This window comes from Plantibacter sp. Leaf1 (assembly GCF_001421315.1).
GTDB lineage: Bacteria > Actinomycetota > Actinomycetes > Actinomycetales > Microbacteriaceae > Plantibacter.
Genome location: NZ_LMJX01000002.1, coordinates 1,753 through 463,125 on the forward strand (window position 1 = coordinate 1,753; position 461,373 = coordinate 463,125).

Consider the following 461,373-nt stretch of genomic DNA (forward strand, 5'->3'; position numbering starts at 1 on the left):
CTCCGAGGTACCAGAGGAGCTGCCAGAGGAGGCGCCGGCCGATGAACCCGCTGCTGACGAGAAGGCCTAAGCCCGTGACCCCCCTCGACGGTGTCGACGTCGTGCTCGCCGACCTGGACGGCGTCGTCTACGCCGGACCGAACGCGATCCCATATGCGGTGGAGTCGCTGAACCTCGCCGCGACACACGTGCGGGTCGGCTACATCACGAACAACGCCTCCCGGACCGACGCCTCGGTCGCGCAACACCTGACGGACCTTGGCCTCACCGTGGCACCCGCCGAGGTCGTGACGAGCCCCCAGGCCGCCGTGCGACTCCTGGCGGGCCTCGTGCCTGCCGGTTCCACCATCCTGGTGGTCGGCGGCGCCGGCCTCGTCGACGAGGTGGAGAAGGGTGGCTTCGTCGTCACCCGATCGGCCGAGGACTCGCCGGCCGCCGTGATCCAGGGCTTCGCCCCGGAGGTCGGATGGTCACACCTCGCCGAGGCGGCCTTCGCCCTGCAGACCCCACAAGCGGACGGAACTGAACTGCCCTGGGTCGCCACGAACACCGACTGGACCATTCCCCAGGCCCGCGGTATCGCACCCGGCAACGGAACGCTCGTCTCAGCCGTCCACACCGCCGTCGGACGGCTCGCCACGGTCGCCGGCAAGCCCGAAGTACCGATCTTCGACGAGGCGAAGGTGCGCTTCAACGCGTCCAAACCGCTGTTCATCGGCGACCGGCTCGACACGGACATCCTCGGGGCGAACCGCGCCGGCATCGCCTCCGCGCTCGTCCTCACCGGGATCGATCGAGCCAAGCATGTCCTCGCGGCTGACCAGCACTCCCGGCCGACGTTCATCCTCGAAGACCTGCGGCAGCTGCACGAGCCGTACCCGGTCACGACGATGTCACGGGACGGCAAGGCGGCGACCGTCGGTGCCGCGACGGTCCGCATCCGCGGCAACGACGTCGTCGTGGAATCGAGCGGTCCGACGAAGATCGATCTGCTCCGTGCCGCGTGCGCGGCGATCTGGGCCTCCGGCCGGGCGATCTACGGGCTCAACGTCCCGGAGCACCTGTACGCGGAATGAACGCGCTCTCGGCCGCTACCGGCCGTGTTCGCCCTCAGCGCTCCCACCCGACGACGGTGGTGGTGGCCGGTAGGGTTGCCCTGTGACGAATGAACCGGAGGACCCGAGCAACAGCCTCCTGTCCCGCGTCCACCGCATCGACGAGCAGCCGCTCGGGGAGCGTGCCGCCGCCTACGGCGAACTCGTCGATGAACTCCGGGCAACGCTCGAAGGGAGCGACTCGCCGAGGACCTCGGCATAACGCATGCAGAACCTACCCGAACCGCCCGCAGCACCCGACACCGCTGAGGAGGACCGCTCGCCGGTCCGCCTCGACGCCGCCCTCGCCACCCGTGGGCTCGCCCGGTCCCGAACCCATGCAGCGCAACTCGTCGCCGACGGGCTGGTCACCGTGGACGGACGGACCATCGTCAAAGCAGCGCATCGGGTACGGCCTGACGCGAAGCTCAGCGTCGCCGCGACCGACCACTACGTGAGCCGCGCCGCGCACAAACTCCTCGCCGCGCTGGACGCGTTCCCCGTCTCCGTCGAGGACGCCCTGGTCCTCGACGCCGGGGCCTCGACCGGTGGGTTCACGCAGGTCCTCCTCGAGCGCGGCGCCCGACGGGTGGTCGCGCTGGACGTCGGCCATGACCAGCTCGTCCCGCAGCTGCGCGAGGACGAGCGGGTGCAGGTCGTCGAAGGATGCAACGTCCGATTCCTCACCCCTGAACAGTTCCGAGAATTGACCGGCGACGACGAGCGGCCGTCGGTCGTGGTCGGCGACCTCTCCTTCATCTCCCTCACACAGGTGCTTCCGGCCCTCGTGAGCGTGGCAGCGGTCCCGGCCGAGCTCGTCCTCCTCGTCAAGCCGCAGTTCGAGGTCGGGCGTGGAGGCGTCCGCGAAGGCGTCGTCACCGACGCCGCGCTCCGAGCGGACGCCGTCGCCGGCGTCCTGTGGGCCGCCTGGGACCTCGGTCTGGGCACGGCCGGGCTCATCCCGTCGCCCATCGTCGGGACGCACGGCAACCGTGAGTACGTCGTGTGGATATCGGCTGAGCACGGCCGCAATCCGACAGAATGGATGCAGCAGATCACCTCGATGGCTGGAGCGTAACCCGATGCCACACCCCACCGATCCGACCGTCGCGGCGAGGAACATCCTGGTCGTCGCGCACACGGGCCGTGACGACTCCCGCGACGCCGCGGTCCTCGTCTCCCGACTGCTGCTGGACGCCGGCGTCCGCCCCGTGCTGAGCGCCCTGGAGCGCGCCGACCTCATCGCCGTCGACCCGGAACTCTCGGTCGTCTCCGTCCTCCACGACGAGGTCGGGCTCGGCGACATCGAGCTGACCATCGTGCTCGGTGGCGACGGCACGATCCTGCGCGCCGCCGAGGTCACCCGCGGCTCGGCTGCCCCGCTGCTCGGCGTGAACCTCGGCCACATCGGGTTCCTCGCCGAGAGCGAACGCGACGACCTCACCGAGACGGTCGAACGGGTCGTCCGACGCGACTACTTCGTCGAAGAGCGGATGACGCTGTCGGTGCGGGTGAAGGTCGGGGCCGAGGTCGTCTACGAGACCTGGGCGCTCAACGAGGCCACGGTCGAGAAGGCGAGCCGGGAGCGCATGCTCGAGGTCGTCATCGAGGTCGACCAGCGTCCGCTCTCGTCGTTCGGTTGCGACGGTGTGGTCATCTCGACACCCACCGGTTCCACCGCGTACAACTTCTCCGCAGGCGGGCCCGTCGTGTGGCCGTCCGTCGAGGCCATCACCCTCGTCCCGCTCAGCGCGCACGCGCTGTTCGCCAAGCCGTTGGTCGTCGGTCCGGAGTCGGCTCTCGCCGTGGAGGTGCTGGAGCGCACCGACGGGCTTGGTGTCCTCTGGTGCGACGGTCGCCGCGCGCGCGACCTCCAGCCGGGCGCCCGGGTCGTGGTCCGACGCTCGTCGGTGCCGGTGCGTCTGGCGCGTCTGCACGAGAGCACCTTCACCGACCGCCTCGTCAACAAGTTCCAGCTCCCGGTCACCGGCTGGCGTGGCCCCACCGGTCGGGAGGAGCCCATGACCGGCACGATCCACCTGCCGGGTCCGACGACCACCGGCCACGACGACGATCAGGACGGCACTGCATGATCGAAGAGATCGAGATCCGCGACCTCGGGGTCATCGCCTCGGGCACCCTTCCGCTCGGACCAGGTTTCACGGCCGTCACCGGTGAGACGGGCGCCGGCAAGACCATGGTCGTCACCGCGCTCGGCCTCCTCCTCGGACAGCGCTCGGACAGCGGCGTCGTCCGCGCCGGCCAGAAGCAGACCAGTGTCCAAGGACGCTGGTTGGTGCCGGCGGAGGGCGCCGTCGCAGATCGCGTCCGCGAAGCCGGGGGAGACCTCGACGAAGCGGGCGAGGCGGCGGAGCTGTTGCTCGGACGCATCGTGACCGCCGAGGGACGCGGTCGCGCGATCGTCGGTGGGCGCACAGCACCCATCGGGATCCTGTCCGAGCTCGGCGAGCAGCTCGTGGTGGTGCACGGACAATCCGATCAGATCCGCCTGCGGGCTGCACCCGCTCAGCGGGACGCCCTCGACCGGTTCGCCGGCGAACCGCTCCACCAGGCGTTGGCCGACTACCAGGAGCGGTACCGCCGACTCATCGAACTGCGGACCGAGCTCGAGACCCTCACCGGCGAACGCGACGCCCGCCTGCTCGAAGCCGAACAGCTGCGCGCCGCGCTGGCGGAGATCGAGCAGGCGGACCCGCAACCCGGGGAGGACACCGAGCTCGCGGAGCGTGCCGATCGACTCACGAACCTGGAGGAGCTGCGGCTCTCTGCGGCCGGCGCACGGGAACTCGTCTCCGCCGAAGCCGGCGAGGAGAGCGACGTCGTCGGACTCCTCGAAGGCGCCCGGCGGCAGCTGGACCGCGCCGCGGTCCACGACCCGGCCCTCGGCGCGATCGCCGCGAGCGTGGCGAACGCGAGCTACCTTGCGGCCGAGATCGCCGCCGAGCTCTCCAGCTACCTGGCCGGACTCGACGAGGACGGCGCCCGCGAACTCGAGGTCGTGCAGGAACGCCGCGCGACCCTCGCCACACTGGCCCGGAAGTACGGCCCGACCGCCGACGACGTCCTGCAGCTCCTCGAGACCGGGAGCACCCGCCTCCTGGAACTCGACGGCGACTCCGACCGCATCACCCAGTTGGAGGGTGAGGTCGAGCGCCTCGTCGGCGAGGTCGACACGGCCGCCGCGGCGCTGAGCGCGGTCCGGGTCGAGGCGGCTGCCCGACTGGGAGCAGCGGCCAGCACCGAACTGCGTTCGCTCGCCATGGCCGAAGCCGAGCTGGTCGTCGAGGTCACCGACCGCGACGACCTCACGGTGCACGGCAAGGACGCGATCGCCTTCCTCCTCCGACCCCACGCCGGAGCGGAACCGCGCCCGCTGGGGAAGGGCGCTTCGGGTGGAGAGCTCTCTCGCGTGATGCTGGCCCTCGAGGTCGTCATCGCCGGAGCGGACCCCGTCCCGACCTTCGTGTTCGACGAGGTCGACGCCGGTGTCGGCGGTGCTGCGGCGATCGAGATCGGTCGCCGTCTCGCGGCCCTCGCCGAACGGTCCCAGGTGATCGTCGTCACCCACCTCGCGCAGGTCGCGGCCTTCGCCAACAACCACCTGAGCGTGGTCAAGGGCGGAGACGGGTCCGTCACGGCCTCGAGCGTCCGTCAGCTCGTCGGTGCGGACCGCGAAGCGGAGATGGCCCGGTTGCTCTCAGGCCTCGCGGAATCGGACAGTGGCCTCGCCCACGCCCGCGAACTGCTCGCCCTCGCCGCCTCATGACGACGGTCCTGTGCAGGAATCGACACGGAAGCCCGAACTGGATGGTAGGATAAAAGCCCGTGGTGAATACTTCTGAAGCGGGCAACCTGAACTCCTCGACCGACGACATCGTCCCGGGCTCCAACGGCACGACCAAGCACATCTTCGTGACTGGTGGTGTCGTTTCTTCGTTGGGCAAGGGGCTCACTGCCGCCAGCCTCGGCAACCTGCTGACCGCACGCGGGCTCCGGGTCGTCATGCAGAAGCTCGACCCCTATCTCAACGTCGACCCCGGCACGATGAACCCGTTCCAGCACGGCGAGGTCTTCGTGACCGACGACGGCGCCGAGACCGATCTCGACATCGGCCACTACGAGCGCTTCCTCGACATCGAGCTGAGCCAGGCGGCGAACGTCACGACGGGCCAGATCTACTCGACCGTCATCGCCAAGGAGCGCCGCGGCGAGTACCTCGGCGACACCGTGCAGGTCATCCCGCACATCACCGACGAGATCAAGCGCCGGATGCGCCTCCAGGCGTCCGAGACGCCGCAGCCCGACGTGATCATCACGGAGATCGGTGGCACGGTCGGCGACATCGAGTCGCAGCCGTTCATCGAGTCGGCACGGCAGATCCGTCACGAGCTCGGCCGGAACAACGTCTTCTTCGTGCACGTGTCCCTCGTGCCGTACATGGGCGCCTCGGGGGAGCAGAAGACGAAGCCGACGCAGCACTCGGTCGCGGCCCTCCGCTCCATCGGCATTCAGCCCGACGCCCTCGTGCTTCGCAGCGACCGCCCCGTGACGGAGAGCAACAAGCGCAAGATCGCGCTCATGTGCGACGTCGACGAGGACGCCGTCGTCAACGCGGTGGACGTGCCGAGCATCTACGACATCCCCACCATGCTGAACGACCAGGGCCTCGACGCGTACATCGCGGACCGGCTCGGCCTCGTCACCAACGACGTCGACTGGAGCGGCTGGGCGGACCTCCTCGAGGCCGTGCACCACCCGAAGCACGCGGTCACCATCGGCCTCGTCGGCAAGTACATCGACCTCCCCGACGCCTACCTCTCGGTCACCGAGGCGCTTAAGGCCGGTGGATTCGCGCACGACACCAAGGTCAGCATCCGGTGGATCCCGTCCGACGACTGCGAGACCGTCGAAGGAGCGATCAAGGCGCTCGCCGACGTCGACGGCATCTGCGTCCCCGGCGGCTTCGGTATCCGCGGGATCGAGGGCAAACTCGGCGCCCTGAAGTTCGCCCGCGAGAACGGCATCCCGGTGCTCGGACTCTGCCTCGGCCTGCAGTGCATGGTCATCGAGTACGCCCGCAACATCGTCGGACTCGAGGGCGCGAGCTCCTCGGAGTTCGACCCCGACACGCAGTTCCCCGTCATCGCGACGATGGCCGAGCAGGTCGAGATCATCGCCGGCGGCGACCTCGGCGGGACGATGCGCCTCGGGTTGTATGCGGCGAAGCTCGACGAGGGCTCGATCGTCGCCGAACTCTACGGGTCGAACGAGGTCTCGGAGCGCCATCGTCACCGCTACGAGGTGAACAACGGGTACCGTCAGCAGATCGCGGACGCCGGGCTGCAGTTCTCCGGCCTCTCGCCCGACGGCACGCTCGTCGAGTACGTCGAGCTGCCGCGCGAGGTGCACCCGTTCTACGTCGCGACGCAGGCCCACCCCGAGCTCCGTTCACGTCCGAACCACGCTCACCCGCTGTTCGCCGGCCTCGTCGGCGCCTCGCTCGAGCGCCAGCAGGCGAGCCGACTGTTCGACGTCGCCAATGGTTGAGTCGAAGGACACCGTCGGAGCGTTGCGCGACGAGGCACACCCGGTCGACGTCGTCTCCTCGGAGCGCGCCTTCGAGGGCAAGGTCTGGGACATCCGCCGCGAGACGTTCCGGTACGGCGACGGCGAGGTCGTCCGCGAGTTCGTCGATCACACCGGAGCGGTCGCCGTGCTCGCGCTCGACGCCGAGGACCGGGTGCTGCTCATCCAGCAATACCGCCACCCGATCGGCGAGCGCGACTGGGAGCTCCCGGCAGGGCTGCTCGACATCGCGGGGGAGGACCCGGCGGTCGCCGCGGGTCGTGAACTCGAGGAGGAGGCCGACCTGGTCGCCGGCTCCCTGCAGCTCCTGACGGAGTTCTACACGACCCCTGGTGGCAGCAACGAGTCGATCCGCATCTATCTCGCCCGCGACCTCACCGCGACCACCGAGGCGTTCGCCCGCGCCGAGGAGGAGGCGGACATCCGCATCGAGTGGGTGCCGCTCGACGATGCGGTGGCGGCGGTGCTCGACGGCCGGCTCCACAACTCGATCCTCATGATCGGTGTCCTGACCGCTGCTGCGGCTCGCGATCGCGGATGGTCGACGCTGCGCGACAGCGGCGACTCCACGATCGGACCGGGCGGAGCCTGAGGCGTGGCGCTCGACCGCGCGGTCGCCGACTACCTGCGGCACATCGCGATCGAGCGCGGCCTGTCGGCCAACACGCAGGCCGCCTACCGGCGGGATCTCGACGGTTACCTGGCCTGGCTCGGCGCGCACGGCGTCGATGAGGCGGCCGCCGTCACCGCCGCGCATGTGTCGGAGTACACCGCGTCGCTTCGGACGCCCGAGGGACAGCCGGTCCGGGCGTCCTCGCTCGCCAGGGTCCTGTCGTCCATCCGCGGGCTCCACCGGTTCCTCCTCGACGAGCAGCTCGTCGAGGTCGACGTGGCACGGGAGGTGCGCCCGCCGAAGCTCCCCGGACGCCTGCCGAAGGCGATCACGATCGACCAGGTCCGGGCCCTGCTCGAGACGACCGACGGCGACGAGCTGCTCGCGATCCGCGACAAGGCGCTCCTCGAGCTGCTCTATGCCACCGGCGCCCGCGTCTCGGAGGCGGTCGGCCTGAACGTCGACGACGTCATCGACACCGACATCGTCCGGTTGCTCGGCAAGGGTGGCAAACAACGGATCGTGCCGCTCGGGAGCTTCGCCCGCGAAGCGGTCGACCGCTATCTGGTCCGGGTCCGTCCCGTCTTCTCAGCCCTCGGTCGTTCCACGCCGGCACTCTTCCTCGGGCAGCGTGGCGCACGCCTGTCCCGGCAGAGTGCCTGGCTCATCCTGCAGCGTGCGGCCGAGCGCGCGGGACTCGAAGCGCACATCTCGCCGCACACCCTGCGGCACTCCTTCGCCACCCACCTGTTGCAGGGCGGGGCCGACGTCCGGGTCGTGCAGGAACTCCTCGGTCACTCCTCCGTCGCGACCACGCAGCTGTACACCTTGGTGACGGTCGACAACCTCCGCGACGTGTACACGCAGTCGCATCCGCGGGCCAGATGGACCGCGGGCGGAGCGGCACCCCGGGCCTGAGCCGCGGCCCGGTAGACTCGTCACTCGAACGACAGCAAGCGGGAGCGAGGCAACACCGGTGGCCGGTACGAAGCACACGAGCGCAGTGCAGCACGCTGCGCGCAAGACCGCCGCCGAAGCGAACCCGAACGGCCCCACCGGCCGCCCGCGTCGCGAATTCGCGGTCCCGCCGACCCTGGCCCAGCACGGTCCGGCGCGCATCATCTCGCTCTGCAACCAGAAGGGCGGGGTCGGGAAGACGACGACCACCATCAGCCTCTCGGCCGCGCTGGCCGAGTACGGCCGTCGCGTCCTCGTCGTCGACTTCGACCCGCAGGGCGCCCTGTCCGCGGGGCTCGGTATCTCGACCCACGATTCGAACACCGTGTACGACCTGCTGCTCGGCACCGTGAAGGACCCGGCGGAGGTCATCCAGCACACCGCCATCGACGGTCTCGACGTCCTGCCGGCGAACATCGACCTCTCCGCCGCCGAGGTCCACCTCGTCAACGAGGTCGCGCGCGAGACGATCCTGGCCCGGGTGCTGCGGAAGGTCTCCGACGACTACGACGTCATCCTGATCGACTGCCAGCCCTCGCTCGGCCTGCTCACCGTCAACGCCCTCACAGCGAGCCACGGGGTGCTCATCCCGCTCGAGTGCGAGTTCTTCGCCCTGCGTGGCGTCGCGCTGTTGATCGAGACGATCGACAAGGTCCGCGACCGCCTCAACCCGGCGATCGAGCTCGACGGCATCCTCGCGACCATGTACGACTCCCGGACGCTGCACTCGCGCGAGGTGCTCGAGCGGGTCGTCGACGCGTTCGACGACAAGGTGCTCGAGACGGTCATCGGCCGGACGGTGAAGTTCCCGGACGCGAGCGTCGCCGGAACCCCGATCACCGAGTTCGCGCCGGAGCACGCGGCAGCGAAGGCCTACCGTCAGCTGGCGAGAGAGCTCATCTCCCGTGGCGCGATCGCCTGATCCCGCGCGGTCGTCCGTGGCCGTCCTTCCTCCGGCCGACGAGACCGGCACGCACCCCACCGAGGCGTCGTCCGTCGAACCTGCGGCGACTCCGTCGTTCCGGGTGTCGTTCGACGGCTTCGAGGGCCCGTTCGATCTCCTGTTGTCGCTCATCGGCAAACACGAGCTCGACATCACCGAGGTGTCACTCAGCCGCGTGACCGACGAGTTCATCGGCTACCTGCGCACCCTCGAGGCCGACGACGAGCTCGATCAGGCGAGTGAGTTCCTCGTCGTCGCGGCCACGCTGCTCGACCTCAAGATCGCCGGCCTGCTGCCGCAAGGTGAGCTGGTCGACGCCGAGGACGTCGCCCTGCTGGAGGCGAGGGACCTCCTGTTCGCGCGCCTGCTCCAGTACCGCGCCTTCAAGCAGGCGTCGGCCTGGTTCGCCGAACGCCTCGAACGGGAGACGGCGCGTCATCCCCGCTCGGTCCGCCTGGAGGAGCAGTACCGTCGCCAGACCCCGGAACTCGTCTGGACGCTGACGGCCCAGGATTTCGCGGCACTGGCGACGCTCGCGTTCACGCCACGCGAGCTGCCGACCGTCGGACTCGACCACCTGCACGCGCCGCTCGTGAGCATCCGCGAGCAGGCGGCGCACGTCGTCGCCATCCTCCGCAGCGGCGGATCCCACACGTTCCGTGAACTCGTCGCCGGTGCCGAGCAGAAGGGCGTCGTCATCGCCCGGTTCATCGCCGTGCTCGAGCTGTACCGCCACGCTGCGCTGTCGTTCGAGCAGATCGAGCCGCTCGGCGAGCTCACGCTGCGTTGGACGGCCGAGACCTGGGACGACGACAGCCTCGCGAACCTGGGAGCCGATTACGATGCCTGAGCGGTCCGACGAGCCGATCGACCGGCCTGCCGATGTGACGATGAGTCTCCCGCGCGAACCCGAGCCCGTACCGGCACCGGACGTCCCGAGGGCGCTCGAGGCGATCCTCATGGTGGCCGACGAGCCGCAGAGCCTCGTGAACCTGGCTGCAGCCGTGCACGTGCCGGTCGGAACGGTGCGGCGTGCCATCGCCGAACTCGTGGCCGACTACGACGGGGAACGCGGCGGCGTGCGACGCGGCTTCGAGCTGCGCGAGGTCGGTGGCGGATGGCGGTTCTACGTCCGAGCAGACCACGACGCCCTCATCGCCGACTACGTGGTGTCGCAGAACCCGACGAAGCTCTCGCAGGCGGCGCTCGAGACCCTCGCGGTCATCGCCTACAAGCAACCCATCAGCCGTGGGGCGATCGCGTCGATCCGTGCCGTCAACGTCGACTCCGTCGTCCGGACGCTCCTCGGACGCGGTCTCATCACGGAGATGTTCACCGACAGCGAGACGGGTGCCATCAACTACGGCACCACCGATCTCCTGCTCACCCAACTTGGTATCAACGCCATCGAGGAGCTGCCGCGGATCTCGCCGTTGCTCGACGATGGCCGGGAAGGATTCGACAGTGACCAGCACTGAACCAGAGGGCATCCGCTTGCAGAAGGTGCTCGCGAACGCGGGCGTCGCCTCCAGGCGCGTCTCCGAGCAGCTCATCGAGGACGGGCGTGTGGAGGTGAACGGCGTCGTCGTGACCGAGCTCGGCTCACGCATCGACCCGGAGCACGACCTCGTGTCGGTCGACGGCAGCGCCATCCAGCTCGACGCGTCGAAGCGGTACCTCATGCTCAACAAGCCGGTGGGCATCTACAGCTCGCTGAAGGACGACCGGGGCCGCCCCGATCTGCGCCGCTTCACCGAGCAGTACGAGGAGCGGTTGTTCAACGTCGGGCGCCTCGACGCCGAGACGAGCGGCCTGCTCATCCTCACGAACGACGGCGATCTGGCCCACGTGCTCGCACACCCGTCCTTCGGCGTGCAGAAGACGTACATCGCGAAGGTGACCGGCAAGGTGACCCCGCAGGTCCTCGCGAAGTTGACCGCGGGCATCGACCTGGAGGACGGACCCATCTCCGCCGACAAGGCGCGGCTCCTCGGCACCGAGGACGGCTTCAGCCTGGTCGAGCTCACGCTGCACTCCGGCCGCAACCGGATCGTCCGCCGCATGCTGGACGCCGTCGGACACCCGGTCGTGGACCTCGTCCGTCGCCAGTTCGGCCCCCTCCACCTCGGCACCCTCGGGTCCGGGCAGCTGCGGGAGCTCACCAAGGACGAGCTCGGCGCCATCCTCACGATCGCGCGTGCGCACGGCCCTGAGGCGCGTGCAGCCGACGGCACCGCGGCGGAGGCGTTGGAGCCGACCGAATGACCGACGTCGTCGCCTCGCCACCGCGCGTCCAGGGTTCCGTCCGCATCGTGGGAGCCGGGCTGCTCGGCGCGAGCATCGGTCTCGCGCTGCGCGCCAAGGGCGTCGACATCATCCTCGACGACGCGTCGCCCAGCCAGTTGCGTCTCGCCATCGACTACGGAGCGGGTCGTGGTGCCGAAGCGACCGACACCCCGTCCGTCGTCGTCATCTGCGTCCCGCCGGACGTCACGGCCCGCGTGATCGAGGCCGAGCTGGCGGCGTTCCCGGATGCGGTCGTCACCGACGTCGCGAGCGTGAAGCTCGAACCGTATCGGGCACTGCTCGAGCGTGGCGTCGACCTCACCCGGTACATCGGCTCCCACCCGCTCGCCGGGCGCGAGCGCGGCGGCGCCATCTCCGCGCGGGCGGACCTCTTCCTCGGTCGACCCTGGGTGATCTGCCGCGACGCGGAGACCCCCGCCTGGGCGCTGGCACAGGTCGAGGGACTCGCGCTCGACCTCGGGACCATCCCCATGGAGATGACCCCCGAGGAACACGACCGGTTCGTCGCGCTCGTCTCGCACACCCCGCAGCTCGTCGCGAGTCTCCTCGCCGCCCAGCTGCGGGACGCGGAGGAGGGTGCCATCCAGCTCGCCGGCCAGGGCCTCCGCGACACCGTCCGCATCGCGTCGAGCGCGCCCGAACTCTGGGTGCAGATCCTCAGCGCGAACCATGCCGAAGTCCTCCCGGTGTTGGAGCGGCTGTCCACCGACCTCGACTCGGTCATCTCGTCGCTCCGTGACCCGGAGGTGCCAGGCGCACGCCGCACGATCGCCGACACGATCGCCGCCGGCAACACGGGCGTCGCTCGGCTGCCGGGCAAGCACGGCCAGAACCGCCGGTTCGCCAGCATCGTCGTCCTCCTCGACGACCGTCCTGGCCAGCTGGGCGCACTGTTCACGGAGCTCGGCGAGCTCGGCGTGAACATCGAAGACCTGCGTCTGGAGCACTCGCCCGGCGCGAACATCGGTCTCGCGGAGGTCCAGGTCCTCCCCGAGGTCAAACAGCGGACCGTGGACGACCTCGAGTCGCGCGGTTGGCGCATCGCAGAGGTATAGGAAGAGACATGACTGAACAGCACCCCACCAGCACCGACGCGTCGACGCAGGCCGCACCCGTCGTGGTCGCGATCGACGGGCCTGCCGGCAGCGGGAAGTCGAGCGTCAGCAAGGCCGTCGCGCGCCGGCTCGGCTACCGATACCTGGACACGGGCGCCTGGTACCGAGCGCTCGCCCTGCACACCGTGGAAGCAGGTGTCGATCCGGAGGACTCAGCGTCCGTCGTCGCCTCGCTCGAGGCCTTCGGTGAGGCGTTCTCCGTCTCGCTCGACCCGGATGTCACCGCCTTCTCCTTGGGCGGGCAGGACGTGACGGAGGAGATCCGCGGGCAGCGCGTGACGGCGGTCGTGTCGGCCGTCGCGAGGGTCCCCGAGGTGCGTGCGTGGATCAACGACACGTTCCGATCGCTCATCGCGGGCGTCGATCGTCCGGGCATCGTCGTGGAGGGACGGGACATCACGACCGTCGTCGCACCGGATGCTCAGGCTCGGATCCTGCTCACGGCGTCCGAAGCGGCTAGAATGGCCAGGCGTTCAGCGGAATTCGAGAGCCACCCTGCCGGCGACGTCGCGGAACAACTGCAGCGGCGTGATCGGGCGGACTCCAGGGTCGTCGACTTCATGAACGCGGCGGACGGAGTGACCACGGTCGACTCCACGCACATCGACTTCGACGAGACGGTCGACGCGGTCGTCCGCGTCACCGAATCCCTCACAGCAAGGAACTCCCATGGCTCACGATGACGAGCAGTTCGACGGAGGCCCCGACGACCTCGCGGACCGCCTCCAGGACATGGACGAGGAGCTCGCGACCCAGCGGGCCGCGTCCCTCCGCTCCGGCCTGGCCGACTACGACCTCGAGGGCGACGACCTCGACATCCTCGACGGCGCGACGGAGGACCCCGACGAGATCCGGTTCCTGCCGGCCCTGCCCGTCGTGGCCATCGTCGGCCGCCCGAACGTCGGCAAGTCCGCGCTGGTGAACCGCATCCTCGGCCGCCGCGAGGCCGTCGTCGAGGACACCCCCGGCGTCACCCGCGACCGCGTCAACTACAAGGCCGAGTGGAACGACCGCCGCTTCACGGTCGTCGACACCGGCGGGTGGGAACCCGACGCGAAGGGCATCGACGCGTCGGTCGCTGCGCAGGCCGAGATCGCCATCGACCTCTCCGACGTCGTCATCTTCGTCGTCGACGCCATGGTCGGCGCCACGGCGACGGATGAGCAGGTCGTCAAGCTGCTCCGCAAGACCGGTCGTCCGGTGTTCCTCGTCGCCAACAAGGTCGACGACGCCCGCCAGGAGCCGGAGGCCGCTGCGCTCTGGAACCTCGGCCTCGGCGAGCCGTACCCGGTCTCCGCGATCCACGGTCGCGGCGTCGCCGACCTCCTCGACACGATCCTCAAGGTGCTCCCGCAGGTCTCGGCCGTCGCGAAGGACGAGTTCGGTGGCCCGCGCCGCGTCGCGATCCTCGGACGCCCGAACGTCGGCAAGTCCAGCCTGCTGAACAAGACCGCGGGGGAGGAGCGCGTCGTCGTCAACGACCTCGCCGGCACGACCCGCGACCCGGTCGACGAGCAGATCGAGCTCGGCGGCAAGATCTGGCGCTTCGTCGACACCGCCGGTATCCGTCGTCGCGTGCACCTCTCGCAGGGCGCCGACTTCTACGCTTCGCTCCGCACGAGCACCGCACTCGAGAAGGCCGAGGTCGCGGTCGTGCTCATCGACGTGACCGAGGTGATCAGCGAGCAGGACGTCCGCATCATCGACCTCGTGCTCGAGAGCGGACGTGCGCTCGTCCTCGCGTTCAACAAGTGGGACCAGCTCGACGACGAACGCCGCAAGTACCTGGAGCGCGAGATCGAGCAGGACCTCTCGCACGTCTCCTGGGCTCCCCGCGTCAACATCTCGGCCCGCACCGGTCGTCACCTCGAACGGCTCGTTCCGGCACTCGAGGTCGCCCTCGAGTCGTGGGACATGCGGATCCCGACCGGCAAGTTCAACGCCTTCCTCGCGGAGCTCACCGCGGCGCACCCGCACCCGTTGCGCGGTGGCAAGCAGCCGCGCATCCTGTTCGGGACGCAGGCGGCCAGCCGGCCGCCGACCTTCGTGCTCTTCACCACGGGATTCCTCGACCCGGGTTACCGCCGATACGTCGTGCGGCGCCTGCGCGAGATCTGGGGCTTCGAGGGCACGCCGATCAACGTCAACATGCGCGTCCGCGAGAAGCGCCAGCGCTGATCCGACGCACGATGCTCCGCCGCAACTGCGGGCGCTGATGAAGGCCCGGGACCGCTCGATGAGCGATCCCGGGCCTTCGCCGTGCCGGAGCACGCGCTCAGAGGTGTTGCGGGGTGACCTCGACCGCAGGGGCGAGCACCGACTCGGCGTCCGCGTCGAACGGCCACCAGCTCGGCAGCAGTTCGCCGGTCAGCTGTAGGAACCCTTCGATGTCGCGTGGCCCCGGGGTGTCGAGCCACACGCGGGACGCGCCGACGAACCCGGCCGACACGAAGTTGGCCGCCGAGCGGATGAAGACGTCGCGCTGTTCGGGGCTGAGGGACTCCTCGTGCGGGAGGCTGATCGCTCCGCGGTCGAAGATGTCCAGGATCGTGGCGGTGAAGATCCGGTTGAGCATCGGTTGCAGGCTCGCTCCGATGACGTCGTCGTCCAGCCCGACCCGGTAGATGTCGGCGCGGTCGTCGATGTGGCGGAGGGTCGCCACGGTGAGGCGCGCGATCGCGGCGGGTGCGTCGTCAGCCGACACCGTGGCCAGGTGGGTGACGCTCAGCTCCGTCAGTTCCTCGGCCAGTACCGACTCGAGCAGCTCGCACGGTGCCGCTGCGTGTTGGTAGAAGGTCGACCGGTTGATGCCGGCGCGGGCTGCGATCTCGGAGACGGACATCTCGCTGGTGGGGCGCTTGGCGGCGAGTTCCAGGATCGTTTTGGCGAGGCGAGCCCGCGTCCTGCGTTGACGTGCGTCCATGGTGGTCCTTCGCGTGAATCGGTGGGGAGGGCGCGACTGCGTCCGATGTGCTGATATTCAAGATATAACATACTCCATCAGGTGGTGGAGAGTTTGTGCACAGCGGGCGTACGGCACGGGGTTTCGTGACAGGCTTGAAGCATGACCGACACGCATCCGCCGAGCGACCCCGTGCGCGACGCGGGCGATGCCTGGGTCGAATCCGGAGACGGCCGCAAGTTCTGGGGCCGATTCGGAGCCGCGGGTCTCTTGGTGCACGACCCCGTGCGCGGGGTGTTGCTGCAGCATCGAGCCGGATGGAGTCACTTCGGCGGAACCTGGGGCATCCCGGGTGGTGCGCGTCACCAGTTCGAGGACGCCGTCGACGGTGCCGTCCGGGAGTCGAACGAGGAGGCCGGGGTGCCGGCGGACTCGATCGAGCTCCGGTTCGCCTCCGTACTGGATCTCGGGTTCTGGTCGTACACGACGGTGATCGTCGAGGCGGTCGCACCCTTCGAACCGGTCGTCTCCGACCCCGAGAGCATCGCGCTCGCCTGGGTGCCGGTGGCGGAGGTCGAGACCTTGCCGCTGCACCCCGGCTTCGCCGACTCCTGGCCTGAGCTCCGGGCGCAGCTCGACCGCCGGGTCACCATCGTCGTCGACGTCGCCAACGTCGTCGGCTCGCAGCCGAACGGGTGGTGGAAGGACCGCGCGGGCGCCGCGCAGGGGTTCGTCTCTCGCCTGGTCGGCCTCGCCCATGACGGTGTCGACGCGTCCGCCCTCGGGCTGGACTTCGACCGGTGGTGGCCGGCATACGTCGCCGTGGTCGAGGGCCAGGCTCGTGGCGCTCGGCCGGACGCCACTGCAGCCGGGGCCGGTCCGTCATCGCGCGCGGGCGTCTCGGTCGTCGATGCGGCGGGGAGCGGCGACGACGCGATCGTCGACGTCGTCGGCGGGCTCCAGGGGGCCGTCGTGGTGGTGACCTCGGATCGCGGACTCCGCGAGCGGGTCGAGCGACTAGGTGCGACGACACGTGGCGCGGCTTGGTTGACCGATCGGCTCGACCGCACCGTCTGACCCCTGAACCGGATGCGGATCTGCGGTTGTCAAGCGGTCCGGTCGCATCCCCGGTGGAGCATACGGGTCCGCCTATCCTGGGATGATGCGTGCGGTGTGCACGGCTCGTCTGGAGGATCAGCGTGGACCATCGAGGAAAGACACCCGAGCAGCGCGAGGGCGAAGCGTCGTCGGAGCCGACCGAGGCCGGCGAGGCCCAGCGTCAGCGTCTGGCCGAGCGGCCGTGGCTGTCCTCGTACGCGAGCGGCGTGCCGGCCGACATCGACGAGGTCACCGAGACGCTCGTGGACCTGCTCGACACCTCGGTGAAGCGGTTCGGCGATCGCATCGCCCTCGAGTTCTTCGGGGCCGAGACGAGCTACAGCGAGCTCGGTGAGCAGGTCGCGCGAGCGGCTGAAGGCCTCCGGAAGCTCGGCGTGAAGCCGGGCGACCGCGTGGCGCTCGTGCTGCCGAACTGTCCGCAGCACGTCGTCGCCTTCTATGCCGCCTTGCGGCTCGGTGCGACGGTCATCGAGCACAACCCGCTGTACACGGCTCGTGAGCTGCGTCACCAGTTCGAAGACCACGGAGCGCACGTCGCGATCGTGTGGGACAAGGTCTACGACCTCGTGGCAGACCTGCCGGCGGACGTCATGCGCGGCCGGATCGTCTCCGTCGACATCACCCAGGCCCTGCCGCTGTCGAAGCGCCTGGCGCTGCGGCTGCCCGTGAAGCGTGCGCGCGAGTCGCGAGCGGCGATGACCGCAACTCCGTCGGCGAAGCACGTGCTCCCGTGGGAGCGGCTGATCGGCGGCCGCAAGCTGTCGAAGCGGGTCGTGCGGCCGACGCTCGACGACACCGCACTCCTGCAGTACACGAGCGGGACGACCGGAGCGCCGAAGGGCGCCATCCTGACGCATCGGAACCTGCGGGCGAACGCCGCCCAGGGGCGCGCCTGGGTGCCCGGGCTGAGCGAGGGCGAGGAGATCTTCTACGGCGTCCTGCCCCTGTTCCACGCGTACGGGATGACGCTGTGCCTGACGTTCGCGATGAGCATCGGTGCGCGGCTCGTGCTCTTCCCGAAGTTCGATCTGGAACTGGTGCTCACGGCGGCTAAGAAGTCGCCGCCGACGTTCCTGCCGGCGGTGCCGCCGATCTACGACGCGTTGTCGCGTGCTTCGACCCGGAAGGGTGTCGACCTGACGAGTGTGCGGTTCGCGATCTCCGGAGCGATGAGCCTGCCGGTGTCGACGGTCACGCGGTGGGAAGAGGCGACCGGTGGGCTGCTCGTCGAGGGCTATGGAATGACGGAGTCGTCGCCGGTCGCGCTCGGCAACCCGATCGGTCCGTCGCGTCGGCCGGGCACCGTGGGTGTGCCGTTCCCGAGCACCGAGATCCGCGTCGTCGATCCCGAGCACCCGGACGTCGACCGCCCGGCGGGGGAGGCCGGCGAGTTGCTGCTCCGTGGCCCGCAGGTGTTCCAGGGCTACTGGGGCCGCGCCGATGAAACCCGCGAAGCGCTGCTCGAAGGTGGCTGGTTGCGGACCGGCGACATCGTGACGGTGTCGGCGGACGGTTTCGTGACCGTCATCGACCGGGTGAAGGAGCTCATCATCACCGGCGGGTTCAACGTGAGCCCCTCCGAGGTGGAGGAGACGCTGCTGTCGCACCCGGACGTCGAGTCGGCCGCGGTGGTCGGACTGCCGCGCGACTCCGGTGGCGAAGATGTGACGGCTGCGGTCGTCATGCGCGCCGGGACGGTGTTCGACGCCGGATCGCTGCGCGACTACTGCCGTACCCGTCTGACGGCGTACAAGGTGCCGAAGCGGGTCGTGCAGCTCGACGAGCTGCCCACGTCGCTCATCGGCAAGGTGCTGCGCCGCAAGGTGCGCGATCAGCTCGTCGACGCCCGAAAGGCCGAATAGCGGCTGCCGGCGGGCGAGCGCCGGTGGTCAGCCGCGGGACTCGGGGTGCAGCCAGTGGCGCACGACGGGGATGAGCAGTGACAGCGCGACGAAGGTGATGGCGCCGCCGATGATGGCGTCGTCGATCGGCGTGTTCCGGCTGACCTGCACGATGCCCGAGACGATCGCGACGGGCAGGGCGGTGAGTGCCGCGACGCGGACCTCTTTCCAGTAGTGGCTGTAGCGCATGATGGTCCTTCGTCGGGCGGCCGCAATGGCCGGCTCATCCTGTCGCGCGGGTGCGGACGAGTCACGGTAGCGTGCCCCGTTCGAGGGTGGGCAGGGGAGACCTCCCGTGTGTCGTGACGGCGGTGCGCTCGGTCGCCGGCACGACCGTCGGAGACGTGTCACGAGGTGGTCGCCGGATCCGCTAGACTGTTCGAGTTGTCTTCTCCGCTCAGCGGAGATGGCATCGGGCTGTGGCGCAGCTTGGTAGCGCACTTGACTGGGGGTCAAGGGGTCGCAGGTTCAAATCCTGTCAGCCCGACCATGAAGTCCCGGAAACCGTCTGGTTTCCGGGACTTTTTCGTTGGTGGCAGGGCGGCAACGGTCAGAAGCGCTCGTCGTACGCGTTCCGATTCGCTTCGATCGTCGGGACGTGCTCGCCGGCCCACTCGGCGAGCGCCACCGCATGGGGAATCAGTGATTCGGCGAGGTCTGTCAGCTCGTACTCGACCCGCGGTGGCACCTCGGCGAAAGCGGTGCGGGTGATGAGTCCGTCGCGTTCCAGGTTCCGCAGGGTGAGGGTGAGCATGCGTCGGGAGATGCCCGGGATGCGCTGCTCGAGCTCGGTGAATCGGAATGGGCCGTCGTGGAGTGTCGCGATGAGGAGAAGTGCCCACTTGTCGGCGATGCGGTCGAGGAGGGAGCGGATGGCTTTGCCCTGATCGCCTCGGACGGAACACAGCCTTGCGTAGCGGAACATGGCACCTCTCGCGACTCGGTCACACGCGTGTGCCTTTTGTACGCCGGTCCGATCCGGTCCACACTTGCTTTGGTTACCTATCGTAACCATCGACGCACACACGCACTCGGAGGTTGCACATGGTCATCGCCTATTGGATCGTCGCAGGACTGCTCGCGGTCCTGTACCTGTACTCGGGCGGCATGAAGCTCGTCCGCTCGGCGGAGCAGCTGCGCCCCATGATGGCCTGGGTCGACACCATGCCGCTCTCGGCCGTTCGCGTGGTCGGCGCCCTCGAGATCCTGGGCGTGGTCGGCCTGATCCTGCCACCGATCGTGGGCGTCCTCGCCTGGCTGACCGTCGCGGCCGCGGTCGGCCTCGTCCTCGTGCAGGTCGGTGGCATCACCGTGCACCTGCGTCGCGGCGAGGTCCGCGTCCTCGGACTGAACGTCGTCCTGCTGGTGCTCGCCGCGATCGAGGTCTGGCTGGCATCCGTCTGGCTGTAGCGGTGGCGGATCGGTGCCTGCCACGTCAGCCGACTCAGGGGACGAGCACGACGCGCCCGAATACGTCCCCGGCGTCCATGAGACGGTGCGCCTCGGCTGCGTCGCTCAGCGGCAGGGTGTCGTGGACCACCGGCGAGAGCGCGCCTCGGACGGCGTCATCGAACACCTCGGCTCGCACCCGGGCGAGTTCCGCGTGCGGCACGGTGTCGAGGCTCAGGGTCCCGAAGGTGATCGATCGGCGGAATCCGGCCAGGAGAGCCGTGCCGAAGTCGGCGGGCGGGAACCCGCCCACCACGCCCACGGCGATCAGGCGGCCGTTCGGCGAGAGCCGCTCGATGAACCCCGGGAGATGGGGACCGCCGACGATGTCGAGGATGACGTCGAACTCCGCCGGGGCGTCCACATCGCCTGCGCCGGAGCGGTCGAGCACGTGGGTTGCACCGAACGCCCGCAGACGTCCCCCGCGTTCGGAAGACGAGGCGGTGACGGCGATGACGCCGGCGCCGGCACGAGCGGCCAGCTCGACGCCGGCCAGGCCGATACTCCCGGCGGCCCCGCGCACGAGGACGGATTCGCCCTGGGCCAGGCGAGCGCGTTCGAGCGCGAAGTGCGCGACCGGGAACGCACTGCCCAGCGTGACCGCCTGGACAGACGTCAGGTCGGACGGCAGCTCGACGATCTCGTCAGCGCGCGCGATCACGTACTCGGCGTACGCGCCCGAGGTCCCCGTGAACGCCCAGACCCGTCGACCGAGCCATGCGGGGTCGACGTCAGGCCCGGTCGCGGTGATGACGCCGGCGGCTTCACTCCCCGGGATCATCCCCGAGTCCCGCGCGGCTTCGGCGATGCCGCCCCGGCGGATCACGACGTCGACCCCGCCGACGCCGACGGCCTCCGTTCGAACGAGGACCTCGCCGACCCCGGGCGTGGGGACGGGCAGGTCCGTCACCTCCATCCCACTCGGGTCGCCGAAGGTCCGGATGATCACTGCGCGCATGGGTGCACTCCGTTTCGCGGCGGGGGATCTGACCCGCCTCCCGAAACGTAATGGACGCACCCGTCCACTTGAGTAATGTGAGACACATGTCCGCGACACTGCCTCAGAACCTGCGTTCCGACGCGCAGGAGAACCGTGACCGCGTCCTCGCGGCAGCCCGCGAGCTGTTCGGGACCGACGGTCTCCACGTGACGATGCGAGAGATCGCCCGACGAGCCGGTGTCGGGCCGGCCACCCTCTACCGGCGGTTCCCGACCAAAGCCGATCTCGTCAGAGCCGCCTTCGAGAACGAGCTCGGCGACTGCCGCTCGATTGTGGTCGACGCCCTCGCGGACGTCGACCCCTGGCGTGGATTCCGCAGCATCATCGAGGAGGTTTTGGTCCTCAACGCTCGGAACCAGGGGTTCACGGACGCGTTCCTCGCCGCCTACCCCGATGCCGTCGACTTCCGGACCCAGCGTGAACAGGCCGTGCGCGCGATCACCGCCGTCGCTCGTCGTGCCATCGACGCCGGTGCGCTGCGCGCGGACTTCGTCCTCGACGACTTCCTCGTGATCCTGCTCGCGGCTCGCGGACTCTCGAGGACGACGGAGACGGAGCGCGTCCGAGCCGCGCGACGCTACGCCGCACTCGTGATCGACGGACTGCGTGCGTCCGACCGGCACGGACCGCTCCCTCCCGCGCCGCGACTCATCCCGAGCGTCATCCCGACGTAGGCCGCGGCTGCAGGTTCACGATGCGACGCGTTCACCTGCGTCAGCGGTGATCGGCGTGAAGACGTTCACGAGGTTGCCGTCGGGGTCACGGAACAGGAGCGACCGGTTGCCCCACGGCATGTCCGTCGGCTCGTTCACGAACGTCTCCACGACGCCCTGCAGCGTCGCGTAGATCGCATCGACGTCGTCGACGAGCAGGTCGAGGATGACGGACCGATTGGCACGGGGCGCGGCGGCGTTCTCACCCAGCAGCGGAATGGTCGCCGAACTGGCGATCGCGAGGGTGCCGGTGTCGGTGCGCACCTCGGCGAAGAGCGGATGCAAGCGTGCCGCGGTCACACCGGTGACTCGTTCGTAGAACGCAACCATGCGGTCCACGTCGTCGGTGATGATCCGGGTGGCTGCGAGTCGCATGAAGTCTCCTTGGTTCGGTGTGGTTGCCGCTCGTGCGGCGGCCGTCCCGACGATAGAAGCAATACCGGGCAGAAATTGCCCGGTATTCTGAGGTCATGGCACGATCGGGCTCGTCGACCTCTCGCGCGCTGCAGCTCCTCGAGTTGCTCCAGTCGGCGGAGATCCGCACCGTGCCTGAACTGGCCGAGCGGTTGGGCGTCGATGAGCGCACCGTGCGCCGCACCGTGCAGCGTCTCGTGGACATGGAGGTGCCGATCGAGTCGGTGCGCGGCCGCTACGGCGGGTACCGCCTGGCCGGCGGACGCGGAGTGTCGCCGCTGATGCTCACTGACGAGGAGGCGGTCGCCGTCTTCCTCGGCTTGAGCGAAGCCCAGTCGACCTCCGGCTCCCCGGATGTCGCGGCGCAGATCGCTCTCGCGAAGATCCGGCGTTCCCTCCCCGCCGCATCCCTAGAGCGCATCGAAGCGGTCATCGACGCCGCAGCGTTGAACCAGTCGCGCCTCGACGTACCTGATGCCGGCATCCTGCTCACCGTCTCCGACGCACTTCGCTCGCGGCGTCCGCTGGAGTTGCGCTACCGCGACGTGGAGGAAACGCCTTCGCGCCGCACGGTGCATCCACTCGACCTGCTCGTCCATTCCGGTCGCTGGTACTTGGATGCGTTCGACGTCGAGCGAGCGGAGGACCGCACCTTCCGTGTCGACCGGATCCGATCCGCGCGGACGCTGCCCGGCGTGCTCTCGACCCCGGTATCCCGAGCGGAGCGTCCTCGACTCGTCGACCGCTTCGCGGGGGCGGACTACCGATGGCACATCCGGTTGCGCATCCAGGCGACCGTCCCGCAGATTCGGGCCCACCTCCCAGAGAGCGTGGCCATGGTGGAGTCGATCGAGGACGCACCCGGCTGGCATCGGCTTTCGATCCGAGCCAAACGCCTCGACTGGCTTCCAGCGGTGATCGCCGGGCTGGGAGATCACGCGGTGATCGTCGACGAACCTGAAGACCTCAGAAACCTCCTCCACGCGACAGCGACGCGGATGCTCCGCATCGCGCGCGGTGCTGACACGGCACCACCAGTCGCCGACTAGCGTGCGGTGGACGTCGAGGGGCTGATGCTCAGCGCCACTCGTCAGCGAGCCCGGCCACGGCAGCGCCGACACGAGCACGCCCCCGCGCCCGAAGGCAACCCCTGTCCCGTCGACGACGCCGGCGGCCGCACCGGGCTACAGTGCGAGCCAGGCACCACCACGTCCCGTGACTCGCGGGACAGGCACGCACATCGAAGGAGAGCACCCCATGTCAGACCTCCGTATCGCCATCATCCTCGGCAGCACCCGCCCGGGCCGCAACGGCAAGGCCGTCGCCGATTGGGTCGTCGAGCAGGCCGCCGGTCGGAGCGCCAGCTACGAGCTCATCGACCTGCTCGACCACCCCCTGCCCCTCCTCGACGAGCCGACGCCGCCGTCGTTCGGCGCGTACGAGAACGAGCACACGAAGGCCTGGGCGGCGACGATCGCGCCCTACGACGGATTCGTCTTCGTCACGCCCGAGTACAACCACTCCACGTCCGCTGTCCTGAAGAACGCCATCGACTACCTGTACGCCGAGTGGAACAACAAGGCCGCCGGGTTCGTGGCATGGGGCAGCCTCGGCGGCGCGCGCGCGATCGAGCACCTTCGCGGCATCAGCGCCGAACTGCAGATCGCGGATGTGCGGCAGCAGCTGAGCTTCTCGCTCTTCGCCGACTTCGAGGACTTCAGCACCTTCACGCCCGGGCCGCAGCACACCGAGGCCGCCGGGGTGCTCTTCGACCAGCTCGAGGCGTGGGCGGGCGCTCTGAAACCACTCCGCGCCTGATCGAAGGACTGCACGCTCGGCGATCCCGCCGTGCGCCGAGGGGAGCGAGCACGACGACGTGCTGGGGGATCCTCCGCCCGGGTGTCCGCTCAGCCCGTCGGCTTCCTACGCGCCCGGGAAGGGACGCAGCTCCAGGCGGCCGTTGCGAGCCATCGGGTGGCGGGCGGCGATGTCGAGCGCCTCGTCGAGGTCGGCGCAGTCGAGGATGTCGAAGCCCCAGAGGGTGTCGGTCGCGCCCGGGATCGGGCCGTTGGTGACGAGCCGCTCGCCGGCGCGGACACGGACGCCGCGCGCCTCACTCGGATCGAGCACATCCCCGAGGAGACGCCGGCCAGTCGAGTCCAGCTCCTGGACCCAGCGGTCGACGTCGGCGTCATCGGTCGGGTCGTCGGGCACGGGGTCCGCGAGGACGAACATCATGAATCGCATCAGGCGCTTCCTCTCTGTCGGCGCGCATGGGAGCGCACTCGTCGTTGCTCTCAGGCCTGGGCGGCGACCGGTACTGCGCTGTCGTCGCGCCAGAGGGTGTCGATGGGGATGGCCTGGCCGAGGACCCGCTCGGCGGCGCGATGCCCGGAGTGCAGGGCGGCCGACACCGTCGCCGGGTCGTCCGTCCACGTCGCCTCACCGGCGAGGTGCAGGACACCGCCGACCGGGGTCGCGAGGGCGTCGTGGTCCTCGGTCGTCGAGCCGACGGTCATGTAGGCATAGGACCCACGCGTGAAGGGGTCCTCGTGCCAGCGGGTGATGTGCACCTCCGTTGGTTCCTCGACGCGCTCGCCGTAGAGGCGCCGCAGCTGCTCGAGGATCGACTCCACGACGCGCGAGTCCTCCCAGCCGCGGATCTCCACGGCCGTCGGGCCGGCGGCGAAGGTGAGGAGTGCGGGGGAGCCGTGCGCCGACGTCAGGTCGTACCAGGAGTGCCAGCGACGACTCTCCGGCCCCTGCTGCCTGACGGCGTAGACGTCCTCGTCCCAGAACCGCCGCTCGAACCGGAGGAACACCTTCTCGAACGCGTTCATCCGCAACCGGGAGAGCGCACCTGCCACCGGCTCCGGCAGCGGGGGATCGATCGTGAACGCCTCCGACTGCAACACACCGACCGGCACCGTCACCACCGCCGAGCCCGCGTGCAGCACCAGCCCGCCCGTCGGCCCCTGGGCAGCGACCTCGACGCCGTCCGCGGACCACCGGACGCTCGTCACCACGTGCTCCAGGCGCACGTCGAGCCCCTCGGACAGCCGTCGGGGGAGCACGTCGTAGCCGTCGGGGAACACGACCTCGTCACCGTCGATCGCATCGTCGTCGAGGCCGTGCGCCGCGAGGTCCTCGATCCACGCGCCGTACTGCTCCTCCGAACGATGCTCCAGGTACTCGCGGACCCGCTGCACCCGCTCGGTGTCCCACGCCTGCAGGGCGAGTGCCGCCTCGGTCACGTCGCGATACGAGGCGTCAGGAGCGGACTCGGCGACCACCCCGAGCAGGCTCGCGTCGAGCGCGTGGACGTCCTCGGCGAAGCCGCGAGCGTCGGCGTCCGACAGGCGCTCGCCGTCGGGACCGTAGTAGGTGATCGGCCGGCTGTCTGGTTGGTAGCCGCCGACGGTGAATTCCACCGTCCGCATCCCGAACGCCTCGGCCGCCGCAGCGACGGCACTGTCCGTCACCCCGTGCACCCACGACGCACCGAGATCGGTCACCAGGCCGTCGCGGCGCTCGGTCGACACGCGCCCGCCGACCCGGTCCCGCGCCTCGAGCACGACGACCGTCCGACCGGCGGCCGCGAGGAGCCGTGCGGCGACGAGGCCGGCGACACCCGCGCCCACGACGACCGTGTCGAAGCGGGCGTCAGCGGACGGGCGGGATGCGGACGCGTCGTCAGACCCGCTCATCGAGGGTCACCCATGTCGCCGGTCGCCGGTGCGCCGTCCACGCGCTCATAGCGGAGGTGGACGGTGCCGGCGGGCGAGGTGGTCGCCGGTCCCAGCAGCCGCAACGACGACGGCACCGTCCCGTCGGCGAAGACGCGCTTGCCCGTGCCGAGCGTGATCGGATACACCCAGAGGTTCAGCTGATCGAACAGGGCCTCCGCGAAGAGGGTCTGCACGAGATCGAGACTGCCGATGACGTGGATCTGCGCGTGACGCTCGCGCAGGTCCCGAACGGCCTTCGGGAGGTCGGGTCCGAGCTGTGTCGAGTTCGCCCACGCCAGGTCCCGCGGCTCACGCGACGCGACGACCTTCGGCAGGCGGTTGAAGAGCCTGGCGATGCCGTCGTCCTGACCGCCTTCCTGCTGCGGCCAGTACCCGGCGAAGATGTCGTAGGTCCGTCGTCCGAGGAGGAGGGCGTCCATGCCGACCATGCCGGCATCGATCTGCTGACCGTCGACCTCGTCGATGAGCGGCGCCTGCCACCCGCCGAACGGGAACCCGCCGCTGGGATCCTCCTCGGGCCCACCCGGCGCCTGAGCGACGCCGTCGAGGGTCATGAAGAGGTCGATGTGGATGCGCCCCATGTCCTGCTCCGATCTGCTGCACTCACGATCCACCGGAGGGAGAGCCCTGTCAACGGCTGTCGGCTGAGAACGCACTGACGAAAGGACGCCGGGCGCCTCGAGGGCGAGTAGCGTTCGAGGAGGCACGCACGCGCCTCACGACGCCTGTGGACGAAGCCGACCCGCTGATGAGAGGCACCGCACCATGACCGATCTGGACACCATCCCCGTCACCACCCTCGACGGCCGCGACACCACCCTGGCGGAGTGGGACGGCAAGGCGAAACTCGTCGTCAACGTCGCCAGCCGCTGTGGTCTCGCCCCGCAGTACGAGAAGCTCGAGGCCCTCCAGAAGGAGTACGCCGACCGCGGCTTCACCGTGATCGGCTTCCCGAGCAACCAGTTCCTGCAGGAGCTCGGCGACAACGAGAAGATCGCCGAATACTGCTCGGCCACCTGGGGTGTCACCTTCCCGATGATGGACAAGGTGAAGGTCAACGGCCGGAACCGTCACCCGCTCTACCAGGAGCTCGTGAAGACCGCCGACGCCAACGGCAAAGCCGGCAACGTCAAGTGGAACTTCGAGAAGTTCCTCATCGCCCCCGACGGCACCGTGCACCGCTTCCGTCCGACGACCGAACCCGATGCTCCCGAGGTCATCGCGGCGATCGAGGAGAGCCTGCCCGCCTAGCGGTCTGGCGTCCGGCGCCGATCAGGCGAAGGTCACGCCGGTGAGTGCCTCCGCCGTGGACCAGAGTTCGGCGGCGACGTGTTCGTCGCGCGCCGCCGAGCTCCGGCCGACGGGCTTCGGATCGCCGCGCATCTCACCGAAGCCGGTTGGTCCGTAGTAGCCGCCCGGTTCGACGTCGGGCGACACCGCCGCGTAGAGCGTCGGGAGCGCGCCCATCTCGGCGCTCTGGCCGAGGAGTCGCGTTCCCCAGCCGAGGAGCGGTCCCTGCGCGGACTCGGTGTGGGACTGGAGTTCGGTCGACGCGAAGCCGGGGTGCGCCGCGACGGACAGCACGGGGGAGCCGTTCGCCGTGAGGCGTCGCTGCAGCTCGGCCGAGAACATGAGGTCGGCGAGTTTCGACTGGCCGTAGGCGGCCCAGCGTCGGTACCTCCGGCTCCGCCAGTTGAGATCGGCCAGGTCGATCGTGCCGGCCCGGTGGGCGGCGCTCGACAGGGTCACGACCCGCGTCGTGATGCGGTCCAACAGCAGGCCGGTGAGCGCGAAGGGGCCGAGGAAGTTGGTACCGATCTGCATCTCGAAGCCGTCGGCCGTGCGGCGCTCGGGCACCGCCATGACCCCGGCGTTGTTCACGAGCACGTCGACCCCATCGACGCCCTCGGCGAAGCGGCGGATCGATGCGAGGTCGGCGAGGTCGAGCCGGCGCACCTCGACATCGCCCGTCATCGTCGACGCGGCCCGCGCACCCTTCTCGATGTCGCGGCAGGCGAGGATGACGGTTGCGCCGTGCGCGGCGAGTTCCCGAGCCGTGACGGCCCCGATCCCGCTGTTCGCGCCGGTCACGATCACGGTGCGGCCGTGCTGGTCGGGGATGTCTGCTGTCGTCCAAGCGCTCATGTGGCCGAGGTTACGCCATCCTGTTTTCTTGCGACTACACATATCGTTCACAGCTTCACCGATATATCGTTGAGCATCGTTCACGAACTACGAAGGAGAGCAATCATGGGTGGATTCCCAAGCGGTGGCGCAGGATTCGGTGGCGCAGGATTCGGGAACGGTGGCGGATTCGGCAGCGGAGCCGGCTTCGGTACCGAGAACATGTGGCAGATGATGGAACAGCTGCGTTCCAAGTTCGAGAAGAGCGCCGGATCGCGCGCGGGCCGCGGCGACGTCCGCTCCGCCGTGCTGGCCCTGCTGGCCGAGCAGCCGATGCACGGCTACCAGATCATCCGCGAGATCGACGAGCGCAGTGGCGGCTCCTGGAAGCCGAGCGCCGGCTCGGTCTACCCGACCCTGCAGCTGCTCTCCGACGAGGGCATCATCACGGCCGAGGAGTCGGGCGGTCGGAAGACCTACGCCCTGACCGAGGCCGGCCGCGACGAGGTCGCCGAGTCCGGAGCGACCGCTCCGTGGCAGACCGGTGAGTCGTCCGAGCACCCCGGCATCACCGCGCTGCCGAAGGCCGGCGTCGAGCTGGCCCAGGCTGCCGCGCAGGTCGGCCGGACCGGTTCGCCCGAGCAGGTCCAGCAGGCCGTCGCGGTCCTCGACGAAGCTCGCAAGCGCCTCTACGCGATCCTCGCCCAGGACTGACCGGGTGTCGTCGACCGGCGGGACGCCCAGCGATTCAGCGTCCCGTTTCGGCGACGTCCCAGGCGTCGTGCGGGCCGGTGTCCACACCGGCCCGCCCGCCGACGGGCGCGCGCGGTACCGCCGCATCCTCAGGTTCGCGAGCTGGCATCTGGCCAACGCATGGTGGTTCGAGATCGTGCTGCCGCGCTTCGGGCTCATCAAGCTGACCGAGCGCACCCGCACGCGCCGGATGCAGCGGTTCGCCCGCCGCTTCCACGTGCTCGCCGTCGATCTCGGCGGACTCATGATCAAGGTCGGGCAGTTCATGTCGTCCCGGCTCGACGTCCTGCCGCCGGAGATCACCAAGGAGCTCGAAGGCCTGCAGGACGAGGTGCCGCCGGTCGCGTTCCCGGAGATCCGCGCGCTCGCCGAGTCGGAGCTCCGTGTGCCCCTGTCGCAGGTGTTCTCCACCATCGACGAACGGGCGGTGGCCGCCGCCTCCCTCGGCCAGGCCCACCGCGCACATCTCGTCCCCTCGCTTGCGGCGGACTCCGGCCTCGACGCCGTCGTGCTCAAGGTGCAGCGTCCCGGTATCGACCGGATCGTCGCCGTCGACCTCGCCGCGCTGCGGAAGGTCGGCGGATGGCTCCGGCGCGTCCGCCTCGTCTCGGACCGCGTCGACATGCCTGCGCTCGTCGAGGAGTTCGCCGCGACGAGCCTGGAGGAGATCGACTACCTCCACGAGGCCGCCAGTTCCGAACGCTTCGCCGCCGACTTCGCCGGTGACGACCGCGTGGGCGTCCCCGCCGTCGTGTGGGAACGGACCTCGCAACGCGTGCTGACGCTCGAGGACGTCACCGCGATCAAGATCACCGACACCGAGGCGCTCCTGGCCGCCGGGATCGATCCGGCCGAGGTGGCCCCGGTGTTCGCGGCGGTCATGTTCGACCAGCTGTTCACCAACGGGTTCTTCCACGCCGATCCGCACCCCGGCAACATCTTCGTCACGCCGATCTCCGCCGCCCCGGGTGAGCGCTCCTGGAAACTGACGTTCATCGACTTCGGCATGATGGGCGAGGTCCCGCCGACGACGCGGCGCGGCCTGCGGAAGCTCCTCATCGCCGCCGCCTCCCGCGACGGCAAGGGACTCGTCGGCGCGATCCGCGACCTCGGGGTCCTCCTGCCCTCGGCGGACACGACCGAGCTGGAGCGCGCGATGACGGCCCTCTTCGGGCGGTTCGGCGGCATGGGGTTCGCCGAGCTCCGCGACGTCGACCCGAAGGAGTTCCGCGACTTCGGCAACCAGTTCAGCGAGGTCGTGCGGGCGCTGCCGTTCCAGCTGCCGGAGAACTTCCTGCTCATCATCCGTGCCATCTCGCTCACCTCGGGCGTCTGCAGTTCGCTCGATCCCCAGTTCAACCTGTGGGACTCCGTCGAGCCGTACGCGGCGCAGCTCCTGCGCGACGAACGCGGCAACGTCGTCCAGGACCTCGGCCGGGAGGCGCTCGAGATCGCGACGGTCGCGGCCCGACTGCCGAAGCGTCTCGACGCGGTCATCACGCGGGTCGAGGACGGCTCCGTCGCCGTCACCAACCCGCGGTTGGAGCAGCGGATCGCACGACTCGATCGCACGACGGGCAGGGTCGTCTCGGCGGTGCTGTTCGCCGCCCTGCTCGTGGCCGGCACCGTCCTCCGGATCGACGACGCCGTGCTCGGCACCGTCTTCATGTCGGTCTCCGCCCTGCCACTGCTCCACGCGTTGTTCTCCGGACGTCGCGGGCGGTAGGCGCGCGGCATGTGCCGCGACCGTCGCGCAGGCGTCGGTTGTGGTGCCGGAGGACATGTCGATGCCCTCGTCCGCGGTGACAGGATCGCCACGCACCGGCGGGACCGTTCCGCGGTGCAGAGCGGAGTGACATGCGCAGGCGACCACAGACCACCGTCCCGACGTCGGGTGGCACCCGATGATCGACGAGGATCTGCGGGTCCGGCTCGCCGACCTCGGCGGGTTCGACACGGAACGCGGTTCGCTCGCCGGGGTCGTCGTGGTCGACGTGACCCGGGTCGTCGCCGGGCCGTACTGCTCGATGGTCCTCGCGGACCTCGGAGCCACGGTGATCAAGGTCGAACACCCGGACGAACCCGACTACACCCGCACGTTCCCGCCGTTGCTGCCGGCTGCGGACGACGCCGACGGGCAGCCGGTCGAGGACCCGGCGCTCAGCGGGTTCTTCGCACAGTACAACCGCAACAAGTTGGGTGTCACGGCCAACCTCCGGCACCCGTCCGGCGCCGCGCTCCTCGAACATCTGGTGGCCAGGGCCGACGTCCTCGTCGAGAACTTCCGACCGGGCACGATGGACCGGCTCGGGCTCGGGTACGAGCGGCTCCGAGAGGTCAACCCGCGCCTCGTCTACGCCGCGCTCAGCGGATACGGCCAGACCGGACCGTCCCGTGGTCGACCGGCCTACGACAACAGCGCCCAGGCGACCGGAGGTCTCTGGTCGATGAACGGGCCGGCCGGTGGCCCACCGACACGGGTCGGCACGATCATCGGCGACCTCGCGGCCAGTCTCTACGGCACCATCGGCGTCCTCGCTGCACTCCGGCACGCCGAGAGCACCGGGGACGGGCAGCTCGTCGACATCTCGCAGCAGGACTCGGTGCTCACCCTGACCGAGAACGCCGTCGTGGCGTATACGACCGAGGGCACGATGCCGACCCCGCTCGGCAACGCCCACCCGTTCGTGCGCCCGTACGAGGCGTTCCCCTGCCGGGACGGCTTCGTTTTCTTCGGCGGGTACACCGACAAGTTCTGGAAGCTGTCCTGCGAGCTGTTCGGCGGTCCGGACGAGTACGAGGCCCATCCGGACCTCCAGGCGATGGCGGACCGGTTCGACGAGGAGGTCTACGAGCGGGCGGTCCGTCCGATCATCGAGCGCTGGTTCGCGGATCGCACGAAGGCGGAACTGGAGGCGCTCGCCGGGGACCTCGTCCCGCTCAGTGCCGTCAAGGACATCGGCGAGGTGGTAGCCGACCCGCAGATCGTCGCCAGGGACATGGTCGTCGAGACCGCCTACCCGGGCTTCGGCCCGCTCCGGACGTTCGGTTCCCCCGTCAAGCTGCAGGGAACCCCACCGCGGACGACCGGCCGGGCGCCGGCGACCGGGGCCCACACGGCCGCGGTCCTCCGGGAGCTGCTCGACTACGATCAAGCAGCCATCGACGAGCTCCGCTCCGCCGGGACCATCTGATGGACGGCGTCCGCCTCGACCGCTCCGGAGCGACGGCCGTCATCACCATCGATCGCCCGGACAAGCTCAACGCGCTGACCCTCGCTATGTACGACCAGCTCGGCGCGGCGTTCGCCGAGGTCCGCGACGATCCCCGGATCGGCGTCGCGATCCTGACGGGTGCGGGGGAGCGGGCGTTCTGCGTCGGCGCAGACCTCGGGGAGTCGATCCCCGCGCTGGCCGAGGGGCGATTCGACATCAGCGAGTGGGACGCCGCCCACCAGAAGCACACCACCCTCGACAAACCGGTCATCGGGGCGGTCAACGGCCTCTGCCTCGGAGGCGGGTTCGAGATCCTGCTGTCCACCGACATCCGTGTCGCTGCCGACCACGCGACGTTCGCGCTGCCCGAGACGGGGATCGGTGTGGTGCCTGCAGGAGGCACCCTCAGCCGGTTGGTGCGCCAGATCCCGTACGCCTTCGCTATGGACCTCATGCTGCGCGGCGGGCGGATCGACGCTGCGACGGCCGCCCGGTACGGCATCGTCAACCAGGTGGTCCCGGCCGCCGAGCTGACGGACACCGCGCACCGCCTCGCGGACGAGCTCCTCGCGCGGAGCGGCACCGCGCTCGCCACGGTCAAACGCGCGGTGCGGGAGCTGTCCGCGTTGCCGCTGGAGGAGGCCTTCCACCGTGAGGCGGTGCTCGGACAGGCCGCGTTCACGAGCGACGACGCACGGGCCGGCCTGGCGGCGTTCGCCGCGCGCACGCCACCGGTCTTCCCCTCACGGGCGTCCTAGACTGAGGCCACCCTGCTCGAGGTGGACGCGGTCCGCCCCACGCTGATGGAGGCCTCATGCGTCCCCCGACCGCTTCCGACGACGTCCGCGCGGACGTCGAGCCCTCCTCGGCGACCGCGACGTTCGCGCTCGACCTCCTCGCCGCCTCCCGCGCGGAGCCGGGACGCCCGGGCGCCGGCGTCGAGGATCTCCTCAGCCGGGCGGGACTCGACGGGGCCGACGCCGAGGCCGTGGTCGAGTCCGTCCGCGAAGCACAGGTACGGGGTGCACGGCAGCGCCGTCGGGCGAGCGAGCTCGAGGCGCTCTTCTCCACCGCTCGCGAGCTGGTCCGCCTCCAGGACGTCGACGAGGTCCTCGGCCGTCTCGTGGAACGGGCCCATCAGCTCATGGGCACCGACGTCACGTACCTCTCCGAGGTCGAGAACACCAGGGGCGACCTCCGCGTCCGGCACTCCGTCGGCACGGTGACCCCGGGGTTCCGGGACCTCGCGGTGCCCGCCGGGGTGGGACTCGCCAGCCTGGTCGCCGGCACGCGGGAACCCGCCTGGGTCGCACGGTACGAGACGATGACCGAGGCCGGGCACGACGACCGCATCGATGCCGCCGTCCGGGCCGAAGGACTCGTGTCGTTCCTCGGCGTCCCGCTCGCGGTCGGTGACGAGGTGCTCGGTGCGTTGTTCGCGTGCAACCGCTTCGGCTACGACTACACCCCGGACGACGTCCTCCTGCTCTCCGCGTTCGCCGACCACGCCGCGGCGGTCCTGCACACCGCACGGGCGCTCGCCGAACGCGCTGCGGCCGTCGTGCGCGCCGAGGAGGCGTATCGCGAACTGGAGCGACACCTCGCCGCCACGGAGCTGGCGAGCGGTATCCACGAGGAGCTCACCTCGGCGGCGATGTCGGGCGGGACCGTCGTGGACCTCGTCGCCACCGTGTCGCGCCGGATCGGTCGGCGGGTGTGGGTGCTCGACGACCAGGCACGACTGCTCGACGGCACGGGGGAGCTGCCGAGCCGCACCGTGCTCCGCGACGCGGTCGCCCGGAGTCAGGTGAGCGGGCACGCCGAAGCGGTCGAGGCTCGGGATCGCGCGTGGCTCGTCGTGGCGATCGTGGGCGCCGACCGGGTGCTCGGGTCCATCCTCGCGGAGGACGGACCCGATCCCGCCGACCGGGTCGTCCGACGCACCCTGGAACGGGCCGCCCAGGTCGCCGCCCTGGTCTCCTTCAAACGCGACGCCGTGGTCGCCCTGCGCGCCGAGCGTCGTGCGCACTGGCTCCTGGCCGTCGTCGACGGCGGTGCCTCGGAGCCGTCAGCGGACGTCGAGCCCGCTCTGCTCGCGCTGACGCTCGGGGCGTGCGCCGTGATCGACGTGTTGGAGCGGGACGTCGCCGATGCGGCGTTCGTCGCCGCCGGTGCCGTCGGCGATGACGGCGTCGTCGCCCGACGCGACCATCGGGTGATCATCGCCTGGGCGGTCGACGATGCGATCGAGGCCACCGAGCGGGTCCGGCGGCTGCTGGCCGACCGGCTGCACGAGCCGGCGCTCACCGCGGTGGTCTGTACCGGGCTGCTCGGCCGGGCGGACCTCGGGCCCGCGGTCGAGCGAGCCGCCGCCGATCTGCGGTTCCTGCGACCGCTCGGCATCGAGGCCACCACGGTCCCCTCAGCCGGTCTCGCGCCGTACCACGCGCTCTCCTCCGGGGAGCCGACCTCGGTGATCCGCTTCGTCGACGAGCTCCTCGGGCCGGTGCTCGGGTGGGACGAACGTCGTGGGACCGCGCTCTTCGACACCCTGGCCTGCTACTTCGACGGCGGTGAGAGCCGGCACGCCGTGTCGAAACGACTCCGGATCCACCCGAACACCGTGCAGCAGCGGCTCGATCGCATCCGGTCCCTCCTCGTCGGCGACTGGGACGACAGCGAGTTCCGGTTCCGGGTGCAGGCGGCCGCCCGACTCGAACGCCTCCGACGCTCCCTGCGTGAGGCCCATCCGACGAGCTGAGCCCTTCGGGTCGGATCGGGTCCGCCGGCCGGTCGTTCCGACACATCGTCAGCCCGCAAACATGGGTCGAAGATCCATAGGACGCATTTCCCTGCTCCACCACACTTGCCTGAATCGAACGGGCAAGCATGAGGGAGCACCACGGATGGAATCATTCGACGTCGCGGTTGTCGGCATGGGAGCCCTCGGCAGTGCGGCCGCCTACCACCTCGCCAGGCGGGGTGCGAAGGTCGTCGCCTTCGAACAGTTCGAGCTCGGACACGTTCGCGGTGCCTCCCACGACACCTCGCGGATCGTCCGGACGTCGTACGGCGCACCCCAGTATGTGCGGCTCGCGCAGTCGGCCTACCGTGACTGGGCGGACCTGGAGCAGGAGTCGGGCGAACGGCTGCTCACCATCACCGGTGGCGTCATCTTCCTCCCGGTCGACGGACCCTACTCCGCCTCCGACTTCACCGCGGCGCTCGAGGAGCGCGGTGTGCCGCACGAACTCCTGACGCCCGCCGAGGTGCAGGAACGGTGGCCGCAGTTCCGGATCCCGGAGAACGTCGAGACGGTGTACACCGCGGACACCGGTATCGCCCATGCGGCCCGCACCGTGGCCACGCTCCAGCTCCGAGCTCGGGCGCTCGGCGCCGACATCCGCGACCGCACGCGGGTCGACGCCCTCATTCCGGACGGACAGGGCGTCGTCGTGCAGACCTCGGCCGGCACCGTCCGCGCCGGCAAGGTCGTCCTCGCCGCCGACGCCTGGGCGAACGAACTCCTCGAACCCCTCGGCGCGGCGATCCCGCTCGACGTCATGCAGGAGCAGGTCACCTACTTCCGCCCATCGGACGCCGAGCTGCTCGACCGCGAGCGGTTCCCGGTGTGGATCTGGGAGGACGAGGAGTGCTACTACGGGTTCCCGACCTTCGGCGAACCGACCGTGAAGGCCGCCCGTGACGTCTCGGAGAACCGCATGTCGCCGGCCGAGCGCACCTTCGTGCCGTCGCCGGAGCTCACCGGACAGCTGGCCGACTTCATGGCGGACCTCGTGCCGGCGTCCGGACCGGAACTCCGCACCGTGACCTGTCAGTACGCGCTCACCCCCGACCGGAACTTCGTCCTCGGCCCGCTCGACGAGCATCCCGACGTCATCGTCGCCCTCGCCGCCGGGCACGGATTCAAGTTCACGCCCGCGTTCGGCCGGATCCTCGCGGAGCTCGCCCTCGACGGTGAGACGAGCGACGACGTCTCGAGCTTCCGCCCGTCGCAGGCACGCCGTGCCGACCGCGTCTCACCGATGCCGATCTCCGCGAGCTGATCCCCATGGCGCGATACCTCGTCTCACGGATCCTGTCGTCGCTGTTCGTCCTGTTCGTCCTCTCCGTCCTCGTGTTCTCGATGGTGCGGGTCATCCCGGGCGACCCGCTGTCGGCGTTCGCGGACCCCTCGAACCCCGACCCCGCGGCGCTCGACGCCCTCCGCACCGAACTCGGCCTCGACCGGCCCTGGTTGACCCAGTACCTCGTCTGGCTGCTCGGCGTGCTGCAGGGGGACTTCGGCCGGGCCATCACCGTCCCGAACGAGGTCTCCAACCTCATCGCCCAGCGCCTCCCATTCAGCCTCACCCTCGCCGTCATGGCGACGCTGTTCGGGACGGTGCTCGGCATCCCGGCCGGGGTGCTCGCCGCGACCCGGTGGCGTCGGGCACCGGACAACACCGTCCGCGGGCTGTCCTTCGTGCTCCTCGCGACCCCGCCGTTCGTCCTCGGAACCGTCCTCATCCTCGTGAACTCCCTCACCCTGCGACTCCCGCTCGTCGGCACGGCCGGCGCGAGCGGCGATCCGTTACGCCTCGTGGGGGTGCTCGTCCTGCCCGCCCTGCTCATCGGGCTCGTGCTGGCGGCGATCGTCGCCCGGTACACCCGCGGCACCCTGCTCGACACGCTCGGCCAGGACTTCGTCCGGACCGCCAGGGCCAAGGGGGCGTCGCCGTCCCGACTGGTCGGCCGACATGCGCTGCGCAACGCGCTCATCCCCGTCACGACCGTCATCGGGATCGAGCTCGCCGCGCTCGTCGGCGGGACGGTCGTCATCGAGACCGTGTTCGCGCTCCCGGGGATGGGCTCGCTCCTCCTCACCGGCATCCGCTCATCGGACTACCCGATCATCCAGGCGACCGTCCTGCTCATCGGCGCGGTCTACGTGCTCATCAACTTCATCGTCGATCTCATCTACCCGCTGATCGACCCACGAGTGAGGGTCCACACGTCATGACGGTCACCCGCGCCATCGCGCTCGCAGCGGTCGCCGGCAGACGCCGACGCCGCAACCGGTTCGGCCCCGCCTTCTGGAGCGGATCCATCATCCTCGTCGGCATCCTCCTGCTCGCCGCCTGGATGACCCTCGCACCGCCACACGACCCGTTCGCGGCGTCCGGGCCGGCACTCGCCGGGCCGAGCCTCGACCATCTCCTCGGCACCGACAACCTCGGCCGCGACAACCTCACCCGGCTGGCGCTCGCCGCGCGGACCAGCCTGCTCATCTCGGGGGCCGCCGCGCTGCTCGGCGCCGTCATCGGGACGACACTGGGGCTCGTGGCCGGGTACCTCGGCGGCTGGGTCGACGCGATCATCATGCGGATCGTGGACGCGGCGCTCGCCCTGCCGGCGATCCTCGTCGCCCTCGTGGTCGGGGTCGTCATCGGCACCGGGCCCTGGCCGCTCATCATCGCGCTGGGGCTCGTCTTCGCTCCGGGCTTCGCCCGCGTCATGCGGGCCCCGGTCATCGCCCTGCGCGAACGGGACTTCGTCCTCGCGGCGACGCTGAGCGGCGTGCGTGGACACCGGGTGATCGCCGAACACCTGTTGCCCAACGTGCTGACGCCGCTGTTCGTGCAGTTCGCCTCCGTCGCCTCACAGGTGGTCCTCATCGAGGCCGCCCTCAGCTACCTCGGGCAGGGCGTCCAGGCCCCCGAGCCATCGGCCGGTCGCATGATCAGCGAGTTCACGCGGTTCATGCAGGTGCAGCCGCTGCTGATCATCCTCCCCTCCCTCGTGATCATCCTGCTGTCGGCGGCGTGGAACCTCCTCGCCGACGGGCTGCAGGACTACTTCGCGCCGAGACGGGAACCCGCCTTCTCGCTCGGTCGCCCACGCCGGCGACGGGCAGCCGCGGCAGCACAGCACGGTACGTCATCCAGCACCACCATCGACGCGGCGTCCACGGACGACGCTCCAGAGAAGAGGCAGCAATGAAGACTCGCATCCTCGCGGGGACGGTCGCCATCGTGGCGGCGTCCCTCGCGCTCAGCGGCTGTGCGCCGGCCGGTCCCGCCGGCGACACGGGCGGCGACCCCGTCGCCGGCGGCACCCTCCACTGGGGCGTCCCGGCCGAACCGTCCGCGGGCGGTCTCGACCCGATGGCCGCCAGTGCGATCGCCGCCGAGGTCATCAACGCGGTCGCCTACGACACGCTCCTCGCGAAGGACGACGACGGTGAGGTCGTCCCCGCCCTCGCCACCGAGTGGTCCCAGCCGGACGAGCTCACCTGGGTGTTCGAGCTGCGCGACGACGTCACCTTCGCCGACGGCAGTGCGTTCAGCGCCGACGACGTCGTGTATTCCTTCAATCTGATGAAGGAGGCGACCACCTCCGCGAGCACGTACCTCGCGAACGTCTCGAGCATCGAGAAGACCGGAGACACCCAGGTCACGTTCCGGTTCAGCGCACCGGACGGCACGTTCCTGGACGCCGTGTCTGCCCGCCAGACGTTCTTCATCGTGAGCGAGGAGGGGTACGGGGCTGCGACGCCCGACGAGCGGCAGCGGACGACCTTCGGGACCGGCGCGTTCCAGGTGACCGACTGGAGCGACGGTGTCAGCGTCACGATGGAGAAGAACGAGAACGCCTGGCAGGACACGAAGCCGTACCTGGACGAGATCGTCTTCGACTTCATCCCCGACGAGTCCGCGCGCCTCGCCGCGCTGCAGCAGGGGAGCATCCAGGCCGCGTACTTCATCGACGGCAGCCTCGCCGATCAGGCCGTCCAGGCGGGCTTCACCCTCGGTGAGGCCTCCTACCGTCAGAACCTCGCCATCTACATCAACCCGGAGACCGGGCCGCTCGCCGACATCGACGTCCGTCGGGCCGTCGCGCTGTCCCTCGACCGCCAGGCGCTCGTCGACACGGCGATGCTCGGCTACGCCGCGCTCTCGTTCGTGCCCCCGGCCGGTGACCCCGGTGCCCTCGACCCGGCAGGCCTGCCCTACTACGAGCGCGACGTCGACCAGGCGAAGCAGCTCCTCGCCGACGCCGGCCAGCCGAACCCGACCATCACGCTCAGCTACATGGGCGACATCGCGCAGTCGCACCACCCCGTCTACGAGATGATGCAGCAGCAGCTCGCCGAAGCGGGGATCACCCTGAAGCTCGACGCGAAGCCGCTGTCGGAGATCGCTCCGGTCTTCACGACCGGTGAGAGCTGGACGGACCTCGTCGCCATCCCGGGCAGCCCCCGCGCCGCGTCGCTGTTTTACTATGACCCCGTCCTCGTCGACGGCGGCGTGTACAACCACTGGGAGGGCAACCCGGAGGCGGACGCCGCACGAGAACTGTTCCAGCAGGCGAAGAGCGCCTCGGACCCGGCGGAGTACGCGAAGCTCGTCGACCAGCTGGCGGAAGAGGCGGCCGAGCAGGTGCTGGAGATCGTGCCGGTCGCGGTCCCCGTCTACTTCGAGGTCTGGGACAGCGCGAAGCTGCACGACTACCAGAGCGACGCGTACTACTCCCGGTACCGGCTCGACGAGGCCTGGCTGAGCCAGTAGTCCGTCGCCCGTCGCCCACCCCTCCCGCACCACCCGAGCGAAAGCTGGTCTGACCCATGGATCGAGACGTCGACGCCCTCCACGTGGAGGGGCTGAGCATCGCCTACGGCGGCGCTGCGCCATCGGTGCAGGACGTGTCCCTGCGGGTCGGCCCGGGGGAGATCGTCGGGGTGATCGGCGAGTCCGGGAGTGGCAAGTCCAGCATCGCGCTCGCGATGATGGGGCTGCTGCCGGACTCGGCGACGGTCACGGCGTCCCGTCTCGACGTCGCGGGGACCGACATGCAGGGCGCCACGGAACGCGACTGGTCGGCGCTCCGCGGTTCGCGCGCCTCGATGGTGTTCCAGGAGCCGATGTCCGCCCTCAACCCGTGCATGCGGATCGGGGCGCAGATCGCCGAGGTCCTCCGGATCCACGGCGTCGCCGACAAGCGGACGGCCAGGGCACGGGCGTTGGAGATCCTCCACCTCGTGCGGATGCCCGACGCGGAACGTCGGCTCGGCTACTACCCCCACCAACTGTCCGGCGGTCAACGCCAGCGAGTCGTGATCGCCATCGCGGTGGCCGCCGGACCGACCCTGCTCGTCGCCGACGAGCCGACGACCGCCCTCGACGTGACGGTGCAGGCCCAGATCCTCGAGCTGCTCCGGACCCTGCGCGACGAGACGGGGATGGGGGTGCTCTTCATCAGCCACGATCTCGGGGTCATCGGACAGCTCTGCGAACGGGTCGCCGTGATGTACCGCGGGCGCATCGTCGAGACCGGCCGCGCCGAGCGGGTCCTCGCCGACCCACGGCATCCGTACACGAAGGCGCTCCTCGAGAGCATCCCGCGGCCGTCGGTCCCGGTCCGGTCACCACTGGCGGTCATCCCCGCCGACAACGACTTCGCCGACGCCCCGGCGGTCCTGGAGGGGGTCCGATGAACGACACCCTGCTCCGCGTCGACGGCGTCACGCAGCGGTTCGGCCACGGCGAGCACGCCACGCTCGCCCTCGACGACGTGTCCCTCGAGGTGCGTCGCGGCGAGACCCTCGGCCTCGTCGGCGAGTCCGGCTCCGGGAAGAGCACGCTCGCTCGCGCGATCCTGCTCATGCGCCGCCCCAGTTCGGGCCGTGTCGAGTTCGACGGCGAGGACGTCTCGCGGCTCCGCGGGTCCGCGTTGCGCACGCACCGTCGGCGGGTGCAGATGGTGTTCCAGGACCCCAACGACTCCCTCGACCCTCGGTTCACCGTGGCGCGGTCCATCGCCGAACCGCTCGTGGCGGCGGGCATGGGTGCGGCCGGGCGTCGGGCACGGGTCGTCGAGTCGCTCCATCAGGTCGGACTGCCCGGAGACGCCGCCGGTCGGTTCCCGCACGAGTTCTCCGGCGGACAACGGCAACGCATCGCGATCGCCCGGGCCATGGCGGCGAAGCCGGAGTTCGTCGTCCTGGACGAGCCGACCTCCGCTCTCGACGTGTCCGTCCAGGCCCAGGTGCTCAACCTGCTCGTCCGACTCCAGGAGGAGACCGGCGTCACCTACCTCTTCATCACCCACAACCTCGCGGTCGTCCACCACGTCGCGCATCGGGTGGCGGTGATGCGCAACGGCCGCGTCGTCGAGGAGGGCACGGGGGAGCAGGTCATGACGAGGCCGCAGGACGCCTACACGCGCGAACTCCTCGAGTCGATGCCCGTCCTCTACCGGACCTGACCCCACCACCGATCGACGACCAGCAGGAGGAACCCGATGCGCGTGCAACGACTCGGCGACAACGCCCATGAGGTGGCGCTGTACGAGGGCCCTGGCCGGATCGATCTGGAGTGGTACTTCCAGCAGACCACGGCCCTGCCGTCGTCGGTCATGCGGTACCGCCTCGAACCGGGAGCGGCCGAGGGTGAGCATCTCCACCTGGAGGGCGACGACTCGAGCTGTTCACCGAACAGTTCCGACGAACTGTACGTCGTCACCGCCGGCGAACTCGTCGTGACCTCGGGCGAGCATCGGAGGCGGTTGCGATCCGGCGACGCGTTCTACGCGCCGGCCGGGCTCGTCCACGGTGTCCGCAACGAGTCCGACACCGTCGCCGAGATGATCCTCGTCTTCGGCCAGCCGACGGGGAACCCGTTCCCGCAATCCGGCGAGGAGCCCTTCCCCACGGACGCGGATCGCTGAACCGGCGACCTCGGCTACCGTCCGGCCTGCAACTGCTCCCGGAGCTCGTCGAGGCGGACGGCGATGCCGAGCCGGAACATGCGCTCGTCCTCGCGCCAGGACGCTCCGAGCACCTGGTCCAGGCGGTCGAGCCGTTGCAGGATCGTGTTCGTGTGGAAGTTGAGGGCCCGCGCGGTCCGGGTGGGGCTCGCGTTGTTCCGCACGAACGCGCGCAAGGTGCCCAGCAGGTCCGCGTTCCGCTCCGCGTCGTACCGCCGGACGAGTCCGATGGTGTCACGCAGGAAGTCGGCCAGGGCCCGCGCATCGGTGTCGAAGATCGCGGAGTAGGGCAGGAAGTCGTCGGTCGATGCGGTGAGGTCCGTGAGTTCGAGCGCCGCGATGAGCCTGGCGGTGCGCATCGCGGTCGTGAACGAGGAGGCGAGGGCACCGGGAGCCGCACGGGGGACGACGGCGACCACCGGATGCTGGAGGCCCGACGCGATGTGCCGGCGGAGCGCCTCGGCGTCGAGGGGCCGACGGTCGGAGGCGTGCGCCGCGACGACGTACCCGCGGTATTCGCCCACGAGGGCGTGGTCGTCCAGTTGGCGGCTGAGCGCGCGGGCGGCCGCGGTCTGTTGATCGCCCGGGACCGCGAGCAGGAGCAGGCAGTCCAGTGCCTGCAGGTCGATCCCGAGGCGACGCGCGCGTCGCTCGACGTCGGTCCGTCGTTCGGGCACGTCGTCGAGGAGGTCGGCGATGAGTTCGCTGCGGATCCGGTGGTCGGCCCCGGACGCGGCCTCCTGTTGGAGTTCGAGGAGCGCCGCGACCTGGGCGGCGCGCTCGACGGTGCGGATGTCGACGGCGCCGAGGTCGAACGCCCCGTCGCCGAGGATCAGCGCACCGAAGTGCCGGGTCCCGGCCGACAGAGCGGCGATCGCCCCGACACCGCCACTCGCGACCGTGACGCAGTGCCCGGAACGCCGGCTCTCGGCGATGGCCGCTCGGGCGTCGTCGTCGAGGTCGAGCATGCCGGCCGAGAGCGGCAGGCCGGCGGCGGCGATCACGCGGTCCTGCGCGTCCGTCACGGCGACGGCCCGGCCGAGTGCGGTGGCGAGCGTCTCGGCGACCGGTGCGAACCCGCCCCCGGCGAGGACCGCCTGCACGAGTTCCTGGTGGACGGTGTTCGCGCGGTCGCGCTCGACGAGATGCGCCGTGAGGTCGGCGAGGGTCCGGCGGCTGGCGTCCTCCGAGTCCTGCAGATCGCGCAGGGTCTGCGTCGTCTGCAGGATCACCGAGGCGTGGTCGGCGAGCGCCGAGAGGAGTGCGACCTCCTCGGCGGAGAAGTCCTTCCGGTCGCGGTTGCCGACGAAGAGCACCCCGAGCACGTCGTCGCTCGTGAGCATGGGCACGCCGAGCAGCGACACGAGCCCTTCCGCGGCGACGGCGTCGTCGATCCCGCGTTCGTGTCGATCGGTCGTGTAGTCGGAGTACTCGGCGACCCACTGCGCCGTCCGTGATTCGACGACGACGCTCGCGAGCCCACGACCCGGCGGCACGCGGAGGGTCTGGAAGGAGGCGCTGACGGAGCCGCTCGTCTCACGGACCCGCAGCTCGTGGGTGACGGGGTCGAACTCGGACAGGTAGGCGAGGTCGACGCCCATCATCTCGTGGGCGCGCTGGACGAGCCGGGCGAGCACGGCGTCACTGTCGCGGAGCTCGGCGAGTTCGCGGGCACTGGAGAACAGGGCGGACAACTCGTGTTCGCGGCGTCGCAGCCGGATCAGTTCCTGCTGGGGATCGGCATCGGCGTGATCGAAACCGGTGGCCGTTCGCGCGTCGGCAGGCTCTCGCATCGGGTCTCCTGACTGGTCCCTCAGGAGTCTAAGGTGATCGTCCGTCGAGAGGCGTGTGTCATCCACCCACACGATCGCAGATCCACTGAGTCATCCGCCCATCGTCGTCGATGATCCCCGCTCGTAGGGTCATCATGACCGCAGCGCCGAGGACCCGGTGTCTGCCTGTACCGAAGGGCGAGCCATGCCGAGAAACAGCCGAATCCAGGGGCTGCGCGACCACACCACCGACGAGCGACTCGAGCTCGTCGCCGAGGGTGCCGGCGTGCCGGTCGGGGCGCTCGCCGCCCTGCATCCCGACGCCGGGCTGTCGATCGCCCAAGCGGACCACCTGGTCGAGAACGTCGTCGGCGTCATCGCCATCCCGGTGGGTGTCGCCACCAACTTCACCGTCGACGGCGAGGATCGCCTCGTCCCCATGGCGACGGAGGAACCCAGCGTCGTCGCCGCGGCCTCCAACGCAGCCCGGATCGCGCGCGTGCACGGCGGGTTCCGCACCTCGTCGTCGGGTGACGTGATGATCGCGCAGATCCAGATCCTCGACGCGGTCGACCCGCACGCCGCACGACTCCGGGTCCTGGAGGCGCGCGAGGAACTGCTCGCCCTCGCGAACGAGCTGGACCCGATCCTCGTCTCCTTCGGCGGGGGTGCCAGGGACATCGAAGTCCGGGTCCTGCCGACGCGGGTGGGCACCCAGGTCATCGTCCACCTCCACGTCGACGTCCGTGACGCCATGGGCGCGAACGCCGTCAACACCATGGCGGAGGCCATCGCACCGCGTCTCGCCGAGATCGCCGGCTCGCGCACCCTGCTGCGGATCCTCACGAACAAGGCCGACCAGCGCATCACCCGCGCCAGGGCCGTCTTCGACGTCGAACTCCTCGGCGGCCCACAGGTGGTCGCAGACATCGTCGCCGCGAGCGCCTTCGCCGAAGCCGACCCGTACCGCGCCGCCACGCACAACAAGGGCATCATGAACGGCATCACCGCCGTCGTCCTCGCCACCGGCAACGACACCCGCGCGGTCGAGGCGGGCTGCCACTCCCACGCCGCGCGGTCCGGCCGGTACTCGGCGCTGTCGCAGTTCGAACAGGACGCCGACGGGAACCTCGTCGGCACGATCGAGGTCCCGCTGGCCGTCGGGCTCGTCGGGGGAGCCACGAAGGCGCACCCGACCGCGCAGGCGGGCGTCACCCTCCTCGGCGTCGAGACGGCCAGGGAACTGGCGGCCGTCATCGCCTCCGTCGGCCTCGCCCAGAACCTGGCCGCCTGTCGTGCGCTCGCCGCGGAGGGTATCCAGCGCGGCCACATGACCCTGCACGCGAGGACGATCGCGGCGAGCGCCGGTGCGACGGTGGACGAGATCGGCGCGGTGGCGGCGCGGATCGTCGCCGACCGTCGGATCCGGGTCGAGTACGCGCGCGAGGTCCTCGACGAGCTCCGGGCCGGAACCGCATGAGCGGGCTCCCACGGCCACGGGTGGAGCCGGTCGACGGGCTGCCGACGCGTGTGCGCGTGTACGAGGTGGCGCCGCGTGACGGGTTGCAGGCCGAGACGGACATCCTGCCCACCGCGGTGAAGGCGGAGCTGTGTCGGCGCCTGTACGAGGCGGGGTCGCGCGATCTCGAGGTGACGAGTTTCGTGCCGGCCACCTGGATCCCGCAGTTCGCGGATGCGGAACGACTCGTCGCGGGGCTCGAGGTGCCGTCGGGGGCCCGTGCCGTCGCCCTGGTGCCGAACCTGCGAGGCCTGCATCGTGCGTTGGACGCGGGCATCCGTGCGGTGTCGGTGGTCGTCAGCGCCTCGGAGTCCTTCGCGCGGGCGAACCTCAACACCTCGCGCGAGGGAGCCATCGAACGGGCCGAGGAGGTCGTGGCGGCGGCGACCGCCGCCGACGTCCCGGTCCGCGGCTACGTGTCGATGGCGTTCGGCGATCCATGGGAGGGTGCCGTGGATCCGGCGACGGTCGTCGACGCGGTCGTCCGGCTGCACCGTGCCGGATGTTCGACGGTCGCGATCAGCGACACGATCGGCGTGGGGACCCCGGGGCTCACGACGCGGATGGTCCGGGACGTGCTCGACGCCGGGATCCCGGTCGAGGCGGTCGCGTTGCACCTCCACGACACCTACGGTCAGGGGCTCGCGAACGTGTATGCGGCGCTCTCGCTCGGGGTCGCGGAGTTCGACTCGTCGGTCGGTGGCCTGGGTCGGTGCCCGTACGCGAAGGGTGCCACCGGTAACCTCGCCACGGAGGACCTCGTGTGGATGCTCCACGGTCTCGGCATCGAGACCGGTCTCGACCTCGAGGCCCTCGCCGCGACGACCGCCTGGCTGTCGCGCGTCCGGGGCGTCGGAGCCCCGTCGAGCGTGGCGACGGCCTTCGCGGCCGCAGCGTCATCGGTCGATACCCCGAACGCCACTGGAGGCAGCAGATGAGGCACACCGACGAGTACGTGCTCGACGACGTCGAGGCGGTGCGCGCCCTCGTGCGTGAACACCCCTGGGCCACGGTGGTCAGTCACGTGCCGGGTCGGGGTCTCGTCTCCTCGCACTACCCGATGCTGCTCGACGAGGACGAGGACGGGATCGTCCTCCTCAGTCACGTCGGGCGTCCGGACGAGCGGCTGCACGAGCTCGGACAGCATGAGGCGATGGTGATCGTCTCCGGCCCACAGGGGTACGTGTCGCCGAGTTGGTACGACACGACGCCGGCGGTGCCCACCTGGAACTTCGCGGTCGCCCACCTGTACGGTGTGCCCGAGCTGCTGTCCGACGAGGAGAACCTGCGGGTGCTCGACCGCCTCGTGGCCCACTTCGAGCGGGTCCTGCCCGAGCCGTACCTGATGAACGGGACGATCGCGAACAGCGAGTACGCAGCCCGGATCGTCCACGGCACCGTCGGCTTCCGCATGCGCGTGACCCGGTTCGAGGCCAAGGAGAAGATGAGTCAGGACAAGCCGGCCGAGGTCGTGGAGCGCGTGATCGCGGCCCTCGGCGAGCCGGGACCGTATCGGAACCCGGCGCTGGCGGCACGGATGGGCGCGATCCACGGCATCGGCACCGGAGCCGCCGCGGCGACCACCGACGGCGGGGTGGCGGCATCGTGACGGACGCTGCGCTGACGCTGCTGAACGCGCGGCCGTACGGCCAGGATCCCGTCGACCTCGTGATCCGCGACGGTCGCATCGCCGGAATCGGCCCGGCAGGGACCCTCGAGACCGCCGGAGAGGTCGTCGACGTCGCCGGCCGCAGGATCGGGCCGGGCCTGTGGGACGCCCACGTCCACCTGACCCAGTGGGTGATCCAGCGGCGTCGGATCGACCTGACCGAGACCGCGAGCGCCGCCGACGTCCTGGCAGCCGTCCGTCGCGCGGTCGACACCGATGCACCGCTCACCGACGGATTCCTCATGGGGTACGGCTTCCGAGACGGCCTGTGGGCGCAGCCGGCGACGCTCGCCGCGTTGGAGGCCACCGAGTCGGACCTCCCCGTGATCCTCGTCAGCGGTGACCTGCACTGCGCGTGGATGAACACCCGGGCCGCGCACCGGCTCGGCCTGGAGCTCGACGCGAGCGGTGTCGTCGCCGAAGCACCGTGGATCGACGCACTGCAACGGATCGACCAGCACTCGGGGCTCGCCGTCCACGCCTATCGCGATGCTGCCGAGGACGCAGCGCGACGCGGTGTCGTCGGCGTCGTCGAATTCGAGAACACCGACAACCTCGGCGAGTGGTCGGAGCGCATCGCCGGCGGGGCGACGAGCCTGCGGATCGAGGCCGCCGCCTGGCCGGACCGCCTGGAATCCGTCATCGCTGCAGGGCTCCGCACCGGGGACCCGATCGACCCGGCCGGTCTCCTCACCATGGGCCGCCTGAAGGTCGTCGTCGACGGTTCCCTCAACACGCGGACCGCCTGGTGCTGGGACCCGTACCCGGGTGTCGATCCGTCGAGCCCGCACGCCTGCGGCGTCGAGAGCGTCTCGATCGACGAGCTCCGTCGGCTGTTGGAGCGTGCGAGGGGCGCCGGGATCGAGGCTGCCGTGCACGCCATCGGCGACCGTGCCAACACCGAGGTCCTCGACACCTTCGAAGCGCTGGGGATGCGCGGGGTCGTCGAGCACGCGCAGCTCGTGCGCGAGGAGGACCTCGCCCGGTTCGCCGAGCTCGGACTCATCGCGAGCGTGCAACCCGAGCACGCGATGGACGACCGCGACGTCGCCGATCGCCACTGGAGCGGCCGCACGGGTCGCGCCTTCGCCTTCGGATCGCTGCACCGTGCCGGGGTCGGGCTCCGGCTCGGATCCGACGCCCCGGTCTCGCCGCTGGACCCGTGGCTGGCGATCGCCGCTGCGACGACCAGGAGTCGCGACGGCCGCGACGCCTGGCACCCCGAACAACGGCTCCCGATGGACGTCGCCCTCGCGGCGAGCGTGCGGACGTCGATCGCGGTCGGACAACCCGCCGACCTCGTCATCACCGACCTCGACCCACTCAGCACCGACCCCGAGCGGTTGCGGTCGATGCCGGTGTCCGCGACCCTGCTCGGCGGCCGCTTCACGTGGAGGGCCATCTGATGCGCGGGTCACAGCTGTTCAGCAACGCGCGGGTCTTCACCGGCACCGACGAGACGGGGTTCGCCTCGGCGTTCCGCATCGTCGACGGACGCTTCGACTGGGTGGGCGATGCGGCGGACGTCGCAGGCGAGCCCGCCGTCGACCTCGGCGGGCGGACGGTGCTGCCCGGCCTCATCGACAGCCACACCCATCCGGCGCTCATGGCCGCCACCGCCGTGGCAGCCGAGTGCTTCCCGCCGTCCGTGGTGTCGATCACCGGCCTCGTCGACCGCCTCCGCGAGCACGCGGCGACCCTGACCTCAGCGAGCGCCTGGGTCCTCGGTCGCGGCTTCGACGACACGAAGTTCCCCGAGGGACGCATGCCGACGGCGGCGGACCTCGACGCCGTGTCCACCGAGCGGCCTGTCCTCGTCTGGCGTTGCGACGCCCACTCCGCCGTCTGCAACAGCGCGGCGCTCAGACTCGCGGGCATCACCGCCACGACACCCGACCCGCCCGGCGCGCGCTTCGAACGTGGACCGGCCGGCGAACCGAACGGCGTCCTCACCGAGATCGCCGCGGTCGAGGCCGTCTCGCGGTTCATCCCGGTCCCGGAGCGCGAGGAACAGCTCGCATCGTTGGTGGCGATCGGCGAGGAACTGGCGTCCCGCGGGATCGTGGCGGTGTGCGACCTGCTGTCGAACCGGCTGCACGACCCCCTCGACGCCTTCCGGAGCGCCGCCGATCAGGGCCTGCGCACCCGGGTCGCCCTCTACCCGGGGTGGGATCCGTCCGCGCCGCTCGCCGAGCTGACCGAGGACGACCGCGAGGGTCGGATCCGCATCGGCGGGGTCAAGGTCGTCCTCGACGGGGCCTACTCGAACCGCACGGCCTGGGTCGCCGAACCGTACCCGGAGTCCTGCGACCACGGACTCCGCCTCGTCGACGACGAGGACGTCCTCGCCGCAGGCGCCTGGGCTCGCCGCAACGGCGTCCAGCTCGCCGTGCACGCCATGGGTGACCGCGCCCTCGATCGCGTCGCGAGCCTCTTCGAACACGAGGAACCCTGGCTCGACGGGATCCCGTCGGTCCGGATCGAGCACGCCACCATCATCAGCGAGCCCTACGCCGAACGACTCAGGTCCGCTCGGATGACGTTCGGGATCGCCACCCACACCGTCTTCTTCTTCGCCGAGTACGACGGGTACGAGCTGGCCCTGCGCGCCGAACAGGTGCCGGACGCCTACCCGATCGCGCGGCTGTACCGCACGATCGAACCGCTCGCGCTGTCTTCGGACCGTCCTGCGACCGCGTGGAGTGGCGCGGACGACGTCATGCTGAGCGTGGAGGCCGCGGTCCGACGCCAGGCCTACAACGGCGCCGACTTCGTCCCGGCCGAGGCGATCAGCGTCGCCCAAGCACTGCTGCTGTACACCGGACGGGCCGCGCTGCTCTCGCCCCTCGAGGGCGTCGGCCGGATCGCTCCCGGATACGACGGCAGCTTCGCCGTCCTCGACCGCGACGTCTTCAGCGTGCCCACGGACGAGATCGCCGCCGTGCGGGTCGCCGAGACGTGGATCGACGGTGAGCAGGTGTACCGGCGTCCGCCGGAGGACGAGGAGGACCGGACATGACGACGTTCCAGGAGGATGCGACCACACTGCTCGAGGCGCTCGTGGCCGTCCGGCGCGAACTGCATCGGGCCGTCGAGGTCGGGCTGGACCTGCCGGCGACCCAGCTGATCATCCTGCGCGAGCTGGCCGACCTCGGGCTCGAGATCACGACCGGGGACGGCATCTCCTCCGTGGTCGCTGTCCTGCGCGGCGACCTCCCCGGGCCGACCGTCCTCCTCCGATCCGACATGGACGGGCTGCCCGTCACCGAGGCGACCGGGCTCCCGTTCGCCGCGACGTCGGGGGCGATGCACGCCTGCGGTCACGATCTGCACATGGCCGGCCTCCTCGGTGCGGTCCGCCTCCTCGTGGCCCGTCGCGACCGGCTCGCCGGCACCGTCGTGTTCATGTTCCAGCCCGGTGAGGAGGGGCAGGCTGGCGCCAGGGTCATGCTCGATGCCGGACTCCTCGACGTCGCGGGGGAGCGACCCGTCGCGGCCTACGCGCTCCACGTCGACCCCAGCACCCGCCGCGGCGACCTCGTCACCCGGGAGGGCGCGATGATGGCGAGCGCCAACGCGCTGCGCGTCACCGTCCGTGGGACGGGCGGTCACGCGGCGTTCCCGCATCTCGCCGTCGACCCGGTGCCGGTGGCCGCGCACCTCATCCTGGCCGTGCAGACCTTCGCGGCGCGTCGGTTGCCGGCCACCGATCAGGCCGTCATCTCCATCACCCGCCTCGGCAGTGACTCGGAGGCGAGCAACGTCCTGGCGTCGGCGGTCAGCCTCGAGGCGAACATTCGCACGCTGTCGAAGGCCACGCTCACGACGGTGCGTGAGCAGCTGCCTGAGCTGCTGCGGGCCATCGCGGAAGCGCACGGCTGCACCCTGGAGTCGACGTTCATCGAGTCCTACCCGGTCACCGTCAACGACCCCGCCGAGACACGGTTCGTGCTCGGCGCCCTCGACGCGCTCGTCGGACCCGACCGGGTGGTCCGGCAGGAGGCCCCGTCGATGGCGTCCGAGGACTTCGCCTACGTGCTCGACGAGGTCCCGGGAACGCTCGTCTTCGTCGGTGCGGCACCCGAGGGTGGGTCTCCAGCGCTCCACTCGGAACGGGCCGTCTTCGACGACAGCGTCCTGGGCCTCCAGGCCACGGTCCTCGCCGAGCTCGCGTGGCAGCGGCTCCAGCTGCGCTGATGCGCGGGTGGTCGACCCGAACGGCCCGCGAGATCCCCGACACCTGGGGGATCGGGTGTCCCCTGGATGGGTAGCATTGACTCGTTCCGGATTCCGACGACGAGAGGGCACGCGTGATCACCGCAGAGGACATCACGAGGCGTGCCGCGATCGCCGAGTACCAGATCGTCGGCCGCCCGCCCGAGACCGATCTCGAGAGCCTGGTCCAATTGGCGGCGACGATGTGCGACGTGCCGAAGGCCGTCATCAACATCATCGACGACCGCTTCCAGCACCAGGTCGCCGCGGTGGGGCTCGAGCCCGCGAGTTGCTCGCGTGAGGACTCGATGTGCGCGGTCGTGTTCCAGCAGCAGGCGCAGACGATGGTCCCCGACGCCCGCGAGGACGAGCGCTTCGCGTCGAACCCCTTCGTCACCGGCGAGGTCGCGAACGTCCGCTTCTACGCCTCGAGTCCGCTCGTCACGCCGGACGGGGTGCCCATCGGGACCCTGTGCATCTTCGACGACCGGGTGCGCGACCTCGCCCCGGAGCACGGCCGGGCGCTGGACCTGCTCGCCCGGCAGGTCGTCGACGTCCTCGAGCTGCTCCGCCTCACACACGAACTCGGCCAATCGAACGAGCAGCTCGCGCAGTTCGCCGGACAGGTGAGCCACGACCTGCGCAACCCGCTCATGGCGGTCTCCGGGTTCCTCGAACTCGCGACCGACAGTCCCGAGATGGCGAACGCACCGCACGCGGCGAAGGCGCTCGCCCGGGCCGAGTCCGCCGCCGACCGGATGGCCGTGATGATCACCGACCTGCTGGACTTCGCCCGGATCGGTGGCGCCCGTCCGCGGCGCGAGACGATCGACCTCGAGCCGCTCGTCTCCTCGGTGATCGAAGACCTCGATGCGGTCATCGTCGCGACCGGTGCGACCGTCGTCGTCGACACGCCGCTGCCGGTGCACGGCGACGAGACGCTGCTGCGCGCGCTGCTGCAGAACCTGATCGCGAACGCGGTGAAGTTCAGTGCGGCGGACGGGGCCGTCCCGCACGTGCTCGTGCAGGCCGAACGGGTCTCCGCCGGGGTGCTGGTCGCGGTCGAGGACAACGGTCCCGGTGTCGCGCCGGAGCAGCGCGAACGCGTCTTCGATCTCATGGAACGTGCGGCAGGGAGTGAGGTCGCCGGCCTCGGCATCGGCCTCTCGACCTGTCGGCGGATCGTCGAGGCGCACGGTGGCCGGATCGAGATCGACGAGTCCGGGCTCGGGGGAGCGAGCGTCTGGTTCCTGCTGCCGGACCCCCGTTCAGCGGGCTGAGCCTCCTCCGCGCGCCCGGTGCCGACGAACACCCGAGCGGTTGGCGCACCGCACCGAGCAGTACCGCTGCCGACCGTTGCGGGTGACGTCGACGACGACGTTCCGACAGGTGTCGCCCGGTTCCGACCCGGCGGCACAGCGGCTGAGACGCTGCATGCCCCGGGTGGTGAGGTGCAGGGCCGTCCCGACGCTGATCACGGCGGCGAGCACCGCCGGCAGGGTCTGATGCTCGTCACGGTAGTGGAGATGCCAGCCTTCACCATCATGGTCGGTCAGCCGCGGGAACGCGGCCGCTGAGGCCATCTGCCGGTTGAGCGCCGCCGCCCTGGCCTGGTCGTCCGTCGCGTCCACGACCGTCAGCCACTCGTCGATGACGGCGCGCACCCGCCGATGGTCGTCGACCGCTTCGGTGAACGGCATCGTCATCCCGTGCTCGCGGGTGCGATCGACGATGCCGTCCCGGTCGTCGGGCCAGGCGTTCGCGAGTGACGCGGCGAGCAGGACCGCATACGATCCGTAAGGGTTGAGATGCATAACGCCATTACATCATGGTTGACGCATGACCATCCTCGACGCACCACCACAGCCGTCCGCTCCGACCACCGAGCTGTCCGATGCACACCCGCACACCTGGACGACCGAGTCGGCGCACACCACCTCGGAAGGCCGCCTCCGCTACCTCCGGTGCGCTTCCTGCGGGTCCCGCCGGATCGTCCTCGAGCCGTACGAGGAGCTCGGGGCCGTCGCCGTCACCCGCCACGACATCCCGTCACGGTGACGTCCCTCCCGTCGTGCGCGTTAGCGTTGGACCGAGGGGCTGCGGAACCGCGCCCGCCGAGCGAGGAGAGGAACCCCATGAGCGCCGACGTCTGGCTCGACAAGGAATCACCCGAGGTCTACCAGGCGCTCGTCGAGACCGGTCGTGCAGCGGGCCGCGCCGCGCTCGCCGCCGGCATCGACAAGCGCCTCATCGAGCTCGTCCGGATCCGCGCCTCCCAGATCAACGGGTGCGCCTACTGCCTGCGCATCCACGTGGCCGACGCGATCGCGCTCGGCGAGACCACCGAACGCCTGGCGATCCTGTCCGCCTGGCGGGACACCACCTACTTCAGCCCGGTCGAACAGGCGGCGCTCGCGATCACCGAGGACGTCACCCTCATCGCGGACGTGCAACACCGCCGGCGACTGCCGGACGACGACCTGTCGACGCTCACGAACGGTCAGATCGCCGCGGTCCGGTGGTTGGCGATCGTCATCAACGCCTTCAACCGCGTCTCGATCACGAGCCACCACCCGGTGCACCCGGACGCGGCGCACTGACCCGGGTCAGTCCTTCCGCCGCCTCGCCCCGCGGAACCATGCTGCGACGCGGGTGCCCAGGGAATCGGAGTACTCGTTCGACAGGTCGAGCGTCTCCTTGCTCAGATCGCCACCGTTCCTGATCGCCTCGAGCGCACGGAGCGCACGCGCCTCCTGCTCGGCCGCCCGTCTCCTGCGCTCGTCCTCACCCATGCGCCCAGCCTAGACGCGGTCGGCGTCGGCACCGGGCCCGACGGTGACGTGGTGTCGGCCGATGGGCAGCATGAGCGGTTTCCCGGAGGTGGGGTCGGTGATCACCTGGTTCTGGAGACCGAACACGGCGCGGACGGTCGCTTCCGTCAGCACCTCACGTGGGGTGCCGGCCGCGTGGAGTCGCCCGCCGGCGAGGGCGATGAGGTGGTCGGCGTACCGTGCGGCGAGGTTGAGGTCGTGGAGCACCATCACGATCGTGGTGCCGCGGGAGCGGTTGAGGTCGGTGAGGAGGTCGAGCACCTCGACTTGATGGCTGACGTCGAGGAAGGTGGTCGGTTCGTCGAGGAGGAGCAGGTCCGTCTGCTGGGCGAGTGCCATCGCGATCCACACCCGCTGGCGTTGCCCGCCGGACAGTTCGTCCACATGCCGGTCGGCGAGCTCGCTCGTCTCGGTGGCGTCGAGCGCCGCGGCGACGGCGACGTCGTCCTCCGTGCTCCACCGCGAGAGGATGCCCTGGTGGGGATGCCTGCCACGACCGACGAGGTCGGCGACGGTGATGCCCTCCGGCGCGATCGGCGACTGCGGGAGGAGGCCGAGCGTGCGTGCGAGCTGCTTGGCCGGCGTCCGGTGGACCTCCTTGCCGTCGAGGACGACCCGTCCACCGCGCGGGGCGAGCAGACGCGACATCGACCGGAGCAGGGTGGACTTCCCACAGGCGTTGGCGCCGACGATCGCCGTCACCTTGCCCGGTGGGACGACGAGGTCCAGGTGCTCGATGACGGTGCGATCGCCGTATCCGAGGGTGAGTCGCTCGACGAGGAGCTGATGATCGGTGGTCACGGGGTGCCTCCCGGGCGCGGAGTCGAGACGGGGGTCGGAGCGCCGCGGGGCCGCGTCACAGCGAGCCTCCGGAGCGGTTCGTGCGGATGATGAGCCAGATGAGGAACGGGGAGCCGAGGACGCCGGTCACGACGCCGACCGGGTAGCGGGTACCGAGCAGGTACTGTCCGGCCAGGTCGGCGACCAGCACGAGGAGCGCGCCGACCAGGGCGGCGGGGACGAGCATCGAGCCGCCGCGACCGACGATGCGGGACGCGATGGGGCCGGACAGGAACGCGACGAACGCGATCGGACCGGAGGCGGCGGTCGCGAACGCGATCAGGCCGACGGCGGCCACGATGACGATCAACCGCGTGCGGTCCACCCGGACCCCCAGGGCGGCGGCGGTGTCGTCGCCCAGCTGGGTCGCGGCGAGGTTCCTCGACTGGCCGAGGAGGACCGGTCCGAGCACGAACAGGGCCGCGACGACCGGCCAGACCTGGGCCCAGTTGGTGCCGTTGAGGCTCCCGGTCAGCCAGCGGGTCGCCTCCTGGAGGTCCCACTGGGCGGCACGGGACAGGATGTAGGCGGTGACGCTGTCGAGCATGGCCGCGATGCCGATCCCGATGAGGATGAGGCGCGTGCCCGCCACCCCGCTGCGGTACGACAGCAGGTAGACGAGGACGGCGACGGCCAGGCCCACGACGATCGCGAAGACGGAGACCGCGGTCGCGCCGAGCGAGAGGGTGACGATGGCGAACGCCGCCGCGGCGCTCGATCCGGCGCTGATCCCGATGATGTCGGGACTCGCGAGCGGGTTCCGGAGCATCGTCTGGAAGGTGACCCCCGCGAGACCGAAGGAGGCGCCGGCGATGACCGCGAGGACGGCTCGGGGGAGGCGGAGCCGACCGACGGTGAAGCCCGCGCCGGCGACGTCTTCGCCGAGGATGACGCGGACGACGTCCACCGGTGTGTAGAGCGTGTTCCCGACCATGAGGGAGACGAGGAACACGGCGACGATGAGCGCTCCGAGCACGCCCATGACGAGACCTCGGCGCCGCATCCGCGCGCCGCGTCCCGCGGTGACGAGATCGAGTGTGGACGGTTCCTGCCCGGCGATCGTCGGGTGTGTGCTCCGTGCGTCGACGCTCACAGGGCGCTCACCTTCTGCCGGCGCACGATCGCGATGAAGATCGGCGCCCCGATGAGCGCCGTGATGATGCCGACGTCGATCTCGGAGGGGCGGGCGACGATCCGGCCGAGCACGTCGGCGACGGTGAGGAGGACGGCGCCGACGACGGCTGAGAACGGGAGCAACCACCGGTGGTCGACGCCGACGACGAGCCGACAGGCGTGCGGCACGACGAGCCCGACGAAACCGATGGGGCCGGTGACGGCGGTGGCCGCGCCGCACAGCACGACGGACCCGAATGCCGCGGCTCCACGAGCGACCGCGACGCGCTCACCGAGACCGGCCGCGAGGTCGTCACCGAGGGCGAGCGAGTTCAGGCCGCGCGCGGACAGGAGGCAGATGACGAGGCCGACGACGAGGAACGGCAGCACCTGTTCGATCTGCACGAAGGTGCCACCACCGACGCCGCCGATCTGCCAGGACCGCACGCTGCTCGCGATGTCGCCGCGGGGAAGGACGACCGCGGTGATGAACGAGGCGAGCGCGGCGGACGTCGCGGCGCCGGCCAGGGCGAGTTTCAGCGGGGTGGCCCCGCCGCGGCCCAGCGAACCGACGGTGTAGACGAAGACGGCGGAGGCGGCGGCGCCGATGATGGCCACCCAGATGGTGGTGCTCGCCGCGGCGAGTCCGAAGTAGGCGAGGCCGGTGACGACCGCGAGCGAGGCGCCGAGGTTGATGCCGAGGATGCCGGGGTCGGCCAGCGGGTTCCGGGTGACGCCCTGCATGACGGCCCCCGAGACGCCGAGGGCCGCGCCGGCGAGGACGGCGAGGAGGGTCCGGGGGATGCGCTTGGCCACCGCGGCCTGGTCGAAGCCGTCGACACCGCCCGCGAAGGCGCCGAGGACGGCCGACCACTCGACGTCCCGCGATCCGATGGTGACGGAGCAGAGCATGGCCGCGACGAGGACGAGGGCTGCGACGAGGAGCCAGAGCCCGCGAACCCGCCTCGGGCGTCGCACGACGGCGACACCCGAGGCGGGTGGGGTGGCGGTGCCGGTGATCACGCCGCCTTGTCTGCCGCCTGCGCGAGCAGCTCGAGGTAGTCGCCGAGGATCCAGGAGATCGAGAGCGGCGTCGGGTTCGCGGCGGTGCCGAGGGGGCTGGTGCCGGGGAGCGCGACGATCGCGCCGTTCGCGACGGCGGGCATCTGCGAGAGCAGCGGGTCGGCCTCGAGCGCCGCGATGAGCTCGTCGCCACCATAGGTCACGATGATGTCGACGTCACTGAAGGCGTCCGCCTGCTCCGCGCTCTGGGTAAGGGAGAACAGCTCGGTCTCGGCGGAGGCCGTCGCGACGCTCTCCGGGAACGCGAGGCCGAGGTCCTCGAAGAACGCGGTGCGCGTGTCGTGCGTCGTGTAGTAGCTGACCTCGCTGAGGTCGCTCGTGTCGACGTGGGTGAGGAACATCGCGGTCTTGCCCTCGAGCTGCGGGTACGCCTTCGCGGCCTCGGTGATCTCGCCCTCCAACTCGGTGACGAGCGCTTCGCCTTCGTCGGCCATGCCCATCGCCTCACTGTTGAAGAGGATGGTGTCGCGCCAGGACGTGCCCCAGGCGGTCTCCGGGTACGCGACGACGGGCGCGATCTCGCTGAGCGTGTCGTAGTCCTCCTGCGTGAGGCCGGAGTACGCGGCGAGGATGACGTCCGGGTTGGTGTCGGCGACCGCCTCGAAGTCGATGCCGTCGGTCTCGTCGAAGAGGACGGGGGTCTCGGCGTCGAGGGATTCGAGCTTCTCCTCGACCCAGGGGAGCAGGCCGTCGCCGTCGTCGTCACCGAAGTTGGCGGCGGCCATCCCGACGGGGACGACGCCGAGGGCGAGGGGCACCTCGTGGTTCGCCCAGTTGACGGTGGCCACGCGCTCGGGCTTGGCGTCGATCGTCGTCGTGCCGAGGGCGTGCTCGATCGTGATCGGCGTGAAGCCGGCCTCGCCGCCGGCCCCCTCTTCTGCTGACGACGAGGAGCAGGCCGCGAGGCCGACGGTGAGGAACGCCGCCGCGGAGAGGGCGACGAGACGTGGTGCGCGCTGCATGGGGTCCTTTCGGGTGCTGCTGACTGACGCCGGTGCGCTGGCACGACGAACGACGGCGTCGGAGGACGTCGTCTGTGGTTCGAAGAGGGTGGCCGGTGGAGACCGGCACCGCGCGTGGAGCGGCGGTGATGAAGGGTTGCCTAACCAAAGTTAGCTGGCGGCCGGTGGCAGCGCAATCGAGCGGATACGACGCCTTCCTTCGCGAAACGGACACGTCGGGACCGGGCGCGTGAGCCGCTTCAGCCCGCGCGGAAGCGTCCTGGACTCGTCCCGGTGACCCGGCGGAACGCCGTGCCGAACGCCGTGGTCGAGCGGTACCCGACAGCCGCCGCCACCTCGTCGATGCCGTCACCGGCGATGAGACGCGTGATGGCGTGCTGCACCCGGGCAGCGGCGACCCAGCGCGCGAACCCGAGTCCCGTCTCCGACTCGAACGTCCGGGTCACCGTCCGCGTGCTCACGCCGAGGACTGTCGCCCATTCCGCGAGGGAGGTCCCGTCGGACGGACTCGCGCGGAGGCGCTCGACGATCGGCGCGAGGAGCGCTGACCGGGGGAGGCGCAGGAGCAGCTCGTGCTCGGCGGGTTCGAGGACGTCCAGGATGGTCGCCTCGGTGGTGGCTCTGGCGCGATCGTCGAGCCCGACCGCGCTCAGGCGGTCGAGCAGGAGCCGCAGCAACGGGGTGAGTTCGACCGCCGTCGGCAGCTCGGAGATGGCGGGCACCTGATACACACTGAACATCGCGGCCCGCTGCCAGGTGCCGGCGGGCGTCCAGCCGGTATGGCGCACGCCGGCCGGGATCCAGAGCGCGTGATGCGGTGTCACGGTCCAGACACGGTCGCCGACGGTGGCGGTGGACGCGCCGTGGTCGTTCCACAGGAGCTCGTGCGTGGGGTGCGAGTGTTCGTCCCAATGGGTGTCGCGTGCGATCCGCTCGGTGTTCCCACGGATGACGAACGGTACGGGGATCGCTCCCGCCTCGTAGAGCGGGAGTCGACGGCGTACCGGTCCGGTGTCCGCCCGGACGTCGACGGACTGCTCCCACGGGTCGAGGGCGGTGGGGGCGGACACCGCTCCAGCGTACGGGCGTCCGCGCCGGACCGCGTCGCTTCAGCGCTGCTTCAGCTTGCCCGCGCCACACTGGGAGGCGCCGCTCGAGCGTCGACGGCACGGAGCCGAGAGGTCACACCCCATGCGGATACTCGTCGTCGACGATGAGGTACGACTCGCCGAGGGCGTCAGGAGGGGCCTCGAGGCCGAGGGCTTCGCCGTCGACGTCGCCGCGAACGGGGTCGACGGACTCTGGATGGCCGGCGAACACCGGTACGACGCGATCATCCTCGACATCATGATGCCCGGCATGAGCGGGTACCGCGTCTGCCAGCAGCTCCGCGACGCGGGGGACTGGACGCCGATCCTCATGCTCACCGCGAAGGACGGCGACTGGGACCAGGTCGAGGCCCTCGACACCGGCGCCGACGACTTCCTGAGCAAGCCGTTCTCGTTCGCCGTGCTCGTGGCCCGGATCCGGTCGCTCGTCCGGCGGGGGTCCCGCGAGCGCCCGGCGGTCCTCGAGGTCGGTGAGCTCCGGCTCGATCCCGCATCCAAGCAGGTCCACCGCGGTGACGTCCCGATCGATCTCACCTCCCGCGAGTTCGCCGTCCTCGAGTTCCTCATGCGGCGCGGCGGCGAGGTCGTGTCGAAGCGCGAGGTGTTGCAGAACGTCTGGGACGACGACTTCGAGGGCGATCCCAACATCGTCGAGGTCTACGTCGGTCACCTGCGGAACAAGGTGGACCGGCCGTTCGAGCGGGCGTCGCTCGAGACCGTGCGCGGCTTCGGATACCGACTCGTGGGCGGCCGTGGCTGACGCCGGGCGGCATGATCCGGACACCGCCGGCCGGGCACCGTGGCGGTCCGTCCGCGCTCGGGCGGCCCTGGGCTCGGTGCTCGCCGTCGCCCTGTTCCTCGGCGTCGGTTCCATCGTCTTCGTCGGCCTGTTCTCGGCGACGTTGCGATCCGGCGTCGAGCAGAGTGCGGCGGCCGAGGCTGAGAGCGTCTCCGCGCAACTGACCGACGCCGACGCCACGACGCTGCCCGCGGACGACGGCCGGCTGCTGGTGCTGCTCGAGGACGGGCGCGTCGTCGACCGGACGGACGACGAGATCGAGCTGCCTACCCCGGTCCCGGACGGCGACTCCTTCGTCGCCGTCGTCGACGACGAGTCGGTGCTGTTCGCGAGCGAGGACCTCGAGGTCGACGGACGAGACCTGGTGGTCCTCGCGGGTCGTTCCCTCGAGGAGACCGACGACGCCGTCGGACTCGTGGGCGTGCTGCTGCTGGTCGCCGTCCCCGTGCTCGTGGTGCTGATCGGCGCACTCACCTGGCTCCTCGTCGGGCGTGCCCTGGCACCGGTGGAGCGCATCCGCCGCGAGGTCTCGGAGCTGGGAGCGGGGGAGCTGCATCGACGGATCGACGTGCCCGCGACGGGCGACGAGATCGGACGCCTGGCCGGGACGATGAACGCGTTGCTCGGTCGTCTGGAGGACGCCCAGACGGCGCAGCGCCGCTTCGTGTCCGACGCCTCGCACGAGCTGCGGTCGCCGCTCGCGGTCATCAGGCAGTACGCGGAGGTCGCGTCGCTCCACCCGGACCGGGTCGACACCGCCGAGCTGTCCGCGACGGTGCTCGACGAAGGCGCCAGGATGCAGACCCTCGTCGAGTCGCTCCTGCTCCTCGCGAAACTCGACGAGGGGGCGACGGGTACCGGACGACATGCACTCGACGTCGACGACCTGCTCCTGGCCGAGGCGGGCCGTCTCCGGTCCGTCGGTGGGCTGCGGGTCGAGTCGTCGTCGGTCGCCGCGGCGAGGGTCGACGGCGACGAGGCGCTGCTCGCGCGGGTCGTGCGGAACCTCGTCGACAATGCTGCGCGGCACGCGCGCTCGGTGGTCCGTCTCGGATGCTCGTCCGACGGCCGGTCCGTGAGGATCACCGTGGAGGACGACGGTCCGGGTGTGCCGGTCGAGCTGCGTGCGCGCGTCTTCGAACGCTTCGTGCGCCTCGACGAGAGCCGATCCCGCGACGCCGGTGGATCAGGCCTGGGACTCGCGATCGTGGCCGACGTCGTGCGGGTGCACGGCGGCTCGGTCGAGCTCGTGGACAGCGGGCTCGGGGGAGCCGCGTTCATCGTGACGCTGCCGGCCTCGCCCGCTTCCTGAACGCGGCTTCAGCTCGCTTCAGGCGCGCTTCAGCGCTCCTCGGACAGTCTGGGGCACATGAACGAGAACACAGCCTCTCAGCCCACCGACCCCACGCAGCCCACCGCAGCCACCGAGCGCATCGAGCCCGTCGAGCGCGTCGAGGCGACCGAGCACACGAACATCCCCGCAGCCCCCGCGTCCAAGCCGAGCTTCTGGCGCCGCAAGCCCGTCTGGATCACCGCGATCGTCGTCGGTGCCCTCGCCCTCGGCGGAGCCGGTGCAGCCTACGCGGTGGACGAGTTCGGAGACGCCGACGACGACCGCGTCGCATCGGCGTCGAACGTCGATCGCGACGGGGGCCCCGTCACCGACGACGCCGCCGCCGGAACCACCGACGACCGCGACGTCAGGGACGCCGACGACGTGCCGCTCACCCAGGACGAGTCGGACGCGGCCTCGAAGGCGGCCCTCGCCGAGGCCAAGGGTGGCACGGTGACCGACGTCGACCGCAGCGACGACCCCGGCGTCGCCTTCGAGGTCGACGTGCTCCTCGACAACGGTGACGAGCTCGAGGTCGCCCTCGACGCCGACTACGCCGTGGTCACGAGCGTCCTCGACCCGCGCGACTGAGGTCGACGCCGCCTGGTGCGGAACGACGAGGGCCGGACGGAATCCCAGGATTCCGTCCGGCCCTCGTCGTGTGCGCGGAGCGCTAGGAGCGCGGCTTGCGGTCGTACGACCCGCCGCCGGTGCCCGACTCGTCGTCACGCCGGCGTGCGGGACCACCGCGGTCGGGACGGAGCTCGATGAGCTTGCCGCTGATCCGGGTGTTCTCGAGCCGGTCGAAGACGTCGTTGCCGAGGCTCGCCGGCAGTTCGACGATCGAGAAGTCCGGCTTGATCTGGATCGCGCCGAAGTCCTCGCGCTTCAGCCCGCCCTCGTTCGCGAGCGCCCCCACGATCTGGCGCGGGTCCACCTTCTGGCGACGACCGACCGCGATGCGGTAGGGCGCCATCGGTCCGCTGGACGGACGGCTGCGACGCTCGGGACGGTCGCCCTGATCGCCACGGTCGCCGCGGTCGAACCGCGCGCCGCGGTCGCCGGAGTCGCGGCGGTCGCGACCGGCGCGGTCGGTGCCACGGTTGGTGTTGTCGAACTCCTCGCGACGACGACGCTCGTCCTCGGCGGAGAGCAGCAGCGGCGTCTCGCCCTGCGACACGACCGCGAGGGCCGCGGCGACGTCTGCTTCGGGGACGTCGTGGTGCGAGACGTAGTGGCCGATGATCTCGCGGAAGCGCTCGATGCGGTCGGTCTGGCCGAGCGCCTCGGTGATGGCGTCGTCGAAGCGGGTGAGGCGCGTGGCGTTGACGTCGTCGACGCTCGGCAGCTGCATCTGGGTGAGCGGCTGGCGGGTCGCCCGCTCGATCGCCTTGAGCAGGTGGCGCTCGCGCGGGGTGACGAAGCTGATCGCGTCACCCGTGCGGCCGGCGCGGCCGGTGCGTCCGATGCGGTGCACGTACGACTCGGTGTCCACCGGGATGTCGTAGTTCACGACGTGGCTGATGCGTTCTACGTCGAGGCCTCGCGCGGCCACGTCGGTGGCGACGAGGATGTCGAGCTTGCCGGCCTTCAGCTGGTTGACGGTGCGCTCACGCTGCACCTGCGCCACGTCGCCGTTGATCGCCGCGGCCGAGTACCCGCGGGCGCGGAGCTTCTCGGCGAGGGTCTCGGTCTCGTTCTTCGTCCGCGTGAAGATGATCATCGCGCTGAAGTTCTCGGTCTCGAGGATGCGGGTCAGGGCGTCGACCTTCTGCGGGTACGAGACCGTGAGGTAGCGCTGTGTGATGCTGGCCGAGGTCGTGGTCTTCGTCTTGACCGTGATCTCTTCCGGGTTGTTCAGGTACTTGGCCGAGATGCGACGGATCGACGACGGCATCGTCGCGGAGAACAGGGCGACCTGCTTCTCCTTCGGGGTGTCGGCCAGGATCGTCTCGACGTCCTCGGCGAAGCCCATCTTCAGCATCTCGTCGGCCTCGTCGAGCACGAGGTACTTGAGCTCGGTGAGGTCGAGGGTGCCCTTCTCCAGGTGGTCCATGATGCGACCCGGGGTGCCGACGACGATGTGGACGCCGCGGCGGAGCGCGGAGAGCTGCACGCCGTAGCCCTGGCCACCGTAGACGGGGAGCACGTGGACGCCGCGCAGGTGCGTCGCATACTTCTCGAACGCCTCGCAGACCTGCAGGGCGAGCTCGCGCGTCGGCGCGAGGACGAGGGCCTGCGGCGTCTTCTGCGCGAGGTCGAGCCGGGAGAGGATCGGGAGGGCGAATGCGGCGGTCTTCCCGGTTCCCGTCTGGGCGAGGCCGACGACGTCGCGTCCCTCGAGCAGCAGCGGGATGGTGGCCGCCTGGATGGCGGACGGGGTCTCGTACCCGACATCCTTCAGCACCTTGAGCACCGCGTCGTCGAGGCCGAGGTCGGAGAAGGTCTGCGTAGCGCCGGCGGGTTCCGCCTCGGGCTGCGTCGTGGAATCAGAAGACGTCATACTCCTAACGGTAGTCGCAACGCAAGCGTTTGCAGGACATCGTCTGGAGCTGACGCCGCCGCGTCGCCGCCCGAGGCGTTCGCCTCAGCGGGTCAGAGGCTGCCCCAGCGGGCGCGGGCGCCGCAGAACAGTCCGTAGGCGATGAGGCCGAGACCGACCACGAGCAGGATCACGACGCCGAACGGGAGTGCCGCGAGCGCGGAGATGGCGCCGTCCATCCCGGAGGCCTTCTCCGCGTCCTGCGTTGCCGCGGCGACGATGAAGAGGATCCCGACCGTGACGAGCGCGACCCCCTTGGCGACCCATCCGACGATCCCGAGGACCACGACGGCCCGCTTGGTCGTGCCGGTCGGCGGGTGCACGTCCTCCAGGAACTTCTGCGTCACGCCCTTGAAGACGAAGAAGCCGCCGATGCCGATGACGACGAGGCCGACGGCGATGACGACGAACACCCCGCCGGGGGAGGACAGGAGCGTCGCCGTCAGGCCCGTGCTGGACTGCGACGAGTCGCTGCTGCCGCCGAGGGCGAAGGTCAGTGCCGTGGATCCGACCGCGAGGTAGGCGATCGCGCGTCCGGCGGTCGAGATGCGCTTGCTCCACCGTTTCCGGGTGTCGGACTCGCTGACGAGGAACGCCGCGATGACGGTCCACAGCCCGAGTGCCAGCAGGCCGGCGGCGACGACCCAGATGATCACGATCCCACCCGGCGTGCCGGCGAGCGTCTTGAGCGCACCGGACTGGTCGGCGTCCCCGCCGCCCGATCCGCCGCCCGACAGTGCGATCGAGATGGCGATCCCGCCGATGAGGACGTGGAGGAGCCCGTTGACGGCGTGGCCGGTGCGGGCGAGCGTTCGGAGGGTCGTGCTGTTCTTGGCGGTTCCTGCGGCGTGGTCTGCGGTGGCGCGTGCGTTCGAAGGCATCAGACCACGCTAGCCGCCGCGGACTCGTGCCGACGGGGGGTTGCGCACCCGGCAGGCGGGCCGGCCGCCGACAGACGTCCGATCCGGATGGTGCCTCGTTTCCGAATGATCCGCATGTCCTCGAACCACTCCCGTCCTGCCGTGCCCGACCGTGCTTCCGCCATCACCGCCGATGAGACCGCCTTGGGACTCGGACGCGTCACGGTGGACACGGACATCGGACCCGTCACCGTGCGAGCGGGTCGTGAGGCAGGGGGACCGGCCACGATCCTCCTGCACGGTGCGGCAGGCTCCTGGACGACCTGGTCGCCGTTCCTCCGCGCCGACGACGAGCGAGGCGCGGTCGTCGACGACGTCATCGCCGTGGACCTCCCCGGGTGGGGCGAGTCACCGACGGCTGCTCGGGGGACGGTGAGCGTCCGAGCGCTCTCGGTCGCGGTCGCGACCGTGGCCAGAGCGCTCGGCTACCGTTCCTGGCGGGTCGTCGGGCACTCGCTCGGCGGCTTCGTGGCACTCGATCTCGCCGTCCTCGAGCCCGACGCCACGATCCGTGTCGACCTCGTCTCGCCGACCGGCGTCGGCGTCGTCGAGGCGATCCGTCACCCCGTGACGGGCGGCGTCCGCCTGCCGTGGTTCGCGGGCATGCTCGCCGGCATGCGCGTGTTGGAGGTGCTGGGCTCTCGGGGCCCGGCACTCCTCCGCCTCCTGAACCGGGCCGGACTCCTGGCGCCGCTCATGTCACCGCTCTTCGGACGACGCCGCGACCTCGACCGGTCCGTCGTCGACGCACTCGCCGCGGACGTCCGACCCGCGACCTTCCTGGCGGCGACGCGTGCTGCAGCCGCCTACGACCTCCACGGGTGGCGCGGTGTGCGCTGTCCCGTCCGCTGCACCATGGGCGGCCGAGACGTCTTCGTCGGTTCCGACGACGCGGCCGTCCTCGCGGCGCTCGTCCCCGACCTCCGGGTGCACACGTTGGCCGGGACGGGTCACTTCGCCGCGGTGGAACGGCCTGAGGCGGTCCTGGAGCGATACACCGCCGACTGATCCCGCGGTCTGCCGGGCGTGTTGCGTCATGTATCCGCTATCCTGGAAGCCTGCCCGACTTCGTGGTTGGGGTGGTTGATCGTCCGCACCGTGCTGCATTCGCGCCGTGTGCCGAGCATCGATCTGGGGCTGGAAACCCCCAGCACCCGCACCCCTCGCTCGGAGGTCCCCTATGTCTGCGTCCGCAGCCACCAAATCCCACGCCACCGCACCACCGTCCGGCTCGACCGGTCGCCGTTGGTGGGTGCTCGTCGTCCTCGCGATGACGCAGCTCATCGTCGTGCTCGACGGCACGATCGTCAACATCGCCCTGCCGGCCGCCCAGCGCGAGCTCGACCTGTCCGACACCCAGCGTCAGTGGGTCGTGACGGCCTACGCGCTGGCCTTCGGCGCGCTGCTCCTCCTCGGTGGCCGGATCGCCGACTACTGGGGTCGGAAGCGCACCTACCTCGTCGGCATGGTGGGCTTCGGCGCAGCGTCGGCGTTCGGCGGATTCGCGCAGAGCGGGACCGAACTCATCGTCGCCCGCGGCCTGCAGGGCGTCTTCGCGGCCCTCATGGCGCCGGCGGCGCTCGCCCTGCTCACGGTGACCTTCACCCACGGCCGCGACCGCAACACGGCGTTCGCCGTCTTCGGCACGGTCGCCGGAGCCGGCGCGGCCGTCGGCCTCATCCTCGGTGGGGTGCTCACCGAGTTCGTCGACTGGCGCTGGTGCCTCCTCGTCAACGTGCCGTTCGTCATCGTCGGCCTGATCGCCGGGCTCATCCTCGTGACCGAGAGCAAGGCCGAGGGCGACAACCGCTACGACTGGCTCGGCGCCGTCACGGTCATCCTGGGACTCGGTTCCCTGGTCTACGGCTTCACGCTCGCCGAGGGCGGCTGGGGCAGCATCGACACCATCGGCTTCCTCGCGCTCGGCGCCGGACTCCTGGCCCTGTTCGTCGTCATCGAGATGCGCGTGGCCCAGCCGCTGCTGCCGTTGCGCATCGTCGCCGACCGCGTGCGCGGTGGTGCCTTCCTCATGCAGATGATCGTCGGCAGCGTCATGATCGGTGCGCTCCTCTACCTGACCTTCCACCTGCAGATCGTGCTCGGCTTCCCGCCGCTCGAGGCGGGGATCGCGACCCTGCCGATGACCGCAGCGATCATGATCGTCGCCCCCATCGCCACCAAGCTCCTGCCGGCGATCGGTCCGCGCCCACTGCTCATCGGGGGTCCGCTGATCGCTGCGGCGTCCCTCGTGTACCTCAGCCGCATCACCGCAGACGGGAACTACTTCGTGCAGGTCCTCCCGGCGCTCATCGTGCTCGGGGTCGGCATGGCCATGGTCTTCGTGCCGATGCAGAACCTGGCGCTGACCGGTGTCGCCCCGCACGATGCCGGCGCCGCCTCCGCCACGGCGAACGCCTCCATGCAGATCGGCGGCTCGATCGGGCTGTCGGTCTTCACCACCGTCTACGCCAGCGTCACCGACCAGGCGACCGTCACCGATCAGACGTCGCAGCTGGTGGCGTTCACCCAGGGTTACTCGGCCGCGTTCATCGCCGCTGCGGTCGGACTCGTGGTCGCGAGCGTCATCGCGGTCGTCTGCATCCGCGGTCGCAAGGAGGACCTCCTGCCCTCTGGTGACCAGCAGGCCGTCCACCTGGGCTGATCGCGACCGCGCGCGCCGCTAGCTGCGGGGTGCGTAGGTCGAGAGCACGTTGCCGGAGCTCGTCTGCACGGAGCGGACGAGCTCCAGCCGCGTCACGGGGTCGCTCGGCTCGAAGAGGTGGCGCCCGCCGCCGGCGACGACCGGGTGGACCATGAGGGTGAGGCGGTCGAGGAGACCGGCGAAGAGGAGCTGCCGGACGACGGAGATGCTCGCCTGCACGGCGATGCGCCCACCGTCCTGCTCCTTGAGGTCCGCGACGAACGACTCGAGCGCGCTCGGGATGACAGATGCGTTCTCCCAGGCCAGAAGGCCCGTCAGCGTGCGCGAGGCGACGTGCTTTCGAACCGGGTTGATGAACGAGCCGAACGGGTCGTCACCGTCGACGGTCGGCCAGAACGCGCTCCACTGCTCGTAACTCACACGGCCGAGGAGGACGTCGTCGATCGGTGAGATCGCCTCGGTCATCATCGCCCCCATGTCGGCGTCGAAATGGTCGAACTGCCACTGGTCGGGCGATTCGACGACACCGTCGACGGACTGGAACAGCGACGCATGGACCTCGCGCATGGTGGCTCCTTCGCCAGAGTAGGGCTGCCTGCCTGTCCGGCGGACGTGTCCGTTCTACTCCGCTCCGGCCATGAGCACCACCCTCGTGACGACCTCCGGACGGACGCGTACCGTGTCCGGCATGGCCAGCACCGCGATCGTCCTCACCGTCCCCGGACCGCACGGCGACCGGGAGGTGCGGCTGTCGAGTCCTGAGCGGGTGCTCTGGGAGGAGCCCGGCATCACCAAGCAGGAGCTCGCCGAGTACCTCATCGAGGTGGCACCGGCGTTCCTCACCGCCAACGGCGACCGGCCCGTGTCGCTGCAACGTTTCCCGGGCGGTGTCGACGGCGAGTGGTTCTTCTCGAAGAACCCGCCGAAGGGCGCTCCCGCGTATGTGCGTGCGGTGGACGTCGTGTACCCGAGCGGGCGGCAGCACCCGCAGCTCGTCCTCGATGAGGCGGCAGCGGTCGTCTGGGCGGCGCAGATGAACACCGTCGTCTTCCATCCATGGCCGTCGCGGGCGGCCGACCCCGATCGGCCCGACGAGCTGCGGATCGACCTCGACCCGCAGCCGGGCACGGACTTCGCCGACGCCGTCCGCGTGGCCGCCTCGCTGCGGGAGCTGCTGACGGAGGTCGGGTTGACCGGCTTCGTGAAGACCTCCGGGAACCGAGGCGTCCACGTGTTCGCCCCCATCGAGCCGGAGCACGAGTTCCTGGACGTCCGTCACGCCGTGATCGCCGCGGCACGCGAACTGGAGCGGCGGGATCCGTCCCGGGTGACGACCTCCTGGTGGAAGGATGAACGCGGCGAGCGCATCTTCGTCGACTACAACCAGGCGAACCGCGACCGGACCATGGCGGGCGCCTACAGTCCGCGCGCCCTGGCGGCGGCGACGGTCTCGTGCCCGGTCACCTGGGACGAGCTGCCGGAGATCGACCCTGGCGCGTTCACGGTCAGGACGGTGCCCGAGCGGCTGCGGTCGGTCGGCGACCCGTGGGCGGGGATGCACGATCACCCTGGACGGATCGACGTCCTCCTGCAGTGGTGGGAGCGGGACCTCGAGCAGGGCCTGGGCGAGCTCCCGTTCCCTCCCGACTTCCCGAAGATGCCGGGGGAGCCGCCGCGGGTGCAGCCGAGTCGGGCGAAGCACCCCGAGGAGTGACCCGTGGACGCACGAGCGCCCGGTGATCGTGGATCACCGGGCGTTCCGTGGGTGCTCGGGGCTATTCGGCCTTGCCGAGGGCGAAGCGCACGCCGCCCTGCTCGTCGATTTGCGCGTCGAGGACGGCGTCGCTGAGAGCGACCGCTGCGGACTCCTCGAGGAACACGGTGGCTCCTGCGCTCTCGATGACCTGGTCCGCTTCATGCGGCGTCGCCGTCATCGTGACTTCGAAGTTGTTGTCGTCGGAGCTGCTGATGCGCAGTCCGGCGCCGTGCGTGAGCGACGACGCGTCGTCCGGGACCACCAGTCCCGGGGTGAGTGGTGCGTTCTCGGCGAGGGTCTTGACGACTCGGCCGGCGTTCTCGGTCAGGGTGAGCATGTGTGTTCTCCGTTCCGTTCGCGAATACGAGTTCCCCACCTTGCTCGGCTTCGGCCCGGGGCGCCACCAGCTCGGCGATCCTCTGCGGGAACTGCCAAGCAACTCTGCAGGGATTCACACCTGGCGGGTCGGCCGTAGCACACCTCGGACGTGAGCTCTTGGGGGAGGCCCGGGCGGAGTGGGCTGCTAGCGTCGAAGGTGCTGTCCGGCGCGATCACCCCGCCCCACGGCACCCCCAACCCCCACAGCTCGAGGAGTCCTATGACCACCGTCGCCGCCATCATCAAGCCCACTGCCGACGCCCCCTTCGAGGTCGGTTCGATCGAGCGCCGCGCTCCGCGGGCCAACGACGTCGTCATCGACGTCCTCTACGCCGGCATCTGCCACAGCGACATCCACCAGGCCCGCGAAGAGTGGGGCAAGGCCATCTTCCCGATGGTGCCCGGTCACGAGATCGCCGGTGTCGTCACCGAGGTCGGCGAGGGCGTCACGAAGCACCGGGTCGGCGACCGCGTCGGCATCGGCTGTTTCGTCGACTCCTGCCGCGAGTGCGAGAACTGCGTCGCCGGCGAGGAGCAGTTCTGCCTCAAGGGCAACGTCGCCACCTACAACGGACGCGAGTACGACGGCGAGCCCACCTACGGCGGGTACAGCAAGCAGATCGTGGCCGACGAGAACTACGTGTTGAGCATCCCCGAGGGCATCGAGCTCGACGTGGCGGCTCCGCTGCTGTGCGCCGGGATCACCACCTACTCCCCGCTGAAGCACTGGGGTGCCGGTCCCGGCAAGCAGGTCGCGATCGTCGGCATGGGTGGCCTCGGCCACATGGGCGTGAAGATCGCTCACGCACTCGGCGCCGAGGTCACCGTCCTCAGCCAGACGACCTCCAAGGAGGCCGACGGCAAGCGCTTCGGAGCGGACCACTACTACGCCACCGGCGAGGAAGGCACGCTGCAGTCGCTCCGTGGCCGGTTCGACCTCATAATCAACACGGTCTCGGCCGACCTCGACATCGACGCGTACCTGTCGACGCTGAAGCTCAACGGCTCGATGGTCTTCGTCGGCCTGCCGGAGAACACCCAGCAGTTCCGTGTGTTCTCGCTCGTGGGAGGCCGCCGCTCGCTCGCAGGCTCGAACATCGGCGGCATCCGCGAGACGCAGGAGATGCTCGACTTCTGCGCCGAGCACGGCATCGGTTCGGAGATCGAGCTCATCGGCGCCGACGAGGTCGAGGGCGCGTACGACCGCGTCGTCCGCAGCGACGTCCGCTACCGCTTCGTCATCGACACGGCGACGATCGGCTGATCGCACCGTTAGCCTGAGAACATGATCCGGCTCCCGTTCCGTCGCCCAGGCGGAGCGGGAGCCGTTGCTCGTGAGCCGCTCGGTCGCGAGGTCCTCGTCCTCGGTGGCGTCGCGTTCTTCGTGATGCTCGGCTTCGGGGTCGTGATCCCGGTGTTGCCGGTCTACGTCCGCAGCTTCGGGGTCGGCTATCTCGAGGTCGGAGCGGTCGTCTCCGTCTTCGCGCTCATGCGCCTCGTGGCGAACCCGTTCGTCGGAGCGCTCGTCGACCGGATCGGCGAGCGGGTGGTACTCGCCTCCGGGATCGGGATCGTCGCCGTCTCGAGTGCGTTGGTCGGCCTGGCGGCGGATTACCCGCAGCTGCTGCTGCTCCGTGGCGCGGGCGGGATCGGATCGGCCATGTTCTCCGTGGCCGCCATGACCCTGCTCCTGCGGACGACCGCGCCACACCGCCGAGGCCGGGCGGTCGGCTTCTACCAGGGCGGGTTCCTCGTCGGCGGCATGGCCGGCCCGGCCGTCGGTGGGCTGCTCGCGACCATCTCGCTCACGGCGCCCTTCTTCTTCTACGCCGGGACGCTCGCGATCGCGGGTGTCCTCGGCCTCGTCATGCTGCGGGGCAGTCGGATCGCCGCGCCCACCGAGCACGCAGCACCCGCCGAACCGTTCCGCACCGTGCTCCGCGACCGTCGGTACCAGGCGGCCCTCCTGGCCAACTTCGCCAACGGCTGGGCGTCGATGGGGGTCCGCGGCGCGCTCGTCCCCGTGCTCGTCGTCGAGGCGCTGCACGAGGAAGCAGCCTGGACCGGTGTCGCGTTCGCGATCGCAGCCGTGGCGCAGACCCTGGCGCTCGGGCCGGCCGGCCGCTTCGTCGACACCGTCGGTCGACGCCCGGCGATGCTGGTGGCCTTCCCGGTCGCTGCGCTGGCCCTCCTCGCGATGCCCTTCGTCGGCGAGCTCTGGATGCTCGTCGTCGCGCTCTGTGTCTACGGCGTCGCGGCCGCATTCCTCGGGACGGCGCCGGCGGCGGCTGTCGGCGATGCCGCTGGCGGACGGGGTGGACGCGCTGTGGCGGTCTTCCAGGCGACGTCGGATCTCGGCGCCATCGTCGGCCCGCTGGTCGCCGGGGCACTGCTCGACGCCTTCTCGTTCCCCGCCGCGTTCGGCTCGGCGGTCGTGCTCATGCTGCTCGTCCCGGTGCTCGCCGCCCGCATGCCTCGGGAGCACCGCGAACCCGCCGCAGCGGGTTAGGGCGTACCGAGGCGGAGACCGACCGAGGTGGTGATGTCCTCGCGCTGGCCACCCGAGTGCACGAGCTGCGTGCCGTCGACCGTCAGCTGACTGGCGTGTTCGTGCAGCGCGCGGGTGACCTCGGGCAGCCGGTGCTGGAGGTCGAACCAGACGGCGTCATCGTGATCGGGGTCGAGGGATTCCTGGTGGTGCACGATCTCGGCGAAGGGTGTCCTGGTCCGCGCTGCCACCGCGAGAGCCGCCTCGTGCATCCGCAGGTGGTCCGGGTGTCCGTAGCCTCCGCCGTGGTCGTAGCTGATGAGGAGGTCGGGGGAGACGTGTGCGATGAGCGCGGCCAGGTCTCCGGCGACCTCGTCGAGTGGCGCGAGCGAGAACGCCTCCGGTCGGACGTCATCGGCCGGCCCGGCCAGCCCCTCCCGCACCCAGCGCATGCCGGAGTCGACGTACCGCGTCGTCGTCCCCGGTCGAGCGGCGGGCGGCGTCCCGAGCCAGTACTGCGCGGTGATCCCGAGGGCGGCGCAGGCGGCGGCGAGTTCCGCCTCGCGGTGCGCGGCGAGTGCAGCGGTTCCGGCGAGCGTGCGCAGGGGGCCGTCGACGACCTCGCCGCGCTCGCCCCGCGTCGCGGTCACGAGGACGACCGTGATCCCGCGGGCGACGAGGTCGGCGATGAGCGCCCCCGTCGCGAGCGTCTCGTCGTCGGGGTGGGCGTGCGCGACCAGGACCGTCCGCGCGCGTTCGAGCGCCGGCCTGAGACCGTCGGTCACGACGCGGACGTCGCCGCGGACGCGCCTCGTCGGGACCGGGCGGCGGCGGCGAGGGGCCGGTAGACGTCGACCAGAGTGTCGCCGGAACGTTGCCAGTCGAAGTGCTCGGCGCGCTCGCGAGCCGTGGTGCCGAGGCGAGCGAGTCGCGTCTGGTCGGTCAGGAGCCCGGCGACGGCCGCTCCCCACACCGCTGGATCGCGGGACTCGAGGACGATGCCGGTCTCCCCGTCGACGACGGCCTCCCGCAGGCCACCCGACGCGGCGGCGACGGTCGGCACGCCGCTCGCCGCGGCTTCCAGCGCGACGAGACCGTACGTCTCCGAGTGGGAGGGGACGAGCACGAGCGTGCTCTCGCGGAACAGCGTGGCGAGCCCGACCCGCGACTGCGGCCCGACGAAGCGGACGTCGTCGGCGACACCGAGGTCACGGGCGAGGGCGGCGAGTTCCTCCGCATAGCGGTCGTAGTCGACTGAGACGTCGCCGGCGATGACGAGTTCCGGGCGCAGTTCGCGCGGAACCGCGGCGATGGTCTCGATGGCGAGGTCGAAGCCCTTCAGCGGGTGCAGGCGACCAGCGACAACCGCCGTCGGACGACCGGAACGGGCACCGCCGAGCGGGTGGAAGAGCGTGCCGTCGACACCGGGCGGCACGATCGACACCCGATCGGGGCGGGCTCCGAGTCGGGTGATCGCGGTGTCGGCCTCGGCCGCGCTGATCGCGACGACGGCGTCCGACTCCGCGGCGAGCCACGCCTCGCCTGCCAGACGCCCGGGGGACTCGGCGCGTTCGCCGTGGGAGAGCGGCGTGGTGGACTCGGCGGCGATGCTGTGGAAGCTCTGCACGTGCGGAACCGCCAGTTCACGCGCGAGAGGGAGTGCGGCCATGCCCGAGAACCAGTGGTGGGCGTGCAGGACGTCGTACCGCGGCAGCCGGGCGAGCTCCGAACGGAAGTCCTCGACGAACTCCTCGTGTCGACCCTTCGCGACCGGCTCAGCGGGTCCGGCGTCGAGGAATCGCAGCGTCACGCCGGGGGCGAGGGCGGAGGAGGACGGCTGGCCGGCGGAGGACCGCCGGGTGATGACGTCGACCTCGTGCCCCGCGGCGCCCATTGCGACGGCCTGATGACGCACCACGACGTTCATCCCGCCGGCGTCACCGGAACCCGGCTCGTCACCGGGGCTGGTGTGGAGCGAGATCATCGCGATGCGGAGGGGCTGGGGTTGCGAGGGCACCAGACGAGCCTAGTAGCCGTGAGCGTCCCGGCCCCTCGTGGCGGAGCCACCAGAACGTGCTCGCGCATCCGACGCCGGAGGTTGAGAATGATCGCGAGACGAGTGCGACGGTGCACCCGCCCAGGAGAAAGGGACGATCATGACGACGCTCAACCCGTATCTCGGCTTCCGCGGGACAGCCCGCGAAGCGATGGAGTTCTATCAGGGCGTCTTCGGCGGCGAACTGACGGTGTCGACGTTCGGCGACTTCGGTGCCGCGGTCGAGCCGGACGAGGTCGATCTGGTGATGCACTCCCAGCTGACCGGCGACGCCGGGATCGTCTTCATGGGATCGGACACGCCGAAGCACATGGACTACCGCGAGGGTAACAACTTCTCGATGTCACTGAGCGGGCCGGACACCGACGAGGCCCGACTCCGCGAGTACTTCGAGCGGCTCGCGGACGGCGGCACGGTCCAGCAGCCGCTGAGTGTGGCCCCCTGGGGTGACTCCTTCGGCATGGTGCAGGACCGCTTCGGCATCACCTGGCTGGTGAACATCGCCGCCCCGGCGCAGGGGTGACGTGGGTGCGATGAGCGGGTGTGCCCGAGAGACGCCGGTCCCTGGGCTTCGCGCATCGCCTTCGACGTTCGGTCCCTGAGCCTGTCGAAGCGTTCCTCGTGGGCACTTCGACACGCTCAGTGCCCGGGAGGGGTGTGCCCGCGCCGTCACTGGCTGTCTCGGACAGCTGTCCGAGAAGTCGTGGTACACTGGCCTGAATGCCTCGCACATCAGGAGTATCCGCCCTCGGTGTCGAGCAGTCCACCTCCGGCCGTCCCACGAGCCTGTCCGTCGAGCGTCTCGCTCCGGTCCTCAGGGTGACGGGCGATCCTCGCGCCGAGCGGACGCGCCAGACGATCTTCGACGCCGTTGCGACCATCCTCGCCGGTCGTCCGGAACGCGTGTCCGTCGGCGACATCGTCCGCGTCGCCGGCATCAGTCGCAGCTCGTTCTACGCGCACTTCTCGAGCCTCGACGACCTCACCGCGGCCTACCTTCGCCTGCAGTTCGCGGGGCTCACCGCTCCCGCCACCACGCGACCGGTCGGCGAGCGGGCGAGCAGCCGCGAGCGCGCCGAGGACGCCTACCGTCGGCTGGTCGGCCAGCTCCTCGAGGACGCACCGCTCTACTCGAGCGTGCTCGAGCTCCCCGTCGCCCGTGCGGTCTTCGACGCGCTCGTCGGTGAACACGCCGACCACCTGGTCGCCGCCTTGCTGCAGCGCACCCGGGTCCCCGCCGGCATCCCGGTCGAACTGGTCTCAGCGTACGTCGCCGGCGGCACGCTGTCGCTCGTCGACGGTTGGCGACACGGCCGCATCGACGTCTCCGACGACGAACTCGTCGACTCCCTGGTCGCCCTCCTGCCCGCGTGGCTGCTCGAGGAACGACCCACCGGTGCATCGCCGCCGACGCAGACCCCCGAATCATCCGGCAGCTGAACGCGCCGGAGCACGACGACGCCGGTGCGAGAGCGCCGGTGACGACCTGAGAAGAGAAGAGGAACCATGCAGTTCATCGTTGGAGAGACCCTGGTCTACCCGCACCACGGAGCGGTCACCATCACCGAGTTGTCGAAGGTGACGATCAAGGGTGTCGAGCAGGACGTCATGACGCTCCGCGTGCACACGTCCGAGCTCACCATCAAGCTGCCGATCGCGAACGCCGACCTCGTCGGTGTCCGTGACGTCATCGACCACGACGGCGTCCAGGCCGTCTACGGCGTCCTGCGCGAGCCGTTCGTCGAGGAGCCCGGCAACTGGTCGCGCCGCTACAAGGCCAACCAGGAGAAGATGGCGAGCGGCAACGTCCACCGCGTCGGCGAGGTCGTCCGCGACCTGTGGCGCCGCGACCAGGACAGCGGTGTGTCTGCCGGTGAGAAGCGCATGCTGCAGAAGGCCCGCCAGGTGCTCGTCTCCGAGCTGGCCCTCGCACAGGCGATGACCGACGAGGAAGCCTCCGCCGGCCTCGACGAGGTGCTCGCCTCCTCGATCGCGACGCCAGAGGCCGTCGCAGCCAAGTAGTTCGGTTCCAGCAGAGCGCCCCTCCGGTTCGGAGGGGCGCTCTGCTGCATCACGGGTCGGACGACGGCGCGGGTGCTCCGTCGGCGCGGAGAACGTCGCAGTCGATGGCCTCGGGTCAGTTGCCGCCGCCTGAGACGATCGCCAGGACACCGACGATAGCGATGGCGATGATCGGACCGAACGACAACACCGTCTTCGCGATCGTCCAGGCGCGGTTCTCGCGCTCGGGAGCCGGTAGTTCAGCCGCCGAGACGTACACCGGAGCCTGCTCGCCGTCACCGGAGGCGGCGCCGGTCAGCTGGAGGACCCGCGAGTCGTCCCAGGCGCGGCCGTCGAAGTGGACCTGGCGTTCGTCGTCCGTCGGGTGGGGGTACCAGCCGGCGGCTTCCGTCTGCGCCGGCTTGTCCCGCTGGAACCGCAACACCCGTGACTCGCCCCAGGCCTCACCGTCGAAACGGAGTTCCTTCGTCGGGTCGTCGGGGTTCGGGTACCAGCCTGCGGTCGTAGCCATTGATCCAGTATGACAGCGGGATCCGCCCTGCCGAGACCCAGCGATCGACGGCAGAATGGAGACAATCATGACGACGACACCGCGACCTCGAGCCCCCCGCCCGCAGACGATCCTCGAGGTGGTCCGCACGGCCTGGATCACACCGCACCTGGTGCGCCTCACTCTCGGCGGACCCGGATTCGCCGATTTCCAGCCCAAGGACGCCACCGACAGCTACGTCAAGCTGTACTTCGCGAAGCCCGAGCTCGGCCTGGAGCCGCCGTACGACCTCACCGCGTTGCGAGCGACCCTCGCGCCGGACGACCTCCCCGTCACCCGCACCTACACCGTGCGGCGTGTGGACACCGGAGAGCGCACCATCGACATCGACTTCGTCGTGCACGGCGACGAGGGACTGGCCGGACCGTGGGCGGCGGCCGCCCAACCGGGGGACCGCGTCGTCCTCGCCGGCCCGGGCGGTGCCTATCGCCCCGATCCGACCGCCGACTGGCACCTGTTCGCCGGAGACGAGTCCGCGGTCCCGGCGATCGCCGCAGCACTCGAGGTCCTGCCGCCTGAAGCGACGGGGCTCGCGTTCATCGAGATCGGTGGCCGCGACGACCTCATCGAGCTCGACCGCCCGGCGGGTGTACAGCTCATCTGGGTCGGGCGCGCCGCTCGCGACGAGTCTGCGGCGGCCCTCCTGGCCACCGCCATCGCCGGTCACCCCTGGCCCGCCGGCCGCGTCCAGGTGTTCGCGCACGGAGAGCGCGAGTCGATGAAGGCCCTCCGCGAGGTGTTCCTCACCCAGCGCGGGCTCGACCGATCGCAGCTCTCGCTCTCCGGGTACTGGGCCTACGGCCGGACCGAGGACCGCTTCCAGGCGGAGAAGCGCGAACCGATCGGGGTCGTCCTTCCGGCCTCGTGACGCCGGCGCCGACGAATCGTCAGTGCGACGGATCGGCCGGCTTGTTCCTCGACCTCCGGACCCGGGACGGTCGTTCGACCCTCGCTCGGATGTCGGGCGGGACGAGGTCGAGCAGTTGATCGCGTCTGAGGGGCAGATCAAGCAGGCTGAGCTTCATCCTGCCCTTGCGGGAATGCCGGCTCGGATCGAGTCGGACGACGTTCGCCGCATCGCGGACCAGCCGGACGGAGACGACCGCACCGCCGGCGACGTCCGCCAGCACCTGGCCGTCGATCTCCACCGCGGCCTGCTTCGTCGCCGTGCCGATCGAGAACTGCAGGCGCTCGGCCGGGCCGAGGATGAACGAGCGGTCGATGCCGGACATCGGTGCCACCGGCGTGACGACGGTGGCCGCCACGGCGGGGGAGAGGACCGGACCGCCCGCGGCGTAGTTGTAGGCGGTCGAACCGGTCGGGGTGGCGACGACGATCGCGTCGGCCTTGAAGTACCCGTACGCGGTCCCGTCCACCGCGAGGTCGGCCATGACGACCCCGGTCCCGGGCCGGCGCGCGATGGAGATGTCGTTGAACGCCAGGAGGTGGGTGACGTCGTCGCCGGTGGTGATCGTGACCTCGAGACCGTGGTGGGGCTCGAGCGAGAACTCGTGGTCGCTGACCCGCTGCAACGCCGCCGCCAGCGCGGTCGGCTCGACCTCCACGAGGAAGCCGACGTTGCCGTAGTTGACACCGAGCACCGGTGCCGACCTGCCGGCCAGCAGGCGCATCGCTCCGAGCATCGTGCCGTCGCCACCCATCGCCACGGCGACGTCCACCGACGAGGCGAAGGCGTCCTCGTCGAGCAGCTCGACGTCGTCGCCGAGGCGGTTCGCCTCCGCGCGCAGGCCGACGAGGCGCGCGCCGTGCTCGAGTTGCCAGGCGCGGAGGATGCGGACGGAGTCGTCGATGTTCTTCGTCGGGTGGGTGATGAGGCCGATCGTCATCGACGGCCCGGCCGGGTGCTTCGTGCGAGTGGTGGTCACCCGACGAGCATAGGCCGACCGCCTGACAGCCGGATCGGGAGGTGCGGCGGTTGTGGAACGGCCCTGTGGAGACGAGCTGCGTCGCTCGATCGACGTTTGGGATACTGGAGGGCACCGTCCACCGTGACCCTCGCGGGACGAGGTGCGCGGAGGAACCACATGAGCGACACCAGCGGCCAGATCGGGCGACCACGGCGGACCGGGCGACTGAAGACCACGCTGCTCGGCGTGCTCGCTGCGCTCGTCGTCCTGGTGCTCGGATTCGTGGTGTGGACGCAGATCGTGATGCCGGGGACCCGGTCCGCCGCGCTCGAGGTGTGGGAGGACCCGGCCGTCTCCGTCACCGACGTGGGTGACGCCATCGTGCTCGCACCGACGGGCGATGCCGCGGTTGAGGCCTCGGGGACGGGGCTCGTCTTCATCCCCGGAGCGAAGGTCGACCCGTACGCCTACCTCCGCAAGCTGTCCGGTGTGGTCGAGGAGGCGGGGGCGACGGTCGTGATCACGAAGCCGACGCTGAACCTGGCCTTCTTCGATGGGCGCTCCCTCGAGACGTTCACCGCGGCGGCTCCCGACGTCGACACCTGGTTCGTCGGCGGCCATTCCCTCGGTGGCGTGCGGGCCTGCCAGCTCGCCGAGGACCCGGCGGTGGCCGGCCTGGTGCTGTTCGGCAGCTACTGCGCGAACGACCTCTCGGAGGCTTCGCTCGCGGTGCTGAGTCTCTCGGGCAGCGACGACGGTCTGAGTACGCCTGAGAAGGTCGCCGACGCACGCGTCCGCCTTCCGGCCGACGCGACGATGGTCGAGATCGACGGTGCGAACCACGCCAGCTTCGGCGACTACGGCGTGCAGCCCGGCGACGGTGAGGCGACCATCTCGAGCGATTCGGCGCGCGCGGCGATCACCCGCGAGTTGGTCCGGTTGCTCGGCTGACCCCGTCGTCGGGGTTCAGGTCGTGCGGTACCGGTCCGTCGGTGGTCAGGCCTTCGGGACCGGAGGCCCGACGACGAGGAGCGCGGTGAACACGGCGACGACCGCGAGGCCGCCGACGACCAGGAGCAGGACGGGGTGGCGGACGAGCCAGCGGGTCGCGCGGTCGAGGACCCGCTGGTCCCGTGGGTCCGAGCCGGCCTCACGTCGCCAGGCGCCGTCGAGTCGACCCGTGCGATCCGCCCAGATGTCGAAGGGGATGGTGGCGTAGGGCACGACGGCGCTCACAAGACCGGTGAGGATCGTTCCGACGCCCCAGCGTTGGTTGATCCCGATGAGGAGCACGGTCGCGCCGTAGACGAGGAACACGAAGCCGTGGAGTGCCCCGCCGATGCTGACGCCGAGCTCGGTCGTCTTGGTGCCGTACTTGAGGATCATCCCGACGATGAGGAGGGTCCAGGTGATCGCCTCGGCGATCGCGATCAGACGGAAGAGGCGGCGCGGCGACACAGGGGCTCCAAGGCTCGGGGTGCAGGTCTTCCAGCTTGTCAGGGACGGCTGGGAGGGTCCTCCCAGGGAACGTCGCGTTCTGGCACCCTGGAGTCGTCGGGAATAGTCGCCACATGGACGAGGTTCTCCGATGTGTATGCAAACGTATACAACCGTCGCGATCGCCCGCGGCGAGCCATACGACGTTGGAGAGCCCCATGACCACATCCCTCGAGTTCGGCATCGACACCTTCGGTGACGTCACGGTCGACGCCGACGGCACGCCGTTGTCACAGGCCCAAGTCCTCCGGAACGTCGTCGAACAGGGGGTGCACGCGGAGGCGGTCGGCCTCGACTTCATCGGCGTGGGAGAGCACCACCGGGAGGACTTCGCCGTCTCCTCACCCGAGATCGTGCTGGCGGCGATCGCCGCGAGGACCGAGCGCATCCGCCTCGGATCGGCCGTCACGGTGCTGAGCTCCGACGACCCGGTCCGCGTCTACCAGCGGTTCGCCACGCTCGACGGCATCTCCGGCGGACGCGCGGAGGCCATCCTCGGGCGGGGTTCCTTCACCGAGTCCTTCCCGCTCTTCGGGTACGAGCTCTCCCAGTACGAGGAGCTCTTCGAGGAGAAGCTGGAACTCTTCGTCGCGATCCGCGAGCAGGAGCCGGTCACGTGGTCGGGGAAGACGCGTGCGCCGTTGCGCGAACAGTCGGTCTACCCCCGGGTCGAGCACGGCAAGCTGAAGACCTGGGTCGGTGTCGGCGGGAGCCCGGAGTCGGTCGTCAGGACGGCTCGGTACGGACTGCCGATGATGCTCGCGGTCATCGGCGGCGGGCCGCTCCGGTTCGCGCCCTTCGTCGACCTGTACCACCGCGCGCTCGCCCAGTTCCAGCTGCCGACGCAGCCGGTGGGGATGCACTCGCCGGCTCACATCGCCGAGACGGACGAGCTCGCGCAGGAGCAGTTGTGGCCCCATTACCGGGCGATGATGGACCGGATCGGTCGTGAGCGCGGGTGGAGCCCGATGACGCGTGGCCACTTCGAGCAGGAGGCCGGTCCGGAGGGTGCGCTGTTCGTCGGATCGCCGGAGACCGTCGCGCGCAAGGTGGCGACCGCGGTCGACGGCCTCGGTCTGTCGCGGGTGGACCTGAAGATCAGCAACGGTTCCCTGTCCCACGAGCACCTCATGAACAGCATCGGGCTGTACGGCTCCGAGGTCGTCCCGCGCGTGCGTGAGCTCCTGGCGGACAGCTCGGCCGCCTGATCCGGTCCGTTCGGAACCCGCGTCCCGGCCGCCTCAGCGGGCGGCCGGGACGCGATAGGGCATGCTCAGCCGGAGGACGGCGCCGCCCTCGGGCGCATCGCTCGCTGCCGAGCTGACCCGGAGGGCTCCGCCGAAGGCGGCTGCGCGGCGGTCGAGCTGGAGCAGACCGCCGGCCGGTTCCGCACCGTCGAGGAGCCCGGTGCCGTTGTCGAGCACCCGCAGCTCGATGGTCCCACTCGCCACCGGAGCACCGTCGTCCCGCGGCGCCGGCGTCGCGATCCGCAGCTCGACGACGAGCCGGTCCGCCGCACCGTGGGTCAGCGCGTTCGTCACCCCTTCTTCCAGGGTCCGCACGACCACGGCGCGTTCCGCCGTCGTGAACACGTTGTCGATCGGGTCGTCGAGGAGGCGGAACTCCGGCGAGACGTCGAGGGTGGTGGTGATCGACGGCGGCAGGCGCTGCAGGATCGCGCGGATGCTCGGTGCGATGCCGACCTCGAGCAGTGGTGGGGACAGCAAGCGGCTGAGCTCTCGGACGTCCCGCTCGCGCACGGTGTGGAGGTCCTCGCCGAGTGACCGCAGCCGCCGGGTCGCGTCGGAGACGGCTGCAGCGCCCTCACGTTCGAGCGCGGCCGTGACGGCGGCGAGCTGCGCGCTGATCAGCACGAGGTGCTGCTGGAGGGTGCCGTGGAGGCCTTCGGCGACCTCGCGCTTCACGCGCAGCTCCTCGCTCTGCAGCGATTGGAGGGCGACGTCGGCGCGATGGCGTTGGTCGGCGTGGGCGCGTTCCTCTTCGCGCGCGCGCCGTCGTGCCGCGCTCAGACTGAACCCGAAGGTGGCGCACACGGCGAGGGCGATCGCCGTGGTCCCGGTCTCGACGAGGACGGTCTGCAGGCTCGGATCGCGGTAGACGCCGAGGAGGAGCTGCAGGCCGCTGCGCAGCAGGCCGGTCGCGAGCGCGACGAGGAGGACGCCGGCGAGCACCTTCGGGCGCCACCACTCGTGGAGGGAGGGACCCCATCTCGACCAGAGCAGCAACGCGAGCACGATGATCGCAACGCTCAGGGAGACGAGGTTCGCGGTGACGCGCTCCACGAGCATGCCGCGGGTGCCGCCGGGCGCGACCCACGTGTAGATGTAGACGCTCTGGAAGGAGACGGCGAGTCCGAAGACCGCGGCCATGGCGCCGCTGGCGGTGATGAAGGCCCGACTGTCGCGCCAGCGTTCGGCGCGAGCGGTGAGGGCCTCCTGGGTCATGGCTCCATTCTGACCTGCCGCGTGGTGCGACGGCGGCATCTCCGGGCGGAAGTCGGGAGCTTCCCCCTCGGACGACGAGCCGTTCATCCGGGATACTCGGACCATGCGCCACCAGCCGCAGCCCGACCGCTCGTCCGCCGTCCCCGTGGTGGGCGCGGCGACGCTCGACGTCGCGCCGGCCGTCCCGCTCCGGGTCGGAGTCGTCGAGGACCAACCGCTGCTCGGCGGGATGCTCGCCGATCTGCTCCGGGGGACGCCGGGAGTGACGTTCGTCGGTCATGCCGCCACCGTCGCCGAGGCGCGGCGGACGTTCCTCCCCGGGACGGTCGACGTCCTGACGATGGACATCGAGCTGCCGGACGGCAACGGGGTGAGTCTCGGCGTCTCGCTGCGTCGCGCCCAGCCGGGTCTCGGGATCGTCCTGCTGTCGGCCTACGACCTGATGGACATGCTCCTCGAGATGCCGGCAGATGTCAGAGACGGCTGGAGCTACCTCTCGAAGACCTCGTCCCTCACCCGCGACGTCCTCCTCGAGGCCATCCGCGTCTCGGCGCGCGGCGAGACGATGTTGGACCCCGAGCTCGTCGACCGCGCGCGGCCCCGAGCGGGTTCGAGCCTCGAGTCGCTCACCGATCGCCAGTACGCCGTCCTCCAACTGCTGGCGACCGGTCGCTCGAACACGGGGATCGCTACCCGGCTCGGGATCGCCGAGAAGTCGGTGCAGAACCATCTCACGGCGATCTACGCCGCGCTCGGGATCGAACACGACGCCGCGAGCAACCCGCGGGTGTCCGCCGTGCTCGCGCTCCTCGCCGAGTCAGGACGACTCGCCTGAGCCGGGGCGGTCGACCGCTCACCGGCCCCGATCCGGCACCTCGAGGTCGTCGACGGCGCGGTCCGGACGCCAGCCGCGCCAGACCGGATGCCTGAACCGGCCGTCGGGGGTCCATTCGCTGAACCGCACCTCACCGATGAGGACGGGATCCAACCAGTTCGCGTCGGCGGCATCGGCCGGTGGCACGCCCAGCAGTGACGTCGACGAGCGCGCCAACCGTTCGAACCGCACGGCGGTCGCGGCGAGCTCCCGGTCGGTGAACCCGCTGCCGACCCGCCCGGCGTAGTGCAGGAGACCGTCGGGCCCCGGCACGCCGAGGAGGAGCGATCCGATCCCACCCGTGCGCCCACCACGTCCCGGTCGCCAGCCCGCGACGACGACCTCCTCCGCCCGCTCATGCTTGAACTTCATCCACGTGCTGCTCCGTCGACCCGGCCGGTAACGACCGTCGAGTTCCTTCGCGACCACCCCCTCGAGCCGGAGCGCCCGGCTGACCTCGAGTGCATCGTGCAGGGAACCGTCGATCCGCGGCGGAACCTGCACGACCGCGCCGGATCCGACCGTCTCCTCGAGGAGTTCGCGGCGCTCACGGTAGGGCAGTCCCGTCCGGTCCTCGTCGTCGAGGGCGAGGAGGTCGAACACCAACAGCCGGACCGGCGTCAGCCGGCGCTCCCGATCGACGTCGCGGTCCGACGTCAACTGCATGCGTCGCTGCAACAGCGAGAAGTCGGGACGGCCGTCGGCCCCGGACGCGACGATCTCGCCGTCGAGGACGACGTCGCGATCCCCGAACGACGCCCCGAGCTCCTCCACCACCTCCGGGTAGGCCGCGGTCAGATCCTTGCCGTTGCGGCTCGACAACCGCACCCGCCCCGTCGCACCGTCGATGCTCGCGATCGCACGGATCCCGTCCCACTTCATCTCGAACGCCCACGACCCGTCGTCGACGACCTCTCCGAGAGCGGCCGGGCTCGCGAGCATCGGAGCGGGGACCTCGCGCGAACGCGCTACCGGCGGAGCCGGCGGATCGCCTGGAGCGCGCATCCGGTGGATGAGCCAGGAGGGCGCGTCGCGCCCGGAGTCGCCGGCGGTCCGGATGAGCGCGAACCGTGCCGGGCGCTCCAACGGACCACCCGGCCGCCCGTGCAGGGTCGCGATGACCTCGTCGTCCCGCCACTTCTCCAGCTCGTAGGTGCCCGCATCCCAGATGGTCACCTCGCCCGCCCCGTACTCGCCGGCCGGGATGGTGCCCTCGAAGCTGCCGTACTCCAGGGGATGGTCCTCGGTGCGGACGGCCAGACGGTTACTGCTCGGATCCGTCGGGACACCCTTCGGCAACGCCCAGGACACGAGCACCCCGTCGTGCTCGAGTCGGAAGTCATGATGCAGCTTCCGCGCCTCATGCCGCTGGATGACGAACGACGGTGCCGTCCCCGCAGCCGACGGTGGCGGGGACGCCTCCGGAACCGGCTCAGGCGTCCGCGAAGCATCGCGTTTCCGCCGGTACTCCGAGAGTCGATCCTCGTGCTCCGACGGCCTGATCGTGATCGACGGACGGGGATCGCCGAGCACCGACAGCGGATCGACACCGTCGGCCAGCCGTTCGAGCACGATCGGGAACTCCAACTGGGAGAGCTCGGGATCGTCGAGCTCGTCCCACGACCGCGGCGCCGCGACCGTGGGACGCAACCGACCCCGCAGGGAGAACGGGGCGATCGTCGTCTTCGACCCGTTGTTCTGGCTCCAGTCGACGAACACCTTGCCCCTGCGTCGATCCTTCGCCATCTCGCTCACCACGAGCGTCGGCGCATCCGCCGCGAGCGCCCGAGCGAGTTCATGCGCCACGAGCGACACCTCGTCCGAACGCTGCCGACCGTCCAACGCCGCATAGAGGTGGATCCCCTTGCTGCCACTCGTCACCGGGACCGGTTCAAGCCCCATGTCGACCAACACCGCGCGTGCCATCCGAGCGACCCCGGCGCACTCGGCGAGCGACACCCCCTCACCAGGGTCGAGGTCGAGCACGAGCCGGTCGGGCGGACGGCGCTCGCCGGACCGGTCGAACCGCCACTGCGGCACGTGCAGTTCGAGCGCGCCGAGCTGTGCCAGCCACGTGAGCGTCGCGAGGTCGTCGACGACCGGGTACTCGTTCGTGTGATCGCTGTGCTCGATGGGGAGACGCTGCACCCAGTCCGGCGCCGACGCACCCAGGTCCTTCTGGAAGAAGCCGGACTCCGGCGCCTCGGCCGTCCCGACACCGTGCACCCAGCGTTTCCGGGTCACCGGCCGGTCCGCCACGTGCGGCAACAGATGCGGTGCGACGGCCGCGTAATACGCGAGGACCTCCGCCTTGGTCGTGCCCGTCGCGGGATAGAGGACCTTGTCGAGATGGGTGAGCTGGATGCGCCGACCGTCGACGGTCACCCACTGCGCCCGCGCGCCGCCGGAGCTCGTCCTCGCCATGGCGCCCAGCCTGCCGTCCGAGCCCGTCAAGGGCTAGCCCTTGACGCCGGTCCGGGTGTCTACTGGTGCGATTGACGGCGTGGGCCGACCCGCCGACGGACAGGAGAGGTCATGCGCGCGATCTGGAAGGGCGCCGTCACGTTCGGTCTCGTCAACGTCCCGGTGAAGGTGTACAGCGCGACGGAGGACCACGACCTCTCGCTGCACCAGGTGCACGACGCCGACGGCGGGCGTATCCGGTACCAGCGCAAGTGCGAGGTCTGCGGCAAGGTCGTCAGCTACGACCACATCGACAAGGCCTACCAGGACGGCGAGCAGACGGTGGTCCTCACCGCCGACGACCTCGCGTCGCTCCCCGAGGAACGCAGTCGCGAGATCGAGGTGGTCGAGTTCGTGCCGAGCGACGACCTCGACCCGATCATGTTCGACCGCAGTTACTTCCTGGAACCGGACTCCTCCTCCTCGAAGGCCTACGTCCTGCTCCGGCGGACGCTCGAGGAGACCGACCGCACGGCCATCGTGCGGTTCGCCCTCCGCCAGAAGACGCGACTCGGCGCCCTCAGGGTGCGCGAGGACGTCATCCTCCTGCAGACACTGCTCTGGGAGGACGAGGTCCGCGAGGTGCGGTTCCCGGCCCTCGAGGAACGAGTCCGCATCTCCGCCAAGGAACTCGAGATGTCGGAGGCGCTCGTCGAGTCCTTCTCGTCCCGCTTCCGTCCCGACGCGTTCGTCGACGAATACCAGGCACAACTCCGGAAACTCATCGATGCGAAACTCGAGCAGGGCGACGCCCTCGACACCGCCGCCACCTTCGGCGAGCAGCCCGAGCCCGACGACGACAAGGGCGCCGAGCCGATCGACCTCATGGAGGTGCTGCAGCGCAGCATCGACCGGCAGCGTGGTGGGAAGGACCCGAAGGCCGACACCGGGTCGAGTGGTTCCTCGAAAGCCGCCTCGTCGAAGACCACGACGTCGAAGAGCACGACCTCGAAGCGCAGCGCGTCGAAGCGCAGCACGACCAAGGCCGGATCGTCGAAGGACGAACCGTCGTCGACCCCGGCCAAACGCAAGAAGAGCGCCTGATCCACCTCCCACCGGTCGGACCCACGCAACCTTCGGGGAACCCTCCTCCACAGCGGCCACGCACCAGCCGGCCCACCCGCCATCGCCACCGCAGCGACCCGCCGTCGGCGGCTCCTGACAGACTTGCCCCATGTCCGACGTCAGCGCGCCAGCCCCCACCCACCACGAAGCCACCACCACCGGGTCGGTCGCCGAAGCGACGGCGGCGCTCGCCGCCCTGACGGGCGTTCCGGGAGCCCGGTTCCACGATGGCCAGCTCGAGGCGATCCTCGCCCTCGTCGACGAGCACCGTCGCACCCTCGTGGTGCAGCGCACCGGTTGGGGCAAGTCGGCCGTGTACTTCATCGCGACGGCGCTGCTCCGTCGGCGGGGTGCCGGTCCGACGCTGCTCGTCTCACCGCTCCTCGCCCTCATGCGCGACCAGGTGGCCGCGGCGGCGCGTGCCGGTGTTCGGGCGGTCGCCATCAACTCGGCGAATGCTCATGAGTGGGACGACGTCCGCGCGCAGCTGGACGCCGACGAGGTCGATGTACTGCTCGTGTCGCCCGAGCGGCTCAACAATCCGCGCTTCCGCGATGAGCAGCTCCCGACCCTCGTGGCTCGAACCGGCATGCTGGTGGTCGACGAGGCCCACTGCATCTCCGACTGGGGTCACGACTTCCGCCCCGACTACCGGCGGCTGGCCGAGCTGATCGGTCGTCTGCCGGTGGAGGTCCCGGTCCTGGCGACGACCGCGACGGCCAACGCCCGCGTCGTCCGCGACATCGCCGAGCAGCTCACCGCACCAGCCGCTTCCGGCTCCACGGCGGCAGAGGTCCTCACCATCCGCGGTTCCCTCGCGCGGGCGTCCCTCCGGCTCGGCGTGCTCCGGCTCCCGGAGTCCAGGGACCGCCTCACCTGGTTGCTCAGCCACTTGGACGGACTCACGGGCTCCGGCATCATCTACACCCTCACCGTCTCCGCCGCGGAGGACACCGCGCGGCTGCTGCGCGAGGCCGGTCACGAGGTCCGGGCCTACACCGGCCGGACCGATCCCGACGAACGCGAGGAGTCCGAGCGGCTCCTCAAGGAGAACCGGCTGAAGGCCCTCGTGGCGACGAGTGCGCTCGGGATGGGCTTCGACAAACCCGATCTCGGGTTCGTCGTGCATCTCGGCGCGCCGTCATCGCCGGTCGCGTACTACCAGCAGGTCGGGCGAGCCGGGCGCGCGACGGAACACGCCGACGTCCTGCTCCTGCCCGGAGCGGAGGACGAGGAGATCTGGCAGTACTTCGCGACCGCGTCGATGCCTGACGAAGCTCGGGCCACGGCCGTCCTCGACGCGCTCGACGATCGGCCACGGTCGACCCCGGCACTCGAAGCACTCGTCAACCTGCGCCGGACCCCGCTGGAACTGCTGCTCAAGGTGCTCGACGTCGACGGCGCCGTGCAGCGGGTCGCCGGGGGATGGGTCTCCACCGGTGAGCCGTGGGTGTACGACCGCGAACGGTACCGCCGGATCGCCGAGGCGAGGGTCGCGGAACAGCAGGCGATGCTCGCCTACGAGCGCGGCGAGGAGTGCCGGATGCTCGTGCTCCAGCGCGAACTCGACGACGCGACCGCCGAGCCCTGCGGACGGTGCGATCGCTGCGCGGGTGCCTGGTTTCCCACCGAACTCGACAGCGCAGCAGCTGCCTCGGCTTCCGAGGCGCTCGGGCGGGTCGGTGTCGAGCTCGAACCTCGAGCGCAGTGGCCGACGGGTGCCGGCAAACTCGGCGTCACCACCGACGGAGCGCCGGTCAGCGGCCGCATCTCGCTCGAGGATCGTCTGGAACCGGGCCGGGCGCTCGCGCGCTTGACCGATCTCGGCTGGGGCGGCGTCCTCCGTGAACTCTTCGCCGCCGGCGCGGCGGACGCCCCGGCGTCCCGCGCGGTGATCGACGCGAGCGTCCGGGTGCTCGCCGACTGGCCGTGGGCGAGGCGACCGGCCGCGGTCGTGAGCGTCCCCTCACGATCACGTCCGCAACTCGTCGACTCGGTCGCCCGGGGTATCGCCTCACTCGGACGACTGCCCTACCTCGGTGAACTGGACCTCGTCGGCGACGGCCCTCGCGGAGGGCCCGGCGGGAACAGCGCCTATCGGCTCGCCGGCGTCTGGGACGCGTTCAGCGTCGGTGCCGAACTCCGCACACAGCTGGCGACGCTCGAGGGGGCGCCGGTGCTGCTCGTCGACGACCGGGCGGACAGCAGATGGACGCTCACCGTCGCCGGACGGGCGCTCCGGCTCGCGGGCTCCGGCCCGGTCCTCCCGTTCGCCCTCGGCATCGTGGGCTGAGCCCCGTCACCCCTCGTGGAGGCTCGACCGCGTGTCCTTCGCGAGGTGCTTCGGCAGCAGGAGGGTGCAGACGAGGCCGACCACGGCGGCCGCCGCGCAGATCGCGAAGCTCAGCCGGAACGCGTCGGCGCTCGGCGTCGTGACGGCCCCGTCCGTGACGACTTGGGAGGCCAGGATGGCGCCGATCACCGCACTCGCGATCGTGGAACCGAGCGTCCGCATGACCGAGTTGAGCCCGTTGGACGCCGCGGTCTCGCTCGGCGGGACGGCGCCCATGATCAGCGTCGGCATCGCCGCGTACGCGAAGCCCACGCCGAAACCGACGGCGGTCGCCGTCAGGACCGTGTGCCAGACCTCCGTCATGAGCCCGATCGCGACCGCGTAGCCGATCGCGATGATCGCGATGCCGATGAGCAGGCTCAGCCGCGCACCCTTCGCGGCCGTCAGCCGAGCGGCGACGGGCGACATCGCCCACATGATCAGACCGCTGGGCATGAGGCAGAGGCTCGCGATGAGCATGTCCTGCCCGAGCCCGACCCCCGTGCCCACCGGTGCTTCGAGGATGCCGGGGAGGACCACGGTGCTGCCGAAGAAGGCGAATCCGACGGTGATCGACGCGAGGTTCGTGAAGAGCACCGTCCGGCGTGCGGCGATCCGCAGATCCACGAGCGGGCTCGAGGAACGCACCTCGAACCAACCCCAGAGGAGCAGGACGACGACCCCGCCGATCAGGCACGCGAGCGTCCCCACGCTCGTCCATCCCCACTCGTTGCCCTTCGAGACGGCGAGGAGGATCGGCACGAGTCCGGCGGCGAGTCCGATCGCCCCGATCCAGTCGAAACCGCCCTCGCTCCGCAGCGTGCTCACGGGGACGAAGCGGGCCACGAGCAGGAATCCGACCAGTCCGAGCGCACCGGCCACCCAGAAGAGCACATGCCAATCCAGGAACTGTGAGATGACGGCTGAGATCGGCAGGCCGACGGCTCCACCGATACCGAGCGTGGCGCTCACGAGGGCGACCGCCGGACCGAGCCGCTTCGCATGGAGCACGTCGCGCAGGATGCTGATGCCGAGCGGGATCACGCCCATCGCCATACCCTGCAGGGCGCGAGCGACGATCAGCGGCACGATCGTTGACGAGAACGCAGCGAGCACCGAGCCGGCCATCATGATCCCGAGCAGGATCAGGACCATCCGGCGCTTCCCGTACAGGTCACCGAGACGACCGGAGATCGGCGTCGCCACCGCAGCGGAGAGCAGGGTGGCGGTCACCACCCACATGCTGTCCGAGGCGTGCACCCCGAGGATCGTCGGGAGGGACGGCACGAGCGGGGTGACGAGCGTCATCATGAACGCCGCGACGAGGCCGGTGAACGCCAGGCTCGCCACGACCGCCCGCTCAGGGAGCGGCTTGCTGAGCGCAGCGCGCTCCTCGTCGCTCAGCCACGGTCGCTCCTGCGACTCCGGTCCGTCGTCATGGTCGTCGGGCTGCGCTGAATCCTGCGTCACGGGTCCTGTTCCTGTGGAGAGTGGATGCGGCCGGAGCCACTCGGAGTCGAACGCCCGCGCGCGGCCTGGCATTCCCGTCTCCCGGAACCGATCGTCCGCGGGGGCCGTGCGCGACTCAGCGGGGCAGCCGGGGGATCGCCGCGACGAGCTGCCGCGTGTACGCCTCGGCCGGCCGGTGGAGGACCTGAGCGGTCGACCCCGCCTCGACGACCCGCCCGTCCCGAAGGACGACCGTGCGCTCGCACAGGGCCGCGACCGTGCCGAGGTCGTGCGACACCATGACGAGAGCCAGACCGTTCGAGGCCCGCAACTCGGCGAGGAGCTCGATGATCTGGATCCGGGTGCTCATGTCCAGGGCACTCACCGGCTCGTCGGCCAGGAGGAGTCTGGGGTTCGGGACGATCGCACGAGCGATGGCGATCCGTTGGCGTTGGCCGCCGGAGAACTCGTGCGGGTAGCGGGACGCGGCCTCGGGAGGAAGACCGACCGCTTCGAGCGCGTCCGCGGCTCGGCTCACGGCCTGCTCCGCCGAAGCCAGCCGCAAGGAGCGGAGTGGCTCTGCGACGATGCGGCCGACGCGCTGCCGTGGGTCGAGCGAGGAGTACGGATCCTGGAAGACCGCCTGCACGGATGCGCGGAAGCCTCGGACGCGGGCCTTGTCCCGCGGATCGAGCGCGCTGCCGTCGAATCGGACGGACCCCGTGGTCGGACGGTCGAGGCCGAGCAGCAGTCGGAGGAGGGTGCTCTTCCCGGCGCCGGACTGGCCGACGACGCCGACCGCCTCACCGGCGCCGACGGACAGGGAGACGTCGTCGAGCGCGACCTGGCCACCGCGGTACCGGAAGCCGGCCGCGTCGAGCTTTAGGATGGGCGCAGCGGCGTCAGGGCTCGATCCGTCGATCATCGCGGGTCCTCCAGTGCGTCGTCGATCGCGCGGGCGCTGGCGACGAGACGCCGCGTGTCCTCGTGCTGTGGGGCCGTCAGCACCTGCGCGACGGGGCCGCGCTCGACCGCTCGGCCCGAGCTGAGCACGATCACCTCGTCGACCATGGTCGACACCACGGCGAGATCGTGACTGATGAACAACAGCGCCATGCCCCGTTCGCGCACGAGCCGGTCGAGGAGCGACAGCACCTCCGCCTGCACGGTGACGTCGAGTGCGGTGGTCGGCTCGTCGGCGATCAGGAGCTGCGGTCGTCCGGCGAGGGCGATGGCGATGGCGACGCGCTGTCGCTGGCCGCCGGACAACTCGTGCGGAAACGACGCGGCGATGCGGGCCGTGTCGGTGAGCGAGACCTCGGTGAGCGCCGCATCCACGGCATCCCGCAGTCGGTCCCGACGGAGCCCGAGGTGTCGTCGGAGCGGTTCAGCGAGCTGAGCGCCGACGCGCATGAGCGGGTCCAGGGCGGTCAGCGGCTCTTGGAAGACGAGTCCAGCGACCCGGCCGCGGAGGGGACGCAGGGAGCGGTCCGTGGCGCCGATGACCTGCGTGCCGGCCAGCTCGATGCTGCCGCTCGCGGTGAGCTGGTCGTCGAGCAACCCGATCGCGGCGAGGGAGGTCAGCGACTTGCCGGACCCGGAGCCGCCGATGAGACCGAGTCGGTCGCCGGCGGCGATCATGAGGTCGAGGTCGTCGACGAGTGGCCGCTCGGTGGCGTCCGATGCTCCGCGCCGCGTACCACGGGTGATGGTCAGGCCGGTGATGTCGAGCAGGGCCGTCATGCGCTGCGCCTCCTCGTCGGATCACCGAGATCGCGCAGGCCGTCCGCGATGAAGTTCACGCCGACGACGAGCATGACCACCGCGACACCGGGCGCGATCGCTCCGATCGGTGCCGTCGTGACCGTGGCCTGTGCCTCCTGGAGGAGCCGTCCCCAGGAGGCGTTCGGCGGCGGAGCCCCGAGGCCGAGGTAGGACAGGCTCGCTTCCGCGAGGACGGCGATGCCGAACTGCAGGGCGAGGTTGACGCTCAACGTCGGCCAGATGTTCGGCAGTACGTGCTGGCCGATGATGCCGGGCCAGCTCGTCCCGGCGGTGCGCGCGGCGACGACGTACTGTTCGCCGAGGACGCGCTTCGTGAGGATCCTCGTGAGCCGGGCGACGATGGCGGACATGGCGAGCCCGATCGCGACGATGGCGGTGCCGAGCGAAGCGCCCTGGGCGGCGACGATCAGCATGGCCAACAGCAGGACGGGGAAGGCGATCACGACGTCGAGGGCGGCGGAGATCGTGTCGTCCAGCCAGGCGGCCGCGAACGCCGCGGCGAGACCGACGGCGATCCCGATGACCGCGCCGACCGCGACGGCCCCCGCCCCAGTGACGAGCGCGATGCGGGCACCGATCATGAGTTGGGTGAAGAGGTCTCGACCCAGCTTGTCCGTGCCGAGCCAGTGCGTGCCGCTCGGTCCTTCGAGACGGCCGCCTGCCGTGTCCGTCGGCGCGAAGGGCGTCCAGAAGAGGGAGACGAGCGCCAGCGCGGCGATGACACCGACGAGGACCAGCCCGACCGTGAGGGTGACGGAGCGTCCGCGGCGTCTCCCGCCCCGCTCGGGGGCTGTGGCGGTCGTCCGGGCGTCGAGGTCGCTCATCGGAGCCCGCTCCCGGCGATGGAGGTGCGCAGGCGCGGGTCGATGAGGCGCTGGGCGATGTCGGCGAGGAACCCGGTCACGAGGACGACGAGGGTGGACACGAGGAGGATGCCCTGGATGTTTGGGTAGTCGTGCTGCTGGATCGCCGTGAGGAGCATCGACCCGAGTCCCGGCAGGCTGAAGACGCTCTCGACCACGACGGCCCCGAGGAACGTGGTCGCGAGTTCGATCCCGAGGATCGCGACGACGGGGACGGCCGCGTTGCGGACGCCGTGCCGGAGGAGCGCCTCGCCGAGTCCGGCACCCTGCGCCCTGGCGGAACGGAGGAAGTCGCTCCCGAGCACGTCGAGCGTGGCGGAGCGGACGTACCTGGTGATGGACGCGCTCATGACGATGGCGATGGTGATGACCGGGAGCACCAGACTCGTGAGTGCCGCCGCCGGGTCTGCCCAGTCGTCGCGCGGGAACCCGCCGGACGGGAACAGGCGGAGCGTGACCGCGAACACGCTCACGAGGAGGATGCCGACCCAGAACACCGGCACCGCGATGCCGAACTGCGACAACCCCGACAGGGCGATGCCGTACCACCGGTCGGCTCGGAGTGCGGCGATGATGCCGGCCAGGCTGGCGAGCACCACGGCGAGGAGGAAGGCGAGGAGCGTCAGCGGGACGGTGACCTGCAGGCGCGAGGCGATCTCAGGGCCGACGGGGAGACTGCTCACGAAGGACGAACCGAGATCGAAGGTGAGGACGCCACCGAACCAGGCAAGGAACTGCTCGCCGACCGGCCGATCCGCTCCCACCTGCGCGCGCGCCGCCTCGATCTGCTCCTGCGTGGCGTTCACCGAGAGCAGGGCGTTCGAGGGGTCTCCCGGCAGCAGCCGGAGCAGGACGAACAACACGGTCATGGCGACGAGGAACGACACCACCAGGAACGCGGATCGACGCAACAGGTAGGGGAGCATGGTGGACCTCAGCGTAGCGAGGCCGGGCCGACCGGGCGGTCCCGGTCGGCCTCGGCGACGACTACTTCCGGACGATGTCCGCGACGAAGAACTGCGAGTTCAGGCCGTTCACGCCGTATCCCGACACGTCACTCGCGGCGACGACGATCTGGGGGTAGAGGTACAGCCAGACGCTCGCGGCCTCCTCGGCGATCTGCTCGTTGACGAGCTTCAGCTTCGCCGTCTGCTCGTCCGTCGTGGTCGCCTGCTCCGCCTCGGAGACCCACTGCGTCACCTGGGGGTTGTCGTAGCCCCAGTAGAAGTCGGGGTTGCCGTACCAGACCACGTCGCGGTCGTTGACGTGCTCCTGGAGCGTGGCCTGGAAGTCGCGCTCCTTGAACACCTTCGAGTACCACTCGTCCGCGCTGATCGTGTTGATCTCCACGGTGATGCCCACCTTGGCGAGTTCGCTCTGCAGGAACTCGGCGACGGCCGGGTGCGGGTCGTAGCTCGGCGTGTCGAGCGTGAACGTGAAGCCGTCGGCCAGGCCCGCCTCGGCGAGCTGCTGCTTGGCCAGCTCGGGGTCGTAGGGGTTCACCTGGGTGAGGTCCTCGTACCACGGGTCCGTCGGCGGGACCATGGACCCGATGAGCGTGCCGTAGTCACCCCAGATCGACGACAGGAGCTTCTTCGTGTCGATAGCGGAGTAGACGGCCTTCCGGACGAGGGCCTGGTCGAACGGGGCGACGCGGTCGTTGAAGGCCAGGAGCTCCTTGGTGGTGGAGTCGCCGTCGGAGACCGTGTAGTCCGCGTTGTCGGTGAACTGCGTCAGCTGGTCGGGGCTCTGCACGCTCGTGATGATGTCGATCTGCTTCGTGACGAGGGCGTTGCTCAGCGCGGTCGCGTCGGTGAAGTAGGTGAAGACCACTTCAGCGTTCTTGGCGGGGTCCCCCCAGTAGTCGTCCCAGCGCTCGAGGCTCAGGGTGCTGCCGCGCTTCCACTCGCCGAGGGTGTACGGGCCGGTGCCGTCCTCGGAGGTCTTCAGGTCCTTCGCGGTGTCGTTCACGATCCAGACGTAGCTCAGGTTGTACAGGAAGGAGATCGAGCGCTCGGAGAGCGTGACGACGACGGTGCGGTCGTCGGGGGTCGCGATGTCGGAGACCACGGCGAAGCTGCTCTTCCGTGCCGACTGCGAGTCCTCGGCCGTCACGGCTTCGATGCTCGACTTCACGTCGGCCGAGGTGAGCGGGTCACCGGAGTGGAAGGTGACGCCGTCCTGGAGCGTGAAGGTGTAGGTGAGGCCGTCGTCGCTCACGGTGCTGTCGGCGGCGAGCACGGGTTCGACGTCGCCGTCGTCAGTCAGGCGGTAGAGCCCCTCGTACACGTTGCCGGTGAGCGCTTCGGTGACGCCCTGACCACCGCCGCCGGTGTTGCTGAGATTCTGCGGCTCGTAGAGGGAGCCGACGGCGATGGTCGCGTCGTCACCCGTCGCGGAACTGCTGCTCCCGCCGGCGCAGCCCGCGAGCGCGACGGCGGTGGCGACGGACAGGGCGACGAGCCCGATGGTTCTCTTCACGGATACTCCTGTGGTGTGGGGGTGGTGATGCGGGAGGTGCAGCTGATGGGGTGGGGCGTCGTGCCGTCGGTCAGACGGCGTAGAGGTCGAAGCCGTCGCGGAACCGCACGAGGCGTTCTCCGGCGCGGACCTCAATGGCGAACCGGTTCTGCGCGGGCGGCATCGGACAGTTGTACTGCACCGAGAAGCCGCACGGCGGCACGAACGCTCGGTTGAAGTCGAGGACGACCTCGCCCTCGGTGCCGAACCCGCCGTCGTCGGTCCGCTCGACGAACAGGAACCGGCCTGCACCGTAGGTGCCGGTCTCGCCGTCGACGCCGTTCGTCGCATCGCCGAACACGAGGAGGAGAGTGCCGCCGTCGTCGAAGGCGCTCATCGTGTACGTCGTCCCGTCTCTCGTGAACGTGATGTCGCCCGGGACGACGAGCTCGCGCGAGCCGCCGTTGTCGCGGATGTGCTCGAAGGGCACGGTCCGTGAACCGTCGACCGGCGTGAAGTGGGCCGTCTGCACCCAGGACGGGTCGTACGGGAAGACGGGGACGTCGACGAACGCCTCGATGGCCGGGGCTGCGGCGTCCCACCGGCGGATGCCGACCTCGTCCGCGCCCGTTTCGAGGTGGGTGCGGCGGAGGGTCGTCACGGTGACCCCGCCCGCCTGTTCGGCCGCGATGGCCGCCGCAGCCTCGTCGAGGGTGGCCGGTGTCTCGTCGGGGAGCCAGCGGGTCTCCACGAGGGCGAGGTTGCCGAGCGGCGCCGTCACAGCTGCGCGACGGTCCTGCCGCCAGGCGTCGTGCTCTGCGGTCGCGTCGTGGTGCGGTGCGGTGTCGATCGGCATGTCTCGATTCTCCGGATGACGACGGGCGGGTCCCAATCGTGTGTCCTTCGGAGTCCAGCACGGTTCGGGTGTGAAGTATTCCCGTCACGGACCGAGGAGGTCGCGGCGGTCTGGGAGGATGTCCTCATGAACGCCACGCTCGTCCGCATGCCAGCCGATCGACTGCGGGGGTGGATGCTCGCGGCGAACGCGCAGTACCGCCTCGAGCGCATCGAGGCGGGGGAGACGGAGGCTGAGGCCACGGCGAAGGCCGCCCAGTCGCTCGCGGAGACGTTCCCCGCCGGTCGCCTCCAGGTCGGCCATCTCGTCTTCGAGGTCGTCCTCGACGAGACGGCGGTCGGTGTCCTCTGGATCGGACCCCGCAGCACGAGCCATCCGGACGAGTGGTGGGTGTGGGACGTGGAGATCGACGAGCCCTTCCGCGGACGGGGGCTCGGTCGTGAGGCCATGCAGCTCGCCGAGACGGCGGCCAAGGAGCAGGGGGCGAAGACGCTCGGGCTGAACGTGTTCGGGTTCAACCGCGTCGCGCGGGGGCTCTACGAGTCCCTCGGGTACGAGACGATGGCCGTGCAGATGCGGAAGGCGCTCTAGCGGGTCTCCAGCCCGTCGATGAGTTCGGTCATGACGCGGTCGGCGAGTGACGGCGGCCTCGGGTGCCCGTCGCGAGTGGTCTGCGGCGTGGTCGCGCGGTCGAGGGCGAGGACCTCGCCGTGGAGGTGCTCCATCTTCGCGTCCAGCCGTGAGGCGGCCTCCGCGGCGTGCTTGAGCTCGGCGAGCAGGGTGTCGGGGACGGCCTTGTCGTACTTGTAGTAGATCTTGTGTTCGAGACTGGCCCAGAAGTCCATCGCGATCGTCCGGAACTGGATCTCGACCGGGACCTGGACGACGCCGTCCGACATGAACACGGGCACCTCGACGATGACGTGGAGGCTCTGGTACCCGTTCGGCTTCGGGTTCGCGATGTAGTCCTTGACCTTCACGACGGTGATGTCCTGCTGACTGGTGAGCAGCTCGAACACCTTGTAGGTGTCGGAGATGAAGCTGCAGGTCACCCGGATGCCGGCGATGTCCGTGATGTGCTCGCGGATGTCGTCGATGTCTTGGCCGTACTGCTTTCGCTCTATCTTGCCGATGATGCTCTCGGGCGACTTCAGCCGCGAGCTGATGTGCTCGATCGGGTTGTAGTCGTGGATCTGCGTGAACTCCTCTTTGAGGATGTTCAGCTTCGTCGTGATCTCGTCGATGCCGAACTTGTACAGCATCATGAACCGCGTGAACTCGTCCTTGAGCCGCTTCAGCTCTTCGAGGTTCTCCGACGACGATGGTCCGCTCATGGCTTGTACTCCAGCTCTGTATCCGACGGGCCGACGGCCCGCTCGCACTCTACTGAAACGGCCTTGGAACCACTCTCAGCCGGGAGTGCGTCGACGGGCACGTCCGCACCTCAGTGCTGCAGGGCTGGACGCCGCCGGGCCGAGGCGCGCGCTCGGCGTCCGCTCCCGATGGTCAGGACCAGACCGACCACCACACCGGCGACGGCACCGGAGGCGTTGGCCAGGAGGTCGCGGGGATCGCTCACCCGTCCGGGGATGGTGAGCTGCGCCGTCTCGATGGCGACGGTGAGGGTCGCGGCGATCAGCACGGCGAGCCACCACCGGCGTCGACCGAGCAGGAGGAGGAAGAAGACGCCGATCGGCACGAACATGGCGACGTTCGCTCCGAACTCCAGTCGCTCATAGGTGATCCAGGCGGTCGTCTCCCACCGGGCGAGGACGTCGACGATCCGGTACACGAGCGACTCGGTCTGTCCGTCGAACGGTCGGGGGCCGAGCGTGATCATCGCGACGAGTCCCAGGTACACCACGGTCAGGGTGCTGAGGACGGGATGGCGACGGAACATCCGTCAAGCATGCACGAACCACCTTGGCGGTGCGTGAGTGCCGTCTGGACGGTTCCGACGCGGCGGCTGAGCGCTGCCCGACGGCACGCTCCGTGCCTCAACGGCCTCGCAGTCGTTCGATGTCGCGACGTTCGCGCTTGGTCGGGCGGCCGGCACCGCGGTCACGGACGGCGACGACCTGGCGCTCGGCGGGGGTCGGAAGCGGGGGAGAGCGGTCGATCAGGCAGTCGGCCGCCACCTCGGCGCCGACCCGTTTCGCGATGAGGCGGCGCACCTCGACGACACGATCGAAGCCGGCCACCCGGAGGCGCACCTCGTCGCCGATGCGGACGGGCTGAGCGGGCTTCGCGCGGTCGCCGTTGACCCGCACATGGCCGGCGCGACAGGCGGAGGCGCCGGCGGAGCGGGTCTTCGTCAAGCGGACGGCCCACACCCACGCATCGACGCGCACGCTCGAGGGGCTCTCCATCCTCTGATGCTAGAGCAGCCGCTCGGTAGACTCGACCCGTGACGGACGGGGTGGGACGAGGGGTTCGACGGACCGGCGAAGACCGCCTGGTCACGATCCCGAACGCGCTCAGCGTCCTCCGGATCCTGCTCGTCCCGGTCTTCCTGATCCTCCTCGTGCAGGGGGAGGACCTCTGGGCGCTCGTGACCCTCGCGTTCTCGGGCGTCACCGACCTCCTCGACGGATGGATCGCTCGGCGGTTCGACCAGATGACGCGACTCGGACGTCAGCTCGATCCCGCGGCCGACCGGCTCTACATCATCGCGGCGCTCATCGGGCTCGCTGCGCGTGACCTCATCCCGTGGTGGCTCCTCATCGTCGTCGTGGCGAGGGACGTCCTCCTCATCGGGTTGGCGGTCGTCCTCCACCGGACCGGCACGGGGGTGCTGCCCGTGACCCGGGTCGGCAAGTGGGGTACGGCGCTCCTCTTCATCGGGCTCCCGGTCCTCATGCTCGGCGCGGCGTTCCCCGCCGTGGCGACGATCGCGACGCCACTCGGCTGGGTGTGTTCGATCGCCGGAGCGGCGCTCTACTGGTGGGCGGGCATCCTGTATCTGTTGCAGACCGTCCGCATCGCGCGTGCCGACCGTTCGGGGCGTCCGCACGGCGCCGGATCCGTCGCGTCACCCTCGTCCGGGCGGCTCGACAGGCACGCCACATCGGATACGCTTGACGGAGAGGAGGTCGACGGTGGCTGAGCACGATGAGAAGTATCCCGCGACCGGGGCGTACACGCCGGGATCCGTCACTGACGGAGCACCGACGAGCGGCTCGGGCGAACGGGAAGTCGACACGACACTCACCTTCGGTGAAGACCTCGGAGCTGCCCTCGCGGCCATCGACTCCGACGTCACCGCTGAGGAGCATGAGGCGATCGCGGCACTCCCCTCGGGGTCTGCACTGCTGATCGTCCGTCGCGGGCCGAACGCCGGAGCACGCTTCCTCCTCGACGACGACGTCACCACGGTCGGCCGTCACCCCGAAGCCGACATCTTCCTCGACGACGTCACCGTCTCGCGTCGCCACACGGAGTTCCACCGTCACGGCACGGCCTTCGAGATCCGCGACCTCAACTCGCTGAACGGCACCTACTTCGACGGTGTGCGCATCGACAAGGCCATCCTGCGCGACGCCGCGGAGGTCCAGATCGGCAAGTTCCGCCTCACTTTCTACGCGTCGCGGATCGACCTCGCCTCCCAGCTGGGAAGCTAGTGGCGGCAGCCAGCGCGAACGCGCGAAGCGATGCTGCTCCGCTGCTCAGCATCGGGCAGGTCCTCGCGCGGCTCACTCCGGAGTTCCCGGAGCTGAGCAATTCGAAGCTCCGCTTCCTCGAGGAGCAGGGCCTCGTCTCGCCGGCCCGGACGAAGTCCGGCTACCGGAAGTTCTCGAGCGATGATCTGGACCGGCTCCGGCTCATCCTGTCGATGCAACGCGACCACTACTTCCCGTTGAAGGTCATCCGCACGTACCTCGTCGAGGTCGACGCCGGCCGGTCTCCGATGTTCCCGGGCTCGGGGCAGTCGGTCGGCGCACCGTCGATCCACCCGAGCGCCCGCAGGTTCTCCCGGAACGAACTCATCCGTGAGGCCGGAGCCACGCCGATGCTGTTCAACGACGCGGTGAGCGCCTCGTTGATCCTCCCGGCGGAGAACTACGGCGAGGACGTGGCGTCGCTGCTGCGCATCCTGGTCGAGTTGCAGCGATCCGGCATCGAACCTCGCCATCTGCGCGGGTTCCGTGCCTCGGTCGAACGCGAGGTCGGACTGATCGAGAGCGCGCTGAGCGCGGTGTCCAAGCGGAACGACGCCGCCGGGCGCGCCCGTACCGCAGACCGCGCCGTGGAGATCGCGGCGCAGCTCGAGGGGGTACGGTCGAACCTCGTCCGCACCGCGCTCGAACGACACCAATCCTCCTGACGGGCCGTCCAGGGCGTAGACTGCCCTCATCCATCACGGCCAGGTCACAGTTCGGTCACTCGTCACGACACGCCGTCCGTTTCGAACGGATGTCGCAACGTTGGCAGTGGCTGATCGATACCGTGGTGGAAGCGGCCGAGCCGTTCCGACGCCCCCGTCAGGACCACGCAGACCGTGAAGCGAACATCGAGGAGAAGCAGACATGAGTGAACTCAGTCGCGACGGTGCGTCACGATACGGTGACCTCGGGCTGCTGTTCACCGATGGACTCCCGGAACTCGAAGAGGGCCAGGGCTACCGCGGAGCCATCGCTGCCCGCGCCGCCGGCATCAGCTACCGCCAGCTCGACTACTGGGCTCGTACCGGTCTCGTCGAGCCCACGGTGCGCGGAGCATCCGGGTCCGGGACGCAGCGTCTCTACGGGTTCCGCGACATCCTCGTCTTGAAGCTCGTCAAGCGTCTTCTGGACACGGGGATCTCCCTGCAGCAGATCCGCACCGCGGTCGACCAGCTCCGCGAGGCCGGCATCGTCGATCTCGCCCAGACCACGCTCATGAGCGACGGGGCCAGCGTCTACCTGTGCACGTCCAACGATGAGGTCATCGACCTCGTCAGCCGCGGTCAGGGCGTCTTCGGCATCGCCGTCGGCAAGGTCCTCCGCGAGGTGGAGTCGACCCTCATCGAGTTCGACGCGCAGTCGGCCGACCCGATGGATGAACTCGCCGCACGTCGTTCCGCCCGCACCGCGTAACCACCGCTCTCGCGCGGTCCCGCCCCTGGCGCCGTCGCCGCTGTGCCCAGCACACCGGTCTCCAGGCCCGTCGTAGGGCCTGCCATCGGTCCCTGAGTCTGTCGACGGGCTCGACGCTCGAGCCGCCGAACGACCATCCACTGGTGCCAGTCGTCGTGCGCGACGACGGCGACGCCGGTGTCAGCCTTCGGTGACGGGCGTCTCGACGGTGGACGTGCTGGTCACGGCCGCAGGCTCCGGGGGAGCGCCGTCGGCGTACTCGCCGACCCGGCCGGTGCGCAGCACGCGGTCGAGGAGCGAGTCGAAGTTCTTCGCCATCTCCTGAGCGGTGTCGCCCGGCCAGACGTGGACGGGCTTCGCCGCGCCCTGTGCCTGCTGCAGCGAGGTGCGCTCGAGGAGCTGCGGGTTGAGGATGAGGGGGCCGAACATGTCGCGGAGTTCCTTGATGCGGAACTGGTGCTCCATGGACTGCGGACGCACCCGGTTGACGATGATGCCGAGCGGCTGGAGCCGGGGGCTCAGCCCGCGACGGATCTCCTCGACGGCGCGGAGCGCGCGGTCGGCGGCGGAGACGGAGAAGAGGCCGGGCTCGGTGACGACGGCCACGCGGTCGCTGGCAGCCCAGGCCGTGCGGGTGAGGGCGTTGAGCGACGGGGCGCTGTCGATGAGGACGAGGTCGTACTCCTCCTCGACGTGTGCGAGTGCCTCTTCGAGTCGCCAGATGTCGCGGATGCTCGGGTGCGGGCCGTCGAAGTTGATCGCGGACGGACTGCCGATCATGACGTCCATCTTGCCCGGGTGGATCTTCGTCCAGCCGCTCGCCACGATCGCCTGCTCGACGATCTTCTTCTTCGGCGAGGTCAGCACATCCGTCACCGTGAGGTGACCGGCGACGTCGACGGCCATGCCGGTCGAGACGTCGGATTGCGGGTCGAGATCCACGACCAACGTGCGGATGTCCTTCGAGAACGCGGCGGAAGCCAGGCCAAGGGTGACGGTGGTCTTGCCGACGCCCCCCTTCAGGGAGCTAACGCTGAGTACATGCACAAGGCTCAACGTTACCGTGACTAGGCTAGGGAATCTCAACGTTTGCTGAGTTGGCTGTTGTGGAAAGGGTTCCATGTTCAGGAAGATTCTTGTCGCCAATCGCGGAGAGATCGCCATTCGGGCGTTCCGTGCCGCGTATGAACTGGGGGCGAAGACGGTTGCGGTGTTCCCATACGAGGACCGCAATTCGATGCATCGGCTGAAGGCCGATGAGGCCTACCAGATCGGTTCCGAGGGTCATCCCGTGCGGGCCTACCTCGACGTCTCGGAGATCATCCGGGTCGCGAAGGAGTCGGGCGCCGACGCCATCTACCCCGGCTACGGCTTCCTCTCGGAGAACCCCGAGCTCGCCGAGGCCGCCCGTGCCGCCGGCATCACCTTCATCGGCCCGCCGTCGTCGGTGCTCGAGATGGCCGGGAACAAGGTCACCGCGAAGGAGCACGCGATCGCCGCCGGCGTCCCCGTGCTGAAGTCGACCCCTGCGAGCCGCGACATCGAGGAGCTGCTGTCGGGGGCCGCCGAGATCGGGTTCCCGATCTTCGCGAAGGCCGTCGCTGGTGGCGGCGGGCGCGGTATGCGCCGCGTCGACAGCGAGGCCGACCTCCGCGGCGCCCTCGAGGCGGCCATGCGTGAGGCGGACAGCGCCTTCGGCGACCCGACGATGTTCCTCGAGCAGGCCGTCGTCCGGCCCCGCCACATCGAGGTCCAGATCCTGGCCAGCGCCGACGGTGAGACCATCCACCTGTTCGAGCGCGACTGCTCGGTGCAGCGACGGCACCAGAAGGTCGTCGAGATCGCTCCGGCCCCGAACCTCGACGAGGACACCCGCCAGGCGATGTACCGCGACGCCATCGCGTTCGCGAAGTCGATCGGGTACGTCAACGCCGGAACCGTCGAGTTCCTGCTCGACACCGCCGGTGAGCGCAAGGGCCAGCACGTCTTCATCGAGATGAACCCGCGCATCCAGGTCGAGCACACGGTCACCGAGGAGGTCACCGACGTCGACCTCGTGCAGTCGCAGATGCGGATCGCCGCGGGCGAGTCGCTGACGGACCTCGGGCTCACCCAGGATTCGCTCCACCTGCGGGGCTTCGCGCTGCAGTGCCGCATCACGACCGAGGACCCCACGGCGGGCTTCCGGCCCGACACGGGCAAGATCACGACGTATCGGTCCCCGGGCGGCGGTGGCATCCGCCTCGATGGCGGCACGGTCGCGTCCGGCGCCCAGATCAGCCCGCACTTCGACTCGATGCTCGCCAAGCTCACCTGCCGAGGCCGCACCTTCGAAGCCGCGGTCACACGGGCGAAGCGCGCCCTCGCGGAGTTCCGCATCCGCGGCGTCTCCACGAACATCCCCTTCCTCCAGGCGGTGCTCGAGGACGACTCCTTCGTCGCCGGAGACCTCAGCACCTCCTTCATCGACGAGCGACCGCAGCTGCTGCGCGGACACGTCTCGAAGGACCGCGGGACGAAGGTCGTCAACTGGCTCGCGGACGTCACGGTGAACCAGCCGAACGGCTCCCGCCCGCCCGGAGCGGACCCGGTCGACAAGCTCCCGTCCATCGACATCACCGCCGACGCTCCGGCCGGTTCGCGGCAGCGGTTGCTCGAGCTCGGCCCGAAGGGCTTCGCCGAGGCGCTCCGTGCGCAGACCGCGCTGGCGGTCACCGAGACCACGTTCCGAGACGCACACCAGTCGCTCCTGGCGACCCGCGTCCGGACGAAGGACCTCCTCGCCGTGGCGCCGTTCGTCTCCCGGCTCACCCCTGAGCTGCTGTCCGTCGAGGCCTGGGGCGGTGCCACCTACGACGTCGCCCTCCGTTTCCTCGGCGAGGAGCCCTGGGAACGACTGGCGTCCCTGCGGCAGGCCATGCCGAACATCGCGATCCAGATGCTGCTCCGCGGCCGGAACACCGTCGGGTACACGCCGTACCCCACCGAGGTGACCAACGCCTTCGTGCGCGAGGCCGCCGACACCGGGATCGACATCTTCCGGATCTTCGACGCGCTGAACGACGTGTCGCAGATGCGGCCGGCCATCGACGCCGTCCTCGAGACCGGGACGACGATCGCGGAGGTCGCGGTCTGCTACACCGGAGACCTGCTGAACCCCGCCGAGGACCTCTACACCCTCGACTACTACCTGCGGCTCGCCGAGAAGATCGTCGAGTCCGGCGCGCACGTGCTCGCCATCAAGGACATGGCCGGCCTGCTCCGCCCGTCGGCGGCGGCGAAGCTCGTCGCGGCGTTCCGCGAGCGGTTCGACCTGCCGGTCCACGTGCACACGCACGACACGCCGGGCGGACAGCTCGCGACGCTCCTCGCCGCGAGCAACGCCGGTGCGGACGCCGTCGACGTCGCGAGCGCCCCGATGGCCGGCACCACCAGCCAGCCGTCGGCGTCGTCGCTCGTCGCCGCGCTGGCGCACACGGAGCGCGACACCGGCATCTCGCTGCAGGCGATCGCCGATCTCGAGCCGTACTGGGAGGCCGTCCGGGCGATGTACCGTCCGTTCGAGTCCGGACTCGCCGGCCCGACCGGCCGCGTGTACACCCACGAGATCCCCGGCGGCCAGCTGTCGAACCTCCGCCAGCAGGCGATCGCCCTCGGACTCGCCGACCACTTCGAGCTCATCGAGGACATGTACGCGGCGTCCAACAAGATCCTGGGCCGCGTGCCGAAGGTCACGCCCTCCAGCAAGGTCGTCGGCGATCTCGCCCTCCACCTCGCCGCCGTCAAGGCGGATCCGGCCGACTTCGAGGCCAACCCCGACAAGTACGACGTCCCGGACTCGGTCGTCGGCTTCATGGCGGGCGAGCTCGGCGAACTGCCCGGCGGGTGGCCGGAGCCGTTCCGGTCGAAGGTGCTGGCCGGCCGCTCGGTCGACATCGGGGTCACCCCGATCTCCGCGGAGGACCAGGCCGCTCTCGACGGAGCGTCGGCCGAGCGTCGCTCGACCCTCAACCGCTTGCTGTTCCCCGCGCCGACGAAGCAGTTCGAGCAGCAGCGGGACCTGTACGGCGACCTCTCCGTCGTGGACACGGCCGACTACCTCTACGGCCTCGAGCCGGGCACGGAGCACGTCGTCGAGATCGACAAGGGCGTCCGGCTGTTCGTCGGCCTCGAGGCGATCGGTGCAGCGGACGAGAAGGGCATGCGCACGGTCATGGCGACGCTCAACGGCCAGCTCCGTCCGGTGTTCGTCCGCGACCGCAGTGTCGAGGTCGACGTCCGGACGGCCGAGAAGGCCGACACCTCCGTGTCGGGCCAGATCGCCGCGCCGTTCTCCGGCGTCGTCACGGTGAAGGTCGCCATCGGCGACCGCGTCGAGGCGGGCCAGCCGGTCGCCTCGATCGAGGCCATGAAGATGGAGGCGGCCATCACGACCGCCGTCGCGGGTGTCGTCGAGCGGCTCGCGATCCCGGCCACCCAGCAGGTGGAGGCGGGCGATCTGCTCGTCGTCGTGAAGCCGAACGCCTGATCACCTCCGAGACCGGTCGTGTCCCTCTCCGGAGGCGATGCGGCCGGTCTCCGCTGCCACCACCACCGCCATCGGCCCGGAAGGACCCCACCCGTGACGACACGCCCCATCAGACTCTTCGGTGACCCGGTCCTGAAGGCCCAGACGACCGAGGTCGGCGCGATCGACGACGACATCCGGAGTCTGGTGCGCGACCTCGTCGACAGCGTCGAGCTCCCGGGTCGGGCCGGCGTCGCCGCGACCCAGATCGGCGTCGGTCTGCGGGTGTTCAGCTACAACGTCGACGGCGTGATCGGGTATCTCATCAACCCGAGGCTCGTCGAGGTCCGCGGTGAACCCGAGGAGATCGGCGAGGGATGCCTCTCGGTTCCAGGACTCTGGTTCCCGACACCGCGCCATCCGTACGCGCGTGCGGTCGGTGTGGACCTGGACGGCGAGGAGCTGGTCGTGGAGGGCGAGGGCTTGCTCGCTCAGGCGTTGCAGCACGAGACCGACCACCTCGACGGGATGCTCTACCTCGACCGCCTGTCGAAGGAACACCGGCGCGAGGCGATGCGGCAGGTCCGCGAGAGCGACTGGTTCTAGGCGCCCTGCGAGACGCACGAGGCGCAGTACTGCGGGCCCGGCGAACGGAGGTCCGGTCGCCGAGCCCGCAGACGGATCACTTCAAGGACATCCCCTGGGTCTCGGGGGAGCCCGCTCCGAGGTACATGCCCTCGATCGTCTCCGCGAAGTCCTTGAGGATCACGTTGCGCTTGATGCTGAGCTTCGGCGTGAGGTGACCGCTCGCCTCCGTGAGCTCGTCGTCGAGGATGACGAACTTGCGGATCGACTCCGCGCGGGACACCTTCGTGTTCGCCTCGTCGATGGCGCGCTGGACGGCGGCGAGGACGGCGGGGTTCCGTGCCGCGTCCTGAGGGCTCATCGACGCGTCCTGCCCGTTGTTGGCGAGCCAGGAGGGCAGCATCTCGGTGTCGAGGGTGATGAGCGCGCTGATGAACGGCTTCTGGTCGCCGACGACCACCACCTGGCCGACGACCGGCGTCGCGCGGATCGGGTCCTCGAGCGCGGCCGGGGCCACGTTCTTCCCGCCCGCGGTGACGATGATCTCCTTCTTGCGGCCCGTGATGGTGAGGAAGCCGTCGGTGTCGAACGATCCGATGTCGCCGGTGCGGAACCAACCGTCGTCGAAGGCCTCGGCCGTCGCCTCAGGGTTCTTCCAGTACTCCTTGAAGACGTTGACGCCGCGGACCTCGACCTCGCCGTCGTCGGCGATGCGCAGGGAGACTCCGGGCAGTGCGGGGCCGACGGTGCCGATCTTCGACTTCTGCGCGAGGTTGACGGTGGCCGGTGCCGTGGTCTCGGTCAGCCCGTAGCCCTCGAGGATCACGATACCGAGCGCGTGGAAGAAGTGACCGAGTCGTGGGCCGAGGGGAGCGCTCCCGGAGACCGCGTAACGGACGCGGCCACCCATCGCCGTGCGGATCTTCGACAGCACCAGGCGGTCGAGGACGCGGAACTTGAGCTTCAGACCGAGGGGGACCGTCCCTGACTCGAGCGCCTTCGAGTAGGCGATGCCCGTCTCGGCGGCCGCGCGGAAGATCTTGCCCTTCCCGCCGGCTTCGGCCTTCTGCTCCGAGGAGTTGTAGACCTTCTCGAACACGCGGGGCACGGCGAGCAGGAACGTGGGCTTGAAGGTGCCGAGGGAGGGGAGGAGCTGCTTGGTGTCGGGCTGGTGCCCCGTCTTCACCCCGGAGTGCACGCACAGCACGGCGATGAACCGCGCGAAGATGTGGGCGGTGGTGATGAACAGGAGGGTCGAGGCGCCGGGAGCGGACACCACGTCCTTGAGCGCGACCGCGGAGTTCCGGGACAGTTCGACGAAGTTCGAGTGGGTGAGTACGCACCCCTTCGGCCGACCGGTCGACCCCGAGGTGTAGATGAGTGTCGCCATGTCCGAGCCCACCGCGAGGTTGCGACGGCGTTCGATCTCGGCGTCGGGGACGTCGACACCGGCGGCGGAGAGCTTGTCGAGGTCGCCGAGGTCGATCTGCCACACGCGCGTCACCTCGGGGAGGTCACCGTGGACCTCGTCGAACCGCGCGAACTGGTCGGGGGTCTCGACCAGGACACTCGTCGCACCGGAGTCGCTCAGGATCCACTGCACCTGGCTCGGCGAGCTCGTCTCATAGATGGGGACGAGGAGTGCGCCGGCGAACCAGGCGGCGAAGTCGATGAGTGTCCACTCGTACCGGGTCTTGCACATGAGCCCGATCTTGCTCCCGGGCTCGATGCCGGCAGCGACGAAGCCCTTCGCGAGCGCGACGACCTGTGCGTGGAACTCGGCGGTGGTCACATCCACCCACTCCGAACCACGAGGCACGGCGAACAGTGCGGCGTTCGGTGCAGCAGCCAACCGCTTCACGAGCAGATCGGTCGCATTGGCGGATGGGTCTGCTGCGACGACTGCAGGGACGTCGAACTGTTCCACGGCAACTCCTTCGGTACCAGGTCGGCAAGATGTGGCTCCATCCTAGGGCACCGGTATTCACGCGGTTTCTGTGGCGCGCAGCGGCTCAGTAGACTCGACTGCGGCGTGCGGAGGACCGACGCTCGAGCCGACGGGCTGCGTATGGCAGCGACGTCGGCGACACAGGACAGGGAGACGGCATCGTTATGGCCAACGCGATCGGCATCGACATCGGCGGGACGAAGATCGCGGGCGGTGTCGTCGACGACGAGGGCCGGATCCTCGCGGCCGGGCGCACGCCGACGCAGGCCGCCGATCCCGACGCCATCATCGAGGACGTCGTCGCCATGGTCCGTTCGCTGGACGACGGCAGCATCAGGAGCGTGGGCGTCGCAGCCCCCGGCTTCTTCGACGCCACCCGCTCGACCGTCTACTACTCACCGAACATCGCCTGGCGGAACGAGCCGCTGCAGGCGCGACTCGCGGCCCGCCTGCCGGACAAGATCGTCACGATCGAGAACGACGCGAACGCCGCGGGCTGGGCCGAGTTCCGCTTCGGCGCCGGTCGCGACGAGCGCAGCATGGTCATGGTCACGATCGGCACGGGCGTCGGTGGGGCGATCGTCCTCGACGACCGGTTGCTCACGGGCGGCTTCGGCAGCGGCGCTGAACTCGGTCACATGCGGCTCATCCCCGACGGGCTGCCCTGCGGCTGCGGTGCTCGCGGCTGCGTCGAGCAGTACTGCTCGGGGAACGCGCTGTTGCGGCTCGCCAACGGGGCCGCGGACGCGGGCGGCGACGGGGCCGCCCTCGCGCGAGCACGCGCCGCCGCAGGAGGCATCTTGAACGGCCACCACGTCTCCGCGCTGCTGGAGGCCGGCGACCCCGGGGCCCTCCGGTGCCTCCGCGAACTCGCCGGCCTGCTGGGCCAGGCCCTCGCGAGCATGTCTGCCATCCTCGACCCGAACGTGTTCGTCATCGGTGGCGGCGTCGCTCAGGCCGGAGACCTCCTGCTCGATCCCGTGCGTGAAGCGTTCCTGGCCCACCTGCCGGCGCGCGGATTCCACCCGGAGCCGAGCTTCAGCATCGCCGAGCTCGTGAACGACGCCGGTGTCATCGGCGCCGGGGATCTCGCCAGGAGCGCCCTCGTCGTCGGCTGACGGCTGCGGGGAGACAGAGGAGCACGATGTTCTACTGGTTCATGAAGTACCTGGTCGCCGGCCCGATCCTGAAGACGATCTTCCGTCCCTGGGTGATCGGTGCCGAGAACATCCCGGAGCATGGTGGCGCGATCATCGCCAGCAACCACCTGTCCTTCATCGACTCGGTCATCCTGCCGCTGTGCGTCGACCGACGCATCTCCTTCCTGGCCAAGAGCGAGTACTTCCGCGGGAAGGGGTTCGGTGGCTGGGCGACGAAGACCTTCATGCTGGGTACCGGGCAGCTTCCGATCGACCGCTCGGGCGGCAAGGCCTCCGAGGCGTCGCTCAACACCGGTTTGGCCGTCCTCGGTGGCGGCAACCTCCTCGGGATCTATCCGGAGGGCACCCGCAGCCCCGACGGCACCATGTACCGCGGACGCACCGGGGTCGCCCGCATGGTGCTCGAGGCCGGCGTGCCGATCGTCCCCATCGCGATGATCGACACGGAGAAGGTCATGCCGATCGGGACGAAGCTGCCGCGCATCCGCCGGATCGGCATCGTCATCGGGAAACCGCTCGACTTCTCGCGGTTCGCGGGGATGGAGGGTGACCGCTTCATCCTCCGGAGCGTGACGGACGAACTGATGGTCGAGCTCCGCAAGCTCTCCGGTCAGGACTATCGCGACGTCTACGCGACGAGCGTCAAGGAGCGCGCCGCGTCGGCGTGACGCTAAGCTGAAAAACCGGGCCGCGATCGCGGCCCGTTCCCCCGTCCGGGCGAGCTCCGGAGCGCGTCCGGTCGAAGAGAGACAGGAAATCCGTGTCCCACGCTACAGAACCAGTCGTCATGGCCGAACCCTCGGTGATCGCCGGACTGGACTATTGGCGTGAGCTGCCGATCAAGCAGCAGCCGTCGTGGCCGGACCAGGCGGCAGTGGCCCGTGCATCGGCCGAACTCGCCACGCTCCCGCCGCTCGTCTTCGCCGGCGAGGTCGACATCCTGCGCGACCGGCTGGCCCGCGCGGCGAGTGGGAACGCGTTCCTGCTGCAGGGCGGCGACTGCGCCGAGACCTTCGCGGGCGCAACGGCCGAGCAGATCCGCAACCGGGTGAAGACGGTCCTCCAGATGGCCGTCGTCCTGACGTACGGTGCGTCCATGCCCGTCGTCAAGATGGGCCGGATGGCCGGTCAGTTCGCCAAGCCGCGTTCGAACGACTCCGAGACGCGGGGCGACGTCACCCTGCCCGCCTACCGCGGCGACATCGTCAACGGCTACGACTTCACGCCGGAGTCGCGGACCGCAGACCCTGCACGCCTCGTGAAGGGGTACCACACCTCGGCCTCCACGCTGAACCTCATCCGTGCGTTCACGCAGGGCGGGTTCGCCGATCTCCGCGAGGTGCACAGCTGGAACAAGGGCTTCGCAGCCAACCCGGTGAACCACCGCTACGAGGGACTCGCCCGCGACATCGATCGCGCGATCAAGTTCATGGAGGCGGCGGGTGCCGACTTCGATCAGCTGCGCGGCGTCGAGTTCTACTCCAGCCACGAGGCGCTGCTCATGGACTACGAGCGTCCGATGACGCGCATCGACTCCCGGACGGGGACGCCGTACAACACCTCGGCGCACTTCGTGTGGATCGGCGAGCGCACGCGCGAGCTCGACGGGGCGCACGTCGACTTCCTCTCCCGCGTCCGCAACCCGATCGGCGTGAAGCTCGGCCCGACCACCTCGGCCGACGACATGCTCCGACTCATCGACAAGCTCGACCCCGAGCGCGAGCCGGGACGCCTCACGTTCATCACGCGCATGGGCGCGGGCAAGATCCGCGACGCCCTCCCGCCGTTGCTCGAGGCGATCAAGGGTGCCGACGCGACGCCGTTGTGGGTGACCGATCCGATGCACGGCAACGGACTCACGACGCCGACCGGCTACAAGACCCGTCGTTTCGACGACGTGGTCGACGAGGTCAAGGGCTTCTTCGAGGCACACCGCGCCGCGGGGACCCACCCCGGTGGCATCCACGTCGAGCTCACCGGCGATGACGTGACGGAGTGCCTGGGTGGCTCGGAGCAGATCGACGAGGCGACCCTCGCGACCCGCTACGAGTCCCTCTGCGACCCACGCCTGAACCACATGCAGTCGCTCGAGCTCGCCTTCCTCGTGGCCGAGGAGCTCGCCGCCGCGAAGTAGTCACGATCGACGAAGCGCCCATGCCGGGGAGACCGGGCATGGGCGCTTCGTCGTGTGACGCGCCGTTGGGGCCGTCGCAGCACAGCTCATGGAGACGACTAGAGACCGAAGTCCGTGATGTTCACGGTCGAGCCCTTCTTCACCGACTTGCCTGCGGGCGGGTCCGTCTTCTTCACCTTGAAGAGGTCCCTGAACGACTCGTTCACCGCGATGTCGCCGACGGCGAACCCCGCGTCCTGCAGGGTCTTGATGGCCTGGTTGATCGTCTGACCGGTGGTGTCCGGGATCGCGACGAGCTCGACACCCTTCGAGACGATGAGGGTGACGTCGTCGCCTGGGATGAACGCCGTCTCATTGCCGTCAGCGTCGGTCTTCGCCTGGATGCCGATGACCTGTCCGGACGGGATGGTGTCGTCGAACGCCTCCTCGGAGGTGCCGACCCCGAGCCCGACCGCCTCGAGGGCGTCGCGCGCCTGGTCGGGCGTCATGCCGGAGACCGACGGCACCTGGCCGGCGGAGACGAGCAGCGTGACCGAGGACCCTTGGAACGACGGCCCACCCTGGCCGTAGTCGGCCCCTGAGGTCGTGTCGGACGCGGCCAGGACGATGTCCTTCGCGATACTCAGGTCGAACTGCTGGTTGACACCTGAGACCGAGACGCCCAGCGCTTGAAGCTGCTGCTCGGCGTCGGACTGGGTCAAGCCGGCGAGCACCGGGATGTCGACGGGCTGCGGGCCCTGCGAGACCAGCACGGTCACGGTCGCACCCTTGTCGATCTTCGAACCGGCCGGCGGGTCGCTGCCGGCGACGGTTCCGGCGGGGACGGTGAGACTGTAGGTCGCGCCCTGGGCCGGGACGAATCCGAGCTCCGTGAGCTTCGACGCCGCTTGGTCGTAGTTGAGCTCCGTGACCCCGGGGACCTCCACGAGCGAACCTGGGCCCTGCCCGAAGTACCAACCGGTGCCGCCCGCGAGTGCCGCGAGCATGAGCACGATCGTGAACAGGGCGACACCCACCCGGCTGCGCTTGCGAGCCTTCACGGCGAGCTTGCCGGGTCCGTCCGTCGCGTCCGCACGCACGGGGACCTGCTGTGGCTTCGTCCCGCGCCCGATCACCTGGGTGACGTCGTCGGCGTGCTCGCTCGAGTACGACGCGGGCATGACGATGGTCGGCTGTGCGCCCGTGGCGACGGAGGTGAACCCGAGGTTCGACTCGATGGACCGCAGCCGCTCGAGCATCTCGCCGGCGTTCGACGGGCGATCGTCCGGTTCGCGTTCGGTCGCCCAGAAGACGAGGTCGTCGAGCTCCTTCGGGACCACGGGATTCTTCGCACTCGGAGCGGGCACCGACTCGTTCGCGTGCTGGTACGCGATCTGCATCGGCTGCTCGCCCTTGTAGGGCTGCTCACCGGTGAGCATCTCGTAGAGCATGATGCCGAGGGCGTAGATGTCGCTCCGGGCGTCGGCCTGTCCGCGGGTGACGAGTTCGGGGGAGAGGTAGGCGATCGTCCCGAGGAGCGCCTGGCCGGTCGCCGTGTTCGCACTCGCAGCCCTCGCGAGCCCGAAGTCGCCGATCTTGATGCGTCCGTCGTCGGCCAGGAGGACGTTCTCCGGCTTGACGTCACGGTGCACGATGCCGGCGCGGTGCGCTGCCGCGAGACCCGACAGCACGGCGTCGAGGATGTCGGCCGCCTGACGCGGGGTGAGAGTGCCGTTGTCGCGGATGAGGTCGCGGAGGGTGATGCCCGGCAGGTGCTCCATGACGAGATAGGCCATGTCGGAGTCCTGGCCCTGGTCGAACACGCTCACGACGTGGGGGTTCGCCAGGCGGGCCGCCGAGCGTGCCTCCTGGATGAAGCGGTTCTTGAACGTCGTGTCGTCGGACAGGTGGCCGTGCATGACCTTGATCGCGACACGTCGTTCCAGACGCAGGTCGGTGGCCAGATAGACCGTGGCCATGCCGCCCCGGGCGATTCGTGAGCGCACCTGATATCTCCCGTCGAGGAGACGCCCGATCATCGGATCGGTCTGCTGATTGCTACTCACCAGTCGAGTGTATGGAACGACGACCACGAAGAGCTGTCAACACCCCGGGATGGAGCGGAGGCGGGGTGATCGTTACCCGAACGCGATCCACGGCGCGGCCGGAGCACCCGGCCGGACGTCGATGCGAACGGTGCCGAGCGGGCCGTGCTCGTGGCAGACTGCTCTGCGTGACTGAGCAGAATACCGAACTCGTGTGGTTCACCCTTCCCGACCTGGCGACCGAACTCGGGTTGCCGATCCGACGCATCCGTCAGTACCTCGAGGAACGCGACCTCCTGGCCGTGCGTCGCGACGGCGTCCTGCAGGTGCCGTCGTCGTTCATCTCGGACGGCGGACCGGTCCACAACCTCCGCGGCACCCTGACCCTGTTGTCCGACAACGGGTTCGACGACGAGGCTGCGATGGTCTGGATGCTCGAGGACGACGACGCCATCGGGACATCGCCGATCGAGGCACTGCGCGCTGGCCGCCGTTCCGAGGTCCGTCGCGTCGCCCAGGCGCTCGCCTGACAGCCCCTGAGGATCGCCGGCATGACCGCCGACGGTCCGGCGCGGCTCAGGTCTCGCGGCGGGCGACCGAGACGGCGAGGCCGCGCAAGTGGGCTCGAGCGTCGTCGTTGATGGGGGCTTCGCCCAGCGCTGAGAGTGCACGCGCGACGTGGTCCTGGATGAGCTTCTCCACCTGATCGACGGCGCCGCTGTCGCGGATCGTCGCCTGGAGCAGACCGATCTGGTCGTCGTCCAGCTCCGGGTCGCCGAGCATCTCGTCGAGGATGGTCCGGGCTCCCGGCTGCAGCGCCTCCCGCGTGAGGGCGATGAGGATGGTCCGCTTCCCCTCGCGGAGATCGTCGCCGCTCGGTTTACCGGTCACGGCCGGGTCGCCGTAGACGCCGAGCAGGTCGTCGCGGAGCTGGAAGGCGATGCCGAGCGGGAGGCCGTAGGCGCGCAAGGACGCGAGTTGCTGTTCGCTCCCGCCGCCGAGGAGGGCGCCGAGGGCGAGCGGCGACTCGATGCTGTACTTGGCGGACTTGTAGATCAGGACCCGCTCGGCCCGACGGCGCTGCTCGTCGTCCGCGGCGTCGCGCCACGCGCGCTCCTCGAGGATGTCGAGGTACTGCCCCGCCGTGACCTCGGTCCGCATGCGGTTGAACTCGGCACGCGCGGAGCGCGCGGCGCGTCGGTCGTCGAGGAGGTCGAGGCCGTCGTCGAGCAGTTCGTCGCTCCACCCCAGCAGCAGATCGCCGAGGAGCGTGGCCGCGCCGGTGCCGAAGGTGGCGGGGTCGCCGTCCCACCGGCTGCGACGGTGCAGCTCGGCGAAGGAGACGTGCGCGGACGGGCCGCCGCGGCGGGTGTCGGAGTTGTCGATGATGTCGTCGTGGACGAGCGCCGCCGCATGGAAGAGTTCGAGGGCTCCGCAGGCCGCGACGACGGTGTCGATACCGCCCTGACCGCCTGCGTGCCGGCCGGTCGAGACGGCCTGCCAGCCGCGGAAGCAGAACTGTGCTCGGAACCGCTTCCCACCGCTGAGAAATTCCCGGGAGAAGTCGAGGAACGGGGAGAGCTCCGGGCCGATCTGCGCGACAATGGAGCTTCGCGAGGAGAGAAAGTCGGAGAGCCCGCGGCCCACCAGGGTGGCGAGTTCATTGCTTTCGATCACGCACCTAGCCTAGTCATGCTTCGGTGACTAGACTCGATCAACAACGTCGCGTCGTGTGACCTTGAGGGGAATCAGATGCCACTTTCTGAGCAGGAGCAACGGCTCCTCGATGAGATGGAACGCCACCTCTACCGCAGCGATGCCGAATTCGTCTCCAAGGTCAGCGCTGGCGCAGGCAAGCCGAGTTACCGCGGAATCGCGCTCGGCTCCCTCATCGCGGTGGTCGGGGCGATCGGCCTCGTGCTCGGAGTCGTGATCCAGCAGCCTCTCGTCGGCCTGCTCGGATTCGCGATCATGCTGACCGGCGTGCTGGTGGCGACGAAGCCGACCCGCGCACCGCTCGAACAGCCGAGCCCTCGCCAGACCGCGCCCGCCAGCGGCCAGAAGTCGTCACGGCTCATGGACCGCTTCAACGACCGCTGGGACAAGCGGCAGTCCGGCGACGAGCGGTAGCAAGACCCCGGCGGTCCGCCGGACGGCGGTCCTCCGCTCGCGTCCACGCGACTCCACTTCCCTCCCTCGCGGCTCCGCCGCACCACGACCCAGAACGGGGTCGATCTTCGGATCGGCCCCGTTTCGTCGTTAACGCGGCGCAGCAGTGCTCCCGACTCACCCTGAACCCTCCATTTCCCTCCACCCCGTGAAGCCCAGTCTTCACGGGGTTTTTTGCGTGCTAAGCGAGGCAAAACACCCCGATATGCTGCGGTGGTGGTGCAAAGTGGAGTAAAGTGGAGCCCAACCAAGATGTTGGCCGAAACGATTGGGGGCGGGGGCGTATGTTCCTCGGTAGTCACGCCCCCAAACTCGACGAAAAAGGCCGCATCATCCTGCCGGCGAAGTTCCGCGAGGAACTCTCCGGCGGGGTCGTCATGACCAGGGGCCAGGAGCACTGCATCTACGTCTTCAGCACTCGGGAGTTCGAAGCCCTCCACGAGAAGATCCGGCAGGCCCCGGTCACCAGCAAGCAGGCGCGTGACTACCTCCGCGTGTTCCTCTCCGGAGCCAGCGCCGAGACGCCCGACAAGCAGCACCGCGTGACCATCCCCTCGAACCTCCGTCAGTACGCCGGGCTCAGTCGCGACCTCGTCGTCATCGGAGCCGGAAGCCGCGCGGAGATCTGGGATGCCGAGGCATGGGAGTCCTACCTCGCCGAACAGGAGAGCGTCTTCTCCGAGACCGCCGAGGAGGTGATCCCCGGACTCTTCTAGTGCCCTGCCCCCTGACTCCCAGCCGTCACGCCCTGACACACTTCCCCGGTGCCAGGTCGGATCCCGCCCTGACACACTTCCCCGGTGCCAGGTCGGAACGGATGGGGATCAGGGGACAGGGACCGTCCGGACGACGCATATGGCCATCAACGACATCCACACCCCAGTCCTCCTCGAGCGCTGCATCGAGCTGCTCGCTCCCGCCGTGTCCCATGAGGGCGCGGTCCTCATCGACGCCACGCTCGGCATGGCCGGTCACGCCGAGGCCATGCTCGAGCGGTTCCCGCAGTTGACACTCATCGGCCTCGACCGCGACCTCGACGCACTCGACATCGCCCAGGAGCGGCTCGCCAGGTTCGGCACCCGCGCCAGGTTCGTCAAGGCCGTCTACGACGACATCGACGAGGCGAGCGAGGAGCTCGGCTTCCCCGAGGTCGACGGCATCCTCTTCGACCTCGGCGTCTCCTCCCTGCAGCTCGACCGAACCGAGCGCGGGTTCTCGTATTCGCAGGACGCTCCACTCGACATGCGGATGGACGCGTCGAGCGAGTTGACCGCCGAAACGATCCTCGCGACGTACGACGAGGTCGCGCTCCGGAAGATCTTCTGGGAGTACGGCGACGAGAAGCTCGCTCAGCGGTATGCACGACGCATCGTCGAGGAACGTCAGCGCAGTCCGCTCACGAGCTCCGGCCAACTCGTCGAGCTCATCGACCGAGCCACGCCTGCCGCCGCGCGCCGCACCGGACACCCGGCCAAGCGTGTCTTCCAGGCACTGCGGATCGAGGTCAACGCGGAGCTGTCAGTCCTCGAGTCCGCGGTGCCGCGGGCGCTCGACCTGTTGCGGGTCGGCGGTCGGATCGTCTTCCTGTCCTACCAGTCGTTGGAGGACCGGATCGTCAAACGCGAGCTCCAGGCGCGGGCGAAGTCGACCACGCCGGCCGGACTGCCGGTCGAACTCCCCGAACACAGCGCTGAGCTGAAGCTCCTCGTCAAGGGCGCGGAACTCGCCACCGACGCCGAGATCGACGAGAACCCCAGAGCGAAACCCGTGCGACTCCGCGCGGCCGAACGGCTGAGGAGGCCAGCATGAGCGGAGCGACCGCAGCACTCGATCTCGCACCGGAACGGCTCGGACGAGCCCGGCCGCAGCCGACCCGCGTCGCGCCTGAACGTCGGCCTCTCCGTGCCGTCGTGCCGAGCGCGCGCCCAACGTTGCGCCCTCGGCCGATGTACGCGGTCGTCGTCGTCGGCGCCGTCGTGGCGATCGTCGCCGGTCAGCTCCTCCTGAGTGTCGGACTGAGCCAGGGTGCCTACCAGATCCAGCAGCTCGAGGGGCAGCAGGTCGAACTCGGCCGCACCTCGGCCGCACTGGCCGAAGACCTCGACCGCCTCGCGTCGCCCCAGTACCTCGCGGTCAACGCGCAGGCGCTCGGCATGGTCGGCAACTCCCTCCCGACCTACCTCCGACTCTCGGACGGAGCCGTGCTCGGTACCCCGACGCCCGCGTCGGCCGCCAAGAGCCCGATCTTCAACGCCGCCCTCGTGCCGAACGCGCAGACGGCGACGATCCCGCCCGTGAGCGGCCAGAACGTGCCCGCAGCCGACGGCGCGTCGGGCCAGGAAGCGACCACCCCGCCCGTACCGTTGCAGGACGGGTTGCCGTCGCCCACCACGCGATGACCGGACTGTTCACGGTGCGGGACGGCTCGCCCGTATGCGGGGCGATGCCAGGAGAGGACGCGGCGACGACATCATGGTGAGGCACACGAAGACCACACGGCGCCGTCTGGCGTTCACCATCGTCGCGGTGTCCATCGTGATGACCCTCTTCGTGCTCCGGCTGGTCGACATCCAGGTGGTCCGGGCGAGTGCTCTGAGTGCCGAGTCCCTCGAGAAGACCGAGACCGGCGACACGATCCTCGCCACGCGCGGCAGCATCCTCGCCTCCGACGGTTCCGTCCTCGCCGAGGCGGTCATGCGGTACAGCATGGCGGCGTCGCCGAAGGACGCCGGTCCGTTCGAGCGCGAGGTCGACGGTGCCGAGCAGACGATCACGCTCGAGCAGGCCACGAACGAGATCGGCACCATCATCGGCAAGCCCGGCCCGGAGGTCCTGGCGCTCATCACCGACGCCCTCGCGGCCGACAAGGACTCGCTCTACGCGCTCATCGCCAAGAAGCTCGACCTCGATCAGCTGCGTGCGCTCAAGGCGCTGGAGATCCCGTGGACCACGTTCACCGAGGACCCCTATCGCGTCTACCCCAACGGTGCCGTCGCCGGCAACGTCGTCGGGTTCGTCGGAGAAGAGGGGGAGCCGCAGGCGGGCGTCGAACTCATGGAGGACTCCTGTCTCGCCGGAGCGAACGGTCGCACGACCTACGAGAAGGGCAGTGGCGGCCTGCCGTTGCCCGGTACCACGGTGACGAAGCCCGCGAAGGACGGCGGCGACGTCGTCCTGACGATCGACAAGGACATCCAGTGGTTCTCGCAGCAGTCGTTGGCGGCGCAGGCTGAGGCCGTCGGCGCGAGCTGGGGCATCGTCACCGTCATGGAGGTGAAGACGGGCAAGCTGCTCGCCGTCGCCGAGTACCCGTCCGTCGATCCCGGCAACGTGAGTGCGACGCCCGCCGAGGACCGCGGATCACGCGCGTTCGCCGCGCCCTTCGAGCCCGGATCGACGTACAAGTCGCTGACGGCCGCAGCCCTGATCGACCAGGGCGTCGCGAGTCCCAACTCGCAGGTCATCGCGCCCTTCCGCTACAAGCCCTCGAACGGTGCGGACATCAACGACAGCGAGTTCCACCAGGACATGCGGCTGACCCTCTCCGGAGTCATGGTGCAGTCGTCCAACACGGGTATCTCGCAGTTCGGCGAGAAGATGAGCGCCGACACCCGCTACGCCTACTTCCAGAAGTTCGGTCAGCTGCAGAAGACCGAGGTCGGATTCCCCAGCGAGTCCGGCGGCCTCATGGCCGACCCCGCTGACTGGGACAACCAGACGGACTATGCGACCATGTTCGGACAGGGGTTCTCGACGACCGCCGTCCAAGGCGCCAGCCTGTACCAGACGATCGCCAACGGCGGCGTGCGCATGCCCGTGCAGCTCGTCGAGGGCTGCCGGAACGCCGACGGCACCATGACGGACGTCCCGGATGCCAAGGGGACGCAGGTGGTCTCCCCGGATGCGGCCAAGCAGGTCAGTGAGATGCTCGAGATGGTCGACCAGCAGAGCTGGGTCGCGGAGAACGTCGACGTGCCCGGGTACCGGGTCGCGATGAAGACCGGAACGGCGCAGCAGCCCGACGGCGACGGCGGGTACAGCTCGAGCTACCTCGTGTCGATGGCGGGATTCGCGCCCGCCGAGGCGCCGCAGTTCGTCGTTTCGGTGAACCTGGCGGACCCGGTTAAGATGAATTCATCGGCTGCGGTCGCTCCCATCTTCCGGGACGTGACCACCCAAGTGCTGAAGAGCAGGGGAGTGCAGCCCTCAACGGAGCCGGCACCGAATCTGCCGCTCGACTTTTGAACGACCTCATGAAGGATGGGCTCAGCGTGAACAATCAGGGCCCGATCAGTCTCAGACCGGAGCATCCCCAGCGACGGGCGCTCTCGCAGCTGGTGACCGAATTCGACCTCGACCTCCACGGTTCCTCCGACGGTGTGGAGATCAGCGGCGTCAGCCTCAGCTCCGGCTCGGTGGAACCGGGTGACCTCTACATCGGCATGCCGGGTGTCCGCACCCACGGAGCCGCGTACGCCACACAGGCTGCGGAACGCGGGGCGGTCGCCGTCCTCACCGATGCCGACGGCCTCGACCTGGCCACGGCGGCAGGGCTGCCGATCATCGTCGTGCCGGAGCCTCGTGCAGCGCTCGGGCACCTCGCCGCCTGGGTGTACCGCACGGCGGAGGAACCGCCGACGCTGTTCGGCGTCACGGGCACCAACGGCAAGACGAGCGTGGTGTACCTCCTGAGCGGCATGCTCGCGCAGCTCGGGATCGTCTCGGGGCTGAGCTCCACGGCGGAACGGCGCATCGGCGACCTCGCGGTCACCAGCTCCTTGACCACGCCGGAGGCCAGCGAACTGCACGCCCTGCTCGCGCGGATGCGTGAGTCCGAGGTGCGCGCCGTCGCCATCGAGGTCTCGGCCCAGGCGTTGACGAGGCACCGTGTCGACGGGATCGTCTTCGACGTCGTCGGCTTCACCAACCTCAGTCACGACCACTTCGACGATTACGGGGACTTCGACGAGTACTTCGCCGCCAAGCGCGAACTCTTCGAACCCGACCGCGCGCGCCGTGGCGTCGTCACCATCGACTCGGAGTGGGGAGGACGGCTCGTCGAACAGAGCCGCATCCCCGTGACCACGTTGACGGCACGTCCCGAGGTCGACGCCGACTGGCGGATGACGATCCTCGAGGAGGCCGCCGGTTCGACCACGTTCCGACTGGACGGCCCGGAGGACCGCACCCTCGTGACGAGCGTGCCGCTCCTCGGATGGTTCATGGCCGCGAACGCGGCCCTCGCGATCGTCATGCTCGTGGAGTCCGGTGTGGAGTTCGACATGATCGCGGGAGCGCTCGAGCGCGACGGCGGCATCGACGCCTACATCCCCGGCCGGGCCGAGCGCATCAGCGGCGATCGTGGGCCGGTCGTCTACATCGACTACGGGCACAGCCCGGACGCCTTCCTCAACACGCTCGCGGCGATCCGAGCGGTCACGCCAGGACGCGTGATCATGGTGTTCGGCGCCGATGGCGACCGCGACACCACCAAGCGTCGCGACATGGGTGCCATCGCAGCCCGCGGGGCCGATGTCGTGGTCATCACCGACTTCCATCCGCGGAGCGAGGACCCGGCGGCCATCCGGCGGGTGCTCCTGGAGGCAGCCCGGGAGGCTTCCCCCGACGGCGAGCTGCTCGAGGTGGCCGACCCGGCGACCGCGTTCCGCGCCGCGCTCGCACTGGCCGGGTCGGGCGACACGATCCTCTACGCCGGCCCAGGGCACGAGGACTATCACGAGGTCGCCGGTGTGAAGATCCCGTACTCCGCCCGCGACGATTCGCGCGAGGCACTGCGTGAGGCCGGGTGGCTCTGATGATCGACCTGACGCTCACCGAGATCGCGGCGGCCACGAACGGTCGGCTGCTCGCCGGTGCCGCCCACGGCGACCTGGTCGTCTCCGGCGTCGCCGACACCGACTCCCGGCTCATCACGCCCGGCGACATCTTCGTCGCGAAGCCGGGCGAGGAGACCGACGGACACCTGTTCGCCGATGCCGCCGTCGCGAACGGCGCCGCGCTGCTGATCGTCGAGCGGGAACTGCCGGTGGCCGCTCCGCAGATCCTCGTCGAGGACTCCGTCACCGCACTCGGTGCCCTCGCCACCGAGGTCATCCGTCGGGTCCGCTCGCGGGGCGGGCTCCGGATCGTGGGCATCACCGGGTCCAACGGCAAGACCACCACCAAGAACCTGCTCGCCGCCGTCCTGGAGCGGGTCGGCGAGACCGTCAGCCCGAAGGCCTCGTTCAACAACGAGGTCGGCGCGCCGATCACCATGCTCCGGGTCGCGGACTCGACGAGGTTCCTCGTCGCCGAGATGGGTGCCAGCGGCATCGGCGAGATCGCCAGACTCATCCGCATGGCGAAGCCCGACATCGGTGTCGTCCTGAAGGTCGGCCTCGCCCACGCCGGCGAGTTCGGCGGGATCGAGGCGACCGTCACGGCCAAGACCGAGATGGTCTCCGATCTGCTCCCGGAGGACGTCGCCATCCTCAACCTCGACGACGCCCGCGTCGCCGGTATGGCCGATGCGACCCCGGCGCGTGTGCTCTGGTTCGGTCTCGACGACCGGGCTGCGGTGCGGGCGACCGATGTCGTCGCGACGGCTTCGGGGACCGCCTTCACCCTGCACCTCCCCGACGGTTCGTCGGCACCGGTCAGCTTCAAGGTGCTCGGCGAACACCACGTCATGAACGCCCTCGCCGCGGCAGCGGCGGCATACGAACTCGGTGTCCCGATCGACGTCGTCGTCGACGCGCTCGAGAGCGTGAGCCGGGCGGAGCGCTGGCGCATGGAACCCCTCGGCGGACGCGACGGCGTCTCCGTCATCAACGACGCGTACAACGCGAGCCCCGACTCGATGTCGGCCGCCATCAGGACCCTGGCACAGATCGGGGCGGAGCGCGGTCGGACGATCGCCGTCCTCGGCGCCATGAGTGAACTGGGCGACTGGGCAGGGGAGGAGCACGATCGCATCGGCCTGCAGGTCGTGCGTCTCGGCATCGGCCGCCTCGTCGTCGTCGGACCGGAAGCCCGGCGGATGCACATCACCGCCATCAACGAGGGTTCCTGGGACGGGGAGTCGGTGTACTTCCCGACCGCGGACGAGGCGTTCGACTATCTGAGCACCGAGATCGCCGCCGGCGACACCGTGCTCGTGAAATCCTCCAATGCGGCCGGGCTCCGGTTCTTGGGGGATCGACTGGGGGAGCTGTACACATGAGAGTCCTCTTGGCCGCTGGAGCGATCTCGCTCGCGTTCTCCCTCTTCCTGACACCGCTCTTCATCAAGGCGTTCCGCAAGCTCGCCTGGGGTCAGTTCATCCGCGACGACGGGCCGCAGAGCCATCACACCAAGCGCGGTACCGCCACCATGGGTGGGGTCATCATCATCGTGGGCACCCTCGTCGGGTTCTTCGCGAGCTACCTGATCTTCCAGGAGCAGGTCGGTGTCTCCGCGCTGCTCGTGCTGTTGATGATGGTGGGCCTCGGCATCGTCGGCTTCATCGACGACTTCCTCAAGGTCCGCAAGAAGCAGAGCCTCGGTCTCGGCGGGTGGGCGAAGGTCGCCGGACAGCTGATCGTGGCCACGGTCTTCGCCGTGCTCGCGATCAACTTCCCGAACACCGAGGGGTTCACCCCGGCCTCGACGAACATCTCGGTGATCCGCGACATCCCGATCAACTTCATGGCGATCGGCATCCCGGTCATCGGTGTCCTGCTGTACATCCTCTGGACCTCGGTGATCGTGGCGGCCACCTCGAACGGCGTGAACGTCACCGACGGCCTCGACGGCCTCGCGACCGGCGCCTCCATCCTCGCGATCGGCTCGTACATCATCATCGGGTTCTGGCAGTTCAACCAGTCCTGCTTCAGCTCTTCGCTCGCATCGGACGTGGCCTACAAGTGCTACGACGTGCGAGACCCCCTGGACCTGGCCGTGGTGGCGGCGGCGATCGTCGGTGCACTCATCGGATTCCTCTGGTGGAACACTTCGCCGGCGCAGATCTTCATGGGCGACAGCGGCTCGCTCGCCCTCGGCGGAGCTCTCGCGGCCCTCGCCATCCTCAGCAAGACCGAGCTGCTCCTCGTGCTCGTCGGCGGACTCTTCGTCATCGAGGCCGGTTCGGTCATCGTGCAACGCGTCTACTTCAAGGCGACCCGCGGCAAACGCATCTTCCTCATGAGCCCCATCCACCACCACTTCGAGCTCAAAGGCTGGGCAGAGGTCACGGTCGTCGTGCGCTTCTGGATCATCGGCGGGCTCCTCGTCGCGGCCGGTGTCGGTTCCTTCTACCTCGAGTGGCTGAGCCGATGAGCGCCGACCGCCTCGACGATCTGCACAGTTGGCACGCCGACTGGCGCGGCCTGCGGGTCGCGGTCCTCGGCCTCGGCATGACCGGCTTCTCGGTGGCGGACACCCTGACCGAACTCGGATCGGAGGTCCTCGTCCTCGCGGGTGAGGCCGCCGACGAACGGGCGGAGCTCGTCGGGGTGATCGGTGCCCGGCTGGTCCAGCGTGACCTCACGAGCGTGCCGGCCGAACTCGTGGAGTTCGGCCCGGAGCTGGTCGTCGTGTCCCCGGGATTCCACCCCGACCACCCGGTGGTGCTCTGGGCCCAGGAGACGGGCGTCCCCGTGTGGGGCGACATCGAACTCGCCTGGCGCGTCCGCGACAAGGTGGGCACACCCGCCGAGTGGATCTGCGTCACCGGCACGAACGGCAAGACCACGACCGTCCAGCTCACGGCGTCGATGCTCGTGGAGGCCGGGTTCCGGGCCGCACCCTGCGGCAACATCGGTGTCCCGGTCCTCGATGCGGTCCGCGACCCGCAGGGGTTCGACTTCTTCGTCGTCGAACTGTCGAGCTACCAGCTGCACACGCTGGGCTTGCAGGGCGGGCGGAGCATCGTGACGCCGCTTGCGAGCGTCTGCCTGAACGTCGCCGACGACCATCTCGACTGGCACGGCTCGGCCGAGGCCTACCGTGCGGCGAAGGCCGTCGTCTACGAGAACACCAAGGTCGCCTGCGTGTACAACCGCGCAGACGTCGCGACGATGTCCATGGTCGAGGACGCGGAGGTGACCGAGGGGGCCCGTGCCGTCGGGTTCGGCCTCGACGTCCCAGGGCCGAGCGACTTCGGTGTGGTCGACGGCATCCTCGTCGACCGCGCGTTCCTCGACGACCGCCGGACGAGCGCCCTCGAGATCACCACGGTTGAGGCGCTCGCACAGCGGGGGCTCGCTGCTCCGCACATCGTCGCGAACATCCTCGCCGCAGCGGCGCTCGCCCGGGCGGCGGGCATCCCGCTCGAAGCGGTGCGCGACACCCTGCTGTCGTTCGGTCTCGACGCCCACCGGATCCAGCTCGTCGCCCGCAGCCTCGAGGTCGACTGGGTCGACGACTCGAAGGCGACCAACCCGCACGCTGCGGACGCCTCGCTGGCCGCCTACCGTTCCGTGGTCTGGATCGTCGGAGGCCTCCTCAAGGGGGTGTCGATCGATCGGCTCGTCGAGCGGCATGCGGATCACCTCCGCGCTGCGGTCGTGATCGGGGCCGACCGTTCGGAGGTCCTCGACGCATTCGCGCGACACGCGCCGACGCTGACCGTCATCGAGGTCGACGAAGCGGAGACTGAGTCCGTGATGCCGGAGGCCGTTCGCCGGGCTGCCGAGGTCGCGCAGGCGGGGGACACCGTCCTCCTCGCTCCTGCCGCCGCCTCGATGGACCAGTTCTCGGACTACGGCCACCGTGGTCGCCTGTTCCAGGCCGCCGTCGAAGCAGAGCTGGGAGGTGAGGCGGATGATCGATCCGCCTCGCGCTGACCCGCGCCGCTCGCGGTCCGCATCGGCGTCCGGACGGTCGACCGACGCGCTGAGCGGTGCAGGTCCGGAAGCGTCGCCGAGAGGCATGTCGAGTGCACGCATCTCGCTCGGCAAGGTGCTCCGACCGGAGTCCAAGAACTACTTCCTCCTCCTCGGGGTGACCCTGTTCCTCGTCGGACTCGGACTCGTCATGGTGCTGTCCTCCTCGTCCGTCGAATCGTACGAGGCGGGAGACGGCTACTTCGGCCTCTTCTGGCGACAGGCGACCTTCGCGATGATCGGCGTCCCGCTGATGCTCATCGTCAGCCGCTTCCCGGCCAGGTTCTGGAAGAAGTGGGCGTGGATCTTCCTCGTCGTCGCGATGGGTCTCCAGCTGCTCGTGTTCACCCCGCTCGGCTACGAGATCGGCGGGAACCGCAACTGGATCGAGATCGGCGGCTTCACGGCGCAGCCCTCCGAGGCGGTCAAACTCGCCCTCGTCGTGTGGCTCGGACTGGTCCTCACGATCAAGCAGCCCCGATTGCTCGAGTGGAAGCACGCCCTGATCCCCGTCATCCCGTTCGCCGGCCTCTCGATCGGTCTCGTCCTGCTCGGTGGCGACCTCGGAACCGTCGTCATCATGGCCCTGATCGTGTTCTCCGCGCTGTACTTCGCCGGTGTCCGACTCCGGTACATCGCGATCCCGGTGGTCGCCGGCGCGGTGCTGTTCCTCATCATGGCGATCACGAGCGCGAACCGCATGCAGCGCATCATGGCGTTCTTCGGCGACGGCAAGGGCGACTACGAGAACGCCGACTGGCAGTCGACCCACGGCACGTGGGCCTTGGCGAACGGCGGGCTCTGGGGCGTCGGTCTCGGCAACTCCCGGGCCAAGTACGGCTGGTTGCCGGCGATCTCGAACGACTTCATCTTCGCCGCCATCGGTGAGGAGCTGGGGCTCATCGGTGCCGTCCTCGTGCTCGGCCTCTTCGTCTTCCTCGCGGTCATGTTCATCCGGGTCATCCGATCGAGCGACGACTCGTTCGTGCGGATCACCACCGGCGCGGTCATGGCGTGGATCATCGGCCAGGCGCTCGTCAACATCGGTGTCGTCCTCGGCGTCCTCCCGGTCCTCGGCGTGCCGTTACCGTTGCTCTCCTCGGGTGGCACCGCTCTGCTGACGACCCTCGTCGCGATCGGGATCATCCTGTCCTTCGCCCGAGAACGCGGCCGGACGGGGCCACCGCAGCCCCGGCGCCCAGCTGTCAGACGCACCCAATCCTCCGGAGTCGCCCGATGACCACCTACCTCCTCGCCGGTGGCGGCACGGCCGGGCACGTGAACCCGTTGCTCGCCGTCGCCGACGGACTCCGAGCCAGGGATCCCGAGGCGACCATCCTCGTCGTGGGCACCGCGGAAGGGCTCGAGGCCAGACTCGTCCCGGAGCGCGGTTACGAGCTGCTCACGATCCCCAAACTGCCGTTCCCCAGGCGCCCGAACCTCGACGCGCTGCGGTTCCCCGGACGGCTGCGGCGCGCGGTCGCCGATGTGGTCGCGATGATCCGTGACCACGACGTCGATGTCGTCATCGGGTTCGGTGGCTACGCGGCTGCGCCGGCGTACACCGCGGCGAAGCGGGCCGGCGTCCCCCTGGTCATCCACGAGGCCAATGCGCGGCCGGGTCTTGCGAACCGACTGGGCGCGCGGTACACCCCGTTCGTGGGCGTGGCGTTCCACCGGACGCCGATCCGCCACGCCCGGTTCGTCGGCATGCCGTTGCGGCGCGAGATCGAGGATCTCGACCGCGACGCGCTGCGGCCGTCGGCGATCGCTGAGTTCGGGCTCGACGCCGATCGTCCGCTGCTGCTGGTCACCGGTGGGTCGCTCGGGGCGAGACGCCTCAACGCGACCATGAGCGAGAGCGCGGAGGACGTCGTCGGCGCCGGCTGGCAGGTCCTGCACATCACCGGCGCGAAGAGCGAGATCCAGGATCCCGGTGTCGAGCATTACCACCTGCTCGAGTACTGCTCCCGCATGGACCTCGCCATCGCCGCAGCCGACTTCGCCGTCTCGCGGGCGGGAAGCGCGACCGTGAGTGAGCTGTGTGCCGTCGGGCTCCCGGCCGTGTACGTGCCGTACCCCGTGGGGAACGGGGAGCAACGCTTCAACGCGGCCGACGTCGTGCGCGCCGGTGGAGCGGTTATGGTAGATGACGCGCAGTTCGTGCCGACCTGGGTGCGTGAGCACCTCGTCCCACTGTTGAACGATCGGCACCGGGTCGACGACCTGGCGGCCCAGTCCAAGAGCGTGGGCGTCTCCGACGGAACGGCCCGCGTCGTCGCCCTCATCGATGAGGCGCTCCAACCATCGGTGCAGCGATCGCGCAGCCGGTGACCCAGTCCTTTCAGAAAGCGTGACACCGTGATCAAGCCAGACCCCACCGTCGAGATCCCAGCCGACCTCGGCGTCGTCCACTTCGTCGGCATCGGCGGCAGTGGGATGAGCGGGATCGCGCGTCTGTTCGTGAGCGCCGGTGCTCGCGTGACCGGTTCCGACGTCCGCGAATCCAAGAACATCGAGGCGTTGCGCGCCCTCGGTGTCCCCGTCGCCATCGGGCACGACGCCGCGAACGTCGGTGACGCGGACACCCTGGTCGTGACCGGTGCCCTGTGGGCCGACAACCCGGAGTACCTGCTCGCCAAGGAGCGTGGACTGACGATCCTGCACCGCTCGCAGGCGCTCGCCTGGTTGACGGCGGAGACCCGCCTCATCGCGGTCGCCGGCGCCCACGGCAAGACGACGTCGACCGGCATGATCATCACCGCGCTCCTCGAGCTCGGTGCCGATCCCAGCTTCGTCAACGGCGGGGTCATCGAATCCCTCGGCGTGAGTTCCGCCCGTGGCGACGGCGAGCTGTTCGTCGTCGAGGCGGACGAGTCCGACGGGTCCTTCCTGCTGTACGACACGGCCATCGCGCTGATCACCAACATCGACCCCGACCACCTCGACCACTACGGATCGTTGGAGGCCTTCGAGCAGGCGTTCGTGACCTTCGCCGGTCAGGCGCGGGAGCTCGTCGTCATCTCCTCGGACGACGCCGGCGCCGTGCGCATCACCCCGGCGCTCCGTGCGGCCACGGACGGCAAGCGGGTCCTCACCTTCGGTGAAGCAGCGGACGCCGACGTCCGTCTCCACGACGTGGGCTCGACCGGTCCGGTCTCGTTCCAGCTCAGCTACCAGGGCGGCACGTACGCCGCGACGCTCCGCGTACCCGGTCGGCACAACGCCATCAATGCAGCCGGTGCGTTCGCCGTCCTCGTGGGTGTCGGGTTCGACCCGGCGGAGGCCCTCCAGGCCATCACCGCGTTCGGCGGGACCCAGCGACGCTTCGAGCTGCACGGCGTCGTGAACGGCGTCAGCGTCTACGACGACTACGCGCACCACCCGACCGAGGTCGCCGCCGCGCTGGCGGCGGCGCGGACGGTGGTGGGGGAGGGACGGATCATCGCCGTCCACCAGCCGCACCTGTACAGCCGGACCCGTCTGTTCGCCCAGGAGTTCGCGGACGCCCTCGAACGCTACGCCGACCACACCGTGGTCCTCGAGGTGTACGGTGCGCGAGAGGACCCGGAGCCGGGCGTGACCGGCGCCACGGTGTCGACGCGGTTCGCGGACGCCGATCACGTCGCGTACATCGACGACTGGGCGCGGGCGGCGGACTACACAGCCTCCGTCGTGCAGCCGGGCGACTTCGTGATCACCCTCGGGTGTGGAGACGTGTACCGGATCGTGCCGCAACTCCTCGAGGCCATCGCCGGTCGCGAGTCCGTCTGATGGGCGTCCGGTGAAGCGCCCGGACGGCTTCGACCCCGGGGCGCGACCGAGTCCCGACCGCACGCAACGGACGACGCCGACGGCCTCCAAGTCGGCGCGGGACCGCCCGGAAGCACCCGTGACGGAGCAGGAGACGGATGTGCTCGAGCTCGACGTCGCTCGGCTGCCGTCGAAGGGAGGCTCACCGAAGGTCGTGGCCGGCCCCCGGGCGTCCTCGGCGGATCGGACGTCGGTGACATCGGCCGACCGCGCGTCGAAGACCGACGACCGTGCGTCGAAGGCCGAGGACAGCTCGACGACGACCGAGGAACGCGATCGTCCCGGGCAACCGTCCGACGAGCACCTGCTCTCCCCACGGGAGGCCGCTCGGCTCCGTCGGCGGCACGAGCGACAGGAGATCCGCCGGTTCACCGCCCGCAAGCGTGGGCGTCACCGGCCCTGGGTGCTCGCGGCCGCCGTCCTCGCCGCATTGGTCGTCGTGTCGTTCGCAGGCGCCTACTCGCCCCTGCTCGCCGTCCGGAGCATCGAGGTGGTCGGTGCGACGCGTGTCGACCAGGCGGAGATCACGAAGGCGCTCAGCGGCCAGATGGGTCGCCCCCTCGCACTCGTGGATCCCGGAGCCGTCAAGGCGGTGCTCGTCGGATACCCGCTCATCGCCAGCTACTCCCTCGAATCGCAGCCGCCGAGCACGCTGGTCGTCCGCATCGTCGAGCGTGAGCCCGTCGGTGTGCTCCAGTCCGGCACGGTGTACACGCTCGTCGATGCTGCAGGGGTCACGATCGAGCGCAGCGACCAGCCCATCGCCGGGTACCCGACGCTCATGGTCGCCGGTGGAGCGACCTCGAAGGGTTTCATCGCCGCGGCTGCGGTCATCCGAGCACTCCCGTCGGACCTACGAGCCCGCGTCGCCTCCGTGTCCGCGTCCACCGCGGACGATGTGACCCTGACGCTCGTCGACTCGCCGGCCGAGGTCGTGTGGGGGAGTGCCGAGCAATCCGCTGAGAAGGCGTTGATCCTCGCCAAGACGATGGCGGCCACCGACCCGTCCCAGGTGAACCAGTACGACGTGTCGTCGCCCTCGGCGGCGATCGTCCGCTGACGGCGTGCGGGATATTCCCGTCGATGTGCCGACACGCCCGGACGCGTCCCATCAGGGATGGGGCTGGGCCCTAACGTCGTGCTCAGGACAGAAAATGCATACGCAGCATAACTTTAAACCTTAACCTGAGGTTGAGAGTTCACACGGAGGCCTGAAGTGACTACAAACCAGAACTACCTCGCCGTCATCAAGGTCGTCGGTATCGGCGGCGGTGGCGTGAACGCGGTCAACCGGATGATCGAGCTCGGCCTCCGCGGCGTCGAGTTCATCGCCATCAACACGGACGCTCAGGCGCTGTTGATGAGCGACGCCGATGTGAAGCTCGACGTTGGCCGGGAGATCACCCGCGGCCTCGGCGCCGGTGCCGACCCCGAGGTGGGTCGTCGCGCGGCCGAGGACCACGCCGAGGAGATCGAAGAGGCCATCGCCGGCGCCGACATGGTCTTCGTGACCGCGGGCGAGGGTGGCGGTACCGGGACCGGTGGCGCACCCGTCGTGGCACGCATCGCGAAGTCGATCGGTGCGCTCACCATCGGTGTCGTGACGAAGCCCTTCGGCTTCGAAGGACGCCGTCGCCAGGCGCAGGCGGAGCTCGGGGTCGCACGCCTGAAGGAAGAGGTCGACACCCTCATCGTCGTGCCGAACGACCGACTCCTCGAGATCAGCGACCGTGGCATCAGCATGCTCGAGGCGTTCGCCACGGCCGACCAGGTGCTCCTCGCCGGTGTGCAGGGCATCACCGACCTCATCACCACGCCCGGCCTCATCAACCTCGACTTCGCGGACGTCAAGTCGGTCATGCAGGGGGCCGGATCGGCGCTCATGGGCATCGGATCGTCCCGTGGCGCGGACCGCGCGATCAAGGCCGCGGAACTCGCGGTCGCCTCGCCGCTGCTTGAAGCCAGCATCGAGGGTGCCCACGGCGTCCTCCTCTCCATCCAGGGTGGCTCCAACCTCGGTATCTTCGAGATCAACGACGCGGCGAAGCTCGTCCAGGAGGCCGTGCACCCCGAGGCCAACATCATCTTCGGTGCGGTCGTCGACGACACGCTCGGCGACGAGGTGCGCGTGACGGTTATCGCCGCCGGCTTCGACGGTGGCGAACCCCTCACCCGGACGGCGGCCTCTCCGGCCGACGCCGTCATCTCCGGTGGGGTCATGAGCTCTTCCGACGAGGCCGCCGGGGCGCCGATCAGCACCTCCGCGAACGCCACGTCCGAACCCTCGGAGCACCGGTCGAGCGCTGCTGCGCCCGTGTCCTCGGGCGGCGACTGGGGATCCAAGCCGAGCGCGTCCTCGCCGTTCTCCGGAGCGACGCACCGTCAGCCCGAGACGGTCGTCGAGACCGCCGTCCAGGACCCCTCGTTCGACGACGAGGGCGAGCTGGACATCCCCGACTTCCTCAAGTAGTAGTGATCGACGAGTCGACCACCTCGGCCGGATCGGGCTCCTCGGAGCCCGGTCCGGCATTGCTCGATCGCCTCGCGGACATCCGGGGGCGCATCGCCGATGCGACGCGGGCGGCGGGGCGTGCGACGGAACCGACGCTGATCGTCGTGACGAAGTTCCACCCGGTGACGCTGGTGCAGGCGCTGGCCGCCGCTGGCGTCTCAGACGTGGGGGAGAGTCGGCACCCTGAGGCGCGCGACAAGGCCGCTGCCGCCGAAGGCCTCGGATTGCGCTGGCACTTCATCGGGCAACTGCAGACCAACAAGGCCAAGCAGGTCCGACGATACGTGGACGCCGTCCACTCGGTCGACCGACCCGAGCTGCTCAGGGCGCTGTCGTCCTCCGAGCGGCAGCTCGACGTGTTCCTGCAGGTCAACCTGACCGACGATCCCGGCCGGGGTGGCGTCGTGGGTGATGCCGCGCTCGAGGCGCTCGCGACCGCGGCGCTCGAAGCGGAGGGCATCGCGCTACGCGGTGTCATGGCGGTCGCCCCGCTCGACGAGGATCCAGCGGCGGCCTTCGCACGGGTCCTCTCGGCGTCCGAGCGCATGCGCTCACTCGCCCCGCACGCCGATGGGCTGTCGATCGGCATGAGTCACGACTACGTCGAGGCGATCGAAGCGGGCGCGACACACCTTCGCATCGGCACGGCAATCACCGGGAATCGCCCGGTGTGACGTTAATCTCGGAGAAGCAAGGACCGCAGATCACGGAGGAAACGATGTCGAACCCACTGAAGAAGACCATGGTGTACCTCGGGCTCGCCGACGATGATCTCGAGTACGAGCAGCAGCACGCTGCCCAGGCCGAGCCGACGCAGCAGGCCGAGCCCCGTCGCACCGAGCGTCCCGAGCGCGCTGAGCGGGTCGAGCGCGTCGAGCGCGTCGAGAAGGCCGCTCCGGTGACGCCGTTGCGCAAGCCGGTTCCCGTGCGCCAGCCCGTCGCCCCGAGCTCGGACCTCAACGAGATCCTCACCGTGCACCCCAAGCAGTACCGCGATGCGCAGATCATCGCCGAGAGCTTCCGCGATGGCGTCCCGGTCATCATCAACCTCTCGCAGATGAGTGACGGCGATGCTCGCCGGCTCATCGACTTCGCCAGTGGTCTCTCGCAGGGGCTGTACGGCAAGATCGAGCGCGTGACGAGCAAGGTCTTCCTCCTCTCGCCCGAGCACGTCGCCGTTTCCGGCGACAACGGACAGGGTGCTCCGGAAGCGACCGAGGCGACCTTCTTCGCTCAGTCATAATCGAGGGGTGGCTTCTCTCATCTCCGTGATCGGCACGATCCTCTATCTCGCGCTGCTCCTGTACTTCTTCGTCCTCTGGGCGAGGTTCATCCTCGACCTCGCCCGGGTGCTCCGTCCGCAGTGGCGGCCCACGGGCGTCGGGCTGGTGCTCGCCGAGCTGAGTTTCACGATCACGGACCCTCCGATCCGGTTCTTCCGCCGTGTCCTCCCGCGCGTCGCCGTCGGTCCGGTCGCGCTCGATTTCGGGTGGACCCTCACGATGTTGTGCTGCATCATCGCGATGACACTCGTCCAGCTGCTCTAGCGCGCGCGGCCTGCCCGCGAACAGCTCGCCACGATTGTGTGGCTACGATAGAACGTCCGTCACCTGACGGTCGCCTCCGACGTCGTCAACATGTCTCACCCACTGGGTCAGACTTTGCTAGCGTGGGGGCGTTGTACACAGATTTTCGATTCGACAGTGAAGGTGGTTCGCTATGGCGCTCACTCCCGAAGACGTGGTCCAGAAGCGGTTTCAGCAGACCAAGTTCCGCGAAGGCTACGACCAGGACGAGGTGGACGACTTCCTCGACGAGGTCGTCGTCGAGCTCCGTCGCCTGATCCAGGAGAAGGACGAGGTCCAGCAGAAGCTGACCGCGGCCGAGTCCAAGGTCGCCGAACTCCAGAAGGGCGGCTCGTCCGCTCCGGCGACGCTCGCCAAGGCCGAGGCTGCTCCGGCACCCGCGCCCGTCGTCGCACCGACCCCGGCTCCGGCCGCGGAGTCGACCGACAACACCGCCGAGAGCTCGAACAACCTTCTGCAGCTGGCACGTCGTCTCCACGACGAGCACGTCGCCGAGGGTGCTCAGCGCCGCGACGCGCTCATCGCGGAAGGTCACGCGACCGCCGCACGTGTCGTCGCCGAGGCCGAGGCCAAGCAGCGCGCGCAGATGCAGGTCCTCGAGCAGGAGCGTTCGGTCCTCGAGCACAAGATCGACGAACTCCGCAACTTCGAGCGCGAGTACCGCTCGCAGCTGCGCGGCTACATCGAGGGTCAGCTGAAGGACCTCGACGCCTCGTCGTCGAGCTCCGCTCCCGATGCGAAGGCCGGCGTCACCGCCGACAGCGCAGCGGTCTAGCGCAGACACCCGGTTGTCTCCCGCATCACCGTCGAAGGCCAGCGCCAGGACTCTTGCAGTCCTGGCGCTGGTTGCCGTCGTGGCCTATTCGGCCGATCAGTTCACCAAGTTCCTCGTCACCACCAACCTGACGGTGGGCGAGTCCGTTCCGGTACTCGGCCAGGCGCTCGTCCTGTACTTCGTCAAGAACTCCGGTGCCGCCTTCTCGCTCGGCGCGGGGTACACCTGGATCTTCTCGATCCTCGCGGCGGTCGTCGTGGTCGTCATCGTCTGGTTCGCCCGCCGGATCCGTTCACGGGCCTGGGCGATCGTGTTCGGCCTGCTCCTCGGAGGGGTGCTCGGCAACCTGACGGACAGGCTGCTCCGTGAGCCGTCCTTCGGTCTGGGCCACGTGGTCGACTTCATCTCCACCCCGTGGATGCTGCCCGCGATCTACAACGTCGCCGACATCTGCATCGTGGTCAGCATGGCCCTGTTCATCCTCCTGACGCTCTTCGGCGTGAACCTCGACGGCACCCGGACGACGCGTGCGAGCGAACGGGCCGCCCAGGAGGCGGAGGACCGCGAGGCCGAAGCGGACGCGGCCACCCTCGATCCGGCGGAGCCGCGCGACGCGAGTCCGGACGCAGGCCGCCCATGAACGAGTCCCGCAGCCTGTACGTCCCCGACGGGCTCGACGGCGAACGCGTCGACGCCGGCCTGGCCAAACTCCTCGGCTTCTCCCGGAGTTACGCAGCCGAGGTCGCCCTCGGAGGCGGCGTCACCATGAACGGCAAGTCGGTCGACAAGTCCGACCGCCTCCTCGCCGGTGCCTGGCTCGAGATCGAATGGACGCCTCGCCGCGAGGCCGTGATCGTACCGATCGCCGTCCCCGACCTCGGCATCGTCTACGACGACGACGAGATCGTGGTCGTCGACAAACCCGCCGGCGTCGCCGCCCACCCCTCCGTGGGTTGGGAAGGGCCGACGGTGCTCGGTGCCCTCGCCGCAGCCGGCTTCCGCATCTCGACGTCGGGCGCCGCTGAGCGGGCCGGGATCGTGCACCGGCTCGATGCCGGGACGAGCGGCCTCATGGTCGTCGCGAAGACCGAGCGGGCCTACACCTCACTGAAGCGTGCCTTCCACGACCGCGAGGTCGAGAAGATCTATCGCGCCGTGGTCCAGGGGCATCCCGACCCGCTCGCCGGCACCATCGACGGTCCGATCGGCCGCCACCCGCGCCACGACTGGCGCTTCGCCGTCACCGCCGACGGGAAGCCGTCGGTCACCCACTACGAGACGCTCGAGGCGTTCCCGTACGCCTCGTTGCTCGACGTGCATCTGGAGACCGGTCGCACGCATCAGATCCGCGTGCACATGGCGGCCCAGCGGCATCCCTGTGTCGGCGACACGATGTACGGCGCCGACGCGGCGCTCTCGGCCCGTCTGGGGCTCACCCGGCAGTGGCTGCATGCGACGAAGCTGGGCTTCGCGCACCCTGCGGACGGGGAGTTCGTGCGATTCGAGACCGCCTACCCGACGGATCTGCAGCACGCCCTCTCGATCCTCGAACTCGACTGACGTCGCGCCGTCGCTCGGCGACCGACCGCGCCCGCAGGCCGGGGGCGATGGTCGGAGGCGACGATTAGGCTTGACCAAGACCACCTCGGCGTCCGCGCCGTTCCCCCAGCACGATCCCCGGAGGCGCCGTCCGTGCCCACGTCCACCGATTCGTTCGTCCACCTGCACGTCCACAGCGAGTACTCGATGCTCGACGGCGCGGCCCGGGTGAAGCCCCTCATCCAAGCCGCTGTCGAGCAGGGCATGCCCGCCGTCGCGGTCACCGACCACGGCAACATGTTCGGCGCTTTCGACTTCTGGCGGACGGCCACCGATGCGGGTATCAAGCCGATCATCGGGACCGAGGCGTACATCACCCCGGGGACGGCGCGCGGCGACCGCACCCGGATCAAGTGGGGCGACGGCGGGGGAGACGACGTGTCCGGGGCCGGCGCGTACACGCACATGACCCTCCTCTCGGAGACGACCGAGGGCATGCACAACCTCTTCCGGCTGTCTTCGAAGGCGTCGATCGAGGGGTACTACTTCAAGCCCCGCATGGACCGCGAGATCCTCAGCCAGTACGGCGCCGGCCTCATCGCCACGACCGGATGCCCGAGTGGTGAGGTGCAGACGAGGCTCCGCCTCGGTCAGTACGACGAGGCGGTCAAGGCCGCCGCCGACTTCCGCGACATCTTCGGAGCGGAGAACTACTTCTGCGAGATCATGGACCACGGTCTCGGGATCGAACGCCGGATCATGGGCGATCTCATCAGGCTCTCGAAGGATCTCGGCCTGCCACTCCTCGCGACGAACGACCTGCACTACACGCACGCCGCCGACGCCAAGGCGCACGCGGCGCTGCTCTGCGTGCAGTCCGGCTCCACACTCAACGACCCGAACCGGTTCAAGTTCGACGCGGACGAGTTCTACCTGAAGTCGGCCGACGAGATGCGTCGACTGTTCCGCGAGTACCCCGAGGCGTGCGACAACACCCTCGCGATCGCCGAACGCTGCGAGGTCGCCTTCGACACCTCCGCGAACTACATGCCGCGGTTCCCGGTCCCCGACGGGGAGAACGAGGAGAGCTGGTTCATCAAGGAGGTCGAGGCGGGCCTCCACCAGCGGTACCCGAACGGCATCCCCGCCGACGTCCGCGACCGCGCCAACTACGAGACGCGCGTGATCGTCCAGATGGGGTTCCCCGGCTACTTCCTCGTCGTCGCCGACTTCATCCAGTGGTCGAAGCGCAACGGCATCCGGGTCGGGCCCGGGCGTGGCTCCGGTGCCGGATCGATGGCCGCGTACGCGATGCAGATCACCGACCTCGACCCGCTCCGCCACGGGCTCATCTTCGAGCGGTTCCTCAACCCCGACCGCGTCTCCATGCCCGACTTCGACGTCGACTTCGACGACCGTCGTCGTGGCGAGGTGATCAAGTACGTCACCGAGAAGTACGGCGACGAACGCGTCGCGCAGATCGTCACCTACGGCACGATCAAGGCCAAGCAGGCGTTGAAGGACTCCTCCCGGGTCCTCGGCTTCCCGTTCGGCATGGGCGACAAGTTGACGAAGGCCATGCCGCCGGCGGTCATGGGGAAGGACATCCCGCTCGAGGGCATCCTCGACGCCAAGCACCCGCGCTACAAGGAGGCCGTCGACCTCCGCGGGATCCTCGACACGGATCCCGAGGCGCGCACCGTCTTCGAGACCGCCCTCGGCATCGAGAACCTCAAGCGCCAGTGGGGTGTGCACGCAGCCGGCGTGATCATGTCGAGCGACCCGCTCATCGACATCATCCCGATCATGAAGCGTGAGCAGGACGGCCAGATCGTCACGCAGTTCGACTACCCGGCGTGCGAGTCGCTCGGACTGATCAAGATGGACTTCCTCGGGTTGCGCAACCTGACGATCATCAACGACGCCCTCGACAACATCAAGAGCAACCGGAACATCGACCTCGTCCTCGAAGACCTCGAGCTCGACGACCGGGGCGCGTACGAGCTGCTGTCCCGGGGCGACACGCTCGGCGTGTTCCAGCTCGACGGCGGACCGATGCGCGCGTTGCTGCGTCTCATGAAGCCTGACAACTTCGAGGACATCTCGGCACTCATCGCGCTGTACCGTCCGGGCCCCATGGGCGCGAACTCGCACACGAACTACGCCCTCCGCAAGAACGGCCTGCAGGAGATCACCCCGATCCATCCGCAGCTCGAGGAGCCGCTGTCCGAGATCCTGTCGACGAGCTACGGGCTGATCATCTACCAGGAGCAGGTGATGGCGATCGCGCAGAAGGTCGCCGGCTTCTCCCTCGGACAAGCCGACATCCTCCGACGAGCGATGGGCAAGAAGAAGAAGTCCGAACTGGACAAGCAGTTCGAGGGCTTCTCCGGCGGCATGGTGGCCAACGGGTTCTCGATGGAAGCGGTCAACAAACTGTGGGAGATCCTGCTCCCGTTCTCCGACTACGCGTTCAACAAGGCCCACTCGGCGGCGTACGGGGTCATCTCCTACTGGACGGCCTACCTCAAGGCCCACTACCCGGCGGAGTACATGGCCGGGCTGCTGACGAGTGTCGGCGACTCCAAGGACAAGATGGCGCTCTACCTCAACGAGTGCCGCCGGATGGGCATCCAGGTCCTGCCGCCGGACGTCAACGAATCGATCGGGTTCTTCGCGGCCGTCGGCGAGGACATCCGCTTCGGGCTCGGCGCCGTCCGCAACGTGGGGTCGAACGTGGTCGAACTCATCCGTCAGGCACGCGAGCGTGAGGGGCGGTTCACCTCCTTCCACGACTTCCTGCGCAAGGTGCCGCTGCCCGTGGCCAACAAGCGGACGATCGAGTCGCTGATCAAGGCCGGTGCGTTCGACTCCATGGGCGACAGCCGACGAGCGCTCTACGAGATCCACGAGGACGCGGTCGACTCGGTCGTGAAGGACAAGCGCGCCGAAGCGTCGGGGAGCATCGGCTTCGACTTCGACAGCCTGTTCGCCGAGGTCGGTGAGGTGCCGCTCGCGAGCGTCCCCGAACGACCCGACTGGAGCAAGCGCGACAAGCTCAACTTCGAGCGCGAGATGCTCGGGCTGTACGTCTCCGACCACCCGCTGGCCGGTCTCGAGATCGAACTCGCGAAGCATGCGACGACGACCATCACCGACCTCATGACCGCCGAGAACATGGACGGCGAGACCGTCGTCATCTCGGGGCTCGTCACGAGCGTCCAACACCGCATCGCGAAGGCGTCCGGCAATCAGTACGGCATGATCCAGGTCGAGGACTTCGGCGGCGAGATGACCGCCATGTTCATGGGCAAGGCCTACCAGGAGTTCGCGTCAGAACTCGTCGGCGACTCCATCGTGGTCGTGCGTGGCCGCGTCAGCGTCCGCGACGACGGGATGAACCTGCATGCTTACAGCATCTTCTCGCCAGAGCTCCCTGAGGCGGGTGCCGATCGCATGCTGCAGCTGACGATGGCGGACGCCCGCGCGACGACTGAGACGGTGATGACCCTTCGCGACATGCTCTCGAGACACGCAGGCTCGACCGAGGTCCGACTGAAGCTCTTCCGGGGCGATGTCGCGCGGGTGTTCGAGTTGCCGCATCGGGTCAGCGTGTCCTCCGGGCTCTTCGGTGAGCTGAAGTCGTTGCTCGGCCCGAACTGTCTCGGTTGACGCGTTGCACACCACGTCGCCGGCGGGACACGACGCCGTGAACGGTAGGCTGTGACGGCCATGATCACCACCATTGACCTCAGGGGCGTCCGGCCGAGCCGGACCGAGCTCCTGGAGATGCTGCCCCGTCCCGTCGTCGACGTCACCGCCGCAGCCCATGCGGCGCAGTCGCTGATCGACGCTGTGCGGACCGAGGGTTCCGCTGCGTTGTCGGCCCAGTCCGACCGGTTCGACGGCGGACGGCCGGAGCACCTCCGCGTACCCCAGGCTGAGATCGACGCGGCGGTGGCCGCACTGGACCCGGCGGTGCGCGCCGCACTCGTCGAGGCCATCGACCGGGTTCGCGAGGCGACGCGAGCGCAGGTCCCGCCGGAGCGCACCACCACGCTCGGCGAGGGAGCGACCGTCGTACAGCGGTGGGCGCCCGTCGGCCGGGTCGGGCTGTACGTGCCCGGGGGCAAGGCCGTCTACCCGTCGAGCGTCGTCATGAACGTCGTCCCGGCGCAGGAGGCCGGGGTCGGCTCCGTCGCGCTCGCGTCCCCACCGCAGCGCGAGTTCGACAATCGTGTGCACCCCACCATCCTCGGAGCCGCCGGTCTCCTCGGGGTCACGGAGGTGTACGCCATGGGCGGGGCCGGAGCCATCGGCGCCTTCGCCTACGGGGTCCCGGACATCGCCCTGGACCCGGTCGACGTCGTGACGGGTCCAGGGAACATCTTCGTCGCAGCGGCGAAGCGCCTCGTGAAGGGGCAGGTCGGGATCGACGCCGAGGCCGGTACCACCGAGATCCTGGTCATCGCCGATGCCTCCGCAGACGCCAGACTCGTGGCCGCCGACCTCGTCAGCCAGGCCGAGCACGACGAGGCCGCGGCGTCGTTGCTCGTCACCGACGACGAGGCCCTCGCCATCGCCGTCCAGGACTGGTTGCGTCGCTATGCAGCCGGCACCCGCCACGGCGCCCGCGTCGTCCAAGCCCTCGCCGGCCCGCAGTCCGCCATCGTGCTCGTCGACGACCTGGAGGCCGCCGTCGCATTCAGCAACGCCTACGGACCGGAGCACCTCGAGGTCCAGACCGCCGACCCGGAGGCACTGCTCGGCGCCATCACGAACGCCGGCGCCATCTTCCTGGGTGAGCACACCCCGGTGAGCCTGGGTGACTACCTCGCCGGCTCCAACCACGTCCTTCCGACGGGAGGACAGGCCCGCTTCTCGTCCGGCCTGGGCGCCTTCACCTTCCTCCGCCCACAGCAGGTCGTCCGGTACGACGAGCCCGCGCTCCGCCAGGTCTCGAGCCACATCGTCGCCCTGTCGTCGTCCGAGGACCTCCCCGCGCACGGTGAAGCGGTGACGGCGCGTTTCGGCCTCGTCGGCGCCGAGACCCGCGCAGCCGAGGAGCACACCGAGCACGCCACACCCGAGGGAGCCGTCTGATGTACTGCCCGTTCTGCCGCCACCCCGACTCCCGCGTCATCGACTCTCGGACGAGCGACGACGGGCTCGCGATCCGTCGGCGCCGGCAGTGCCCGGAGTGCGGGCGGCGGTTCAGCACGATGGAGACCTCGAGCCTCGGCGTGATCAAGCGCTCCGGTGTCGTGGAGCCGTTCAGTCGGGAGAAGGTCGTGAGCGGCGTCAGGAAGGCGTGCCAGGGTCGTCCGGTGACGGATTCCGACCTCGCGGTGCTCGCGCAGCGCGTGGAGGAGTCCATCCGGGCGACGGGTGCATCGCAGATCGACGCGAACGACATCGGTCTGGCGATCCTCGCACCGCTGCGGGAGCTCGACGAGGTCGCCTACCTCCGGTTCGCCAGCGTCTACCAGGCGTTCGAGTCCTTGGACGACTTCGAGTCGGCCATTGCGCTTCTCCGGGTCGAACACGCCGCGGGCAAGTCGAACGCCGACGAGCCGATCGTGGAGCGCTGAGTCGTGTACCGGTTCCTCTTCACCCACGTCCTGGCGAAGCTCGACCCGGAGCGCGCCCATCACCTCGCGTTCGACGTGATCCGTGCGCTTCCGTCCACCGGTCTCGGATCCGTCATCAGGCGGTGGACCGCACCCCGGACCGACCAGTCCGTCGAGGCGCTCGGCCTCCGGTTCGAGACCCCGTTCGGTGTCGCCGCCGGGTTCGACAAGGACGGCAAGGGGGTGCTCGGGCTCGGGCTCCTGGGCTTCGGCCACGTCGAGGTCGGCACCATCACGGCGATCCCGCAGGCTGGCAATCCGAAGCCACGCCTCTTCCGCCTCGTCCCGGACCGTGCGGTGATCAACCGCATGGGCTTCAACAACGAGGGTGCCGCATCCGCCGCGCCACGACTGGCGCGGACGGCCCGCGTCGTCAGGCGTCCCGTCCTCGGGGTGAACATCGGCAAGAGTCGTGTCGTGGACGTCGCCGACGCCACGGCCGACTACGTCTCGAGCGCCACCCTGCTGGCACCCACGGCCGACTACCTCGTGGTCAACGTCAGTTCACCGAACACCCCTGGTCTCCGAGGTCTCCAGGAGCTCGATCAGCTGTCGCCCCTCCTGGACGCGGTGCGTGCCGCCGCCGGAACGACACCGCTCCTCGTGAAGATCGCACCGGACCTCACGGACGCTGAAGTGGACCGCATCGCTCAGCTCGTCGTCGACCTGGGGCTCGACGGGATCATCGCGACGAACACGACGATCTCCCGTGACGGCCTCGAGACCGACCGGTCGACCGTGGAGGCTGCCGGTGCCGGTGGACTCTCCGGCGCGCCACTCGCCGACCGGTCGATCGCGGTCCTGCGACGGATCCGCGCCATCGTCCCGGCGGAGCTGTGCGTGATCTCCGTCGGCGGTGTCGAGACCGCCGCGGACGTGCGGGAACGGCTCGACGCCGGTGCAACGCTCGTCCAGGGGTACACGGCGTTCCTGTACCGCGGTCCGCTCTGGGCGCGGCAGATCAACCGTGGGCTCGATCGCCTCGCCAGAGCCGGTCGCTGAGCTGATCTCGCGGCACTGACGACGAACGCCCGCCGGTCTGGGACCGGCGGGCGTTCGTGGTGCGGGACTTACTTGTTGGGGAACTGACCGCGCTTCACCTGCGGCTTCGGCAGGCGGAGCGGGCGCAGCTGCAGAGCGCGCATGGCGGCGTACCAGCGCACGCGCGGCTCGTCCTGGCCGAACTTCGCTCGGAGCGCCTTCCGGACACGGAAGCCGAGGAAGAAGCAGTCGGCGATGGCGATGATGAAGAAGACCCAGAGGGTCAGCATGCCGTAGACCTGGATCTCGGGGACCGGCATGAACGTGAGGATGATCACGAGGAACATGACGGGGATCATGAACTCGCCGATATTGAACCGGGCGTCGACGTAGTCGCGGACGAACTTCTTCTGCGGGCCGCGTTCGCGAGCCGGGAGGAACTTGTCGTCGCCCGCCGCCATGCCGGCCTGTGCTCGTCGTCGAGCCTCGGCCTGCTGGGCCTTCGCCGCGCGTGAGGCCTCCTTGCGGTCGGAGGGGACGAGCGGACGCTTGTTCTGCGCCTCGCGTTCGGCGCGCGACGGCGTCGGGCGGCCCTTCGCCTCCTTGGCGCCGCGGGCGAGGCGCTCGGCGGTCTGCGCCGCGGTCTCGACGAGGGGCTCTGATGCTGGGGTGCTCTGCTGTTTGGCCACGGTGGAACGTCCTTGATCGGGGGATTCGCTTAAGATTACTCGCATGACGACAGGTACCACGACGGAATCGGCCCAAGATCCACACAACGACCAGGAACTCCTCGACCGACTCCGCGAATCGGTCGCGGGCGCACTGCCCTCCTCGATCGCCGACCTGTCGGCACTCGTGCGGATCCCATCGGTGTCCTGGTCGGCGTTCGACGCCGCCGAGGTGGCCCGAAGCGCCGAGGCCGTCGCCGAACTCGCGCGCGATCTCGGTGTGTTCGACGAGGTCTCGGTGCGCCGTGCCGCCGTCGACGGGGGCACGGAGCTCGGGCAGCCCGCGGTCCTCGCCCGGCGCGAGGCCCGCAACGGTCGCCCGACCGTCCTGCTCTACGCGCACCACGACGTCCAGCCGCCCGGAAGCGACGACAAGTGGGAGTCGCCGCCCTTCGAGCCGACCGTCCGCGACGGCCGCCTCTACGGGCGCGGCGCGGCCGACGACAAAGCCGGCGTGATGTCCCACATCGCGGCGATCCGCGCGGTGACCGAGGTGCTCGGCTCCGATCTCGACCTCGGCATCGTCCTGTTCATCGAGGGGGAGGAGGAGTTCGGATCACGATCGTTCGGCTCGTTCCTGGAGGAGCACCGCGAGACCCTCGCAGCCGACGTCATCGTCGTCGCCGACAGCGACAACTGGGACGAACGGACTCCGGCCCTCACGATTGGCCTGCGCGGCAATGTGACGTTCCGGCTGAGCGTGAAGACGCTCGACCACGCCTCGCACTCGGGGATGCTCGGGGGAGCGGTGCCCGACGCCATGCTCGCGGTCGTCACCCTGCTCGCGACCCTGTGGGACGCCGACGGTTCCGTGGCGGTCGAGGGGCTCACCTCGCACGACGCCGTCACCCCCGAGTTCGACGAGGCACAGCTCCGCGCGGAGTCCGGCCTCGCCGACGGTGTCTCGCCCATCGGTCGGGGTTCCATCCTCAGCCGGATCTGGTCCCAGCCCGCGATCACCGTCACCGGGATCGACGCACCGACCGTGGCCAACGCCTCGAACACCCTCATTCCGGAGGTGGCCGTCCGCATCAGTGCGCGGATCGCCCCCGGCCAGGACCCGGCGGACGCCTACCGAGCCCTCGAGACGCACCTCATGGCCCACGCGCCCTTCGGAGCGCAACTGACCATCGACGAGGTCGACCAGGGGAGTCCGTTCCTCGTCGACACGACCGGCTGGGCCGTCGCCGAGGCGAAGCGCGCCATGCACGACGCCTGGGAGGTCGAGCCGGTGGAGATGGGTGTCGGCGGATCCATCCCGTTCATCGCCGACCTCGTCCGGGTCTTCCCGGAGGCGCAGATCCTGGTGACGGGCGTCGAGGACCCGCACTCGAGGGCGCACAGCCCGAACGAGTCGCTGCACCTCGGGGTGTTCCAGAAGGCGATCCTCACCGAGGCGGTCCTCCTCGGTCGGCTCGCCTCGGCGCCCAAGCCCTCGGCCGGGTGATCCGCGTCGGTGGGAACACCCCCGGCATCATGGGGTGCGCCCGCCGCCCCGAGCGGTAGAATGACAGACAGGCGTCGTCCGGCGCCGCCAGACCTCGCGAGGAGCATCATGAGCGACACCATCCTGACCGAGACCAAGATCGACGCGGCCCACGGCGTCGGACTCTCCGACACGGCGGCGCAGAAGGTCAAGAGCCTCCTCGAGCAGGAGGGTCGCGACGACCTCCGCCTGCGCGTCGCCGTCCAGCCCGGCGGCTGCTCCGGACTCATCTACCAGCTCTACTTCGACGAGCGCATGCTCGACGGCGACGCGACCGTCGACTTCGACGGCGTCGAGGTCATCGTCGACAAGATGAGCGTCCCCTACCTCGACGGCGCCTCGATCGACTTCGAGGACACCATCCAGAAGCAGGGGTTCACCATCGACAACCCCAACGCCGAGGGCAGCTGCGCCTGCGGCGACAGCTTCCACTGAGGCAGATTCTTCCTGAAGGGGAAATCACCCGGTCCCGGGTGGTTTCCCCTTCGACATTCCGGTCACGATCCGGCACCGCGGACGCGAATGGTCCGGCGTTCACCACCCATCCCCACTAGACTGGGAGGCGATCCACAGGTGTGTATTCGAAAGGTTTCAGAGGTGCGCTCGACTCGTCGTCTCAGATGGGCTGCCATTCCGGTCGCAGCCACACTCGCCATAGTCCTGGCGGGTTGTACGCAGGCGGAACTACATGGTTACCTGCCGGGATTCGTCGAGGGCGAATCTCCCGTCACGAACCACACGGACCGCATCGCGGGCCTGTGGGTGACCGCCTGGCTGGTGCTGCTGGCCGTCGGCGTGGTGACGTGGGGGCTCATCATCTGGGCCGTCATCGTCTACCGCCGCCGCAAGGGCCAGACGGGCCTCCCCGTGCAGCTCCGGTACAACATGCCGATCGAGATCTTCTACACGGTCGTCCCGCTCATCCTGGTGCTCGGCTTCTTCGCCTTCACGGCGCGCGACCAGAACGCGATCGAGACCCAGTACGAGGATCCCGACGTCGCGATCGAGGTCTTCGCCAAGCAGTGGGCCTGGGACTTCGTGTACGACGAGGCCGTCAACGGCCAGGACGTCTGGACCGCAGGCGTGCAGGCCGACGAGAAGCCCGGTGGCGTCATCGACCAGGACGCGCTCCCCACCCTGTACCTGCCCGTCGGCAAGACGGTGAAGATCGCGCTGCAGTCGCGCGACGTCATCCACTCCTTCTGGGTCATCGACTTCCTCTACAAGAAGGACATGTTCCCGGGGAAGACCAACTACATGTCCTTCACGCCCGAGCGTGAGGGAACCTACGCCGGCAAGTGCGCCGAGCTGTGTGGCGAGTACCACTCGCTCATGCTCTTCAACGTGAAGGTCGTCTCGCAGGCCGAGTACGACAAGCACCTGGAAGACCTGGCCGACTCCGGCAACATCGGTGACTACGGCACGGAATACGACCGCAACAGCAACCTCCCCGGCACCAAGGCGCCGGCAGGTCTCGAAGAGCACGGAGACGGGGAATGACCTCCACCACGCTTCCTGCAGGCCAAGCGAGCGTCGTCGGACGCACCTCGGTCGAGCGCAAGGGCAACATCCTGGTCAAGTGGATCACCTCCACCGACCACAAGACCATCGGGTACATGTACCTGATCGCCTCGTTCATCTTCTTCTGCCTCGGTGGCGTCATGGCGCTCATCATCCGTGCGCAGCTCTTCGAGCCCGGCGGAACGATCGTCGAGACGAAGGAGCAGTACAACCAGCTGTTCACGATGCACGGCACGATCATGCTGCTCATGTTCGCGACGCCGCTCTTCGCCGGCTTCGCGAACGCGCTCATGCCACTGCAGATCGGCGCACCGGACGTCGCCTTCCCGCGGCTGAACGCCTTCGCCTTCTGGCTCTACGCCTTCGGCAGCCTCATCGCCGTCGGTGGCTTCCTCACCCCGCAGGGTGCAGCGGCCTTCGGCTGGTTCGCGTATGCGCCATTGTCGAGTACGACCTTCTCACCGGGCCTCGGAGGGAATCTCTGGGTACTCGGTCTGGCACTGAGCGGGTTCGGAACCATCCTCGGTGGCGTCAACTTCATCACCACGATCATCACCATGCGCGCTCCCGGCATGACGATGTTCCGCATGCCGATCTTCACGTGGAACGTGCTCGTGACGTCGATCCTCGTCCTCATGGCGTTCCCGGTCCTCGCCGCCGCGCTCTTCGGTCTCGCCGCGGACCGCGTGTTCGACGCCCACATCTACGATGCCGCGAACGGTGGCGTCATCCTGTGGCAGCACCTGTTCTGGTTCTTCGGTCACCCTGAGGTCTACATCATCGCGCTGCCGTTCTTCGGCATCGTGTCGGAGATCTTCCCGGTGTTCAGCCGCAAGCCGATCTTCGGTTACAAGACCCTGATCTACGCGACGATCGCCATCGCAGCCCTCTCCGTGACCGTGTGGGCGCACCACATGTACGTCACCGGCTCCGTGCTGCTGCCGTTCTTCGCGCTCATGACGATGCTCATCGCGGTTCCGACCGGTGTGAAGATCTTCAACTGGCTCGGCACCATGTGGCGCGGCTCCGTCACCTTCGAGACCCCGATGCTCTGGTCGATCGGCTTCCTGATCACCTTCGTCTTCGGTGGGCTCACCGGTGTCATCCTCGCGTCTCCGCCGCTCGACTTCCACGTCTCCGACTCGTACTTCGTCGTGGCGCACTTCCACTACGTCGTCTTCGGCACGGTCGTGTTCGCCATGTTCGCCGGCTTCTACTTCTGGTGGCCGAAGTGGACCGGCAAGATGCTCAACGAGAAGCTCGGCTACTGGCACTTCTGGCTGCTGTTCATCGGCTTCCACACGACGTTCCTGATCCAGCACTGGCTCGGCGTCATCGGGTTCCCGCGTCGGTACGCGACGTACTCGCCGGAAGACGGCTTCACGTGGATGAACCAGCTGTCCACCGTCGGGTCGTTCATCCTGGCGATCTCACTGCTGCCGTTCTTCCTGAACGTGTACGTCACGATCCGCAAGGCTCCCCGGGTGACCGAGGACGACCCGTGGGGTTACGGCGGATCGCTCGAATGGGCGACCAGCTCGCCGCCCCCGCGTCACAACTTCGTGTCGATCCCGCGCATCCGTTCGGAGCGCCCGGCGTTCGACCTCCACCACCCTGAGGTCGGTATCCCGGTCGGCGTCGGTCCTGCGAAGGACGCGCCTGACGCACCCACGCTCGACGTCGACTCCGGAAAGGTGAAGTAGCCTCCATGCGCGCCAATATCATCCTCTTCACGATCCTCACGGTGTTCTGTGCGCTCCTCTGTGCGGTCTACACGGTGTGGTCGCTCATCGACCCGCTGCACGGCCGCGTCGAGTGGGTCGGAACGGTCACGCTGGCTCTCGCGGCCATCCTGAGCGCCTTCCTCGGCTTCTACCTCAGCCGTGTCCACAAGAGCCAGGGAGCCGAGCTCCCCGAGGACACCCTCACGGCGAACATCGATGACGGCGACCCGGAGATCGGGCACTTCAGCCCGTGGAGCTGGTGGCCGATCATCCTCGCCGGTGCGTGTGGTCTGCTCGTGCTGGGTCTGGCCGTCGGCTTCTGGATTGCGATCATCGGGATCCCGCTGGTCGTCATCGCCGTCGTCGGTTGGAACTACGAGTACTACCGCGGATACTTCGCCCGCTGATGGTCGACTCGTTCAGCATCCGCCGGGGTCAGCCCGACGACCGCTCGGCGGTTTTCGGGCTGGCTGACCAGCTCATCACCGGTTCGATCCCACCGGCCGCCGATGACTTCATGACTGCGTACAACAACGTCATGCGTCCCCGCGAAGATGAGACGAACGTGCTGTACGTCGCCGTGGACCAGGACGACCGCGTCGTCGGCTACACGCTGATGACCGTGTCGCGTCTGCTGCATGCCGCGGGTCTCACCGCCCACCTGCAGGAGCTGGTCGTCGATGAGAGCGCCCGCGGTGCGGGTATCGGCTCGGCCCTCGTCGAGGCGAACGAGCACTACGCGGTGGAACGCGGCGCCCGTCAGTTGACGATGTCCACCTCACGCGCCGGAGACTTCTACCGTCGCCTCGGCTACAACGTCACCGCAGAGTTCTACAAGAAGATCCTCCCGCTGGGCTGAGAGCCGAAGCGACGAAGAGCCCTCGAGCACATCGCTCGGGGGCTTTTTCGTGTCCAGCGGGGGATACGCCTCAGCTGCTCGACGACGGCCCGAGCCGGCCGCCTGCGCGGACGCTCATGCGTGCCACCCACCGCCGCCCAACACACTGGCTTACCACCGCGTTCGACGAGCAGCTTGGACGACGACGTCTCCCTCTCCAGGATCCAGCGGAGTGACCCAACCACCAGCAGCACGCGGTCGACGACTGTGAAGCCCCCGCCGGCCAGGGGCGCACAGGCCAGGTCGCAGACGCTGAATCCGGAGCCGGGCTCCTAGGTCCCGAGGATGGCAACCGGAGGCCCTACCCAGAGCCTCTGGGGCCGAGCTCTCCACGGGGTAGATGGGCGGACCAGGTGCGCCACACAACGGTCAGAGCTCACGCGTGGGAGCGCTGTCCGTGTCGCGCGCTGGGAGCCAAGCATGGCCGCCGTCCGTCGGGGGAGCGGACCAGTCCCCGGCGGCGAGACGATGCCGCTGGCCGCGTCCCGATGGCGCCAACGAACCTCCTCCGAGTACGGGACGCCATCCCGCAGTCGATCGTCACACAAGCCCGAAGCTCCCGGCCGGTCGCAGGCTAGGTCCGATGGTCTCCAGCGTCACGCGGTCTGCACGTCGGGAATGAGAGAAGCCCCGCAGTCCGTGTGGACTGCGGGGCTTCCGTCGTGGGGTGATGACTAGTGGTGGTCGCCGTGGGAGCGTTCGATCTCCGTCTGCGTGACCGGAGCGATCCGATCTTCGAAGAACCAGCGCGACATGGCTGCACGGGCCTTCTGCACGCCAGTGATCTTGCCCTTGGCGTTCGGACGGATCATCAACGGCTTGTGGTCGTCGTAGCTCGCCAGACGCCAGCGCTCGTACTCGTCCACCGGCTCGTGGACCTCGATGAACTCGCCACCGGGGAGGCGGACGATGCGTCCGGTCTCGTAACCGTGGAGGAGGATCTCGCGGTCTTTCTTCTGCAGCGCCAGGCAGGTCCGCTTGGCGAGGAAGTACGCGATGACCGGTCCGAGGATGAGGATGGCCTGCAGCGTGTGGATCACGCCTTCCATCGTCACCTTGAAGTGGGTCGCGATGATGTCCGAGCTCGCGGCTGCCCACAGGGCGGCGTAGAACGTGACGCCGGCAGCACCGATGGCGGTGCGGGTCGGCGCGTTGCGCGGGCGGTCGAGGATGTGGTGCTCGCGCTTGTCACCGGTGATCCACGCCTCGACGAACGGGTAGATGAACACCGTGACGATGAACAGGCCCAGGACGAGGACGGGAAGGATGATGTTGAACGAGAACGTGTGGTCCAACAGGACGAACTCGAGGTGCGGTGGCACCAGGCGGAGCGCCCCGTCGGCGAAGCCGATGTACCAGTCGGGCTGCGTACCCGCGGAGACCGGTGAGGGGTCGTATGGGCCGTAGTTCCAGATCGGGTTGATCGTGAAGAGCGACGCGATGAGCATCACGACACCGAAGACGATGAAGAAGAATCCACCCGCCTTCGCGGCGTACACGGGGAGGACGGGGAAGCCGACCACGTTCTGCTCGGTGCGACCGGCACCCGGGAACTGCGTGTGCTTGTGCACGACGACGAACACCAGGTGCAGGGCGATGAAGAGCAGCACCAGCGCGGGGAGCAACAGGATGTGCAGGGTGTAGAGCCGGCCGACGATGTCGGTGCCTGGGAACTCACCGCCGAAGAGCAGGAACGTCGTCCAGGTGCCGATGATCGGCAGACCCTTCACCATGCCGTCGATGATCCGCAGACCGTTACCGGAGAGCAGGTCGTCGGGGAGCGAGTAGCCCGTGAAGCCCTCGGCCATCGCCAGGATGAAGAGGACGAAGCCGATCACCCAGTTGAGCTCGCGCGGCTTGCGGAACGCTCCGGTGAAGAAGATCCGCAGCATGTGCAGGCCGATGGACGCGACGAACAACAGCGCTGCCCAGTGGTGCACCTGACGCATCAGGAGGCCGCCGCGGATGTCGAACGAGATGTCGAGGGTCGACGCCATGGCGACCGACATCTCGATGTTCTTCAGCGGGACGAACGAGCCGTCGTAGTGCACCTCGGCCATGGAGGCCTGGAAGAAGAAGGTGAGGAACGATCCCGACAGCAGGATGATGACGAAGCTGTAGAGGGCCACCTCACCGAGGAGGAACGACCAGTGGTCGGGGAAGATCTTGCGACCGAACTCCTTGACGGCGACCGAGATGGACGTCCGTTCTTCGAGGTAGTTGGCTGCAGCGCCGGTGAAACCACCGGAGCTCTTCGCCGGAGCGGCCTTGGCCTGCTCAGGGGCGCGTGTTGCGGTCGAGGTGCTCAATGACGCTCCCAGAAGCTCGGGCCGACAGGTTCGTGGAAGTCGCTCCGCGCGACGAGGTAACCCTCATCGTCGACGGTGATCGGCAGCTGCGGGAGCGGCCGGGCGGCCGGTCCGAAGATGACCGCGCAGTGGTTCGTGACGTCGAACTGCGACTGGTGGCAAGGGCAGAGGAGGTGGTGCGTCTGCTGCTCGTACAGCGCCACCGGGCACCCGACGTGGGTGCAGACCTTGGAGTAGGCGACGATGCCGTCGTAGGACCAGTCCTTCTTGGACTCCTCCTCGACGAGATCCTCGGGCTTCAACCGCATGAGGAGGACGATCGCCTTGGCCTTCTCGTTGAGGACGTGCTCGGCCTCGTGGAGGTTCTCGGGGATGACGTGGAAGGCGCTTCCGAGCGTGACGTCGGACGCCTTGATCGGCGTGCCGGAGGGGTCGCGAGCGAGACGCGTTCCTTCCTTCCACATCGTGTGCTGCATGAGCTCGACCGGGTCCTCGTCGTACGGCGCGAGGCCGCGGAAGAGGGCGATGCCGGGGAGCGGGAAGACGATGAGCGACCCGATGAGGCTGTTGCGGATGAGCGCACGGCGTCCGATGCCGGACTCGACGTTCGCCTCGTGCATGATCTCGACGGCACGATCGCGGCTGACCTGGTTGCCGCCGACCTTGTGGCGGTAGTCGATGCCCTCCTCGTCGTGCATGAGGGCCTTCCCCCAGTGCACGGCGCCGATACCGATCGCGAGCAGGGCGAGCGCCATGCCGAGACCGATGAAGAGGTTGTTCAACCGGACGGATCCGATGTCCTCCGGCTCGATCGGGAACGCCATGTAGGCGGCGACCGCCCAGACGCTGCCGGCGATCGACAGGTAGAAGAGGGTGTAGACGGCGCGCTCGGCCCGCTTGTCCTTCTTGGGGTCGAGGTCCGTGACGCGCTTCCGGTGCGGAGGCAGACCAGGGTCGGCGATGGCATCGCGGGCGATGACCCCGGTGCCGGTCGCGACCTGCAGCTCCTGCCCGTGGGCGGACGGATCGGCAGACGAGTCGGCGGTCGGGTGACCCGAACCGCTCGAGTTGTCGTGAGCCATTGTGCTCCTTCTTACGTGTTGTCGATCCGCGTCGGTCAGTTCGACTTCGCGGTGATCCAGACGGTGAGGGCGACGATCGAGCCGAGGCCGAAGATCCAGAGGAACAAGCCCTCGGAGACGGGGCCGAGCGAGCCGAGGTCGTTACCGCCCGGTGACGGGTTGGCCTCCATGAACTTGAGCGCGGTGATGATGTCGCGCTTGTCCTCGGGGGAGAGGTTCATGTCGTTGAAGACCGGCATGTTCTGCGGGCCGGTGACCATGGCCTCGTAGATGTGGGCTTCGCTAACGCCCACGAGCGAGGGAGCGTACTTGCCCTCGGTCAGGGCGCCACCGGCTGCAGCGACGTTGTGGCACATGGCGCAGTTGATCCGGAAGAGCTGTGCTCCGTTGGAGGAGTCGCCGGCGGCGTCGAGGTACTGCTCGTCGGGGATCTCCGGGCCGGGGGCCACTGAGGCGACGTACGCGGCCAGCGAGGAGATCTGCTCCTCGGTGAACTGCACGGGCTTCTCGGGAGCCTGCGGGCCCTGGTTCTGCAACGGCATGCGACCCGTACCGACCTGGAAGTCGACCGCGGCAGCGCCGACGCCGAGCAGGCTCGGTCCGGCGGTCGTGCCCTGCATGTCGAGTCCGTGGCAGGTGGCGCAGTTGGCCGAGAACAGCTTCTCGCCCTCGTCGACCGAGGCCTGCGACTTCGCGGCGGCGACGGGCTCGGCGCTGGCCGTGCTGACGCTGACGGCCGCGTACGCTCCGCCGGTCACGAGCAGGCCGATCGCGAGGAGTGCTGCCGAGGCGAAGGGGCTGCGGCGACCGCTCTTGCGGTTCGCGCGAGCGGTCTTCTTGGACGACTTGGTGGCCGTCGGCTGGGTGGGGTCAGTCTTCATGGAGTCAGTCATTCCGGGTTAGCGCAGGATGTAGATGACGAAGTAGAGGCCGATCCACACGACGTCGACGAAGTGCCAGTAGTACGAGACGACGATGGCGCTCGTCGCCTCCTTGTGGCCGAATCGCTTGACCGCGAAGGCGCGGCCGATCACGAGGAGGAAAGCGATCAGGCCGCCGGTCACGTGCAGGCCGTGGAAGCCGGTGGTGAGGTAGAACGCCGAGCCGTACGCGTTCGAGCTGAGGGAGATGCCCTCGCTGACGAGCGTGGCGTACTCGAGCACCTGGCCGGCGACGAAGACGGCGCCCAGGGCGTAGGTGAGGAAGAACCACTCGACCATGCCCCACTTGCGTGGGCTCCAGCCCGTCATGCGGGGCTGCATGCGTTCTGCCGCGAAGACGCCGAACTGGCACGTGAACGACGAGGACACGAGGATGATCGTGTTGATCGTCGAATACGGGACGTTCAAGCGGCCGGCTTCGGCCGCCCACAGCTCGGGAGCCATCGATCGCAGCGTGAAGTAGATCGCGAAGAGGCCGGCGAAGAACATGACCTCGCTGCCCAGCCAGACGATCGTTCCAACGGCGACCGTGTTCGGTCGGTTGATCCGGGGCGCGCTCGGCGCGAGGTTGATTGAGGTGCTCGTCACCCCTCCATTATGGCCGATAGCGCGAGCGGTTTTTCGCATTTCGGGGGCGACGATGGCGTACGGAGCAGTAAGGCTATCCTTATTTCCTGACCGGGATCTTCGGTTCTGCTGCGGAATTCATGTGATCCTCGCCGGGTGGAGCGCCCCGGGCCACGGCGGGTCGCGCTTGTAAGATCGTCGTCATGCCTCTCACGACCTGGCCGACGCTCATCGGCGACCTGCTCGCCGGAACCGATCTCAGCGTGTCCGAGTCCACGTGGGCCATGGAACGCATCATGACGGGGCAGGTCACCGACGCCCAGCTCGCCGGATTCCTCATCGCACTGCGGAGGAAGGGGGAGACGGTCGACGAGATCGTCGGGTTCCGTGACGCGATCCTCGACCACGCGATGCCGCTCGTCGCACCGTCCCGCGCGCTCGACATCGTGGGAACCGGCGGCGACCGGTTCGGGACGGTGAACATCTCGACCACGGCTTCCATCGTCGCTGCGGCGACCGGCATCCCCGTCATCAAGCACGGCAACCGCGCCGCGAGTTCTGCCTCCGGCTCGAGTGACGTGTTGTCCGCCCTCGGCGTCGACCTGGCCTTGCCGACGGAACTGGTGGGGGAGGTGCTCGCATCCACGGGCATCACCTTCGCCTACGCCGCCGCCTTCCACCCGGGCTTCCGCCACGCCGGCGCGGTGCGCGCGGAGCTCGGCGTTCCGACCGTCTTCAACTTCCTCGGCCCGCTCGTCAATCCTGCTCGACCGGAGGCCTCCGCCGTCGGCGTGGCGCATGCCGACCGGATCCCGCTGTTCGTCGGGGTGTTCCAGACGCGCGGAGCCACCGCGCTCGTCTTCCGTGGCGACGACGGTCTCGACGAGCTCACCACGACGGGACACAGTCACCTGTGGGAGGTCACGCGCGGTGCCGTCACCGAACACGACCTCGATCCGCGCGAGCTGGGTATCCGGCGCGCGACGATCGACGACCTGATCGGCGGCGACGCTCAGCACAACGCCGGTGTCGTCCGGGCGACCCTCGCCGGCGAGGAGGGCCCGGTCCGCGACATCGTGCTGTTGAACGCGGCCGCCGGGATCGTGGCGTTCGAACTCTCCGAGGATCCGACGCAGGCCCAACGGCCGATCCTCGACCGGTTCGCCGCCGCGTTGCTGTCCGCGGCGGGCGCGATCGACTCCGGCGCGGCGACGGCCAGACTCGACGCCTGGGTCGAGGCGACCCGCGCCCTCGGTTCGCGCTGATCGACGCCGCGACCACGCCCGACCGGGCCCTACCGGCGGCGCGGCCCAGCGCGTAGGTTGAGACCCGATGCCGGCGCACCCGGCCGGCGGTCCCGAACCGATCTTGCAGGAGGATTCAATGAAGAAGCTCATCAATGATCCGAAGGACGTCGTCGCTGAGGCGGTGGCCGGCTTCGGAGCCGCGCACGCCGATCTCGTCTCCGTGTCCCTCGACCCCGTGTTCATCACGCGCGCGGACGCGCCGGTCGCCGGGAAGGTCGGGATCGTGAGCGGCGGAGGGAGCGGACATGAGCCCCTCCACGGCGGATTCGTCGGGTTCGGCATGCTCGACGCGGCGGTGCCCGGGCCGGTCTTCACCTCACCGACGCCCGACCCGATCGTCGCCGCGACCAAGGCCGTGGACGGGGGCGCCGGGGTGCTCCACATCGTGAAGAACTACACGGGGGACGTGCTCAACTTCGAGACCGCGGCCGACCTCGCGCTGGCCGAGGGGATCGAGGTGCGATCGGTCGTCATCGACGACGACGTCGCCGTCAAGGACTCGCTCTACACCGCCGGACGCCGCGGCGTCGCCGGGACCGTCCTGGTGGAGAAGATCGCGGGTGCCCGGGCAGAGGCCGGGGGAGGGCTCGACGAGGTCGCCGAGGTCGCCCTCAAGGTCAACGCGCGGACGCGCACGATGGGTGTCGCTCTCACCCCTTGCGTCGTCCCGCACGCCGGTGAGCCCAGTTTCACCCTCGCCGACGACGAGATCGAGATCGGCATCGGCATCCACGGCGAGCCGGGTCGCGAACGTATCCCGTTGGAACCGGCGGACCGTATCGTCGACCGGTTGCTCGGCGCCATCCTCGAGGATCTGCCGTATGCGCCGGGTGAACGGGCGCTCGTCCTCGTGAACGGCATGGGCGGGACGCCGCAGCTCGAACTCTTCATCGTGTACCGCCGCGTCGCCGAAGCCCTCGCGGAGCGGGGGATCGAGGTCGCCCGATCGTTGGTCGGCAACTACACGACGAGCCTCGAGATGCAGGGGGTGTCGATCACCCTCCTGAAACTCGACGACGAATTGACCGAATTGTGGGACGCGCCGGTGCAGACCGCCGCGCTCCGGTGGGGACGGTAGACGGATGGCACTGGATGGAGCCTGGGCGATCGCCTGGATGCGGGGGAGTGCTGCGGTGATCTCGGAGCGCCGCGTGGAGCTCATCACGCTCGACCGCGACATCGGCGACGGGGACCACGGTGAGAACCTCGACCGGGGGTTCTCTGCGGTCCTCGGGAAACTGGACGGGCAGCCGGCCGACGCGACGCCCTCGGACATCCTGAAGCTCGCGGCGACGACGCTCATCTCCACGGTCGGCGGCGCCAGCGGACCGCTGTACGGCACGGCACTGCTGAAAGCGTCGATCGCCGTGGCGGGGAAGGCCGAGTTGGATGCGGACGCCGTGGTCGCCTTGCTGACGGCGGCGCGCGACGGGATCGTGCTCCGAGGCAAGGCGACGACCGGCGACAAGACCATGGTCGACGCCTGGACACCGGCCGTCGACACTGCCGCGGACGCCGCCGCCGCGGGGGAGACCCCGGACGGCGTCCTCGCTGCCGCCGCTACGGCGGCCCAGGCCGGTGCCGTGTCGACCGAACCGCTCGTGGCGCGGAAGGGGCGCGCAAGCTACCTCGGTGAGCGTGCGATCGGCCATCGCGATCCCGGCGCGCAGTCGACCGCGTACCTGCTCGGTGCGGCTTCGGCGGCGGCATCGGGGGAGACTGCATGAGCGGCGGACCCGTCGGACTCGTCTTCGTCTCCCACAGCGCGCTGATCGCTGAGGGACTCGTCGACGTGGCCCGCCAGATGGCCCCAGACGCCGCTCTGGCAGCGGCCGGAGGCACCGACGACGGTGGGATCGGCACCAGCTTCGCGCTGGTCTCCGCCGGGATCACCGCCGTCGATGCCGGAGCCGGCGTCGTGGTCCTGTGCGACCTCGGCTCGGCGATCCTGACGGCCGAGACCGCGCTCGACTTCCTCGACGACGCTGTTCGCGCGCGAGTCCGCATCGTGGACGCCCCGCTCGTGGAGGGAGGCGTCGCCGCGGCCGTCGCCGCCCAGACCGGTCGGTCGCTCGACGAGGTCGTCGCGGCCGCCCGGTCCGCCGCCGGCCGACCGGACATGGACGCCCCGAGGACGGAGACCGGATCGGTGACGGCCGGGCCGACGGACACGCCCCACGCCGCAGCGACGGTGAGGCTGCGCAACAAGGACGGTCTCCATGCCAGACCCGCTGCAGAGTTCGTGCGGTCCGCCAGCAGGTTCGCGGCGAACGTCGTCGTGAACGGCAAGGACGCGAAGAGTCTGCTCGGGATCATGTCGCTCGGCCTCGTGAAGGGCGCCGAGGTGCATCTGCAGGCCGACGGGGTCGATGCCGAAGACGCCGTCCAGGCGCTCACGTCGCTCATCGAGTCCGGCTTCGGTGAGGCGTGAGGTCAGCTCCGTCGACGCCGGGCGGAGCACCTCGTGCGTGTCGACGCAACCGGGTGGGCGGTGGGGGAGCGGCGGCGTAGCATCACCCCCATGGATGAACAGACGAAGACGTCGGACACCGATGACCGCCCCTGCACGGTCTGCGGCCATCCGCTCGCCGAGCACACCTTCGATCGGTCCTCGGACCACGATCACTTCATGACCTGTCCGACGCAGGATCGACTGCCGGACCCGGCGGAGTCGTCCATCCCGGTCAACGAATTCGGGATGCCCCTGTGGGAAGAGGACCCGGACCGACAGGCTCCGCCCGCCTGACGACGCGTGGGGTCCTGCCGGGTCACCCCAGATCGAGGAGCGATCGGACGGCGACGCTCAGGCGGCCGGCGGGCCGCTGCTCGTCATCGTCGACGGCCTCGCCGTCGATGATCCATCGTGTCCATCGGGCCAGGCGCTCCGGTGGGACATCCGTGCGTGCGGCTCGGGTGCGCACCGCTTCGGTGATGTGCTCCAGGAGGAAGCGGTCGACGAGCTCCGCCTCCTCGACGAGGACGGCTCTCACCTCGGGGAGGTGTGCGGCACCGTGGACCGCTCGGGCGAATCCCGCCTGACGCTCGGCGTCGTGCTCGCGGTCGAGTGCCGTGAGGTAACTCGCAAGGGCCGGCTTCCCGCGGCCGGTGCGCGTGGCGCGGTGGAGGTGTTCCTCGGTCCACGCGGCACTGGCTCGGAGCAGGGTGAGCAGGATGTCGATCTTCGTCGGGAAATAGTGGAACAGGGTTCCGGAGGAGACACGAGCCGCTCGGCAGACGTCGGCCGTCGTGGTGCCTTCGAATCCCTGGGCGGCGAAGCACCGGTATGCCGCGGCGAGGATCACGGTCTGTCGTTCCGTGAAGCGCTGCTGGTCCACTACACGGGGCATGAGCGCCTTCCTGGTTCCTAGAGCGTGCGCTCTAGAGTGAACGCTCTAGGAATTCTAGCCTGGTGAACCAGGGATTACCGTCCGGAAACCGGCGTGGCGGTTCGGCGTACCCGTCCACGCGGACACCGCACGAGCCGGAGATGGAAGGAGGGCCCTGGATCACTGAGTTGACATAATGCGCATTATCAGCTCTTTCCAGCCCGCCGCGAGCGGGGTCGGATCAGCTCACCAGGTCACGGATCACCGAACCGGAAATCGCTTTGACGGTCAGCCTGCGTCAGGCGCCCACGTACCGCGCCAGATGTTCTGCAGTCAGGGTCGATCGCGCTTCGATGAGTGCTCCGGGCGTCCCGGCGAACACCAGGCGCCCGCCGTCGTGACCCGCGCCGGGCCCCAGATCGACGATCCAGTCCGCGTGAGCCATCACCGCCTGATGGTGCTCGATGACGATCACCGACTTGCCCGAGTCCACCAGGCGGTCGAGCAACCCGAGCAGCTGTTCCACGTCGGCGAGGTGCAGGCCCGTCGTCGGCTCGTCCAGGATGTAGACGTCGCCGGCGTCGGCCATCTGCGTCGCCAGCTTGAGCCGCTGGCGTTCACCGCCCGACAGGGTCGTCAACGGCTGGCCGAGGCTGAGGTACCCCAGTCCGACATCCGCGAGTCGGGCCAGGATCGCGTGTGCGGCGGGCGTCCGGGCCGGCCCCTCGTCGAAGAACGCCTCGGCCTCTGTCACGGACATGGCGAGCACGTCACTGATGTCCCGCTCCCCCAAGTGATATTCCAGAACGGAAGCGTCGAAGCGGCGGCCCTCGCATACCTCGCAGACGGCCGAGACGCTCGCCATGACACCGAGATCGGTGAAGACGACACCGGCACCGTTGCAGTTCGGGCAGGCTCCGGCCGAGTTCGAGCTGAACAGCGCGGGCTTCACACCGTTCGCCTTCGCGAACGCCTTGCGGATGGGCTCGAGCAGGCCGGTGTAGGTCGCCGGGTTGCTGCGACGCGAGCCGCGGATCGGACTCTGGTCCACCGTCACGACGCCCGGACGTCCGGCGATCGAACCGTGGATGAGGGAGCTCTTCCCTGATCCGGCGACGCCCGTGACGACCACCAGGACGCCCAGTGGTACGTCGACGTCGACGCCCTGGAGGTTGTGCCGATCTGCTCCGCGGACCTCGATGACCCCCGTCGGACGACGTACATCCGGCTTCAGTGCCGCCCGGTCGTCGAGGTGGCGTCCGGTGAGGGTGTCGCTGGCCCGCAGACCGTCGACCGTCCCCTCGAACATCACCTGTCCCCCGCTCCTGCCGGCTCCGGGGCCGAGGTCGACGACGTGGTCGGCGATCGTGATCGTCTCCGGTTTGTGTTCCACGACGAGGACGGTGTTGCCTTTGTCGCGGAGTCGCAGGAGGAGTTCGTTCATCCGCTGGATGTCGTGGGGGTGCAGTCCGACGGTCGGCTCGTCGAAGACATACGTCACATCGGTGAGTGACGATCCGAGATGGCGGATCATCTTGGTCCGCTGTGCTTCGCCACCCGAGAGGGTACCGGTGGCACGGTCGAGGGACAGGTACCCCAGCCCGATGGCGACGAAGGAGTCCAAGGTCTCCTGGAGGACCGTCAGCAGCGGCCGCACCGACGGCTCGTCGAGCCCCCGGACCCACGCCGCGAGGTCGCTGATCTGCATCGCGCACAGCTCCGCGATGTTCCGTCCGGCGATACGGGAGCTCCGTGCGCCCTCGCTCAGACGGGTCCCCTGGCACGCGGGACAGGTGGTGAAGGTGACGGCACGGTCCACGAAGGCGCGGATGTGTGGCTGCATCGCCTCACGATCCTTCGAGAGGAAGGACTTCTGCACCTTCGGGATCAGACCCTCGTAGGTCATGTTGATGTCGCCGACCTTGACCTTCACAGGCTCCTTGTGGAGGAAGTCGTGGAGCTCGCGCTCCGTGTAGTCCTGGATGGGTTTGTCCGCGTCGAGGAAGCCGGACCCGGTGAAGATGCGCACACCCCACCCGTCCGGCGTGTAGCCGGGGATGGTGAGCGCGCCCTCGTTGAGCGACTTCGTGGCGTCGTAGAGCTGGGAGCGGTCGATGTCGTTCACCGTGCCCATGCCCTCGCACTGCGGGCACATCCCGCCGGTGATCGAGAAGCTCCGCCGCTCCTTCGTGCTCTGTCCCCCACGCTCGATGGTCACCGCTCCGGCGCCGCTGATCGAGGCGACGTTGAAGGAGAACGCCTGCGGCGATCCGATGGCCGGGTCTCCGAGCCGACTGAAGAGGATGCGCAACATGGTGTTCGCGTCGGTCGCCGTGCCGACCGTCGACCGCGAGTTCGAGCCCATCCGCTCCTGATCGACGATGATCGCCGTGGTGAGGCCTTCGAGCACGTCGACGTCCGGGCGTGCCTGCGACGGCATGAAGCCCTGGACGAAGGCGCTGTAGGTCTCGTTGATCATGCGCTGGGACTCGGCCGCGATCGTCCCGAACACGAGCGAGCTCTTCCCCGAGCCGGACACACCGGTGAAGACCGTCAGGCGACGCTTCGGGAGCTCGACGTCGACGTTTCGGAGATTGTGCTCACGGGCGCCCTTGACCCGGATCACGTCGTGGGTGTCGGCGACCCGGGTGTCATGCGATGCGGCGTCCATGGCGATCAGCGTAGCCGCCGTGCTCGGTCGGCGTCCGACCGACGAAGGCGGCCGTCGAGGTGACTTCCGAGGTCATGCTGGGAAAACCCTGTACGGATGCGTCACACTGATGGCAGGCGGTCCGATCGCTCGGAGGCGCCACCGCACCGTCCACCTGTCAGGAGCCGACCATGACCGAACCCGTGACCACCTACACCTTGAATGCGGCGAAACTCACCGCCGGGCAGATCTCCGGCGTCCGTTGGGCGTTCGCCGTCGGCGGTGTCCTCACCATCCTCCTCGGAGTCTTCCTGCTGCTCGCGCCGAAGGCTTCGCTCGTCGCCGTCGCCTGGATCTTCGCGATCTACTTCCTCATCGCCGGGATCGCCCGCATCGTTCGCGGCGTCCTCGCGCGGGAGCACGGTGGACTCTGGAGGGTCCTCACCATCGTGTTCGGCGTGCTGCTCCTCGCGGCAGGCGTCTACATCGTCATCGACCCGTTGCTCGGTATCGGCGCGCTCGTCTTCGTGATCGGCCTCTCCTGGATCGTCGAAGGCGTCGCCTCACTGTTCGACGCAGCACCGGACGTGTCGCGGTGGATCACGGTCCTCTACGGGGTGATCAGTGTCGTCGCCGGCGTGTTCGTGCTCGCGAATCCGCTCCTCGCCGCCTTCACGCTGCTGCTCGTCACTGCGTTCTTCCTTATCGCCGCCGGCGTCGTCGAGATCATCCAGGCGGTCACCTTCGGTAAGCAGGTGAAGCGGGCCGGGCTCGCCGGCTGAACACGGCCGGAACACGCAGGACGCCCGGGCTCTCGTGAGCCCGGGCGTCCGTCGTGCGATGGGTGTCGACTATTCGGCGATGAAGTCGCTCGTGTCGCCGACGTACCGGGTGTGCTGCGCGGGGATCGGCTCCACCGCGGCTGCGGCGACCTCCGCAGCGAACTCGCCGACGTTGTAGAGACGTCCGGCCGACTCCTTGCGCGAGCTGATCGCACCAGGGTTCGCGCGTTCCAGCAGGGTCGCGGTGATGGTCCCCTCGATCATGTCGCCCGACACGACGACGAAGTCGACCCCGGCAGCGTCGAAGGTGTCCTGCTTGGCGCGGAGGGCGTCCTCACCGGCTCGCTTGGAGGTTGCGACGGGCACGTACTCGGGCATCGTCGGGGTGGTCCGGATGAAGTGCGCCTGGTGGCTCGTGACGAAGACGATCCGTGAGCCCGGGCGCAGCAGCGGCATGGCGTGCTCGACCACGCTCACCTGGGCGTCACGGTTGAGCTGCATGGCGTAGTCCTCGGCCATGCCGCTCTCCATGCCTCCGGAGGCGTTCAGGACCAGGACGTCGAGGTCGCCCAGCTCGGCTTTCGTCGTCGCGAACATCGCGGCGACCGAGGCCGGGTCCGTGAGGTCGGCTCCGACGACGACCGCCTGCACACCGAGCGCCCGCACCTCGTCGGCGAGCTTGACGGCGCGCGCCTCCTTGTTGCGGTAGTTGATGACCACGTTCGCGCCGGCGCCGGCGAAGTATCGGATGGTGTCTGCGCCGATGCCGCGCGACGAGCCCGTCACGAGGACGTTCTTCCCGGCGAGGGATCCGGCGGCCAGAGGGTTCGTCACGGGAGGGCTCCTTCAGTTCTGGGGCCGCTCGTCGGCGGCTGGTTCCAGCCAACGACCCTACCAACAACCGGACGGACGGATCCGGTCGCGCGCACGGTCCACCTGATAGCGTTGCTGACGACCGGCGCACCGTCTCGCGCTCCCCCGGGTCACGAGGCGGCAGTCGCACGAGCCGATCCGGGAGGAATCCACATCATGGACGTCATCACCGAGTACGCCTGGATCGCCTGGCTGGTGGTGATCCTCGTGTTCGTCATCATCGAGATCCTTTCGCTGGAGTTCACCTTCCTGATGCTCGCGCTCGGAGGCGTCGTCGGGTTGCTCTCCGGCCTGGTCGGAGCCCCGTGGTGGTTGCAGCTGCTCATCGCCGCGGCCGCCGCCGTCCTCCTGCTCCTCGCCGTCAGGCCGCCCCTGCTCCGAGCGTTGCAACGCGGCGCGGACCCGGCCAGGAGCAACATCGACGCGCTGCTCGGCATGCCAGGGCTCGTCATGTCCACGGTCACCCCGCACGGCGGCCAGGTCAAGCTCGGCAACGGCGAGGTCTGGACCGCCCGCACCCCCCTGGACTCCCCCGCCTCCTCGCTGGAGCCAGGCACCCGCATCATCCTGTCCGTCGTCGACGGCGCCACCGCCGTCGTCGTCCCCGTCCCAACCCACCCGACCCCGTCGGGCGAGCAGAAGGAGCAGTCGTGAACGACATCTCATCAGGAGCGATCATCGGCTGGGTGATTGCCGCCATCGTCGTCATCTTCGTGCTGGTGGTGCTGTTCCGCTCCATCCGCATCATCCCGCAGGCCAGTGCAGGCGTGGTCGAACGGCTCGGGAAGTACCACAAGACCCTCCTGCCGGGCTTGAACCTCCTCATCCCCTTCATCGACCGCCTGCGGCCGCTCATCGACCTCCGCGAGACCGTCGTGTCGTTCCCGCCCCAGCCGGTGATCACCGAGGACAACCTCGTCGTCTCGATCGACACGGTCGTCTACTTCCAGGTCACCGACGCTCGTGCGGCCACCTATGAGATCGCGAACTACCTGGGTGCCGTCGAGCAGCTCACGACGACGACCCTCAGGAACGTCGTCGGTGGCTTGAATCTCGAGGAGGCGCTCACCAGCCGGGACGAGATCAACAGCAAGCTCCGGATCGTCCTCGACGAGGCGACCGGCAAGTGGGGCATCCGCGTCGGCCGCGTCGAGCTCAAGGCGATCGACCCGCCGCTCTCGATCCAGGACTCGATGGAGAAGCAGATGCGCGCCGAGCGGGATCGCCGAGCGCTCATCCTGACCGCGGAGGGAACCAAGCAGTCCGCGATCCTGACCGCGGAGGGTGCCCGACAGGCGGAGATCCTCCGCGCCGAGGGTGACGCGCAGGCCGCCGTCCTGCGGGCGCAGGGTGAGGCCTCGGCCATCCAGACGGTCTTCAAGGCCATCCACGACGGCGACCCGGACGAGAAGCTCCTCGGGTACCAGTACCTGCAGATGCTCCCGAAGCTCGCCGAAGGTCAGGCCAACAAGCTCTGGGTGATCCCGAGTGAGCTGACGGAAGCACTCAAGGGCATCGGCTCCGCGTTCGGACCCGGCAACACGCGCGACCCCGCGGCTGCCGCTCGGTCTGCTGCCGCGGCCGCCGCCGCACCGCCCTTCACGCCGTCGACGTCATCGTCCCAGGCGCCGTCGGCCTCGGCGTCGACGCAGGTACCCGGCCACCCGGAGTCCTGAGCACACGGTGGCGGCATCGAGCCTCCCCTTCTTCCAGCCGGCCGGTCCTCGGGTGTTCGCGCACCGGGGGCTGGCCGGTCCCGGTGTTCCGGAGAACACGCTGTCCTCCTTCCGTCGGGCCCTCGCCACGGGCGCCGACGCTCTCGAGACCGACACGCACCGAACGCGCGACGGGCATGCGGTCCTGTTCCACGACGCGTCGTTGCGACGGATCACCGGCGATCCGAGGCCGATCGCCGAGCTGGACCTGGCGGACCTCCAGCAGATCGACCTCGGCGGTGACCACGTCCCGACGCTCCACGAGGCGCTCATGGCCTTCCCCGAGGCGCGCTTCAACCTGGACGTGAAGGATGCGGCCGCAGCACTGCCGGCTGCCGAGGCCATCCTCCGTGCCGGCGCGCGCGACCGGGTCCTCGTCACCTCGTTCGACGAGGGTCGGCGGTCGGCGGTGCTGGACGCGATCGGCGGCGACGCCGGATCGGCGGACATCCCCACCTCGGCGTCGGCGGCGATCCTGCTCCGGGTGCTGCCGACAGTCGCCCTCCGCCGCGGCGACACGGCGCTCCGCCGGGCACTGGACGGTGTGCACGCCCTCCAGATCCCCGAGCGGTATCGCGGCGTCCCCCTCCTGACCAGACGACTCCTGCGCCGGATGCACGCCCTCGGCGTCGAGGTGCACGTCTGGACCGTCAACGATCCGGCCGACATGCGCCGCCTGCTCGATCTCGGTGTCGACGGTCTCGTCACCGACCGGTGCGACCTCGCCTTCGAGGTCCTGCGCTCGCGCTGAGCGACGTCCACCCGGAGCCGTCGCCATCCGCCAGCTGCGAGCTGGGCGTGACCTGGGAGCCGGGTGGGTGAACGGAACACTTTACCCAGCTTGTGGGTTTATAACTGTGCATGCCGAGCGAGAGGAGACCACACAATGGCAGATCGCAGTTTGCGCGGAATGCGCTTGGGCGCCCAGAGTCTACAAACGGAAGAGGGCGTCATATTCTCGGCGCGGAGCAACCACACCTACCGGTGCCAGAGTTGTGAGCGCGAGACCACGATGACGTTCGCCGCCGATGCGGAAGTCCCCGAGCTGTGGGAGTGCCGGCACTGCGGTGCCGAGGCTGTCCTGCTCGTCGACTCACAGCCGGTGGTCGTCGACCGCGGCGATGTGAAGATCCCGAGGAGCCACTGGGACATGTTGCTCGAACGTCGCTCGCGCGACGAGCTGGAGGAACTGCTCGAAGAGCGGCTGTCCTACCTCCGCGCGCGTCGCGGCCAGCAGAAGAGCGCGTAGCTCCGAGCCCATTCCAGGCCTCCCCTCGATCGGCTGATCCGACTTCGGATCGGCCGATCGTCATGTCCGGACGGGGTCGGGTGGTGTCCGTCACCGCCCTCGGCGCTGGACCCGGGCGGCGAAGCCGGCGAGCACCAGCGACGCGAGTCCCATGCCCCCGATGAACGCTTCGAATTGGCGGCCGAACGCCATCGACGGCGTCACGGTGTCGGCGAGGGGCACGTCCGACACCATGGAACCAGGCTGGAACGCCGGGATGCTGTCGATCGTCGCTCCGTCAGGACCGATGATCTGACTCGTGCCCACGGTCGAGATGTTCACGACCGACCGTGCCGACTCGATCGCTCGCAGGCGGGCGATGGCCAGCTGCTGCTGGTTCTCGTCCGTCTGGCCGAAGTCCGCGTTGTTGGTCTGCGCGAACACGACGCGCGCCCCGCCCGCCACGGCGTCGCGGGTGAGCTGGTCGTCGGCGATGTCGAAGCAGATGCTGATGCCGGCGAGCACGCCGTCGATGTCGAAGACGTTGTCTTTCGTCCCCGGGGTGTACTCGCGCTGGATGAGACCGATGAGGTCGGGCGCGAACGGCTCCCAGAAGTCGCGGTCGGGGACGTACTCCCCGAAGGGCACCGGGTGCTTCTTGTCGTAGACGTCGCGGACACCGTCGCCCGCATCCCAGAGCAGCGACGAGTTGAAGTAGCGGTCGCCCCGCTCCGAGATCGCCCCGACGACGAACGGTGCGTCCATCCGGCGGCTCAGAGCGTCGAGTGCGGCTGCGGACTGCGGGACCCGCTGCGGGTCGAGGTCGGCGCTGCCCTCCGGCCAGACCACCACGTCGACGTCCGCATCGATGACGCGCAGGGTCTCGTCGATCTGGGTCTGCATGACCGTCCCGGGGGCCGCCGCATCGAAGTACCCCGCGGGGCCGTTCCCCTGGATCGCCGCCACCCGGATGCTCCCGGTCGTGGTGGTGGGCCAGGCCGGCACGAGGAGGACCGCGAGGACGGCGAGGACGGCGGTCCCGACCCTGGTGACGACGGGGAGATCGGCCGTCGCGGCCAACTGGAGGGCCAACGCGACGAGGAGCACCATGAGGAACGACAGGCCCGAGAACCCCACCCAGGCCACGAGCGGTGCGAACGGGCTCTCCGACTGGCTGAGCGACATCCTCGCCCACGGGAACCCGCCGTACGGCCAGGTGCTCACGAGCGTCTCCCTCGCCGTCCAGAGGGCGGCAACGACGGCCGCCGTCAGCCAGACCCGCCCGGCGACACCGGGGAACGCCCGAGGGACCCAGCGGTAGGCGAGCGTCACCAGCACGGCCCCCGCTCCGAAGAACATCGCCTCCAGGGTCGACAATGCCGCCCACGGGACGGGGCCGAGGTACGCCGTCGCCCACTCGATGTGCACCAGGTAGAACGACTCCCCCGCCAGGAACCCGACGAGCAGGGCACCCCAGACGCTCCGACCCATGAGGGTCAGGAGGACGAGCGCGATGCCGACGAAGGTCAGCGGCCAGACACCGCGATCGGGGAATCCGCCGTCCAGGATGGGGCCGGCGGCGATGGCCACCACGACGGCCAGCCACAGGGGAAGCGGCGGGCGGCCGTCACCTGATGCGTCGATCGGGATGGGCCGCGCGCTCCGATGCATTCCAGCGATCACAGCGAGCTGTACGCGACGATGCCGCGCCGGATCGAATCGAGCGCCTGACGCGACGTGCGACCGACCGGCCCGTCGACGATACGCAGCTGGTCGAGCAGGTCGATGGTCTGCTTGCACCACCGAACGAAGTCGCCCGCGGCGAGCTCCGCCTCGATCAGCACCGTGTCGAGGTTGGCGCCCTTCGCCCACTGGTGCATGGCGAGGGAGAGCCCCGTGGAGATGGGGTTGCTGCCGGGGAGGCGGTGCTCGCGTTCGCTGTCGTCGAGCCGACTCCAGATGTCCTGTGTCCGTTCGAGCGCCGAGCGGAACGGTCCGCGAGGCAGGAAGCGCTCGGGCGTGTTCTGCTCTTCGCGTCGCGGCTCGTAGACGATCGCCGCGGCCATCGCCGCGAGCGATGCCGCGTCCAGCTCGTTCCAGGCACCCGTGCGCAGGCTCTCCGCGACGAGGAGGTCCCGCTCTCCGTAGATCCGCTTCAAGGTCCGTCCAGGTGCGGCGACGACGACCACCCCGTGCTCGTCGCGGGTGAGGTAGTCGTATTCGAGGAGTACGTCGACGACACGGTCGAACACCCGGGCGACGGCACCCGTGCGCGTCTGGATCTGCTGCCGGAGTTGGTCGGTCTGCTTCTTGAGCTTGAACCACCGCTCCGCCCAGCGCGCGTGATCCTCCCGATGCGGGCACACGTGGCAGGCGTGGGCGCGCATCCGCTTGCGGAGCTCGGCGAGCTTGCGCTGTCGTCGATCCTTTGCCGCCCGCGAACCGTTCGGTTCGCCCTTGCGTTCGAGATCGGTGAGTTCGCGTCTGATGCCGGCGTATTCGATGAAGTCACCGAGGTGACAGGACATCGACCGCTCGTATCCCGCGAGGGAGGACTCCTGCTCGCGCACCTTCCGGGCGATCCCCACGACGGCGCGGTCTGCCTGGAATTGTGCGAACGACGACTCGAGGATCTGGCGCGTCCGCTGCCGACCGAACTGGTCGATGAGGTTCACGGCCATGTTGTACGTGGGGCGGAAGCTGGAGTTGAGCGGGTAGGTGCGTCGTGAGGCGAGGGAGGCGACCGACTGCGGGTGCAGCCCCTCGGCCCATTGGATCACCGCATGGCCTTCGACGTCGATACCACGACGACCGGCTCGTCCGGTGATCTGCGTGTACTCCCCCGGCGTGATCGGCACTCTGGCCTCGCCGTTGAACTTCTCGAGCTTCTCGAGGACGACCGTCCGGGCCGGCATGTTGATGCCGAGTGCGAGGGTCTCCGTGGCGAAGACGACCTTCACGAGCTTGCGACGGAACAGTTCCTCGACGACCTCCTTGAACGCAGGCAGGAGGCCGGCGTGGTGGGCGGCGACGCCGCGCTCGAGGCCGTCGAGCCACTCCCAGTACCCCAGGACGGCGAGGTCCTCGTCGAGGAGGGTCCGGCAGCGTTCATCGACGATCTGGCGGATCTCGTCGCGTTCGTGCGCCTCGGTCAAGCGGATGCCCGAGCGGAGGACCTGCTTCACCGCCTGGTCGCAACCGACACGGCTGAAGACGAAGAAGATGGCCGGGAGCAGATGGTGGTCGTCGAGCATCTGGACGAAGTGCCCGCGGTCGAGCTTCTCGGCACGGTGCGGGGCGCGACGCTGGTTGTACCGACTGATGTCCTTGTACTGGCGGCTGTTGGGTGCCCGTCCACCGAACTGGGCCATGCGCACGAGCTCCGGGTTCACCTGGTGGGTGTCGGCGAGGCTCGGCGCGGCGAACAGATCGACGAGCTTGTTCCGCATCAGCACGTGCTGGGTCAGCGGCACCGGGCGTTCCTCGGACACGATCACCGCGGTGTCGCCACGGACCGCTTGGAGCCAGTCGCCGAACTCCTCCGCGTTCGAGACGGTGGCGCTCAACGACACCATGCGGACCGACTGCGGGAGGTGGATGATGACCTCTTCCCAGACCGCCCCGCGGAAGCGGTCCGCGAGGTAGTGGACCTCGTCCATGACGACGAAGGCGAGGTCGGTCAGGGCGTCGGAATCCGCGTACAGCATGTTGCGCAGGACCTCGGTGGTCATCACGACGATGCGGGCGTTCCCGTTGACGTTCGTGTCGCCCGTGAGGAGTCCGACGTGCTCCGAGCCGTACTCGGCGGTGAGCTCCTGGAACTTCTGATTGCTGAGTGCCTTCATCGGCGTGGTGTAGAAGACCTTGCCGCGCGCGCCGTGCATGGCGAGGGCGATGGCGAACTCGGCGACGATGGTCTTGCCTGCCCCCGTCGGCGCGGCGACGAGCACACTGCTCCCCTGCTCGATCCGTTCGCAGGCCTCGAGTTGGAACGCATCGAGGTCGAACCGCTGCCGTGCCCGGAACTCCTGGAGCCGTGGGGTCGCGTTCCGGACCGCCGCCGCCCGATACCGTTCGGCGGGGGAAGCGGCGTCAGTCATACGAGGCCCTTGCTGCCGAGTTCGGCGTCGATGCGCAGCTGCCGCTTGGCCGCGCGTCGGTCGTGCAGCCAGGCGACACCGTAGGCGGCGAAGTACAGGACGACCATCGGGATCGCGAGCACGAACATCGAGACGATGTCGGCCGCAGGGGTCGCGATCGCGGTGAAGAGCACGATGACGAGGATCGCCACGCGCCACGCCTTGATGATCGCGGCCGCCGAGAGGACGCCGACGAAGTTGAGGAGCACCAGGAACACCGGGAGGACGAACGCGACACCGACGGCGAGCACGAGCTTCAGGACGAAGTCGTAGTACGTCGTGGCGTCGAGGAAGTTGGCGGCGGCCGCGGGCGTGAATCCGAGCATGAGCTCGACGATGTGCGGGAGCACGAACCAGCCGGCGTAGCAGCCGGCGAGGAAGAGCGGCACGGCCGTGGCGAAGAAGCCGACGGCGTACTTGAGTTCCTTCCTCGTGAGACCGGGTACCAGGAAGGCCCAGATCTGGTACAGCCACACGGGGCTCGAAAGGACGACGCCCGTGGTCAGCGCGATCTTCATCCGGAGGTCGAACGCACTGGTGACGTTCGTGAAGTTCAAGAAGGCCTGACCGCGGTCGTCGGCGATGACGAGGATCGGTGCGCTCATCGCGTCGATGATCCACTCCGAGGCGATGAAGCCGGCGACCATGCCGACGATGATGCCGATGGCGGAGTAGAAGAGGCGCTTCCGCAGCTCGACGAGGTGCTCGCCCAGGGACATGCGCCCCTCGCGGTTCTGCTTCTTCGGGCGCCGTTCGGTCACCGCCATGGCTGGATCGTCCGTCGCTCGACAGCGGATTCGAGGCGCACTCGTCGGGTGCCAGGTACTGGCGTCATCGGGCTCGCGTGGTCCTCAGGGTTACGGCTTGACGGGCGGGTCGGTCGGCTTCTGCGGGGCCGTGGCGGCCGGAGTCGGCTCGACGGGCGTCGTGCCCGCCGGCGGGACCGGCGTCGTGGCGTCGCCCGCAGCGGGCTCGTCGTCGCGCATGCTCTTGACCTCGCTCTTGAAGATGCGCATGGACTGACCGACGCTTCGGGCGAGCCCGGGGAGCTTCGGTGCGCCGAACAGGAGCAGGACGATGAGGAGGATGATGACGAGGTGCCATCCGGTGAATGCGTTGCCGAACATAGTCTTCGTTCCTGATCTTCGAGGTCGAGGTTCCCCCACTCTACCCTGCATCGGCCCGTACACCGCCGGAAGTGTGCGCAGTCACTCCGCGGCGACGGCGGGGTACTGCGCGAGGCCGGCGGCAGCCCAGTCGGCGACGGCGTCCCGGGCGTCCGCCGGGGCCAACACCGTGATGAGTCCGGGATGGGCGGCGACGAGCCGCTTGAGGCCGTGGTGATGCGCGAGACGGAGTGTGGCGGTCACCTCGCCGTCGACCTCGTCGGCCCCCGCCGCGGTGTTCGCCGCGCCGTCGACGGCGACCACGTAGTCGTCGATGAGTGGGAGGACCGAACGTCGCACGAGCACGGTGACGTTGCGGTCGGAGTCGCTCGGCTCGAACAACGCCGTCGGGACGACGACCTCGGCCTCGCGGAACACGACCTCGGCCTCGCTCTGTCGGAGCTCCGTCATCCGATCCAGTCGGAAGCGTCGCGTCGCCTCTCTGAGGTGGCACCAGCCGTAGAGGTACCAGTCTTGATCCTGGGACTCGAGACGGAGCGGGTCGACGAGCCTCGCCTCGGTCGAACCACTCGCATCGACGTAGTCGAACGCCACGCTTCGCCCGGCCGCGAGTGCGGCGCGGATGATGCCGACGGCTCGTGCGGAGTACGACTCCGTGACGGCGAGCTGGCCGGGTGCCGACGATGCACCGCGCGCCAGCTTCGCCATCACCCCGCCGATGACGTCGCTGTCGACGAACTCCGGGAGCCGCTGCAAGGACTGGAGACCGGCGATGAGCGCCGACGCCTCTCGCGCTGAGAACCGAGGACTGTCGTCCAGGGCGACCCGGTGGGTGAGGACGATCTCGTCGTCCTCCTCGAAGCTGCCCCAGTCGATGTCGAAGAGATCGCCGGCGAGATACTGCCGGGTGTCGCCCGGCACACCCGACACGGTGAGGAGCTCGACCGCCTCGCGGATCTGGCGCGGCGAGAGGCCGAAGTGTCGGGCGGCCTCCTCGACCGTCACCCGCTCACGGTCGATGAGGTAGGGGACGAGCGACAGGAGGAAGATCAGTTTGTCTTGAGCGCGGGGTGCTGCCGGTCGCTTAGCCACGGGTGGGCTCCTTCGGCTCCGGTGCGTCATCGGTGTCGGTGTGTCGGGCGACGACGAGCCGGAGTCTCGCCGCGATGGCGTCCGCGAGAGCGGGCGGGTCGACGACGAGGACCTCGGGACCGAACCCGGCGAGTTCGTCGGCGAGGATGTGGTGGTCGAGGTAGGGGATCGTGAGTTCCGCGTGGTCGGCGTCGGCCACGCCGTATCGGTTGCCCAGACGTGCGGCGGCGTCGGTCCCCGGTCGGACGCGGACCACGGCGCGTTGTGAGGAGGAGACCCGCCGAAGCCCCTCGATGGCGTCGGCCGCGTGGTCGACACCGTCCGCCGGGAACGACTCACCCGTCGGCTTCACCGGTCCGACGATGCGCGACAGGAGGAACGTCCGCGGTTGGTCCACGGTTCGGTCGGTCGCGAACAGGTGCCATCGCCCCTCGTGCTGGACGAGCGCGAGAGGAGCCACGGTGCGCACGCGCGGGCGCTCCTCCCCCGGTTTCAGGTAGGGGAAGGCGACGACGGCGCGCCGTTCCAGCGCGGCGTCGAGCGGTTCGAACGAGGCCTCGCGTGTGCGCAGCCGCGGGGCGTACCCGATGATCGGTTCGTCCGGCTCGATGCCGAGCGACCGCAGTTTCGTCATGGCTCGCTGCGACTGACCGGAGAGCGAACCCTCGCGCCACACCGTCGCCGCGAGCGACAACAACGACAACTCCGCGGGAGTGAACCGGACGTCGGCGGGCAGCTCGTACGCACCCTTCGGGATCCGATAGCGCATCGACTGGTTGTTCCCGGGTTCGCCCGGCTGTTCGATCGTCTCGAGGGGGACGCCGAGCTCGCGGATGTTGTCCTTGTCGCGCTCGAACTGTCGCTCCAGGCTGGCGTTGCCACCGCCGCTCGAGTACTGCTGACGGTACCCCTGCACGGTCGACAGGATCTCGTTCTTCGTCAGGCCGGTCTGGGTGGCGAGGAGGGCGAGCACGAGGCTGAAGAGCCGCTCCTCGACCGGCACCGGCTTCGGGGACTCGAGGGCTGAGGACACCGGTCCAGTCTACCGACGGACGGCCCGCCTCCCCCCTGCGACGCGGGCGGGAGACGGGCCGTCTGGCTGTGAGCGGCGGTTACTGCGTCGGGCGCTGCGTCCCCAGCACGTCGATGACGAACACGAGCGTCGCCCCGCCCGGAATGGTCCCGGATCCCTGGTCGCCGTAGCCGTCCTTCGGTGCGACGACGAGGATGATCTGGGAACCGACCTTCGCGCCCACGACCGCGTCGTTGAACGCCTTGATCATCTGGCCGCCGTCGGCCTGGAAGACGAGGGGCTGCCCCTTCTCCCAGCTGCTGTCGAACACGCTCTTCTGGTCCCACAGGACGCCGGTGTAGTTGACCATGACCTGGTCGCCGGCCTTCACGGTGGCTCCGTCACCGACGCGCGACAGCGTCTGCTTCGTCTCGGTCGGCGCCGGCGCTGCGGGGATCGTGATCCCGGGTTGACCGCTCGGAGCCGTCACGACGGACGGGAAGCCCGAGGGGATCGGCCGCTCCGCGCCGTCCGCCTTGGGGAGCGCGGCACTGTGGATGTCGGCGACGAGGATGATCGTGTCGTCCTTCTTGAGGCCGATCGCCTCGTTGGCGCCGGCCGGGCCGAAGGCGTCCTTCGACGAGATGGCCGCGACCACGCGTGATCCCACCGTCGTGCAGGCGAGTGCCTTCGCGAACCCCGTGGGGTTCCCGGCCAGGGCGATCAGCGAGGCCCCCGGACCGGAGAAGTCGGTCTGCTGCAGTACCTCGCCGGTTCGACCGTTGAGGAGCATCAGGTTCACGCCCACCGTGCCGTCGGCCTGGACCAGCGCACCGTCACCGGTGATCACGACGTCGCGCTCGGTGGTCTTCGTGTACAACGGCTTCGGCAGCTCGACCGTCGGCGTCGCGCCGAAGTCGCCCGAGACCGAGATGAGCTTGGTGGCGTCGCCGGCGGACGCCCCCGTGTCGCAGGACGCCGAGCCAGGAGCGGTGCACCCGGTGAGGGAGACGAGCAGGAGACCTGCTGCGGCGATGAGAGCTGGTGCAGTACGCACGGATCCTCGTTTCGGTGGTACGGGTGGGACGGCAGGTCGCCGTCGCACAGTTTAGTCGACGCGGACGGCGGTCACCGCTCGTCGCCGTCGACCGGCTCGGCGGACTGCGGTCCGGCCGCGTCGTCCGGATCGCCGGCTCCGACATCGAGGCCTCGGGCACGGGACAGTTCGGCGCTCGCGCCGGCGCTCCTGGCGCGCTTCCGCAGGATCTTGGCACTCGCCGACCGCTCGCCGAGCGCTCCGGGCGTCCACAGCTCGACGTCCTCCGCGCTGAAGTCGCTCTTGGACGCCCGACGCTTGAGCTCGGGCAGGACCGTCCCCGGCGCGAGCTTGCGAGCGGTGATGAGGAATCCGGTGTGGCCGATCATGCGGTGGTCCGGCCGCACCGCCAGACCTTCGACGTGCCAACCGCGCATCATCGTCTCGTTCGACTGCGGGTTGGTGAACCCGCCGGTCCCGCGGATCGCCTCGGCGACACGGGACAGCTGGGTGACGGTCGCGACGTAGCAGAGGATGACGCCGCCGGGCTTGAGTGCCTCCCAAGCGACGTCGAGGCACTCCCAGGGTGCGAGCATGTCGAGCACCACGCGGTCGACGGACTCGGCCGGCATCGTCTCCGGCAGGGTCTCCTGGAGGTCGCCGACCGTGACCGACCAGTTCTGCGGGTCGTAGCCGAAGAAGGTCGCGACGTTGCCCCTGGCGACGTCGGCGAACTCGTCGCGCCGCTCGAACGACGCCAGACGGCCGGACGGGCCGATGGCACGGAGGAGCCAGAGGGAGAGGGCGCCGGAACCGACGCCGGCCTCGACGACCGTGGCACCCGGGAAGATGTCGGCCTGACCGATGATCTCGGCGGCGTCCTTCGGATAGATGATGGCGGCCCCACGCGGCATAGACATGACGAAGTCCACGAGCAGCGGGCGGAGGGCGAGGTGTTCGATGCCCTCGGTGTTGGCGACGACGCTGCCGTCCGGCAGACCGATGATGTCCGTGTGCGCGATCATCCCGCGGTGGGTGTGGAAGACCTTGCCGGCCTCCAGGGTGATGGTGTTCCGCCGCCCCTTCGGTCCGGTGAGCTGGACACGGTCGCCTTCGCGGAACGGACCGCTGTTCGCCGGCTGGTGGTTGGCGCTCATCGCTGTACTGCCTCTGTCTCGGGGTGGTGGGTTGCGGTCGTCGCGTGCTCGCGGAGCTCGGCGAGGTCGGTGACCCTCCGCCCGGCGAGGGTGTCCCAGGTGGTGTGGTGCGGGCCTGCCGGGATCGGCACGATGTGCGGGACCGACACGGCGATCGTGCCGGCGGCGAGGGCGGAGGCCAGCCCCGTCGCCGAGTCCTCGATCGCGATGCACTCCGCGGGATCGACGCCGAGCGCGCGGGCGGCCCGCAGGTAGGCGTCGGGATGTGGTTTCGGGTGGTCCACCTCGTCGCCGGCCACGATCAGGTCGAACGCCTCGAACGGGATCCCGGCGGCGATGTCCTCGGCCATGGACCGGATCGACATCGTCACGAGCGCGGTCGGCACGCCGGCTTCCCGGAGCTCGCGGAGCAGCTCCTGCGCACCGGGACGGAACGGCACACCGCGTTCCTCGATGAGTCGCCGGACGTGATCGGTGAGGTGCGCGACGATCGTGTCGGCGTCCAGTGCCACGCCGCGACCCTGCAGGATGGCTGCGGAGTCCCACAGGCCGTTGCCCACGAGGAGCAGACCGTCCTCGTGGGTCCAGGTCCCGCCGTGGGCCGCGACCAGCTCGGTCTCGGCCTCCATCCAGTAGGGCTCGGTGTCGACGACGGTGCCGTCCATGTCCCAGAGGACTGCAGCGGGGAGGAGAGTGGTCACGGGGTGCCATGCTACCGGGTGGCGGAGCGCCTATCCTGGATGGATGGTCGCGGGAGGTCCCCGAGCATCGAGGAGTGAGACGTGACGGAACACACCAAGGAGCCACTGGGCGGTCGCCTACTCGTCGTGGCGTTCGAGGGCTGGAACGACGCCGGTGAGGCGGCCAGCGGGGCCGTGCGCGTCCTGCGGGATTCGCTGGCGCTCCGCCCCCTGCTCGAGATCGACCCCGAGCCCTATTACGACTACCAGTTCAATCGCCCGACCGTCGGCGTCGACGAGGACGGCAAGCGGTCGCTGACCTGGCCGGGGACGACGGTCTCCGGGCCGGACCCGGACGCGTCCCGGCCGGCGACCCCGCTGGCCGAGGACGCCGCACTCCGCGTCAGCGAAGGCGGTGGCGAGAACGTCTACGTCCTGCTCGGCGCCGAGCCGTCCCGCGGTTGGAAGGCGTTTGTGGACGAGATCCTGACGGTGATCGCCGAGGAGCGGATCACGACCATGGTCATGCTCGGCGCGATGCTCGCCGACGTCCCGCACACTCGGCCGATCTCGGTCTTCGCCTCGAGCGAGAACGCCGAGCTGCGCCATGCCCTCCAGCTCGAACGGAGCACGTACGAGGGCCCCGTCGGGATCCTCAGCGTGCTCGCGGACGCCGCGGAGCGCCAGGGCGTCCAGAGCCTGTCGGTCTGGGCGTCGGTCCCCCACTACGTCCACAGTGCGCCGTCACCGAAGGCCGTCCTCGCCCTCATCGACAAGCTCGAGGAACTCATCGACGTCGTCATCCCGCGCGGAGCGCTCATCGAGGAGTCGGGCGAGTGGCAGAACGGGATCGACACGCTGGCCGCCGAGGACGAGGACATGGCCGCGTACATCCAGCAGTTGGAGCAGGCGCGGGACACGGTCGAGTCACCTGAGGCGAGCGGCGAGGCGATCGCGAAGGAGTTCGAACGCTACCTTCGTCGAGACGAAGGCAAGGGCGACGAACCCTGGCGCAAGGACCGCGACTAGCTCGCAGTCCCGGGTGACCGTGGTGTCGAGCGGGTGCCCGACATCAGCTCACGCCGAGCAGCGCGTCGATGGCGGAGCGCACCAGCGCGGCGTCGTCGACGCCGGTGGCCGCGGCGTCGTCGACCAGCGCGATCGCGCCCGGCGTGTCGAGGTCGTCGGCGAGCCGGACGCGGATCGCCTGCAGGAGTCCGTCCGCTGAGGCGCCGTCCACGGCGTCCGCCGCGAAGGACGAGCGCCACGTCGCGAGTCGCCCGTCGGCCCGGGTGAGATCCTCGTCGTGCCACTCCCAGTCGCTGCGGTAGTGGTGCGCGAGGATCGCCAGCCGGATCGCCGAGGGGTCGGCGCCGTCGGCGGCCAGACGGGACACGAGGACGAGGTTGCCGAGCGACTTCGACATCTTGGTGCCCTCGTAGGCGACCATCCCCGCGTGACTGAACACCTTGGCGAGCGGCCGACCGGACAGTGCGGCCGCGTGGCCGGCGCTCAGGTCGTGGTGCGGGAAGACGAGGTCCGAGCCGCCGCCTTGGACGGTGAAGTCGGAACCGAGGTGTTCGAGGGCGATGACCGAACACTCGATGTGCCACCCCGGACGTCCTCGGCCGACGACGGAGTCCCAGCTCGGCTCGTCGGCGCGTTCCGAGCGCCAGAGCAATGGGTCGAACGCGTCGCGCTTGCCCGGTCGGTCGGGGTCTCCCCCGCGCTCCGCGAAGAAGACCGCCATCGTCGCCTCGTCGAGACCGCTCTCGGCTCCGAGGTGCCAGACGTCGTCTGCCGCGGCACGGACGTCGAAGTAGATGTCGTCACCCGCCTCGCTGTCCGGGGTGTCGACCGTGTAGGCGACGCCGCGCTCGATGAGGAGCGCGACGGCGTCGGCGATCGGTCCGATGACCTCGGTGACCGCGACGTAGTCCTCGGGCGGGAGGATGCGGAGCCGTTCCATGTCGTTCCGGAAGAGCTCCACCTGGCTCGCCGCGAGCTCGCGCCAGTCGACACCGGTCGCGTTCGCACGCTCGAGGAGCGGGTCGTCGACGTCGGTGATGTTCTGGGCGTAGTGCACCTCGTATCCGGCGTCGAGCCAGACCCGCTGCAGCGTGTCGTACGCCAGGTAGCTCGACGCGTGACCGAGGTGGGTGGCGTCGTACGGCGTGATGCCGCAGACGTACAGGCGTGCGGTTCGTTCCGCCGAGGCCTCGATGAGCCCGCCGCTCGGCGTGTCCCAGAGGCACGGTGCCGTGCCGGATCCTGGCAGCTCGGGGATGACGGGAGCGGACCAGGCCCTCATGCGGCGATCACGCCGGTGCCGAGCAGGACCAGCAGGACGACGCCGAGCACGATGCGGTAGATGACGAAGGGAAGGAAGCTGCGCTTCGAGATGTAGCTCATGAAGAAGGCGATGACGGCGAGTCCCACGACGAACGCGATGACCGTCGCGATGAGGGTCTCGACCGGGCCGTAGGGGCTCGGTTCGCCGATGCTCTTGAACACCTGGTAGAAACCGCTGCCGAAGACGGCGGGGATGGCCAGCAGGAACGCGTAGCGCGCGGCGGCGCGTCGTTCGTAGCCCATGAAGAGGCCGGCGGTGATGGTTCCGCCGGAACGGGAGACGCCGGGGATGAGTGCGAGCGCCTGGGCCCCGCCGAAGATCGCCCCGTCGCCGTACGTCAGGCTCTTCAGTCGACGCTTCTTCGCGCCGACCGCGTCGGCGACGCCGAGCAGGACACCGAAGACGATGAGCATGACGGCGACGATCCACAGCGAGCGGAACGTCGTCTCGATCTGGTCCTGGAACAGGAGACCGAGGACGACGATCGGGACGCTGCCGATGATGATGAGCCACCCCATGCGGGCGTCGGCATCGTCGCGTGGGATCTTGCCCACGAGGGCCTTGCACCAGGAGGAGATGATCCGGACGATGTCGCGCCAGAAGAACACCACGACGGCGGCCTCGGTGCCGATCTGGGTGATCGCGGTGAACGCCGCCCCAGGGTCCTTCGCGCCGGGGAGGAACTCACCCAGGATGCGCAGGTGCGCGCTCGAGGAGATCGGGAGGAATTCGGTCAGTCCTTGGACGAGTCCGAGGATGATGGCGTTGATGACGTCCACAGCGCACCTTTCTGAAGCCGTACGGCTCAGTCTGCAGCCGGATGGCTGGTGTTCGGCCGGATCCGGCGTTCGTCGGCGGGGCGGCTCCCGGAGCGCCACGCAGCGCAGTCGGCGCGGGAGCGGTCCGTGGTTTTCTCAGTAGTCGAGGAGGAGGTCCGTGAGGACCTGCCTGCCAAACCCTAGCGCGTCGAGCGGCACCCGCTCGTCGACGCCGTGGAACATCGCAGGGAAGTCCAGGTGTTCGGGCAGCCGGAGCGGTGCGAAACCGTACCCCGTGATGCCGAGCAACGACAGCGCCTTGTTGTCGGTCCCTCCGGAGAGCATGTACGGCAGGACCGGAGCCCCGGGGTCGTGGCGTCCGAGCGTCTCCACCACCGCATCCACGAGGGGCCCGGAGAACGGCGTCTCGAGCCCGATGTCGCGATGCATCACGACGATCTCGATGTCCTCCCCCACGATCTCCGCGACGCGCGCGAGGACGTCGTCCTCCTCGCCGGGGAGGGTGCGGATGTCGACGAGTGCCTCCGCGCGGTCGGGGATCACGTTGTGCTTGTACCCCGCCTGCAGCAGGGTCGGGTTGCTGGTGGTGCGGAGGGAGGCCTGGATGAATCCGGATGCCGTCCCCGTCGCGAGGGCGAGTTCGTCCGGCCCCAACCGTTCCGGCGTGGTGCCGAGGATGTTCGCGATCTCCCGGAGCAGCTGCTCCGTGGTGTCCGTGAGGCGGATGGGCCACTCGGTCCGGCCGATCGCGGCGACGGCCTCGGCGAGACGGGTCACGGCGTTGTCCTGGACGTATCGGGAGCCGTGGGCCGCGCGGCCCCTCGCGACCAGTTTGATCCAGACGAGGGCCTTCTCGGAGGTCTGCAGCAGGTAGGAGCGCCGGCCACCGAAGGTGATCGAATACCCACCGACCTCGCTGATGGCCTCCGTCGCGCCGGCGAAGAGCTCGGGTCGCTCCGTCACGAGGTGATGGGATCCGAACACGCCGCCGTTCTCCTCGTCGGAGAACATCGCCACGACGAGATCGCGTTCCGGTCGACGGCCACTGCCGAGGATCTCCCGGAGGGAGGCGAGGATCATCGCGTCCATGTTCTTCATGTCCACCGCCCCGCGCCCCCACAACAGGCCGTCCTTGATCTCGCCGCCGAACGGGTCGACGGACCAGTTCGCGGGATCGGCGGGTACCACGTCGAGGTGGCCGTGCACGACGAGCGCAGGCTTCGACGGGTTCGTTCCGGCCACTCGGGCGACGACGCTGGTGCGGCCAGGAGCCGCGTCGATCAGCTCGGGCTCGAGGCCGAGGTCCTTGAGGTACGCCTCCACGTACTCGGCGGCCTCCGTCTCACCGTTGGACCGGCCCTCGCCGTAGTTCGTGGTGTCCATGCGGATGAGGTCCCGCGCGATCCGCGTGGTCTCGTCGAGCTGGGGATCGGGTGCGTCTGAGCCGGAGGTCATGCCTCAACGCTACCCGCCGTTCCCGTCGCCTGCACGTGCGGGTCCGGGGTGCGGTGCGGTTCGGACGGCGACGCGACGGATGCCGTGAGCGACGGGGTGGTGAACAGGTGCCGAAATCCGTGCTAGAGTTTCTTCTCGTGCCCAGCGAAAGCCGGACACGATCACAACACGCGCGGGTGGCGGAAATGGCAGACGCGCTAGCTTGAGGTGCTAGTGCCCTTACGGGCGTGGGGGTTCAAGTCCCCCTTCGCGCACACCGTGTTGAGACGGCGAACGGCCGGAGCGAAAGCTCCGGCCGTTCTTGTTTTCCCGCCGGACTCCACGAGACGCCGACACCCGAGATCAACGCTCTGTGGCCGACGGATGCCTGAGGTCATGTCCTCAGTGACCGTGCCCGAGTCGTCAGTGACCGTGCCCGAGTCGTCGTCGGAGCAGGTCGATCCGCGCCTGCAACTGCGTGACACTCGCCTGAGCCACCGCCGGACCGCCGCAGACGCGTCGGAGCTCGGCGTGTACCAGTCCGTGCGGTTCCTTCGTGTGTTTCGCGTAGAGCCCGACCAGCGTGTTGAGCACCTGACGCTGCTCCTTGAGCGTGCGGTACAGGGGCGCCGGGATGTCCGCCTCGGGCTTCGGCGATCCGGCGTTCTTGTCGACGAAGGCACCGCGTTTGGCCTGACGGCTCTGCCGTTGGACGAGGAGCTCGTGCACCTGCTCCGGTTCGAGAAGGCCGGGGAAGCCGATGAAGTCGAACTCCTCCTCCGTGCCGGGCTGCGCGAGTTCCCCGAACTCGTCCCCGTCGAACACGACGCGGTCGAAGTGCGCGTTCGACGACACCGCCTGCCAGGTGAACTCCTCGAGGAGGGAGTCGGACGCCTTGTCCTCGCGTTCCGCGGCCGCCATCATGGCGTCCTCCGGATTGAAGAGGTCGCCCTCCGCCTCCGGGTCGCTCGGCCGGTCGAGGGCGTGGTCGCGCTCGAGTTCGAGCTTCTCCGCGAGGGCCATGAGGTTCGGGACGTTGGGCAGGAAGATGCTGGCGATCTCGCCACGGCGTCGGGCCCGCACGAACCGCCCGATGGCCTGGGCGAAGAACAGCGGTGTGGCCGAGGAGGTCGCGTACACGCCGACCGCGAGTCTCGGGACGTCGACGCCTTCGGACACCATGCGGACGGCGACCATCCAACGTTTCGTGTTCGAGGAGAAGTCGGCGATCCGGTCGCTGGCCTCCTTCTCGTCGGACAGGACGACCGTGGGCTGCTCCCCCGTCAGCTCATGCAGGATGGCGGCGTAGGCTCGCGCGGTCGTCTGGTCGGTGGCGATGACGAGTCCGCCGGCGTCCGGGACCGCCTGACGGACCTCTGACAGCCGAAGGTCGGCCGACTTCAGCACCGCCGGAATCCAGTCGCCCTGCGGGTCGAGGGCGGTCCGCCAGGCCGCCGAGGTGATGTCCTTCGTGTTCCCCTCGCCGAGCCTCGCCTCCATCTCGTCGCCGGCCTTGGTGCGCCAGCGCATGTGCCCGGCGTACACCATGAACAGCACCGGGCGGACGACCCCGTCCTGGAGGGCTCGCCCGTAGCCGTAGTTGTAGTCGGTGACGGAGGTCCTGATGCCCTGATGATCGGGCTGGTACACGACGAACGGGATGGGGGCGGTGTCCGAGCGGAACGGGGTACCGGTGAGGGAGAGCCGACGCGTCGCCCGCGAGAACGCCTCGTGGATGCCGTCGCCCCAACTGAGCGCGTCTCCCCCGTGATGGACCTCGTCGAGGATGACGAGGGTCGGCGCGGAATCGGTGGCGCGCTGGTGCACGGGCGGGTTGGCGGCGACCTGGGCGTAGGTGACGGCGACGCCGTGGTAATGGCGGCCGAACACCTGGTCGCGATTCGCGAAGTTGGGGTCGAGCCGGATGCCGACGCGACTGGCGGCCTCGGCCCACTGACGCTTCAGGTGGTCGGTCGGCGCGACGACGGTGATGCGTTGGACGGTACCGCGATGGAGGAGCTCGGACGCGAGTCGCAGCGCGAAGGTGGTCTTGCCTGCCCCGGGCGTCGCGGCCGCGAGGAAGTCGCGCGGTTCCGTCGTGAAGTACTGCTCGAGGGCCTCGGCCTGCCAGGCTCGAAGCTTGCTCGCCGTGCCCCACGCTGCCCGCTCCGGGAAGGCCGGGGAGAGGTGTTCGGCTGCGGACCCGCCCAGATGCTGGGGAGAAGAGATTTCCGCGTTCACTGGAGACCAATGTACCCGACAGGACCGACCCCGCCGACCATGGAGGGCGCAGCCCGGTGAGGACCGGATCTCCGACTCGCGACTGATCCGCCGCCGCGGGGCCAGGCGTACCCTGGAGAGTCCAGAGGGACAGCAGGAGGAAGCACGCATGACCGAACAGCACCATCCCTGGTCACGGTACGTCGCCATCGGCGACTCGTTCACGGAGGGGATCGGCGATCCCGAGCCGGGGGTGCCGGGCGGTCACCGCGGCTGGGCGGACCGGGTGGCCGAGGTGCTCGCTGCTCAGCACCCGGAGTTCGCCTACGCGAACCTCGCGGTCCGGGGCAAGCTCGCGCGCCAGATCCTCGACGACCAGGTCGAGCCGGCCCTCGAGCTGCATCCCGACCTCATCACGATCTCCGCGGGCGGCAACGACGTGATCCGACCGGGTACCGATCCGGACGACATCGCCAGGCGCCTCGAGCAGGCGATCATCCGGCTGCGGAGCGATGGCGCGACGGTCGTGCTGTTCACGGGTGTCGACGTCGGCTTCTCCCCCGTCTTCCGGAGCATCCGCGGCAAGGTCGCGATCTACAACGAGAACCTGCGGGCCATCGCCGCGCGTCACGGGTGCGTCATCGCCGACCAGTGGGCGCTCCAGACGATCCAGGATCCGCGCATGTGGTCGCCGGATCGCCTGCACCTGAACGCGCTCGGGCACCACGAGGTCGCCCGTCTCGTCCTCCACGCGCTCGACGTTGACAACGACCTCAAGCCCCTGCAGCCGGAGCCGCTCCCAGTGCGACGGTGGCGACAGGCGCGGACGGAGGACCTCGCCTGGGCGCGGGAGTACCTGGTGCCGTGGGTCATGCGGCGGGTGCGCCACCAGTCGTCGGGCGATCACATCAGCGCGAAGCGGCCTCTCGCCGGTCCGTTCGTCTCGGCGGCCGCTCAGGACCAGGAGCTCGACGTCTGACGCGTGTCACCGGGTCATCGGGCGACCGCGCCGGTCACGGGTTGGTCAGGCGCCACCACGGGGTGACGGGGGCGACGTCCGCGTCGAGGGCGATCGGGACCTCGATGGTCGCGGCACCGCCCTCGGCACCGGCTCCGACGGTGTAGCTGAGCGTCCCGACGGTGGATCCCGTGGCACCGGCCTCGATCGCCCGCGCGCGGGTCTCCACCGTGACCGGGGTGTCCTGCCAGACGAGGACCGAGGCGTCGGAGGCGACGACGACCTTGGCGGCTTCGCCCCAGGCCGTGTCGTACGAGCCGACCGCTGCACCCGCGGTCGCGAGCTGTACCTGGTGGAAGCCGGCGGGCACGCTCTGGAGGAGCGACACGACGGCGTCGTTCAGCACGGTGTGGTTGTCGGCACCCAGGATGACGCCGACGACGGTGACCGTCCGACCAGCGACCTGCAGGTCTGCGGAGAAGAGCAGGCATGCTCCTGACGCGTCGTCCGTGCCGGTCTTCAGGCCGGTCACGCCGTACTGTCCGAGGAGCGCGTTGGTGTTCTCGACCTCACCGATCGCCGGCAGGGTCGCCGTGGGTTCGTTGACGATGGAGGCCAGGGCGGGGTCGGCGAGGACGAGCTTGCCGATGGTCACGAGGTCGCTCGGGGTGCTGACGTTCGTCTCGCCGAGGCCGCTCGTGTTGGTGACCGTCGTGCCCGTGAGGCCTCGTGCGTCGAGCCAGGCTCGGGCCGCATCGAGATACGCGTCCACCGAACCGAACGCCCAGACGGCCAGCGAGATGCTGTAGTTGTTCGCGGACGGCAGCAGGAGGGCCTCGAGCATCTGACGCTGCGTGAAGACGGAACCGGCCACGACGGGCGCCGCCGAACCGTTCTCCGCGACGGTGTCGTAGTAGAAGCCGACGTCCGCGTCCGTCAGGGTGATCGACGGGCCCTGATCCCCCGCGGCGAGGGGCTTGGCGTCGAGGACCACGAGGGACGTGATGGTCTTCGTGATGCTGGCGATCGGGAACGGCGTCTGCTCACCGCTCGAGGTCAGGACACCGTCGAATCCGACGGCGCCGAGCGCGCCGCGCCCGAAACCGGGCCATGAGACCGGGGTGGTCGGTTGCACCAGCGTGGACGTGAGGGCTTCGGGAGCCTCCAGGGTCGCCGCAGCAGCGGGGATGGGCCTGAGGAGCGCGCCGCCGCTGTAGCCGAGGACGCCGATGACGATGGCGAGGACGCCGAAGACGGCGAGACGGCGGCGGCGATAGATCTGTCGTCTCGTGAGTGGCACCCGGTCATGGTACCGGGCATGCCTGCGCATCCCCTGCGGCGCCGTGCCGGTCGGGTGGGTGCCGATAGGTCCGCAGGGACCCTCAGCGCGTACGCAGCTCCCACAGGGCGACGGCGCTGGCCGACGCGACGTTCAGCGAGTCGACACCGTGCAGCATCGGGATGGTGACGATCGTGTCGGCGGCCGCGAGGGCGGAGGCGCTCAGCCCGTCCCCCTCGGCGCCGAGCACGATGGCGAGCCGGTCCGGAGCCGTGCGTGCGTAGGTGTCGAGGTCGACGGCGTCGTCGGACAGGGCGAGCGCCGCGGTCTCGAAGCCGGCGTCGTGCAGGATGCCCGACGCGACGTCCCACTCCGGGAGACGGGTCCACGGCACCTGCAGCACCGTCCCCATGCTGACCCGGACACTCCGGCGGTACAGCGGGTCCGCGCATCGCGGGGTGATGAGCACCGCGTCGGCCCCGAGGCCGGCGACGGACCGGAAGATCGCGCCGACGTTGGTGTGGTCCACGATGTCCTCGAGGATGACCACGCGCCGGGCGTCGGCGAGGAGTTCGGCGGGGTCCGCGAGCGGTGGGCGGTGCATCGCCGCGAGTGCGCCGCGGTGCAGGTGGAAGCCCGTCAGCTGTTCGAGCAGCTCGGGCTCGCCGACGAAGACCGGGACGTCGTGGTCGGCGAGGAGCGGCGCGACGTCCTCGAGCCACTTCTCCTGCAGCAACACCGAACGGGGTCGGTGACCGGCCCGGAGCGCGCGTTCCATGACCTTCGTCGACTCGGCGATGTACAGGCCGCCCGCCGGTTCGGACACGCGCCGGAGAGCGACGTCCGTCAGGCGTGCGTAGTCGTCGAGTCGTCCGTCGTCGAGATCGGTGATGCGGATGACCTGCATGGGAGACGTCCTCTCGACGCGGTGTACGACCTCCACCTTGCCAGAGTGGGAACACGATCGAAAACGAGGCCGTTTAGACTCAGGAGCAGTGATGGCCCGGAGCGCTCCGGGCGTCGCGGACCGACGGGACGGAACAGGATGAGCACGCTGACCGCAGCAGGGGATCCCGCTGACGAGACGGCCGAAGCCGGACTCGACCGGGTGATCGCGCTGCTCACGGACCGACGTGTCGCGTTCCTCACCGGGGCTGGCGTGAGCACGGACTCGGGGATCCCCGACTACCGCGGCCAGGGTGCGCCGGTGCGCACGCCGATGACGGTCGATCAGTTCCTCTCCAACGACGATGCCGCGCGCAAACGCTACTGGGCCGGCAGCCACCTCGGGTGGAAGCGGTTCGACGGCGCTCGCCCGAACGCAGGCCACCGGGCGATCGCGCTCCTCGAGGAGGCGGGGATCGCCGACGGCGTCATCACGCAGAACGTCGACGGACTCCACGTCCGGGCCGGCTCCCGCCGCGTCGTCGACCTGCACGGGTCGATGGACCGGGTCAGCTGCCTCTCCTGCGGGCAGAGCTATGCGCGGTCGAGCATCGCCGAACGGATGACCACCCTCAACCCGTGGCTCGACACCGAGACGGACGTCACGATCAATCCGGACGGTGACGCCGAGGTCGGGCGGGTGGACGAGATCGTCGTCCCGGTGTGCACGGTCTGCGGCGGCATGCTGAAACCGGACGTGGTCTTCTTCGGCGAGTTCATCCCGACGGAGAAGTACGCCGAGGCCGCCGCGCTCGTCAGGGGTGCCGACGCCCTGGTGATCGCCGGATCGTCGCTCGTCGTGAACTCGGGCATCCGACTGCTCGAGCTCGCGCGTCGGAAGCGACTCCCCATCGTGGTCGTCAATCGCGGGGTGACGAAGGCCGACGGCCGCGCCGACGTGAAGCTCGACGCCGGCGCGAGCGAGACCCTGACGGCGATCGCGGCACGGCTGTTGCCGGACGGGTTCACGAGTGTCGTCTCGCAGGAGGCGACCGACGCCTGAGCGTCAGCGTCGCTCCGGCTCCCCCGCCAGGAACGCGGTGAGCCGCTCGGCCGCGTTGTGGGGCTCCTCGTAGTGGATCAGGTGGCCGACGGCCGGGATCACGTGGAGCTGAGCGTCAGCGAAGCGCTTCGCGAGCGCGAACTGCGCCGCCACGGGGGTGATGTCGTCGCGCTCGGCGGCGATGAGCAGGGTGCGGCTCGGGACACGGTCGGCGTATTCGCTGACGTCGTGGCTCACCGAGGCAGTGAACGACTCGAGGACGACCTCGCGGTCCGCGAAGGCGCTGAAGTACTGGTCGTGCTGGGCGTGGATCCACCGCCGGAGCACCGGGTCCTTGGTCTTCGACATCGCCACGCTCATGATCCGGACGACGCCCTTGTTGCGGAGGAAGGCGAATCCCAGGCGCTTCGGGAGCTTCGCGGACGCCCAGTAGTAGAACACCGCGAGCCTCGTCAGGACGCCTCTGGGGCCTTGGAGTGCCGGAGCGGCGATGGGATTGATGAGGACGAGGTCGTCCGGTCGGAGCCCGCCGGCGACCGCGGCACTCGAGACGATCGAGCCGAAGGAGTGCCCGAGGAGGACGACTCGTCCGGAGAGGTCCAATTCCTCGAGGAACCGCCCCAGCCAGGCGGCGTAGCCCTCGACGGAGTGCGTGCCGTCCAGGAAGGGCGCCGAGCTGCCGAAGCCCGGGAGGTCGGGCGCGATGATGCGGAACCCGGAGAGTTGGGCGACCACCGGTTCGAGTCCGTGGTGGTCGCCACGGAACCCGTGCACCATCACGATCGTCGTCGAGGCCGCACTGTCGCCGTAGTCCCAGAACCGGGTCTCGGCACCGTCCACGATGAGCGAGCGCTCCTGGACGGGGATGCGGTCGAGCTGGTCGGCGTACGGTGATTCGACAGGCATCCCCTCAGTGTACGGAGTCAGGCTCCGCGTTCCGGGATGGAGCGGACCGAGCCGGTTCGGCGTGGCACGGTCCCCTGTCGGACGTGCGTCGTAGGGTGAAGGCGTGAACACGGCCGATGTGCATCCCCACTGGACGGACCGCCTCGCGGTCTTCGATCTCGAGACGACGGGGATCGAGGTGGAGACGAGTCGCATCGTGACCGCCTTCGTCGGCGTCATCGCGGCTGACGGTTCGATCGAACGGTCCTGGTCGTGGATGGCCGATCCGGGTGTCGAGATCCCCGCTCGTGCCGCCGAGATCCACGGCGTCACCACGGAACGCGCGCGGGCTGAGGGCCGGCCGTCGTCGGTCGTCGTCGGCGAGATCGTCGCCACCCTGACCGAGCTCTTCGCCGCTCGCCTGCCGGTGGTCGCGTACAACGCCCCGTACGATTTCTCGCTCCTGCACTTCGAGGCGGAACGCCACGGTGTGCCCTCGATCACCCAACCGACCCCGGTCGTCGACCCGTTGATCCTCGACCGTCGCCTCGACACGTTCCGCCGCGGGAAGCGGACGCTCGAGGTCGTCGCCGCGCTCCACGGCGTCCCGCTCGAAGGGGCGCACGACGCCGGTGTGGACGCCGTCGCGGCCGGGCGGGTCGCGCAGGCCATCGGCCGCCGGTACGCCGACGCCCTCCCGACGAACGTGGACGAGCTGCACGAGGCTCAGCGGGCCTGGTCGCTCGAGCAGGCCGAGAGCTTCCAGTCCTACATGCGCCGCGTGCGCGATCCCGAGTTCGTCGCGGACGGAGGGTGGCCGATCCGCACCGGTCGTGTTGTCGCACCATCCGAGGCGCCCATCATCGTGCCGGCGGATCAGCTCCCCCTCGGCATCTGAACCCCACGATCCGGTCTGTCGACGACGAAACGCCCCGATCCGAGGATCGGGGCGTTTCGTGTACAGCGGAGTGGACTACTTGCCGAAGCCCTTGAAGCGCTGGTTGAACTTCTCGACACGGCCGGCCGAGTCCATGATGCGCTGCTTACCCGTGTAGAACGGGTGCGACTCGGACGAGATCTCCACGTCGATCACCGGGTAGGTGACGCCGTCGAGGTCGATCGTCTTGCCGGACGAGACCGTCGAGCGCGTGAGGAACGTCGCGCCGGAGGCGAGGTCGCGGAAGACGACGGCTTCGTACGTGGGGTGGATGTCAGATTTCATCAGCAGTCCTTGTTGAGTGGATGGTGTGGGTAGTACCCGCGCTCGGAACTCCAGGCACGAGGCAGAAAGCTCTTGGCTCCGCGAGCCAAAGGTCAACTTTACCAGACTCGGCGCGCGTCTGCTCGCCGAGGGCGATCGACGCGCCGAGGTGGGGTCGTCAGACCGGTGCGACGGCGGACCGGCCGGCGCGGGTGGAACGGGCATGGAAGCGCCCGTCCTCCTCAGTCAGCTCGATCGGGAGGTCGAACGTCTCACTGAGGTGCTCTGACGTCAGGATCTCGGTGATCGGTCCAGCCGCGACGACGCCGCCGTCCCGGACAAGCAGCACGTGCGTGAAGCCGACCGGGATCTCCTCGACGTGGTGCGTCACCATGATGATCGCCGGTGAGTCGTCCGCGCTCGCATAGCCGCCGAGGAGTTCGACGAGTTCTTCGCGGGTGCCGAGGTCGAGACTCGCCGCCGGCTCGTCCAGGAGGAGCAGCTCGGGGTCCGTCATGATCGCGCGGGCGATCTGGACACGCTTCTGTTCGCCGTCGCTGAGCGTGCCGAAGCGACGGTCGGCGAGGTGGTCGAGCTTCCATTCGGCGAGCACCCGGGACGCACGCTTCACGTCGATGTCCTCGTATTGCTCGACCCAGCGTCCCGTGACGGAGTAGGCGGCCGTCAGGACCACGTCGAGGACGGTCTCCTCCGGCGGCACCCGCTTCGCGAGCGCCGACGAGGCGAACCCGATGCGGGGACGCAACTCGAAGACGTCGACGCGACCGAGGGTCTCGTCGAGGACCGACACCGTTCCCTTCGAGGGATGGATGAGCGTCGCGGCCAGCTGCAGGAGTGTCGTCTTCCCGGCGCCGTTCGGGCCGAGGACGATCCATCGCTGGTCGCCCGTCACCGTCCAGTCGACACCGTCGAGGATGGGGTTGAGATTGCGGACCACGGACACATCGGAGAACTGCAACACGCTCGGCATGGTCCTAGCCTATCCGGACCAGGTCCCCGCACGTCGCCCTCCGGGGCGTACCCGGGAAGCGGTTCAGACGAGGCTGCGGTACAGCTCCGCCGTCTGGGAGGCGATCCGCGACCAGCTGAAATCGGACTCCGCTCGGCGACGTCCTGCCGCCCCGTACGCCCTCGCCTGCGCCGGATCCTGGACGACCTCCGTGAGGGTGGCGGCGAGGTCGGCGACGAAGCGCTCGGGGTCGAGCGGGGTCCCGGTGCCGTCGGACGCCTGCGCGAGGGGGACGATCCGGCCCGTGACGCCGTCCTGGACGACCTCCGGGATGCCGCCGGTCCCGGTCCCGACGACCGCGGCCCCACAGGCCATGGCCTCGAGGTTCACGATGCCGAGCGGCTCGTAGATCGACGGGCACACGAAGGTGGTCGCGGCGGTGAGCACGGTGCAGAGCTCGTGGCGCGGGAGCAGTCGTTCGATCCAGACGACCCCGGTGCGCTCCTGCTGCAGCTCCTCGACGAGTCCCTTGACCTCGGCGAGGATCTCGGGGGTGTCGGGAGCGCCGGCGCACAGGATGAGCTGGACGTCGGGCGGCAGCAGACGGGCCGCTCGAAGCAGGTACGGCAGCCCCTTCTGCCGGGTGATCCGGCCGACGAAGACGACGGACGGACGCGACGGGTCGATGCCGAGGGACTGCAGCAGGTCATCGTCGACCCGAGGCTGCCAGTCGGTGAGGTCGATGCCGTTGTAGATGACCTGCACCTTGGCCGGGTCGAGGCTCGGGTAGGACCGCAGGATGTCCCGTCGCATGCCGTCACTGACCGCGACGACGGCCGCGGCCCCTTCGTAGGCGGACTGCTCGAGCCAGCTCGACACGCGGTACCCGCCACCGAGCTGTTCGGCCTTCCAAGGCCGCAGCGGTTCCAGGCTGTGCGCGGTGACGACGTGCGGGATGCCGTGCAGGAGGGAGGCGAGATGCCCGGCACCGTTCGCGTACCAGGTGTGCGAGTGCACGAGGTCGGCCCCCGCGACGTCCTGGGCGATGAGGAGGTCCGTCCCAAGGGTGGTGAGCGATCCGTTGGCGCCCTGGAGTTCGGCCGGCACGCCGTAGGCGACCGTGTCGGCCTCGTCGCGCGGGGCGCCGAAGCAGCGGACGGTCACGTCGATGTCGCTGCGGAGGGATTTCACCAACTCCGCGACGTGGACACCTGCTCCGCCGTAGATCTCCGGCGGGTACTCCTTTGTCACAAGATCAACTCGCATGTCTAGACGCTAGTACAGGTCACCTCCGGCATCTATTCTGAAGCCATGGCCGCCTCAAAGAAGATTTTCGGAATCGTCCTCGCTGGTGGGGAAGGGAAGCGGTTGATGCCGCTGACCGCGGACCGCGCGAAACCGGCCGTACCGTTCGGCGGGCAGTACCGTCTGATCGACTTCGCGCTGTCCAACCTCATCAACTCGGGACTCACCCAGATCGTCGTCCTCACCCAGTACAAGTCCCACAGCCTCGACCGCCACGTCTCGCAGACGTGGCGTCTCTCCGGGCTGCTCGACTCCTATGTCGCATCCGTGCCGGCGCAGCAGCGCCTCGGCAAGCGTTGGTTCAGCGGCTCCGCCGACGCGATCCTGCAGAGCCTCAACCTCATCCGCGACGAGAAGCCCGACATCGTCGTGGTCGTCGGCGCGGACCACGTGTACCGCATGGACTTCGCGCAGATGATCGAAGCGCACATCCAGTCCGGTAAGAAGGCCACCGTCGCCGCGATCCGTCAGCCGATCTCCCTCTCGGACCAGTTCGGTGTCATCGACGTGGACGCGGACGACCCCACGACGATCGCGCGCTTCCTCGAGAAGCCCCTCGACGCTCCCGGCCTGCCGGACTCCCCCGGTGAAGTCCTCGCCTCCATGGGCAACTACGTGTTCGACGCGGACGCACTCATGCAGGCGGTCATCGACGACGGCGAGGTGACGAGTTCGAACCACGACATGGGTGGCGACATCGTCCCGTACTTCGTCGATCGCGGTGAAGCCGGCGTGTACGACCTCCAGCGGAACGACGTACCGGGCTCCACCGACCGCGACCGCTACTACTGGCGCGACGTGGGGACGATCGAGTCCTTCTACGAGGCGCACCAGGACCTCATCTCGACGCTCCCCATCTTCAACCTCTACAACCGTGACTGGCCGATCTTCAGCTCGCAGTTGAACTCGCCGCCGGCCAAGTTCGTGCGGGATGCGAAGGGCAACCTCGGCCAGACCATCGACTCGATCGTCTCGCTCGGGTCACTGCTGTCCGGAGCGCACATCGAGCGCAGTGTCCTCGGGCCCTGGGCACTCGTGGAGTCGGGCGCTCACGTCTCGGACTCCGTGGTGTTCGACAAGGTCCACATTGAACCGGACGCCGTCGTCAAGCGGGCTATCCTGGACAAGGATGTGGTGGTCACCTCCGGCGCGAGCGTCGGTGTCGACCACGACCGGGACCGCGCTCGCGGATTCACCGTCACCGAGTCCGGTCTCACCGTGGTTGGCAAGGGAGTACGCGTCGTTCCATGAGTACCGATCGTTCGGCAGTGGCGGATCCCGAGGCAGCACTCCCCCCACAGGCCGGACGAGGCGTCCGGTTCCTCGCGGTCCTGGACGCCGACTCGACGCTCATCGAGAACGAGGTGATCGAACTCCTCGCCGAGGAGGTCGGCAGTCTTCCCGAGGTCGCTGCGATCACGGAGCGGGCGATGCGGGGCGAGCTCGACTTCGCCGACAGCCTCCGGGCGCGGGTGGCGACGCTCACCGGCCTGCGGGTTGACCGCATCCCCGTGATCGCCCGGCGGATCCGCATCACCCGCGGGCTCGAGCGGCTCATCGACGGGCTGCACGCGCACGGATCGACGATCGGTGTGGTCTCCGGCGGATTCCATGAACTCCTCGATCCGCTCGCAGCGACCCTCGGCCTCGACCATGTGCGGGCGAACCGGCTCGAGACGGCCGACGGTCGACTGACCGGCGGGCTCAGTGGGCCGATCATCGACGCAGCGGCCAAGGCGGATGCGTTGCAGGAGTGGGCCGCCCTCGATGACGTCCCGCTGGTGCGGACCATCGCGGTCGGCGACGGCGCAAACGATCTCGCCATGATGGAGGTCGCGGGCCTCTCGGTCGCCTTCAACGCGAAGCCGATCGTGCGTCGGCACGCGGACGTCGTCGCAGGCAGGGTCGACCTCGGCGACGTCCTGCCGCTCCTCGGCCTCGAGAGCGGGCCTCAGCGCCGCTGAGTCGACCCCGGGTGTTCGACCTCGGGTCAGTGCCCCATGCCGAGGCCGCCGTCGACCGGGATGACCGCCCCGGAGATGTACCCGGCGTCATCGCCGGCGATCCAGGTGACGACCTTCGCGACCTCGTTCGCGCTCGCGAACCGGGCGGCGGGGATGCTCTTCTTGTACTCGGCCTGCGTCTCGGCCGGCAGCTCGGCGGTCATGTCCGTCTCGATGAAGCCGGGCGCGATGACGTTCGCCGTGATCCCGCGTGCACCGAGTTCACGGGTGATGGAACGCGCCATGCCGACGAGGCCGCTCTTCGAGGCGGCGTAATTGACCTGGCCGGCGGAGCCGTAGAGGCCGACGACACTCGAGATGAGCACGATGCGCCCGAACCTCGCCTTGAGCATGCCTTTCGACGCTCGCTTGACGACCCGGAAGGAACCACCCAGGTTCGTGTCGACGACCCGGTCGAAGTCGTCCTCGGTCATCCGCATGAGCAGGGTGTCCTTCGTGATGCCCGCATTGGCCACGAGCACCTCGACGGGACCGAGCTGGGCTTCGATCTCGGTGAAGGCCGCGTCCACCGAGGCGGCGTCCGTGACGTCCGCGCGGACCGTCAGCGTGCCGGCCGGTCCCTCGCCCGACCGCGCGGTCACGGCCACCCGGTGACCCTGCGCGACGAACTCCTCGGCGATGGCGAAGCCGATCCCCCGGTTGCCTCCGGTGACGAGGACGGTGCGTGGTGCGGTCATGGTCGATTCCTCTCCTGCGGCGGGACGGACCGATTCGAGCGGCGGCCGTCGAGGTCCGTGACGCTCCGGCCGCGGACCCGTACCAGCATATGGTGGTCTCCGGTTCCTCCCGGTCACTTCAGGGCATCGAGCGCCCGTCGAGAGCGTAGGCTGAGACTGGCATGAAGCAGCAGAGCATCACCTCACTCCCACCGGCGCCCGATCAGGAACGCCGGCAGCGGCTCATCAAGTACTCGATCACCATGGGTGTCCGGTTGCTTTGCCTCGCCGCGCTCCCATTCGTGCAGGGCGGTTGGATGTTCGTGGTCGCGGCCGGCGCCATCTTCCTCCCGTACATCGCCGTGATCATCGCGAACGCCGGTTCGCTGCCGTCGCAGGGCGAGATCGAACGCCCCAGTGGTGTCGTGGTGTCCCAGCGGCCGAACATCGTCGACGACTCCGTCCCTCCCCGCCCGGCCGACCAGGCATGATCGGGTTCGGAGCCGAGCCCGACGGGGTGATCTGTTCTCGCGCCGGGTGCCGTGCAGTGGCGGACTGGCGGATCGACTGGCAGAATCCGAAGATCCACACCGGAGACCGCGTGAAGACCTGGACCGCCTGCGAGGAGCACGTCGACTTCCTGGAAGCCTTCCTCGAGGCCCGCTCCTTCCCGCTCGAGCGGGTGCGCCTCGCCCCGGTGGTGGGATCATGAGCGCCGGATGGCGCTTCGCCTTCAGCCGGCGCTGGCTCGGATACCTGGGCGTCGCCATCGTCTTCGCCGTCGTCTGCGTGCTCCTCTCCAACTGGCAGCTCGCACGCGCGAGCGAGAAGGAGGAAGAGGTCCAGCGCATCGCCACCAACTGGGACGCGACCCCGATCCCGCTCGACGAGGCACTCCCATCGCTCGACTCCTTCAGCGTCGCCGACGAATGGCACCCGGTGTCGATGAGCGGAACCTACCTGACGGACGAGCAGCTGCTCGTCCGCAACCGTCCCCGGAACAACCAGGCGGGCTTTGACGTCCTCACGCCGCTCCGACTGGCCAACGGCGACGTCTTCATCGTCGATCGCGGCTGGGTCCCGGCGGGCGACACGCTCGACGCACCGGAGTCGATTCCCGCTCCCCCGTCCGGCGAGGTCTCGGTCGTCGTCCGGATCCGGCCGGGCGAGCCGACCCTCCCGGGCCGCGGTGCCGCCGACGGCCAGGTGGCGACGATCAACCTCCCCCAGATCGCCGAACTCCGCGGTGAGACGGTCTACACGGGCGCGTACGGGATGCTGCTCTCGGAGCGCCCGGCGCCCGCGGAGGCGGCGCCCCTCGGCCCGATCAAACCCGAGCCGAACGAGGGCATGCACCTGTCCTACGCGCTGCAGTGGGTCGTGTTCGCGCTGATGGGCTTCATCTTCCTCGCCTACGCGATCCGCCAGGAGTACCGCATCCTGAACTCGGACGACCCGAAGGAGCAGCGGCGGGCGGCCGCGCGCGCCGAACGCCTCGCCAACAAGGCGAGGTCCGACGCCGACATCGAGGACGAGATCCTCGAGTCGCGTCGCTGACCCACGCCGCCCACCGGATTCACCGGGCGGCCGAGCCGGGCCCGTGATGCACACGGGCCCAGCGCGTCAGGCCAGACTGACGAGGTCCTGGTAGTCCTTGTTCCAGTGGTCCTCGACGCCGTCGGGCAGGATGAGGACCCGTTCCGGGTTCAATGCCTCGACCGCTCCCTCGTCGTGGCTGACGAGTACGACCGCGCCCTCGTAGTGGGCGAGCGCGTCGAGGATCTCCAGCCGGCTGGCCGGGTCGAGGTTGTTGGTCGGTTCGTCGAGCAGGAGCATGTTCGCTCCCGAGACGACGATCATCGCGAGGGCGAGTCGCGTCTTCTCGCCACCGGAGAGCACCCCCGCGAGCTTGTTGGAGTCGTCGCCGGTGAACAGGAACGAACCGAGCACCTTGCGCGCTTCCATCTCAGTGATGTTCGGCGAGGAGGAGACCATGTTCTCCAGGACGCTGCGCTTGACGTCGATCGTCTCGTGTTCCTGGGCGTAGTAGCCGATCCGTAGCCCGTGACCGGGCTCGAGCTGGCCGGTGTCGGGCTGGTCCACACCGGCCAGGATCCGCAGCAGCGTGGTCTTGCCCGCACCGTTGAACCCGAGGATGACGACTTTCGACCCGCGGTCGATCGCGAGGTCGACCGCCGTGAAGATCTCGAGTGATCCGTAGCTCTTCGACAGGTTGCTCGCCATGAGCGGCGTGCGGCCGCAGGGGGCCGGGGTTGGGAACCGCAGCTTCGCGACGCGATCCTGGGCGCGGACCTCCTCGAGGCCGGAGAGCATCCGCTCAGCGCGTGCGACCATCTGGTGCGCCGCGGCCGCCTTGCTGGCCTTCGCGCCGAACTTGGCCGCCTGGAGCTGGAGCGCGGTCGCCTTCTTCTCGACGTTGGTGCGCTCCTTCTTCCGGCGCTCCTCGTCGGCCTCGCGCTGCCGCTGGTAGTTCTTCCAGTTCATGTTGTAGATGTCGATGACAGTGCGGTTCGCATCGAGGTAGAAGACCCGGTTGACCGTCTCCCCCACGAGCTCGATGTCGTGCGAGATCACGATGAACCCGCCCTTGTACTGCTTGAGGAACTCCCGCAGCCACACGACCGAGTCGGCGTCCAAGTGGTTGGTCGGCTCGTCGAGGATGAGCGTCTCGGCGTCGGAGAAGAGGATGCGCGCGAGTTCGATGCGGCGGCGCTGTCCTCCGGAGAGCGTCTTCAGCTGCTGGTCGAGGATGCGGTCGGGCAGATTCAGGTTCGACGCGATCGACGCGGCTTCGGCCTCGGCGGCGTATCCCCCGAGGGCGTTGAACCGGTCCGTGAGGTTGCCGTACTTCTTCATGGCGGCTTCGGCGACCTTCGGGTCGTCGCTCGCCATGGCCATGCTCGACTCGTGCATGCCGAGCGCGAGCTGGCCGAGGCCGCGGGCGTCGAGGATGCGGGTGCGGGCGAGGTCCTCGGGGTTGCCGGAACGCGGATCCTGCGGGAGGTAGCCGATCTCCCCGCCACGATCGATCTTGCCGTTGGTCGGCAGGGTCTCGCCGGCCAGGGTCTTGGTCAGGGTGGTCTTCCCGGCGCCGTTGCGGCCGACGAGGCCGATCTTGTCGCCGGCGGACACGCGGAAGTTCACGTGCTCCATGAGCACGCGTGCCCCCACGCGGATCTCGAGGTCGTGCACACTCAGCACAGGCATGGTCCATTTCTTCAGGTGCGTTTCGATAACGCGGGGGTGGGGGTCAACTTCCCAGTATAAATCGTGAAATCGATGCTCGGCACCGCGGCCGTCTCGCGTGCGTCCGAGGGCGCCCGTTCGGACTCAGCGCAGCGCCGAGATCCGTCGGATGGCCTCGGTCAACAGCTCCGGCGAACAGGCGAGGTTCAACCGCGCGTGGCCGGCGCCGGACGGACCGAACGGCGCTCCCTCCTGCAGAGCGACCTTCGCCACCCGCAGGATGTGACGGGCGGGCGGTTCCGACCAACCGAGGGTGGAGCAGTCGAGCCAGGCCAGATAGCCGGCGGCGGGCATGCGGTAACCGATCTCCGGGAGCTCGGCGCTCAGGAGGTCACCCAGCAGGCGTCGATTCCCATCGATGAGACCCAGAAGGCCGTCGAGCCACGGTTCCCCGGATTCGAACGCCGCGATCGAGGCCAGCACGCCGAACTGACCGGTGCGCCAGAAGACCTCGACCGGCATACCAGCGATCACGCTCCGCGGACCGGCACCAGCCGTCACCATGACCGCGCACTTCAGGCCTGCCAGATTCCAGGCCTTGCTGGCCGACAGGACGGCGTATCCGTGCGCTGCGGCCTCCTCGGAGACGCTGAGGTAGGGGACGAACCGCTCGCCGGGCTGCGTGAGTGGGGCATGGATCTCATCGCTCACCACCACGACCCCGTAGCGGGCTGCGAGTGAGGCGACGGAGCGGAGTTCCTCGACCGTGTGCGTCCGCCCGATCGGGTTGTGCGGGTTGCAGAGCAGGAAGGCCTTCGCGCCGTCGCGGAACGCGGTCTCCAGCGCGCCGAGATCGAGGCGGAGCCCACCGGCCGGGTCCCCCGGACGACTCGAACCGCGCAACGGTACGTCGGCGACGACCCCACCGGCCTCGGCGACGAGGTCGAAGAAGGGCGGGTACACCGGGGACGTGACGACGACCCGGTCCCCAGGGGTGATGACGCGACGGAGGATCTCCACGATGCCCATGCTGACGTCGGCGGTGGTGAAGACGGATCCGGGGTCCACCTCCCACCCCCAGCGTCGTGACGCGAAGCCGGCGAACGCCTCGGGAAGTCGCGTGCGGCTCGCCACGTATCCGGCGTCCCCGCGATCGATCGCAGCGTGGAGTGCGGCGCGGATCACGGGCGCGAGCGGGACGTCCATCTCCGCGACGAACATCGGCAGGACGTCGTCCGGGTACTCGGACCACTTCTCGCTCGTCCGGGTGCGGAGCAGGTCGAGGGAGTCGGCGGAAACGGTCTCGGTCATGGCTCGACCCTATCCGCGGTCGGCGCGTCGGGCACAACCGCCGTGAACGACGACGACGGACGGCTGGAACACAGCCGTCCGTCGTCGTGGAGGATCGATCAGATCGAGAAGCCGAGGGCTCGCATCATGTCGCGGCCGTCGTCCGTGATCCGCTCGGGACCCCACGGCGGCATCCAGACCCAGTTGATGCGGAACGCGTCGACGATCCCGTCGAGTGCCTGACCGGTCTGTTCCTCCAGCACGTCCGTGAGCGGACAGCCGGCGGAGGTCAGGGTCATGTGGATGATGAGCGCGTCGTTCTCGTCATCCCAACCGAGATCGTAGATGAGACCGAGGTCGACCACGTTCACCCCGAGCTCGGGGTCCATGACGTCCTTGAGTGCTTCTTCGACCTCGTCGAATCGTTGCGGACTGAGCGTTGTTACCATGTCGTTATCTTAGACCGCCTTCGCGGGCTCAGGCGCCTTCCGGGGCCACGACGGCGTCGACGAGGAAGCGGTCGTACCCTTCGTTTTCGAGTCGGTCGGCGAGCTCGGGACCGCCCTGTTCGGCGATCTTGCCGGCGACGAAGACGTGCACGAAGTCCGGCTTGATGTAGCGGAGGATGCGCGTGTAGTGCGTGATGAGCAAGACGCCGAGACCGGTGTTCTCCTTGGCGCGGTTGACGCCCTCGGAGACGATCTTGAGCGCGTCGACGTCGAGACCGGAGTCGGTCTCGTCGAGGACGGCGAACTGCGGCTTGAGCAGCTCGAGCTGCAGGATCTCGTGGCGCTTCTTCTCTCCGCCCGAGAAGCCCTCGTTCACGTTCCGCTCGGCGAAGGCCGGTTCCATGCGCAGGTTGCTCATCGACTCGCGGACGTCCTTGATCCAGCCACGGATGGCCGGTGCCTCGCCGTCGACCGCGGTCTTCGCGGTGCGGAGGAAGTTGGTGACCGTGACACCCGGGATCTCGACCGGGTACTGCATGGCAAGGAAGAGTCCGGCGCGCGCACGCTCGTCGACGCTCATCGCGAGGACGTCCTCACCGTCGAGGGTGATCGAGCCGCTGTCGACGGTGTACTTCGGGTGACCGGCGATCGTGTACGCGAGCGTCGACTTGCCCGAGCCGTTCGGGCCCATGATGGCGTGCGTCTCGCCCTTGCGGATGGTGAGGTCGACGCCACGCAGGATCGGCTTCGTGCCCTGTTCGGTTTCGACACTGACGTGCAGGTCGCGGATTTCGAGGACTGACATGGTGCTAGATCTCTTTCGTTGCGGTCGGGTCGATGTAGATGTCGCCGTCGATGAGCTCGACGGTGTAGACGGGGACCGGCTCGTAGGCCGGCAGGGTCAACGGCTTGCCCGTGGTGAGCGAGAACTGCGAACCGTGAGCCCAGCACTCGAGGTTGCCGTCTTCGACGAAGCCTTCGGACAGCGAGATGTCGCCGTGGGTGCAGACGTCCCCGATGGCGAACACGTCGTCAGACGCGTCCCGGACGAGGGCGATCGGCACGCCGTCCACCACGACCCGCTTGGCCTGGTTCACGGCGAGCTCGTCGAACGAGCACACCTTCGTCGCCATCAGTGCTGCGCTCCGCCGTCGTCCTGTCCGTCGGCGCCCAACAGCTCTGCTTCGATGGCCGCCGAGAGGCGCTCCTGCAGCTCGGCGTCGCCGATCTGCTGGATGATCTCGACGAGGAATCCACGGACGACGAGTCGCCGTGCTTCGTCCTCCGGGATGCCTCGCGCCTGCAGGTAGAAGAGCTGCTCGTCGTCGAAGCGTCCGGTCGCGCTCGCGTGGCCGGCTCCGGCGATGTCGCCGGTCTCGATCTCGAGGTTCGGAACGGAGTCGGCACGAGTGCCGTCCGAGAGGACCAGGTTGCGGTTCTGCTCGTAGCTGTCCGTGGCGACGGCACGGTTGCTGATGAGGACGTCGCCGATCCAGACGGACCGGGCGCCCTCACCCTGCAAGGCGCCCTTGTAGGTCACGCGGCCCCGGGTGTTCGGAGCGTCGTGGTGCATGTACACCTGCTGCTCGAGGTGCTGGCCCGCATCCGAGAAGTAGACGCCCAGTGAGTCGAGATCGGAGCCCTGACCGGAGAGGTGCAGCGTGGGGTTCACTCGGACGACCTTGCCACCGAGGGACACGACGACGTGCTTGAGGTGTGCGTCGCGGCCGATGGAGGCGAAGTGGCTCGCGAGGTGCACGGCCTCGTCGTCCCACCACTGCACCGACACGACGGTCACGTCCGCCTGCTCGCCGACGACGATCTCGACGTTCTCCGTGAGGCGTGCGTCGCCGGAGTTCTCGATGATGATCAGGCCGCGGCTGAACGGTGCGGCCGTGATGACCGTGTGCGCGGCGCGAGGGCCACCGCCGAGCGCGCTGCGCTCGATGCGGAGGGTCTTGGGCTCCTCACCGGTGACCGAGATCGCGAGCGCCTGCTCGAAACTCGACCACGCGTTCGCCGATGCGCGCTCCTCCGGAACACCAGCCGATCCGACGCGCGCGTCGTCACGACCGATCCACTCGATGCCGAAGCCGTCGACGTCGTCGTGCTGGACCGGGGTGGGCGAGCCGTCGAGCTCCCCCGCGGTGAGGTCGGTGAACTTCGCGACCGGGCTGAGCTTCCAGACCGCCTCGCGTCCCGTCACCGCTGGGAAGTCGGCCACATCATAGGAGCTGAAGCGCTCCGATCGGGTCTGCACCGGGATGACGCGTCCTGCGCCGTCGCTGTGTGCCGTGATGCCGTGCTGTCCTTCGGTCTGAGTCGGTGCTGCAGTCGTCATTAACCGACGGATCCTTCCATGCCCATCTCGATGAGCTTGTTGAGTTCGAGTGCGTACTCCATGGGCAGCTCGCGGGCGATCGGCTCGATGAAGCCGCGGACGATCATGGCCATGGCCTCGTCCTCCGGCATGCCGCGGCTCATCAGGTAGAAGAGCTGCTCTTCGCTGACCTTCGACACCGTCGCCTCGTGTCCGAGCTGGACGTCGTCCACGCGGATGTCGATCGCCGGGTAGGTGTCGCTCCGGGAGATGGTGTCGACGAGGAGCGCGTCGCACCGCACGGTGTTGGCCGAGTGGTGGGCGTTGGCGTCGACCCGGACCTCACCGCGGTAGCCGGCACGGCCGCCACCACGGGCGATCGACTTCGACACGATCGACGACTGCGTGTACGGAGCCATGTGGATCATCTTGGCGCCGGCGTCCTGGTGCTGGCCGGGGCCGGCGAACGCGACGGACAGGGTCTCGCCCTTGGCGTGCTCGCCCATGAGGTAGATGGACGGGTACTTCATCGTGACCTTGGATCCGATGTTGCCGTCGATCCACTCCATGGTCGCGCCCTCAGCGGCCGTGGCACGCTTCGTGACCAGGTTGTAGACGTTGTTCGACCAGTTCTGGATGGTCGTGTACCGCACACGCGCGTTCTTCTTGACGATGATCTCGACGACCGCGGAGTGCAGCGAGTCCGACTTGTAGATCGGCGCGGTGCAGCCCTCGATGTAATGCACGTAGCTGCCCTCGTCGGCGATGATCAGCGTCCGCTCGAACTGGCCCATGTTCTCGGTGTTGATCCGGAAGTAGGCCTGCAGCGGGATCTCCACGTGCACGCCGGGCGGCACGTAGACGAAGGAGCCACCGGACCACACGGCCGTGTTCAGCGCCGCGAACTTGTTGTCGCCGGACGGGATGACCGTGCCGAAGTACTCCTCGAAGAACTCGGGGTGCTCGCGCAACGCGGTGTCGGTGTCCATGAAGATGACACCCTGCGCCTCGAGTTCCTCGTTGATCTGGTGGTAGACCACCTCGGACTCGTACTGCGCGGCGACGCCGGAGACGAGGCGCTGGCGCTCGGCCTCGGGGATGCCGAGCTTCTCGTAGGTGTTCTTGATGTCGTCCGGCAGGTCTTCCCAGGTCTGGGCCTGCTTCTCGGTCGAGCGGACGAAGTACTTGATGTTCTCGAAGTCGATCTCGGAGAGGTCGGCGCCCCACGTCGGCATGGGCTTGCGCTCGAACAGCTGCAGGGCCTTGAGGCGCCGCTGCAGCATCCAGTCCGGTTCGCTCTTCAGCGCGGAGATGTCGGCCACGACCTCGGTGGAGATACCGCGGCGCGCTGAGGCGCCGGCGACGTCGCCGTCGTGCCATCCGAACTCGTATTGGCCGAGTCCGGCGAGCTCTGGGCGATCGATCAGGATGTCTGACATGTGTCCCTCTTTCCTCCCTGGAGACAACCACCGGATGGAGGTCGTCATTCCCTCCCGTGGGACGCGCCTGATCGGAGCGGGTTGGGGAGGGGATGTGCGGGCGGCTTCTTCGCGAACCTACAATGTTCTTGAACCATGGCGCTTCTCGCGCGCACCGTGAACCTCATAATCCTACAGCTTCCTGTGGGTTGTGGGTGAGGACGGTGCATACCGTCGCCGTGGCCACCGCGAACCGAAGGACCGACCCGTGTCAGACCACTCCAAGACCGCCAGTCGCGCGACGCCGCCGCGCAGCCTCCCCGAGCGGGTGCGCGCCACGCGGTTCTGGCAGTGGTTGCCGACGACGATCGACAAGCGGGTGCGGGTCGTCGCCTGGTTCTCGTTCGCGTTCCAGCTCGTCCTCATCGGCACCGGTGGAGCCGTCCGCTTGACCGCTTCCGGTCTCGGTTGCCCCACCTGGCCTCGCTGCACGGACGACTCGTTCGTGAACACGCCGGAGATGGGGATCCACGGGATCATCGAGTTCGGCAACCGTCTGCTGACGTTCGTCCTGGCGATCATCGTGATCGCCGCGTTCCTCGCGGTCATCCGCATGCGTCGGCAGCGGCCGGACCTCTTCCGACTGACCCTGCTCCAGGGGCTGTCCATCCCGGCACAGGCCGTCCTCGGCGGTATCACCGTGCTCACCGGCCTGAACCCGTACGTGGTGGGGCTGCACTTCGTCATCTCGATCGTCCTGGTCGCCCTCGCGACGATGCTCGTCCACCGGGTCTACCGCGGGCCCCGTGGCGCGGTGAAGGTCATGCCCGGTTGGTACCTCGGCGTCGTCCACCTCACGAGCCTGTTCGTGGCTGTGACGGTCGTCTTCGGCATCCTGACCACGGGCTCGGGACCCCACGCCGGCGACAACTCCAAGGAGGTGCCCGCTCCGCGGAACGGCTTCGACCCGGAGTTCCTGCAGCACCTCCACAGCTGGCCCGCCTACGCGACGCTCGCGGGCACCGTCGTCCTCCTCATCGGGGCGATCGTGCTCGGCGCACGCCGAGGGTCGCGCGGCGTCCGCACCGCGGTCACCACACTCCTCGCGGTCGAAGTCGCGCAGATCGTCGTGGGACTCACCCAGGCGCGCCTCGGACTCCCCGAGGTGCTGGTCGGGCTGCACATGGTGCTCGCCGGACTCCTCGTCGCCGCGATGACCTGGGTCGTCCTGCAGCAGCGGATCCCGGTGCGGACGGCGTCGAACGACGAGCGTCCGGTCTCCCTCAGCGCCGCGCGCTGACTCCGCCGCGTCGTCGACGACGGGTCGACGCGCGCCGCTGGAGGTGCTGCCCTCGGACGACGGCTCAGAGCATCCCGACGGCGGTCACGCGGACCACGGCCGTGCCGGTCTCGTCGGAGGCGTCGAGGTCGATGACGGCAGCGATCCCCCAGTCGTGGTCACCGGCCGGGTCGGCGAACACCTGGCGCACGCGCCAGACTCCCCCGGCATCGCCGACGGGGCGTTCGTCCTCGTCGTCGATCACGAGGAGGGCAGGGCTCCGCGCCGCGGCTCCCGTCGGCAACTCGCCGTGCTCCTCGAAGTAGGGGTCCATGGCATCGGCCCAGGCGTCGGCGTCGAATCCCGCAGAGGCGTCGAGCTCGCCGAGCGCGTCGTATTGCTCCAGGGAGGCGAGCTGGACCCGGCGGAAGAGTTCGTTCCGGACCAGGACCGTGAACGCACGCCGGTTCGCGAGCACGCTGCGCGGTGTCGGCGGGAGTGCGTGGACGGCCTCGGCATGCCGTTCCGGATCCGGGTGGGAGAGTTCCTCCCACTCGTCGAGCAAGCTCGAGTCGACCTGGCGGACGAGTTCGCCGAGCCACTCGATGAGGTCCTGGAGTTCCTCGTCCTTGAATTCGTCCGGGACACTCTGGCGGATCGCCCGGAAGGCGTCCGACAGATAGCGCAGGACGAGCCCCTCAGACCTCGACAGGCTGTAGAACGACACGAACTCGCTGAAGTTCAGCGCCCGCTCGATGAAGTCGCGGACGACCGCCTTCGGGCGGAGCTCGAGGTCGAGTGCCCAGGGCTGGGCGGCGGTGTAGCTGGTGAACGCCGCCTCGAGGAGCTCTGCGAGTGGCTTCGGGTGGGTGACCTGTTCGAGGAGCTCCATGCGCTGGTCGTACTCGATCCCCTCGGCCTTCATCGCCTGCACGGCCTCGCCCCTGGCGAGGTGCTGCTGGGCCATCACGATCTGACGGGGGTCGTCGAGGGTCGACTCCACCACCGAGATGACGTCGAGTGCGAAGCCGGGTTCCGCCGGGTCGAGGAGCTCGAACGCCGCGAGGGCGAAGGGTGAGAGTGGGGCGTTGAGGGCGAAGTTGGGCTGCAACTCGACCGTGAGACCGATGACGACCTCACCCGTGTCGGGATCGGTGGTCTGGGTGATCACGCCGGCGGTGCGCAGCGTGCGATAGATCTCGAGCGCGCGTCTGGCGAGGGCGAAGCGTCTGGCGCGCGGTTCGTGGTTGTCGAACACGAGCGAACGGATGGTGCCGAAGCTGTCGCCGCCACGCGCGATGACACTGAGCATCATCGCGTGGGTGAGCTGCATGTGGCTCGTCAGCGTCTCCGGTTCGGCCGAGACCAGCCGTTGGAAACTGGGCTCTCCCCATGACACGAAGCCTTCGGGTGCCTTCTTGCGGATGATCTTGCGGCGCTTCTTCGGGTCGTCGCCGGCCTTCTCGATCAGTTTGAGGTTCTCGGTCTCGTGCTCGGGTGCCTGCACCACCACGGTGCCCGCGGTGTCGTACCCCGCTCGACCCGCTCGCCCGGCGATCTGGTGGAACTCCCTCGCGTTCACCTGCCGCATCTTCGTGCCGTCGTACTTCGTGAGCGCGGTGAACAGGACGGTACGGATCGGGACGTTGATCCCGACCCCGAGGGTGTCGGTCCCGCAGATGACCCGGAGGAGGCCCCGTTGCGCCAGTTGCTCGACGAGGCGTCGGTACTTCGGTAGCATGCCGGCGTGGTGCACGCCGATACCGCTGCGGACGAGTCGGGACAGGGTCGTGCCGAACGCGGTGCTGAACCGGAAGTCACCGATGGCCGCGGCGATCTCGTCGCGCTGCTCCCGCGTGACGACCTTGAGGCTCGTCAACGCCTGCGCCCGCTCGAGCGCGGCCGCCTGGGCGAAGTGCACGATGTAGACGGGCGCCTGGCCGGTGTGGAGGAGATCCTCCACCGTTTCGTGGATCGGCGTCGTCGCGTAGGAGAAGTGCAACGGCACGGGGCGTTCGACGCCCGTCACGACGGCGGTCTCGCGGCCGGTGCGGCGCTCGAGGTCGGCCGCGAGTTCGCCGACGTCTCCGAGCGTCGCGGACATCAGGATGAACTGGGTGTCCGGCAACGTGAGCAGCGGGACCTGCCAGGCCCAACCCCGATCCGGGTCGGCGTAGAAGTGGAACTCGTCCATCACGACCTGGTCGATGCCCGCATCGGTGCCGTGTCGCAACGCCAGGTTGGCCACGATCTCCGCGGTGCAGCAGACGATCGGCGCGTCGGCGTTCACCGAGGAGTCGCCGGTGACCATCCCGACGTTCTCCGCGCCGAACATCTCGACGAGGGCGAAGAACTTCTCGCTGACGAGTGCCTTGATGGGGGCCGTGTAGTAACTGCGTCGGCCGGAACTCAACGCGGCGAAGTGCGCGCCTGCGGCGACGAGGCTCTTCCCGGTGCCCGTGGGCGTGGACAGGATGACGTTGGCGCCGTCGACGATGCCGATGAGCGCCTCCTCCTGGGCCGGGTAGAGGCTGAGACCGCCGGCTTCGGCCCAGGAGACGAACCGGTCGAAGACGATGTCGGGGCTCTCCCCCATCGCAGCGATCAGCCGGCCACGTTCCGCTGCGTCAGCCACCGGGTCAGAACGGGAGCAGCGGGTCGATGCCGACGGCGAGGAACAGCAGGGTCAGGTAGGTGATCGAACCGTGGAACACGCGCATGGGCGAGACGTGCTCGTGGCGGATCGCCAGGTTGTAGAGGCGGTGGGTCTCGTAGACGAACCAGCCGCCGGACAGGAGGGCGACCGCACTGTAGAGCAGTCCCATGTCCGCCACGGGGATGAGCAGGAGGGAGCAGGCGACCGTGGCCCAGGCGTAGAGGATGACCTGCAGGCCGACCTGTGCCCGCCCGCGGACGACGGCGAGCATCGGTACGCCGACGGCCTGGTAGTCGCTCCGGTACTTCATGGACAGCGGCCAGTAGTGCGGCGGCGTCCACAGGAACACGACGGCGAACAGGATGATCGGTGCCCAGGTGAGCGAACCGGTGACGGCGGCCCAACCAATGACGACGGGGAAGCAACCGGCGATCCCGCCCCAGATGATGTTCTGCTGGGTGCGTCGCTTCAACCACAGGGTGTAGACGAACACGTAGAAGAGGATCGCGCCGACCGACAGCGAAGCGGCCAGCCAGTTGGTGGTGGCGAGGAGCCACACCGTCGACACGACGCCGAGCGTCCAGGCGAACACGAGGGCCTCGCGCGGCGTGACCTCGCCGGTCACGAGGGGGCGCTTCTTCGTGCGGTCCATCACCGCGTCGATGTCGCGGTCGATGTAGCAGTTGAACGCTGCGGCGGAGCCGGCGCTGAGCGCGCCGCCGATCACCGTCGCGATGACGAGCCACCAGTCCGGCAGGCCGCCCTTCGCGAGGATCATGACCGGGATCGTCGTCACCAGCAGCAGTTCCATGACCCGGGGCTTGGTGAGGGCGATGTACGCCTTCGCCTTGCGTCGGAAACCGAGCCTGGGGCTCGACACACGTTCTGCTACAGCGACGTCCATTGCTCCTCTAACGTTCGGTTCACCACGCACTGCTCGCCCGGTACGCGGTCCGCAGACGATTCTACGACACCGGCGAGGCGCACCGTACTCCGCGAGGGCGCTGCGCGCGGCTCACCGCCGGCAGGCTCGTCGGCAAGCTCTGTGACGTCGAAAGTCCACCCGTGTTCGCGCTGGTCGAACATCGACCGACAGCTGCGGTCTGTCGCTATGCTGGGAAGTGCTCGCCAGCCACTGTGCACGCGTGCGCCCCCTTCACCCAGTTCGAAGAGCGGTGTCGTGTGCTCGGACGCCGAAGACGACGTGGGCCGCGAACGTACAGAAGAAGGCTCGACCGCTCGTCGGCCTCCTGTTCCGATGAGAAGGGTCAGTATTCAGTGGCAGATCTGCAGTGGGAAAGCATTGACAGCAAAGCGGTCGATACGGCGCGCATCCTCGCCGCCGACGCGGTCGAGAAGGTCGGCAACGGCCACCCGGGGACGGCGATGAGTCTCGCCCCCGCCGCATACCTCCTGTTCCAGAAGGTCATGCGCCGCGACCCGAAGGACCAGGACTGGCTCGGGCGCGACCGCTTCGTGCTGTCGGTCGGGCACAGCTCGCTGACGCAGTACGTCCAGCTCTACCTCGGTGGCTATGGCCTCGAACTCTCCGACCTCGAGGCGCTCCGCACCTGGGGTTCGCTGACGCCCGGCCACCCGGAGTACGGGCACACCAAGGGTGTCGAGATCACCACCGGTCCGCTCGGCCAGGGCCTCGCATCCGCCGTCGGCTTCGCCTACGCGTCCCGTTTCGAGCGCGGCCTGTTCGACCCCGAAGCAGACGCCGGCACGAGCCCCTTCGACCACTTCGTCTACGTCATCGCGGGTGACGGCGACCTGCAGGAGGGTGTGACGAGCGAGGCCTCCTCGCTCGCCGGCCACCAGCAGCTCGGCAACCTCATCGCGATCTACGACTCCAACCAGATCTCGATCGAGGACGACACCAACATCGCCTTCACCGAGGACGTCAAGGCTCGCTACGAGGCGTACCACTGGCACGTCCAGGTCGTCGACTGGAAGCAGACCGGCGAGTACGTCGAAGACGTCCACGCGCTGAACGACGCGATCGAGGCAGCCAAGGCCGAGACCGAGAAGCCGTCGCTGATCATCCTCAAGACGATCATCGGCTGGCCGGCTCCCAAGAAGCAGAACACTGGCAAGATCCACGGCTCCGCACTGGGTGCCGAGGAACTCGCCGCCGTCAAGGAGGTCCTCGGGTTCGACCCCGAGCAGAGCTTCGTCGTCGCCGACGAAGTCATCGAGCACACCCGCAAGGCGATCGACCGTGGTGCCGAGGCCCGTGCCGAGTGGCAGCAGGCGTTCGACGCCTGGGCCGCGGCCAACCCCGAGCGTGCTGCGCTGCTCTCGCGTCTCGAGACCGGCGAACTCCCCGAGGGCGTCGAGTCCGCACTGCCCGTCTTCGAGGCAGGCAAGGACGTCTCCACGCGCGCCGCTTCCGGCAAGGTGCTCAACGCCCTCGGCCCGGTCATCCCCGAACTCTGGGGCGGCTCGGCCGACCTCGCCGAGTCGAACAACACCACCATCGAGGGCGGTGCGTCGTTCATCCCGAGCGAGCACTCCACCCACGAGTGGACCGGCAACCCGTACGGACGCGTCCTGCACTTCGGTATCCGTGAGCACGCGATGGCCGCCATCCTCAACGGCATCGTCCTCCACGGACCCACCCGCGCGTTCGGTGGCACCTTCCTCATCTTCAGCGACTACATGCGTCCGGCCGTCCGTCTGGCCGCGCTCATGAACGTGCCGTCCATCTTCGTGTGGACCCACGACTCCGTCGCCCTGGGTGAGGACGGCCCGACGCACCAGCCGATCGAGCAGCTCGCCTCGCTCCGTGCCATCCCGAACCTCGCCGTCGTGCGACCGGGTGACGCGAACGAAGTCGCCTACGCCTGGCTGGAGATCCTCAAGCGCCGCGGCGGCCCCACCGGCATCGCGCTGACCCGTCAGAACATCCCGGTGTTCGAGCGAGGCACGGGCGACGCGTCCGGCGAGACCTTCGCCGCCGCGTCCAACGTCTCGAAGGGTGCGTACGTGCTCGCCGAGGCGCCGAACGGCACGCCCGACGTCATCCTCATCGCGACGGGTTCCGAGCTCCAGCTCGCCGTCGAGGCCCGCGAGGTCCTCCGCGGCGAGGGCGTCAACGCCCGCGTCGTCTCGGTCCCCGCGCTCGAGTGGTTCGAGGAGCAGTCCGCCGAGTACCGCGAGTCCGTCCTGCCGAAGGCCGTCACCGCGCGCGTCTCCGTCGAGGCGGGTCTCGGCCTGACCTGGAAGAGCATCGTCGGCGACGCCGGCCGCACCGTGTCGATCGAGCACTTCGGTGCCTCCGCCGACTACAAGACGCTGTTCCGTGAGTTCGGCATCACCACGGAGGCAGTCGTCTCCGCAGCACACGAGACGCTCGGCAAGTAGCCCGGGCGAAGGAGACAGAAGAACATGACTGAAACCCCAACCGCCCAGCTGTCAGCCGCCGGCGTCAGCATCTGGCTCGACGACCTCTCCCGCGGACGCATCCAGTCCGGTGGCCTCGAGCAGCTCATCGCCGACCGCAACGTCGTCGGCGTCACCACGAACCCGACCATCTTCGCCTCGGCGCTCAGCAACGGCGACGTCTACGCCGAGCAGGTCGCCCAGCTGGCCGCAGCAGGCAAGGACGTCACCGAGGCGGTCTTCGAGATCACCACCGACGACGTCGCGTCCGCGTCGAAGATCTTCCGTGGCGTCTACGACGCCTCCGGCGGGTACGACGGCCGGGTCTCGATCGAGGTCGAGCCGGGCTTCGCCCACGACGCCGCTGCCACGATCGAGCAGGCCAAGGCCCTCTGGACCAAGGTCAACCAGCCCAACGCGATGATCAAGATCCCCGCGACCGTCGAAGGTCTCGAGGCCATCACCGCGGTCATCGGCGCCGGCATCAGCGTCAACGTCACCCTGATCTTCAGCCTCACGCGCTACCGCGAGGTGATCAACGCCTTCCTGACCGGTCTCGAGCAGGCCAAGGCGGCTGGGCACGACCTCTCGACGATCCACTCGGTCGCCTCCTTCTTCGTGTCGCGCGTCGACACGGAGATCGACAAGCGTCTCGAGGCCGTCGGCACCCCCGAAGCGGCCGCGCTGAAGAGCAAGGCCGGCGTCGCCAACGCCCAGCTGGCCTACCAGGTCTTCGAGCAGGAGTTCGCGAGCGAGCGGGCCACCGCCCTCCTCGAGGCCGGCGCCAACAAGCAGCGTCCGCTCTGGGCCTCGACGGGCGTCAAGTCCGCCGACCTCCCCGACACGCTCTACGTGACCGAGCTCGTCGCCGACGGTGTCGTCAACACCATGCCGGAGAAGACGCTCGAGGCGACCTTCGACCACGGCGTCATCACCGGCGACACCGTCACCGGCTCCTACGCAGCGGCCAACGAGGTCCTCGACGCGATCGCCGCGCAGGGTGTGTCCTACGACGAGGTCACCGAGCTCCTCGAACGCGAGGGCGTCGAGAAGTTCATCGTCTCCTGGAACGAGTTGCTCGAGACGGTGAAGACGGCGCTGGAGGCCTCCAAGTGAGCTTCAAGATCCACGTGAGCGGTGCGGCCGAGGCCGCCGTCGCGTCGGTCGTCCCGACGCTCGTCAGCGACCTCGTCGCATCGCGGATCACCGACCAGGACCCCACCCTGTGGGGTCCTGCAGCCGAGGCCGAGGCGTCCAAGCGCCTCGGCTGGGTGCAGGCGGTCTCCGTCTCCCGCCCGCTCGTCGAGCCGATCCTCGCTCTGCGCGAGCAGTTCAACGACCAGGGTGTCGACCACATCGTCCTCGCGGGCATGGGCGGATCCTCCCTCGCACCCGAGGTCATCACGGGCACCCTCGGGGGCCACCTGACGGTGCTCGACTCGACCGCACCCGGTCAGGTGCTCTCGGCTCTCGCGGACCGCCTCGAGACCTCCGTGCTCGTCGTCTCCTCGAAGTCCGGCTCCACGGTGGAGACCGACAGCCAGCGACGTGCCTACGAGGCTGCGTTCACGGCGGCCGGCATCGACCCCGCCGGTCGGATCGTCATCGTCACCGACCCGGGCTCGCCGCTCGAGGCGGCGGCGAACGAGGCGGGTTACCGCATCTTCAACGCCGACCCGAACGTGGGCGGCCGCTACAGCGCGCTCACCGCGTTCGGTCTCGTCCCCTCCGGTCTCGCCGGGGTCGACATCGGTGCGCTGCTCGACGAAGCCGACGCCGTGCTCGGTGAGCTGGCCATCGACGACGCGTCGAACCCGGGGCTCATCCTCGGCGCGGCGCTCGGCGGTACCGTCCCGCTGCGCGACAAGGTCGGACTCATCACCGACGGCACGCACATCGTCGGTTTCCCCGACTGGGCCGAGCAGCTCATCGCCGAATCCACCGGCAAGTCCGGTCGCGGACTCCTGCCGGTCGTGCTCAACCCGCTCGCACCCGAGTTGGAGTCGAAGCCGTCCGATCTGCAGATCGTGCGGATCGTCGACGACGCCCACGAGTTCCACCTGCTCCCCCGCGACCGTCACGAGGGCGAGATCCTCGTGAGCGGCAGCCTGGGCGCGATGATGCTCGTGTGGGAGTACGCCACCGTGATCGCCGGTCGCCTCATCGGCATCGACCCGTTCGATCAGCCCGACGTCGAGTCGGCGAAGGTCGCCACGCGCGGGCTGCTCGACAACCGCCCGGAGCCTGAGGCACCCGCCTTCGTCGCCGACGGTATCGAGGTCCGCGGGACGACCGACCTCCTGGATGGCGTGACCACCCTGTCCGGTGCCGTCGAGGCACTGCTCGCAAGGCTCCCGGAGGACGGCTACGTCGCGATCCAGGGCTACGTCGACCGCCTCGCCTCGCCCCAGCTCGAGAGCATCCGCGACCTCGTCGCGGCGAAGGCCGGTCGCCCCACCACCTTCGGTTGGGGTCCGCGCTTCCTGCACTCGACGGGTCAGTACCACAAGGGCGGCCCGGCGAACGGCGTGTTCCTGCAGATCACCGAGACGGCGCCCGTCGACCTGGAGATCCCGGAACGACCGTTCACCTTCGGCCAGCTCATCGAGGCCCAGGCGGGTGGCGACGCCCGCGTCCTCGCCGAGCACGGTCGTCCGGTCCTCACGTTGACCCTCACGTCGCCGGACCAGAACATCGTCACCCTCTTCGACGCCGTCAACGACTAACGCGTCACTGCACAAGGAGCTTCATGTCCCCGGTGGAAATCACCCCGGAGTCCAACCCGCTGCGGGTTGACTCCGATCGGCGCCTCAATCGGATCGCCGGTCCGAGCGGCCTCATCATCTTCGGTGTGACAGGCGACCTGTCCCGCAAGAAGTTGATGCCGGCCGTGTACGACCTCGCGAACCGGGGGCTGCTGCCCCCAGGGTTCTCGCTCGTCGGGTTCGCCCGACGGGACTGGGAGGACCAGGACTTCATGGAGGTCGTCCACGACTCGGTGAAGCAGTACGCCCGCACGGAGTTCCGTGAGGACGTCTGGAATCAGCTCGCGCAGGGCATCCGCTTCGTCCCCGGCGAGTTCGGGGACGACGCGGCCTTCGAGAAGCTGAAGGCCACCATCGAGGAGCTGGACGCGGATCGCGGAACGATGGGCAACCACGCGTTCTACCTGTCGATCCCCCCGAAGGCCTTCCCCCAGGTGACCGAGCAGTTGCGTCGATCCGGCCTCGCGGAGCCCGCGGACGGGCAGTGGCGTCGTGTCGTCATCGAGAAGCCCTTCGGGAGTGACCTGAAGACGGCTCGCGAGCTGAACGACATCGTGCAGTCCGTGTTCCCGTCGGATTCGATCTTCCGGATCGACCACTACCTCGGCAAGGAGACCGTCCAGAACATTCTGGCGCTCCGGTTCGCCAACCAGCTCTACGAGCCCATCTGGAACGCCAACTACGTCGACCACGTCCAGATCACCATGGCCGAGGACATCGGCGTCGGGGGTCGTGCCGGGTACTACGACGGCATCGGCGCGGCGCGCGACGTCATCCAGAACCACCTGCTGCAGCTGCTCGCGCTCACGGCCATGGAGGAGCCCATCTCCTTCAACGCCTCGGATCTCCGCGCGGAGAAGGAGAAGGTCCTCGCGGCCGTCCGCCTGCCGGACGACCTCGGCGCGGCGACCGCCCGTGGGCAGTACGCCGGTGGCTGGCAGGGCGGTGAGCATGTGCTCGGCTTCCTCGACGAGGACGGGATGAACCCCGCCTCGACGACGGAGACCTACGCGGCCATGCGTCTCGACATCAACACGCGACGATGGGCCGGCGTGCCGTTCTACCTCCGTGCAGGCAAGCGCCTCGGGCGTCGTGTCACGGAGATCGCCGTCGTGTTCAAGCGCGCTCCGCAGTACCTGTTCGCCGAGAGCCAGACCTCGGCGCTCGGGCAGAACGCGCTCGTCATCCGGGTCCAGCCCGACGAGGGTGTCACGATCCGTTTCGGCTCGAAGGTTCCAGGGGCCGGAACCCAGGTCCGCGACGTGACCATGGACTTCGGGTACGGACACGCCTTCACCGAGGCGAGCCCCGAAGCGTACGAACGACTCATCCTCGACGTCCTCCTGGGCGACCCCCCGCTCTTCCCCCGTCACGAGGAGGTCGAGCTCTCCTGGAAGATCCTCGACCCCATCGAGGAGTACTGGGCGGCACAGGACCAGCCGCTCGAGCAGTACGCTCCCGGCACCTGGGGGCCGTCCTCCGCCGACGACCTCATGACCCGCGACGGACGCACCTGGAGACGACCATGATCGTAGACCTGCCAGACACCACCACCAGCAAGCTGTCGAAGGCGCTCGTCACCATCCGCGAGGATGGCGGCGCGGTCGCCCTCGGTCGCGTGCTCACCCTGGTCATCTCCACGCGCCTCGGCGCGGAGGAGGAGGCCATCGAGGCCGCCAACGAGGCCTCGCGCGAGCACCCGATGCGCGTCATCGTCCTCTCCACGGAGCACGACGACAACGACTCCACGATCGGAGACCGGCTCGACGCCCAGATCCGCGTCGGCGGCGACGCCGGCGCGAGCGAGGTCGTCATCCTCCGCGCCTACGGTGCGGTGGCCGAGAACGAGGAGAGCCTCGTCACCGGCCTGCTGCTGCCCGACGCCCCCGTCGTGGCCTGGTGGCCGGGTGAGGCGCCGGAGCGCGTCTCGACCTCCCCGATCGGCCGCATCGCCCAGCGTCGCATCACCGACGCGTCCGCGGCGGCGGACACCCACGCCGCCCTGCGCGGCCGTGCGGCCAACTATGCCCCGGGCGACACCGACTTCGCCTGGACCCGACTCACCCTGTGGCGCGCGCAGCTCGCTGCCGTGTTGGACCAGCCTCCGTACGAGCCGGTCACGGCCATCGAGGTGTCCGGTGCCTCCGACTCGCCGTCGACCGAACTCCTGGCAGCGTGGCTGCAGCTCCAGCTGCAGGTCGACGTCACCCACGAGCTCAGCATGGCCCACGGCTCCAGTGGCATCCACGGGGTCCGACTGACGCGCGCCTCCGGCAACGTCGTCCTCGAGCGCCCCGTGCCCGACATCGCGACGCTCATCCAGCCCGGTCAGCCGACGCACGACCTGTCCCTCCCCCGTCGTAGTCTGCGCGACTGCCTCGCGGAGGAGCTGCGGACGCTCGACCCGGACGTGCTGTACGGCCAGGTCATCACCGTCGGCCTCCCCGGACTCGGCGAGCCGGTCACGCTGCGCGCTCGGACGAGCTGATGCCGACCGAGCGACGCGTCCTCGTCTATCAGGACCGCGACCAACTGACGACCTCGGTCGCCAAACGGTTCCTGTCCCGGACCCGCGAACTCCTGGAGTCCCAGGACACCGTGCACGTGGTCCTCACCGGCGGAACGGTCGGGACCGGCACGCTCGCCGCGGTCGCCGTGTCGAAGGATCGCGACCGGGTCGACTGGTCCCGGGTACACCTCTGGTGGGGAGACGAACGGTGGGTCGCGCGCGACGATGCCGATCGGAACGAGCTGCAGGCTCGGGAGGCGCTCCTCGACAGCCTGCTGGGTCTCCCCGAGCGCGCTCTCGTCGCTGAGCACGTGCACGGCTACCCGGCGCCGGAGGACGGGATCGACCTCGACACGGCCGCGGTCCGGTACGCGGACGAGCTCCGTCGGTTCGCGAAGCCCGGAGAATCCCATCCGCGGTTCGACATCACCTTCCTCGGGGTCGGCCCCGACGGCCACATCGCATCGCTCTTCCCGGAACGTGCGGAGGTCTCGGTGACGGACACCTCGGTCGTCCCGGTCCGGAACTCCCCCAAGCCGCCGGCCGAGCGGTTGAGCCTCACGCGTCCGGCGATCAACTCGTCTGTCCGGGTCTGGCTCGTCCTCGCCGGGACCGACAAGGCCTCCGCCTTGGGGCTCGCCCTCGCCGGCGCGAGCTACAACGAGGTTCCTGCCGCCGGGGCAAAGGGTCGGAAACGGACGGTCTTCTTCGTCGACCAGGAGGCCGCCGCCGAGGTCCCCGACTCGTTGATCCTGCCGGAGTACTAGACAGCACAGCGGGCGCGTCGACAGGACCACGAAGAAAGGCCGTTCCCCCCGGGGAACGGCCTTTCTTCGTGGTCCTGGTGGTCGACGCTACTTCGACACGGTGCCGCGGCGTGCACGGAGCTGCTGCAGCGCTTCTTCGAGCAACTCCTCGGCCTCGGCCTCGGTGCGACGCTCCTTCACGTACGCGAGGTGGGTCTTGTAGGGCTCCAGCTTCGCGACCTCGGGCGGGTTCGCCTTGTCTCGTCCGGCGGGGAGGCCGGAGGTCGGGCAGTCGATCGTCTCCGGGATCTCCTCGTCCGGGACGTTCGCCGCGAAGTGACGGATCGTCTCGTTGCCGAGGGCGTCCCAGTAGGAGATGGCGATGCGGTCCGCGTGGTAGCCGTGGTCCTGTTCGCCCATGGGACCAGCGCCGACGCGTGATCCCCTGATTGCGCTTCCGCCTGATGCCATGGTGTGTTCTCTTTCTCGTGCTGTCGAGAGCGGTCGGATGTTTGGTGGAGTGCGGCCCGCTGGCGGGCGTCGCGGCCGACTACGCGGCGGCGAACTTCGTCAGCAGCCCGATCACGACGATGCAGGCGCCCCAGGTGAGGCCGAGGATGACGGTGAAGCGGTTCAGGTTGCGTTCAGCGACGCCGGAGGAGCCGAGGTTGCTGGAGGACCCGCCGCCGAACATGTCGGAGAGTCCGCCGCCGCGGCCCTTGTGCAGCAGGATCAGGAAGGTGAGCAGGAGGCTGGTGATGCCGAGCAGCACCTGCAGGATGACCTGGAGAATCTCCACGTGAGACCTTTCGCATTCGCGTTCAGAGGGGCTGAACCGCCGTCCAGTATACCTCGACGATGAAACGGTCACGGCTCGGCCCGCGGCTGGTGCCGCGGACCGAGCCGTCCTGGCGTGTCAGGTGTCGGAGCCCGTCACAGACCGACGTGCTGCGAGAACCGGGCGATACCGGCGAACTCCTCCGCGAGCAGACTCGCGCCGCCGACGAGCGCGCCGTCGACGTCGGGCTCGCGCATGAAACCGGCGATGTTCGACGCCTTCACGGAGCCGCCGTACAGGATGCGCGTGCGCTGTGCGGCCTCGTCTCCGAGGACCTCGGCGAGCGTGCTGCGCAGTGCTGCCGCGACCTGCTGCGCCTGGTCGGGCGTCGCCGCCTGTCCGGACCCGATGGCCCAGACCGGCTCGTACGCCACGACGATGTCGGCATCGCGACCGAGTCCGTCGATCGCCGCGCGGAGCTGCGCGACGGGGACCGCGGAGGGGCCGTGCTGTTCGAGGTCTTCGGCCGTCTCACCGATGCAGATGACGGGGACGAGACCGTGTCGCACGGCGGCAGCCGTCTTGGCCCGGACGAGCTCGTCGGTCTCATTGTGGAGCGTCCGACGTTCGGAGTGGCCGACGAGGACGTACGCGCAATCGAGCTTTGCGAGGAACGCGCCGGAGATCTCGCCGGTGTAGGCGCCCGAGTCGTGCTGGGAGAGGTCCTGAGCACCGTACGCGAGCTTGAGCTTGTCGGCTGCGACGATCGTCTGGACGGAGCGGAGATCGGTGAACGGGGGGAAGATCGCCACCTCGGCGTCGGCATAGTCGTGCTTGCCGTCCTTCAGCGTCCAGTCGAGCTTCTGGACGAGGGCGATGGCCTGGAGGTGATCCAGGTTGAGCTTCCAGTTGCCGGCGATGAGGGGCACACGCGTGCGCCCGGGGGTTACTGCTGCCATCCGAGGACCTCCAGTCCAGGCAGACGCTTGCCCTCGAGGAACTCGAGGCTTGCGCCGCCACCAGTTGAGATGTGACCGAACTGGTCATCATCGAAGCCGAGCGCGCGGACCGCTGCGGCCGAGTCACCGCCACCGACGACGCTGAGGCCGTCCGTGCGGGTGAGTGCTTCCGCGACCGCGCGAGTGCCGGCGGCGAAGGGGGCCAGCTCGAACACGCCCATCGGACCGTTCCAGAACACCGTCTTCGATCCGGCCACGATCTCGGCGAACGCCTTGGCGGTGTCGGGTCCGATGTCGAGTCCCAGACCCTTCGCGCCGAACGGGGTGTCCTCGATGCGGTCAGCCGGGCGGACGACGTGCTCGGCGTCGGCGCTGAACCCGGCCGCGACGACGACGTCCGTCGGCAGCACGATGGTGACGCCGAGTTCCTCCGCCTTCGCGAGGTAGCCGCGGACCGTGTCGATCTGGTCGGCCTCGAGCAGGCTCGATCCGACCGAGTGGCCCTGTGCCGCCAGGAAGGTGAAGAGCATGCCGCCCCCGATGAGCAAGGAGTCGACGCGAGGGAGCAGGTGGCCGATGACGCCCAGCTTGTCGGACACCTTCGAGCCGCCGAGGACGACCGTGTACGGCCGCTCGGGGGTCTCGGTCAGGCGATCGAGGACTTCGAGTTCGGTGGAGATGAGCAGACCCGCTGCGCTCGGGAGGAGCTTCGCGAGTTCGTACACGCTCGCCTGCTTGCGGTGCACGACGCCGAAGCCGTCTGAGACGACCACATCGCCGAATGCGGCGAGCTTCGCGGCGAACGCCTCGCGCTCGCCGGCGTCCTTGCTGGTCTCGGCCGAGTTGAACCGCAGGTTCTCGAGCAGCACGACGTCGCCGTCGGTCTGGGCGGCGACGGCATCGCTCGCGGCGCTTCCGACGGTGTCGGCAGCGAAGGTCACCGGCTTGCCGAGGAGTTCCGACAGGCGCTGAGCGACGGGGGCGAGGCTGTACTTCGCGTCCGGCGATCCGTCGGGGCGTCCGAGGTGCGAGACGATGACGACGCGAGCGCCCTGGTTGATGAGCGCGTTCAGGGTGGGGAGCGCCGCGCGGATGCGTCCGTCGTCGGTGATGACGCCGTCCTTGAGCGGGACGTTCAGGTCGAGGCGGACGACAGCACGACGGCCGCCGAGGGCTCCGAGCGAGTCGAGGGTGCGAAGGGTCATGGAGAAGGTCTTTCTTGCACTGAGCCGACGGCCGCCGAGGAAGCCGAACGGGCGCCCTGAAGCTGGTTCAGGACGCCCGTTCGGACCATGCGGTGTCTGGCTGCTCTGGTGAGGAGGTGGTCAGACCGCCGGTGGTTAGAGGCGGTCCGCGACGTACTCGGTGAGGTCGACGAGGCGGTTGGAGTAACCCCACTCGTTGTCGTACCAGGAGGCGACCTTGACCTGCGTGCCGATGACCTTGGTGAGGCCGGCGTCGAAGATCGAGGAGTGCGGGTCGGTCACGATGTCGCTCGAGACGATCGGGTCCTCGGTGTACTTGAGGATGCCCTTGAGCGGACCCTCTGCGGCGGTCTTGTAGGCCGCGTTGATCTCCTCGACCGTGGCCGGGTTGGTCAGCTCGACCGTGAGGTCCGTGATGGAACCGGTCGGGACCGGAACGCGCAGGGCGTAGCCGTCGAGCTTGCCGACGAGCTCCGGGATGACGAGGCCGAGTGCCTTGGCTGCACCGGTCGACGTCGGGATGATGTTGACGGCCGCAGCGCGTGCACGACGGAGGTCGCTGTGCGGGCCGTCCTGCAGGTTCTGGTCGGCGGTGTAGGCGTGGACCGTGGTCATGAGGCCACGCTCGATGCCGAAGTTGTCGAGCAGCACCTTGGCGAGCGGCGCGAGGCAGTTCGTGGTGCAGGACGCGTTGGAGATGATGTCGTGCGTCGCGGCGTCGTAGGTGCCCTCGTTCACGCCGAGGACGATGGTCGCGACGTCGCTACCGGTGGCGGGAGCGGAGACGAGGACCTTCTTGGCGCCGGCGGTGATGTGCTTGCGCGCGTCGTCGGACTTCGTGAAGCGGCCGGTCGACTCGATGACGATGTCGACACCCAGCTCGCCCCAGGGGAGGTCGGCGGGGTCGCGCTCGGCGAGGACGATGATGGGCTTGCCGTTGACGATGATCTTGTCGCCGTCGAGCTCGACCGTGGCGTCCAGACGACCCGTGATGGAGTCGTACTTCAGGAGGTGGGCGAGCGCCTTGTTGTCGGTGAGGTCGTTGACTGCGACGATCTCGAGGTCGCTGCCCTTGGCGAGGGCGGCGCGGAAGAAGTTGCGGCCGATGCGGCCGAAGCCGTTGATGCCGATCTTGACGGACACAGATGACTCCTGATACTGAGGCGCCAGACGGCGCGATTGTACGGTCTGCTCGGAGTGAGCGCCTCCTCGACTGAGGAGGAAGTGGTCCGTCCCGGCCCCAGGGACCGGGACGGACCGGTCTACTACGACAGTACCAGCAGGCCGTTGGTCTGCTTGCGCGCGACCTCGAAGCGTGCCTGGACGTCTGCCCAGTTGACGATGTTCCAGAACGCCTTCACGTAGTCGGCGCGGACGTTCTTGTAGTCCAGGTAGTACGCGTGCTCCCACACGTCGAGCAGCAGCAGCGGGACGGTGCCGGCCGGGAAGTTGCCCTGCTGGTCGAAGAACTGCTGGATGTTGATGCGCTGACCGAGGGTGTCCCAGGTGAGCGCAGCCCAACCGGAGCCCTGGACGCCGAGCGCGGCCGCGGTGAAGTGGGCCTGGAACTTGTCGAAGCTGCCGAAGTACTCGTCGACCGCCGACTCGAGCTCACCCGTCGGCTTGTCGCCGCCGTCCGGGGAGAGGTTGTTCCACCAGATGGTGTGGTTGACGTGGCCGCCGAGGTTGAACGCGAGGTCCTTCTCCAGCTTGTTGACGTTCGTGAAGTCGTTGGCGTCGCGCGCCTCTTCGAGCTTCACGAGGGCCGTGTTCGCACCGGCCACGTAGGTGGCGTGGTGCTTGTCGTGGTGGAGCTCCGTGATGGTCGCACTGATGTGCGGCTCGAGCGCGGTGTAGTCGTACGGCAATTCGGGCAGTGAGTAAACAGCCATGTTCTGTGTGATCTCCTCGTGTTGTCCCGTGCGCTGTCTGCACACGGCTCTGAGCGTCACGGCCCAGTCTAGCGAGCGGCAACCACGGCGAGACGGGGCTTGTTCCCAGGATGACGAACCGCGACGATACGTCGTCGGCGTCGAGCGACAGGCGGGATCAGTCCTCGTAGTCCGCCGGGAGGTTGGCGTCGGTGCCGGGGATGCCGAGATCGCTCGCGTGCTTGTCGGCCATGGCGAGCAGCCGACGGATGCGGCCCGCGATGGCGTCCTTGGTCATGGGCGGATCCGCGAAGTGCCCCAGCTCGTCCAGGCTGGCCTCGCGGTGGTCGAGGCGGAGCGCACCGGCGTACTGCAGGTGCTCGGGGACCTCGTCACCGAGGATCTCGAGCGCTCGCTCGACCCGCGCGCACGCGGCGACGGCGGCCTGTGCGGAACGACGGAGGTTGGCATCGTCGAAGTTGACCAGGCGGTTCGCGGTCGCGCGGACCTCCTTGCGTTGACGCATCTCCTCCCAGGACGTGACGGTGCCGGTGGCGCCCATGAGCGAGAGCATGCCGCTGATCGCGTCGCCCTCACGGATCACGACCCGGTGGATGCCACGGACCTCCCTGGCCTTCGCCGGGACGCCGATCCGACCCGCCGCGCCGACGAGGGCCATGGCCGACTCGTTCCCCGGGCACACGACGTCGAGCGAGGCGGAGCGGCCCGGATCCGTGAGCGAACCCGTCGCGAGGAACGCACCGCGCCAGACGGCGGAGAGCTCATCGCGCGAGCCGGTGGTCAGTCGGTTGGGGAGCCCACGCACCGCGCGACGGCGGGCGTCCAGGAGTCCTGTCTGGCGCGCCAGGGTCTCGCCCCCCTCGATGACCCGCACCACAAAGAGGGTCGGCTTACCGGAGCTGCCGGGGTTCTGCACGAGGATCTCGCTGCGGATCCCGTACAGTTCGCCGATGTCACGCCGCACGCGTTGCGCGAGGGTCGGGCTGTCGAGTTCCGCCTCGATGGCCACCCGTCCGGAGATCGTGTGCAGTCCGCCGGAGAAGCGGAGGAGCGAGGCGAGTTCGGCCGCACGGACCGAGTTGCGGGTCTCGCGGACGAGCGCCAGTTCGTTCTTGACGTCGGCGGTGAGGGCCACGGTGGTTCCTATCTGTCGTGATCGCGCCGTCGGAGTGCGGCGGCGATCCTGCATGTTCTCGATCCGGGGGCGTGGTGCACCCGGATCGCATGGGCTCGGACGCGGATGCGCCCGGCCCGATGGGCGTCATTCGCGCCCGAGGTCCCGATGCCGGACGTGCACGGCGACGCCGGACTGGCTGCGCAGCCGGTCGGCGAGTTCGAGCGCGACGGCGACCGAACGGTGCTTACCGCCGGTGCATCCGACGGCGATGGTGACGTGCCGCTTGTTCTCGCGTTGGTAGCCGGCCAGCACCGGCTCAAGGGCGTGCGCATAGCTCTCGAGGAACTCCGACGCACCCGGCTGGGAGAGGACGTACTCGCTGACCTCGGCGTCCTGGCCGCTCAACGCACGGAGCTCGGGAACCCAGAACGGGTTCGGGAGGAACCGCATGTCGGCGACGAGATCCGCGTCGGGCGGGAGCCCGTACTTGAAGCCGAAGCTCAACACGGTCACCTGCACGCCGGGCGTCTCCGCGCCGGCGAAGAGCTCGCGGGTGGTGGTGGCGAGTTGATGGATGTTGAGGTCGCTCGTGTCGATGATGACGTCGCTCGACTCCCGGATCTCGCTCAGGCGGTGCCGCTCGGCGACGATGCCGTCCAGGATCGTCCCCTCGCCCTGCAGCGGGTGCGGGCGGCGGACGGCTTCGAACCGGCGCACGAGTGCCGCATCGGTCGCCTCGAGGAAGATCATGCGGAGATGCGTGCCGCCTCGGAGCGCCGGGACGATCTCCTGCAGCTCGCTGAAGAAGTCGCGCCCGCGGACGTCCACGACCGCCGCGATCCGCGGCAGGCGAGAACCCGCGCGCTCGGCGAGGTCCACCAGAGGCCGGAGCATCTGTGGCGGCAGGTTGTCGACGACGTACCAGCCGAGATCTTCGAGAGCGTTCGCGACCGTGGAGCGGCCGGCGCCGGACATCCCGGTGACGATGAGCACTTCCTGCTGATGCTGCGGCTGGCCCGGGGTCATCGACACGCTTTCCTCGAAGGTTTGAAGTCCCAGCCTACCCATTCCTGGGGCCGGCCGAGGGCCCCGTGGAACCCGAGGCCAGGGCCTCGTACACGGTCGCCGCCAGTTTGCCGCCGATGCCCTTCACCTCCTCGATCTCCGCCGGTGTCGCGGTCTTCAGCCGTGCGACGGAGCCGAAGTGGCGCAGGAGCTCACGCACCTTCGCAGGGCCGAGCCCCGGGATCTCACCGAGGACGGTGGAGATGTCGCGCTTGCGCTTCTGGCGCTGGAAGCTGATGGCGAACCGGTGCGCCTCGTCGCGCACCCGCTGGAGGAGGAACAGCGACTCGCTCCCCCGCGGCAGGATCACCGGGTACGGGTCGTCCGGGAGCCAGATCTCCTCCAGTCGCTTCGCCAGCCCGCACAGGGTGATCCCGGTCAGACCCGACTCCTCGAGCGCGCGAGCGGCGGCCGCGACCTGCGGTTGCCCGCCGTCGACGATGAGCAACTGCGGCGGATAGGTGAACTTGCGCCGCTTGCGCTCCCCGGTCGTCTCGTCGACCGTCTCGACCGGTTCGCTCGACGTGAGGTGGGCGAGGCGACGCGACACGACCTGGTAGATCGAGTCGGTGTCGTCGGTGGACTCGGCGACACCGAAGCGACGGTATTCGTCCTTCCGGGAGAGTCCGTCCTCGAACACCACCATGGACGCGACGATGTTGGTACCGCTCAGGTGCGAGACGTCGAAGCACTCGATCCGCAGCGGCGCCTCGGTCATGCCGAGGGCGTCCCGGATGTCCTCGAGTGCCTGGGTCCTGGCCACGAAGTCGGAGCTGCGACGGGTCTTGTAGAGCATCAGGGCCTGTTTGGCGTTGACGACGGCGGTCTCCATGAGCGTCGCCTTCTCGCCACGCTGGGCGACCCGCACGGCGACCTTGGAACCGCGGCGCTCGGCGAGCCAGTCCTCGAGGCTGGCAGCGTCGTCGGGCAGCTCGGGAACGAGGACCTCGCGCGGGACATCGGGCCCGTTCGCGGCGGCGTAGACCCGCTGGACGACGCTGTCGACGAGTTCCGCCGTCGACATGTCGAGTTCCTTGTCGACGGTCCAGGAACGGACACCGCGGATGCGTCCGCCGCGCACGATGAACTGCTGGACGGACGCCGCGAGCTCGTCGTGGTCGATGCCGAAGAGGTCGGCGTCGACGGCGTCGCGGAGCACCACGGCGCTCTTCGCGAGTACCTGGTCGAGCGCCTGGAGCTGATCCCGGTACACCGCTGCGGACTCGTAGTCCTGGCGCGCCGCCGCGGCCTTCATGTCGGCCGTGATCCGCGTCGTGAACCGGCGGTCGTTCCCCACCATGAACGAGACGAAGTCGTCGACGATGGCGCGGTGTTCCTGGATGGACACCTTCCCGGAGCATGGCCCGCCGCAGCGTCCGATCTGACCGGGGAAGCACGGCTTCCCCGACGCCATGGCGCGCTTGTAGGCCGAGTCCGAGCAGGTGCGGATCGGGAAGACCTTGATCATGAGGTCGACGGTGTCGTGGACGGCCCAGATCTTGGGGTACGGACCGAAGTACTTGGCTCCGGGGATCCGGGTGTTGCGGGTCACCATGACGCGCGGTGCCTCGTCGCCGAGGGTCACCGCGAGGTACGGGTACGACTTGTCGTCGCGGAATTTGACGTTGAAGGGCGGGTCGTACTCCTTGATCCAGGTGTACTCCAACTGCAACGCCTCGACGTCGCTTCCGACCGTCGTCCAGGTCACGCCCGTCGCGGTCGTGACCATCCGCCGGGTGCGCTCGTGCAGCGTGTGCAGCGGTGCGAAGTAGTTGCTCAACCTCGCGCGGAGGTTCATCGCCTTGCCGACGTAGAGCACCCTCCCCGAGTCGTCACTGAAGCGGTAGACGCCGGGCAGGGTGGGGATCTCCCCTGCCTTCGGCCGGTACGCCAGGCCGCTCCCCCCGCGGGCAGCCGCCACGTCAGCCCGCCTTGCGGCTGCCGCCGGCCTCTGCCTCGAACAGTTCGTTCAGGAAGAAGCCCGTGTGGCTGCCGGGGACCGTCGCCAGGTGCTCAGGGGTGCCGGTGGCGAGGACCGTCCCGCCGCCGGCCCCGCCCTCGGGACCCATGTCGATGAGCCAGTCCGACGACTTGATGACGTCGAGGTTGTGCTCGATCACGATGACCGTGTTGCCCTTGTCGACCAGGCCGTTGAGCACGAGGAGCAGCTTCCGGACGTCCTCGAAGTGGAGGCCGGTCGTCGGCTCGTCCAGCACGTAGACGCTCCGGCCGTTGCTCCGGCGCTGCAACTCCGTCGCCAGCTTGACCCGCTGGGCCTCGCCACCCGACAGCGTCGTGGCGCTCTGACCGAGGCGGACGTAACCCAGTCCGACCTCGACGAGCGTCTTGAGGAACCGGTGGATGGAGGAGATGGGCTCGAAGAACTCCGCCGCCTCGGCGATCGGCATGTCGAGCACCTCGGCGATGTTCTTGCCCTTGTAGTGGATGGTCAGGGTGTCGCGGTTGTACCGCGCTCCCCCGCACACTTCACAGGCGACGTAGACGTCGGGCAGGAAGTTCATCTCGATCTTGATCGTGCCGTCGCCCGAGCACGCCTCGCACCGGCCGCCCTTGACGTTGAAGCTGAACCGCCCGGCCAGGTACCCACGGACCTTAGCCTCCTGGGTCTCGGCGAAGAGGTTCCTGATCTTGTCGAACACGCCCGTGTAGGTGGCCGGGTTCGACCGCGGCGTGCGACCGATGGGGGCCTGGTCGACGTGGATGACCTTGTCGAGGTGCTCGAGACCCGTGACGCGGGTGTGCTTGCCGGGCAACTTGCGTGCACCGTTCAACTTGTTCGCGAGGACGCGGTACAGGACGTCGTTGACGAGGGAGGACTTACCGGATCCGCTCACGCCGGTGACGGCCGTCAGGACACCGAGTGGGAAGTCGGCGCTGACCTTCTTCAGGTTGTTCGCCTGCGCTCCGATCACCTGGATCTGGCGCTTCGTGTCGATCGGCCGGCGCTTGGCCGGGATCTCGATGGCCTTCCGACCGGACAGGTAGTCGCCGGTCAGCGACTCGGTGTTCGCTTCGAGCGCCTCGTAGGAACCGGAGTGCACGACCTTGCCGCCGTTGACCCCGGCGCCCGGGCCGATGTCGACGATCCAGTCCGCGGTGCGGATGGTGTCCTCGTCGTGCTCGACGACGATCAGCGTGTTGCCGAGGTCCCGCAGGGCCACGAGGGTCTCGATGAGGCGGCGGTTGTCGCGCTGGTGCAGGCCGATGCTCGGTTCGTCGAGGACGTAGAGGACACCGGTCAGGCCGGAACCGATCTGCGTCGCGAGGCGGATGCGCTGTGCCTCACCACCGGACAGCGAGCCCGCGGTGCGGGCGAGGTCGAGGTAGTTGAGACCGACCTGGATGAGGAAGTCGAGCCGCACCTTGATCTCGCGGAGGACCTGCGCGGCGATGTGGGCCTCGCGGTCGCTCAGTTCGAGACGGTCCATGAAGGCCCGGGCGTCAGACAGGCTCAGCTCGGCGACCTCGGCGATGCTGTGCTCGTGGATGAGGACCGACAGGACCTCGGGCTTCAGGCGGCGTCCGCCGCACACCTGGCACGGGACCTCTCGGAGGTACTCGGACCAGCGCACACGCTGGCTGTCGGTGTCGGCCTGCAGGTACTGGCGCTCGATGTACGGGATGACACCCTCGAAGCCCGACGAGTAGCTCATCTCGCGTCCGAAGCGGTTCTTCCACTTCACCTTGACCTTGAAGTTGTCGCCGCGGAGCACCGCCTCCTGGACGGATGCCGGCAGGTCGCGCCACGGGGTGTCGAGCGAGAAGTCGAGGTCGCGGGCGAGACCGTCGAGCAGCTTCTCGTAGTACTGGTACAGCCCCTTGCCCTGCGTGGTCCACGGGACGATGACGCCCTCGTTGATGCTGAGCTCCTCGTCGCCGAGGAGGAGTTCGGCATCGACGGACATGCGCGTACCGAGGCCGGAGCACTCGGGGCACGCACCGAACGGTGCGTTGAAGGAGAACGTCCGTGGCTCGATCTCGGTCAGCTGCAGCGGGTGGTTGTTCGGGCAGGACAGCTTCTCGGAGAACGTCCGCCATGCGTCGTCGCCCTCTTCGTCGACGAAGTTGATGGTGACGAGGCCGTCGGTGAGCTGGAGGGCGGTCTCGAGCGAGTCGGTGAGGCGACCGAGGATCTCGGGGCCGGCCACGAGGCGGTCGACGACGACGGCGATGTCGTGCTTGACCTGCTTCTTCAAGGTCGGGGGCTCGGCGAGCTGGATCGCTTCACCGTCGACGATCGCACGGGCGAAGCCCTTCGCCGAGAGCTCCTTGAAGAGGTCGACGAACTCCCCCTTCTTCTGGCTCACCACCGGGGCGACGATCTGATACCGGCGACGCTCTTCGAGCTCCATCAGCTGGTCGGCGATCTGCTGCACCGTCTGGCGCTGGATGACCTCGCCACAGACGGGGCAGTGCGGGACACCGATGCGCGCCCACAGGAGACGCATGTAGTCGTAGACCTCGGTGATCGTTCCGACGGTCGATCGCGGGTTGCGGTTGGTCGACTTCTGGTCGATGGAGACCGCGGGGCTCAGACCCTCGATGAAGTCGACGTCCGGGCGGTCGACCTGACCGAGGAACTGCCGTGCGTACGCCGACAGCGACTCGACGTATCGTCGCTGCCCTTCGGCGAAGATCGTGTCGAAGGCGAGGGAGGACTTCCCGGAGCCCGACAGGCCGGTGAAGACGACCAGCGAGTCGCGCGGGATCTCGAGGTCCACGTTCTGGAGGTTGTGCACGCGGGCACCGCGGACACTGAGCGTTGAGTGGTGATCTACCTTGGCAATTGACACCCTTCGAGTCTACGCAGCACCACCGACACCGGACTCCCGAGCGGTGTCTGTGGTACTGCGCTCTCAGCGAAGCCTCCGGCTAGATGTGTCCGGCCTTCGCCATCTGCCGCAATTCCTGCTTCAATTCGGAGACCTCGTCGCGGAGCCGGCCGGCCAGCTCGAACTTGAGTTCCGCCGCGGCGGCGAGCATCTGCGCGTTGAGGTCGGCGATGATCGACTCGAGATCGTTCGCGCCCTCGGCGGCGATGCCCTCGCGTCTGAGGTTCGGCGTCGGGCTCTTCTTCTTGCCGTTGTCGCGTCCCGCCAGGAGTGCCGCGGTGTCGGCACCCTCGCGCGCGAGTGCCTCCGTGATGTCGGCGATCCGCTTGCGCAGTGGCTGCGGATCGATGCCGCGTTCCTCGTTGTACGCCACCTGCTTCTCACGGCGGCGATCGGTCTCCTCGATCGCGCGCTTCATCGAGTCAGTCAGGACGTCGGCGTACATGTGGACCTCGCCGGACACGTTGCGCGCGGCGCGACCGATGGTCTGGATGAGCGAGGTCGATGACCGCAGGAAGCCCTCCTTGTCGGCGTCGAGGATGGCCACGAGCGAGACCTCGGGGAGGTCGAGTCCCTCGCGCAGGAGGTTGATGCCGATGAGGACGTCGTAGACGCCCTGACGGAGTTCGCTCAGCAGCTCGACGCGCCGCAGCGTGTCGACGTCGGAGTGCAGATACCTGACGCGAACGCCCGCCTCGGTGAGGAAGTCGGTGAGCTCTTCGGCCATCTTCTTCGTGAGCGTGGTGACGAGGACGCGTTCGTCGCGCTCGGCGCGGACGCGGATCTCCTCGAGCAGATCGTCGATCTGGCCGTTGGACGGCTTGACGATGATGGCCGGGTCGACGAGACCGGTCGGGCGGATGATCTGCTCGACGATGCCGTCGGCGATGCCCATCTCGTACTTGCCGGGCGTGGCCGAGAGGTAGACCGTCTGGCCGACCCGGTTCTTGAACTCGTCCCAGCGGAGAGGCCGGTTGTCCATCGCGCTCGGGAGCCGGAATCCGTGCTCGACGAGCGTCCGCTTGCGCGAGGCGTCGCCCTCGAACATCGCGCCGATCTGTGGCACCGTGACGTGCGACTCGTCGATGACCGTGAGGAAGTCGTCGGGGAAGTAGTCGAGGAGGCAGTTCGGGGCCTCGCCGGCCGAGCGGCCGTCGATGTGGCGGGAGTAGTTCTCGATCCCCGAGCAGAACCCGATCTGCTGCATCATCTCGAGGTCGAAGGTCGTCCGCATCCGGAGCCGCTGGGCCTCCAGGAGCTTGCCCTCACGCTCCAGGGACTGCAACCGCTCGGCGAGCTCCTCCTGGATGGTGCCGATCGCGCGCTGGATCGTCTGCGGGCTGGCCGCGTAGTGCGAGGCCGGGAAGACGGACACCGCGTCGAGCTTCTTGACGACATCGCCGGTCAGCGGATGCAGGGCGTAGAGCGCCTCGATCTCGTCGCCGAAGAACTCGATGCGGATCGCCAGCTCCTCGTAGACCGGGATGATCTCGATGGTGTCGCCGCGTACACGGAAGTTGCCGCGCGAGAAGTCGACGTCGTTGCGGTTGTACTGCATGCCGACGAACTTGCGGATGAGCCGGTCGCGCCCGATGTTCTGGCCGACCTGCAGGGCCGCCATCGCCTCCAGGTACTCCTCCGCTGCCCCGAGACCGTAGATGCACGAGACGGTCGAGACCACGATGACGTCTCGACGGCTGAGCAGCGAGTTCGTCGTCGAGTGGCGCAACCGCTCGACCTCGGCGTTGATCGACGAGTCCTTCTCGATGAAGGTGTCGGTCTGCGGGACGTAGGCCTCCGGCTGGTAGTAGTCGTAGTAGGAGACGAAGTACTCGACCGCGTTGTTCGGCATGAGTTCTCGGAACTCGTTCGCGAGCTGCGCTGCGAGTGTCTTGTTGTGCGCGAGGACGAGGGTCGGGCGTTGGACCGCCTCGATGAGCCACGCGGTGGTCGCCGACTTGCCGGTACCGGTCGCGCCGAGGAGCACGACGTCGGTCTCGCCGGCGTTGATACGCCCGGACAGCTGCTCGATGGCGGCGGGCTGGTCGCCGCTCGGCTCGTACTCGCTGATCACCTCGAAGGGGCGGACGGCGCGTGTTGGTTCCATACTCCGAGTCTACGGAGGACCACCGACAGCACTCCCCCGCTTCGCCCACAGCGGAGCGAGCGACCGGCTCAGACGTCGGCGTCGCGAGGAGCTTCGTCCGGCGCACCGTTCGACAGTGCACGGCGCCACACCGCGTCGACCTGGTCGACGGTGTGCGCGAGGGTGCCCGCCGTGTCGATCACGACGTCGGCGACGGCCGTGCGTTGCGCCTCTGTCGCCTGCGAGGCGATCCGACGTTCAGCCTCACCCCGGTCGAGCCCGCGCAGTTCGACCAGTCGATCGGCACGCACCGATTTAGGTGCCGAAGCGACGATCACCAGGTCGAACTCGTCGGCACGGCCGGTCTCCACGAGCAGGGGGACGTCGTAGACGACGATCGCCGCCGGATCGCTCGACGCCTCGGCGATCCTGGCCTGTGACCGACGCTTGACCTCGGGGTGGACGATCGCGTTGAGATCGGCTCTGGCCTGCTCGTCGGAGAAGACGATCGCGCCGAGAGCCGGACGGTCGAGCGTGCCGTCGGGACCGATCACGTCTGCACCGAACCGCGCCGCGATGGCCGCCAGCCCAGGAGTGCCTGGCTCGACGACCTCACGGGAGAGCACATCCGCGTCGATGACGACGGCTCCGTGCTCGGCGAGCCGGGTCGCGATGGTCGATTTGCCCGAGGCGATGCCGCCGGTGAGGCCGATGAGGTACATGCCTGCCAGCGTACCCGTGGTGCCATCGGGGTTCCGGGCGTGACGCCGCACACAACGCAGCAGGGGGCCGCCCGAAGGCGACCCCCTGCCGGACACCGACCGAAGTCGGTGCTGGGGTGACTAGTTGCTCGAGAGCTTCTCGCGGAGTGCCGCGAGGGACTCGTCGTCGGCGAGCGTTCCGCCACCGGCGGAGTCGCTCGAGAACGAGGAACCGGCCGACGAGGAAGCGGTCGACGAGGAGGCCTGGTTGGCCTCTTCGACGGCTGCAGCCGCAACCTGCTTCTTGTGCGCTTCCCAGCGAGCCTGGGCGGCAGCGTAGTCCTGCTCCCACTTCTCGCGCTCGGCGTCGAAGCCTTCCTTCCACTCCTGCGTCTCGGCGTCGAAGCCCTCGGGGTACTTGTAGTTCCCGAGCTCGTCGTACTCCGTGAGCATGCCGTAGAGGGCCGGGTCGAACTCGGTGCCCTCGGGGTCGACACCCTCGTTGGCCTGCTTGAGGCTCAGCGAGATGCGGCGACGCTCGAGGTCGATGTCGATGACCTTGACGAAGACCTCTTCGCCGACCGACACGACCTGCTCGGCGAGCTCGACGTGCTTGCCGGACAGCTCCGAGATGTGCACGAGGCCCTCGATGCCGTCTGCGACGCGGACGAACGCACCGAACGGAACCAGCTTGGTGACCTTACCCGGAGCAACCTGGCCGATGGCGTGGGTGCGGGCGAAGACCTGCCACGGGTCCTCCTGGGTCGCCTTGAGCGACAGCGAGACGCGCTCGCGGTCCAGGTCGACCTCGAGGATCTCGACGGTGACTTCCTGACCGACCTCGACGACCTCGCTGGCGTGCTCGATGTGCTTCCAGCTGAGCTCGGAGACGTGGACGAGACCGTCGACGCCGCCGAGGTCGACGAACGCGCCGAAGTTGACGATCGAGGAGACGACGCCCTTGCGGACCTGTCCCTTCTGGAGGTTGTTGAGGAAGGTGGTGCGGCTCTCGGACTGCGTCTGCTCGAGGAGCGCACGGCGCGACAGGACCACGTTGTTGCGGTTCTTGTCGAGCTCGAGGATCTTCGCCTCGATCTCCTGGCCGAGGTACGGCGTGAGGTCGCGGACGCGGCGCAGCTCGATGAGCGAAGCCGGGAGGAAGCCACGGAGGCCGATGTCGACGATGAGGCCACCCTTGACGACCTCGATGACCGAACCGGTGACGACGCCGTCGGATTCCTTGATCTTCTCCACGTCGCCCCAAGCACGCTCGTACTGCGCGCGCTTCTTCGACAGGATCAGACGGCCTTCCTTGTCCTCCTTCTGGAGAACGAGAGCCTCGATCGTGTCGCCGACGTTGACGACCTCGGAGGGGTCGACGTCGTGCTTGATGGAGAGTTCACGCGAGGGGATGACGCCCTCGGTCTTGTAGCCGACGTCGAGGAGGACCTCGTCGCGGTCGATCTTCACCACGGTGCCCTCGATGAGGTCGCCGTCGTTGAAGAACTTCAGAGTCTTTTCGACCGCTGCGAGGAAGTCCTCAGCAGATCCGATGTCGTTGATTGCGACCTGCTTGGGGGCGGTCGTTGCGCTTGTCATGTAGTAATTGCTCCAGGTGGACAATGATTCAGGCCGCGGCTCGCGCACTGCTCCGGACCCGTGGATGACCACGGACGTTGATCGGGGCGATGCTGTTGTGTGAACCGATCCGAGGATCGGGATCGCTCTGCGAGACGGGCAGGCGGATAGGACGTCACAATTGTGACAGTCCAGTTTAGCGGGATCGAGGACCTGTGGGCAAGCCGCGTGCCGAGACGATCTCCCGGAGCGCCGGATCCAGGGTCGGGTGCTCGAAGCGGTAGCCCGCTTGCAGCAACCGTTCCGGGAGCGCCCAGCGACTCTTCAGGACGAGCTCGCTCTCCGTGCGGAGGAGGAACATCCCGATCTCCAGGAGCCAGCGGGGTGCGGGAAGGCCGATCGGCATCCCGAGCACGTGCCGCAGGGTCCGCATGAAGCCGCGGTTGTCCGTGGGGCTCGGCGAGGTCACGTTGACGGCGCCTGAGAGCTCCGGGTGGTCGCGGAGGAACCGGACGATGCCGATGACGTCGTCCAGGTGGATCCAACTGAACCGTTGCCGACCATGGGGCGTCGTGAACCGATGACCCGTTCCGGCGGCCCGACGCGATCGCGAACGGGGCCAGCGTCCGTCGAGCTGCGGTCCCCCGAGGCCGAGGCGCGCCAACCACAGCAACGGTGTGAGCGCCCCTCCGTCGCCGAGGACGATGGCGATCCGGAGAGCGACCCGTCGTGTGGCCGGCAGATCGTCGGCGAACAGTGCCCGCTCCCATGCCGTGGCGACGTCTACGGAAAAGCCCGATCCGATCTCGCCGTCGACTTCCGTCATGGCGCGGTCGTCCGCGTCGCGGTAGATGGTCGCCGTCGACGCGTTGATCCACAGCGGAGGAGGCGAGGCCGCTTCGCGGACCGCTCGCGACAGCTCCGTCGTCGTGTCGACGCGTGACCGGAGGATCGCGGCACGGTTCGAAGCGGTGTACCGGCAGTTCACGCTCTTCCCCGCCAGGTTGACCAGGAGGTCCGCGCCGTCGACCAGTCGGGCGATACCCGCTCGATCACCCCACCGGGCGTCGGCCGCACCTCGACCGATGACGGAGACCGTTGCGCCGTCGGCTCGGAAGGACTCGACCAGCCGACGCCCGATGAACCCGGACGCTCCGGCGACGACGATCCGCTCGGACGTCATTCGAGCATCGCCGACCGCAGCGTGTCGAGCCCGACGCCCCCGAGGTCGAGCGCCCGACGGTGGAAGTCCTTGATGTCGAAGGCGTCACCGGCTCGGCGGGCCGCGTCATCGCGGAGCTGCTCCCAGATGCGCTGCCCGATCTTGTAGGACGGCGCCTGCCCGGGCCAGCCGAGGTACCGGTTCACCTCGAAGCGGACGAACTCCGGAGACATGTTCACGTTCCGGCCCATGAAGTCGAACGCGTACTCGGCGGTCCAGGTGCCGCTCCCGTCGGGGAGCCGCTTGCCGAGGTGCACGCCGATGTCGAGGACGACCCGAGCCGCACGCATCCGCTGACCGTCGAGCATGCCCAGGCGATCGGCCGGGTCGTCGAGGTACCCGAGCTGCTCCATCAACCGCTCCGCGTACAGCGCCCAACCCTCGGCGTGTCCGGAGGTGCCGGCGAGCTGCCGGCGCCAGAGGTTGAGGGTCTTGCGGTTGACCACCGCCTGCCCGATCTGCAGGTGGTGCCCGGGAACGCCCTCGTGGTAGACCGTCGTCAGCTCGCGCCAGGTGTCGAACTCGGTGACGCCGACGGGGACCGACCACCACATGCGGCCGGGACGGGAGAAGTCGTCGGTCGGGCCCGTGTAGTAGATCCCGCCCTCCTGTGTGGGAGCGATCATGCACTCGAGCGCGCGGATCTCCTGGGGGATGTCGAACTGGCTGCGGCCGAGCTCGTCGACCGCGCGATCGCTCGTCTCCTGCATCCAGCGCTGCAGCGCCTCCGTGCCGTGCAGTTTGCGCGCGGGATCCTGCTCGAGGAAGGCGACCGCCTCCTCCACCGAGGCTCCGGGGAGGATCTCGTTCGCGATCGACTCCTGCTCGGAGACCATGCGGGCCAGCTCCTCGATCCCCCACTCGTAGCTCTCGTCGAGATCGACCGTCGCTCCGAGGAACCGTCGGGACTGCAGGGCGTACAGCTCGCGGCCGATCGCGTCCTCCTCGGTCGCGGCGGGCATCAGTTCATGGGCGAGGAAGTCGGCGAGGCGGTTGTAGGCGACGGCGGCCGCGCCGGCTCCGGTCGACAGCTCTCCGGCGAGCGACGCTGGGAGCTGGCCGTCCTCCGGACCGGCTTCCGCCGCGAAGCCGATGAAGAAGCCGTCGTCGGCGCCGGTGCGGAGCACCTGCTCGTAGACCTCCTTCACCTGGCGTCGTGCGGGGGTGATGCCCTTCGCGATCCCCTCGCGAAGCGTCTCGATGTATCCGTCGACCGCTTCGGGCAACGCACCCAGACGGGTGCTGATCGTGCTCCAGTCGTCCACGGTGGCCGTCGGCATGAGGTCGAAGACGTCGCGGAGCTCCTGTGACGGCGACGCGATCACGTTCAGATCCCGGTACTGCAGGCCGGCTTCGGAGGAGGCGAGGTCGAGTTCGAGCTCCGCGGTGAGGTCGGTCTGGGTGACGCGGTCGACGGCGTCGACGGCAGTGGCCGAGCGGAGGGCGCTCAGCGTGCGGGCCGCGGCCTCGACATAGGCCTCGTGCCCGGCCGGCGAGGTGTCGCTGTAGCGCCCGCCGACATCGGTTCGGCCGATGTAGGTGCCCACCTCGGGCCGCAGCTGGACGAGCGTCTCCACCCAGCTTTCGGCGATGGCGTCGATCGGTGTGCTCTGGCGAGGTTCTTCGTGAGACATGCCGACGAGCCTAGTCCGCGCCCCGGGTGCGCGGCTCGTGGATCCGCCGGAGCGTCAGTGCGCGGCCGAGTCCCAATCGTGGCCGTGTCCGATCTGGACGTCGAGCGGCACCGACAGCTCGGCGGCACCCGCCATCTGCTTCCGGACGATCGCCTCGAGGGCGTCCCACTCCCCCTCGGCGACCTCGAAGATCAATTCGTCATGCACCTGCAGCATCATCTGGGAGCGGAGCGACTGCGACCGGAGGTCCGACTCGATGCCGATCATGGCGCGCTTCATGATGTCCGCTGCGGAACCCTGGATCGGAGCGTTCAGCGCCTGCCGTTCGGCGTTCTCGCGCACGAGCCGGTTCGGGCTCGCGAGCTCGGGGAACAGCCGACGACGACCGAAGATGGTCTCGGTGTACCCGTCGAGCTTCGCCTGCTCGACGACGTTCCGCAGATAGTCGCGCACCGCGCCGAACCGCTCGAAGTAGTCGACCATCAGCTGCTTCGCCTCGGCGCTGGAGATCCGGAGCTGCTTCGAGAGGCCGAAGGCGCTGAGCCCGTAGGCGAGGCCGTACGACATGGCCTTCACCTTGTTGCGCATGGCGGGCGTGACGTCTTCCGCGGCCACGCTGAAGATGCGTGCACCCACGAAGCGGTGGAGGTCCTCGCCGGACTTGAACGCCTCGATGAGGCCGGCATCGCCGGAGAGGTGGGCCATGATCCGCATCTCGATCTGCGAGTAGTCGGCCGTGAGCAGGGTCTCGTACCCGGTCCCGGCCTGGAAGGCCGCGCGGATCCGTCGTCCCTCCTCGGTGCGCACCGGGATGTTCTGGAGGTTCGGGTCGGTCGAGGAGATCCGGCCCGTGCTCGTCCCGATCTGGACGTAGGTGGTGTGGATGCGACCGTCGTCGGTGATCGCTTTGTCGAGCGTCTCCACGATCTGACGGAGCTTCGTCGCGTCGCGGTGTTCGAGGAGCAGGCCGAGGAACGGGTGCGGGCTCTTCTCCTGGAGGTCGGCGAGTGCACCGGCGTCGGTGGAGAACCCGGTCTTGTTGGCCCGGGTCTTGGGCATGGCCAGTTGGTCGAACAGCACCTCCTGGAGCTGCTTGGGTGAACCGAGGTTGACCTCGCGACCGATCTCGGCGTAGGCGTTGCTCGCCAGTTCCGCTGACCGGTTCCCGAGCTGCTCGGACAGACCGCTCAGGATGCCGTGGTCGACGGTCACCCCGGTGAGTTCCATGTGCGCCAGCACCTGCAGGACCGGCAGCTCCATGTCGAGCAGGACGCCGAGCGACCCCGGGTCGAGGGCGGCGCGGGTGGCCTCTGCGACGCGGAACGCGTACCAGGCCGTCCCCCCGACACCGACCGGGTCGGTCTCAGGGACCAGTTGGTTCGGGTCCGCCACAGGCATCGTCTCGTCGAGGTACCGTGCGGTGAGGTCGCCGAGGTTCTTGTCGCCGCCGCTCGGGCGGAGGAGCCAGCCGGCGACCGCCGTGTCGTACGCCAGCCCGTCGAGCTTGAGGCCGGCGCGTGTGACGGCCTTCACCTGCGGTTTCGCATCGTGCATGATCTTCGGGGCGTCGCTCGCGAGCCAGGCTTCGAGCGGCGCGTAATCGGCCTCACCGGGACGCCAGGCGAGAGACACGATCTCCGTGGGGGTGGCCAGACCAGCGGCGACCGGCAGGTCGCCGTCCAGGTCGAGGTGGAGTCCGATGCCGCCCGGGTGGGCTGCCACGGCGCGGGCGAGCCACGCCTCGAGTTCTTCGTCGAGCAGTTCCTTCCGTGGCGGCATCACCACGCCGGCCGCGTGCGATGCCGACACGTCGGTGTTCGCCTCGAGACCGTCGAGCTTCAGCACCCGGTCGAGGAGCGTGCGGAACTCCAGTCGACCGAACACGGCGGCCACGGCGTCGGCGTCGATCGGACGTCGCTCGAGGTCCTTCGGGCCGACCGGCAGTTCGACGTCGGTGAGGAGCCGGTTCAAGCGCCGGTTGCGGACGGCGTTCTCCTTGTGTTCGCGGAGGCTCTCCCCCACCTTGCCGGTGATCTCGTCTGCGCGTTCCAGGATCTGCTCCAGCGAGCCGAACTGGTTGAGCCATTTGACGGCCGTCTTCTCGCCCACCTTCGGGATGCCGGGGAGGTTGTCGCTCGTCTCGCCCACCAGCGCGGCGATCTCCGGGTACTGCTCGGGACGGATGCCGTAGCGCTCGAACACCTTGGCGCCGTCGTAGCGCGTCAGCGCCGAGACGCCCTGGCTGGACGGGTAGAGCAGCGTCACGTCGTCGGTCACCAACTGGATGGTGTCGCGGTCGCCCGAGACGACGAGGACGCGGAAGCCCTCCTCGCCACCCTGCTTGGCGAGGGTGGCGAGGATGTCGTCGGCCTCGTAGTCCTCTTTGCTGATCGTGGTGATGTTCATCGCCTTGAGCGCCTCCTCCAACAGCGGCACCTGACCCTTGAACTCGGGCGGGGTCTCGCCGCGCGTCCCCTTGTACTCGGGGTACTCACGGGTCCGGAACGAGCGGCGGGAGATGTCGAAGGCCACGGCGATATGGCTCGGGTTCTCGTTCTTCAGCAGGCTGATCAGCATGGAGATGAAGCCGTGAATGGCGTTCGTGTGCTGGCCGTCGCGGGTTTGGAAGCTGTCGACCGGCAGGGCGTAGAACGCCCGGAAGGCGAGCGAGTGGCCGTCGACGACGAGGAGGGTAGGCTTTTCTGATTCCGACACGCGCCCAGCCTACAAGCCGGTGCCGACACGGCTCAGGACCGATCCGAAGGTGGACATGACGAACGAGACCGACCAAGCCCTCGAGTTCCTGAGGACGAGAGGCAGCGGCGCACTCGCCGCCAAGATGGGGATCGAGTTCACGGAGTTCACGGTCCAACGGTCCGTCGCGACCATGCCGGTCGAGGGCAACACGCAACCCGCGATGCTGCTGCACGGAGGCGCCTACGTCGTCCTCGGTGAATCCCTCGGGTCGATGGCCGCCAACCTCTTCGCCGGCCCAGGCAAGCTCGCCGTCGGCATCGACATCAACGCCACGCACACCCGTTCGGCCACCGAGGGGATCGTGACCGGTGTCTGCACCCCCATCCACCTCGGGCGGTCGCTCACCGTCCACGAGATCGCGGTCAGCGACGAGCAGGGTCGACGCTGTTCGACGATCCGCATCACGAACCTCATCAAGGACGCACCGGGCACCTGACGCGCCACCCCGGACAACGCAGAGCGGCCCGCCCCCGACGGGACGGGCCGCTCTTGCGACGAGGTGGGAGAGGGCTACTTCTTGGCGCTCAGCTGCTCGATGATCGCCTGCGCCACATCGTGCATGGTGAGACGGCGGTCCATGGAGGCCTTCTGGATCCAGCGGAACGCCTCGGGCTCCGTAAGGCCCATCTTCTCATTGAGCAGGCCCTTCGCCCGGTCGACGAGCTTCCGGGTCTCGAAGCGCTCGACCATGTCGGCGACCTCGGCCTCGAGGGTGATGATCTGCTGGTACCGCGAGAGGGCGATCTCGATCGCGGGCAGGAGGTCGTTCGGGGTGAACGGCTTCACGACGTACGCCAGGGCACCGGCCTCGCTCGCCCGCTCGACCAGTTCCTTCTGGCTGAACGCGGTGAGGAGCACCACCGGTGCGATGTGCGCCTTGCCGATGCGCTCGGCGGCGGAGATGCCGTCGAGCTGGGGCATCTTCACATCCATGATCACGAGGTCCGGACGGAGCTCCGTCGCGAGCGCGACGGCGGTCTCGCCGTCGCCGGCCTCGCCGACGACCTCGAAACCGTTGTCGCGAAGGATCTCGACGATGTCGAGGCGGATGAGGGATTCGTCCTCAGCGACGACGACGCGCCGCGGGGCTACGGGAGGGGTCTCTTGCTCGGTCACCCTCAAATCCTACGGTACTCTGATGCAGGTTGCTGTTCGCCGTGCGGCGGACGCGCCGGTGTGGCGGAATGGCAGACGCGGAGCACTCAAAATGCTTTGTCGAAAGACGTGTGGGTTCGAGTCCCACCACCGGTACCACGAATGCGGCGTTTCCCAGCCGGGTGCACTCAACATGCTTTGTCGAAAGACGTGTGGGTTCGAGTCCCACCACCGGTACCAGGGAGCTCGCCTGACCGACCAGTGACGAGGCGGTCAAGCCATTCGGGCGGGGTCGGCGGACGCCGTAGCGTAACGTCGAAGGCACGACGTGCAGGACGTCGTCCGACACGATGGGACCCGACACCATGACAACAGAGCACACCGACCCGCGCCAGGACGTCCACGACGCCAGCACCGACGACCGGCTCCAGGGCATCCTCGTGCAGGTCTCAGCAGACCGGTCCCTCACTCCCGACCTCGACGTCCGCGCAGCGCTGGCGGACCGGCTCAGCGACCAGGGCATCGACGTCGACGCCACCGAGCTCGACCGACTCGTCGGCTCACTCCCGGGTCAGCCCGGCGACGAGCCCGGACCGTTCCTCACGGACGGCGCGACCCCGGCCGACGACGCGAACTGATCAGAAGCCGCGCTCGACAGCGGCGGCCGGACCGTCGGCGTCCGTCGTCAGCTCCGGCCCACCGACGGCATCGCCCGTCCACGTGTCGACCCGCCACCCGGTCGTCGTGTCTCCGTCGACGATGATGACGCCCGTGTTCGTGATGGGGTGTGTGCCGATGAAGTGTCCGTCGACGTTCGTCGAGCGGAGCCCGAGCCAGGACCGGAGCATCGCTCCGTGGCTCACGACCACGACACTCTCCAGTCCGGAGCCCTCGAGCTCCTCGATCACCGCGTCGAAGCGCGCGAACACCTCGTGGCCGTTCTCGCCGCCCGGCATCCGGGTGTCGAGGTCGCCCATCGCCCACGCCACGATGGTGTCGATGTAGACCTGCACGGCCTCGGGCGACCCGTGCATCTCGTTGTCGCCGGCGCTGATCTCCCGGAGTCCGTCGCGGACGATCACCGGAAGCCCGCTGACCTCGGCGACGGGTGCGGCGGTCTGTTGCGCCCGCACCGCGGTGGAGGCGTAGACCGCGTCGATCCGCTCGCCAACGAGCGCTTTGGGGAGGGCGGCCGCCTGCGTCTCGCCGAGTTCGGTGAGGACGGCCCCGGGGATCGCGGTGTCGAGCAGGCCGGCGACGTTGGACGAGGTCTGACCGTGTCTGATGAGGATGAGGCGCATACCTCCAGGGTAGGCGAGCGACCGGACGGTGGTCATCCCCCGGCGCGGAGTGTGCCGGGATCAGGTGCGAGCAATCCACTGCGGTGCGGCGCTCCCCAGGACCGCCGCCGGGAACGCGTGGTCGTCGAAGGCACTGAGCGCGGGGCGGGCCGTCGTCACCGCACCATGGGTGACCAGGCACCGCGCTCCCGGGAGGGCGGACGGGTGACGATCCTCGGTACGTGGGAGCCGTTGGAGCGCTGCACCGACGCGCGCGAGCGACACCGATGACCGGCCGGCCTCGCCGCCGTCGACGACCCTCACCACGTCGTCGACGATGGCCGCTGCCAGCAGGTATCCCGCGCTGTGGTCGAGTGCCTGAGCCGGCAGGGCGCCCGGAGCGCCGTCCTCCCCTTCGACCACCGCGATGCCCGTGGCGGCCTGTACCAGGCTGTCGAAACCGCGTCGATCACCCCAAGGCCCCGTCGCGCCCCAAGCGTCGACGGAGCCGGTGACCAGCCCGTCGCGACGTCGTAGCCCGAGGCCGTCGAGGGCGTGTGGTCGATACCCCGTCACCAGGATGTCGGCCTCGTCGCTCAGGCTCTGCAGCGTCGCGAGGCCGCGCGGTGTCGACGCGTCGAGGGCCGCCGTCCGCTTCCCCTGACCGCTGTCGGTGTACTGCCACGGGATCTCAGGTATCTGCGGCGGATCCACACGCAGGACGTCCGCGCCGAGGAGCGCGAGGGTCCTCGTGGACACCGGACCGGCGATCACCCGCGTCAGGTCGAGGACGCGGAGGCCGCGCAAGGGGTGCCGCCTCGTGGGCCGCAGCGAGGAGGCGATCCTCGATCCGGCGGAGCCACCGTGGCGTCTGACGAGCGGTCCATCATCGACCGAGGCCTGCGGTGTGGACGACCATTCGACGGCGGTCCGGACGGCGACGAGGAGCGCGCCGACGCCGGCGGCCTCCGATTCCAGGTCGAGCGCCGAGCGGGAGGCGATCGCCGAGGCGAGCTCTGGGCGGGTGGCCTGATCGTCGATCCCGAGCATGGCGGTCAAGCGGCGACGATGGTGGGGTAGTTCGCGTGCGTGCGGACCCAGCCGTCTGCGGCGGCGAAGAAGCCGGACAGCGGCGCGAACGCGTCGACGGCTGCTCCGTCGATCCGCAACAGGCGGTCGCTCTGGTAGGCCGCGGCGATCCGCTCGAGGTCGAGCGACGCGTGCAGCGGCTCGAATCCGAGGGCGATACGGAGCCGGTCGGCGGCGTCCTCCACCGCGCCGACGGCGACCGCGGCGAGCTCCAGGACGGCGAATCGGGAGGCCAGGAGTCCCGCCGACCCGGTCGCCTCACGGTCGACCCCTCCCGGGTCCAGTCCCACGGCGCTGCGGAGAGCATCGTCGACGAGGACGGAACGGTTCATGGGCATCAGGCTAGACCCATGGCGCCCGGAATCGCGGCGTCATCGCACCCGGACGACGAAGGCCGTGGTCCCCGTACGGGAGGACCACGGCCTTCGGCAACCACATCCGACTAGAGGACGTCGCCCACCTTGTGGACGCGGATGTCGTTCGTCGTTCCGGGGATCCCGGGAGGGGAACCGGAGATGATGATGACGGGCTCGCCGACCGCGGCCTTGCCGGTGGCGACGAGGACCTCGTCGACCTGGGCGACCATCTGGTCGGTGTGCGTCACGCGCTCGACCACGAAGGACTCGACGCCCCAGTTCAGCGCCATGCGACGACGGATCGCCGGGTCGGGCGTGAACGCGAGGATCGGGATCCGGTTGCGCAGGCGCGCCATCCGGCGCACCGACTCCCCCGACTCCGTGAAGACGCAGAGGAACTTCGCCTCGACGAAGTCGGCGACCTCGACCGCCGCGAGGGTGATCGCACCGGCCTGCGTGCGCGGCTTCGTGCCGAGCGGCGGGACGCGGTCGAGACCGTGGATCTCGGTCGACTCGACGATGCGGGCCATGGTCTGGACCGTGATCACCGGATAGGCGCCGACGCTGGTCTCACCACTCAGCATGACCGCGTCCGCGCCGTCGAGCACCGCGTTGGCGACGTCGGAGGTCTCCGCGCGTGTCGGGATCGGGCTGGAGATCATCGACTCGAGCATCTGCGTCGCGACGATGACCGGCTTCGCCATGCGGCGGGCGAGTTCGACGGCGCGCTTCTGCACGATCGGGACGGCCTCGAGCGGAAGCTCGACACCCAGGTCGCCTCGGGCGACCATGATGGCGTCGAACGCCTCGACGATGCTCTCGAGGTTCTCGACGGCCTGCGGCTTCTCGATCTTCGCGATCACGGGGACCTTGCGGCCCTCCTCCGCCATGATCTCGTGGACGCGGTCGATGTCGGCTGCGTCACGCACGAAGGACAGGGCGATGAGGTCGGCGCCGAGACGCAGGCCCCAACGGAGGTCCGCTTCGTCCTTCTCGCTGAGCGCGGGGACGTTGACGGCGACACCCGGGAGGTTGATGCCCTTGTTGTTCGACACCGGACCGGCGACGATCACGCGCGTGGTCACGACGGTGTCGTCCGCTTCAACGACCTCGACCTTGACCTTGCCGTCGTCGATCAGCAGGAAGTCGCCCGGCTTGACGTCCTGGGGCAGGCCCTTGAAGGTCGTCGAGGAGATCTCCTTGGTGCCGAGGATGTCCTCGGTGGTGATCTTGAAGATGTCGCCGACGGCGAGGTCGTACGGGCCGCCCTCGAACTTGCCGAGGCGGATCTTCGGGCCCTGGAGGTCGACGAGGACGGCGACCGCACGGCCGGAGTCCTCTGTCGCCTTGCGGACGTTGGCGTAGATGGCCTCGTGCACGTCATAGCTGCCGTGGCTCAGGTTCATCCGGGTGACATCGACCCCCGCATCGATGATGGCCCGGATGTTCTCATAGCTGGAGACCGCAGGGCCCAGCGTTGCGACGATCTTGGCTCGTCTCATATGTGTGTGTTCTCCATGGTTTCTGCGCACGAGGCGCTTCGGTACTCACTGCTCGGCATGATGCGTCCGACGCTTGTCGTCCGCCTGAAAGCCTAGAGGGAGATGGGCTGGTCCGTGGGACGGACCGGGGAGGGAAGCTGGGTGGCACCTTCGAGGTACTCGTCGACCGCCGCTGCGGCCGCACGGCCCTCGGCGATCGCCCACACGATGAGCGACTGACCGCGACCGGCGTCGCCGGCCACGAACACACCGGGCTGGTTCGTCTGGTAGTCCTGCTCCCTGGCCACGTTGCCGCGGCCCGTGAACGGGAGCTGGAACTGCGACTCGAGCGCAGCCTCCTCCGGGCCGGTGAAGCCGAGGGCGAGCAGCACGAGGTCCGCGGGGATCTCCCGTTCGGTCCCGCTCTTCGGGACACGGCGGCCGTCGATGAACTCCGTCTCCGCGACACGGATGGCTCGCACCTCTCCGGCGTCGTTGGCGAGGAACTCGACGGTGGACACCAGGAACTCGCGGTCACCACCCTCCTCGTGCGCGCTCGCGACCTCGAACAGGGTGGGCATCATGGGCCACGGCTGGTGCTCGGGTCGCTCCCCCGCCGGCTGGGTGCCGATCGCCAGGTTCGTGACGGACGCGGCGCCCTGACGGTGAGCGGTGCCGATGCAGTCGGCGCCGGTGTCGCCGCCGCCGAGGACGACGACGTGCTTGTCCTCCGCCGTGATCTGGTCCGACACCGTGTCGCCGGCACCGACCCGGTTCGCCTGGACGAGGTACTCCATCGCGAAGTGCACGCCCGACAGGTCGCGACCCGGGATCGGGAGGTCGCGCGGCACCATCGCGCCGGTGGCGATGACGACGGCGTCGTACCGGGCGCGGAGCTCGTCCCAGGTGATGTCGACACCGATGTTCACGCCGGCCCGGAAGCGCGTCCCCTCGTCCTGCATCTGCTTCAGCCGGATGTCGAGGTGCTTCTTCTCCATCTTGAAGTCCGGGATGCCGTACCGGAGCAGACCGCCGATGCGGTCGTCACGCTCGTAGACGGCCACGGTGTGGCCGGCACGCGTGAGCTGCTGGGCTGCTGCGAGACCGGCAGGTCCCGACCCGACGACGGCGACCGTCTTCCCGGTCAACCGCTCCGGCGGGTGCGATTCGACCCAACCGTTCGCGAACGCCTGGTCGATGATGGACACCTCGACCTGCTTGATCGTGACCGCGGGCTGATTGATCCCCAGGACGCACGAACTCTCACACGGAGCCGGGCACAGACGTCCCGTGAACTCGGGGAAGTTGTTGGTGGCGTGCAGGCGCTCGATGGCCGAACGCCCCTCACCACGCCACATCAGGTCGTTCCACTCGGGGATGAGGTTGCCGAGCGGGCAGCCCTGGTGACAGAACGGGATGCCGCAGTCCATGCAGCGCCCGGCCTGCTTCCGCACGGTCGCCGGATCGCTCTGCTCGTAGACCTCTTTCCAGTCCATGATGCGGACCGGCACAGGCCGACGTTTCGGGAGCTCCCGCTCCGGTACCTTCAGGAATCCCTTGGGATCAGCCACCGGTCACCTCCAAGATTCGGTTCCAAACGATGTCGCCGTCGGGGTCGAGCCCCTCGTCGAGCGCGGTCTGTCGTGTCGCCAGGACCGCCGCGTAGTCGCGCGGCAGGACCTTGACGAATCTGGTGACCGTGTCCTCGAAGTCCGCGAGCAGGCGGCCGGCGAGCGGCGACCCCGTCTCGAGGACGTGCCGTTCGAGGAGGTCGTGGACGATCTCGACGTCAGCGCTGTCGAGCTCCGACAGGGTCAGCTCACCGGAGGCGAGCGAGTCGCGGTTCACCTGGTCGCGCTGCAGGTCGAACACGTAGGCGGTCCCGCCCGACATGCCGGCGCCGAGGTTCCTGCCGGTCTGCCCGAGGATGAGCGCCAGCCCACCGGTCATGTACTCCAGGGCGTGGTCGCCGACGCCCTCGACGACCGCCGTGGCACCGGAGTTGCGCACCAGGAAGCGTTCGCCGACGATCCCGCCGAGGAACATCGTGCCCTGGGTCGCGCCGTAGCCGATGACGTTGCCGGCGATGACGTTGTCCTCGGGGAGGAACGCGGCGCTCTCGGGCGGTCTGACGACGATCTGCCCGCCGGACAGGCCCTTGCCGACGTAGTCGTTCGAATCGCCGACCAGGCGCAGCGCGATGCCGCCCGGGAGGAACGCGCCGAACGACTGCCCGGCCGAGCCGCGCAGGGTGACGTCGATGCTGCCGGCCGGAAGGCCGTTCTCGCCGTGACGGCGGGTGACCTCGTGGCCCAGCATGGTGCCGACGGCGCGCTCGGTGTTGCGGATGGGCAGGTCCACGGAGAAGTGACCACCGTGCTCCAACACCTCCGCGGCCGCGGTGATGAGCTGCTGGTCGAAGTGCTTGTCGAGTTCGTGCTCCTGAGCCCGACGGTTGATCCGCGGTTCGTCGTCGGCGAAGACCGGGCCGACGAGGACGGGCGACAGGTCGAGACCGGACGCCTTCCAATGATCGATCGCGCGGTCGGCGTCGATCAGCTCGTTGTGGCCGATGGCCTCCTCGAGCGTGCGGAATCCGAGCTCGGCGAGATACTCGCGCACTTCTTGAGCGATGAACTCGAAGAAGTTGACGACGAACTCCGGCTTGCCGGTGAACCGCTGACGGAGCACGGGGTTCTGGGTCGCGACACCGACGGGGCAGGTGTCGAGGTGGCAGACGCGCATCATGACACAACCGGAGACGACGAGCGGTGCGGTCGCGAACCCGAACTCCTCCGCGCCGAGCAGCGCACCGATGACGACGTCACGGCCGGTCTTCATCTGACCGTCCACCTGCACGACGACGCGGTCGCGCATGTTGTTGAGCATCAGGGTCTGCTGGGTCTCGGCGAGGCCCAGCTCCCACGGCGTACCGGCGTGCTTCAACGAGTTCAACGGGCTCGCGCCGGTCCCGCCGTCGTGGCCCGAGACGAGGATCACGTCGGAGAGCGCCTTCGCGACGCCCGCCGCGACCGCACCGATGCCGGACTGGCTGACCAGCTTCGTGTGGATCCGGGCCTTCGGGTTCGCACGCTTCAGGTCGAAGATCAGCTGTTTGAGGTCCTCGATGGAGTAGATGTCATGGTGCGGTGGCGGCGAGATCAAGCCGACACCGGCCGTCGCGTGCCGGGTCCGGGCCACCCACGGGTAGACCTTCGTCGGGGGCAGCTGCCCACCCTCGCCGGGCTTCGCGCCCTGGGCGAGTTTGATCTGGATGTCGTCGGCGTGGGTCAGGTACATGCTCGTCACGCCGAACCGGCCGGACGCGACCTGCTTGATCGCACTGCGTCGCGTCGGGTCCAGCAGACGATCGACGTCCTCGCCGCCCTCGCCCGTGTTGGACTTCGCGCCGATGCTGTTCATCGCGATCGCCAGGGTCTCATGGGCCTCCCGCGAGATCGAGCCGTAGCTCATCGCCCCGGTCGAGAACCGCTTGACGATCGAGGAGACCGACTCCACCTCGTCCAGCGGGACCGGCGGACGGGCGCCCGCGCGGAGCGTGAACATCCCTCGCAGCGTCATGAGCTGTGCCGCCTGTGAGTCGACCATGTGCGTGTACTCACGGAAGATGTCGTACCGGCGGGTCTTCGTGGCGTGCTGGAGCTTGAAGACGGTCTCGGGGTTGAAGAGGTGTGGTGAGCCGTCGCGCCGCCACTGGTACTCGCCACCGGACTGCAGGCGTTCGTGCGCGGTCGACGCGGCGTCCTCCGGGTAGGCGTAGCGGTGACGCTTCGCGTTCTCCTCGGCGATGACCTCGATGCCGACGCCCCCGAGCTTCGTCTCGGTGCCGGTGAAGTAGGTCTCGACGAGCTGCTCACTCAGGCCGACCGCTTCGAACGCCTGCGCACCCGCGTAGGAGGAGACGGTCGAGATGCCCATCTTGGACATGATCTTCAGGACGCCCTTGCCGAGCGCCTTGATGACGTTCTTCACGGCCTGTTCGCGCGTGACGCCCTGGATGAGACCGCTGCGGACGAGATCCTCGCAGCTCTCCATCGCCAGGTACGGGTTGATCGCCGACGCGCCGTACCCGATCAGCAGGGCGACATGGTGGACCTCGCGGACGTCGCCGGCTTCGACGACGAGCCCGACCTTCATCCGGTTCTCGGCGCGGATGAGATGGTGGTGGACGGCGGCCAGCGACAGCAGCGACGGGATCGGGGCGAGATCCGAGTTCGAGTCACGATCGCTGAGGACGATGAACTCCGAGCCTGCGAGGATCGCCTCGTCGACCTCGGCGCACATCTCGCGGAGCCTGGACTCGAGGCCCGCGGCTCCGTCCTCGACCCGGTACAGCGCCCGCACCGTGGCCGTCAGCGGGCTCCCCGGGGTCGGGTCGATGTGTTGGATCTTCGCCAGCTCGTCGTTGTCGATGACCGGGAAGTCGAGCACGACCTGCTTCGCATGCTCCGGACCCCAGGACAGCAGGTTCCGCTCCGGCCCGAGGCCGAGCTTCAGGGAGGTGACGACCTCCTCTCGGATGGAGTCGAGCGGCGGGTTCGTCACCTGCGCGAACTGCTGCACGAAGTAGTCGAACAGGAGCCGTGGCCGATCCGAGAGCACGGCGATCGGCGTGTCGGAGCCCATCGCTCCGAGCGGCTCCGCGCCGTTCTGGCCCATCGGCTGGAGGAGGATGCGGACCTCCTCCTCCGTGTACCCGAAGGTCCGCTGGCGGCGGGTCACCGAAGCGGGCGTGTGCACGATGTGCTCGCGCTCGGGGAGGTCGCTGAGGTTGATCCGGCCCTGCTCGAGCCACTCGCCCCAGGGGGCGGAGGCCGACAGCTCGTCCTTGATCTCGTCGTCCTCGATGATGCGTCCTGCGACGGTGTCGACGAGGAACATCTTGCCCGGACGCAGACGGCCCTTGCGCTTCACCCGGCTCGGCTCGATGTCGAGCACGCCGATCTCGCTGCCGAGGACGACGAGCCCGTCGGTGGTCTCCAGCCAGCGTCCCGGGCGCAGCCCGTTGCGGTCGAGGGTGGCGCCCACGAGCGAGCCGTCGGTGAAGGTGAGGGCGGCCGGACCGTCCCACGGTTCCATCTGCATGGAGTTGAACTCGTAGAAGTCTCGACGCTGCTGCGAGAGACCGGTCTGCTTCTCCCAGGCCTCGGGCACCATCATCATCATCGCGTGCGGCAGCGACCGGCCCGTCAGCGTCAGCAGCTCGAGCACCTCGTCGAAGGACGCGGAGTCACTCGCACCGGGCGTGATGATGGGGAGTAGTGGCCGGACGTCGCCGATGAGTTCGGACTCGAGCTGGGACTGACGGGCGCGCATCCAGTTGCGGTTGCCCTCCACCGTGTTGATCTCGCCGTTGTGCGCCATCATCCGCAGGGGCTGGGCGAGCGGCCACGACGGGAACGTGTTGGTGGAGTACCGGGAGTGCACGATGGCGAGCTTGGTCGCGAACCGTTCGTCGGAGAGATCCGGGTAGAAGGGTTCGAGCTGCAGGGTGGTGACCATGCCCTTGTAGACGAGGGTCCGGCTGGACAGGGAGATGAAGTACGCGCCGAGTTCGCGCTCCGCGCGCTTCCGCAGACGGAAGGCGAGGCGGTCGAGGGCGATGCCGGACGGCTTCGAGGGGTCCGACCCGGTGACGAACAGCTGCTCGAAGGCGGGCATGGCGGCGCGCGCGAGCTTGCCCAGCTCGTCGGGGTCGACGGGGACCTCGCGCCAACCGAGCACCGTGAGCTGCTCGTCGGCGGCGATCGCCGCGATCTCGGACTTGAGGAGCGCTCGTGCCGAGTCGTCCGTGGGGAGGAAGGCGATCCCGACCGCGTACTCGCCGAGCGGCGGGAGTTCGAACCCGGCGACGCCGCGCAGGAACTCATCGGGCATCTGGGTGAGGATGCCGGCGCCGTCGCCGGTGCCTGCGTCGGAACCGATCGCACCTCGGTGCTCCAGGTTCCGGAGCGAGCCGAGTGCGGCGTCGATGATGCTGTGCGAGGCGTCGCCCGTCAGGGTCGCCACCATCGCCAGACCGCAGGCGTCCTTCTCGTTCGCCGGGTCGTACATGCCCTGCTTGGGCGGGACTGCGCTGAACGAAGCGTACGGTGCATGCGCCATGGGATTACCGTCCTCACGAATGGGGGATCAGAAGCGGGACGTCACTGGCCCTGGAACGAAACGGTTGGTGGACCCCGTGCGTCGTCGGGATCCACCCGGCCGGAGTGAGGGTATGCCTGGCCTAGGAGGGTGAGCCGGTCTTGCTTGTGGCGACCGTGTCCTTGGACGTCGGAGCGGACGATGCAGTGCTCCGTGGACGACCGGCATCATCGCCGGTCGCGGCACTGCGCAGCCCCAGGTTCTCCGCGTCGGTGTCGTAGTAGTCTACCGCAGCCTTCGGATCGTTCCAGGCGCGACCGGCGACATAGGCCGACGGCTCCGTGCCGGTGTGACGGCGCGACTGGATGACGATGATCGCGATACCCACGACGATCGCGAGGATGGCGGCCCACACGTTGGCGCGGATGCCGAACAGGTACTCGCTCGGGTCGATCCGGATGGTCTCCCAGACGGTGCGGCCGGCGCCGTACCAGATGAGGTATACGCCGAAGAGCCGACCCCACTGCGGGTTGAAGCGGTGACCGATCCACAGGATGACGGCGACACCGAGGAGGTTCCAGATGATCTCGTACAGGAACGTCGGGTGGAACAGGGTGCCGGCCGGCAGACCGATCGGGAACGCCGGGTTGCTGGCCTCGATCTCCAGGCCCCACGGCAGGTCGGTCGGCAGACCGTACAGCTCGTGGTTGAAGTAGTTGCCGAGGCGCCCGAAGGCCTGTGCGAGCAGCAGCCCTGGCGCCAGCGCGTCGGCGAAGGTCCAGAAGCGGATGCCCGTCATCCGGCAGCCGATGTAGGCGCCGACGGCTCCTCCGAGGAGCGAACCGAAGATCGCGATGCCGCCCTCCCAGATGTAGAGCGTACGCAGGAGGTCGGCGCCCGGGTAGAAGTAGTCCCCGGGGTGCGTCAAGACGTGGAAGATCCGCGCTCCGATGATGCCGAGCGGAATGGCCCACAGGATGATGTCGAGCACGATGCCCGGCTCGGCTCCGCGCTTGGTCAGGCGACGGGAGGTCAGGATGGTCGCGACGACGATCCCGGCGATGATGCACAGCGCGTACATGTGCACCGTGAACGGACCGACGCTGAACGACGCGATGTCCGGGTTCGGGCTCGGGATGCTGAGGGGTGCAATCACTGCAGTGGTCGCCTTTCGTTACGAACTCTGATCGAGTGTACGGCCTTCGGCATCGCGGACGTGCTGAGGCTACCCTCAGCGCGCCCGTCGACGGAATGCCGCGACGGGTCCGGGCGTGCGGCTCAGCGCTTGGTGCCGGCTGCGAGCGACCGGACGACCTCGGTGACAGCGGGGACGCCGCCGTCGGCGAGGGCCTTGACGAAGACCGACCCGACGATCGCGCCGTTGGCGTACTCGAGGACGGATCGCACCTGCTCGGCCGTCGAGATGCCGATACCCACGCAGGCGTGCTCGGCGCCGGCTGCGCGGAGGCGTCCGACGAGCGTCTTGGCGGCGGCGTCGAGATCCTGCCGCGCTCCCGTGATACCCATCGTCGAGACGGTGTAGACGAAGCCCTTCGAGTGCTCGGTCACGAGCGAGAGGCGCTCGTCACTCGACGTCGGGGCCGCGAGGAAGACGCGGTCGAGCCCCAGTCGCTCGCTGACGTCCAGCCACTCCGCGGCGGCGTCCGGGGTGATGTCCGGCGTGATCAGGCCGGCTCCCCCCGCCGCAGCGAGGTCTGAGGCGAAACGCTCGACGCCGTACTGCGTCACCGGGTTCCAGTAGGTCATGACGAGGACCGGGACGTCGACCGCGGCGCGGATCGCACTGACCGCCGTGAAGACGTCGCGCAGTCTGAAGCCTCCGGCCAGCGCCGTCATGGTGGCGGCTTGGATGACGGCACCGTCCATGACCGGATCGGAGTAGGGCACACCCAGCTCGAGGACGTCGACGCCGTTCTGCGCCAGCGCGATGGCGGCATCGATGCTCGTCTGGAGATCGGGGAACCCGACCGGCAGGTACCCGATGAGTGCGCCGGCGCGTTCGGTCGCTGCGGCGTCGATGGCCGTCGAGACGGCCGACGCCACGGCGGGGCCCGCCTGCTGAGCGGTCATGCGTTGCGCCCGGCTTCGTCGAGGAGCCCGAAGTAGGCACCAGCGGTCTCGACGTCCTTGTCGCCACGTCCTGACAGGTTGACCAGGATGGTCGCGTCGGGACCCAGCTCCTTGCCGAGCACGATGGCACCCGCGAGGGCGTGCGCCGACTCGATGGCCGGGATGATCCCCTCGGTCCGGCTCAGGAGCCGGAACGCCTCCATCGCCTCCGCGTCGGTCGCGGGGACGTACGTCGCGCGTCCGGTGTCGGCGAGCCAGGCGTGCTCGGGGCCGACGCCCGGGTAGTCGAGCCCGGCGGAGATGGAGTGCGACTCGACCGTCTGGCCGTCGTCGTCCTGGAGGACGAACGTCCGGGCACCGTGGAGGACGCCGGGACGTCCGCGTCCGATGGACGCGGCGTGTCGAGGGGTGTCGACGCCGTCGCCGGCCGCCTCGACACCGTAGAGGGCGACGTCCGCGTCGTCGAGGAAGGCGTGGAAGATGCCGATGGCGTTCGAGCCGCCGCCGACACAGGCGACGACCGCGTCGGGGAGGGACCCGTTCAGTTCGAGGAGCTGGGCGCGAGCCTCCTCGCCGATGATCTTCTGGAAGTCGCGCACCATGACGGGGAAGGGGTGTGGTCCCGCAGCGGTGCCGAAGAGGTAGTTGGTCGTCTCGACCGAGGCGACCCAGTCGCGGTACGCCTCGTTGATCGCGTCCTTGAGCGTGCGCGAGCCGGAGGTGACCGGGATGACGGTGGCGCCGAGGAGGCGCATGCGTGCGACGTTGAGCGCCTGCCGTTCGGTGTCGACCTCGCCCATGTAGATCGTGCAGTCGAGACCGAACAGGGCGGCGGCGGTCGCCGTGGCGACCCCGTGCTGACCTGCCCCGGTCTCGGCGATCACGCGCGTCTTGCCGATGCGCTTCGTCAGCAGCGCCTGGCCGAGCACGTTGTTGATCTTGTGGGACCCGGTGTGATTGAGGTCCTCGCGCTTGAGGAAGATGCGCGCTCCGCCGGCGGAGGCTGCGAACCGCGGGACCTCGGTGATGATCGACGGTCGGCCGGCGTAGTCGCGCAGCAGCGTGGTGAGCTCGGCCTGGAAGGTCTCATCGACCTTCGCGGCCTCGTAGGCGGCTGCCAGCTCGTCGACCGCGGCGATGAGCGCCTCCGGCATGTAGCGTCCGCCGAAGTCGCCGAAGAACGGGCCGGCTTCGTCTCGCAGGTGGGTGGGCTCGGTGTTCGCGGGCGTGGGGGGTGACAGGGTCATTCGGATGCTCCCAGGAACTGTTCGAGGGTGGCGACGGGGTCGCCGGTGACGAGTGCTTCGCCGACCAGGACGACGTCCGCGCCGTCACGTCGGTAGGCTGCGACGTCCGACGCGCCGAGCACGGCGGACTCGGCGATCTTGATCGCGTCGGCGGGGAACCGGTCCGTCAGCGAGCCGAAGAGGTTGCGATCGAGTTCGAAGGTGCTGAGGTTCCGCGCGTTGACGCCGATGAGCCGGGCGCCGATGTCGCTCGCCCGAGCGAGCTCGTCAGCCGAGTGGGTCTCGACCAATGGCGTCATGCCGAGCTGGACGACGAGCTCGTGCAGCGACAGCAGGGTGGGCTGGTCGAGCCCGGCGACGATGAGCAGGACGAGGTCTGCGCCCGCGGCCCGGGCCTCGAAGACCTGATAGGGCAGCGAGATGAAGTCCTTGCGCAACACCGGGATCCGGATCGACGCACGGACGGCTTCGAGGTCGCCCAGCGAACCGCCGAACTTCCGCCCCTCCGTGAGGACACTGACCGCACTGGCGCCGCCCTGCTCGTAGAGCGAGGCGAGGAGCGCCGGGTCGGGGATGTCGGCCAAGGCGCCTCGAGAGGGGCTCGACCGCTTGACCTCGGCGATGATCTTCACGCGCTCGGCAGGAGCGAGCGCGGCCAACGCATCGATCGCCGGAGGGGCGTCGACCGCCAGAGCCTCGACGGCTGCAGCCGGACGGCCCGCGAGGCGCCCGAGGGCATCCTCCTTCGCGCCGGCCATCAGGTCGGCGAGCATGTTCAGTGCTCTTTCGCCAGGGTCTTGGAGCCGCCGACGCCGTACCCGGCCTTGGCGAGGATGCCACCGGTGATCCAACCGAGGAGCAGCACACCGGCCGAGATCCAGACGAGCAGGGGCATGTCGAGCCAGAAGAAGACCGTACCGGCGGCGAACGCGACCAACATGATGATCACGGCGGTCCAGGCGGCGGGCGAGTGTCCGTGGCCGGGGTCCGAGGGGTCGGTGCTCATGGTTCTCCTTCTGTGCGGGTGCGGTTTCCAGTGTACCGGCAAGTCATGGACGGTTCCGTGCGTGGGCCACGAGTTCCCAGGTGGCCTGAGCCCCGGCCTCGACTCACCGGGTGGGGTCGTCGCCGCGGCTGAGGTCGTCCCAGGCGCCGACCGGATCGGCGCTCGGGGCCGACTCGACCTGCGTGAAACGCACGGCCTGGTACTTGCGCGACGGGCCGGGCCACATCCGGTGCGTGACCGCGGTGGCGAGGCCGGCGAGACCGAGGACGATTCCGAGGACCAGCGCGACGGCCGGCCACGCGGTGAGCGACGTCGCGGCGACGAGGTCGACGGTCGACTGGTTGCCGGCGACGCCCGTCGCCTCCGTCACGGCCGCTGCGCCGGCGGTCGCGGGAGCGGTGAGGACGGTGATCGCCGAGATGGCGACGCACACGCCGATCACTGCCTCGAGCACACCGAGGATGATGCGGAAGACCGGCCCGGCGATCGCCAGGGCGGCGACGAGCGCCAGACCGGCGAGCGCGAGCGCCGACAGGGCTGGGGCCGCGACGGACCCCACCACGTCGAGGGCACCGGAGTGCGGTCCGACGCCGACGAGGCTGATCGAGAGCCAGGACTGCGTCCACGCGGCGAGGATGAGGGCGTTCGCCAGGACCGCGGTGACGAGGAGCAGCGTCTTCAGACGGCGCTGACGGCTGCGGAGGGCCCGCGCCTCGAGGTCGTCGGCCGGGGACGCTTCAGGCGCGGACGATGCTGTCTCATTGGTCTCGGTCATGCTCGAACTCGATTCATGGTGTCGACGATGGCGCGGCGACGACGTCGAGGCTCCGGGCGTCGAAGCAGCTGCGGGTGCCCGTGTGGCACGCGGCGCCGAGCTGGTCGACCTCCACCAACAGGGTATCGCCGTCGCAGTCGTAGGAGACCCCTCGCACGAACTGTGCGTGCCCGGAGGTGTCGCCCTTCCGCCAGTACTCTTGGCGGGATCGCGACCAGTAGGTGACGCGTCCCTCGGTCATCGTGCGACGAACGGCTTCGGCGTCCATCCAGCCGAGCATGAGGACCTCCCGGGAGTCCCACTGCTGGACCACGGCAGGGATCAGCCCCTGCGCGTCGAAGGTGAGTTGCCGGATCGCGGTCTCCGGGTCGGCTCCGACGGGGATGGTGATGTCGGCGCTCATGCTCGGACCGTCCAACCCGCATCGGCGAGCTCCTGCTTGACCTGTCCGATCGTCAGCTCCCCGTTGTGGAAGACGCTGGCTGCGAGGACGGCGTCAGCGCCGGCTGCGATCGCCGGCGGGAAGTCGGCGAGCTTGCCCGCCCCACCGGACGCGATCACCGGCACCCGGCTCACCTCGCGCATGGCGCGGATGAGCTCGGTGTCGAAGCCGGCCTTGGTGCCGTCGGCGTCGATCGAGTTCACCAGCAACTCCCCCGCTCCGCGTTCGATCGCCTCGGCCGCCCAGACGAGCGCGTCGAGTCCGGTCTCACGACGACCACCGTGCGTCGTGACGATCCATCCCGACGCGCTGCCGGCGTGCCGCTTGACGTCCAGCGAGAGCACCAGCACCTGCGCACCGAACCGGTCGGCGATCTCTCCGAGGAGCTCCGGCCGTGCGATCGCCGCGCTGTTCACCCCGACCTTGTCGGCTCCGCTCGCGAGGAGCCGCGACACGTCGTGCGTGGTCCGCACGCCGCCGCCCACGGTCAGCGGGATGAAGACCTGTTCCGCCGTGCGGCTGACGAGGTCGTAGGTGGTCTCGCGTTCGGCGACGGTCGCGGTGACGTCGAGGAAGGTGAGTTCGTCGGCGCCCTGCTCGGCGTACCGCTTGGCGAGCTCGACGGGATCGCCGGCATCGCGCAGATCGAGGAAGTTGACCCCCTTCACGACGCGGCCGTCGGCGACGTCGAGGCAGGGGATGACTCGGGTGGCGAGTGACACGATGGCCTCCGCGGGGCGACTGGAGCGGTCTGGGATGGGTTCGGTGCTCAGAGTCGAGCCGCGTGGATCGCCGTGACGAGGATCGCGCGCGCGCCGAGCTCGTAGAGGCGGTCCATGACGTCGTTCGCCTCGCCGCGCGGGATCATGACCCGGACGGCCACCCACTCGGGGTCGCGCAGCGGCGAGATCGTCGGCGACTCGATGCCACCGGCGACCGCGGTGGCCTGCTCCAGGAGTCGGACCGGGAGGTCGTAGTCGACGAGCACGTACTGCCGCGCGACGAGGACTCCCTGCAGACGACGGATGAGGGTGGCCGTGCTGGGCTTCGTCTCGGGAGAGGCGATGAGGACGGCTGTGGAGTCGAGGATGACGGGGCCGAAGATGCCGAGGCCGGCCTTCCTGAGGGTCGTACCGGTGGAGACCACGTCGGCGACCGCGTCGGCGACCCCGAGCTGGACGGCGGATTCGACCGCGCCGTCGAGGTGGACGAGCGTCGCGTCGACACCGGCCTCGCGCAGGAAGTTCCCGACCAGGCCGGGGTAGCTCGTGGCGACGGTCTTCCCGGCGAGGTCGGAGAGTTCCGCGAACTCCCCTGCCGGACCAGCGAAGCGGAAGGTGGAACCCCCGAAGCCGAGTTCGGCGAGTTCGGTCGCAGCGGAGTGCGAGTCGAGCAGGAGGTCGCGGCCCGTGATGCCGATATCGAGCGCACCCGAACCGACGTACGTCGCGATGTCCCGCGGACGCAGGTAGAAGAACTCGACGTCGTTCCGCGCGTCGACGACGTGCAGCTCCTTGGTGTCGCGGCGGGTGGCGTACCCGGCCTCCTGGAGCATCTCGACGGCGGTCTCGGACAGCGAGCCCTTGTTGGGCACGGCGACTCTCAGCATGGGGATCTCATCTCGTGGCGTGGTGGCGTGCGGGGTGCGCGGACCCATGGCGTCGGGGTCCGTCCTCGACGGTTCCCGGAGACGGTTGTGCTCCGGCGGACTCGTCCGGCCTACAGATGTCGGTAGACGTCGGCGGGGGTGAGGCCCTTCGCCACCATCATCACCTGCACGTGGTAGATCAGCTGGGAGATCTCCTCGGCCGTCTCGGTGTCGCTCTGGTACTCGGCCGCCATCCAGACCTCGGCCGCCTCTTCGACGATCTTCTTCCCGATGCCGTGCACGCCGGTGTCGAGTTCGCGGACCGTGCCGGACCCCTCAGGCCGGGACTCGGCCTTCTGGCGCAGCTCGTCGAACAGCTCGTCGAAGGTTTTCACGTGCTCCAGGGTACCGGTTCCGGGCGGGGGTGCGCGCCGCCGGGGTGGACGGAGCGGGTCGCGGGCTCAGTGGCTGTGCGTCGACGCCTCGGCGGCGGCCCGCAGCAGCGCGATGTTCGCTGCCGGGTCGGACCCGCTGTAGACCGCAGACCCCGCGACGAAGGTGTCCGCACCGGCTTCCGCGGCGATCCCGATCGTGTCCGCGGAGATCCCACCGTCGACCTGCAGCCAGACGTCGAGACCGGTCCGCGCGACCTCGGCGGAGAGCGCGCGCAGTTTGGGCATGGTCTCCGGCATGAACGACTGCCCGCCGAAGCCCGGTTCGACCGTCATGACGAGCACCTGGTCGAACTCCGGCAGCAGCTCGAGGTACGGCTCGATGGACGTGCCCGGCTTCACGGCGATCCCGGCGCGCGCTCCGATGGAGCGCAGGCGCCTGGCCAGGGCGACGGGGTCGGTGGCCGCCTCGGCGTGGAACGTCACCGAGTAGGCGCCGAGCTCGGCGTAGCCGGGAGCCCAGCGGTCGGCGTCCGAGATCATGAGGTGGACGTCGAGCGGGATCGGCGAGACGTCCTGGATCCGTCCGACCATCTGCGTGCCGAAGGTGAGGTTCGGGACGAAGTGGTTGTCCATGACGTCGACATGGACGAGGTCGGCGGTGGCGATCCGCTCCAGATCGGTCTGGAGGTTCACGAAGTCGGCGGACAGGATGCTCGGGTTGATACGCACGGACATGTGATCGAGCCTAGCGATCGACAGTGGGTTCGGCCGCCGCCGCGGGCTTCCGCAGCAGCGCGATGAACATGGCGTCGGTCCCCTGCCGGTGCGGCCAGAGCTGCACGGCGCCACCGGGGGCGGCTGCGTCGAGCGGTTCCACCGTGACCCGGTCGAGGATCTCGGCCGTGTCGAGCCGTTCCATCGTGGGGTGGGCGCGGAGGGCGCTCTCCACGATGAGGGCGGTCTCGGCGACGTGCGGCGAGCACGTCACGTACGCGACGATGCCACCGGGGGCGAGCGCCAGGATCGCGGCGTCGAGGAGCGACGATTGGAGACGGGTCAGGTCGGCGACGTCCTTCGGGGTCTTCCGCCAGCGCGCCTCCGGTCGTCGACGCAACGCACCGAGGCCCGTGCAGGGGGCGTCGAGGAGGATGCGGTCGTACCCCTCCGGACGTGAGGCCGCGAGCGTCGCACCGTCGGCGGTCGACACCTCCACCTCGAGCGGGACACCGGCGAGTGCGCGCTCGACGAGGCGTGCCCGAGCGGGGACGAGTTCGTTCGCGTCGAGGTGTGCTCCCCCGGCCAGGGCCTCGGCGGCCAAGAGCGCCGCTTTCCCGCCGGGTCCTGCGCAGAGGTCGAGCCAGCGTTCGCCGGCCGTGACCGGCTCAGCCCGGGTGAGGGCGAGTGCCGCGAGCTGCGAGCCTTCGTCCTGCACCCGGAGACGACCGCCGCCGGTGCCGACGAGCTGGACCGGGTCTCCGCCGGGGCTCCGGAACCCGTAGGGCGAGAACCGGTTGGGCTCGGCGTCCGTCGGCCGTTCGGCGAGGCCCGGCAGCGCGACGAGGTTGACCTGCGGCGCGAGGTTGTCGGCGTCGAGGGCGGCTTCGAGTTCGTCGCCGTGGCCCTGGAGGTCCAGGGACTGGCGGATCGCCCGGACGACCCACGAGGGGTGGGCGGTCGCGATGGCGAGGCGATCGGTGTCGTTCGTGGCCTCGTCGAGGAGGAGACGTTCCCACTCGGCGGGTTCGGTCCGCGAGATGGTGCGGAGCACACCGTTGGTGAATCCGGCGGCCGACCGCGACCCGGCCGAGCGTGCGAGTTCGACCGACTCGTTCACCGCGGCATGGCCGGCGACACGCATGGAGAGGAGCTGATGCGCGCCGAGCCGGAGGACGTCGAGGATCGCGTCGTCGATCTCCGTGACCGGTCGCTTCGCGACGAGCGCGATCACCCGGTCGTAGTAGCCACGACGACGGAGCGTCCCGTAGGTCAGCTCGGTGGCGAGTCCGGCGTCGGCCGGATTCAGCTTCGCCTCCGCGAGACGGTGCGGGAGCAGGAGGTTCGCGTACGCGTCGGAGGTGCTGACCGCGTGGACGACGTCGAAGGCGACCCGGCGGGCGGGCTGCACGGTCGACGAGTCGCGCGGCCGGGTCGGACGCTGCCGACCCCGTCGTGGCTCCTCGCTCTGTGGACGTCGGTCGCGGCGTGGTCTGCCGTCGGGTTGCTGAGCGCTCATGCGGTCACCAGCCGATCCGTGCCGTTGGCGGCACCCCTCCACCAGTCGGCGGCCGGCATGGCGGTCCGTCCGGCCGGCTGTACCTGGAGCAGCTGGAGTGGGGTGTCGAGGGTCCCCACGAGGATCAGACCGTCGAACTCGACGATCGTGCCGGGAGCCGGCGGGTCGATCGGGAGGTCGGGGGCCGGGGCGGCGGCGTGCACCTTCAACCGTGCGTCGTCGACGAGGGTGTACGCACCGGGCTCCGGCGTGACCCCTCGGATGTGCGACCACACCTCGGAACCGGGGCGGTCCCACTGGATGCGGCCGGCGAGGCCGTCGAGCTTCGGCGCGAGCGTGGGCTGTCCTTCCTGTGGGACGGCGACGGCGGTGCCAGAGGCGATCGCGGCGACGACGTCCACCGTCAGCGGTGCCCCGAGGTCCGCGAGGCGGTCGAGGAGGCGCCCTGCGGTCTCCCCCAAGCCGATGGGCGTCTCGATCGTCGCGAAGACGTCGCCGGCGTCGAGCGCCGGCACGAGCCGGAAGACCGATGCCCCGGTGACCTGGTCCCCGGCCATCACGGATCGTTGGACGGGCGCCGCTCCGCGCCAGGCCGGCAGGAGGGAGAAGTGCAGATTGATCCACCCGTGCTCGGGCGCCGACAGGAGCGGTTCACGCACGAGCCCGCCGTACGCGACGATGACACCGAGGTCAGGACGCAGGGCCGAGATCTGGGCGGTCGCCTCGTCGTCGAGCTTGGCGGCGCGGACGACGTCGAGCCCGAGGCGCTCGGCGGCCGCGGCGACGGGTGACGGTGTGAGGACGCGTTTACGACCGATCGGCGCGTCGGGACGGGTCACCACGGCGGCGATCTCGTGCCCGGCTTCGACGAGTGCCTCGAGGGTCGGAACGGCTACGGTCGGGGTGCCGGCGAAGACGAGCCTCACGCGGTTCGGCATTCGTGGTCGGGGTGGATCATGACAGCATCTCCGGATCGTCGAATCGTACTCTGAGTGTAGGCGGGGCCTTCGGCGCCCGCCTGCCGGGGGTCGGTCGTCGGCGCTTCGCCGCTTGGGCGACGACGGTCGCGCGCAACTGCTCGGCGACCGCACGGGCGTGCCCGTAGTCGACGCGGAGGATCGCGACGGTCTCCCCCGCGTCGTCGACCGTGGGGCCGAGGACTCGGCTCCGGTACTCCGGCGGCAGGCCGGCGAGGGCGGCGTCGACCGCCTCGCGGGTGCCGGTGAGGGTCGCACTCCTGACCGCCGGTGGGAAGCCGAGCTCGCGGCGTTCGGCGAGTTCTTCGCTCGCGAACCGTGGCTGCTGCCAGAGGGCGAGGGCGTTCGCGACCGGCGCTTCGACGCCGATGAGCAGCACCGGAGCGCGTGGCGCCGCCAGCGCGGCGGCGTTCGACCACCATCGGAGGCAGTCCTCGGCCACGCGGAGCGACTCACGTGCGAGCATGCGGTCGGCGTCGACCAGGAGCACGGCGGCGTACCCGCCGTCCGCGATCGGCTCGGCACCCCGCGTCGCGATCACCAGGGCCGGTTCCGACCCCACCTCGAGCTTCGGTGCATCGCCGTCGGACACCACGACCCGGTATCGGGGGAAGGCACGACCGAGTTCCTCGGCGGTCCGGCCCGTCCCTGCCGCCGTGACGCGGAACGCGGTGTCGTGGCACGTCTCGCACGACCACCCGGTTGCGAGGTGACCACACCAACGGCAGGAAGGCTGTGACCGCGCCGTCGCCAGGAGGAGTGGACCGTGACACACCGAGCAGTGGACCCTCGTCCCGCAACGGCGGCAGGCGAGATGCGGCGCGTATCCGGGACGCGCCACCTGCACCAGCACGGGACCGTGGTGCAATGCCTCGTCGACGGCCCGCCACGCGCTCGACGGGATGCGGGCCTGGCTCGTCATGGCGTCGTCGCCACTCGCTCGGGACACGACCACCCGCGGACGGACGGGGGGTGTCGGTGACACCTCGCGCAACCACCCGAGCTCGACCAGACGCTGCGTCTCGGTACTCCGCGAATGGGCGGCGAAGACGAGCGCGGCGCCGCTCATCTCCTGCCTCGTCAGGGCGACGTCGCGGGCGTGTACGTACGGGGCGAGCTGCTCCTGATGGAGTGGATCCCCGTCGTCCCAGAGGGCGATGAGGCCGAGGTCGTGCGCGGGCGCGTACACGGCCGAACGGTTGCCCACCACGATCCGGGGCACGGGGTGCAGGCCGTCCAGGTAGGAGCGGTACCGCGCCGCGGGGGTCTGCTTCGCATCGGCCCGCGCGACCGCGGACCCGGCCCCGAGGTCCTCCAGCGCGGCCAGGAGGTGCTCGACGTCGCGATAGTCGGGCACGGCGAGGATCGTGCTGCGCCCTGCGGCGAGTTGGTTCACCGCGAGGGCTGCGAAGGTGAAGGACCAGTCGGGCAGCGATGTGCCCGTGGACGTGGCCGTCAACGCCGGGATCGCCGTGACCGCGTACCGCTCGCCAGGCTCGACCCGGTCGAGTGTGCCGGGAGCGAAACCTGGGACGGTGCGTCGCTCCACGGCGGCGGGTTCCGGCGGCGTGGTCGCGGCCCAGGTCTTCTCCACCCGGACCTGCCTCGGCGGGATCGCGAGGCGCAGGACGTCCATCGCGCTGCCGGCGCTGCGATCGGCGACGCGACGCGCCAGCGTCCACAAGGCCGGGGTCAGCACCGGCACCGACGACACGACCGACTGCACCGGACTGAGCGTCCCACTGAACTCGCTCGAGTCCGTGAGGTCGACGATGAACCCGTTCGCCGATCTCCCTGCCGACCGGAACGGGACCGTCACCCGGGCACCGAGCACCGCGTCGTCGGCGAGCTCGGCGGGCACGGCGTAGTCGAACAGGTGGTCGAGCTGCGGCAACGGCGAGTCGAGCACCACCCTGGCGACCCTCGCGCCTGCCACGACTAGAGCCCGGCTGCTGACCGCAACGCCTCCACCCGGTCGAGACGCTCCCAGGTGAAGTCGGGGAGCTCGCGGCCGAAGTGCCCGTAGGCGGCGGTGGCGGCGTAGATGGGCCGGATGAGGTCGAGGTCGGCGATGATCGCGGCGGGCCGGAGGTCGAAGACGTCCCGGATGGCACGCGTGATGTCGGCTTCGGGCACGTGCGCCGTCCCGAACGTCTCGACGTAGAGTCCGACCGGCGCCGCCTTGCCGATGGCGTAGGCGACCTGCACCTCGAGTCGCTCGGCGAATCCGGCGGCCACGGCGTTCTTCGCGACCCATCGCATGGCGTACGCGGCCGAACGGTCGACCTTCGACGGGTCCTTGCCGCTGAACGCTCCCCCGCCATGACGCGCGGCACCACCATAGGTGTCGATGATGATCTTGCGTCCGGTGAGGCCGGCGTCGCCCATGGGGCCGCCGACGACGAAGATACCGGTCGGGTTGATCAGGTGAGTGACGTTCGAGCTGTCGAGTTCGACCGTCGCGAGGACCGGCTCGATGACGTGGCGCTGGACGTCGCGGCGCAGCTGTTCGGTCGAGACGCCGGGGTTGTGCTGCGTGGAGACCACCACCGTCTCGACGGTCTTCGGCAGGAAACCGTCGTACCCGATCGTGACCTGGGTCTTGCCGTCCGGGCGCAGGTAGTCGAGCTGGCCCGACTTGCGGACCTCGGCGAGTCGCTCCGCGAGCCGGTGCGCGATCCAGCTGGGCAGCGGCATGTACTGCGGCGTCTCGGTCGTCGCGAACCCGAACATGATGCCCTGGTCGCCGGCGCCCTGGAGGTCGTAGGCGTCCACGCTGGACTGCTCGCGGGACTCGAAGGCGTGATCGACTCCTGCGGCGATGTCGGCGGACTGGGAGCCGATCGACACGCTGACCCCGCAGGAGTCCCCGTCGAAGCCGATGTCCGACGAGGTGTATCCGATGGAGCGGATGCGCTCGCGGACGATCGTCGGGATGTCGACGTAGCCGCTCGTGGAGACCTCGCCGGCGACGTGGACGAGACCGGTGGTGACGAGTGTCTCGACGGCGACTCGACTGCGCGGATCCACCTGGAGGAGTGCGTCGAGGATGCTGTCCGAGATCTGGTCGCAGATCTTGTCGGGGTGGCCCTCGGTCACGGATTCGGAGGTGAACAGGCGCAGCTCGGTCATGCGGTCTCCCGTCGGAAGTGGTGGAGCGGAGGTGGAGGGGCGGCCGTCGCAGACGTCGAGGCCAGAGCCTTCATCACTCTAGCCCAGGCCTCCGACGTGGCATCCGTCCGTGACGCGAGACGTCGTCGGCGGTACGCCTGCCCGGACACGACGAATCCGCCGGTCGTCTGGCGCCCGGCGGATTCGTCGTGGTGAGGGTGCTACTCGGCGATCGGCTTGATCTGGAGCTTGTCCTCGTTGATCTCGTGCATCGCGATGGAGAGCGGCTTGTCCTCGACGGACGAGTCGACCAGCGGCCCGACGTTGTCGAACAGGCTGCCCTCGTGGAGGTCGGCGTAGTAGTCGTTGATCTGGCGCGCGCGCTTGGACGCGAAGATCACGAGCGCGTACTTGGACTCGACCTTGGTGAGCAGGGAGTCGATGGGCGGATCGATGATGCCCTTGAGCTTGTCAGCCATGCAGGTTCACACTCCTCGTGTGGTTGTGTTCGGGGAAGATCTGATCGATGCGGGGTGCGCGTCGGACGTCAATCCCCGTGAATCTTCATCAAGTCTACGACCTCTTGGGCCGCACGGGCCACGTCGTCGTTCACGACACGGTGGTCGAACTCGTCCGCAGCGGCCAGTTCGACCTTCGCGGTGCGCAGTCTACGCTCCCGTTCCTCCTCGTCCTCGGTGCCTCGCCCCACGAGCCGACGGACGAGTTCGTCCCAGCTCGGAGGCAGGAGGAAGACGAGGGTCGCCTCCGGCATCGCCGCTCTGACCTGCCTGGCACCCTGGATGTCGATCTCCAGGAGCGCGCTGTCTCCGGCGGCGAGGGCACGCTCGATCGGCTCGCGCGGCGTGCCGTACCGGTAGGCGTTGTGCACCGTCGCGTACTCGAGGAGCCGGTCGCCGGCGATGAGCCCGTCGAACTCGTCGTCGTCCACGAAGTAGTAGTTGACCTCGTGTTGTTCGCCCGGGCGCGGCTTCCGCGTCGTGGCGGAGACGGAGAGGTGCACCTCCGGGTAGTGGTCGCGGATGTAGGCCGCGACGGTCCCCTTACCGACGGCCGTCGGGCCGGCGAGCACTACGAGTCGGCTGCGGGCCGTGCCCGGGTACCGTTCCGCGATGAACGCGCGGAGGCGTTCCCGCTGCAGTCGGCCGAGTCCGCCGAGACGTTTGACGGAGGAGATGCCGAGCGATTCGAGGATGCGCCCGAGCTTCGTGACCCCGACGCTCGGGATGCTGAGGAGGTACTCGGTGACGCGGACGCCTCCTTCGATGCCGTCGGGATCCGCCGTCGCGGCGTCGAGGACCTCGAGCGGCGTGCGCGCGCCCGAGGCGATGGAGGCCTTGACGGTGGCACGGGCACGTCGCTTGCGGACGGCCTCCCGGGAGGCCGCTGCCCGGTCGACCTCCGGCATGCTCCTCGCGCGCTGGTCCGGTTCCTGGTCAACCACGGGCGCTCCTCACGGCGTCGGCGGAGCGCTCGACGGCGTCCGCGATCCCCGACGGCCCGGCGGCGAGGATGCTGCGGGACTCGGAGACGATGACGCCTGGAGCGAGGTCACCGTAGATGGATTCGAGGTCGGCGACCGCTGCACCCTGATGGCCGAAGCCGGGAGCGAGGATCGGGACGACCGATCGGGTCGGCACCGCCGTCATGCCGAACTCCTCCAGACGGAGCGTGGCACCGATGACGGCACCGATCGAACCCGTCGACCCTGGGTGATGTCTCGCGTTCCAGTGGTCGATCTCGCCGAGCATCGACGCTGCGACCGTGAGGCCTGCGCGGTCCTCGGCGAGCTGGACGTCGCGTCCCTCGGGATTCGAGGTCGCCGTCAGCACGAACAATCCCTTGCCCTCGTGTTCGGCGAGCTCGAGCGCCGGCTGGAGCGAGCCGAAACCCAGGTACGGGTTCACGGTGAGCGCGTCGACTTCGAGCGGGGAACCCGGGGTCAGCCAGGCCTCGGCGTACCCCTCCATGCTCGTCCCGATCTCGCCACGCTTGGCATCGCCGATCACGAGGAGTCCGGCGTCGCGTGCTGCGGCGAGGACACCTTCCAGCGCGACGTAGCCCGCCGACCCGAACCGTTCGAAGAACGCCACCTGCGGTTTCACGATGCCGGCCCGGCCCGCCGACGCCTCGACGACGGCGAGCCCGAAGGCCCCGGCGCCGGCGGCGGTGTCGGGCAGCCCCCATGCCTCGAGCAGGAAGCGGTGCGGATCGATGCCGACGCAGAGCCGGCCCGACCGGACGAAGACCTCGTCCAGTCGGGTTCCGAACGAAGCCGTCACGAGCGTGCAGCCCGATCGAGTGCGTACTCCTGAAGGGACCGGACCTCGAAGCCCCCGCCGAGTGCCTCGAAGGAGCCGACAGCGGCCGTCAACTGCGCGATCGTCGTGAAGAGCGGCTTGTCCGCTGCGACGGCTGCCGCGCGGATCTCGTAGCCGTCCGCGCGGGCGGATCGGCCACTCGGCGTGTTGATGACCATGTCGACCTCGTCGCGGTTGATCAGGTCGACGATCGAGTCGTCCTCCCCCGCTGCGGTGGTCTCGCTGTACTTGCGCACCGTCCGCGCGCTGATGCCGTTCCGGTTCAGGACCTCCGCCGTGCCGTCGGTGGCGAGGATGTCGAAGCCGAGCTGCTGCAGGCGGAGCACCGGCAGGATGATCGAGCGCTTGTCGCGGTCGGAGACCGAGACGAACACCGTGCCGCTCGAGGGCAGACCGCCGTAGGCCGCCTCCTGGCTCTTCGCGAAAGCGCGCGGGAAGTCCTTGTCGATGCCCATGACCTCACCGGTGGAGCGCATCTCCGGCCCGAGGACGCTGTCGACGATCTGGCCGTCCTTCGTTCGGAACCGCTTGAAGGGCAGCACGGCCTCCTTCACCGACACCGGGGAGTCGATCGGCACGCGCGACCCGTCGACCGGGGGTAGGAGCCCCGAGTCCTTGAGCTCGGCGACCGTGGCGCCCGTCATGATGAGGGACGCGGCCTTCGCCAGCGGGATACCGAGCGCCTTCGAGACGAACGGCACGGTGCGGGACGCCCGTGGGTTGGCCTCGATGACGTAGAGGATGCCGGCGCCGATGGCGAACTGCACGTTGAGCAGGCCACGGACCCCGATCCCCTGGGCGATCGCGAGCGTTGCGGTACGGACCCGGTCGATCTCGGCACGGCCGAGGGAGACCGGTGGCAGGGTGCAGCTGGAGTCGCCCGAGTGGATCCCGGCCTCCTCGATGTGCTCCATGACACCGCCGATGTAGAGTTCCTCACCGTCGAACAGGGCGTCCACGTCGATCTCGATCGCGTCGTCGAGGAAGTGGTCCACGAGCAGCGGCTGCGCCGGGCCAACGATGCCCTGGTCCTCGATGCGCACGAAGTAGTCCGTCAGCGAAGCGCTGTCGTAGATGATCTCCATGCCGCGACCGCCGAGGACGAAGCTCGGACGCACGAGGACCGGGTAGCCGATCTCCTCGGCGACCCGGAGCGCGCCCTCGATCTCGACCGCGGTGCCGTTCTTCGGTGCGACGAGCCCGGCGGCGTCGAGGATCTGCTGGAACTGTCCGCGCTCCTCGGCGAGGTCGATGGCGGTCGGCGTGGTGCCGAGGATCGGGACTCCGGCGGCTTCAAGCCCCTTCGCGAGGCCGAGTGCCGTCTGGCCGCCCAGCTGGACGACGACCCCGACGAGCTCGCCGGACTCGCTCTCCGCGTGGATGACCTCGAGCACGTCTTCGAGTGTGAGCGGCTCGAAGTACAGGCGGTCGCTCGTGTCGTAGTCCGTGGAGACCGTCTCGGGGTTGCAGTTGATCATGATGGTCTCGAAGCCGGCGGCCTGCAGCGCGAACGAGGCGTGCACACAGGAGTAGTCGAACTCGATGCCCTGACCGATCCGGTTCGGCCCGGAGCCGAGGATGACGACCTTGCGGCGGTCGCTCGCGACCACCTCGGTCTCCGTGTCGTAGCTGGAGTAGTGGTACGGCGTGAGGGCGGGGAACTCCCCGGCGCAGGTGTCGACCGTCTTGTAGACCGGACGCACGCCGAGGATGTGGCGGACCTCGCGCACCTCCTGCTCGCCGAAGCCGCGGAGCTGACCGATCTGCGCGTCGGAGAAGCCGTGGTTCTTGGCGGTCCGAAGCACCTCGGTGTCGAGGCGTTCGGCCGCGGCGATCCAGTCGGCGACGTCGTTGATGAGGACGATCTGATCGATGAACCACGGGTCGATCTTGGTCGCCTCGAAGACCTGCTCGGCGGTCGCACCCTTCCGGAGCGCCTGCTGGACCACGACGATACGGCCGTCGGTGGGCGTCTTCGAGATCTCGAGCAGCTCGTCGGCGCTGCGTGACTCCTCGCCCCAGTGGAAGCTGGAGCCGCGCTTCTCGAGCGAGCGGAGCGCCTTCTGGAGGGCCGTGGCGTAGTTGCGGCCGATGGCCATCGCCTCGCCCACCGACTTCATGGTGGTGGTCAGCGTCGGGTCCGCGGCCGGGAACTTCTCGAACGCGAACCGCGGGACCTTGACGACGACGTAGTCGAGCGTGGGCTCGAAGCTCGCCGGGGTGACCTTGGTGATGTCGTTCGGGATCTCGTCGAGACGGTAACCGATGGCCAGCTTCGCCGCGATCTTCGCGATCGGGAAGCCGGTCGCCTTCGAGGCGAGGGCGCTCGAGCGCGAGACGCGCGGGTTCATCTCGATGACGATGATGCGGCCGTCGGCCGGGTCCACGGCGAACTGGATGTTGCAACCACCGGTGTCGACACCGACCGCGCGGATGATGTCGATGCCGATGTCGCGGAGCTTCTGGTACTCGCGGTCGGTCAGCGTCAGCGCGGGAGCCACCGTGATCGAGTCTCCGGTGTGGACACCGACGGGGTCGACGTTCTCGATCGAGCAGACGACGACGGTGTTGTCCGCCGTGTCGCGCATGAGTTCGAGCTCGTACTCCTTCCAACCGAGGATCGACTCCTCGAGGAGCACCTCGGTGGTCGGGCTCTGGTGGAGGCCGTCGCCGACGATGCGACGGAGCTCAGCCTCGGTGTACGCGAAGCCCGAGCCGAGACCGCCCATGGTGAACGAGGGACGGACGACGAGCGGGTAGCCGAGGTCCTCGGCGTAGCCGACGGCCTCCTCGACCGTGTGGGCGATGTAGGAGCGGGCCACGTCGGCGCCGGCGTCGAGGACGAGCTGCTTGAAGATCTGGCGGTCCTCGCCCTTGTTGATCGCCTCGAAGTTCGCTCCGATGAGCTCGACGTCGTACTTCTCGAGGATCCCGTGCTCGTGGAGCTGGATCGCCGCGTTCAGGGCCGTCTGGCCGCCGAGCGTCGGGAGGATGGCGTCGGGCTTCTCCTTCGCGATGATCGTCTCGATGACCTGCCACGTGATCGGCTCGACGTAGGTCGCGTCGGCGAAGTCGGGGTCGGTCATGATCGTCGCCGGGTTCGAGTTGACGAGGATGACGCGGACGCCCTCCTCTCGCAGGACTCGGCAGGCCTGGGTGCCCGAGTAGTCGAACTCCGCGGCCTGCCCGATGACGATCGGCCCGGAGCCGATGACGAGGACGCTGTTGATGTCGTCGCGCTTGGGCACTAGTTGTTCTCCTTGGTGCTGGAAGTGGTGGCGTGGCCGGTCACGAGATCGCGGAACCGGTCGAACAGGTAGACCGCGTCGTGCGGACCGGAGGCGGACTCCGGGTGGTACTGGACCGAGAAGGCGGGGATGTCGATGCAGTTGATGCCCTCGACGACCTCATCGTTCAGGCTGTAGTGGCTGACCTCGGCGAGCCCGAACCCGGCAGGCGTCTCGTGACGGCCCTCGATGGGCAGGTCGACCGCGAACCCGTGGTTCTGCGAGGTGATCTCCACCCGGCCGGTCGCCTTGTCGAGGACCGGCTGGTTGATCCCACGGTGGCCGAAGGGCAGCTTGTAGGTGTCGAAGCCGAGCGCCCGGCCCAGCAGCTGGTTGCCGAAGCAGATCCCGAAGTACGGCACGCCTGCCCGGAGCACGTCCTGCAGGAGCGCGACGTGCGCGTCGCTGGCGGCTGGGTCGCCGGGGCCGTTCGAGAAGAACAGGGCGGAGGGCTCGAGCGCGAGGACCTCGGCCGAGGTCACCGACTGCGGCAGCACCACGACGTCGAAGCCGCGGGCGGCGAGGTGGTTGAGCGTGGAGGTCTTGACGCCGAGGTCGAGGACCGCGACGGAACCGACACGCTCGCCCACGGCCTCGACGGTGTACTGCTCGGTGGTGGAGACCTGACCGGACAGGTTGAGACCGGCCATCTGCGTACCGGCGCGGACGAGACTGAGCTGCTCGGCGCCGGAGAGCTCGAAGTCCTCCCCGGAGAACACGCCGCCGCGCATGGAGCCGGCGGAACGGATGTGTCGGGTCACCGCACGGGTGTCGATGCCGCTGATGCCCACGACACCGTCCTGGACGAGTTCGTCGTCGAGCGAGCGGTCCGCGCGGAAGTTGGAGACGACGCGGGAGGCGTCGCGCACCACGTACCCGGCGACCCAGACGCGGGCGGACTCCATGTCCTCGCGGTTGACGCCGGTGTTGCCGATGTGCGGCGCCGTCATGAGGACGATCTGGCCGGCGTAGGACGGGTCGGTCAGGGTCTCCTGGTAGCCGGTCATGCCGGTGGCGAAGACGACCTCGCCGAGCGTGCGGCCGGTGGCACCATAGGCGTGCCCGACGTAGCGGTTGCCGTCCTCGAGGACGAGTACCGCTGGACTGGGTGGGGTGAAGGAGGTCATGGTCGAGCCCTCTCGTGAGGCGGTGGGGTGCGGTCGTCGGTCGAGGAGGCCTCGCCGACGGTGTCTGGGGTGCCGGTCGGCCGGAGTCCGGCGTCCGCGGCGGGGATGATGCTCGTGACGGCGTCGATGATGCGGGCGCGGTCGGCCTGCTCGAGGACGCGGAAGGTGCTGTCGGCGATCACCGACGGGACGGGGCGCCAGCTCAGACGGAGGAGCCCGCCCGGCTCGACGACCCGGTCGATCGTAAGGTTGGTCTGGTCGAGCCCGACGATGCTCGTCGCCGGGATGAAGGTCGGCCGCTCCCCGGGGACGTCGACGACGACACCGGCGGCTCCGAGCTCGAGCGTCACCCGCGAGCGGTAGCGCAGACCTTCGAGGGCCAGGCGCTCCAGCGGCTGGTCGTGCTTCGACGTCGCGACGTAGAGGACCTCGACCGTCAGGGACGGGACGGGACGGGGGTCGGGGAGCTCGGGGAGCGGTCCGATCCGGGCGTCGCGGGAGACCCGACGCCGCCAGGCGAGCGCCATGAGGGCGAGGACGCCGAGGAGGAAGACGGCGACGAGGAGCGCGGCGAGGATGCGTCCGTCCATCAGTGCTCGACCTCGGCGGAGCGCGCGGCGCGTCGTGCGGCGGCCGTGACCTGCTCCGCCGGCAGCACGGCGCCCTCCAGGACGGTCGCGTAGCCCCGGTGGAAGGTCGCGATGACCCGGCCGGGCAGCTCCAGGCCGAGGTAGGGCGAGTTCACGCCCTTGCCGGCGAGGTCGACCGTGCCGAACGGCCGGCTGGCCGCGGTGTCGTACAGCACGAGTTCCGCGGGCGCACCCACCTCGAGCGGGGACCCCTGACCGGTGATCCGCCCGATCCTCGCGGGCGTCGCAGACAGCACCCGGGCGACGTCGTTCCAGTCGAGCAGCCCCGTCGCCACCATCGACGCGTGCACGACGGAGAGGGCGGACTCCAGCCCCACCATGCCGTTCGCCGCGGCGTCCCACTCGCAGTCCTTCGCTTCGACCGGGTGGGGTGCGTGGTCCGTCGCGACGATGTCGATCGTGCCGTCCGCGAGGGCCTCGCGCAGCGCTTGGACGTCTTCAGCCCGACGCAGCGGAGGGTTCACCTTGTACCGGGCGTCGTAGCTCGCCACGGACTCCTCGGTGAGCAGCAGGTGGTGCGGCGTGACTTCGGCGGTGACCGGGATGCCGCGGGCCTTGGCCCATCGGATGACGTCGACGGAGCCGGCCGTCGAGACGTGACAGATGTGCAGGCGGGAACCGACGTGCTCGGCGAGGAGCACATCCCGCGCGATGATCGACTCCTCGGCGACCGCCGGCCAGCCCGTGAGACCGAGTTCACCCGAGAGGGCGCCCTCGTTCATCTGTGCGCCGACGGTGAGCCGCGGTTCCTGCGCATGCTGCGCGATGACGCCGTCGAAGGCCTTCACGTACTCCAGCGCACGACGCATGAGCAGCGGGTCGGACACACACAGGCCGTCGTCCGAGAAGACGCGGACCTTGGCACGCGAGGAGGCCATCGCGCCGAGTTCGGCGAGCCGCTCCCCCGCGAGTCCGACCGTCACAGCGCCGATCGGCTGCACGGTGGCGTAGCCGGCGCGTTCACCGAGCGACTGCTCCTGCTCGACGACCCCGGCCGTGTCGGCGACCGGCGAGGTGTTGGCCATCGCGAACACCGCGGTGAAGCCACCGGCCGCCGCGGCACGCGTCCCGGTGAGCACCGTCTCGCTCTGCTCGAAGCCGGGCTCGCGGAGATGCGTGTGGAGGTCGACGAGTCCCGGCAGGGCCAGCAGGCCGTCCGCGTCGACGACGGTGGCTCCCGAGGCGCTCAGGCCGGAGCCGAGTTCCGCGATCCGTCCCTCCCGGAGGAGGAGGTCGGTGCGTGATCCGTCGGCGAGGGTCGCTCCGGTGATCAGCGTGACGTCGGGGTTCGATACGGGCTCAGACACGGGTGGATTCCTCTCGATCGCCGGACAGCAGCAGGTACAGCGCGGCCATCCGGACCGACACCCCGTTGGCGACCTGTTCGAGGACGGTCGACTGGGGCGAGTCGGCTGCCCCGGACGAGATCTCCAGTCCGCGGTTCATCGGTCCGGGGTGCATGACAATGCTAGCCGGGTCGAGCCGCGCGAGCCGTTCGTCGTCGAGCCCCCAGCGTCTGGAATACTCCCGGCTGTTCGGGAAAAAGGCGGCCTGCATGCGTTCGGACTGGATCCGGAGCATCATCAGGACGTCGGGACGCTGGGCGATGGCGTCGTCCAGGTCGTAGCGGACGGTCGCCGGCCAGGGGCCGAGGTCCACCGGGAGCAGCGTCGGCGGGGCGACGAGGGTGACCTCGGCGCCGAGGGTGTCCAGCAACCAGACGTTCGAGCGGGCGACCCGCGAGTGGAGGATGTCGCCGACGATCGTCACCGCGACGCCGTCGAGCGCACGGCCGCGTGACCCGCCACCGTGGATGCGCTTGCGCATCGTGAACGCGTCCAGCAGGGCCTGCGTCGGGTGCTCGTGCGTCCCGTCTCCCGCGTTGAGGATGCCGGCGTCGATCCACCCGCTGTCCGCGAGGGTCTGCGGAGCCCCTGAGGCGGAGTGCCGGATCACGACGGCGTCGGCGTGCATGGCGGCGAGGGTCTGCGCGGTGTCCTTGAGGCTCTCGCCCTTCGAGACGCTCGATCCCTTGGCGCTGAAGGTGATCACATCGGCCGACAACCGCTTCGCAGCCGCCTCGAAGGAGATCCTGGTGCGGGTCGAATCCTCGAAGAACAGGTTGACGACCGTCTTGCCGCGGAGGGTCGGCAGCTTCTTGACCTCGCGCGACTGCGTGTCGGCCATGTCCTCGGCGACGTCGAGGATCTCGATCGCCTCGTCGCGCGTCAGCGTCTTCGTCGACAGCAGGTGCCTCACTCGCCACTCCCCTCGATCGTGACCGCGTCGACCCCGTCGAATTCGGTGAGCCTGACGTAGATGCGCTCCGCCTGCGACGACGGCAGGTTCTTGCCGACGAAGTCGGGTCGGATCGGGAGCTCGCGGTGGCCGCGGTCGACGAGGGCGGCGAGCCGCACGACGCGTGGGCGGCCGAGATCCGTCAGGGCGTCCAGAGCGGCGCGGATCGTGCGCCCCGAGTACAAGACGTCGTCGACGAGGACGACCGTGCGGCCGTCGATGCCCTCCGGTGGGAGCGTCGTCGGCTGTGGTGCACGGGTCGGGTGCTTCGCCAGGTCGTCGCGGTACATCGTGACGTCGAGGGCACCAGACCGGATGGTCGCGCCGGAGATGGCGGAGATCGAGGCGGCGATCCGTGTCGCGAGGATGACCCCGCGGGTGGGGATGCCGAGGATGACGAGGTCGTCAGCTCCGCGGTTGGACTCGAGGATCTCGTGGGAGATCCGAGTCAACGCCCGCGTGATGTCAGCTTCGTGCAGCACGGTACGTGCGCTCATCGCCGACTCCCTTCTCCGCCTCTCTGGACGGTCTTAAAGGTTGTCTTGGTCAACACCCGAGCCTAGCAGCCGGATCAGGCCTCGTAGAGCTCCAACGGGAGACCGTCGGGATCGAAGAAGAACAGCATCTTCCGGGAGGTGTGCGGGTCGATCCGGACGTCTTCGACCCGCACACCCAGCTCGACCAGACGGGCGTGGCCGGCGTCGACGTCGTCGACCGCGAACGCCAGGTGCCGCAGACCGAGCGCTTCGGGCCCTGATGCGCGCGCCGGCGGGTCCGGGAAGGAGAACAGCTCGATGAGGTACTCGCCGTTCAGGGCGAGGTCGCCCATCCAGGAGTCGCGCTCCGCGCGGTACACCTCGGTGATCAGCTCGCAGCCGAGCACCGAGGTGTAGAAGCGCTTCGACCGCTCGTAGTCGCTGGCGATGATCGCGATGTGGTGCACGCGCTTCAGCGGCAGGGCCGGGCCGGTCTCGTCGCCCATGGTCATCGCGGGTTGATCTGCGAGATCTTGCCGAGGAGCCCGTTGATGAACCCCGCCGAGTCGTCGGTCGACAGCGTCTTGGCCGCTTCGACCGCCTCGTCGATGGCGACGCCGTGCGGCACCTCGTCGTTGAACAGGATCTCCCAGATGGCGATCCGGAGGATGGCGCGGTCGACCGTCGGCATCCGCGCGAGGGTCCAGCCCTGGGCGTACGTCTCGATCTGCTCGTCGATCTCCTCGGCGTGGTCGCCGACGCCGTCGACGATCTCGCGGGCGTACAGCCAGGAGGCCTGGCGGTCGGGTTCGCTGACCGCACGTGCCGCCTCAGCCGAGAGGACCTCGGCGAGGGTCTGCTGACGGACGTCGGCCTGGTACAGGAGATCGAGGGCGCGTTTCCGCGCCTTGGTCCGAGCGCTCACTCGTTGACGCGACCGAGGTAGTCACCGGTGCGGGTGTCGACCTTGACCTTGGTGCCGGTCTCGAGGAACAGCGGGACCTGGATCTCGTAGCCGGTCTCGACGGTCGCCGGCTTCGTGCCGCCGGTCGAGCGGTCGCCCTGGAGACCGGGCTCCGTGTAGGTGACCTCGAGGATGACCGACGCGGGGAGCTCGACGTACAGCGGGTTGCCGTTGTTGAGGGCGACCGTGACGTCCTGGTTCTCCAGGAGGAAGTTCTTGGTGTCGCCCACGACGACGGCCGGGATCGTGATCTGGTCGTAGTCGCTCTTGTCCATGAACACGAAGGAGTCGCCGTCCGCGTACAGGTAGGTGAAGTCGCGACGGTCCACGTTCTCGACGTCGATCTTCGTGCCCGCGTTGTACGTCTTGTCGACGACCTTGCCGGTCATGATGTTCTTCATCTTGGTGCGGACGAACGCGCCACCCTTGCCCGGCTTGACGTGCTGGAACTCGATCACCGTCCAGAGCTGCCCGTCGATGTTCAGGACGATGCCGTTCTTGATGTCAGCGGTAGAAGCCATGCGCGAGAATGTCCGTTCGTGGAAAGTGTGCGGCCGGATACGACCCAACGAACGAGTGTAACCGCTGGGAGTACCGCTGACCAACGCGGCCGTGGCGTTCCGGGTCGTGTCGGTCGTCAGGCGGTGGTCCGGCGCACGACGAGGTCGAGTGCGAGACGGTAGGAGTCGAAACCGAATCCGGCGATGACCCCGGTCGCGACCGCCGAGATGACGCTCGTGTGTCGGAACGTCTCCCGGGTGTGCGGATTCGACAGGTGCACCTCGACGAGGATGAGACCCGCTTTGGTGACCATGGCCGCGGCATCCCGGAGGCCGTAGCTGTAATGCGTGAACGCTGCGGGATTCAGGATCACCGGTGTCCGTGCATCCACAGCCTCGTGGAGCCAGCCGATGAGTTCGCCCTCGTCGTCCGTCTGGCGGAGGTCGATCCGTGTCCCGGTACCCGCCTCTCCCTCGAGCAGCGTGCGCAGTGCATCGAGGTCGGCCGAGCCGTAGACGTCGGGTTCGCGGCTGCCGAGGCGTCCGAGGTTCGGTCCGTTGAGGACGAGCACGGTGGTCATGTGTCGAGGGTATCCGTTCCGGACGAGCGCTCGCGGCGCGCGTTGGCGTCGATCAGGAGCCGATCTCCTGGTAGGCGGCGAACAGCAGCGAGGTCTCGGGGCCCTGCAGGACGGTCGGCTTGGCCAGGTCGTCGAGCACGATGAACCGCAACATCGACCCACGGGTCTTCTTGTCGCGCTGCATGGTGGCGAGGAGGGTGTTCCAGCGACCGACGGGATATGCGGTCGGCAGGCTGAGCGACTCCAGGACACGGCGGTGGCGGTCGACGACCTCGTCAGACAACCGACCCGCGAGACGGGACAGCTCCGCGACGTACATCATGCCGATGGCGACGGCGGCGCCGTGCCGCCACTGGTAGCGCTCGGCGTGCTCGATCGCGTGACCCAGGGTGTGGCCGTAGTTGAGGATCTCGCGGAGCCCCTGTTCGGTGAAGTCCTCGCTGACGACGTCGGCCTTCATCCGGATGGCGAGCTCGATGCATCGGCGGAAGGCCGGGGTCGTCGGATCGGTGGCCGCGTCGACGTCCGCCTCGATGAGGTCGAGGATCTCGGGGTAACGGATGAACCCGGCCTTGGCGACCTCAGCGAAGCCCGCGAGGATCTCGTTCTTCGGCAGCGTGTCGAGGGTGTCGAGGTCCGCGATCACGGCAGCGGGTGCGTAGAAGGCGCCGACGAGGTTCTTGCCCTCGGCGGTGTTGATGCCCGTCTTCCCGCCGACCGCCGCATCGACCATGCCGAGGACCGTCGTCGGGAGCTGCACGAGTCGGACGCCGCGCAGCCAGGTGGCCGCCACGAAGCCGGCGAGGTCGGTGACCGCGCCGCCGCCGAAACCGATGACCGCGTCGGATCGCGTGAAATCGGCCTGCCCGAGCACGCCCCAACAGAACGCGGCGACCTCGACGCGCTTGCCGGCTTCGGCGTCGGGCACCTCGGCAAGGAGCACCTGGTAGCGGTCGCTGAGGGACTCGCGCAGCTTCGAGGCCTTCTCCCCCAGTGTCGACGGGTGCACGATGAGGACCCGCTGCACGCCCGTGCCCAGTGCGTCGACGATCGTGTCCTCGAGCCCGCGACCGATCGTGATCGAGTACGGTGCGGAGCCCGTGACCTCGATGACGGTGCGCTCGGACGAGGTGGTCGGTTCGGTGCTCATGCAGGCTCCTTCACCCAGGCGACGAGCTCGTCGACGATGCCTGAGATGGGTCGGTGCGAGGTGTCGAAGGTGACATCCGCGAGTCGTTCGTAGAGGGGGCGGCGTGCTGCGGCGATGCGTGACCAGGCACCGGGATCGTCGCGGAGGAGCGGCCGTTTGTCGAGGTTGGCCCGTGCCAGCACGGCCTGCTCGGTCACGGTGAGCAGCACGACCCGAGCATCGGAGAGCTCACGCTGTGTGTCCTCGTCGAGGACTGCTCCTCCACCCAGTGACACGATCGCCGGCTGTGCGAGCGCCGCCGCGACCGCCTCGCGCTCGAGGGCACGGAAGTGCGCTTCACCGTGCTGCTCGAAGATCCGTGCAATGGGGCCGTGCTCGCCGGAGACGACGTTGTCGGTATCGACGAACGGGAGCCCGAGGCGTTTCGCGAGCTGCTTGCCGACGCGGCTCTTCCCCGAGCCCATCGGTCCGATCAGGACGACCGGGAGCCGGAGCCCGTCGGCCTGATCAGGCATCGGCGCCGGAGGCGTGATCGCCTCGCGTGCGCAGGTTCGACGGGATCGCCGCGAGGTATCCGTCGAGGTTGCGCTTCGTCTCGGTGACCGAGTCGCCGCCGAACTTCTCCAGCACCGCCTCGGCGAGGACGAGGGCGACCATGGCCTCGGCCACGACGCCCGAGGCTGGCACCGCACAGACGTCGGACCGCTGGTGGTGGGCGGTCGCGGCCTCGCTCGTCGCGACGTCGACCGTCCGGAGCGAGCGCGGGACCGTCGCGATGGGCTTCATGCCGGCACGGACACGGAGGACCGTGCCCGTCGTCATGCCGCCCTCGGTGCCACCGGCGCGATCGCTCTGACGCGCGATGCCGTCGGCCTCCTGGACGAGTTCGTCGTGTGCCGCCGAGCCACGGCGTGTCGTGGTGAGGAAGCCGTCGCCGACCTCGACGCCCTTGATGGCCTGGATGCCCATGAGCGCGGCCGCGAGCCGGGCGTCGAGCCGACGATCCCAGTGCACGTACGAGCCGAGGCCCGGCGGGAGACCGTAGGCCAGGACCTCGACGATGCCACCGAGGGTGTCGCCGTCCTTCTTGGCCGCGTCGACCTCGGCGACCATCCGCTCGGACGTGGCGGCGTCGAAGCAGCGCAGCGGATCGGCGTCGAGTGCGTCGACGTCGGACGGGAGCGGGAGCCGGGCGTCCTCCGGCACGCGGACGGGGCCGATCGACAGGGTGTGGCTGACGAGCGTGATCCCGAGTTCTGCGAGGAAGGACCGCGCGACGGCGCCGAGGGCGACGCGAGCGGCGGTCTCCCGAGCGCTCGCGCGCTCGAGGACGGGGCGGGCCTCGTCGAAGCCGTACTTCTGCATGCCGGTGAGATCGGCGTGACCGGGGCGAGGACGGGTGAGGGCTGCGCTGCGACCGCGGGACTTCTCGGAGACCTCGGTCGGCTCGGGGCTCATCACCTCTTCCCACTTCGGCCACTCGGTGTTGCCGACGCGGATCGCGACCGGGCTACCCATCGAGAAGCCGTGACGGACGCCACCCGAGAGATGCAGCTCGTCCGCCTCGAACTTCATGCGGGAGCCGCGGCCGTAGCCGAGCTTGCGGCGGGCGAGGTCGGCACGAATGCCGTCCATGGAGATGGGGACGCCGGACGGGAGTCCCTCGAGGACGGCGATGAGTTCCGGGCCGTGAGACTCTCCGGCAGTGAGCCAACGAAGCATGGACCTATCCTTCCACAGAGCCGGGACCCGCCGGTGCGCGGCGGACCGGACGCCGGCCGATCGTGGCCCGTTCGGTCATCTCTGAGGGTGAGATCCGTCGACCGGTGTCCCCGTCGCGTCCAGGTCGACGGCTGCGAGCATGGCGCCGAGGACCGCCGGCTCCTCGTCGAGCGGGACCGAGGGATCGCCGTGCACGAAGATCCGCACCTGCAGCAGTGCCTGATGGACGAGCATCGACAAGCCGCTGAGGACGGACCCTCCGGCCGCCGACCAGGCCGTCGCGAGCGCACTGGGCCAGGGATCGTACGCGACGTCGAGCAGCAGTCCGCCGGGTGCCAGGGTCAGCACGGGACCCGGTTCGGTGAGCGCGCCGCCAGGGAGCGTGCTGATGACGAGCGGCGCATCGGGCACTCGGCCGTCGATCGGTCCTGAACCGAATCGCAGCCCCAGGTGCTCGGCCAGCGTCTGGAGCGGCTGCGCCTGCGCCGGCGTGCGGAGTGCCACGTGCACCTCCTGCGCGCCGAGCTCGGCCACCGCCATGATCGCGGAGGCTGCCGTCGCTCCCCCGCCGAGCACGACGGCGCCCGTGACCACGTCGACACCCGCCGCGCCGATCGCCCGCACGATCCCGCCGACGTCGGTGTTGAAGCCCTCCACCCGTCGAGCGCCGTCCGCGGTGTACCCGATGCGAACGGTGTTGACGGCTCCCGTCTCGTGGGCTGCACGGTCGGCGTGGTCGACGAGTTCGAGCGCGCGATGCTTCAACGGCATGGTCAGGGAGAGGCCGCGCCACGCCGGACCGAGGTCGTCCAAGAAGGCGTCGAGCCGGGCGGCGTCGAGCTCGTGTCGACCGTAGCTCCAGTCCAGGCCGAGCACCCGGTAGGCGGCCGTGTGCAGGGCCGGTGACTTGGAGTGCTCGATCGGCGACCCGAGCACGGCCAGGCAAGTTCGGACTTCAGGTCCGTCAGCCGGTTCCGTTCCCCGCATGGTGTCCTGCACGGCTACTGGTACTCGGGGTGTTCGTCCATCCAGGACAACCACTTGTCGACCGCTGCCTCGTGCTCCTCCTGGGTGGTGGAGAAGATGGTCTCGCCGGAGTCGAGGTTCCAGGTGACGAAGTAGAGCCAGGGACCCTCCGCCGGGTGCAACGCCGCGTCGATCGCCAGGTCGCCCGGGTTGGAGATCGGTCGGACGACCATCCCCGGGTGGACGTAGGTGTTGTAGGGGTTCGAGGCGTCCTCGCGCTCGGCGTCCGTGGTCGAGACGCGGTGCGTGTTCCCCGTGCCGTAGGCCACCGTCGCGTCGGACTGCAACAGGCCGCTCTCCCACTGGGACGGGTCGAGACGGTTGAGGAAGACCCGCGAGACCTTGTAGTAGTCGTCGCGGAGGCCGGCCTCCTTCTGGATGAGCGAGGCGAGGACGATCGTCTTCCAGCGGTCCTCCGGCTTCACGCCGGCGTCGTCGAGGGCCTGGAACGACCGGTTCACGAGGGTCTGCAGGACCGCGTGCGCATCGCCGCCGTCCGGGAGGCTGTACGTGGCCGGGAACAGGAAGCCCTCGAGGGAAGTCGCCTCGGCGGGCAGGCCGAACGACGCGACGTCGGAGGCCGCGGCCTGCAGCTCCTCCAGTGGGATGCCGGTCCCCTCGGCGATGGACGGCAGGGCGTCCTGCTCGGCGGTCCCCTCGGGGATCACGAAGGTGTCCTCCATACGGTTCGCTTCATCGGTCAGCGCCGCGAGGGCGGTTTCGGCGCTCATCTTGAGCTTCAGCTTGTACGCCCCGGGGAAGAACTCCGGCTGGGTCGGCTGCGCGAGGAGGAGGTCGTAGAAGGCGTCGAACGACTTCGTGACACCAGCGTCGTGCAGGTTCGTCGCGATGTCCTCTCCGATGTCGCCCTCGTTGATCATCACGACGACCTCGCCGCTCCCGGCGCCTTCGAAGTCGTTGGGCTCCTCCCAACCGAGCACCTTCCGGATCTGCGGCTCGTAGCTCGTCCAGACGACCGCGGCGCAGGCCGCGAGACCGCCGACGACGACGATCGACACGATGAGGGCGATGAGTCCGCGACGGCCGCGGCGCCGCTTGGGCGGCTCGCCGCCGGCGAGCGAGCGTCGTCGCCCTCGGTGGATGGGTTGCGCTCCGGCCTCGTCGGCGGAGTCGTCCTCGGCGAGCAGGTCCTCGAACGCGGGGATGGTGGTCGTCCTGGCCGGCTTCGGCGACGGTTCTTCGGTGAGCGAACGGGGCGCGGATGATTCGGCGTCGCCCGATTCCGGGCCGGTGGCGGTCGAGGTGGGCGACGACGCGGCGGCCGGCGAGGCGTCGGACGATTCGGACGGCACTCGATCGAGCGGCGTGGTGGCCGCCGTCGCGGAGGGGGCCGTGGGGCCCGGGTTCGAAACGGAGGCGCTCTGGTTCGCTCCGCCCGGTGCCTCTGCGGCCTCGCGGTCCGCAGCCTCGGTGAGGTCCCCCTGGTCGGCCGGCGCCGATGAGGCGGCAGCCGCTTCGCGTCGCTGGCGGGCCTCTCGACGGGACAACGGTGCCGGCTGCTCTGGGCCCGCGGCGTTCCGCTCGGACGTGAAGAGGTCCGCCAGCGGGTCGTCTTCTGGGCTGTTCTGAGGTGTCAGATTCGACACAGGCACGTCCTGTTCACGGGTCGACGAGGGTTCCGGGGGGACGCCCCGAACCGCGTTCGGCGTCGAGGGCGTACTGCAAGAGTATGACGGCCGCCACTTGATCGACAATCGAACGCGTCTGCTTCTGCCGTTTTCCAGCCGAGCGCAAGGCGCTGTGCGCGGTCACCGTCGTCAACCGCTCGTCGACCAATCGGCCTGGGACTCCTGTCAGGGCCACCAGTCTCGCCGCGAACTCCCGGGCGTCCTGCGTGGACGCGGTGTCCTTGCCCGACAGTGCGATGGGAAGCCCGACGACCAGCTCGACCGCGCCGAGCTCCGTCGCGATCGCAGCGATCGCCCTGAGGTCGGCGTCGCCTCCGAGGTCGCGCTGAACCGTCTCCACGGGGGTGGCGAGCAGACCGTCGGGGTCGCTCCGCGCGACCCCGACCCGCGCCTTCCCGACGTCGACGCCGAGGCGGACGCCCCGGCGGAACGCCTCCACGTCAGCCGATCTCGCGGGCGACGGCCGCGAGCGCATCGCCCAGCGCGGCGGCGTCGACGCCGCCACCCTGCGCCATGTCGTCCTTGCCGCCACCGTTGCCGCCGAGCACGCCGGCGGCGACCCGCACGAGCGCCCCCGCCTTGAGCCCTGCGTCGCGAGCACCCTCGTTGGTCGCCACCACGATCGCCGGCTTCCCGGCGACGACGGCGCCGAGCGCGACGACGGCAGGAGCCGTTCCGAGGCGCTCCCGGAGCTGCGTGACCAGCGTGCGGACGTCGTTCGGTGAACCGAGCTCGCCGAGGTGCTCGGCCACGAGCGACACCGCTCCGACCTGGTGCGCGGTCTGCATGAGCGCCGGGAGGCGTTCGCTCAGGCCGCGGGCTTCGAAGGCCGCGATCTTCTTCTCAGCGGCCTTGAGATTCGCGACGAGCTCGGAGATCCGCTCCGGCAGCTGCTCCTTCGGGGTCTTCAAGCTGCCGGAGAGCTGCGACACGAGTGCCCGCTCAGCGGTGAGGTCACGGAAGGCCTCCAACCCGACGAGGGACTCGACACGACGGTTCGTCGAACCGACCGAGGACTCGCTGATCAAGCTGATGAGCCCGATCTCGGCACTGGAGTCGACGTGCGTCCCCGCGCACAGTTCGCGAGACCAGGGGCCGCCGATGTCGACGACCCGGACCGTTTCGCCGTACTTCTCGCCGAAGAGCGCCATGGCTCCGAGCGCCTTCGCGTCGTCCAACGCCATCTCGCGGGTGGACACCTGCAGGTTGTCGCGGATCGCGTTGTTGGAGATCTCCTCGATCTCCGTCTTCGTCGCCGGTGAGAGCGGCTGGTTCCACGTGAAGTCGAGCCGCAGGTAGCCGGCCTTGTTCGACGAGCCGGACTGGTGTGCGCTGGAACCGAGGACCTGCCGCAGGGCGGCGTGGATGATGTGCGTCCCCGAGTGCGCCTGCTGCGCCCCGCGTCGGTAGCTCGCGTCGACGACCGTGGTCGCCGGGGCGTCGAGACCGACCTCGCCCTGGCTCACCTGCACCTTGTGCGCGATGAGGCCCTTCACGGGCTTCTGGACGTCGAGGACCTCGAGCTCGAACCCGGGACCGACGATCACGCCCTGGTCGGCTTCCTGACCACCGGACTCGGCGTAGAGGGAGGTCTCCGCGAGGATCACCTCGGCGATGTCTCCGGCGACCGCACGCTGGACGGGGTGTCCGTCGACGATGATCCCGAGGATGCGACTCTCGGTCTCGAGCTCGGTGTACCCGGTGAACACCGTCTCACCCTTGGCGCGGATGTCGCTGTACACGGAGAGGTCGGCGAGGACGCTCTTCTTCGCCTTCGCGTCGGCCTTCGCGCGCTGGCGCTGTGCCGTCATGAGGGAGTCGAACGCGCCGCGGTCGACGGAGAGACCCGCCTCCTCCGCGATCTCGAGCGTCAGGTCGATCGGGAACCCGTAGGTGTCGTGGAGGAGGAAGGCCGAATCCCCGGCGAGTGCCGGCTGACCGGACTCCTTGGTCTTCTCGAGGGCGAGGTCGAGGATGGTCGTGCCGCTGGCCAGTGTGCGGAGGAAGGTCTCCTCCTCGGCGTAGGCGCTCTGCGAGATCCGGCCGAAGTCGGCCTCCACCTCGGGGTAGGCCGCCTTCATGGCGTCGCGAGAGGCGGAGAAGAGCTCGGGGAAGGTGGCCGTGTCGACACCGAGGAGGCGCATGGCACGGACGGTCCGACGCATGAGGCGCCGGAGGATGTACCCGCGGCCTTCGTTCGACGGGGTGATCCCGTCGCTCATGAGCATGAGCGAGGAGCGCACGTGGTCGGCGATGACCCGCATGCGGACGTCGTCGTCGTGATCCGCGCCGTATCGACGGCCGCTCAACTCCGCCGCGCGGTCGAGCACGGGCCGGACCTGGTCGATCTCGTACATGTTCTCGACGCCCTGCTTGAGGAAGGCGACGCGCTCGAGACCCATCCCGGTGTCGATGTTCTTCTTCGGGAGCTCACCGACGATGTCGAAGTCGACCTTGCCGCGTACGTTCTCGATCAGGTACTGCATGAAGACGAGGTTCCAGATCTCGACGTAGCGGTCGTCGTCCGTCGCGGGACCACCGTCGATGCCGTACTTCGGGCCACGGTCGAAGAAGATCTCGGAGCAGGGTCCTGCGGGACCGGGCTGGCCGGTCGACCAGTAGTTGGTGTCCTTGTCGAGACGCTGGATCCGGTGCTCCGGCAGACCTGCGACCCGCTTCCACAGGTCGATCGCCTCGTCGTCGTCCTTGTAGACGGTGACCCAGAGGTCCTTCTCGTCGAAGGCGAGGCCGCCGCTCGACTCACTGCCGGTCAGGAGCTCCCAGGCGTAGGTGATCGCCCCCTCCTTGAAGTAGTCGCCGAAGGAGAAGTTGCCGTTCATCTGGAAGAAGGTGCCGTGGCGAGGGGTCTTGCCGACCTCTTCGATGTCGTTGGTCCTGATGCACTTCTGGACGCTCGTCGCACGATCGAACGGCGCGGGGACGACCCCGGTGAGGTACGGCACGAACGGCACCATGCCCGCGACCGTGAAGAGCAACGACGGGTCGTCGCTGACGAGCGAGGCGGAGGGGACGACGGTGTGCCCCCGATCGCCGAAGAAGGTGAGCCAGCGGGAGCGGATGTCAGCGGTGTCCATGGTGTCCGTACGTCAGGGGGTGTGCGTGTCGATGTTCGTGTAGCAGCGGCGGTGCCCGGGTGGGCGGACCGTCACGGCTTGGTAAGGCCTTCGGCAGCGTCCTCGACGCGGGAGACGACGGTCTCCGCCGAGTCGCGCAACTGCGCCTCGCGCTCCTTGTAGGCGTCGCCGACGGTGTCGGTGAACTCCCTGATGCGGGAGTCGAGCTCGGAGAAGAACCGCTTGCCGGACTGTGTCTTGTTGATCTCGTGGGCGACGACGAAGCCGGCGCCGATACCGACGATCAGCCAGAACACGTTCTTCATGGGGACTCCTCATCTGCGGTGCGATCACCCGGGTGTGCTCGGGCGTGCCAAGCAACCATCGTAGTCGAGCCCTGGAACCGGATGGCGTCGGTGAACGACGAAGAGGCACCGGCCGGAGCCGATGCCTCTTCGTGGTTCGCCCGGGACCGGGCCGCAGTCCTAGCGGGCTGCGTAGTACTCGACGACGAGCTGGACCTCGCAGGTCACGGGGATCTCGGCGCGCTTGGGGCGACGCTCGAGCCGTGCCTGGAGCTTGTCGAGCTCGACCGAGAGGTACGAGGGCACCTTCGGAAGGACGTCGACGTGGCCGCCGGCTGCAGCGACCTGGAAGGGCTCGGTGCCCTCGGAGCGCGGCTTGACGTGGATGAGCTGACCCGGCTTCACACGGAACGACGGGCGGTCGACGAGCTGGCCGTCGACCATGATGTGACGGTGCACGACCATCTGGCGGGCCTGAGCCGTGGTGCGGGCGAAGCCGGCGCGGAGGACGAGCGCGTCGAGACGCGTCTCGAGGATCTCGACGAGGTTCTCACCGGTCAGGCCCTGGGTGCGACGCGCTTCCTGGAAGGCGATCTTGAGCTGGGCCTCGCGGATGCCGTACTGGGCGCGCAGACGCTGCTTCTCGCGCAGACGGACCGCGTAGTCGCTGTCGGCCTTGCGCTTGGTGCGGCCGTGCTCACCGGGAGCGTAGGGACGCTTCTCGAGGTACTTGGCAGCCTTCGGGGTGAGGGCGATGCCGAGGGCCCGCGAGAGGCGGGTCTTGCTGCGGGTACGTGACTTGGTAGACACGGTTTCCTTTCAATGAAGTCTCAAACGATGAATGACCGACGCGAGAACGCGCCGGTGATCCGGAATCACACCGGACAAAGTCAGAGGGGTCCGCCGGGGCTGTTCGGCTACAGAACACGCCCGTCGAACACGGTGATCGAGCAGCCGCGCAGTCACACCGGTTCTAGGCGGATCAATACTAGCACGAGGTGACCTCGGCAGCCGGACGCCGACGCGGGTGGTTCACTCGCCTCGGACGATCTTGCGGAGCTTGTCCAACCGCGCCGAGATGTCGCGCTCGTGACCGTGGTCGGTGGGCTCGTAGTAGCGCACCTCGGTGAGCTCGTCGGGGAGGTACTGCTGGGCGACGACACCGATCGGGTGGTCGTGCGGGTAGCGGTAGCCCTTGCCGTGTCCGAGACGCTTGGCGCCCGCGTAGTGGGCGTCGCGCATGGGCTTGGGTACGCGCCCGAACGCTCCGGCGCGGACGTCGGCGATAGCCCGGTCGATCGCGACGTAGGCCGCGTTCGACTTCGCCGCCGTGGCCAGGTACACCACGGCTTCGGCGAGCGGGATCCTGCCCTCCGGCATGCCGATGAACTGGACGGCGTCGGCCGCCGCGACCGCGATCGGCAGCGCCTGCGGGTCGGCGATGCCGATGTCCTCGGCCGCCGAGATGATGATCCGGCGCGCGATGAAGCGCGGGTCCTCCCCGGCCTCGATCATGCGTGCCAGGTAATGCAGCGCGGCGTCGACGTCGGAACCCCTGATGCTCTTGATGAACGCGCTGATGACGTCGTAGTGCTCGTCGCCGTTCCGGTCGTATCGCAGCAGAGCGCGGTCGACCGCCTGGGACACGAGTTCGTCGGTGATGACGGGACCGCGCGGTGCCGCGTCACCTGCATCACCCGCGTCCGACGTTCCCTCGTCCTCGTCATCCTCGTCGCCGACGTCCAGGAGGCCGACGTCGTCGAGATCGAGCTCGTCCGGGTCGACTGCCGCACCGAGGTCGGAGTCGGCCGCGATGGCCGCCGCCTCCAACGCGGTGAGCGCTCGGCGGGCGTCGCCGGAGGAGAGCTGGATGATCGCGGCCCGCGCCTCGGGGGTGACCGTGAAGCGACCGGCGAGGCCACGTGGATCGGTGACGGCGCGGTCGATGAGGATGCCCAGGTCGTCGTCGCTGAGCTGCTCGAGCGTGAGCAGGAGCGACCGGGAGAGCAACGGGGAGATGACGGAGAACGACGGGTTCTCGGTCGTGGCGGCCACGAGGATGACCCAGCCGTTCTCCACCCCAGGCAGCAGGGCGTCCTGTTGCGCCTTGGTGAAGCGGTGGATCTCGTCGAGGAACAGGACGGTCGAGCTGCCGTAGAGGTCGCGGCTCGACATCGCCTCCTCCATGACCTGACGGACGTCCTTCACCCCTGCTGTGACCGCCGAGAGCTCGACGAAGCGTCGGCCCGAGCTGTGGGCGATCGCCTGCGCCAGGGTCGTCTTACCGGTGCCCGGCGGGCCCCAGAGGATGACCGACACGGCCGCCTGCGTCCCCTCCCGGTCGCTCGCGAGTCGGACGAGCGGTGAACCCGGGCGCAACAGGTGCTGTTGACCGGCGACCTCCTCGAGGCTGCGAGGGCGCATGCGCACGGCGAGTGGGACCGGTGCGCCGGCGATGCCGGGTCCTCGACTGAACATTCCTCCAGGCTAGCCGCAGCCTCGGACACGGTTCCACGCAGCGTCGTTTGGTCCGCGTGGAGCCGTCCCCGTAAGGTTCTCCTGGGCAGCCCGCCGCAGGCGGGACGCCAGACGACAGCGCGATGCCGCCGCTCACCGCGACGGCACCTGGAGGGAACGACGTGGCAACGAGCAAGGGTCCGGACAAAGAGGCACGCGCAGCACGCGCACGGCTGCGTGCCTACAACGCCCGTCGTACCGTGCATGAGCACCGCTCGAAGCGGCGGGTGCGGGACAACGTCATCGCGGCCGCGGCGCTCGTCCTCGTCCTGGCCGGCGCCACCGCCGCACAGGTCTTCTTCTTCGCCGGCGGCCCTGGGGCCCCGGTGGCGACGCCGACCGCCACCGCCGAGGCGGGAGCGTGCGGCGTGACCGGCGCGACCGACGGCGTGAACACGGGAACGGTACCCGCGACCACGGTCGCCGAGGATCGGGACTGGACCGGCGAGATGACGATCAACGACGTCGTCATGAACCTGACCCTCGACGGCGCGTGCGCACCGCAGGGCGTGTCGTCCTTCATCTCCCTCGCGCAGTCCGGCTTCTACGACGGCGTGACGTGCCACCGTCTCACGACGAGCGGGATCTACGTCCTCCAGTGCGGCGACCCGGACGGCACCGGCACCGGGGGCCCCGGGTACAGCTACGGCCCGGTCGAGAACGCCCCGACGGACGACGTCTACCCGGCCGGCACCATCGCGATGGCCCGTCAGGGCGGGAACGGCTACAGCAACGGCTCACAGTTCTTCCTCGTCTACCAGGACTCGACCATCCCGTCGGACGCCGCGGGCGGGTACACCGTCCTCGGGCAGATCACGAGCGGCCTGGACCAGCTCGTCTCCGGCGTCGTGTCCGCTGGGGTCGCTGACGGCAGCGGCGACGGCAAGCCCGCGGTGCCGGCCACGATCACCTCGGTGACGGTGCAGTAGCCGGTGCAGTAACCTGCACCAGACGGAACCGACCGGCGCAAGCGGTCTCCCCGAGCTCGGCTCGGGGTAATAGGCTTGTGGATCGATCACGATCGCCATCAACGGCGGTCAACACACAGCAAGGGTGATGCGCGTGACCAGTCCAGAGATCGAACCGTGGGGCCGTGTCGACGACGACGGTACCGTCTACGTCCGTGAGGCCGACGGCGAGCGAGTGGTCGGCCAGTATCCCGACGGTTCCAAGGAGGAAGCACTCGCCTACTTCGAACGGAAGTTCACCGATCTCGCCGGGCAGGTGACGCTGCTCGAACAGCGCGCGAAGCGCGGAGCCCCGGCAGCCGACGTGGCGAAGGCGGTCAAGTCGATCACCAAGCAGGTGGAATCGGCCAACGCGGTCGGCAACCTGCAGGCCCTCCTGACCCGCCTCGCTGCCCTCGACGGCACGGTGACCGAGCTGACCGAGGCCCAGAGCCAGGAGAGCAAGGCGGCCCTCGACGAGGCGGTCCGAGCCCGCCTCACCATCGTCGAGGAGGCCGAACAGCTCGCGCAGCAGGATCCCGCGCGCGTGCAGTGGAAGCAGACCTCCAGCCGACTCGACGAACTGTTCGCCGAGTGGCAGCGCCAGCAGCACGACGGACCACGACTCCCCAAGAACGACGCGAACGACCTGTGGAAGCGGTTCAGGACCGCCCGCGCGGCGATCGAGCAGCACCGACGTGCGTTCTACACCGAGCTCGACTCGGTGCACAAGGAGGCCCGCTCGATCAAGCAGAAGCTGGTCGAGCGCGCCGAGGAACTCATCGCGAAGGGCGCCGACGGCATCCCGGCCTACCGCAGCCTGCTCGACGAGTGGAAGCAGTCCCCCCGTGCCGGGAAGCGTCAGGACGACGCGCTCTGGGCCAAGTTCAAGGCCGCCGGCGATGCGATCTACGGTGCCAAGGCCGAGATCGACGCACGCGACAACGAGGAGTTCCAGGGCAACCTCGATCTGAAGCTCGCGCTGCTCACCGAGGCCGAACCGATCCTGTCGAACACGAACCGCGATTCTGCCCGCAAGGCGCTCACCGACATCCAGCGTCGTTGGGACGAGATCGGCAAGGTCCCCCGCGAGCAGGTGCGGGTCGTCGAAGATCGACTCCGCAAGGTCGAGTCGCATGTGAAGCAGCTCGAGGACGAGCACTGGAAGCGGAACAACCCGGAGACGAAGGCCCGCACCGAAGGGCTCGCGAGCCAGCTCGCCGATGCCATCGCCAAGCTCGAGGACGAGGTGGAGGCTGCTCGTGCCTCCGGCGACGCCGACCGGCTCACGGCGGCCATCGAAGCCCTCGACGCACGGAAGGCGTGGCTCGGCGCGATCCGCTGAGCGAATCCACTCCACGCCCCGCCCTCCGGTCGCGTTCTCCACAGATCCATCGGACGATCCTCCTGCAGCAGCCCCGCTGCAGGAGGATCGTCGTATGTCCACGGCACCTCCCACGCGCTCCCCCGGCCGAACCCAGACCAGCTCGACGAGCGGGGTGCATTCCGGGCGCCTGGCGGTCTATCTGCAGCCGCCCGAGCTCTCGGTCGCCGAGTTCGCCGCCGCCCGCCTGGACGGCGAGGTCTTCGCCTTCGAAGACGGCTACTGCAGTGTCGACGAACCCGACACGGTCCGCTTGCGCGCCACGGTCCTCACGCGGTTGTCGGGTCTGGACGGCGCGACCATCGCCGAGACGAGTGCCGCCTGGCTCCACGGCGCAGCCCTGGTCGCACCCCGCATCCACACGGGGTTCGTGACGCCGGACCGCCGGAGTCGGCGAGTGGCACGGGTGCAGCTCCGTCAGGTGTCCTTGCGGCCAGGCGACAGTGAGCCGTGCGGCCCGCTGCGGGTCACGACGCCCACCCGCACGGTGGCCGACCTGGCGCGGCGGACCGGTGCGGACGCCGAGCCGGCGTTGGCCACGATCCGCAACTACTTCCTACTCGGCCTGACCAGCCCCGAGGAGGTCGTCGCCTGGGTCCGCTCGGTCCCGCGGGTCCTCGGTGGCTCGCGGATCCTCCGGGTCGTGTCGGGCGCGACCGAGGTCATGCTCCCCGGTCTCGAACCGACCGCCGGGGAACTCGCCTCGTGGTCGCTCCCGCTCAGCCGCCGTTGACGCGGTAGACGTCGTAGACGGTGTCGATGCGCCGGACGGCGTTGAGGACGCGATCGAGGTGGGTGGTGTCGCCCATCTCGAACACGAAACGACTGATCGCCAGACGATCGCTCGAGGTGTTGACTGTCGCGGAGAGGATGTTGACGTGGTACTCGGACAGCACCCGGGTCACATCCGAGAGCAGGCCGGCGCGGTCCAAGGCCTCGACCTGGATCTGCACGAGGAACACGCTCTTCGACGACGGCGCCCACTCGACGTCGATCATGCGCTCCGGCTCCTGCAGGAGGCTCTGCACGTTGTGGCAATCGCCCCGATGGACGGAGACGCCGGACCCTCGGGTGACGAACCCGACGATCTCATCCCCCGGCACCGGCGTACAGCACTTGGCGAGTTTGACGAGGATGTCGGGGGCACCCAGCACCAGGACACCGGAGTCGCTGTTCTGCAGCCGCTCGCGTCGGCTCCCACGGACCGGCACGGTGTATTCCGCGTGCTCGCTGTCTGCATCCTTCTGCAGCAGCGCGACGACCTTCTCGAGCACCGACTGCGTCGAGACGTGGCCCTCGCCGACGGCGGCGTAGAGCGCGGTGACGTCCTCGTAGCGCAACTGCGCCGCGACCTCCGCGAAGGAGTCCTGGTTCATCAGCTTCTGCAGGGGCAGGTTCTGCTTCCGCATGGCACGCGCGATGGCGTCGCGACCCTGTTCGATCGCCTCGTCCCGGCGTTCCTTGGTGAACCACTGACGGATCTTGTTGCGCGCCCTGGGGCTCTTGACGAAGTTCAGCCAGTCCTGGCTCGGACCGGAGTCGGGGTTCTTCGAGGTGAACACCTCGACGACGTCACCGGTGTTCAACGAGCTCTCGAGCGGCACGAGTCGACCGTTCACCCGGGCACCCATCGTGCGGTGGCCGACCTCCGTGTGGACCGCGTACGCGAAGTCGACCGGCGTGGCGCCCGCGGGGAGCCCGACGACTCGACCCTTCGGGGTGAAGACGTAGACCTCTTTCGCGCCGATCTCGAAGCGCAGCGAGTCGAGGAACTCCCCCGGGTCGGCGGTCTCGGCCTGCCAGTCCGAGATGTGCGCGAGCCAGGCCATCGAGTTGTCGGGTTCAGCGGAGGTCGCGGTCTTCCCGCTGTTCATCCGCTCCTTGTACTTCCAATGCGCTGCGACACCGAACTCGGCACGCTGGTGCATCTCGTTCGTCCGGATCTGGATCTCCACCGGCTTGCCGCCGGGGCCGACGACGGTCGTGTGCAGCGACTGGTACAGGTTGAACTTCGGCGTCGCGATGTAGTCCTTGAACCGACCGGGGACGGGCGTCCACCGCGCGTGGATCGAGCCGAGCACCGCGTAACAGTCGCGCAGCGAGTTGACGAGCACCCTGATGCCGACGAGGTCGTAGATGTCGTCGAACTCGCGGCCCCGGACCACCATCTTCTGGTAGATCGAGTAGTACTGCTTGGGTCGACCGGCCACCTTGCCGCGGATCTTCTGTGCTTTGAGGTCCTCGTTCACCGCGTCGATGACGTGCTGCACGTACTCCTCGCGCTGCGGCGTCCGCTGCTTCACGAGGGACTCGATCTCGGCGTACAGCTTGGGGTACAGCACGGCGAACGAGAGGTCCTCGAGCTCCCACTTGATCGCCTGGATACCGAGCCGGTGGGCGAGCGGCGCGTAGATCTCGAGCGTCTCGGTGGCCTTCTTCGCGGCCTTCTCGGCCGGGACGAAACCCCAGGTGCGCGCATTGTGCAGACGGTCCGCGAGCTTGATGATCAGGACCCGGATGTCCTTCGACATCGCGACGATCATTTTCCGGACCGTCTCGGCCTGCGCGCTGTCGCCGTACTTGACCTTGTCGAGCTTCGTCACTCCGTCGACGAGCATCGCCACTTCGTCGCCGAAGTCCGCGTGCAACTGGTCGAGCGAGTACTCGGTGTCTTCGACCGTGTCGTGCAGGAGTGCGGCGACGATCGTCTTCGGGCCGATACCGAGGTCTGCGAGGATCTGCGACACGGCGACCGGGTGGGTGATGTAGGGCTCACCGCTCTGGCGTTTCTGACCCGAGTGGGCCCGCTCCGCCACCGTGTACGCGCGCTCGATGAGCGCGAGGTCCGCCTTCGGGTGGTGCTGGCGCACCGTCCGCATGAGCGTGTCGACGGCTCCTGCAGGCTGCGCCTTCGAGAAGATCCGAGGGACGAGACGGCGCAGGGAGGCCGTCGAGGATGTCGTGGTGTCCGCCATCTCAGGCCTCCCTGCGTCCGTGCACGCGGTTGTTCGTCGCTGTCAGGTCAACGCGCCAGCGGCGCGTCGGCTTCCGTCTGTTCGCCGTCGGCGGCTTCCGATCCCTGGGCCCGCTCGCGCGCCTGCAGCACGCGCTTGTCGTGCTTGGCGATGCGGGGCTCGTTGTGTCGGAAGTTCGCGTAGAGCGGCGCCGCGACGAAGATCGTCGAGTACGTGCCGACGAGGATGCCGACGAGCAGGGCGAGGGAGATGTCGCGGAGGGTGTCCGCTCCGAGCACGAACGCACCGAAGAAGAGGATCGCGGCGACCGGGAGAGCAGCGACGACGCCCGTGTTGATCGAGCGGACGAGGGTCTGGTTCACCGCGAGGTTCACGGACTCCCCGAACGTCCGCGCGGCACCATCGGCGTCGAGCGTCGTGTTCTCGCGGATCTTGTCGAACACCACCACGGTGTCGTAGAGCGAGAAGCCGAGGATGGTGAGGAAGCCGATCATGGCCGCCGGGGTGATCTCCCACCCGGTGGCGGCATACACACCCGCGGTGATCACGAGGTCGTGCATGAGGGACAGCAGGGCGGCGGCCGACATCTTCCAGGTGCGGAAGTACAGCGCCATGAGGATCGCTGCGAGCACCAGGAACACGATCAGGCCGACGATCGCCTGCTTGGAGACGTCCTGACCCCAGGACGGCCCGATGAACGAGCTGGTGATGTCGGACTGCTCGACCCCGTAGGCGTCGGCCAGTGCTGCCGCCACCTGCTGGGTCACCTTGTCGTTCTCGAGCTGGTCGGTCTGGACGCGGACGGCGTCTCCACCCACGACGGTCACGTGGGTCGTCGCGCCGGAGACGACGGAGGAGACCGCGTCTTCGGCGAGGGTCTGGTCCGTGCTCTCGACGTCGGCGATCTGGAACTGCGAACCACCGCGGAACTCGATGCCGAAGTTGAAGCCGCCCTTGACGACGGGGATCAGGATGGAGGCGACGACCGCGATGATGGCGATCGTGTACCAGATCTTGCGCTTACCGACGAAGTCGTAGGAGCGCTTGCCCGTGTAGAGCTCGTTTCCGAACCGTGCGAACGCACCCATCAGGAGTCCTTCCCATCGGTCGGCAGATCGTCTGATCTGGTCTCTGCACCGCCGCCCACGAGGGCGGCCTGCTTCCGCTCCGCGATCGTCTGCCGCTTCGCCGCCTCACGGCTGCTGGAGGAGGCCTTGACGCCGGGGACGCCCGTCGGCTTGCGGAACTCGGCACGGCCGCGGTAGATCGCCCCGAGCGCGGACGGGTCGAGGCCCGTGAACGGCTTGCCGCTGTTGAACAGCTTCGTCTGCCCGAGGAGCTGCATCATCGGGTGCGTGAAGAGCAGCACGACGATGACGTCGATGATGGTCGTCACGCCGAGGGTCAACGCGAACCCACGGACGTTGCCGATGGCGAGGACGTAGAGCACGACGGCCGACAGGAGGTTGACGCCCTTCGCCGCATAGATGGTGCGCTTCGCACGCTTCCATCCGGCCTCGACGGCGGACTCCAGCCCGCGTCCGTCGCGAAGCTCGTCCTTGATGCGCTCGAAGTAGACGATGAACGAGTCGGCCGTGAACCCGATGGCCACGATCAACCCCGCTATGCCGGCGAGCGACAGTCGGAAGCCCTGTCGCCAGGACATCAGCAGGATCACGATGTACGTCAGGACCGCAGCGGCGACGAGCGAGGCGATCGTGACGGTACCCAGCAACCGGTATTGGAACAGGGTGTAGATCACGACCAGGATGAGTCCGATGAGCCCGGCGATCAATCCGCTCTCGAGCTGCGTGGACCCGAGGGTCGCCGAGATGGTGTCCTGGCTCTGGACCACGAAGCTGATGGGCAACGCGCCGAACTTGAGCTGGTCGGCGAGGGTCTTCGCGGACTCCTCGGTGAACGACCCGCTGATCTCCGGCTTGCCGTCGGAGATGACCGCGAGGGACTGCGGTGCGGAGATGACGTTGCCGTCGAGCACGATCGCGAACTGGTTCTGCGGGCTCTGCAGCGCGGTGAGTCGACCGGTGACGTCGGCGAAGAGCTTCGTGCCCTGCTCGTTGAAGACCGGGTAGACGGCCCACTCGCCGGTGCTGGCGCCGTTCTGCGTGGTCTTGATGCCGGCGCTCGCGTCCGAGAGATCCTGACCGGACACCTCGACGGGACCGAGGACGTACTTGAACGTGCCGTCGACGTCGCAGGTGACGAGCGGTTCCGCTGCAGGCGCTGCCGTGGCGTCGAGCGAATCGGCCTCGGCGGCGCAGTCATACGCCTGGAACTGGGCGTACAGCGCCGGCGTGACCTGGGAGAGGTCGCTCGCGTCGGTGGGGGCGGCCGTCGGGGTGCTCTCGAGACCGGGGTCGGGTGTCGGGTACGGCGTCGAAGCGCCGTCCTCTCCGATGAAGGTGTTCGACGGCTGGCCGGGCGTCAACTGCTGCGACGTCAGGACCGGCCGGAACTCGAGCTTCGCCGAGGACTGGATGCGCTGCAGCGTCGCTTCGTCGGGCGTGCCGGGGATGGCGACGACGACGTTCTGGCCCTGCGTGGTGATCTCGGCTTCGGAGACACCGGACGCGTCCACACGCTGCCGGATGATGGCCACCGCCTGGTTGAGCTGCTCGTTCGAGACCGTCTGGCCGGACTCGAGCTTCGGCGCCAGGATGATCTGCGTGCCACCCTCGAGGTCCAGGGCCAGCTTGGGCGCCCAGGAACTGTTCCCCCAGAGGACTCCGGCCGCGTTGATCGCGAACAAACCGATGAGGATTACGCCAAGCCACGTGAGCGAACGCCACGCCTTCTTGACCGGAGTCGACTTTGCCAAACTCGGAACTCAGCTTTCTCTGCGAGCAGACGCACGACGGCGCCTGCCCGGGAAGGGATTGGGACTAGTCGTCGCTCTTCTGGGGCTTCGAGGAGTCCTCGACGCGCTGACCGTACTCGGCCTTGGTCTCGATGCCTGCGGCGTCGTCCGGGATCGACTCGACGACCGGAGCGTCCTCGATGGTCTCGGAGACGGCAGGGGGCACGACGGCACCGGCGTAGCGCGGGTCGATCGTGACGATGACCCCGGGAGCGATCTCGACGTCGGCCTTCCGGGCGTCGCGGTCCATGGAGATGAGCGTGCCGTACACGCCGAAGCCGGTGAGCACCTCTGCACCCGGGAGGAGCTTCTGCTCCGTCTCCGCGGCCTGCTTCTTCCGCTTGTTGTTGCTCACCATCATGAACACGATCATGACGCCGGCGAGGCCGAACAGGACGAGGGTCATTGCATCCACGATGGGAACCTTCCAGAGGAGATTGAGGGCGGGAGACGTTGGGAACGCACCGCCAAAGGGAAATTATAGGCCATCGAGGGTGGCGCCGGGCTGGGAAGGTGTTCTGCCGAAGTGGCGCCAGGCCGACGGCGTCGCCACACGGCCCCGCGGTGTCCGCGTGATGAGGCCGATCCGGACGAGGAACGGCTCCACGACGGACTCGATCGTCTCGGGTTCCTCACCCACGGAGACCGCCAGGGTGCTGAGGCCGACCGGGCCCCCGGCGAAACGATCCAACATGCCCTCCATCACCGAGCGGTCGAGACGGTCGAGGCCGAGGGCGTCGACGTCGTAGAGCTCGAGGGCTGCCCGGACCGTGTCGAGGTCGGCACGACCGCCATGCACGAGCGCGTAGTCGCGGACCCGACGCAACAGCCGGTTCGCTATCCGAGGGGTTCCCCGGCACCGACCGGCGATCTCCTCGACCGCGCGGGCATCGATGTCGAGACCGAGCATGTCCGCCGTCCGGTGGAGCACCTGCTGGAGTTCCGGCTCGTCGTAGAACTCGAGGTGCGCGGTGAACCCGAAGCGGTCACGCAGCGGGTTCGGCAGGAGTCCGGACCTCGTGGTGGCGCCGACGAGCGTGAACGGAGCGAGCTCCAGCGGGATGCTCGTCGCGCCGGCACCCTTGCCGACCATGATGTCGATGCGGAAGTCCTCCATCGCGAGGTAGAGCATCTCCTCCGCCGGCCGGGCCATGCGGTGGATCTCGTCGATGAACAGGACCTCGCCCGGCGTCAGGGATGACAGGACGGCGGCGAGGTCTCCGGCGTGCTGGATCGCCGGGCCGCTGGTCAGTCGAAGCGGCTTGCCCGTCTCGTGCGCGACGATCATGGCGAGCGTCGTCTTGCCGAGTCCGGGCGGACCCGCGAGGAGGATGTGGTCCGGCGTGCGGTTCTGCATGCCGGCGGCGGTGATGAGCAGCTGCAGTTGCCCGCGCGCTTTGGACTGCCCGACGAACTCGGAGAGCGATCGCGGACGAAGTGCGCCTTCGAACGCCAGTTCCGCGTCGGACTCGGATGCCGGGTTGGTGAGGTCTTCGGGGGTGTCCGTCACGAGGTCCGGCCTCCGGCATGCGCCGGTCCGAGTCTCCCGAGGGCGAGACGGATGAGCGACGGCACCGCGGAGAGGTCGGCTGCGCTCGCCTCGGCAGAGGCCTCGACGACCGCCTGGGTCGCGGTCTTCTCAGGCCATCCCAGGCCGATGAGGGCCGTCACGACCTGATCGGCGACCGCGGCGGCGTTGACCGTGGTGGCCGGAGCCTCCGGGGCCGTGCGGGTGACGCGCAGCTTGCCGGCGAGCGAGAGGGTGATGAGTTTGGCGGTCTTCGGGCCGATGCCGGAGACCTTCCGGAACGGCGCGTCGTCATCGGCGGCGATGGCGGTCGCGATCTGCTCGGGAGTGAGGGCCTCGAGCACGCCGAGCGCCGACTTCGGGCCGACGCCGGTGACGCTGACGAGGAGTTCGAAGACCGACAGCTCCTCTGCGGACCGGAAGCCGAACAGGGACAGCGAGTCCTCGCGGACGATGAGGGTGGTGGAGAGCAGGGCTTCGGAGCCGACGCGCAGCGACAGCGCGTGCGCCGGGGTCACCTGGACCGCGAAGCCGACCCCGCCGACCTCGACCACCACGAGGTTGCCGACCGCGCTCAGAACGGTGCCACGGAGGGAGGAGATCATGCTTCCAGCCTAGGGCTCTGGGCGGCGCGGGCTCGGACCGCCGCCTCGCGTGGACCCCCGCCCCGCTCCGCAGCAGCCCAGGCGAGCTGCGCCGGGGTGAGCGCGGCGCTCCCCCGCGGTGATGCACCGGCCGGTGTCGCGGCGGTCGATACGACCGGTCTCCAGGCGTGGCAGATGGCGAGTGCCAGGGCGTCGGCGGCGTCGGCCGGTTTGGGCAGCTCGTCGAGACCCAGGATCCGCGCGACCATCGTCTGCACCTGGAGTTTGTCGGCGCGTCCGTACCCGGTCACGGCGGCTTTGACCTCGCTCGGGGTGTGCAGTCCGACGGGGATCCCGTTCGCGGCCGCGGCGTGCAGCGCCAGGCCGCTCGCCTGGGCCGTGCCCATGACGGTCCGGACGTTGTGCTGCGCGAACACCCGTTCGACGGCCATGGCGGTCGGCGACGTGCGTTCGATCGCCTCGGCGATGCCCTGAGCGATCAGCAGCAGCCGTTGTTCGAGAGGCGCGTGCGCGTCGGTGCGGATGACGCCGTACTCCACCATCGTGGCCTTCCGTCCCGGCTTGACGTCCACGACGCCCACCCCGCATCGGGTCAGGCCGGGATCGATGCCGAGGACACGCAGAGTCATACTCCGACCCTAAGCGAGCCTCGGGCGGGTACCGGCTCCTCGAGACGGAGTGTTGTACATCCGTTCGAACGCGGGCGCCCGGTCGGGACAGGTGCTACTCGTCGTCGGACTCCAACTCGGCCTGCACCTCGGGGGTCAGGTCGAAGTTGCTGTAGATGTTCTGGACGTCGTCGTTGTCCTCGAGCGCATCGATCAGCTTGAAGACCTTCCGGGCGGTGTCGGCGTCGATCTCGACCTTGAGGCTCGGGACGAAGGCGACATCGGCCGAGTCGTAGTCGATGCCCGCCTCCTGCAACGCCGTGCGGGTCGCGACCATGTCGCTCGGTTCGGTGACGACCTCGAAGGTCTCGGCCTCGGCGTTGACCTCCTCGGCACCGGCGTCGAGCACCGCGGCGAGGACGTCGTCCTCGGTGGTGCCCTCGGCCTGGACGACGATGAGTCCCTTGCGCTGGAAGTTGTAGGCGACGGAGCCCGGGTCGGCCATGGTGCCGCCGTTGCGGGACATCAGTGTCCGGACGTCGGCTGCGGCTCGGTTCTTGTTGTCGGTGAGGCACTCGACGAGGAGGGCGACGCCGTTCGGACCGTACCCCTCGTACATGATCGTGGTGTAGTCGATGACCTCGCCGGTGAGGCCGGCGCCACGCTTGACGGCGCGGTCGATGTTGTCGTTCGGGACCGAGGTCTTCTTCGCCTTCTGGATGGCGTCCTGCAGCGTCGGGTTGCCCGCGAGGTCTGCACCGCCCATCTTGGCGGCGACCTCGATGTTCTTGATGAGCTTGGCGAAGGACTTCGCGCGACGGCCGTCGATGACCGCCTTCTTGTGCTTGGTCGTGGCCCACTTGGAGTGTCCGGACATGTGCTCCCTAACTGCGTGAAAAGAACCTGACCAGTCTAGGCCAGCGGCCCGGAACTCGCGATCACGGTGCGCGTCGCGGCGGTGCCGCACCCGAGCCTCAAACGGCCGAACGGACCGTGTCGAGGAAGTAGGCGTGGAAGCGGGTGTCCCCGGTCACCTCCGGGTGGAAGGAGGTGCCGAGCAGTCGCCCCTGCTGGACGGCGACCATCCGGCCGTCCGGCAACGAGGCGAGTGGCGTCACGTCGGGACCCGCCGCCTCCACGACCGGCGCGCGGATGAAGACCGCGTGCACCGGGGGTTCGCCGAGGACCGGGATGCGCAGCTCCGTCTCGAAGGAGTCGAGCTGCGAGCCGAAGGCGTTGCGGCGGACGGACACGTCGAGTCCGCCGAGACCGTGCTGTCCGGCGATGCCGTCGAGGATGCGATCCGCCAGCAGGATCAGGCCGGCGCAGGTGCCGTACACCGGCAGTCCCTCGGCGATCGCCTGGCGCAACGGGTCGACGAGGTCGAAGGCACGCGCGAGTTTCTCCATGACGCTCGATTCGCCACCGGGGAGGACGAGTCCGTCGACACCCGACAGCTCGGACGGACGCCTGACCATCCTGACGTCCGCTCCGAGGTGTTCGAGCACCGCCGCGTGCTCGCGGAAGTCCCCTTGGAGCGCGAGGACGCCGACCCGCGGTCGCGTCGTCATCGCTCGACCTGGGCCGAGGCGTCGCGCAGCGCCGGGAAGCCGCTACCAGCCACGCTCGGAGAGCCGGTGCGGGGCCGCGAGGTCGGCGACGTTGATACCGACCATCGCCTCGCCGAGTCCACGCGAGACCTCGGCGATGACGGCTGGATCGTCGAAGAACGTCGTCGCCTTGACGACCGCCGCCGCGCGCTGGGCGGGGTTGCCGGACTTGAAGATGCCCGAGCCGACGAAGACACCGTCTGCTCCGAGCTGCATCATCATCGCGGCGTCGGCAGGCGTCGCGACGCCGCCGGCGGTGAACAGCACGACGGGGAGCTTGCCGGTCTCGGCGATCTCGACGACGAGGTCGTAGGGAGCCTGCAGCTCCTTGGCCGCGACGTAGAGCTCGTCCTTCGACATCGACGACAGGCTCGCGATCTCCGAGCGGATCTTCCGGATGTGCTTCGTCGCCTCGGAGACGTCTCCCGTACCCGCCTCCCCCTTCGAACGGATCATCGCCGCGCCCTCGGTGATCCGTCGCAGCGCCTCGCCCAGGTTGGTCGCACCGCAGACGAACGGGACGTCGAAGTTCCACTTGTCGATGTGGTTGACGTAGTCGGCCGGACTCAGCACCTCGGACTCGTCGATGTAGTCGACGTCGAGCGCCTGCAGCACCTGCGCCTCGACGAAGTGGCCGATGCGGGCCTTGGCCATCACCGGAATGGACACCTCGGCGATGATGGACTCGATGAGGTCGGGGTCGCTCATCCGAGCGACGCCACCCTGCGAGCGGATGTCGGCGGGAACGCGCTCGAGGGCCATCACGGCGACGGCCCCGGCGTCCTCGGCGATGCGGGCTTGCTCGGCGGTGACGACGTCCATGATGACGCCGCCCTTGAGCATCTCGGCGAGGCCTCGCTTCACGCGGTTCGAGCCGTGCTGTCCAGTGGTCGTGCTGCTGTCGGTCATGGTGGCGAGCGTAGCCCCGAGTGGCCTGGCGATGCTCCGTCCAACGGCCGGAAATTGGACTTGGGCTCGAGCGGTCTCGACCCGGATCGGCCCCGGCGGATCAGTCGGAGCTCGGCCAGGCCTCCGCGATGGATCGGCGCACGTCGCCGAGGAGCTGCGGGAGCGCCTTGGTCTGGGCGATGATCGGGAAGAAGTTCGCGTCCGTCGCCCAGCGCGGGACGATGTGCTGGTGGAGGTGGGCGGCGATCCCGGCGCCGGCGACCGCACCCTGGTTCATGCCCAGGTTGAAGCCGTCGTTGTTCGACACCGATCGGAGTACCCGCATCGCCGTCTGCGTCAGACTGCCGATCTCGGCGACCTCGGCAGGCGTCGCGTCGTCGTACATCGCGACGTGGCGGTACGGGCAGACGAGCAGGTGCCCGGAGTTGTACGGGAACAGGTTGAGGAGCACGAAGGCGTGTTCTCCGCGGTGCACGATGAGCGCGGACTCGTCGTCGAGGGTCGGTGCGATGCAGAACGGGCAGCCGTCGTCGGACGGTTGACCCTGCTTGATGTACACCATCCGGTGGGGCGTCCACAGACGCTGGAACGCGTCCGGGACGCCCACCAGGTGGGAGGTGTCGATCGACTCGAACGACTCCGGATCCGTGCCCGAGGTCATGCGGGCAGATCCGATGCGGTGTTCACCTGCAGCTTCGCGGCGATGGCGGCTCGGATCCGACGTACCGCGTCGGCGACGGGCACACCGTTCTCCTGGGTGCCGTCGCGGAAGCGGAAGCTCACCGCGCCGTTGGCCTGGTCCTCCTCGCCCACAATCAGCTGCACCGGGGTCTTGGCCTTGGTGTGGTTGCGGATCTTCTTCTGCATCCGGTCGTCGGAGGCGTCGAGTTCGGCGCGGACGCCGGACGAGCGCAACTCGGCGACGACCCCGCCGAGGAACTCCTCGTACTGCTCGGACACGGGGATGCCGACGACCTGGACGGGGGCGAGCCACACGGGGAACGCTCCGGCGTAGTGCTCGAGGAGGATCGCGAAGAAGCGCTCGATCGAGCCGAGCAGTGCCCGGTGGATCATCGCCGGGCGCTTCCGCGTGCCGTCTGCCGCCGTGTATTCGAGTTCGAAGAGCTCGGGCAGGTTGAAGTCGAGCTGCACGGTGGACAGCTGCCAGGTCCGGCCGATCGCGTCGCGGGCCTGCACGGAGATCTTCGGGCCGTAGAACGCGGCGCCGGCCGGATCGAGCACGAGCTCGAGACCGGATTCGATCGCGACCTCCCGGAGGGTCTCCGTCGCTTCGTCCCAGACCTCGTCGGTGCCGACGTACTTGTCGGGGTCCTTCGTCGAGAGCTCGAGGTAGAAGTCGTCGAGGCCGTACCCGCGGAGGGTCTCCAGGACGAACTGCAGCTGACGCCCGACCTCGTCCTTGACCTGGTCGTCGGTCACGTAGATGTGGGCGTCGTCCTGCGTGAGCCCACGGACGCGGGTCAGGCCGGAGAGCGTCCCGCTCTTCTCGTACCGGTAGACCGTGCCGAACTCGGCGAGCCGGAGCGGGAGCTCACGGTAACTGCGGCCGCGTGCACGGTAGATCAGGTTGTGCATCGGGCAGTTCATGGGCTTCAGGTAGTAGTCCTGTCCCTGGCGGGTGACGTGACCGTCGGCGTCGACCTCCTGGTCGAGGTGCATCGCCGGGAACATGCCGTCCTTGTACCAGGCGAGGTGCTGGCTGACCTCGAAGAGGTGCCCCTTGGTGATGTGCGGGGTGTTGACCAGCTCGTAGCCGGATGCGAGCAGACGCTCGCGCATGTAGTTCTCGATCTCGTTGCGGATGATGCCGCCCTTGGGGTGGAACACCGCGAGACCGGAGCCGATCTCCTCCGGGAAGCTGAAGAGGTCGAGTTCGGCACCGAGCTTGCGGTGGTCGCGCTTGGCCGCCTCCTCGATCCGGGTCTGGTAGGCGCGGAGCTCGTCCTTCGTCGCCCAGGCCGTGCCGTAGATGCGCTGCAGCTGCGGGTTCTTCTCGCTCCCCCGCCAGTAGGCGGCGGCGAGGCGGGTCAGGGCCCAGCCGTTGCCGATCATGCGGGTGTTCGGGAGGTGCGGCCCGCGGCAGAGGTCCTTCCAGACCGTCTCCCCCGTCTTCGGGTCGACGTTGTCGTAGATGGTGAGCTCGGCGCCGCCGACCTCGACGTTCTCGTCGTCGGCCGCCGATCCGCCCTTGAGGCCGATCAGCTCGAGCTTGTAGGGCTCCCCGGCGAGTTCCGTCCGCGCCTCGTCCTCGGTCACGACGCGGCGCACGAACCGCTGGCCCTGACGGATGATGCGCTCCATCGTCTTCTGCAGCACCTTGAGCGCCTCAGGCGTGAAGGGCGCGGCGACGTCGAAGTCGTAGTAGAAGCCGTCGGTGACGGGAGGACCGATGCCGAGGTTGGCATGCGGGTCGATCTGCTGCACGGCCTGTGCGAGCACGTGGGCGGCCGAGTGGCGCAGGATGCTGAGACCGTCCGGCGAGTCGAGGTGGACCGGTTCGACGGTGTCCGTCTCCGTCACGGTGGCCGCGAGGTCCTTCAGTTCGCCGTTGACGCGCATGGCGACCACGGATCGGTCGGTGAACAGTGCGAACCCGTCACTCACGGATGATCTCTCTTTCTCAGGTGAAACCTTGGCCGTGCAAGCCTATCGTCGTCCGCGACGGCGGGACGCTGCGGCCATGGTCCGCGCTCGGCCGCATCGCTAGAGTGAAGGCCTACGACGTGACGGGGGTGGCGCTGATGACGGCTGGGCACAGGACCGGGGCCGCGACCGCGCTCTTCGCCGCGCTCCCCGCGGTCGCACTCGTGCACATCGTCGCCCTCGCCTCCGGCCAGGAGTGGCTGTCGCTCCTCACCAAGCCGTTCATCATGCTCGTCCTCGCATTGGCGCTCGTCTGGTCGATCCGACGACTGACGGCCGCTGCGGTCACCGCGCTCGTCGCGATCCTCTGCAGCTGGGCGGGCGACATCGCGCTCATGGTTCCGGGGCAACTCGCGTTCGGTGTGGGGATCCTGTTCTTCATGCTCGCGCAGGCCGGCTACGTCGTCCTCTTCGTGCGGCATCTGCGGACCAGGAAGCGTCCGCCCGCCTGGGCGCTCGTGTACCTGGTGTGGCTCGTCGCCGGCATCGCACTGCTCAGCCAGCAGGACATGGGGGCGCTGTATCCGGCGGTCGTCCTCTACGCCGTCGTGATCGGGGCCATGGCGGCGGCGTCGACGATGACGACGCCGACGATCGCCGTCGGCGGTGCGCTGTTCCTGGTCTCCGACTCGCTGATCGGGCTCGACCGCTTCGTCCCCGCGGTGACGGTCTGGGCGGCGGACGAGATCATCATGGCCACCTACGCTGCGGGCCAAGGCCTCATCGTGTGGGGTGTCGCGGAGATCCTGCGCCGCCGCGAACGGTCGGTCGTCTCCGTCTGAGCGGACACCCGACCCGCGCGTCGGGGGTTCAACGACGAAGGGCCCGAGCTGATCGCTCGGGCCCTTCGTCTTCCTGTGGGCGATACTGGGATCGAACCAGTGACCTCTTCCGTGTCAGGGAAGCGCGCTACCGCTGCGCCAATCGCCCAGGTGAGTGGTGTTGTACCGAGGTGGCGACGGGATTCGAACCCGTGTGGACGGCTTTGCAGGCCGCTGCCTAGCCTCTCGGCCACGCCACCACGTGTGACTGAACACACTGTCGAGCGGGACGTTCACACGATCCTGCTGACACTCGAGCGGATGACGAGATTCGAACTCGCGACCCTCACCTTGGCAAGGTGATGCGCTACCACTGCGCCACATCCGCATTCACACCCGTTTCCGGGTGCTTGGAAACTCTAGCCGATCTTCGAGCCCCCTGGTGACACGTCCGTCTCGGCGAGTCACCAGGATCCTTGATGTTCCGGGGAAAAACGCGGGTGAAAATCGATGTTTCCGGGCGCGTCGCGGTGGGGTGTGGGTCTCCGCCGTCGGGCGTGGTGGGAAACGACGACGGCCCCGGACGTGTTCGTCCGGGGCCGTCGTGATGCTGGTGGGCGATACTGGGATCGAACCAGTGACCTCTTCCGTGTCAGGGAAGCGCGCTACCGCTGCGCCAATCGCCCGGGTGGCGTGTGTGGACACGACGCCGGGATGTTGCTGATGGAACCGATGCTACCGAGTGGAGGTGGCGACGGGATTCGAACCCGTGTGGACGGCTTTGCAGGCCGCTGCCTAGCCTCTCGGCCACGCCACCATGTGTGACCGAACACACTGCCGAATGGGGTTCCTCACGGAACGACACCACTGACACTCGAGCGGATGACGAGATTCGAACTCGCGACCCTCACCTTGGCAAGGTGATGCGCTACCACTGCGCCACATCCGCATTGCTCGCATCACTGCGTGCTCGAACGACTCTAGCCGAAACCGGGACCGATGTTCAAACCGACGCGCACGCCGCGCTCTGCGCGTGGCCGATGTGCGTTCGACACTCCGCATCGGCTAGTATCGTGACTCGCGGCTGTTCGGCACCCCGGTGCGAACGACCTGCGGGCGATTGGCGCAGTTGGTAGCGCGCTTCCTTCACACGGAAGAGGTCATCGGTTCGAGTCCGGTATCGCCCACAGCACACTCCTGGTCCGCCAGGAGTTTTTTCGTTGGTCAGGCACCCGCCCCTGGGCGTGCCGGCCGTTCCAGCCCGGCCTCAGCCTCGGGTCACGCGCGGGTCCGGCTCGGGAAGAAGTGCCGCTCGACGGGCTCGCCCTCGGCATGCTCCAACGCTGCTGAACGAATGTCGCGGTCGCGGCCGGTGAGACGCTGCGTCTCCTGTCGCCGGAACTCCCCCCACGACGGCACCATGAAGGTCTCCAGCTGGACGTCGGCCACCTCGCCGCTCCGGTACAGGGCCCATCTGGATGCGCCGGTTCGGCGACGGGAGCTCTCGACGCGACCCATCGCGGTCTGGAACGCGGCGAGCGAGTCGGGGTGGACCGTGTAGGAGATCTGCACGAGCACCGGCCCGTCGGTCGGCTGCGGCTCGAACACCAGCGTGGGCGTCGGCCACGACATCGTGATGCTGCGGTCGACGGTGCCCGTTCCCGGCAGCAGGGGCAGCACCCGCACACTGACCGCCACGAGGAGCAGCAGGACGGCCGAAGCGGCGTAGGCGACCGACGTCCCGAGTGCCTGCGCGGCGAGTCCCCAACCGATCGAGCCGACGGCCATCGCTCCCATGAAGACGAGGATGTAGATCGAGGCTCCGCGGGACCGCACCCACTGCGGCAGGGTGAGCTGCAGGGCGGCGTTCAGCACGGTGAGGGTGCCGATCCAGGCCAGCCCCGCGAGCACCAGCAGGACGAGGGTCGGTATGAATGGCAGGAACGCCGCCGCGAGCGACCCCGCGGCGAAGAGCACCGCACTCGCCGCGATGACGAGGTTGTCGGAGAACCGGCGTCGAGCGAGCGGCAGGGCGAAGATGCCCAGGACGGCACCGAGGCCGAGCGCGCCGAGCAGGAAGCCGTACCCGCTCGAATCGAGATGGAGCCGCTTCGCGGTGAGGGGCAGCAGTGCCCAGAGTGCGCTGGCCGGGAGGGCGAAGAGTGCGGACCGCAGCAGGATCCGGCGGACGAGGTGCGCAGAGACGACGTAGCGGACCCCCGCCTGCAGTGCGGCGCCGAACCGCTCCCGGTCGTCCAGACCGGCCTGCGCCGGACGCTTCCACCACACGAGGGCGATCACGGCCCCGACGAAGCTCAGCGCGTTGATCCCGAACACGACGGGCGCGCCGAAGGCCGACAGCGCGACGCCGGCCAGGGCGGGACCGACCGCGCGAGCACCGTTCACCGTCACCCCGCCGAGCGCGGACGACGCCGCGATGAGGTTGCGGGGCACCAGCTCCGGCTGGATCGCCTGCCATGCGGGCGACGTGAGGGTGGAGGTGATGCCGAGCAGGAAGGTGAAGCCGAGGATCGTCCAGGGGGTCAGTGCACCGGTCGCCGCCACCACCGTGAGGGCGGCTGCGAGGACGGCGCTCGCCGACGATCCCCAGATCAGCAGCCGTCGTCGGTCGAGCGAGTCCGCGAGGACCCCGGCCGGGAGGGCCACCAGGATGGCCGGTGCGAGGCTCGCGGTCTGCACGAGGGCGATCACCGCCGCTCCCGCAGCGGCCTCGACTAGGTACCACTGGGCTCCGACGGTCTGCATCCAGGTCCCGATGTTGCTGCCCAACTGGGCGAACCACAGCACCCTGAAGGCGGTGATCGCCATGGGTGCCCATGCTGACGGTTGCGCGGGTGGGGTTGCAGACGGTGCAGGCATGGTCGAACGATATGACGCGCTCATCGGTCGTGCATCGTCGCTTTGTCGCAAAAGCTGGCCGAACCACGATCCGCCTCCACCGGCGGTCCGTGACCTCGGCCCATGCCGGATCATCGGCGAATCGTCAAGGTGTGTGACCACGGAGAACGGCTGATTAGCGTGGGTGGATGGCCATCACGGAACTCATCCTCGTCCGCCACGGTGAAAGCGCCGGCAACGTCGCAGCACGCGAAGCCGAACGCACCGGGGCCCACCGGATCGCCGTCCCGGATCGCGACGCCGACGTCCAGCTGACACCCCTCGGGGTGGAACAGGCCGCCGCGGTCGGCACCCGTCTGGCGGGTCTGGCTCCGACGGACCACCCGGACATCGTGTTCAGTTCGCCCTTCCGACGCGCCCACGAGACCGCGGTCGTCGCCCTCCGCGCGGCCGCCATGGACGCCGACGGCTTGCGACCGCTCGTCGACGAACGACTGCGCGACCGCGACCTCGGGATCCTCGACACGCTCACCTCACTCGGCGTCGATGCCGAATTCCCGGACGAGGCTGCGAGACGGCGCTTCCTCGGGAAGTTCTACTACCGGCCGCCGGGAGGTGAGTCGTGGACCGACGTGGCGCTCCGCATCCGGTCGTTCCTCCGGGACCTCGACCGATACCCGGACCGCACGCGCGCCCTGGTGGTCTGCCACGACGCCGTGATCTCGCTCTTCCGCTACGTGTGCGAGGGGTGGGACGAACACCGCGTCCTCGAGGAGGCGGCGTTGCGCCCCACCCCGAACGCCTCGTTCACCCACCTGGTCCACGACGGTCGGGCCTGGCGGGCTCGGGCGGCGAACGCGACCGCCCATCTGCAGCAGGAGCAGGTCGCGGTCACCGAGCACGCGGGGGTGCCTGATGTCCACCACTGAACCCGTCGCGCTCACGCCGGGCGCGCTCGCCGCCTGGCCGCTTCCCGATCCCGGCTCGTCCAAGGACGACCGCGGATCGGTGCTCGTCGTCGGAGGAGCTCGGATGACCCCTGGCGCCGTCGCCTTGGCCGGGCTTGCCGCATTGCGGGTCGGTGCCGGCAGGATCACCCTCGCGGTCGGCGAGTCGGCGGCGTCCGCGCTCGCCGTGGCGTTCCCCGAGGCCGGCGTGATCGGCCTGGCCGAGACCACCGACGGAGCCGTCCGCGGTGACGCCGTCGACCGTCTCGACGACGAACTGGACGTCGACTGCGTCCTGCTCGGCCCCGGCCTCGACGACGCGGATGAGGCAGTCGCCCTGCTCCGTCGGATCCGGCCGTCGCTGGGCGCGGAGACGGTCGTGATCCTCGACGCCTTCGGGCTCGGGGCGCTCTCGCATCTCCCCGAATTCTCGAAGGGGCTCGAGGACCGGCTCGTCTTCACCCCGAACGTCGCGGAGGCGGCGATCCTCCTCGACGTCGACGAGGCGGACCCCGAGACCGCGCCAGGCGAGCTGGCACGACGCCACGGTGCCGCCGTCACCTGCCAGGGACGGATCTCTGACGGGCGTCAGGACTTCGTCGCGCCCGGTGGCGGCCCGGTCCTCGGCACCGCCGGGAGCGGAGACGTGCTCGCCGGAGCGATCGCTGGGCTCGCGGCAAGAGGGCTCTCCCCACTGGCGGCGAGCTGCTGGGGCACCGTGCTCCACGCCTCGTCCGGTGATCGGGTCGCCGAACGCATGGGGACGTCGGGTGCGCTCGCCCGCGAGTTCGCCGACGAGTTCCCGATGGTGCTCCAGTCGCTCGAGCGCTCGGGCGACGAGACGCCCTAGGAGACCACCGGCCAGCGCCAGGAGGTGATCTCGGGCGCATCCTCACCGAACTCGCGCGTGTGCTCCTGTGCACGATGCCGGGCGTCCTGCATCTCCTGGCGGAGTTCCGCGTACCGTTCGCCGAGCCCGGGAGTCCGGTCGATGGCGTCGCAGACGAGCGAATAACGGTCGATCCGGTTGAGCATGACCATGTCGAAGGGCGTGGTCGTGGTCCCGTTCTCCAGGTAGCCGCGGACGTGCAACTGCTCGTGTCCGTGGCGTTTGTAGGTCAGTCGATGGATGAGCCACGGGTACCCGTGGTACGCGAAGACGACGGGCCGGTCCGCGGTGAACACGCTGTCGTACTCGGCGTCCGAGATGCCGTGGGGATGCTGGTTCTCACTCATGAGCCGCATGAGGTCGACGACGTTCACGACGCGGACGGCGAGACCGGGGATGCGCTCCCGAAGGATGCTGACGGCGGCCAGGGTCTCGAGGGTGGGGACGTCCCCCGCGCAGGCCATCACGAGGTCCGGCTGCTCCCCCGGACGCTCCGAGCCGGCGAAGGGGAGGACGCCGAGCCCGCGGGCGCAGTGATCACGCGCGTCGTCGACACCCAGCCAGACCGGCTCGACGTCCTTCCCGGCGACGATCACGTTGATCTCGTCCGTGCTCCGCAGGCAGTGCTCCGCGACGACGAGCAGGGTGTTCGCGTCGAACGGGAGGTAGACCCGGATGACACCGGGCTTCTTGTTGACGACGTGGTCGATGAACCCAGGATCCTGGTGGGAGAACCCGTTGTGGTCCTGACGCCAGACGTGGCTCGTGAGCAGGTAGTTCAAGCTCGCCACCGGGCGACGCCATTCGAGCGCGCGAGCGCCGTTCAACCACTTCGCGTGCTGGTTGAACATGGAGTCGACGATGTGGATGAAGGCCTCATAACAGGTGAAGAGACCGTGCCTGCCCGTCAGCAGGTAGCCCTCCAGCCAGCCCTCGCACTGGTGTTCGCTCAGCATCTCCATCACCCGTCCGACGCGGGCCAGATGTTCGTCACCCGGGACGGTCTCTGCGTTCCATTGGCGCTCGGTGACGTCGAACACGGCCTGGAGCCGGTTGCTGGCGAGCTCGTCGGGAGCGAAGATCCGGAAGGTGGAAGGGTTCCGTCGGATGACCTCGGCGAGCCAGTGGCCGAGGACACCCGTCGCGCCGGCATCGACACCTCCGGGCGCTGTGGAGACGACCGCGGCGTCGTCGATCGGCGGCAGGTCGAGGTCCGTGCGCAGCAGGCCGCCGTTGGCATGCGGCGTCGCGCTCATCCTGGCGTCCCCACGCGGGGCCAGGGCGCGCACCTCGGGGATCACCGCCCCGTGCTCGTCGAACAGCTCCTCGGGTCGGTAGCTCCGCATCCAGGCCTCAAGGATCGCCGTGTGCTCCGCGGTGTCGCGGGCGTTCGCGAGCGGGACCTGGTGCGCGTGGAAGGTCCCTTCGACGCGTGTCCCGTCGATCTCCTCGGGGCAGGTCCACCCCTTCGGTGTGCGCAGGACGATCATCGGCCAGACGGGCCGCTCGGTCTCCCCCGCCGCGGCTCGCGCCTTGATCGCCGCGATGCGGTCGAGTACGAGGTCGAGGACCTCGGCCAGTCGCCGATGGACGTGCACGGGATCCTCGCCGTCGAACCCGCCCTCGACGAAGAACGGCTCGTGGCCGTACCCGCGGAGCAGGCTGTCGAGCTCAGCATGCGGGATGCGGGCCAGGAGTGTCGGGTTCGCGATCTTGTACCCGTTCAGGTGGAGGATCGGGAGGACCACGCCGTCCTGGAGCGGATCGATGAACTTGTTGGAATGCCAGCTCGTGGCGAGCGGACCGGTCTCCGCCTCCCCATCACCGACGACCGCGGCGACGAGAAGGTCGGGGTTGTCGAAGGCGGCGCCGTAAGCGTGGCTGAGGACGTACCCCAGCTCGCCACCTTCATGGATGCTCCCCGGGGTCTCGGGCGCCGCATGACTCGGCACCCCGCCCGGGAAGCTGAACTGCCGGAAGAATCGGGTGAGGCCCGCCTCGGTCTCGGCGACGTCGGGGTAGATCTCGCTGTAGGTGCCGTCCAGATAGGCGCTCGCGAGGATCGCCGGACCACCGTGTCCGGGTCCGGCGATGAACATCGCCGACTGCCTGCGTTCCACGATGACCCGGTTGAGGTGCGCGTAGGCGAGGTTCAGACCGGGGGCGGTCCCCCAGTGACCGAGCAGCCGGCGCTTGATGTCGCCCGCCTCGAGCGGGCGCCGGAGCAGCGGGTTGTCGAGCAGGTAGATCTGACCGACGGACAGGTAGTTCGCGGCTCGCCACCAGGCGTCGACCTGCTCGAGGGTCGCGTCCGACACCGGTGCTGCCCCCTCCCGCGACGGCCAGGAGTCGGTCGGCGATGCGTGCGGTTCATCAGGCGTCATCGTCCAACCGTTCCAGAATCCCGAATCGGACGACAGGGGTGGCGCTCGCGCCGAAGGGCGTGCAGGGAGCCGTCTCGACGGCACCGGTGCGACCCGGCGCTTCGTCGTCGGCATGTTGGTGCAGCGGGGGTGCCGCGTCAAGGGTCCAGGGCAGTCTGATCATCGGCCCTATCGTCGGATGACGGCGTGTTCATACGCCGGCATGTCCGTGCGCATCGCGCCCGCAGTCGAACAGGGGATTCCGCCATGCAGTCGATCGTGACGCCACATCCCGGCGCCCGAGTCGCCGAACCCTCGACCCGCCCGATCCGGGTCGTGTCGGTACCGGCGGCGCACCCCTACGTCCGCCGGATCTCCGCGTCGACCGAGATCGAGGTGCTGAGCGATCCCCCGGTCACCGGCGCGCCGGCCGGCGTCTGGTGGCCACCGGTCGCCCTCGACCCCGCCTGGATCCGAGCGAACGCCGCCGAGGCAGACCTCCTCCACATCCACTTCGGGACGGAATCCTTCCCACCCGGGTACCTCACCGCGTGCCTCGCGGCTGCACACGAGGCGGGATGGCCGGTCGTGTACACCGTGCACGACCTCGAGCACCCGCAGCTCGAGGAGCAGGCAGCCTACGACGACCAGCTCGACGAGCTCGTCCGCGGCGCCGACGCCCTGGTGACCCTCACGCAGGGAGCCGCTGACCGGATCCGTGAGCGCTGGGGTCGCGACGCGACCGTCATCCGGCACCCGTCGCTGCTCTCGGACGAGGTCCGTGTCCCAGCCGTCCTGGCCTCCGCTGAGATCCGCGTCGGCGTCCACCTGAAGGACCTCCGTCCCAACGTCGACGCGGTCGGCACCGTCACGACGCTGCTCGAGGCCGTCGGCCGACTCCGCGCAAAGGGAGCCGCCGTGGTCGCCGAGGTGCGCCTGCACCACTCCGTCCGCGATCCGGACGCCCGGGACACGGTCCGGCGGCTCGCAGCGGCGTCGGACGCCGCCCTCCTCATCGAGCACGAGCGTCTGGACGACGACGGACTCGCCATCGCCCTCAGTCGGCTCGACGTCTGCGTCCTCCCCTACCGCCACGGCACACACTCCGGCTGGCTCGAGCTCTGCTGGGACCTCGCCGTCCCCGTCGCGGTCCCCGACGGCGTCGGGCAGTACGCCGAGCAGCACGCTGACGACACCGTCGTCGCCTACCGCCCGGGAGACGCGGTCGCCCTCGAGCGCGCCCTCGACGACCTCGTCCAGGCTGCAGGCGCGACCCGCCCGGGTTCCCCCGGCCGCCTCGCCGCCGTGGCCGAGCATCGCTCCCGCCGTGCCACCACGGACGCCGACGGGGTCGCCGCCCACGTCGCGGTGTACCGCCGAGTCCTCGCCGAGCGGGCCTCGTGACGGCCGGTCGCCGACTGCGCGTCGTCGTCGTCGCCCCGCTGCGGTTCCCCATCCGTCGCCCGCACGCCGGCGGCCTCGAGTCCGCCGTCTGGTCGGAGGTGGCCGCGCTCCGGGCCAGAGGCCACGAGGTGACGTTCATCGGTGTCCGCGGGTCCGACTTCGTCGAGCGCGGCAGCGTCTTCGAGCTCCCCGAACTGCGGTGGCCGCGGTGGGCCTCGCCGGACGACGAGCGCTACCCGCCGAGCCACGCGACACGCTCGATCCCGGCGCTCCGGCGTGCGCTCGAGGCGGTCTCCGCCCGACCGGGACGGTACGACGTCATCTCGAACCACTGCCTGGACGCGCTCCCGGTGGAACTGGCGCCCCGGTTGGGCGTCCCGATGGTCACCACGCTCCACACGCCGGTCGACGCCTCGGTGGCCGCCGCGGCGAACCGTTCCGGTGTCAGGGGAAGCCGATTCCTGTCGGTGAGCGAGTACACCCGTCGGACCTGGGCGGACGCGGGTGTCGAGTCCGAGGTGTTGCTCAACGGCATCGACCCGACGGCATGGCCGGCAGGACGTGGTGGGGAGGACCTCGTCTGGTTCGGGCGGATCGTCGCCGAGAAGGCGCCGCACCTCGCGGTCGACGTCGCGCGGCGGCTCGGACGACGGCTCGTCATCGCCGGCCGGGTCGGCGATCCGGCCTACGCCGAGCGCGTCCTGGCACCCCTGCTCGGTCGCGACGTCCGCCACGTCGGCCCCCTCGAACCGACCCGGCTCGCCGCACTCGTCGGCCGCAGCGCCGCAGCCGTGTCGACGCCGGCCTGGGCGGAGCCGTTCGGGCTCGTGGCACCGGAAGCACTCATGACGGGGACGCCGGTCGTCAGCTTCGCCGTCGGTGGCGTCCCGGAGATCGCCCAGGCGAGCGTCGGCATGCAGGTCGTCGCCGCCGGTGATCTGGCCGCGATGGCGGACCGGGTCGATGGACTGATCCGCCAGTCGGAACTGGATCGCGGGTTCCGGGGCACGATTCGCGCCTCGGCCCTCGCTCGGTTCTCCCTCGAGGCCCGGGTGACCCGACTCGAGGGCCACTTCGAGGCACTACTGTCCGACTCGCCCATGCTCGACACCGGCCGCGTCGACGAGTTGACGTCGTGAGGCCGCGGATCGGGTGGTACGTGCACCACCACGGTCGGGGTCATGTCACGCGGCTGCTCGCCATCGTCCCCCACCTCGACGCCGACGTCGTCTGTTTCAGCTCGCTACCGCGCCCGGACGGTCTTCCGCCGCACTGCACGTGGGTGAGGCTCGACCGCGACGACGAGGTCCCGGAGGGTGGACCACGGCCGGACGAGTCCGACCCGACCGCCGACGGGCTGCTCCACTGGGCGCCACTCGGCCACGTCGGGCACCGAGCCCGCCTCGGGACCATCGCCGAGACGCTCGCGCGGCGACGCATCGACACGATGGTGGTCGACGTGTCGGCCGAGGTCGTGTTGCTCGCCCGACTCCTCGGCGTCGCGACCGTGGTGATGGCGCAGCCGGGCCGACGCGACGACACACCACACACCCTGGCGTTCCGCGCTGCGTCGCGGATCATCGCGCCGTGGCCGGCCGGAATGCTGGACCTGGACCACCTCCGAGCCGTCCAGGACAAGGTGGTCCATACCGGCGGGATCAGCCGGTTCGAGGGTCGCGACCGTCCGCGACCCGACGGCGGTCGGAGCGGGGTGCTGCTCCTCGGTGGGGCCGGCGGCACCGCGGTGTCCGTCGAGGCGATCGAAGCCGCGGCTCAAGCAAGCGGGCGTCGTTGGGCGTCCCTCGGTGCCGGTGCCGGATCCGTCTGGGCCGACGACCCGTGGGATGCGCTCTGCCGCGCCGAGGTGGTCGTGTCCTGGGCCGGTCAGAACGCCGTCGCCGACCTCGCCGCCGTCGGAGCCAAGGCCGTGGTCCTCCCGCAGGAACGGCCGTTCGAAGAACAGGTGACGACGGCTCTGGCCCTCCAGCGGGCCGGCCTGGCGATCGTCCCGGACGGCTGGCCGGATCCCGCCGAGTGGCCGGGCCTCCTCGACCGCGCAGCGACGCTCGAACCCGATTGGGACCGATGGCAGGTGGTCGGAGCGGCTCGCCGGGCGGCAGGGGTCATCGAGGCCGTCGCCGCCGATGCACCGCCCGGAGGAGACCGATGAGGATCGCCGTGGTCACGATGTGCTCGAGCCCGAGGCTGCAGCACCTCGAACGTCAGCTCGAGGCCGTCGGAGCATCGATCGGCACGACGCCGGACGTCGTGGAACGCATCGTGGTCTGGATCGGCCACGATGAACCACCGGCCCTCGACGCCGAGCGGGTGATCCATGTCCCGCCCGGACCAGACGGGTTGCGACTGGCCGCCGGTCGGAACGCCGGTGCGGCGCTCGCGGTCCAGCACGGGGCCGAGCTCCTGGTGTTCCTCGACGCGGACTGCGTCCCCGGACCGGCACTGCTCCCCCGCTACCGTGAGGCGTCCGACCGGCACGTCGATGCCGTGCTCTGCGGGCCGGTGACCTACCTCCAGCCGGGGACGGACGTCTCCGATGTGCGAGTACTGGCCGCCGCGACTGCGCCCCATCCGGCCCGGCCGAATCCCCCGGCGGACGACGAGCGTGTCGCGACGGCGGACGAGTACCCGCTGTTCTGGTCGCTGTCCTTCGCGACCAGCGCCACGACCTGGTCCGCGACGACCGGGTTCGACGAGGGGTACGAAGGGTACGGCGGCGAGGACACCGACTTCGCGTTCGCCCTCCGTGAGGCCGGTACACCGCTGGTGTGGGTCGGCGGCGCGCACGCCTATCACCAATACCACGAGACCCAACGCCCGCCGTGGCAGCACCTCGACGACATCCTCCGGAACGGAGCCCGCTTCGCCGCGCGATGGGGCTCGTGGCCCATGACGGGGTGGCTGGAGGCGTTCGCCGAGGCCGGAGCCGTGCGGAACGTCGACGGCGATTGGGTCCGTGTTCAGCCGACCGGGCGCAGCAGCTCGTCGACGGCGGCCACCAGATCCCTGGCGACGGGGTCGGGCGCGTAAGGGTCGACGCCCACCCGTGTGGCTGGTCAGCCCCGCGTGCTCCGTCGTCGTCGCGACGAGCGAGCGGTGCTGACGCGGCCCGACGACCCGGTCGGGGCAGCCGTCACCGCGGCATGCAACCGTGTGGTGTGATGCGCCCATCGGACGATCGGCAGCTCCTGCGGCCAGTGCACCCGCAACGTCGCCCACCCACGGCGGAGGCGGATCGCCAACGATCCGGCATCGCTGAACGGGCGCATCGACATCCCCATCCCGAGCTCGCGGTCGTAGCGGACGCGTCGGTCGAGGCCCAGATGGGCAGACACGTCCAGGTCGTCGTGCAGCTCGGCGTCGTGTCGGTGCACCGCGTGCGCGATCTCGTCCCAGGTCGTCCGACGGATCGCGCAGTTGGATCCGAAAATGGGCGTCTGCGCGAGGGCCGCGCCGACGAAAAGCCGGTATGCGCCGAGGTAGACGGCCGCGAGCGGCGCCCGAAGCGGGCGAGGACCGTCGATGAAGGTCGCCGGTCCCGTGAGCGCGTCGAGCTCGGGCTCCGCCTGGAAGGCCTCGGCGATGCGGGTCAGCCAGTCGGGCGGTGGCACGCAGTCCGCGTCGAGTCTCGCCACGACGGTCGCCGTCGCCCGGTCGAACCCTGCGGCGTTGGCGGCCGGGATGCCGGGCACCGGCTCGTCGATGAGGACGGCTCCGTACCGCTCCGCGATCGCGGCGACCTCGTCCCGGTCCCGGCTGCCGTTGTCGACGACGATGATCGACGCCGGTCGGGTGTCCTGCGCCCGCAGCGAGCGCAGGCAGCGGCGCAGGAGCGCGGCGTCGTCCTTGACCGGTACGACCACGTCGACGGTCACGGTCTCGACGTCGGTGCTCTCGATCGTCATGCGTCTCCTCCGTCGGCGAGGAGCCGGGCCTCGGCGAACACCCGAGGGTGCGCGAGGATCCGGAAGTGGCCGCCGGTGTCCAGCTGCACGTTCTTGGCGCCGTCGAGTCGGCTTCCTCCGGGGATGTGCGGGTCGAAGCGGCCGTACACGGACACGATCCTCGGGTTCACGGCTGCCTCGCGGGCCAAGGCGAGGATCGTCGGGTCGTTCGGGACGAAGATCCGAAGACTCGGGAGGAGCATGAGCCTCGCGTACCGCGATCCGGCGAACGGTGCGGCGACGGCCACCATCCCGGTGATCCGGTCTCCGCTTCCGCCGAGCGACATGACGTACTTGCCCACGAGGCCGCCCTTGCTGTGTGCGAGGAGCACCGCGTCCTGGAGGTCGGTCGCCACCAGGTAGTCGGCGACCAGCCGGGCCGCGACCGGGACCGTCCGGTCGTTGCGCCCGAGCGGGTCGATCACGTGCACCGGGTGACCGTCGTCGTGGAGGCGGCGGATGAGCGGTTCGAGGAAGCGCCAGGTCTCGTAGACGCCCGGGAGGACGACGACGGGTGATCGGTCGCCGGAGAGGAACCCGTGCGGGTCCGTCCGACTGGCGAACGCCCGCACCTGCCAGACGGCGGCGTAGCCGTAGTCGCGGATCCACCAGCCGAGCGTCCGCAGTGCGGACCGGATCACCGTCGCACCGCCGTCCGCCTCAATCGTCTCCCCGCCGAAGGCCGGGGCGTGCACCTGTTCCCATGCCATCACCGTATCGGGGGCGCCCGGCACGGCCTCGGACCTTGACAGGAGGGCCTGCTCCACCCCGTCGGCCGTCGAGAGGCGCGCGGCGCTGATAATCTTGCTTCTGCAGTGGCCTCGGGGTGTTCGTGTGCCCGGACGATCGAGGAGTGCAGTGGGAGAGATCGACGGCGAGTTCGACCGTGTCCGGAACGCTCTGGAACGGCCCGCCATCCGCTTGCTGAGTCGTCCCACGGCGCCGGCCGTCGTCGCGATCTTCCGCACCACCTTCGGGCGGGACGTCCAGTTCGTCGCGGCCGATCGCTTCCACCTGCAGGTGGAGGAGTATCTCGCGGAGCTCGGAGCCCGTGGCGCCCGGATCCCGGCGGGCGGCGACGAGCGCGGTGGCGGGCGGACCCTCTGCCGGGAGTGGGTGCACGATCAGTGGCTCGTCCGGACCAGCACCGACGACGGCGAGGAGCAGTATTCGCTCACGTCCCACGCGCTGGAGGCGGTGTCGCTCGTCGACGGACTGGCGCACGACCGGGCGTTGATCAGCGAATCGCGGCTGACGATGATCCTCGACTCCGTCCGTCGCTGGGCGCTGCAGGCCGACCCCGATCGGGAGGAGCACCTGCGGCGCATCGACGCGCAACTCGCTGAACTCCAGGCGGAGCGCGAGCGTGTCGCGGCCGGCGGAACGGTCGTCGCAGCGAGTGACGACCGCATGCACGACGGCTACGCGAACATCGCCGACCTCATCCGCCAGCTGCCGAGCGACTTCCGCCGGGTCGAGGAGTCCGTGATCGCGATGCACCGGCGCATCGTCGAGGACTTCCGGAACGACACGCGGCCGATCGGTGAGATCCTCGACGACTACCTCCGGCGCACCGACGAACTGATGACGGCCACCGCCGAGGGCCGTGCGTTCGAGGGCGCGTTCGAGCTGCTGCGGAACGACGAGCTGCTGCAGGACCTCAAACGCGACCTCTCGACGATCCTCGACCACCCCTTCTCCTCCCGCCTCGGCCCGGCGGAGCTCCGGGGCTTCCGCGGCGCCGTCGGCATCATCCGTCAGGGCATCGACGACGTCCTCGCGCAGCGGCGTCGGCTCACCGCGACGCTCCGCGACCACATCGTCCATCACGACGTCGTCCAGGACCGCGAGCTCGACACGACGCTGCGCGCGCTCAACCAGCGACTCGGCATCTGGATGCGGACCGCTGGTCCCCGCGCGACGGTGGACGTGCCGTTGCTCCCCGAGGCGATCGACGTCGAACACCTGCGTGAACGCTTCTACGACCCCGACGTCGAAGCCGCTCCCCCGCCGATCACCACGGCGCCGGAACGGACGGACGTCGCGTCCATGTCACTCGACACCTTGCGCTCGCAGGGCGGCCCCCTGCTCGACGAGCTCCGAGCCGGGTTGCTCGCGGCGGCGACGTCCGGAGCCTCGGACGCCCACACGGCGTTCACCGGGCTCGACCCCGAGCTGCGGCGCCCCGTCGAACTGTTCGGTCTGGTCCACCTGATGACGCAGCTCGGCGCGTACGACGAGGCGGGTCCCCGACGCCGCTATGAGACGGTCCGCCCCGACGGGACGACGGCGGCCTTCGACCTTCCGGCCTTCCCCCTCGGCGAGACCGGCATCACCGGCTTGACCCGGGCCACGACGACCTCGACCACGGCGACCCGCGATCGCGCGTCGCGCGGAACGGAATGACATGACCATCGAACCGGAACCCACCCACCGTGAATCGACCGAGGCGGCGACCGACGGCGCCCTCAGCGCTGCCCCGGTCGCGACGCCGGACCGCGCCTCGGACGCCGAGTCGTTCGCGCTCTTCGAGGGCGACGAGGGTCGACTCGACGCCGCTCAGCGCCGCGCGCTGGTCGCCCTACTGAAGCACCGGTACGTCAGCCCGGCACTGCAACCGGCCGAATGGCGGACCATCCTCGAGTCGGAGGCCCTGCTCGGCTCGCGGCTGAACGAGCTGTTCTTGGAACTCCAGGTCGATCGATCCGCCGAGGTCGCCTTCAAACGCCAGGCCGGCTCCGAGAGCGGGCGGCGGCCGTTCCCGACGCTGCTCCACGACACGAGCTACAGCCGTGAGGAGACGATCCTGCTCGTCTACCTGCGCACCCGGTTGCGCACCGAATTGGCGAACGGCGCCCGCGCCGCCATCGTCGAGCACGACGAACTCCTCGGCTTCGTCGCGAGCTTCCGACCCGAGCACGCCACCGACCGGGCCCGCGACGACGGCCGGGTGGAGCGCGCGATCGAGAAGCTGCTGACCGCCCGCGTGTTGCTTCGCACCAAGGACGCCCGTCGTCATCGCATCGCCTCCGTCGTCGAGACGCTTCTCCCGCTCGAACGCCTCCAGGAGCTGCTCGAGTGGCTGGAGACGCAGACGCCCGCGGCCGATGCACCGCAACCCGAGCAGGAGCCGGACACGCCGTCCGGTCCGGGGGCAGCAGCCACCGATGGAGACGACGACGCCGAACCCGACGACACCGAGCCGGACGACGTGGCATCGGACACCGCATCACGACCAGGAGAGGACGGACGATGAGCCGCCCCACCGACACCGACACCCTGCTCGACCTCGTCGAGCAGTGGCGCATCGAGCGCATGCAGCTCATCAACTGGGGTGGGTTCGACGGGTACCGCTCGGTCGACTTCGCCTCACGGGCGACGCTCATCTCCGGCGCGTCCGGCACCGGCAAGAGCTCACTCATGGACGCCTACCTCGCGGTCATGATGCCGTCGGACGTCCCGTTCAACGGGGCGTCGAACGATGCGGCCGTGGGACGAGCGCGCAACCCGGATCAGCGGAACCTGCTGACCTACCTGCGCGGCAAGGTCGACTCGGCCAGAGACCCCCAGACCGGCGCCATGCGCGACATCAACCTCCGCGGATCGGAGCAACTCACCTGGGGCGCCGTGGCGGTCACCTTCGTCAATGACGACGACCGCCGGTTCACCGTCGTCCGCGCGTACCTCGTCCCTCGACGTGCGCTCCGCACCGGCGACCTGTCGATGACGATGGCGACCGTCGACGGACCCTTCGACCTCACCGAGCTCGAGGCCTTCGTCCCCAAGCGGTTCGACGCCGGTGAGCTCCAGGGTCGGATCCCCGGGTTCGTCGTCCGCGACACGTACGCGGAGCTGTCCTACACGCTGCACACCCGTCTCGGCATCGGAGCCGGCGGTGACGGCGGCCGTGCGATGCGGTTGTTGGCGCGCATCCAGGCCGGGCAGCACCTGCCGACGGTCGACGGACTGTACAAGTCGATGGTGCTGGAGCGACCGAGCACCTATGAGGCGGCCGATCGCGCGCTCTCCCACTTCGAGGCGCTCGACGAGGCATACCTCGCCATGGAGACCGAGAGCCGCAAGGCGCGGGTCCTGGAACGGCTCGGCGAACTCCGACGGGACTACGAGGACGGACACCGGGCCGCAGCCGAACTCGAGCGGCTCGGCTTCGCTGAAGACGGCGAAACGCCCTTCGCCGTGTGGCGCAGTCGTGCGCACGAGGCATTGCTCGACGAGGCCGTCTCTCGGAACCGCCGTGAGAAACTCGCCGCCGGTGCGACCCTCGAGGCGGCTCGAGCCCGGGCGACCGCCGCCGGGGTCCGGGTGCGGGAGCTCGAACGCCAGGTGTCCGAGCAGGGCGGCAGTGCGCTGCGCCGGGCGGAGGAACGTCGCGAGGCGGCGGAAGCGGCCCACGCCGAGGCCGTCCGGACACGAGCCCTGTTCGACGAGCGGACCGAACCCCTCGACGAACCACTCCACGATGAGGCCTCGTTCGTGGCGGCGCTCAGCCGCAGCGAGGAGTTCCTCGACGACGACGACGCGGCACTCGAGGCCATCGAGGCCGAACGCGCCGAGCTCCACCGCGAGGCGTTCCCGCTCGAGGAGCGGAACACCGAACTCCGGCTCGAGCTGCAGTCCCTCCGTGGTCGCGACGGCGCGGTCCCCGATCGGCTCCACCGGGCGAGACTCGCGCTTGCCGAAGCCGCCGGGCTCGATCCGGAGCAGCTGCCGTTCGTCGCGGAGCTCATCGACGTGGCGCCGACGCACGCCGCCTGGCGTCCGGCGATCGAGGTCACCCTGCACGGACTCGCCAGGACGGTACTGGTCGACGAGGAGCACCTCGACGCGTTCGCGCGGGCGATCGACGCGGTGCGGATCCCGGTCCGCCTGCAGTTCGAGGGGGTGCCGCTCGGCGCGACCACGGCCCCGGCGCCGGGTGATCCCGCCTTCGTCTCGGGCCGCATCACGTACAAGGCCTCCCCGTTCAGTGCCTGGGTCGAGCAGCGGGTGACGTCGGACCGCATCGACGCCCGATGCGTCGACTCACCGTCCCAGCTCTCGGGAGGTGGCCGACGCGTCACGGCCAACGGCCAGCTGCGCGACGGACGTCGTGGCTCACACGGGGATCCCGGTGGGGCCCCCATCCTCGGCTTCACGAACGAGGCACGGATCGCGTCCATCGAGTCCGAGATGGCCGAGCTCCGCGGGCGACTCGAGCTCATCGCCGGTCGCCAGGCCGCGGTCCAGCGGCGCCTGGCGGGCAGGGAGGCCGAGCGTGCGGCCCACCGCTACCGCCTCGACAGCGAGTGGTCGCGGATCGATGTCGACGGAGCCGCAGCGCGTCGGGATGCCGCCGCGGCGGACCTCGAACGCCTGCTGGACGCCAGCGACGTCCTGCAGGAGCTGCAGGGTTCGGTGACGGCCGCCCAGCGCGAACTCGACGCCGCGAACGCCGAGCGGTTCCCCGCCGAGGACCGCGTCCGACGCCTGGACGAGGAACACGGTTCGCTCGTCGACCAGCAGGACGCGGCGACGACGGTGATCGACCGCTTCGAGCGTTCCGGCGTCGACGAGGTCTCCACCGACGACGTCGAACGCATCGAGGCCGCCCTCGCCGCCGTGGGAGGCGTCCCGTCCCTGGGCGGCTTCGCGGACGCGATGAAACGGCTCCGCACCCGTCTCGGTGACGAGCTGAGCGCCGCCGTCCGCCTGGCGGAACAGGCCGCCATCGCCCAGGTCCACGTGTTCGAGCACTACCAGTCGATCTGGCACGACCCCAACCTCGGCACGACGCTCGAGTCCTACGGGGACTACCGCGCGATCCTCGACGGCATCCTCGGCACCGGCCTGCCCGAGCGCCGCCAGGAGTGGCGCCGCCGGTTGTCCCAGTGGAGCGGCGAGGACCTGGTCCCCCTCAGCAGCGCGTTCGACAGCGCGGTCGAGGAGATCGAGGACCGGCTCGTCCCGGTCAACGACATCCTGCGCGACCTCCCGTTCGGGCCCGCCCACGACCGGCTGAAGATCGTCCTCCGCCGGGTGCACCGCGAGGAGGCCGCCGCCTTCCGACGGGAGCTCCGGGCGCTCTCGGGCGAGGTGACCGCCGAACTCGACGACGACGCCCTGGAGGGCCGGTTCCAGCGCCTGCGCCGCTTCATGGAGTCGATGCGGGACACCGCTGCCACGTCGACTTCGGCGTCCACCCGCGACCAGGTGCTCGACGTCCGTCGACACGTCGAGATCACCGCCGTGCGGTACGACACCTCCGGTCGCGATGTGAGCGTCTACTCCTCGCTCGGCGACAAGAGTGGTGGCGAGACCCAGGAGCTCGTCGCGTTCATCGTCGGAGCCGCCCTCCGCTACCAGCTCGGTGACGAGGACCGGCCTCGGCCGAGGTTCGCGCCCGTCCTGCTCGACGAAGGCTTCATCAAGGCGGACTCGGAGTTCGCCGGCCGGGCCGTGGTGGCCTGGCTCCGTCTCGGGTTCCAGCTCGTGATCGGTGCCCCGCTCGACAAGGTGACGGCGCTCGAGCCATACATGGACCGACTCCTGTCCATCCGGAAGGACCCGGAGACACGACACGCCTGGGTGGCGGAGATCGAGCGTGCCGAGCCCGTCGAGCCGCTCGAACGGATCGGGTGACCCGGGGGTGGGGTGGCGACCGCCTGCACTCGACTTGACTCCGGGTGGATTCGAACATATGTTCGAATCATGCCGGATCCGAGTGGTGCATCGCGTGTCGCGGCCCCGCCGATCCGCATCGGCGAGGCCGAATGGATCATCATGCGCGAAGAACCGGACCGGCCTGCCGCGCTGGTGAAGTACTTCGCCCCCAGCGGAGCGCCCGCGTACTTCCGGTGCGTCTCATGGGCACCGCGTTCAGCGGATCGCCGACTGATCGGCCGCTTCGCGACGCTCGCGGAGGCGGAGCGATCCGTGCCGGTCGGCCGACGGACGGCTCCGTCGCCGAAGGCGGCCACGGCTGAGGATCCGTGGGAACACGGCCAGGTGCCGTGGGACGCCGCACCTCGTCGGAGCGACCGCTACGCCTGAGGCGTCCGGCTCGTGGTCGTCAGCGCCATCCGTATCGCACACGCAAGGCCGCGGCGACCCGGGTGAAGCGGTCGCGAGGGACCTGCGCCGCCTCTCGCCGCATCCCGTCGGGGTGGACGTGGAACACCCGGTCGAGGTTCGCCCAGCTCGGGCGGCCGGCACTGTCCCAAGCACCTGAGCCGAGCGGGACGAAGTCGCCCTCCTGCGAGTGGTCCTTGCTCGTCAACTGCACCGCGAGCACCCGGCCGCCGGTGGACCGGGCCACGATGAGGACCGGGCGGTCCTTGCCGCGCCCGTCACGCTCCTCGTAGGGGACCCAGGTCCAGACGATCTCCCCCGGGTCGGGATCTCCGTCGACGACCGGTGCGTACTCGAGCGACACGCCGCGGACAGCCCGCGGATCCACTTCGACCGTCGCGGTCGGACCGGTCCGTCCCGGTGTGGCGGTCGTCGTCGGGGTGGAGGCGTGCGTCGTGGTCGGGGCGGACGAGCCGCGAGCCGTGCGAGCGGCGCTCGAGGCGGCGCTCGTCGACGGGCCGAGGAGGGCACCCGCCACCCGGCGGAGGATCGAGACGAAGGTTGGCACGCCGTCACCCTACCGTCCGCCGCCTGACCGCCGGTCCTGGCCGACGGCCTGCAACGCGGAGTGGGCGCCGTCCAACTGGACGACGCCCACTCCGTGGTGCACTGCAGTGCGCGTCAATCGACGAGGGCGTACCCCTCCTCGCCGTGCACGGAGGTGTCGACGCCGGCGATCTCGTCCTCGTTCTTGACGCGGAAGCCGATCGTCTTCTCGATCGCGAAGCCGATGATGAAGGCCACGACGAAGGAGTAGACGAGGACGGCGAAGGCGGCGATGGCCTGGACCGCGAGCTGCTCGACACCGCCGCCGACGAAGAGGCCGGTCCCGGTGGCGAAGAGACCGAGGTAGAGCGTCCCGATGAGGCCGCCGACGAGGTGGATGCCGACGACGTCGAGCGAGTCGTCGAAGCCGAGCTTGAACTTCAGCTCGACGGCGATGGCGCAGACGGCGCCGGCCACGATGCCGAGCAGCAGCGCCCAACCCGGAGTCAGGTTCGCGCACGCCGGGGTGATGGCGACGAGGCCCGCGACGGCACCGGACGCGGCGCCCACCGAGGTCGCCTTGCCGTCCTTGACCTTCTCGACGACGATCCAACCGATGATGGCGGCCGCGGTCGCCCCGACGGTGTTGACGACGATGAGTCCGACGTTCGCGAGCTCGTTCAGCCATTCCGCACCGGCGTTGAAGCCGAACCAGCCGAACCACAGGATGGCCGCACCGAGGAGGGTCAGCGGCACGTTGTGCGGCTTCGTGATGCCCTTCTGGAAGCCGATGCGCTTGCCGAGGACCAGAGCGAGGGCGAGGGCGGCGGCTCCGGCGTTGATGTGTACCGCGGTTCCGCCCGCGTAGTCGATGACGCCGATGCCGGCGTCCTCGCCGAACAGCGTCGTGCCGAGGTTCATGATCCAGCCGCCGCCCCAGACCCAGGCGGCGATCGGGAAGTAGGCGATGGTCGCGAAGAGACCGGCGAAGATCATCCAGGAGCCGAACTTTGCACGGTCGGCGATGGCGCCGGAGATCAGCGCGATCGTGATGATGGCGAAGGTGGCGCCGTAGGTCGCTCCCACCAGGTCGGTGTTCGCCGTCTCGCCGCTCGCGAGTGCGGTCATCCCGAAGTCGGAGAACGGGTTGCCCGCGAACTCGAGCGGGCTGCCGACGGCCGACATGTTGAAGCCGTAGAGGATCCACAGCACGCTGATGAGGCCCAGTGCGCCGAAACTCATCATCATCATGCTGACGACGCTCTTCGCCTTCACGAGGCCGCCGTAGAAGAATGCGACGCCGGGGGTCATGAACAGCACCAGAGCGGTTGCCGTGACTCCCCAGGCGATACTGCCTGTATCCATTGGATCTTCCTCACACATCGTGGTCTTGCAACGGGTGACCGAGATGGTGAGGACCGGCTGAGCCAGGTCTCGCCGTCCGACTCGGTACAGCGACCAGTCTGGGGAATGGAGGTTTCGGCGCGACGGTCAGCGTGTTTCCGATGTGTTACGCGAGTGCCGCCCAGGTAAACAGCGTGTTTCGTGACCCGGTGGGACCGGTCAGTCCATCGAGGTGAGGGCGATCATGCGCGACATCGCCCGCAGGTACTTCTTGCGGTAGCCACCGTTCAGCATGTCGCCGCCGAAGACCTCGTCCAGGGCGGTCCCGGTCGTGACCAGGGGGATCTGGGCGTCGTACACGCGGTCGATGAAGGCGACGAGGCGCAGCGCCTGGCCCTGGTCGGTGAGGACGTGCACCTCGCGGAGTGCGATGACGTCGACCCCCTCGAGCAGTCCGATGAACCGGGAGGGGTGCACGGCCGCGAGATGGGTGATGAGCTCGTCGAAGCTGTCGACGGTGACGTGGCGGCCGGCGGCTGCGGCGTCGGCGACGCGTTCGTCGAACCGCTCGTCGGAACTCACGACGGCGTGTCCCTCGATGCTGCGGCGACGGTAGTCGGTCCCGTCGATGCGCAGGGTCTCGAAGTTGGCGCTGATGGCCTGGATCTCGCGGAGGAAGTCGGCTGCGGCGAATCGGCCTTCGCCGAGGGCGTTCGGCGGCGTGTTGGAGGTCGCCGCGATCCGGGTGCCGGTCGACACGAGTTCGCCGAGCAGCCGGGTCATCACCATGGTGTCGCCCGGGTCGTCGAGCTCGAACTCGTCGATGCAGATGAGCGTGGCACCGCTGAGCTCGGCGACCGTCGCCGCGTACCCGAGCGCGCCGACGAGCGCGGTGTACTCGATGAAGGTGCCGAAGTACTTCTTCCGCCCGGGGGCGTCGTGCCAGAGCGCGGCGAGCAGGTGGGTCTTGCCGACGCCGAAGCCGCCGTCGAGGTAGACGCCGGGTTTGGCCTTCGGTTCCTTGGACTTCCGTCGGCCGAAGAAGCCGCCTCCGCCGCCGGCCTGCGGGGCGAAGAAGCCACGCAACTGCTCGACGGCGGCCGCCTGGCCCGGGAAGTCGGGATCCGGACGGTACGAGTCGAAGCTCGCCTCATGGAACTGTCGCGGCGGCGTCAGGCTGGCGACGATCTCGGCTCCGCTGACCGCCGGATTGCGGTCCGTGAGGCTGCGGTTCCCGGTCGGGACGGAGGACATGGTCACGGCAAACCTCTGGCTCTGAGTCTGGTGCAGGGTTACGGCGTCTGACGGATCGGTGCGGGGCGACGGCCCGGACGGCGTACTGTCGAAGGGACAGGCTTCCAGCCTAGATGCACGACACCCGAGCCCCATCGCAGCCAGCTGCACGACCGGAGGTACCCATGACCGTCGACGCCGATTCGACCTCGACCAAGTTCGCCGCCTACGCCCACCCCGAGCGCCTCGTCACGGCGGATTGGCTGGAAGCGCACCTGGGCGAACCGGGGCTCGTCGTCGTCGAGTCCGACGAGGACGTGTTGCTGTACGAGGCCGGTCACATCCCGGGTGCGGTGAAGATCGACTGGCACACGGACCTCAACGACCCCGTCGAGCGCGACTACATCGACGGGGCCGCCTTCGCGGACCTGCTCGGCTCCCGAGGGATCTCCCGCGACGACACGATCGTCGTCTACGGCGACAAGAACAACTGGTGGGCCGCGTACGCGCTCTGGGTGTTCAGCCTCTTCGGACACGAGGACGTCCGCCTGCTCGACGGCGGGCGCGACAAGTGGATCGCGGACGGCCGGGCGATCACCCGCGACGTCGCCGACCGCGAGGCGACCACGTACCCCGTCGTGGAGCGCGACGACTCGAAGCTCCGCGCCTACAAGGACGACGTGCTCGCGCACCTCGGGAAGCCGCTCATCGACGTGCGCTCCCCCGAGGAGTACAGCGGCGAGCGGACGACCGCTCCCGCCTACCCCGAGGAGGGTGCGCTGCGCGCCGGGCACATCCCGAGCGCCCAGAGTGTCCCGTGGGGCAAGGCCGTGGCCGAGGACGGCACGTTCCGGCCGGCCGAGGAACTCGACGCGATCTACCGGGACGGAGCCGGTCTGGCCGAGGGCGACGAGGTGATCGCCTACTGCCGCATCGGCGAGCGGTCGAGCCACACCTGGTTCGTGCTGCAGCACCTCCTGGGCTTCGATGACGTCCGCAACTACGACGGCTCGTGGACGGAGTGGGGCAGCGCCGTCCGGGTGCCGATCACGCAGGGCTCCGAGCCCGGCGAGGTGCCGACGCGCTGAGTGCTCGTCCACTGACCGCACGTTCCCTGACCGCCCTCCGAGACCCGTCCACGGCTCGGAGGGCGGTTCCGCGTCCGGTGGCTGCGATACTGGAGGAACCATGACCGATGCCCTCCTCGCCCCGAACCTCGCCGAGATCCGCGACGAATTCCTCGCCGTCGAGGAACGATCCCGGCTCCAACTGCTGCTCGAGTTCAGCGACGAGTTGCCGCCGCTGCCCGAGCGCTACCGCGACCACCCGGACCTCATGGAACGCGTGCTCGAGTGTCAGGCGCCCGTGTTCTTCTTCATCGAGGTCGACGAGGACGGGATCGTGCACCTGTTCGCCACGGCGCCGGAGGAGGCACCGACGACGCGCGGGTTCGCGAGCATCCTGGTCCAGGGGCTCGAGGGCTTGACGGTCGACGAGGTGCTCGCCGTCCCGGACGACTTCCCGCAGATGATCGGGCTGTCGCGCGCGGTCTCCCCGCTTCGGCTGCGAGGGATGTCGGCCCTCCTCGGTCGCGCCAAGCGTCGCCTCCGCGAGTTCGCCTGAGCCACCGCCGCCGCTCGTCCGTCGAGCGCGGCGGACGGTCGCCGGAGCTCGCGCGAACGCCCGTTCAGTGGCCGGGAGGGAGCGGCACGATCTCGTCGAGCCAGTCCGAGACCGCCGCGGTCCAGCGCTCCGGGTCGTAGTTCCAGAGCTTCGTGTGTCTGGCGACGGTGAAGGGGACGAAGGTCACGATGTCCGGGCGGGCGAGCGCGAGGGCCCTCGACGGTCCGGCGGGGACGTATCCGTCGTCGTCGCTGTGCATCAGGAGGATGGGAAGCGCGAGGTCGGCGGCGTTGGCGACGTAGTCGAGCCTGGCGAGGTCGATGCTCGTCGCCTGCCCGGTGAGGAGTCTCCCCCACCGACGGCTGATGGCGAGCAGCGCGACGCGCCCCACCACGCTCGGGATACGGTTCTCCCGTGCCTGGTGCTGCAGGACGTCCACCCAGTCGATGACCGGCGAGTCGAGCGCGACGGCACGGATCAACTCGGGGTGCGTCGTCCGGCGTGAGGCCTGCAGCACGATGGCGCCGCCCATGGACCATCCCATGAGCACCACGTCCGCGGCACCCTGCTCGCGCACCCAGCCGATCGCCGCGTCGACGTCCCGCCACTCCTCGTCGCCGAGGGCGTACCGGAAGTCGAGTGCCGGCGGTGCGTCCCCGTCGTTCCGGTAGGAGACGAGCAGGCAGGAGTACCCGGCGTTCCGGAAGCTGGGCACGGCCCGCAGGGCTTCGGACCGGGTCGTTCCCCGACCGTGTACGAGGACGGCCCAGCGCGTCGACGGGCCCTCCTCCGGATGGATCGCCCACGCCGGGGCTGGACCGAGCGGTGTTGGCACGAGCACGTCCTCCGCGGCGAGTCCGAGCTCATCGGGCCGCCGGAAGAACCAGCCGCTGAACTCGGCCTCCTGACCGACCCGGAGCGCGTCCACGTCTCCGCCGAGCAGCGTGCGGACGACGGTGTGCGGGCGCATCTCGACGATGTCCCCCAGTTGCACGTAGGCGGCTCGCCGGGTGACCCAGCTGCCGTACCGGCCGGGGACCACGGTGTCCGGGGTCGCGACCAGCTCGAGCGTCCCCGCCGCTCGATCGAGCGCGAGGATGCGCGCCTCGCTCGGTCGGTCGCGGGCCGGCACCACGACCTTCCGTGCGATGGTCGCCACGATCGCAAGTCCCAGGGCGCCGACAGCGGCCGTCGCCCCACCCGCGATGAGGACCGCGTCGGTGACCGGTGAACGTCGTCGACGGACCTCGCTGATCGTCGATCCAAGACCGCCCGCCAACGACCCGGGTCCGCGTCTCCGCCCGGCGTGCCTCTGCCCATTCATCGGGATGTAACTCTAGTCTTCAGTCGTGGTAGAGAGTCCGACGACGGCAAAGGTTCCCGAAGAGTTCGCCCGAGCGGTGGACGCTGTTCGCGCGGCTGCCGTCCGACCCGATCTGCGGGTCACGGAGATCCCCGCGCCGAGCAACCTCGCGCCCTTCGCGATCGCCCTCGCTGCGGATGTGTCGCCGAGTCGACACGACGCGGACTCGGACCTCGGCACGGGACGCTTCGTGCTCCTCTACGACCCGGAGGGCTCGGAGGCCTGGGGTGGCCGGTTCCGCGTGGTCTGCTTCGCGCAGGCGCCGCTGGAGACCGAGATCGGCCTCGACCCGTTCCTCGCCGACGTCGCGTGGTCCTGGCTCGTCGACGCGCTGGACACCCGAGGTGCCGCCTATCAGGCCGCCTCCGGAACGGCGACGAAGATCATCTCGAGCGGCTTCGGGGAACTGGCTCGCCAGGGCGACGGCGCACAGATCGAGCTCCGGGCCTCGTGGACGCCGCTCGAGAGCGACGTCGCGGCGCACGTGGAAGGATGGGGAGAGCTGCTGTGCATGCTCGCCGGCTTGCCTCCGACCACCGAAGGGGTGTCCCTGTTGTCCGTCAAACGAGCTCACCGTGAGTGACGCGGCCCCCGAACCAGCACCGCTGCTCGACCCACCCGCATCCACCGGACCACGGATCGTCACCGACACCCGCGAGGCCTACCTCGCCTCGCTCGAGGTCCTGGCAGCCGGGAACGGCCCGTTCGCACTCGACGCCGAGCGTGCTTCCGGGTACCGCTACTCCCAGCGTGCCTATCTCATCCAGGTCTACCGCCGCGGCGCCGGTGTGTTCCTCTACGACCCGCCGGCGATCGGCTCCATGGCCGAACTCGGCGAGCTGATCCAGGGCGAGCGGTCGATCCTCCACGCCGCGAGCCAAGACCTCGCCTGCCTCCGCGAGGTGGGCGTCGATCCGAGTGAACTCTTCGACACCGAACTCGGTGCGCGGCTGCTCGGCCTGCCGCGGGTCGGGCTCGGAGCCGTGGTCGAGGAGCTGCTGGGTATCCACCTGGCCAAGGAGCACTCCGCGGCCGACTGGTCGACCCGTCCACTGCCGGCCGCCTGGCTCGAATACGCGGCGCTCGACGTCGAACTCCTCGTGGACGCGGCGGACGAACTGGCCGCCCGGATCGAGGAGGCCGGCAAGAGCGACATCGCCCGGCAGGAGTTCGAGGCGACGCTCGCGCGCGAGGCCAAAGCGCCCCGAGCCGAACCGTGGCGTCGGCTCTCCGGACTCCATGCCGTCCGCGGGCAGCGGAACCTCGCGGTCGCCCGAGAGCTGTGGCTCGCCCGCGACGCCCTCGCGCAGCGCCGCGACACCGCGCCGGGTCGCCTCATCCCCGATGCGTCGATCACCGCGGCAGCCAAGGCGAACCCGGCGTCGAAACGCGACCTCGCGGCACTCTCCGACTTCCGCGGCCGTGCGAGCCGCACGGAGCTCGACCTCTGGTGGACTGCGATCCACACGGGCCAGACCACCGAGGACCTGCCGGGAGCGCGCCCGAGCTCCGACACGCTCCCTCCCCCGCGCAGCTGGACCGACAAGAACCCCGAGGCGCACGCCAGGTACACCGCGGCACGGACGCGCATCCTCGCGACGGCGGAGTTCCTGACGATGCCCGTCGAGAACCTGCTCACCCCGGAGACGCTGCGCCGCCTGGCGTGGTCGCCGCCCGAGCCGCTCACCGTCGAGGCGGTCGCGGCAGCCCTCTCCGAGCACGATGCACGGCCCTGGCAGATCGACGCGACCGCTCGCGCGATCACCGACGCCTTTGTGGAGTCGGCCCAATCCCTCGAGGAGCCTGACCCGGACGCTTCGTAGGAAGCGTTGCACCAGGACGCCGGTACGCGTCCGCCGCCTAGGATCGGGGCGTACCCGAGAATGAGGAGGCAACGTGGCCGAACAAGCCGACGTCGTATTCGTTGATGGAGTCCGGACACCGTTCGGACGAGCCGGCGAAAAGGGCATGTACTGGAACACCAGGGCCGACGATCTGATCGTCAAGGCGATCATCGGATTGCTCGAACGTCACCCTGGTCTGCCACTCGACCGGATCGACGAGGTGGCCATCGCCGCCACGACCCAGCAGGGTGACCAGGGACTCACGCTCGGCCGGACGGCTGCGCTGCTCGCGGGCCTGCCGAAGTCCGTCCCCGGCTTCGCGATCGACCGCATGTGCGCCGGGGCGATGACCTCGGTCACCACCCTGGGCAGCGGCATCGCGTTCGGTGCCTACGACCTGGTCCTCGCCGGCGGTGTCGAGCACATGGGCCGCCACCCGATGGGGCTCGACGCCGACCCGAACCCCCGCTTCCTCGCCGAGCGCCTCGTGAGCGAGGACGCACTGAACATGGGTAAGACGGCGGAACGGATCCACGACCGGTTCCCCCACCTGACGAAGGAACGCTCCGACCGCTTCGGCATGCGGAGCCAGCAGAAGGTCGCGGCCGCCTACGAGGCGGGACGCCTCCAGCCGGACCTCATCCCCGTCGCACTCCGGAGCGACAGCGGTTGGGGACTCGCGACGAGCGACGAGGGGCTGCGGCCCGAGACCACCATGGAGGGTCTCGCCGGGCTGAAGACGCCGTTCCGGCCCCACGGCCGCGTCACCGCCGGCAACGCCTCGCCGTTGACCGACGGGGCGACCGTGAGCATGCTCGCGAGCGCCGACACGGCCAAGGAGCTGGGCCTCACGTCGAAGATGCGGCTCGTCAGCTTCGCCTTCGCCGGTGTCGAACCGGAGATCATGGGCATCGGCCCCGTCCCGTCCACCGAGAAGGCCCTGCGCAAGGCGGGGCTCTCCATCGACGACATCGGTCTGTTCGAACTGAACGAGGCGTTCGCCGTCCAGGTGCTCTCCTTCCTCGACCACTTCGGCATCGACGACGAAGACCCGCGCGTGAACCCGTGGGGTGGCGCGATCGCCGTCGGACACCCGCTCGCGGCATCCGGCGTCCGGCTCATGATCCAGCTCGCCGCGCAGTTCGCCGAGCACCCCGAGGTCCGCTACGGACTCACCGCCATGTGTGTCGGCCTCGGCCAGGGCGGCACCGTGATCTGGGAGAACCCGCACTTCACCGGCAAGAAGGGACGCAAGTAGATGACCGACTACACGACCATCGACTTCTCGGAACTCGTCGCGATCAGCGGCGACGACGAGGTCGTCACCCGCTCGTACGTCAAGGACGTCACGATGGCGAGCGGGCGCACGATCGCGCTCATCACTCTCGACAACGGACGCGACCACACCCGGCCGAACACCCTCGGCCCGGTGACCCTGCTCGAACTCGACGGGGTCATCGAGACGCAGCGGACCCGTGCCGCATCCGGTGAGATCGACGGACTCGCCATCACGGGCAAGCCGTTCATCCTGGCGGCGGGTGCCGACCTGAGCAAGGTCGGCGACATCCCGTCCCGTGCGGTGGCGACGAAGCTCGCGCAGCTCGGCCACCATGTCTTCGGCAAGCTCGAGGACCTCGGCGTACCGACCTTCGTCTTCATCAACGGGCTCGCGCTCGGTGGCGGACTCGAGATCGGCCTCAACGCGAACTACCGGACCGTCGACGCCTCGGCGCCCGCGATCGCGCTCCCCGAGGTGTTCCTCGGACTCATCCCGGGCTGGGGCGGTGCCTACCTGCTCCCGAACCTGATCGGCATCGAGAACGCACTCAACGTCGTCATCTCGAACCCGCTCAAGAACAACCGGATGCTCAAGGCGCAGGACGCGCTCGCCTACGGCATCGCCGACGTCATGTTCCCCGCCGCCACCTTCCTCGAGGACTCGTTGCGCTGGGCCGACGGGGTGCTCGGTGGCACGGTGACCGTGCAGCGTAAGAACGTGCCGGGCAAGGTCGAGCGGACGATCAAGTGGCCGCTCGCCATCAGCACCGCCCGCAAGATGCTCGAGAGCAAGATCGGCACCGTCGCGAAGTCGCCCTACGCGGCCCTCGACCTGCTCGAGGCCGCCCGCAGCGGCACGAAGGCACAGGGGTTCGAGCGAGAGGACCGGGCGCTGTCCGAGCTCATCGTCGGCGACCAGTTCCAGGCGAGCATGTATGCGTTCGACCTCGTGCAGAAGCGCGCCAAGCGCCCGGCAGGAGCGCCCGACAAGCAGCTCGCCCGACGGGTCACCAAGGTCGGCATCATCGGTGCCGGGCTCATGGCCAGTCAGTTCGCGTTGCTGTTCCTCCGGCGGCTGCAGGTCCCGGTCGTCATCACCGACCTCGATCAGGGGCACGTGGACGCCGGCGTCACCCGGATCCACGGCGAGATCGACACGCTTCGCGAGAAGGGTCGCATCTCCCCCGACGAGTCGAACCGCCTGAAGGCGCTCCTGTCCGGCACCACGGACAAGGCCGACTTCGCGGACTGCGACTGGGTGATCGAGGCCGTCTTCGAAGAGGTCGGGGTGAAGCAGAGCGTCTTCGCCGAGGTCGAGCAGTACGTCTCGGAGCAGACCGTCCTCGCGACGAACACCTCGTCACTCTCCGTCGAGGAGATCGGCGCCAAGCTCGCCCACCCGGAGCGGCTCGTCGGCTTCCACTTCTTCAACCCGGTGGCCGTCATGCCGCTGCTGGAGGTCGTGAAGACGCCGCAGACCGACGATGAGACGCTCGCGACGGCCTTCGCCACCGCGGCGAAGCTGAAGAAGAGTGCGATCCTCACGGCAGACGCGCCCGGCTTCATCGTGAACCGGCTCCTCGCGAAGGTGATGGGCGAAGCGGCGCACGCGCTCGACGCCGGCACCCCGGTGCTGACCGTCGAACGCGCCTTCGCACCCATCGGCCTCCCCATGACGCCGTTCCAGCTCATCGACCTGGTCGGCTGGAAGGTCGCCGCGCACGTGCAGGACACCATGGTCGGCAAGTTCCCGGATCGCTTCTTCGCCTCCGAGAACCTGCACCGATTGGCCGCGCTGGACTCGGTCGTAGAGAAGGACAAGGGCGGCAAGGTGACGGGCTTCACGAAGCAGGCGCAGAAGGCGCTCGTCACGGGCGATGCGCCGCTCTCGGAAGCCGAGATCCTGCGCCGGGTCGAGGACGGTCTCGCGTCGGAGATCAAGCTCATGTTGGACGAGGGTGTGGTCGCTGCGGCGCAGGACATCGACCTCGGTCTCATCCTGGGGGCCGGCTGGCCGTTCCAGGACGGTGGGGCGACGCCGTACCTCGACCGTGTGGGTGCCAGTGAGCGTGCCTTCGGCGACACGTTCCATCATCCGCCCATCCGCGGGGTGCAGGCGTAGTCCGCGCGGTCTCACGAGAGCGGGGTGTCGTCCACCATCGGTGGACGGCACCCCGCTCTCGTGGCGGCGGCTCGCGCGAGGCCGGCGCTCGATGCCGGCCGGAGCTCAGCGGTTGACGGTGCTCATGTCCGGATACCGGTCACCGGCGGGGAGACGGAGTGCGTCGAGTCGAGCGAGCGCGTCGGCCGACAGGGAGAGCTCGTCGGCGCCGAGGTTCTCCTCGAGGTATGGGATCCGCTTCGTGCCGGGGATCGGCGCGATGTCGTCACCCTGGGCCAGCAACCAGGCGAGCGCCACCTGGGCCGGTGTCGCGTCGAGCGACGCGGCGATCCGGTCGACCTCCTCGACGATCGCGATGTTCGCAGCGAGGTTGTCCCCCGTGAAGCGCGGGTTGGCGCGACGGAAGTCGGTTTCGTCGAGCACGTCGAGCGATCGGATCGTGCCGGTGAGGAACCCACGACCGAGCGGCGAGTACGGGACGAAGCCGATGCCCAACGCACGGACGGTCGGCAGGATCTCCGCCTCGGGGTCGCGACTCCAGAGCGAGTACTCCGTCTGCAGAGCCGTGATCGGGTGCACGGCGTGTGCACGCCGGATCGTGTCCGGAGCCGCCTCCGACAGACCGATGTACCGGATCTTGCCCTCGGTGACGAGCTCCGAGAGTGCACCCACCGTCTCCTCGATGGGCACGCCCGGATCCACGCGGTGGAGGTAGTAGAGGTCCACGACGTCGGTGCCGAGCCGGCGCAGCGATCCCTCGATCGACAGGCGCACGTTCGCGGCGCTGCCATCGGCGCCGAACTGTCCGTCACTGGAATTGCGGATCGTGCCGAACTTGGTCGCGAGGGTCACCTCGTCCCGGCGTGAGCCGAGTGCAGCTCCGAGCAGTTCCTCGTTGAGGTAGGGGCCGTACATCTCCGCGGTGTCGAAGAAGGTCACGCCGAGGTCCAAGGCACGGTGGATCGTCGCGGTCGACGCCGCGTCGTCGAGGGCGGCACCGGTGTAGAACGCGGACATCCCCATGCAGCCGAGGCCGATCCGGGCGATGTCTGGTCCCGCTGTGCCGAGTGTGATGTGCTTCATCGTGTTGCCACCTGTTCTGTGTAGAGTTCGATCTTGCGATCGATGACCCCCAGCGACTGCTGCATCTCCTCGAGGCGGGCCAGGAACGAGATCCGATGCCGCAGCAGCAGCTCGAGCCTCGCCTCGGCGGTGTCGTCACCGCGCTGAGCCAACTCCGTGTACTCGCGGAGCGTCGCGATCGGCATGCCCGTCGATCGGAGCCTCGTCAGGAACACGACCCAGGACACGTCGCCCTCGCTGTAGCGGCGGTGCGTCGATGAGCTGCGGCCGATCGGACGTGGCATGAGCCCTGCGCGCTCGTAGTACCGGAGCGTGTGGACGCTCAGTCCGGTTCGTTCAGCGACGTCGGAGATGGCGTAGCCCTCGTGGAGAGTGGTCATGTCCACACGATACGACTTCGAGTGCGCTCGAAGTCAAGCGCGCCACAGCCCGCGGTCAGGCGCCGTGCGGCCTCGTCGTGCTCCGCTCCGAAGACGTGTCCTGCTCGACGCGGTCGTCAGGCAGTGGGCGGGCGACGGGGATCCGGCTACCGAGGACCTGTGCCACGACGTCGCGGGCGATCTGCTGCGCCGTGAGGCCCGCATCCTCGAGGATCTGCTCGCGGGACGCGTGGTCGATGAACTCGTCCGGCACGCCCAGTTCGTCGACGGCCGTGTCGACACCGGCCTCGCGGAGGGTCTGCCTGATGCGGGTGCCGATGCCTCCGACGCGGATACCGTCCTCGATGGTGATCACGAGCCGATGTGCCGCGGCGAGCTCGACGAGCGATTCGGCGACGGGGACCACCCAGCGAGGGTCGACGACGGTCGCACCGATGCCCTGCTGGGCGAGCCGGTCCGCCACGTCGATCGCGATGGGCGCCATCGGGCCGACGGCGACGATGAGGACGTCCGGCTGCTCAGTCGTCCGGAGGACGTCGACACCGTCGTGGAGACGCTCGACGGCCGGGAGCTCGGCGGGGGCGCTGCCCTTCGGGAATCGGATGACGGTCGGGGCGTCGTCGATCGAGACGGCCTCACGCAGTTCCTCGCGCAGCCGCTCACCATCACGCGGCGCCGCGATCCGGATACCCGGGACGACCTGCAGGATCGCGAGGTCCCAGATGCCGTGGTGGCTCGGTCCGTCGGGGCCGGTCACGCCGGCGCGGTCGAGGACGATCGTGACCCCCGCGCGGTGCAGCGCGACGTCCATGAGCAGTTGGTCGAAGGCGCGGTTCACGAACGTCGCGTACACGGCCACCACCGGGTGCAGTCCACCGAAGGCGAGCCCGGCCGCTGAAGTGAAGGCGTGCTGCTCGGCGATGCCGACGTCGTGCACCCGCTCGGGGAAGCGTTCGGCGAAGGCGTGGAGCCCGACCGGTCGCAGCATGGCGGCCGTGATGGCCACGACGCGGTCGTCGGCCTCGGCCACCGCGAGCATCTCCTCGCTGAACACGGCCGTCCAGGACGGTCGGGACGCTGCCCCGACCGGTTCCCCGGTCTCGGGATCGATCACGCCGACGGCATGGAACTGATCCGCGTCGTCGTCCCGTGCCGGCTGGAACCCGCGACCCTTCTCGGTGATCGCGTGGACGATCACCGGTGCGCCGTAGTGCTTCGCCTGGGTCAGTGCCTCCTCCATCGCGTGGATGTCGTGTCCGTCGACCGGCCCGATGTACTTGATGTCGAGGTTGGAGTAGAGCGCCTCGTTGTTCGTGAGCCGGGACAGGAACCCGTGGGCGCCTCCGCGGACACCCCGGTAGATGGCGCGACCGGGTGCACCGAGCAGGTTGAACGCACGCTGGCTGCGCTCACGCAGGTCGCGGTACGTCCGCCGGGTGCGGACGCCGCTCAGGAAGCGTGCCATGCCACCGATCGTCGGCGCGTAGGAGCGCCCGTTGTCGTTCACGATGATGACCAGCCGACGCGTGTTGTCGTCGCTGATGTTGTTGAGCGCCTCCCACGTCATCCCACCGGTGAGGGCTCCATCGCCGACGACGGCGACGACGTGTCGTTCGTCCTGCCCGGTCATCTGGAAGGCGCGGGAGATGCCGTCAGCCCAGCTGAGGGAACTCGACGCGTGGGAACTCTCGACGATGTCGTGCTCGGACTCGGAACGCTGCGGGTAGCCGGCGAGGCCACCACGGGTCCGGAGACCGGAGAACTCCTGGCGGCCGGTCAGGAGTTTGTGCACGTACGACTGGTGACCGGTGTCGAACACCATCGGGTCCGTCGGGGAGTCGAACACCCGGTGCATCGCGATCGTGAGTTCGACGACACCGAGGTTCGGCCCGAGGTGCCCGCCGGTCTTGGAGACGTTGGCGATGAGGAAGGCACGGATGTCTCCGGCGAGTTCGACGAGTTCCGCCTCCGTGAGGCGGTCGAGGTCCCGTGGGCCGTTCACCTGATCGAGCACTGTCACGCTGTCGTCCCTCCACCGTGGGCCTCCCGATCGCTCGGAGCCCTTCTTTCGAGTGTACGCGTCGTGGACGGGGTGGGCGGCGAACGCCGCAGGCCGGCCCCGACGGTTGCTGTCGGGACCGGCCTGGTGGTAGAACCTCGGCGTCAGACGAGGCTGCGGAGCACGTACTGCAGGATGCCGCCGTTGCGGTAGTAGTCTGCCTCGCCCGGGGTGTCGATGCGGACGACCGCGTCGAACTCGACGGTCTCCTTGCCGGGAGCCGAGTGCTCGCTCGGAGCAGCCGTCACGCGGACCGTCTTCGGCGTGGTGCCGTTGTTGAGCTCCTCGAGGCCGGCGATCGAGACGACCTCCGTGCCGTCGAGACCGAGGGACGACCAGCTCTCACCGGCCGGGAACTGCAGGGGCACGACACCCATGCCGATGAGGTTCGAGCGGTGGATGCGCTCGAAGCTCTCGGTGATGACCGCCTTGACGCCGAGGAGGCTCGTGCCCTTCGCCGCCCAGTCGCGGGAGGAACCGGAGCCGTACTCCTTGCCACCGAAGATGACGAGGGGCGTGCCCTCGGCCTGGTAGTTCTGCGACGCGTCGTAGATGAAGGACTGCGGTGCATCGGCCTGCGTGAAGTCGCGGGTGTACCCACCCTCCACGCCGTCGAGCAGCTGGTTCTTCAGGCGGATGTTCGCGAACGTGCCGCGGATCATGACCTCGTGGTTGCCGCGGCGCGAGCCGTAGGAGTTGTAGTCCTTGCGTCCGACGCCGTGCTCGTCGAGGTACCGACCTGCGGGCGAGTCGGCCTTGATGTTGCCGGCCGGGCTGATGTGGTCGGTCGTGACCGAGTCGCCGAGCTTCGCGAGGACGCGGGCGCCGACGATGTCGGAGACGGGGGTCGTCTCCATGGTCATGCCGTCGAAGTACGGGGGCTTCCGGACGTACGTCGACTGCTCGTCCCACTCGAAGGTCGAGCCCTCGGGGGTCTGGAGCGAACGCCAGCGCTCATCACCGTCGAAGACACCGCTGTACTCGTGGTCGAACATCTCCTTGTTGATGGAGGAGTCGATCGTGTCCTGGACCTCGGCCGCGTCGGGCCAGATGTCCTTCAGGAAGATGTCGTTGCCGTCGGCGTCGACGCCCAGGGCGTCGACCTCGAAGTCGAAGTTCATCGATCCGGCGAGGGCGTAGGCGATGACGAGCGGCGGGCTCGCCAGGTAGTTCATCTTCACGTCAGGGTTGATGCGCCCCTCGAAGTTGCGGTTACCCGAGAGCACCGCGGTGACGGCGAGGTCGTTGTCCTGGACGGCGGTCGAGATCTCGTCGAGCAGTGGACCGGAGTTGCCGATGCAGGTCGTGCAGCCGTAGCCGACGGTGTAGAAGCCGAGGTCCTCGAGGTACTCGGTGAGGCCTGCCTTCGCGTAGTAGTCGGTGACGACCTTGGAGCCCGGGGCGAGCGTGGTCTTGACCCACGGCTTCGCCTTCAGGCCCTTCTTGCTGGCGTTGCGGGCCAGGAGGCCGGCGGCCAGCATGACCGACGGGTTCGAGGTGTTCGTGCACGAGGTGATCGCCGCGATGGCGACGGCCCCGTGGTCGAGGGTGAAGTCGACCCCGTTCTCCTCGAGCCTGACCGACGTCGGCTTGGACAGCGACTTCGGCGCGTGGCTGCGGTGGGTGTGGTGGTGCTGGTTGTCCTCGTCCTGCGGCGTCGTTCCGGCGGGGTCGGACGCGGGGAACGAGTCGGCGCCGACGAGGTCGACGATGTCGTGCTCGACGGAGGCGTAGTCCACCAGGTCGCGCTCGAACTGCGACTTCGCGTCGCTCAGCTCGATGCGGTCCTGCGGGCGCTTCGGGCCGGCGATCGAGGGGACGACCGTCGCGAGATCGAGCTCGAGGTACTCGCTGAAGGCGGGCTCGACGTCGGCATCGTGCCAGAGCTTCTGGGTCTTGGCGTAGGCCTCGACCAGGGCGATCTGCTCCTCGCTGCGACCGGTGAGGCGCAGGTAGTCGAGCGTGACGTCGTCGATCGGGAACATGGCGGCGGTCGAACCGAACTCGGGGCTCATGTTGCCGATGGTGGCGCGGTTGGCCAGCGGGACCTCGGCGACACCGGCACCGTAGAACTCGACGAACTTGCCGACGACGCCGTGCTTCCGGAGCATCTGCGTGATCGTCAGCACGACGTCGGTCGCCGTGACACCGGTCGGGATCGAGCCGTTGAGCTTGAAGCCGACGACCTTCGGGATGAGCATGGAGACCGGCTGACCGAGCATCGCGGCCTCGGCCTCGATGCCGCCGACGCCCCAGCCGAGCACGCCGAGGCCGTTGACCATGGTGGTGTGGGAGTCGGTTCCGACACAGGTGTCGGGGTAGGCGCGCAGGACGCCGCCGACCTCGCGGGTCATGGTGACGCGCGCCAGGTACTCGATGTTCACCTGGTGCACGATGCCGGTTCCCGGCGGGACGACCTTGAAGTCGTCGAACGCGGTCTGGCCCCAACGGAGGAACTGGTACCGCTCGCCGTTGCGCTCGTACTCGAGCTCGACGTTGCGCTCGAGCGCGTTCTCGCTGCCGAAGAGGTCGGCGATGACGGAGTGGTCGATGACCATCTCGGCCGGGGCGAGCGGGTTGATCTTGTCCGCCGAACCACCGAGGGCCTCGACGGCCTCTCGCATGGTGGCGAGGTCGACGATGCACGGGACGCCGGTGAAGTCCTGCATCACGACGCGGGCCGGCGTGAACTGGATCTCGGTGTCGGGCTCGGCGGTCGGGACCCATTCACCGATGGCGCGGATGTGCGCGTCGGTGATGTTGGCGCCGTCCTCGGTCCGCAGCAGGTTCTCGAGGAGCACCTTCAAGCTGAACGGCAGCTTCTCGTGGCCCTCCACCGTGTCGATGCGATAGATCTCGTAGTCGGTCGTCCCGACAGTCAGGGTGTCTTTCGCCCCGAAGCTGTTCACGGTGGACATAACGTCTTCTCCTTCATTGGCGGCGGCGAGTACTCACGTGCGTTGCGACCAATCTTGCTTCGGCCGGGGTCTCCGGGGCTAGCAAGGCTTGCCTAACTACAGGGTCGGAGTCGTCGTGTCATCTCGGCACCGCGCATATATCTTGATGTCGAGACAATTCTAGCACCGCGCCGTCAGGATGCCGGACAGCACGAGAGCCCGGTGCCGAACGCACGACGGCGTCGGTCCGGGCTCTCGGTCGTGGTCACGCGACGGTGGACGCCGGCGCTTTCGGGAACACGGCCCGCACGACGAGCCAGCTGAGCACGAGCAGCGGAGCGTAGAGCGGGATCCCCATCAGGAGGCGGAGGGTTCCGAGCAGTTCGACGTTCCCGCTGAAGTACAGCGGGAGCTGGACGAGGAGACGGGCGGCGAACATCGCCACCCACACGAGCGTGAGCCAGCGCATGGCGCGGCGCTGTCCTGGGTGGGTGCGCCAGCTGATACCACTCCCCATGAGATACCCGGCGACGAGTCCGACGGCCGGCCATCCGACGAGCACGGAGACGAGCAGGGCCACCGCGTACGCCCCGTTCGTCCAGAATCCGAGCACGTAGAAGTCTTCGGCGCGTCCGGAGAGCAGCGCGAGGGCGGCGGAGAGCGCGATCCCGAGTAGTCCACCGACAGCCTGGGTCACCGGCTGGCGCTGTACGAGTCTCGCGACGGCGAACAGGACGCCGAGGGCGACGGGAGCCACGATCGACGGCACGAGGTCGAAGGTGAGGGTGTAGACGATGAGGAAGACGAGTCCGGGCAGGATCGCCTCGGCGATGCCCCGGATGCCGCCCATGGCCGCGAGGAGGGCCTTCCCCGTGGGGGCGTCACCCTCCGCCATGGCTCCGAGGCCCGACTTGCGGGCTGCCGCACCGAACGCGGCGCTCATCGACGGACCCGCCTGCGGACGACCGTCATCGGCCACCGGATCGGCGCCCTCGGCCGAGGCCGCGGCGTGCCGCTCGGGGTCGTGCGGCCCGGTTCCTGCTGCTCCCGACATGCTCTAGGCGCTCGTGGCCGTCGGCATGCGCAGCGGGATGAGGTCGCGCGGCGGCATCGGCGAGTTGCCGCGGACGACGACGAGGCTGCGGAAGAGGTCGTCGACGAGCGCTGCGGCGTCCGGCTTGGAGGCACCCTCGCCGGCGACCACGCCACGGAGGAACCAGCGCGGGCCGTCGACCCCGATGAACCGTGCGAGGTGGGTGGCTTCGGCACCGGCGGCTCCGCCGGTCGGGACCTCGGCGACGAGTTCCGGGCCGAACTCCCCTTCGCGCTCGGTGACCGTCCCACCCTGCTGCGCGATCTGCTCGGCGATCTGGGCGCGGGTCTCGTTCCACAGTCCGGTGGACCGCGGGGCGGCGAAGGGCTGGACCTGCAGGGTCGAACCGGCGTAGTCGAGGCCGACGGCGACGACACGCTTGGTGGCCTCCTCGACCTCGAGCCGGAGGTTCAGGCCCTCGCGCGGCAACACCTTGACGCCGCCGAGGTCGATGTACGGACGGACCGGGTTGGCCTCGCTCTCGTCGAACGGGCCGGCGCTGTCGCGGTCCTCCGGCGCGGACTTCGCGTCGTCGGGCAGCTCGGCGTCGACGTCGAGGTCGGGAAGGTCTTCGAGTTCGCTCATGCGAGGGTTCCTGTCTGCGCGGCACCGTGGGTGCTGGTGGATGAGTCGGCGGGTGCGTGTGCGAGGGCGCCGCGGCCCGTCGAGCCGAACCCACCCGTTCCGCGTGCGCTCCCCGGCAGGCGGTCCACCGGGATGAAGTTGGCGCGGGCCACCGGCATCACGATGAGCTGGGCGATCCGGTCGCCGGGCTCGATCGTGAACGCGGCGTCGCGGTCCGTGTTGAGGAGGGTGACCTTGACTTCGCCCCGATAGCCGGCGTCGACGGTGCCCGGCGCGTTGACGACCGTGATGCCGTGCTTGGCTGCGAGGCCGCTCCGGGGGACGACGAAGGCGGCGAACCCGTCGGGCAGGGCGATGGACACCCCGGTTCCGACGAGGGCACGCTCCCCCGGTTGGAGGACGACGTGTTCGGCGGAGACGAGATCGGCTCCCGCATCGCCCGGGTGTGCGTAGCCGGGCAGATCCGGCGCGATAATGAGTACGTCAACGCTTTCGGTCACGAATCGAGGGTAGTGCAGTTCTCTGAGACAAGGCAGACATGCAGCCGTACCGTGAAACCCTCTGGCCCAGTCCCTGGGTCATCATCGCCCTCGCCCTCGTGGTGCCGGCGACCATGCTCGTCCTCGCGCCGGTGTCGCTTCCGGCCGGGGTCATCGGGGCGGTGGTCCTCTACGGCGGGTGTCTCGCCTTCGCCTTCGGGTCGGCGCCGAGGATCGAGGTCTCCGGTACGACCCTGTCGGTCGGCAAGGCGTCCATCCCGCTCGCGCAGGTGGGCGAGGTCGTCGTGTACACCGGAGCGGAGGCGACCGCACAGCTCCGCACCAAGCTGGACGCCAGGGCGTGGCTGATGATCCGCGGGTGGGTCCACAGCCTCGTCAAGGTGGAGATCACCGACCCGGCCGACCCGACGCCGTACTGGTTGTTGTCGTCCCGGCGGCCGCAGCTGCTCGCCGACGCGATCGCCACCGCGCGCTCGACCGTCTGAACCCGACCGAACCGCACCCGGCGGGAGCGGGAACGACGGAACCCCTCCGGATCGAGATCCGGAGGGGTTCCGTCTACCGCTGATGCGGTGGTGTCGTCAGGCTGCGCACTCCGCGCAGATCGGGCCGAACTTGCCCTCGTGGTCCAGCTGCGAGCGGTGCTTCACGAGGAAGCACTCCATGCAGGTGAACTCGTCCGCCTGAGGCGGGAGCACGACGACGTCGAGGTCGAGGTCGGAGAGATCGGATCCGCCCAGGTTGTAATCACCCGGGTTGTCGGCGTCTTCGGAGTCGACGACTCCCGACAGCTTGTCTGGAACGCGCTCCTTCAGGGCCTCGATCGACTCGGAATCGTCGTCGGTCTTGCGGGGAGCGTCGTAATCAGTTGCCATGCCTATCCACTTCTCGATGCCGTCGGATACAAAATCGGCGGGCACAGTTTGCATCAGTTCCGCGTGAATAGCAAACCGTGTTCAGGAGGGGGTGCGGAACCTTCCCGTGCAACTGACGGCACGCCCGGTGTATTCCCCGGATCACCCGGTGATCCGTGAGAACGTGGGTCAATCACGTGGCGCGCTGAGAGGCATTCATCATGCAGGAATTGAAGGTAGTCGGGGCGGAGCTCGGAGCTCTGATCGTTGCTGATCGGAACGAGGAGGAGTACCGCCTCATCGTCGACGACGCATTCCACGTCAACCTCCGGCGGGCGAAACTGGCCGGGGCCCCCATCGGCGGCGCCACCAAGATCAGCCCGCGCGAAGTGCAGGCGCACATCCGCAGCGGTCTGTCCGCCGAGGACGTCGCCGCGGTCACGGGAGCGTCCCTGGAGTACGTCCAGCGGTTCGAGGGTCCGGTGATGGCGGAACGCGAACACATCGTCGGCACCGCCCTCGGGGTCGCCGTGCTCCCGACGACGGACACCACCGCCGACGACATCGAGGCGACGTTCGGGAACGTCATCCGGGCCCGGCTCGAGAAGCTCGGAGCCACCGACGAACGTTGGACCAGCTGGAAGGAACCGGAGGGTGGCTGGATCGTCAAGCTCTCCTTCACGGCTGAACAGGTCGACCACGACGCGCGGTGGGCGTTCGAGCCGAAGAAGCTCGCGCTCACCCCCATCGGCAGTGAAGCCACCACGCTCTCCCGGCAGGGCGACCTCCCGGCCGCGCTGATCCCACGCCTGCGTGCGGTCGACACCGACGACTCCCCCGACACCTCCCGCTTCGACAGCGGAGCGTTCTCCCTCGACCGGGCGTCCACGGAACCGCCCGCCGAGGTGACGCGAGCGGCGGAGACCCGTCCGATCGATCCGCTGCCGTTCGCGGCCGACACCGGCTTCGGCCGCGCGCCCTCCTCGAAGGCGGCGACCCAGGCGGCCATCAACCGTGAGGCCTCCAGCCCCGATCAGCACAACCAGACCGCGGACCTCCTCGAGGCGCTCCGGAAGCGTCGAGGTGAGCGGGAGTCCGCGCCCAGCGAACCCGAACCCGCCGAACGGCCGTCGACGCCGCATGCCGTGCCGGACCAGCAGACGCCCCTGGCGGTGTTCGACACCGGTGAGTTCGAGGCGGCGCAGCAGCGACGCTCGCGCGACACCGATCCCCATGGGGACGGTGCTACACCGGCCGGTGCGAAGGCACGACGCGGACGGGCGTCGATGCCGTCCTGGGACGAGATCGTGTTCGGTGCGAAGTCCGACGACGACCCCGTCTGATCGGCGGAGCCGTCAGGGCTCGTAGCGCCCGAGGCCGAGGAGCGGGATCCGACGTTCGTCGTCGGTGAGTGACCCGTGCTGACCGATCATCCCGCGCGCACTCTGATCGGTCGGCCGGGAGTCGTAGTAGGCGATGCGTTTGCGGGCGGCCACGATGACGTCCCCGATACGCGGCAGCACCTCCGGATCGACCTCGCCGTACCAGCCGTGCTCGATCGCCTCGGCTCGCGTCGCGACCCAGGACCGAGCGCCCTCTTCTGACCTCCAGGACGCCGCCAGCCGCTCGTGGTCCGCGGCGTCCGCGTCGGCGTCGAGATAGAGGTGCAGGCATCGCGGCTCGCCGCCGACGTGTCGGACGCCGTCCACGAGCGCCGGGGCCTGATCGAACAGGACGTGCTGGTGGGCCGGGACGTCGATGACGCCGTGGTCGGCGGTGACGAGGGCTCCGGCCGTGGCCGGTAGCCGGGCCGACCACCGTCTCAGGTCGCCGTCGAGCTCTTCGAGCAGCGCCGTCCAGCGGGCGGACTCCCATCCGTACTCGTGCGCCGCCTGGTCGAGTTCCGGGACGTACACGTAGCTCAGGGTCCGTCCGGAGCTCGCGGCGACGACGTCGAGCGCCGCGTCGAGACGGTCGGCCATCGAGCGTCCCGCCCGGTAGTCCGCGCCACGGAGGACCGCTCGGGTGAAGCCCGAACCGCGGTACCGCTCCTGGCCGATGACGGTGGTGGTGACACCCTCCGCACGTGCCCGTTCGAACACGGTGGGCAGACGCTGCCAGGTCTCGGGGACCATGCCGGGGTCCCAGCCGCTCAGCTGGTTGACGACCCGGTCTCCGGCGAGGTCCCTGGCTCGATAGCTGACGAGTCCGTGACGGCCGGGGAGTGCCCCGGTGGTCAGCGTCGCGATCCCGGCGGCGGTCGTCGACGGGAACGCGGAGGTCGTCGTCGACCGAGGGCCGAGACGGGGGGCGAGGAAGCGGGCGTGAGCGGCGGCTCCGCGGAGGTTCGCAGCGCCGAGGCCGTCGACGAGGACGACGATGGCGTGGTCGGCCGACGGCAGCGATCCACCGCTCGAGGTCAGGGATGCGAGGCAATCCGGGAGGACATCGGCAAGGCTGCGCGAGTCAGGATCGACCGTCGGTAGCATGGAGGTCATCGGGCTCAGTCTCGCACACCGCATGGTCGAGCGAGCCCCGCCATCGCCGCCGAGCATCGGCTCGGTGTCCCTCAGCAGAGACACGGAATGACCCGCCAACAGCAGACCCCGCCGACGGAGCCCAGTGGCGAGCGCATCGAGGACATCGATGTCTCGTCGGAGATGCAGACCTCCTTCCTGGAGTACGCCTATTCGGTCATCTACGCCCGCGCCCTCCCTGATGCCCGCGACGGGCTGAAGCCCGTCCAGCGCCGCATCCTCTATCAGATGACCGAGATGGGTCTCCGCCCGGATCGCGGTCACGTGAAGTCGGCGCGGGTCGTCGGTGAGGTGATGGGCAAGCTGCACCCGCACGGCGACACGGCGATCTACGACGCGCTCGTCCGCCTCGCGCAGCCGTTCACCCTGCGTGTGCCGCTGATCGACGGCCACGGCAACTTCGGATCGCTCGACGACGGACCAGCCGCCCCCCGGTACACGGAGGCCCGGCTGGACGCCGCTGCCCTCGCGCTCACCGCCGACCTCGACGAGGACGTCGTCGACTTCGTCCCGAACTACGACAACCAGTTCATGCAGCCGGAGGTGCTGCCGGCGGCGTTCCCCAACCTGCTCGTGAACGGTGCCAGCGGCATCGCGGTCGGTATGGCGACGAACATGGCGCCGCACAACCTCGTCGAGGTCATCGGCGCCGCCCGGCACCTCATCGCGCACCCGCAGGCGACCCTCGAGGACCTCATGGAGTTCGTGCCCGGACCGGACCTGCCGTCCGGCGGGACGATCGTGGGGCTCGACGGGATCAAGGACGCATACGCGACGGGCCGTGGTTCCTTCAAGACCCGCGCGAAGGTGTCCGTCGAACCGGTGACCGCCCGGAAGACCGGCCTCGTCATCACGGAACTCCCGTACCTGGTCGGGCCCGAGAAGATCATCGAGAAGATCAAGGACGGCGTCACCTCCAAGAAGCTCAACGGCATCTCGGACGTCACCGACCTCACCGACCGGATGCACGGACTTCGGCTCGTGATCGGGATCAAGACCGGCTTCTCCCCCGAAGCCGTCCTCGAGCAGCTCTACCGGTACACCCCCCTCGAGGACTCGTTCAGCATCAACAACGTCGCCCTCGTGGACGGCGGCCCGCAGACGCTCGGTCTCCGCGAGCTGCTCCAGGTGTACGTCGACCACCGCATCAGTGTGGTCACCCGCCGGAGCCGGTTCCGGCTGGCGAGGCGGAAGGAACGCCTGCACCTCGTCGAGGGCCTCCTCATCGCGATCCTCGACATCGACGAGGTCATCCAAGTCATCCGGGCGAGCGACGACTCGGAGCAGGCCCGCGCGAGACTGATCGAGGTCTTCGACCTGTCCCAGCTGCAGGCCGAGTACATCCTGGAGCTCCGGCTTCGACGGCTCACGAAGTTCTCGCGGATCGAACTCGAGGCGGAGCGCGACAAGCTGCTCGCGGAGATCGCCGAACTCGAGCGCCTGCTCGGGAGCCAGCGACTGATCCGGGCGGCGGTCTCGGCGGAACTCGCCGCCGCAGCCGAGCAGTTCGGCACCCCACGACGGACGATGCTGACGAACGCCAAGCCGAGCGTCGCGACGACCGGGCGCGGCAAGAGCGCCCCGATCCTCGAACTGGCCGACACCCCGTGCCGTGTCTACCTCAGCGCGACGGGACGGGCGCTCCGCGTCGACCTCGACCCGGACGCTCAGGCGCCCCGGCCAGGACGTCGGAGCAAGCACGATGCGATCCTGAGCGTCGTCGAGACCACCAGCCGCACCGAGCTCGGCGCCGTCACGAGCAAGGGACGGCTCATCCGGTTCACGCCGCTCGACCTCCCCGCGGTGCCCGCGGCGTCCATCCAGCTCGCGGCCGGCGTCCGGATCGGTGAGTACCTCTCCCTGCCCGACCGCGATGAGCGGGTGCTGGCCATCGTCTCCCTCTCCAGCGAGCAGCCGATCGTGCTCGGCACCGAGACCGGCGTGGTCAAACGCGTCATCCCGGGCGATCTGCCCGCGAAGCCCGACTTCGAGGTCATCACGCTGAAGCCGCGCGACCGCGTCATCGGTGCGGCGCAGGTCGGTGACGACGCCGAGCTCGTGTTCGTCGCCTCCGACGCGCAGCTCCTCCGCTTCGCCGCGTCGTCCGTCCGGCCGCAGGGTCGTGCCGCGGGTGGCATGGCCGGCATCAACCTCGCCGCCGGTGCGAAGGTCATCTCCTTCACCGCCGTCCTCCCGGACGACGAGGTCGTCGTCGTCACCGTCGCGACGAACTCACTCACGCTGGCCGGGACGGACACCGGCAGCGCGAAGGTGTCCGAGTTCTCGGAGTTCCCCGCCAAGGGTCGGGCGACGGGCGGGGTCCGGTCGCAACGCTTCCTGAAGGGTGAGGATCAGCTGGCCGTCGCCTGGGTCGGCGCCGCTCCGGCACACGCCGTCGGCACGGACGGGACGCCTCGGACGCTCCCGGAGGTCGGGGCCAAGCGTGACGCATCCGGCACGCCGCTCGACGCTCCCATCGGGTTCATCGGCGGCGCGATCACACCGCCGGTCGCTCCGCCGACCACGGATGACGCGACCGCCGGCGACGAATCCGACTGAATCCTGTCCTGCGCCGACGAGGCCCGGTCCGAGCATCCGCTCGCACCGGGCCTCGATCGTTCCCGAACCAGAGGGGTCGTCCTCGGGCCTCGTGAACCCCGCGAGGATCAGACGTCGATGCTCTCCCGGGACAGTCGGTCGGAGCTGTCCACGATGAACTCCTTCCTCGGGGCGACGTCGTTGCCCATGAGGAGTTCGAAGATACGTCCGGCCGACTCGGCGTCCTCGACGCGCACGCGGCGGAGCGTGCGGTGGCGTCGATCCATCGTGGTCGTCGCCAACTGGTCGGCGTCCATCTCGCCGAGTCCCTTGTACCGCTGGATCGGTTCCTGATGCTTCTTGCCGGTGCGCTTGAGGTCGGCGAGCACGGCGTGCAGCTCGGCTTCGGAGTAGGTGTAGATCGTCTCGTTCGGCTTCGAACCGGGGTTGATGACGATGACCCGATGGAGCGGTGGCACCGCAGCGAAGACGCGGCCCGCCTCGATGAGCGGCCGCATGTAGCGGAAGAAGAGCGTGAGTAGGAGCGTGCGGATGTGCGCACCGTCGACGTCCGCGTCGCTCATCAGGATGATCTTCCCGTACCGGGCGGCGTCGAGGTCGAAGGATCGACCTGACCCGGCTCCGATGACCTGGATGATGGACGCGCACTCGGCGTTCGACAGCATGTCGGAGACGGAGGCCTTCTGCACGTTCAGGATCTTGCCGCGGATCGGGAGGAGCGCCTGGTACGAGCTGTCGCGCGCCAGCTTCGCCGTCCCGAGGGCGGAGTCCCCCTCGACGATGAACAGTTCACTCGACTCGAGGTTGCCCGAGCGGCAGTCGACCAACTTGGCCGGCAGTGACGAGTTCTCGAGGGCGTTCTTCCGGCGCTGCGTCTCCTTGTGGGTCCGGGCGGAGATCCGGGACTTCATCTCGGACACGATCTTCTCGAGCACGAGCGCCGTCTGCGCCTTGTCATCCCGTTTCGTCGACGCGAACCGCTCCTTGAGTTCCTTGGCGACGACGTTCGCCACGATGGCCCGCACGGCAGGCGTCCCGAGGATCTCCTTCGTCTGGCCCTCGAACTGCGGCTCCGCGAGCCGGACCGTCAGCACGGCGGTCAGGCCGGCGAGGACGTCGTCCTTCTCGAGCTTGTCCGAGCCGACCTTCAGGCGGCGGGCGTTCTGCTCCACCTGGGCCCGGAGGAACTTCAGCAGCCCCTGATCGAACCCCAGCTGGTGCGTGCCGCCCTTCGGCGTGGCGATGATGTTGACGAAGCTCCGCATGACCGTCTCGTACCCGGTCCCCCAGCGAAGGGCGATGTCGACCTCCGCCTCCCGTTCCACCTCGGTCGCGACCATGGTGCCCGACGGCGACAGGACGGGCACCGTCTCGGTGAACGTGCCGCTTCCGGTGAGACGCCAGGTGTCGGTGAGGGCGGTGTCGCCCGCCAGGTAGTCGACGAACTCCGAGATGCCGCCCTCATAGCGGTACATCGCCTCGGTCGGTTCCTCGACGGTCTCGTCGCGGATGTGGATGCCGAGCCCCTTGATGAGGAAGGCCGTCTGACGGGCTCGGCCCAACAGCTCCTCAGCCTGGAACTGCGCACCCTTCGTGAAGATCTGGCGGTCGGCCCAGTAGCGGATCCGCGTGCCCGTCACGCCGCGCTTGGTCTTCCCGATGACCCGGAGTTCGCTCTGCTTCTCGAAGGGGGTGAACGGTGCGTCCGGCGTGGGCTCACCGGTGTCGGCGAAGATGCCGGGCTCGCCACGGTGGAAGGACATCGCGTAGGTCTTGCCACCGCGGTCCACCTCGACATCGAGCCGTTCCGAGAGCGCATTGACGACGGAGGCGCCGACGCCGTGCAGCCCGCCCGACGCGGCGTAGGACCCACCGCCGAACTTGCCGCCGGCGTGCAGCTTCGTGAACACGACCTCGACGCCCGACAGGCCGGTCTTCGGCTCGATGTCGACCGGGATGCCTCGCGCGTGGTCTCGGACCTCGACGCTCTGGTCGGCGTGCAGGATGATCTCGATCTCGTCACCGTGCCCGCCGAGTGCCTCGTCGACCGAGTTGTCGATGATCTCCCAGAGGCAGTGCATGAGGCCCCGCGAGTCCGTCGATCCGATGTACATGCCGGGTCGCTTGCGCACCGCCTCGAGGCCTTCGAGGACGGAGAGATGCCGGGCGGAGTAGTCGCTGCTCACCTCTCAAGAGTAGTCTCCGCGTCCGACACGCCGATGGTGACACTCGGCGGCGATCCCGCCATCCTGCATTCCGGCCGGCCACCCATCCGGCTGAGGGTCTGGTCCGAATGATCTACGCGCAGAGCGAAACGAACGCGCAAAGGCACACCGTTGCGGCGAACGCGTGCTTTCATGAGTACTACGAGTTTCGTAGCCGCCCGAGTCAGGAGGAGCACATGTCACAGACTGCTACCGAGAGCACGCCGAGTGACCTCGACGCCCAGCAACTGACTGCCGCCGATCGTTGCGATCTGTGCGGAGCACAGGCCTACATCCGCGTGCAGATGAACAGCGGTGAGCTGCTGTTCTGCGCGCACCACGGCAAGAAGTACCAGGAGAAGCTGACGCAGGTCGCGACCGACTGGCACGACGAGTCCGCGCGGCTCTTCACCGAGCAGCGCGCGTAGCCTCCCCAGTCATGACGAAGGGCCCCGGATCCGAGATCCGGGGCCCTTCGTCATGGGTTCAGCCGATGGACGTGACAATCTGTGCCCGTGCCTGCTCGGCGATGTCGTCGAGCGCCCTCAGTTCCGGCGACTCGTCGAGCATCGACGTCCCACCGGCGACGGCGATGGCCTGACGGAGCAGCCGGTCGGCCAGTTCGGGGTTCTTCGCCAGCACCGGTCCGTGCAGATGGGTGCCGATGAACGGACCGACCATCGCACCCTCGGTGCCGTCTCCGTTGCCGCGGCCGTGGCGCACCGCGCCGACCGCCTGGACGCCCGTACCGGCGCGGAAGTCCCTCGCGTGGTTCTCGTAGCCCACGAGGACGGGCGACTCCAGCTCGAGGTCGCCGGCCGGCACGACGAGCAGGTCGTCGCTGGCCCGGGCGCTGCGGAGCGGGGCGTCCCCCTCGATGATCGCGAGTCCGTCCACCCAGCTGCCCGGTGTCAGTTCGAGACGACGGGTGAGGAGCTTCCATCCGTTCGCCACGGCGAGGACCGGCACCCCAGCCTCCACCCACGCGATGAAGGCGTCGTGGAACGGCCGGAGCGCTTCGAGGACGACCGGGGCGGACGGGTCGTCGCAGGAGCCGAGCACGACGGCGTGGACCGCGTCCGGCAGGTCCGCCACCGACTCGACCGGGACCAGCTCGACGGTGAGTCCCCGAGCGCGACCACGGCGAGCGAGGACCGAGCCGTTCTCGGCGTCGCCGTTGACGTTGCAGCTCGACGGCAGCAGGACGGCGATGATGATCGTCGGCTCGGTCGTCATGCGTCGTCCTGATCGTTCGAGGCGAGCCCGAGGTGCGCACGCGTGCGACGCATCGAGTCGGCGGTGAAGATGACGGTCTTGCGGCCGACACGTGGGGCGGGAAGCGCCAGGAACGCGTCGAGGGCCGCACCGAGATCCGGCTCGATGCGATCGATCTCGACGCCGTCGTACCCGAGCTGGAGCGCCGCCTCCCAGGCCTTCGACCCGGAGACGACGGCGACACGACCGAGACGGGCCGTGTCGACCGGCCACAGGTAGGACGGGTCGCGGACGTCGCTGCCGACGGCCACCAGGATCTGTTCCGTGTCCGGAGCGAGACTGTCGACGTTCAGTTGGAAGCTCGCCGGGTTCTGGACGAGCACGAACTCCACCTCGACACCACGCACGGTGGTCACCTCGCCTCGGCCGAACACCGGGGTCAGGGCCTCGAACGAGGCCGCCGCCGTGGCGAGTCGGAACTCCGGCCCGAGGATGGCCGCGGCACCGGAGATGGCTGCAGCCGCGTCGACGGCGTAGTGCACGCCGCGAGCGGGAAGACGGAACCGCGCGGTCTCGCCTCGGTGCGCGATGACCACCTCGTCGCCGGCCAGCGACTGCACCACCGTGCCGGCGTCCGCGTCCACACGATCCGGGGCGGTCGAGCTGTAACCGAGACCACGTGGGCTGGCTTCCAGGACCGAGGCCGAGACGCCGTACCGCCACCGGGTCGCGGCACTGCCCGAGGCGACCTCGTCGACCAGCGCGTCGTCGCCGTTCAGCACCAGCGAACCGGTCGATCGTCCGGCGATCGCGTCGAGCATCCGGGACACCATGGCGGCATCGTGGAAGCGGTCGATCTGGTCGACGGACACGTTCGTCAGGATGACATGCGCTGGACGGAGCCGCGGGGCGATCAGGGCGCCGTGGCCCTCGTCCATCTCGAGCACGCCCAGGTCCGCGTCGATCCGACCTCGCAGGTCGGCACGTTCCAGCAATGCCGAGGTGAGGCCCTGTGAGATGTTCGCCGTGGACGGGTTCGTGAACACCGAGACCTGATGCGCGCGGAGGATACCCACGAGCATCTTGGTCGTGGTGGACTTCCCGCTCGACCCGCTCACGATGACGAGGCCACGCGGGAAGCTGTTCAGCGTATCTGGCAGGAACCCGGGCGCGACCCGGTTGACCACGAGGCCGGGAACGGCAGATCCCCCGCCCGGCTTACGCAGCCTGGCGAGGAATCGGACGGCTCGACCCGCGAGGATGGCGGGGGCGTAGCGCATGCTCCTACTCGAGGTAGTCGCGGAGCGACTGGGATCGGCTCGGGTGACGCAGCTTCGCCATGGTCTTCGACTCGATCTGTCGGATCCGCTCGCGCGTGACGCCGAACGTGTCGCCGATCTGGTCGAGCGTCTTCGGCATGCCGTCTCCGAGGCCGAAGCGCATCCGGATGACCCCGGCTTCACGCTCGGACAGTGAATCGAGCAGCGACTCCAACTGCTTCTGCAGCATGGTGAAGCTCACCGCATCGGCGGGGACGACCGCCTCGGTGTCCTCGATCAGGTCGCCGAACTCGCTGTCGCCGTCCTCCCCCAGCGGGGTGTGCAGCGAGATGGGCTCGCGGCCGTACTTCTGCACCTCGATGACCTTCTCGGGCGTCATGTCGAGCTCACGGCTGAGTTCCTCAGGCGTGGGTTCGCGGCCGAGGTCCTGGAGCATCTGGCGCTGGACGCGAGCGAGCTTGTTGATGACCTCGACCATGTGCACGGGGATGCGGATGGTCCGCGCCTGGTCGGCCATGGCTCGCGTGATGGCCTGACGGATCCACCAGGTCGCGTAGGTGGAGAACTTGAAGCCCTTCGTGTAGTCGAACTTCTCGACGGCACGGATGAGACCGAGGTTGCCCTCTTGGATGAGGTCGAGGAACTGCATGCCTCGTCCGGTGTAGCGCTTGGCGAGGCTCACGACGAGTCGGAGGTTGGCACCGAGCAGGTGGCTCTTCGCCCGGGCTCCGTCCTTCGCGACCCACTGGAGTTCTCGGCCGACCCGCGAACGCTTCTCGAGGTCGGACAGCTGCGAGAGCTTGTCCTCCGCGAAGAGTCCGGCCTCGATGCGCATGGCGAGTTCGACCTCCTCTGCTGCGTTGAGGAGGGCGACCTTACCGATCTGCTTGAGGTAGTCCTTCACCGGGTCGGCGGTCGCGCCGGTGATCGCGGCGGAGTAGACCGGGATCTCGTCGTCGTCGCTGTTGGAGAGCACGAGTGCGTCGGTGGGGAGGGTGATCTCGGGGACGGACTTGTCGTCCTCCTCCTCGACCGTCTCCGTCGCTTCGCCGGCGGGTGCGTCGACCACGGCGTCGTCGGCGACGACCTCGACGACGACGTCCTCGTCGTCGGCAGCCTCATCGGCCTCCGAGTTCGCCTTCGGGGCGGCCTTGGCGCGCGTGGCCTTCGCCTTGGGAGCGGCTTTCGTGCGCGGCGTTGCGGCCTTGGTGGTCCGAGCCTTCGCTGCGGGAGCCTCCGTGGCCTCGTCTGCCGGCGCTGCTTCGTCTGCGCGAGCGGTCTTGGTGGCCATAGCTGCACCTTCCTGTTCGGACCCGGCTTCGAGAGTCAACGCCGGATCGTCCGTGATTTCGGACATTACGAGGACCCATGTCAAGTCTTGGTGCAGTGCAACCCGAAAAGGGCCGCCGACATTCCGAGAGGTGAACGGGTCCGATATCCATTATAGCGCGCTACGGAAGGCCGCAGAGCCACCGGCGGTTTGTCAAGAGCCGGTCCGGCGCACGGGGCGAACGCTCAGCGACGGCGACCGAGTCGGGCGCGAACGGCGATCCACAGCGGGCCGACCGCGATCCCCTCCTCCTCGACGAAGCGCTTCCGTGTGCGCGACCTGGCCACGAGCAGCATGGCGACGCCGAAGCCGATCACGAGGTACTGCACCGAGAACGCGATCCTGAAGCTGTCCATCGAGTAGTCGGCGCGCGAGCCGCCACTGACCGCGTCGATGATGAGGCCGATCAGGAACATGATGACGAAGCTCGCGAGGAACCCTCCGACGTTGACGATGCCGTTCGCACCGCCGAGCGCACGGATGGGGTTGAAGGTCCTGGCGAAGTCGAACCCGATCAGCGACCCCGGTCCGCCGACCCCCACGACGACGAACAGGACGATGACGAGCCACATCGGTGGCACGCCGGGCCACAGGAGCAGCGCCGCCCACGCAAGGCCCATGACGGTCACGATGCAGAGCACCAGGTTGCTGCGCCGATACGGGAACCGAGCGGTGAGCACGCCGATGATCGGTCCCGCGATCATGCCGGAGACGACGATCACGATGAGGAGCGACGCCGCAAGCGGCTGCGAGTACCCGAGCGCGTAGACCATGAACGGGAAGCCCCAGAGGAGGGTGAGGACGGTCCCGGAGGACTGGGTCACGAAGTGCGACCAGAACCCGAGACGGGTGCCGGGCCGCCGCAGGCTGACCACCACCTCGCGGACGACGTGGCCCCAGCTCTCCGGCCGGGGTGCCTCGTCGGACCCCGTCGGGCGGTCGCGGACGACGATCAACACGCCGACCAGGGCGAGCAGGACGAGGCCCGCCGCGCCGAGGAACGCCGGCGACCACCCGAGGGCGTGCAGGACGAACGAGAAGGGGACCGCCGACAGGACCTGCCCGATCTGCCCGATGTTGCCGACCCACTGCGAGACGATCGGGACCCGGTGCGTCGGGAACCAGGAGTTCACGAGCCGGAGGACCGAGGTGAACACGGCGGCATCGCCGAGTCCGACGAGCATCCGCCCGATGATGGCGCCGCCCAGCTCGGTCGTGAGCCCCAGCCAGACCTGGCCGAACATGACGACCGACAAGCCCGCTGCGATGAGGATCCGTGGACCGAGGCGGTCGATGAGGACGCCGACGGGGACCTGCATCGCGGCGTAGACGATCAGCTGCGCGACCGCCAGCGTCGACAGGGCGGCGGCGTCGATGTGGAATCGGCCTGTGGCGTCGACGGCTGCGACACCGAGCGTCGACCGCTGCATGACGGTGATGAGGTAGGCGAACACTCCAACGCCGAACACCCACCAGACGCGTCGAGATCCCACCGATCCAGCTTAGGTGCTCGAACGGTCCTCGTCGCCGTGCCGCCTGCTGGCGAGGAACTTCTCGAGTTCGGCCGCGATCTCGTCGGCGGTCGGCAGGGCGCCGTCGATGTCGGTGAGCGGCGACTTCGGGGAGTTGTCCGCCATGTAGGCGTCGTAGCGCTCTTCGAGCGTCGTGACCAGCTGACCGAGTTCGTGGTTCGTGCCGACCTGTTCGTCGATCTTGGCGAGGAAGTCACGGCCGTCCTCACGGAGCCGGTCCGTGGGGAAGATCAATCCGGTCGCGGCACTCAGGCTCTCGATGGCCATGATCGCCGCGGCGGGGAACTCCGTGTCCGCCAGGTAGTGCGGGACGAGGAGGACGAACGCCGCGATGCTGTCGCCGCGCTCATAGAGGCGGTGTTCGAGCAGGTGCAGCACGTTGGACGGCACCTGTGTCCGCGGGCGCCAGACCGAGAGCGACTCGATGAGATCGAAGCGGTTGCCGCTCACGGTCACGCCGATGGGTCGGGTGTGCGGGACCGGCATGGGGATCGCGTGGACCCACGTCGTGTCGCTCACCCGGAACCGGTCGACGAGTTCCAGCACCGCGGCGACGAACCGTCCCCACAGGAAGTCCGGCTCGAAGCCGGTGAGGAGGAGGAACGGCGATCCGAGCTCGTCATGCGCGAGCGAGAGCGTCAACCGCGGCGGACGGTATTCCGTCAGGTGGTCCTGGTCGAAGGAGATGATCGGTCGGCGCGCGCGGTAGTCGAGCAGCACGTCGGCGTCGAACTCGGCGACGACCGTCGTGTCGAGCACGTCGTCGAGGTAGGAGTTCAGCTGCCCGACCGCTCCCCCGGCGTCGGAGAAACCGGTGAGCCCCGCGACCAGGTGTAGGCCGGCCGGCACGTCGATCTCTGCGTGCACCTCGTAGAGGTCGTCTGGCGTAGGCATGGTACAACTCTAAACGGGGGTGTCCGAGGGCTCCGCCCCTCTGGCCCCTCCGGGTACCGCCGAGAGCGAACAGGGGCGGCGTCGCGTCCGGCCCGCGGGGCGCGTGCCTACGATGGAGACATGACGATCCCCGCACTGTCCGTCGTGTCCGCCACCGTGGAGCAGCTCGAAGGCGAGTTACTCGTCCTCGCAGTGAGGCAGGGCCAGGACGGCCCGGAACTGCTCGCTCCCGAGCCGTACACGGCACTGACCGCCGAACTTCGCGCCTCTGGTGTCTCCGGGGCCGAAGACCAGGTGCGTCGGCTCCCCGACCACTTCGGGACCGCGGCGGGTCTCGTCCTCATGGGACTCGGCGCCGACACGGACCCTGCGGCCTTCCGTCGCGCCGCAGGCGCGGTGACCCGAGGGCTGGACGGCCACGCCTCCATCACGTTCGCACTGACGGAGGGGACGGCGCAGGCAGCCGAAGCGGTCCTCGAGGGTGCGGCCATCGGCGCGTACCGCTACACCGCGTCCCGCGGCACCGGAACGCCGTCGGCGCCCGACCCCCTCGAGCGCGTCACCGTCGTCGTCCCGCCCGCCCTCGACGCCCCTGGTATCGACGTCGCCGAGCACGCTGCGGCGGTCGCCGAAGCCATCGGGCTCGTCAAGGACCTCGTCAACACCCCACCCAACGAGCTCTACCCGGCGACCTTCGCCGACGCGGCGCGGGCCGCCGTCGACGGCCTCGACGTCGAGGTCGAGGAATGGGACGAGACCCGCCTGGCCGAGGACGGCTTCGGCGGCATCCTCGGGGTCGGGCAGGGATCCTCACGGCCCCCGCGTCTCGTGAAGCTGAGCTACCACCCGGAGGCGGCTCGAACGCACCTCGCGCTCGTCGGCAAGGGCATCACGTTCGACAGCGGTGGGCTGTCGTTGAAGCCGCCGGTGTCGATGGTCGGCATGAAGTACGACATGACCGGGGCGGCCACCGTCCTCGCCGTCCTGGCCGCTGCTGCGCGCCTCGGCGTGCCGACGAGACTCACCGCCTGGTTGTGTCTCGCCGAGAACCTCCCCTCCGGGACCGCGATCCGACCGAACGACGTCCTCACCATCCGTGGTGGACGCACGGTCGAGGTCACCAACACCGACGCCGAGGGCCGTCTGGTCCTGGCGGACGGTCTGGTCGCCGCCGGCGAGGAGGAGCCGGACGCGATCATCGACGTCGCGACCCTCACCGGCGCCGCCGTGGTGGCGCTGGGCAACCGCTACACCGGGGTCATGGGCGACGCCGCGTTCGTGACCGACCTCATCGCGACCGGGTCCGGCGCCGACGAGCTCTTCTGGCCGATGCCGTTCCCAGCGGAACTCCGCAAGGTGCTCGACTCGGACGTGGCCGACCTCGCGAACGCGAAGCCTGGCACCACCGCGGGCGGCATGCTCGTCGCCGGGACCTTCCTGCAGGAGTTCATCCCCGAACGCACCGATGCCGAGGGCGTGGCGACCCGCATCCCGTGGGCGCACCTGGACATCGCCGGCAGCGCCATGAACGGCGACGCCGCATACGGCTTCACCGCCAAGGGACCGACCGGTGTCGCGGTCCGTACCCTCCTCGCAATGGCCGAGGAGATTAGCCACCCGTAGTAAGGTCGACGGGGGCGGTTCGACCTGCCTCGACACCGCCGAACACACCACGACGGTTTCCGATCGACCACGAAGCACACACAAGGAGCAACGGAGTGTCCGAGCAGAATTTTGACCTGGTAGTCCTGGGAGGCGGAAGCGGCGGATACGCTGCGGCGCTGCGCGCTTCGCAGCTCGGCCTCACCGTCGGCATGATCGAGAAGGACAAGGTCGGCGGCACCTGCTTGCACCGCGGCTGCATCCCGACCAAGGCGCTGCTGCACTCCGCCGAGGTCGCCGACGCGTCCCGCGAGTCCGAGAAGTTCGGCGTCAAGTCGACCTTCGAGGGCATCGACATCGAGGGTGTCACGAAGTACCGCGAGGGCATCGTCGCGAAGAAGTACAAGGGGCTCCAAGGCCTTGTGAAGGCTCGTGGCATCACCACGATCGAGGGTGAGGGCCGTCTGGTCTCCCCGACGAGCGTGCAGGTCGGCGACGACCTCATCACGGGCAAGAACGTCATCCTCGCGACGGGTTCGTACAGCCGCTCGCTCCCCGGCCTCGAGATCGGTGGCCGTGTCATCACGAGCGAGCAGGCGCTGCAGCTCGACTTCGTCCCCAAGAAGGTCGCCGTGCTCGGCGGCGGCGTGATCGGCGTCGAGTTCGCCAGCGTGTGGAAGTCCTTCGGCACCGAGGTGACGATCATCGAGGCGCTCCCCCACCTCGTCCCCAACGAGGACGAGGCCATCAGCAAGGCCCTCGAGCGCGCGTTCCGCAAGCGCGGGATCGAGTACTCGCTCGGCGTCCGGTTCCAGGGCGTCACCCAGGACGACCAGGGTGTGCAGATCACGCTCGAGGACGGCAAGACCATCGACGCCGAGCTCCTGCTCGTCGCCGTCGGCCGTGGCCCGTCGACCGCCGGACTCGGTTTCGAGGAGGTCGGTGTCACCATCGACCGCGGCTTCGTCATCACCAACGACCGCCTCGAGACGAACATCCCCGGCCTCTACGCCGTCGGCGACATCGTGCCCGGCCTCCAGCTCGCGCACCGCGGCTTCCAGCAGGGCATCTTCGTCGCCGAGGAGATCGCCGGTCTCAAGCCGGTCGTCATCGAGGACATCAACATCCCGAAGGTCACCTACAGCGACCCCGAGATCGCGTCGGTCGGTCTGAGCGAGGCGAAGGCGGCTGAGCAGTACGGCGCCGACAACATCACGAGCTACGACTTCAACCTCGCCGGCAACGGTAAGAGCGAGATCATCGGCACGAGCGGCAACGTCAAGGTCATCCGCGTGAACGACGGCCCGGTGATCGGCGTCCACATGATCGGTGCCCGGGTAGGCGAGCTCATCGCCGAAGGCCAGCTCGCCGTCAACTGGGAGGCATACCCGGAGGACATCGCGCCGCTCATCCACGCACACCCCACGCAGAACGAGGCGCTCGGCGAAGCATTCCTCGCGCTCGCAGGCAAGCCCCTGCACGCGCTGTGACGCGGCCCGAACACCCCAATAAGCTAAAGCACACACAACAGGTTTCAAAGGAGACAAGGTCATGAGCGAATCCGTCAGCCTCCCGGCACTCGGCGAGAGTGTCACCGAGGGTACGGTCACCCGCTGGCTGAAGAATGTCGGCGACACCGTGGAGGTCGACGAGCCGTTGCTCGAAGTTTCGACCGACAAGGTCGACACCGAGATCCCTTCGCCCGTCGCGGGTGTCATCGAAGCGATCCTCGTCCAGGAAGACGAGACCGTCGAGGTCGGTACCGCCCTCGTGACCATCGGTGATGGTTCGGGCGCTGCCGCAGCCGAAGAGCCCGCCCCCGCGGCGGAGCCGGCAGCTGAAGCACCCGCCGCCGAGCCCGAACCTGCGCCGGCACCCGAGCCCGCTGCTGCTCCGGCTCCCGCCGCTGCTCCGGCGCCTGCCGCTGCTCCGGCTCCGGCACCTGCCGCTGCTCCGACTCAGGCCGCTGCTCCGGCTCCGGCACCTGCCGCTGCTCCGGCCCCCGCCGCTGCTCCGGCTCCCGCGCCTGCTGCTCCGGCTCCGGCCGCTGCTCCGGCACCTGCTGCTTCCGAGCAGCCTTCCGGTGTCGTCAACTCCGGCTATGTCACGCCGCTCGTCCGCCGCCTGGCGAACCAGCACGGGGTCGACCTCAACACCGTCACCGGCACCGGTGTCGGTGGACGCATCCGCAAGGAGGACGTCCTCCAGGCACAGCGTGCCGGCAGCACGACCGACACCGAGACCGCAGCGGCACCCGCCGTCCAGGTCTCGGAACTCCGCGGCACGAGCAAGGCCATGTCGCGTCTCCGCAAGGTCGTCGCCGAGCGCGCCGTCGCTTCGATGCAGGGCACCGCCCAGCTCACGAGCGTGGTCGAGGTCGACGTCACGAAGGTCGCCGCCCTGCGCACGGCCGTCAAGGACGAGTTCCTGGCCAAGACCGGCAACAAGCTCTCCTTCCTGCCGTTCTTCGCCCTCGCAGCCAGCGAGGCGCTCCAGACGTACCCGATCATCAACGCCACGGTCGACGGCGATCAGATCGTCTACCCGGAGACCGAGAACCTCGCGATCGCGGTCGACACCGAGCGTGGTCTCCTCACCCCGGTCATCCGTGACTCCGGCTCCAAGTCGATCGCGGAGCTCGGCGCGGAGATCGCCGACCTCGCTCAGCGGACGCGCGACAACAAGCTGCAGCCCGACGAGCTCTCCGGCGGGACGTTCACGCTGACCAACACCGGCTCGCGGGGTGCGCTGTTCGACACCCCGATCGTGTTCCTGCCGCAGTCGGCGATCCTCGGAACCGGCATCGTGACCAAGAAGCCGGTCGTCGTGACGGTCGACGGGGCTGACGCCATCGCCATCCGCTCGACGGTCTACCTCGCCCTGAGCTACGACCACCGGATCATCGACGGCGCGGACGCTGCACGCTTCCTCGTCCAGGTGAAGAACCGCCTCGAAGCAGGCGACTTCCGCGGCTCGCTCGGGATCTGATCGCAGGACGACCACCCGGGGATCTCCGCCTCATCCGGCGGTGAAGACCTCCCGCAGACGCCAGCCCGTCTCGCCCCTCACCACGAGGAGCGTGACGGGCTGGCGTCGTTTCGTCGCACCGCCGTCCGTGGCCACTCCTTCGCCGGTGCCACGGAGGACCGCCGCGTCGCCCTGGCGGTCGACGAGCTCCAGCGTCGCCGCCTCGATCGATCCGATCCCGTCGCCCACCTGCTCCTCGTCGCCGAACGGCGATCCGGGTTCGACAGCCTCCCAGAGGCACGTTGCATCCGAACTCGAACGACACTGGTCGCGTCTGAGCACGAGTGCGCGGGCGGCTGCGAGCGGGTCATCGCCCTCGACGGCCTCATCGCCCTCGCCGCCCTCGCCGGCCTCGGCGGCATCGGCCTGCACGGAGGGGACGGGCGCAGGAGCGGAGGACGGCGCCTGCACCGTCGAGGGCTGCTGCTCGCTCGAACCAGCGTCGGCGGTGCTCGGCACCTCCGGTGGCAGGAGCACCATCGCGGTCGACGCCAGTACCACCGCCATGCCCGCTCCCCCGAGGATCAGGCGCCGGCGCGGTGGGCCGCTCCGCCGCACCGCAGGGCGGTCGGCGCTCGCCTCACGTGAGCGGTGACCCCCACGAACGTCGATGCGCTGACGCAGCCTCGTGGTCAGGGGCGTGCGGCGCCTCGCCTCGGCGACGGCACGTCTCGTCGGCGGCGCGGTCGACCGCATCGCCCGGTCGTGTTCGACGGCAGCGCGGATCTCGTCGGCTGCGGTACCCGTCGGAGGATCGATGCGGTCCAGGAGGACAGGCAGGGGTCGTGCGAGAGCATGGATCCGCTGCTGCAGGCGGTTGGCGATCTCATGGTCGGCGAGTCCGGGCGCGACTTCCGCGACCCACGACTCAGTCTCGGGCTGATCGGCGGACGGCGTCGATCGCAGCACGCCGTCCATGAGTCTGGAGAACGCCGACCAATCCTCGACGAACGCCGGGTCGGGTTGGCCGGTGCCGCCGCTGAGACCGGGACGGTCGACGGCGACGGCCTGGGACCAACCGGCGAGGACCGGTCGACCGTCGGCGGCGAACGACACCGCCGTGGCCGCGATGCCACCGTGACTGATGCCCGCGAGATGCGCCGCTCGGACGGCGTCGACGAGCGGCGCCAGGATGGTGACGGCTTCGCCAGGAGCGATCGACTCGCGGCGTCGTAACAACTCCCCCAGCGTGCCACCGGCGAGCCGCTCGACCAGCAGGCACGGAAGGCCACCTGGGTCCTCTGCGACGTCGATGAGTCTCACGATGTGCGGATGATCGAGACGCGACAGGATGGCCGCCCGCCGCCAGAGGCTCCGTTCAGCGGCGTCCGCCCTGGCGCGGAGCAGGACGGCGTCGGCGACGGTCGGCGCAAGGACTCCTCCGCCGCGTCCGCCGGGCTGGACCTCGACCGGGACCGTCGAGTAGGCCGTCCACTCCTGGCCGGTACCCAGGCGCCTGACGAGGCGACGGCCTGCCACGGTGACTGCTGCATCGGACGGATCGATCGTCGTTTCCATATCCCGATCCTGTGACGTCGAGGGTCCGGTGCGTCCCTCCGCTCACATCGTTGTGGACAAGGAACCGGCGGGGCGCTCCTGTGGAGCACATCGCAGCATCACGACCCTCCGGCACCGGCTATCCTGGGAGCATGGCTCAGAAGGACGCGCCCCCGGCGGCGCAGAAGGAACCAGGGCGGATCAAGCAGCTCTGGCAGGTGTTCCAGCTCACCCGTCGCCACGACAAGGCGGCGCAGTGGTTGATGCTCGGTGGGTTCATCCTGCCGGTGCTCATCGGCATCGCCGTGGCGCTGCTGTTCTCCGCCGGAAACATCTTCGCGCTCGTCATGTGGATCATCGCGGGCGTGCTCGCGGGCATCCTGGCTGCGCTGTTCATCCTCACGCGTCGCGCGGACAAGGTCGTCTACACGCAGATCGAGGGTCGGCCCGGCGCTGTCGGACAGGTCCTCCGTGCGGCTCCGCGCTCGTGGCAGACCAGCGAGATGCCCGTCGCCGTGAACCCCAAGACCCAGGACGCGATCTACCGCGCCGTCGGTCGCGGGGGCGTCGCCCTCATCGCCGAGGGACCACGTTCGCGCACCTCACGCCTGCTCGAGGACGAGAAGCGCAAGGTCACCCGTATCCTCCCGAACGTCCCCATCACGGTCTTCCACGTCGGCCCCGACGCCGACTCCGTGCAGCTCCGTCAGCTCTCCGGTGCCCTCCGGAAGGTCAAGAAGTCCTTGACCAACCCAGAGGTGCTCGCCGTGAGCAACCGCCTGTCGTCGTTCGGCACCCAGCTCCCGATCCCGAAGGGCGTCGACCCGATGCGGGTCCGCCCGCAGCGCGCACGCTGATCACCTGACGTCGCGCAACGTCTCCCGCGCAACCGCAACGGCCGCCCTCTCCGGAGGGCGGCCGTTGTCGCGTTCCGATCGTCAGCGCGGATTCAGCGCACGCGGAGGAGCACCGTGCCGGCGACCTTGTCGTGGAAGCCGCGCTGGTCCGAGTCCCAGACGAGCGCCGGCACGACGACGCACAGGAGCACCGTCCGGACCACCGGACGCCACAGCCCGACCCAACCGCCGGTCAGTGGCATCAACCGCATGCCGCATAGGCGGTGACCGATGCTGCCACCGATCGTCGGGATGAACACGAGCTGCATGATCGCGAAGATGACGAGCGTCGCCGTGGCGTCGTAGGCGAAGAAGGCGACGGAGAGCACGACGGCGAGAGCCCAGTCGATCACGAGGGCGGTGATACGCCGACCGACCCGCGCGACCGAACGGACGCCGCTCTCGGGAAGTCCGAGCCGTTCGCCAGGGAAGGCACTGGGCGGAAGCTCACCGAAGGTCCGTGGATTCTGCGGGGTCTGGGGCACTGTGCCATTCTATTCGGGCGGGGATTCTCGTAACATCCACGAAACATGGGTGTCATGGCGGGGTAACCCCCTCCCCGTAGTCTCACAGGTGGCTGCGCTGTGCAGCCTCCCTGTACCAACCCCATTTGGAGCCATTCACATGTTCAGTGATTCTTCCGAAGTGCTCAAGTTCATCAAGGACACCGATGTCAAGTTCCTCGACATCCGCTTCACGGACCTTCCCGGCGTGCAGCAGCACTTCAACATCCCGGCCAGCACCGTCGACGAGGAGTTCTTCACCGTCGGCCAGCTCTTCGATGGCTCGTCCATCCGTGGCTTCGCCAACATCCACGAGTCCGACATGCAGCTGATCCCGGATGTCTCCACCGCCTACATCGACGCCTTCCGTGCCGAGCGCACGCTCATCATGGTGTTCGACATCTACAACCCCCGCAACGGCGAGATCTACTCGAAGGACCCGCGTCAGGTCGCCAAGAAGGCTGAGAAGTACCTCGCCTCGACCGGCATCGCCGACACCGCCTTCTTCGCCCCCGAAGCAGAGTTCTACATCTTCGACGACGTCCGCTACGAGGTGAACCAGCACTCGAGCTTCTACTCGGTGGACTCCGAAGAGGGAGCTTGGAACACCGGTCGCGCCGAAGAGGGCGGCAACCTCGGTAACAAGACGCCGTACAAGGGTGGCTACTTCCCCGTCAGCCCCGTCGACAAGCAGGCCGACCTCCGCGACGACATCAGCCTCAAGCTGATCGACGCCGGCCTCATCCTCGAGCGCGCTCACCACGAGGTGGGCACCGGCGGCCAGGCCGAGATCAACTACCGCTTCGACACCATGGTCGCCGCGGCGGACGACATCCTGAAGTTCAAGTACATCGTCAAGAACACGGCTGAGCTGTGGGGCAAGACCGCGACCTTCATGCCGAAGCCGCTCTTCGGCGACAACGGTTCGGGCATGCACACGCACCAGTCGCTCTGGAGCGACGGCAAGCCGCTCTTCTACGACGAGAACGGCTACGGCGGTCTCTCCGACCTCGCCCGCTGGTACATCGGTGGTCTGCTGAAGCACGCCCCCGCGGTCCTCGCCTTCACGAACCCGACGGTGAACTCCTACCACCGCCTCGTCCCCGGCTTCGAAGCTCCGGTCAACCTGGTCTACTCGGCCGGCAACCGCTCCGCGTCGATCCGTATCCCGATCACGGGCACGAACCCGAAGGCCAAGCGCATCGAGTTCCGCGCGCCCGACGCCTCCGGCAACCCGTACCTCGCGTTCGCCGCGCAGCTGATGGCGGGCCTCGACGGCATCAAGAACCGCATCGAGCCGCACGAGCCCGTCGACAAGGACCTCTACGAGCTTCCCCCCGAGGAGGCCAAGAACATCCCGCAGGTGCCCGCGTCGCTCGGTGCCGCGCTCGAGGCACTCGAGGCGGACCACGAGTTCCTCCTCGCCGGCAACGTCTTCACGCCGGAGCTCATCGAAACCTGGATCCAGTACAAGCGCGAGAACGAGATCAAGCCGCTGGCCCAGCGCCCGCACCCGTTCGAGTTCGAGCTGTACTACGGCGTCTGAGTCCCTTCAGCACCACGAACCGCCCCGTCATCCCTCCGGATGGCGGGGCGGTTCCGCGTGATCGGTGAGCCGGGCTCAGAGCCCGTAGAACCCGTGCTCGAAGACGGTGCGGGCCCGACGGGTGGCGGCGAGGTAGTCCTGTTCCAGGAGGCTCGCCGATCCGGTCGGGTACTCCAACAGCCGTGCGACGCCCTCGAGCTGCAGTCGGTCGCTGGGCAGCACGTCCTGGGTCTTGTTCAACCACAGGGTCATGGCCGAGCGGATCCGCGACGCCAGGATCCACGCGTCGCGCAGACGGTCGGCGGACTCCCGGTCGACGAAGTCCGCCTCCACCGCCGCGTCGAGCGCCCGCAGCGTCGACGTCGTCCGGAGTGCAGGCACATCCGCGCCATGCTCGAGCTGCAGCAGCTGCACGAACCACTCGACGTCGCTCAGTGATCCGCGTCCGAGTTTGAGGTGTCGGGTCGGATCGGCGCCCTGCGGCAGTCGTTCGTTCTCGACCCGCGCCTTGATCCGCTTCACCTCACGGACGGACTGCTCACTGATCTCCGCCGGGTAGCGGACGGTGTCCGCCACCTCGGTGAAGGCGGCGATGAGGTCGGGGTCGCCGACGACGCCGGCAGCCCGCAGGAGCGCCTGCGCCTCCCAGGTGAGCGACCAGCGCGCGTAGTAGTTCCGGTAGGAGTCGAGGGACCGCACGAGTGGCCCGTTCTTGCCCTCCGGGCGCAGGTCGAGGTCGAGGTCGAGCGGAAGTCGTGCGTCCTCGCTCAGCCGGTTGAGCTCGGCGGCGATCGCAGCCGCCTGCCGTTGCGCGAGCTGTGGCTCGACGTCCGGAAGCGCCCGGAACACGTAGAGGACGTCCAGGTCCGAGCCGAGGCCCAGCTCGGCTCCGCCGTACCGACCCATGGCGATGATGGCGAACTCGATGTCGGCTCCGAGCCCGCCGATGCGGCGGACGGCACCGAGGAGTCCGGCGAGCGTGGCCGTCGAGACGTCGGTGAGACCTGCGGCCAGCCCCTGGACGTCGAGCATGCCGACCGTGGAGGACATCGCGAGGCGCAGGACCTCGCGGCGCCGTACCGCCCGGATGGCTGCGGCCGCGGAGTCGGGAGAGTCGTGTCGTCGGAGGATCGCAGCGATCTCCTCGCCGAGCGCTGCCGACGACCGGGGGCGGAGGTCCTCATCGCCGGCGAGCCAGGCAGCGGACTCCGGGATCCGGTCCATGAGCTCGCCGATGAACCGCGAGCCGGACAGCACGCGGGTGAGGCGCTCGGCCGCACCCGAGGAGTCGCGCAGCATCCGGAGGAACCAGTGCGACTCGCCGAGCGCTTCGCTGAGTCGTCGGAACGCGAGCAGGCCGTAGTCGGGGTCGGCGCCGTCCGCGAACCACCCCAGCATGACGGGGAGGAGGTGCCGTTGGATGTTCGCGCGACGGGACACCCCGGCGGTGAGCGCTCCGATGTGGGCCAGCGCACCGCGGGGGTCGACGAAGCCGATCGCCGCGAGTCGGGCCTCAGCCTGCCCGCTGGTCAGACTCAGTCCGCTCTCGGGCAGGGCGGCGACCGCCGAGAGCAACGGACGGTAGAAGAGGCGCTCGTGCAGTTGCCGGACGCCGTGCTTCGTCGTCTCCCACCGGGAGACGAGCGCCTGGGCGGTCGTCGCGAGCGTACTCGAGCGGGCGAGCGACCGGAGCGACGGCTCGTCGCGCGGCATCATGTGGGTGCGTTGCAGTCGCGTCAGCTGGAGTCGGTGTTCGAGGACGCGGAGCAGGCGGTAGTCGTGCGCGAACTCCTGCGCCTCGGCGCGACCGATGTATCCGGCCGTGGCGAGGCCGTCGAGCGCGGCGAGGGTGCCCCGCTGGTGGACGGAGTCGTCGAGCTGGCCGTGCACCAGCTGCAGGAGCTGGACGGTGAATTCGATGTCGCGGAGGCCGCCCGGGCCGAGCTTCAACTGATAGTGGACGTCCTCCGCGGGGATGTTCTCGGTGACCCGCTCCCGCATGCGCTGGACCGACTCCACGAAGCCCTCGCGGGACGCACTCCCCCACACCTTCGGCTGCACCGCCTCGATGTATCGCGCCCCGAGCTCCTGATCGCCGGCGAGAGCCCTGGCCTTGAGGAGGGCCTGGAACTCCCAGCTCTTCGCCCACCGGTCGTAGTAGACCAGGTGTGACTCGAGGGTGCGCACCAGGGCGCCCGCCTTTCCCTCCGGGCGCAGGTTCGGGTCGACCTCCCAGAGGCTCGGCTCGAGACCGGCCTGGCCGAGGCCCCGCATGGTGAGGACGGCGAGTCGGGTGGCGATCTCGACGGCGCGACCGTTGTCGAGGCCGCCCGCGTCATCCCCCGAGCCCTCACCGACGAAGATGACATCAACGTCCGAGACGTAGTTCAGCTCTCGCGCGCCGGCCTTGCCCATACCGATGATGGCGAACCGCGTCGCCGCGACCTCCTCGCGCGGATAGACGCCGGGACCGCGTGAGCCGCTCGTCTGCGTCCTGGCGACCGCGATCGACGCCTCCAAGGCGCCGGCAGCGAGATCGGAGAGGGCGCTCGCAACGCGGTCGAGGACGACGATGGGATCGGGTGCGCAGAGGTCGAAGAGCGCGACCTCCGCGAGCAGACGACGGTAGACGACGCGGATCGCGTCCCAGGCCGGTTCCTCGACGACCTCGGCGAAGCCGTCCACGGCACCGACGCTCGCGAGTAGCTCGTCGCGGGCTTCGTCGAGGGTGGGGACCCTCGTGACCGGCAACTCGAAGACCGACAACTGGTCGGGGTGGCGCAGGAAGAAGTCGATGAACCCCTGCGATGCCCCCAACAGCCGGAACAAGCGTTCGGTCGACGCCTGGTCGGCGAGGAGCGCGGCGAGCTCGTCGGGCGACTTCCGGCCGATCATGAGCACACCGACGAGCGCTGCGTCCGGATCCGCCGCGACGGCGAACGACGGCGTGATGACCGCCGGGTCGACCGGGACGAGCGCCGCGAGTTCCTGCAACCGATCCCGGGCCTCACCGAGACCGGTGAAGCCGAGCCTCGCGAGGGTGCTGAGTGAGATGTTCTCCCGGACCATACGAGCCACCGGCCCCCTCGGTTAGAGCATCTCCAGGTTGCTGGCCAACTCGAACGGGGTCACCTGGGCGCGGTACTCCTGCCACTCCTGGCGCTTGTTCAGCAGGACGTAGTTGAAGACCTGCTCACCGAGCGTCTCCGCGACGAGTTCTGATCCCTCCATGAGGCTCACGGCACGATCGAGGCTGGCGGGCAGGGCGTTGTACCCGAGGGCACGACGCTCCGTGTCGGAGAGGGTCCAGACGTTGTCCTCGGCCTCGGGTGGGAGTTCGTAGCCCTCCTCGATGCCCTTGAGGCCGGCCGCGAGCATGAGCGAGAACGCGAGGTACGGGTTGGCCGCCGAATCGATGGCACGGTACTCGACCCGGGCGCTCTGGCCCTTGTTGGGCTTGTAGAGCGGGACCCGGACGAGCGCCGAACGGTTGTTGTGACCCCAGCAGACGAAGCTCGGCGCCTCGGAGAGCTTGTTCGGCCCGACGCCACCCCACAGTCGCTTGTAGGAGTTCACGAACTGGTTGGTGACCGCGGTGATCTCCGGAGCGTGCGTGAGGAGCCCGGCGATGAACTGCCGACCCGTCTTCGAGAGCTGGTACTGCGCACCGGCCTCGTAGAACGCGTTGGAATCGCCTTCGAACAGCGACATGTGCGTGTGCATGCCGCTCCCCGGCTGGTGGACGAGGGGCTTCGGCATGAAGGTCGCGTAGACGCCCTGCTCGATCGCCACCTCCTTCACGACGGTGCGGAAGGTCATGATGTTGTCCGCCGTGGTGAGGGCGTCCGCGTACCGGAGGTCGATCTCGTTCTGACCCGGCCCGGCCTCATGGTGGCTGAACTCGACGGAGATGCCCAGGTCTTCCAGCATCCGGACGGAGCGACGACGGAAGTCGTGCGCGGTCCCGCCGGGGACGTTGTCGAAGTAGCCGGCGGAGTCCACGGGCTCCGGGCCGTCGACGCCGTACTGCGAGGACTTCAGGAGGTAGAACTCGATCTCGGGGTGCGTGTAGAAGGTGAACCCCATGTCGGCCGCCTTGGCCAGGGTGCGCTTCAGGACGTTCCGCGGGTCGGCCACGGCCGGCTGGCCGTCGGGCGTCGTGATGTCGCAGAACATGCGCGCGGTCGGGTCGATCTCGCCGCGCCACGGGAGGATCTGGAACGTCGTCGGGTCCGGGTGCGCCAGCAGGTCCGACTCGTAGGAACGGCTGAGCCCCTCGATCGCGGAGCCGTCGAAACCGAGGCCCTCGGAGAAGGCGCCTTCGACCTCGGCCGGCGCGATCGCGACGGACTTGAGGGTGCCGACGACGTCGGTGAACCACAGCCGGACGAACTTGACGCCCCGCTCCTCGATCGTGCGGAGAACGAAGTCGCGCTGCTTATCCATCTGCCCCTCTTCCTTCGGCCGGCGGCCCGTGTCTAGGCTACTGGCTCCGTCCGTCTTCGTGCTCATCAGCACGCCAGGCGGAGGCGTTCGACAGGTCCGTCACCACCAGGCGAGCACGTAGACCGCCGTCCACAGCGCGGTCGCCGCCCAGAGCGTGGAGATCGCCGCGATCCGGACCCGTGAACCGCGGTGCGCCCCCTCCCAGACCGGTACGAGGCCGAGGCAACTGACGAGGAGCGCGATCGACAGCCATGGCAGGGCCGCGGGGACGCCGATCAGGCCGACCGCCGGGTTCGTCAGGCCGTCCCGCAGGAGCAGGGCCGCCGCGCCCACGGCCCAACTCGCGCCGAACACCGGCGCGATCCCCAGGCGGAGACCGTCCTGCACCGGTTCGCGCCGGAGTGCCTGGGCGAGCAGTCGGTAGGCCCAGGCGATGGACCATCCGATCGCGACCAGGGCGAACAGCATCGGGAGCGCCAGGACGAGCCACGGTCCGCCGCGACCGGTCGTGTCCGTCACCCACCTGGCGCTCGGGGACACGGCTGCTGCGTCGATGACGGGGATCGCGGCGTCGTCACCGGCACACAGTGCCGCTCGGTAGCTCGACGGTTCACTCAGCCAGGAGCGGACCGCCACCGACGCACAGGAGCTGTTCGCCGTGGGGATCGCGCCGGAGCCGGGGAAGACCGCGGCGATGGCGGAGGCCGACCAGGTGCTCGGCGGGGACGCCCAGGCGGCGTCCTGTTCGGGCGCACTGACGACGAGGAGCGGGCGGTCGAGCGGTGATGGCGCGGGGCTCGCCGCCACGCCGAACGCGGTGCAGGCCGCCGCGGCGACGTCCTCGAGGAGGGTCGTCGTCGGAGTCCCGGGATCGGTCCGTTCGGCAGCTCCCGGCCAGGCGGCCGTCGAACACCCGAGCACGCGCCCGAGCACGCCGCCCTGCGAGAGGTCGTCGACCGCCGCCGCGGCCAGCGGGTCGAGCGCGGCACGGTGCCCGTCCGCGACGGTCTCCAGCAGCACGGGCAGCGCCGCCTGGGTCGTCGGGTCGGACAGGGCGTGCGAGACGAGCGTGAGCAGTGCGTCGCCACCGATCGTCGTCGGCCGAGCACCGGTCGTGCGGTGCGGGCTGGCGGTGAGCGCCTCGCTCGCCGCCGTCAGCCGCGCAGCCGACCAGGAGGTGTCGAGGATGGGCGCCGAGGCGGTCGCCGGTCCCGCATCGCTCGTCTCGGTCTCGTCGGGGCTCGACGGAGTCGGTGCGCGGTCGTCGCCCCGCGCGCGGATCACGGAGAGCGCCGCCTCGAGCCCTCCGGAGGACACGATCCTCGGTGCGCCCAGATCGGGTCCGTCGAGGACGACCCCCTCGACGCCCTCCGGGTCGACGCCCGCCGCGGTGAGCGCGACACCGGCCGAGGAGCCGACCGCCAGCACCGTCCAGCGGGCATAGCCGAGTTCCTGACGGAGGTCCCGCAGGTCCGCAGCCGCAGCCTGCACCCCGAAGTCGCCCGCCGAGAAGCCGTCCTCCTGCCAGCCCTCCGCGCAGCTCGTGAAGGCGGCTGCGACGGCGGTGACCCGTTCCTCGCGGCTCCCCTCGGTACCGAGCGCCGACCGGAACGCCTCGGCCGCCGGATCGCATGCCAGCGTCGGGGCCGCATCCGCTCCGCCCCGCCGTTCGACGAGGACCACGTCTCGGTCGGCCGCCAGTCCACGCTCGACCGTCAGCGCGGCGACGTCGAGTTCGGAGAGCGGCGTGTCTCCGGCGAGGTAGACGAGGGGCGCCCGGCCGGTGTCGAGGGTGGCGGGTACCACCACGTACGGGAGCGTCGCCTGGGCCGAATCGGGCACCTCACGCGAGATCGGGACGCTCAGCTCACCGCAGCGGGAACCGCCCGGCACCTCGACCACGCACTCGGCTGCGCGGACCTCGGCGCGAGCCGTCGGCACGGCGACCGCGGGGATGGCCGGCAGCAGGACGACGACGGCTGCCACGAGGACCGCGACCACCCTCCAGGGCACACCACGTGACGTCCACGGACGGTCGATCCTGTGCATGTTCCCCCCGCTCGAGCTTCATCGCTCGGCCCATCCTGGCGGAACCCACCGCAGCTCCGGAAGAGGGAAGACCCGCACGCCGCTCGCGACGCGAGCCGGGGGCTCAGTCGTCGGCGGCTTCCTCGGCGTCCCACTTCGCGCTGTTCGCGCGCAGACGCTCGAGTGCGTGCGAGGCCTCCGCGGCCGTCTCGAAGGGGCCGACGCGGTCGACGACGCTCGACTCGAATCCGAACTCGACCTGACCGGTCTTCGTGTTGTACCAGTACTGCTCGGACGGTTCTTTGGCCACGGCGCTGCTCCCCTGCTCGGTTAGGCTCGATCCTATGCCTTTCGACTCCGCAGGTCACCTGATCCCCGGCCTCGTCGGCCGTCCGCGAACGGTGCCGGCGGTGATCGCCAGACCGGAGTACGTCGGTCGCGCGGCTCCGGCCCCTGACGACCGCGGCGACCTCTACACGCCCGAGGAGATCGAGCGGATCCGCGTCGCCGGGACCATCGCGGCCGACGCGATCCAGGCGGTCGGAGCGGCGGTCCGCCCCGGGGTCACGACCGACGAACTGGACGCCATCGGACACGCCTTCGTCGTCGGCGCGGGCGCGTACCCGTCGACACTCGGCTACCGCGGGTACCCGAAGTCCATCTGCAGCTCCGTCAACGAGGTGATCTGCCACGGCATCCCGGACGACACCGCGCTGCGTGACGGCGACCTGATCAACATCGACATCACGGCCTACCTCGACGGCGTCCACGGTGACAGCAACGTCACCTTCCTCGTCGGCGACGCCGCCGAGGAGACGCGCCTCCTCGTGGAGCGCACGAGGGAGGCGCTCAACCGCGGGATCAAAGCGGTCGCACCCGGCCGCCAGATCAACGTGATCGGGCGGGCGATCGAGTACTACGCCAAGCGGTTCGGCTACGGCGTCGTGCGCGACTTCACCGGCCACGGGGTCGGCAGGTCGTTCCACTCGGGGCTCATCGTGCCCCACTACGACGCGGCGCCGCAGTACGACACCGTCATGGAGGTCGGTATGGTCTTCACGATCGAACCGATGCTCACCATCGGCGCGCAGGAGTGGGAGCAGTGGGACGACGATTGGACGGTCACGACGCGCGACCGGTCCCTCACGGCCCAGTTCGAACACACCCTCGTCGTGACCGAACGTGGTGCCGAGGTCCTCACGCTCCCGAGCGGGATCGACACCACTCCAGCGCCCCGAGCGCTCTAGGCTGGACGACATGACGAATGCAGCTCCCCGGTCCGCCGTCGGCATCGATATCGGAGGGACCGGCATCAAGGGCGCGGTCGTCGATCTCACGACGGGTGCGCTCCTCACCGATCGGGTGAAGATCCCGACCCCGAAGGGCGGGGAGCCGAAGGACATCGTCGTGACCGTCCGCGAGGTGCTCGAGCAGCTCTCACCCGCCTCCGACGGGCTGCCGCTCGGCGTGTGCTTCCCGGCGATCGTGCGCAATGGGCGGACGATGTCCGCCGCGAACGTCTCCGACGCCTGGATCGGTCTCGAGGCCGAGGAGCTGTTCGAGCAGGGGCTCGGCCGGGAGATCACCTTCGTGAACGACGCGGACGCCGCCGGATACGCGGAGACCGAGTTCGGAGCGGCGAAAGGCGCGTCCGGACTCACGATCCTGACCACGCTCGGCACCGGTATCGGCACGGCGCTCATCTACAACCGCACGCTGATCCCCAATGCGGAACTCGGCCACCTGGAGATCGACGGCAAGGATGCGGAGACCCGTGCCTCCTACGCCGTCAAGGAGCGCGAGGACCTCAGCTGGGAGAAGTGGGCCAAGCGCCTGCAGAAGTACTACGAGCGCCTCGAGTTCTACTTCTCGCCCGACCAGTTCGTCGTCGGTGGCGGGGTGTCCAAGCACGCCGACCACTTCCTGCCGCTGCTCAAGCTCGACACCCCCATCATCCCGGCCGTGCACCGCAACAACGCGGGCATCCTCGGCGCGGCCTCACTCGCCGCCGGCCCCGCGGAACGCATCGCCTGAGCGCGGCGGTCGCGCTGCGGCGATGTCGTCGCAGCGTGGGCGAGTCGTCGTAGCACGACGGAACCGTGGCCGTGCCAGGGGGGGGTGTGAACGGGTCGACCGGTACGCCGGGTTCTGTCCCACGCTCTCGCGTTTGGACGGCCATCTCTCTCGGGACGACGTTGCCGCCGCCCTCTAGCGGTCTACCCGGGAACTTGGCGAGCAGCCTCAGCGTTCCCTGTTGACCTTGCTCCGGACGAGGTTTACCGAGCCGGCCGGGTCACCCCGGTCGCTGGTGGGCTCTTACCCCACCGTTTCACCCTGACCGTGGTCGCCCACGGCGGTCTGTTCTCTGTGGCACTGTCTCGCGGGTCACCCCGGGTGGGTGTTACCCACCGCCCTGCTCTGTGGAGCCCGGACGTTCCTCGGCACCGTGACCCGGAGGCCGCGGTGACGCGACCGTCTAGCCGGCCCGTTCACGAAGACGAGTCTACCGGCCCACGGCCGGCACGATGGACCGGCGTGCTGCTCGGCCGGACCCGACGGGTCAGATGAGGCCGGACTCGTCCGTCCGCACGACGATCGCGGCGCATTCCGGGCACTGCACGACGTCCTCGGACGGAGCAGCGCGGACGGCCTGCAGGTCGTTGCCGGTGAGGGACATCTTGCAGGCGCCGCAGGTGCCGGCACGGAAGAGGGCCGCGCCGATGCCGCCGCGGGCACGACGCTGGTCGTAGAGCGCGAGGAGATCGGCGGGGATGCCCGGGGCGAGCGACTCGCGGTCGGCGGTGAGGCGCGCCCGTTCCGCTTCGAGTTCGACGAGCTGCGCGTCGCGCTTGGCGACGACCTCGTCGAGGAGCTCCTGGAGTCCGGCGCGCTCGGCGTCGACCTGGGCGACGGCTTCATCGGCCGTCTCGACCCGTTCCATGACGTTCAGCTGGATCTCTTCGAGGTTGTTCTGCCGGTTCTGCAAGGAGGCGATCTCGCTCTGCAGGGCCTCGACGTCCTTGACGGAGGTCGACGACTGGAGGCGGTCGGCGTCGCGCTTCAGGCGGGCCGCGACGACGGCGACGTCGGACTCGATGCGTCCGAGCTCGGTCTGCGCGTCGTCGCGCACCCCGACACGCTCCAGCCGACGGAGCCGGACGGTCTCGATCTCGGCCTGCAGCTGCGCGATCCGGGCGACCTCGGGGAGGTTCGACGCACGGTGGGCGGTGCGCTGCACGCCGGTGTCGATGCTTTGCAGGGTGAGCAACGTCTTCTGGTCTGCTGGGCTGGCTTTCACGTCTGTTCCAAACTCTCGACTCATCACCCTACCGGCCGCGTCGCCTCCTGGGTGACGACGAAATCCCACGGGTCGGTGCGCTGTCCGCTGACCCGGATGTCGAGCTCCGGGAGCTCCCGGCGCAGCGCGACGGCCGCGACCTCCAGCCAGAGTGACTCGCTCGCCCAGTGCGAGACGTCGATGAGCGCGGGCCCGCCGGCGAGGATCGCCTGCTCCCGGGCCTCGGACGCCGGGTGGTGGCGCAGATCCGCGGTGACGTACAGGTCGGCTCCTCGGACGGTGTCGTGGGAGAGCAGCGAGTCGCCCGCTCCCCCGCAGACCGCGATCCGCCGGACCGGCTGGTCGACGTCGCCGGCCACGCGCACGCCGGTGGCCGTCGCAGGAAGCACCTCGGCGAGGCGCCGGGCGATCCGCCCGAGGGTGGTCGGTTCGGCCAGGTCGCCCACGCGGCCGAGGCCGGTCACCCCGTCGGGCGATGGGACGATCGGGACGGCGTCCACGAGGCCGAGGCGGTGCGCGAGCACGTCGGAGGTACCATCGACCACCACGTCCGCATTCGTGTGGGCGGCGATGAGGGCCGCATCACCGCGGATGAGCCGTGTGATGAGCGCGCCCTTGTAGCGGTCGCCCGCCACCGTCGTGACGCCACGCATGAGCAGCGGGTGGTGTACCAGCAGGAGCCCGCCGGGCTCCTGGAGCAGCTCGTCGACCGTGGCACCCACGGCGTCGACCGCCAGCAGGACCCGCGCGACCGGCTGATCCGGGTCGCCGACCACGAGGCCGGGCGCATCCCAGTCCGACGCTCCGGACAGCGGCCACAGCCGCTCGACGACGGCATTGACCTCACGGAGTGTTCTCGTCACCCCGCAAGCCTACCGACGATGGACGATCAGCCGGTGGCGGGCACCGACGGTCAGTGCCGCACGATGAGCAGGACGGCGAGGGTCACCATCACCACGGCGATGGCGGCGTCGAGCACCCGCCAGGCGACCGGCTTCGCGAAGAGGCCCTTCAGCAGACGTGCGCCGAAGCCGAGTGCGGTGAACCACACCACGCTCCCGAGCACGGCGCCGGCCGCGAACCACCACCGGCCCGATTCGCCGTGCGTGTTCGCGATCGACCCGAGCAGGAGCACCGTGTCGAGGTACACGTGGGGGTTGAGCCAGGTGAGGCCGACCACCGTGAGCACGGCCGCCCGGAGCGAGGTCTTCGTCCCCGGCCCGTCGGCCGTGAGACCACTCGGTGAGATGGCCCGGCGGGCGGCGAGCAGCCCGTACGCGACGAGGAAGGCGGCACCGGCCCAACGGAGGATGTCGAGCACGAGGGGGAAACGCTCGATCACGAACCCGATCCCGCTGACGCCGGCCACGATCAGGACCGCGTCCGACAGGGCGCAGACGAGGACGACCGGGAGGACGTGCTCGCGGCGGATGCCCTGGCGGAGCACGAACGCGTTCTGCGCACCGATGGCGACGATCAGCGAGAGGCCCAGCCCGAAACCGGCGAGGATGTCCTGGATGGCGGAGGTCATGAGGCGACGGTAAGCCACCAAGGAACATGAGACCAGTTCATGTTTCTCATGGACCATGAGAAACTCTGATGATGGACCTCCAGTTCGATCAGCTCCGTGCCTTCCTCGCCGCCGTCGACCGAGGCTCGTTCGACGCGGCGGCCCGCGAGCTCTCGGTGACCCCGTCGGCCATCAGTCTGCGGATCAAGGCGCTCGAGCAGCACGTCGGCCGGGTCCTGCTCCTCCGGACGCGACCCATCACGACCACCGCATCCGGCGAGACCATCCTCCGCCTCGCGCGAGCGGTGCGACTCCTCGAGCGCGACGCCTCGAGGGAGCTGCACCCGGACGGGGCGTCCGGCGGCGCCGCTCCCTCAGCCATCCCGATCGTCGTCAACGCCGACTCGCTCGCCACCTGGCTCCTCCCGGTGCTGGCCGAGCTGGCCGCCACGGAACCGGTCGCCTTCGACCTCTCCCGCGAGGACCAGGACCACTCCACGGCCCTCCTGCGAGACGGGACCGCGATGGCGGCGGTCACCTCGAGTTCGGAAGCGGTCCAAGGCTGCACCGTCCAATCGCTCGGCCGGATGCGGTACCGACCCGTGGCGTCGCCGCACTTCGCAGCACGGTGGTTCGCCGACGGGGTGACGGCAGCCGCCCTGGCCGATGCTCCGGTGGTCGTGTTCGACCGGAAGGACGACCTCCAGGACGCCTACCTCCGTCGTCGCGGTGTCGACCCGGCCGGCCCGCCCCGACACCATGTCCCGGCGTCGGCGGACTTCGCGACCGCCGTCCTCCTCGGCCTCGGCTGGGGCATGCTCCCCGATGCGCAAGGGGCGGCACCGGCCGCGGCGGGCGACCTCGTGGCCCTCGACGACGACGGCGTGCTCGACGTGCCGCTGTACTGGCAGCAGTGGCGACTGGACTCGCCGCTCCTCCAGACCGTCGCGTCGGCGGTCATCGCCGGCGCTCGCGACGCACTCCTCTGAACGCCAGCCGAGAGCTCGCGAGCAAGGTGCGCGAGCCGGGCGCGACGGTGCGAGGATGGAGCAATGGATATCGCGTACACAGCAGTTGCCCATGCCACCGGAGGCGGACGAGACGGACACGTCCGCAGTGAGGACGACCTCCTCGACTTCGACACCCGGCCCCCCAAGGAACTCGGTGGGAGTGGCGAGGGCACCAACCCCGAACAGCTCTTCGCCGCCGGCTACGCCGCGTGCTTCCTGAGTGCCCTGCACTCCGTCGCACGGAGCTCCAAGCTCGACACCACCGACGCGGCGGTCTCCGCCAGCGTGGGCATCGGATCGAACGGCGAGGGCGGATTCGGCCTCGCGGTCGAACTCGACGTCTACGTGCCCAACGTCTCCCACGACGAGGCACAGCAGCTGGCCGACCAGGCGCACCAGGTGTGCCCGTACTCGAACGCCACGCGCGGCAACATCGAGGTCACCGTCTCCATCGTCGACTGACGTCGCACCGCTCACGCAAGCCCTGTCGATCGTCGTGCCCGCTGGCTAGGCTGGCGGGCACGACGATCGAGAGGAACACACCGTGTCGGATTTCGGAGCAGTCGAAGGCATTCGCGACGAGGGCGCGGCGGCGATGCTGCCGGGTCTCCCCGATGACGCGGTGGAGGACGAGCTCTTGGAAGACGAGGCACCGGAACCGACGGCTGCCGACGACAGCGCCACTGCGGACTGAATCGCCGTCTCCTCGCCGCTCCGGTGGGACACCCCACCGTCGATCGTCAGCGCACCATGGCCGCGGCGATCACGCCGACGATACCGAGCTGCATGACGAGCACGAGGCCGACGGTGAGGAACAGGGTGCTCCAGAGCACGATGTTCCCGAGCAGCACGCCCACGAAGGCGGCGACGCGACCTCGAGGTCGGTCCACCGGACGCGCCACGGCCACCCGTTCGGCGCGGGCGATGCGCGGCGTGGACATCGTGAAGGTGATCGGGCTGGTGTCCAGGTGCGTGGTCATGGATCCAGTGTCCGTCGCGACCACCATGGTCGGCATCGGACGATGAGACGATCATCGCGGCTGCGGAGTCATCCTCTGAGCTGACGCTCGTCCGCACCTGGGACCAGGCGCCCTCCCCCGGTCGGCGTGCCTGCGGGGACGCTCAGCTCACGAGGCCGTCAAACGGATCCCCCACGACAGCGACCACTGCTCATCGGGTTCCAGCCACCGCAGACCGGTCCCGCTGTTCAAGGCGTCCGCCGGGGCCGTCATCGGCTCGATCGCGATCGCCTGCACGGGTCCCTCCGGCGTCGGGAAGTCGCTCGGGGTGTAGACCTGGACGAACCGGAAGTCGTCGTCCGCCCAGAGCTCGACACCATCGCCGTCCGGAGCGGTGAGCCGATGCCTGACGCCTCCGTCGATCGGGCGGACGTCGCCGAGCCCGACATCGATCGCGAGGTCACCCACGCGGATGCCGGAGCGCAGATCGTGGTCCGTGCCGTCCACGGGGCGAGTGGCGACCGGGATACGCTGCTCGTCGGTCTCGAACCAGGAGTCGGCGGCGATCGTGACGGTGAGATCCGCCGTCGAGACGCCCCCGAGCGCGAGATACGGGTGCGCGCCGACGGCGACCGGCGCCGGTCGCGTCGACCGGTTCACGATCGTATGGGTGACCCGGAGGCCGTCATCGACGAGGGCGTAGGCCACCGAGGTGTCGAGGTGGAACGGATAGCCGTGCTGCGGGAACACCGAAGCCGTCAGCGTGACGCCGCCGTCCGTGCGTTCCCCCTCTCGATAGCCGGTGTTGCGGAGCAGACCGTGCGAGGCGTTCCCCGTGGCAGCCTCGGTGACGTCGAGCTGCTGCGGCTCACCGTCGAGCGTCCACCTCGCGTCCCGCACCCGGTTCGGCCAGGGCACGAGGATCAGGCCGCAGCCCTTCGGCGCGACGACGTCCTCGCCGAAGGATTGGACGAGCGAGCGCCCGCCGACGGAGAGCTCGCGCAGTCCGGCGGCGAGCTCGGTGACGGTCGCCCGGACCTCACCGTGCGGACCGAGGTGGCTGAGGCGGTACTGGATTCCGGAGACAGGCGACATGTCGTCAGCCTACGACGGCTGCCCTCCAGGCGGCGTGGAACCCGCGCGCTGGGTCCACTGCTCGATCGCGGCGGCGATACGGAGGAGGCCGCGCTCGAGTTCCACGAACCCGGAGCTCAACGGGGCGAGTCCGATGCGGAGCCCGTCCGGGTGCCGGAAGTCGGGGATGACGCCCACCTCCCACAGCTCCGGCGTGATCTCACGGAACGACGGATGCCCGAGGGTCACATGCCCGCCGCGGCGCTCCGGCTCCCGCGGGGTCATCACCCGGACGCCGAAGGCCGCGAGGTGCTCGTCGACCCACGAGATGGCGAAGGCGGTGAGCGCAAGCGACTTCTCGCGGATCGCCGGGACACCCGCGGTCGCGATGAGCGAGAGGGTGTCCTCGAGGGGCAGCATTCCCACGATCGGCGGGGTGCCGCTGAGGAACCGGCGCATCCCCTCCGCCGGCCGGTACGTGTCCGCCATCGCGAACACGTCGGAGGCCCCCATCCAACCCTGGACGGGCTGCAGGAGCCGACCCTGATGCCGCCTCGCGACGTAGGCGTACGCCGGAGCGCCGGGACCGCCGCCGAGGTACTTGTAGGAGCATCCGACCGCGAGGTCGACGCCCCAGGCGTCCAGCTCGACCGGGACCGCGCCGGCGGAGTGGCAGAGGTCCCAGAGCACGAGGGCGCCGGCATCATGGGCGACGGCGGTCAACGCCGCGACGTCGAGGAGGGCTCCCGACCGGTAGTCGACCTGGCTCAACACCACGAGGGCCGTCCGTCCGTCGACGACCTCCCGCAGCTGGTCCACCGTGACGCCGTGGACCGGGTCGGCGTCGATCCACCGCACGCGGAGACCACGCTCGGCTGCGATCCCCTCGACCACGAAGCGATCCGTCGGGAAGTTCCCCACATCGATGACGATGTCCTCGCGGACCGGTGCCGTCGTTCCGTCGGCGGTGCTCGTGTCGACCGCGGCGCGGATCAGTTTGTACAGGAGCACGGTGGTCGAATCGGCGACGACGGTCTGCCCGCCGGCCGCCCCGAGCACGACGGCTCCGAGACGGTCGCCCAGGGTCAGCGGCATCGCGAACCACCGGTCGCCCCAGGAGCGGATGAGCCTCGTTCCCCACTCCTCGGTGATGAACGACTGCAGGCGGTCCGCGGTGGCCCGGAGTGGGCGCCCCAGCGAGTTCCCGTCGAAGTACGCGGAGACCCCGGTCGCCGGCAGGAAGGCCGCGAGATGCTCGGCGAGCGGATCGTCCGCGTCGAGCGCGAGCGCATCCGGACGGGCGGGCGTGACAGGGAGGGTGGCGCTCATGGTGCGACGCTAACCGGCCCCGATGAGCGCCGCAAGGAGGTGCACACCGCTCGGCTTGCTAGCGTTGCCGCATGCCAACGCTCCTGCACCTCGACTCGTCCGCCGATCTGGCCACCTCCCGATCCCGCCGCCTGTCGCAGGCGGTGGTCGACGCCTGGCGGGATGCCGATCCCACCGGTGTCGTCGTCCGACGGGACCTGCACCTGGACCCCGTCCCGCACCTCGCGGACGCGAGCCTGCACTGGTCCGCCGCCGATCGCGAGCCCGGCTCCAACCCGCCCGCCGAGGCGGAGGCGCTGCAACGCATCCTGCTCGACGAGCTCCTCGCCGCCGACATCGTCGTGATCGGGGCACCGCTCTACAACTTCTCGATCCCGTCGTCGCTCAAGGCCTGGATCGACCACATCCACGTCCCCGGCGTGACGTCGGCGGACACCGGTGCCCTGACCGGCAGGCCGGTCGTGATCACCACCAGTCGTGGCATCGCGTACGATGCCGGCACGCCCACGGAGGGGTGGGATCACGAGGTGCCGGCGCTCCGCACCCTGTTCGGTGGCGCGCTCGGCATGGAGGTCCACGTCATCACGACGAGCCTGACCCTGGCCGACCGCGAGCCCGGCCTCGCCGGGCAGCGCGACCGCAGTGCGCAGGAGCTCGACGAGGCCCTGCGCCTGGCGGCAGAGACCGGCACCCGACTGGCCGTCGCGACCGCCTGAGCCCTCGGTCGGTGCACCCGGCGCGGATCGGACCAGCCTGATTGTCGCTGTGCTCCGAACTCCTGTCGAACCACGACCAGGGAGTTGCACATGCGATCGAAGCATCAGACCGGCACCAACCGAACGGGACGACGCCTCGTCGTCCTCGCTGCGGCCCTCGCCGGCATCGTCTCGGCCGCGGTGTTCCTCGCCGTCGCAGAGCTCGCCGCGCTGTTGTTCGCCCGCGGCAGCAGCCCACTGCTGACCGTCGGCTCCTTCGTCATCGACATCGTCCCGCGCTGGGCGAAGGAGTTCGCGATCGAGGCGTTCGGGAGCAACGACAAGATCTTCCTGCTCGTCAGCCTCGGCGTCGCCGTCGTGATCGCGGCAGCGGTCGCCGGTGTCCTCCAGCAGGTCCGTCCGCCGCTCGGCGTCGTGATCCTTGTGGCGGCCGGCGTGTTCGCCGGAGCGACGACGGTGACCCGTGCCGGTGCGACGCCGCTCGCGGTGGTCCCGGTGATCCTCGGGCTCGCAGCCGGCGTCACCATCCTGATCCTGCTCGGCCGACGACTGCCGAACCGCCGTGCGGCTGGAGCCGAGGCCCGCGAACGTGACGGGTTCAACCGCCGTGGCTTCTTCCGTGTCGCCGGGATCGCCGCCGCCGGAGCGGTCGTCGTGGGAGTCGGTGCCCGGATCATCAACGTCACGACCTCGTCGATCACCGCGGTCCGCGACGCGCTCAAGCTCCCCGCTCCGAAGTCGACCGTGACCATCCCGGACGGCGCCGAAGTGGACGTGGACGGCATCAGCCCGCTCTTCACCCCGAACGACAAGTTCTACCGTGTCGACACCGCGCTCACCGTGCCGACCATCGACCCCGGTACCTGGTCGCTCACGATCGACGGCATGGTCGGCGAACAGGTCCAGATCTCGTTCGACGAGCTGCTGGCCATGGGGCTCGACGAATACGTCATCACCATGACCTGCGTCTCCAACGAGGTCGGCGGCAGTCTGCTCGGCAACGCGAAGTGGCTCGGTATCCCCGTGCGCGACGTGCTCAAGCGTGCGATGCCCGACTCGAAGGCCGACATGGTCCTCTCCACGAGCGTCGACGGCTTCACCGCGAGCACCCCGCTGGAGTCACTGACCGACCCGAACCTCGACGCGATCCTCGCCGTCGCGATGAACGGCGAACCCCTGCCCCTCGAGCACGGCTTCCCCGTCCGCATGGTCGTGCCGGGGCTGTACGGGTACGTCTCGGCGACCAAGTGGCTCACGAAGCTGACGGTGACGACGTTCGACAAGGACGAGGCCTACTGGACGCCCCGCGGCTACGACGCGAAGGCGCCGATCAAGCTCTCCTCGCGTATCGACACACCCCGCATCGACAAGCAGGTCACGCCGGGCCCCGCGAAGATCGCCGGTGTCGCCTGGGCGCAGACCGTCGGCGTCGCCAAGGTCGAGGTCAGCATCGACAACGGTGACTGGCAGAGCGTGAACCTCTCGACCGCCATCAACGACGACACCTGGGTGCAGTGGTGGATGGACTGGGAGGCGACCGCCGGGACGCACTACGTGGCCGTCCGCGCCACCGACAAGGCCGGGAACCTGCAGATCGAGGAGCAGGCGCCGATCGCGCCGAACGGTTCCTCCGGGTGGCAGCGGACGCTCGTCCGCGTCGGCTGAGCCGACCGGCCCGCGCGGTCAGCCGCGCGGGTCCACCGGCTGGAGCTCCGCGATCTTCGGTTCGCGACCGTCTCCGGAGGACCGCCCGGTCAACCGGCGTCCGATCCACGGCAGGACGTGCTCGCGGTAGTAGGCGGCCGTTCGGCGCTGGCGTGGGCCGGGCGGCGCCGCCGCGACGTCGTCGATCCCCCACTCCTCGGGCACCGGCACCCCGAGGGCCGTGAGGACGTTGCTCGCCACGCGGGCGTGGCCGAGCGCGTTGAGGTGCAGCCGGTCCACGGACCAGTAGCGGAGATCGCCCAGCGGCTCGTCGGCCCAGTTGTCGACGAAGGTGACGCCGTCGCGCGGGTACCGGACGCGGACCGCTCGGGCGAGTTGCTCGCCGCGGCGCGCGAGGAGCGAGCCCATCGGGATGTGCGCGGACGGGTTCGCACCGCTCAGCAGGAGGACGTGCGCTCCCCCGCTGCGCAGCCGTTCGACCGCACCGTCGAGTCGATCGGCGACGCCGTCGATCGACACCCGTGGGCGCATGATGTCGTTCCCGCCGCCGTTGAAGCTGACGAGGTCCGGCCCCATCCCGATGGCCCGATCGAGCTGCTCGTCGAGGATCGGGATGAGCTTGCGGCCCCGGATGGCCAGGTTCGCGTACGCGACCGGCTCGGTGCTCGAACGGGCGAGCCCGAGTGCCACGAAATCGGCCCATCCGCGCAACGAGCCGTCGTCGCGGACGTCGCCGTACCCCTCGCTGAAACTGTCGCCGATGGCCACGTACCGCCTGAACCCGTGCTGCGTCATACCTGCACCCTACGCGCGACCGGGCGTGGTCTCGGACGGGTCGTCCGGGCCGGACGTCCGCCCCTCAGGCGGGCCTGGTCTCGCCGTCCGCGGCAGGCCGCCATCCGAGCGCCGGCCCGAGGGCGCCGGCGATGTCGGTGAGCAACTGGGTGTAGTCGTCGGGTTCGAGGGTGAACGGCAACGCGAACGCGACCTCGTCCACCTCCTGGAACCCGGCGTGCTCGTGCAGTCGCTCCGCGATCTCGGCGCTCGTCCCCAGCAAGTCCTCGGCGAACAGCATGCGGCGCGGACCGTGCGCGACGCCGACGCGGTGCCGCCTCGACTCGACGTAGTCGCGGTAGCGGCTGCGTTGCGCGGACGTGGCGGAATCGGTCGGCATGACCACGAGGCCCTGCGACACGCGGGCCCGCGCGCCGTCGGGATGCCGCTCGCGGAACAGCCTGACCTGCGCGGCCTGGTTCGCGGCGAAGTCGGTCGTGCCGTCCTCAGCGGCGATGACACTGCTGGTGAGGAGGTTGAAGCCGTGTTCCCCGGCCCACCCGGCCGAGCGGAGGCTGCCGGCGCCGTACCAGAGCCGCTCGGCGAGGCCGGCCGCGTGTGGCTCGACGCGCGAGGAGTAGTCCTCCTGGCCCTCACGACCGGCGGTGTCACTCACGACGTCCCCTCGGATGAACGACCGCAGCCGCAGGACGCGGTCGTACCCGAGGTCCTCCTGCCCGAGGGTGGTGGGATAGAGGGCGTCCTTGAACGCGTCGAACCGCATCGGCTCACCCGTGCTGAAGCCCGGCAGCAGGCGGCCGCCGGCCAGCACGTCGACCGTGCCGAGGTCCTCGGCCAATCGGAAGGGGTTCTCGGCACCCAGTGGGGTCACCGCCGTCCCGAGCGCGATGCGCGTGGTGCGCTGGCTGGCCGCGGCGAGGACGGCGACCGGGGACGAGATGCCGAACTGCAGGTGGCGGTGACGCAACCAGGCGCTGTCGAATCCGAGGTGCTCGCCGAGCTCGATCAGTCGCAGCGTCGACTCGTGTCCGCCCGCCGGATCCTCGGGGTCGAACAGGCCCATCGTGAGGAAGCCGAGTCTGCGGAGCGGTGCTGAGGATCGGGGCATACTCCGACCCTACGACGGCAACGCGGCAGGATGCGCCCTCGAGCGCCCGTCAGCTCGGTGCGCCGAGCAGCACCGTGAACATCGCCCCGATGCTGCCGAGGATGAAGAGCATGGTGCCGAGCTGCATAGTGAGCGACTTGTTGCGGGACGCCGTCGGGACGTCCACCTCCAGGATCGGGCATCCGGACCACCCCAGCAGCCCGATGCTCAAGCCGACGATGACGGAGCAGCACCACCACACCACGCGGAGCCCCTCGGTGAGGATCGCGGGGCGCCAGCCGGAGGCGAGCAGCAGCCCCAGGGTGATCGCGGTACTCCCGACGGCGACACCGAACCAGACGGTTCCGGTACGCATGATGCGCTCGACGGTGCGCTCGGAGGACATGAGGTCGTGTGACACGTGGTGCGGCTTTCTCGGGGTCCCGGATCCTGACACGGGCCGCGGCCGGTATTCCCGCTCTCTCGCAACCCCGAACAGGATCCTAGACCCGCTCGAGCGGCGCGACGCCCTTTCCCTCGGGGCTTGCATCCGGAGCGGTCACGCGACACACGGCGTCCGTCAGGATCCGTTCCGCATCATGCCGACGGGGCCCGCGCCGCCCATCGGGCGAGCGACGCGACGAGGGCGCGATGCTCGGGAGCGGCGTACGAGCGCTCATCGTGTCCGAGCGCGTCGACGGCGACACGAGCGGCTCCGACCTCACGGACCCACACCGCGGGGAACCGCTCGCCGTCCACCTCGTGTTCGGCGACCGTCGTGCTCCGACCGATCTGCTGCAACCGCAGGTACTGCTCGTCCTCGATCGGGACGTCGGCGACCCGCGCGCCGTCGGGCATCGTGAGCCCACGGACGACCGAGTGGCCGATCGGCGGGTGCCAGGAGACCCCGGGCAGCCACATCCGGCCGATCGCCGGCGCCCACTCGGGATAGTCGCGGAGTGAGGCGAGCGCGGCGTGCATCGCGAGGACGCCGACGCCTCGATGCAGCGCCTCGGAGAGCCCAGCGACCGCGGCGTCGGGTGCTCGGCCGGTCTCCTCCGACCGCCACGGATCGCCGGCGTTCACGATGAGCAGGTCGACGTCGGCGAGCCGGGTCATGGCACGATCGACGTCCTCATCGACCTCGACGGCGAACCCGGCGTCCCGCGCGATCTCCGCGAGGCGCGGGCTCGTCCTCGGATACGGGTGCCAGGGGTCGCCGTACCGACCCGTCCCCGAGGCGATCAGTGCTTTCACCGCTGCTCCGTTCCTCGGACGACGGTCGATGTCGTGGCGATCTGCTGGTTCACGGGCTCGGGACGTCGAGCTCGTCGTTGGCGACGAGCCAGCGGAGCGCGTCCCTGACCGCGTCCGTCGAGGTGTGCCCCGGTGCGTACCCGAGCAAGGAGCGTGCCTTCTCGATCGAGACGCAGTGACTGCGCACCAGGTGCTCCCACGAGGTGTCCGCATGTTCCTCACTCGTGGTCGAACGGAACTCCTCCCAGGTGACCGGGGTGAGATCGGCCGAGCGCCCGAACCAGGAGGCCGCCGCCTCGGCGAACCCCCGCACCGTGATCGCCGAGGCCGAGGTGACGTTGAGGTCCTCGCCGGCGACGCGGTCCCGATGCGCCACGGCGAGCTCGAACGCCTGGGCGACGTCGTCGGCGTGCACGTGGTGCAGCATCTCGGCGCCGAGCCCGGGAACCCGCAGCGGCTTCCCGTCCGCGAGGATCCGCCAGACGTCGGGGTCGAAGTTGCCCAGGGGGTTCACCGGGGCCCAGCCGGGTCCGACGATGTGCCCGGGGTGGAGCGACGTCGTCACCAGGCCGCCGTTCGCGGTCTCCGTCTGGAGCATCCGGGCGATGCGGTCCTTCTCGACGCCGTACTCCCCGAAGGACGGCGTCCCACCACCCTCGACGATGGGTACGACGGCGCTCGGACCGTAGCGCCAGATCGACCCGCAGTGCAACAGGTGTCCGACGTGGCCGCGGAGGCCCTCGACGAGCGCCTCGGCGGACGGCAGGGTGAAGCAGACCAGGTCGATCACGACGTCGCAGCCGAGCGCGGCGATCCGTGCCGGGAACGTCCCCGCCCGGTCTTCGGCCTCCCGATCGACGACGAGTCGCTCGACGTGCTCCCATTCCGCGGCCTCGGCGTAGGGCGCGCGCGTCCCACGGCTGACGCTGACGACCTCGTGGCCGGCCCGGACGAGTCTCGGGACGAGGAACGACCCGATGTGGCCCGTACCCCCGATGACGACGATTCGCATGATGATCCTCCGTTCGCGCACGCCGACATCCTCGGGGCTGCGCCTGCACGGCAGGCTAGTCGAGTCGCGCGGGTGATGCAGGCCCTTGCCGTGGACGGCGACGACCGTCAGTCGTCGGCGGGGCGTCGCCGTTGCTGCTTGGTGGCCGAACGCCGTTGCTTCGCCGCGGTGTGACGTCGAGCCGATCCACGGGTCGGGCGGGTGGGCCGACGAGGCGCGGCGGACGGCGCGAGCGCTGTACGCAGGCGTCCGGCCAGCGCGTCCAGGGCGAGCTCCCGGTTGCGCAGCTGTGACCGTTCCTGCGACACGGTCACCGTGATGGTGCCGGCGACGAGCCGGGCACCGAGCTGGGCGAGGAGTCGCTCACGCTGCGCCTCGGAGAGCACGACGGACTCGGCCACACTCCAGGACAACTGGACGCGACTGTCGGAGGTGTTGACGTGCTGCCCTCCGGGACCCGAAGACCGCGAGAACCGCCACCGGAGTTCGGCGGCGGGGATCGTCAGCTGCGGCGACACCTCGAGGTCCATGGTGCAAGCGTCTCACGGGCCGACGGCACCCCGGCGTCCACGGCGGCTTCCGAGCGTGGGCCTCCTATCCTTGTGGCTGTGAACGATGCACCAGCCGGACCCGGCCCCCGACGGGCCGCCGTCGTCGTCAATCCCTCCAAGGTGGATGTCGCCGCACTCCGCGCCGCCGTCGCGGAAGCCGAGGCGCTCCACGGACTGTCCCCCTCGACCTGGCACGAGACGAGCGCCGACGACGACGGCCGTGCCGCGGCCGAGGCTGCCATCGCCACCACGCCGTCCGTCATCCTCGTCGCCGGCGGGGACGGGACGCTCCGGGTCGCCGCCGGGGTCGTCGCCTCCACCGGCATCCCCCTCGCGCTCGTGCCGGCGGGGACCGGCAACCTCTTCGCCCGAGCGCTCGGCCTGCCGCTCAACGACCTGCGTCGGTCGGTCGAGATCGCCTGTTCGGGTCGCGATCAGCCCGTCGACGTCGGTCGGGTGCGTCTCGGCCGTTCGGACGGCACGCACGGCGAGGAGGTCTTCCTCGTGATGGCGGGCATCGGACTCGACGCGCACATGGCCGGCCACACCAACGCGTGGCTGAAACGTCGGATCGGCTGGCTGGCCTACTCGGATCCCATCGCGCGGAGCATCTTCGGGAACCGGCAGTTCGACCTGCACTACCGTCTGGACGACCTCCCGGAGGCGACCGCGAGGGCGCACACGATCATCGTCGGCAACTCCGGGACACTCACCGGAGGCGTCCTGCTGCTCCCGGAGGCGGTCGTCGACGACGGCCTCCTCGACGCCGTCATGCTCCGGCCGGGACGCGGCCCGGGATGGACGAACATCGGCTACCGCCTGACCTTCAACCGGATGCTCCACCGCACGAGGTTCGGTCGGCTCGTCGGGCAGTTCTCGCCGAAGGTCCGCGCCATCAGCTACGCCCAGGCGACGTCGATGCGGGTGCGACTGGACGAGCCCCAGGAGATCCAACTGGACGGGGACTCTCACGGCGCCGTGACCTCGGTCGCCCTGACCAACCTCCACCACGCGTTGATCGTCCGCGTGCCGGACGGCGCTCGTCCGCGTCCGCTCGCGGGCTGACCCGCGACCGGGCGCAGCGGGTCACTCCGTCGGTGCCGCGTCGGCGTCGATGGAGGCCGCGAGCCGGTCGATCCGCTCGAGGGCTCGGTCGAACACCGGCACGAGGTCGAACAGTGCCGGCTCCGCCCGGCGGACCTCCTCGAGCGATTCGTGGGCGCTGCGCACCGAACCGAGGTCGAAACTGACGTTCGTGCGCGCACCGGTGATCGCGGCTCGGAGGGCGCCGATCGCGACCGCGACGTCGGCGATCAACGCCGGATTGCCGTGCTCGGCCAACCAGGCGAGATCGTCGACGGCCTCGACGGCGTGTTCCCCGAGCCGCGCCGATGCGGCGGCCGCCTCGATCGACGCCGCCCGGATCGCCTCGTCACGCTCCGGACCCCGTGGCCGCCGGAAGGCGCTGCCGAACGCGTGGGACGCCTCCGCGTCGGCATCGGCCAGGCGGAGGGCCAGTGCTGAACGTGTTTCGGCCCTGGCTCTCAGGGCGGTGATCGTCGCCTCCGCGTCGTCACCGGATCCCGAGGTGCCTTCGCCTCGCCCGGACGCAGCCGCCGACGCATGCTCCGGCTCGGTGTACCCGGCGACCATCGCGGTGAGGCCGGCGGCGATCGACAGCATGAGACCGGACGCGGCACCACCGCCGGGGTTCCCCGTCGCCCGCCCCAACGCCCGCATCCACTCGGAGACGCTGGAGCGCTCCGTCGACACCTCGTCCTGCTTCGGTGATCCCGTCATGGAGACCATTCTCGCCGCGGCCGAGCGCCCGGCGGCAGGGCTTGCGGCGGCGCGTGGCGGCCCGGCTCAGCTGGAGGCGCGGACGATGAGTTCCGTCGGGAACTCGGCACGGTCCCCCGGGTCGGCGCCCGGTTCCGCATCGAGCACGAGCTGTACGGCTCGGGCCGCCATGGCCCGCATGGGTTGCCGGACCGTCGTCATCGGCGGGGGCATGAGCCGGGACTGCGGAAGATCGTCGAACCCGACCACCCGGACGTCGTCGGGGATGCGCAACTGCAGTTCCTCGACCGCCCGATAGACGCCGTACGCCATCTCGTCGTTGCAGCTGAAGACGCCGATCGGCAGCCCGCCCTGCCGCAGCAACCGACGGACGGAGACGAACGCGCTCTCGGAGGACCACGGCGACGAGACCTCCTCGACCGTCGCACCCTCGGCGAACCGCTCGACCGCGGTGCGGAACCCCGCCTCACGCGCACGGCCGAACCGGTACTTCGGTCTTCCGGTGATGATCAGGAACCGCCGGGTCCCTCGACGGGCGAGGTGCCGACCCGCGTCGAAGCCGCCCTGCCAGTCCGTCGAGCCGACGCTCGGCAGGCTCCGCGCGGGCTCGGCACGCGGGTCGAGCAACACGACCGGGATGTTCGCCGAAGCGAGGATGTCGAGCTGCGAGACGTTGGGGCGGATCAGGCACACGACGACGCCGGCCGAGCCGCGTGCCCGGGCGCGGTTGGGCCAGTCGTCGACCATCGAGTCGCTCTCCGGCGTGAGCACGAGGTCGTAGTCCGCAGCGGCCGCCGCCCGCCGGACGCTCGTGACGACCGTGTTCGCCCAGGGATCGTCCCACTGGCTCATCGCCAGGTCGAGGAGCCGAGGAACGGACCGTGGCCGGCCGCGCCGCTGTGCCGATCGGTCGTACCCGAGTTCGAGCGCGACCGCCAGGATCCGGTCCCGGGTCTCGGGAGCCGCGTGGCGCTTGCCGGACAGCACGCGCGAGACGAGGGACACCGAGAAGCCGGACCTCGCAGCGACGTCCGCGAGGGTCACGCCCCGATCGTCCTCGTGGTCGGGCGTCGTCGTCATGTCCCCATCGTCTCGCACGTGCGGTTGTCGTGCCCGCAGCCGCTCAGGCGTCGCTCGCTGTCAGCACCCTGAGTTCGGTCACCCGCGGGGTCTCCTCGCCCGACGGGGCGACGATGGTGAACCGTCTGACGCCCCAGCCGGCGGTCGTCGGCGGCAACGGAACCTCGACCCAGGCCAGCTCGCCGTCGCGTCCGCCGAACTGTTCCTCCGCGACCAGGCCGTCGATCTCGGTCGCGAACCCCCGAGCGTCGTCGTCGTGCAGCCACGAGACCCGGACGACGCGCGCCAGCAGGTGCGGGTCCACGAGGGTGACCGACATCCGGTCCGAGGTGCTGCGCCACCGGACCCCGCCCGCCGCTCCTGAGCGGGTCGACGCGCCTCGGAACCCGTGATCGGCCTCCGGTTGCTGCTCGCCCAGCGCGACACGGTCGACCGTGCGTCCGTCGAGCGTCGCGGCGATCCGGTCCCGATCCGCCAGACGCGCGCGGCGTTCGTCGACGGACCGCTGGTCCGTGCCGGAGGCGACGGGGAAGCTCACGGTGTACCGCGCGTCGTGGAGCCCGGCGAAGGGCTCCAGCCGGATCGGGCCCCGATCCGAGTCGACCCAGAACGCGCCGTCCGCATCCCGCCGGGGCACGGACGAGCGCGGGACGATCGGTGCCGTGGCGAGCGGGGTGAGCGGGCCGACCGCCGTGTGTGCGGCGTGCGGCCGGTCGGCGACGACCGTCTCGGCCTCGAGCGCCGACCCGCGTGCGGCGAGGACGGACGGACCCCAGAGCAACGCCGTCCAGTCTGATCCGTCCGGAAACGGCTCCGAGCGCCCGGTCATCCCGAGCTCGAACGACACGACGTCCCCGTCCTCCCACCCGCGGTCCAGGACGAGGTGCCCGCCGTCGACCGTCGCCTCGACGTCGGTGCCGTTCACCCGCACGAGCGGCACCGAGGCGGTCCACCCCGGCACGCGGATGCGCACCGGGAACCGCCTGCCCCGCTCGAGCCGGAACGTCAGCGCCACCTCGCCGTCCACCGGGAACGCGGTATCCTGTTCGAGCGTGAGACCGAGCTCCGGGACGCGGGCGGTCGACGACGCGAAGAGCTCCACCGACACCGCCTCGCCGTCCAACCGGTAGAGGGACTCGCCGTGTTTCGCGTGGCTCTCGAGCCCCGTCCCGACGCAGCACCAGAAGCTGTGCTGCGGCGCCGAGTACACGCGGTAGTGGTCCGGCCGCATCGAGGTGAAATACACGAGACCGCCGTGTCCGGGATGCTGCGCGGACAGGAGGTGGTTGAAGAGGATCCGCTCGATCATGTCCGTGACGTCCGGATCCGCCGCGTCGGCGGAGAGCCGTCTCGCGAGCTTGATCAGGTTGTAGCTGTTGCACGTCTCGGGGCCTTCACGGTCCTCCGTCATCGGCGTGAAGTCGTCGACCGCGTGGAAGTGCTCACGCACGCTGTTGCCGCCGATCGCCACCGACCGGCGCGTCACGATGGTCTGCCAGGCGAACCGGGCGGCCCGCCCGAGCGCGGGATCGCCGTTGCGAGCGGCCAGCGCGGCGAAGCCGACGAACTGCGGGATGCGGGTGTTCGCGTGGAGACCGGTCAGTTCGTCGGAGGAGCGCGACAAGGGCCCGCTGAGGGCGGCCCCTGTGAAGCGTGCCGCCATGGCGAGGTGGCGCGGGTCTCCCGTCAGGTCGAACAGGTCGACGTAGGCCTCGTTCATCCCACCGATCTCGGTCTCGAGCATCAGCTGGAAGTGCTCCTCGTCGATGCCGGACGCCAGTGCCTCCCACCAGTCCGCCAGGCGGACGACGACGTCACGGGCCGCCTCGTTCCCGGTCAGGCACGCGGCGTCGATGAGGCCCGCGTACAGCTTGTGCAGGTTGTACCAGGGCACCCAACGGTCGCCACCGAAGGTCGACGCCGTGATGCCCTCCGCCACCTCCTCCCAGAGTTCGGCGCTCCTCGGGATGCCGCCGACGTATCCGGTGCCGAGGTGGGCCTGCGCACGCGAGAGCTCGGCGACGGTGTACGCGAGCCGCGACGCCAGGACCTCGTCGCCGGTCGACGCGACCATGAGGGAGCAGGCTGAGAGGTAGTGGCCCGCGGTGTGGCCGTCGAGCCCGCGCCGCTCCCAGTCGTCGTAGGACGGGGCGCGCGGCGGGAGTCCGGCCTCGCGGAGGAACGGAGCGAGGAGCCGGTCCGGTTCGAGGGCGTGGAGATAGGCGCGGTCGGCCTCCTGCGCCTGCAGGAGCGGGCCCCCGGTGAGCGTCACCTGGGAGACGGGGATGTACGGCATGGCTCACCGACCTCCCGTCGGGTCGACCGCGAGGTCGAAGCCGCGATCGTCTGGACCGAGTCGGTGCCAGTCCACCCTGAGGCTGCGTCGGCCGGTGAGGACGCGCCGCGTACCGGTCACCTCGATCGTCCGGGTGACGGGCCGTTCGCCGGCCGACGGACCGGCGGACAGCACGGACCTGCCCGGCTCGACGACCCGCCGACCGTCGACCCCGGTGAACGAGAGCCGATCGGCGGACACGGCGAACCGGACCGTCGCCGTCGTCCCCGCCGCGAGGTCGATCCGTGCGAACGCGAGCAGCTCGACGGCGGGCCGGACGACCGAGGCGACGAGGTCCGAGCCGTAGAGCTGGACGACCTCGACGGCGTCCGCGTCACCGACGTTCTCGACCGTCACCTCCACCAGGAGCTCTCCGTCCACGGCGAGTTCGGGCGCCGCCTCGAGTGAGCGGTAGCGGACGTCGCCGCCGGTCAGGCCATGACCGAACGGATAGAGCGGTGTGGGGTCGAGCACGCTGATCCCCCGCGACGCGAGACCGAGCGGTGGTTGCAGCGAGGTGCCCGACATGGCGGGCGACCGCGGGATCTGGACCGGGAGCCGTCCGCTCGGCGCGACGCGTCCGGAGAGCACACCCGCGACGGCTGCGGCACCCTCCTGGCCGGGGAAGAACGCCTGGACGACCGCCTCGGCGGCTCCGTACTCGCCCAGCGCGTACGGGCGTCCGGACAACACGACGAGAACCACCGGTGTGCCCGTCGCGAGGACGGCGAGCACGAGCTCGTGCTGTCCACCCGGGAGCCGGAGGTCCTCGGCGTCGCACCCCTCACCAGAGGTGCCGTCGCCGAAGAGACCGGCGATGTCACCCACGGCGAGCACCACGACGTCGGCCTCCGTCGCCGCCCTCACGGCCGCCGGGATGCCGGAACGGTCGGTGGTGGTGATGCCACAGCCCTCCTCCGACACGAGGTCGGCGCCCGGGAACTCCGTGCGCACCGCGTCCAGCAGGGTCGGGATCGCGATCCCGAGATCGTGGCCCGGGTGCTTCGACAGGACGTGGTTCGGGAAGGCGTAACACCCGACGAGACTGCGGAACTGGTCGGCGGCCGGGCCGATCACAGCGATGCGCGACCGCGCGTCCAGCGGAAGCACGCCGCTGTTCCGGAGGAGCACGATCGACTCCTCGGCGAGCCGGGTCGCGATGGCGCGGTTCCGCGGACCGTCGAGATCGGTCGCCGCGGCGTCCTCCGGCACCAGCGGGCCCCCGTCGAGCAGGCCGAGCTCGACCTTCTGCCGCAGATGCCGGAGGACGGCCCGATCGACGAGCGCTTCGCTGACGGTCCCGTCCCGGACCGAGCCGACCAGAGCGGCGCCGAACCCCACGGTCTCCGGGAGCTCGACGTCGATCCCCGCGGTGAGGGCGAGGGCTCCGGCTTCCGCCGCACCGTCGGCGATCCGGTGCATCGTCGCGAGGAACGGGATCGCCCAGTAATCGGCGACGACGGTGCCGTCGAAGCCCCACTCGTCGCGCAGGACGCCCGTGAGCAGCTCCACGCTCGCCCCAGCAGGGACGCCGTCGAGGTCGGTGTACGCGTTCATGACGCTCCGGGCGCCGCCGAGCCGGATGGCGGTCTCGAACGGCGGCAGCACGACGTCGGCGAGCTCACGCCGGCCGATGCTCACCGGGCCGTGGTTCTTCGCCCCGCGCGAGGCGGCGTAGCCCGCGAAGTGCTTGAGCGTCGCGACGACGCCCGTACGCTCGAGGCCCCGGACATAGGCGGCGCCGAGCTGGCCGACGAGGTACGGGTCCTCCCCCAGGGTCTCCTCGACCCGGCCCCAGCGGTAGTCCCGGACGACGTCGAGGACGGGTGCGAGTCCCTGGTGCACCCCGACGGCGCGCAGGTCGGCGCCGATGGACTCGGCCAGGCGTTCGACGAGGTCCTCGTCGAAGGAGGCGGCCCAGGCGAGCGGCGTCGGGAACGCGGTCGCGCCGTACGCGGCGAAGCCCGTCAGGCACTCCTCGTGCGCGATCGCGGGGATGCCGAAGCGGTTGCCGTCGACGACCTGCTGCTGCAGCTCGCTGAGTCGGCGCACCCCGTCCGGCACCGTCACCGGCTCAGTCCCGAAGATCCGGGTGAGCTGTCCGAGTCCGCCGTCGAAGCCGGTGTCCGTGGGAGACGACACCGTCTCCGCGGCTGCGGTGGAATCGGTCGCTTCGACACTCGGGGCGAAGTCGCCGCCGGAGTCGGTGAACCACACCGAACCGAGTTGCGCCACCTTCTCCTCGAGCGTCATCGCTTCCAGGAGCGCCTGCGCCCGCTCCACCGGCGACAGACTGCGGACGTTCCAGCGACCCCGCTCGACCGGCCGCGTGGCCGACCGGGGGCCTTCGTGTTGCAGGGTCATCCCTTGAACGCTCCGTCCATGATCCCCGTCACCATGCGCTTGCCGACGAAGATGAAGGCGATGAGCAGCGGGATGGTGGCGAGGAACGAGCCGGCCATCGCGAGACCGAGGTCGATCGACCGCTGCGACTGCAGCGCCTTGATCGCGATCTGGACGGTGTACATCTCGGGCGACTTCAGGACGATGAACGGCCAGAGGAAGTCGTTCCAGGACCCGACGAAGCCGAGCAATCCCAGGACGAACGCCGCGGGACGGATGACCGGGAAGACGATCCGCCAGAAGATCTGCCAGGTGTTGGCACCGTCGAGTTTCGCCGCCTGCAGCAGTTCGTCGCTGACGGAGCTCGAGATGTGCTGCCGCATCCAGAAGATGCCGAACGCACTCGCGAGCCCGGGGACGATGAGCGCCTGCAGGGTGTCCACCCAGTCGAGGGCGCTGATGATGAGGTACTGCGGGATCACGCTGAGCTGCGTGGGCACCGTCATCGTGAGGACCACGAGGATGAACAGGGCGTTCCGGCCGCGGAACTCCAGTTTCGCGAAAGCGAAACCGGCCAGCGCGCACAGCAGCGCCGAACCGACACCGATCGACAGCGCGACGATGAGGCTGTTGATCATCGACTGGACGAACGGCACCGTCTCGAGGACCAGCCCGACGAGGTGGAACAGGTTGTCGCCCGGGTACAGCCGTGGCGGCAGGGTCGTCGCCGTCGCCGAATCCGTGGTGGCGACCACGAACATGAAGTACAGCGGGAACATGCTCACGATGACGGCACACACGAGCAGCACGTAGGTGTACCACGGGATGCGGCCGACCCGGCCACTGTTCCGCTTCCGGCCGGCGGAGGTCGCGCTCGCCAGCAGCTGGGTGGAGTTGAGCGTCTCGGACATCAGCGTCCTCCTCGGGTTCGGGTGGACAGGAAGAAGTTCAGGAGGGCGACGAGCACGACGATCACGAACAGGGCGACACCGATCGCCGACCCGTACCCGAACTCGAACTGGCCGAAGCCCTGCTCGTACAGGAACAGCGTGAGGGTCTGACACTGTCGGGCCGCACCACAGGTGAGACCGGTGGCCGGGTTGACCAGCAACGGTTCCGTGAACACCTGGAGCCCACCGATCGTCGAGGTGACGATCGTGAACACGATGATCGGTCGGAGCGACGGGATGGTGATGTAGACGAACTGCTTCCAGCCACCCGCACCGTCGACCGCGGCGGCTTCGTACACGTCCCGCGGGATCGCCTGCAGGGCCGCCAGGTACAACAGGGTCGTGTACCCCGTCCATCGCCAGACGACCATCAGGGCGACGAGGAACCAGGAGCCGACCTTGTCGTTCAGGAAGTCGACGTGGTCGCCCCCGAAGAAGCCGATCAGGTAGTTGAACAGGCCGTAGTCGCGGTCGAACAACTGGGCGAACACGATCGTGGTCGCCGCGACCGAGGTGATGTACGGCACGAGCATGGCCATCCGGAAGCCGGTCGCGAAGCGCAGACGCACGTGGTTGAGGAGGTGTGCGAGCCCGAGCGCGATGACCAGCTGCGGCACCGTCGAGATGATGAAGATCGCGAAGGTGTTGAGCATCGCGTTCCAGAACCGGGGGTCGGCGGCGAGTCTCGTGAAGTTGTCGAAGCCGATGAACGTCTGTTGCCCGATCGGGTTCCAGTCGAACAGGGAGACCACGAAGGTGAACACGAGCGGGATCAGGCCGAAGACGGCGAAGATCAGGAAGAACGGGGCGATGTAGAGGTACGGGGCGAAGCGTTCCGGCAGGGTGTTGCGGATCCGCGTCCCGATACCGGGCGGCGACTGCTTCGGCAGCAACCGGGGTGGGGCGATGAAAGTAGTCACGATGATCCTTCGGGGGCGTTCCGGCGTGCTGCTCGGCCGGAACGCCCCGGGTCGGAGCGGAGGTGTGGACGGAAGTGGGGTCAGCCGCCGAGGGCGTCCTTCACGGCCTTCATCGCGGCGTCCCACGCCTTGTCCGGTGGGGTGTTGCCCGCCTCGACGTCGGTGACGGTGTTGATCATCGCCGAGCCGATCGTCGCGGTCTCCGGACCGTTGAAGAACGGCTTGAACTCCTGCAGGGACTTGCCGAGCACGTCACCGATCTTCGAGTCGCCGAAGAACGGGTCGGTGTAGTCGGCGATCGCCGTCGACTCGTACGCTGAGACCGTGCTGGGCAGGGCACCGGTGTCGGTGAAGTTCTTCAGCTGCGACTCGGGCGACTGCATCTCCTTGATGTACGCCCACGCGGCCTCCGGGTTCGCCGCGCGCTTCGGGATGGCGAGGTAGCTGCCACCCCAGTTGCCGGCGACCTTCGGCACCGTCGTCACACGCCACTGGCCCGAGGTGTCCGGCGCGTCCGTCTTGATGCTCTTCAGCATCCAGGAGGGAGCCGCCATCGCGGCGAAGGCGCCGTTGGTCTTGCCCGTGCTCCAGCCGGTGGAGAAGGCGGGGACGTTCGCGGTGATGCCCGCCTCGATCGCCTTGATCGAGATGTCGAACGCCTCCCGAACCTGCGGATTCGTGTCGTACACGAGCTCACCCTCCGGCGTGTAGTACTTCTCGTCGACCTGGTTCACGGTCTGGAAGAAGACCGAGGTGCCGGCGTTGTCGAGGAACGGCTTCCCGGTGGCGGCGACGTACTGCTCCCCGACAGAGATGAAGTCGTCCCAGGTGGGCCACAGCGCCGCGACCTCGTCCGGGTCCGATGGCAGGCCGGCGGCCTCGAAGAGGTCCGCGCGGTACGCCATCGACATCCCGCCCACGTCGGTCGGCACCCCGACGACGGCGTCGTTCTGCGCGACCGCCTGGTCCCAGACCCATGGCAGGTAGTCCTTGGAGATGTCGTCGGCGCCCATCGTGCTCAGGTCGACGAAGTTGTCGGGGTTCGCGACGAAGTTCGGCAGGTCGTCGCCCTGGATGAGCACCAGGTCGGGGACCTTGCCACCGGCCAGCGCAGCGGTGAGCGCCTGAGCGGTCTCCTGCGTGCTGCCGACCTCGGTGAGCTTGACGGTGATGTCGGGGTGGGCTTCTTTGTACTTCGCGACATCGGCCTTCTGGTTGATGCCCGTGAAGGACCAGAACTGGAAGGTCTTGTCATCGCCGCCGCCGGACCCGGAACAACCGGTGACCAGGGCGCCGACCATGACGGCGACGGTTGCTGCTGCTGCAAGACGGAATTTCACTGGAAATCCCCCTCCTATGCGGGATCGTGTTCCGCGGTGTCGCGCTACGTTGCGGTCACCGGCCGGAGAGCGATCTCCGGCTCGCGCCGATGTCGACTGGATCGGGAAGCATCCGGACCGTTCGGGCGTGGTGATCACCATAGGCAGCGCGGTTCCGGGGCACCAGGTCAATATTGCGCAACTCGGAGACCGCTCTCTCGGACTCTGCGATGCTCGTCACCAGACCACCGGCAGGTGGACGATCGCAAAGGAGCGAGGATGCGCAAACCGACCCTGGTCGACGTCGCCCGAGAGGCCGGCGTCTCCCGAGCGACCGCCTCGCGGGTCCTCGCCGGAGCCTCGACGGTCGACGCGTCGATGGTCGTCGCCGTCCGGGAGGCGGCCGTGAAACTCGCCTACCGGACGAACGTCGCAGCCCGGTCGCTGGCCGGCGGCAGGACGGGCGCCGTCGCGATCGTCCTCGCGGCCGGCGAACTCGAACCGTTCTCCGGCTCGTTCGTCGCGGCACCGCTCAAGGGCGCGACCGCCGCCCTTCTCTCGGCGGCCCAGCAGCCCGCCCTGTTCCTCGCGGATCCACACCAACTCGACGCACTCGTCGCCTACCTGGCGGCGCACTACGTGGACGGGGCGGTGGTGATCCTGCAGCACGAGATCAGCACGATCACCCAGGCGCTCGCGCCGGTGGACCTCCCGATCGTCTTCGTCGGCCGCCCGATGGGCGAGCACACGGAGGACGTCACCTTCGTCGACTCCGACAACTACGCGGGCGGCCGTCTCGCGGCCGAACACCTGATCGCCCTCGGCCGCACGCGGATCGGCGTCATCTCGGGCCCCGCCGACATGGCCGCCTCCAGCGACCGCGTCCGAGGCTGGCGGGACGTCCTCACCGAGCGCGGCCTCGACACCCGGGCGATCGCCCGAGGCGACTTCACCATGCCCAGCGGGTCGTCGGCCATGGCGCGGCTGCTCTCCCGATACCCGGACCTCGACGCCGTCTTCGCGGGCTCGGACCTCATGGCGGTCGGGGCGATGCGCGTCCTCGAGGCCAGCGGCCGAAGCGTCCCGGACGACATCGCGCTCGTCGGCTTCGACGACACGGTCGTCGCAGCCACGGCGGAACCGCCGCTCACCTCGGTCCGCCAACCGTTGGAGCAGATGGGACGGGTCGCCGCGGAACTCGTCATGGAGCTCATCGCCGGCCGGACGGTCGCTCCGCGCTGGCTCGACACGACGCTCGTCGTCCGCGACTCCGCCTGACCATCGGCCCACCGGCCACTCAGACCACCTCATCGACCGGTTCGGAGGAACCATGTCCGATCTCCCAGCGACGCCCGACCTCCGCGTCATCCATCTGCAGTGCGACGGCGTCTCCGTCGTCCTCACCCAACGCGGGACCCGTCTCCCGGCGATCGCGCACTGGGGAGCCGCCGTCCAGGGCACCGACGCCGAGTGGCTGGCGGCTGCTGCAGCCACCGTGCGCGGCGACCTCGTCGACGGCTCGGACGCACCGTACGAGCCGAGCCTCCTGCCCGAACACGCGCTGGGCTGGTCGGGTCTCCCCGGCCTCCGGGCGCATCGGGCCGGAACCGCCTGGTCGTCGCGCTTCGACGTCACCTCGGTCGAGGTCGACGGTCGAGCCCTGCGGGCCGGCGAGGTGCTGCAGTGCGGCGCCGCGCTGATCGCGGTGTCGGCGGTCGACGGACAGACCGGCACCGTGATGCTCCTGGAGGTCGAGCTGACGTCGAGCGGTCTGCTGCGGACCCGCGCGACCGTCGGGAACCGCGGCGACGACCTCCTCGAGATCGAGGGCGTCGCCCCCGCTCTGGCGATCCCGACGTCGGCGCGCGAGATCCTCGATTTCGCCGGGCGGTGGGGCACCGAGAAGCTTCCGCAGCGTCACCCCGTCGTGACGGGCACCCACCTCCGCGAATCGCGGCACGGTCGCCCCGGTCTCGACGCCACCGGGGTGACCGCGATCGGAACGCCGGGGTTCGACAGCCGGCAGGGCGAGGTGTGGCTGTGCCACGTGGGGTGGAGCGGGAATCACACCATCGGTGTCGAACGCACCGACGGACACCTCGCGTTCCGTGGTGGAGAGCTGCTCCTGCCCGGCGAGATCCGACTCGGCCCGGGTGACGACCACCGGACGCCGTGGTTGTACGGCGCCTACGGCGTGGGCCTCGACGACGCGTCGTCGCGGTATCACCGGTGGTTGCGTTCCGCCTCGCGGGCGGCTCGTCGTCCGCGACCGGTCACCCTGAACGTCTGGGAGGCGGTCCTGTTCGATCACGACCTCGACGTGCTGGCCGAGCTGGCGACCCGTGCCGCGGATCTCGGGGTCGAACGTTTCGTCCTCGACGACGGGTGGTTCCGTGGACGCCACGACGACACCCGTGGCCTCGGCGACTGGACCCCGGACCCCGAACGCTGGCCGGACGGTCTCGCCCCACTCGCCGACCGGGTCCGGTCGCTCGGCATGGAGTTCGGGCTGTGGTTCGAACCGGAGATGATCAACGAGGACTCCGACCTCGCCCGGGAGCACCCGGACTGGATCCTCCGCGCGCGGGACGAGCTCCCGCCGCCCGTCAGGCACCAGCAGGTGCTCGACCTCGACAATCCGGCAGCCTTCGCGTACATCCTCCGATCCATCGACACGCTGGTGACCGACCTGGGGATCGCGTACCTCAAGTGGGACCACAACCGCGACCTCGTCGACGCCGGCCATCCGTCGTCCGGCCGGGCGGCCGTGCACGACCAGACCGAAGCCCTCTACCGGCTGCTCGACGAGCTCCGGGCGAGGCACCCGCAGCTCGAGATCGAGAGCTGCGCATCGGGTGGCGGTCGCATCGACCTCGGCATCCTCGAACGGACCGATCGCGTCCACACCTCCGACAACCACGACCCCGTCGAGCGCGCACGGATGCTCCGGTGGACAGGACTCCTCGTGCCACCCGAGATGCTCGGATCCCACGTGGCCTCGGCACGATCGGCCACGACCGGACGCACGCACACGCTCCACACGCGGAGCGCGATCGCGCTGCTCGGGCATTTCGGCGTGGAGTGGGACCTGCGGGAGCTCGACGAGGACGAACGCGCGGTCGTCGCCCGGTGGATCAGCGTGTTCAAGCGTCACCGGGCCCTCATCGCCTCGGGACGCGTCGTCGGCGACGGCGAGTGGGACGACGACGCCCCGACGCTGCGCGGCGTGGTCGCCGAGGACGGTGGTACCGCGCTGTACACCCTCGTGACTCCCCCACGGTCGGCCGACTCCCGGCGTCGGGTCCGCCTCCCCGGGCTCCGCCCGGACGGCCACTACCGCCTCGCCGTCGCCCAGGACGACTCCCTCGGCCCCCGCTGGGTGATCCCAGCCTGGCTCCGGGAAGCGCCGCCGCTCGACGCCGACCCGGCCGCGCTCGAGGCGGCACCCGTGCTGAGCGGTGGCCAGCTCTCCGGAGTCGGCCTCGACCTCCCCACCTTCCAGCCCGACCGCGTGATCACGATCCTCGTGACCGCCGTCTGACCCACGACCCGCTGCACAGAACAGGACCATCCATGGACTCCACTGCGACCATCGCCGTCGACCTCGACCGCCCGGGCCCCACTATCAGCCGACACGTCTACGGCCACTTCGCCGAACACCTCGGACGCGGCATCTACGACGGCTTCTGGGTCGGCGAGGACTCGCCCGTCCCGAACGTCGGCGGCATCCGGCTCGACGTCGTGGAGGCGCTCCGCGAACTGCGCATCCCGAACCTCCGCTGGCCGGGTGGTTGCTTCGCGGACCGGTATCACTGGACGAGCGGTGTCGGGCCTCGCGAGGACCGCCCGAAGCTCATCAACACGCAGTGGGGTGGGACGAGCGAGACGAACGCGTTCGGCACCCACGAGTTCATGGAGCTGTGCGAACTCCTCGGCGCCGACGCGTACATCTCGGGCAATCTCGGTTCGGGCACGGTGCAGGAGATGGCCGACTGGATCGAGTACCTGACCGGTGCCGGCGAGACGCCGATGGCCGAGTTGCGCCGAGCGAACGGCCGCGATGAACCCTGGGACGTGCCGTTCTGGGGGCTGGGCAACGAGCCGTGGGGGTGCGGCGGCAATCTGCGCGCCGGCGCCTACGCGGACCTGGCACGCCAGTTCGGCACGTTCTGCGAGAGCGGTGGGAAGGTCCCGCTCTACCGGATCGCGGCCGGTGCCGACGGCTTCGACGTCGCCTGGACGAAGACCCTGATGGAGGTCGTGGAGGACGTCGCCTCCCACCCGTTCTCGGCGACGCCCTGGGAGGCCGTCTCCGTGCACTACTACACGATCGGCGGCAGCTGGAAGGCGAAGGGCGGCGCGACCGGGTTCGCCGCCGCCGAGTACTGGAGCACGATCGCCGCGGCCCAGGGGGTCGAGCGACTCCTGTCGTCGCATGCCGCGGTCATGGACGTGTACGACCCGGAGGAACGGCTCGGGATGGTGCTCGACGAGTGGGGCACCTGGTGGGACGTCGAGCCGGGCACCCATCCCGGGCACCTGTTCCAGCAGAACACCATCCGCGACGCCATGGTCGCGGCCTGGCACTTCGACGTGTTCCACCGGTTCGCCGGCCGGCTGCGCATGGCGAACATCGCCCAGACGGTCAACGTGCTGCAGGCGATGCTCCTGACCGATCCCGAGGGCGGCGAGATGGTCCGCACGCCGACCTTCCACGTCTTCGAGATGAACAGCCGGCACCAGGACGCCACCTCGCTCCCGACCCACGTGGTCGGACCGAGCCGGGTGGCCGACGCGACGGCTCCCGGGATCCCGACCGTCTCCGCCTCGGCGAGTGTCAAGGACGGCGTCCTGCACTGCTCGCTGACGAACGTCGACCTCGACGCGCCGCTCGTCGTCGAGATCGACTTCCGCGGCGGATCGGTGACGGATCCGCACGGGCGACTGCTCACCGCCGAGCGGCCCGACGCCCACAACCGCCCAGGTGAGACCGACGCCGTGTCGCCACGACCGCTGACCGACCTCCACGTCACCGCCACCGGTATCCGGGTGACGCTGCCGCCGCACTCCTTCGCCACCATCACGGCTCAGGTCGTCGCCTCGTGAGCGGGGTGGACGACGCGGACACCGCCGTGCGCGCCGAGCGTCGGTCGCAGGCCGCCCGGCCGCCGATGGGGTGGAACAGCTGGGACTGCTTCGGCGGGTCCGTCACGGAGGCCGAGGTACTCGCCAACGCGGCGTTCCTCGCCGAGCACCTGCTCCCTGTCGGCTGGGACACGGTGGTCGTGGACATCCAGTGGTACGAAGCGACGCCGGGGGTCGACGACTACGAACGCGTCTCCCACCCGACGCTCGACGCCTGGGGCCGACCACAACCGGCACCGAACCGGTTCCCGTCCGCGGCATCCGGCGGGTTCCGCGCCCTCGCCGACCGGGTGCACGCGCTCGGACTGCGCTTCGGGGTGCACCTCATGCGGGGCGTCCCGCGCCGGGCCGTCGAGCTCGACCTGCCGATCCTCGGCTCGACGGCCACGTGCGCGGAGATCGCCGATCCGAGCAACGTGTGCCCGTGGAACCCCGACAACGTGGGCGTCGACATGAGCGCGCCTGGCGCCCAGGCCTACTACGACTCGGTCATGGCGCAGCTCGCCGACTGGGGCGTCGACTTCGTCAAACTCGACGACGTGCTGTACCCGCCGATCCAGACTGCGGAGATCGAGGCCATCTCGCGGGCGATCGACACGAGCGGTCGGCCGATGGTGCTCAGTCTGTCCCCCGGGAAGCGGCTATCCACCGAGCACCTGGACACCCTGCGATCGACCGCTCAGCTGTGGCGGATCTCCGACGACCTCTGGGACGACTGGTCCGCGGTGCTCGAACAGTTCCAACGGCTGGCCCGCTGGGCGCCACACCAGCGCCCGGGGGCGTGGGCCGACGCGGACATGCTGCCGCTCGGGCGGATCGGCATCCGCGCCCACGTCGGTGCGGACCGGCTGAGCCGCCTCACCGCAACCGAGCAGCAGACGCTCATGACGCTCTGGTGCATCGCCAGATCCCCGCTCTTCGTCGGAGGCCATCTCCCCGACACCCCGGCGCACACGCTCTCACTCCTCAGCAACCCACAGGTGCTCGCACTGCTCGGCAGTGACGGCAGCCGGGAGATCATCCGCGACGGCGACCTCGTCGTCTGGGCGGCGGAGCTCGGCGAGACCCGATGGCGCGCGGTCTTCTGGCTGGGAGACGCGGACGCCGAGGTGCGGATGCACCTGGCCGATCTCGGGTGCGCCGACCGGTCGTCCGTCACCGAGCTGTGGAGCGCGCAGCCGGTACCCGTCACGGGTGGCGCCGTCGACCTGTCCCTGACCGCGCACGGCGCCGCCCTCCTCCGGATCGACGACTGATGGACCACCACCCGCAGCCGCCCGTCGCACGGCATCGGGTCGAGCTCGAAGAACCGGCCACGCGGTTCGTCGACCGGTTCCTCATCGGGAACGGCTCCCTCGGCGCGGCGCTCGACGGCGTACCGGGACGCGAGGGCATCGACCTGTCCCTCGACACGCTGTGGTCGGGAGGTCCGAGACGGCCGGACGGTGCGTCGCGACCACGCTCGGCTCGCGGCGCACTGGCCTCGGTGCGTCGGGCGATCGCCGACGACGACCCGCTGGCGGCCGACGCCCGCGCGGCCGCCCTGCGCGGGACGACGTTCACCGAGTCCTTCCAGCCCCTCGGCCGGCTCACCGTCGACTACGCGTCGCCCGACGACGGTGCGCGCTCGCGACGAGCACACGACCTCGCACGGGGTGTGGTCGAGACGAGGAGCACGTGGAGCGGGCGGGCGGCCACGCTCTCCGCGTTCGTGTCCGCACCCGACGGGGTGCTCGTCGTCGAGGTGGTGGGCGACGGGGTCCGAGAGCCGATGCTCGGTTTCGAGACACCGCACCCGTCGACCACGACAAAGGACGCCGTCGGCGACACCCGGTGGTGGTCGTCGACGGGCCGCGCGCCCTCGGGGGTGCGGCCCTCCTACCTCGGCGGTGACGACCACGACGCCGTCCGATACGCGACCGATCTGCCGGACCCGGACGGTCTCGTCGATGCGGGCATGGCGTGGGCGCTGACGATCGCGGTGCAGCCGATCCCTGGCGGATTCCGCCTCGTCGCCGGTGCGCGTTCAGGACACCGCGGCTGGCGGGAACGGCCGCTCGGTGATCCGTCCTCGCTGCTCTCGCAGACGCGGACGACGGTCGCGCGTGCGCTGCGTCAACCCGACGGTGCCCTGCTCGCCAGGCACATGGCCGACCACCGGTCGCTCTTCGACCGTGTCGAGCTGGATCTCTCGGGATCGGCGTCCGCGTCGGCCGACGCTGCGGAGCGGTACTTCGACCTCGGACGGTCGCTCCTCATCGGCAGTTCCCGAGCCGGAGGCGAACCGACGAACCTCCAGGGCGTGTGGAACGATCAGGTGCGGCCGCCCTGGAGCGCGAACTTCACCACCAACATCAACCTCCAGATGAACTACTGGCCGGCGGAGAGCACCGGACTCGGTGGCCTGGCCGAACCGCTCGCCCGCTTCATCGGCGAGCTGGTGGACGCCGGGCGGCGCACCGCTCGAGACGCCTACGGACTCGCCGGTGCGGCGGCCCACCACAACAGCGACCTCTGGCGACACACGGACGCCGTGCCGCTCGACGCCCACTGGGCGAACTGGCCGAGCGCACTCCCCTGGCTCGTCGCGCACCTCCACCGCCGTCTCGAGGACGGCGCCGATCGCGCCGCACAGGTGAAGGTCCTCCAGCTCCTGGAACCGGTGGTCGCCTTCGTCCTCGGGATGCTCATCACCGATGCCGACGGATCGCTCGTGGTGAGTCCGTCGACCTCCCCGGAGAACCGGTTCGTCGTCGGCGTGGGGTCTTCGGCTGCGCTGACCGCCGGGGCGGCGATGGACCAGGAGCTGGCGTACGAGTGCCTCCGCGACTACCTCGCTCTCGCGGAGCGGGTCGGTGTCGGCCTCGCGGACGTCGACCTCGTGGGTCGATCGCAGGGGGCCTTCGACGCCCTCCGCCTCCCGCGGATCGGTCACGACGGCGCGCTCCTGGAGTGGGCGGCGGAACGCGAGACGACCGAGCCCGGCCACCGGCACCTCTCCCACCTGTACGGCCTGTATCCGGGGACGCGGATCACGGAGACGGGGACGCCGGAGGACTTCGCGGCGGCCCGACGTGCGCTGCGACAGCGACTCGAGCACGGTGGTGGCGGAACCGGATGGAGCATGGCGTGGGTGCTCTGCCTGGCCGCGCGACTCCGGGAGCCGGAGCTCGCGTCGCACGCGCTCAAGGCCCTGCTCGGACCGCTGTCGTCGGCCTCGCTGCTCGACCTCCACCCCATGGGTGAGCTCGACGCCGTGTTCCAGATCGACGGCAACCTGGGCGGGACCGCCGGTGTCGTCGAGCTGCTCGTCCAGGGGCATGGCGGCGTCGTGTCGCTCCTCCCGACCGTCCCTGCCGAGTGGTCGGCCGGGAGCTTCAGAGGGTTCCGAGTCCGTGGTGGGCACGTCGTCGCGGCGGCGTGGAATGATCACCGCATCTCCAGCGCACGACTGCGCCTCGCCGCAGCCGAGGTGATCGTCGAGCTGCCGGACGACGGATCGACGATCACCGTCACCGGCCCGCACGGACCGTGCCCGCCTCACGTCGTCGACGGCGCACCAAGCGGACGGCGGCGCATCCTGCTGGCGACGCCCGGTGTCCACGAGCTGGTGTTCGCCGCGCCAGGTGTCGGGAGTCGGCCCTGACGTGCCCGGCGGTCCTCAGCTCACTCGGCCTGGGCTTCGGCCTTCGCCGCGGCGATGGCCGCGTGCACCTCGGACATGTCGAGACCGCGCACCTGCGAGATGAGGTCCTCGAGCGCGGGTGCCGGCAGGGCTCCGGCCTGGGAGAAGACGAGGACGCCGTCGCGGAACGCCATGAGCGTCGGGATCGACGTGATCTGCATGCCGCCAGCGAGCTCCTGGTTCGCCTCCGTGTCGACCTTGGCGAACACGACGTCACCGTGGGTCTCGCTCGACTGCTCGAAGACCGGCGCGAACGCCTTGCACGGGCCGCACCAGTCCGCCCAGAAGTCGACGAGGACGATGCCCTCGGCCGACACGGTGTCCTCGAAGTTCGAGATGGTCAGTTCCTGCGTGGTCATCGTGCGCCCTTCGGGTCGGTGGTCGGACGCGTCGCATCCGAGTGACGAGCCTACCCGCGGACGACGGGCCGTCCTCCCTTGAGCGCCTCCTGATCACCGTCCCGGCGGGAGCTCCGGGAGGAGCAGCAGGCGACGCTGCGTCCGTGACATGGCGAGGAGGACACCACCGAGCACGCCGAACAGCACACCGCCAGCGATGACGGCGATGCCGATGGCCGCACGGAGGAAGGCGTAGCTGTCGTCGGAGCCGTTGACCACGAGCACGACACCGACGAGGAGTCCGAGCACGCCGATCCCGAGGATCACCCAGCACAGGACGAGATACGTGCGGAACGCACGCGCCCCGTGGAACGTCGGTCGGATGCCGTACTGGGTGCCGACGTACTGGGCCCAGCGCGACCCGGTCCACCACCGCGTCGCCCGCGACGACACGTCGTACCAGCCGGCACCGGGGCCGTCCTGCTCGCCGGGCAAGGGCCGGACCGCGTCGATGACCGTGGGCGCACCCGTGGGTCGCGGGATCCTGCGCACCGCGGTCGTCTTGGCGGCGATGCCGAACCAGAGGATCGACACGAGCAGCAAGGGGACGCCGTTGAACGACAGGTGGCTGGACAGGAGTCCCAGGCTGAACTGCGACAGCGAGAGGACGAGGAACACCGAGGCGAACACCCACGCCAGGGTGGGCTGCTCGGTGGTCGCCCAGTCCGTGCCCGGCTTGCCGTCCTTCACCCGCAGCCCCGTCCAGTGCGAGCCGTCCCACCACCGCAGCTGATCGGGCCCGGTCGGATACCAGCCGGGCTGCGGGCCGGCAGCGGTGCCGATCGGCGAACCCGACTGCGCGGGCGACTGGTGCGACGGCGGTGGCCCGGCGGTCGGGCCGGCGGCAGCCACCTGCCCGGTCCACCGCGTTCCGTCCCACCAGCGCAGTTCGCCTGGTGTCCCCGCGTCGTACCATCCCGGTGCAGCAGTCATCGCCGCTCCTTCCCCCGAAGATCCCGCTCATGACGACCATGCAGCGACCCCAGTGTTCCCGGTCGGGACCGACGGGGCAAGCCACCGTTGTCGTCCGGACCCCTGACGGGTAGGTTGACGGCGACACGATGAAGGGACCACCGTGGCCAAGCGCAAGACGCCCGAGCAGCTCGCCGACGAGGAACGTCGGTACGAGCTCGCACGATCAGCGAGGACCTTCGACGACTTCGTCGTCCTCGCGAGCGACCCCAACCAGGCGATCCGCGCCGCCGCCGCGCACAACCCTGCGGCGGACGCGGCGGCGTTGGAACTGTTCCTGCAGGACCGGTTCTGGGGCGCCCGCATCGAGATCGCCCTGCACCCGAACGCCACCGATGAGCTGCTCCGCCGGCTCCTCGAGGCGGATCCGCGCAAACGCGGCGTCGTGCACAACGAGGCGAAGCGACGGCTCATCGAGCACGGCGTCCGGTTCGACGACGACGGCCTCCTGATCGAGGATCCGGCAGCTCCTCGCTGAGCCTCGAGGCAGGGCCTGCTTCCTCAGAGGTGCAGGTGGGTGCGGACCCAACGGCGTCCGGTGCTGGCGGTGAGGTGTTCGGCGAGCGCATCGGCCACGGCTGGACCGTCGGTGTCGAGGGCGACCGCCAGTTCGCCGATCGCCACGGAGTCGAGGAGGTTCCAATCGCCGACGGGCGCCTGGAGTCCGCAGTCCGGGCAGCGTGCGAGCTGTTCGTCGCCGTCCCACCAGGCGGCGAGGACGGGTGTTGCAGTTTCCGCGCTGAGGCGTGAGCCGCACGATGGGCAGGCCGGGTCGGTCGTGCCGTCGCCGACGCCGTAGGGTTCGCGTGCCGCGAGGATGACGAGCGAGTCCCGCGCGTGCACCGGGAACCGCGATGTGGCCGTCTGACCGAGCAGGAACGCGACGCGATCCGGGTACAGCCGATCCGTGCCGGTGTCGCTGCGGGAGATCCAGCCGTCGGACGACAGCGACTGCTCCAGCTGCGCCGATGCGGACTCGACCTCGGCCGCGCGCACATCGAGGTCGACGATCAGCTCGCGGTGGTCTCCCATGCACCGATCCTAGGCGGGTCGCCGACGAGGTGGAACGGAGGTCGTCGGAGCGGGGCGGCTACCATGACGGACATGGCAGGCTCAGCGACCCGACGTCTCGACGACGTGGACGGTCGTCCGGTCCGGGACGCCCGGTGAGCACCTACGGGCAGGTGGACTGGGACGAGAGCCCTGAGCATCCGTCGTCGGTCGCCGAACCGTATCTCATGGGCACCGGTGTCGTCACCGACGAGGACACCGGGAGCCGCCCGCTCTCGCCGCCGCACCGTCACCCGGACGCCATGCTCGCCTGGTGCTACCGCGGCACGGTGTGGGTGCACCTCCCGAACGCCATGTGGCGGCTGGCCCCGGGCCAAGGCGTGTGGATCCCCGCGCACACACAACACACCGCGCACCATGAACGCGATTCGACGGGCTGCTACACCTACCTGCCGCGCGCCTCGTTGATCCTGCCGGTCGACGAGGTGCGGCAGGTGCTGGTGCCGCGCGCCGTCCAGGAGATGCTCCTCCACCTCGGAATGAACGACATGCCCACCGACCTCCGTGTCCGCGCGCAGGCCGTCCTCATCGAGATGCTGCAGCAGCCCGCGCCCGAAGCGACCGACGGATGGGGTGAGGTCCCGATGCCGTCCGACGACCGCGTGCGCCCGCTCGTCCGCGCGGTGCTCGGCGACCCGGGTGATCCGCGGGGTGCGCTGGACCTGTTCGAGGCGCATGGACTGCACGAACGGACCGTCCTGCGGATCTTCCAGCACGACATCGGGATGAGCTTCTCGCGGTGGCGGACGAGTGTCCGGATGACGCTCGCAGCGCGCCTGATCGTCGATGGCACACCGATCGGCGCAGCGGCGCAACGCTGCGGCTACGCGTCCTCGAGCGCGTTCTCGGCGAGCTTCCGTGCCCGCTTCGGGGTGACGCCGCGGGAGTACGTGGCGCGGGTCCAGGCGGATCCAGCGCACCAGCGCTACTGGCGCTGATCGGCCCGGAGCCGGGCCCAGACTGGCGGATTCCCGACAGAAGTCGTCGGTTCGCCGACACCGCGCGCCGTCGGAGCGCCCTACGATCATTCTGTTAGGACATGCTTACCTAACTTCCGGCCGCGCAGCAGCGGCCCACTCCCCCACCACTCCGAAGGAGCTCCATGTCGCACGTTCTCGCGCGCCCGAACATCCGCCGCAGATCATCGCTCGTCGCGGTCGTCGTCGCCACCGCCCTCGCCCTCGTCGGGTGTTCCACTGCCGCAGGCAGCACCGGATCGACCACGGCCGCGGGCGACGGCGTCGTCATCGAACACGCACACGGCGAGACGGTCATCCCGGAGAAGCCGAAGCGGATCGTCGCCCTCGGCTGGATGACGCCCGACATCGTCGCGGCCCTCGGCACGAACCCCGTCGGCGTGGAAGCCGTCTGGGGCGCCGGCGAGAGCGGCTACCAGCCCTGGTTCGAGGACTACGTCACCGAGGCGTACGGCGAGCTGCCCGAGATCATCCCCTTCGTCGACGACGGCCCCAACTACGAGGCGATCAAGTCCCTGAAGCCCGACCTGATCCTCAGCCTGTACTCGGGCGTGACCGACATCGAGTACGAGCGACTCACCGAGATCGCCCCGACCGTCCCGTACATCGAGGGCCCGTGGAACCCCGGCACCTGGGAGGGCATGACGCGCACCGTCGGGAAGGCGATGTCGGAGGAGGCCAAGGCCGAAGAGCTCATCACCGAGACCGAGACGCTCATCACCTCGCTCGCCGACGCCCACCCGGAGTTCGACGACAAGACCTTCGTCTGGGGTCTGACCCTCAACGAGGGCGGGACCGACCTCGGCGTCTACCTCGAATACGACCCGCGGGTGCGCATCACCGAGGCACTCGGGTTCACCTCCACGTCGGCGATGGACAGCTTCCTGCAGAGCGCCGAGGGCGACAACTGGTACACCGGGGTGAGCCTCGAGCAGCTCTACGACGTCGACGCCGACCTCTTCGCCGCTTGGGGCGGCAGCGCTGCCGAGGGCACGTACACGGTCGAGAACGCCGTCGTCTCCCGCTGGGCGCCGATCGCCGCAGGCTCGTACGTGATCTACGCCGACGCCGCGAAGGCCTCGGCGATCAGCGCCCCGACCGTCCTGTCCCTGCAGTACGTGCTGCCGGGTTACGTCGACGACCTCGCAGCCGCCCTCCAGGGCGAGCCCACCATCGACGGGAAGTGATCTCGACGATGTCTCAGCCGCCAGCTGCTCCAGCCACGCTGGACCCGGCCGACGGCACCGACGTCCCGACGTCCGGTGCGGGGAAGCGCTCGAGCGACTCCCCGCACCGGACCGCGGTGCTCGCGACCGGTCTCCTCGTCGCGACCCTGATTCTGGCCGCGGCCGCCATCGCCTCCCTCGCCGTCGGCAACCGCGCGATCGACCCGGTGACCGTCCTCCACGCCCTGTTCTCCTACGACCACGACAACCCGCTGCACCTGATGGTCGTCGAGCTGCGCGTGCCCCGCACCCTCCTCGGAGTGCTCGTCGGTGCCGCGCTCGCGGTGTGCGGCGGGCTCATCCAGGCCTTCACCCGTAACCCCCTCGCCGACCCGGGCATCCTCGGGGTGAACGCCGGAGCCTCCTTCGCCGTGACCTTCGCCGTCGGGGTGCTGGGATTGACGACGCCCGGCGCCTACGTGCCGTTCGCGCTCGCCGGTGCCTTCGTCCTCACGCTGCTCGTGTATGTCCTGGGATCGGTCGGCTCCTCTGGCGCGACGCCCATGAAGCTGACCCTCGCGGGGGTCGCACTCGGTGCGGCCTGCACCGGGTTCACGACGGCGATCGTGCTCCGCGACGAGGGCACCCTGCAGGTCATGCGGTTCTGGAGCGTCGGGTCGATCGGCGGACGCACCCTCGACCAACTCGTGTGGGCTGCACCACTGATCGTCGTGGGGCTCCTGATCGGCCTCGCCTGCGCCCGGTCGTTGAACGCCCTGACCCTCGGCGACGACCTCGCGCAGGCGCTGGGGGCACGGGTCCGCAGCACGCGCGTGTGGGTGGTCGTCGCGGTCACGATCCTGGCCGGTACCGGGGTCGCGGCAGCGGGGCCCATCGCCTTCGTCGGCCTCATGATCCCCCACGTCGTCCGGTGGTTCACCGGGCCGGACCAGCGCTGGGTGCTGAGCACCTCGATGGTGGTCGGCCCGGCTTTCCTCCTGCTCGCGGACGTGCTCGGCAGGATCGTGCTGCCCTCGGGCGAACTCCGGGTCGGGATCGTCACGGCGCTGCTCGGCGCGCCCATCCTGATCATGCTCGTGCGCCGCAAGCGGGTGAGCGGCCTGTGAGCGTCGTCGACCACGGCCGACGCCAGATCCGCGTGGACACCGCGCATCTCGCGACGCTCGTCCCCGTCCGGTCCGTCGTCGTGTGCCTCGTGCTCATCGTGGTGATCATCGGTGCCGGCCTCGCGGCGACGACGATCGGCGCATACACGATCGAGTTCGACGCGGTGCTCCGGGCGATCGTCGACCCGGCGTCCGATCCCGACGTGCGCCAGGTCGTGTTCGAGTGGCGGCTCCCCCGGGTGCTGTTCGCGGTGCTCTGCGGAGCGGCGCTCGCCCTCTCGGGAGGCATCTTCCAATCGCTCACCCGCAACCCGCTCGGCTCGCCGGACATCATCGGGTTCGGCGTCGGAGCGCAGTTCGGCGTGACGCTGACGATGCTCGTCCTCGGGCTCAACACGTACCTGTTCAAGGCGGCCGGAGCACTCGTCGGCGGGCTGCTGACGGCTTTGCTCGTCGCGGTGCTCGCGAACCGGCACACGATGTCGTCCTTCCGCCTCATCATCGTCGGCATCGGTGTCTCCGCAGGGCTCGGCTCACTCACGTCCTGGATCCTCATCTCGGTCAGTGTCGAGCAGGCGATGATGGCGGCGACCTGGGGCGCAGGATCGCTCGCGTCGCTCGGCTTCGACCAACTGCTCCCGGCCGCCACCGCGTTCCTCGTCCTCGCCGTGCTCGCGCGCCCGCTCCGCCGCACCCTCCCGGTGCTCGAGATGGGCGACGACGCGGCCACCGCGCTCGGCGTCCGGCCCGGGCGCACCCGCCTCGGCGCCATGGTCATCGGCGTGGCCCTCGTGGCCCTCGTCACGGCCGCGGCCGGCCCCATCTCGTTCATCGCGCTCGCGGCCCCGCAGATCGCCCAACGGCTCACCCGCTCGAACACCCCGATGGGGCTCGCGCCGGTGATGCTGACCGGCGCGGCCCTCGTCGTCGTGTCCGACGTCGTCGCCCAGCTGGTCGCCGTGCCGGTCGGCGTGGTGACCGTCTCGGTCGGCGGCATCTACCTCACCTGCCTGCTGGCGGCGCAGTTCCTGCGCCGCACGTGAAAGGACCACCATGACCACGACGCTCCTCGCCCGCGACCTGAGCCTGGGCTACGGGGACACCCCCGTCGTCTCGGGGCTGTCGCTCGAGATCCCCGACGGCTCGTTCACCATCGTCATCGGGCCGAACGCCTGCGGGAAGTCGACCCTGCTACGCGGGCTCGCCCGGCTCCTGCGACCCGCCACCGGGGCCGTGCTGCTCGACGGCGACGACATCCGCACCCTGAAGTCCAAGGACATCGCGCGCCGGCTCGGGCTGCTCCCCCAGTCGGCGATCGCCCCTGACGGCATCACCGTCGCCGATCTCGTGGGACGCGGACGGTTCCCGCACCAGAGCGCCATGCGGACCTGGAGCCGAGCCGACGAGCAGGCCGTCGCGGCGGCCCTGGCCGCCACCGGGGTCACCGAGTTGTCCCGCCGCCTGGTCGACGAACTGTCCGGCGGGCAACGACAACGGGTCTGGGTCGCGATGGCCCTCGCGCAGCAGACCGGGCACCTCCTCCTCGACGAACCGACGACGTTCCTCGACATCGCACACCAGATCGAGCTGATGGAGCTGTTCACGGATCTCCACCGCGACGGGACGACCCTCGTCGCCGTCCTGCACGACCTGAACCACGCGGCACGCTACGCGACCCATCTCGTGGCCATGCGGGACGGCGCGATCGTCGCCCAGGGCGACCCGCAGGAGATCATCACCGCCGAGCTCGTCGAAGCGGTCTACGACCTGCCGTGCCGGGTCATCACCGATCCCGTCTCCGGCACGCCGTTGGTGCTCCCGCTCGGGCGGCGGGACCGGTGACCGGCTCCCCCGCTCGGCTCGTCGGGATCGCCCTCGTCGCGGACGGGCGCGGGCCTGCACTCGCGGCCGCGACCGTCCTCCTCATCGTGCACGCCCTGTCGGAGGCGGCGATCCCCGTCATCATCGGTTCGACCGTCGATCAGGCGGTGGTCCCCTCGGATCCCGTCGCCCTCGCGGTCTGGATGAGCGTCCTGGTGGCCACGTTCCTCGTCCTCACCGTCAGCTACCAGTCCGCGTCCCGCCTCATGGTGTCGGTCTACGGTCGCGGCGAGCAGGCCCTCCGACACCTCACCCTCTCGCGGATGCTCCGGCCACGACTGTCCCGACGGATCCTGAGCCCGGGTGAGGCCCTGACGGTCGTCACCTCCGACACGTATCGCGTCGCCGGCGTCGCGTGGTCGGTCGCACAGCAATGCGCCACGATCGCCGCGATCATCGGCGCGGCGCTCGCGATGTCGGTGATCTCCCCGATCGCCACGGTCGTGGTGTTCGCCGCCACCATCGGCATGATGCTCGTGATGCGCGTCGTCTCACGCCCGCTGGAGCTGCGCGGGCTCGCGGAGCAGCGGGCCGCGACGGAGGCGGGCGCGGTCGCCGCCGACTTCATGAGCGGGTTCCGGGTCCTCGTCGGCATCGGCGGGCGAGGCGAGGCCGAGCGACGATACCGGGCCGCCAGCGACGTCTCGAGACAGGCGGCGACCGTGGCCGGGCGGTCGCTCGCCGCCTCCGAGGCGGTGAGTGGCGCCCTGGCGGCGCTGGTGACAGCTGCCCTCGTGGGACTGTCCGCCTGGTTCGCCGCTGCGGGCCGCATCAGCATCGGCGAGTTGGTCACCGTGCTCGGGCTCGCCCAGTTCATCAGCGGCTACCTCGCGCAGGTGGGGTCGTTCCCGTCCAACTGGATCCACAAGCTCGCCTCCGCGAAACGGCTGTCCGCGGTCGTCGACGCCGCGGACCTCCTCGACGAGCCCGTGGAGCCGGCTGGATCGTCCGCCAGCCCCGCGGGGGACGTCGTCCTGTCCTTCCGAGCGGGCGACGCCGAGCCCCGGGTGGACGTGCGGGCCGGCGAGCTGCTCGGCGTCCGTCCGACGGACAGCGACGCGGCGCGCGCCCTCTCCCGCCTGCTGGGCATGCGGACCCCCGCGGCCCGCGGCAGCGCCTCGCTCGCCGTCGACGGCGTGCTCGTCGATCAGCAGGACCTCGACCCGGTCGCCTACCGCCGGCGGGTGCTCGCCCCGCCGCACGAGCAGCGGGTCATGAGCGGCACCCTGGCCGACGCGGTGCGTGGACACGGCATGACCGGCGACCCCGACCCGGCGTTCGTCGCCATGGCCGCGCTCGACGACGCGGTGGTCCAGCTCGGCGGCTGGTCGTCGCCGGTCGGCGAGGCCGGCCGACGGCTCTCCGGCGGACAGCGCCAACGCGTCGGGATCGCGCGGGCACTGCACGCCGAGGCGGAGGTCCTCGTCCTCGACGAACCGACGTCAGCGGTCGACGTGCTGACCGAGACCCGCATCGCGCGTGCACTCGCGGAGCACGATGGCACCGTCGTGGTCCTCACGACCTCCGCCGTCCTCCTCAACGCCTGCGACCGGGTTGTCGGGGTCGGTCGCGGAGAGGACGCCGACCGTGGCTGATGAAGACATGACCTCCGCGACCACCGCCCGGCTGCCGGTCGCCGAGGCGGCCCGGGTCCGCGCTGTCGTCGCCGCCCTGCTGCGCCGACACCGTGGGCGGACCGCTGCCGTGGTGGTCCTGTTCCTCGCGGCCTCCGCCCTCGGGGTCGTGCTGCCCACCAGCCTCGGGCGGGTCGTGGACGCCATCACCTCGGAGGCCGGGCCGTCCGTCGTCGCGGGCTGGGTCGCCGGAGCCGCCGTCGGCGCGGTCGCCGCGGTCGTGGTCATGCTCTGGGCCGTGCGCGTCCTCACCGGCCTCGTGCAGGACCTGCTCGCCGAATTGCGCGAGGAGGTGTTCGCCTCGGCCATGCGACTCCCGGTGAGCACCATCGACGACGGCGAGAGTGCCGACCTGCTGTCCCGGGTCACCGGCGACGTGGACGCCGTCGCCGAGGCCGGCGGTGGTGTCGCCCCCACCCTGCTGTCCGCCGGGTTCGCCATCGGCGTGTCGGTGATCGCGCTGGCCGCCCTCGACCCCCGGCTCGCCCTCGCAGGCCTCGCCGCCGCGCCGTGCTACGTCATCGGGACCCGGGCGTTCCTCCGACGCTCCCGGATCGTGTTCCGGGAGGTCCGCACGCGCGAGGCGTCGCGCAGCCAGGCCGTGTTGGACGCCGTCCACGGCGCGGAGACGCTGACCGCGTTCGCCGCCGCCGACCACGCGATCGAGCGCGTCGGCGAACGCGCGGCAGCGTCCATCGACGCGCAGATCGAAGGCGTGCGGGTGGCGAACCGGCTCTTCCGGTGGATCAACGGCGGTGAACTCGTCGGGCTGTCGGCGATCCTGGCGACCGGATTCCTGCTCCACGCGCACGGGGCGGTCACCGTCGGCCTCGTGACCACGGCCGCCCTCCTGTTCCACCGACTGTTCGGCCCGGTCGGCCAGGTGATCTTCGGGCTCGACGACATCCAGCGCGCCACCGTGGGGCTGGCACGCCTCGTCGGGGTCATCGACCTCGCATCGGCGAGCTCGCCGACGGCCGGCTCACCGACCGACGGCGGCAGCGGCGACGCAGCGGCGATCCGGGTGCGCGACCTCACGTTCCGGTACCCGACCACCGGACGCGGCATCGTCGGGGTCACGCTCGACGTCCCGCGCGGCACGACCACGGCACTCGTCGGCACCTCCGGTTCCGGCAAGAGCACCCTGGCTCGGGTCGTCGCGGGGCACCATGCACCGACGTCGGGGAGTCTGCACGTCGCCGACACCCCGTACTCCCTGTCGCAGGAGCTCCACCACTTCCGCGGCTCGATCGCCGACAACCTCCGTCTCGGGGCGCCGGACGCGAGCCAGGAGGAGATGGTAGCCGCGGTGCACGCCGTCGGTGCGGCATGGGCGGTCGCCGGACTGGTGGACGGTCCGACTCGGGACCCGGCCGATGCGGTCGACGCACCGGTGCCGCTGGACGAGGGCCGGATCCAGCAACTCGCCCTCGCCAGAGCCCTCCTGGCGGACCCGGCCATCGTGATCCTGGACGAGGCGACGGCCGACGTCGGGCTGCACCATCGTGCAGCCGTCGAAGCGGCGATGCTGCGGCTCCGGGCCGATCGCACCACCCTCCTCATCGCCCACCGGCTGGAGCAGGCGGCGACCGCCGACCGGATCGCGGTCTTCTCGGACGGCCGGATCATCGCGCACGGCACCCATGACGATCTGCTCGCAGCCCCCGGCGCCTACCGCGACTCGTGGCTCGCCCACCGGCAGCACGTCGCCGAACCCGCCGACACCACCGAATCCACCGAATCCACCGACCCCACCCCAGAGCCGGAGCACCCATGACCATCCACCGCGGCATCGTCACCGAGACGAGCGTCCTCAGCCCCAACCTGATCCGTGTCACCCTCGGAGGCCCGCGCGTCGCCGACTTCATCAGCACCGGGACGGGAGACGAGTACGTCCGCGTCTTCTTCCCCCACGGCGACGACCCGGCGGACGTCTCGCTGCCCCTCCCCATCGGCGACTGGTGGGAGTGGCCCGAAGGCACCCCGCAGGCACCGATGCGGACCTACACGGTCTCCGGCGTCCGCACGGACCAGAGCGAGATCGACCTCGACTTCGTCGCGCACGACGCGGGCGTCGCCGGCCCGTGGGCGGTGCGGGCTCGGCCAGGGCACGTACTCGGGCTGAACTCGCCGACCGGGCTGTACGACCCTCCGGAGGACACCGAGTGGCAGGTGTTGGTGGCCGACCTCTCCGGTCTGCCCGCCGTCCGCCGGATCGTCGCGCAGACCCCACGCGGACTCCGGACCCGGGTGGTGCTCGAGGTGCCGTCCGAGCAGGACCGGATCGCGTTCGAGACGGGCCCGGATGTGCTGGTCACCTGGGTGGTCGGCGGGAACGGGCACGGTCCGAGCGCGCTCGGACGACTCGTCCGGAGCGTCGTCGACGAGCGGCTCGCCCTCGATCAGGGCTACGTCTGGGTGGCGGGTGAGACGGTCGCCCTCCGGGACGCGCGGAAGTACCTGCGCCGGGAGCTCGGACTGCCGGCCACGCGGTTCAAGGTCGTGGGCTACTGGACGCCGATCGCCGCCTGGGACGAGAAGTTCGCCGCCCTGCCCACGGACGTCCAAGCGGAGCTCGACGCGATCTGGGCCACGACCGACGACGCCGAGCCGGAGGACGTCCAGATCCGGTTCGAGGAGCAGCTCGACCGACTCGGACTCTGAACCGCCGTACTCCGTCGAGCGCTCGCAGCGGCGCGTTCGACCGACGCTGACGGTGCAGGTTCCGGGACCCGCCGCCCGCCTCGGATGTGAGCGACGCGACCACAGCAGACTGGGAGGCACCCGCGGCGAGCAGGAGGAACGCAGATGCCACGTTGGATCGGTCAGGGCGAGCGCCACCCCCGGCTCGGACTGGTGAGCCGGAGCCAGGGGCCGCTGGCGCTGGGGGTGGTCGTGGTCACCGCGATCGTCGGTGCCACGACGCCGGCGCTTCTCAGCGTCAGGGAGCTGCAGTTGTCCTGGGTCGTCATGGGCTTGGCGCTCATCGCCACCCTCGCGATCCCGTGGGAACGGCTCGGACGGGCCTGGGCGCTCATCCTGGTCAGTGCGGACCTCGCCGTCGTCGGGCTCGTGACCCATGCGGTGTCGCCGGTCCTCGGCGCATCGATCGTCCTGCTCGCCTTCCCGGTGTTGTGGCTGGCCCACGGCTTCGGTCGTCTCGGCGCCGCCCTTGCGCTCATCGGCAGCGTGCTCGTCATCTGGTTGCCGAACGTGCTCTACGGCGAGTACCCCGGGAGCGTCCAGGCCTGGAGCGAGCTGATCGCGCTCACGGTCTTGCTGCTGCTCGTCATCGTCGTCGTGAGTCTGCAGTCCGGACGGTTCGAGCGCGCCCAGGCGAGCCTCCGCGCCGAGGCCGACGCGAAGGTCGAAGCCCTCGCCTCGCAGAACCGGCTCGCCGTGATGCTCCGTTCCGTGGTCGCGGAGGTCAACGTCGGACTCGTCTTCTTCGACGAACACGGCGAGCAGATCCTCAACAACCGGACCTCCATCGAGCTCGCCGCGCTGGCCGGCTACGACCCGGCGACCGGGAGTGCACGCTTCGTCTGGGCGGCGGACGGTGTCACGCCACTGGCCCGCGAGGAACAGCCGGTGATCCGGGTCCTCGGCGGTCAGGACGTCCGCGACTTCTTCTATCGCGTGGGGCCGCCCGGCAAGCAGCGGGCCCTCGTCGCCAACGGCCGGTCCGTCCGCGATGCGACCGGCGCACCGCACGGAGCGGTCCTCGTCGGACAGGACGTGACCGAACTCACCGAGGCGGTCCGGATGCGATCCGAGTCGCTCACGAGCCTCAGCCACGAGCTGCGGACGCCGCTCACGAGCATCCTCGGCTACCTCGACCTCCTCGGTGACGACGACGACCTCGCTCCGCAGGTGCGCTCGCAGCTCGCCGTCATCCGCCGGAGCGCCGACCACCTCGGGCGTCTCGCGGAGCAGTTCCTCGCTGCCAGCGCACCGGAGCTGGAGCTCTCCCCCGAAGCCGTCGACCTCGGTGGCCTCGTCGTCGACGCGGTCGCGGAGCGGCGACGCCTCGGACTCCCCACCGGCGTCGAACTCCGACTGGGAGCCCGTCCCGAACTGCGCCTCGACGCCGATCGCCGTCGGATCGAGGAGCTGCTCGCCATCCTGCTCGACAACGCGGCGGCGTACACGAGGGAGGGTGAGATCTTCGTGAGCGCCCGGTCGGACGGACGAGAGGCGGTCATCCGGGTCTCGGACACGGGGATCGGCATCCCCGAGGACGAACTCGCCTCCGTCTTCGAGCGTTTCCATCGGGCGGCGAACGTGCGGGAGGAGACCATCCGAGGGTCGGGGCTCGGACTCACCATCGCCCGGTCGATCGTCCGCGCGCACGGCGGCACGATCGAGGCGTTCGCGACGGGGAACCCCGGGACGACGATCCTGGTGCGGCTGCCGCTCCGGCGGGCCGACCCTGCAGGGGCGCCCAAGGCCACGGACCCACGCTCGCGACGCGTCGGCCCGGCCCGCCGTGGTGCAGATCAGGGCTGACGCCGGCTATCCCTCGAGCGCGTGGAGCACCGCGTCGTCGACGATGTGCGAGACGTGGACGTCGGCGACCTCGTAGTGGGCCTCCCGTCCGACGCGCTCCACCGACACGAGGCCCGCCGAACGCAGCGTCCGGAGGTGCTGCGACACCAGCGGTTGGGACAGGCCGCTCGCGTCCGCGAGCTGACCGACCGTGGAGGTGCCGGCGGCGAGGATCCGCAGCAGTCGGAGCCGCGACACCGAGGAGAGGGCCTTGAACAGTTCGGCAGCCGGTTCCAGATCCTCAGTCATCTCCCCATATAAGCAGACACGAATGGATCGCGGGTCCCGCGTCGTCAGAACCCCCGGGCGGTCCGCAGCCGACCAGCCCGATCCGGCTTCCGCGCTGCCGCGACCGTCACCCGAGGAGCTGCGCCGGAGCGATCCAGACCGTCGACTCCCCGGGAACCGCGTCGTCGAGGAGCGCGCCGAGCACCACCGCATCGGAGGGCGCGCCGAGCGGATACGGCTCCGTGCCGAAGTTCGCCACCACCTGCCAACCGTTCGGTCGGGTGAACCGCAGGACGTCCTCCCGGCCGGTCTCGATCCAGTCGAGCTGTTCCCCCGTCTGCAGCAGTCGTCGCAGCCGGAGCGCCTCGCGGTACAGCGAGAGCGTCGACGTGGGATCCTGTGCTTCGACCTCGACGGCGTGCTGCGCGAACCACCGCGGTTGCGGCAGGTGCGCGACCGCATCACCGAAGCCGAACGAGGCACCGTCCGCCGTCCACGGCAACGGGACCCGGCAGCCGTCCCGCCCGAGGCCGTCATACGCTCCCCCACGGAAGAACGCCGGGTCTTGGCGTTCCCCGTCGGTGATCTCGGCGACCTCGTGCAGGCCCAGCTCCTCGCCCTGGTACAGGTAGGTGCTGCCCGGGAGTCCGAGGATGAGGAGGGTGGCGGCCCTCGCACGGCGCGCTCCCTGGTCCAGGTCGACCCCGTCGGGAGGACCACCGGCAGCCACCCACTCCGTGCCCTGCTTCACCGGGCGCCCGGCCAGGGGCGGGAGCCCGTACCGCGTCGCGTGCCGGGTGACGTCGTGGTTCGAGAGCACCCACGTGGTGGATGATCCGGACGCCTGCGCCTGCGCGAGGTTGTCCGCGATGACGGTCCGGAACTCGGTCGCGTCGAAGTCGGCTTCGAGCAGGTCGAAGTTGAACGCCTGCCCGAGCCCAGCCGCCGACGCGTACTTCGCGCGCCGCTCGGGGGTGCTCACCCACGCCTCGGCCACGGCGGTGCGCGGCGGGTCGTACTCGTCGAACACCCGACGCCACTCGGCGTACACCTCGTGCACGTCGTCGCGGTCGAGCAACGGGTGGGCCCCGTCCTGCGGGATCAGCTCCAGTTCCGCGCGACTCGGCAACGGCTCGGAGAAGTCCTTGGTGAGCATGTGCGCGACGTCGATCCGGAAGCCGTCCACGCCCCGATCCGACCAGAACCGGAGGGTCTTCAGGAAGTCCTCGCGCACCTCCGGGTGATCCCAATCGAGATCCGGCTGCTCGGTCGCGAAGTGGTGGAAGTACCACTGGCCGTCCGCCACCCGCTCCCAGGAGGAACCGCCGAAGACGGACTCCCAGTCGGTGGGCGGCTCCTCACCCGACTCGCCGGTGCCCTCCCGGAAGAGGTACCGCGCTCGCGCGGCCGAACCGCGACCCGCGGCCAGCGCCTCCTGGAACCAGGCGTGCCGGTCGGAGGTGTGGTTCGGCACGATGTCGACGATGACCCGGATACCGCGCTCGTGCAGGGCGGCGATGAGCTCGTCGAAGTCCGCCAGGGTGCCGAGCCGCGGGTCGACGTCACGGTAGTCCGCGACGTCGTACCCGCCGTCCGCCAACGCCGAGGGGTAGAACGGGCTGAGCCAGATCGCATCGATGCCGAGCGCGGCGAGGTAGTCCACCCGCGACCGGATGCCCGGCAGGTCCCCGAGTCCGTCCCCGTCCGCGTCGGCGAAGCTCCGCGGATAGATCTGGTAGACGGCGGCCTGGCGCCACCAGGTGGCTGCGGCCGCCTGCTGGGCGTCGACGAGTGCGGCATCGGTCATGACGTGCGGTCCTTCGGTCTCTCGGGTCGTGGTGGTGTTGCGGTGTCGGTTCAGCGTCGAGGCGTCGGCGTCATCCCTTGACCGCCCCCTGGGTCACGCCGGACATGACCCAGCGCTGCGCGAACAGGTAGGCGATGATGGCCGGCGCCATGGCCATGAGGTACGAGGCGAACGCGACGTTGTAGTTGCTGCTGAACTGCGTCTGGAAGAGGTTCTGCCGCACCGGGAGGGTCTGCAGGCTCGCATCCGAGATGATCAGCGACGGCATCATGAAGTCGTTCCAGGCGTACAGGAACGCGAAGATGCCGACCGTCGCACTCATCGGTGCCAGGAGCGGGAAGATGAGCCGCCAGAACGTCTGCCAGGTGCTCGCGCCGTCGATCCGGGCGCTCTCCTCGAGCTCGATCGGGATCGACCGGAGGAACGCCGTGAACAGCAGCACGCTGAAACTCAGCTGGAACATCGTCGCGAGGATGATCACCCCGAACGGGTTGTCGAGTCCGACGCGGCCGGTGAGCTGGATCTGCGGGAGCGCCACCACCGGGAACGGGATGAACATCGCCGCGAGCAGGTAGAAGAACGAGAAGCGGAACAGTCGGCGGTCCCAGTTGCGCACGATCGCGTACGCCGCGAAGGAGGCCAGGATGATCGTCGCCACCACGGTCCCCGCGGTCACGAGGAGCGACATCGCGAAGCCCACGGGGAACTTCGTGAGGGTCCACGCCTGGACGAACCCGTCGATGCTGAACGGCGCCGGCAGCGAGAAGGCGTTCCCGTCGACCGATTGGGTGTCGGTCTTGAACGCCATCGAGATGGTCACGTAGAGCGGCAGGAGCACCGTCACGGCGCAGAGCAGCAGGATGACCGTCGTCGACCAGCTGACGCGCTCCCCCTTCGTGCGTTGCTTCGTGCTGGCGTTCGCCGTCGTGATGGATCGGGTGCTGAGTGCGGTCGGGGTGGCCATCAGAGTGCGTTCCTTCCGCGCGTCGCCGACAGTTGCACGAGGGCGATGATGATCGTGATGATGAAGAAGAGGGTGGCCGTGGCCATCTGGTACGCGTAGTCACCGGTCTGGAACCCGCGGATGATGGTCATCGAGATGCTCCGCGTGGAGGTACCCGGACCACCGTTCGTCAGGCCGACGATGATGTCGTAGGCGTTCAGGTAGTTCTTGAAGCCGAGGATCACGTTGATGACGACGTACCCCATCACGAGCGGCAGCGTGATCCGCAGCAGCTGCTGACGCTTGTTCGCGCCGTCCAGGGACGCCGCCTCGTACACATCGCCGGGCACCGCGAGCAGGCCGGCGATGTAGATGAGCAGCGTGCCGGGGATCGACTGCCAGGCCGTGACGATGACGATGCCGAGCCAGGCGAGGTCCGGGTTCGAGAGGATGCTCGTCTCGAGGAAGGGGATCCCGAGGGCGGAACCGGCAGAGGGCACCGAGTTCATGAACAGGAACTGGAACACGTAGGCGATGATGATGCCCGAGATCACCATCGGGATGACGAAGACCCCACGGAGCCCCATCTTGAACTTGATCTTCGAGGTCAGTCCGACGGCGAGCAGGAACGCGATGACGTTCACCACGATCACCGTCACGAGGGAGAACCCGAAGGTGAAGAGGAAGCTGGTGAGGATCGCCGGGTCGCTGAACGCGGCGATGTAGTTCGTGAACCCGATGAATTCGTAGTCACCGATGCCGATGGAGTCGGTGAAGCTGAAGACGATCCCGACGACGCCGGGGACGGTGATCGCGAGCGTGAACAGGACGACGGCCGGGAAGAGGAAGAGGTAGTAGATCGGTTCGACGCGCTTGCGGCTGCGGCGGACCTTCGGGTCTCCCCCGGTCACGATGGCGGTGGTGGCGCTCATTCGGATCCCTCCTTGGTCGACACGGGCGGCTGTCTGAACGCGAGCCGGGCCCAGTCCGCGTCCATGGTGCGGAGCATCGACGCCGCGTTGGTCCCGAGGACCAGCGATTGCGCGTAGTTCTCGGTCGGGATGGCGCGCGGGTTGAGCACGCCGGGGCCCTGGTAGAACGCTCCGGCGTCGTAGTACGGGATCATGCCGGCCACGCGGGGGTCGTCAGGAGCCGTGCCGTCGTCCGTCGGGACGAAGCCGAGCTGCGACTCGTTGTAGGCCTGGATGACCTCCGGCTGGTACAGGTACTCGAGGAAGTCGCGGGCACCCTCCGGGTTCTTCGCCTCCTCGGGGATGATCGTCACGAGGTCGAGGTTCACGCGGACCTTCAGGTCCTTCGGGTCCTCCGTCATCGGCAGGGGGAAGGTGCCGAGGTCCAGGTCGGGTGCGGTGAGTGCGATCTGGCTGAACGCCCACGGCCCCTGCAGGTACATGGCGCCCTGGCCTTCGGCGAACGCGACGTTGCCGGCGTCGTAGGTGCGACTCGGCGCATCCGCCTGCGTGTATTCCTTCGCCAGCAGCTGCATCTTCTCGATGGGCTCGAGGAAGTCCTTCTCGAAGGAGACCGGGGCGTCAGGTCCCACCTCGGTGCCCTCCTCCGCGAGCCGGTCGTAGAACTCGGGGATGTCGACGGCGCCGCCGACCGAATAGTCGAACCAGCCCTGGTTGGCGGTCCACGCATCGGCGAACGTCGCGTAGAACGGCGCCACACCGGCGGCCTTGAGGGTGTCGGAGACGGCGATGAGTTCGCTCCACGTCGTCGGCACCTCGAGGCCGTTCTCGGCGAAGATCGTCTTGTTGTAGATGACGGAGGCGGCCATCACCGAGTAGGGCAGCGCACTCGTGCGCCCCTCGCAGACGCCGTACTGGTCGAGCAACGGCTGGAGGTCGTCGCGGATGGACGCCGCCGCCGTCGTGTCGGAGAGGTCGGAGAGCGCACACCGCTCCACGAAGCGTGAGACCTCGTGGTTGTAGTTCGAGAGCATGAGGTCCGGCGGGTTGCCTCGGACGAAGCTGGCGGCGAGTGGATCGGGCCCCGAGGTGTCCATCACGACCTCGTATTGCTGCTGCGAGGCGTTGTAGTCCGCGACGGCCTGGTTCATGAAGGTGAACGCCTCGCGCTTGCTGAAGGTGAAGTGGACGGTCTCCCGGCCGTCGCTCGAGCAGGCGACGAGGGTGCTCGCGACCAGGAGTCCCGTCGCCACCCCCGCCGTGACGCGTAACGCGCGTTTCAGTTGGTTCGACATCATTGTCCTTCCACGCGGTCCGACCGGACCACTGACTAAATACAGAGAGCAAATCAACTCATGTCGGACACTCTGCCATCCGCGCGCGGCAGGGTCAAGCATCGGTTGGGTCACGCCGCGCCGAGCCGCGCGGGCGTGATCGTTCACGGTCGAGCGCGACGCGCGGACCCGCGCCGTCCGGCCGCGCCCCGGACCGATATCGTTGACGCTCATGGACGCGACGACGAGCCTCACCGGACCACCGGAGCCGCGGGCCACGAACCTCGCCGCCGTGCTGGCCCACGCCTGGGCCGAATCGGCGTTCACCGCGGCCGACGTCATGGCGGCGACCGGCCTGTCCCGATCGACGGCGATCGCCCTCTGCGACGACCTGATCGATCTCGGCTGGTTCACCGAACTCGACGACGCACGTCAGGCGGGTGTCGCGTATCGCAAGGGGCGCCCTGCGCGGCGCTACGAGCTGCACGATGCGGCCGGGGTCGTCGTGGGCGTCGACGCGGGAGCCCACTCCATCACGACGATCGCCGCGGACCTCCGTGGGCGAGAACTGGCGCGCTCGCACCGGGCGATCGACCCGGCCGCCGACGCGGAGGAACGCGTCTCCGTGGTCGACGCGGCGATCACCGAGGTCCTGCAGTCCGACGGCACGGGGAGGCCGCTCTGCATCACCCTCGGCGTACCGGCCCCGATCGACGCGCTCGGGCGCTCCCCCGAGGGCAACGTCTTCTGGGAGCGCATGAACCCGAGGCTCGGCGAACGCCTCCAAGACCACGGCTGCGTGGTGCTCACGGACAACGACGCCAACCTCGCCGCCGTGGCTGAGGGCGCGCGCGGTGCCGGTGCGGGCGTCGACTCCTACATCGCCGTGATGACGGGTGAACGGCTCGGCGCCGGCTACGTCCTCGACGGGCGTCTCGTGCGCGGCCGAGGACGGGCGGGCGAACTGCACCTCCTCGACCTCGTCGACGGTGTCGGTTCCGCGCGGGGCTTCGCCGCGGTGCTCCGCGACTGGGGTCGCGCCCATCGCGAGAGCGGCGGTCTGCCCGAGAGCAGCCCGCTCAGCCGGCTGCCCGTCGAGCGGGTCGACGCGTCGTCCGTCCTGGCGGCGGCCGACGATGGCGACGAGGCTGCGCTCGACCTGGTCCGGCGTCTGGCCGACCGCGTCGCACGGATGAGTGCCGTCCTCGGTGGGCTCCTGGACGTGGAGCGGATCGTGTTCGCCGGGGCGATCGCCCCATCGATGTCGTTGCTGCTCGAGATCGCCTCCGAGCGCCTCCCGGGGTACATGAGCGCCGAGCCGCCGCTGCTCGTGGCGTCGGCACTCGGTGCGGACATCGTGGCGCAGGGGGCTGTCGCCACCGCCGTCGACCACGTCCGGCGCAACGCGCTGCGCATCGACCTCGCCCGCTAGGTTCCGGGCTCAGTCGTCCGAATTCCCCCGGGTGAGCTCGGGGACGAGCTCACTCAAGCCGTCGATCACCGGGTGGCGTCCGTGGACGGGTGGGTCCTGGTGTCCGTTGCGGAAGCGGACGAAGCGGACCCCGAGAAGCTCGGCGATCTCCTCGTCGTGATTCGTGTCCCCCACCATGACCACGCGCGACGGGTGATGCCCCGAACCCGCCAGCCAGGAGCCGACGACCTGCTCTTTGGACGCATGGTAGACGTCGGTGATGCCGTGGACACCGGAGAAGTAATGCGTCAGGGCATGTGGTGCCAGTTGACGCTCGAGCACGGCCTCGGGGGTCGCCGAGATGAGGACCTGTTCGACGCCGAGCGCGTGCACCGCCTCGAGCGTCTGCAGGGCGTCCGGGTGGAGAGCCGCGGTCTCGACGTCGACGGCGAACCGGGCAAGATACTCGTCGGCCGCCGCCACGAAGTCGGCTCCACCGATGCCGACCCGCTCGTAGAAGTCGCGGATCGGGAACCCGAACACCCGCCGGTACGCCGCCTCGTCGACGAACCCTGGCAGGCCCCGACCGGCGAGGAGCAGATCCATCGCGGCGCGTGCGACCCCGACGTCGTCGAGCAGGGTGCCGTTCCAATCCCAGCACAAGGCGTCGGTCGAGGAGGCGGGGAGGTCCGTCATGATCCACGATTGTCGCAGCACCGACTGACCGTCCGACCCGTGGGCGGTGGAACGCCTGGGTCGGACGGTCATCCGGTGCCGCGATCAGCTCGCCTGGGTCGCCCGGCGGCGACGGACGACGAGCCAGGCGCCGGCCGCGAAGAGGAGGCCCGCCAGGCTCAGGAACCCGACGACCGAGACACCGGTGGTCGAGAGCGAGCCCGGCCCGCCGCTTCCCGCGCCCGGTGACCCGGCGGACGGCGCACTTCCGTCGGCGGCGAGGACGGTCAGCGCCGCCTCCGCCGTGATCCCGGAGTCCGCACCCAGGGCCCGCAGCGTGTGGGCACCGGGGTCCACCGACGCGGGAACCCGCACCGTGGTCGTGAACGCGCCCGAAGCGTCCGCGACGACCATCCCGAGCTCCGTCGGGGTGGAGAAGAGGGTGAGCTGCACCTGCTCCCCCGCGGTGAAGCCGGACCCGGACACCGAGAACGACTCCCCGACCCGCACCGACGCCGCATCGATCGTCAGCGTGCCCTCGGCACCGGGCACCGCGATCCGCTGCGGACCCACGCTCTCGAGGGTCGGGACGACCGGGTTCATCAGACCCGTCTCCGGATCGAAGGTCACGCGGTCGATCGTCGTCTCGCGGTGCTGACCGTCGCCGCCAGGGATGGCGAACCGGTGGTAGACGATGTACCAGTCGTCGGTGCCCGGCACGTTCAGGATCGAGCTGTGACCGGTGGCGAGGATGCCGAGTTCCGGTCGCTTCTGCAGGATCACGCCGTGGGCGGTCCACGGCCCGTCGACGCTCGTCGCCGTCGCGTAGCCGACCCGGTAGTTCTCCGAACCGGTGTCGTCGATCGAGTAGGTCAGGTGGTACAGGCCGTCCCGGTAGTTGACGAAGGCCCCCTCGCGGAAGTCGGTCAAGCCGTCGATGCGCTTGAGCGTGTCCGCCTTGATCGAGAGCATGTCGTCCGACAGTTCCGCGTACACCGGCGAACCGTTGCCCCAGAACAGGTAGCTCTTCCCCGTCACCGGGTCGGTGAAGGTGGCCGGGTCGATCGCCTGTCCCGAGGTCACCGCCTCGTCGTTCAGGATCATCGCGTCCGGCTGTGCCGTGAACGGGCCGGTGGGGCTGTCCGCGACGGCGACACCGATGGTCTTCCGATCGACGGTGGGGTTGTGGCCGCTGAAGTAGAAGAAGAACTTGCCGTTCTTCTCGCCGATCGTCGGCGCCCAGGCGTTGCCCGTGGCCCACGGCACGTTCCCGTTCGCGCCGTCGAGGGTCAGGATCGGCTCCGCCGAACGTTCCCAGTCGACGAGGTCCTTGGACGACCAGACGAAGAACTCCTTGCCACCCCAGCCGGCGAAACCGTCCGAGGTCGCGTAGAGGTAGTACGTGTCGCCCCAGGCGAAGATGTTCGGATCGGCGTACAGCCCCGGGATGACCGGACTCTTCATCTCGACCGCCCGCATCGTCCAGGTGACCGGTTCACCGGAGGTCGGTGTGAGCGTCACGGTGGCTGGGCTGCTGAGGTCGACGGCGGTCCCCGAGGCGGGGCTCGCCGTGACACCGGCCACGGTCGTGAAGGTCGGGCTGAGCGCCGTACGGTCGGTTCCAGGCCGCACCGGGAAGACGACCTCGTGGCGGTCGTTGTCGACGATCGGGGCGGTCTTCAGTACGTCCTCCTCGAGACCGATGTCGGTGAGTGCGGCGCTGTTCCCTGAGCCGGCGAGCACCTCGTCCGCCGAGAGCGCCCGGTTGTAGATCGCGAACTCTCGGAACGCGCCCTTCAGCCGGTTGTCGCCGTCGTAGTTGGAGCGACCGAGGTAGTTGGCGCTCGTCCATCCGGCACCGATGTCACCAGGATCTGACGTCACGGTCCCGGTCCCGACGGCGATCCCGTCGAGGTAGATCGTCGCCGTCGTGCCCTGCAGCGTGTAGGTCAGCGTGGCCCAGCGTCCGCGCGTGAGGTCCTTGCCCTGCGACACGGTCTGCTCGGTGCTCCAGTTGCCGGTCGCGAGACTCGTCCGGTACGCGTTCCCGGTGCTGAACAGGTAGCCGTTCCCGGAGCCGTCGGTGGTGTTCCCGAGCCCGTAGATGAAGTACGGGTTGGCCTGCGACGGGTCGATCCAGACCTGGGCCTCCACCGTGACGTCGGTCACGCCGGCGAGCAGGTCGTCGGGCAGTTTGACGTAGTCGTCGCCGCCGTCGAGCTGCAGTGCGCCGTCGGCGAAGGAGGCGCCACCCTCGACCGTGGCGTCGAGGCCGTTGCCGGACACGTCGTTCAGGGTCGATCCTGCGGATCCTGCGAAGTCGTAGCGGACGATCTCGCCGTCTTCGTTCGCTGGCACCGGTTCGGCCACGCCGCCGAGGCTGTCCTGGAGCTGCTGCAGTTCGGCCGCAGTCACGGGGAGCACCGTGCCGTGCCGCGGGCTCGCGGGGAGGTCGTAGTCCTTCGCGACCTGCCAGTCCGGGTTCGCGATGTCCTCGGTCTCGAGCGGGATGTAGCCGCGTCCGCCGTACTCGTCGACGAAGAGGTAGAACTTGTCGCCGTTGACGTCGCCGGGGTTGGCGGCGAACGCCGTCGGCCCCTCGACCGCGCTCGTGCCGGCGTCGCGACCGATGCAGCTGTCGAGCACCGTCCAGGACTCGAGCGTGGCCCGCAGGTCCGTCGAGGACTCCTGGATGATGTCGGCGCACCCGGTGCCACCGGCACCCTCGTCCTTGGTGAAGCGGTAGTAGGTGTCGCTCGACCTGATGACCGTGGAGTCGATCCGCGAAACACCCTGGTCCTGCCAGACCTGCGGGTCGCTGAAGGTCGTGAAGTCGCGGGTGGTCGCGTACATCATGCGGTGGTAGCTGTTCCCCGTGTGGTCCGGGTCGTCGGCTCCGTAGAGCGACGACGCCCAGAACACGACGTAGGCACCGATGGTGTCGTCGTAGTAGGCCTCGGGCGCCCAGGTGTTGCCGGCGTTCTCGGGGGCGACCTCGATGTGCCGCTGGTCGGACCAGGTCACGAGGTCGTGGGACTCCCACACCTCGAGGTAGTGGCTGCCCTGGCGGACCGAGTCGCCCCAGGACGTGCCGCTGCCGATCGAGAGGTCGGTGGCGATGAGGTAGAAGGTGTCGCCCTCGGGAGAGCGGATGAGGAACGGGTCGCGCAGCCCCTTCGTCCCCTCGTCGGAGGTGAGGACCGGGCGTCCGGCGTTGAGCTCGTTCCAGTCGAGCGCGTTGTTGCCCTCGCTCGCGGCGAAGTAGATGTTCTCGCCGGCGAGGGAGTTGCCGGTGAAGTACGCGAAGGCGTAGCCCTCGTAGTCGGGCGTCGCGATCGCGGCGCGGACGGTCGCCGTGAACTCGCGCGTCGCGGTGGCCTCGCCCTGCCGCAGTGTGGCGGTCAGGGTGACGGTGGTGTCGGTGGCGGGGCGCGAGACGACGCCGTCCGTGGCGATCACGGCGGGGTCGGAGGACGTCCACTCGATCGTGATCCCCTCCGGTGCACCCGGCAGCGTCAGGTTGCCGCGGACGTCGTCGACGTTGGCGATCGAGAGGGAGGCGGCAGCGGCGTCCAGCACTTCTTGCGCCGTGGGGGCGGCTCGGAGACCCGTCTGGGAGGTGGACGTCTGGGCGGTCCCCGGCGCCGCGGCGGCAGCGCCGGAGACGCCGACGAGCGGCAGGATCAGGGTCGCGACGCAGGTCGCGACGACCGTTTTGAGGCGCAGTCGAGGCATGGGGGTTGGTTCTCCTGGTTCGGCTTCGTTGTCGAGCGGGGATGGAACGGTGGTGCTGCGGTCGCGGGGGCGACCGGGGCGTCAGGTCTTGCGCTTGCGCGAGACGACGAGTCGCTGGAGGAGGACGAAGACGAGCAGGATGCCGCCGGTGATGATCGTCGTCGCTTCCGGTGGGATGCTGCCGTCACGGGTGATGAGGACGTTCATGAGCCCGAGGACGAGCGCACCGACCACGGACCCGAGGACGAACCCCGCGCCACCGGTGAGCAGCGTGCCACCGATGATGACCGCGGCGATCGCATCGAGCTCCCACCCGACACCGGTGATGTTCTGGGCGATGCCGAGCTTCGAGGTGTAGACGACGGCGGCGAGGCCGGCCAGGGTGCCGCTGATGATGTAGACCATGAGCTTCGTCCGGACGACGGGCAGACCCATGAGGAGGGCCGACTGCTCGGAACCGCCGATCGCGTACACGGTGCGACCCATCCGGGTCTTGTGCAGGACGACGAAGGCCGCGGCGACGACGATGAGTGCGATCACGACGTTCGGGGTGGTGATGAGGTCGTTGATCTTCGGGCCGTCGATCACCTTCCACTCGGTCGAGAGCGAGCGGATCGGCGAGTCGTCGGCGAGGCGCTCAGGGGTGGTGCTGAGCATCGACGCGAGCCCTCGTCCGAGGAACATCATCGCCAGGGTGGCGATGAAGGGTTGGACGTTGAAGTACTGGACGAGCACCCCTGAGAAGACGCCGAAGGCCGAGCCGATGAGGACCATGATCACCATGACGGCGATCGGATTCCAGCCCGAGTTCGCGAGCATCACCCCGACGAGACTGCTGATCGCGATGATCGCTCCGACGGAGAGGTCCACGCCCCCGGTGAGGATCACGAAGGTGAGCCCGACGGCGAGGATGATCAGGTACGCGTTGTTGATGAGCAGGTTCGAGATGGTGCTCGCCTGGACGATGCGCCCGTAGGCGATCTCGCCGTACACGACCATGCCGATGAAGATGACGACGGCGGCCAACGTCGGCAGCGTCTCGAGGTTCGGCGTCAGACGTGCCAGCAGCGTCCGCCGCGGGGGCGCCGACGCGTCGAGCGTCGGTCGTTCGCTGAGGGTGCTCATGCGGACACCGTTTCCTTTCGCGTGGGGACGGACGCGGGTGGCGTCGTCCGGGAGTTCCGACGGGCGAACAGGGCTCGCACGCGCTGGGACTGGAGGAGGCAGATGATCACGATGACGACCGCCTTGAAGGCCGGCGTCGCCGACGAGGGGATGGAGAGGAACACGATCGTCTTGTCGAGCGTGGCGATGAGGAGTGCCCCGATGACGCTGCCGGTCAAGGAGAACTTGCCGCCAGCGAGCGAGGTGCCACCGATGACGACGGCGAGGATCGCGTCCATCTCCGCGTTCAGACCGGTCTTCGCGACCTCGACGGTCATGACGCTGGCCGTGCTGAAGATGCCGGCGACACCGGCCAGGACCGCGCTCACGATGTAGACCGCGATGAGGATGCCGATCGGGCGGATCCCCGCCATCCGCGCCGCCCGCGGGTTGATGCCGATGGACTCGATCATGAGCCCGAGCGCGGTGCGCCGCACGAGGACGGCGACGATCGCGACGATGACCCCGGCGATGATGAAGACCACCGGGAACCCGAACACCGTGCCGTTCGCGAGCCACCGGAAGGGCTCGTTCGTCGCCGAGGTGTTCTGACCGGAGGTGATGACCTTCGCGAGGCCTCGGCCGGCGAGCATCGTGATCAGCGTGGTGATGAACGGCTGCAGGCCGACGATCGAGACGAGGACCCCGTTCACCGTCCCGAGGAAGGCGCTGACAGCGAGCGCGAGCAGGGCCGCGACGATCGCCGTCCCGGCGTCACCGCCGCTCTGGTTGCTCATGAACTCCATCGACACGGCGCCGGAGACGGCCATCACGGATCCGACCGAGAGGTCGATACCGCGGGTGGCGATGACGAGGGTCATGCCGACCGCGATCATCATGATCGGGGCGCTCGCGCGGAGGATGTCGATCGGGTTGCCCGACAGGTTGCCGGTCGTGCCGTTGACGGAGACACCGAGGTAGCCGGGGTCCTTCACGAGGTTGATGACGAGCAGCAGCAGCAGGGTCACGATCGCCCAGATGTAGGGCTGGTGGACGATGGTGCTGACGATGCCGCGGGCGGAGCGCTGCCCTCCGCTGGCGGAGGAACCGGAACGGGCCGGCCCCTGACTGGTGGCGCTCACGTGGCGCTCCCTTCGGTGGCGATCAGGTCGACGATGGTGTCTGCGGTGACCTCGGGTCCGTTGACGATCTCGCCGATCTTACGATGATCCTTCAGCACGACGATCCGCTCGCTCAAGCGCACGACCTCCTCGAGCTCGGAGGAGATGAAGACGACCGACATGCCGTCCTCGGCGAGGGCGGCGATGGCCTCCTGGATCTCGGCCTTCGCGCCGACGTCGATGCCGCGGGTGGGCTCGTCGAGCACGATGAGCTGCGGCTTCGTCGCGAGCCACCGGCCGAGGAGCACCTTCTGCTGGTTGCCGCCGGACAGGTTCTTGATGGGACGTTCGGGGTCGGACGGGCGCACGTTGAGTTCGAGCAGGTACTTGTCGCACAGCTCGTTCTGCTCCCGGCGGGAGAGCGGGCGGGCCCACCCTCGACGGGCCTGCACGGCGAGGATGAGGTTCTCGCGCACGGTGAGGTCGCCGATGATGCCCTCGTCGCGGCGGTTCTCCGTCGAGAAGGCGATCTTCTTGGACAGCCCGGCCATGGGGGTGTGCACCTCGGCCGGGGATCCGTCGATCGTGACGGAACCCGAGTCGGGTCGGTCGGCCCCGTAGATGAGGCGGCCGAGTTCGGTGCGTCCTGAGCCGAGGAGTCCGGCGAGACCGACGACCTCGCCGGCGTGCACCTCGATGTCGACGGGGTCGATCGAGCCCTTCCGGCCGAGCTCGGTGGCGCGGTAGAAGGCTGGAGCGTCCGCAGCGCCTGCGCGCCCGCGGTTGGAGCCGAGGGCGGCGAGCGTGCCGTAGTCCTTGCCGATCATCTTCGAGATGAGTTCGGTCCGGTTCAGTTCCGACGTCAGGTACTCGCCGACGAACTCGCCGTTGCGGAGCACCGTGAGCCGGTCGCTGATCGCGTAGACCTGATCGAGGAAGTGGGAGACGAAGAGGATCGCGACGCCCTGGTCGCGCAGTCGGCGCATGACCTGGAAGAGGCCCTCGACCTCGTTGGCGTCGAGACTGGAGGTCGGTTCGTCGAGGATGAGCACCTTCGACTTGGTGACCATGGCCCGGCTGATCGCGACGAGCTGTTGCAGCGCGAGCGAGATGCTCGAGAGCGGCTGCTTGGGGTCGATGTGGCCGAGACCGAGGCCGACGAGCGCTTCGTGCGCCGCCTCGTGGGTCCGGCGCCAGTTGATGCCGAACGGACCACGGACCTCGTGGCCGAGCATCACGTTCTCACCGACGGTGAGGTTGTCGCAGAGGTTCACCTCTTGGTAGACGGTGGAGATGCCGGCGCTCTGGGCGTCGGCCGTCCCGGAGAAGGAGCGCGGCCCGCCCGCGACCAGGATCGAACCGGAGTCGATCTTGTACACGCCGGTGAGGGCCTTGATGAGCGTCGACTTGCCGGCGCCGTTCTCACCCATGAGGGTGTGGACCTCGCCCGGGAAGAGGCGGAAGTCCACGTCTTGCAGGGCTTTGACGCCCGGGAACTCGATGGAGATGTGCTGCATCTCGACGATCGGCTCGGTGATTGCCATGTCTGCCTGGTCGTTCTGCCGGGTCGTCCGGCGTCGTCGCTGGGGAGCGTGAGCCCCGGAAGGTGTGGGCCGGTCGCCCGGCAGCGAGGCGTTCGCTGCCGGGCGACCGGGATGCATCAGTACGCGCGGGTCGGAAGCGCTTCCTTGGCCGCGTCGGGCGAGTCGAACGTCACGCTCGGCACGACGATCTCGGACTCGACCGAATCGCCGGCGAGAGCCTTCTTGACCACGTCGATCGCGGTGTCACCGAACAGCGGGTTGTACTCCGCGACGAAGCTCAGGCGGCCTGCCTCGAGCGCCTCGAGGGCGGCCTTCGTGCCGTCGATCGTGATGATCTTGACGTCGGTGCCGGGCTTCAGACCGGCCTCCTCCACGGCGAGGGCTGCGCCGAGGCCCATCTCGTCGTTCTGGGCGAACACGAGCTGGACGTCGTTGTTGTTCGCCTTGAGGATCGTCTCGAAGACGCTCTTCGCCTCTTCGGTGGACCAGTTGGCCGACTGCGACTCGAGCTTCGTGAAGTTCGGGTCGATGGTCTCGTCCCAGCCCTTGTTGCGGTCGTTCACGACGGAGAGTCCGGGAGGCCCCTCGAGCACCACGTATTTGGCGCCGTCGGGGAACTGGCCGTTCGCCCATTCGGCGGCGGAGCCGGAGATGCCGACGTTGTCGGGGGCGATCCGGCTCGTGTAGAGCTCGGTGTCGTTCGGCTCGATGCCGCGGTCGAGGAGGACGACGGGGATCTCGGCCTCCTTCGCGCGCTTCAGGACGCTCTCCCAGCCGGTCGCCTCGGTGGCGGACAGCAGGATGGCGTCGACGCCCTCGTCGATGAACGAGGTGAAGGCGGTGATCTGCGAGTTCTGGTCGCCGTTCGTCGCCGGTGCGTACTTGAGGTCGAAGCCGTTCTCCTTCGAGAACGAGTCCTGGATGTTCTTCTCGTTCGCGGTGCGCCATCCGCCCTCGGGGCCGACGGCCACGAAGCCGATGGTGGTGAGTTCGCCGTCGCCGCCGGCGTCGCCGCCTGCGCTTCCGGAACCGCCGGAGCAGGCGGTCGCGCTGATCGCGATGGCACCGACGAGAGCGAGGCCCGCGATGGCGCGGACACGTGCTGTTCTGAACATTGATCTCCTCCTTGAGACCCGCGGTCCCGACACTGGGGCGCGGTGTGAATGCGATGTGTGCTGCTGGTGCAACGCCGGTGGGCACTGATTGTTAGCGATCACAATTGCGTTGTGCTGAACATTAGCCAGGGCCGCGACACCATGTCAACAGGCAATGTGAGCCCTCACATTCGTCCGCGATCCACTCCCCCGACACGTGTCGCTCGCGCTAGAGTCGGGGTCGTCGGCGTTCCACCCGACCGCCCGCCTCGATGGAGAGTCACCCATGTCCACACCCGCGCCGCTCGTGCATCTGCGCGGCGTCTCCGTGCGGTTCCCGGGTGTGCAGGCCCTCGACGACGTCGAGCTCCGACTCTTCCCCGGTGAGGTCCACGCCCTGATGGGCGAGAACGGTGCCGGGAAGTCCACCCTGGTCAAGGTGCTGACGGGCGTCCACCACGTCGACGCGGGTCGCATCGGTTTCGACGGCCGCGACGTGTCCTTCTCGAGCGTCGCCGACGCCCAGGCGCACGGGATCAGCACGGTCTACCAGGAGGTCAACCTCCTCCCCAACCTCACCGTCGCGGAGAACATCCTCCTGGGTCGTGAGCCACGGCACGCCTGGGGTGGGATCTCCGGGCGACGCATGCGCGAGCGGGCCAGGGAGCTGCTCGCTTCCGTCGGACTCGACATCGACCCGTCGTCGCAGCTGTCGACCCATCCGCCGGCCGTCCAGCAGCTCGTCGCGATCGTGCGCGCCATCGCCGTCCGCACCCGGGTGCTCGTGCTCGACGAACCGACCTCGAGCCTCGACACGGACGAGGTCACCGAGCTCTTCCGGATCATCTCGATCCTCAAGGCCGAAGGGGTCGCGATCCTCTTCATCTCGCACTTCCTCGACCAGGTGTACGAGATCTCCGATCGCCTCACCGTGCTGCGCGAGGGCCGCCTCGTCGGCGAGTACCTCCCCCACGAACTGCTCCGCATCGACCTCGTCCACAAGATGATCGGTAAGGAGCTCGCGACCTTCGACGAGATCCGCCGCGGGCTCGACCTCTCCGACGAGGGCGACACACTCGACGGCGAGGAGCCGTTCGTCGCCGCCATCGGCCTCGGACGCCAGGGAGGCGTCGAGCCGATCGACCTGAAGGTCTACGAGGGCGAGATCGTGGGCATCGCGGGACTGCTCGGCTCCGGCCGGACCGAACTCGCCAGGCTCCTCACCGGGGTCGACCGGGCCGACACGGGTTCGGTGCAGGTGGCCGGTGCACCGACCCGTCTCAGCACCCCGCGGCGGGCGCTCAAGCAGCGCATCGTCTACGCCTCCGAGAACCGCCGGACGGAGGGGATCATCGGTGAGCTCAGTGTTCGCGACAACATCGCCCTCGCTCTGCAGGCCGACCTCGGCTGGTTCCGGCGAATCCCCCTGCGGCGACAGAACGAGCTGGCCGAGAGCTACATCCAGGCCATGGGCATCCGGCCCGCGAGCCCCGATGCGCTCATGAAGGAGCTCTCCGGGGGCAACCAGCAGAAGGTGCTCCTGGCGCGGTGGCTGGCGCTCGCCCCGCGACTCCTCGTCCTCGACGAACCGACGCGCGGGATCGACATCGGCGCGAAGGCGGAGATCCAGAAGCTCGTGAGTCGCCTCGCCGAGAACGGGCTCTCGGTCGTGTTCATCTCCGCGGAACTCGAGGAGGTGCTGCGGATCAGTCATCGCATCGCCGTGCTCAGAGATCGACGGAAGGTCGCGGATCTGCCGAACCATGATCTGACCGTGTCGAAGCTCCTGGCAGCGATGTCGGAGGCTCCGGACGAACGGGTGCCTGAACAGCGTCCGAGCGCCGAGCCGGACGGACCCCGTGGCTGAGGCGTCCCGCCATGCGACGATCTTCGACGTCGCTCGGCTCGCCGGGGTCTCCCATCAGACGGTGTCACGGGTGCTCAACGACCTGCCGAACGTCCGACCGGCGACGAAGGCCCGCGTCGAAGAGGCGATCAAACAGCTGCGGTACGTGCCCTCCCCCGCAGCGCGCACCCTGGTCACGAAGCGGTCGCGCACCATCGGGCTCATCGCCACCGGTGGGACGGAGTTCGGACCGTCGTCGTCCGTGCTCCACTTCAACGCGGCCGCTCGGGACGCCCGGTGGTCGGTGTTCACGGCGAACATGGTGGACAGCGACCCCGGATCGGCACGAGCCGCCGTCGAAGGGTTCCTCCGCCAGAACGTCGAGGGCATCGCGGTCATCAGCGCCCGGGAGGGCGTCACCGACATCGTCGCCGGGATGGAGCTGAGCGTGCCGCTCGTCGCCCTGCACGCGACGCCTCGGGCGGGCCTGGTGACGGTCGGTGTCGACCAGTACGCAGGCGCACGGGCCGCGACCGCGCACCTCATCCGGCTGGGTCACCGGCGCATCGGCCATCTCGCCGGGCCCGCGGACGCCGTCGACGCGCGGGAGCGCGAGCGTGGGTGGCGGGACGAACTCGCCGAGGCGGGTCTCGTCGCGCAGCTGATCGGCACCGGCGACTGGACGCCGACCTCGGGCTACGTGGTGGGTCGGCGTCTGGACGACGAGGTGACCGCGGTGTTCGCCGCGAACGACCAGATGGCGCTCGGGCTGATCCACGCCCTGACCGAGCAGGGCGTCCGCGTCCCGCTCGACTTCAGCGTCGTCGGATTCGACGACATCCCCGAGGCCGAGCATCTCTCGCCACCGCTGACGACCGTCCGTCAGGACTTCGAGCTCGTCGGCCGGACCATGCTCGCCACGCTCCTCGACCACGTCAACGGCGACCCGGCGCGAACGACGGCCCCCTCGGTCCCGCTCCTCGTGGAGCGGGACTCGACGGCGGCGGCCCCGACGACGATCCGCGTCCGCCAGGACCTGGCGCGCACCCGGGTCGACTGAGCCGGTCTCCGGTTCCCGGTCAGCGGGCTGCGAGCATCCGGTCCGCGGTCCGCACCGACAACGCCATCTGGGCGAGGCCCGGGTTCGCCGCCAGGGCGCTCGGGAACGTGGAGTTGTCGCAGATCCACAGGTTGTCGATGTCGTGCGAGCGACCGTCGCCGTCGACGACGCCCTCGGATGGATCGGTGCTCATCCGGCACGTCCCCAGCGTGTGCGCCGTGCGTGCGAGCACCCGGGTGCTCCGAGCGCCTGCCGCCGTGAGGATGTCCGTCATCGTCCGGATGGCGTGGCGGTCGATGGCCTCCTCGTTCGCGCCGGGCGAGAAGGTGATCGACGCCCGCGGCAGACCCCACTCGTCCTCCTCCGAGGACAGCTCGAGCCGGTTGCCGTCGGCGGGGAGGCACTCGGCGTTCATGCCGATGCCGGCGCTGTGGCGTGACAACTCGAGTTCGTCCATCAGTTCCGAACCCCACAGGCCACCGCCGCGCACGAGTGTCGTGGCGTAGTTGAAGGGCATGACGCCGAGACTCTGCAGGAGGTATCCGCCGACGAAATCGGCGTCCTTCGGACGCAGGAAGTCCTCGGTGATGAGTGCCGACGGGTAGCCGCGGTATCCGCGGATCTGCTCGTCGAACCGGCCCCACACCTGGACGGCGCCGTGGGCGAGGAAGTTGCGTCCCACCTGGCCACTGGAGTTGGCGATCCCGTTGTGGAGCAGGAGGCGGGGCGTCTCGATCCCACCGCCGGCGAGCACGAGCGCCGCGCACCGCTGCCGATGGTCGGCACCGTCCTGCCGGTAGACCACGCCGGTGACCTGACCGCGAGCGTCGCGCTCGATGGTGTGGACGACCGCATCCGGACGGATCTCCGCGCCGGCCGCGACGGCGGCCGGGAGGTAGGTGATGGCCGTCGTCGCCTTCGCACCGTGGCGTTCGCCCTGGTGGATCGATCCGACGTTCGTCGTCGCGCGCCGCAGGCCGTGGTGGGGCTGGTCGCGGTCGCGGGTGATGATCGCGGCTGGTGCGTCCGTGGCCCGGATCCCGAGGGCGTCGGCACCCTTCGCCATGAGGTCCGCCGGGGCGTTGCGCTGCGGCGGAGCGTACAGGTACGTGCGCGCCGGGTCCCAGGGGTACGGCGTCGGACCGGAGACGCCGATGAACGCCTCGACCTCCTCGACGTAGCGGGTCAGCTCCGCGTGGTCGACGGGCCAGTCCATTCCCTGCCCGGTGTCGCTGCGCAGGCGCAGGTCGCGGGCATCAGGACGTGGGGTGAACGCGCCCCAGTGCACCGTGCCACCGCCGACGCCGAATCCGCTGTTGTTCGGACCGAACGCGGTCGGGGCGTCGCCGCCGCTGAACCGGCTGGACATCCAGTTGATCGTGGTCGCATCGACCTCGTCCGGGGTGGATTCGGCCGGATCGTGGTTCGGCCCGGCTTCGAGGGCGACGACACGGAGGCCCTGCGCGGCGAGGCGTGCGAGCAGTGGCGCACCTCCCGCTCCGGTCCCGACCACGACGACGTCGACGCTGTCCTCGAGGTCGTACGTCTGCATGGAATCGAGGTTCACGCGGTGTCCTTCTGCGTCTGGTCGAGTGGGGCGACGCCGAGGTCGGAGGGCTCCCACTCGTCTCGGGTGTCTGCGGCGAGTTGCTGGTAGCCGGCGAAGTCGACGTCCTCGGCTCCGGTCGCGAAGCCGTCGTAGCCGACCCGCGCGAGGGACGCCGGGTGGATGAGCCATTCCCGCACGAGGTCGACGCGCAGGTCCTCGAACCAGCGACGCAGCTCGTCTCCCGCCACGGTCCCGCCGGGCACGCCCTTCCCGTCGATGACGTCGCGGATCATCGCGTCCTGGCCGTCGGGTGAGGTCGGCCAAGCCGGCAGGAGCTCGTCCAGGCCGACGCGGTAGGCCTCATCGTCCGTCAAGGCCCCCATCGGCCGCCAGCCGTCGCCGCCGCCTGCTGCGAGGTCGGTGTCGACGCGCGCGGCGAGGTCGATCGCCCCGCCGACCGGCTGCGGCACGAGCCGCGCGGCGATCTGTCGGAGCAGGTCGAGCTGCTCCGGCTCCAACACACGCGATCGGTATGCGGCAGCGTCGGGCAACGCCCGTCGTGCAAGGGCGCTCCGGACGCGCGTCGTGGTGCGTGGTGAGGCGATGACGCGCCCCCACTCGGCGGGCACGAGCGCGCTGTGGACGAGGATCTCGTCCCACAGCTCCGTGATCGCGTGCGCGACCTCGGCAGGGCGTTCGAGCGGGAGCAGGTGTCCCGCTCCGGCGAGGGAGACGAATCGCGCACGCGGATATACACCGGACAGCAGGTCCGGCTGCACGGCGGCACCGAGCGCATCGTCCTGGTCGCCAGCGAGGACGGTGCACGGGAGGTCCAGGACGCCGACGGACGAGGTGGTGTCCTCGAGACTGCCCTGCTCCAGCCAGCGTCGCCACGCCACCGGCGACATGGCCTGCACGGACGCGACGGTCGGCTGCTGGAGCTCGGCCGGCAGCGGAGCACCCACGTTGTCGTCGACGAAGGTCTGCGCATCGGCTTCGGCGATGCGGCCGTCCTCGACCCAGGCGAGCATCTGACTGCGCTTCTCGTCGGGCATCGGTTCAGGTGTCGGCGGCGACGGTGCGAGGAGGACCACCCCGAGGAGACCGAAGACGGGGACGTCGCCGTCCCGCACCCGGGATGCGATCCCGGCAGCGATCTTCCCGCCCATGCTGTGCGCACACAGCAGCCACGGGCCGCCGTCGGCCTCGTCCGCGATCACCGCGAGGGCGGTGTCGATCTGTGCGGACACCGAACCGTCGGGCGCATCGGCGGAGCCGCCCTGACCGGGGAGGGTGACGGGGACGACCCGGAAGCGGTCGCCGAGCTCATGAGCGAGGGGCTGCGCCGCCGCCGCGTCCAGGCCGAGCCCGGGAAGGAAGAAGACCGTGCACTCGGCCGCGGTCACGGAGTGACCATGCCGCCGTTGACGTTCAGCGTGGCACCGGAGACGTACCCGGATTCCGCTGAGGCCAGGTAGACGTAGGCCGGCGCGAGCTCGGCAGGCTGCCCCGCCCGCTGGTAGGTGTTCTCGTCGTCGAAGTTCGTCATCTGCTCGTCCGACACGCCGTCGGACACCTGCAGTGCGGTCCACACGGGGCCAGGGGCGACCACATTGACGCGGATCCCCCGGTCGGCGAGCTGCAGGGCGAGACCCTTCGACAGGTTGTTGATCGCGGCCTTCGTCGCGGCGTAATCGAGCCGGTCGGGCGACGGCTTGTAAGCCTCCAGCGATGCCGTGTTGACGATGCTCGCACCGGCACCGAGGTGCGCGAGCGCGGCCTTGGTGATCCAGAAGTTCGCGAAGACGTTCGTCCGGAAGGTCTCCTCGAACTGTTCGTCGCTGAGGTCCTCCACACGGTCGACGGCGATCTGCTTGCCGGCGTTGTTGACGAGGATGTCCAGACCGCCGAGGAAGTCGACGGCCTCCGACACGAGTCGGCGGCATTCGGCGGCGTGCGAGACGTCGGCGACGATCGCCCGGCCGCGTCGCCCGGCCTCGTCGATGAGCCCGAGCACGTGCTCGGCGTCCTCCTCCTCACCCGGAAGATGCGCGATGACCACGTCGGCGCCCTCCCTGGCGAACGCGATCGCCGTGGCGGCACCGATACCGGAGTCGCCGCCGGTGATCAGGGCCTTGCGACCGGAGAGTCGTCCGCTCCCCCGGTAGCTCGATTCACCGAGGTCGGGAACCGGCGTCATCCGGGCCTGGACGCCGGGCTCCGGCTGGTGCTGCAAGGGTGGTTCGACCCGGGCGTATCGGGTCACAGGATTGGTCAGCTCGTACTGGTCATGCGGGGACATGACGACCACGCTAGACGAGTGACCGGTCGACCTCGGTGGGGTTGCGCTCGGGCCGTCAGCCGGTCATGAGACCGGGCGGACGACTCGTGTCGGGGACCCGTCAGCAGAACGACGAGGGTCCGCCCCAGCCGCCGACCCAAGCCTCGAGGCGAGGGTCGGACCGCAGCGGGAACACGCCCTCGGCGACGAGCCGCTCCGTCGTGAACGCGGCAGGGCCACCCCAGCGCTGCGCTCGACGCGTGGCGCGCCGCGACCGCAGGGTGCCGAGCGGGATGCCTTCGTCGTCGACGAGCTCGATGGTGCCCACCTCGCCCGTTCCGAGGCGTCCGACGGCGTCCGTGATCCACGCCGGGTCGAGGACGACGACGGGTCGCTCGAGGTCCCACGTCACGCGCGCGTCGGTCTGATCCGATCCGATGACCACGCGCGGGTCGTCCCGGAGCTCCGGCGCTCCGTCGTCCTCGAGGACCAACCTGGCCTGCGGGAAGGCGGCGAGGAAGGAGTCCGCCGCGATGAACCGGGCGGCCCCGCTGTGCTCACCCCGCAGCCGCATCACGACGTCGACCGCGTCCGACCACAGGGCTCTCGGTGCGGAACCCGGGACGGGGATCGCCGAGAGCAGCCGGGTCGTCTGCGCGTTCGCGCGGTGCATGCCGGAGTCGGCGCGCCCGGCCCACTCCGCGCCGTCGTGCCAGGCCACCGCGGCGGGCACGTGAGCGAGCACAGCACCGGCCTGCCACATCCGGTGCGCCCACTCCCAGTCCTCGCCGCCGTACGTGGTGAAGGTCTCGTCGAAACCGCCGACCTCGTCGAACATCGCCCGCGAACACGCGATGACCGCTCCGATCACGAACCGGTAGGACCGATCGTCGGCCTCGAGGAGGTCGTGCGACCTGCCGTACGCCTCGGCGAGCCAGGCGGGTTCGGCCAGTTCACGACCGGCCGCAGCCTCGACGACGGGCACGTCCGGATCGATGCCGGAGAAGTCGGCGTGGCGGCGACGGCCCACGGTGACGGCCTCGGGCAGCAGGGCCGGCAGCCGGGTCAGCGCACGGACGTAGCCCGGCTCCGGGACCGTGTCGGCGTCGAGGAAGCACAACACCTCACCGCTGCTCGCGCGCACACCGAGGTTGCGGACCGCCGCGAGGCGGAAGCCCTGGTCCTCCTGCCGGACGAGGATCACGTCGTCGGGCACGTCCACCGCTCCCGGTGAACCGTCGTCGGCGACGACGATCTCCAGCAGCTCGTGCGGGTAGTCCTGCGCGGCGAGGGCGTGCAGCGTGCGGCCGAGCTCGCCGGGCTGGTCGTAGTGCGCGACGATCACCGACACCCGAGGGAGCGGATCGGGGTGGATCCCGTCGAGTGTGTCCCAACGGTTGCCGACGACCCAGGGCCGCCTCATGCGTCCAGCCCGTCCCACCAGCGCAGGTACGAGTCCGTCGCCTCCGTCCACGACATCGGCAGGCGCCGCAAGCCGTGCCAGGTCTGCTGTGGCTGTTCGGCGGCGCTGCGGACCGCGACCGCGAGGTCCGATTCGTCGACGGACGTCAACGCACCCGGGCGCAGGGCGGCCATCTCGTCGATGTACCGGTTGCGCATGGCCACCGGTCGCCGACCCCAGCCGATCCAGGACGCGAGCGAACCGGATGCCGAGACGTGTCGGTGCGCGATGACGGGGACGGCGACGGCTCTCCCCCGCCGGGCGATCTCCGCATCGTCGAGCCAACCGGTCACTTCGACGCCGACGCCGAGGGCACCGGCACGACGGATGAAGGCCTCGAGGTCGGCGGCGTGTCCGTCGGAGGCGCGGCCGAGGACCGTCAGTCGGGTCATCCCGGCGGCCGCTGCGGCCGCCGCCGCCTCGTCGTGTCCCTTGCCAGGGTAGAAGAAGCCGAGGACGCCCACGGATCCGTCCGGCACCTGCGGCTGTTCCCCGTCCTGGACTTCGACCGGCAACGGGATGCGGGCCACCGGCCCTGACCAGACGCCCTCCTCGCGGAGGAGCTCCCGCTCATGGTCGCTGTTGATGACCACGCCGCGCGCGGCCGCTGCCACCCGGGCGTAGGCGGCCCGCCGACGTGGGAGGTTGTGCGCCCCGTCGGAGGCCTGCGGGACGTCGTGCAGGGTGACACTCACCCGCAACCGCGCTGCGAGCTGGACGAAGTCGTCGGCGGCGTGCTCCGGTGACTCGCCCCAGAGGCGATCGGTGAAGTGCGCGTGCACCGCGGTGCCGTCGGCGAGGCGATCGAGGTGCGTCGCGTCGACGCTGCGGACGGCCGGATGCCGCGCGGCGACCTCGGCGGCCAGTTCCCGCGCGTAGACGGCGACGCCGTGGTTGCCCGCGTGGACGAGGAGGAGCGGTACCTCCATCACGCGTCACGCCAGACGGCGAGGAGGTCCGTCAGCCTGCCGACGGCCGCGACGACGAGGCCGGGGTGGGACGCGTACCAGTCGGTGTGGGCGGCGCGAACCTCGGCGTCGTCGATCTCGGCACCGTCCACGATCCAGTGGTCACGAGGCTGGTCGGCGAGGGACCATGCGTCGACGACCTCGGGAAGCAGCGGTGCATGCACGGCGTTCAGCAGGGGCCGACCGGGATCGGTGACGCCACCGCCCAGACCGAGCACGCCGAGCACCCTCGCCCCCAGGGGAAGCCAGATCGCGTTCCCGGGGTGGTTGACCGTGCGGACGTGATCGGCGGTGACCTCGTCGAACAGATCGGAGACCGCCACGTCGGTGAGCGCTTCACGCGTGCGGAGCACCTCCAGCGATGACCGGCCGATCGCCCGCACGGCGTCCGGTGGCAGCACGGCCGCGCCGGGGATGCCGGCGGCGGCGGCGAGCGTCCGGACGTCGTGGTAGTCGACGATCGGGAGGCTCTCCTCGAACGCCGGGATCCGGATGGAGGCCTGGAACGGGTGCAGTCCTCCGAAGCGCACCGGCGGCAGGGTCAGGACCCGGCCGCCGGTGGCGGCCGCCACCTGCCTGGTTCCGAGCGGCAGCCCGTGATAGTCGTCGCGGACGGGCTGCGTCACCACGCTGTGGGCGCTCCGCACGACCTCGTGAAGGCGCTCGGCGTCCTCGGCGGTCATCTCGTGCACGGCGGGAACGCGCACGAACCGTCGTCCCTCGGCGTCCATCACCGTGCGGAGCGATTCGGCCTGACAGTTGCCGAGCACCACCCCGAAGTCGGCCGGGAGCGGCGCGAGCCCGTAGAACTCCGCGTAGTGCCGTCGACGCGCCGACACCGATGTCTCGGAGGGCGCGCTGAGGGTGCCCGGGTCGGCGGTGAGGCTCATGCTCCGACCGTATACCGTCGCCGGAGACCGGAGGTTCCTGCGGCCATGAGGTTGCGCAGAGGCCCTACCGTCTGCCAGTCGGTCGGTCGACGCCACACCTGCCTCTGGCGTGAGCGACCAGGTCTATCGGCGATGACAACCGTTATCGATTACATGAAGACATTGCAATTCGTTTATGTATGTGGTGCGATGGATCCATCGCCGGACCTGAAGCTGAAGGAGCACCCATGAGCACCACCGAGATCCACGCCGAGCACACCCTCGCCGACCACACCCACGGAGCCGACTGCGGCCACGAGGCCGTCGCGCACGAGGACCACACCGACTACGTGCACGGCACGCACCACCACGCCGAGCACGGCGACCACTACGACGAGCACGAGAGCGTCGCCGAGCACACCGTCACGGACCACGCTCACGGTGACGACTGCGGCCACGAGGCCGTCCAGCACGGCGACCACGTCGACTTCGTCCACGAGGGCCACAAGCACGCCGCCCACGGCGAGCACTACGACGAGCACTGAGCCCGTCCCTGCTGAACGCCTGAGGGCCTCGACCAGACGGTCGGGGCCCTCAAGCGTTCCCGGGCCGCCCCTTGACCGGGCAAGCCGGCGAGGCCAGGGTTCGACGTCCTACTCTCCCGCGCGCGACGCCCCGCGTCGGTGCTGCTCCGTCGCCGGGAGTGAGACCTCGAACCGGCTGCCCTCGCCGAGGGTGCTGTGCGCGGTGAGCCGGCCCCCCAGCGCCTCGGCGAGGCCGCGGGCGATCGAGAGGCCGAGACCGGTGCTCCGTCCGGCGCGGACCCGCGACGGCTCGCCACGCCACAGCCGGTCGAAGATCCGAGGCAGATCCGCCGCCGGGATACCCTCACCGGTGTCGACCACCGCGATCCGCACCGTACCGTCGACGAGCACCGCGTCGAGGTCGATCCGCCCGCCCGCCGGGGTGTGCCGCAAGGCGTTCGACAGCAGGTTGTCGAGGATCTGCCGCAATCGGGCTGGATCGGTCTCGAGGCGCAGAGGACCGGTGATCTGGACGTGCAGCGCGACATCGGAGGCCGCCGTGCGCACCCGGTACGCCTCGGCGAGGTCGCGCACGACCATCGCCGCATCGCACCTCCGCAGGTCCAACACGAGGTCCCCGGACTCCGCCAACGCGAGCAGCTGCAGGTCGCCCGTGATCCGCTCCATCCGCCCCGCCTCATCCAGCACGAGCCGGCGGAGGGCCGCGTCGTCGAGTCCCAGTCCGTCTTCCGCAGCCTCGACCCAGCCACGGATGTTCGTCAGCGGGCTGCGCAGTTCGTGGGCGATGTCGCCGAGCAGGCGACGGCGGGAGGCCTCGTGTCCGGCGACCTCACTCGACATGCGGTCGAACGCCGCTCCGACGCCGGCGAGGTCGTCGCCCGCGGGGAGCTCCGCGCGGGCATCCCGATCGCCGGCGCTGAACCGCTCGACAGCACCCTCGAGCCGACGCGCGCTCCGCAGGGTCGGCACGATGATGAGTGCCGCCGCCACCGACAGGAGCGCCAGCAGCACCACGATGAACCCGGCGACGCGGGCGATCGATCCGGGACTCGCGTCGAGCGGGCCGCGGGCGTCGCCGCGTTCGTCGGTGAGCACCAGGGTGACGGCGGGCGCCGTCGTGGCCTTCGCCTGATCGATGCGCGCCTGGAGCAGGCACTCCTCGGCGGTGTCGTCACCGCTCGGGACGGTGCGCAGCGCGAGTCCTGCGGGGGCGACCGACGGCGACAGGGCGAGTTCGACGCTGGTGATCAGCGGTGCGTTCGCCGCGAGCAGGCACGCGTTCGTCCGATCACGGAGGTCGTCGAGGGCGGTCTGCTCGCTCGGCAACGGGGTTTCCAGCGCGGCGCGGCCGCAATCCGGGGCATCCTCGTCACCGGAGACGACCGGTCGGCCGGTCGCCCACACCGCCGTCTCGCCGACCGCCTCACCCAGACACGTCACCACCGCGTCAGCCTGCCGGGCGAGCTCCGCACGCTGCGTCCCATCGAGCAGGAACGGCCCGGTGATCCCGTCGGGCAGCCCCAGCTCGGACGTCACCGGATCGGCTCGGAGCGCGAGCGGGTCGAGCAGCCGGGTGGCCCGCGCCGGGCGAGGCAGCTCGGGGGCGGTGTCCGCGATCACCGTCCCGTCGCCGTCGACCACGGCGATGCGGCGTCCCGTCTCCTGACCGAGGACCAACAGCGTCGACCCGACGTCGTTCCAATCCGGGTGATGCCCGGCCCAGACCGTCAGCGCGTCCATCACCTGCTCGTCCCGCATGAGATCGGCGCCGGACGCCTGCTCGTCGTACCGGTACTCCGACGTCTGCGCGAGCCAGATCGTGCCGCCCACCGAGGCCAGCACGAGCAGGAGCCCAGCCGCGAGATAGCGGGCGAGGAGCCGCGGTACGCGTCGGCGCCCCACCGTCGCCGCTCCGCCGCTGTCAGTCATGTCGTCAGCCATGCTCTCATCGCTTCCCGTCCCGGTTCGCATCCATGCCCCGATCGCCACGTCACGCGATCAGGTCGCGGCGAGGGCCGCGGTCGGTGACTGCCGAGCGGCACGGATGGACGGGGCGAGCCCGGCGACGGCACCGGTCACCAGTGCGGCGGCCATCCCGGACAGGATCGTCTCCACCGGGACGACCAGCGGCCAGTGCTGCAGACCACTCCACGCCCAGGTGCCGAGCAGACCGAGCACCACGCCCGTCGCACCACCCAGCGCGCAGAGCGTGACCGCCTCCACGAGGAACTGCGCCTGGATCTGACCCCGGTGTGCGCCGAGCGCTCGCCGCAATCCGATCTCCCGGCGACGTTCCAGCACGGAGACGAACATCGTGTTCGCGACGCCGATGCCACCGATGACGAGCGCGACGGCGGCGAGTGCGAGGAACAGGCCGTCGAAGCTCGACCGGGCCGCGGCTTTCGCGGCGAGCACGGCCGAGGGCTGACTCACCTGCACGAGTCCGCCCGCCCCGGGCGAGAGGGTGGCGGCGACGACGGGACGCAGGGCGTCGATCGACGCCTCGACACCCGTGACGTAGGCGACCGTCGGTGCGCCGTCGAAACCCAGCCAGCGCTGTGCGGCAGCGTCGTCGACGAGGACCGCCGACTGCACGTCGGCGGACAGCGGCGTCTTCGCGAGCACGCCGACGACGGTGAACGCGACGCCGCCGACATCGATCGTGACCGGCCGATCGGGCAGCCGTGACAGGCCCAACCGCTCGGCTGCGTCGATGCCCAGCACCGCCGTCGGCAGGTCGCTCCGATCGAGCCAGCGGCCGGAGGTCACCTCGGTCCGCAGCACCCCTCGGAGGTCACCGCGCACGGCGAGCGTGGTCAATCCGGTCTCCGGGTACCCGCGGAACACGTTGCTGCGAACCGGGGCGTGGGTGTTCCCGACCGTCGCGGCGTCGGTCACGGTTCCGATGCGCTGCAGCATGCCGAGGGCCTCGTCGGGCAGCGGGACGGGCGACCCGTCGGCGCCGGCACGGGGATCGGCACGCAACAGGTCTGCCCCGAGCGCCGTGAGCTGCTCGTCGAGCGCGGCCTGCGAGGAGGCGGGCACGGCGGTGACGGTCACGAGGGTCGCGATGCCGATGGCGATGCCGATCGTCGAGAGCACGGCACGAAGGGGTCGGGTACGGAGGCCGACCGTGCCGACCTCCAGGAGGTCTCGGAGGTCGAGACGTCTGCGGGGCTCACGCATGGGCCATCCTCTCGGTGTGTGCATCGATGTCGGTGTCGGTGATGATGCGACCGTCGCGCAGCTCGATCCGACGCGGCAGCCGTGCGGCCAGCTCGACGTCGTGGGTGATGACGACGACGGTGGTCCCCTCCTCGTGCAACCGTTCGAGCAGCCCGAGCACGCGCTCGCCGTTCGCGGTGTCGAGGGCGCCGGTCGGTTCGTCGGCGAGGACGACGAGCGGGTCGGTCACGATCGCCCTGGCGATGGCGACCCGCTGCCGTTCACCGCCGGAGAGGTCCTGCGCAGCGTGCCCGATCCGGTGTCCGAGGCCCACCCGCTCGAGCGCCGCGCAGGCGAGGTCGCGGCGTTCCCGCCTCGGAACGCCGCTGTAGAGCAGCGCCGTGACGACGTTCTGTTCGGCGGTCACGCCGTCGGACAGGTGGAACCCCTGGAAGACGAACCCGATCGAGCTCCCCCGTACGTCGGACAGTGCCCGATCCGTGAGCTCACGGGTGTCGACACCGCCGATGCGGACCACGCCGGTGGTGGGCCGGTCGAGCGTGCCCAGCACGTTGAGCAACGTCGACTTGCCGGCGCCGGAGCGCCCGACGATCGCGGCGAGCTCACCCGCGTCGATCCGCAGGGAGACGTCGTCCAGCGCGGCGACCCCGCCGGGGTGGATGCGACTGACGTGCTCGAGTTCGAGCGCCGGCGTCGTCATCGTGCCGATACCACGGTCATCCCGGCGTCGATCCCACCACCGCTGACCTCGACGCGGTCGTCCGCGATCAGCCCGATCTCGACCCCGTGGAGTCGACCGCGCTCGTCCTGCAGGGCGTACCCGCCTTCCGCGAGCGCGACGAGGGCCGCCACAGGAACAATCAGCACGTCCCGCACGGAGCGGGTGGCGACCCGGACGGTCACGGCGGCCGCGTCGACACCGTCGAGCGCGGCCTGATCGTCGATCGCCACGACCGCACGCACCTTCGCCTCGGCTCCTTCGCCGGTCGTGGTCACCGTGACGATGGATCCGCCGACGGTGCGCCCGTCGGGCAACTCGATCGTGGCCTTCGCACCGGCGCCGATGACGCCCGCGTCCTTGGCCGGGACCGACGCCTCGACGACGCGGGTCGTGGGCGTGACCATGAACGGCTGCCCACCCGCCGGGTCGCCGAGGCGTGCGGTCACGGCGGCGATACGACTCGGCGCGCTCAGGACGATCACATCGGCAGGTCCCAGCGTGCCGGTACATTCCAGGCCGAGCGATTCCTGCCAGTCCCGCACGGCTTCGCCGAACGCCTCCCCGGTCTCGAAGTCCGCCGGATCACTCCGGCTGAGGTACCCGAGCTCCATGAGGTTCGACGCGACCATGCTCACGTCCGCCCCCTCCATCCCGGAGCCGTCGATCGCGCGATAGAGCGGAAGCTCGCCGATCAGCACCGCGACCGGTCGCTCGTTCGCGCGCAGCGCCACGGATCCGCGGTCGAGGACACCGCCGACCGGGGGCAGGCCGGTGATGATGCCGTCGGCCTTCGTCGTCACGGGCACCGCGGTACCGAACCCGACGGCGCCGTCGAGGCGGGCGGTCTGGACGAGCTCTCCCCGCTCGACGACCACGGTGGCCGGTGCGGCCGTCGGCTCGACCGGAGCCGCATCGGCGGCGGGGCGGAGCAGCAGGGCGGCTCCCCCGGCCCCCGTCGCGAGGACGGCGCAGAGGACGAGCGAACCGATGAGCACGGTGCGCCGTCGCGGCCTCGTCATTCGGCGCTCCCGTCCGAGGTGGAGGCCATGCAGGCGTCCACGTACTGCATCCCGAGCGAGATCGAGGTGGCGTCGTTCGACTCGCCGCCGAAAGCGAGGTTGATCCGGCCGAACGGGTCCGCTTCGGTGATCTCGACCTCTCGCACGCCGCGGTCGCGCAGGCAGTCCACCACGCGCTGCACGAACCGCAGCGCATCGGGGTTCTGCGCATCGAGCTCCCACGGGGGCAACGGCGCCACGCGCAGACAGAGCGCCTCGGCCTCGGCGACCCCCGCGAGATCCTCGGCGACGCCGCCGCTGACCGAGCCGCCGTCGCCGCCCGTCGGAGCGTCCGGCATCGCCGGGCCGTGGTCCGCGAGACAGCGGTCCCGCGGCTTCCAGGCCTCCGCCTCCTCCTCATCCGACATGTCGAGACGCAGGCGCACGGGCTCGCCGTACTCCGCGAAGAGCGGGTCGACGGCCTCGGTCGGGGTCGGAGCGGCGGTCTCCAGGGTCGCGATACCGCCGTCGGCCCCCTGGTCGGAGGCGGGTGCGGAGCAGGCGGTGAGTCCCGCCAGGAGCGCCAGGGCCCCCGCTGCGGCGGTCAAGGATCGATGGGTGGTGCGTGGCACGGTTCCTCCTCAGGTGTGGACGGCTACGACCCACCCTCGTCACCGGATGTGAGCGACTTGTGAGCGAACGGTGCCGAGCCCGACCGCATGCCGGGCCCGTGCCTAGGATCGGAACGTGACCAGAGTCTTGATCGTCGAGGACGATGCCCTGCAGTCGGAGCTCGTGCGCCGCTACCTCGAACGCGAGGGGCACGACGTGACGGTGCTCGCGGACGGTGCCGAGGCGCTCGCGGAGGTGCGCCGCTCGACGCCGGACCTGCTCGTCCTCGACGTGATGCTCCCCGGCGCCGACGGCCTCACGGTCTGCCGGACGCTGCGCGAGGAAGAGTTCGACCTGCCGATCCTGCTGCTCACCGCCCGCTCGACGGAGAACGACCTGCTGCTCGGGCTCGAGCTCGGCGCCGACGACTACCTCGCGAAACCGTACAGCCCCCGCGAACTGGTCGCTCGGGTCCGTGCCCTCCTGAGGCGCGCGCGGCGGGCGACGCCGACGTCGACGGTCATCGCCGTCGGCGACCTCGAGATCGACCCGGACCGGCATCAAGCCACCCTCGGGGAGCGACCGCTGGACCTCACACGCGCCGAGTTCGACCTCCTCGAGGAGTTCGCGCTGCATCCCGGCATCGTCCTCAGCCGCGCCCGCCTGCTCGACCGGCTCCACGGCACGGATCGCTGGATCGGCGACCGCACCATCGACACCCACGTGAAGAACCTCCGGGCGAAGATCGAGACCGATCCGCAGCGCCCGGCCAGGCTGGTCACCGTCTACGGCGTCGGGTACACCCTCCACGCCGGCTGAGCGAGGCGCGGGCTCCGTCCACGTTGCCGTCGCGGTCGCGCTACGCGCCTGAGCGGGCGGCCTTCAGGAGGAGACGACCGACCACCGCGAGTTCCCGCTGGGTGAGGCCGTTGAGCGGACTGTGCCGGAGCACCGCCTCGATCATCGACGCCCTGACCGTGCCGCCGCGTGCCGTCAGGGAGACGACGCGCTGTCGGCCGTCCGAGGCGTCCGGGCGGCGCTCCACGAGCCCCCGTTGCTCGAGCTGCCCGTAGAGGAACGTCGCGTTCTGCGGGGTGCAGTGCATGCGTGCGGCGAGCTCCTTCATCGGCAACGCGTCCACATCGGGGTCGACCATCCACAACGCGTAGGCGGTGTTCATGGTGAGGCCCAACTCGTCGAGCGCGGGCGTCACCGACTCCGTCGTGCGGGCGGTGACGTCGTACGCCGCCAGCAGGGCGGAAGCCGTGTCCGCGGTCCTCAGGTCCATGGGGAAACCGTAGCAGCCCCTTCGAGACTTGAAGTGTTATGGTCAGCAGGTGATTCAAGACTCGAAGCATATTCCCGACCGGAGGACGACCTGCTATGACCACTGAACGACTGGACTCTTGCGTCATCGCGGTCACCGGAGCCACTTCAGGCGTGGGGTACTTCATCGCCGAACAGCTGGCCGCGCTCGGGGCCGAGATCATCGTGATCGGACGCTCCCCGGCTCGAGCACGCACGGTGATCGAGCTGCTCCCCCACCCGCACCGCCATCACGCCCTGACGGCGGACCTCGACGACGTCGACACCGTCCGCTCGGCGGGAGCGCACCTGGCCGCGCTCGACCGCCTCGACGCACTCGTGCTGAACGCCGGCGTGGTGGGTCCGGCGCGGGCGCGCCGAGTCGGGCCGTTCGGCATCGAGCACACCATGGGCGTCAACCACCTCGCTCACGCGGAGCTCCTCCGGCACGCCCTGCCCGCGCTCGAGCGAACGGTCGGTGCCCGAGTCGTCCACCAGGGCAGCCTCGTCGCGGCGACCCATCCCTTCGACCGGTCGGACTGGCTCTCCGAGCGTGACTACCGACCCCGCATCGCGTACACGAACTCCAAACACGCCGTGCAGCTGTTCGGATTCGAGCTGGCCCGTCGGCTCGAAGCCCAGGGCCACTCGACGCGGTCGATCGTCGTCCATCCCGGAGCCGCCATCGACGCCCTCACCGTCGACCGGTCCGGCGTTCACCAGCGCAGCGCATTCGTCCGGGCCGCAGCCGCCGTGATCGGCCCGCTCTTCTCTCGGATCGTCGCCGGCAAACACGAGGCGGCCCGATCGGCCGTCCTCGCCGCAAGCACTCCCGAGCTCCCGTCCCTGGCGTACATCGGTCCGGAACGGCGCGAGGTCGGAACCCCTCGCGTGGTCCCCGCGCCGCCCATCAGCCTCGATCCGGCACTGGGGGCGTTCATCTGGGAGGAGACCGAGCGGCTCATCGAAGCCCCGATCCTCTCGGCGCGGTCCTGACCCCGGCTTCGAGGCCGCCTCGTCGAGGTCCTTATCCGAGGTGTAGGAAGGGCCCATACGCTGCCGCCATGATGGGGGCCGCGTCAACACGATCTCGGTGGCCGTCGGTCAGACCGCCGCCGGACGCCGCCGCGCCGCGAGCCTACCGCGCGCTGGTCTGCGGCGAACTGCTCGACGGCTCCGGGGTGAAGGCGATCGCGCCGGCCGGGTCCCGGGTCAGCACGCCGGTGTAGGAGACCGTCGTGATGGGGAGCTCATCGTCGGAGAAGCGGACGCGGAAGGTCGACGTCGCGTGGTATTCGCCATCGGTCAGCGTGATCACGGGACCCGGCTCGCGGAACCACTGCGCGGTCACGGCCTCCCCCAGCGGTCCCGGCAGCGAAGCGGTCAGCTCGGCCGGACAGGACGGCCCGACGAATCGCTCGGCCGCACATGCAGCCTGCAGCCCCTCGACCACGGCGGCGAGTCCCGGTTCGACATCCGCTGTGAACGCCGGCGAGAAGCTGAAGTCGGCCCGGCCCTCGTCGCCCCCGAGGTCGGGGACATAGGCGGTGAACGCGTCCTCCGTGCCGAGCAGCTTGGTGAGGCCGGTCGGATCCTCGTACCTCACGCCGTACGCACCGGGGAGGAGTTGCAGCTCGGCGCCGTCCTCGGCGAGCGGGTACTCCAGCCGGTCGTTGACGGTCACGGTCGCGGCGGACTCGATGCCGCCGATCGTGATCGGGGTGTCGCCGCGCCAGCCGGTGATCCGGAGCTCGCCGTCTTCGCGCGACACCGAGAGTTCGAGCGTGCCAGGTGCTTCGGCACCGTCGAAGGTGTACTCGACGGTCGCCCTGAATCCTCCGGAGTCATAGCCCCTCGTCTCGACGATACGTGCGTCGGTCGGCAAGGCGTCGGATGCGCGGTAGAAGTCGTCGTCGACGAACTCGTCGGGGAAGTCGATCGTCGTCAACGCCGCCGCCTCCGTCGCCTCGCCCGCTTCGAGGTGTGCGAAGAACTCCTCAACGAGCGCGGTGCTCCCGGAGTCGTCCGTGTCGATCCCCCGTGCACATCCCGTGAGCGAGACGGTGATGGCGAGTACGCCGACGAGTGCTGTGCGTTTCCTCATGGCCACACGCTACTGGTCCCGCGCGGCCGGGCGGATGGGGACCGCTCCCCATCCGCCGACCCGACCGGTCGTGCCTTCACCGATGGCCTCGCCGAGGCGCCCGACGGATCAGGTGTTGTTGAGGATGAGATCGTGGATGTCGCGGCTGCGCAGCACGTTCGCCGCGTAGCGTTCGGCGAGCGGTCCGGTCACCGGTCCACTGATGATGAGCGGGACGAGCTGCTCGTACCGACCACCGTGCGAGCGCAGCGCACCGTGGAGCTGCGTGAGGTCGTGGGCGGAAGCCGTCCGGCCGAGCGCGGTGTCGGCGGCGGCGGTGACGGCGAGGTCGCCGATGCGGTCGAAGGGGTGTTCGTAGATCGTGGCAGAGGCCTCCCGGTCCCACACCTCCTCGATGCCGGGGACCGCCGTCAGGGCTCGACGGGCGCGTTCGCGGTCGGCGTCGGCGAGGTAGATCCAGGCGAAGGAGCCGAGCGCGCCGTGGTGCTTGGTGTACGGGTCGGTGATCGGCAGCACGATCTCGTCGAAGGCGATGCCCGCGTCGCGCAGGGTGTCCTCGAGGTAGATGACGCGTGCTGCACCGGTGGCATCGTGCTTGCTGTTCATCCCGTGGTCAGCGGTGATCGCGATCAGGCATCCGGCATCGAGGTAGTCGCCGAGGAGTCGGTCGAACTCGACGAAGAACTCGTCGGCGAGGTCCTCCCCCGGTGCGGCCGCATGCTGTACCCGGTCGGTGAGCGAGACGTAGATGAGCTTCAGTCCCGGGGTGTGCCGGAGGGCAGCCAAGCCGATGCGCATCGCGTAGTGGCTCGCTCGCGGTTCGTACACGCCGGGTGCCGACTCACCGACGAGCTGCTCGACGTCGTCGATGCCATAGGCGTCGAGGCTGGCGCCGGCGGCACGTTCGACACTGACTGACGGGACACCACCGTTGCCGAGCAGCAGGCGGAGCTTGTCCTTCGTGGTCACCATGAGGGTGGGCACCCCGGCGGCCTCGAACGCCGCGTGGATGCTCGGCGCGCGAAGGAACCGTGGATCGTTCAGCAACTCGAGCGTGCCGTCGGGGAGCCGGCAGTAGTTCCCCGGGATGCCGTGGATCGCCGGTGAGACGCCGGTGACGATGGAGATGTTGTTGGGGTTGGTGAGGCTCGGCATCTCGGAGGCACCGAGCGCGTACGAGCCGCCCGCGGCGAGCATCGCCGCCAGGCGCGGCATGATGTCCCGCCTGAGGGCGTCGTCGAAGTAGCGCGGGTCACCACCGTCGACGGTGAAGACGACGACGGTGCGTTCGGGGATCGTGTAGGTGCGGTCGTTGACGGTGACGGTGCTCATGCGGAGCGGCCTTTCTTCAGGTGGTCGAGGAAGAGCTCCTCGAGGAGGGACGGGGTGCGGACTGGGCGGCTGATGAGCGAGATGACCCGCGGAGGAACCGGGGTCGGGAATTCGACCTCGGCGACCGCGCCGGCCCGCAGGTGGACGTCGACGATGGATCGTGACAGGCAGGTGATCCCGAGGCCGTGTGCGACCGCCGCGAGGATCGCCGAGGTGCCCGTGAGGGTGCTGTGCTGCACCGCGGGGATCTGCCAGCGGGCTGCGAGCTGCAACTGATGCTCGCGGGTCCCGGATCCTCGCTCGCGGAGGAGCAGACGCGTACCGCGCAGCATCGCCGGATCGATCCGCTGGCCGGCCAGGAGATGCTCGGGCGAGATGATGACCGCCTGCTCCTCCATCGCGATCGGCTCGCAGTGGAGTCTCGGGTCGTCGCTGACTCCCGCGATCAGGGCGAACGGGAGCGCACCGTCGATCACCTGAGCGACGATCTGCTCCGTCCGCGCGACGGTGACGTCCACATCGACGTCCGGGTGGCTCGCGAGGAAGCCGGCCAACGCCGCCGGCAGGACGTGCTCTGCAGCGGTGGTCGTGGCGCCGGCCCGCAGCAGGCCGCCGACGGGCGCGTCACGCGCTCGGGCGACGCCGTCGAGCACCTCCTCCGCGCTCACGAGCAGCGCGCGACCATGGTCGACGAGGGCCCGTCCCGCATCGGTGACCTGGAAGCGTCGTGCTCCCCGATCGATCAGTTGGGCGGAGACGTCCGTCTCGAGCTGACCGACCGCTGCGGAGACGGACGACTGCGCGACGTCCATGGCCCGGGCTGCCGCCGTCACCCCTCCGAGGTCGACGACGTGGATGAAGGTCTGCAGGCGTTGCAGGTTCAGCGTCACCGGGTGCTCCGCTCGGCCAGGTCGGATCCGATCACCGCAGGCGCCTCGTCCGGTTCAGAGGATGGGGGCACGTCGCGCCCGCGCATGAACGCGTTGGCCGCTCCCGGCGTGATCTCCCCCTGCCAGCGGGCGATCACCAGACCGGCGACGGCGTTGCCCAGGGAGTTCACCACGGCTCGGCACTCCGACATGAAGCGGTCGATCCCGAGGACGAGCATGGTGCCGGCGATGGGGATGAGACCGGTCGATGCGACCGTCGCGTTCAGCATCACGAAGCCACCACCGGTGACGCCTCCCGTGCCCTTGGAGGAGAGCAGCATGATGGCGAGCAGCAGCAGCTGTTGTCCGAGGTCGAGGTCGATACCGAGCGCCTGGGCGATGAACACCGTGGTGAGCGACAGGTAGATGGAGGTGCCGTCGAGGTTGAAGGAGTAGCCGGCGCTCACGCTGACACCCGCGGTGCCCTTGTCCACGCCGATGGCCTCGAGCTTGCGGATGATCCCGGGCAGGGCGACCTCGGACGACGACGCCCCGAGGGCGAGGAGGACCTCCTCGCGGAAGTACCGCAGGGTGTACAGCGGATTCAGGCGGGCGAGCAGCAGGATGCCGCCGAGGACGATCACGATGAAGAGCGCGGAGGTCCCGTAGAAGGTGAGGATGAGCTTGACCAGCCCGGCGATCACCGCGGCGCCGTGGGCACCGACGGTGTACGCCATCGCCCCGAAGACACCGATCGGTGCGAGATAGGTGACGAAGCGAACGATCGTGAACAGCACCATGCTGAGTCGTTCGACACCGCGGGCGACGATCTTCGCCGGTTCTCCGACGACCGTGAGGGCGATGCCGAACAGCACGGAGAAGACGAGGATCTGCAGGATCGAACCGGCTGCGAAACTCTCGACGATGTTCGACGGGATTAGCTGGGTGAAGTAGTCGGACCAGTGCAGCCCCTTCGCCGCGTCGATCCGCTCCGCGGCGTCCGCGGACACCTCGAGCGACGCGGGGTCGACGCGCAGATCGGCGCCGGGGCGGACGACGTTGACGGCGACGAGGCCGAAGAC

415 protein-coding genes, 10 tRNA genes, 1 other RNA gene and 1 pseudogene (1 of these 427 only partly in view) are annotated in these 461,373 nt (G+C 69.4%); 190 read left to right on the forward strand and 237 right to left on the reverse strand.

Annotated elements, in window-relative coordinates; translation table 11 throughout:
* Positions 1-41: 41 nt before the first annotated feature.
* From ASE44_RS02255 to der, 15 genes are all read left to right on the forward strand, one after another.
* Positions 42-1,076, forward strand: coding sequence for an HAD-IIA family hydrolase (locus ASE44_RS02255; protein WP_056777133.1), 1,035 nt, complete (start codon positions 42-44; stop codon positions 1,074-1,076).
* Between the two features lie 82 nt (positions 1,077-1,158).
* Positions 1,159-1,317, forward strand: a complete 159-nt coding sequence (locus tag ASE44_RS18785; protein WP_164488330.1) for a hypothetical protein — start codon at positions 1,159-1,161, stop codon at positions 1,315-1,317.
* A gap of 3 nt (positions 1,318-1,320) precedes the next feature.
* A complete protein-coding gene (locus ASE44_RS02260; protein ID WP_056777136.1) occupies positions 1,321-2,172 on the forward strand; it encodes a TlyA family RNA methyltransferase in 852 nt (283 codons plus the stop codon).
* Positions 2,173-2,176: 4 nt separating this feature from the next.
* Complete coding sequence (locus ASE44_RS02265) at positions 2,177-3,187, forward strand: NAD kinase (protein WP_082455702.1); 1,011 nt, start codon at positions 2,177-2,179, stop codon at positions 3,185-3,187.
* Complete coding sequence (gene recN / locus ASE44_RS02270; RefSeq protein ID WP_056777141.1) at positions 3,184-4,881, forward strand: DNA repair protein RecN; 1,698 nt, start codon at positions 3,184-3,186, stop codon at positions 4,879-4,881. Before ASE44_RS02265 ends, recN begins: the two co-directional genes overlap by 4 nt.
* Positions 4,882-4,967: 86 nt before the next feature.
* Positions 4,968-6,662 (forward strand): CTP synthase, encoded by a 1,695-nt coding sequence (locus ASE44_RS02275; RefSeq protein ID WP_228507220.1) that lies wholly within the window; start codon positions 4,968-4,970, stop codon positions 6,660-6,662.
* Positions 6,655-7,293: an NUDIX hydrolase gene (locus ASE44_RS02280; protein WP_056777144.1), complete on the forward strand. Its 639-nt coding sequence runs from the start codon at positions 6,655-6,657 to the stop codon at positions 7,291-7,293. The genes ASE44_RS02275 and ASE44_RS02280 overlap by 8 nt, the downstream gene beginning before the upstream one ends.
* A gap of 3 nt (positions 7,294-7,296) precedes the next feature.
* Entirely contained in the window at positions 7,297-8,232 is a 936-nt protein-coding gene (xerD, locus tag ASE44_RS02285; protein ID WP_056777146.1) for a site-specific tyrosine recombinase XerD, read from the forward strand.
* An 85-nt stretch (positions 8,233-8,317) separates the two neighbouring features.
* Positions 8,318-9,193 (forward strand): ParA family protein, encoded by an 876-nt coding sequence (locus ASE44_RS02290; RefSeq protein ID WP_056011089.1) that lies wholly within the window; start codon positions 8,318-8,320, stop codon positions 9,191-9,193.
* A gap of 16 nt (positions 9,194-9,209) precedes the next feature.
* Positions 9,210-10,064: a ScpA family protein gene (locus tag ASE44_RS02295; protein ID WP_056777149.1), complete on the forward strand. Its 855-nt coding sequence runs from the start codon at positions 9,210-9,212 to the stop codon at positions 10,062-10,064.
* 40 nt (positions 10,065-10,104) lie between these two features.
* Positions 10,105-10,692, forward strand: a complete 588-nt coding sequence (locus ASE44_RS02300) for an SMC-Scp complex subunit ScpB (RefSeq protein WP_056780768.1) — start codon at positions 10,105-10,107, stop codon at positions 10,690-10,692.
* The gene (locus tag ASE44_RS02305) at positions 10,658-11,479 is read left to right on the forward strand and encodes a pseudouridine synthase (RefSeq protein ID WP_056777152.1); all 822 of its coding nucleotides are present in this window, start codon (positions 10,658-10,660) and stop codon (positions 11,477-11,479) included. The genes ASE44_RS02300 and ASE44_RS02305 overlap by 35 nt, the downstream gene beginning before the upstream one ends.
* The gene (locus tag ASE44_RS02310; RefSeq protein ID WP_056777155.1) at positions 11,476-12,576 is read left to right on the forward strand and encodes a prephenate dehydrogenase; all 1,101 of its coding nucleotides are present in this window, start codon (positions 11,476-11,478) and stop codon (positions 12,574-12,576) included. Before ASE44_RS02305 ends, ASE44_RS02310 begins: the two co-directional genes overlap by 4 nt.
* An 8-nt stretch (positions 12,577-12,584) precedes the next feature.
* On the forward strand, positions 12,585-13,319 hold the full coding sequence (cmk, locus tag ASE44_RS02315) for a (d)CMP kinase (RefSeq protein WP_056005164.1): 735 nt from the start codon (positions 12,585-12,587) through the stop codon (positions 13,317-13,319).
* A complete protein-coding gene (gene der, locus ASE44_RS02320) occupies positions 13,306-14,814 on the forward strand; it encodes a ribosome biogenesis GTPase Der (RefSeq protein ID WP_056005168.1) in 1,509 nt (502 codons plus the stop codon). The genes cmk and der overlap by 14 nt, the downstream gene beginning before the upstream one ends.
* Positions 14,815-14,911: 97 nt before the next feature.
* Here der and ASE44_RS02325 read toward each other — a convergent pair whose 3' ends face one another.
* Positions 14,912-15,559: a TetR/AcrR family transcriptional regulator gene (locus ASE44_RS02325; RefSeq protein WP_056005171.1), complete on the reverse strand. Its 648-nt coding sequence runs from the start codon at positions 15,557-15,559 to the stop codon at positions 14,912-14,914.
* Positions 15,560-15,700: 141 nt separating this feature from the next.
* On the opposite strand from ASE44_RS02325, the gene ASE44_RS02330 reads away from it, so the two are divergent.
* Together ASE44_RS02330 and ASE44_RS02335 are read left to right on the forward strand one after the other, a co-directional pair.
* On the forward strand, positions 15,701-16,615 hold the full coding sequence (locus tag ASE44_RS02330; protein ID WP_056777159.1) for an NUDIX domain-containing protein: 915 nt from the start codon (positions 15,701-15,703) through the stop codon (positions 16,613-16,615).
* 209 nt (positions 16,616-16,824) lie between these two features.
* Positions 16,825-18,519 (forward strand): long-chain-fatty-acid--CoA ligase, encoded by a 1,695-nt coding sequence (locus ASE44_RS02335; RefSeq protein WP_056780771.1) that lies wholly within the window; start codon positions 16,825-16,827, stop codon positions 18,517-18,519.
* Positions 18,520-18,546: 27 nt separating this feature from the next.
* Here the strand turns inward: ASE44_RS02335 and ASE44_RS02340 are convergent, their stop codons facing one another.
* Positions 18,547-18,747, reverse strand: coding sequence for a hypothetical protein (locus ASE44_RS02340; RefSeq protein ID WP_056005177.1), 201 nt, complete (start codon positions 18,745-18,747; stop codon positions 18,547-18,549).
* Between the two features lie 224 nt (positions 18,748-18,971).
* Here ASE44_RS02340 and ASE44_RS02345 point away from each other — a divergent pair.
* Positions 18,972-19,048: transfer RNA gene (locus tag ASE44_RS02345), tRNA-Pro, on the forward strand.
* A gap of 60 nt (positions 19,049-19,108) precedes the next feature.
* On the opposite strand, the gene ASE44_RS02350 is transcribed toward ASE44_RS02345, so the two are convergent.
* A complete protein-coding gene (locus tag ASE44_RS02350) occupies positions 19,109-19,483 on the reverse strand; it encodes a helix-turn-helix domain-containing protein (RefSeq protein WP_056005179.1) in 375 nt (124 codons plus the stop codon).
* A gap of 119 nt (positions 19,484-19,602) precedes the next feature.
* Here ASE44_RS02350 and ASE44_RS02355 point away from each other — a divergent pair, with 119 nt between their 5' ends.
* The gene (locus ASE44_RS02355; protein WP_056777162.1) at positions 19,603-19,968 is read left to right on the forward strand and encodes a DoxX family protein; all 366 of its coding nucleotides are present in this window, start codon (positions 19,603-19,605) and stop codon (positions 19,966-19,968) included.
* A 34-nt stretch (positions 19,969-20,002) separates the two neighbouring features.
* On the opposite strand, the gene ASE44_RS02360 is transcribed toward ASE44_RS02355, so the two are convergent.
* The gene (locus ASE44_RS02360; protein WP_056777166.1) at positions 20,003-20,965 is read right to left on the reverse strand and encodes a zinc-binding dehydrogenase; all 963 of its coding nucleotides are present in this window, start codon (positions 20,963-20,965) and stop codon (positions 20,003-20,005) included.
* Positions 20,966-21,051: 86 nt separating this feature from the next.
* Here ASE44_RS02360 and ASE44_RS02365 point away from each other — a divergent pair, with 86 nt between their 5' ends.
* A complete protein-coding gene (locus ASE44_RS02365; RefSeq protein ID WP_157579772.1) occupies positions 21,052-21,681 on the forward strand; it encodes a TetR/AcrR family transcriptional regulator in 630 nt (209 codons plus the stop codon).
* 15 nt (positions 21,682-21,696) lie between these two features.
* Here ASE44_RS02365 and ASE44_RS02370 read toward each other — a convergent pair whose 3' ends face one another.
* Positions 21,697-22,095: a VOC family protein gene (locus ASE44_RS02370; RefSeq protein WP_056005188.1), complete on the reverse strand. Its 399-nt coding sequence runs from the start codon at positions 22,093-22,095 to the stop codon at positions 21,697-21,699.
* 95 nt (positions 22,096-22,190) lie between these two features.
* Here ASE44_RS02370 and ASE44_RS02375 point away from each other — a divergent pair, with 95 nt between their 5' ends.
* Both ASE44_RS02375 and ASE44_RS02380 read left to right on the forward strand, forming a co-directional pair.
* The gene (locus ASE44_RS02375) at positions 22,191-23,183 is read left to right on the forward strand and encodes a YafY family protein (RefSeq protein ID WP_056777168.1); all 993 of its coding nucleotides are present in this window, start codon (positions 22,191-22,193) and stop codon (positions 23,181-23,183) included.
* A gap of 208 nt (positions 23,184-23,391) precedes the next feature.
* Positions 23,392-23,952, forward strand: a complete 561-nt coding sequence (locus ASE44_RS02380) for an NADPH-dependent FMN reductase (RefSeq protein ID WP_056005194.1) — start codon at positions 23,392-23,394, stop codon at positions 23,950-23,952.
* 105 nt (positions 23,953-24,057) lie between these two features.
* On the opposite strand, the gene ASE44_RS02385 is transcribed toward ASE44_RS02380, so the two are convergent.
* The 3 genes from ASE44_RS02385 to ASE44_RS02395 are packed head-to-tail and all read right to left on the reverse strand — an operon-like array spanning position 24,058 to position 26,464.
* The gene (locus tag ASE44_RS02385) at positions 24,058-24,381 is read right to left on the reverse strand and encodes a YciI family protein (RefSeq protein WP_056777171.1); all 324 of its coding nucleotides are present in this window, start codon (positions 24,379-24,381) and stop codon (positions 24,058-24,060) included.
* A 50-nt stretch (positions 24,382-24,431) separates the two neighbouring features.
* Positions 24,432-25,841, reverse strand: a complete 1,410-nt coding sequence (locus tag ASE44_RS02390) for an NAD(P)/FAD-dependent oxidoreductase (protein WP_056777174.1) — start codon at positions 25,839-25,841, stop codon at positions 24,432-24,434.
* Positions 25,838-26,464 carry a dihydrofolate reductase family protein gene (locus tag ASE44_RS02395; RefSeq protein ID WP_056777176.1) on the reverse strand — a complete coding sequence of 209 codons (627 nt, stop codon included), beginning with the start codon at positions 26,462-26,464 and terminating at the stop codon, positions 25,838-25,840. The genes ASE44_RS02390 and ASE44_RS02395 overlap by 4 nt, the downstream gene beginning before the upstream one ends.
* A 184-nt stretch (positions 26,465-26,648) precedes the next feature.
* On the opposite strand from ASE44_RS02395, the gene ASE44_RS02400 reads away from it, so the two are divergent.
* Complete coding sequence (locus ASE44_RS02400; RefSeq protein WP_056005205.1) at positions 26,649-27,134, forward strand: glutathione peroxidase; 486 nt, start codon at positions 26,649-26,651, stop codon at positions 27,132-27,134.
* A gap of 21 nt (positions 27,135-27,155) precedes the next feature.
* Here ASE44_RS02400 and ASE44_RS02405 read toward each other — a convergent pair whose 3' ends face one another.
* A complete protein-coding gene (locus ASE44_RS02405) occupies positions 27,156-28,028 on the reverse strand; it encodes an oxidoreductase (RefSeq protein ID WP_056777180.1) in 873 nt (290 codons plus the stop codon).
* Between the two features lie 201 nt (positions 28,029-28,229).
* On the opposite strand from ASE44_RS02405, the gene ASE44_RS02410 reads away from it, so the two are divergent.
* The 12 genes from ASE44_RS02410 (at position 28,230) to ASE44_RS02465 (ending at position 41,704) form a co-directional block, all read left to right on the forward strand.
* On the forward strand, positions 28,230-28,721 hold the full coding sequence (locus ASE44_RS02410) for a PadR family transcriptional regulator (RefSeq protein WP_056011101.1): 492 nt from the start codon (positions 28,230-28,232) through the stop codon (positions 28,719-28,721).
* A gap of 67 nt (positions 28,722-28,788) precedes the next feature.
* A complete protein-coding gene (locus ASE44_RS02415; RefSeq protein ID WP_056011104.1) occupies positions 28,789-30,486 on the forward strand; it encodes an AarF/ABC1/UbiB kinase family protein in 1,698 nt (565 codons plus the stop codon).
* 178 nt (positions 30,487-30,664) lie between these two features.
* Positions 30,665-31,954: a CaiB/BaiF CoA-transferase family protein gene (locus ASE44_RS02420; protein ID WP_056005211.1), complete on the forward strand. Its 1,290-nt coding sequence runs from the start codon at positions 30,665-30,667 to the stop codon at positions 31,952-31,954.
* Positions 31,954-32,733, forward strand: coding sequence for an enoyl-CoA hydratase/isomerase family protein (locus ASE44_RS02425; RefSeq protein ID WP_056777183.1), 780 nt, complete (start codon positions 31,954-31,956; stop codon positions 32,731-32,733). The genes ASE44_RS02420 and ASE44_RS02425 overlap by 1 nt, the downstream gene beginning before the upstream one ends.
* Positions 32,734-32,789: 56 nt before the next feature.
* Positions 32,790-34,736 carry a helix-turn-helix domain-containing protein gene (locus tag ASE44_RS02430; RefSeq protein ID WP_056777185.1) on the forward strand — a complete coding sequence of 649 codons (1,947 nt, stop codon included), beginning with the start codon at positions 32,790-32,792 and terminating at the stop codon, positions 34,734-34,736.
* Between the two features lie 145 nt (positions 34,737-34,881).
* The gene (solA, locus tag ASE44_RS02435) at positions 34,882-36,042 is read left to right on the forward strand and encodes an N-methyl-L-tryptophan oxidase (RefSeq protein WP_056777187.1); all 1,161 of its coding nucleotides are present in this window, start codon (positions 34,882-34,884) and stop codon (positions 36,040-36,042) included.
* A gap of 5 nt (positions 36,043-36,047) precedes the next feature.
* Complete coding sequence (locus ASE44_RS02440; RefSeq protein ID WP_056777189.1) at positions 36,048-36,998, forward strand: ABC transporter permease; 951 nt, start codon at positions 36,048-36,050, stop codon at positions 36,996-36,998.
* A complete protein-coding gene (locus ASE44_RS02445) occupies positions 36,995-37,978 on the forward strand; it encodes an ABC transporter permease (protein WP_056777191.1) in 984 nt (327 codons plus the stop codon). The genes ASE44_RS02440 and ASE44_RS02445 overlap by 4 nt, the downstream gene beginning before the upstream one ends.
* Complete coding sequence (locus ASE44_RS02450; RefSeq protein ID WP_056777194.1) at positions 37,975-39,546, forward strand: ABC transporter substrate-binding protein; 1,572 nt, start codon at positions 37,975-37,977, stop codon at positions 39,544-39,546. The genes ASE44_RS02445 and ASE44_RS02450 overlap by 4 nt, the downstream gene beginning before the upstream one ends.
* Positions 39,547-39,602: 56 nt before the next feature.
* Positions 39,603-40,472, forward strand: a complete 870-nt coding sequence (locus tag ASE44_RS02455; RefSeq protein WP_056777195.1) for an ABC transporter ATP-binding protein — start codon at positions 39,603-39,605, stop codon at positions 40,470-40,472.
* Positions 40,469-41,242, forward strand: coding sequence for an ATP-binding cassette domain-containing protein (locus ASE44_RS02460; RefSeq protein WP_056777198.1), 774 nt, complete (start codon positions 40,469-40,471; stop codon positions 41,240-41,242). Before ASE44_RS02455 ends, ASE44_RS02460 begins: the two co-directional genes overlap by 4 nt.
* 36 nt (positions 41,243-41,278) lie before the next feature.
* Positions 41,279-41,704, forward strand: coding sequence for a cupin domain-containing protein (locus tag ASE44_RS02465; RefSeq protein ID WP_056777201.1), 426 nt, complete (start codon positions 41,279-41,281; stop codon positions 41,702-41,704).
* A 14-nt stretch (positions 41,705-41,718) separates the two neighbouring features.
* On the opposite strand, the gene ASE44_RS02470 is transcribed toward ASE44_RS02465, so the two are convergent.
* A complete protein-coding gene (locus ASE44_RS02470; RefSeq protein WP_056777203.1) occupies positions 41,719-43,536 on the reverse strand; it encodes a helix-turn-helix domain-containing protein in 1,818 nt (605 codons plus the stop codon).
* Positions 43,537-43,720: 184 nt separating this feature from the next.
* On the opposite strand from ASE44_RS02470, the gene ASE44_RS02475 reads away from it, so the two are divergent.
* The 7 genes from ASE44_RS02475 to ASE44_RS02505 all read left to right on the forward strand — a co-directional run bounded on the left by ASE44_RS02475 (position 43,721) and on the right by ASE44_RS02505 (position 52,198).
* Positions 43,721-44,995: a hydroxymethylglutaryl-CoA reductase, degradative gene (locus ASE44_RS02475; protein WP_056777206.1), complete on the forward strand. Its 1,275-nt coding sequence runs from the start codon at positions 43,721-43,723 to the stop codon at positions 44,993-44,995.
* Positions 44,992-45,972, forward strand: coding sequence for a hydroxymethylglutaryl-CoA lyase (locus tag ASE44_RS02480; RefSeq protein ID WP_056777208.1), 981 nt, complete (start codon positions 44,992-44,994; stop codon positions 45,970-45,972). The genes ASE44_RS02475 and ASE44_RS02480 overlap by 4 nt, the downstream gene beginning before the upstream one ends.
* On the forward strand, positions 45,969-46,643 hold the full coding sequence (locus tag ASE44_RS02485; RefSeq protein ID WP_082455708.1) for an FMN-binding negative transcriptional regulator: 675 nt from the start codon (positions 45,969-45,971) through the stop codon (positions 46,641-46,643). Before ASE44_RS02480 ends, ASE44_RS02485 begins: the two co-directional genes overlap by 4 nt.
* Positions 46,640-48,109: an amidohydrolase gene (locus ASE44_RS02490; protein WP_056777211.1), complete on the forward strand. Its 1,470-nt coding sequence runs from the start codon at positions 46,640-46,642 to the stop codon at positions 48,107-48,109. Before ASE44_RS02485 ends, ASE44_RS02490 begins: the two co-directional genes overlap by 4 nt.
* A complete protein-coding gene (locus tag ASE44_RS02495; protein ID WP_056777214.1) occupies positions 48,109-49,722 on the forward strand; it encodes an amidohydrolase in 1,614 nt (537 codons plus the stop codon). Before ASE44_RS02490 ends, ASE44_RS02495 begins: the two co-directional genes overlap by 1 nt.
* Complete coding sequence (locus ASE44_RS02500) at positions 49,719-50,900, forward strand: M20 family metallopeptidase (RefSeq protein ID WP_056777217.1); 1,182 nt, start codon at positions 49,719-49,721, stop codon at positions 50,898-50,900. Before ASE44_RS02495 ends, ASE44_RS02500 begins: the two co-directional genes overlap by 4 nt.
* A gap of 113 nt (positions 50,901-51,013) precedes the next feature.
* Positions 51,014-52,198, forward strand: coding sequence for an ATP-binding protein (locus ASE44_RS02505; RefSeq protein ID WP_056777221.1), 1,185 nt, complete (start codon positions 51,014-51,016; stop codon positions 52,196-52,198).
* Here the strand turns inward: ASE44_RS02505 and ASE44_RS02510 are convergent.
* Positions 52,187-52,732 carry a CGNR zinc finger domain-containing protein gene (locus tag ASE44_RS02510; protein WP_056777224.1) on the reverse strand — a complete coding sequence of 182 codons (546 nt, stop codon included), beginning with the start codon at positions 52,730-52,732 and terminating at the stop codon, positions 52,187-52,189. The genes ASE44_RS02505 and ASE44_RS02510 overlap by 12 nt on opposite strands.
* Before the next feature lie 25 nt (positions 52,733-52,757).
* Here ASE44_RS02510 and ASE44_RS02515 point away from each other — a divergent pair, with 25 nt between their 5' ends.
* Both ASE44_RS02515 and ASE44_RS02520 read left to right on the forward strand, forming a co-directional pair.
* Positions 52,758-52,976, forward strand: coding sequence for a hypothetical protein (locus ASE44_RS02515; protein WP_056777227.1), 219 nt, complete (start codon positions 52,758-52,760; stop codon positions 52,974-52,976).
* Positions 52,977-53,053: 77 nt separating this feature from the next.
* On the forward strand, positions 53,054-53,518 hold the full coding sequence (locus tag ASE44_RS02520) for a carboxymuconolactone decarboxylase family protein (protein WP_056005268.1): 465 nt from the start codon (positions 53,054-53,056) through the stop codon (positions 53,516-53,518).
* A gap of 6 nt (positions 53,519-53,524) precedes the next feature.
* Here ASE44_RS02520 and ASE44_RS02525 read toward each other — a convergent pair whose 3' ends face one another.
* From ASE44_RS02525 to ASE44_RS02550, 6 genes are all read right to left on the reverse strand, one after another.
* Positions 53,525-53,710, reverse strand: coding sequence for a hypothetical protein (locus ASE44_RS02525; protein ID WP_056777229.1), 186 nt, complete (start codon positions 53,708-53,710; stop codon positions 53,525-53,527).
* A 9-nt stretch (positions 53,711-53,719) separates the two neighbouring features.
* Positions 53,720-54,550, reverse strand: a complete 831-nt coding sequence (locus ASE44_RS02530) for an ABC transporter ATP-binding protein (protein ID WP_056777232.1) — start codon at positions 54,548-54,550, stop codon at positions 53,720-53,722.
* A 55-nt stretch (positions 54,551-54,605) separates the two neighbouring features.
* Positions 54,606-55,592 (reverse strand): iron chelate uptake ABC transporter family permease subunit, encoded by a 987-nt coding sequence (locus ASE44_RS02535; RefSeq protein WP_082456025.1) that lies wholly within the window; start codon positions 55,590-55,592, stop codon positions 54,606-54,608.
* 86 nt (positions 55,593-55,678) lie between these two features.
* The gene (locus tag ASE44_RS02540) at positions 55,679-56,722 is read right to left on the reverse strand and encodes an iron ABC transporter permease (RefSeq protein ID WP_235522612.1); all 1,044 of its coding nucleotides are present in this window, start codon (positions 56,720-56,722) and stop codon (positions 55,679-55,681) included.
* Positions 56,722-57,747, reverse strand: a complete 1,026-nt coding sequence (locus ASE44_RS02545) for an iron-siderophore ABC transporter substrate-binding protein (protein WP_056777236.1) — start codon at positions 57,745-57,747, stop codon at positions 56,722-56,724. The genes ASE44_RS02540 and ASE44_RS02545 overlap by 1 nt, the downstream gene beginning before the upstream one ends.
* Before the next feature lie 239 nt (positions 57,748-57,986).
* Positions 57,987-58,817 (reverse strand): AraC family transcriptional regulator, encoded by an 831-nt coding sequence (locus ASE44_RS02550; RefSeq protein WP_082455710.1) that lies wholly within the window; start codon positions 58,815-58,817, stop codon positions 57,987-57,989.
* A 121-nt stretch (positions 58,818-58,938) separates the two neighbouring features.
* Between ASE44_RS02550 and ASE44_RS02555 the strand changes: the two genes are divergently transcribed.
* Genes ASE44_RS02555 through ASE44_RS02565 form a run of 3 tightly spaced genes read left to right on the forward strand, consistent with a single transcriptional unit; the run spans position 58,939 to position 61,579 of the window.
* Positions 58,939-59,616, forward strand: coding sequence for a response regulator transcription factor (locus tag ASE44_RS02555; RefSeq protein ID WP_056005284.1), 678 nt, complete (start codon positions 58,939-58,941; stop codon positions 59,614-59,616).
* A complete protein-coding gene (locus tag ASE44_RS02560) occupies positions 59,609-60,967 on the forward strand; it encodes a cell wall metabolism sensor histidine kinase WalK (protein WP_056777237.1) in 1,359 nt (452 codons plus the stop codon). The genes ASE44_RS02555 and ASE44_RS02560 overlap by 8 nt, the downstream gene beginning before the upstream one ends.
* A 57-nt stretch (positions 60,968-61,024) precedes the next feature.
* The gene (locus ASE44_RS02565; RefSeq protein ID WP_056005291.1) at positions 61,025-61,579 is read left to right on the forward strand and encodes a hypothetical protein; all 555 of its coding nucleotides are present in this window, start codon (positions 61,025-61,027) and stop codon (positions 61,577-61,579) included.
* Between the two features lie 82 nt (positions 61,580-61,661).
* Here ASE44_RS02565 and ASE44_RS02570 read toward each other — a convergent pair whose 3' ends face one another.
* Positions 61,662-63,491, reverse strand: a complete 1,830-nt coding sequence (locus ASE44_RS02570; protein WP_056005295.1) for a DEAD/DEAH box helicase — start codon at positions 63,489-63,491, stop codon at positions 61,662-61,664.
* A gap of 92 nt (positions 63,492-63,583) precedes the next feature.
* Entirely contained in the window at positions 63,584-64,411 is an 828-nt protein-coding gene (locus ASE44_RS02575; protein WP_056777240.1) for a DUF1206 domain-containing protein, read from the reverse strand.
* A 114-nt stretch (positions 64,412-64,525) separates the two neighbouring features.
* Between ASE44_RS02575 and ASE44_RS02580 the strand changes: the two genes are divergently transcribed.
* A complete protein-coding gene (locus ASE44_RS02580) occupies positions 64,526-65,458 on the forward strand; it encodes an alpha/beta fold hydrolase (protein ID WP_162235726.1) in 933 nt (310 codons plus the stop codon).
* 172 nt (positions 65,459-65,630) lie between these two features.
* On the forward strand, positions 65,631-67,112 hold the full coding sequence (locus ASE44_RS02585) for an MFS transporter (protein WP_056777247.1): 1,482 nt from the start codon (positions 65,631-65,633) through the stop codon (positions 67,110-67,112).
* Between the two features lie 18 nt (positions 67,113-67,130).
* Here the strand turns inward: ASE44_RS02585 and ASE44_RS02590 are convergent, their stop codons facing one another.
* Entirely contained in the window at positions 67,131-67,679 is a 549-nt protein-coding gene (locus ASE44_RS02590) for a dihydrofolate reductase family protein (RefSeq protein WP_056777250.1), read from the reverse strand.
* Between the two features lie 121 nt (positions 67,680-67,800).
* On the opposite strand from ASE44_RS02590, the gene ligD reads away from it, so the two are divergent.
* Complete coding sequence (gene ligD, locus ASE44_RS02595; protein WP_056780781.1) at positions 67,801-68,826, forward strand: non-homologous end-joining DNA ligase; 1,026 nt, start codon at positions 67,801-67,803, stop codon at positions 68,824-68,826.
* Positions 68,827-68,887: 61 nt separating this feature from the next.
* Here ligD and ASE44_RS02600 read toward each other — a convergent pair whose 3' ends face one another.
* Positions 68,888-69,205, reverse strand: coding sequence for a hypothetical protein (locus ASE44_RS02600; RefSeq protein ID WP_056005310.1), 318 nt, complete (start codon positions 69,203-69,205; stop codon positions 68,888-68,890).
* A 261-nt stretch (positions 69,206-69,466) separates the two neighbouring features.
* Between ASE44_RS02600 and ASE44_RS02605 the strand changes: the two genes are divergently transcribed.
* Both ASE44_RS02605 and ASE44_RS02610 read left to right on the forward strand, forming a co-directional pair.
* Positions 69,467-70,510 (forward strand): NAD(P)-dependent alcohol dehydrogenase, encoded by a 1,044-nt coding sequence (locus tag ASE44_RS02605; RefSeq protein WP_056005313.1) that lies wholly within the window; start codon positions 69,467-69,469, stop codon positions 70,508-70,510.
* Between the two features lie 21 nt (positions 70,511-70,531).
* Positions 70,532-71,755, forward strand: coding sequence for an MFS transporter (locus ASE44_RS02610; protein ID WP_056005316.1), 1,224 nt, complete (start codon positions 70,532-70,534; stop codon positions 71,753-71,755).
* On the opposite strand, the gene ASE44_RS02615 is transcribed toward ASE44_RS02610, so the two are convergent.
* Positions 71,752-72,519 (reverse strand): PIG-L family deacetylase, encoded by a 768-nt coding sequence (locus tag ASE44_RS02615; protein ID WP_082455714.1) that lies wholly within the window; start codon positions 72,517-72,519, stop codon positions 71,752-71,754. The two genes, ASE44_RS02610 and ASE44_RS02615, sit on opposite strands and share 4 nt — an antisense overlap.
* Positions 72,516-73,751, reverse strand: a complete 1,236-nt coding sequence (locus ASE44_RS02620) for a glycosyltransferase (RefSeq protein WP_082455716.1) — start codon at positions 73,749-73,751, stop codon at positions 72,516-72,518. The genes ASE44_RS02615 and ASE44_RS02620 overlap by 4 nt, the downstream gene beginning before the upstream one ends.
* A 136-nt stretch (positions 73,752-73,887) precedes the next feature.
* Here ASE44_RS02620 and ASE44_RS02625 point away from each other — a divergent pair, with 136 nt between their 5' ends.
* The 3 genes from ASE44_RS02625 to ASE44_RS02635 all read left to right on the forward strand — a co-directional run bounded on the left by ASE44_RS02625 (position 73,888) and on the right by ASE44_RS02635 (position 75,812).
* Positions 73,888-74,313 (forward strand): VOC family protein, encoded by a 426-nt coding sequence (locus tag ASE44_RS02625; RefSeq protein ID WP_056777253.1) that lies wholly within the window; start codon positions 73,888-73,890, stop codon positions 74,311-74,313.
* A 197-nt stretch (positions 74,314-74,510) separates the two neighbouring features.
* On the forward strand, positions 74,511-75,230 hold the full coding sequence (locus ASE44_RS02630) for a TetR/AcrR family transcriptional regulator (protein WP_082455718.1): 720 nt from the start codon (positions 74,511-74,513) through the stop codon (positions 75,228-75,230).
* 66 nt (positions 75,231-75,296) lie between these two features.
* Complete coding sequence (locus ASE44_RS02635) at positions 75,297-75,812, forward strand: CarD family transcriptional regulator (protein WP_056005325.1); 516 nt, start codon at positions 75,297-75,299, stop codon at positions 75,810-75,812.
* Between the two features lie 115 nt (positions 75,813-75,927).
* Here ASE44_RS02635 and ASE44_RS02640 read toward each other — a convergent pair whose 3' ends face one another.
* Positions 75,928-76,323, reverse strand: coding sequence for a hypothetical protein (locus ASE44_RS02640; RefSeq protein ID WP_056777259.1), 396 nt, complete (start codon positions 76,321-76,323; stop codon positions 75,928-75,930).
* Between the two features lie 67 nt (positions 76,324-76,390).
* Here ASE44_RS02640 and ASE44_RS02645 point away from each other — a divergent pair, with 67 nt between their 5' ends.
* Entirely contained in the window at positions 76,391-77,230 is an 840-nt protein-coding gene (locus ASE44_RS02645) for a siderophore-interacting protein (RefSeq protein WP_056777262.1), read from the forward strand.
* Between the two features lie 19 nt (positions 77,231-77,249).
* Here the strand turns inward: ASE44_RS02645 and ASE44_RS02650 are convergent, their stop codons facing one another.
* Positions 77,250-78,248, reverse strand: a complete 999-nt coding sequence (locus ASE44_RS02650) for an NAD(+)/NADH kinase (protein WP_235522528.1) — start codon at positions 78,246-78,248, stop codon at positions 77,250-77,252.
* A 159-nt stretch (positions 78,249-78,407) separates the two neighbouring features.
* Here ASE44_RS02650 and ASE44_RS02655 point away from each other — a divergent pair, with 159 nt between their 5' ends.
* Positions 78,408-79,181 carry an alpha/beta hydrolase gene (locus ASE44_RS02655; protein ID WP_056777266.1) on the forward strand — a complete coding sequence of 258 codons (774 nt, stop codon included), beginning with the start codon at positions 78,408-78,410 and terminating at the stop codon, positions 79,179-79,181.
* 45 nt (positions 79,182-79,226) lie between these two features.
* On the opposite strand, the gene ASE44_RS02660 is transcribed toward ASE44_RS02655, so the two are convergent.
* Positions 79,227-79,688, reverse strand: a complete 462-nt coding sequence (locus ASE44_RS02660; RefSeq protein ID WP_056777269.1) for a DUF3817 domain-containing protein — start codon at positions 79,686-79,688, stop codon at positions 79,227-79,229.
* Positions 79,689-79,885: 197 nt separating this feature from the next.
* Here ASE44_RS02660 and ASE44_RS02665 point away from each other — a divergent pair, with 197 nt between their 5' ends.
* Positions 79,886-80,935, forward strand: a complete 1,050-nt coding sequence (locus ASE44_RS02665) for an LLM class flavin-dependent oxidoreductase (RefSeq protein ID WP_056777272.1) — start codon at positions 79,886-79,888, stop codon at positions 80,933-80,935.
* A gap of 33 nt (positions 80,936-80,968) precedes the next feature.
* On the opposite strand, the gene ASE44_RS02670 is transcribed toward ASE44_RS02665, so the two are convergent.
* Entirely contained in the window at positions 80,969-82,192 is a 1,224-nt protein-coding gene (locus ASE44_RS02670; protein WP_056777275.1) for a sensor histidine kinase, read from the reverse strand.
* Between the two features lie 103 nt (positions 82,193-82,295).
* Here ASE44_RS02670 and ASE44_RS02675 point away from each other — a divergent pair, with 103 nt between their 5' ends.
* On the forward strand, positions 82,296-83,027 hold the full coding sequence (locus ASE44_RS02675) for a response regulator transcription factor (RefSeq protein WP_082455720.1): 732 nt from the start codon (positions 82,296-82,298) through the stop codon (positions 83,025-83,027).
* An 18-nt stretch (positions 83,028-83,045) separates the two neighbouring features.
* Here the strand turns inward: ASE44_RS02675 and ASE44_RS02680 are convergent, their stop codons facing one another.
* Positions 83,046-85,490, reverse strand: a complete 2,445-nt coding sequence (locus ASE44_RS02680; RefSeq protein ID WP_056777277.1) for an ATP-dependent DNA ligase — start codon at positions 85,488-85,490, stop codon at positions 83,046-83,048.
* 111 nt (positions 85,491-85,601) lie between these two features.
* Here ASE44_RS02680 and ASE44_RS02685 point away from each other — a divergent pair, with 111 nt between their 5' ends.
* Both ASE44_RS02685 and ASE44_RS02690 read left to right on the forward strand, forming a co-directional pair.
* On the forward strand, positions 85,602-86,573 hold the full coding sequence (locus ASE44_RS02685) for a Ku protein (protein WP_056005345.1): 972 nt from the start codon (positions 85,602-85,604) through the stop codon (positions 86,571-86,573).
* 130 nt (positions 86,574-86,703) lie between these two features.
* Complete coding sequence (locus ASE44_RS02690; protein ID WP_056005349.1) at positions 86,704-88,887, forward strand: ATP-dependent DNA helicase RecQ; 2,184 nt, start codon at positions 86,704-86,706, stop codon at positions 88,885-88,887.
* Positions 88,888-88,893: 6 nt separating this feature from the next.
* Here ASE44_RS02690 and ASE44_RS02695 read toward each other — a convergent pair whose 3' ends face one another.
* The 7 genes from ASE44_RS02695 to ASE44_RS02725 form a co-directional block, all read right to left on the reverse strand.
* Complete coding sequence (locus ASE44_RS02695; RefSeq protein WP_255353611.1) at positions 88,894-90,396, reverse strand: MFS transporter; 1,503 nt, start codon at positions 90,394-90,396, stop codon at positions 88,894-88,896.
* Positions 90,397-90,511: 115 nt separating this feature from the next.
* The gene (locus ASE44_RS02700) at positions 90,512-91,300 is read right to left on the reverse strand and encodes an ABC transporter ATP-binding protein (RefSeq protein ID WP_056005352.1); all 789 of its coding nucleotides are present in this window, start codon (positions 91,298-91,300) and stop codon (positions 90,512-90,514) included.
* Positions 91,297-92,118, reverse strand: coding sequence for an ABC transporter ATP-binding protein (locus ASE44_RS02705; protein ID WP_056005355.1), 822 nt, complete (start codon positions 92,116-92,118; stop codon positions 91,297-91,299). The genes ASE44_RS02700 and ASE44_RS02705 overlap by 4 nt, the downstream gene beginning before the upstream one ends.
* The gene (locus ASE44_RS02710; RefSeq protein ID WP_056777280.1) at positions 92,115-92,984 is read right to left on the reverse strand and encodes an ABC transporter permease; all 870 of its coding nucleotides are present in this window, start codon (positions 92,982-92,984) and stop codon (positions 92,115-92,117) included. Before ASE44_RS02710 ends, ASE44_RS02705 begins: the two co-directional genes overlap by 4 nt.
* Positions 92,981-93,949 (reverse strand): ABC transporter permease, encoded by a 969-nt coding sequence (locus ASE44_RS02715; protein WP_056777283.1) that lies wholly within the window; start codon positions 93,947-93,949, stop codon positions 92,981-92,983. The genes ASE44_RS02710 and ASE44_RS02715 overlap by 4 nt, the downstream gene beginning before the upstream one ends.
* Before the next feature lie 61 nt (positions 93,950-94,010).
* Entirely contained in the window at positions 94,011-95,504 is a 1,494-nt protein-coding gene (locus ASE44_RS02720; RefSeq protein WP_056777286.1) for an ABC transporter substrate-binding protein, read from the reverse strand.
* A 70-nt stretch (positions 95,505-95,574) separates the two neighbouring features.
* Positions 95,575-96,339 carry a DUF1684 domain-containing protein gene (locus ASE44_RS02725; RefSeq protein WP_056777289.1) on the reverse strand — a complete coding sequence of 255 codons (765 nt, stop codon included), beginning with the start codon at positions 96,337-96,339 and terminating at the stop codon, positions 95,575-95,577.
* A 126-nt stretch (positions 96,340-96,465) separates the two neighbouring features.
* On the opposite strand from ASE44_RS02725, the gene ASE44_RS02730 reads away from it, so the two are divergent.
* A complete protein-coding gene (locus ASE44_RS02730) occupies positions 96,466-96,930 on the forward strand; it encodes an N-acetyltransferase (protein ID WP_056777291.1) in 465 nt (154 codons plus the stop codon).
* On the opposite strand, the gene ASE44_RS02735 is transcribed toward ASE44_RS02730, so the two are convergent.
* The 3 genes from ASE44_RS02735 to ASE44_RS02745 all read right to left on the reverse strand — a co-directional run bounded on the left by ASE44_RS02735 (position 96,927) and on the right by ASE44_RS02745 (position 98,708).
* The gene (locus tag ASE44_RS02735; protein WP_082455724.1) at positions 96,927-97,673 is read right to left on the reverse strand and encodes a GTP pyrophosphokinase family protein; all 747 of its coding nucleotides are present in this window, start codon (positions 97,671-97,673) and stop codon (positions 96,927-96,929) included. The two genes, ASE44_RS02730 and ASE44_RS02735, sit on opposite strands and share 4 nt — an antisense overlap.
* 110 nt (positions 97,674-97,783) lie before the next feature.
* Positions 97,784-98,239 carry a VanZ family protein gene (locus ASE44_RS02740; protein ID WP_056777293.1) on the reverse strand — a complete coding sequence of 152 codons (456 nt, stop codon included), beginning with the start codon at positions 98,237-98,239 and terminating at the stop codon, positions 97,784-97,786.
* A gap of 97 nt (positions 98,240-98,336) precedes the next feature.
* Positions 98,337-98,708: an RNA-binding S4 domain-containing protein gene (locus ASE44_RS02745; protein ID WP_056777295.1), complete on the reverse strand. Its 372-nt coding sequence runs from the start codon at positions 98,706-98,708 to the stop codon at positions 98,337-98,339.
* Between the two features lie 38 nt (positions 98,709-98,746).
* On the opposite strand from ASE44_RS02745, the gene ASE44_RS02750 reads away from it, so the two are divergent.
* The 4 genes from ASE44_RS02750 (at position 98,747) to ASE44_RS02765 (ending at position 101,414) form a co-directional block, all read left to right on the forward strand.
* Positions 98,747-99,445, forward strand: a complete 699-nt coding sequence (locus ASE44_RS02750) for a CDP-alcohol phosphatidyltransferase family protein (protein ID WP_235522529.1) — start codon at positions 98,747-98,749, stop codon at positions 99,443-99,445.
* The gene (locus tag ASE44_RS02755; RefSeq protein ID WP_082455726.1) at positions 99,438-99,959 is read left to right on the forward strand and encodes an FHA domain-containing protein; all 522 of its coding nucleotides are present in this window, start codon (positions 99,438-99,440) and stop codon (positions 99,957-99,959) included. The genes ASE44_RS02750 and ASE44_RS02755 overlap by 8 nt, the downstream gene beginning before the upstream one ends.
* A complete protein-coding gene (locus tag ASE44_RS02760) occupies positions 99,959-100,663 on the forward strand; it encodes a MerR family transcriptional regulator (protein WP_056005379.1) in 705 nt (234 codons plus the stop codon). Before ASE44_RS02755 ends, ASE44_RS02760 begins: the two co-directional genes overlap by 1 nt.
* Before the next feature lie 202 nt (positions 100,664-100,865).
* Entirely contained in the window at positions 100,866-101,414 is a 549-nt protein-coding gene (locus tag ASE44_RS02765) for a MerR family transcriptional regulator (RefSeq protein WP_056005382.1), read from the forward strand.
* A 180-nt stretch (positions 101,415-101,594) separates the two neighbouring features.
* On the opposite strand, the gene ASE44_RS02770 is transcribed toward ASE44_RS02765, so the two are convergent.
* The gene (locus ASE44_RS02770) at positions 101,595-102,461 is read right to left on the reverse strand and encodes a ParA family protein (protein WP_082455728.1); all 867 of its coding nucleotides are present in this window, start codon (positions 102,459-102,461) and stop codon (positions 101,595-101,597) included.
* Positions 102,462-102,534: 73 nt separating this feature from the next.
* On the opposite strand from ASE44_RS02770, the gene ASE44_RS02775 reads away from it, so the two are divergent.
* Positions 102,535-105,942, forward strand: a complete 3,408-nt coding sequence (locus tag ASE44_RS02775; protein ID WP_056777298.1) for a pyruvate carboxylase — start codon at positions 102,535-102,537, stop codon at positions 105,940-105,942.
* Positions 105,943-106,035: 93 nt separating this feature from the next.
* A complete protein-coding gene (locus tag ASE44_RS02780; RefSeq protein ID WP_056005388.1) occupies positions 106,036-106,527 on the forward strand; it encodes a peptide deformylase in 492 nt (163 codons plus the stop codon).
* A gap of 76 nt (positions 106,528-106,603) precedes the next feature.
* On the opposite strand, the gene ASE44_RS02785 is transcribed toward ASE44_RS02780, so the two are convergent.
* Complete coding sequence (locus tag ASE44_RS02785) at positions 106,604-108,433, reverse strand: long-chain fatty acid--CoA ligase (RefSeq protein WP_056777301.1); 1,830 nt, start codon at positions 108,431-108,433, stop codon at positions 106,604-106,606.
* Between the two features lie 185 nt (positions 108,434-108,618).
* On the opposite strand from ASE44_RS02785, the gene ASE44_RS02790 reads away from it, so the two are divergent.
* From ASE44_RS02790 to ASE44_RS02800, 3 genes are all read left to right on the forward strand, one after another.
* Positions 108,619-109,572, forward strand: a complete 954-nt coding sequence (locus tag ASE44_RS02790) for an ROK family protein (RefSeq protein WP_056777304.1) — start codon at positions 108,619-108,621, stop codon at positions 109,570-109,572.
* A gap of 26 nt (positions 109,573-109,598) precedes the next feature.
* Positions 109,599-110,282, forward strand: a complete 684-nt coding sequence (locus ASE44_RS02795; protein ID WP_056005397.1) for a 1-acyl-sn-glycerol-3-phosphate acyltransferase — start codon at positions 109,599-109,601, stop codon at positions 110,280-110,282.
* Between the two features lie 119 nt (positions 110,283-110,401).
* The gene (locus tag ASE44_RS02800) at positions 110,402-111,748 is read left to right on the forward strand and encodes a class II 3-deoxy-7-phosphoheptulonate synthase (RefSeq protein ID WP_056005400.1); all 1,347 of its coding nucleotides are present in this window, start codon (positions 110,402-110,404) and stop codon (positions 111,746-111,748) included.
* Between the two features lie 98 nt (positions 111,749-111,846).
* Here the strand turns inward: ASE44_RS02800 and pknB are convergent, their stop codons facing one another.
* Positions 111,847-113,793, reverse strand: a complete 1,947-nt coding sequence (gene pknB / locus ASE44_RS02805; protein WP_056777307.1) for a Stk1 family PASTA domain-containing Ser/Thr kinase — start codon at positions 113,791-113,793, stop codon at positions 111,847-111,849.
* Between the two features lie 167 nt (positions 113,794-113,960).
* Between pknB and ASE44_RS02810 the strand changes: the two genes are divergently transcribed.
* Positions 113,961-114,302, forward strand: a complete 342-nt coding sequence (locus tag ASE44_RS02810) for an Rv2175c family DNA-binding protein (protein ID WP_056005405.1) — start codon at positions 113,961-113,963, stop codon at positions 114,300-114,302.
* A 46-nt stretch (positions 114,303-114,348) separates the two neighbouring features.
* Here ASE44_RS02810 and ASE44_RS02815 read toward each other — a convergent pair whose 3' ends face one another.
* Positions 114,349-115,449 carry a polyprenyl synthetase family protein gene (locus tag ASE44_RS02815; RefSeq protein WP_056005408.1) on the reverse strand — a complete coding sequence of 367 codons (1,101 nt, stop codon included), beginning with the start codon at positions 115,447-115,449 and terminating at the stop codon, positions 114,349-114,351.
* 75 nt (positions 115,450-115,524) lie between these two features.
* Between ASE44_RS02815 and ASE44_RS02820 the strand changes: the two genes are divergently transcribed.
* The 24 genes from ASE44_RS02820 (at position 115,525) to ASE44_RS02935 (ending at position 142,661) form a co-directional block, all read left to right on the forward strand.
* Complete coding sequence (locus ASE44_RS02820; RefSeq protein WP_056777309.1) at positions 115,525-115,902, forward strand: DUF3040 domain-containing protein; 378 nt, start codon at positions 115,525-115,527, stop codon at positions 115,900-115,902.
* Positions 115,903-116,225: 323 nt separating this feature from the next.
* On the forward strand, positions 116,226-116,657 hold the full coding sequence (mraZ, locus tag ASE44_RS02825) for a division/cell wall cluster transcriptional repressor MraZ (RefSeq protein WP_056005413.1): 432 nt from the start codon (positions 116,226-116,228) through the stop codon (positions 116,655-116,657).
* Between the two features lie 139 nt (positions 116,658-116,796).
* Positions 116,797-117,750 (forward strand): 16S rRNA (cytosine(1402)-N(4))-methyltransferase RsmH, encoded by a 954-nt coding sequence (gene rsmH, locus ASE44_RS02830; protein WP_056005416.1) that lies wholly within the window; start codon positions 116,797-116,799, stop codon positions 117,748-117,750.
* The gene (locus tag ASE44_RS02835; RefSeq protein WP_056005419.1) at positions 117,747-118,340 is read left to right on the forward strand and encodes a hypothetical protein; all 594 of its coding nucleotides are present in this window, start codon (positions 117,747-117,749) and stop codon (positions 118,338-118,340) included. Before rsmH ends, ASE44_RS02835 begins: the two co-directional genes overlap by 4 nt.
* A gap of 76 nt (positions 118,341-118,416) precedes the next feature.
* The gene (locus tag ASE44_RS02840) at positions 118,417-120,186 is read left to right on the forward strand and encodes a penicillin-binding protein 2 (RefSeq protein ID WP_235522530.1); all 1,770 of its coding nucleotides are present in this window, start codon (positions 118,417-118,419) and stop codon (positions 120,184-120,186) included.
* A gap of 26 nt (positions 120,187-120,212) precedes the next feature.
* The gene (locus tag ASE44_RS02845; RefSeq protein ID WP_235522531.1) at positions 120,213-121,757 is read left to right on the forward strand and encodes a Mur ligase family protein; all 1,545 of its coding nucleotides are present in this window, start codon (positions 120,213-120,215) and stop codon (positions 121,755-121,757) included.
* A complete protein-coding gene (murF, locus tag ASE44_RS02850) occupies positions 121,757-123,163 on the forward strand; it encodes a UDP-N-acetylmuramoyl-tripeptide--D-alanyl-D-alanine ligase (protein WP_056780796.1) in 1,407 nt (468 codons plus the stop codon). The genes ASE44_RS02845 and murF overlap by 1 nt, the downstream gene beginning before the upstream one ends.
* On the forward strand, positions 123,160-124,257 hold the full coding sequence (mraY, locus tag ASE44_RS02855; protein ID WP_056777316.1) for a phospho-N-acetylmuramoyl-pentapeptide-transferase: 1,098 nt from the start codon (positions 123,160-123,162) through the stop codon (positions 124,255-124,257). Before murF ends, mraY begins: the two co-directional genes overlap by 4 nt.
* Complete coding sequence (murD, locus tag ASE44_RS02860) at positions 124,254-125,765, forward strand: UDP-N-acetylmuramoyl-L-alanine--D-glutamate ligase (RefSeq protein WP_056777319.1); 1,512 nt, start codon at positions 124,254-124,256, stop codon at positions 125,763-125,765. Before mraY ends, murD begins: the two co-directional genes overlap by 4 nt.
* Positions 125,743-127,044 (forward strand): putative lipid II flippase FtsW, encoded by a 1,302-nt coding sequence (gene ftsW, locus ASE44_RS02865; protein ID WP_082455734.1) that lies wholly within the window; start codon positions 125,743-125,745, stop codon positions 127,042-127,044. The genes murD and ftsW overlap by 23 nt, the downstream gene beginning before the upstream one ends.
* Entirely contained in the window at positions 127,041-128,138 is a 1,098-nt protein-coding gene (locus ASE44_RS02870; RefSeq protein ID WP_056777322.1) for a glycosyltransferase, read from the forward strand. The genes ftsW and ASE44_RS02870 overlap by 4 nt, the downstream gene beginning before the upstream one ends.
* A 27-nt stretch (positions 128,139-128,165) precedes the next feature.
* Entirely contained in the window at positions 128,166-129,578 is a 1,413-nt protein-coding gene (gene murC, locus ASE44_RS02875) for a UDP-N-acetylmuramate--L-alanine ligase (protein ID WP_056005435.1), read from the forward strand.
* Positions 129,579-129,588: 10 nt separating this feature from the next.
* Positions 129,589-130,677: an FtsQ-type POTRA domain-containing protein gene (locus ASE44_RS02880; protein WP_056777326.1), complete on the forward strand. Its 1,089-nt coding sequence runs from the start codon at positions 129,589-129,591 to the stop codon at positions 130,675-130,677.
* A gap of 156 nt (positions 130,678-130,833) precedes the next feature.
* The gene (gene ftsZ, locus ASE44_RS02885; protein WP_056777329.1) at positions 130,834-132,087 is read left to right on the forward strand and encodes a cell division protein FtsZ; all 1,254 of its coding nucleotides are present in this window, start codon (positions 130,834-130,836) and stop codon (positions 132,085-132,087) included.
* Positions 132,088-132,092: 5 nt separating this feature from the next.
* Entirely contained in the window at positions 132,093-132,803 is a 711-nt protein-coding gene (locus tag ASE44_RS02890) for a YggS family pyridoxal phosphate-dependent enzyme (protein ID WP_369796473.1), read from the forward strand.
* A 44-nt stretch (positions 132,804-132,847) separates the two neighbouring features.
* Positions 132,848-133,372 (forward strand): cell division protein SepF, encoded by a 525-nt coding sequence (locus tag ASE44_RS02895; RefSeq protein ID WP_056777331.1) that lies wholly within the window; start codon positions 132,848-132,850, stop codon positions 133,370-133,372.
* A 7-nt stretch (positions 133,373-133,379) separates the two neighbouring features.
* Positions 133,380-133,676: a YggT family protein gene (locus ASE44_RS02900; protein ID WP_056005447.1), complete on the forward strand. Its 297-nt coding sequence runs from the start codon at positions 133,380-133,382 to the stop codon at positions 133,674-133,676.
* Between the two features lie 172 nt (positions 133,677-133,848).
* Entirely contained in the window at positions 133,849-134,490 is a 642-nt protein-coding gene (locus ASE44_RS02905) for a DivIVA domain-containing protein (protein ID WP_056005450.1), read from the forward strand.
* Positions 134,450-135,130 carry a signal peptidase II gene (gene lspA / locus ASE44_RS02910; protein ID WP_082455736.1) on the forward strand — a complete coding sequence of 227 codons (681 nt, stop codon included), beginning with the start codon at positions 134,450-134,452 and terminating at the stop codon, positions 135,128-135,130. The genes ASE44_RS02905 and lspA overlap by 41 nt, the downstream gene beginning before the upstream one ends.
* Positions 135,127-136,050: an RluA family pseudouridine synthase gene (locus ASE44_RS02915; protein ID WP_056777334.1), complete on the forward strand. Its 924-nt coding sequence runs from the start codon at positions 135,127-135,129 to the stop codon at positions 136,048-136,050. The genes lspA and ASE44_RS02915 overlap by 4 nt, the downstream gene beginning before the upstream one ends.
* 132 nt (positions 136,051-136,182) lie before the next feature.
* Complete coding sequence (gene dnaE, locus ASE44_RS02920) at positions 136,183-139,701, forward strand: DNA polymerase III subunit alpha (protein ID WP_082455738.1); 3,519 nt, start codon at positions 136,183-136,185, stop codon at positions 139,699-139,701.
* 60 nt (positions 139,702-139,761) lie between these two features.
* Complete coding sequence (gene hisD, locus ASE44_RS02925; protein WP_056777337.1) at positions 139,762-141,132, forward strand: histidinol dehydrogenase; 1,371 nt, start codon at positions 139,762-139,764, stop codon at positions 141,130-141,132.
* Positions 141,132-141,620 carry a transcriptional regulator NrdR gene (nrdR, locus tag ASE44_RS02930; protein ID WP_056777339.1) on the forward strand — a complete coding sequence of 163 codons (489 nt, stop codon included), beginning with the start codon at positions 141,132-141,134 and terminating at the stop codon, positions 141,618-141,620. The genes hisD and nrdR overlap by 1 nt, the downstream gene beginning before the upstream one ends.
* Positions 141,621-141,623: 3 nt before the next feature.
* Positions 141,624-142,661, forward strand: coding sequence for a quinone-dependent dihydroorotate dehydrogenase (locus tag ASE44_RS02935; protein WP_056777341.1), 1,038 nt, complete (start codon positions 141,624-141,626; stop codon positions 142,659-142,661).
* Between the two features lie 68 nt (positions 142,662-142,729).
* On the opposite strand, the gene ASE44_RS02940 is transcribed toward ASE44_RS02935, so the two are convergent.
* Positions 142,730-143,329 (reverse strand): DUF3043 domain-containing protein, encoded by a 600-nt coding sequence (locus tag ASE44_RS02940; RefSeq protein WP_056005465.1) that lies wholly within the window; start codon positions 143,327-143,329, stop codon positions 142,730-142,732.
* Between the two features lie 43 nt (positions 143,330-143,372).
* Between ASE44_RS02940 and ASE44_RS02945 the strand changes: the two genes are divergently transcribed.
* The 6 genes from ASE44_RS02945 (at position 143,373) to ASE44_RS02970 (ending at position 148,958) form a co-directional block, all read left to right on the forward strand.
* A complete protein-coding gene (locus ASE44_RS02945) occupies positions 143,373-144,815 on the forward strand; it encodes a dipeptidase (RefSeq protein ID WP_056777343.1) in 1,443 nt (480 codons plus the stop codon).
* Between the two features lie 108 nt (positions 144,816-144,923).
* Positions 144,924-145,289 (forward strand): iron-sulfur cluster insertion protein ErpA, encoded by a 366-nt coding sequence (erpA, locus tag ASE44_RS02950; RefSeq protein WP_056005471.1) that lies wholly within the window; start codon positions 144,924-144,926, stop codon positions 145,287-145,289.
* Positions 145,290-145,451: 162 nt separating this feature from the next.
* A complete protein-coding gene (coxB, locus tag ASE44_RS02955; RefSeq protein ID WP_056005474.1) occupies positions 145,452-146,354 on the forward strand; it encodes a cytochrome c oxidase subunit II in 903 nt (300 codons plus the stop codon).
* Positions 146,351-148,078, forward strand: a complete 1,728-nt coding sequence (ctaD, locus tag ASE44_RS02960) for a cytochrome c oxidase subunit I (protein ID WP_056005477.1) — start codon at positions 146,351-146,353, stop codon at positions 148,076-148,078. Before coxB ends, ctaD begins: the two co-directional genes overlap by 4 nt.
* Before the next feature lie 5 nt (positions 148,079-148,083).
* On the forward strand, positions 148,084-148,506 hold the full coding sequence (locus ASE44_RS02965) for a cytochrome c oxidase subunit 4 (protein ID WP_056005480.1): 423 nt from the start codon (positions 148,084-148,086) through the stop codon (positions 148,504-148,506).
* Positions 148,506-148,958, forward strand: coding sequence for a GNAT family N-acetyltransferase (locus ASE44_RS02970; protein ID WP_056777346.1), 453 nt, complete (start codon positions 148,506-148,508; stop codon positions 148,956-148,958). The genes ASE44_RS02965 and ASE44_RS02970 overlap by 1 nt, the downstream gene beginning before the upstream one ends.
* 713 nt (positions 148,959-149,671) lie before the next feature.
* Here the strand turns inward: ASE44_RS02970 and ASE44_RS02975 are convergent.
* The 4 genes from ASE44_RS02975 to ASE44_RS02990 are packed head-to-tail and all read right to left on the reverse strand — an operon-like array spanning position 149,672 to position 153,956.
* Positions 149,672-151,306: a ubiquinol-cytochrome c reductase cytochrome b subunit gene (locus tag ASE44_RS02975; RefSeq protein ID WP_056005486.1), complete on the reverse strand. Its 1,635-nt coding sequence runs from the start codon at positions 151,304-151,306 to the stop codon at positions 149,672-149,674.
* Positions 151,303-152,388: a ubiquinol-cytochrome c reductase iron-sulfur subunit gene (locus ASE44_RS02980; RefSeq protein ID WP_056005489.1), complete on the reverse strand. Its 1,086-nt coding sequence runs from the start codon at positions 152,386-152,388 to the stop codon at positions 151,303-151,305. The genes ASE44_RS02975 and ASE44_RS02980 overlap by 4 nt, the downstream gene beginning before the upstream one ends.
* 35 nt (positions 152,389-152,423) lie before the next feature.
* Positions 152,424-153,269, reverse strand: a complete 846-nt coding sequence (locus ASE44_RS02985; protein WP_056005492.1) for a cytochrome c — start codon at positions 153,267-153,269, stop codon at positions 152,424-152,426.
* 18 nt (positions 153,270-153,287) lie between these two features.
* The gene (locus ASE44_RS02990; protein ID WP_082455740.1) at positions 153,288-153,956 is read right to left on the reverse strand and encodes a heme-copper oxidase subunit III; all 669 of its coding nucleotides are present in this window, start codon (positions 153,954-153,956) and stop codon (positions 153,288-153,290) included.
* Positions 153,957-154,099: 143 nt separating this feature from the next.
* On the opposite strand from ASE44_RS02990, the gene trpD reads away from it, so the two are divergent.
* The 5 genes from trpD (at position 154,100) to ASE44_RS03015 (ending at position 157,949) form a co-directional block, all read left to right on the forward strand.
* Positions 154,100-155,161: an anthranilate phosphoribosyltransferase gene (trpD, locus tag ASE44_RS02995; RefSeq protein WP_056005495.1), complete on the forward strand. Its 1,062-nt coding sequence runs from the start codon at positions 154,100-154,102 to the stop codon at positions 155,159-155,161.
* Positions 155,162-155,279: 118 nt separating this feature from the next.
* Complete coding sequence (gene dhaK / locus ASE44_RS03000; RefSeq protein WP_056005499.1) at positions 155,280-156,281, forward strand: dihydroxyacetone kinase subunit DhaK; 1,002 nt, start codon at positions 155,280-155,282, stop codon at positions 156,279-156,281.
* A gap of 4 nt (positions 156,282-156,285) precedes the next feature.
* The gene (gene dhaL, locus ASE44_RS03005; protein ID WP_056777349.1) at positions 156,286-156,930 is read left to right on the forward strand and encodes a dihydroxyacetone kinase subunit DhaL; all 645 of its coding nucleotides are present in this window, start codon (positions 156,286-156,288) and stop codon (positions 156,928-156,930) included.
* Positions 156,927-157,634, forward strand: coding sequence for a dihydroxyacetone kinase phosphoryl donor subunit DhaM (gene dhaM / locus ASE44_RS03010; protein WP_056777352.1), 708 nt, complete (start codon positions 156,927-156,929; stop codon positions 157,632-157,634). Before dhaL ends, dhaM begins: the two co-directional genes overlap by 4 nt.
* A 90-nt stretch (positions 157,635-157,724) precedes the next feature.
* A complete protein-coding gene (locus ASE44_RS03015; protein ID WP_056005509.1) occupies positions 157,725-157,949 on the forward strand; it encodes a hypothetical protein in 225 nt (74 codons plus the stop codon).
* Positions 157,950-157,971: 22 nt separating this feature from the next.
* Here the strand turns inward: ASE44_RS03015 and ASE44_RS03020 are convergent, their stop codons facing one another.
* Together ASE44_RS03020 and ASE44_RS03025 are read right to left on the reverse strand one after the other, a co-directional pair.
* Positions 157,972-158,550 carry a TetR/AcrR family transcriptional regulator gene (locus ASE44_RS03020; protein ID WP_082455742.1) on the reverse strand — a complete coding sequence of 193 codons (579 nt, stop codon included), beginning with the start codon at positions 158,548-158,550 and terminating at the stop codon, positions 157,972-157,974.
* Positions 158,551-158,827: 277 nt separating this feature from the next.
* A complete protein-coding gene (locus ASE44_RS03025) occupies positions 158,828-161,200 on the reverse strand; it encodes an excinuclease ABC subunit UvrA (RefSeq protein ID WP_056777356.1) in 2,373 nt (790 codons plus the stop codon).
* A 170-nt stretch (positions 161,201-161,370) separates the two neighbouring features.
* On the opposite strand from ASE44_RS03025, the gene ASE44_RS03030 reads away from it, so the two are divergent.
* Positions 161,371-161,961 (forward strand): HdeD family acid-resistance protein, encoded by a 591-nt coding sequence (locus tag ASE44_RS03030; RefSeq protein WP_056777358.1) that lies wholly within the window; start codon positions 161,371-161,373, stop codon positions 161,959-161,961.
* Positions 161,962-162,030: 69 nt separating this feature from the next.
* Here the strand turns inward: ASE44_RS03030 and ASE44_RS03035 are convergent, their stop codons facing one another.
* Positions 162,031-162,795: an SDR family oxidoreductase gene (locus ASE44_RS03035; protein WP_056005521.1), complete on the reverse strand. Its 765-nt coding sequence runs from the start codon at positions 162,793-162,795 to the stop codon at positions 162,031-162,033.
* Positions 162,796-162,990: 195 nt separating this feature from the next.
* Here ASE44_RS03035 and ASE44_RS03040 point away from each other — a divergent pair, with 195 nt between their 5' ends.
* The 4 genes from ASE44_RS03040 to ASE44_RS03055 all read left to right on the forward strand — a co-directional run bounded on the left by ASE44_RS03040 (position 162,991) and on the right by ASE44_RS03055 (position 165,798).
* Positions 162,991-163,488 carry an NfeD family protein gene (locus ASE44_RS03040; protein ID WP_056777361.1) on the forward strand — a complete coding sequence of 166 codons (498 nt, stop codon included), beginning with the start codon at positions 162,991-162,993 and terminating at the stop codon, positions 163,486-163,488.
* Complete coding sequence (locus ASE44_RS03045) at positions 163,485-164,510, forward strand: SPFH domain-containing protein (RefSeq protein WP_056777362.1); 1,026 nt, start codon at positions 163,485-163,487, stop codon at positions 164,508-164,510. Before ASE44_RS03040 ends, ASE44_RS03045 begins: the two co-directional genes overlap by 4 nt.
* A 7-nt stretch (positions 164,511-164,517) precedes the next feature.
* Complete coding sequence (locus ASE44_RS03050) at positions 164,518-165,300, forward strand: glycerophosphodiester phosphodiesterase family protein (RefSeq protein ID WP_056777365.1); 783 nt, start codon at positions 164,518-164,520, stop codon at positions 165,298-165,300.
* A gap of 135 nt (positions 165,301-165,435) precedes the next feature.
* The gene (locus ASE44_RS03055) at positions 165,436-165,798 is read left to right on the forward strand and encodes an RNA polymerase-binding protein RbpA (RefSeq protein WP_056005533.1); all 363 of its coding nucleotides are present in this window, start codon (positions 165,436-165,438) and stop codon (positions 165,796-165,798) included.
* 90 nt (positions 165,799-165,888) lie between these two features.
* Here the strand turns inward: ASE44_RS03055 and lnt are convergent, their stop codons facing one another.
* The 9 genes from lnt to ASE44_RS03100 all read right to left on the reverse strand — a co-directional run bounded on the left by lnt (position 165,889) and on the right by ASE44_RS03100 (position 176,041).
* On the reverse strand, positions 165,889-167,448 hold the full coding sequence (lnt, locus tag ASE44_RS03060) for an apolipoprotein N-acyltransferase (RefSeq protein ID WP_056777367.1): 1,560 nt from the start codon (positions 167,446-167,448) through the stop codon (positions 165,889-165,891).
* Between the two features lie 8 nt (positions 167,449-167,456).
* A complete protein-coding gene (locus ASE44_RS03065) occupies positions 167,457-169,877 on the reverse strand; it encodes an RNA helicase (protein WP_056005538.1) in 2,421 nt (806 codons plus the stop codon).
* Positions 169,874-170,635 (reverse strand): twin-arginine translocase subunit TatC, encoded by a 762-nt coding sequence (gene tatC, locus ASE44_RS03070; RefSeq protein WP_056011150.1) that lies wholly within the window; start codon positions 170,633-170,635, stop codon positions 169,874-169,876. Before tatC ends, ASE44_RS03065 begins: the two co-directional genes overlap by 4 nt.
* A 138-nt stretch (positions 170,636-170,773) precedes the next feature.
* Entirely contained in the window at positions 170,774-171,043 is a 270-nt protein-coding gene (tatA, locus tag ASE44_RS03075) for a Sec-independent protein translocase subunit TatA (protein ID WP_056005540.1), read from the reverse strand.
* A gap of 81 nt (positions 171,044-171,124) precedes the next feature.
* Positions 171,125-172,135, reverse strand: a complete 1,011-nt coding sequence (locus tag ASE44_RS03080; protein WP_056005543.1) for a YafY family protein — start codon at positions 172,133-172,135, stop codon at positions 171,125-171,127.
* Positions 172,128-173,168 (reverse strand): YafY family protein, encoded by a 1,041-nt coding sequence (locus ASE44_RS03085; RefSeq protein ID WP_056777368.1) that lies wholly within the window; start codon positions 173,166-173,168, stop codon positions 172,128-172,130. Before ASE44_RS03085 ends, ASE44_RS03080 begins: the two co-directional genes overlap by 8 nt.
* A gap of 79 nt (positions 173,169-173,247) precedes the next feature.
* Positions 173,248-174,204 carry an FKBP-type peptidyl-prolyl cis-trans isomerase gene (locus ASE44_RS03090; RefSeq protein ID WP_056777371.1) on the reverse strand — a complete coding sequence of 319 codons (957 nt, stop codon included), beginning with the start codon at positions 174,202-174,204 and terminating at the stop codon, positions 173,248-173,250.
* A 71-nt stretch (positions 174,205-174,275) separates the two neighbouring features.
* The gene (locus ASE44_RS03095) at positions 174,276-175,340 is read right to left on the reverse strand and encodes a tRNA (adenine-N1)-methyltransferase (RefSeq protein ID WP_056777374.1); all 1,065 of its coding nucleotides are present in this window, start codon (positions 175,338-175,340) and stop codon (positions 174,276-174,278) included.
* On the reverse strand, positions 175,337-176,041 hold the full coding sequence (locus tag ASE44_RS03100) for an HAD family phosphatase (protein ID WP_056005557.1): 705 nt from the start codon (positions 176,039-176,041) through the stop codon (positions 175,337-175,339). Before ASE44_RS03100 ends, ASE44_RS03095 begins: the two co-directional genes overlap by 4 nt.
* A gap of 81 nt (positions 176,042-176,122) precedes the next feature.
* On the opposite strand from ASE44_RS03100, the gene ASE44_RS03105 reads away from it, so the two are divergent.
* A complete protein-coding gene (locus ASE44_RS03105; protein WP_056777376.1) occupies positions 176,123-177,049 on the forward strand; it encodes a PAC2 family protein in 927 nt (308 codons plus the stop codon).
* A gap of 43 nt (positions 177,050-177,092) precedes the next feature.
* On the opposite strand, the gene mshC is transcribed toward ASE44_RS03105, so the two are convergent.
* The 3 genes from mshC to ASE44_RS03120 form a co-directional block, all read right to left on the reverse strand.
* Entirely contained in the window at positions 177,093-178,331 is a 1,239-nt protein-coding gene (gene mshC, locus ASE44_RS03110; RefSeq protein ID WP_056005563.1) for a cysteine--1-D-myo-inosityl 2-amino-2-deoxy-alpha-D-glucopyranoside ligase, read from the reverse strand.
* Positions 178,328-179,152 (reverse strand): undecaprenyl-diphosphate phosphatase, encoded by an 825-nt coding sequence (locus tag ASE44_RS03115; RefSeq protein ID WP_056005566.1) that lies wholly within the window; start codon positions 179,150-179,152, stop codon positions 178,328-178,330. Before ASE44_RS03115 ends, mshC begins: the two co-directional genes overlap by 4 nt.
* Positions 179,153-179,287: 135 nt before the next feature.
* Positions 179,288-180,607 (reverse strand): M20/M25/M40 family metallo-hydrolase, encoded by a 1,320-nt coding sequence (locus ASE44_RS03120; protein ID WP_056005569.1) that lies wholly within the window; start codon positions 180,605-180,607, stop codon positions 179,288-179,290.
* Positions 180,608-180,777: 170 nt separating this feature from the next.
* Here ASE44_RS03120 and ASE44_RS03125 point away from each other — a divergent pair.
* Positions 180,778-180,861 (forward strand) — tRNA-Leu (locus ASE44_RS03125).
* 148 nt (positions 180,862-181,009) lie between these two features.
* Here the strand turns inward: ASE44_RS03125 and ASE44_RS03130 are convergent.
* Positions 181,010-182,827, reverse strand: a complete 1,818-nt coding sequence (locus ASE44_RS03130; RefSeq protein ID WP_056777379.1) for a DEAD/DEAH box helicase — start codon at positions 182,825-182,827, stop codon at positions 181,010-181,012.
* Between the two features lie 148 nt (positions 182,828-182,975).
* Here ASE44_RS03130 and ASE44_RS03135 point away from each other — a divergent pair, with 148 nt between their 5' ends.
* Positions 182,976-183,785, forward strand: coding sequence for an SGNH/GDSL hydrolase family protein (locus tag ASE44_RS03135; protein WP_056005573.1), 810 nt, complete (start codon positions 182,976-182,978; stop codon positions 183,783-183,785).
* Between the two features lie 34 nt (positions 183,786-183,819).
* Here the strand turns inward: ASE44_RS03135 and ASE44_RS03140 are convergent, their stop codons facing one another.
* Positions 183,820-185,064 (reverse strand): D-alanyl-D-alanine carboxypeptidase family protein, encoded by a 1,245-nt coding sequence (locus ASE44_RS03140; RefSeq protein ID WP_056777382.1) that lies wholly within the window; start codon positions 185,062-185,064, stop codon positions 183,820-183,822.
* Positions 185,065-185,146: 82 nt separating this feature from the next.
* Positions 185,147-185,950, reverse strand: a complete 804-nt coding sequence (locus ASE44_RS03145; RefSeq protein WP_056005579.1) for an RNA methyltransferase — start codon at positions 185,948-185,950, stop codon at positions 185,147-185,149.
* A 138-nt stretch (positions 185,951-186,088) separates the two neighbouring features.
* On the opposite strand from ASE44_RS03145, the gene ASE44_RS03150 reads away from it, so the two are divergent.
* Positions 186,089-186,991: a Sir2 family NAD-dependent protein deacetylase gene (locus ASE44_RS03150; protein ID WP_056777384.1), complete on the forward strand. Its 903-nt coding sequence runs from the start codon at positions 186,089-186,091 to the stop codon at positions 186,989-186,991.
* A gap of 3 nt (positions 186,992-186,994) precedes the next feature.
* Here the strand turns inward: ASE44_RS03150 and ASE44_RS03155 are convergent, their stop codons facing one another.
* Positions 186,995-187,897 carry an alpha/beta fold hydrolase gene (locus ASE44_RS03155; protein ID WP_056777387.1) on the reverse strand — a complete coding sequence of 301 codons (903 nt, stop codon included), beginning with the start codon at positions 187,895-187,897 and terminating at the stop codon, positions 186,995-186,997.
* A gap of 103 nt (positions 187,898-188,000) precedes the next feature.
* Between ASE44_RS03155 and ASE44_RS03160 the strand changes: the two genes are divergently transcribed.
* Positions 188,001-188,774, forward strand: a complete 774-nt coding sequence (locus ASE44_RS03160) for an exonuclease domain-containing protein (protein WP_235522535.1) — start codon at positions 188,001-188,003, stop codon at positions 188,772-188,774.
* Positions 188,775-188,849: 75 nt separating this feature from the next.
* On the opposite strand, the gene ASE44_RS03165 is transcribed toward ASE44_RS03160, so the two are convergent.
* From ASE44_RS03165 to glgA, 3 genes are all read right to left on the reverse strand, one after another.
* On the reverse strand, positions 188,850-189,098 hold the full coding sequence (locus ASE44_RS03165; protein WP_056005588.1) for a type B 50S ribosomal protein L31: 249 nt from the start codon (positions 189,096-189,098) through the stop codon (positions 188,850-188,852).
* A gap of 157 nt (positions 189,099-189,255) precedes the next feature.
* Positions 189,256-190,068 carry an ABC transporter ATP-binding protein gene (locus tag ASE44_RS03170; RefSeq protein WP_056777389.1) on the reverse strand — a complete coding sequence of 271 codons (813 nt, stop codon included), beginning with the start codon at positions 190,066-190,068 and terminating at the stop codon, positions 189,256-189,258.
* Positions 190,069-190,131: 63 nt separating this feature from the next.
* Positions 190,132-191,313: a glycogen synthase gene (glgA, locus tag ASE44_RS03175; RefSeq protein ID WP_056777392.1), complete on the reverse strand. Its 1,182-nt coding sequence runs from the start codon at positions 191,311-191,313 to the stop codon at positions 190,132-190,134.
* 45 nt (positions 191,314-191,358) lie between these two features.
* Between glgA and ASE44_RS03180 the strand changes: the two genes are divergently transcribed.
* Both ASE44_RS03180 and serB read left to right on the forward strand, forming a co-directional pair.
* A complete protein-coding gene (locus ASE44_RS03180) occupies positions 191,359-192,603 on the forward strand; it encodes a glucose-1-phosphate adenylyltransferase (RefSeq protein WP_056005597.1) in 1,245 nt (414 codons plus the stop codon).
* On the forward strand, positions 192,600-193,316 hold the full coding sequence (gene serB, locus ASE44_RS03185) for a phosphoserine phosphatase SerB (protein WP_082455748.1): 717 nt from the start codon (positions 192,600-192,602) through the stop codon (positions 193,314-193,316). The genes ASE44_RS03180 and serB overlap by 4 nt, the downstream gene beginning before the upstream one ends.
* A 26-nt stretch (positions 193,317-193,342) precedes the next feature.
* Here the strand turns inward: serB and fabG are convergent, their stop codons facing one another.
* Positions 193,343-194,053 carry a 3-oxoacyl-ACP reductase FabG gene (gene fabG / locus ASE44_RS03190; RefSeq protein WP_056777399.1) on the reverse strand — a complete coding sequence of 237 codons (711 nt, stop codon included), beginning with the start codon at positions 194,051-194,053 and terminating at the stop codon, positions 193,343-193,345.
* A 161-nt stretch (positions 194,054-194,214) separates the two neighbouring features.
* On the opposite strand from fabG, the gene ASE44_RS03195 reads away from it, so the two are divergent.
* Positions 194,215-194,523, forward strand: coding sequence for a DUF3099 domain-containing protein (locus ASE44_RS03195; protein WP_056005606.1), 309 nt, complete (start codon positions 194,215-194,217; stop codon positions 194,521-194,523).
* Positions 194,524-194,740: 217 nt separating this feature from the next.
* Positions 194,741-195,589: an SURF1 family protein gene (locus ASE44_RS03205; protein ID WP_056005612.1), complete on the forward strand. Its 849-nt coding sequence runs from the start codon at positions 194,741-194,743 to the stop codon at positions 195,587-195,589.
* A 66-nt stretch (positions 195,590-195,655) separates the two neighbouring features.
* Here the strand turns inward: ASE44_RS03205 and abc-f are convergent, their stop codons facing one another.
* The 7 genes from abc-f to sufB form a co-directional block, all read right to left on the reverse strand.
* Positions 195,656-197,254 carry a ribosomal protection-like ABC-F family protein gene (abc-f, locus tag ASE44_RS03210; protein ID WP_056005615.1) on the reverse strand — a complete coding sequence of 533 codons (1,599 nt, stop codon included), beginning with the start codon at positions 197,252-197,254 and terminating at the stop codon, positions 195,656-195,658.
* A 129-nt stretch (positions 197,255-197,383) separates the two neighbouring features.
* Complete coding sequence (locus ASE44_RS03215) at positions 197,384-198,550, reverse strand: MalY/PatB family protein (RefSeq protein WP_056777402.1); 1,167 nt, start codon at positions 198,548-198,550, stop codon at positions 197,384-197,386.
* A gap of 98 nt (positions 198,551-198,648) precedes the next feature.
* Positions 198,649-198,978: a metal-sulfur cluster assembly factor gene (locus ASE44_RS03220; RefSeq protein ID WP_056005622.1), complete on the reverse strand. Its 330-nt coding sequence runs from the start codon at positions 198,976-198,978 to the stop codon at positions 198,649-198,651.
* A gap of 28 nt (positions 198,979-199,006) precedes the next feature.
* Entirely contained in the window at positions 199,007-199,783 is a 777-nt protein-coding gene (sufC, locus tag ASE44_RS03225; protein ID WP_056005625.1) for a Fe-S cluster assembly ATPase SufC, read from the reverse strand.
* Between the two features lie 4 nt (positions 199,784-199,787).
* Entirely contained in the window at positions 199,788-200,111 is a 324-nt protein-coding gene (locus ASE44_RS03230; RefSeq protein ID WP_056005628.1) for a non-heme iron oxygenase ferredoxin subunit, read from the reverse strand.
* Positions 200,111-201,319: a Fe-S cluster assembly protein SufD gene (gene sufD, locus ASE44_RS03235; RefSeq protein WP_056777405.1), complete on the reverse strand. Its 1,209-nt coding sequence runs from the start codon at positions 201,317-201,319 to the stop codon at positions 200,111-200,113. Before sufD ends, ASE44_RS03230 begins: the two co-directional genes overlap by 1 nt.
* On the reverse strand, positions 201,319-202,737 hold the full coding sequence (sufB, locus tag ASE44_RS03240) for a Fe-S cluster assembly protein SufB (protein WP_056005633.1): 1,419 nt from the start codon (positions 202,735-202,737) through the stop codon (positions 201,319-201,321). The genes sufD and sufB overlap by 1 nt, the downstream gene beginning before the upstream one ends.
* A 247-nt stretch (positions 202,738-202,984) precedes the next feature.
* Between sufB and ASE44_RS03245 the strand changes: the two genes are divergently transcribed.
* Complete coding sequence (locus tag ASE44_RS03245; protein ID WP_369817170.1) at positions 202,985-204,016, forward strand: heme A synthase; 1,032 nt, start codon at positions 202,985-202,987, stop codon at positions 204,014-204,016.
* 64 nt (positions 204,017-204,080) lie between these two features.
* On the opposite strand, the gene ASE44_RS03250 is transcribed toward ASE44_RS03245, so the two are convergent.
* Together ASE44_RS03250 and ASE44_RS03255 are read right to left on the reverse strand one after the other, a co-directional pair.
* The gene (locus tag ASE44_RS03250) at positions 204,081-206,591 is read right to left on the reverse strand and encodes an RNA helicase (RefSeq protein ID WP_056780809.1); all 2,511 of its coding nucleotides are present in this window, start codon (positions 206,589-206,591) and stop codon (positions 204,081-204,083) included.
* A 43-nt stretch (positions 206,592-206,634) separates the two neighbouring features.
* Complete coding sequence (locus ASE44_RS03255) at positions 206,635-207,555, reverse strand: heme o synthase (RefSeq protein WP_056005639.1); 921 nt, start codon at positions 207,553-207,555, stop codon at positions 206,635-206,637.
* Between the two features lie 374 nt (positions 207,556-207,929).
* Between ASE44_RS03255 and tkt the strand changes: the two genes are divergently transcribed.
* The 6 genes from tkt to pgl are packed head-to-tail and all read left to right on the forward strand — an operon-like array spanning position 207,930 to position 216,079.
* Positions 207,930-210,020 carry a transketolase gene (tkt, locus tag ASE44_RS03260; RefSeq protein WP_056005642.1) on the forward strand — a complete coding sequence of 697 codons (2,091 nt, stop codon included), beginning with the start codon at positions 207,930-207,932 and terminating at the stop codon, positions 210,018-210,020.
* 24 nt (positions 210,021-210,044) lie between these two features.
* Positions 210,045-211,154, forward strand: a complete 1,110-nt coding sequence (gene tal, locus ASE44_RS03265) for a transaldolase (protein WP_056777407.1) — start codon at positions 210,045-210,047, stop codon at positions 211,152-211,154.
* Positions 211,151-212,764, forward strand: coding sequence for a glucose-6-phosphate isomerase (locus ASE44_RS03270; RefSeq protein WP_056777410.1), 1,614 nt, complete (start codon positions 211,151-211,153; stop codon positions 212,762-212,764). The genes tal and ASE44_RS03270 overlap by 4 nt, the downstream gene beginning before the upstream one ends.
* 23 nt (positions 212,765-212,787) lie before the next feature.
* A complete protein-coding gene (zwf, locus tag ASE44_RS03275; protein ID WP_056005651.1) occupies positions 212,788-214,332 on the forward strand; it encodes a glucose-6-phosphate dehydrogenase in 1,545 nt (514 codons plus the stop codon).
* A complete protein-coding gene (locus ASE44_RS03280) occupies positions 214,329-215,291 on the forward strand; it encodes a glucose-6-phosphate dehydrogenase assembly protein OpcA (protein WP_056777412.1) in 963 nt (320 codons plus the stop codon). The genes zwf and ASE44_RS03280 overlap by 4 nt, the downstream gene beginning before the upstream one ends.
* Positions 215,291-216,079 (forward strand): 6-phosphogluconolactonase, encoded by a 789-nt coding sequence (gene pgl / locus ASE44_RS03285; protein WP_056777415.1) that lies wholly within the window; start codon positions 215,291-215,293, stop codon positions 216,077-216,079. The genes ASE44_RS03280 and pgl overlap by 1 nt, the downstream gene beginning before the upstream one ends.
* 87 nt (positions 216,080-216,166) lie before the next feature.
* On the opposite strand, the gene ASE44_RS03290 is transcribed toward pgl, so the two are convergent.
* From ASE44_RS03290 to polA, 16 genes are all read right to left on the reverse strand, one after another.
* Positions 216,167-216,529: an RNA polymerase-binding protein RbpA gene (locus ASE44_RS03290; RefSeq protein ID WP_056005659.1), complete on the reverse strand. Its 363-nt coding sequence runs from the start codon at positions 216,527-216,529 to the stop codon at positions 216,167-216,169.
* 79 nt (positions 216,530-216,608) lie between these two features.
* Entirely contained in the window at positions 216,609-216,857 is a 249-nt protein-coding gene (secG, locus tag ASE44_RS03295) for a preprotein translocase subunit SecG (protein ID WP_056005661.1), read from the reverse strand.
* 134 nt (positions 216,858-216,991) lie between these two features.
* On the reverse strand, positions 216,992-217,795 hold the full coding sequence (gene tpiA, locus ASE44_RS03300; RefSeq protein WP_056777418.1) for a triose-phosphate isomerase: 804 nt from the start codon (positions 217,793-217,795) through the stop codon (positions 216,992-216,994).
* A complete protein-coding gene (gene pgk / locus ASE44_RS03305) occupies positions 217,783-219,000 on the reverse strand; it encodes a phosphoglycerate kinase (RefSeq protein WP_056005666.1) in 1,218 nt (405 codons plus the stop codon). The genes tpiA and pgk overlap by 13 nt, the downstream gene beginning before the upstream one ends.
* Positions 219,001-219,135: 135 nt before the next feature.
* Positions 219,136-220,143 (reverse strand): type I glyceraldehyde-3-phosphate dehydrogenase, encoded by a 1,008-nt coding sequence (gene gap / locus ASE44_RS03310; RefSeq protein WP_056005669.1) that lies wholly within the window; start codon positions 220,141-220,143, stop codon positions 219,136-219,138.
* A gap of 122 nt (positions 220,144-220,265) precedes the next feature.
* Positions 220,266-220,892, reverse strand: coding sequence for a superoxide dismutase (locus ASE44_RS03315; RefSeq protein WP_056777423.1), 627 nt, complete (start codon positions 220,890-220,892; stop codon positions 220,266-220,268).
* 157 nt (positions 220,893-221,049) lie between these two features.
* Positions 221,050-222,027, reverse strand: a complete 978-nt coding sequence (gene whiA / locus ASE44_RS03320; protein WP_056005675.1) for a DNA-binding protein WhiA — start codon at positions 222,025-222,027, stop codon at positions 221,050-221,052.
* Between the two features lie 126 nt (positions 222,028-222,153).
* Complete coding sequence (gene rapZ, locus ASE44_RS03325) at positions 222,154-223,035, reverse strand: RNase adapter RapZ (RefSeq protein WP_056005678.1); 882 nt, start codon at positions 223,033-223,035, stop codon at positions 222,154-222,156.
* Positions 223,036-223,069: 34 nt separating this feature from the next.
* Entirely contained in the window at positions 223,070-224,995 is a 1,926-nt protein-coding gene (gene uvrC, locus ASE44_RS03330) for an excinuclease ABC subunit UvrC (RefSeq protein ID WP_056005680.1), read from the reverse strand.
* A 1-nt stretch (position 224,996) separates the two neighbouring features.
* Positions 224,997-227,888, reverse strand: coding sequence for an excinuclease ABC subunit UvrA (gene uvrA / locus ASE44_RS03335; protein WP_056005682.1), 2,892 nt, complete (start codon positions 227,886-227,888; stop codon positions 224,997-224,999).
* A 79-nt stretch (positions 227,889-227,967) separates the two neighbouring features.
* Positions 227,968-230,034, reverse strand: coding sequence for an excinuclease ABC subunit UvrB (uvrB, locus tag ASE44_RS03340; protein WP_056777426.1), 2,067 nt, complete (start codon positions 230,032-230,034; stop codon positions 227,968-227,970).
* 68 nt (positions 230,035-230,102) lie between these two features.
* Positions 230,103-230,735 carry a dephospho-CoA kinase gene (gene coaE, locus ASE44_RS03345; protein WP_056777429.1) on the reverse strand — a complete coding sequence of 211 codons (633 nt, stop codon included), beginning with the start codon at positions 230,733-230,735 and terminating at the stop codon, positions 230,103-230,105.
* Between the two features lie 120 nt (positions 230,736-230,855).
* The gene (gene rpsA / locus ASE44_RS03350; RefSeq protein ID WP_056005690.1) at positions 230,856-232,313 is read right to left on the reverse strand and encodes a 30S ribosomal protein S1; all 1,458 of its coding nucleotides are present in this window, start codon (positions 232,311-232,313) and stop codon (positions 230,856-230,858) included.
* Between the two features lie 175 nt (positions 232,314-232,488).
* Positions 232,489-233,475, reverse strand: coding sequence for an epimerase (locus ASE44_RS03355; protein WP_056777431.1), 987 nt, complete (start codon positions 233,473-233,475; stop codon positions 232,489-232,491).
* Complete coding sequence (locus ASE44_RS03360; protein ID WP_056777434.1) at positions 233,472-235,148, reverse strand: DUF885 domain-containing protein; 1,677 nt, start codon at positions 235,146-235,148, stop codon at positions 233,472-233,474. The genes ASE44_RS03355 and ASE44_RS03360 overlap by 4 nt, the downstream gene beginning before the upstream one ends.
* Positions 235,149-235,202: 54 nt before the next feature.
* A complete protein-coding gene (gene polA, locus ASE44_RS03365) occupies positions 235,203-237,863 on the reverse strand; it encodes a DNA polymerase I (RefSeq protein ID WP_056777439.1) in 2,661 nt (886 codons plus the stop codon).
* A gap of 55 nt (positions 237,864-237,918) precedes the next feature.
* Here polA and ASE44_RS03370 point away from each other — a divergent pair, with 55 nt between their 5' ends.
* On the forward strand, positions 237,919-238,341 hold the full coding sequence (locus ASE44_RS03370) for a hotdog fold thioesterase (RefSeq protein WP_056777441.1): 423 nt from the start codon (positions 237,919-237,921) through the stop codon (positions 238,339-238,341).
* 74 nt (positions 238,342-238,415) lie between these two features.
* Here ASE44_RS03370 and ASE44_RS03375 read toward each other — a convergent pair whose 3' ends face one another.
* Complete coding sequence (locus ASE44_RS03375) at positions 238,416-239,021, reverse strand: ANTAR domain-containing response regulator (RefSeq protein ID WP_056005705.1); 606 nt, start codon at positions 239,019-239,021, stop codon at positions 238,416-238,418.
* A gap of 54 nt (positions 239,022-239,075) precedes the next feature.
* On the opposite strand from ASE44_RS03375, the gene ASE44_RS03380 reads away from it, so the two are divergent.
* A tRNA-Leu gene (locus ASE44_RS03380) sits at positions 239,076-239,159 on the forward strand.
* Between the two features lie 206 nt (positions 239,160-239,365).
* Entirely contained in the window at positions 239,366-239,638 is a 273-nt protein-coding gene (locus ASE44_RS03385; RefSeq protein ID WP_157579776.1) for a hypothetical protein, read from the forward strand.
* On the opposite strand, the gene ASE44_RS03390 is transcribed toward ASE44_RS03385, so the two are convergent.
* From ASE44_RS03390 to ASE44_RS03600, 44 genes and pseudogenes are all read right to left on the reverse strand, one after another.
* Positions 239,639-240,301: a histidine phosphatase family protein gene (locus ASE44_RS03390; protein WP_056005712.1), complete on the reverse strand. Its 663-nt coding sequence runs from the start codon at positions 240,299-240,301 to the stop codon at positions 239,639-239,641.
* A 60-nt stretch (positions 240,302-240,361) separates the two neighbouring features.
* A complete protein-coding gene (locus tag ASE44_RS03395; RefSeq protein ID WP_235522616.1) occupies positions 240,362-241,330 on the reverse strand; it encodes a CoA transferase in 969 nt (322 codons plus the stop codon).
* A 5-nt stretch (positions 241,331-241,335) separates the two neighbouring features.
* Positions 241,336-241,701 carry a hypothetical protein gene (locus ASE44_RS18790; RefSeq protein ID WP_200921003.1) on the reverse strand — a complete coding sequence of 122 codons (366 nt, stop codon included), beginning with the start codon at positions 241,699-241,701 and terminating at the stop codon, positions 241,336-241,338.
* Between the two features lie 110 nt (positions 241,702-241,811).
* Positions 241,812-243,227 (reverse strand): pyruvate kinase, encoded by a 1,416-nt coding sequence (pyk, locus tag ASE44_RS03400; protein WP_056005715.1) that lies wholly within the window; start codon positions 243,225-243,227, stop codon positions 241,812-241,814.
* A 92-nt stretch (positions 243,228-243,319) separates the two neighbouring features.
* Complete coding sequence (locus ASE44_RS03405) at positions 243,320-244,777, reverse strand: glutamate synthase subunit beta (RefSeq protein ID WP_056005718.1); 1,458 nt, start codon at positions 244,775-244,777, stop codon at positions 243,320-243,322.
* A complete protein-coding gene (gene gltB, locus ASE44_RS03410) occupies positions 244,770-249,332 on the reverse strand; it encodes a glutamate synthase large subunit (protein WP_056777446.1) in 4,563 nt (1,520 codons plus the stop codon). The genes ASE44_RS03405 and gltB overlap by 8 nt, the downstream gene beginning before the upstream one ends.
* Positions 249,333-249,453: 121 nt before the next feature.
* A complete protein-coding gene (gene lgt / locus ASE44_RS03415; RefSeq protein ID WP_056005724.1) occupies positions 249,454-250,467 on the reverse strand; it encodes a prolipoprotein diacylglyceryl transferase in 1,014 nt (337 codons plus the stop codon).
* Positions 250,468-250,589: 122 nt separating this feature from the next.
* A complete protein-coding gene (gene trpA / locus ASE44_RS03420) occupies positions 250,590-251,402 on the reverse strand; it encodes a tryptophan synthase subunit alpha (RefSeq protein WP_082455750.1) in 813 nt (270 codons plus the stop codon).
* Positions 251,399-252,649 (reverse strand): tryptophan synthase subunit beta, encoded by a 1,251-nt coding sequence (gene trpB, locus ASE44_RS03425; RefSeq protein WP_056005726.1) that lies wholly within the window; start codon positions 252,647-252,649, stop codon positions 251,399-251,401. Before trpB ends, trpA begins: the two co-directional genes overlap by 4 nt.
* Positions 252,646-253,422, reverse strand: coding sequence for an indole-3-glycerol phosphate synthase TrpC (gene trpC, locus ASE44_RS03430; protein ID WP_056777449.1), 777 nt, complete (start codon positions 253,420-253,422; stop codon positions 252,646-252,648). The genes trpB and trpC overlap by 4 nt, the downstream gene beginning before the upstream one ends.
* A 2-nt stretch (positions 253,423-253,424) precedes the next feature.
* Positions 253,425-253,655 carry a DUF6704 family protein gene (locus ASE44_RS03435; RefSeq protein WP_056777451.1) on the reverse strand — a complete coding sequence of 77 codons (231 nt, stop codon included), beginning with the start codon at positions 253,653-253,655 and terminating at the stop codon, positions 253,425-253,427.
* Positions 253,656-253,758: 103 nt separating this feature from the next.
* A complete protein-coding gene (locus ASE44_RS03440) occupies positions 253,759-254,430 on the reverse strand; it encodes a Trp biosynthesis-associated membrane protein (protein ID WP_056777454.1) in 672 nt (223 codons plus the stop codon).
* A 13-nt stretch (positions 254,431-254,443) separates the two neighbouring features.
* Positions 254,444-254,833, reverse strand: a complete 390-nt coding sequence (gene hisI, locus ASE44_RS03445; RefSeq protein ID WP_056777457.1) for a phosphoribosyl-AMP cyclohydrolase — start codon at positions 254,831-254,833, stop codon at positions 254,444-254,446.
* Positions 254,830-255,594, reverse strand: coding sequence for an imidazole glycerol phosphate synthase subunit HisF (hisF, locus tag ASE44_RS03450; protein ID WP_056777460.1), 765 nt, complete (start codon positions 255,592-255,594; stop codon positions 254,830-254,832). Before hisF ends, hisI begins: the two co-directional genes overlap by 4 nt.
* A 47-nt stretch (positions 255,595-255,641) precedes the next feature.
* The gene (hisG, locus tag ASE44_RS03455; RefSeq protein ID WP_056005741.1) at positions 255,642-256,481 is read right to left on the reverse strand and encodes an ATP phosphoribosyltransferase; all 840 of its coding nucleotides are present in this window, start codon (positions 256,479-256,481) and stop codon (positions 255,642-255,644) included.
* Between the two features lie 110 nt (positions 256,482-256,591).
* Positions 256,592-256,855 carry a phosphoribosyl-ATP diphosphatase gene (locus ASE44_RS03460; RefSeq protein WP_056005744.1) on the reverse strand — a complete coding sequence of 88 codons (264 nt, stop codon included), beginning with the start codon at positions 256,853-256,855 and terminating at the stop codon, positions 256,592-256,594.
* Positions 256,856-256,921: 66 nt separating this feature from the next.
* Positions 256,922-257,590 carry a ribulose-phosphate 3-epimerase gene (rpe, locus tag ASE44_RS03465; RefSeq protein WP_056777463.1) on the reverse strand — a complete coding sequence of 223 codons (669 nt, stop codon included), beginning with the start codon at positions 257,588-257,590 and terminating at the stop codon, positions 256,922-256,924.
* Between the two features lie 10 nt (positions 257,591-257,600).
* Positions 257,601-259,088: an RsmB/NOP family class I SAM-dependent RNA methyltransferase gene (locus ASE44_RS03470; protein ID WP_082455752.1), complete on the reverse strand. Its 1,488-nt coding sequence runs from the start codon at positions 259,086-259,088 to the stop codon at positions 257,601-257,603.
* On the reverse strand, positions 259,085-260,014 hold the full coding sequence (gene fmt / locus ASE44_RS03475; RefSeq protein ID WP_056780815.1) for a methionyl-tRNA formyltransferase: 930 nt from the start codon (positions 260,012-260,014) through the stop codon (positions 259,085-259,087). Before fmt ends, ASE44_RS03470 begins: the two co-directional genes overlap by 4 nt.
* Before the next feature lie 28 nt (positions 260,015-260,042).
* On the reverse strand, positions 260,043-262,001 hold the full coding sequence (locus ASE44_RS03480; protein ID WP_056777467.1) for a hypothetical protein: 1,959 nt from the start codon (positions 261,999-262,001) through the stop codon (positions 260,043-260,045).
* A gap of 2 nt (positions 262,002-262,003) precedes the next feature.
* Entirely contained in the window at positions 262,004-263,197 is a 1,194-nt protein-coding gene (gene metK / locus ASE44_RS03485; RefSeq protein WP_056777469.1) for a methionine adenosyltransferase, read from the reverse strand.
* A 200-nt stretch (positions 263,198-263,397) separates the two neighbouring features.
* On the reverse strand, positions 263,398-263,655 hold the full coding sequence (gene rpoZ, locus ASE44_RS03490) for a DNA-directed RNA polymerase subunit omega (RefSeq protein WP_056005756.1): 258 nt from the start codon (positions 263,653-263,655) through the stop codon (positions 263,398-263,400).
* 68 nt (positions 263,656-263,723) lie between these two features.
* Complete coding sequence (gmk, locus tag ASE44_RS03495) at positions 263,724-264,602, reverse strand: guanylate kinase (RefSeq protein WP_056005759.1); 879 nt, start codon at positions 264,600-264,602, stop codon at positions 263,724-263,726.
* A gap of 28 nt (positions 264,603-264,630) precedes the next feature.
* Positions 264,631-265,476: an orotidine-5'-phosphate decarboxylase gene (gene pyrF, locus ASE44_RS03500; RefSeq protein ID WP_082455754.1), complete on the reverse strand. Its 846-nt coding sequence runs from the start codon at positions 265,474-265,476 to the stop codon at positions 264,631-264,633.
* Entirely contained in the window at positions 265,473-268,763 is a 3,291-nt protein-coding gene (carB, locus tag ASE44_RS03505) for a carbamoyl-phosphate synthase large subunit (RefSeq protein ID WP_056005762.1), read from the reverse strand. Before carB ends, pyrF begins: the two co-directional genes overlap by 4 nt.
* A complete protein-coding gene (gene carA / locus ASE44_RS03510) occupies positions 268,763-269,929 on the reverse strand; it encodes a glutamine-hydrolyzing carbamoyl-phosphate synthase small subunit (RefSeq protein ID WP_056777473.1) in 1,167 nt (388 codons plus the stop codon). The genes carB and carA overlap by 1 nt, the downstream gene beginning before the upstream one ends.
* On the reverse strand, positions 269,926-270,519 hold the full coding sequence (locus tag ASE44_RS03515; RefSeq protein ID WP_056777475.1) for a hypothetical protein: 594 nt from the start codon (positions 270,517-270,519) through the stop codon (positions 269,926-269,928). The genes carA and ASE44_RS03515 overlap by 4 nt, the downstream gene beginning before the upstream one ends.
* Positions 270,519-271,886 (reverse strand): dihydroorotase, encoded by a 1,368-nt coding sequence (locus ASE44_RS03520; protein WP_200921005.1) that lies wholly within the window; start codon positions 271,884-271,886, stop codon positions 270,519-270,521. Before ASE44_RS03520 ends, ASE44_RS03515 begins: the two co-directional genes overlap by 1 nt.
* The gene (locus tag ASE44_RS03525; protein WP_056005773.1) at positions 271,879-272,838 is read right to left on the reverse strand and encodes an aspartate carbamoyltransferase catalytic subunit; all 960 of its coding nucleotides are present in this window, start codon (positions 272,836-272,838) and stop codon (positions 271,879-271,881) included. Before ASE44_RS03525 ends, ASE44_RS03520 begins: the two co-directional genes overlap by 8 nt.
* Positions 272,835-273,380: pseudogene (gene pyrR / locus ASE44_RS03530) on the reverse strand (bifunctional pyr operon transcriptional regulator/uracil phosphoribosyltransferase PyrR); the annotation flags it as partial. The pseudogene pyrR and the gene ASE44_RS03525, both read right to left, overlap by 4 nt.
* A gap of 68 nt (positions 273,381-273,448) precedes the next feature.
* On the reverse strand, positions 273,449-273,865 hold the full coding sequence (locus tag ASE44_RS03535; RefSeq protein WP_235522536.1) for a VOC family protein: 417 nt from the start codon (positions 273,863-273,865) through the stop codon (positions 273,449-273,451).
* Positions 273,862-274,278, reverse strand: a complete 417-nt coding sequence (nusB, locus tag ASE44_RS03540) for a transcription antitermination factor NusB (RefSeq protein WP_056005782.1) — start codon at positions 274,276-274,278, stop codon at positions 273,862-273,864. Before nusB ends, ASE44_RS03535 begins: the two co-directional genes overlap by 4 nt.
* Positions 274,275-274,838: an elongation factor P gene (gene efp / locus ASE44_RS03545; RefSeq protein WP_056005785.1), complete on the reverse strand. Its 564-nt coding sequence runs from the start codon at positions 274,836-274,838 to the stop codon at positions 274,275-274,277. The genes nusB and efp overlap by 4 nt, the downstream gene beginning before the upstream one ends.
* 116 nt (positions 274,839-274,954) lie before the next feature.
* Positions 274,955-275,398, reverse strand: coding sequence for a type II 3-dehydroquinate dehydratase (locus tag ASE44_RS03550; RefSeq protein WP_056005787.1), 444 nt, complete (start codon positions 275,396-275,398; stop codon positions 274,955-274,957).
* A 52-nt stretch (positions 275,399-275,450) separates the two neighbouring features.
* Positions 275,451-276,548, reverse strand: a complete 1,098-nt coding sequence (gene aroB / locus ASE44_RS03555; RefSeq protein ID WP_056777478.1) for a 3-dehydroquinate synthase — start codon at positions 276,546-276,548, stop codon at positions 275,451-275,453.
* Positions 276,545-277,063 carry a shikimate kinase gene (locus ASE44_RS03560; RefSeq protein ID WP_056777481.1) on the reverse strand — a complete coding sequence of 173 codons (519 nt, stop codon included), beginning with the start codon at positions 277,061-277,063 and terminating at the stop codon, positions 276,545-276,547. The genes aroB and ASE44_RS03560 overlap by 4 nt, the downstream gene beginning before the upstream one ends.
* Positions 277,056-278,270 (reverse strand): chorismate synthase, encoded by a 1,215-nt coding sequence (gene aroC / locus ASE44_RS03565; protein WP_056777484.1) that lies wholly within the window; start codon positions 278,268-278,270, stop codon positions 277,056-277,058. The genes ASE44_RS03560 and aroC overlap by 8 nt, the downstream gene beginning before the upstream one ends.
* Before the next feature lie 75 nt (positions 278,271-278,345).
* Complete coding sequence (locus tag ASE44_RS03570; RefSeq protein WP_235522537.1) at positions 278,346-279,206, reverse strand: shikimate dehydrogenase; 861 nt, start codon at positions 279,204-279,206, stop codon at positions 278,346-278,348.
* 65 nt (positions 279,207-279,271) lie between these two features.
* A complete protein-coding gene (mltG, locus tag ASE44_RS03575; RefSeq protein ID WP_157579777.1) occupies positions 279,272-280,903 on the reverse strand; it encodes an endolytic transglycosylase MltG in 1,632 nt (543 codons plus the stop codon).
* Between the two features lie 13 nt (positions 280,904-280,916).
* Positions 280,917-281,384 carry a Holliday junction resolvase RuvX gene (gene ruvX, locus ASE44_RS03580; RefSeq protein ID WP_157579778.1) on the reverse strand — a complete coding sequence of 156 codons (468 nt, stop codon included), beginning with the start codon at positions 281,382-281,384 and terminating at the stop codon, positions 280,917-280,919.
* Between the two features lies 1 nt (position 281,385).
* Positions 281,386-284,040 carry an alanine--tRNA ligase gene (gene alaS / locus ASE44_RS03585; RefSeq protein ID WP_056777487.1) on the reverse strand — a complete coding sequence of 885 codons (2,655 nt, stop codon included), beginning with the start codon at positions 284,038-284,040 and terminating at the stop codon, positions 281,386-281,388.
* A gap of 71 nt (positions 284,041-284,111) precedes the next feature.
* Positions 284,112-284,345: a hypothetical protein gene (locus ASE44_RS03590; RefSeq protein ID WP_056005804.1), complete on the reverse strand. Its 234-nt coding sequence runs from the start codon at positions 284,343-284,345 to the stop codon at positions 284,112-284,114.
* A 159-nt stretch (positions 284,346-284,504) separates the two neighbouring features.
* Positions 284,505-285,134: a 30S ribosomal protein S4 gene (gene rpsD, locus ASE44_RS03595; protein WP_056005806.1), complete on the reverse strand. Its 630-nt coding sequence runs from the start codon at positions 285,132-285,134 to the stop codon at positions 284,505-284,507.
* 222 nt (positions 285,135-285,356) lie between these two features.
* Complete coding sequence (locus tag ASE44_RS03600; protein WP_082455756.1) at positions 285,357-286,802, reverse strand: replication-associated recombination protein A; 1,446 nt, start codon at positions 286,800-286,802, stop codon at positions 285,357-285,359.
* Between the two features lie 161 nt (positions 286,803-286,963).
* On the opposite strand from ASE44_RS03600, the gene ASE44_RS03605 reads away from it, so the two are divergent.
* The 3 genes from ASE44_RS03605 to ASE44_RS03615 all read left to right on the forward strand — a co-directional run bounded on the left by ASE44_RS03605 (position 286,964) and on the right by ASE44_RS03615 (position 289,905).
* On the forward strand, positions 286,964-287,770 hold the full coding sequence (locus ASE44_RS03605; RefSeq protein ID WP_235522538.1) for a peptidylprolyl isomerase: 807 nt from the start codon (positions 286,964-286,966) through the stop codon (positions 287,768-287,770).
* Positions 287,771-287,903: 133 nt separating this feature from the next.
* Positions 287,904-289,133, forward strand: a complete 1,230-nt coding sequence (locus ASE44_RS03610) for a DUF349 domain-containing protein (protein ID WP_369796402.1) — start codon at positions 287,904-287,906, stop codon at positions 289,131-289,133.
* Between the two features lie 94 nt (positions 289,134-289,227).
* A complete protein-coding gene (locus tag ASE44_RS03615; protein WP_157579779.1) occupies positions 289,228-289,905 on the forward strand; it encodes a hypothetical protein in 678 nt (225 codons plus the stop codon).
* Here the strand turns inward: ASE44_RS03615 and ASE44_RS03620 are convergent.
* From ASE44_RS03620 to thrS, 12 genes are all read right to left on the reverse strand, one after another.
* On the reverse strand, positions 289,892-292,147 hold the full coding sequence (locus tag ASE44_RS03620; RefSeq protein WP_056005819.1) for a bifunctional (p)ppGpp synthetase/guanosine-3',5'-bis(diphosphate) 3'-pyrophosphohydrolase: 2,256 nt from the start codon (positions 292,145-292,147) through the stop codon (positions 289,892-289,894). The genes ASE44_RS03615 and ASE44_RS03620 overlap by 14 nt on opposite strands.
* Positions 292,148-292,194: 47 nt before the next feature.
* Positions 292,195-293,235 carry a protein translocase subunit SecF gene (secF, locus tag ASE44_RS03625; protein ID WP_056005822.1) on the reverse strand — a complete coding sequence of 347 codons (1,041 nt, stop codon included), beginning with the start codon at positions 293,233-293,235 and terminating at the stop codon, positions 292,195-292,197.
* Positions 293,235-294,986 carry a protein translocase subunit SecD gene (gene secD, locus ASE44_RS03630; RefSeq protein ID WP_056777496.1) on the reverse strand — a complete coding sequence of 584 codons (1,752 nt, stop codon included), beginning with the start codon at positions 294,984-294,986 and terminating at the stop codon, positions 293,235-293,237. The genes secF and secD overlap by 1 nt, the downstream gene beginning before the upstream one ends.
* 64 nt (positions 294,987-295,050) lie before the next feature.
* Positions 295,051-295,431 carry a preprotein translocase subunit YajC gene (gene yajC, locus ASE44_RS03635; RefSeq protein WP_056777498.1) on the reverse strand — a complete coding sequence of 127 codons (381 nt, stop codon included), beginning with the start codon at positions 295,429-295,431 and terminating at the stop codon, positions 295,051-295,053.
* Between the two features lie 72 nt (positions 295,432-295,503).
* Positions 295,504-296,535: a Holliday junction branch migration DNA helicase RuvB gene (gene ruvB / locus ASE44_RS03640; protein WP_056005830.1), complete on the reverse strand. Its 1,032-nt coding sequence runs from the start codon at positions 296,533-296,535 to the stop codon at positions 295,504-295,506.
* Complete coding sequence (gene ruvA / locus ASE44_RS03645) at positions 296,532-297,158, reverse strand: Holliday junction branch migration protein RuvA (RefSeq protein ID WP_056005833.1); 627 nt, start codon at positions 297,156-297,158, stop codon at positions 296,532-296,534. Before ruvA ends, ruvB begins: the two co-directional genes overlap by 4 nt.
* On the reverse strand, positions 297,155-297,787 hold the full coding sequence (gene ruvC / locus ASE44_RS03650) for a crossover junction endodeoxyribonuclease RuvC (RefSeq protein WP_056777500.1): 633 nt from the start codon (positions 297,785-297,787) through the stop codon (positions 297,155-297,157). The genes ruvA and ruvC overlap by 4 nt, the downstream gene beginning before the upstream one ends.
* A 94-nt stretch (positions 297,788-297,881) precedes the next feature.
* The gene (locus ASE44_RS03655) at positions 297,882-298,643 is read right to left on the reverse strand and encodes a YebC/PmpR family DNA-binding transcriptional regulator (RefSeq protein WP_056005840.1); all 762 of its coding nucleotides are present in this window, start codon (positions 298,641-298,643) and stop codon (positions 297,882-297,884) included.
* A gap of 97 nt (positions 298,644-298,740) precedes the next feature.
* Entirely contained in the window at positions 298,741-299,337 is a 597-nt protein-coding gene (gene pdxT, locus ASE44_RS03660; protein ID WP_056777503.1) for a pyridoxal 5'-phosphate synthase glutaminase subunit PdxT, read from the reverse strand.
* 42 nt (positions 299,338-299,379) lie between these two features.
* Positions 299,380-300,285 carry a pyridoxal 5'-phosphate synthase lyase subunit PdxS gene (gene pdxS / locus ASE44_RS03665; RefSeq protein WP_056777507.1) on the reverse strand — a complete coding sequence of 302 codons (906 nt, stop codon included), beginning with the start codon at positions 300,283-300,285 and terminating at the stop codon, positions 299,380-299,382.
* A gap of 100 nt (positions 300,286-300,385) precedes the next feature.
* A complete protein-coding gene (locus ASE44_RS03670) occupies positions 300,386-300,946 on the reverse strand; it encodes an HIT domain-containing protein (RefSeq protein WP_056777509.1) in 561 nt (186 codons plus the stop codon).
* Entirely contained in the window at positions 300,943-302,910 is a 1,968-nt protein-coding gene (gene thrS / locus ASE44_RS03675) for a threonine--tRNA ligase (RefSeq protein ID WP_056777511.1), read from the reverse strand. The genes ASE44_RS03670 and thrS overlap by 4 nt, the downstream gene beginning before the upstream one ends.
* A gap of 137 nt (positions 302,911-303,047) precedes the next feature.
* Here thrS and ASE44_RS03680 point away from each other — a divergent pair, with 137 nt between their 5' ends.
* Complete coding sequence (locus ASE44_RS03680) at positions 303,048-303,731, forward strand: lysoplasmalogenase (protein WP_162235728.1); 684 nt, start codon at positions 303,048-303,050, stop codon at positions 303,729-303,731.
* A 76-nt stretch (positions 303,732-303,807) separates the two neighbouring features.
* Here ASE44_RS03680 and ASE44_RS03685 read toward each other — a convergent pair.
* The 6 genes from ASE44_RS03685 to ASE44_RS03710 form a co-directional block, all read right to left on the reverse strand.
* Positions 303,808-303,879, reverse strand: a tRNA-Val gene (locus ASE44_RS03685).
* Between the two features lie 20 nt (positions 303,880-303,899).
* Positions 303,900-303,970, reverse strand: a tRNA-Cys gene (locus ASE44_RS03690).
* A gap of 56 nt (positions 303,971-304,026) precedes the next feature.
* Positions 304,027-304,098: transfer RNA gene (locus ASE44_RS03695), tRNA-Gly, on the reverse strand.
* A gap of 223 nt (positions 304,099-304,321) precedes the next feature.
* Positions 304,322-304,396: transfer RNA gene (locus ASE44_RS03700), tRNA-Val, on the reverse strand.
* 57 nt (positions 304,397-304,453) lie between these two features.
* Positions 304,454-304,527: transfer RNA gene (locus tag ASE44_RS03705), tRNA-Cys, on the reverse strand.
* A 60-nt stretch (positions 304,528-304,587) separates the two neighbouring features.
* Positions 304,588-304,659 (reverse strand) — tRNA-Gly (locus ASE44_RS03710).
* A gap of 165 nt (positions 304,660-304,824) precedes the next feature.
* Between ASE44_RS03710 and ASE44_RS03715 the strand changes: the two genes are divergently transcribed.
* Positions 304,825-304,897, forward strand: a tRNA-Val gene (locus ASE44_RS03715).
* Positions 304,898-304,988: 91 nt separating this feature from the next.
* On the opposite strand, the gene ASE44_RS03720 is transcribed toward ASE44_RS03715, so the two are convergent.
* Positions 304,989-306,614 (reverse strand): MFS transporter, encoded by a 1,626-nt coding sequence (locus ASE44_RS03720; RefSeq protein WP_369817173.1) that lies wholly within the window; start codon positions 306,612-306,614, stop codon positions 304,989-304,991.
* A gap of 143 nt (positions 306,615-306,757) precedes the next feature.
* Between ASE44_RS03720 and ASE44_RS03725 the strand changes: the two genes are divergently transcribed.
* Positions 306,758-307,498: a histidine phosphatase family protein gene (locus ASE44_RS03725; protein WP_056777519.1), complete on the forward strand. Its 741-nt coding sequence runs from the start codon at positions 306,758-306,760 to the stop codon at positions 307,496-307,498.
* Entirely contained in the window at positions 307,485-308,366 is an 882-nt protein-coding gene (locus ASE44_RS03730; RefSeq protein ID WP_056777522.1) for an ADP/ATP-dependent (S)-NAD(P)H-hydrate dehydratase, read from the forward strand. The genes ASE44_RS03725 and ASE44_RS03730 overlap by 14 nt, the downstream gene beginning before the upstream one ends.
* Here the strand turns inward: ASE44_RS03730 and ASE44_RS03735 are convergent.
* Positions 308,363-310,789, reverse strand: a complete 2,427-nt coding sequence (locus tag ASE44_RS03735) for a phosphoketolase (protein WP_082455760.1) — start codon at positions 310,787-310,789, stop codon at positions 308,363-308,365. The two genes, ASE44_RS03730 and ASE44_RS03735, sit on opposite strands and share 4 nt — an antisense overlap.
* 246 nt (positions 310,790-311,035) lie before the next feature.
* Here ASE44_RS03735 and ASE44_RS03740 point away from each other — a divergent pair, with 246 nt between their 5' ends.
* Genes ASE44_RS03740 through ASE44_RS03755 form a run of 4 tightly spaced genes read left to right on the forward strand, consistent with a single transcriptional unit; the run spans position 311,036 to position 315,220 of the window.
* Positions 311,036-312,172, forward strand: coding sequence for a glycosyltransferase (locus ASE44_RS03740; protein ID WP_056777526.1), 1,137 nt, complete (start codon positions 311,036-311,038; stop codon positions 312,170-312,172).
* Positions 312,169-313,311 carry a glycosyltransferase gene (locus ASE44_RS03745; RefSeq protein ID WP_056777529.1) on the forward strand — a complete coding sequence of 381 codons (1,143 nt, stop codon included), beginning with the start codon at positions 312,169-312,171 and terminating at the stop codon, positions 313,309-313,311. Before ASE44_RS03740 ends, ASE44_RS03745 begins: the two co-directional genes overlap by 4 nt.
* Positions 313,308-314,342 carry a glycosyltransferase gene (locus tag ASE44_RS03750; protein WP_056777532.1) on the forward strand — a complete coding sequence of 345 codons (1,035 nt, stop codon included), beginning with the start codon at positions 313,308-313,310 and terminating at the stop codon, positions 314,340-314,342. The genes ASE44_RS03745 and ASE44_RS03750 overlap by 4 nt, the downstream gene beginning before the upstream one ends.
* Positions 314,339-315,220: a glycosyltransferase family 2 protein gene (locus ASE44_RS03755; protein WP_082455762.1), complete on the forward strand. Its 882-nt coding sequence runs from the start codon at positions 314,339-314,341 to the stop codon at positions 315,218-315,220. The genes ASE44_RS03750 and ASE44_RS03755 overlap by 4 nt, the downstream gene beginning before the upstream one ends.
* A 26-nt stretch (positions 315,221-315,246) precedes the next feature.
* Here the strand turns inward: ASE44_RS03755 and ASE44_RS03760 are convergent, their stop codons facing one another.
* Positions 315,247-316,095: a glycosyltransferase family 2 protein gene (locus ASE44_RS03760; protein ID WP_056005870.1), complete on the reverse strand. Its 849-nt coding sequence runs from the start codon at positions 316,093-316,095 to the stop codon at positions 315,247-315,249.
* Positions 316,092-316,844, reverse strand: a complete 753-nt coding sequence (locus tag ASE44_RS03765; protein ID WP_235522540.1) for a triacylglycerol lipase — start codon at positions 316,842-316,844, stop codon at positions 316,092-316,094. The genes ASE44_RS03760 and ASE44_RS03765 overlap by 4 nt, the downstream gene beginning before the upstream one ends.
* Positions 316,845-316,992: 148 nt before the next feature.
* Between ASE44_RS03765 and ASE44_RS03770 the strand changes: the two genes are divergently transcribed.
* From ASE44_RS03770 to ASE44_RS03785, 4 genes are all read left to right on the forward strand, one after another.
* Positions 316,993-318,540, forward strand: coding sequence for a DUF3375 domain-containing protein (locus ASE44_RS03770; RefSeq protein WP_056777534.1), 1,548 nt, complete (start codon positions 316,993-316,995; stop codon positions 318,538-318,540).
* A 1-nt stretch (position 318,541) separates the two neighbouring features.
* Positions 318,542-319,390, forward strand: a complete 849-nt coding sequence (locus tag ASE44_RS03775) for a DUF4194 domain-containing protein (protein WP_056777537.1) — start codon at positions 318,542-318,544, stop codon at positions 319,388-319,390.
* Complete coding sequence (locus ASE44_RS03780) at positions 319,387-322,773, forward strand: ATP-binding protein (RefSeq protein ID WP_056777540.1); 3,387 nt, start codon at positions 319,387-319,389, stop codon at positions 322,771-322,773. Before ASE44_RS03775 ends, ASE44_RS03780 begins: the two co-directional genes overlap by 4 nt.
* A gap of 69 nt (positions 322,774-322,842) precedes the next feature.
* On the forward strand, positions 322,843-323,184 hold the full coding sequence (locus tag ASE44_RS03785; protein WP_056005882.1) for a hypothetical protein: 342 nt from the start codon (positions 322,843-322,845) through the stop codon (positions 323,182-323,184).
* Positions 323,185-323,203: 19 nt separating this feature from the next.
* Here the strand turns inward: ASE44_RS03785 and ASE44_RS03790 are convergent, their stop codons facing one another.
* The 3 genes from ASE44_RS03790 to zapE all read right to left on the reverse strand — a co-directional run bounded on the left by ASE44_RS03790 (position 323,204) and on the right by zapE (position 326,346).
* Entirely contained in the window at positions 323,204-323,770 is a 567-nt protein-coding gene (locus ASE44_RS03790; RefSeq protein ID WP_235522541.1) for a type II toxin-antitoxin system PemK/MazF family toxin, read from the reverse strand.
* A gap of 113 nt (positions 323,771-323,883) precedes the next feature.
* Positions 323,884-325,113, reverse strand: coding sequence for an ammonium transporter (locus ASE44_RS03795; RefSeq protein WP_056777542.1), 1,230 nt, complete (start codon positions 325,111-325,113; stop codon positions 323,884-323,886).
* A gap of 198 nt (positions 325,114-325,311) precedes the next feature.
* Positions 325,312-326,346, reverse strand: a complete 1,035-nt coding sequence (gene zapE, locus ASE44_RS03800; protein WP_056777545.1) for a cell division protein ZapE — start codon at positions 326,344-326,346, stop codon at positions 325,312-325,314.
* 164 nt (positions 326,347-326,510) lie between these two features.
* Here zapE and ASE44_RS03805 point away from each other — a divergent pair, with 164 nt between their 5' ends.
* Together ASE44_RS03805 and ASE44_RS03810 are read left to right on the forward strand one after the other, a co-directional pair.
* Entirely contained in the window at positions 326,511-327,413 is a 903-nt protein-coding gene (locus tag ASE44_RS03805) for a sulfurtransferase (RefSeq protein WP_056005895.1), read from the forward strand.
* Positions 327,414-327,513: 100 nt separating this feature from the next.
* Positions 327,514-327,948 carry a SufE family protein gene (locus ASE44_RS03810; RefSeq protein ID WP_056005898.1) on the forward strand — a complete coding sequence of 145 codons (435 nt, stop codon included), beginning with the start codon at positions 327,514-327,516 and terminating at the stop codon, positions 327,946-327,948.
* A gap of 64 nt (positions 327,949-328,012) precedes the next feature.
* Here ASE44_RS03810 and ASE44_RS03815 read toward each other — a convergent pair whose 3' ends face one another.
* Positions 328,013-329,107: a S9 family peptidase gene (locus ASE44_RS03815; RefSeq protein ID WP_235522542.1), complete on the reverse strand. Its 1,095-nt coding sequence runs from the start codon at positions 329,105-329,107 to the stop codon at positions 328,013-328,015.
* Between the two features lie 190 nt (positions 329,108-329,297).
* Between ASE44_RS03815 and ASE44_RS03820 the strand changes: the two genes are divergently transcribed.
* The 4 genes from ASE44_RS03820 to ASE44_RS03835 all read left to right on the forward strand — a co-directional run bounded on the left by ASE44_RS03820 (position 329,298) and on the right by ASE44_RS03835 (position 334,555).
* Positions 329,298-329,894: a DUF3000 domain-containing protein gene (locus ASE44_RS03820; RefSeq protein ID WP_056005904.1), complete on the forward strand. Its 597-nt coding sequence runs from the start codon at positions 329,298-329,300 to the stop codon at positions 329,892-329,894.
* Complete coding sequence (locus ASE44_RS03825) at positions 329,887-331,134, forward strand: HRDC domain-containing protein (RefSeq protein ID WP_082455768.1); 1,248 nt, start codon at positions 329,887-329,889, stop codon at positions 331,132-331,134. Before ASE44_RS03820 ends, ASE44_RS03825 begins: the two co-directional genes overlap by 8 nt.
* A 73-nt stretch (positions 331,135-331,207) precedes the next feature.
* Positions 331,208-332,413: a thiolase family protein gene (locus ASE44_RS03830; RefSeq protein WP_056005907.1), complete on the forward strand. Its 1,206-nt coding sequence runs from the start codon at positions 331,208-331,210 to the stop codon at positions 332,411-332,413.
* Complete coding sequence (locus tag ASE44_RS03835; RefSeq protein WP_056005910.1) at positions 332,414-334,555, forward strand: 3-hydroxyacyl-CoA dehydrogenase NAD-binding domain-containing protein; 2,142 nt, start codon at positions 332,414-332,416, stop codon at positions 334,553-334,555.
* 105 nt (positions 334,556-334,660) lie between these two features.
* On the opposite strand, the gene ASE44_RS03840 is transcribed toward ASE44_RS03835, so the two are convergent.
* From ASE44_RS03840 to dut, 7 genes are all read right to left on the reverse strand, one after another.
* Complete coding sequence (locus ASE44_RS03840) at positions 334,661-335,638, reverse strand: aldo/keto reductase (RefSeq protein ID WP_056777551.1); 978 nt, start codon at positions 335,636-335,638, stop codon at positions 334,661-334,663.
* Positions 335,635-336,018 (reverse strand): MerR family transcriptional regulator, encoded by a 384-nt coding sequence (locus tag ASE44_RS03845; protein WP_056780849.1) that lies wholly within the window; start codon positions 336,016-336,018, stop codon positions 335,635-335,637. The genes ASE44_RS03840 and ASE44_RS03845 overlap by 4 nt, the downstream gene beginning before the upstream one ends.
* A 55-nt stretch (positions 336,019-336,073) precedes the next feature.
* The gene (gene dxs, locus ASE44_RS03850; RefSeq protein ID WP_056005915.1) at positions 336,074-338,038 is read right to left on the reverse strand and encodes a 1-deoxy-D-xylulose-5-phosphate synthase; all 1,965 of its coding nucleotides are present in this window, start codon (positions 338,036-338,038) and stop codon (positions 336,074-336,076) included.
* Between the two features lie 143 nt (positions 338,039-338,181).
* The gene (gene acnA / locus ASE44_RS03855) at positions 338,182-340,995 is read right to left on the reverse strand and encodes an aconitate hydratase AcnA (RefSeq protein WP_056005919.1); all 2,814 of its coding nucleotides are present in this window, start codon (positions 340,993-340,995) and stop codon (positions 338,182-338,184) included.
* A gap of 244 nt (positions 340,996-341,239) precedes the next feature.
* Positions 341,240-342,028, reverse strand: a complete 789-nt coding sequence (locus ASE44_RS03860) for a DUF3159 domain-containing protein (RefSeq protein WP_056777555.1) — start codon at positions 342,026-342,028, stop codon at positions 341,240-341,242.
* Positions 342,029-342,031: 3 nt separating this feature from the next.
* Positions 342,032-342,652: a DUF3710 domain-containing protein gene (locus ASE44_RS03865; protein ID WP_056005926.1), complete on the reverse strand. Its 621-nt coding sequence runs from the start codon at positions 342,650-342,652 to the stop codon at positions 342,032-342,034.
* The gene (dut, locus tag ASE44_RS03870) at positions 342,649-343,152 is read right to left on the reverse strand and encodes a dUTP diphosphatase (RefSeq protein WP_056777556.1); all 504 of its coding nucleotides are present in this window, start codon (positions 343,150-343,152) and stop codon (positions 342,649-342,651) included. Before dut ends, ASE44_RS03865 begins: the two co-directional genes overlap by 4 nt.
* A gap of 38 nt (positions 343,153-343,190) precedes the next feature.
* On the opposite strand from dut, the gene ASE44_RS03875 reads away from it, so the two are divergent.
* Positions 343,191-343,637: a DUF3093 domain-containing protein gene (locus ASE44_RS03875; RefSeq protein ID WP_056777559.1), complete on the forward strand. Its 447-nt coding sequence runs from the start codon at positions 343,191-343,193 to the stop codon at positions 343,635-343,637.
* A gap of 96 nt (positions 343,638-343,733) precedes the next feature.
* Here ASE44_RS03875 and ASE44_RS03880 read toward each other — a convergent pair whose 3' ends face one another.
* Positions 343,734-344,027 carry a DUF4193 domain-containing protein gene (locus tag ASE44_RS03880; protein ID WP_056005937.1) on the reverse strand — a complete coding sequence of 98 codons (294 nt, stop codon included), beginning with the start codon at positions 344,025-344,027 and terminating at the stop codon, positions 343,734-343,736.
* A 200-nt stretch (positions 344,028-344,227) separates the two neighbouring features.
* Between ASE44_RS03880 and sepH the strand changes: the two genes are divergently transcribed.
* Positions 344,228-345,349, forward strand: a complete 1,122-nt coding sequence (gene sepH / locus ASE44_RS03885) for a septation protein SepH (RefSeq protein WP_056777563.1) — start codon at positions 344,228-344,230, stop codon at positions 345,347-345,349.
* A 12-nt stretch (positions 345,350-345,361) separates the two neighbouring features.
* Here the strand turns inward: sepH and ASE44_RS03890 are convergent, their stop codons facing one another.
* Positions 345,362-346,504, reverse strand: a complete 1,143-nt coding sequence (locus ASE44_RS03890; RefSeq protein ID WP_056777565.1) for an alkaline phosphatase family protein — start codon at positions 346,502-346,504, stop codon at positions 345,362-345,364.
* Between the two features lie 87 nt (positions 346,505-346,591).
* Here ASE44_RS03890 and ASE44_RS03895 point away from each other — a divergent pair, with 87 nt between their 5' ends.
* The gene (locus ASE44_RS03895) at positions 346,592-349,102 is read left to right on the forward strand and encodes a DNA topoisomerase (ATP-hydrolyzing) subunit A (protein WP_056005947.1); all 2,511 of its coding nucleotides are present in this window, start codon (positions 346,592-346,594) and stop codon (positions 349,100-349,102) included.
* 107 nt (positions 349,103-349,209) lie between these two features.
* On the opposite strand, the gene ASE44_RS03900 is transcribed toward ASE44_RS03895, so the two are convergent.
* The gene (locus ASE44_RS03900; RefSeq protein ID WP_056005950.1) at positions 349,210-351,288 is read right to left on the reverse strand and encodes a type IIA DNA topoisomerase subunit B; all 2,079 of its coding nucleotides are present in this window, start codon (positions 351,286-351,288) and stop codon (positions 349,210-349,212) included.
* Between the two features lie 215 nt (positions 351,289-351,503).
* Between ASE44_RS03900 and ASE44_RS03905 the strand changes: the two genes are divergently transcribed.
* Positions 351,504-351,734 carry a hypothetical protein gene (locus ASE44_RS03905; RefSeq protein ID WP_056011197.1) on the forward strand — a complete coding sequence of 77 codons (231 nt, stop codon included), beginning with the start codon at positions 351,504-351,506 and terminating at the stop codon, positions 351,732-351,734.
* Between the two features lie 58 nt (positions 351,735-351,792).
* On the opposite strand, the gene ASE44_RS03910 is transcribed toward ASE44_RS03905, so the two are convergent.
* The 5 genes from ASE44_RS03910 to ASE44_RS03930 all read right to left on the reverse strand — a co-directional run bounded on the left by ASE44_RS03910 (position 351,793) and on the right by ASE44_RS03930 (position 357,557).
* On the reverse strand, positions 351,793-352,542 hold the full coding sequence (locus tag ASE44_RS03910; protein ID WP_056777568.1) for a type 1 glutamine amidotransferase: 750 nt from the start codon (positions 352,540-352,542) through the stop codon (positions 351,793-351,795).
* Complete coding sequence (locus ASE44_RS03915) at positions 352,539-353,801, reverse strand: MurT ligase domain-containing protein (protein WP_056777571.1); 1,263 nt, start codon at positions 353,799-353,801, stop codon at positions 352,539-352,541. The genes ASE44_RS03910 and ASE44_RS03915 overlap by 4 nt, the downstream gene beginning before the upstream one ends.
* A gap of 4 nt (positions 353,802-353,805) precedes the next feature.
* A complete protein-coding gene (locus ASE44_RS03920) occupies positions 353,806-355,092 on the reverse strand; it encodes an RNA polymerase sigma factor (RefSeq protein WP_056777573.1) in 1,287 nt (428 codons plus the stop codon).
* 224 nt (positions 355,093-355,316) lie between these two features.
* Positions 355,317-356,624: a nitrate/nitrite transporter gene (locus ASE44_RS03925; protein WP_056777577.1), complete on the reverse strand. Its 1,308-nt coding sequence runs from the start codon at positions 356,622-356,624 to the stop codon at positions 355,317-355,319.
* Between the two features lie 9 nt (positions 356,625-356,633).
* A complete protein-coding gene (locus ASE44_RS03930) occupies positions 356,634-357,557 on the reverse strand; it encodes a proteasome assembly chaperone family protein (RefSeq protein ID WP_056005965.1) in 924 nt (307 codons plus the stop codon).
* Between the two features lie 120 nt (positions 357,558-357,677).
* Here ASE44_RS03930 and ASE44_RS03935 point away from each other — a divergent pair, with 120 nt between their 5' ends.
* The 3 genes from ASE44_RS03935 to ASE44_RS03945 all read left to right on the forward strand — a co-directional run bounded on the left by ASE44_RS03935 (position 357,678) and on the right by ASE44_RS03945 (position 362,147).
* Positions 357,678-359,180 (forward strand): leucyl aminopeptidase, encoded by a 1,503-nt coding sequence (locus tag ASE44_RS03935; RefSeq protein WP_056777581.1) that lies wholly within the window; start codon positions 357,678-357,680, stop codon positions 359,178-359,180.
* A 95-nt stretch (positions 359,181-359,275) separates the two neighbouring features.
* Entirely contained in the window at positions 359,276-360,649 is a 1,374-nt protein-coding gene (gene lpdA, locus ASE44_RS03940) for a dihydrolipoyl dehydrogenase (protein ID WP_056005971.1), read from the forward strand.
* 61 nt (positions 360,650-360,710) lie between these two features.
* Positions 360,711-362,147, forward strand: a complete 1,437-nt coding sequence (locus ASE44_RS03945) for a 2-oxo acid dehydrogenase subunit E2 (RefSeq protein WP_056777583.1) — start codon at positions 360,711-360,713, stop codon at positions 362,145-362,147.
* A gap of 30 nt (positions 362,148-362,177) precedes the next feature.
* Here ASE44_RS03945 and ASE44_RS03950 read toward each other — a convergent pair whose 3' ends face one another.
* Complete coding sequence (locus tag ASE44_RS03950) at positions 362,178-363,704, reverse strand: hypothetical protein (RefSeq protein WP_056777586.1); 1,527 nt, start codon at positions 363,702-363,704, stop codon at positions 362,178-362,180.
* 131 nt (positions 363,705-363,835) lie between these two features.
* On the opposite strand from ASE44_RS03950, the gene ASE44_RS03955 reads away from it, so the two are divergent.
* Positions 363,836-364,540: a DUF4191 domain-containing protein gene (locus ASE44_RS03955; RefSeq protein WP_056005980.1), complete on the forward strand. Its 705-nt coding sequence runs from the start codon at positions 363,836-363,838 to the stop codon at positions 364,538-364,540.
* 92 nt (positions 364,541-364,632) lie between these two features.
* On the opposite strand, the gene ASE44_RS03960 is transcribed toward ASE44_RS03955, so the two are convergent.
* Positions 364,633-365,064 (reverse strand): RDD family protein, encoded by a 432-nt coding sequence (locus ASE44_RS03960; protein ID WP_056777588.1) that lies wholly within the window; start codon positions 365,062-365,064, stop codon positions 364,633-364,635.
* A 139-nt stretch (positions 365,065-365,203) separates the two neighbouring features.
* Between ASE44_RS03960 and glnA the strand changes: the two genes are divergently transcribed.
* A complete protein-coding gene (glnA, locus tag ASE44_RS03965) occupies positions 365,204-366,628 on the forward strand; it encodes a type I glutamate--ammonia ligase (protein WP_056005986.1) in 1,425 nt (474 codons plus the stop codon).
* Positions 366,629-366,703: 75 nt separating this feature from the next.
* Here glnA and ASE44_RS03970 read toward each other — a convergent pair whose 3' ends face one another.
* The 4 genes from ASE44_RS03970 to ASE44_RS03985 all read right to left on the reverse strand — a co-directional run bounded on the left by ASE44_RS03970 (position 366,704) and on the right by ASE44_RS03985 (position 373,412).
* The gene (locus ASE44_RS03970) at positions 366,704-369,697 is read right to left on the reverse strand and encodes a bifunctional [glutamine synthetase] adenylyltransferase/[glutamine synthetase]-adenylyl-L-tyrosine phosphorylase (protein WP_056777591.1); all 2,994 of its coding nucleotides are present in this window, start codon (positions 369,695-369,697) and stop codon (positions 366,704-366,706) included.
* A gap of 21 nt (positions 369,698-369,718) precedes the next feature.
* Complete coding sequence (locus ASE44_RS03975; protein WP_056005992.1) at positions 369,719-371,074, reverse strand: glutamine synthetase family protein; 1,356 nt, start codon at positions 371,072-371,074, stop codon at positions 369,719-369,721.
* A gap of 99 nt (positions 371,075-371,173) precedes the next feature.
* On the reverse strand, positions 371,174-373,123 hold the full coding sequence (locus ASE44_RS03980) for a hypothetical protein (RefSeq protein ID WP_157579781.1): 1,950 nt from the start codon (positions 373,121-373,123) through the stop codon (positions 371,174-371,176).
* 103 nt (positions 373,124-373,226) lie between these two features.
* Positions 373,227-373,412 (reverse strand): hypothetical protein, encoded by a 186-nt coding sequence (locus ASE44_RS03985; RefSeq protein ID WP_056005997.1) that lies wholly within the window; start codon positions 373,410-373,412, stop codon positions 373,227-373,229.
* A 34-nt stretch (positions 373,413-373,446) separates the two neighbouring features.
* Between ASE44_RS03985 and map the strand changes: the two genes are divergently transcribed.
* Complete coding sequence (map, locus tag ASE44_RS03990; RefSeq protein WP_056777596.1) at positions 373,447-374,349, forward strand: type I methionyl aminopeptidase; 903 nt, start codon at positions 373,447-373,449, stop codon at positions 374,347-374,349.
* A gap of 10 nt (positions 374,350-374,359) precedes the next feature.
* On the forward strand, positions 374,360-375,136 hold the full coding sequence (gene ppgK, locus ASE44_RS03995; RefSeq protein ID WP_056006003.1) for a polyphosphate--glucose phosphotransferase: 777 nt from the start codon (positions 374,360-374,362) through the stop codon (positions 375,134-375,136).
* 87 nt (positions 375,137-375,223) lie between these two features.
* On the opposite strand, the gene rnpB is transcribed toward ppgK, so the two are convergent.
* From rnpB to ASE44_RS04010, 4 genes are all read right to left on the reverse strand, one after another.
* Positions 375,224-375,590, reverse strand: an RNA gene (rnpB, locus tag ASE44_RS13945) — RNase P RNA component class A.
* A 72-nt stretch (positions 375,591-375,662) separates the two neighbouring features.
* Positions 375,663-376,400, reverse strand: a complete 738-nt coding sequence (locus ASE44_RS04000; RefSeq protein ID WP_056777599.1) for a zinc ribbon domain-containing protein — start codon at positions 376,398-376,400, stop codon at positions 375,663-375,665.
* A 23-nt stretch (positions 376,401-376,423) separates the two neighbouring features.
* On the reverse strand, positions 376,424-377,263 hold the full coding sequence (locus tag ASE44_RS04005; protein WP_056777601.1) for a Nif3-like dinuclear metal center hexameric protein: 840 nt from the start codon (positions 377,261-377,263) through the stop codon (positions 376,424-376,426).
* A gap of 50 nt (positions 377,264-377,313) precedes the next feature.
* Positions 377,314-377,931, reverse strand: a complete 618-nt coding sequence (locus ASE44_RS04010; RefSeq protein WP_056777604.1) for a LysE/ArgO family amino acid transporter — start codon at positions 377,929-377,931, stop codon at positions 377,314-377,316.
* Positions 377,932-378,002: 71 nt separating this feature from the next.
* On the opposite strand from ASE44_RS04010, the gene ASE44_RS04015 reads away from it, so the two are divergent.
* The 3 genes from ASE44_RS04015 (at position 378,003) to ASE44_RS18405 (ending at position 379,614) form a co-directional block, all read left to right on the forward strand.
* Positions 378,003-378,899, forward strand: a complete 897-nt coding sequence (locus ASE44_RS04015; protein ID WP_056011200.1) for a LysR family transcriptional regulator ArgP — start codon at positions 378,003-378,005, stop codon at positions 378,897-378,899.
* A 63-nt stretch (positions 378,900-378,962) separates the two neighbouring features.
* Complete coding sequence (locus tag ASE44_RS04020; protein ID WP_056006014.1) at positions 378,963-379,382, forward strand: organic hydroperoxide resistance protein; 420 nt, start codon at positions 378,963-378,965, stop codon at positions 379,380-379,382.
* Positions 379,383-379,464: 82 nt separating this feature from the next.
* Complete coding sequence (locus ASE44_RS18405) at positions 379,465-379,614, forward strand: hypothetical protein (protein ID WP_157579782.1); 150 nt, start codon at positions 379,465-379,467, stop codon at positions 379,612-379,614.
* Positions 379,615-379,660: 46 nt separating this feature from the next.
* Here ASE44_RS18405 and ASE44_RS04025 read toward each other — a convergent pair whose 3' ends face one another.
* The 3 genes from ASE44_RS04025 to ASE44_RS04035 all read right to left on the reverse strand — a co-directional run bounded on the left by ASE44_RS04025 (position 379,661) and on the right by ASE44_RS04035 (position 382,282).
* Positions 379,661-379,900 (reverse strand): hypothetical protein, encoded by a 240-nt coding sequence (locus ASE44_RS04025; RefSeq protein ID WP_157579783.1) that lies wholly within the window; start codon positions 379,898-379,900, stop codon positions 379,661-379,663.
* 147 nt (positions 379,901-380,047) lie between these two features.
* Positions 380,048-380,974 carry an aldose 1-epimerase family protein gene (locus ASE44_RS04030; protein ID WP_056777610.1) on the reverse strand — a complete coding sequence of 309 codons (927 nt, stop codon included), beginning with the start codon at positions 380,972-380,974 and terminating at the stop codon, positions 380,048-380,050.
* Between the two features lie 9 nt (positions 380,975-380,983).
* Positions 380,984-382,282, reverse strand: coding sequence for a kynureninase (locus tag ASE44_RS04035; protein WP_056777612.1), 1,299 nt, complete (start codon positions 382,280-382,282; stop codon positions 380,984-380,986).
* A 71-nt stretch (positions 382,283-382,353) separates the two neighbouring features.
* On the opposite strand from ASE44_RS04035, the gene ASE44_RS04040 reads away from it, so the two are divergent.
* Together ASE44_RS04040 and ASE44_RS04045 are read left to right on the forward strand one after the other, a co-directional pair.
* Entirely contained in the window at positions 382,354-382,998 is a 645-nt protein-coding gene (locus tag ASE44_RS04040) for an FMN-dependent NADH-azoreductase (protein WP_056777615.1), read from the forward strand.
* Positions 382,999-383,088: 90 nt separating this feature from the next.
* Positions 383,089-384,663, forward strand: coding sequence for a molybdopterin-dependent oxidoreductase (locus ASE44_RS04045; RefSeq protein ID WP_056777617.1), 1,575 nt, complete (start codon positions 383,089-383,091; stop codon positions 384,661-384,663).
* A gap of 18 nt (positions 384,664-384,681) precedes the next feature.
* On the opposite strand, the gene ASE44_RS04050 is transcribed toward ASE44_RS04045, so the two are convergent.
* The 6 genes from ASE44_RS04050 to arfB form a co-directional block, all read right to left on the reverse strand.
* The gene (locus ASE44_RS04050; RefSeq protein ID WP_056777620.1) at positions 384,682-385,458 is read right to left on the reverse strand and encodes an SGNH/GDSL hydrolase family protein; all 777 of its coding nucleotides are present in this window, start codon (positions 385,456-385,458) and stop codon (positions 384,682-384,684) included.
* Between the two features lie 64 nt (positions 385,459-385,522).
* On the reverse strand, positions 385,523-386,566 hold the full coding sequence (locus tag ASE44_RS04055) for an LLM class flavin-dependent oxidoreductase (RefSeq protein WP_056777624.1): 1,044 nt from the start codon (positions 386,564-386,566) through the stop codon (positions 385,523-385,525).
* Between the two features lie 49 nt (positions 386,567-386,615).
* Entirely contained in the window at positions 386,616-386,966 is a 351-nt protein-coding gene (locus tag ASE44_RS04060; protein WP_056777626.1) for a hypothetical protein, read from the reverse strand.
* A gap of 176 nt (positions 386,967-387,142) precedes the next feature.
* Positions 387,143-387,802 carry a ThuA domain-containing protein gene (locus ASE44_RS04065; RefSeq protein ID WP_235522543.1) on the reverse strand — a complete coding sequence of 220 codons (660 nt, stop codon included), beginning with the start codon at positions 387,800-387,802 and terminating at the stop codon, positions 387,143-387,145.
* Between the two features lie 49 nt (positions 387,803-387,851).
* Complete coding sequence (locus ASE44_RS04070) at positions 387,852-388,814, reverse strand: NAD(P)-dependent oxidoreductase (protein ID WP_056780854.1); 963 nt, start codon at positions 388,812-388,814, stop codon at positions 387,852-387,854.
* A gap of 107 nt (positions 388,815-388,921) precedes the next feature.
* Positions 388,922-389,344 carry an alternative ribosome rescue aminoacyl-tRNA hydrolase ArfB gene (arfB, locus tag ASE44_RS04075; RefSeq protein ID WP_056777629.1) on the reverse strand — a complete coding sequence of 141 codons (423 nt, stop codon included), beginning with the start codon at positions 389,342-389,344 and terminating at the stop codon, positions 388,922-388,924.
* A gap of 78 nt (positions 389,345-389,422) precedes the next feature.
* Here arfB and ASE44_RS04080 point away from each other — a divergent pair, with 78 nt between their 5' ends.
* Positions 389,423-390,430, forward strand: coding sequence for a diacylglycerol kinase family protein (locus ASE44_RS04080; RefSeq protein ID WP_056777633.1), 1,008 nt, complete (start codon positions 389,423-389,425; stop codon positions 390,428-390,430).
* A 21-nt stretch (positions 390,431-390,451) separates the two neighbouring features.
* On the opposite strand, the gene ASE44_RS04085 is transcribed toward ASE44_RS04080, so the two are convergent.
* The 7 genes from ASE44_RS04085 to ASE44_RS04115 all read right to left on the reverse strand — a co-directional run bounded on the left by ASE44_RS04085 (position 390,452) and on the right by ASE44_RS04115 (position 400,133).
* Positions 390,452-391,165 (reverse strand): cyclodeaminase/cyclohydrolase family protein, encoded by a 714-nt coding sequence (locus tag ASE44_RS04085; RefSeq protein ID WP_056777636.1) that lies wholly within the window; start codon positions 391,163-391,165, stop codon positions 390,452-390,454.
* A 66-nt stretch (positions 391,166-391,231) separates the two neighbouring features.
* Positions 391,232-392,245, reverse strand: coding sequence for a LacI family DNA-binding transcriptional regulator (locus ASE44_RS04090; protein ID WP_056006055.1), 1,014 nt, complete (start codon positions 392,243-392,245; stop codon positions 391,232-391,234).
* 43 nt (positions 392,246-392,288) lie between these two features.
* Positions 392,289-394,541 carry a beta-L-arabinofuranosidase domain-containing protein gene (locus ASE44_RS04095; RefSeq protein ID WP_056777638.1) on the reverse strand — a complete coding sequence of 751 codons (2,253 nt, stop codon included), beginning with the start codon at positions 394,539-394,541 and terminating at the stop codon, positions 392,289-392,291.
* 3 nt (positions 394,542-394,544) lie between these two features.
* Positions 394,545-396,944 carry a beta-glucosidase gene (locus tag ASE44_RS04100; RefSeq protein ID WP_082455774.1) on the reverse strand — a complete coding sequence of 800 codons (2,400 nt, stop codon included), beginning with the start codon at positions 396,942-396,944 and terminating at the stop codon, positions 394,545-394,547.
* The gene (locus tag ASE44_RS04105; RefSeq protein ID WP_056006061.1) at positions 396,941-397,834 is read right to left on the reverse strand and encodes a carbohydrate ABC transporter permease; all 894 of its coding nucleotides are present in this window, start codon (positions 397,832-397,834) and stop codon (positions 396,941-396,943) included. Before ASE44_RS04105 ends, ASE44_RS04100 begins: the two co-directional genes overlap by 4 nt.
* A complete protein-coding gene (locus tag ASE44_RS04110; RefSeq protein WP_056006064.1) occupies positions 397,834-398,793 on the reverse strand; it encodes a carbohydrate ABC transporter permease in 960 nt (319 codons plus the stop codon). Before ASE44_RS04110 ends, ASE44_RS04105 begins: the two co-directional genes overlap by 1 nt.
* Positions 398,794-398,873: 80 nt before the next feature.
* Positions 398,874-400,133, reverse strand: coding sequence for an ABC transporter substrate-binding protein (locus tag ASE44_RS04115; protein ID WP_162235729.1), 1,260 nt, complete (start codon positions 400,131-400,133; stop codon positions 398,874-398,876).
* A 258-nt stretch (positions 400,134-400,391) separates the two neighbouring features.
* Here ASE44_RS04115 and ASE44_RS04120 point away from each other — a divergent pair, with 258 nt between their 5' ends.
* Genes ASE44_RS04120 through ASE44_RS04140 form a run of 5 tightly spaced genes read left to right on the forward strand, consistent with a single transcriptional unit; the run spans position 400,392 to position 408,903 of the window.
* Positions 400,392-401,390 (forward strand): LacI family DNA-binding transcriptional regulator, encoded by a 999-nt coding sequence (locus tag ASE44_RS04120; protein WP_056006070.1) that lies wholly within the window; start codon positions 400,392-400,394, stop codon positions 401,388-401,390.
* 52 nt (positions 401,391-401,442) lie between these two features.
* Entirely contained in the window at positions 401,443-403,653 is a 2,211-nt protein-coding gene (locus ASE44_RS04125) for an alpha-galactosidase (protein ID WP_056006073.1), read from the forward strand.
* 32 nt (positions 403,654-403,685) lie between these two features.
* Positions 403,686-405,218 (forward strand): alpha-N-arabinofuranosidase, encoded by a 1,533-nt coding sequence (locus tag ASE44_RS04130; RefSeq protein ID WP_056006076.1) that lies wholly within the window; start codon positions 403,686-403,688, stop codon positions 405,216-405,218.
* Positions 405,215-406,513, forward strand: coding sequence for a glycoside hydrolase family 27 protein (locus tag ASE44_RS04135; protein ID WP_235522544.1), 1,299 nt, complete (start codon positions 405,215-405,217; stop codon positions 406,511-406,513). Before ASE44_RS04130 ends, ASE44_RS04135 begins: the two co-directional genes overlap by 4 nt.
* Positions 406,513-408,903: a glycoside hydrolase N-terminal domain-containing protein gene (locus ASE44_RS04140; RefSeq protein ID WP_056777640.1), complete on the forward strand. Its 2,391-nt coding sequence runs from the start codon at positions 406,513-406,515 to the stop codon at positions 408,901-408,903. The genes ASE44_RS04135 and ASE44_RS04140 overlap by 1 nt, the downstream gene beginning before the upstream one ends.
* Before the next feature lie 20 nt (positions 408,904-408,923).
* On the opposite strand, the gene trxA is transcribed toward ASE44_RS04140, so the two are convergent.
* Both trxA and ASE44_RS18795 read right to left on the reverse strand, forming a co-directional pair.
* Entirely contained in the window at positions 408,924-409,301 is a 378-nt protein-coding gene (gene trxA / locus ASE44_RS04145; protein WP_056777642.1) for a thioredoxin, read from the reverse strand.
* A gap of 93 nt (positions 409,302-409,394) precedes the next feature.
* Complete coding sequence (locus ASE44_RS18795) at positions 409,395-410,273, reverse strand: DUF2510 domain-containing protein (RefSeq protein WP_056777645.1); 879 nt, start codon at positions 410,271-410,273, stop codon at positions 409,395-409,397.
* A 142-nt stretch (positions 410,274-410,415) separates the two neighbouring features.
* Between ASE44_RS18795 and ASE44_RS04155 the strand changes: the two genes are divergently transcribed.
* The gene (locus ASE44_RS04155; RefSeq protein WP_056777646.1) at positions 410,416-410,790 is read left to right on the forward strand and encodes a hypothetical protein; all 375 of its coding nucleotides are present in this window, start codon (positions 410,416-410,418) and stop codon (positions 410,788-410,790) included.
* A 23-nt stretch (positions 410,791-410,813) separates the two neighbouring features.
* On the opposite strand, the gene ASE44_RS04160 is transcribed toward ASE44_RS04155, so the two are convergent.
* Positions 410,814-411,344, reverse strand: a complete 531-nt coding sequence (locus tag ASE44_RS04160; RefSeq protein WP_056777650.1) for a hypothetical protein — start codon at positions 411,342-411,344, stop codon at positions 410,814-410,816.
* Positions 411,345-411,478: 134 nt separating this feature from the next.
* Between ASE44_RS04160 and ASE44_RS04165 the strand changes: the two genes are divergently transcribed.
* The 9 genes from ASE44_RS04165 to ASE44_RS04205 all read left to right on the forward strand — a co-directional run bounded on the left by ASE44_RS04165 (position 411,479) and on the right by ASE44_RS04205 (position 422,677).
* Positions 411,479-412,321: an AraC family transcriptional regulator gene (locus ASE44_RS04165; RefSeq protein ID WP_056777653.1), complete on the forward strand. Its 843-nt coding sequence runs from the start codon at positions 411,479-411,481 to the stop codon at positions 412,319-412,321.
* A 164-nt stretch (positions 412,322-412,485) separates the two neighbouring features.
* Positions 412,486-413,547 (forward strand): ABC transporter substrate-binding protein, encoded by a 1,062-nt coding sequence (locus tag ASE44_RS04170; RefSeq protein ID WP_056777656.1) that lies wholly within the window; start codon positions 412,486-412,488, stop codon positions 413,545-413,547.
* An 8-nt stretch (positions 413,548-413,555) separates the two neighbouring features.
* The gene (locus ASE44_RS04175; protein ID WP_056780857.1) at positions 413,556-414,653 is read left to right on the forward strand and encodes an iron ABC transporter permease; all 1,098 of its coding nucleotides are present in this window, start codon (positions 413,556-413,558) and stop codon (positions 414,651-414,653) included.
* Entirely contained in the window at positions 414,650-415,696 is a 1,047-nt protein-coding gene (locus ASE44_RS04180; RefSeq protein WP_056777660.1) for an iron chelate uptake ABC transporter family permease subunit, read from the forward strand. The genes ASE44_RS04175 and ASE44_RS04180 overlap by 4 nt, the downstream gene beginning before the upstream one ends.
* A 10-nt stretch (positions 415,697-415,706) precedes the next feature.
* Positions 415,707-416,495, forward strand: a complete 789-nt coding sequence (locus tag ASE44_RS04185) for an ABC transporter ATP-binding protein (protein WP_056777663.1) — start codon at positions 415,707-415,709, stop codon at positions 416,493-416,495.
* A complete protein-coding gene (locus tag ASE44_RS04190) occupies positions 416,492-418,129 on the forward strand; it encodes an ABC transporter ATP-binding protein (protein ID WP_056777666.1) in 1,638 nt (545 codons plus the stop codon). The genes ASE44_RS04185 and ASE44_RS04190 overlap by 4 nt, the downstream gene beginning before the upstream one ends.
* Positions 418,122-419,945: an ABC transporter ATP-binding protein gene (locus tag ASE44_RS04195; protein ID WP_162235730.1), complete on the forward strand. Its 1,824-nt coding sequence runs from the start codon at positions 418,122-418,124 to the stop codon at positions 419,943-419,945. Before ASE44_RS04190 ends, ASE44_RS04195 begins: the two co-directional genes overlap by 8 nt.
* The gene (locus tag ASE44_RS04200) at positions 419,942-420,832 is read left to right on the forward strand and encodes a siderophore-interacting protein (protein ID WP_056777673.1); all 891 of its coding nucleotides are present in this window, start codon (positions 419,942-419,944) and stop codon (positions 420,830-420,832) included. The genes ASE44_RS04195 and ASE44_RS04200 overlap by 4 nt, the downstream gene beginning before the upstream one ends.
* A gap of 144 nt (positions 420,833-420,976) precedes the next feature.
* The gene (locus tag ASE44_RS04205) at positions 420,977-422,677 is read left to right on the forward strand and encodes a cell wall metabolism sensor histidine kinase WalK (protein WP_056777677.1); all 1,701 of its coding nucleotides are present in this window, start codon (positions 420,977-420,979) and stop codon (positions 422,675-422,677) included.
* Positions 422,678-422,683: 6 nt separating this feature from the next.
* On the opposite strand, the gene ASE44_RS04210 is transcribed toward ASE44_RS04205, so the two are convergent.
* The 5 genes from ASE44_RS04210 to ASE44_RS04230 all read right to left on the reverse strand — a co-directional run bounded on the left by ASE44_RS04210 (position 422,684) and on the right by ASE44_RS04230 (position 427,921).
* A complete protein-coding gene (locus ASE44_RS04210) occupies positions 422,684-422,965 on the reverse strand; it encodes a helix-turn-helix transcriptional regulator (RefSeq protein WP_056006115.1) in 282 nt (93 codons plus the stop codon).
* A 106-nt stretch (positions 422,966-423,071) separates the two neighbouring features.
* Complete coding sequence (locus ASE44_RS04215; protein ID WP_056777680.1) at positions 423,072-424,751, reverse strand: glycoside hydrolase family 13 protein; 1,680 nt, start codon at positions 424,749-424,751, stop codon at positions 423,072-423,074.
* Between the two features lie 70 nt (positions 424,752-424,821).
* Positions 424,822-425,715 (reverse strand): carbohydrate ABC transporter permease, encoded by an 894-nt coding sequence (locus ASE44_RS04220; protein WP_056006121.1) that lies wholly within the window; start codon positions 425,713-425,715, stop codon positions 424,822-424,824.
* Complete coding sequence (locus tag ASE44_RS04225; protein ID WP_056006124.1) at positions 425,715-426,626, reverse strand: carbohydrate ABC transporter permease; 912 nt, start codon at positions 426,624-426,626, stop codon at positions 425,715-425,717. The genes ASE44_RS04220 and ASE44_RS04225 overlap by 1 nt, the downstream gene beginning before the upstream one ends.
* Complete coding sequence (locus tag ASE44_RS04230; protein WP_056780860.1) at positions 426,623-427,921, reverse strand: ABC transporter substrate-binding protein; 1,299 nt, start codon at positions 427,919-427,921, stop codon at positions 426,623-426,625. Before ASE44_RS04230 ends, ASE44_RS04225 begins: the two co-directional genes overlap by 4 nt.
* A 211-nt stretch (positions 427,922-428,132) precedes the next feature.
* On the opposite strand from ASE44_RS04230, the gene ASE44_RS04235 reads away from it, so the two are divergent.
* Positions 428,133-429,332: an ROK family protein gene (locus ASE44_RS04235; protein WP_056006127.1), complete on the forward strand. Its 1,200-nt coding sequence runs from the start codon at positions 428,133-428,135 to the stop codon at positions 429,330-429,332.
* Positions 429,333-429,341: 9 nt separating this feature from the next.
* Here ASE44_RS04235 and ASE44_RS04240 read toward each other — a convergent pair whose 3' ends face one another.
* From ASE44_RS04240 to ASE44_RS04265, 6 genes are all read right to left on the reverse strand, one after another.
* A complete protein-coding gene (locus tag ASE44_RS04240; RefSeq protein WP_056777682.1) occupies positions 429,342-430,007 on the reverse strand; it encodes an HAD family hydrolase in 666 nt (221 codons plus the stop codon).
* An 84-nt stretch (positions 430,008-430,091) separates the two neighbouring features.
* Positions 430,092-433,721 carry a family 43 glycosylhydrolase gene (locus ASE44_RS04245; protein WP_082455780.1) on the reverse strand — a complete coding sequence of 1,210 codons (3,630 nt, stop codon included), beginning with the start codon at positions 433,719-433,721 and terminating at the stop codon, positions 430,092-430,094.
* Between the two features lie 81 nt (positions 433,722-433,802).
* A complete protein-coding gene (locus tag ASE44_RS04250) occupies positions 433,803-434,846 on the reverse strand; it encodes an ABC transporter permease (protein WP_082455782.1) in 1,044 nt (347 codons plus the stop codon).
* A complete protein-coding gene (locus ASE44_RS04255) occupies positions 434,843-435,967 on the reverse strand; it encodes an ABC transporter permease (protein ID WP_369817177.1) in 1,125 nt (374 codons plus the stop codon). Before ASE44_RS04255 ends, ASE44_RS04250 begins: the two co-directional genes overlap by 4 nt.
* Positions 435,964-437,490, reverse strand: coding sequence for a sugar ABC transporter ATP-binding protein (locus ASE44_RS04260; protein ID WP_056006133.1), 1,527 nt, complete (start codon positions 437,488-437,490; stop codon positions 435,964-435,966). Before ASE44_RS04260 ends, ASE44_RS04255 begins: the two co-directional genes overlap by 4 nt.
* 116 nt (positions 437,491-437,606) lie before the next feature.
* Positions 437,607-438,605 (reverse strand): ABC transporter substrate-binding protein, encoded by a 999-nt coding sequence (locus tag ASE44_RS04265; RefSeq protein WP_056777685.1) that lies wholly within the window; start codon positions 438,603-438,605, stop codon positions 437,607-437,609.
* A 265-nt stretch (positions 438,606-438,870) separates the two neighbouring features.
* On the opposite strand from ASE44_RS04265, the gene ASE44_RS04270 reads away from it, so the two are divergent.
* Both ASE44_RS04270 and ASE44_RS04275 read left to right on the forward strand, forming a co-directional pair.
* Positions 438,871-440,451: a sugar ABC transporter ATP-binding protein gene (locus ASE44_RS04270; RefSeq protein WP_056777688.1), complete on the forward strand. Its 1,581-nt coding sequence runs from the start codon at positions 438,871-438,873 to the stop codon at positions 440,449-440,451.
* The gene (locus tag ASE44_RS04275; RefSeq protein ID WP_056006141.1) at positions 440,444-441,490 is read left to right on the forward strand and encodes a LacI family DNA-binding transcriptional regulator; all 1,047 of its coding nucleotides are present in this window, start codon (positions 440,444-440,446) and stop codon (positions 441,488-441,490) included. Before ASE44_RS04270 ends, ASE44_RS04275 begins: the two co-directional genes overlap by 8 nt.
* A 19-nt stretch (positions 441,491-441,509) precedes the next feature.
* On the opposite strand, the gene ASE44_RS04280 is transcribed toward ASE44_RS04275, so the two are convergent.
* The 6 genes from ASE44_RS04280 to ASE44_RS04305 form a co-directional block, all read right to left on the reverse strand.
* Positions 441,510-443,057: a GMC family oxidoreductase gene (locus ASE44_RS04280; RefSeq protein WP_235522545.1), complete on the reverse strand. Its 1,548-nt coding sequence runs from the start codon at positions 443,055-443,057 to the stop codon at positions 441,510-441,512.
* Positions 443,054-444,445, reverse strand: coding sequence for an alpha/beta fold hydrolase (locus ASE44_RS04285; RefSeq protein ID WP_056777691.1), 1,392 nt, complete (start codon positions 444,443-444,445; stop codon positions 443,054-443,056). Before ASE44_RS04285 ends, ASE44_RS04280 begins: the two co-directional genes overlap by 4 nt.
* Positions 444,442-445,341, reverse strand: a complete 900-nt coding sequence (locus tag ASE44_RS04290) for an SDR family oxidoreductase (protein WP_056780865.1) — start codon at positions 445,339-445,341, stop codon at positions 444,442-444,444. Before ASE44_RS04290 ends, ASE44_RS04285 begins: the two co-directional genes overlap by 4 nt.
* 100 nt (positions 445,342-445,441) lie before the next feature.
* The gene (locus ASE44_RS04295) at positions 445,442-446,743 is read right to left on the reverse strand and encodes a glycosyltransferase family 2 protein (protein WP_056777694.1); all 1,302 of its coding nucleotides are present in this window, start codon (positions 446,741-446,743) and stop codon (positions 445,442-445,444) included.
* Positions 446,740-447,714, reverse strand: a complete 975-nt coding sequence (locus ASE44_RS04300; RefSeq protein WP_157579785.1) for a hypothetical protein — start codon at positions 447,712-447,714, stop codon at positions 446,740-446,742. The genes ASE44_RS04295 and ASE44_RS04300 overlap by 4 nt, the downstream gene beginning before the upstream one ends.
* Complete coding sequence (locus ASE44_RS04305) at positions 447,711-448,640, reverse strand: WcbI family polysaccharide biosynthesis putative acetyltransferase (protein ID WP_056777700.1); 930 nt, start codon at positions 448,638-448,640, stop codon at positions 447,711-447,713. The genes ASE44_RS04300 and ASE44_RS04305 overlap by 4 nt, the downstream gene beginning before the upstream one ends.
* Before the next feature lie 227 nt (positions 448,641-448,867).
* On the opposite strand from ASE44_RS04305, the gene ASE44_RS04310 reads away from it, so the two are divergent.
* Positions 448,868-449,164: a hypothetical protein gene (locus tag ASE44_RS04310; RefSeq protein WP_056006156.1), complete on the forward strand. Its 297-nt coding sequence runs from the start codon at positions 448,868-448,870 to the stop codon at positions 449,162-449,164.
* Positions 449,165-449,272: 108 nt separating this feature from the next.
* Here ASE44_RS04310 and ASE44_RS04315 read toward each other — a convergent pair whose 3' ends face one another.
* The 5 genes from ASE44_RS04315 to ASE44_RS04335 all read right to left on the reverse strand — a co-directional run bounded on the left by ASE44_RS04315 (position 449,273) and on the right by ASE44_RS04335 (position 454,701).
* Positions 449,273-451,093: a cell wall metabolism sensor histidine kinase WalK gene (locus tag ASE44_RS04315; protein WP_162235731.1), complete on the reverse strand. Its 1,821-nt coding sequence runs from the start codon at positions 451,091-451,093 to the stop codon at positions 449,273-449,275.
* 69 nt (positions 451,094-451,162) lie between these two features.
* Positions 451,163-452,350 carry an ABC transporter permease gene (locus tag ASE44_RS04320; protein WP_056777707.1) on the reverse strand — a complete coding sequence of 396 codons (1,188 nt, stop codon included), beginning with the start codon at positions 452,348-452,350 and terminating at the stop codon, positions 451,163-451,165.
* Positions 452,343-453,050 (reverse strand): ABC transporter ATP-binding protein, encoded by a 708-nt coding sequence (locus tag ASE44_RS04325; RefSeq protein WP_056777709.1) that lies wholly within the window; start codon positions 453,048-453,050, stop codon positions 452,343-452,345. Before ASE44_RS04325 ends, ASE44_RS04320 begins: the two co-directional genes overlap by 8 nt.
* The gene (locus ASE44_RS04330) at positions 453,047-454,090 is read right to left on the reverse strand and encodes a peptidoglycan-binding protein (RefSeq protein WP_082455784.1); all 1,044 of its coding nucleotides are present in this window, start codon (positions 454,088-454,090) and stop codon (positions 453,047-453,049) included. Before ASE44_RS04330 ends, ASE44_RS04325 begins: the two co-directional genes overlap by 4 nt.
* Entirely contained in the window at positions 454,087-454,701 is a 615-nt protein-coding gene (locus ASE44_RS04335) for a hypothetical protein (RefSeq protein ID WP_157579787.1), read from the reverse strand. Before ASE44_RS04335 ends, ASE44_RS04330 begins: the two co-directional genes overlap by 4 nt.
* A gap of 115 nt (positions 454,702-454,816) precedes the next feature.
* On the opposite strand from ASE44_RS04335, the gene ASE44_RS04340 reads away from it, so the two are divergent.
* Positions 454,817-455,500 (forward strand): response regulator transcription factor, encoded by a 684-nt coding sequence (locus tag ASE44_RS04340; protein WP_200921009.1) that lies wholly within the window; start codon positions 454,817-454,819, stop codon positions 455,498-455,500.
* A gap of 40 nt (positions 455,501-455,540) precedes the next feature.
* On the opposite strand, the gene ASE44_RS04345 is transcribed toward ASE44_RS04340, so the two are convergent.
* Positions 455,541-455,969 carry a MarR family winged helix-turn-helix transcriptional regulator gene (locus ASE44_RS04345; protein ID WP_056777719.1) on the reverse strand — a complete coding sequence of 143 codons (429 nt, stop codon included), beginning with the start codon at positions 455,967-455,969 and terminating at the stop codon, positions 455,541-455,543.
* A 95-nt stretch (positions 455,970-456,064) separates the two neighbouring features.
* Between ASE44_RS04345 and ASE44_RS04350 the strand changes: the two genes are divergently transcribed.
* Positions 456,065-456,982: an SDR family NAD(P)-dependent oxidoreductase gene (locus ASE44_RS04350; protein WP_082455786.1), complete on the forward strand. Its 918-nt coding sequence runs from the start codon at positions 456,065-456,067 to the stop codon at positions 456,980-456,982.
* Between the two features lie 142 nt (positions 456,983-457,124).
* On the opposite strand, the gene ASE44_RS04355 is transcribed toward ASE44_RS04350, so the two are convergent.
* The 4 genes from ASE44_RS04355 to ASE44_RS04370 all read right to left on the reverse strand — a co-directional run.
* A complete protein-coding gene (locus ASE44_RS04355; RefSeq protein ID WP_056777726.1) occupies positions 457,125-458,090 on the reverse strand; it encodes a hypothetical protein in 966 nt (321 codons plus the stop codon).
* 108 nt (positions 458,091-458,198) lie between these two features.
* Positions 458,199-459,422, reverse strand: a complete 1,224-nt coding sequence (locus tag ASE44_RS04360) for an alkaline phosphatase family protein (RefSeq protein WP_056777729.1) — start codon at positions 459,420-459,422, stop codon at positions 458,199-458,201.
* The gene (locus ASE44_RS04365) at positions 459,419-460,312 is read right to left on the reverse strand and encodes a LysR family transcriptional regulator (protein WP_056777731.1); all 894 of its coding nucleotides are present in this window, start codon (positions 460,310-460,312) and stop codon (positions 459,419-459,421) included. Before ASE44_RS04365 ends, ASE44_RS04360 begins: the two co-directional genes overlap by 4 nt.
* Positions 460,309-461,373, reverse strand: the 3' portion of a protein-coding gene (locus tag ASE44_RS04370) for a cation:dicarboxylate symporter family transporter (RefSeq protein ID WP_162235732.1). 291 nt of this gene lie beyond the right edge of the window; 1,065 of the gene's 1,356 nt are visible here — the last part of the coding sequence; its start codon lies off the right edge, out of view — the gene reads right to left on this strand; it ends in the stop codon at positions 460,309-460,311. The genes ASE44_RS04365 and ASE44_RS04370 overlap by 4 nt, the downstream gene beginning before the upstream one ends.

Bases quoted from the DNA above. Each gene is read 5' to 3' on its own strand.
- ASE44_RS03020 (WP_082455742.1), bottom strand. From the start codon at position 158,550: ATGCCCCGTGTAGTGGACCAGCAGCGCTTCACGGAACGACAGACCGTG.
- ASE44_RS04315 (WP_162235731.1), bottom strand. From the start codon at position 451,093: ATGACTGACAGCGGCGGAGCGGCGACGGTGGGGCGCCGACGCGTACCG.
- coaE (WP_056777429.1), bottom strand. From the start codon at position 230,735: ATGTACCTCATCGGCCTCACCGGCGGCATCGCCTCGGGCAAATCGACC.
- ASE44_RS02340 (WP_056005177.1), bottom strand. From the start codon at position 18,747: ATGCGCTACAGCCACTACTGGAAAGAGGTCCGCGTCGCGGCACTCACC.
- ASE44_RS02730 (WP_056777291.1), top strand. From the start codon at position 96,466: ATGAACGCCACGCTCGTCCGCATGCCAGCCGATCGACTGCGGGGGTGG.
- ASE44_RS02265 (WP_082455702.1), top strand. From the start codon at position 2,177: ATGCCACACCCCACCGATCCGACCGTCGCGGCGAGGAACATCCTGGTC.
- pdxS (WP_056777507.1), bottom strand. From the start codon at position 300,285: ATGACCGACAGCAGCACGACCACTGGACAGCACGGCTCGAACCGCGTG.
- ASE44_RS02685 (WP_056005345.1), top strand. From the start codon at position 85,602: ATGCGCGCGATCTGGAAGGGCGCCGTCACGTTCGGTCTCGTCAACGTC.
- ASE44_RS04210 (WP_056006115.1), bottom strand. From the start codon at position 422,965: ATGACTGAGGATCTGGAACCGGCTGCCGAACTGTTCAAGGCCCTCTCC.
- ASE44_RS02710 (WP_056777280.1), bottom strand. From the start codon at position 92,984: ATGAGCGACCTCGACGCCCGGACGACCGCCACAGCCCCCGAGCGGGGC.
- ASE44_RS03840 (WP_056777551.1), bottom strand. From the start codon at position 335,638: ATGAAGCACATCACACTCGGCACAGCGGGACCAGACATCGCCCGGATC.
- ASE44_RS02905 (WP_056005450.1), top strand. From the start codon at position 133,849: ATGGCGCTCACTCCCGAAGACGTGGTCCAGAAGCGGTTTCAGCAGACC.
- sepH (WP_056777563.1), top strand. From the start codon at position 344,228: ATGCAGGAATTGAAGGTAGTCGGGGCGGAGCTCGGAGCTCTGATCGTT.
- ASE44_RS04260 (WP_056006133.1), bottom strand. From the start codon at position 437,490: ATGGCAATCACCGAGCCGATCGTCGAGATGCAGCACATCTCCATCGAG.
- alaS (WP_056777487.1), bottom strand. From the start codon at position 284,040: ATGGACACCGCTGACATCCGCTCCCGCTGGCTCACCTTCTTCGGCGAT.
- ASE44_RS04170 (WP_056777656.1), top strand. From the start codon at position 412,486: ATGTCGCACGTTCTCGCGCGCCCGAACATCCGCCGCAGATCATCGCTC.
- ASE44_RS02645 (WP_056777262.1), top strand. From the start codon at position 76,391: ATGACGACGACACCGCGACCTCGAGCCCCCCGCCCGCAGACGATCCTC.
- ASE44_RS03230 (WP_056005628.1), bottom strand. From the start codon at position 200,111: ATGGCGACGAAGGTGTGCTCGTTCGACGAGCTCGCCGTGAACCAGGCC.
- ASE44_RS02895 (WP_056777331.1), top strand. From the start codon at position 132,848: ATGTCGAACCCACTGAAGAAGACCATGGTGTACCTCGGGCTCGCCGAC.
- ASE44_RS02765 (WP_056005382.1), top strand. From the start codon at position 100,866: ATGAGTGAACTCAGTCGCGACGGTGCGTCACGATACGGTGACCTCGGG.
- rpoZ (WP_056005756.1), bottom strand. From the start codon at position 263,655: ATGGCTGACAAGCTCAAGGGCATCATCGATCCGCCCATCGACTCCCTG.
- ASE44_RS02510 (WP_056777224.1), bottom strand. From the start codon at position 52,732: ATGCATCTCAACCCTTACGGATCGTATGCGGTCCTGCTCGCCGCGTCA.
- ASE44_RS04295 (WP_056777694.1), bottom strand. From the start codon at position 446,743: ATGAGGCGGCCCTGGGTCGTCGGCAACCGTTGGGACACACTCGACGGG.
- ASE44_RS03975 (WP_056005992.1), bottom strand. From the start codon at position 371,074: ATGGATAAGCAGCGCGACTTCGTTCTCCGCACGATCGAGGAGCGGGGC.
- ASE44_RS03550 (WP_056005787.1), bottom strand. From the start codon at position 275,398: ATGACCACCGTGCTCGTCCTCAACGGACCGAACCTCGGACGCCTCGGC.
- ASE44_RS02675 (WP_082455720.1), top strand. From the start codon at position 82,296: ATGCGCCACCAGCCGCAGCCCGACCGCTCGTCCGCCGTCCCCGTGGTG.
- ASE44_RS03255 (WP_056005639.1), bottom strand. From the start codon at position 207,555: ATGGACGTCGCTGTAGCAGAACGTGTGTCGAGCCCCAGGCTCGGTTTC.
- ASE44_RS02835 (WP_056005419.1), top strand. From the start codon at position 117,747: ATGAGCGGAGCGACCGCAGCACTCGATCTCGCACCGGAACGGCTCGGA.
- ASE44_RS03950 (WP_056777586.1), bottom strand. From the start codon at position 363,704: ATGGAAACGACGATCGATCCGTCCGATGCAGCAGTCACCGTGGCAGGC.
- ASE44_RS03390 (WP_056005712.1), bottom strand. From the start codon at position 240,301: ATGCGCCTCATCCTCATCAGACACGGTCAGACCTCGTCCAACGTCGCC.
- ASE44_RS03195 (WP_056005606.1), top strand. From the start codon at position 194,215: ATGAAGCAGCAGAGCATCACCTCACTCCCACCGGCGCCCGATCAGGAA.
- efp (WP_056005785.1), bottom strand. From the start codon at position 274,838: ATGGCTTCTACCGCTGACATCAAGAACGGCATCGTCCTGAACATCGAC.
- der (WP_056005168.1), top strand. From the start codon at position 13,306: ATGGCTCACGATGACGAGCAGTTCGACGGAGGCCCCGACGACCTCGCG.
- ASE44_RS04055 (WP_056777624.1), bottom strand. From the start codon at position 386,566: ATGCCCCGATCCTCAGCACCGCTCCGCAGACTCGGCTTCCTCACGATG.
- ASE44_RS04205 (WP_056777677.1), top strand. From the start codon at position 420,977: ATGCCACGTTGGATCGGTCAGGGCGAGCGCCACCCCCGGCTCGGACTG.
- ASE44_RS02570 (WP_056005295.1), bottom strand. From the start codon at position 63,491: ATGACGTCTTCTGATTCCACGACGCAGCCCGAGGCGGAACCCGCCGGC.
- ASE44_RS04355 (WP_056777726.1), bottom strand. From the start codon at position 458,090: ATGAGGAAACGCACAGCACTCGTCGGCGTACTCGCCATCACCGTCTCG.
- nrdR (WP_056777339.1), top strand. From the start codon at position 141,132: ATGTACTGCCCGTTCTGCCGCCACCCCGACTCCCGCGTCATCGACTCT.
- ASE44_RS03165 (WP_056005588.1), bottom strand. From the start codon at position 189,098: ATGAAATCTGACATCCACCCCACGTACGAAGCCGTCGTCTTCCGCGAC.
- lspA (WP_082455736.1), top strand. From the start codon at position 134,450: ATGCGAAGGCCGGCGTCACCGCCGACAGCGCAGCGGTCTAGCGCAGAC.
- ASE44_RS02280 (WP_056777144.1), top strand. From the start codon at position 6,655: ATGGTTGAGTCGAAGGACACCGTCGGAGCGTTGCGCGACGAGGCACAC.
- ASE44_RS02655 (WP_056777266.1), top strand. From the start codon at position 78,408: ATGAGCGACACCAGCGGCCAGATCGGGCGACCACGGCGGACCGGGCGA.
- ASE44_RS04105 (WP_056006061.1), bottom strand. From the start codon at position 397,834: ATGTCCGAGACGCTCAACTCCACCCAGCTGCTGGCGAGCGCGACCTCC.
- ASE44_RS02485 (WP_082455708.1), top strand. From the start codon at position 45,969: ATGAGGCACACCGACGAGTACGTGCTCGACGACGTCGAGGCGGTGCGC.
- ASE44_RS03680 (WP_162235728.1), top strand. From the start codon at position 303,048: ATGACGGCTGGGCACAGGACCGGGGCCGCGACCGCGCTCTTCGCCGCG.
- ASE44_RS03025 (WP_056777356.1), bottom strand. From the start codon at position 161,200: ATGGACGCCGCATCGCATGACACCCGGGTCGCCGACACCCACGACGTG.
- map (WP_056777596.1), top strand. From the start codon at position 373,447: ATGCCTTTCGACTCCGCAGGTCACCTGATCCCCGGCCTCGTCGGCCGT.
- ASE44_RS03120 (WP_056005569.1), bottom strand. From the start codon at position 180,607: ATGACCTCCGGCTCAGACGCACCCGATCCCCAGCTCGACGAGACCACG.
- ASE44_RS04040 (WP_056777615.1), top strand. From the start codon at position 382,354: ATGCCAACGCTCCTGCACCTCGACTCGTCCGCCGATCTGGCCACCTCC.
- ASE44_RS04245 (WP_082455780.1), bottom strand. From the start codon at position 433,721: ATGCCTCGACTGCGCCTCAAAACGGTCGTCGCGACCTGCGTCGCGACC.
- ASE44_RS04225 (WP_056006124.1), bottom strand. From the start codon at position 426,626: ATGAGCGCCACCACCGCCATCGTGACCGGGGGAGACCCGAAGGTCCGC.
- ASE44_RS02420 (WP_056005211.1), top strand. From the start codon at position 30,665: ATGATCGACGAGGATCTGCGGGTCCGGCTCGCCGACCTCGGCGGGTTC.
- ASE44_RS03835 (WP_056005910.1), top strand. From the start codon at position 332,414: ATGACCGACTACACGACCATCGACTTCTCGGAACTCGTCGCGATCAGC.
- ASE44_RS03590 (WP_056005804.1), bottom strand. From the start codon at position 284,345: ATGAAGAACGTGTTCTGGCTGATCGTCGGTATCGGCGCCGGCTTCGTC.
- ASE44_RS02725 (WP_056777289.1), bottom strand. From the start codon at position 96,339: ATGCCGATCGACACCGCACCGCACCACGACGCGACCGCAGAGCACGAC.
- ASE44_RS02520 (WP_056005268.1), top strand. From the start codon at position 53,054: ATGAGCGCCGACGTCTGGCTCGACAAGGAATCACCCGAGGTCTACCAG.
- ASE44_RS03360 (WP_056777434.1), bottom strand. From the start codon at position 235,148: ATGTCTCACGAAGAACCTCGCCAGAGCACACCGATCGACGCCATCGCC.
- ASE44_RS02555 (WP_056005284.1), top strand. From the start codon at position 58,939: ATGCGGATACTCGTCGTCGACGATGAGGTACGACTCGCCGAGGGCGTC.
- secF (WP_056005822.1), bottom strand. From the start codon at position 293,235: ATGGGTGCGTTCGCACGGTTCGGAAACGAGCTCTACACGGGCAAGCGC.
- ASE44_RS04010 (WP_056777604.1), bottom strand. From the start codon at position 377,931: ATGACCTCCGCCATCCAGGACATCCTCGCCGGTTTCGGGCTGGGCCTC.
- ASE44_RS02525 (WP_056777229.1), bottom strand. From the start codon at position 53,710: ATGGGTGAGGACGAGCGCAGGAGACGGGCGGCCGAGCAGGAGGCGCGT.
- ASE44_RS02985 (WP_056005492.1), bottom strand. From the start codon at position 153,269: ATGAAGACTGACCCCACCCAGCCGACGGCCACCAAGTCGTCCAAGAAG.
- ASE44_RS04265 (WP_056777685.1), bottom strand. From the start codon at position 438,605: ATGTTCAGAACAGCACGTGTCCGCGCCATCGCGGGCCTCGCTCTCGTC.
- ASE44_RS03930 (WP_056005965.1), bottom strand. From the start codon at position 357,557: ATGCCTACGCCAGACGACCTCTACGAGGTGCACGCAGAGATCGACGTG.
- ASE44_RS02670 (WP_056777275.1), bottom strand. From the start codon at position 82,192: ATGACCCAGGAGGCCCTCACCGCTCGCGCCGAACGCTGGCGCGACAGT.
- ASE44_RS02800 (WP_056005400.1), top strand. From the start codon at position 110,402: ATGGCCGAACCCTCGGTGATCGCCGGACTGGACTATTGGCGTGAGCTG.
- ASE44_RS02465 (WP_056777201.1), top strand. From the start codon at position 41,279: ATGCGCGTGCAACGACTCGGCGACAACGCCCATGAGGTGGCGCTGTAC.
- ASE44_RS03220 (WP_056005622.1), bottom strand. From the start codon at position 198,978: ATGGTAACAACGCTCAGTCCGCAACGATTCGACGAGGTCGAAGAAGCA.
- trpD (WP_056005495.1), top strand. From the start codon at position 154,100: ATGCCTCTCACGACCTGGCCGACGCTCATCGGCGACCTGCTCGCCGGA.
- ASE44_RS02590 (WP_056777250.1), bottom strand. From the start codon at position 67,679: ATGCGCGAGGTCCATGCGTCGCTGTTCCAGTCCGTCGACGGTGTCGTC.
- ASE44_RS03725 (WP_056777519.1), top strand. From the start codon at position 306,758: ATGGCCATCACGGAACTCATCCTCGTCCGCCACGGTGAAAGCGCCGGC.
- tpiA (WP_056777418.1), bottom strand. From the start codon at position 217,795: ATGGCAGCAGTAACCCCCGGGCGCACGCGTGTGCCCCTCATCGCCGGC.
- ASE44_RS04250 (WP_082455782.1), bottom strand. From the start codon at position 434,846: ATGAGCACCCTCAGCGAACGACCGACGCTCGACGCGTCGGCGCCCCCG.
- trpA (WP_082455750.1), bottom strand. From the start codon at position 251,402: ATGACCGCTCAGCAGGCGGGCCCCGCCGTGGCGTCGGCCGTCTCGACG.
- ASE44_RS02355 (WP_056777162.1), top strand. From the start codon at position 19,603: ATGGTCATCGCCTATTGGATCGTCGCAGGACTGCTCGCGGTCCTGTAC.
- dhaK (WP_056005499.1), top strand. From the start codon at position 155,280: ATGAAGAAGCTCATCAATGATCCGAAGGACGTCGTCGCTGAGGCGGTG.
- ASE44_RS02425 (WP_056777183.1), top strand. From the start codon at position 31,954: ATGGACGGCGTCCGCCTCGACCGCTCCGGAGCGACGGCCGTCATCACC.
- ASE44_RS02260 (WP_056777136.1), top strand. From the start codon at position 1,321: ATGCAGAACCTACCCGAACCGCCCGCAGCACCCGACACCGCTGAGGAG.
- dhaL (WP_056777349.1), top strand. From the start codon at position 156,286: ATGGCACTGGATGGAGCCTGGGCGATCGCCTGGATGCGGGGGAGTGCT.
- ASE44_RS04200 (WP_056777673.1), top strand. From the start codon at position 419,942: ATGACCATCCACCGCGGCATCGTCACCGAGACGAGCGTCCTCAGCCCC.
- metK (WP_056777469.1), bottom strand. From the start codon at position 263,197: ATGACCGAGCTGCGCCTGTTCACCTCCGAATCCGTGACCGAGGGCCAC.
- serB (WP_082455748.1), top strand. From the start codon at position 192,600: ATGAGTACCGATCGTTCGGCAGTGGCGGATCCCGAGGCAGCACTCCCC.
- ASE44_RS02455 (WP_056777195.1), top strand. From the start codon at position 39,603: ATGGATCGAGACGTCGACGCCCTCCACGTGGAGGGGCTGAGCATCGCC.
- ASE44_RS02370 (WP_056005188.1), bottom strand. From the start codon at position 22,095: ATGCGACTCGCAGCCACCCGGATCATCACCGACGACGTGGACCGCATG.
- ASE44_RS03150 (WP_056777384.1), top strand. From the start codon at position 186,089: ATGAGCACGCTGACCGCAGCAGGGGATCCCGCTGACGAGACGGCCGAA.
- zapE (WP_056777545.1), bottom strand. From the start codon at position 326,346: ATGTCCTCCGTCCCGACCGGGAACCGCAGCCTCACGGACCGCAATCCG.
- ASE44_RS03290 (WP_056005659.1), bottom strand. From the start codon at position 216,529: ATGGCATCAGGCGGAAGCGCAATCAGGGGATCACGCGTCGGCGCTGGT.
- ASE44_RS02665 (WP_056777272.1), top strand. From the start codon at position 79,886: ATGACCACATCCCTCGAGTTCGGCATCGACACCTTCGGTGACGTCACG.
- ASE44_RS04090 (WP_056006055.1), bottom strand. From the start codon at position 392,245: ATGACGACGACGCCCGACCACGAGGACGATCGGGGCGTGACCCTCGCG.
- ASE44_RS03620 (WP_056005819.1), bottom strand. From the start codon at position 292,147: ATGGCGGACACCACGACATCCTCGACGGCCTCCCTGCGCCGTCTCGTC.
- ASE44_RS04130 (WP_056006076.1), top strand. From the start codon at position 403,686: ATGGACTCCACTGCGACCATCGCCGTCGACCTCGACCGCCCGGGCCCC.
- ASE44_RS02600 (WP_056005310.1), bottom strand. From the start codon at position 69,205: ATGCTCACCCTGACCGAGAACGCCGGCCGAGTCGTCAAGACCCTCGCC.
- ASE44_RS03065 (WP_056005538.1), bottom strand. From the start codon at position 169,877: ATGACTGACGCCGCTTCCCCCGCCGAACGGTATCGGGCGGCGGCGGTC.
- ASE44_RS03655 (WP_056005840.1), bottom strand. From the start codon at position 298,643: ATGTCCGGACACTCCAAGTGGGCCACGACCAAGCACAAGAAGGCGGTC.
- ASE44_RS02375 (WP_056777168.1), top strand. From the start codon at position 22,191: ATGGCACGATCGGGCTCGTCGACCTCTCGCGCGCTGCAGCTCCTCGAG.
- ASE44_RS04015 (WP_056011200.1), top strand. From the start codon at position 378,003: ATGGACCTCCAGTTCGATCAGCTCCGTGCCTTCCTCGCCGCCGTCGAC.
- ASE44_RS02380 (WP_056005194.1), top strand. From the start codon at position 23,392: ATGTCAGACCTCCGTATCGCCATCATCCTCGGCAGCACCCGCCCGGGC.
- ASE44_RS03670 (WP_056777509.1), bottom strand. From the start codon at position 300,946: ATGACCTCGGGCACGGATCCGGAGTCGTTCGAGTCGATCGACACCTCC.
- ASE44_RS02450 (WP_056777194.1), top strand. From the start codon at position 37,975: ATGAAGACTCGCATCCTCGCGGGGACGGTCGCCATCGTGGCGGCGTCC.
- ASE44_RS02640 (WP_056777259.1), bottom strand. From the start codon at position 76,323: ATGGCTACGACCGCAGGCTGGTACCCGAACCCCGACGACCCGACGAAG.
- ASE44_RS02580 (WP_162235726.1), top strand. From the start codon at position 64,526: ATGTCCTCGAACCACTCCCGTCCTGCCGTGCCCGACCGTGCTTCCGCC.
- ASE44_RS02405 (WP_056777180.1), bottom strand. From the start codon at position 28,028: ATGAGCGCTTGGACGACAGCAGACATCCCCGACCAGCACGGCCGCACC.
- rpsA (WP_056005690.1), bottom strand. From the start codon at position 232,313: ATGACAAGCGCAACGACCGCCCCCAAGCAGGTCGCAATCAACGACATC.
- ASE44_RS02300 (WP_056780768.1), top strand. From the start codon at position 10,105: ATGAGTCTCCCGCGCGAACCCGAGCCCGTACCGGCACCGGACGTCCCG.
- ASE44_RS02965 (WP_056005480.1), top strand. From the start codon at position 148,084: ATGCGCGCCAATATCATCCTCTTCACGATCCTCACGGTGTTCTGTGCG.
- ASE44_RS02990 (WP_082455740.1), bottom strand. From the start codon at position 153,956: ATGCGAAAAACCGCTCGCGCTATCGGCCATAATGGAGGGGTGACGAGC.
- sufC (WP_056005625.1), bottom strand. From the start codon at position 199,783: ATGTCAGTCCTCGAAATCCGCGACCTGCACGTCAGTGTCGAAACCGAA.
- ASE44_RS04305 (WP_056777700.1), bottom strand. From the start codon at position 448,640: ATGAGCCTCACCGCCGACCCGGGCACCCTCAGCGCGCCCTCCGAGACA.
- ASE44_RS04350 (WP_082455786.1), top strand. From the start codon at position 456,065: ATGACCACTGAACGACTGGACTCTTGCGTCATCGCGGTCACCGGAGCC.
- ASE44_RS03880 (WP_056005937.1), bottom strand. From the start codon at position 344,027: ATGGCAACTGATTACGACGCTCCCCGCAAGACCGACGACGATTCCGAG.
- trpB (WP_056005726.1), bottom strand. From the start codon at position 252,649: ATGACCCTGTCACCCCCCACGCCCGCGAACACCGAGCCCACCCACCTG.
- ASE44_RS03805 (WP_056005895.1), top strand. From the start codon at position 326,511: ATGACCGTCGACGCCGATTCGACCTCGACCAAGTTCGCCGCCTACGCC.
- dhaM (WP_056777352.1), top strand. From the start codon at position 156,927: ATGAGCGGCGGACCCGTCGGACTCGTCTTCGTCTCCCACAGCGCGCTG.
- ASE44_RS04215 (WP_056777680.1), bottom strand. From the start codon at position 424,751: ATGACCGATGCCGCACTCGTCGACGCCCAGCAGGCGGCCGCAGCCACC.
- ASE44_RS02535 (WP_082456025.1), bottom strand. From the start codon at position 55,592: ATGCGGCGCCGAGGTCTCGTCATGGGCGTGCTCGGAGCGCTCATCGTC.
- ASE44_RS03955 (WP_056005980.1), top strand. From the start codon at position 363,836: ATGGCTCAGAAGGACGCGCCCCCGGCGGCGCAGAAGGAACCAGGGCGG.
- cmk (WP_056005164.1), top strand. From the start codon at position 12,585: ATGACTGAACAGCACCCCACCAGCACCGACGCGTCGACGCAGGCCGCA.
- ASE44_RS02395 (WP_056777176.1), bottom strand. From the start codon at position 26,464: ATGGGGCGCATCCACATCGACCTCTTCATGACCCTCGACGGCGTCGCT.
- ASE44_RS02740 (WP_056777293.1), bottom strand. From the start codon at position 98,239: ATGTTCCGTCGCCATCCCGTCCTCAGCACCCTGACCGTGGTGTACCTG.
- ASE44_RS03370 (WP_056777441.1), top strand. From the start codon at position 237,919: ATGACGAACGAGACCGACCAAGCCCTCGAGTTCCTGAGGACGAGAGGC.
- ASE44_RS03515 (WP_056777475.1), bottom strand. From the start codon at position 270,519: ATGGACGGACGCATCCTCGCCGCGCTCCTCGTCGCCGTCTTCCTCCTC.
- solA (WP_056777187.1), top strand. From the start codon at position 34,882: ATGGAATCATTCGACGTCGCGGTTGTCGGCATGGGAGCCCTCGGCAGT.
- ASE44_RS02365 (WP_157579772.1), top strand. From the start codon at position 21,052: ATGTCCGCGACACTGCCTCAGAACCTGCGTTCCGACGCGCAGGAGAAC.
- ASE44_RS03765 (WP_235522540.1), bottom strand. From the start codon at position 316,844: ATGGCATGGGAACAGGTGCACGCCCCGGCCTTCGGCGGGGAGACGATT.
- ASE44_RS03435 (WP_056777451.1), bottom strand. From the start codon at position 253,655: ATGAGCACCGACCCCTCGGACCCCGGCCACGGACACTCGCCCGCCGCC.
- ASE44_RS03865 (WP_056005926.1), bottom strand. From the start codon at position 342,652: ATGAGCGAACTCGAAGACCTTCCCGACCTCGACGTCGACGCCGAGCTG.
- ASE44_RS04125 (WP_056006073.1), top strand. From the start codon at position 401,443: ATGTCCGATCTCCCAGCGACGCCCGACCTCCGCGTCATCCATCTGCAG.
- ASE44_RS02680 (WP_056777277.1), bottom strand. From the start codon at position 85,490: ATGGCGAGGACGAGCTCCGGCGGCGCGCGGGCGCAGTGGGTGACCGTC.
- ASE44_RS03170 (WP_056777389.1), bottom strand. From the start codon at position 190,068: ATGCCGAGCGTGTTGCAGTTCTCCGATGTGTCCGTGGTCCGCAATCTC.
- glgA (WP_056777392.1), bottom strand. From the start codon at position 191,313: ATGCGAGTTGATCTTGTGACAAAGGAGTACCCGCCGGAGATCTACGGC.
- ASE44_RS04140 (WP_056777640.1), top strand. From the start codon at position 406,513: ATGGACCACCACCCGCAGCCGCCCGTCGCACGGCATCGGGTCGAGCTC.
- ASE44_RS02400 (WP_056005205.1), top strand. From the start codon at position 26,649: ATGACCGATCTGGACACCATCCCCGTCACCACCCTCGACGGCCGCGAC.
- tatA (WP_056005540.1), bottom strand. From the start codon at position 171,043: ATGTTCGGCAACGCATTCACCGGATGGCACCTCGTCATCATCCTCCTC.
- arfB (WP_056777629.1), bottom strand. From the start codon at position 389,344: ATGGACCTCGAGGTGTCGCCGCAGCTGACGATCCCCGCCGCCGAACTC.
- ASE44_RS02795 (WP_056005397.1), top strand. From the start codon at position 109,599: ATGTTCTACTGGTTCATGAAGTACCTGGTCGCCGGCCCGATCCTGAAG.
- sufD (WP_056777405.1), bottom strand. From the start codon at position 201,319: ATGACGACTGCAGCACCGACTCAGACCGAAGGACAGCACGGCATCACG.
- ASE44_RS02430 (WP_056777185.1), top strand. From the start codon at position 32,790: ATGCGTCCCCCGACCGCTTCCGACGACGTCCGCGCGGACGTCGAGCCC.
- ASE44_RS04235 (WP_056006127.1), top strand. From the start codon at position 428,133: ATGGACGCGACGACGAGCCTCACCGGACCACCGGAGCCGCGGGCCACG.
- ASE44_RS04160 (WP_056777650.1), bottom strand. From the start codon at position 411,344: ATGGGAGACCACCGCGAGCTGATCGTCGACCTCGATGTGCGCGCGGCC.
- ASE44_RS02565 (WP_056005291.1), top strand. From the start codon at position 61,025: ATGAACGAGAACACAGCCTCTCAGCCCACCGACCCCACGCAGCCCACC.
- ASE44_RS03280 (WP_056777412.1), top strand. From the start codon at position 214,329: ATGATCGTAGACCTGCCAGACACCACCACCAGCAAGCTGTCGAAGGCG.
- yajC (WP_056777498.1), bottom strand. From the start codon at position 295,431: ATGACCCTCGTCCTGTTCGGCCTCGCCGGCGTCATGATCGTGTTCATG.
- ruvA (WP_056005833.1), bottom strand. From the start codon at position 297,158: ATGATCTCCTCCCTCCGTGGCACCGTTCTGAGCGCGGTCGGCAACCTC.
- trpC (WP_056777449.1), bottom strand. From the start codon at position 253,422: ATGCTCGCCGACCTGATGGCCGGCGCGAAGGAGGATGCCCTCGGGCGC.
- uvrB (WP_056777426.1), bottom strand. From the start codon at position 230,034: ATGGAACCAACACGCGCCGTCCGCCCCTTCGAGGTGATCAGCGAGTAC.
- ASE44_RS02915 (WP_056777334.1), top strand. From the start codon at position 135,127: ATGAACGAGTCCCGCAGCCTGTACGTCCCCGACGGGCTCGACGGCGAA.
- hisI (WP_056777457.1), bottom strand. From the start codon at position 254,833: ATGAGCGCCGACATCACCATCCCCGTCGGAGCCGACCCGGAGACCGCG.
- ASE44_RS03145 (WP_056005579.1), bottom strand. From the start codon at position 185,950: ATGCAGGTCATCCGCATCACCGATCTCGACGACGGACGACTCGACGAC.
- ASE44_RS02820 (WP_056777309.1), top strand. From the start codon at position 115,525: ATGCCACTTTCTGAGCAGGAGCAACGGCTCCTCGATGAGATGGAACGC.
- ctaD (WP_056005477.1), top strand. From the start codon at position 146,351: ATGACCTCCACCACGCTTCCTGCAGGCCAAGCGAGCGTCGTCGGACGC.
- ASE44_RS02745 (WP_056777295.1), bottom strand. From the start codon at position 98,708: ATGGAGAGCCCCTCGAGCGTGCGCGTCGATGCGTGGGTGTGGGCCGTC.
- ASE44_RS02545 (WP_056777236.1), bottom strand. From the start codon at position 57,747: ATGCAGCGCGCACCACGTCTCGTCGCCCTCTCCGCGGCGGCGTTCCTC.
- ASE44_RS04085 (WP_056777636.1), bottom strand. From the start codon at position 391,165: ATGACGGGATCACCGAAGCAGGACGAGGTGTCGACGGAGCGCTCCAGC.
- ASE44_RS02360 (WP_056777166.1), bottom strand. From the start codon at position 20,965: ATGCGCGCAGTGATCATCCGGACCTTCGGCGACCCGAGTGGGATGGAG.
- ASE44_RS03030 (WP_056777358.1), top strand. From the start codon at position 161,371: ATGACCGAACCCGTGACCACCTACACCTTGAATGCGGCGAAACTCACC.
- ASE44_RS03780 (WP_056777540.1), top strand. From the start codon at position 319,387: ATGAGCCGCCCCACCGACACCGACACCCTGCTCGACCTCGTCGAGCAG.
- ASE44_RS03980 (WP_157579781.1), bottom strand. From the start codon at position 373,123: ATGCACAGGATCGACCGTCCGTGGACGTCACGTGGTGTGCCCTGGAGG.
- ASE44_RS03385 (WP_157579776.1), top strand. From the start codon at position 239,366: ATGACAACAGAGCACACCGACCCGCGCCAGGACGTCCACGACGCCAGC.
- ASE44_RS03600 (WP_082455756.1), bottom strand. From the start codon at position 286,802: ATGTTCAGTCGAGGACCCGGCATCGCCGGCGCACCGGTCCCACTCGCC.
- ASE44_RS03215 (WP_056777402.1), bottom strand. From the start codon at position 198,550: ATGACCGAGACCGTTTCCGCCGACTCCCTCGACCTGCTCCGCACCCGG.
- ASE44_RS03755 (WP_082455762.1), top strand. From the start codon at position 314,339: ATGAGGATCGCCGTGGTCACGATGTGCTCGAGCCCGAGGCTGCAGCAC.
- ASE44_RS04100 (WP_082455774.1), bottom strand. From the start codon at position 396,944: ATGACCCTGCAACACGAAGGCCCCCGGTCGGCCACGCGGCCGGTCGAG.
- zwf (WP_056005651.1), top strand. From the start codon at position 212,788: ATGTCCCCGGTGGAAATCACCCCGGAGTCCAACCCGCTGCGGGTTGAC.
- tal (WP_056777407.1), top strand. From the start codon at position 210,045: ATGACTGAAACCCCAACCGCCCAGCTGTCAGCCGCCGGCGTCAGCATC.
- ASE44_RS02605 (WP_056005313.1), top strand. From the start codon at position 69,467: ATGACCACCGTCGCCGCCATCATCAAGCCCACTGCCGACGCCCCCTTC.
- ASE44_RS04220 (WP_056006121.1), bottom strand. From the start codon at position 425,715: ATGGCCACCCCGACCGCACTCAGCACCCGATCCATCACGACGGCGAAC.
- ASE44_RS03155 (WP_056777387.1), bottom strand. From the start codon at position 187,897: ATGCCTGTCGAATCACCGTACGCCGACCAGCTCGACCGCATCCCCGTC.
- ligD (WP_056780781.1), top strand. From the start codon at position 67,801: ATGGCCAGCACCGCGATCGTCCTCACCGTCCCCGGACCGCACGGCGAC.
- ASE44_RS03895 (WP_056005947.1), top strand. From the start codon at position 346,592: ATGACCCGCCAACAGCAGACCCCGCCGACGGAGCCCAGTGGCGAGCGC.
- ASE44_RS03775 (WP_056777537.1), top strand. From the start codon at position 318,542: ATGACCATCGAACCGGAACCCACCCACCGTGAATCGACCGAGGCGGCG.
- tatC (WP_056011150.1), bottom strand. From the start codon at position 170,635: ATGTCCCTGGGCGAGCACCTCGTCGAGCTGCGGAAGCGCCTCTTCTAC.
- ASE44_RS03205 (WP_056005612.1), top strand. From the start codon at position 194,741: ATGAGCGCCGGATGGCGCTTCGCCTTCAGCCGGCGCTGGCTCGGATAC.
- mshC (WP_056005563.1), bottom strand. From the start codon at position 178,331: ATGAGGGCCTGGTCCGCTCCCGTCATCCCCGAGCTGCCAGGATCCGGC.
- ASE44_RS04095 (WP_056777638.1), bottom strand. From the start codon at position 394,541: ATGCCGTACATCCCCGTCTCCCAGGTGACGCTCACCGGGGGCCCGCTC.
- carA (WP_056777473.1), bottom strand. From the start codon at position 269,929: ATGACCTCCTTCACCCCACCCAGTCCAGCGGTACTCGTCCTCGAGGAC.
- ASE44_RS03945 (WP_056777583.1), top strand. From the start codon at position 360,711: ATGAGCGAATCCGTCAGCCTCCCGGCACTCGGCGAGAGTGTCACCGAG.
- ASE44_RS04270 (WP_056777688.1), top strand. From the start codon at position 438,871: ATGTCCACACCCGCGCCGCTCGTGCATCTGCGCGGCGTCTCCGTGCGG.
- hisD (WP_056777337.1), top strand. From the start codon at position 139,762: ATGATCACCACCATTGACCTCAGGGGCGTCCGGCCGAGCCGGACCGAG.
- lnt (WP_056777367.1), bottom strand. From the start codon at position 167,448: ATGCATCGGAGCGCGCGGCCCATCCCGATCGACGCATCAGGTGACGGC.
- ASE44_RS02690 (WP_056005349.1), top strand. From the start codon at position 86,704: ATGTCCGACGTCAGCGCGCCAGCCCCCACCCACCACGAAGCCACCACC.
- murF (WP_056780796.1), top strand. From the start codon at position 121,757: ATGATCGACCTGACGCTCACCGAGATCGCGGCGGCCACGAACGGTCGG.
- ASE44_RS03535 (WP_235522536.1), bottom strand. From the start codon at position 273,865: ATGACCATGGGCGACGAGACCGGCCCGGCCCTGCCGCTGAAGCGCGTG.
- ASE44_RS04345 (WP_056777719.1), bottom strand. From the start codon at position 455,969: ATGGACCTGAGGACCGCGGACACGGCTTCCGCCCTGCTGGCGGCGTAC.
- hisG (WP_056005741.1), bottom strand. From the start codon at position 256,481: ATGCTGAGAGTCGCCGTGCCCAACAAGGGCTCGCTGTCCGAGACCGCC.
- ASE44_RS18795 (WP_056777645.1), bottom strand. From the start codon at position 410,273: ATGACTGCTGCACCGGGATGGTACGACGCGGGGACACCAGGCGAACTG.
- ASE44_RS03810 (WP_056005898.1), top strand. From the start codon at position 327,514: ATGACCGATGCCCTCCTCGCCCCGAACCTCGCCGAGATCCGCGACGAA.
- aroB (WP_056777478.1), bottom strand. From the start codon at position 276,548: ATGAGCACCGAACCGACCACCTCGTCCGAGCGCACCGTCATCGAGGTC.
- fabG (WP_056777399.1), bottom strand. From the start codon at position 194,053: ATGACCGCACCACGCACCGTCCTCGTCACCGGAGGCAACCGGGGGATC.
- mraY (WP_056777316.1), top strand. From the start codon at position 123,160: ATGAGAGTCCTCTTGGCCGCTGGAGCGATCTCGCTCGCGTTCTCCCTC.
- ASE44_RS02390 (WP_056777174.1), bottom strand. From the start codon at position 25,841: ATGAGCGGGTCTGACGACGCGTCCGCATCCCGCCCGTCCGCTGACGCC.
- ASE44_RS03935 (WP_056777581.1), top strand. From the start codon at position 357,678: ATGACGATCCCCGCACTGTCCGTCGTGTCCGCCACCGTGGAGCAGCTC.
- ASE44_RS02790 (WP_056777304.1), top strand. From the start codon at position 108,619: ATGGCCAACGCGATCGGCATCGACATCGGCGGGACGAAGATCGCGGGC.
- pdxT (WP_056777503.1), bottom strand. From the start codon at position 299,337: ATGACGACGCGACCGCGGGTCGGCGTCCTCGCGCTCCAAGGGGACTTC.
- ruvC (WP_056777500.1), bottom strand. From the start codon at position 297,787: ATGACTCTGCGTGTCCTCGGCATCGATCCCGGCCTGACCCGATGCGGG.
- ASE44_RS03785 (WP_056005882.1), top strand. From the start codon at position 322,843: ATGCCGGATCCGAGTGGTGCATCGCGTGTCGCGGCCCCGCCGATCCGC.
- ASE44_RS03250 (WP_056780809.1), bottom strand. From the start codon at position 206,591: ATGGGGGAGAGCCCCGACATCGTCTTCGACCGGTTCGTCTCCTGGGCC.
- ASE44_RS04175 (WP_056780857.1), top strand. From the start codon at position 413,556: ATGTCTCAGCCGCCAGCTGCTCCAGCCACGCTGGACCCGGCCGACGGC.
- pgk (WP_056005666.1), bottom strand. From the start codon at position 219,000: ATGACCCTTCGCACCCTCGACTCGCTCGGAGCCCTCGGCGGCCGTCGT.
- ASE44_RS03740 (WP_056777526.1), top strand. From the start codon at position 311,036: ATGCAGTCGATCGTGACGCCACATCCCGGCGCCCGAGTCGCCGAACCC.
- ASE44_RS03470 (WP_082455752.1), bottom strand. From the start codon at position 259,088: ATGAGCGCTCAGCAACCCGACGGCAGACCACGCCGCGACCGACGTCCA.
- ASE44_RS03015 (WP_056005509.1), top strand. From the start codon at position 157,725: ATGGATGAACAGACGAAGACGTCGGACACCGATGACCGCCCCTGCACG.
- ASE44_RS02310 (WP_056777155.1), top strand. From the start codon at position 11,476: ATGACCGACGTCGTCGCCTCGCCACCGCGCGTCCAGGGTTCCGTCCGC.
- ASE44_RS03095 (WP_056777374.1), bottom strand. From the start codon at position 175,340: ATGAGCGCCAACCACCAGCCGGCGAACAGCGGTCCGTTCCGCGAAGGC.
- ASE44_RS03915 (WP_056777571.1), bottom strand. From the start codon at position 353,801: ATGCGCTACGCCCCCGCCATCCTCGCGGGTCGAGCCGTCCGATTCCTC.
- pgl (WP_056777415.1), top strand. From the start codon at position 215,291: ATGCCGACCGAGCGACGCGTCCTCGTCTATCAGGACCGCGACCAACTG.
- ASE44_RS02305 (WP_056777152.1), top strand. From the start codon at position 10,658: ATGGCCGGGAAGGATTCGACAGTGACCAGCACTGAACCAGAGGGCATC.
- ASE44_RS02775 (WP_056777298.1), top strand. From the start codon at position 102,535: ATGTTCAGGAAGATTCTTGTCGCCAATCGCGGAGAGATCGCCATTCGG.
- glnA (WP_056005986.1), top strand. From the start codon at position 365,204: ATGTTCAGTGATTCTTCCGAAGTGCTCAAGTTCATCAAGGACACCGAT.
- ASE44_RS03735 (WP_082455760.1), bottom strand. From the start codon at position 310,789: ATGACGCCTGATGAACCGCACGCATCGCCGACCGACTCCTGGCCGTCG.
- ASE44_RS02410 (WP_056011101.1), top strand. From the start codon at position 28,230: ATGTGGCAGATGATGGAACAGCTGCGTTCCAAGTTCGAGAAGAGCGCC.
- ASE44_RS03315 (WP_056777423.1), bottom strand. From the start codon at position 220,892: ATGGCTGTTTACTCACTGCCCGAATTGCCGTACGACTACACCGCGCTC.
- ASE44_RS04230 (WP_056780860.1), bottom strand. From the start codon at position 427,921: ATGTCGAACCAACTGAAACGCGCGTTACGCGTCACGGCGGGGGTGGCG.
- ASE44_RS03970 (WP_056777591.1), bottom strand. From the start codon at position 369,697: ATGGTCCGGGAGAACATCTCACTCAGCACCCTCGCGAGGCTCGGCTTC.
- gltB (WP_056777446.1), bottom strand. From the start codon at position 249,332: ATGGCGCATGCACCGTACGCTTCGTTCAGCGCAGTCCCGCCCAAGCAG.
- ASE44_RS03875 (WP_056777559.1), top strand. From the start codon at position 343,191: ATGCAGCCGTACCGTGAAACCCTCTGGCCCAGTCCCTGGGTCATCATC.
- rpe (WP_056777463.1), bottom strand. From the start codon at position 257,590: ATGTCCGTGCGTATCAACCCGAGCATCCTGTCCGCCGACTTCGTGAAC.
- ASE44_RS02385 (WP_056777171.1), bottom strand. From the start codon at position 24,381: ATGCGATTCATGATGTTCGTCCTCGCGGACCCCGTGCCCGACGACCCG.
- ASE44_RS02350 (WP_056005179.1), bottom strand. From the start codon at position 19,483: ATGTTCCGCTACGCAAGGCTGTGTTCCGTCCGAGGCGATCAGGGCAAA.
- aroC (WP_056777484.1), bottom strand. From the start codon at position 278,270: ATGCTTCGTTGGCTCACTGCCGGAGAGTCTCACGGCCCGGAACTCATC.
- ASE44_RS02495 (WP_056777214.1), top strand. From the start codon at position 48,109: ATGCGCGGGTCACAGCTGTTCAGCAACGCGCGGGTCTTCACCGGCACC.
- ASE44_RS02700 (WP_056005352.1), bottom strand. From the start codon at position 91,300: ATGATCGACGGATCGAGCCCTGACGCCGCTGCGCCCATCCTAAAGCTC.
- ASE44_RS03910 (WP_056777568.1), bottom strand. From the start codon at position 352,542: ATGACGACCGAGCCGACGATCATCATCGCCGTCCTGCTGCCGTCGAGC.
- mraZ (WP_056005413.1), top strand. From the start codon at position 116,226: ATGTTCCTCGGTAGTCACGCCCCCAAACTCGACGAAAAAGGCCGCATC.
- ASE44_RS02445 (WP_056777191.1), top strand. From the start codon at position 36,995: ATGACGGTCACCCGCGCCATCGCGCTCGCAGCGGTCGCCGGCAGACGC.
- ASE44_RS02945 (WP_056777343.1), top strand. From the start codon at position 143,373: ATGACGACAGGTACCACGACGGAATCGGCCCAAGATCCACACAACGAC.
- ASE44_RS02870 (WP_056777322.1), top strand. From the start codon at position 127,041: ATGACCACCTACCTCCTCGCCGGTGGCGGCACGGCCGGGCACGTGAAC.
- ASE44_RS04330 (WP_082455784.1), bottom strand. From the start codon at position 454,090: ATGACGAGGCCGCGACGGCGCACCGTGCTCATCGGTTCGCTCGTCCTC.
- ASE44_RS04185 (WP_056777663.1), top strand. From the start codon at position 415,707: ATGACCACGACGCTCCTCGCCCGCGACCTGAGCCTGGGCTACGGGGAC.
- ASE44_RS03395 (WP_235522616.1), bottom strand. From the start codon at position 241,330: ATGCTCGGGATCGACGATCAGGCCACCCGCCCAGAGCTCGCCTCGGCG.
- ASE44_RS18790 (WP_200921003.1), bottom strand. From the start codon at position 241,701: ATGAACCGTTCCGTCCTCGTCGACGATGCTCTCCGCAGCGCCGTGGGA.
- ppgK (WP_056006003.1), top strand. From the start codon at position 374,360: ATGACGAATGCAGCTCCCCGGTCCGCCGTCGGCATCGATATCGGAGGG.
- ASE44_RS03560 (WP_056777481.1), bottom strand. From the start codon at position 277,063: ATGCCTGATCAGGCCGACGGGCTCCGGCTCCCGGTCGTCCTGATCGGA.
- ASE44_RS02715 (WP_056777283.1), bottom strand. From the start codon at position 93,949: ATGCTCCCCTACCTGTTGCGTCGATCCGCGTTCCTGGTGGTGTCGTTC.
- ftsW (WP_082455734.1), top strand. From the start codon at position 125,743: ATGATCGATCCGCCTCGCGCTGACCCGCGCCGCTCGCGGTCCGCATCG.
- ASE44_RS04050 (WP_056777620.1), bottom strand. From the start codon at position 385,458: ATGACGCAGCACGGGTTCAGGCGGTACGTGGCCATCGGCGACAGTTTC.
- ASE44_RS04310 (WP_056006156.1), top strand. From the start codon at position 448,868: ATGAGCACCACCGAGATCCACGCCGAGCACACCCTCGCCGACCACACC.
- ASE44_RS02325 (WP_056005171.1), bottom strand. From the start codon at position 15,559: ATGGACGCACGTCAACGCAGGACGCGGGCTCGCCTCGCCAAAACGATC.
- erpA (WP_056005471.1), top strand. From the start codon at position 144,924: ATGAGCGACACCATCCTGACCGAGACCAAGATCGACGCGGCCCACGGC.
- ASE44_RS02630 (WP_082455718.1), top strand. From the start codon at position 74,511: ATGCCTCGCACATCAGGAGTATCCGCCCTCGGTGTCGAGCAGTCCACC.
- ASE44_RS02500 (WP_056777217.1), top strand. From the start codon at position 49,719: ATGACGACGTTCCAGGAGGATGCGACCACACTGCTCGAGGCGCTCGTG.
- ASE44_RS02585 (WP_056777247.1), top strand. From the start codon at position 65,631: ATGTCTGCGTCCGCAGCCACCAAATCCCACGCCACCGCACCACCGTCC.
- ASE44_RS02470 (WP_056777203.1), bottom strand. From the start codon at position 43,536: ATGCGAGAGCCTGCCGACGCGCGAACGGCCACCGGTTTCGATCACGCC.
- trxA (WP_056777642.1), bottom strand. From the start codon at position 409,301: ATGACCACGCAGGAACTGACCATCTCGAACTTCGAGGACACCGTGTCG.
- ASE44_RS03440 (WP_056777454.1), bottom strand. From the start codon at position 254,430: ATGACCGAGACCAATGAGACAGCATCGTCCGCGCCTGAAGCGTCCCCG.
- ASE44_RS03730 (WP_056777522.1), top strand. From the start codon at position 307,485: ATGTCCACCACTGAACCCGTCGCGCTCACGCCGGGCGCGCTCGCCGCC.
- ASE44_RS04240 (WP_056777682.1), bottom strand. From the start codon at position 430,007: ATGACGGACCTCCCCGCCTCCTCGACCGACGCCTTGTGCTGGGATTGG.
- pyk (WP_056005715.1), bottom strand. From the start codon at position 243,227: ATGAGACGAGCCAAGATCGTCGCAACGCTGGGCCCTGCGGTCTCCAGC.
- gmk (WP_056005759.1), bottom strand. From the start codon at position 264,602: ATGCCGGAGGTCGACCGGGCAGCGGCCTCCCGGGAGGCCGTCCGCAAG.
- ASE44_RS04320 (WP_056777707.1), bottom strand. From the start codon at position 452,350: ATGCGTGAGCCCCGCAGACGTCTCGACCTCCGAGACCTCCTGGAGGTC.
- ASE44_RS02515 (WP_056777227.1), top strand. From the start codon at position 52,758: ATGACCATCCTCGACGCACCACCACAGCCGTCCGCTCCGACCACCGAG.
- ASE44_RS02480 (WP_056777208.1), top strand. From the start codon at position 44,992: ATGAGCGGGCTCCCACGGCCACGGGTGGAGCCGGTCGACGGGCTGCCG.
- ASE44_RS02460 (WP_056777198.1), top strand. From the start codon at position 40,469: ATGAACGACACCCTGCTCCGCGTCGACGGCGTCACGCAGCGGTTCGGC.
- acnA (WP_056005919.1), bottom strand. From the start codon at position 340,995: ATGTCCACCGTGAACAGCTTCGGGGCGAAAGACACCCTGACTGTCGGG.
- ASE44_RS03720 (WP_369817173.1), bottom strand. From the start codon at position 306,614: ATGAGCGCGTCATATCGTTCGACCATGCCTGCACCGTCTGCAACCCCA.
- ASE44_RS02475 (WP_056777206.1), top strand. From the start codon at position 43,721: ATGCCGAGAAACAGCCGAATCCAGGGGCTGCGCGACCACACCACCGAC.
- ASE44_RS03905 (WP_056011197.1), top strand. From the start codon at position 351,504: ATGTCACAGACTGCTACCGAGAGCACGCCGAGTGACCTCGACGCCCAG.
- ASE44_RS04035 (WP_056777612.1), bottom strand. From the start codon at position 382,282: ATGAGCGCCACCCTCCCTGTCACGCCCGCCCGTCCGGATGCGCTCGCG.
- murD (WP_056777319.1), top strand. From the start codon at position 124,254: ATGAGCGCCGACCGCCTCGACGATCTGCACAGTTGGCACGCCGACTGG.
- ASE44_RS02705 (WP_056005355.1), bottom strand. From the start codon at position 92,118: ATGACGGCCCTGCTCGACATCACCGGCCTGACCATCACCCGTGGTACG.
- ASE44_RS03055 (WP_056005533.1), top strand. From the start codon at position 165,436: ATGGCAGATCGCAGTTTGCGCGGAATGCGCTTGGGCGCCCAGAGTCTA.
- ASE44_RS03795 (WP_056777542.1), bottom strand. From the start codon at position 325,113: ATGGATACAGGCAGTATCGCCTGGGGAGTCACGGCAACCGCTCTGGTG.
- ASE44_RS04025 (WP_157579783.1), bottom strand. From the start codon at position 379,900: ATGACCACGCACCTGGACACCAGCCCGATCACCTTCACGATGTCCACG.
- ASE44_RS04020 (WP_056006014.1), top strand. From the start codon at position 378,963: ATGGATATCGCGTACACAGCAGTTGCCCATGCCACCGGAGGCGGACGA.
- ASE44_RS04360 (WP_056777729.1), bottom strand. From the start codon at position 459,422: ATGAGCACCGTCACCGTCAACGACCGCACCTACACGATCCCCGAACGC.
- ASE44_RS04290 (WP_056780865.1), bottom strand. From the start codon at position 445,341: ATGTCCCCGCATGACCAGTACGAGCTGACCAATCCTGTGACCCGATAC.
- ASE44_RS04030 (WP_056777610.1), bottom strand. From the start codon at position 380,974: ATGTCGCCTGTCTCCGGAATCCAGTACCGCCTCAGCCACCTCGGTCCG.
- ASE44_RS03890 (WP_056777565.1), bottom strand. From the start codon at position 346,504: ATGACCTCCATGCTACCGACGGTCGATCCTGACTCGCGCAGCCTTGCC.
- ASE44_RS03355 (WP_056777431.1), bottom strand. From the start codon at position 233,475: ATGACGTCCGAGCGGATCGTCGTCGCCGGAGCGTCCGGGTTCATCGGG.
- ASE44_RS04045 (WP_056777617.1), top strand. From the start codon at position 383,089: ATGCGATCGAAGCATCAGACCGGCACCAACCGAACGGGACGACGCCTC.
- ASE44_RS02330 (WP_056777159.1), top strand. From the start codon at position 15,701: ATGACCGACACGCATCCGCCGAGCGACCCCGTGCGCGACGCGGGCGAT.
- ASE44_RS03615 (WP_157579779.1), top strand. From the start codon at position 289,228: ATGTCCACGGCACCTCCCACGCGCTCCCCCGGCCGAACCCAGACCAGC.
- ASE44_RS04120 (WP_056006070.1), top strand. From the start codon at position 400,392: ATGCGCAAACCGACCCTGGTCGACGTCGCCCGAGAGGCCGGCGTCTCC.
- ASE44_RS02635 (WP_056005325.1), top strand. From the start codon at position 75,297: ATGCAGTTCATCGTTGGAGAGACCCTGGTCTACCCGCACCACGGAGCG.
- ASE44_RS02575 (WP_056777240.1), bottom strand. From the start codon at position 64,411: ATGCCTTCGAACGCACGCGCCACCGCAGACCACGCCGCAGGAACCGCC.
- ASE44_RS02735 (WP_082455724.1), bottom strand. From the start codon at position 97,673: ATGAGCGGACCATCGTCGTCGGAGAACCTCGAAGAGCTGAAGCGGCTC.
- recN (WP_056777141.1), top strand. From the start codon at position 3,184: ATGATCGAAGAGATCGAGATCCGCGACCTCGGGGTCATCGCCTCGGGC.
- ASE44_RS03845 (WP_056780849.1), bottom strand. From the start codon at position 336,018: ATGACCACTCTCCACGAGGGCTACGCCATCTCCGACGTCGCTGAACGA.
- ASE44_RS04070 (WP_056780854.1), bottom strand. From the start codon at position 388,814: ATGCGAATCGTCGTCATCGGGGGTACGGGCCACATCGGGTCGTTCCTC.
- sufB (WP_056005633.1), bottom strand. From the start codon at position 202,737: ATGTCAGACATCCTGATCGATCGCCCAGAGCTCGCCGGACTCGGCCAA.
- ASE44_RS03040 (WP_056777361.1), top strand. From the start codon at position 162,991: ATGGACGTCATCACCGAGTACGCCTGGATCGCCTGGCTGGTGGTGATC.
- ASE44_RS03180 (WP_056005597.1), top strand. From the start codon at position 191,359: ATGGCCGCCTCAAAGAAGATTTTCGGAATCGTCCTCGCTGGTGGGGAA.
- ASE44_RS02610 (WP_056005316.1), top strand. From the start codon at position 70,532: ATGATCCGGCTCCCGTTCCGTCGCCCAGGCGGAGCGGGAGCCGTTGCT.
- ASE44_RS03135 (WP_056005573.1), top strand. From the start codon at position 182,976: ATGACCGAACAGCACCATCCCTGGTCACGGTACGTCGCCATCGGCGAC.
- ASE44_RS02255 (WP_056777133.1), top strand. From the start codon at position 42: ATGAACCCGCTGCTGACGAGAAGGCCTAAGCCCGTGACCCCCCTCGAC.
- ASE44_RS04325 (WP_056777709.1), bottom strand. From the start codon at position 453,050: ATGACGACGCCGGCGCTCGAACTCGAGCACGTCAGTCGCATCCACCCC.
- rsmH (WP_056005416.1), top strand. From the start codon at position 116,797: ATGGCCATCAACGACATCCACACCCCAGTCCTCCTCGAGCGCTGCATC.
- ASE44_RS02970 (WP_056777346.1), top strand. From the start codon at position 148,506: ATGGTCGACTCGTTCAGCATCCGCCGGGGTCAGCCCGACGACCGCTCG.
- ASE44_RS02440 (WP_056777189.1), top strand. From the start codon at position 36,048: ATGGCGCGATACCTCGTCTCACGGATCCTGTCGTCGCTGTTCGTCCTG.
- rapZ (WP_056005678.1), bottom strand. From the start codon at position 223,035: ATGACCCCGGGCCAGCCGCAGCATCAGCAGGAAGTGCTCATCGTCACC.
- ASE44_RS03760 (WP_056005870.1), bottom strand. From the start codon at position 316,095: ATGACGATCGAGAGCACCGACGTCGAGACCGTGACCGTCGACGTGGTC.
- ASE44_RS03920 (WP_056777573.1), bottom strand. From the start codon at position 355,092: ATGGCCACCAAGACCGCTCGCGCAGACGAAGCAGCGCCGGCAGACGAG.
- ASE44_RS03860 (WP_056777555.1), bottom strand. From the start codon at position 342,028: ATGTCGGGAGCAGCAGGAACCGGGCCGCACGACCCCGAGCGGCACGCC.
- ASE44_RS02980 (WP_056005489.1), bottom strand. From the start codon at position 152,388: ATGGCTCACGACAACTCGAGCGGTTCGGGTCACCCGACCGCCGACTCG.